At 39.5% G+C, this 461,373-nt stretch carries 460 protein-coding genes, 10 pseudogenes, 1 riboswitch and 1 other annotated feature (1 of these 472 only partly in view); of the genes and pseudogenes, 95 read left to right on the top strand and 375 right to left on the bottom strand.

What is annotated here, in order from left to right:
• The 5 genes from BW961_RS31860 to BW961_RS05115 form a co-directional block, all read right to left on the bottom strand.
• On the bottom strand, positions 1–29 hold the 5' end (the start) of the coding sequence (locus BW961_RS31860; protein WP_068581564.1) for a TIGR04104 family putative zinc finger protein. The gene continues 262 nt to the left of window position 1, outside the view; the window shows 29 of its 291 coding nt (coding positions 1–29); the start codon lies at positions 27–29; its stop codon lies beyond the left edge, outside the window.
• Positions 30–122: 93 nt separating this feature from the next.
• On the bottom strand, positions 123–665 hold the full coding sequence (locus BW961_RS05130) for a GNAT family N-acetyltransferase (protein WP_244555875.1): 543 nt from the start codon (positions 663–665) through the stop codon (positions 123–125).
• Positions 666–684: 19 nt separating this feature from the next.
• Positions 685–1,227 (bottom strand): GNAT family N-acetyltransferase, encoded by a 543-nt coding sequence (locus BW961_RS05125; RefSeq protein WP_068581561.1) that lies wholly within the window; start codon positions 1,225–1,227, stop codon positions 685–687.
• 193 nt (positions 1,228–1,420) lie between these two features.
• Positions 1,421–1,972 (bottom strand): GNAT family N-acetyltransferase, encoded by a 552-nt coding sequence (locus BW961_RS05120; protein ID WP_068581559.1) that lies wholly within the window; start codon positions 1,970–1,972, stop codon positions 1,421–1,423.
• A gap of 106 nt (positions 1,973–2,078) precedes the next feature.
• A complete protein-coding gene (locus tag BW961_RS05115; protein WP_068581555.1) occupies positions 2,079–2,663 on the bottom strand; it encodes a DUF4269 domain-containing protein in 585 nt (194 codons plus the stop codon).
• A 280-nt stretch (positions 2,664–2,943) separates the two neighbouring features.
• Here BW961_RS05115 and BW961_RS05110 point away from each other — a divergent pair, with 280 nt between their 5' ends.
• Both BW961_RS05110 and BW961_RS05105 read left to right on the top strand, forming a co-directional pair.
• Positions 2,944–3,768: a MerR family transcriptional regulator gene (locus BW961_RS05110; RefSeq protein WP_068581552.1), complete on the top strand. Its 825-nt coding sequence runs from the start codon at positions 2,944–2,946 to the stop codon at positions 3,766–3,768.
• Between the two features lie 133 nt (positions 3,769–3,901).
• Complete coding sequence (locus tag BW961_RS05105) at positions 3,902–4,867, top strand: serine hydrolase domain-containing protein (RefSeq protein WP_394327598.1); 966 nt, start codon at positions 3,902–3,904, stop codon at positions 4,865–4,867.
• A 134-nt stretch (positions 4,868–5,001) separates the two neighbouring features.
• On the opposite strand, the gene BW961_RS05100 is transcribed toward BW961_RS05105, so the two are convergent.
• Genes BW961_RS05100 through BW961_RS05090 form a run of 3 tightly spaced genes read right to left on the bottom strand, consistent with a single transcriptional unit; the run spans position 5,002 to position 6,660 of the window.
• Positions 5,002–5,529, bottom strand: a complete 528-nt coding sequence (locus BW961_RS05100) for a GrpB family protein (RefSeq protein ID WP_068581546.1) — start codon at positions 5,527–5,529, stop codon at positions 5,002–5,004.
• 50 nt (positions 5,530–5,579) lie between these two features.
• On the bottom strand, positions 5,580–6,062 hold the full coding sequence (locus tag BW961_RS05095; RefSeq protein ID WP_068581543.1) for a GNAT family N-acetyltransferase: 483 nt from the start codon (positions 6,060–6,062) through the stop codon (positions 5,580–5,582).
• A 13-nt stretch (positions 6,063–6,075) separates the two neighbouring features.
• Positions 6,076–6,660, bottom strand: a complete 585-nt coding sequence (locus tag BW961_RS05090) for a DJ-1/PfpI family protein (protein ID WP_068581944.1) — start codon at positions 6,658–6,660, stop codon at positions 6,076–6,078.
• Positions 6,661–6,720: 60 nt separating this feature from the next.
• Positions 6,721–6,799, bottom strand: a riboswitch (ZMP/ZTP riboswitch).
• Between the two features lie 165 nt (positions 6,800–6,964).
• Between BW961_RS05090 and BW961_RS05085 the strand changes: the two genes are divergently transcribed.
• Both BW961_RS05085 and BW961_RS05080 read left to right on the top strand, forming a co-directional pair.
• A complete protein-coding gene (locus BW961_RS05085) occupies positions 6,965–7,324 on the top strand; it encodes a BlaI/MecI/CopY family transcriptional regulator (protein WP_068581540.1) in 360 nt (119 codons plus the stop codon).
• On the top strand, positions 7,321–8,823 hold the full coding sequence (locus tag BW961_RS05080) for a M56 family metallopeptidase (RefSeq protein ID WP_068581538.1): 1,503 nt from the start codon (positions 7,321–7,323) through the stop codon (positions 8,821–8,823). The genes BW961_RS05085 and BW961_RS05080 overlap by 4 nt, the downstream gene beginning before the upstream one ends.
• Here BW961_RS05080 and BW961_RS05075 read toward each other — a convergent pair.
• The 16 genes from BW961_RS05075 to BW961_RS04990 form a co-directional block, all read right to left on the bottom strand.
• Positions 8,789–9,574, bottom strand: coding sequence for an SDR family oxidoreductase (locus tag BW961_RS05075; RefSeq protein WP_068581535.1), 786 nt, complete (start codon positions 9,572–9,574; stop codon positions 8,789–8,791). The genes BW961_RS05080 and BW961_RS05075 overlap by 35 nt on opposite strands.
• Positions 9,575–9,738: 164 nt before the next feature.
• The gene (locus tag BW961_RS05070) at positions 9,739–10,605 is read right to left on the bottom strand and encodes a CPBP family intramembrane glutamic endopeptidase (protein WP_068581532.1); all 867 of its coding nucleotides are present in this window, start codon (positions 10,603–10,605) and stop codon (positions 9,739–9,741) included.
• 31 nt (positions 10,606–10,636) lie between these two features.
• Complete coding sequence (locus BW961_RS05065; RefSeq protein ID WP_068581529.1) at positions 10,637–11,617, bottom strand: phosphotransferase enzyme family protein; 981 nt, start codon at positions 11,615–11,617, stop codon at positions 10,637–10,639.
• An 802-nt stretch (positions 11,618–12,419) separates the two neighbouring features.
• Complete coding sequence (locus BW961_RS05055) at positions 12,420–12,791, bottom strand: hypothetical protein (RefSeq protein ID WP_068581522.1); 372 nt, start codon at positions 12,789–12,791, stop codon at positions 12,420–12,422.
• 127 nt (positions 12,792–12,918) lie between these two features.
• On the bottom strand, positions 12,919–13,221 hold the full coding sequence (locus BW961_RS05050) for a DUF5316 family protein (RefSeq protein WP_068581519.1): 303 nt from the start codon (positions 13,219–13,221) through the stop codon (positions 12,919–12,921).
• 48 nt (positions 13,222–13,269) lie between these two features.
• Positions 13,270–13,917 carry a DinB family protein gene (locus BW961_RS05045; RefSeq protein ID WP_394327596.1) on the bottom strand — a complete coding sequence of 216 codons (648 nt, stop codon included), beginning with the start codon at positions 13,915–13,917 and terminating at the stop codon, positions 13,270–13,272.
• Between the two features lie 6 nt (positions 13,918–13,923).
• A complete protein-coding gene (locus BW961_RS05040) occupies positions 13,924–14,397 on the bottom strand; it encodes a GNAT family N-acetyltransferase (protein WP_068581516.1) in 474 nt (157 codons plus the stop codon).
• A gap of 421 nt (positions 14,398–14,818) precedes the next feature.
• Positions 14,819–16,378: a carboxylesterase/lipase family protein gene (locus BW961_RS05035; protein WP_068581514.1), complete on the bottom strand. Its 1,560-nt coding sequence runs from the start codon at positions 16,376–16,378 to the stop codon at positions 14,819–14,821.
• A 943-nt stretch (positions 16,379–17,321) separates the two neighbouring features.
• Complete coding sequence (locus BW961_RS05025; protein ID WP_244555874.1) at positions 17,322–17,678, bottom strand: GNAT family N-acetyltransferase; 357 nt, start codon at positions 17,676–17,678, stop codon at positions 17,322–17,324.
• A 372-nt stretch (positions 17,679–18,050) separates the two neighbouring features.
• Positions 18,051–19,115 carry a serine hydrolase domain-containing protein gene (locus tag BW961_RS05020; protein WP_068581509.1) on the bottom strand — a complete coding sequence of 355 codons (1,065 nt, stop codon included), beginning with the start codon at positions 19,113–19,115 and terminating at the stop codon, positions 18,051–18,053.
• Between the two features lie 45 nt (positions 19,116–19,160).
• Positions 19,161–19,763: an AAA family ATPase gene (locus tag BW961_RS05015; protein ID WP_068581505.1), complete on the bottom strand. Its 603-nt coding sequence runs from the start codon at positions 19,761–19,763 to the stop codon at positions 19,161–19,163.
• A 51-nt stretch (positions 19,764–19,814) separates the two neighbouring features.
• A complete protein-coding gene (locus BW961_RS05010) occupies positions 19,815–20,762 on the bottom strand; it encodes a GNAT family N-acetyltransferase (protein ID WP_068581503.1) in 948 nt (315 codons plus the stop codon).
• Positions 20,763–20,827: 65 nt separating this feature from the next.
• Positions 20,828–21,484, bottom strand: coding sequence for a P-loop NTPase family protein (locus tag BW961_RS05005; protein WP_068581501.1), 657 nt, complete (start codon positions 21,482–21,484; stop codon positions 20,828–20,830).
• A 486-nt stretch (positions 21,485–21,970) separates the two neighbouring features.
• Positions 21,971–22,465 (bottom strand): CHAP domain-containing protein, encoded by a 495-nt coding sequence (locus tag BW961_RS05000; RefSeq protein WP_068581498.1) that lies wholly within the window; start codon positions 22,463–22,465, stop codon positions 21,971–21,973.
• 298 nt (positions 22,466–22,763) lie between these two features.
• Positions 22,764–23,216 carry a GNAT family N-acetyltransferase gene (locus BW961_RS04995; protein ID WP_068581497.1) on the bottom strand — a complete coding sequence of 151 codons (453 nt, stop codon included), beginning with the start codon at positions 23,214–23,216 and terminating at the stop codon, positions 22,764–22,766.
• Positions 23,217–23,419: 203 nt separating this feature from the next.
• A complete protein-coding gene (locus BW961_RS04990; RefSeq protein WP_139331536.1) occupies positions 23,420–23,902 on the bottom strand; it encodes a hypothetical protein in 483 nt (160 codons plus the stop codon).
• A gap of 925 nt (positions 23,903–24,827) precedes the next feature.
• Here BW961_RS04990 and BW961_RS04980 point away from each other — a divergent pair.
• A complete protein-coding gene (locus BW961_RS04980) occupies positions 24,828–25,997 on the top strand; it encodes an FtsW/RodA/SpoVE family cell cycle protein (RefSeq protein WP_139331535.1) in 1,170 nt (389 codons plus the stop codon).
• On the opposite strand, the gene BW961_RS04975 is transcribed toward BW961_RS04980, so the two are convergent.
• The 3 genes from BW961_RS04975 to BW961_RS04965 all read right to left on the bottom strand — a co-directional run bounded on the left by BW961_RS04975 (position 25,973) and on the right by BW961_RS04965 (position 28,662).
• Entirely contained in the window at positions 25,973–26,713 is a 741-nt protein-coding gene (locus tag BW961_RS04975; protein WP_068581489.1) for a class I SAM-dependent methyltransferase, read from the bottom strand. The two genes, BW961_RS04980 and BW961_RS04975, sit on opposite strands and share 25 nt — an antisense overlap.
• A 215-nt stretch (positions 26,714–26,928) precedes the next feature.
• Positions 26,929–27,930: an alpha/beta hydrolase gene (locus BW961_RS04970; RefSeq protein ID WP_211269752.1), complete on the bottom strand. Its 1,002-nt coding sequence runs from the start codon at positions 27,928–27,930 to the stop codon at positions 26,929–26,931.
• 363 nt (positions 27,931–28,293) lie between these two features.
• Positions 28,294–28,662: a DUF4180 domain-containing protein gene (locus tag BW961_RS04965; protein ID WP_068581482.1), complete on the bottom strand. Its 369-nt coding sequence runs from the start codon at positions 28,660–28,662 to the stop codon at positions 28,294–28,296.
• Between the two features lie 309 nt (positions 28,663–28,971).
• Between BW961_RS04965 and BW961_RS04960 the strand changes: the two genes are divergently transcribed.
• Together BW961_RS04960 and BW961_RS04955 are read left to right on the top strand one after the other, a co-directional pair.
• The gene (locus BW961_RS04960; protein ID WP_139331534.1) at positions 28,972–29,400 is read left to right on the top strand and encodes a MarR family winged helix-turn-helix transcriptional regulator; all 429 of its coding nucleotides are present in this window, start codon (positions 28,972–28,974) and stop codon (positions 29,398–29,400) included.
• A 31-nt stretch (positions 29,401–29,431) separates the two neighbouring features.
• Positions 29,432–31,063 (top strand): DHA2 family efflux MFS transporter permease subunit, encoded by a 1,632-nt coding sequence (locus BW961_RS04955; RefSeq protein ID WP_068581477.1) that lies wholly within the window; start codon positions 29,432–29,434, stop codon positions 31,061–31,063.
• Positions 31,064–31,377: 314 nt separating this feature from the next.
• On the opposite strand, the gene BW961_RS04950 is transcribed toward BW961_RS04955, so the two are convergent.
• The 5 genes from BW961_RS04950 to BW961_RS04930 all read right to left on the bottom strand — a co-directional run bounded on the left by BW961_RS04950 (position 31,378) and on the right by BW961_RS04930 (position 38,059).
• Positions 31,378–33,090, bottom strand: a complete 1,713-nt coding sequence (locus BW961_RS04950) for an alpha-keto acid decarboxylase family protein (RefSeq protein ID WP_068581473.1) — start codon at positions 33,088–33,090, stop codon at positions 31,378–31,380.
• A gap of 166 nt (positions 33,091–33,256) precedes the next feature.
• Complete coding sequence (uvrA, locus tag BW961_RS04945) at positions 33,257–35,692, bottom strand: excinuclease ABC subunit UvrA (protein WP_068581471.1); 2,436 nt, start codon at positions 35,690–35,692, stop codon at positions 33,257–33,259.
• A 173-nt stretch (positions 35,693–35,865) separates the two neighbouring features.
• On the bottom strand, positions 35,866–36,375 hold the full coding sequence (locus BW961_RS04940) for a GNAT family N-acetyltransferase (protein WP_068581468.1): 510 nt from the start codon (positions 36,373–36,375) through the stop codon (positions 35,866–35,868).
• 37 nt (positions 36,376–36,412) lie between these two features.
• Positions 36,413–37,036 carry an HAD family hydrolase gene (locus BW961_RS04935; protein ID WP_068581935.1) on the bottom strand — a complete coding sequence of 208 codons (624 nt, stop codon included), beginning with the start codon at positions 37,034–37,036 and terminating at the stop codon, positions 36,413–36,415.
• A gap of 72 nt (positions 37,037–37,108) precedes the next feature.
• Positions 37,109–38,059, bottom strand: a complete 951-nt coding sequence (locus BW961_RS04930) for a LacI family DNA-binding transcriptional regulator (protein WP_068581465.1) — start codon at positions 38,057–38,059, stop codon at positions 37,109–37,111.
• A gap of 190 nt (positions 38,060–38,249) precedes the next feature.
• Here BW961_RS04930 and BW961_RS04925 point away from each other — a divergent pair, with 190 nt between their 5' ends.
• The 3 genes from BW961_RS04925 to BW961_RS04915 all read left to right on the top strand — a co-directional run bounded on the left by BW961_RS04925 (position 38,250) and on the right by BW961_RS04915 (position 47,435).
• On the top strand, positions 38,250–38,891 hold the full coding sequence (locus BW961_RS04925) for a class I SAM-dependent methyltransferase (RefSeq protein ID WP_068581462.1): 642 nt from the start codon (positions 38,250–38,252) through the stop codon (positions 38,889–38,891).
• A gap of 130 nt (positions 38,892–39,021) precedes the next feature.
• On the top strand, positions 39,022–45,753 hold the full coding sequence (locus tag BW961_RS04920; protein WP_139331543.1) for a DUF7507 domain-containing protein: 6,732 nt from the start codon (positions 39,022–39,024) through the stop codon (positions 45,751–45,753).
• Complete coding sequence (locus BW961_RS04915) at positions 45,750–47,435, top strand: CARDB domain-containing protein (RefSeq protein WP_068581456.1); 1,686 nt, start codon at positions 45,750–45,752, stop codon at positions 47,433–47,435. Before BW961_RS04920 ends, BW961_RS04915 begins: the two co-directional genes overlap by 4 nt.
• Positions 47,436–47,611: 176 nt before the next feature.
• Here BW961_RS04915 and BW961_RS04910 read toward each other — a convergent pair whose 3' ends face one another.
• The 5 genes from BW961_RS04910 to BW961_RS04890 form a co-directional block, all read right to left on the bottom strand.
• Positions 47,612–48,511 (bottom strand): hypothetical protein, encoded by a 900-nt coding sequence (locus BW961_RS04910; RefSeq protein ID WP_068581453.1) that lies wholly within the window; start codon positions 48,509–48,511, stop codon positions 47,612–47,614.
• Between the two features lie 175 nt (positions 48,512–48,686).
• The gene (locus tag BW961_RS04905) at positions 48,687–48,914 is read right to left on the bottom strand and encodes a DUF896 domain-containing protein (protein WP_170878527.1); all 228 of its coding nucleotides are present in this window, start codon (positions 48,912–48,914) and stop codon (positions 48,687–48,689) included.
• A gap of 44 nt (positions 48,915–48,958) precedes the next feature.
• Positions 48,959–49,951, bottom strand: a complete 993-nt coding sequence (locus BW961_RS04900; RefSeq protein ID WP_068581449.1) for an LLM class flavin-dependent oxidoreductase — start codon at positions 49,949–49,951, stop codon at positions 48,959–48,961.
• Positions 49,952–49,994: 43 nt separating this feature from the next.
• On the bottom strand, positions 49,995–50,477 hold the full coding sequence (locus BW961_RS04895; RefSeq protein ID WP_068581447.1) for an RrF2 family transcriptional regulator: 483 nt from the start codon (positions 50,475–50,477) through the stop codon (positions 49,995–49,997).
• Between the two features lie 245 nt (positions 50,478–50,722).
• Positions 50,723–51,070, bottom strand: coding sequence for a hypothetical protein (locus BW961_RS04890; RefSeq protein WP_068581445.1), 348 nt, complete (start codon positions 51,068–51,070; stop codon positions 50,723–50,725).
• 298 nt (positions 51,071–51,368) lie between these two features.
• Between BW961_RS04890 and BW961_RS04885 the strand changes: the two genes are divergently transcribed.
• A complete protein-coding gene (locus BW961_RS04885) occupies positions 51,369–52,898 on the top strand; it encodes an amidase (protein ID WP_068581442.1) in 1,530 nt (509 codons plus the stop codon).
• 108 nt (positions 52,899–53,006) lie between these two features.
• On the opposite strand, the gene BW961_RS04880 is transcribed toward BW961_RS04885, so the two are convergent.
• A complete protein-coding gene (locus tag BW961_RS04880; protein WP_068581437.1) occupies positions 53,007–53,825 on the bottom strand; it encodes an SDR family oxidoreductase in 819 nt (272 codons plus the stop codon).
• A gap of 225 nt (positions 53,826–54,050) precedes the next feature.
• A complete protein-coding gene (locus BW961_RS04875; protein WP_083714054.1) occupies positions 54,051–54,581 on the bottom strand; it encodes a PadR family transcriptional regulator in 531 nt (176 codons plus the stop codon).
• Positions 54,582–55,042: 461 nt separating this feature from the next.
• On the opposite strand from BW961_RS04875, the gene BW961_RS04865 reads away from it, so the two are divergent.
• A complete protein-coding gene (locus BW961_RS04865; protein ID WP_068581432.1) occupies positions 55,043–55,786 on the top strand; it encodes a YheC/YheD family protein in 744 nt (247 codons plus the stop codon).
• Between the two features lie 194 nt (positions 55,787–55,980).
• On the opposite strand, the gene BW961_RS04860 is transcribed toward BW961_RS04865, so the two are convergent.
• From BW961_RS04860 to gpmA, 3 genes are all read right to left on the bottom strand, one after another.
• Positions 55,981–57,006: an NADP-dependent oxidoreductase gene (locus BW961_RS04860; RefSeq protein ID WP_068581429.1), complete on the bottom strand. Its 1,026-nt coding sequence runs from the start codon at positions 57,004–57,006 to the stop codon at positions 55,981–55,983.
• 130 nt (positions 57,007–57,136) lie between these two features.
• The gene (locus tag BW961_RS04855; protein WP_068581426.1) at positions 57,137–57,433 is read right to left on the bottom strand and encodes an ArsR/SmtB family transcription factor; all 297 of its coding nucleotides are present in this window, start codon (positions 57,431–57,433) and stop codon (positions 57,137–57,139) included.
• Positions 57,434–57,519: 86 nt separating this feature from the next.
• Positions 57,520–58,209 carry a 2,3-diphosphoglycerate-dependent phosphoglycerate mutase gene (gene gpmA, locus BW961_RS04850; protein ID WP_068581423.1) on the bottom strand — a complete coding sequence of 230 codons (690 nt, stop codon included), beginning with the start codon at positions 58,207–58,209 and terminating at the stop codon, positions 57,520–57,522.
• Positions 58,210–58,407: 198 nt separating this feature from the next.
• Here gpmA and BW961_RS04845 point away from each other — a divergent pair, with 198 nt between their 5' ends.
• On the top strand, positions 58,408–58,971 hold the full coding sequence (locus tag BW961_RS04845; protein ID WP_068581421.1) for a GNAT family N-acetyltransferase: 564 nt from the start codon (positions 58,408–58,410) through the stop codon (positions 58,969–58,971).
• A 119-nt stretch (positions 58,972–59,090) separates the two neighbouring features.
• Here BW961_RS04845 and BW961_RS04840 read toward each other — a convergent pair whose 3' ends face one another.
• From BW961_RS04840 to BW961_RS04830, 3 genes are all read right to left on the bottom strand, one after another.
• On the bottom strand, positions 59,091–60,491 hold the full coding sequence (locus tag BW961_RS04840; RefSeq protein WP_068581929.1) for a protoporphyrinogen oxidase: 1,401 nt from the start codon (positions 60,489–60,491) through the stop codon (positions 59,091–59,093).
• A gap of 161 nt (positions 60,492–60,652) precedes the next feature.
• Entirely contained in the window at positions 60,653–61,021 is a 369-nt protein-coding gene (locus BW961_RS04835) for a potassium channel family protein (RefSeq protein WP_068581418.1), read from the bottom strand.
• Positions 61,022–61,120: 99 nt separating this feature from the next.
• Positions 61,121–62,263: a serine hydrolase domain-containing protein gene (locus BW961_RS04830; protein WP_082867364.1), complete on the bottom strand. Its 1,143-nt coding sequence runs from the start codon at positions 62,261–62,263 to the stop codon at positions 61,121–61,123.
• 223 nt (positions 62,264–62,486) lie between these two features.
• On the opposite strand from BW961_RS04830, the gene BW961_RS04825 reads away from it, so the two are divergent.
• Positions 62,487–63,221 (top strand): class I SAM-dependent methyltransferase, encoded by a 735-nt coding sequence (locus tag BW961_RS04825; protein WP_068581415.1) that lies wholly within the window; start codon positions 62,487–62,489, stop codon positions 63,219–63,221.
• A 191-nt stretch (positions 63,222–63,412) separates the two neighbouring features.
• On the opposite strand, the gene BW961_RS04820 is transcribed toward BW961_RS04825, so the two are convergent.
• The 14 genes from BW961_RS04820 to BW961_RS31700 form a co-directional block, all read right to left on the bottom strand.
• Positions 63,413–63,787, bottom strand: a complete 375-nt coding sequence (locus tag BW961_RS04820; RefSeq protein WP_068581412.1) for a DoxX family protein — start codon at positions 63,785–63,787, stop codon at positions 63,413–63,415.
• 158 nt (positions 63,788–63,945) lie between these two features.
• Positions 63,946–64,383: an RrF2 family transcriptional regulator gene (locus BW961_RS04815; protein ID WP_068581409.1), complete on the bottom strand. Its 438-nt coding sequence runs from the start codon at positions 64,381–64,383 to the stop codon at positions 63,946–63,948.
• A gap of 183 nt (positions 64,384–64,566) precedes the next feature.
• The gene (locus BW961_RS04810) at positions 64,567–67,176 is read right to left on the bottom strand and encodes an FtsX-like permease family protein (protein ID WP_068581405.1); all 2,610 of its coding nucleotides are present in this window, start codon (positions 67,174–67,176) and stop codon (positions 64,567–64,569) included.
• Positions 67,173–67,856 (bottom strand): ABC transporter ATP-binding protein, encoded by a 684-nt coding sequence (locus BW961_RS04805; protein ID WP_068581402.1) that lies wholly within the window; start codon positions 67,854–67,856, stop codon positions 67,173–67,175. The genes BW961_RS04810 and BW961_RS04805 overlap by 4 nt, the downstream gene beginning before the upstream one ends.
• 72 nt (positions 67,857–67,928) lie before the next feature.
• Positions 67,929–68,936 carry a sensor histidine kinase gene (locus tag BW961_RS04800; protein WP_068581399.1) on the bottom strand — a complete coding sequence of 336 codons (1,008 nt, stop codon included), beginning with the start codon at positions 68,934–68,936 and terminating at the stop codon, positions 67,929–67,931.
• A 1-nt stretch (position 68,937) separates the two neighbouring features.
• Entirely contained in the window at positions 68,938–69,621 is a 684-nt protein-coding gene (locus BW961_RS04795) for a response regulator transcription factor (protein WP_068581397.1), read from the bottom strand.
• Between the two features lie 191 nt (positions 69,622–69,812).
• Complete coding sequence (locus BW961_RS04790) at positions 69,813–70,898, bottom strand: efflux RND transporter periplasmic adaptor subunit (protein ID WP_068581394.1); 1,086 nt, start codon at positions 70,896–70,898, stop codon at positions 69,813–69,815.
• Positions 70,899–70,927: 29 nt separating this feature from the next.
• Complete coding sequence (locus BW961_RS04785) at positions 70,928–72,304, bottom strand: ABC transporter permease (RefSeq protein WP_068581391.1); 1,377 nt, start codon at positions 72,302–72,304, stop codon at positions 70,928–70,930.
• Complete coding sequence (locus BW961_RS04780; RefSeq protein WP_068581388.1) at positions 72,294–73,013, bottom strand: ABC transporter ATP-binding protein; 720 nt, start codon at positions 73,011–73,013, stop codon at positions 72,294–72,296. Before BW961_RS04780 ends, BW961_RS04785 begins: the two co-directional genes overlap by 11 nt.
• Positions 73,014–73,052: 39 nt before the next feature.
• The gene (locus BW961_RS04775) at positions 73,053–75,611 is read right to left on the bottom strand and encodes a hypothetical protein (RefSeq protein WP_068581385.1); all 2,559 of its coding nucleotides are present in this window, start codon (positions 75,609–75,611) and stop codon (positions 73,053–73,055) included.
• Positions 75,612–75,898: 287 nt separating this feature from the next.
• Positions 75,899–77,128 carry a CynX/NimT family MFS transporter gene (locus BW961_RS04770; protein ID WP_068581380.1) on the bottom strand — a complete coding sequence of 410 codons (1,230 nt, stop codon included), beginning with the start codon at positions 77,126–77,128 and terminating at the stop codon, positions 75,899–75,901.
• Positions 77,129–77,815, bottom strand: coding sequence for a FadR/GntR family transcriptional regulator (locus tag BW961_RS04765; protein WP_068581379.1), 687 nt, complete (start codon positions 77,813–77,815; stop codon positions 77,129–77,131).
• A 233-nt stretch (positions 77,816–78,048) separates the two neighbouring features.
• Positions 78,049–78,366: a LysR family transcriptional regulator substrate-binding protein gene (locus BW961_RS31705; protein ID WP_326111720.1), complete on the bottom strand. Its 318-nt coding sequence runs from the start codon at positions 78,364–78,366 to the stop codon at positions 78,049–78,051.
• Positions 78,367–78,456: 90 nt separating this feature from the next.
• Entirely contained in the window at positions 78,457–78,666 is a 210-nt protein-coding gene (locus BW961_RS31700) for a LysR family transcriptional regulator (protein WP_342190301.1), read from the bottom strand.
• A 63-nt stretch (positions 78,667–78,729) separates the two neighbouring features.
• On the opposite strand from BW961_RS31700, the pseudogene BW961_RS04755 reads away from it, so the two are divergent.
• Positions 78,730–79,359: pseudogene (locus tag BW961_RS04755) on the top strand (histidine phosphatase family protein).
• 60 nt (positions 79,360–79,419) lie between these two features.
• On the opposite strand, the gene BW961_RS04750 reads toward BW961_RS04755, so the two are convergent.
• The 7 genes from BW961_RS04750 to BW961_RS04720 all read right to left on the bottom strand — a co-directional run bounded on the left by BW961_RS04750 (position 79,420) and on the right by BW961_RS04720 (position 86,929).
• Positions 79,420–80,130 carry a transaldolase gene (locus tag BW961_RS04750; protein ID WP_170878526.1) on the bottom strand — a complete coding sequence of 237 codons (711 nt, stop codon included), beginning with the start codon at positions 80,128–80,130 and terminating at the stop codon, positions 79,420–79,422.
• Positions 80,131–80,142: 12 nt separating this feature from the next.
• Positions 80,143–81,504 (bottom strand): PTS ascorbate transporter subunit IIC, encoded by a 1,362-nt coding sequence (locus BW961_RS04745; protein WP_068581373.1) that lies wholly within the window; start codon positions 81,502–81,504, stop codon positions 80,143–80,145.
• A gap of 20 nt (positions 81,505–81,524) precedes the next feature.
• Positions 81,525–81,803: a PTS sugar transporter subunit IIB gene (locus tag BW961_RS04740; protein WP_068581370.1), complete on the bottom strand. Its 279-nt coding sequence runs from the start codon at positions 81,801–81,803 to the stop codon at positions 81,525–81,527.
• 28 nt (positions 81,804–81,831) lie between these two features.
• Positions 81,832–83,898, bottom strand: a complete 2,067-nt coding sequence (locus tag BW961_RS04735; RefSeq protein WP_068581368.1) for a BglG family transcription antiterminator — start codon at positions 83,896–83,898, stop codon at positions 81,832–81,834.
• Positions 83,899–84,612: 714 nt separating this feature from the next.
• A complete protein-coding gene (locus BW961_RS04730; protein ID WP_068581366.1) occupies positions 84,613–85,455 on the bottom strand; it encodes a hypothetical protein in 843 nt (280 codons plus the stop codon).
• A gap of 284 nt (positions 85,456–85,739) precedes the next feature.
• Entirely contained in the window at positions 85,740–86,108 is a 369-nt protein-coding gene (locus BW961_RS04725; protein WP_068581354.1) for a hypothetical protein, read from the bottom strand.
• Between the two features lie 14 nt (positions 86,109–86,122).
• A complete protein-coding gene (locus BW961_RS04720; protein WP_068581351.1) occupies positions 86,123–86,929 on the bottom strand; it encodes a nucleotidyltransferase domain-containing protein in 807 nt (268 codons plus the stop codon).
• Between the two features lie 712 nt (positions 86,930–87,641).
• Here BW961_RS04720 and BW961_RS04710 point away from each other — a divergent pair.
• The gene (locus BW961_RS04710; RefSeq protein ID WP_280175183.1) at positions 87,642–87,926 is read left to right on the top strand and encodes a DUF5693 family protein; all 285 of its coding nucleotides are present in this window, start codon (positions 87,642–87,644) and stop codon (positions 87,924–87,926) included.
• Positions 87,927–88,126: 200 nt separating this feature from the next.
• Here BW961_RS04710 and gnd read toward each other — a convergent pair whose 3' ends face one another.
• Together gnd and zwf are read right to left on the bottom strand one after the other, a co-directional pair.
• The gene (gene gnd / locus BW961_RS04705; RefSeq protein ID WP_068581345.1) at positions 88,127–89,020 is read right to left on the bottom strand and encodes a phosphogluconate dehydrogenase (NAD(+)-dependent, decarboxylating); all 894 of its coding nucleotides are present in this window, start codon (positions 89,018–89,020) and stop codon (positions 88,127–88,129) included.
• Between the two features lie 26 nt (positions 89,021–89,046).
• Entirely contained in the window at positions 89,047–90,567 is a 1,521-nt protein-coding gene (gene zwf / locus BW961_RS04700; RefSeq protein ID WP_068581337.1) for a glucose-6-phosphate dehydrogenase, read from the bottom strand.
• A gap of 174 nt (positions 90,568–90,741) precedes the next feature.
• Here zwf and BW961_RS04695 point away from each other — a divergent pair, with 174 nt between their 5' ends.
• Positions 90,742–90,942, top strand: a complete 201-nt coding sequence (locus BW961_RS04695) for a winged helix-turn-helix transcriptional regulator (protein WP_394327595.1) — start codon at positions 90,742–90,744, stop codon at positions 90,940–90,942.
• Between the two features lie 146 nt (positions 90,943–91,088).
• Here BW961_RS04695 and BW961_RS04690 read toward each other — a convergent pair whose 3' ends face one another.
• From BW961_RS04690 to BW961_RS04615, 18 genes and pseudogenes are all read right to left on the bottom strand, one after another.
• Positions 91,089–92,831 (bottom strand): glycoside hydrolase family 35 protein, encoded by a 1,743-nt coding sequence (locus BW961_RS04690; RefSeq protein ID WP_068581336.1) that lies wholly within the window; start codon positions 92,829–92,831, stop codon positions 91,089–91,091.
• Between the two features lie 33 nt (positions 92,832–92,864).
• The gene (locus BW961_RS04685; protein ID WP_326111727.1) at positions 92,865–94,532 is read right to left on the bottom strand and encodes a DUF4091 domain-containing protein; all 1,668 of its coding nucleotides are present in this window, start codon (positions 94,530–94,532) and stop codon (positions 92,865–92,867) included.
• Positions 94,533–95,816: a Gfo/Idh/MocA family protein gene (locus BW961_RS04680; RefSeq protein ID WP_068581334.1), complete on the bottom strand. Its 1,284-nt coding sequence runs from the start codon at positions 95,814–95,816 to the stop codon at positions 94,533–94,535.
• A gap of 29 nt (positions 95,817–95,845) precedes the next feature.
• Positions 95,846–96,736 (bottom strand): carbohydrate ABC transporter permease, encoded by an 891-nt coding sequence (locus tag BW961_RS04675; RefSeq protein WP_068581331.1) that lies wholly within the window; start codon positions 96,734–96,736, stop codon positions 95,846–95,848.
• Between the two features lie 17 nt (positions 96,737–96,753).
• On the bottom strand, positions 96,754–97,644 hold the full coding sequence (locus BW961_RS04670) for an ABC transporter permease (protein WP_068581328.1): 891 nt from the start codon (positions 97,642–97,644) through the stop codon (positions 96,754–96,756).
• Between the two features lie 85 nt (positions 97,645–97,729).
• A complete protein-coding gene (locus BW961_RS04665) occupies positions 97,730–99,454 on the bottom strand; it encodes an extracellular solute-binding protein (protein WP_068581324.1) in 1,725 nt (574 codons plus the stop codon).
• A gap of 121 nt (positions 99,455–99,575) precedes the next feature.
• Entirely contained in the window at positions 99,576–100,892 is a 1,317-nt protein-coding gene (locus BW961_RS04660; protein ID WP_068581321.1) for a response regulator transcription factor, read from the bottom strand.
• Between the two features lie 2 nt (positions 100,893–100,894).
• Positions 100,895–102,643 (bottom strand): sensor histidine kinase, encoded by a 1,749-nt coding sequence (locus BW961_RS04655; RefSeq protein ID WP_068581318.1) that lies wholly within the window; start codon positions 102,641–102,643, stop codon positions 100,895–100,897.
• 124 nt (positions 102,644–102,767) lie between these two features.
• Complete coding sequence (locus BW961_RS04650; RefSeq protein WP_068581315.1) at positions 102,768–104,711, bottom strand: right-handed parallel beta-helix repeat-containing protein; 1,944 nt, start codon at positions 104,709–104,711, stop codon at positions 102,768–102,770.
• Positions 104,662–104,859: a hypothetical protein gene (locus BW961_RS31080; RefSeq protein ID WP_244555871.1), complete on the bottom strand. Its 198-nt coding sequence runs from the start codon at positions 104,857–104,859 to the stop codon at positions 104,662–104,664. The genes BW961_RS04650 and BW961_RS31080 overlap by 50 nt, the downstream gene beginning before the upstream one ends.
• A 129-nt stretch (positions 104,860–104,988) precedes the next feature.
• Positions 104,989–106,080 (bottom strand): peptidylprolyl isomerase, encoded by a 1,092-nt coding sequence (locus BW961_RS04645; protein ID WP_068581312.1) that lies wholly within the window; start codon positions 106,078–106,080, stop codon positions 104,989–104,991.
• Between the two features lie 21 nt (positions 106,081–106,101).
• Positions 106,102–106,245, bottom strand: coding sequence for a hypothetical protein (locus BW961_RS30320; protein WP_156510100.1), 144 nt, complete (start codon positions 106,243–106,245; stop codon positions 106,102–106,104).
• A 45-nt stretch (positions 106,246–106,290) separates the two neighbouring features.
• Positions 106,291–106,647: pseudogene (locus BW961_RS31855) on the bottom strand (sigma factor); the annotation flags it as partial.
• A gap of 127 nt (positions 106,648–106,774) precedes the next feature.
• Positions 106,775–107,911 (bottom strand): hypothetical protein, encoded by a 1,137-nt coding sequence (locus BW961_RS04635; protein WP_068581309.1) that lies wholly within the window; start codon positions 107,909–107,911, stop codon positions 106,775–106,777.
• A 213-nt stretch (positions 107,912–108,124) separates the two neighbouring features.
• The gene (locus BW961_RS04630) at positions 108,125–109,603 is read right to left on the bottom strand and encodes a DHA2 family efflux MFS transporter permease subunit (protein ID WP_082867363.1); all 1,479 of its coding nucleotides are present in this window, start codon (positions 109,601–109,603) and stop codon (positions 108,125–108,127) included.
• A 75-nt stretch (positions 109,604–109,678) separates the two neighbouring features.
• On the bottom strand, positions 109,679–110,098 hold the full coding sequence (locus BW961_RS04625) for a MarR family winged helix-turn-helix transcriptional regulator (RefSeq protein ID WP_068581306.1): 420 nt from the start codon (positions 110,096–110,098) through the stop codon (positions 109,679–109,681).
• Positions 110,099–110,267: 169 nt separating this feature from the next.
• Positions 110,268–110,624 carry a DoxX family protein gene (locus BW961_RS04620; protein ID WP_068581303.1) on the bottom strand — a complete coding sequence of 119 codons (357 nt, stop codon included), beginning with the start codon at positions 110,622–110,624 and terminating at the stop codon, positions 110,268–110,270.
• 43 nt (positions 110,625–110,667) lie between these two features.
• Entirely contained in the window at positions 110,668–112,110 is a 1,443-nt protein-coding gene (locus BW961_RS04615) for a DHA2 family efflux MFS transporter permease subunit (RefSeq protein ID WP_068581300.1), read from the bottom strand.
• Between the two features lie 274 nt (positions 112,111–112,384).
• Here BW961_RS04615 and BW961_RS04610 point away from each other — a divergent pair, with 274 nt between their 5' ends.
• On the top strand, positions 112,385–112,831 hold the full coding sequence (locus BW961_RS04610) for a MarR family winged helix-turn-helix transcriptional regulator (protein ID WP_082867362.1): 447 nt from the start codon (positions 112,385–112,387) through the stop codon (positions 112,829–112,831).
• Positions 112,832–112,885: 54 nt separating this feature from the next.
• Here BW961_RS04610 and BW961_RS04605 read toward each other — a convergent pair whose 3' ends face one another.
• From BW961_RS04605 to BW961_RS04570, 8 genes are all read right to left on the bottom strand, one after another.
• Positions 112,886–113,569: a DNA alkylation repair protein gene (locus tag BW961_RS04605; protein WP_068581295.1), complete on the bottom strand. Its 684-nt coding sequence runs from the start codon at positions 113,567–113,569 to the stop codon at positions 112,886–112,888.
• An 87-nt stretch (positions 113,570–113,656) separates the two neighbouring features.
• Positions 113,657–114,274, bottom strand: coding sequence for a DNA-3-methyladenine glycosylase family protein (locus BW961_RS04600; RefSeq protein ID WP_068581292.1), 618 nt, complete (start codon positions 114,272–114,274; stop codon positions 113,657–113,659).
• A 26-nt stretch (positions 114,275–114,300) separates the two neighbouring features.
• Entirely contained in the window at positions 114,301–114,780 is a 480-nt protein-coding gene (gene ybaK, locus BW961_RS04595; RefSeq protein ID WP_068581289.1) for a Cys-tRNA(Pro) deacylase, read from the bottom strand.
• Positions 114,781–114,808: 28 nt separating this feature from the next.
• Positions 114,809–115,618, bottom strand: a complete 810-nt coding sequence (locus tag BW961_RS04590; protein WP_068581285.1) for an SPL family radical SAM protein — start codon at positions 115,616–115,618, stop codon at positions 114,809–114,811.
• On the bottom strand, positions 115,615–116,136 hold the full coding sequence (locus BW961_RS04585) for a methylated-DNA--[protein]-cysteine S-methyltransferase (RefSeq protein WP_244555870.1): 522 nt from the start codon (positions 116,134–116,136) through the stop codon (positions 115,615–115,617). Before BW961_RS04585 ends, BW961_RS04590 begins: the two co-directional genes overlap by 4 nt.
• A gap of 19 nt (positions 116,137–116,155) precedes the next feature.
• Positions 116,156–116,743 (bottom strand): bifunctional transcriptional activator/DNA repair enzyme AdaA, encoded by a 588-nt coding sequence (locus BW961_RS04580; protein WP_244555869.1) that lies wholly within the window; start codon positions 116,741–116,743, stop codon positions 116,156–116,158.
• Between the two features lie 203 nt (positions 116,744–116,946).
• Entirely contained in the window at positions 116,947–118,125 is a 1,179-nt protein-coding gene (locus BW961_RS04575) for a stalk domain-containing protein (RefSeq protein ID WP_068581279.1), read from the bottom strand.
• Positions 118,126–118,144: 19 nt separating this feature from the next.
• Positions 118,145–119,131: an alpha/beta fold hydrolase gene (locus tag BW961_RS04570; RefSeq protein ID WP_082867360.1), complete on the bottom strand. Its 987-nt coding sequence runs from the start codon at positions 119,129–119,131 to the stop codon at positions 118,145–118,147.
• Positions 119,132–119,317: 186 nt separating this feature from the next.
• On the opposite strand from BW961_RS04570, the gene BW961_RS04565 reads away from it, so the two are divergent.
• On the top strand, positions 119,318–120,061 hold the full coding sequence (locus tag BW961_RS04565; protein ID WP_068581276.1) for a spermidine synthase: 744 nt from the start codon (positions 119,318–119,320) through the stop codon (positions 120,059–120,061).
• Positions 120,062–120,330: 269 nt separating this feature from the next.
• On the opposite strand, the gene BW961_RS04560 is transcribed toward BW961_RS04565, so the two are convergent.
• From BW961_RS04560 to BW961_RS04535, 6 genes are all read right to left on the bottom strand, one after another.
• The gene (locus BW961_RS04560; protein WP_068581273.1) at positions 120,331–120,786 is read right to left on the bottom strand and encodes a Fur family transcriptional regulator; all 456 of its coding nucleotides are present in this window, start codon (positions 120,784–120,786) and stop codon (positions 120,331–120,333) included.
• A 35-nt stretch (positions 120,787–120,821) separates the two neighbouring features.
• Complete coding sequence (locus BW961_RS04555; RefSeq protein ID WP_068581271.1) at positions 120,822–121,730, bottom strand: TIGR03943 family putative permease subunit; 909 nt, start codon at positions 121,728–121,730, stop codon at positions 120,822–120,824.
• Positions 121,731–121,757: 27 nt separating this feature from the next.
• Entirely contained in the window at positions 121,758–122,783 is a 1,026-nt protein-coding gene (locus tag BW961_RS04550) for a permease (protein WP_068581268.1), read from the bottom strand.
• A gap of 307 nt (positions 122,784–123,090) precedes the next feature.
• Positions 123,091–124,089 carry a metal ABC transporter substrate-binding protein gene (locus BW961_RS04545; protein WP_068581265.1) on the bottom strand — a complete coding sequence of 333 codons (999 nt, stop codon included), beginning with the start codon at positions 124,087–124,089 and terminating at the stop codon, positions 123,091–123,093.
• 46 nt (positions 124,090–124,135) lie between these two features.
• The gene (locus tag BW961_RS04540) at positions 124,136–125,047 is read right to left on the bottom strand and encodes a metal ABC transporter permease (protein WP_068581261.1); all 912 of its coding nucleotides are present in this window, start codon (positions 125,045–125,047) and stop codon (positions 124,136–124,138) included.
• Positions 124,993–125,700: a metal ABC transporter ATP-binding protein gene (locus tag BW961_RS04535; RefSeq protein WP_068581259.1), complete on the bottom strand. Its 708-nt coding sequence runs from the start codon at positions 125,698–125,700 to the stop codon at positions 124,993–124,995. Before BW961_RS04535 ends, BW961_RS04540 begins: the two co-directional genes overlap by 55 nt.
• A 316-nt stretch (positions 125,701–126,016) precedes the next feature.
• Between BW961_RS04535 and BW961_RS04530 the strand changes: the two genes are divergently transcribed.
• A complete protein-coding gene (locus tag BW961_RS04530; protein WP_068581256.1) occupies positions 126,017–127,048 on the top strand; it encodes a CobW family GTP-binding protein in 1,032 nt (343 codons plus the stop codon).
• Positions 127,049–127,755: 707 nt separating this feature from the next.
• Here BW961_RS04530 and BW961_RS04525 read toward each other — a convergent pair.
• A complete protein-coding gene (locus tag BW961_RS04525; protein ID WP_068581253.1) occupies positions 127,756–128,304 on the bottom strand; it encodes a superoxide dismutase family protein in 549 nt (182 codons plus the stop codon).
• A gap of 234 nt (positions 128,305–128,538) precedes the next feature.
• On the opposite strand from BW961_RS04525, the gene BW961_RS04520 reads away from it, so the two are divergent.
• Positions 128,539–129,246, top strand: coding sequence for a DUF421 domain-containing protein (locus BW961_RS04520; protein WP_068581250.1), 708 nt, complete (start codon positions 128,539–128,541; stop codon positions 129,244–129,246).
• A gap of 9 nt (positions 129,247–129,255) precedes the next feature.
• On the opposite strand, the gene ytaF is transcribed toward BW961_RS04520, so the two are convergent.
• Positions 129,256–129,861 carry a sporulation membrane protein YtaF gene (gene ytaF / locus BW961_RS04515; protein ID WP_068581247.1) on the bottom strand — a complete coding sequence of 202 codons (606 nt, stop codon included), beginning with the start codon at positions 129,859–129,861 and terminating at the stop codon, positions 129,256–129,258.
• A 273-nt stretch (positions 129,862–130,134) separates the two neighbouring features.
• On the opposite strand from ytaF, the pseudogene BW961_RS04510 reads away from it, so the two are divergent.
• The 4 genes and pseudogenes from BW961_RS04510 to BW961_RS04500 all read left to right on the top strand — a co-directional run bounded on the left by BW961_RS04510 (position 130,135) and on the right by BW961_RS04500 (position 133,132).
• A pseudogene (locus BW961_RS04510) lies at positions 130,135–131,857 on the top strand (cellulase family glycosylhydrolase).
• 85 nt (positions 131,858–131,942) lie between these two features.
• The gene (locus tag BW961_RS30315) at positions 131,943–132,113 is read left to right on the top strand and encodes a hypothetical protein (RefSeq protein WP_169810260.1); all 171 of its coding nucleotides are present in this window, start codon (positions 131,943–131,945) and stop codon (positions 132,111–132,113) included.
• Between the two features lie 256 nt (positions 132,114–132,369).
• Positions 132,370–132,687 (top strand): hypothetical protein, encoded by a 318-nt coding sequence (locus BW961_RS04505; protein ID WP_068581244.1) that lies wholly within the window; start codon positions 132,370–132,372, stop codon positions 132,685–132,687.
• A 79-nt stretch (positions 132,688–132,766) separates the two neighbouring features.
• A complete protein-coding gene (locus BW961_RS04500; protein WP_068581238.1) occupies positions 132,767–133,132 on the top strand; it encodes a hypothetical protein in 366 nt (121 codons plus the stop codon).
• Positions 133,133–133,209: 77 nt separating this feature from the next.
• Here BW961_RS04500 and BW961_RS04495 read toward each other — a convergent pair whose 3' ends face one another.
• The 5 genes from BW961_RS04495 to BW961_RS04475 form a co-directional block, all read right to left on the bottom strand.
• Complete coding sequence (locus tag BW961_RS04495) at positions 133,210–134,289, bottom strand: aminoglycoside phosphotransferase family protein (protein ID WP_068581237.1); 1,080 nt, start codon at positions 134,287–134,289, stop codon at positions 133,210–133,212.
• Positions 134,290–134,675: 386 nt separating this feature from the next.
• On the bottom strand, positions 134,676–135,290 hold the full coding sequence (locus tag BW961_RS04490; protein ID WP_169810259.1) for a GNAT family N-acetyltransferase: 615 nt from the start codon (positions 135,288–135,290) through the stop codon (positions 134,676–134,678).
• A 154-nt stretch (positions 135,291–135,444) separates the two neighbouring features.
• A complete protein-coding gene (locus BW961_RS04485) occupies positions 135,445–136,740 on the bottom strand; it encodes an arsenic transporter (protein WP_068581234.1) in 1,296 nt (431 codons plus the stop codon).
• Between the two features lie 50 nt (positions 136,741–136,790).
• The gene (locus BW961_RS04480) at positions 136,791–137,117 is read right to left on the bottom strand and encodes an ArsR/SmtB family transcription factor (RefSeq protein ID WP_068581231.1); all 327 of its coding nucleotides are present in this window, start codon (positions 137,115–137,117) and stop codon (positions 136,791–136,793) included.
• Between the two features lie 257 nt (positions 137,118–137,374).
• A complete protein-coding gene (locus BW961_RS04475; RefSeq protein WP_068581228.1) occupies positions 137,375–138,520 on the bottom strand; it encodes a metallophosphoesterase in 1,146 nt (381 codons plus the stop codon).
• 182 nt (positions 138,521–138,702) lie between these two features.
• Here BW961_RS04475 and BW961_RS04470 point away from each other — a divergent pair, with 182 nt between their 5' ends.
• Positions 138,703–139,065, top strand: coding sequence for a DUF423 domain-containing protein (locus BW961_RS04470; RefSeq protein WP_068581226.1), 363 nt, complete (start codon positions 138,703–138,705; stop codon positions 139,063–139,065).
• A 109-nt stretch (positions 139,066–139,174) separates the two neighbouring features.
• On the opposite strand, the gene BW961_RS04465 is transcribed toward BW961_RS04470, so the two are convergent.
• A complete protein-coding gene (locus tag BW961_RS04465) occupies positions 139,175–139,549 on the bottom strand; it encodes a MerR family transcriptional regulator (RefSeq protein ID WP_068581223.1) in 375 nt (124 codons plus the stop codon).
• A 62-nt stretch (positions 139,550–139,611) separates the two neighbouring features.
• On the bottom strand, positions 139,612–140,592 hold the full coding sequence (locus BW961_RS04460) for an aldo/keto reductase (protein ID WP_068581220.1): 981 nt from the start codon (positions 140,590–140,592) through the stop codon (positions 139,612–139,614).
• Positions 140,593–140,902: 310 nt separating this feature from the next.
• Between BW961_RS04460 and BW961_RS04455 the strand changes: the two genes are divergently transcribed.
• Positions 140,903–141,619 carry an AraC family transcriptional regulator gene (locus tag BW961_RS04455; RefSeq protein WP_068581217.1) on the top strand — a complete coding sequence of 239 codons (717 nt, stop codon included), beginning with the start codon at positions 140,903–140,905 and terminating at the stop codon, positions 141,617–141,619.
• Between the two features lie 83 nt (positions 141,620–141,702).
• On the opposite strand, the gene BW961_RS04450 is transcribed toward BW961_RS04455, so the two are convergent.
• The 4 genes from BW961_RS04450 to BW961_RS04435 all read right to left on the bottom strand — a co-directional run bounded on the left by BW961_RS04450 (position 141,703) and on the right by BW961_RS04435 (position 147,870).
• Positions 141,703–142,581: an alpha/beta fold hydrolase gene (locus BW961_RS04450; RefSeq protein ID WP_170878522.1), complete on the bottom strand. Its 879-nt coding sequence runs from the start codon at positions 142,579–142,581 to the stop codon at positions 141,703–141,705.
• 473 nt (positions 142,582–143,054) lie between these two features.
• Positions 143,055–143,510: a hypothetical protein gene (locus tag BW961_RS04445; protein ID WP_394327594.1), complete on the bottom strand. Its 456-nt coding sequence runs from the start codon at positions 143,508–143,510 to the stop codon at positions 143,055–143,057.
• A gap of 224 nt (positions 143,511–143,734) precedes the next feature.
• Positions 143,735–146,932: a bifunctional cytochrome P450/NADPH--P450 reductase gene (locus tag BW961_RS04440; RefSeq protein ID WP_068581212.1), complete on the bottom strand. Its 3,198-nt coding sequence runs from the start codon at positions 146,930–146,932 to the stop codon at positions 143,735–143,737.
• 194 nt (positions 146,933–147,126) lie between these two features.
• A complete protein-coding gene (locus BW961_RS04435; protein WP_068581209.1) occupies positions 147,127–147,870 on the bottom strand; it encodes an SDR family NAD(P)-dependent oxidoreductase in 744 nt (247 codons plus the stop codon).
• Positions 147,871–148,041: 171 nt separating this feature from the next.
• Here BW961_RS04435 and BW961_RS04430 point away from each other — a divergent pair, with 171 nt between their 5' ends.
• Complete coding sequence (locus tag BW961_RS04430) at positions 148,042–148,950, top strand: LysR family transcriptional regulator (protein ID WP_068581206.1); 909 nt, start codon at positions 148,042–148,044, stop codon at positions 148,948–148,950.
• A gap of 67 nt (positions 148,951–149,017) precedes the next feature.
• On the opposite strand, the gene BW961_RS04425 is transcribed toward BW961_RS04430, so the two are convergent.
• Positions 149,018–149,230 (bottom strand): hypothetical protein, encoded by a 213-nt coding sequence (locus tag BW961_RS04425; RefSeq protein ID WP_068581204.1) that lies wholly within the window; start codon positions 149,228–149,230, stop codon positions 149,018–149,020.
• 31 nt (positions 149,231–149,261) lie between these two features.
• Positions 149,262–149,516: a hypothetical protein gene (locus BW961_RS04420; RefSeq protein ID WP_068581201.1), complete on the bottom strand. Its 255-nt coding sequence runs from the start codon at positions 149,514–149,516 to the stop codon at positions 149,262–149,264.
• A gap of 198 nt (positions 149,517–149,714) precedes the next feature.
• On the opposite strand from BW961_RS04420, the pseudogene BW961_RS04415 reads away from it, so the two are divergent.
• Positions 149,715–150,314, top strand: a pseudogene (locus BW961_RS04415) (transposase); the annotation flags it as partial.
• A gap of 340 nt (positions 150,315–150,654) precedes the next feature.
• Here BW961_RS04415 and BW961_RS04410 read toward each other — a convergent pair.
• The 10 genes from BW961_RS04410 to BW961_RS04370 all read right to left on the bottom strand — a co-directional run bounded on the left by BW961_RS04410 (position 150,655) and on the right by BW961_RS04370 (position 157,945).
• Positions 150,655–151,080 carry a MarR family winged helix-turn-helix transcriptional regulator gene (locus tag BW961_RS04410; protein ID WP_068581198.1) on the bottom strand — a complete coding sequence of 142 codons (426 nt, stop codon included), beginning with the start codon at positions 151,078–151,080 and terminating at the stop codon, positions 150,655–150,657.
• A complete protein-coding gene (locus tag BW961_RS04405; RefSeq protein ID WP_244555867.1) occupies positions 151,070–151,366 on the bottom strand; it encodes a transporter suffix domain-containing protein in 297 nt (98 codons plus the stop codon). Before BW961_RS04405 ends, BW961_RS04410 begins: the two co-directional genes overlap by 11 nt.
• Before the next feature lie 540 nt (positions 151,367–151,906).
• Positions 151,907–152,569, bottom strand: coding sequence for an amylopullulanase (locus BW961_RS04400; protein WP_068581195.1), 663 nt, complete (start codon positions 152,567–152,569; stop codon positions 151,907–151,909).
• Between the two features lie 165 nt (positions 152,570–152,734).
• Positions 152,735–153,715, bottom strand: coding sequence for a hypothetical protein (locus tag BW961_RS04395; protein WP_068581192.1), 981 nt, complete (start codon positions 153,713–153,715; stop codon positions 152,735–152,737).
• Entirely contained in the window at positions 153,705–154,229 is a 525-nt protein-coding gene (locus BW961_RS04390) for a sigma-70 family RNA polymerase sigma factor (protein WP_068581189.1), read from the bottom strand. Before BW961_RS04390 ends, BW961_RS04395 begins: the two co-directional genes overlap by 11 nt.
• 215 nt (positions 154,230–154,444) lie before the next feature.
• A complete protein-coding gene (locus tag BW961_RS04385; protein WP_068581186.1) occupies positions 154,445–154,864 on the bottom strand; it encodes a DUF6843 domain-containing protein in 420 nt (139 codons plus the stop codon).
• Between the two features lie 236 nt (positions 154,865–155,100).
• Positions 155,101–155,274 (bottom strand): hypothetical protein, encoded by a 174-nt coding sequence (locus BW961_RS30310; RefSeq protein WP_156510099.1) that lies wholly within the window; start codon positions 155,272–155,274, stop codon positions 155,101–155,103.
• 89 nt (positions 155,275–155,363) lie between these two features.
• Positions 155,364–155,867 (bottom strand): ferritin, encoded by a 504-nt coding sequence (locus BW961_RS04380; protein ID WP_068581183.1) that lies wholly within the window; start codon positions 155,865–155,867, stop codon positions 155,364–155,366.
• Between the two features lie 240 nt (positions 155,868–156,107).
• On the bottom strand, positions 156,108–157,052 hold the full coding sequence (locus tag BW961_RS04375; RefSeq protein WP_068581179.1) for a phosphotransferase enzyme family protein: 945 nt from the start codon (positions 157,050–157,052) through the stop codon (positions 156,108–156,110).
• Positions 157,053–157,069: 17 nt separating this feature from the next.
• Positions 157,070–157,945: a LysR substrate-binding domain-containing protein gene (locus BW961_RS04370; protein WP_068581175.1), complete on the bottom strand. Its 876-nt coding sequence runs from the start codon at positions 157,943–157,945 to the stop codon at positions 157,070–157,072.
• Between the two features lie 117 nt (positions 157,946–158,062).
• Here BW961_RS04370 and BW961_RS04365 point away from each other — a divergent pair, with 117 nt between their 5' ends.
• Complete coding sequence (locus BW961_RS04365) at positions 158,063–159,223, top strand: MFS transporter (RefSeq protein WP_068581173.1); 1,161 nt, start codon at positions 158,063–158,065, stop codon at positions 159,221–159,223.
• Between the two features lie 90 nt (positions 159,224–159,313).
• On the opposite strand, the gene BW961_RS04360 is transcribed toward BW961_RS04365, so the two are convergent.
• Positions 159,314–161,596, bottom strand: a complete 2,283-nt coding sequence (locus BW961_RS04360) for a glycoside hydrolase family 65 protein (RefSeq protein ID WP_068581170.1) — start codon at positions 161,594–161,596, stop codon at positions 159,314–159,316.
• A gap of 115 nt (positions 161,597–161,711) precedes the next feature.
• On the opposite strand from BW961_RS04360, the gene BW961_RS04355 reads away from it, so the two are divergent.
• From BW961_RS04355 to BW961_RS04330, 6 genes are all read left to right on the top strand, one after another.
• Positions 161,712–162,473, top strand: coding sequence for a helix-turn-helix domain-containing protein (locus tag BW961_RS04355; protein ID WP_068581167.1), 762 nt, complete (start codon positions 161,712–161,714; stop codon positions 162,471–162,473).
• A gap of 37 nt (positions 162,474–162,510) precedes the next feature.
• Positions 162,511–164,286, top strand: coding sequence for a sensor histidine kinase (locus BW961_RS04350; protein ID WP_068581164.1), 1,776 nt, complete (start codon positions 162,511–162,513; stop codon positions 164,284–164,286).
• Positions 164,283–165,809, top strand: coding sequence for a response regulator transcription factor (locus tag BW961_RS04345; protein ID WP_068581162.1), 1,527 nt, complete (start codon positions 164,283–164,285; stop codon positions 165,807–165,809). The genes BW961_RS04350 and BW961_RS04345 overlap by 4 nt, the downstream gene beginning before the upstream one ends.
• A 181-nt stretch (positions 165,810–165,990) precedes the next feature.
• Positions 165,991–167,223, top strand: a complete 1,233-nt coding sequence (locus BW961_RS04340) for an ABC transporter substrate-binding protein (protein WP_068581158.1) — start codon at positions 165,991–165,993, stop codon at positions 167,221–167,223.
• Positions 167,224–167,321: 98 nt separating this feature from the next.
• Positions 167,322–168,269: a carbohydrate ABC transporter permease gene (locus BW961_RS04335; RefSeq protein ID WP_068581155.1), complete on the top strand. Its 948-nt coding sequence runs from the start codon at positions 167,322–167,324 to the stop codon at positions 168,267–168,269.
• A gap of 6 nt (positions 168,270–168,275) precedes the next feature.
• Positions 168,276–169,100 (top strand): carbohydrate ABC transporter permease, encoded by an 825-nt coding sequence (locus tag BW961_RS04330; protein WP_068581152.1) that lies wholly within the window; start codon positions 168,276–168,278, stop codon positions 169,098–169,100.
• A gap of 94 nt (positions 169,101–169,194) precedes the next feature.
• On the opposite strand, the gene BW961_RS04325 is transcribed toward BW961_RS04330, so the two are convergent.
• From BW961_RS04325 to BW961_RS04220, 21 genes and pseudogenes are all read right to left on the bottom strand, one after another.
• The gene (locus BW961_RS04325) at positions 169,195–169,875 is read right to left on the bottom strand and encodes an ABC transporter ATP-binding protein (protein WP_068581149.1); all 681 of its coding nucleotides are present in this window, start codon (positions 169,873–169,875) and stop codon (positions 169,195–169,197) included.
• The gene (locus tag BW961_RS04320; protein WP_068581147.1) at positions 169,872–170,990 is read right to left on the bottom strand and encodes an ABC transporter permease; all 1,119 of its coding nucleotides are present in this window, start codon (positions 170,988–170,990) and stop codon (positions 169,872–169,874) included. The genes BW961_RS04325 and BW961_RS04320 overlap by 4 nt, the downstream gene beginning before the upstream one ends.
• An 84-nt stretch (positions 170,991–171,074) precedes the next feature.
• Entirely contained in the window at positions 171,075–172,571 is a 1,497-nt protein-coding gene (locus tag BW961_RS04315; protein ID WP_068581144.1) for an oligosaccharide flippase family protein, read from the bottom strand.
• A gap of 85 nt (positions 172,572–172,656) precedes the next feature.
• Positions 172,657–173,784 (bottom strand): amidase domain-containing protein, encoded by a 1,128-nt coding sequence (locus BW961_RS04310; RefSeq protein ID WP_068581141.1) that lies wholly within the window; start codon positions 173,782–173,784, stop codon positions 172,657–172,659.
• Positions 173,781–174,311, bottom strand: coding sequence for a class F sortase (locus tag BW961_RS04305; RefSeq protein ID WP_212568131.1), 531 nt, complete (start codon positions 174,309–174,311; stop codon positions 173,781–173,783). The genes BW961_RS04310 and BW961_RS04305 overlap by 4 nt, the downstream gene beginning before the upstream one ends.
• A 138-nt stretch (positions 174,312–174,449) precedes the next feature.
• Positions 174,450–174,722, bottom strand: a complete 273-nt coding sequence (locus tag BW961_RS04300; protein ID WP_068581135.1) for a hypothetical protein — start codon at positions 174,720–174,722, stop codon at positions 174,450–174,452.
• Between the two features lie 73 nt (positions 174,723–174,795).
• Positions 174,796–176,172 (bottom strand): sensor histidine kinase, encoded by a 1,377-nt coding sequence (locus BW961_RS04295; protein ID WP_068581132.1) that lies wholly within the window; start codon positions 176,170–176,172, stop codon positions 174,796–174,798.
• On the bottom strand, positions 176,169–176,846 hold the full coding sequence (locus BW961_RS04290; protein WP_068581128.1) for a response regulator transcription factor: 678 nt from the start codon (positions 176,844–176,846) through the stop codon (positions 176,169–176,171). The genes BW961_RS04295 and BW961_RS04290 overlap by 4 nt, the downstream gene beginning before the upstream one ends.
• A 15-nt stretch (positions 176,847–176,861) precedes the next feature.
• Positions 176,862–177,611, bottom strand: a complete 750-nt coding sequence (locus BW961_RS04285) for a M15 family metallopeptidase (RefSeq protein WP_211269751.1) — start codon at positions 177,609–177,611, stop codon at positions 176,862–176,864.
• Entirely contained in the window at positions 177,612–179,183 is a 1,572-nt protein-coding gene (locus BW961_RS04280) for an ABC-F family ATP-binding cassette domain-containing protein (RefSeq protein WP_068581127.1), read from the bottom strand.
• Positions 179,184–179,452: 269 nt separating this feature from the next.
• Positions 179,453–180,754, bottom strand: a complete 1,302-nt coding sequence (locus BW961_RS04275; protein WP_068581123.1) for a pyrimidine-nucleoside phosphorylase — start codon at positions 180,752–180,754, stop codon at positions 179,453–179,455.
• A gap of 50 nt (positions 180,755–180,804) precedes the next feature.
• Positions 180,805–181,986 carry a phosphopentomutase gene (deoB, locus tag BW961_RS04270; protein WP_068581120.1) on the bottom strand — a complete coding sequence of 394 codons (1,182 nt, stop codon included), beginning with the start codon at positions 181,984–181,986 and terminating at the stop codon, positions 180,805–180,807.
• Between the two features lie 38 nt (positions 181,987–182,024).
• Positions 182,025–183,206, bottom strand: coding sequence for a NupC/NupG family nucleoside CNT transporter (locus BW961_RS04265; RefSeq protein ID WP_068581117.1), 1,182 nt, complete (start codon positions 183,204–183,206; stop codon positions 182,025–182,027).
• A 97-nt stretch (positions 183,207–183,303) separates the two neighbouring features.
• Complete coding sequence (locus BW961_RS04260) at positions 183,304–183,696, bottom strand: cytidine deaminase (protein ID WP_068581114.1); 393 nt, start codon at positions 183,694–183,696, stop codon at positions 183,304–183,306.
• A gap of 63 nt (positions 183,697–183,759) precedes the next feature.
• Positions 183,760–184,428, bottom strand: coding sequence for a deoxyribose-phosphate aldolase (gene deoC, locus BW961_RS04255; protein WP_394327593.1), 669 nt, complete (start codon positions 184,426–184,428; stop codon positions 183,760–183,762).
• 241 nt (positions 184,429–184,669) lie between these two features.
• Entirely contained in the window at positions 184,670–185,605 is a 936-nt protein-coding gene (locus tag BW961_RS04250) for a DNA-binding transcriptional repressor DeoR (RefSeq protein WP_068581110.1), read from the bottom strand.
• A gap of 67 nt (positions 185,606–185,672) precedes the next feature.
• Positions 185,673–185,951 carry a hypothetical protein gene (locus BW961_RS04245; protein ID WP_068581904.1) on the bottom strand — a complete coding sequence of 93 codons (279 nt, stop codon included), beginning with the start codon at positions 185,949–185,951 and terminating at the stop codon, positions 185,673–185,675.
• Between the two features lie 213 nt (positions 185,952–186,164).
• Complete coding sequence (locus BW961_RS04240; protein WP_068581107.1) at positions 186,165–186,533, bottom strand: hypothetical protein; 369 nt, start codon at positions 186,531–186,533, stop codon at positions 186,165–186,167.
• Positions 186,534–186,675: 142 nt separating this feature from the next.
• Positions 186,676–189,966: an endonuclease gene (locus BW961_RS04235; RefSeq protein ID WP_394327597.1), complete on the bottom strand. Its 3,291-nt coding sequence runs from the start codon at positions 189,964–189,966 to the stop codon at positions 186,676–186,678.
• 490 nt (positions 189,967–190,456) lie between these two features.
• Positions 190,457–191,517, bottom strand: a pseudogene (locus BW961_RS04225) (LLM class flavin-dependent oxidoreductase).
• Positions 191,518–191,578: 61 nt separating this feature from the next.
• Positions 191,579–192,148 carry a GNAT family N-acetyltransferase gene (locus tag BW961_RS04220; RefSeq protein ID WP_068581095.1) on the bottom strand — a complete coding sequence of 190 codons (570 nt, stop codon included), beginning with the start codon at positions 192,146–192,148 and terminating at the stop codon, positions 191,579–191,581.
• Between the two features lie 272 nt (positions 192,149–192,420).
• On the opposite strand from BW961_RS04220, the gene BW961_RS04215 reads away from it, so the two are divergent.
• Entirely contained in the window at positions 192,421–192,876 is a 456-nt protein-coding gene (locus BW961_RS04215; RefSeq protein ID WP_068581092.1) for a hypothetical protein, read from the top strand.
• Between the two features lie 51 nt (positions 192,877–192,927).
• The gene (locus tag BW961_RS04210) at positions 192,928–193,143 is read left to right on the top strand and encodes a hypothetical protein (RefSeq protein WP_068581088.1); all 216 of its coding nucleotides are present in this window, start codon (positions 192,928–192,930) and stop codon (positions 193,141–193,143) included.
• A gap of 66 nt (positions 193,144–193,209) precedes the next feature.
• On the opposite strand, the gene BW961_RS04205 is transcribed toward BW961_RS04210, so the two are convergent.
• From BW961_RS04205 to BW961_RS04175, 7 genes are all read right to left on the bottom strand, one after another.
• Positions 193,210–194,367, bottom strand: coding sequence for a rhamnogalacturonan acetylesterase (locus BW961_RS04205; RefSeq protein ID WP_244555866.1), 1,158 nt, complete (start codon positions 194,365–194,367; stop codon positions 193,210–193,212).
• Between the two features lie 490 nt (positions 194,368–194,857).
• Positions 194,858–195,526, bottom strand: coding sequence for a fructose-6-phosphate aldolase (gene fsa / locus BW961_RS04200; RefSeq protein ID WP_068581086.1), 669 nt, complete (start codon positions 195,524–195,526; stop codon positions 194,858–194,860).
• Between the two features lie 140 nt (positions 195,527–195,666).
• Positions 195,667–197,109, bottom strand: a complete 1,443-nt coding sequence (locus BW961_RS04195; protein ID WP_068581900.1) for a DHA2 family efflux MFS transporter permease subunit — start codon at positions 197,107–197,109, stop codon at positions 195,667–195,669.
• Between the two features lie 45 nt (positions 197,110–197,154).
• Positions 197,155–197,724 (bottom strand): TetR/AcrR family transcriptional regulator, encoded by a 570-nt coding sequence (locus tag BW961_RS04190; protein ID WP_244555865.1) that lies wholly within the window; start codon positions 197,722–197,724, stop codon positions 197,155–197,157.
• A gap of 304 nt (positions 197,725–198,028) precedes the next feature.
• The gene (locus tag BW961_RS04185; protein ID WP_068581084.1) at positions 198,029–198,502 is read right to left on the bottom strand and encodes a DinB family protein; all 474 of its coding nucleotides are present in this window, start codon (positions 198,500–198,502) and stop codon (positions 198,029–198,031) included.
• A gap of 15 nt (positions 198,503–198,517) precedes the next feature.
• A complete protein-coding gene (locus tag BW961_RS04180; protein WP_068581081.1) occupies positions 198,518–199,354 on the bottom strand; it encodes a DUF2785 domain-containing protein in 837 nt (278 codons plus the stop codon).
• 180 nt (positions 199,355–199,534) lie between these two features.
• On the bottom strand, positions 199,535–200,377 hold the full coding sequence (locus BW961_RS04175) for an aldo/keto reductase (RefSeq protein WP_068581078.1): 843 nt from the start codon (positions 200,375–200,377) through the stop codon (positions 199,535–199,537).
• Positions 200,378–200,605: 228 nt separating this feature from the next.
• Between BW961_RS04175 and BW961_RS04170 the strand changes: the two genes are divergently transcribed.
• Positions 200,606–201,451 (top strand): sulfurtransferase, encoded by an 846-nt coding sequence (locus BW961_RS04170; protein ID WP_068581075.1) that lies wholly within the window; start codon positions 200,606–200,608, stop codon positions 201,449–201,451.
• Between the two features lie 532 nt (positions 201,452–201,983).
• Here BW961_RS04170 and BW961_RS31075 read toward each other — a convergent pair.
• Positions 201,984–202,238: a BlaI/MecI/CopY family transcriptional regulator gene (locus BW961_RS31075; RefSeq protein WP_280175182.1), complete on the bottom strand. Its 255-nt coding sequence runs from the start codon at positions 202,236–202,238 to the stop codon at positions 201,984–201,986.
• A gap of 354 nt (positions 202,239–202,592) precedes the next feature.
• Here BW961_RS31075 and BW961_RS04160 point away from each other — a divergent pair, with 354 nt between their 5' ends.
• Both BW961_RS04160 and BW961_RS04155 read left to right on the top strand, forming a co-directional pair.
• The gene (locus BW961_RS04160; RefSeq protein ID WP_068581071.1) at positions 202,593–202,799 is read left to right on the top strand and encodes a hypothetical protein; all 207 of its coding nucleotides are present in this window, start codon (positions 202,593–202,595) and stop codon (positions 202,797–202,799) included.
• A gap of 151 nt (positions 202,800–202,950) precedes the next feature.
• Positions 202,951–206,085 carry an S-layer homology domain-containing protein gene (locus tag BW961_RS04155; RefSeq protein ID WP_068581069.1) on the top strand — a complete coding sequence of 1,045 codons (3,135 nt, stop codon included), beginning with the start codon at positions 202,951–202,953 and terminating at the stop codon, positions 206,083–206,085.
• 1,302 nt (positions 206,086–207,387) lie between these two features.
• Here the strand turns inward: BW961_RS04155 and BW961_RS04150 are convergent.
• The 4 genes from BW961_RS04150 to BW961_RS04135 form a co-directional block, all read right to left on the bottom strand.
• Complete coding sequence (locus BW961_RS04150) at positions 207,388–207,573, bottom strand: hypothetical protein (RefSeq protein WP_068581066.1); 186 nt, start codon at positions 207,571–207,573, stop codon at positions 207,388–207,390.
• Positions 207,574–207,725: 152 nt separating this feature from the next.
• Positions 207,726–208,484, bottom strand: coding sequence for an Ig-like domain-containing protein (locus BW961_RS04145; protein WP_139331532.1), 759 nt, complete (start codon positions 208,482–208,484; stop codon positions 207,726–207,728).
• An 18-nt stretch (positions 208,485–208,502) separates the two neighbouring features.
• Positions 208,503–209,339 carry a tetratricopeptide repeat protein gene (locus BW961_RS04140; RefSeq protein ID WP_068581061.1) on the bottom strand — a complete coding sequence of 279 codons (837 nt, stop codon included), beginning with the start codon at positions 209,337–209,339 and terminating at the stop codon, positions 208,503–208,505.
• A gap of 295 nt (positions 209,340–209,634) precedes the next feature.
• Positions 209,635–210,549 (bottom strand): class I SAM-dependent methyltransferase, encoded by a 915-nt coding sequence (locus tag BW961_RS04135; protein ID WP_068581058.1) that lies wholly within the window; start codon positions 210,547–210,549, stop codon positions 209,635–209,637.
• A gap of 364 nt (positions 210,550–210,913) precedes the next feature.
• On the opposite strand from BW961_RS04135, the gene BW961_RS04130 reads away from it, so the two are divergent.
• The 3 genes from BW961_RS04130 to BW961_RS04120 all read left to right on the top strand — a co-directional run bounded on the left by BW961_RS04130 (position 210,914) and on the right by BW961_RS04120 (position 213,323).
• Positions 210,914–211,663: a (S)-benzoin forming benzil reductase gene (locus BW961_RS04130; protein WP_068581057.1), complete on the top strand. Its 750-nt coding sequence runs from the start codon at positions 210,914–210,916 to the stop codon at positions 211,661–211,663.
• Positions 211,664–211,900: 237 nt separating this feature from the next.
• Entirely contained in the window at positions 211,901–212,740 is an 840-nt protein-coding gene (locus BW961_RS04125) for an ROK family protein (RefSeq protein ID WP_068581054.1), read from the top strand.
• Positions 212,741–212,960: 220 nt separating this feature from the next.
• Positions 212,961–213,323, top strand: a complete 363-nt coding sequence (locus BW961_RS04120; RefSeq protein WP_068581050.1) for a hypothetical protein — start codon at positions 212,961–212,963, stop codon at positions 213,321–213,323.
• A gap of 128 nt (positions 213,324–213,451) precedes the next feature.
• Here the strand turns inward: BW961_RS04120 and BW961_RS04115 are convergent, their stop codons facing one another.
• Both BW961_RS04115 and BW961_RS04110 read right to left on the bottom strand, forming a co-directional pair.
• Positions 213,452–214,009, bottom strand: a complete 558-nt coding sequence (locus tag BW961_RS04115) for a hypothetical protein (RefSeq protein WP_068581047.1) — start codon at positions 214,007–214,009, stop codon at positions 213,452–213,454.
• Positions 214,010–214,172: 163 nt separating this feature from the next.
• Positions 214,173–214,511 carry a winged helix-turn-helix transcriptional regulator gene (locus BW961_RS04110; protein ID WP_068581882.1) on the bottom strand — a complete coding sequence of 113 codons (339 nt, stop codon included), beginning with the start codon at positions 214,509–214,511 and terminating at the stop codon, positions 214,173–214,175.
• Between the two features lie 207 nt (positions 214,512–214,718).
• Between BW961_RS04110 and BW961_RS04105 the strand changes: the two genes are divergently transcribed.
• A complete protein-coding gene (locus tag BW961_RS04105) occupies positions 214,719–215,447 on the top strand; it encodes an SDR family oxidoreductase (protein ID WP_068581044.1) in 729 nt (242 codons plus the stop codon).
• Between the two features lie 157 nt (positions 215,448–215,604).
• Positions 215,605–217,233 (top strand): glycoside hydrolase family 5 protein, encoded by a 1,629-nt coding sequence (locus BW961_RS04100; protein ID WP_068581042.1) that lies wholly within the window; start codon positions 215,605–215,607, stop codon positions 217,231–217,233.
• Positions 217,234–217,301: 68 nt separating this feature from the next.
• Here the strand turns inward: BW961_RS04100 and BW961_RS04095 are convergent, their stop codons facing one another.
• The 5 genes from BW961_RS04095 to BW961_RS04075 all read right to left on the bottom strand — a co-directional run bounded on the left by BW961_RS04095 (position 217,302) and on the right by BW961_RS04075 (position 220,501).
• The gene (locus tag BW961_RS04095; protein ID WP_068581039.1) at positions 217,302–217,496 is read right to left on the bottom strand and encodes a hypothetical protein; all 195 of its coding nucleotides are present in this window, start codon (positions 217,494–217,496) and stop codon (positions 217,302–217,304) included.
• A 123-nt stretch (positions 217,497–217,619) separates the two neighbouring features.
• On the bottom strand, positions 217,620–218,834 hold the full coding sequence (locus tag BW961_RS04090; RefSeq protein WP_068581035.1) for an ABC transporter permease: 1,215 nt from the start codon (positions 218,832–218,834) through the stop codon (positions 217,620–217,622).
• Complete coding sequence (locus BW961_RS04085) at positions 218,831–219,478, bottom strand: ABC transporter ATP-binding protein (RefSeq protein WP_170878531.1); 648 nt, start codon at positions 219,476–219,478, stop codon at positions 218,831–218,833. The genes BW961_RS04090 and BW961_RS04085 overlap by 4 nt, the downstream gene beginning before the upstream one ends.
• A gap of 31 nt (positions 219,479–219,509) precedes the next feature.
• Complete coding sequence (locus BW961_RS04080; RefSeq protein WP_068581029.1) at positions 219,510–219,791, bottom strand: permuted SH3 domain-containing protein; 282 nt, start codon at positions 219,789–219,791, stop codon at positions 219,510–219,512.
• The gene (locus BW961_RS04075) at positions 219,791–220,501 is read right to left on the bottom strand and encodes an HlyD family secretion protein (protein ID WP_068581026.1); all 711 of its coding nucleotides are present in this window, start codon (positions 220,499–220,501) and stop codon (positions 219,791–219,793) included. The genes BW961_RS04080 and BW961_RS04075 overlap by 1 nt, the downstream gene beginning before the upstream one ends.
• A 208-nt stretch (positions 220,502–220,709) precedes the next feature.
• Between BW961_RS04075 and BW961_RS04070 the strand changes: the two genes are divergently transcribed.
• On the top strand, positions 220,710–221,618 hold the full coding sequence (locus tag BW961_RS04070) for an alpha/beta hydrolase (RefSeq protein ID WP_082867356.1): 909 nt from the start codon (positions 220,710–220,712) through the stop codon (positions 221,616–221,618).
• A gap of 72 nt (positions 221,619–221,690) precedes the next feature.
• Here BW961_RS04070 and BW961_RS04065 read toward each other — a convergent pair whose 3' ends face one another.
• The 5 genes from BW961_RS04065 to BW961_RS04045 form a co-directional block, all read right to left on the bottom strand.
• The gene (locus BW961_RS04065; protein WP_068581021.1) at positions 221,691–222,308 is read right to left on the bottom strand and encodes a carbohydrate-binding family 9-like protein; all 618 of its coding nucleotides are present in this window, start codon (positions 222,306–222,308) and stop codon (positions 221,691–221,693) included.
• 119 nt (positions 222,309–222,427) lie between these two features.
• Positions 222,428–223,978 carry a class I adenylate-forming enzyme family protein gene (locus BW961_RS04060; RefSeq protein WP_068581019.1) on the bottom strand — a complete coding sequence of 517 codons (1,551 nt, stop codon included), beginning with the start codon at positions 223,976–223,978 and terminating at the stop codon, positions 222,428–222,430.
• A gap of 240 nt (positions 223,979–224,218) precedes the next feature.
• A complete protein-coding gene (locus BW961_RS04055; RefSeq protein WP_068581015.1) occupies positions 224,219–225,298 on the bottom strand; it encodes an AI-2E family transporter in 1,080 nt (359 codons plus the stop codon).
• A gap of 133 nt (positions 225,299–225,431) precedes the next feature.
• Positions 225,432–226,640, bottom strand: coding sequence for an MFS transporter (locus BW961_RS04050; protein WP_068581013.1), 1,209 nt, complete (start codon positions 226,638–226,640; stop codon positions 225,432–225,434).
• 116 nt (positions 226,641–226,756) lie between these two features.
• Positions 226,757–227,356: a TetR/AcrR family transcriptional regulator gene (locus BW961_RS04045; RefSeq protein WP_068581010.1), complete on the bottom strand. Its 600-nt coding sequence runs from the start codon at positions 227,354–227,356 to the stop codon at positions 226,757–226,759.
• Between the two features lie 584 nt (positions 227,357–227,940).
• On the opposite strand from BW961_RS04045, the gene BW961_RS04040 reads away from it, so the two are divergent.
• The 4 genes from BW961_RS04040 (at position 227,941) to BW961_RS04025 (ending at position 230,225) form a co-directional block, all read left to right on the top strand.
• On the top strand, positions 227,941–228,372 hold the full coding sequence (locus BW961_RS04040) for a MarR family winged helix-turn-helix transcriptional regulator (RefSeq protein ID WP_068581007.1): 432 nt from the start codon (positions 227,941–227,943) through the stop codon (positions 228,370–228,372).
• 15 nt (positions 228,373–228,387) lie between these two features.
• Positions 228,388–228,951: an NADPH-dependent FMN reductase gene (locus BW961_RS04035; RefSeq protein WP_068581004.1), complete on the top strand. Its 564-nt coding sequence runs from the start codon at positions 228,388–228,390 to the stop codon at positions 228,949–228,951.
• 212 nt (positions 228,952–229,163) lie between these two features.
• Positions 229,164–229,610, top strand: a complete 447-nt coding sequence (locus tag BW961_RS04030; RefSeq protein ID WP_068581001.1) for an OsmC family protein — start codon at positions 229,164–229,166, stop codon at positions 229,608–229,610.
• 249 nt (positions 229,611–229,859) lie between these two features.
• Positions 229,860–230,225, top strand: a complete 366-nt coding sequence (locus BW961_RS04025) for a heme-copper oxidase family protein (RefSeq protein WP_068580997.1) — start codon at positions 229,860–229,862, stop codon at positions 230,223–230,225.
• A gap of 118 nt (positions 230,226–230,343) precedes the next feature.
• Here BW961_RS04025 and BW961_RS04020 read toward each other — a convergent pair whose 3' ends face one another.
• The 4 genes from BW961_RS04020 to BW961_RS04005 all read right to left on the bottom strand — a co-directional run bounded on the left by BW961_RS04020 (position 230,344) and on the right by BW961_RS04005 (position 233,892).
• On the bottom strand, positions 230,344–231,096 hold the full coding sequence (locus BW961_RS04020; RefSeq protein ID WP_068580994.1) for an amino acid ABC transporter ATP-binding protein: 753 nt from the start codon (positions 231,094–231,096) through the stop codon (positions 230,344–230,346).
• A gap of 14 nt (positions 231,097–231,110) precedes the next feature.
• Positions 231,111–231,779 (bottom strand): amino acid ABC transporter permease, encoded by a 669-nt coding sequence (locus BW961_RS04015; protein ID WP_068580992.1) that lies wholly within the window; start codon positions 231,777–231,779, stop codon positions 231,111–231,113.
• 54 nt (positions 231,780–231,833) lie between these two features.
• Positions 231,834–232,652 carry an amino acid ABC transporter substrate-binding protein gene (locus tag BW961_RS04010; RefSeq protein WP_068580989.1) on the bottom strand — a complete coding sequence of 273 codons (819 nt, stop codon included), beginning with the start codon at positions 232,650–232,652 and terminating at the stop codon, positions 231,834–231,836.
• Positions 232,653–232,944: 292 nt separating this feature from the next.
• Positions 232,945–233,892 (bottom strand): helix-turn-helix transcriptional regulator, encoded by a 948-nt coding sequence (locus BW961_RS04005; RefSeq protein ID WP_068580986.1) that lies wholly within the window; start codon positions 233,890–233,892, stop codon positions 232,945–232,947.
• A 76-nt stretch (positions 233,893–233,968) separates the two neighbouring features.
• Between BW961_RS04005 and BW961_RS04000 the strand changes: the two genes are divergently transcribed.
• A complete protein-coding gene (locus BW961_RS04000) occupies positions 233,969–234,499 on the top strand; it encodes a dihydrofolate reductase family protein (RefSeq protein WP_082867353.1) in 531 nt (176 codons plus the stop codon).
• Between the two features lie 105 nt (positions 234,500–234,604).
• On the opposite strand, the gene BW961_RS03995 is transcribed toward BW961_RS04000, so the two are convergent.
• The 5 genes from BW961_RS03995 to BW961_RS03975 all read right to left on the bottom strand — a co-directional run bounded on the left by BW961_RS03995 (position 234,605) and on the right by BW961_RS03975 (position 239,317).
• Positions 234,605–235,141: a GNAT family N-acetyltransferase gene (locus BW961_RS03995; RefSeq protein ID WP_394327592.1), complete on the bottom strand. Its 537-nt coding sequence runs from the start codon at positions 235,139–235,141 to the stop codon at positions 234,605–234,607.
• Positions 235,116–235,652, bottom strand: a complete 537-nt coding sequence (locus BW961_RS03990; protein ID WP_076576675.1) for a GNAT family N-acetyltransferase — start codon at positions 235,650–235,652, stop codon at positions 235,116–235,118. The genes BW961_RS03995 and BW961_RS03990 overlap by 26 nt, the downstream gene beginning before the upstream one ends.
• Positions 235,653–235,732: 80 nt before the next feature.
• Complete coding sequence (locus BW961_RS03985) at positions 235,733–237,481, bottom strand: multicopper oxidase family protein (RefSeq protein ID WP_068580980.1); 1,749 nt, start codon at positions 237,479–237,481, stop codon at positions 235,733–235,735.
• 182 nt (positions 237,482–237,663) lie between these two features.
• On the bottom strand, positions 237,664–238,488 hold the full coding sequence (locus BW961_RS03980) for a Cof-type HAD-IIB family hydrolase (protein ID WP_068580977.1): 825 nt from the start codon (positions 238,486–238,488) through the stop codon (positions 237,664–237,666).
• Between the two features lie 148 nt (positions 238,489–238,636).
• Positions 238,637–239,317 carry a class I SAM-dependent methyltransferase gene (locus BW961_RS03975; protein ID WP_244555863.1) on the bottom strand — a complete coding sequence of 227 codons (681 nt, stop codon included), beginning with the start codon at positions 239,315–239,317 and terminating at the stop codon, positions 238,637–238,639.
• A gap of 216 nt (positions 239,318–239,533) precedes the next feature.
• Here BW961_RS03975 and BW961_RS03970 point away from each other — a divergent pair, with 216 nt between their 5' ends.
• Both BW961_RS03970 and BW961_RS03965 read left to right on the top strand, forming a co-directional pair.
• Positions 239,534–240,463: a LacI family DNA-binding transcriptional regulator gene (locus BW961_RS03970; protein ID WP_068580972.1), complete on the top strand. Its 930-nt coding sequence runs from the start codon at positions 239,534–239,536 to the stop codon at positions 240,461–240,463.
• Between the two features lie 65 nt (positions 240,464–240,528).
• Positions 240,529–241,803, top strand: coding sequence for an MFS transporter (locus BW961_RS03965; RefSeq protein WP_068580968.1), 1,275 nt, complete (start codon positions 240,529–240,531; stop codon positions 241,801–241,803).
• Here BW961_RS03965 and BW961_RS03960 read toward each other — a convergent pair.
• From BW961_RS03960 to BW961_RS03925, 8 genes and pseudogenes are all read right to left on the bottom strand, one after another.
• A complete protein-coding gene (locus tag BW961_RS03960) occupies positions 241,800–242,963 on the bottom strand; it encodes a cupin domain-containing protein (RefSeq protein ID WP_068580966.1) in 1,164 nt (387 codons plus the stop codon). The two genes, BW961_RS03965 and BW961_RS03960, sit on opposite strands and share 4 nt — an antisense overlap.
• A 114-nt stretch (positions 242,964–243,077) precedes the next feature.
• Complete coding sequence (locus BW961_RS03955; protein WP_068580962.1) at positions 243,078–243,734, bottom strand: HD domain-containing protein; 657 nt, start codon at positions 243,732–243,734, stop codon at positions 243,078–243,080.
• 66 nt (positions 243,735–243,800) lie between these two features.
• Positions 243,801–244,388: pseudogene (locus tag BW961_RS03950) on the bottom strand (ABC transporter permease); the annotation flags it as partial.
• A gap of 321 nt (positions 244,389–244,709) precedes the next feature.
• Positions 244,710–246,164 carry an alpha/beta hydrolase family protein gene (locus BW961_RS03945; RefSeq protein ID WP_068580960.1) on the bottom strand — a complete coding sequence of 485 codons (1,455 nt, stop codon included), beginning with the start codon at positions 246,162–246,164 and terminating at the stop codon, positions 244,710–244,712.
• Positions 246,165–246,292: 128 nt separating this feature from the next.
• A complete protein-coding gene (locus tag BW961_RS03940) occupies positions 246,293–247,273 on the bottom strand; it encodes an alpha/beta fold hydrolase (RefSeq protein ID WP_068580957.1) in 981 nt (326 codons plus the stop codon).
• Positions 247,274–247,476: 203 nt separating this feature from the next.
• Positions 247,477–248,457, bottom strand: coding sequence for an alpha/beta fold hydrolase (locus BW961_RS03935; RefSeq protein ID WP_082867351.1), 981 nt, complete (start codon positions 248,455–248,457; stop codon positions 247,477–247,479).
• 209 nt (positions 248,458–248,666) lie between these two features.
• Complete coding sequence (locus BW961_RS03930) at positions 248,667–250,034, bottom strand: sensor histidine kinase (protein WP_068580951.1); 1,368 nt, start codon at positions 250,032–250,034, stop codon at positions 248,667–248,669.
• Complete coding sequence (locus BW961_RS03925; protein ID WP_068580948.1) at positions 250,031–250,705, bottom strand: response regulator transcription factor; 675 nt, start codon at positions 250,703–250,705, stop codon at positions 250,031–250,033. The genes BW961_RS03930 and BW961_RS03925 overlap by 4 nt, the downstream gene beginning before the upstream one ends.
• Positions 250,706–250,881: 176 nt before the next feature.
• Here BW961_RS03925 and BW961_RS03920 point away from each other — a divergent pair, with 176 nt between their 5' ends.
• Both BW961_RS03920 and BW961_RS03915 read left to right on the top strand, forming a co-directional pair.
• Complete coding sequence (locus BW961_RS03920) at positions 250,882–251,736, top strand: YihY/virulence factor BrkB family protein (RefSeq protein ID WP_068580945.1); 855 nt, start codon at positions 250,882–250,884, stop codon at positions 251,734–251,736.
• 103 nt (positions 251,737–251,839) lie between these two features.
• Positions 251,840–252,304 carry a DUF2062 domain-containing protein gene (locus tag BW961_RS03915; RefSeq protein WP_068580942.1) on the top strand — a complete coding sequence of 155 codons (465 nt, stop codon included), beginning with the start codon at positions 251,840–251,842 and terminating at the stop codon, positions 252,302–252,304.
• Between the two features lie 94 nt (positions 252,305–252,398).
• Here the strand turns inward: BW961_RS03915 and BW961_RS03910 are convergent, their stop codons facing one another.
• Positions 252,399–252,731, bottom strand: a complete 333-nt coding sequence (locus BW961_RS03910; RefSeq protein ID WP_068580939.1) for an antibiotic biosynthesis monooxygenase — start codon at positions 252,729–252,731, stop codon at positions 252,399–252,401.
• A gap of 192 nt (positions 252,732–252,923) precedes the next feature.
• Between BW961_RS03910 and BW961_RS03905 the strand changes: the two genes are divergently transcribed.
• On the top strand, positions 252,924–253,607 hold the full coding sequence (locus tag BW961_RS03905; protein WP_068580936.1) for an S-layer homology domain-containing protein: 684 nt from the start codon (positions 252,924–252,926) through the stop codon (positions 253,605–253,607).
• Positions 253,608–253,693: 86 nt separating this feature from the next.
• On the opposite strand, the gene BW961_RS03900 is transcribed toward BW961_RS03905, so the two are convergent.
• Together BW961_RS03900 and BW961_RS03895 are read right to left on the bottom strand one after the other, a co-directional pair.
• Positions 253,694–254,932 carry an aminopeptidase gene (locus tag BW961_RS03900; protein WP_068580932.1) on the bottom strand — a complete coding sequence of 413 codons (1,239 nt, stop codon included), beginning with the start codon at positions 254,930–254,932 and terminating at the stop codon, positions 253,694–253,696.
• Between the two features lie 36 nt (positions 254,933–254,968).
• A complete protein-coding gene (locus tag BW961_RS03895; RefSeq protein WP_068580927.1) occupies positions 254,969–255,739 on the bottom strand; it encodes an exodeoxyribonuclease III in 771 nt (256 codons plus the stop codon).
• Between the two features lie 227 nt (positions 255,740–255,966).
• Between BW961_RS03895 and BW961_RS03890 the strand changes: the two genes are divergently transcribed.
• The 3 genes from BW961_RS03890 to BW961_RS03880 are packed head-to-tail and all read left to right on the top strand — an operon-like array spanning position 255,967 to position 259,690.
• The gene (locus tag BW961_RS03890) at positions 255,967–257,061 is read left to right on the top strand and encodes an endospore germination permease (RefSeq protein ID WP_068580923.1); all 1,095 of its coding nucleotides are present in this window, start codon (positions 255,967–255,969) and stop codon (positions 257,059–257,061) included.
• Positions 257,058–258,542: a spore germination protein gene (locus BW961_RS03885; protein WP_244555862.1), complete on the top strand. Its 1,485-nt coding sequence runs from the start codon at positions 257,058–257,060 to the stop codon at positions 258,540–258,542. The genes BW961_RS03890 and BW961_RS03885 overlap by 4 nt, the downstream gene beginning before the upstream one ends.
• A complete protein-coding gene (locus BW961_RS03880; RefSeq protein WP_068580919.1) occupies positions 258,539–259,690 on the top strand; it encodes a Ger(x)C family spore germination protein in 1,152 nt (383 codons plus the stop codon). Before BW961_RS03885 ends, BW961_RS03880 begins: the two co-directional genes overlap by 4 nt.
• Before the next feature lie 3 nt (positions 259,691–259,693).
• Here BW961_RS03880 and BW961_RS03875 read toward each other — a convergent pair whose 3' ends face one another.
• On the bottom strand, positions 259,694–261,031 hold the full coding sequence (locus BW961_RS03875; RefSeq protein WP_068580917.1) for a voltage-gated chloride channel family protein: 1,338 nt from the start codon (positions 261,029–261,031) through the stop codon (positions 259,694–259,696).
• Between the two features lie 157 nt (positions 261,032–261,188).
• On the opposite strand from BW961_RS03875, the gene BW961_RS03870 reads away from it, so the two are divergent.
• Positions 261,189–261,887 carry a DsbA family oxidoreductase gene (locus BW961_RS03870; RefSeq protein WP_082867349.1) on the top strand — a complete coding sequence of 233 codons (699 nt, stop codon included), beginning with the start codon at positions 261,189–261,191 and terminating at the stop codon, positions 261,885–261,887.
• A gap of 82 nt (positions 261,888–261,969) precedes the next feature.
• Here BW961_RS03870 and BW961_RS03865 read toward each other — a convergent pair whose 3' ends face one another.
• Complete coding sequence (locus BW961_RS03865) at positions 261,970–262,458, bottom strand: 8-oxo-dGTP diphosphatase (RefSeq protein ID WP_068580915.1); 489 nt, start codon at positions 262,456–262,458, stop codon at positions 261,970–261,972.
• 214 nt (positions 262,459–262,672) lie between these two features.
• On the opposite strand from BW961_RS03865, the gene ymzB reads away from it, so the two are divergent.
• Positions 262,673–263,011 carry a protein YmzB gene (gene ymzB / locus BW961_RS03855; protein WP_139331530.1) on the top strand — a complete coding sequence of 113 codons (339 nt, stop codon included), beginning with the start codon at positions 262,673–262,675 and terminating at the stop codon, positions 263,009–263,011.
• A 133-nt stretch (positions 263,012–263,144) separates the two neighbouring features.
• On the opposite strand, the gene murB is transcribed toward ymzB, so the two are convergent.
• The 15 genes and pseudogenes from murB to BW961_RS03775 all read right to left on the bottom strand — a co-directional run bounded on the left by murB (position 263,145) and on the right by BW961_RS03775 (position 281,515).
• The gene (gene murB, locus BW961_RS03850) at positions 263,145–264,056 is read right to left on the bottom strand and encodes a UDP-N-acetylmuramate dehydrogenase (protein ID WP_068580905.1); all 912 of its coding nucleotides are present in this window, start codon (positions 264,054–264,056) and stop codon (positions 263,145–263,147) included.
• Between the two features lie 282 nt (positions 264,057–264,338).
• Positions 264,339–266,063 (bottom strand): assimilatory sulfite reductase (NADPH) hemoprotein subunit, encoded by a 1,725-nt coding sequence (gene cysI / locus BW961_RS03845; protein ID WP_068580904.1) that lies wholly within the window; start codon positions 266,061–266,063, stop codon positions 264,339–264,341.
• 37 nt (positions 266,064–266,100) lie between these two features.
• Complete coding sequence (locus BW961_RS03840) at positions 266,101–267,933, bottom strand: assimilatory sulfite reductase (NADPH) flavoprotein subunit (protein ID WP_068580900.1); 1,833 nt, start codon at positions 267,931–267,933, stop codon at positions 266,101–266,103.
• A 270-nt stretch (positions 267,934–268,203) separates the two neighbouring features.
• Positions 268,204–270,015: a methyl-accepting chemotaxis protein gene (locus BW961_RS03835; protein WP_068580898.1), complete on the bottom strand. Its 1,812-nt coding sequence runs from the start codon at positions 270,013–270,015 to the stop codon at positions 268,204–268,206.
• Positions 270,016–270,180: 165 nt separating this feature from the next.
• The gene (locus BW961_RS03830) at positions 270,181–270,621 is read right to left on the bottom strand and encodes a hypothetical protein (protein WP_068580895.1); all 441 of its coding nucleotides are present in this window, start codon (positions 270,619–270,621) and stop codon (positions 270,181–270,183) included.
• A 1-nt stretch (position 270,622) separates the two neighbouring features.
• Positions 270,623–270,829, bottom strand: a complete 207-nt coding sequence (locus BW961_RS03825) for a helix-turn-helix transcriptional regulator (protein ID WP_068580892.1) — start codon at positions 270,827–270,829, stop codon at positions 270,623–270,625.
• 252 nt (positions 270,830–271,081) lie between these two features.
• Positions 271,082–271,459 carry a helix-turn-helix domain-containing protein gene (locus BW961_RS03820; protein ID WP_068580890.1) on the bottom strand — a complete coding sequence of 126 codons (378 nt, stop codon included), beginning with the start codon at positions 271,457–271,459 and terminating at the stop codon, positions 271,082–271,084.
• A gap of 816 nt (positions 271,460–272,275) precedes the next feature.
• Positions 272,276–273,544, bottom strand: coding sequence for a hypothetical protein (locus BW961_RS03810; protein WP_068581867.1), 1,269 nt, complete (start codon positions 273,542–273,544; stop codon positions 272,276–272,278).
• Positions 273,545–273,555: 11 nt separating this feature from the next.
• Positions 273,556–274,811 (bottom strand): annotated as a pseudogene (gene gndA, locus BW961_RS03805) (NADP-dependent phosphogluconate dehydrogenase).
• A gap of 303 nt (positions 274,812–275,114) precedes the next feature.
• Positions 275,115–276,455, bottom strand: a complete 1,341-nt coding sequence (gene larC, locus BW961_RS03800; RefSeq protein ID WP_068580884.1) for a nickel pincer cofactor biosynthesis protein LarC — start codon at positions 276,453–276,455, stop codon at positions 275,115–275,117.
• A 2-nt stretch (positions 276,456–276,457) separates the two neighbouring features.
• Entirely contained in the window at positions 276,458–277,132 is a 675-nt protein-coding gene (gene larB, locus BW961_RS03795; protein ID WP_068580882.1) for a nickel pincer cofactor biosynthesis protein LarB, read from the bottom strand.
• Positions 277,125–277,943, bottom strand: coding sequence for an ATP-dependent sacrificial sulfur transferase LarE (gene larE / locus BW961_RS03790; RefSeq protein WP_068580879.1), 819 nt, complete (start codon positions 277,941–277,943; stop codon positions 277,125–277,127). Before larE ends, larB begins: the two co-directional genes overlap by 8 nt.
• 19 nt (positions 277,944–277,962) lie before the next feature.
• Complete coding sequence (locus BW961_RS03785) at positions 277,963–279,483, bottom strand: gluconokinase (protein WP_068580875.1); 1,521 nt, start codon at positions 279,481–279,483, stop codon at positions 277,963–277,965.
• Positions 279,480–280,757, bottom strand: coding sequence for a nickel pincer cofactor-dependent isomerase, group 22 (locus BW961_RS03780; RefSeq protein WP_068580873.1), 1,278 nt, complete (start codon positions 280,755–280,757; stop codon positions 279,480–279,482). The genes BW961_RS03785 and BW961_RS03780 overlap by 4 nt, the downstream gene beginning before the upstream one ends.
• Positions 280,754–281,515, bottom strand: a complete 762-nt coding sequence (locus tag BW961_RS03775; RefSeq protein WP_068580869.1) for an SDR family oxidoreductase — start codon at positions 281,513–281,515, stop codon at positions 280,754–280,756. Before BW961_RS03775 ends, BW961_RS03780 begins: the two co-directional genes overlap by 4 nt.
• A 168-nt stretch (positions 281,516–281,683) precedes the next feature.
• On the opposite strand from BW961_RS03775, the gene BW961_RS03770 reads away from it, so the two are divergent.
• Positions 281,684–282,679, top strand: coding sequence for a LacI family DNA-binding transcriptional regulator (locus BW961_RS03770; protein ID WP_068580866.1), 996 nt, complete (start codon positions 281,684–281,686; stop codon positions 282,677–282,679).
• Between the two features lie 105 nt (positions 282,680–282,784).
• On the opposite strand, the gene BW961_RS03765 is transcribed toward BW961_RS03770, so the two are convergent.
• The 7 genes from BW961_RS03765 to uidA all read right to left on the bottom strand — a co-directional run bounded on the left by BW961_RS03765 (position 282,785) and on the right by uidA (position 290,712).
• The gene (locus BW961_RS03765) at positions 282,785–283,204 is read right to left on the bottom strand and encodes an HIT family protein (protein WP_211269750.1); all 420 of its coding nucleotides are present in this window, start codon (positions 283,202–283,204) and stop codon (positions 282,785–282,787) included.
• A gap of 30 nt (positions 283,205–283,234) precedes the next feature.
• Positions 283,235–284,095, bottom strand: coding sequence for a sugar phosphate isomerase/epimerase family protein (locus tag BW961_RS03760; protein WP_068580862.1), 861 nt, complete (start codon positions 284,093–284,095; stop codon positions 283,235–283,237).
• Positions 284,092–285,105: a Gfo/Idh/MocA family protein gene (locus tag BW961_RS03755; RefSeq protein ID WP_068580860.1), complete on the bottom strand. Its 1,014-nt coding sequence runs from the start codon at positions 285,103–285,105 to the stop codon at positions 284,092–284,094. The genes BW961_RS03760 and BW961_RS03755 overlap by 4 nt, the downstream gene beginning before the upstream one ends.
• A 42-nt stretch (positions 285,106–285,147) precedes the next feature.
• Entirely contained in the window at positions 285,148–286,305 is a 1,158-nt protein-coding gene (locus BW961_RS03750) for a Gfo/Idh/MocA family protein (RefSeq protein WP_170878530.1), read from the bottom strand.
• Positions 286,306–286,307: 2 nt separating this feature from the next.
• On the bottom strand, positions 286,308–287,195 hold the full coding sequence (locus BW961_RS03745) for a sugar phosphate isomerase/epimerase family protein (RefSeq protein ID WP_068580851.1): 888 nt from the start codon (positions 287,193–287,195) through the stop codon (positions 286,308–286,310).
• 76 nt (positions 287,196–287,271) lie between these two features.
• The gene (locus BW961_RS03740; RefSeq protein WP_082867347.1) at positions 287,272–288,684 is read right to left on the bottom strand and encodes an MFS transporter; all 1,413 of its coding nucleotides are present in this window, start codon (positions 288,682–288,684) and stop codon (positions 287,272–287,274) included.
• A gap of 228 nt (positions 288,685–288,912) precedes the next feature.
• Complete coding sequence (gene uidA, locus BW961_RS03735; protein WP_068580846.1) at positions 288,913–290,712, bottom strand: beta-glucuronidase; 1,800 nt, start codon at positions 290,710–290,712, stop codon at positions 288,913–288,915.
• A 110-nt stretch (positions 290,713–290,822) separates the two neighbouring features.
• Here uidA and BW961_RS03730 point away from each other — a divergent pair, with 110 nt between their 5' ends.
• A complete protein-coding gene (locus tag BW961_RS03730; RefSeq protein ID WP_082867346.1) occupies positions 290,823–292,058 on the top strand; it encodes an AraC family transcriptional regulator in 1,236 nt (411 codons plus the stop codon).
• A 170-nt stretch (positions 292,059–292,228) separates the two neighbouring features.
• Complete coding sequence (locus BW961_RS03725; RefSeq protein WP_068580840.1) at positions 292,229–292,807, top strand: LURP-one-related family protein; 579 nt, start codon at positions 292,229–292,231, stop codon at positions 292,805–292,807.
• A 63-nt stretch (positions 292,808–292,870) separates the two neighbouring features.
• Here the strand turns inward: BW961_RS03725 and BW961_RS03720 are convergent, their stop codons facing one another.
• The 4 genes from BW961_RS03720 to BW961_RS03705 all read right to left on the bottom strand — a co-directional run bounded on the left by BW961_RS03720 (position 292,871) and on the right by BW961_RS03705 (position 297,809).
• Complete coding sequence (locus BW961_RS03720) at positions 292,871–293,305, bottom strand: MarR family winged helix-turn-helix transcriptional regulator (RefSeq protein WP_068580837.1); 435 nt, start codon at positions 293,303–293,305, stop codon at positions 292,871–292,873.
• 146 nt (positions 293,306–293,451) lie between these two features.
• Positions 293,452–294,489: an NADH:flavin oxidoreductase/NADH oxidase gene (locus tag BW961_RS03715; protein WP_068580834.1), complete on the bottom strand. Its 1,038-nt coding sequence runs from the start codon at positions 294,487–294,489 to the stop codon at positions 293,452–293,454.
• Positions 294,490–294,934: 445 nt separating this feature from the next.
• The gene (locus tag BW961_RS03710; protein ID WP_068580832.1) at positions 294,935–296,044 is read right to left on the bottom strand and encodes a carboxypeptidase-like regulatory domain-containing protein; all 1,110 of its coding nucleotides are present in this window, start codon (positions 296,042–296,044) and stop codon (positions 294,935–294,937) included.
• 76 nt (positions 296,045–296,120) lie between these two features.
• Positions 296,121–297,809 (bottom strand): pyrroloquinoline quinone-dependent dehydrogenase, encoded by a 1,689-nt coding sequence (locus BW961_RS03705; protein ID WP_068580829.1) that lies wholly within the window; start codon positions 297,807–297,809, stop codon positions 296,121–296,123.
• A 247-nt stretch (positions 297,810–298,056) separates the two neighbouring features.
• On the opposite strand from BW961_RS03705, the gene BW961_RS03700 reads away from it, so the two are divergent.
• A complete protein-coding gene (locus tag BW961_RS03700; protein ID WP_068580826.1) occupies positions 298,057–298,467 on the top strand; it encodes a cupredoxin domain-containing protein in 411 nt (136 codons plus the stop codon).
• Between the two features lie 233 nt (positions 298,468–298,700).
• Here the strand turns inward: BW961_RS03700 and BW961_RS03695 are convergent, their stop codons facing one another.
• The 8 genes from BW961_RS03695 to BW961_RS31850 form a co-directional block, all read right to left on the bottom strand.
• Entirely contained in the window at positions 298,701–300,050 is a 1,350-nt protein-coding gene (locus tag BW961_RS03695) for an LLM class flavin-dependent oxidoreductase (RefSeq protein ID WP_068580824.1), read from the bottom strand.
• A gap of 26 nt (positions 300,051–300,076) precedes the next feature.
• Positions 300,077–300,886: an ABC transporter permease gene (locus BW961_RS03690; RefSeq protein WP_082867344.1), complete on the bottom strand. Its 810-nt coding sequence runs from the start codon at positions 300,884–300,886 to the stop codon at positions 300,077–300,079.
• Entirely contained in the window at positions 300,883–301,719 is an 837-nt protein-coding gene (locus BW961_RS03685) for an ABC transporter permease (protein WP_068580820.1), read from the bottom strand. Before BW961_RS03685 ends, BW961_RS03690 begins: the two co-directional genes overlap by 4 nt.
• Before the next feature lie 31 nt (positions 301,720–301,750).
• On the bottom strand, positions 301,751–302,761 hold the full coding sequence (locus BW961_RS03680; RefSeq protein ID WP_068580816.1) for an aliphatic sulfonate ABC transporter substrate-binding protein: 1,011 nt from the start codon (positions 302,759–302,761) through the stop codon (positions 301,751–301,753).
• A 35-nt stretch (positions 302,762–302,796) separates the two neighbouring features.
• Complete coding sequence (locus BW961_RS03675; RefSeq protein ID WP_068580814.1) at positions 302,797–303,570, bottom strand: ABC transporter ATP-binding protein; 774 nt, start codon at positions 303,568–303,570, stop codon at positions 302,797–302,799.
• A 277-nt stretch (positions 303,571–303,847) separates the two neighbouring features.
• On the bottom strand, positions 303,848–304,453 hold the full coding sequence (locus BW961_RS03670; RefSeq protein ID WP_068580810.1) for a TetR/AcrR family transcriptional regulator: 606 nt from the start codon (positions 304,451–304,453) through the stop codon (positions 303,848–303,850).
• Positions 304,454–304,725: 272 nt separating this feature from the next.
• Positions 304,726–305,625, bottom strand: a complete 900-nt coding sequence (locus BW961_RS03665; protein ID WP_068580807.1) for a stalk domain-containing protein — start codon at positions 305,623–305,625, stop codon at positions 304,726–304,728.
• A 532-nt stretch (positions 305,626–306,157) separates the two neighbouring features.
• Complete coding sequence (locus BW961_RS31850; protein WP_139331541.1) at positions 306,158–306,274, bottom strand: GLUG motif-containing protein; 117 nt, start codon at positions 306,272–306,274, stop codon at positions 306,158–306,160.
• Between the two features lie 42 nt (positions 306,275–306,316).
• Here BW961_RS31850 and BW961_RS03660 point away from each other — a divergent pair, with 42 nt between their 5' ends.
• Together BW961_RS03660 and BW961_RS03655 are read left to right on the top strand one after the other, a co-directional pair.
• On the top strand, positions 306,317–306,646 hold the full coding sequence (locus tag BW961_RS03660) for a hypothetical protein (protein ID WP_068580803.1): 330 nt from the start codon (positions 306,317–306,319) through the stop codon (positions 306,644–306,646).
• Positions 306,647–306,802: 156 nt separating this feature from the next.
• A complete protein-coding gene (locus BW961_RS03655; RefSeq protein ID WP_068580799.1) occupies positions 306,803–307,330 on the top strand; it encodes a hypothetical protein in 528 nt (175 codons plus the stop codon).
• A gap of 152 nt (positions 307,331–307,482) precedes the next feature.
• Here BW961_RS03655 and BW961_RS03650 read toward each other — a convergent pair whose 3' ends face one another.
• Positions 307,483–307,803, bottom strand: coding sequence for a hypothetical protein (locus BW961_RS03650; RefSeq protein ID WP_068580795.1), 321 nt, complete (start codon positions 307,801–307,803; stop codon positions 307,483–307,485).
• A gap of 131 nt (positions 307,804–307,934) precedes the next feature.
• On the bottom strand, positions 307,935–308,984 hold the full coding sequence (locus tag BW961_RS03645) for a YeiH family protein (RefSeq protein ID WP_068580792.1): 1,050 nt from the start codon (positions 308,982–308,984) through the stop codon (positions 307,935–307,937).
• A 240-nt stretch (positions 308,985–309,224) separates the two neighbouring features.
• Here BW961_RS03645 and BW961_RS03640 point away from each other — a divergent pair, with 240 nt between their 5' ends.
• A complete protein-coding gene (locus BW961_RS03640) occupies positions 309,225–310,112 on the top strand; it encodes a LysR family transcriptional regulator (RefSeq protein WP_068580790.1) in 888 nt (295 codons plus the stop codon).
• An 81-nt stretch (positions 310,113–310,193) separates the two neighbouring features.
• On the opposite strand, the gene BW961_RS03635 is transcribed toward BW961_RS03640, so the two are convergent.
• Together BW961_RS03635 and BW961_RS03630 are read right to left on the bottom strand one after the other, a co-directional pair.
• Positions 310,194–310,508, bottom strand: coding sequence for a UbiA prenyltransferase family protein (locus BW961_RS03635; RefSeq protein WP_068580787.1), 315 nt, complete (start codon positions 310,506–310,508; stop codon positions 310,194–310,196).
• Positions 310,505–310,861 (bottom strand): hypothetical protein, encoded by a 357-nt coding sequence (locus BW961_RS03630; protein ID WP_068580785.1) that lies wholly within the window; start codon positions 310,859–310,861, stop codon positions 310,505–310,507. Before BW961_RS03630 ends, BW961_RS03635 begins: the two co-directional genes overlap by 4 nt.
• A 497-nt stretch (positions 310,862–311,358) precedes the next feature.
• Here BW961_RS03630 and BW961_RS03625 point away from each other — a divergent pair, with 497 nt between their 5' ends.
• A complete protein-coding gene (locus BW961_RS03625) occupies positions 311,359–311,790 on the top strand; it encodes a flavodoxin domain-containing protein (protein WP_068580782.1) in 432 nt (143 codons plus the stop codon).
• A 66-nt stretch (positions 311,791–311,856) separates the two neighbouring features.
• On the opposite strand, the gene BW961_RS03620 is transcribed toward BW961_RS03625, so the two are convergent.
• Both BW961_RS03620 and BW961_RS03615 read right to left on the bottom strand, forming a co-directional pair.
• A complete protein-coding gene (locus BW961_RS03620) occupies positions 311,857–312,768 on the bottom strand; it encodes an aminoglycoside phosphotransferase family protein (RefSeq protein WP_068580779.1) in 912 nt (303 codons plus the stop codon).
• Between the two features lie 25 nt (positions 312,769–312,793).
• Complete coding sequence (locus BW961_RS03615) at positions 312,794–313,663, bottom strand: helix-turn-helix domain-containing protein (RefSeq protein WP_068580776.1); 870 nt, start codon at positions 313,661–313,663, stop codon at positions 312,794–312,796.
• 250 nt (positions 313,664–313,913) lie between these two features.
• Between BW961_RS03615 and BW961_RS03610 the strand changes: the two genes are divergently transcribed.
• A complete protein-coding gene (locus tag BW961_RS03610; RefSeq protein ID WP_170878520.1) occupies positions 313,914–314,798 on the top strand; it encodes a C45 family autoproteolytic acyltransferase/hydrolase in 885 nt (294 codons plus the stop codon).
• A gap of 241 nt (positions 314,799–315,039) precedes the next feature.
• Here the strand turns inward: BW961_RS03610 and BW961_RS03605 are convergent, their stop codons facing one another.
• The 6 genes from BW961_RS03605 to BW961_RS30305 all read right to left on the bottom strand — a co-directional run bounded on the left by BW961_RS03605 (position 315,040) and on the right by BW961_RS30305 (position 321,276).
• Positions 315,040–316,242 carry a macrolide family glycosyltransferase gene (locus BW961_RS03605; protein WP_068580773.1) on the bottom strand — a complete coding sequence of 401 codons (1,203 nt, stop codon included), beginning with the start codon at positions 316,240–316,242 and terminating at the stop codon, positions 315,040–315,042.
• Positions 316,243–316,778: 536 nt separating this feature from the next.
• Complete coding sequence (locus BW961_RS03595; RefSeq protein ID WP_139331527.1) at positions 316,779–317,354, bottom strand: hypothetical protein; 576 nt, start codon at positions 317,352–317,354, stop codon at positions 316,779–316,781.
• A 182-nt stretch (positions 317,355–317,536) separates the two neighbouring features.
• Positions 317,537–318,670 carry a 5-methyltetrahydropteroyltriglutamate--homocysteine S-methyltransferase gene (locus BW961_RS03590; RefSeq protein ID WP_068580764.1) on the bottom strand — a complete coding sequence of 378 codons (1,134 nt, stop codon included), beginning with the start codon at positions 318,668–318,670 and terminating at the stop codon, positions 317,537–317,539.
• Positions 318,671–318,786: 116 nt separating this feature from the next.
• Positions 318,787–319,692: a LysR family transcriptional regulator gene (locus tag BW961_RS03585; protein ID WP_068580761.1), complete on the bottom strand. Its 906-nt coding sequence runs from the start codon at positions 319,690–319,692 to the stop codon at positions 318,787–318,789.
• Positions 319,693–319,698: 6 nt separating this feature from the next.
• Complete coding sequence (locus tag BW961_RS03580; protein WP_068580760.1) at positions 319,699–320,721, bottom strand: LLM class flavin-dependent oxidoreductase; 1,023 nt, start codon at positions 320,719–320,721, stop codon at positions 319,699–319,701.
• 417 nt (positions 320,722–321,138) lie between these two features.
• Complete coding sequence (locus tag BW961_RS30305; protein WP_169810256.1) at positions 321,139–321,276, bottom strand: hypothetical protein; 138 nt, start codon at positions 321,274–321,276, stop codon at positions 321,139–321,141.
• A gap of 223 nt (positions 321,277–321,499) precedes the next feature.
• Between BW961_RS30305 and BW961_RS03575 the strand changes: the two genes are divergently transcribed.
• The 3 genes from BW961_RS03575 to BW961_RS03565 all read left to right on the top strand — a co-directional run bounded on the left by BW961_RS03575 (position 321,500) and on the right by BW961_RS03565 (position 324,627).
• Positions 321,500–322,663: an MFS transporter gene (locus BW961_RS03575; RefSeq protein WP_068580756.1), complete on the top strand. Its 1,164-nt coding sequence runs from the start codon at positions 321,500–321,502 to the stop codon at positions 322,661–322,663.
• A gap of 107 nt (positions 322,664–322,770) precedes the next feature.
• Positions 322,771–323,961, top strand: a complete 1,191-nt coding sequence (fabV, locus tag BW961_RS03570; protein WP_068580753.1) for an enoyl-ACP reductase FabV — start codon at positions 322,771–322,773, stop codon at positions 323,959–323,961.
• 45 nt (positions 323,962–324,006) lie between these two features.
• Complete coding sequence (locus tag BW961_RS03565; protein ID WP_068580752.1) at positions 324,007–324,627, top strand: TetR/AcrR family transcriptional regulator; 621 nt, start codon at positions 324,007–324,009, stop codon at positions 324,625–324,627.
• Between the two features lie 69 nt (positions 324,628–324,696).
• Here the strand turns inward: BW961_RS03565 and BW961_RS03560 are convergent, their stop codons facing one another.
• The gene (locus BW961_RS03560; protein ID WP_082867341.1) at positions 324,697–325,359 is read right to left on the bottom strand and encodes an SDR family NAD(P)-dependent oxidoreductase; all 663 of its coding nucleotides are present in this window, start codon (positions 325,357–325,359) and stop codon (positions 324,697–324,699) included.
• Between the two features lie 119 nt (positions 325,360–325,478).
• On the opposite strand from BW961_RS03560, the gene BW961_RS03555 reads away from it, so the two are divergent.
• Entirely contained in the window at positions 325,479–326,027 is a 549-nt protein-coding gene (locus tag BW961_RS03555; protein WP_068580750.1) for an NADPH-dependent FMN reductase, read from the top strand.
• Positions 326,028–326,143: 116 nt separating this feature from the next.
• The gene (gene aspA / locus BW961_RS03550; protein ID WP_068580748.1) at positions 326,144–327,553 is read left to right on the top strand and encodes an aspartate ammonia-lyase; all 1,410 of its coding nucleotides are present in this window, start codon (positions 326,144–326,146) and stop codon (positions 327,551–327,553) included.
• Between the two features lie 301 nt (positions 327,554–327,854).
• On the opposite strand, the gene BW961_RS03545 is transcribed toward aspA, so the two are convergent.
• The 38 genes from BW961_RS03545 to BW961_RS03370 form a co-directional block, all read right to left on the bottom strand.
• Positions 327,855–328,277 (bottom strand): VOC family protein, encoded by a 423-nt coding sequence (locus BW961_RS03545; protein WP_068580746.1) that lies wholly within the window; start codon positions 328,275–328,277, stop codon positions 327,855–327,857.
• A 20-nt stretch (positions 328,278–328,297) separates the two neighbouring features.
• Positions 328,298–329,503: an MDR family MFS transporter gene (locus BW961_RS03540; RefSeq protein WP_068580744.1), complete on the bottom strand. Its 1,206-nt coding sequence runs from the start codon at positions 329,501–329,503 to the stop codon at positions 328,298–328,300.
• Between the two features lie 179 nt (positions 329,504–329,682).
• The gene (locus BW961_RS03535) at positions 329,683–329,901 is read right to left on the bottom strand and encodes an MbtH family protein (RefSeq protein ID WP_068580742.1); all 219 of its coding nucleotides are present in this window, start codon (positions 329,899–329,901) and stop codon (positions 329,683–329,685) included.
• A gap of 16 nt (positions 329,902–329,917) precedes the next feature.
• Positions 329,918–337,099, bottom strand: coding sequence for an amino acid adenylation domain-containing protein (locus tag BW961_RS03530; protein WP_139331525.1), 7,182 nt, complete (start codon positions 337,097–337,099; stop codon positions 329,918–329,920).
• Positions 337,100–337,126: 27 nt separating this feature from the next.
• On the bottom strand, positions 337,127–338,074 hold the full coding sequence (locus BW961_RS03525; RefSeq protein WP_068580738.1) for an isochorismatase: 948 nt from the start codon (positions 338,072–338,074) through the stop codon (positions 337,127–337,129).
• Between the two features lie 43 nt (positions 338,075–338,117).
• Positions 338,118–339,740, bottom strand: coding sequence for a (2,3-dihydroxybenzoyl)adenylate synthase (locus BW961_RS03520; protein WP_068580736.1), 1,623 nt, complete (start codon positions 339,738–339,740; stop codon positions 338,118–338,120).
• A gap of 6 nt (positions 339,741–339,746) precedes the next feature.
• Positions 339,747–340,958 carry an isochorismate synthase DhbC gene (gene dhbC, locus BW961_RS03515; protein ID WP_068580734.1) on the bottom strand — a complete coding sequence of 404 codons (1,212 nt, stop codon included), beginning with the start codon at positions 340,956–340,958 and terminating at the stop codon, positions 339,747–339,749.
• Positions 340,959–340,989: 31 nt separating this feature from the next.
• Positions 340,990–341,775, bottom strand: a complete 786-nt coding sequence (locus tag BW961_RS03510; RefSeq protein WP_068580733.1) for a 2,3-dihydro-2,3-dihydroxybenzoate dehydrogenase — start codon at positions 341,773–341,775, stop codon at positions 340,990–340,992.
• A gap of 66 nt (positions 341,776–341,841) precedes the next feature.
• Positions 341,842–342,720, bottom strand: a complete 879-nt coding sequence (locus tag BW961_RS03505) for an alpha/beta hydrolase (RefSeq protein ID WP_068580731.1) — start codon at positions 342,718–342,720, stop codon at positions 341,842–341,844.
• 124 nt (positions 342,721–342,844) lie between these two features.
• Positions 342,845–343,870, bottom strand: coding sequence for an ABC transporter substrate-binding protein (locus BW961_RS03500; protein ID WP_068580729.1), 1,026 nt, complete (start codon positions 343,868–343,870; stop codon positions 342,845–342,847).
• A 48-nt stretch (positions 343,871–343,918) separates the two neighbouring features.
• Positions 343,919–345,139: a helix-turn-helix domain-containing protein gene (locus tag BW961_RS03495; protein ID WP_068580727.1), complete on the bottom strand. Its 1,221-nt coding sequence runs from the start codon at positions 345,137–345,139 to the stop codon at positions 343,919–343,921.
• A gap of 263 nt (positions 345,140–345,402) precedes the next feature.
• The gene (thrS, locus tag BW961_RS03490; protein ID WP_068580725.1) at positions 345,403–347,322 is read right to left on the bottom strand and encodes a threonine--tRNA ligase; all 1,920 of its coding nucleotides are present in this window, start codon (positions 347,320–347,322) and stop codon (positions 345,403–345,405) included.
• Positions 347,323–347,909: 587 nt separating this feature from the next.
• On the bottom strand, positions 347,910–348,050 hold the full coding sequence (locus tag BW961_RS30300; RefSeq protein WP_169810255.1) for a hypothetical protein: 141 nt from the start codon (positions 348,048–348,050) through the stop codon (positions 347,910–347,912).
• A 122-nt stretch (positions 348,051–348,172) separates the two neighbouring features.
• A complete protein-coding gene (locus BW961_RS03485; protein ID WP_068580723.1) occupies positions 348,173–348,907 on the bottom strand; it encodes a GNAT family N-acetyltransferase in 735 nt (244 codons plus the stop codon).
• A 130-nt stretch (positions 348,908–349,037) separates the two neighbouring features.
• Positions 349,038–349,733 (bottom strand): HAD family hydrolase, encoded by a 696-nt coding sequence (locus tag BW961_RS03480; RefSeq protein ID WP_068580721.1) that lies wholly within the window; start codon positions 349,731–349,733, stop codon positions 349,038–349,040.
• Positions 349,734–349,778: 45 nt separating this feature from the next.
• On the bottom strand, positions 349,779–349,961 hold the full coding sequence (locus BW961_RS03475; RefSeq protein WP_068580719.1) for a hypothetical protein: 183 nt from the start codon (positions 349,959–349,961) through the stop codon (positions 349,779–349,781).
• A gap of 41 nt (positions 349,962–350,002) precedes the next feature.
• The gene (locus tag BW961_RS03470) at positions 350,003–350,548 is read right to left on the bottom strand and encodes a GNAT family N-acetyltransferase (RefSeq protein WP_076576672.1); all 546 of its coding nucleotides are present in this window, start codon (positions 350,546–350,548) and stop codon (positions 350,003–350,005) included.
• 109 nt (positions 350,549–350,657) lie between these two features.
• A complete protein-coding gene (locus BW961_RS03465; RefSeq protein WP_068580717.1) occupies positions 350,658–351,689 on the bottom strand; it encodes a LacI family DNA-binding transcriptional regulator in 1,032 nt (343 codons plus the stop codon).
• Positions 351,690–351,878: 189 nt separating this feature from the next.
• On the bottom strand, positions 351,879–352,718 hold the full coding sequence (locus tag BW961_RS03460; RefSeq protein ID WP_068580715.1) for a carbohydrate ABC transporter permease: 840 nt from the start codon (positions 352,716–352,718) through the stop codon (positions 351,879–351,881).
• On the bottom strand, positions 352,718–353,560 hold the full coding sequence (locus BW961_RS03455) for a carbohydrate ABC transporter permease (protein ID WP_068580713.1): 843 nt from the start codon (positions 353,558–353,560) through the stop codon (positions 352,718–352,720). Before BW961_RS03455 ends, BW961_RS03460 begins: the two co-directional genes overlap by 1 nt.
• A 128-nt stretch (positions 353,561–353,688) precedes the next feature.
• A complete protein-coding gene (locus tag BW961_RS03450) occupies positions 353,689–355,056 on the bottom strand; it encodes an ABC transporter substrate-binding protein (RefSeq protein WP_068580711.1) in 1,368 nt (455 codons plus the stop codon).
• A gap of 252 nt (positions 355,057–355,308) precedes the next feature.
• The gene (locus tag BW961_RS03445) at positions 355,309–355,815 is read right to left on the bottom strand and encodes a hypothetical protein (RefSeq protein WP_068580709.1); all 507 of its coding nucleotides are present in this window, start codon (positions 355,813–355,815) and stop codon (positions 355,309–355,311) included.
• Positions 355,816–355,855: 40 nt separating this feature from the next.
• Positions 355,856–356,029: a hypothetical protein gene (locus tag BW961_RS31070; RefSeq protein WP_244555860.1), complete on the bottom strand. Its 174-nt coding sequence runs from the start codon at positions 356,027–356,029 to the stop codon at positions 355,856–355,858.
• Between the two features lie 395 nt (positions 356,030–356,424).
• Complete coding sequence (locus BW961_RS03435; protein ID WP_068580705.1) at positions 356,425–356,865, bottom strand: hypothetical protein; 441 nt, start codon at positions 356,863–356,865, stop codon at positions 356,425–356,427.
• 13 nt (positions 356,866–356,878) lie between these two features.
• Positions 356,879–357,592 (bottom strand): class I SAM-dependent methyltransferase, encoded by a 714-nt coding sequence (locus BW961_RS03430; RefSeq protein ID WP_068580704.1) that lies wholly within the window; start codon positions 357,590–357,592, stop codon positions 356,879–356,881.
• Positions 357,593–357,616: 24 nt separating this feature from the next.
• Complete coding sequence (locus BW961_RS03425) at positions 357,617–358,159, bottom strand: AAA family ATPase (protein WP_068580703.1); 543 nt, start codon at positions 358,157–358,159, stop codon at positions 357,617–357,619.
• Between the two features lie 150 nt (positions 358,160–358,309).
• Entirely contained in the window at positions 358,310–358,579 is a 270-nt protein-coding gene (locus BW961_RS03420) for a GH32 C-terminal domain-containing protein (RefSeq protein WP_156510098.1), read from the bottom strand.
• Between the two features lie 56 nt (positions 358,580–358,635).
• A complete protein-coding gene (locus BW961_RS03415) occupies positions 358,636–359,142 on the bottom strand; it encodes a GNAT family N-acetyltransferase (RefSeq protein ID WP_068580699.1) in 507 nt (168 codons plus the stop codon).
• A 4-nt stretch (positions 359,143–359,146) separates the two neighbouring features.
• The gene (locus tag BW961_RS03410) at positions 359,147–359,584 is read right to left on the bottom strand and encodes a GNAT family N-acetyltransferase (protein ID WP_068580696.1); all 438 of its coding nucleotides are present in this window, start codon (positions 359,582–359,584) and stop codon (positions 359,147–359,149) included.
• Positions 359,585–359,616: 32 nt separating this feature from the next.
• Complete coding sequence (locus BW961_RS03405) at positions 359,617–359,862, bottom strand: hypothetical protein (RefSeq protein WP_068580694.1); 246 nt, start codon at positions 359,860–359,862, stop codon at positions 359,617–359,619.
• Between the two features lie 92 nt (positions 359,863–359,954).
• A complete protein-coding gene (locus BW961_RS03400) occupies positions 359,955–360,497 on the bottom strand; it encodes a GNAT family N-acetyltransferase (RefSeq protein WP_068580692.1) in 543 nt (180 codons plus the stop codon).
• A 159-nt stretch (positions 360,498–360,656) separates the two neighbouring features.
• Entirely contained in the window at positions 360,657–361,433 is a 777-nt protein-coding gene (locus BW961_RS03395) for a Cof-type HAD-IIB family hydrolase (RefSeq protein WP_068580690.1), read from the bottom strand.
• Positions 361,434–361,506: 73 nt separating this feature from the next.
• Positions 361,507–361,995, bottom strand: coding sequence for an HIT family protein (locus BW961_RS03390; protein WP_068580688.1), 489 nt, complete (start codon positions 361,993–361,995; stop codon positions 361,507–361,509).
• 61 nt (positions 361,996–362,056) lie between these two features.
• Positions 362,057–362,617 carry an AAA family ATPase gene (locus BW961_RS03385; RefSeq protein WP_068580686.1) on the bottom strand — a complete coding sequence of 187 codons (561 nt, stop codon included), beginning with the start codon at positions 362,615–362,617 and terminating at the stop codon, positions 362,057–362,059.
• Between the two features lie 30 nt (positions 362,618–362,647).
• Positions 362,648–363,127, bottom strand: coding sequence for an alpha/beta fold hydrolase (locus BW961_RS31065; RefSeq protein WP_244555859.1), 480 nt, complete (start codon positions 363,125–363,127; stop codon positions 362,648–362,650).
• The gene (locus tag BW961_RS31060) at positions 363,115–363,564 is read right to left on the bottom strand and encodes an alpha/beta fold hydrolase (protein ID WP_244555858.1); all 450 of its coding nucleotides are present in this window, start codon (positions 363,562–363,564) and stop codon (positions 363,115–363,117) included. The genes BW961_RS31065 and BW961_RS31060 overlap by 13 nt, the downstream gene beginning before the upstream one ends.
• Before the next feature lie 32 nt (positions 363,565–363,596).
• Positions 363,597–364,460, bottom strand: coding sequence for a serine/threonine protein kinase (locus BW961_RS03375; RefSeq protein WP_068580684.1), 864 nt, complete (start codon positions 364,458–364,460; stop codon positions 363,597–363,599).
• A complete protein-coding gene (locus BW961_RS03370; protein ID WP_068580683.1) occupies positions 364,457–365,011 on the bottom strand; it encodes a GrpB family protein in 555 nt (184 codons plus the stop codon). Before BW961_RS03370 ends, BW961_RS03375 begins: the two co-directional genes overlap by 4 nt.
• A 225-nt stretch (positions 365,012–365,236) precedes the next feature.
• Between BW961_RS03370 and BW961_RS03365 the strand changes: the two genes are divergently transcribed.
• From BW961_RS03365 to BW961_RS03350, 4 genes are all read left to right on the top strand, one after another.
• On the top strand, positions 365,237–365,686 hold the full coding sequence (locus BW961_RS03365; RefSeq protein ID WP_068580681.1) for a hypothetical protein: 450 nt from the start codon (positions 365,237–365,239) through the stop codon (positions 365,684–365,686).
• A gap of 48 nt (positions 365,687–365,734) precedes the next feature.
• Complete coding sequence (locus BW961_RS03360) at positions 365,735–366,124, top strand: hypothetical protein (protein ID WP_068580679.1); 390 nt, start codon at positions 365,735–365,737, stop codon at positions 366,122–366,124.
• Between the two features lie 65 nt (positions 366,125–366,189).
• Positions 366,190–366,972: a sensor histidine kinase gene (locus BW961_RS03355; RefSeq protein ID WP_068580669.1), complete on the top strand. Its 783-nt coding sequence runs from the start codon at positions 366,190–366,192 to the stop codon at positions 366,970–366,972.
• Positions 366,969–367,637 (top strand): response regulator, encoded by a 669-nt coding sequence (locus BW961_RS03350; protein ID WP_068580667.1) that lies wholly within the window; start codon positions 366,969–366,971, stop codon positions 367,635–367,637. The genes BW961_RS03355 and BW961_RS03350 overlap by 4 nt, the downstream gene beginning before the upstream one ends.
• A gap of 18 nt (positions 367,638–367,655) precedes the next feature.
• Here the strand turns inward: BW961_RS03350 and BW961_RS03345 are convergent, their stop codons facing one another.
• From BW961_RS03345 to BW961_RS03315, 7 genes are all read right to left on the bottom strand, one after another.
• Complete coding sequence (locus tag BW961_RS03345; RefSeq protein WP_068580665.1) at positions 367,656–368,072, bottom strand: pentapeptide repeat-containing protein; 417 nt, start codon at positions 368,070–368,072, stop codon at positions 367,656–367,658.
• A 106-nt stretch (positions 368,073–368,178) separates the two neighbouring features.
• Positions 368,179–369,726, bottom strand: coding sequence for a tetratricopeptide repeat protein (locus BW961_RS03340; protein WP_068580663.1), 1,548 nt, complete (start codon positions 369,724–369,726; stop codon positions 368,179–368,181).
• A gap of 173 nt (positions 369,727–369,899) precedes the next feature.
• Positions 369,900–370,313, bottom strand: a complete 414-nt coding sequence (locus BW961_RS03335) for a hypothetical protein (protein ID WP_068580662.1) — start codon at positions 370,311–370,313, stop codon at positions 369,900–369,902.
• Between the two features lie 87 nt (positions 370,314–370,400).
• Entirely contained in the window at positions 370,401–371,057 is a 657-nt protein-coding gene (locus tag BW961_RS03330) for a cysteine hydrolase family protein (RefSeq protein ID WP_068580659.1), read from the bottom strand.
• 181 nt (positions 371,058–371,238) lie between these two features.
• A complete protein-coding gene (mtnN, locus tag BW961_RS03325) occupies positions 371,239–371,952 on the bottom strand; it encodes a 5'-methylthioadenosine/S-adenosylhomocysteine nucleosidase (RefSeq protein WP_068580657.1) in 714 nt (237 codons plus the stop codon).
• Positions 371,953–372,009: 57 nt separating this feature from the next.
• Complete coding sequence (locus BW961_RS03320) at positions 372,010–372,465, bottom strand: hypothetical protein (RefSeq protein ID WP_068580655.1); 456 nt, start codon at positions 372,463–372,465, stop codon at positions 372,010–372,012.
• Positions 372,466–372,506: 41 nt separating this feature from the next.
• On the bottom strand, positions 372,507–372,863 hold the full coding sequence (locus BW961_RS03315; protein ID WP_068580653.1) for a hypothetical protein: 357 nt from the start codon (positions 372,861–372,863) through the stop codon (positions 372,507–372,509).
• Between the two features lie 158 nt (positions 372,864–373,021).
• Between BW961_RS03315 and BW961_RS03310 the strand changes: the two genes are divergently transcribed.
• On the top strand, positions 373,022–373,573 hold the full coding sequence (locus BW961_RS03310) for a TlpA family protein disulfide reductase (RefSeq protein WP_139331522.1): 552 nt from the start codon (positions 373,022–373,024) through the stop codon (positions 373,571–373,573).
• Positions 373,574–373,680: 107 nt separating this feature from the next.
• Here BW961_RS03310 and BW961_RS03305 read toward each other — a convergent pair whose 3' ends face one another.
• From BW961_RS03305 to BW961_RS03280, 6 genes are all read right to left on the bottom strand, one after another.
• Complete coding sequence (locus BW961_RS03305; protein ID WP_068580649.1) at positions 373,681–373,974, bottom strand: hypothetical protein; 294 nt, start codon at positions 373,972–373,974, stop codon at positions 373,681–373,683.
• 56 nt (positions 373,975–374,030) lie between these two features.
• Positions 374,031–374,675 carry a hypothetical protein gene (locus BW961_RS03300; RefSeq protein ID WP_068580647.1) on the bottom strand — a complete coding sequence of 215 codons (645 nt, stop codon included), beginning with the start codon at positions 374,673–374,675 and terminating at the stop codon, positions 374,031–374,033.
• Positions 374,676–374,735: 60 nt separating this feature from the next.
• Positions 374,736–374,999 carry a GNAT family N-acetyltransferase gene (locus BW961_RS03295; protein WP_156510097.1) on the bottom strand — a complete coding sequence of 88 codons (264 nt, stop codon included), beginning with the start codon at positions 374,997–374,999 and terminating at the stop codon, positions 374,736–374,738.
• Positions 375,000–375,531: 532 nt separating this feature from the next.
• Positions 375,532–376,155, bottom strand: coding sequence for an HD domain-containing protein (locus BW961_RS03290; RefSeq protein WP_068581850.1), 624 nt, complete (start codon positions 376,153–376,155; stop codon positions 375,532–375,534).
• 94 nt (positions 376,156–376,249) lie between these two features.
• The gene (locus BW961_RS03285; protein ID WP_068580643.1) at positions 376,250–376,489 is read right to left on the bottom strand and encodes a DUF3977 family protein; all 240 of its coding nucleotides are present in this window, start codon (positions 376,487–376,489) and stop codon (positions 376,250–376,252) included.
• A 48-nt stretch (positions 376,490–376,537) separates the two neighbouring features.
• Complete coding sequence (locus tag BW961_RS03280; RefSeq protein WP_068580640.1) at positions 376,538–377,449, bottom strand: copper amine oxidase N-terminal domain-containing protein; 912 nt, start codon at positions 377,447–377,449, stop codon at positions 376,538–376,540.
• Positions 377,450–377,602: 153 nt separating this feature from the next.
• On the opposite strand from BW961_RS03280, the gene BW961_RS03275 reads away from it, so the two are divergent.
• Complete coding sequence (locus tag BW961_RS03275; protein WP_068580638.1) at positions 377,603–378,208, top strand: hypothetical protein; 606 nt, start codon at positions 377,603–377,605, stop codon at positions 378,206–378,208.
• Between the two features lie 242 nt (positions 378,209–378,450).
• Here BW961_RS03275 and BW961_RS03270 read toward each other — a convergent pair whose 3' ends face one another.
• From BW961_RS03270 to BW961_RS31695, 24 genes and pseudogenes are all read right to left on the bottom strand, one after another.
• Positions 378,451–378,855, bottom strand: a complete 405-nt coding sequence (locus BW961_RS03270; RefSeq protein ID WP_068580637.1) for a GNAT family N-acetyltransferase — start codon at positions 378,853–378,855, stop codon at positions 378,451–378,453.
• A gap of 602 nt (positions 378,856–379,457) precedes the next feature.
• On the bottom strand, positions 379,458–379,844 hold the full coding sequence (locus tag BW961_RS03265; protein ID WP_068580635.1) for an ASCH domain-containing protein: 387 nt from the start codon (positions 379,842–379,844) through the stop codon (positions 379,458–379,460).
• A gap of 343 nt (positions 379,845–380,187) precedes the next feature.
• Positions 380,188–380,655: a hypothetical protein gene (locus tag BW961_RS03260; protein WP_068580633.1), complete on the bottom strand. Its 468-nt coding sequence runs from the start codon at positions 380,653–380,655 to the stop codon at positions 380,188–380,190.
• A 48-nt stretch (positions 380,656–380,703) separates the two neighbouring features.
• On the bottom strand, positions 380,704–381,543 hold the full coding sequence (locus tag BW961_RS03255) for a phosphotransferase family protein (RefSeq protein WP_068580631.1): 840 nt from the start codon (positions 381,541–381,543) through the stop codon (positions 380,704–380,706).
• A gap of 106 nt (positions 381,544–381,649) precedes the next feature.
• Positions 381,650–382,078, bottom strand: coding sequence for a hypothetical protein (locus BW961_RS03250; RefSeq protein WP_139331521.1), 429 nt, complete (start codon positions 382,076–382,078; stop codon positions 381,650–381,652).
• A 55-nt stretch (positions 382,079–382,133) separates the two neighbouring features.
• Positions 382,134–382,625 (bottom strand): GNAT family N-acetyltransferase, encoded by a 492-nt coding sequence (locus BW961_RS03245; RefSeq protein ID WP_068580628.1) that lies wholly within the window; start codon positions 382,623–382,625, stop codon positions 382,134–382,136.
• 102 nt (positions 382,626–382,727) lie between these two features.
• Complete coding sequence (locus BW961_RS03240; protein ID WP_068580626.1) at positions 382,728–383,663, bottom strand: serine hydrolase domain-containing protein; 936 nt, start codon at positions 383,661–383,663, stop codon at positions 382,728–382,730.
• Positions 383,664–383,714: 51 nt separating this feature from the next.
• Complete coding sequence (locus BW961_RS03235; RefSeq protein WP_068580624.1) at positions 383,715–384,170, bottom strand: DUF4362 domain-containing protein; 456 nt, start codon at positions 384,168–384,170, stop codon at positions 383,715–383,717.
• Positions 384,171–384,384: 214 nt separating this feature from the next.
• Positions 384,385–384,894 (bottom strand): DinB family protein, encoded by a 510-nt coding sequence (locus BW961_RS03230; RefSeq protein WP_068580623.1) that lies wholly within the window; start codon positions 384,892–384,894, stop codon positions 384,385–384,387.
• A gap of 135 nt (positions 384,895–385,029) precedes the next feature.
• Positions 385,030–385,449, bottom strand: a complete 420-nt coding sequence (locus tag BW961_RS03225) for an NUDIX hydrolase (protein ID WP_068580621.1) — start codon at positions 385,447–385,449, stop codon at positions 385,030–385,032.
• 24 nt (positions 385,450–385,473) lie between these two features.
• Complete coding sequence (locus BW961_RS03220; protein ID WP_068580619.1) at positions 385,474–386,130, bottom strand: HAD family hydrolase; 657 nt, start codon at positions 386,128–386,130, stop codon at positions 385,474–385,476.
• Between the two features lie 112 nt (positions 386,131–386,242).
• The gene (locus BW961_RS03215; protein WP_326111882.1) at positions 386,243–386,746 is read right to left on the bottom strand and encodes a histidine phosphatase family protein; all 504 of its coding nucleotides are present in this window, start codon (positions 386,744–386,746) and stop codon (positions 386,243–386,245) included.
• Between the two features lie 40 nt (positions 386,747–386,786).
• Positions 386,787–387,329, bottom strand: a complete 543-nt coding sequence (locus BW961_RS03210) for a GNAT family N-acetyltransferase (RefSeq protein WP_068580617.1) — start codon at positions 387,327–387,329, stop codon at positions 386,787–386,789.
• An 82-nt stretch (positions 387,330–387,411) separates the two neighbouring features.
• A complete protein-coding gene (locus tag BW961_RS03205; protein ID WP_068580615.1) occupies positions 387,412–387,723 on the bottom strand; it encodes a hypothetical protein in 312 nt (103 codons plus the stop codon).
• Positions 387,724–387,910: 187 nt separating this feature from the next.
• Positions 387,911–388,378 (bottom strand): SgcJ/EcaC family oxidoreductase, encoded by a 468-nt coding sequence (locus BW961_RS03200; RefSeq protein ID WP_068580613.1) that lies wholly within the window; start codon positions 388,376–388,378, stop codon positions 387,911–387,913.
• Positions 388,379–388,641: 263 nt separating this feature from the next.
• Entirely contained in the window at positions 388,642–389,094 is a 453-nt protein-coding gene (locus tag BW961_RS03195) for a hypothetical protein (protein ID WP_068580612.1), read from the bottom strand.
• A gap of 294 nt (positions 389,095–389,388) precedes the next feature.
• A complete protein-coding gene (locus tag BW961_RS03190; RefSeq protein WP_244555883.1) occupies positions 389,389–389,868 on the bottom strand; it encodes a DinB family protein in 480 nt (159 codons plus the stop codon).
• 66 nt (positions 389,869–389,934) lie between these two features.
• Positions 389,935–390,066, bottom strand: a complete 132-nt coding sequence (locus BW961_RS31520) for a hypothetical protein (RefSeq protein ID WP_280175180.1) — start codon at positions 390,064–390,066, stop codon at positions 389,935–389,937.
• 21 nt (positions 390,067–390,087) lie between these two features.
• Positions 390,088–390,588: a GNAT family N-acetyltransferase gene (locus BW961_RS31055; protein WP_244555857.1), complete on the bottom strand. Its 501-nt coding sequence runs from the start codon at positions 390,586–390,588 to the stop codon at positions 390,088–390,090.
• A gap of 2 nt (positions 390,589–390,590) precedes the next feature.
• Entirely contained in the window at positions 390,591–390,881 is a 291-nt protein-coding gene (locus BW961_RS31050; RefSeq protein ID WP_244555856.1) for a hypothetical protein, read from the bottom strand.
• 228 nt (positions 390,882–391,109) lie between these two features.
• Positions 391,110–391,478, bottom strand: a complete 369-nt coding sequence (locus BW961_RS03180) for a hypothetical protein (protein ID WP_068592851.1) — start codon at positions 391,476–391,478, stop codon at positions 391,110–391,112.
• Between the two features lie 220 nt (positions 391,479–391,698).
• Complete coding sequence (locus BW961_RS03175; RefSeq protein ID WP_068592850.1) at positions 391,699–392,430, bottom strand: class I SAM-dependent methyltransferase; 732 nt, start codon at positions 392,428–392,430, stop codon at positions 391,699–391,701.
• Between the two features lie 281 nt (positions 392,431–392,711).
• Positions 392,712–392,930, bottom strand: a complete 219-nt coding sequence (locus BW961_RS29455; RefSeq protein WP_082867746.1) for a hypothetical protein — start codon at positions 392,928–392,930, stop codon at positions 392,712–392,714.
• Positions 392,931–393,366: 436 nt separating this feature from the next.
• Positions 393,367–393,498 (bottom strand): annotated as a pseudogene (locus BW961_RS31695) (DUF255 domain-containing protein); the annotation flags it as partial.
• A gap of 465 nt (positions 393,499–393,963) precedes the next feature.
• Between BW961_RS31695 and BW961_RS31040 the strand changes: the two are divergent.
• On the top strand, positions 393,964–394,281 hold the full coding sequence (locus tag BW961_RS31040) for a tyrosine-type recombinase/integrase (protein ID WP_082867745.1): 318 nt from the start codon (positions 393,964–393,966) through the stop codon (positions 394,279–394,281).
• Positions 394,282–394,518: 237 nt separating this feature from the next.
• Here BW961_RS31040 and BW961_RS03155 read toward each other — a convergent pair.
• The 7 genes and pseudogenes from BW961_RS03155 to BW961_RS03125 form a co-directional block, all read right to left on the bottom strand.
• A pseudogene (locus BW961_RS03155) lies at positions 394,519–394,662 on the bottom strand (IS3 family transposase); the annotation flags it as partial.
• Positions 394,663–394,744: 82 nt separating this feature from the next.
• The gene (locus tag BW961_RS03150) at positions 394,745–396,151 is read right to left on the bottom strand and encodes an ADP-ribosylglycohydrolase family protein (protein ID WP_068592848.1); all 1,407 of its coding nucleotides are present in this window, start codon (positions 396,149–396,151) and stop codon (positions 394,745–394,747) included.
• A gap of 220 nt (positions 396,152–396,371) precedes the next feature.
• Positions 396,372–397,256, bottom strand: coding sequence for a carbohydrate ABC transporter permease (locus BW961_RS03145; protein WP_068592845.1), 885 nt, complete (start codon positions 397,254–397,256; stop codon positions 396,372–396,374).
• Positions 397,257–397,463: 207 nt separating this feature from the next.
• Positions 397,464–398,354, bottom strand: coding sequence for an ABC transporter permease (locus BW961_RS03140; RefSeq protein WP_068592844.1), 891 nt, complete (start codon positions 398,352–398,354; stop codon positions 397,464–397,466).
• 75 nt (positions 398,355–398,429) lie between these two features.
• Positions 398,430–400,139, bottom strand: coding sequence for an extracellular solute-binding protein (locus BW961_RS03135; protein ID WP_068592874.1), 1,710 nt, complete (start codon positions 400,137–400,139; stop codon positions 398,430–398,432).
• 169 nt (positions 400,140–400,308) lie between these two features.
• Positions 400,309–401,721: a response regulator transcription factor gene (locus BW961_RS03130; RefSeq protein WP_068592842.1), complete on the bottom strand. Its 1,413-nt coding sequence runs from the start codon at positions 401,719–401,721 to the stop codon at positions 400,309–400,311.
• On the bottom strand, positions 401,714–403,426 hold the full coding sequence (locus BW961_RS03125; RefSeq protein ID WP_068592872.1) for a sensor histidine kinase: 1,713 nt from the start codon (positions 403,424–403,426) through the stop codon (positions 401,714–401,716). The genes BW961_RS03130 and BW961_RS03125 overlap by 8 nt, the downstream gene beginning before the upstream one ends.
• Positions 403,427–404,270: 844 nt before the next feature.
• Between BW961_RS03125 and BW961_RS03120 the strand changes: the two genes are divergently transcribed.
• Together BW961_RS03120 and BW961_RS03115 are read left to right on the top strand one after the other, a co-directional pair.
• Complete coding sequence (locus tag BW961_RS03120; RefSeq protein ID WP_068592840.1) at positions 404,271–405,203, top strand: alpha/beta hydrolase; 933 nt, start codon at positions 404,271–404,273, stop codon at positions 405,201–405,203.
• A 46-nt stretch (positions 405,204–405,249) separates the two neighbouring features.
• Positions 405,250–405,471, top strand: a complete 222-nt coding sequence (locus BW961_RS03115) for a hypothetical protein (protein ID WP_068592838.1) — start codon at positions 405,250–405,252, stop codon at positions 405,469–405,471.
• Between the two features lie 1,051 nt (positions 405,472–406,522).
• On the opposite strand, the gene BW961_RS03110 is transcribed toward BW961_RS03115, so the two are convergent.
• The 22 genes and pseudogenes from BW961_RS03110 to BW961_RS03005 all read right to left on the bottom strand — a co-directional run bounded on the left by BW961_RS03110 (position 406,523) and on the right by BW961_RS03005 (position 428,007).
• A complete protein-coding gene (locus tag BW961_RS03110) occupies positions 406,523–407,020 on the bottom strand; it encodes a secondary thiamine-phosphate synthase enzyme YjbQ (RefSeq protein ID WP_068592836.1) in 498 nt (165 codons plus the stop codon).
• A gap of 55 nt (positions 407,021–407,075) precedes the next feature.
• The gene (locus BW961_RS03105; RefSeq protein WP_068592834.1) at positions 407,076–407,777 is read right to left on the bottom strand and encodes a triose-phosphate isomerase; all 702 of its coding nucleotides are present in this window, start codon (positions 407,775–407,777) and stop codon (positions 407,076–407,078) included.
• Positions 407,778–407,852: 75 nt separating this feature from the next.
• Positions 407,853–409,250, bottom strand: a complete 1,398-nt coding sequence (locus BW961_RS03100; RefSeq protein WP_068592831.1) for an L-fucose/L-arabinose isomerase family protein — start codon at positions 409,248–409,250, stop codon at positions 407,853–407,855.
• A 3-nt stretch (positions 409,251–409,253) separates the two neighbouring features.
• Complete coding sequence (locus tag BW961_RS03095; RefSeq protein WP_068592829.1) at positions 409,254–410,732, bottom strand: xylulokinase; 1,479 nt, start codon at positions 410,730–410,732, stop codon at positions 409,254–409,256.
• Between the two features lie 50 nt (positions 410,733–410,782).
• On the bottom strand, positions 410,783–411,280 hold the full coding sequence (locus BW961_RS03090) for a secondary thiamine-phosphate synthase enzyme YjbQ (protein WP_068592827.1): 498 nt from the start codon (positions 411,278–411,280) through the stop codon (positions 410,783–410,785).
• A gap of 63 nt (positions 411,281–411,343) precedes the next feature.
• Positions 411,344–412,690, bottom strand: a complete 1,347-nt coding sequence (locus BW961_RS03085; RefSeq protein WP_082867742.1) for a family 4 glycosyl hydrolase — start codon at positions 412,688–412,690, stop codon at positions 411,344–411,346.
• An 82-nt stretch (positions 412,691–412,772) separates the two neighbouring features.
• Complete coding sequence (locus tag BW961_RS03080) at positions 412,773–413,678, bottom strand: carbohydrate ABC transporter permease (protein WP_068592824.1); 906 nt, start codon at positions 413,676–413,678, stop codon at positions 412,773–412,775.
• Positions 413,679–413,687: 9 nt separating this feature from the next.
• Entirely contained in the window at positions 413,688–414,641 is a 954-nt protein-coding gene (locus tag BW961_RS03075) for an ABC transporter permease (RefSeq protein WP_082867741.1), read from the bottom strand.
• Between the two features lie 102 nt (positions 414,642–414,743).
• Positions 414,744–416,387, bottom strand: a complete 1,644-nt coding sequence (locus BW961_RS03070) for a type 2 periplasmic-binding domain-containing protein (protein WP_068592822.1) — start codon at positions 416,385–416,387, stop codon at positions 414,744–414,746.
• Between the two features lie 337 nt (positions 416,388–416,724).
• A complete protein-coding gene (locus BW961_RS03065) occupies positions 416,725–418,014 on the bottom strand; it encodes a response regulator transcription factor (protein WP_068592819.1) in 1,290 nt (429 codons plus the stop codon).
• On the bottom strand, positions 418,002–419,672 hold the full coding sequence (locus BW961_RS03060) for a sensor histidine kinase (RefSeq protein ID WP_212568130.1): 1,671 nt from the start codon (positions 419,670–419,672) through the stop codon (positions 418,002–418,004). Before BW961_RS03060 ends, BW961_RS03065 begins: the two co-directional genes overlap by 13 nt.
• A 258-nt stretch (positions 419,673–419,930) precedes the next feature.
• Positions 419,931–420,377 (bottom strand): hypothetical protein, encoded by a 447-nt coding sequence (locus tag BW961_RS03055; protein WP_068592816.1) that lies wholly within the window; start codon positions 420,375–420,377, stop codon positions 419,931–419,933.
• A 237-nt stretch (positions 420,378–420,614) separates the two neighbouring features.
• A complete protein-coding gene (locus BW961_RS03050; RefSeq protein ID WP_068592813.1) occupies positions 420,615–421,154 on the bottom strand; it encodes a GNAT family N-acetyltransferase in 540 nt (179 codons plus the stop codon).
• Positions 421,155–421,497: 343 nt separating this feature from the next.
• On the bottom strand, positions 421,498–421,848 hold the full coding sequence (locus BW961_RS03045; protein ID WP_068592810.1) for a VOC family protein: 351 nt from the start codon (positions 421,846–421,848) through the stop codon (positions 421,498–421,500).
• A gap of 497 nt (positions 421,849–422,345) precedes the next feature.
• On the bottom strand, positions 422,346–422,630 hold the full coding sequence (locus BW961_RS03040) for a group-specific protein (protein WP_068592808.1): 285 nt from the start codon (positions 422,628–422,630) through the stop codon (positions 422,346–422,348).
• Positions 422,631–422,871: 241 nt separating this feature from the next.
• Positions 422,872–423,066 (bottom strand): hypothetical protein, encoded by a 195-nt coding sequence (locus BW961_RS03030; protein WP_068592806.1) that lies wholly within the window; start codon positions 423,064–423,066, stop codon positions 422,872–422,874.
• Positions 423,067–423,522: 456 nt separating this feature from the next.
• Positions 423,523–424,035: pseudogene (locus BW961_RS03025) on the bottom strand (GNAT family N-acetyltransferase).
• A gap of 919 nt (positions 424,036–424,954) precedes the next feature.
• On the bottom strand, positions 424,955–425,098 hold the full coding sequence (locus BW961_RS30290) for a hypothetical protein (protein WP_169810383.1): 144 nt from the start codon (positions 425,096–425,098) through the stop codon (positions 424,955–424,957).
• A gap of 316 nt (positions 425,099–425,414) precedes the next feature.
• Entirely contained in the window at positions 425,415–425,615 is a 201-nt protein-coding gene (locus BW961_RS31845) for a hypothetical protein (protein ID WP_076576663.1), read from the bottom strand.
• 448 nt (positions 425,616–426,063) lie between these two features.
• Positions 426,064–426,657 carry a M23 family metallopeptidase gene (locus BW961_RS03015; RefSeq protein ID WP_068592804.1) on the bottom strand — a complete coding sequence of 198 codons (594 nt, stop codon included), beginning with the start codon at positions 426,655–426,657 and terminating at the stop codon, positions 426,064–426,066.
• Complete coding sequence (locus BW961_RS31030) at positions 426,654–426,872, bottom strand: phage holin family protein (protein ID WP_068592802.1); 219 nt, start codon at positions 426,870–426,872, stop codon at positions 426,654–426,656. Before BW961_RS31030 ends, BW961_RS03015 begins: the two co-directional genes overlap by 4 nt.
• 337 nt (positions 426,873–427,209) lie before the next feature.
• Positions 427,210–428,007: a DNA cytosine methyltransferase gene (locus tag BW961_RS03005; protein WP_082867739.1), complete on the bottom strand. Its 798-nt coding sequence runs from the start codon at positions 428,005–428,007 to the stop codon at positions 427,210–427,212.
• A gap of 189 nt (positions 428,008–428,196) precedes the next feature.
• On the opposite strand from BW961_RS03005, the gene BW961_RS03000 reads away from it, so the two are divergent.
• Positions 428,197–428,412 carry a DUF6199 family natural product biosynthesis protein gene (locus BW961_RS03000; RefSeq protein ID WP_068592800.1) on the top strand — a complete coding sequence of 72 codons (216 nt, stop codon included), beginning with the start codon at positions 428,197–428,199 and terminating at the stop codon, positions 428,410–428,412.
• 242 nt (positions 428,413–428,654) lie between these two features.
• On the opposite strand, the gene BW961_RS31840 is transcribed toward BW961_RS03000, so the two are convergent.
• Entirely contained in the window at positions 428,655–428,810 is a 156-nt protein-coding gene (locus tag BW961_RS31840; protein WP_394327663.1) for a hypothetical protein, read from the bottom strand.
• A gap of 381 nt (positions 428,811–429,191) precedes the next feature.
• On the opposite strand from BW961_RS31840, the gene BW961_RS02990 reads away from it, so the two are divergent.
• Positions 429,192–429,536 carry a tyrosine-type recombinase/integrase gene (locus BW961_RS02990; RefSeq protein ID WP_244555880.1) on the top strand — a complete coding sequence of 115 codons (345 nt, stop codon included), beginning with the start codon at positions 429,192–429,194 and terminating at the stop codon, positions 429,534–429,536.
• Between the two features lie 198 nt (positions 429,537–429,734).
• On the opposite strand, the gene BW961_RS02985 is transcribed toward BW961_RS02990, so the two are convergent.
• The 18 genes from BW961_RS02985 to BW961_RS02900 form a co-directional block, all read right to left on the bottom strand.
• Complete coding sequence (locus BW961_RS02985; protein WP_068592795.1) at positions 429,735–430,241, bottom strand: GNAT family N-acetyltransferase; 507 nt, start codon at positions 430,239–430,241, stop codon at positions 429,735–429,737.
• Positions 430,242–430,538: 297 nt separating this feature from the next.
• Positions 430,539–430,847, bottom strand: coding sequence for a GNAT family N-acetyltransferase (locus BW961_RS02980; RefSeq protein ID WP_068592793.1), 309 nt, complete (start codon positions 430,845–430,847; stop codon positions 430,539–430,541).
• Positions 430,823–431,146, bottom strand: a complete 324-nt coding sequence (locus BW961_RS02975; protein WP_082867738.1) for a hypothetical protein — start codon at positions 431,144–431,146, stop codon at positions 430,823–430,825. The genes BW961_RS02980 and BW961_RS02975 overlap by 25 nt, the downstream gene beginning before the upstream one ends.
• A 446-nt stretch (positions 431,147–431,592) precedes the next feature.
• Positions 431,593–431,874, bottom strand: coding sequence for a hypothetical protein (locus BW961_RS02970; RefSeq protein WP_068592791.1), 282 nt, complete (start codon positions 431,872–431,874; stop codon positions 431,593–431,595).
• 579 nt (positions 431,875–432,453) lie between these two features.
• Positions 432,454–433,560, bottom strand: coding sequence for a DUF3626 domain-containing protein (locus BW961_RS02965; RefSeq protein WP_394327662.1), 1,107 nt, complete (start codon positions 433,558–433,560; stop codon positions 432,454–432,456).
• Positions 433,561–433,855: 295 nt separating this feature from the next.
• On the bottom strand, positions 433,856–434,185 hold the full coding sequence (locus BW961_RS02960; RefSeq protein WP_068592787.1) for a YobA family protein: 330 nt from the start codon (positions 434,183–434,185) through the stop codon (positions 433,856–433,858).
• Positions 434,186–434,474: 289 nt separating this feature from the next.
• A complete protein-coding gene (locus BW961_RS02955) occupies positions 434,475–435,116 on the bottom strand; it encodes a hypothetical protein (protein ID WP_068592785.1) in 642 nt (213 codons plus the stop codon).
• A 337-nt stretch (positions 435,117–435,453) separates the two neighbouring features.
• Positions 435,454–436,773: a TIR domain-containing protein gene (locus BW961_RS02950; protein ID WP_068592783.1), complete on the bottom strand. Its 1,320-nt coding sequence runs from the start codon at positions 436,771–436,773 to the stop codon at positions 435,454–435,456.
• A gap of 256 nt (positions 436,774–437,029) precedes the next feature.
• The gene (locus BW961_RS02945) at positions 437,030–437,491 is read right to left on the bottom strand and encodes a GNAT family N-acetyltransferase (protein ID WP_068592781.1); all 462 of its coding nucleotides are present in this window, start codon (positions 437,489–437,491) and stop codon (positions 437,030–437,032) included.
• A 239-nt stretch (positions 437,492–437,730) separates the two neighbouring features.
• A complete protein-coding gene (locus BW961_RS02940; protein WP_068592779.1) occupies positions 437,731–439,089 on the bottom strand; it encodes a hypothetical protein in 1,359 nt (452 codons plus the stop codon).
• A gap of 232 nt (positions 439,090–439,321) precedes the next feature.
• Positions 439,322–439,765, bottom strand: coding sequence for a hypothetical protein (locus BW961_RS02935; RefSeq protein ID WP_068592778.1), 444 nt, complete (start codon positions 439,763–439,765; stop codon positions 439,322–439,324).
• Positions 439,766–440,004: 239 nt separating this feature from the next.
• The gene (locus BW961_RS02930; protein ID WP_068592776.1) at positions 440,005–440,712 is read right to left on the bottom strand and encodes an SDR family NAD(P)-dependent oxidoreductase; all 708 of its coding nucleotides are present in this window, start codon (positions 440,710–440,712) and stop codon (positions 440,005–440,007) included.
• Between the two features lie 226 nt (positions 440,713–440,938).
• Complete coding sequence (locus BW961_RS02925) at positions 440,939–441,448, bottom strand: GNAT family N-acetyltransferase (RefSeq protein ID WP_082867747.1); 510 nt, start codon at positions 441,446–441,448, stop codon at positions 440,939–440,941.
• A gap of 89 nt (positions 441,449–441,537) precedes the next feature.
• A complete protein-coding gene (locus BW961_RS02920; protein WP_082867737.1) occupies positions 441,538–442,470 on the bottom strand; it encodes a tyrosine-type recombinase/integrase in 933 nt (310 codons plus the stop codon).
• A 218-nt stretch (positions 442,471–442,688) separates the two neighbouring features.
• On the bottom strand, positions 442,689–443,216 hold the full coding sequence (locus BW961_RS02915) for a GNAT family N-acetyltransferase (protein WP_068592774.1): 528 nt from the start codon (positions 443,214–443,216) through the stop codon (positions 442,689–442,691).
• A 16-nt stretch (positions 443,217–443,232) separates the two neighbouring features.
• On the bottom strand, positions 443,233–444,240 hold the full coding sequence (locus BW961_RS02910) for an HD domain-containing protein (RefSeq protein WP_068592771.1): 1,008 nt from the start codon (positions 444,238–444,240) through the stop codon (positions 443,233–443,235).
• A 19-nt stretch (positions 444,241–444,259) separates the two neighbouring features.
• Positions 444,260–444,754, bottom strand: a complete 495-nt coding sequence (locus BW961_RS02905) for a GNAT family N-acetyltransferase (protein ID WP_068592769.1) — start codon at positions 444,752–444,754, stop codon at positions 444,260–444,262.
• 173 nt (positions 444,755–444,927) lie between these two features.
• On the bottom strand, positions 444,928–445,755 hold the full coding sequence (locus BW961_RS02900; RefSeq protein WP_244555854.1) for a L,D-transpeptidase family protein: 828 nt from the start codon (positions 445,753–445,755) through the stop codon (positions 444,928–444,930).
• A 238-nt stretch (positions 445,756–445,993) separates the two neighbouring features.
• On the opposite strand from BW961_RS02900, the gene BW961_RS02895 reads away from it, so the two are divergent.
• From BW961_RS02895 to BW961_RS02885, 3 genes are all read left to right on the top strand, one after another.
• Positions 445,994–446,830 carry an alpha/beta hydrolase family protein gene (locus BW961_RS02895; protein WP_068592765.1) on the top strand — a complete coding sequence of 279 codons (837 nt, stop codon included), beginning with the start codon at positions 445,994–445,996 and terminating at the stop codon, positions 446,828–446,830.
• Between the two features lie 160 nt (positions 446,831–446,990).
• The gene (locus BW961_RS02890) at positions 446,991–447,569 is read left to right on the top strand and encodes an LOG family protein (protein WP_068592763.1); all 579 of its coding nucleotides are present in this window, start codon (positions 446,991–446,993) and stop codon (positions 447,567–447,569) included.
• A 403-nt stretch (positions 447,570–447,972) separates the two neighbouring features.
• Positions 447,973–448,209 (top strand) — a binding site (T-box leader).
• Positions 448,210–448,266: 57 nt separating this feature from the next.
• Positions 448,267–449,349: a bifunctional 3-deoxy-7-phosphoheptulonate synthase/chorismate mutase gene (locus BW961_RS02885; RefSeq protein ID WP_068592761.1), complete on the top strand. Its 1,083-nt coding sequence runs from the start codon at positions 448,267–448,269 to the stop codon at positions 449,347–449,349.
• A gap of 154 nt (positions 449,350–449,503) precedes the next feature.
• Here the strand turns inward: BW961_RS02885 and BW961_RS02880 are convergent, their stop codons facing one another.
• On the bottom strand, positions 449,504–450,370 hold the full coding sequence (locus BW961_RS02880; RefSeq protein ID WP_082867736.1) for a helix-turn-helix domain-containing protein: 867 nt from the start codon (positions 450,368–450,370) through the stop codon (positions 449,504–449,506).
• 156 nt (positions 450,371–450,526) lie between these two features.
• On the opposite strand from BW961_RS02880, the gene BW961_RS02875 reads away from it, so the two are divergent.
• Positions 450,527–451,258: a phytanoyl-CoA dioxygenase family protein gene (locus BW961_RS02875; RefSeq protein WP_068592759.1), complete on the top strand. Its 732-nt coding sequence runs from the start codon at positions 450,527–450,529 to the stop codon at positions 451,256–451,258.
• A gap of 217 nt (positions 451,259–451,475) precedes the next feature.
• Here the strand turns inward: BW961_RS02875 and BW961_RS02870 are convergent, their stop codons facing one another.
• Positions 451,476–451,949: a MarR family winged helix-turn-helix transcriptional regulator gene (locus BW961_RS02870; protein WP_068592757.1), complete on the bottom strand. Its 474-nt coding sequence runs from the start codon at positions 451,947–451,949 to the stop codon at positions 451,476–451,478.
• Between the two features lie 154 nt (positions 451,950–452,103).
• Here BW961_RS02870 and BW961_RS02865 point away from each other — a divergent pair, with 154 nt between their 5' ends.
• The 3 genes from BW961_RS02865 (at position 452,104) to BW961_RS02855 (ending at position 454,111) form a co-directional block, all read left to right on the top strand.
• Entirely contained in the window at positions 452,104–452,688 is a 585-nt protein-coding gene (locus BW961_RS02865; protein ID WP_068592755.1) for a DUF3238 domain-containing protein, read from the top strand.
• Between the two features lie 94 nt (positions 452,689–452,782).
• Entirely contained in the window at positions 452,783–453,367 is a 585-nt protein-coding gene (locus BW961_RS02860) for a DUF3238 domain-containing protein (protein WP_068592753.1), read from the top strand.
• 117 nt (positions 453,368–453,484) lie between these two features.
• Complete coding sequence (locus BW961_RS02855) at positions 453,485–454,111, top strand: FMN-dependent NADH-azoreductase (protein WP_068592751.1); 627 nt, start codon at positions 453,485–453,487, stop codon at positions 454,109–454,111.
• Between the two features lie 238 nt (positions 454,112–454,349).
• Here the strand turns inward: BW961_RS02855 and BW961_RS02850 are convergent, their stop codons facing one another.
• The 4 genes from BW961_RS02850 to BW961_RS02830 form a co-directional block, all read right to left on the bottom strand.
• A complete protein-coding gene (locus BW961_RS02850; RefSeq protein WP_068592749.1) occupies positions 454,350–454,700 on the bottom strand; it encodes a hypothetical protein in 351 nt (116 codons plus the stop codon).
• A 593-nt stretch (positions 454,701–455,293) separates the two neighbouring features.
• On the bottom strand, positions 455,294–455,479 hold the full coding sequence (locus BW961_RS02845) for a hypothetical protein (protein WP_068592747.1): 186 nt from the start codon (positions 455,477–455,479) through the stop codon (positions 455,294–455,296).
• 72 nt (positions 455,480–455,551) lie between these two features.
• Complete coding sequence (locus BW961_RS02840; protein ID WP_068592745.1) at positions 455,552–456,091, bottom strand: hypothetical protein; 540 nt, start codon at positions 456,089–456,091, stop codon at positions 455,552–455,554.
• A gap of 455 nt (positions 456,092–456,546) precedes the next feature.
• Complete coding sequence (locus BW961_RS02830; protein WP_068535315.1) at positions 456,547–456,918, bottom strand: MerR family transcriptional regulator; 372 nt, start codon at positions 456,916–456,918, stop codon at positions 456,547–456,549.
• 137 nt (positions 456,919–457,055) lie between these two features.
• Here BW961_RS02830 and BW961_RS02825 point away from each other — a divergent pair, with 137 nt between their 5' ends.
• On the top strand, positions 457,056–457,814 hold the full coding sequence (locus BW961_RS02825; RefSeq protein ID WP_068592743.1) for an SDR family NAD(P)-dependent oxidoreductase: 759 nt from the start codon (positions 457,056–457,058) through the stop codon (positions 457,812–457,814).
• Positions 457,815–457,829: 15 nt separating this feature from the next.
• Here BW961_RS02825 and BW961_RS30275 read toward each other — a convergent pair whose 3' ends face one another.
• From BW961_RS30275 to BW961_RS02805, 6 genes are all read right to left on the bottom strand, one after another.
• Positions 457,830–458,003: a hypothetical protein gene (locus BW961_RS30275; protein ID WP_212568129.1), complete on the bottom strand. Its 174-nt coding sequence runs from the start codon at positions 458,001–458,003 to the stop codon at positions 457,830–457,832.
• A gap of 1,153 nt (positions 458,004–459,156) precedes the next feature.
• Entirely contained in the window at positions 459,157–459,303 is a 147-nt protein-coding gene (locus tag BW961_RS30270; protein ID WP_156510185.1) for a hypothetical protein, read from the bottom strand.
• Between the two features lie 10 nt (positions 459,304–459,313).
• Positions 459,314–459,580 carry a hypothetical protein gene (locus BW961_RS02820; RefSeq protein ID WP_068592742.1) on the bottom strand — a complete coding sequence of 89 codons (267 nt, stop codon included), beginning with the start codon at positions 459,578–459,580 and terminating at the stop codon, positions 459,314–459,316.
• A gap of 22 nt (positions 459,581–459,602) precedes the next feature.
• Positions 459,603–459,785 carry a hypothetical protein gene (locus BW961_RS02815; RefSeq protein ID WP_068592739.1) on the bottom strand — a complete coding sequence of 61 codons (183 nt, stop codon included), beginning with the start codon at positions 459,783–459,785 and terminating at the stop codon, positions 459,603–459,605.
• Between the two features lie 180 nt (positions 459,786–459,965).
• Positions 459,966–460,217, bottom strand: coding sequence for a hypothetical protein (locus BW961_RS02810; RefSeq protein ID WP_068592737.1), 252 nt, complete (start codon positions 460,215–460,217; stop codon positions 459,966–459,968).
• A 100-nt stretch (positions 460,218–460,317) separates the two neighbouring features.
• On the bottom strand, positions 460,318–460,854 hold the full coding sequence (locus BW961_RS02805) for a hypothetical protein (protein WP_068592861.1): 537 nt from the start codon (positions 460,852–460,854) through the stop codon (positions 460,318–460,320).
• Between the last annotated feature and the right edge of the window lie 519 nt (positions 460,855–461,373).

The raw sequence follows: 461,373 nt of genomic DNA, 5'->3' as shown, positions 1-461,373 counted from the left end.
TCTTTCTTACAATTCAAACAACTTTGCATGTTTGTCTCCTTTGATCTTAGTAATGACTATTATTATGTGGAAGAACATATCCATATCGCGATTCCCAAAAAAACTCATGTTACAAAAATACTTTAATACAATTCTTTCACTAAATATATCAGCAGATTATCATCAACCATCACGGGTTGGCCTGGTTGTACTTGATTATTCATATATGTCATTCCTTTCCCGTCCATCACATACCCTCGCTTACCATACATTTGTTGTGCGTTACCATAATCTTGGTATAACCCAACACCCAAACCTATATATCTAGATTTATTTGAAGCAATTCGTTCTAATTCATCAAATATTCTACTAGCAATCTTCTTTCTTCTATACTCAGGGAATACATTCAAGTCATTAATTTCGGGTATATTATCATTACGGAAGTATGGGTATTGTGAATTGTAAAGAATATGACAGCATCCTGCTAACGAATCCTCGTAGAACGCCATTAATGTTATTCGTATCCCTTCATGATTCTCTTCTAAGCATTTATGAAAATAGTCACCTTGACTATACCATCTATAACGCTGTGAGAATTCATGATTTAATATATCAGCTTCAGCTATATTTGATAGTTGTTTTAATGTTATGCTGTCCTTCATTTTTACTCTTCCTCTCGATTGCATGGAGAATCCCCCCCCAGGATCACCTCCGAAATATCGGAAATTCTAATTGCATATCCCTCGGGTCACTGTCATATAATTGCTTATTTATTTCTACTGCCTCTTTACAGCCAATCGCATAATAAAAAGCAATGGTCTCCTCAGCAGAACCTGCACAAATATATATTTTATCCGCTTGCCAAGCTTGTGCTATTTCTACTATTTTCAAAAATAACGTTCTACCTATCCCTTTACTCCTATGTTCTAATGTGATAAATAACTGGTCTAATAAAACGTAATTATGCTTCTCACCAAAGAACTCTACATTTAACGTCGCAAAAGCTATTAACTTGTTATCGCTATCAAAAGCACCAATCGCATGGCCGCCACTTAATATTGTTTCTTTCAAATTATTGAAATGGTGCTCGTAACCATTAGCCCAATCGGAATCTAGATAATCAATTTTCACTAACTGACGCTTTCCGTTGACTTCTCTCCATGCATTTTTTATGTATTGTGATGGATTGATATCATTTATTCGTTCACAATCTTCTACTGCTAATTGCCTATATATCACATTTAACATTCATTTCCTCCGACTACTCATTGTATATAGAACTACATAAGTTTAACACCGTTGATAATTAATTATTAGGGAAAATATAACTTTAGTTAAACTATCCCTAATTGATAAAAAGTTCCCCTCCAGAAAAAGATATTAGATTTTGCAGGACTAGACCCAGCTAACTGTTCACGAATGAGGAACTTAATAATCCTGTTTACTCCGCCAATTTCTGTTCATACTCCTCTTTCAATATACTCATTTGAATGATATCCCAATACTTACCTTGTCTAAATAACTTCTTTCGTGATCTGCCCTCTTCTATGAACCCGCATTTTAAATAGCATTTATAAGCTCTTACATTATATTCATAGACATCCAGTTCCAATCGGTTGAGATTCAAAGTATTAAATACAAATTCCTTTAATAATTCAATTGCCTCTTTGCCATAACCCTTCCCTAAATAATCAGCCTTACCAATCACTATACCTAGACCCGCGGATCTATTCTTCCAATCTATTTTGTGTAAATCAATTTGTCCTATATATTCAAGTTCATCAGGAGTCGCGATAATAAAACCCTTAACACTTAATTCCCCTTCAATCATATCTTTTAAGAAAGATTCAGTATCATGTGTGGTTTGAGGATATATAAAAATATCATGTAGATTATTCGTTATTTCAAAGTTATTAACCCATTCACGCATGTGAGGTAAATCTTCCATTCGATATTCTCTCAGTACAATTCGATCCGATTTAAGATGTGGCATATTAATTCTCCTTTTAACTTTAATTATGAAATGCCTTGCCTCGCTTGTTATGGCAGTTTTTTTAAATATATTTAATAGTTAATTTCTTATACAAGATTGCACTGGTTTAATCTGACGTGTTTGATTCTTCCCACAAATCTCTTATTTCTTCATCTGTCCAATTGTAGATTTCCAATAGTCTTAAATAAGGATCACCTTCTAGCTTTAAGACCTTGGCGAATGCAGGTTCAGTCTTAAGTCCTTCTATTTTTAATTGTATTATTTGGTCGTTAAAATGCTTCCCGTATATCCTTAGCATTCGATCTTCTATTACCATATGTCTAAATCCATTTTGCTGACGCGTTGGTTGCTCTTGTCCAAAAATCTCAATTGGCCAACCTTCAATTACAAAGTTAACTTTTATTCTTTCCATATCATTTACTACTCTTCTTGTTATCGAGAAATCAAAATAGTCTTTAAATTGCTCTTCCATCTGTCTTTCAAAGTCATTGAAACCCTTCACTTCACAAATGATATCTAAGTCACTGCCCATAATGTTAACTCCTATAGGTACAGTACCTACCAATATGGGGTCATAGTCTCGAAGTATTTCAAATAATCTATATTTATTAAACAACTGATACACTTCAGCTTGTATTCGATTACCCGTTTTCAGATATTCTAAATTTAGCCAATGACTTTTGATGATCATTCCCCCTAGCTTCATATGTCGCGTAACGTTCGCGCATTCGACAAGTCCCGCCCTTAGATAGCTTTTATCTTAGGTCGGGTTCGTGTTTCATGTTGTCGGAGTTATCTTCTATGATTATACACCTAACAACCTAGGACCGAATGGGCTTTGCATAAATTTGTTGATGTAATTTTCTTTGCTATTGACTTTGCCCTTAGGGTAAGGTGGATAGTATAGATGAACATAGTTACGTTGTTTAAAGCATTTATTTTGTATATAAATATGAATGGAGGGTTACCCCTTGCTATCGATTGGAGAATTCTCAAAGATTTGCGAAGTATCTACAAAGACACTTCGATATTATGCTGAAATAGGATTAATAAATCCTGATGAGATTAATCCTGAGAACGGTTATAGGTATTATTCTATCGGCCAACTCAAAAAGATGCTCTTTATCAACCGTTTGAAGACTTATCATTTCTCTCTGGAAGAAATCAAAGCCATTCTAGCATTGGAAGAGGATCAATTAGAAGAGAAGCTTTGTTCTGTCCTTAATCGCAAGATAAGGGACATACAAGATAAGTTAGATGCTTTTGAATATACTCAACAACAAATGAGTAATGATATTTCGAATTTAGAGAAAGGAATACCCATCATGTCATACCTTGACCATATAGAAGTGCAGCTAGTTGAAACCCAGCCAATGAATATCCTTTACATTCGTCAGATGTTAAGTGGTGATGACTATGCTTTAGGTTATGGACAATATTTTAGCAGGTTATATGAAAAGATTGCTACTGAAAATCTCACCCTGCTTGGTACGCCAATGACTATTTATCACAGCCTTGAATACAATCCCACAGGCAATGATACAGAGTTTGCCCTCAATGTAGAGGAGATTGTAAAGGGAACAAGAGATTTGCCTGGAGGTCTATGTGCGAAGTCGGTTGTACAAGGTTCATATTCAGATTTGACATCAGTATATGCAAGACTGAGAGAATGGGTAGAACATGAAGGATATGCATTGGTGAAATCACCTTATGAAGTGTATCTAACCGACCCCAATCAAGCCCGTATTCCTGAGGATATTGTTACCGAGGTGTATTTTCCTGTAAAGAAAAAATAGTAGTAAGAGCTGACTGACATTTCCCTTAACAATCGCTAAACAAAACATAAAGATCTTTTAGGAGGTATTTATATTGTTGAAAAGAAACTGGCCAACGACAGAATGGCAAGCCTTAGACCCGGCAACCTTGGGAATGGACGCTGAAAATCTTTCAGAGCTTGATCCTGTAATAACATCCGAGTATAGCAATATAAACGGTATTGTTATTGCGAGAAATGGATATATTGCTTATGAAAAATATTATCACGGCTATAGTCAGAATGCTACGCACCATGTAACATCTGTAACGAAAAGCATCATATCTACTCTCATTGGTATTGCCATAGATGCAAAATATATAAAAAGCGTAGATCAGAAGGTACTAGATTTCTTCCCCGAATATGTTCACGATGCAGCTGATAGAAAGAAACAAGATATCACCATTCGCCACCTTCTCACAATGACGGCTCCCTATTCATTTGAGGACTGGCAAGAACCGCTGGACAAGATGTGTATGCAAGCTGACTGGATAAAGTATACGTTGGATATGTTAGGCCAAAAAGGAACTATCGGAACTTTTAAATATTCCACCGCAGGAGCGCACCTGCTATCGGCCATCATCACGCGTAGCACAGGAAAAAGTGCCCGTGAGTATGCGAACGATAACTTATTTAAACCTATTGGCATGAAAGAAATCCCGGATTATGAAATGACATCATTTGGGTTTGATGATCTATTCGGGAGCAATGTAAAAGGATGGGTTAACGATCCAAACAGAATCTCTACAGGAGGATGGGGACTAACGCTACGTCCACGTGATATGGCACGTTTTGGTTTGCTTTATCTGAATAGTGGCATTTGGGACAATAATCAGATTATTTCCAAGACATGGATTGACGAATCAACAGCGATGAACCCTAATAATTACGGTTATCTATGGTGGTTACGCGAAGAGGACGACGGGGTATTTGCATACTCAGCACTAGGCGATGGTGGTAATGTCATTTGTTGCATGCCAGAGTTAGACCTAGTCGTAGCCATTACATCAGAATTCAGCATGAATCCTAGTGATCGATGGACACTAATTAAAGAACATATTATTCCGGCTGTCATAGACTAAGCTTATTTCCAACAAGTAACCGTTACTCTTCGAGACTTACAGATAACTTTTGGTATCTAGGACCCTGCCTTAGATAATTCTTATCTTTGGTAGGGTCCTGCTGTCTGAGTCTACCTTCATAATCTTCCTGAGGCCTATTCATTCATGACTGTATTTACAAAATGAGTTTTCCCTTCAGTATATGCAATACGATTATCTTTAAATTTCTCCGCAAGTTCTCGCTTTAATACTGAGTAGCTAGTTACTAAATCAGGTCGTTTTCTTAAAATATTTCTAAATACGATGTGCTTCATTAATGCATCACTTTCTTTATTGCAGACATAAAGATGATGTTCCTGTTTGGGATTCATCTCGTTGTTATAAGGAACTTTATCATCCATTCTAGAAAAGGCTTCCCTGTTCTTAATCCCTAAATCACCTTCATGTAAGTAGCCTATTTCACTTAACTTCTCAATTACTTTCGGAAGTAACAGCATAGATTCAATTACGATATCAATATCTATAATCGGTTTAGCTGCTAATCCAGGTACAGATGTGCTTCCAATATGCTCTATGTTTGAAGCCAATTCTCCTAAATTGTATCTTAAAATATCCTGTAATTCATTAAACATGATAGGCCATTCCTCATTATAATTTTCAATAATCACTGGTCTAGAACCCATCCTGAACAACCCTCCGAAAATTTCTGATAATTATATGAAAATACAATAGCTTAATAAGCAATTGTTTTGGTAAATGTAACTCTATGGTATCCTTTCTGAAAGAAATCATTTTCATGATTAACCATGTCGAAGCCTATATTGCGATAAAAGTTCATAGTATCTTCATTACCGACATGACCTAATGTATATAGAATAACCATCTTCTCGTTAACCTTTTTTATTTCGTTACAAATCGTGTTGATTAAAACCTTACCAATACCTTGTCGCTGACAGTCGTTTTTCACAGCTACACCAACTATTTCATAAAGGTCTTCTTCGTCATTAAAGATATATCCAGCATGACCAACAATATGATCACTCTCGTTATACGCTACATAAAACTGACTTTTTATATTATCAATTGAAGAACTAAGAAAGCTACTCCAACGTATGGGATATTTATCTATAATGAAGTTTGGGAATTGAAGCGGATGTTCCTTCATTATATTTACTACTTCTTGTTGGTCATGGAGTGCAAATAATCGAATATTCATATTTTAATCCCCCCTATATTTTTATGTTTTTTCCTGTCTGATAGTAAGGGTAATCCATTTTGGTTTGGATTTTTTGTACGACTTCGACATTAGTTAAGTATTCAACTATAAATAGACCGAGATCAATAGAAGAAGAGACACCACCACCTGTAAATATAGTTCCATCCCTTACTATTCTAGTATTAACTACTTCCGAGCAGTAGGGTGCAAGTAGCTCATATGCAGATGGATTTGTGGTAGCTTTTTTACCACTTAAAAATCCAGATGCCCCTAAAAGTAGTGCTCCCGTGCATACAGAAACTTTATATTTTACGTCTTTAGCGGTCTGTAACCATAACAAAAACTCCTCATCATTTCGTAATTGTCTTGTCGTCATACCACCTGGGACAAATATCAGATCATATTGGGAAAGATCTACGCAAACATTTTTTGTTTTAATTATCATCCCACGATCATCGATAATTTCCTCTTGTATGCCACAAAAATCCCATGATACATTCTCTACAGCATTTAAGATTCCAAGCCAAGTTATAGCTTCAGTAAAACCAGTTAAATCAAGTGTTGTCATTCCATCAAATAAAATAAACGCCATCTTCATAACCCGAACACCTGCCTTTATGTATTTTATAAAACAAAAAAGCACTTGATCATAGATCAAATACTTTGCCCAGGCGTACGGCTTGTTATCTGTGTCTCCCTCATGGTTTTCCATGTTTACGCCAGTTACACACAGTATTACTTTAAATACAATCATACAAATAAATCCCAATATTTTCAATATATTTAAAATTAGTTGAATGTGTCACCTGATTCTGTATCCAACACTTGACACACAAGGTTTATTACAATAAACTCTTTTCCATAAGGTTTACTACGATAAACTCATCAAGGAGGAGATCAGAATAGAACCGTACAAATTGTTCGATGCTGAATACAAATTTGCATGCCTGATTTGGGATAATGAACCCATTAATTCTACAGATCTTGTGAAGCTAAGCCAGGCAAAGCTTGGCTGGAAGAAGTCCACGACCTATACCGTTCTAAGAAAGCTGTGTGAGAGGGGAATCCTTAGAAACGATGAGGCAACGGTCACTGCCATTGTAAAAAAAACAGATGCTCAGAAATACGAAAGTCAGACGGTTGTTGAAAAAGCCTTCAGTGGGTCTTTGCCGCAATTCTTAACTGCTTTTCTGGGTGGAAAGAAACTTTCTGAGGATGAAGCTGAAGAATTGAAGAGGATTATTGAGGAGGCGACCAGATGATGGACCTGTTTCTTATTATTCTTAATATGAGCATTACGGCAAGCTACGTCACACTTGCAGTTATCATGGCGAGGTTTCTTTTGAGGTGCGCTCCTAAAATATTCTCCTATATCCTATGGTCAGCCGTACTCATCAGACTGGTCATCCCTGTTAGTTTCACTACAAACTTCAGTCTATTACGATTTGTGCAGCCCCATGTCCAAGCGGGTACAGGTCTCATGGAGTTTGTGCCACGGGATATTGGGATGCTGAAATACCCTATTGTGGACGCTGGGGTTAGTAAAATAAGTCATTTGATAAATTCATCCCTTCCTGGTGCTACCACAATAGCAAGTGTGAACCCTATGCAGATCATCCTGTGGTTGGGAAGTATAATCTGGATAACCGGTGTAGCCATTCTTCTTCTTTACAGCATCATTTCGTACTTGAAAATACTGACTAAAGTCCGAACAGCAACCCTCGTCAAAGATCATGTTTATGAGACTGACCAGATTTCCACACCCTTTGTTTGCGGTTTTCTGAAACCGAAAATATATATCCCTACCGGTATAAGCGAGCATGAGCTGTCTTACATTTTACTACATGAGCAAACACATATCTTGAGACGAGATTACCTTATAAAACCTTTTGCATTTATGATAGTTATCCTCCATTGGTTTAATCCGATGATGTGGCTATCCTATTCGCTCATGAGTAAAGATATGGAAATGTCCTGCGATGAGCGTGTCGTTAACAAGATGGGCGACCAGATTAAAGGAAGCTACTCAACAACTTTACTTTCTCTTTCAGTAAGCAGAAGTGGGTTACGGTCGGGAAGTCCACTTGCCTTTGGAGAGAGTCATGTTAAGGAAAGAATTAAGAATATTCTCTCGTATCGTCAACCCTCTTCTTGGATGGTCGCAAGTTCTATGCTCGTTATAGCAGCATTGATTGTAGGATGTACATCCAATCCTACGCCGTTACAGCCATCATTGCAGCAGCCATCGCAGTCAACCTATTCCGGATATAATATAGATAAGCTTATGAAGAACAAAACACTATATGTGGGTAATCATGTCAAGGTAGGCGGTCTCTTTAGTGGAATGGCCATCCCGGTCGGTTTAGAGGCTAATGGGTTGGCACTTCAAACGAATGCTATACCATATGGAGCGACCATCAATTATATAATGACTGACTCTACTGATGTGTCAAAAGAGGGGGCAATAAGCGGCGAATCTTTTTATCGTAATTCCATTCTTCTCTTAAGCCTGATTGATAACGTCGATAGTATAACCTATTCAATTGCTGACAACACGGGTCAATATGACGGCGCAACGTATAGCTTTACGTTCACAAGAGAACAGGTCTACAAGCTACTTGGAGAGGATGTCCGGCATTATGCTACAGATGCAACAAGCCTGAGGAAACTGATCGATCGTTTAGACAGTCTAACGTTTAATGAAACAAGTAACACCACTTCATATACTAACCTCTCTGAAATCCACCCTCTGAATGGATGATCTGTCCAGTTACCCAATCAGATTCGTCACTTGCAAGAAAAGCAATTAATCTTGCTGCATCGTGTGGCATTCCAATTCTACCCGTTGGAGATTTAGTCAAAATATGATCCTTTACGTCGTCATCCATCCATCCCGTATCCGTTGGTCCCGGATTCACCGCATTGACCGTAATTCCTTTCCCGGCTAATTCAGCCGACAAGGTTAACGTGAAAGCATCAATAGCTCCTTTAGTAGTCGCATAGGCAATATTACCAGCCATCGGTCCTAGGGATTGACCAGAAGTTAAATTAATAATTCTCCCACCTCTTGCACTGTTAAACCTTCTAGCAAACTCTGCACTTAATAACATGGTTCCACGAATATTGACTTGGTAATGTCTATCAAGTACTTCAGCAGTTAATGTATCGTAGCCTACATCAATGGAATAGGTCGCATTGTTGATTAAGATCGATGGCTTCCCTAATTCTTTTTCCACTGAATCTAATAACTTAGCAGGTGCTAATGTTTCAGAAAGATCTAATTCCAGTCTCTCACACCGCACACCGTATTCTGTAATATTAGCTTGTAACACTTGAGGTTCATTGGGGCTGATTCCCCAAGACATTTCATTATCATAGGGAGTCCAATATGTAAAATATATATCCATCCCTTTACTCGCCAACGCTTTACATATTCCTGCCCCAATGCCGTTAAGACGAGACGCACCAGTTACTATGGCTATTCTTCTTTCTAAAGATATATCTTGCTCCATACGATTACTTCTCCTTTCTATGGTTCCGAGCCTATAATACGTATTTCTATCCTAAACCTGCATTAATAAGAGCTAACGTTCCCCATCCAACTACAAAACCACCGTCTTGGTTAAACATCACGTCACCTACTATTCGTTAATATTTTGATTTTGTCGTTAAACACTTAGCTAAGATTATACTTAATATCTTCTGTGATAGTTGTGTTGTTTGATTGTCTTCTTCTATAAGCTCTTATTCCAAGTCCAACAGCCAGATAAAAAATTGAAGTAATAATTCCGCTGATCGGTGAAATAAAAATTTCCTTACCTGATGCTATACTAATATAACCCGATAAAACTAAAGGATTGATCAGCGAATCCTCTACTGTATGTAATATCACACACGGCCAAATTGAGTTGGTTACCCTATAAAGCTCAATATACATAACAGACCAGCATGTCATGGTTAAAATAGCTACAATGATAAATATAGCTCGATTGACAGGTAAGACCGCTTGCAAATCTGCCTCTTGTAAAAAGACCAAGTAATATGGAATATGCCATATCCCCCAAACGAATCCTACGATGAGATAGATTTTCCAATCCTTTAGATTTAATCTAACGAGCTGTGAAGTAAGAAAACCTCGCCAAACAGCCTCTTCGAATATATTTTTAATAAAACCAATGAACAATGTACTGCTAAACGCCCAAATAAAAGATTTGAGATTTAATCCTGACAAGTCAATCCATTTCGTAGTAGATCCGATTATCAATACGATTCCTGTTACAACAGGATATATCAAGACAGAAGTTAAGTACCATTTTGTATTCCCTTTGAAATTCGGCTTGAGCCCAACATCTGTCCAACCAAACTTTGAAAATAATATTAATGTAATTGCAGTTAACATAGGCAATACCAGCCATATCCCCATACCGAGAGTATCACCCTTAGGTTGTTCTGGAAGTACTGAGTCCACAAGAACCCCTATCCACCCACTGAAACCAACAACCATAACGAATACTAGAATATTACGAATCATTTTATTATTCATAGAACCTCCCATTTTTCATGCTTGACTCCACTTAAAAAATCCGTTCCAAAAAAGGGATATCATTTATGATATTACACTCTAAATCCTTTAATACTTTTTGTTGTTTATAGGTTAATTGTTTTAAATTCCATCGAGTAGTGAAGAACAAGTACAATACGACCTCACGCATTTTTAGAAGGGATGGAATATGTTTTAGCGTATCTTCCGTTATTGAAATTTCCTTTGCATACCCGTTCAAAAAGTGATAGAGGAATTTCTTTGCAAATTCAGTTCTTTCGATGTTATTTGGCGTAGCTTCCCACACTGAATAGAATAAAGGAATCGCAATATCATTCCCAAACCAATTATAGGCACATTCATCACAATCAAATAATTGCAATTCCCCACCAAGCACATGAAAATTACCACAATGAATGTCATTATGTATAAGACCATATAAATCATGTTCTATTTTTTTATCAGGATTTAGCACTTCCGATAAATATATAAACTTTTGAAGTGCAAAAGTGTGAGTATCATCTAGCTTCTTAGATATCATATGTATGAACTCTTGATCTTTATCGTACTGATGTGGGCGTCGAGTATTAACTTGTTTTGATTTATATTTTTTTGTTAATGAATGAATCCGCCCCACCATACTTCCCCAATGTCTAAAGAACTCTTCATTCCATTCGCTTTCATTGTTAATATTAATCTTCTGACCTTTTGCCATTTCAAAAGCTACAACATAATATCGATCCTTATCAGTTTCAACCATTTCACAGTCAACCTGTCGTATGGATTGAATTGATTTACTAACGGATAATCCGTTGTCTGCTAGGTAATTTACCCAATCCAATTCTGCACGAATTAAAGTGTCTGAACGGTGAGAATCATGTGTGAAACGAAGAACGTAGTTTTTGTTATCTTTAGCGTAGGAGTAGACTGAATTTTGAAATCCACCAATGAAATTACAATCTTCTTTATTTATACCGTATAGTTTCGATGCTTTAATAACTAAATCCTCATCCATTATTTTCTCCTCTTCTCACAACAACGAAAATTATCTTGTCCCATAGTTTCTGGGTCAGGAACCAAACTCAGAGTAGTACTTATTAAACGAATAAAATTGACCATAAAAGGAGTTAACTGAACATAAGTGATTTTAATAATAATTCCCTGGCGTAACTTCCTGTATGAAACGAAAACATGTTGTTATATGAATTGTATTACCTCTTCGATTTTACTAATACATTATTTCTTCATCTTTCTTAACTCGAATTGCTAGTGTAATACTCCTTACCTTCTCTTCATTTTCCCCGAAATTACTATTGTCTTTTTCTAGAGTAAATAGTTCATTATCATTCCATAATCTAATAAATAAATTTTTTTTGTAATAATAATTATAGAAATGCTCATTTGCATTAGATTGTAATTTGTATCCATTATCTCCCATGATGATTCGAGCATCTCTTTAGCTACTTCCTATTTGAATGCCTAAAACTGAGAAATTCTCCTTAGCAGTAGTTAATTCTTTAACTTTTGGGCTTTTGTTCCACTCTATATCTCCGTTCTTTTCATTTCGATCTAACGCACTGGGTCCGGCAGGGTTGGTCCGCCTGACTCTGCTTCATCATATATCCTCTGGCATGCAGACCAAGGATACATGATGAAGCAGAATCGAGGTTCTCATATGGAATCTACTTCTGTTACTTACAAAAGTCTTGATAATTCAAGATTCGAAATCGTATTATCTTTGTGTTCTTTATCCCCGTAAATACCATTGATCTTATCAAAGCCTAAGTGAATCCAAAATTTCAATGCTGACCAGTTCTTCAAGGATACATAAATTGATTAATAATTTCTTGTCCATATCCTAAACTTTTATATAGATTCCCAATACACAAAAATGATATATAAGCTATTTTCTCTTTCGGATAACCGCAATAAATACTTATCAATCCAATCAAGTCGTTACTTTCGGTTTTTGATTTAATCGTTTGTATTTTATAGTTCTTTTTAATACCATTCGGGGGTAAATCACCTTCTGAAAAACAATACCGTATGTAATCTACTTCAGATTCTTCTCTACCCCAGAGACTAATATTGCTACTAGTTTTATATAATTCTTGTACTTCATCTACTTCTTGAGAATTTAAGTCTCCTATTAAAAGTCTTTCTGATTCCCACCTTGATTCTATAATCATAAATATATCCTACTTCCACTATTGCATGAATTATAATTCCTGAGCTACGAAGAGATACATTCAAAATTTCTTAATATCTTTAATGCATTGCCTTCTACTATCTTATTTTAATAATTAGTAGCTAACTTTATTGGGTGATCAAATTGATTAATATTGCAGTTATGATAAACGGTAGACCAAATAAAAATAGCACGGATGAATACTTGCTTCTAAGTTCCCTATCTGCGGTTGTTTCAAAACTATGATTTGCTGCTCTCGTTCTATCTCCAATCATAAAGAATCCTGAGAGTACCCCCGCTAGCAGCAACGAAATAACTCCGATGCCACCAGTTACTTTTATTGCCAATTCCCAATCGCTAACAAGGCCCAAAAATAAAGCAATAATAACACCAATAGTTGTTCCAATAATTAAATTTCTAATAGTAATCATTCCTTTTTTGTAATAAACACATTCCCTGTATAAATTTATTTGTAACTACTATGAATTACTATCATTAATACCTAATAAATATTTCTTGAATGCGTGTCTTCCTTCTTTACACCAGCAGCCCTTAATTAATCCATCTTTAATTTCATTAATTTGTTTAATATGTCTTTGTTCATGCAAGTACAGTGATTTAACCCATTCAATTAATAACATCTCTTTAAAGACTGGATGTATAAAATGTCTTCTACTCAACACTGTTGGGTCTTCTACTGTGTTTAACATTTCATATAACTTCTCTCTTGAATTGTTTAGTTGTTCAATGATTACTTGATATTCTATAATTTCATCAGTTGGTTTAGCTATGTCAGGAGCTACTAACTTTTTACTTCTATCAAGTAGAAATTCTAATGGCTTTTTCTCTATGAATGAATCATCTTTGCTCTTTAATCCTTTCTTAATTGCTACGGTATATAATTCTTCTGTCTTTATTAGGTGTTGACATACCTGACTAATACTCCAACTGTATAAGTCTTTTTGTTTGTTTAATTGATCTCTACTCAATCCATTAAGAATTCCAAGTAATTCTTCTCTTGTTTCTTTTAATTTTTGGTTGATTTCTAGAAGTTCCATGGAATACTCCCTTTCTTTAATTTTTTCTGGATACCTTCCAATATTTCTTCCATCACCACTACTATCCATTGGTATCTAGACTAAGTGTTTTTCATAAAATACTATTGTCATTTTATCGTTAATCACTTTTGCTTCTCCGGTTCTCTTATAACCTAACTTTTCATACAGATAACAATTACCCCGTTCTTGCATAATTGTGTCCAATCCCCAAATTCTTGCGTCATTATATATATCTTCAATCATTACAAATACTGTTTGAGCAATTCCTTTCCCTTGATATTCAGGTAATACAAATATAGGACTGACTCGATAAGTTTCATTCTCTTTCCTTACAATTCTAACTGCACCTAAAGAAATGTTTGAACTTTTTATGATGTAATAATCCGTAAATGATTGATTCATTCTACTTATTATTCTTTCGACAGACTCGTTGGCGGGGCTTGTTTCAAAGTCTTGATATTTATCAAACAAGGGCATAAATGCTTTCATCTGCATTTCATGAATGGTTGATGCTTCATTCAAACCTGATTTGACTAAAGAAATCTCCATCTAGTAATTCCCCCCCATTAATTTATTACGCTGGATGGATCAATTGTTGAAGACAAATTAATCAAGATACAGGAAATTATTTTTTATCCTTTTCTTCATTATTTTAACATATACTGGTTAAGATGTTTCCGGAAATAATCAGGAATTATATTGATTCTCGTTACCGATGCTTACGGCGATTTTACACTAACGATCAAAATACCGAACTGAACAACGAACAAATCTCAGCACTTAAAAAATCATCGAACTTATCTTATCTCACTTCTTTTTTTGGTATTATATTATTCATTTTCATGATTCTGAAACCGATTGTATTCTAAGAAAATTAAAATTAAAAAAGTCCAATAAACGTTATGTTTATTGGACTTTTTTCAATAGTTATTCAATCGAAACATAGATTGACTACCTAAAGATTCTGTGGCTAATGTTGAATATCCTGCTGAAATAGTGCAGCTAGACTAAATGGTGGTGCGATTTCTTCAAAAAGCTCCAACAATGCATCATCAAAATTGTGCCGTACTGAACTATGTTCCTCAAATACCATGGTTACGGCATCTCCCGGTTTACATGCCGGCCACTCAAGTTCTGGAGAAGACGGATTCCCGGTATAAGCAAAGTTCATAAAGGCATGGAACATCTCCTGTTCCAGTTTTTCTGACACATTCGCTATATTGGCAGAAGGAACTTTCTCTACGTTGTGGAAAATAAACGGAATATCCGAACAGTGCCATGCCGGCTTACCATTCTGATAAGAAAAGTCAGGTGCAAATGCATACATATAGGCAGGAGCCTTACCAAATGAAGTATGCTTCATAGCCAACTTGCAAGACGGTATACGGAATACACGATCCAGACAAAGTAGATCAAGCGGATGTTTGCCCGGGTAGCTCTGTAAAAATAGTTCCACGAGTTGTGGCGACTTTTCTCCAAAATGACGGTTAAGTATATCTTGTGTCTCTTGTTCCGTTATTTCCTTCTTATTGTAAGGAAGCGGGGCAAAAGCAAATTCACCGAATACAGTGCTCACCATCATAGGAATTTCTTTTGCATGTTCCGTATAACAAGTAAGCGGATCTCCCAGGAAGAATTCATTCACTAAAGGATAGCATCCAACATAACTGCCCTGCATCGCGATGGCCGGGCTGACTTTGCTATAGGCTCGTACTAGATCCTGATAGGGTATCGTTTCCAACTGTTCTGCCATGTCTAACGGAATATCAAGTTCCTTCATCATAGCAGTAACAACTGCCCGCCCGTCACCGCTCGGACGCGGCATGATCGGGGATTCATCATCCGCAACACCGCTCATCATAAGTACTTTATGAAATAGACCGTCAGCCGCTGGTGTCTGCAACAAAGCTCCGATTTTCATACCGCCGCCGGATTGTCCGAACAACGTAATATTTTCGGGGTCCCCTCCAAATTCGGAAATATTATCATGAATCCATTGCATTGCGGCAACCAAGTCCGCCTGACCAGCGTTTGCAGAATTTTTATATTTTTCTCCAAATGGAGATACATCCAGATATCCCAGAATATTCAGGCGGTGATTGACAGAAACCACTACTACATCGCCATTAGAGGCCATATTTTCGCCGTCATAAGCTTCCTGCTCAATAGAGGAACCAGCAAAGTAACCACCGCCGTGAATCCACACAACTACCGGTTTTTTGACATCTGAATCCAGTGTCCTAGTCCAGATATTCAGATTCTGGCAGTTTTCATCCTGAGGCCAATAACGGTGCGGCACCAGAAGTTCGCCGGTTGGGGTATCCTGCGTCATGAGCGGACACACAAACCCATAAGACGTGACATCTTTGATCCCTTCCCAGGGAGTAACCGGTTCCGGCTTCTGGAACCGTCTGGCCTGTGCGTATGGAACACCTTTGAAGATATACACATTATCAACAAAATATCCCTGAAGTAATCCGGCTGTAGTCTTAACCGGTGGGACGTCATCATAGCGGAAAATACGTTTCATAGAAATTACCTCCTGAAATTTAATTGAAATTTCTCATTCTTTAGGGTAAAGCAGAGTTCTTTCTTCATGGATGATACCGTGGAAATCAAGACCAAAACCGAAGTCATACGTGTTGCCCTCCGATTTTCTCCCATACGGCACCGCATTTCCAGAACATTGTCCAAATCATGTTTATTGGTTGCTATTGATGTTTATTATAATAACTGAGGTTTGTAAAATATTCCCTGAAAACCCCACCTACCAAGCTTGTATTGCAAGCGTCTACAAAGGTTTATGGACGGAATTACAGGTTGACCAGGAAATATCCAGTGCAGCTTCCGCGTTTCTCCGGAGTTTCCACCACAGTAATATAGAGTTGTTTAACACATCCCGGAAAACCGTATCGCCTCCTTGCAATAGTTATTTTGGGTTCTATTTCTCTGTACATAATTGAACGAGTATTTCTTGTTATTAATATATGATAGAGAGGGTTCTGTTTGCATTCCTTTTTCAGCTGCTTTTACAGTCATTTTTTATGTTTTTCTTTCTTAATATATCAACTACATAAAAAAAATATAAAAAAGACAGTAAAATTTGCCCTCTTTGAAAAATGAAGTTTGAAAGAATGGGGCGTTTCCGTGCCTTCATTTGAAAAATTTTAGATATAGGTTCTAACTTATTTTCATTACATCCAGTCAGCACAAGCAATATTAGAATAATAAATATCTTAAACTGCATTTTATCAATCCTTTTTTCATTAAAGCAGCGTTTCGGTTCTTTGGCATACGTTTGGCATTCCTGACATTCAAGCGGCTTAATAGACCCCTGGGAACGGGTCGTCAGACTTAGCCGGTTAGAAGTGTCGCCATTCACTTTTCTGATATCCCTTTTGGCGACCAAGGAGCGTCAGCACGAAGTAGAAATGCATTGCTATATGATTGGGGATGCCATCCTTGATCTACTATCAATAGTCATTATTCTTACTTGAGTAACTCATTACTAAAAAATCCATTTCTTGATCTTCAAATTCGCTTTTGAATGATTGCCCTATAATAAATCCAGCACGCTCATAGACCTTAATAGCTCGTTCATTATATCTAGCAACAACCAGTTGAATATCTGAGGATTTATATTGTTCTCCAATAAAATGAATACTGCTTGTTAAAAAATTCAATCCGATACCCTTACCAGTCAATTCTGGGGATAGCCCTAATCCCAAGTCTATGTATTTATCATTATTATATATGCCGATTCTATATCCTCCTGGAACACGAGCTGAGTTTCCAATACAAATAAATCCATATAAATCCATATAAATCATTGTCATCACTTAAGACATAATAGTAATCACCACTCATCAATTCTGAAATACTATCGATTCCATCCATACTATAAAGTGAATATGGCTCTTCATATGTCTACTTAACAATTAATGAAGCGTATTCTTCTTTCATTTGAAAATATCGGAATAATGACATTAAAAACATCTTCCTTTCACTTTAAAATTTATATTCTTGCATCCCTTTCATCTAGCGTTTGGCATTCCTGAGGTTCAAGCAGCTTAAGTGACCGAAGGAAACGATATATGGTTTACGCTGATTTCCTATAACGTTATTGTATTCACAAAACGCCCCAGCCTTAGATAGCACTTATCTTAGGATGGGGCGTTTGTCGACTAATATTGTTGGTTGTTTTAGCGAATATTCGAACCAAGTAATAGATCAAGTATTGGATAGGTTACGCTACCCAGCCCGACGTAGTCACAATTGGTCATCACAGAAATAGCGATTTTTTCATCGGGAAGTAGAATCAGATCACTTAGGAAACCGGTATCCCATCCGGAATGTGAGACGATCCGAAAACCCTTATATTCTCCCAAAAACCAACCCAGACCGATTTGCGCTTTTTCTTGTCCGTATCCAGTAGCCGCATGAGACTTCCACATTTCATCATAGCTGCCGGACTGCAAGGAATTATATCCATCCTTTGCAATTCCCTGATTAAGATGCATCAGCATATATTGGCACATATCTTCAACATTGGTATATAGAGTGGAACTGGGTGCATGCGCCCTGTTGTACGGAAAAACATCACTGATACAGCCGCCGTCCCCATTGGCCATGTGCACATGAGGTGTTGCAAGATATGCTTCGACCTCCTGTTTCAAAAAGGAACTGGACTGCATTCCTACCGCTTCAAGAATATGCTTTTTCATATACTGCTCGAAGCTCATTCCACTAACCTTTGCTATCAAGTCTCCCAAAATTTCGTAGCCTATATTACTATAAGAAAATTTAACACCAGGATCGCTCAGAAGCTTGTGACGACGGATACTTTTTACATATCTTTCAAGACTTTGCTCGTCGTATTCGGGCCGGTCCCATGCATAATCTTCTTCATCTGGCATGCCAGAAGTATGGTTCAAAAGCTGTCTTAGAGTAATATGTTGATACCGCTCGTCCTCCATCTTAAAGTAAGAAAGATATTTCGTGATCCGTGAATCTAGTTCTACTTTTCCACGTTCAACCAATTGCATAATCGCCGTAACAACGAATGTTTTTGAGACGGATGCTTGGTGAAACAAAGTGCTACGACCAACAGGATCACCAGTCGATAAATTGGCTGTTCCATATTCACCAGTAAAGAAAATTTGATTGTCCTTCACTATTCCGACGGCTAATGCAGGAAACTGTCCATTTTCAACAAAATCGGTTAACATTACGTGCATCGGACTCTCAGTTTTCTGATATTTGTACATTTTTTCCTCCCTAATATCCAGCATCAGTTTAATCCTAAAATGAATTTATTCTACATAGGTTTTATTTATTGCGCTGGTTTCGTATAACGTCTCTCGTATGCACGAACTGCTTCTTGAGTCAGCTACAACCAAGTACTTTAGATTATTCTTTATGTCTTCTACAATTTTATGTATTTCATCTTCTTTATAGTTTTGTGTCTCTAAAACATACCTTTCATCAGTAATTGATTCTTTAAATTCTCTAAGTAAAATTAAACTTCTTTCCCCCATTTGGTTTTCAATCGGTCTTAATTTATCTCGGTATATAATTGTTTCTTCATCAGCCATCAAAATTACAAATATAATTCTGACATTCAAATCTTTAATTCCTTCTAAAAACATCTCTACATCCTTGTTAAAAGTCACATAATCAATGACAACATTATAATTAACCCCAATCAAATTTCTTGATATATCTAAAATGTTCTTCCAAGTCAGATTTAATGTTTCTTCACATAACCATGGCCGCCCACGACCATTTACAGGAATATGACTAATATCATCTCCAGAAATATAAGCACTTCTCTCTATAGATTGAACAAGTCTAACTGCAGTTGTTGATTTCCCCACTCCAGCTGGCCCGGATACAAAATAAATGGTCTGTTTCATATTGTCACTTCAGTCCTTTCAATTGATGGTCTTTGAATATGCTCAAGAAATTTATGATTGTTTATGTGGTAGATAGAATTTTTGTATTTCCAATGGCCCTGGCATAAATCCAAGCTTATAATAAACTGATTCAGCTGTATTACCTTGTAAAACATATAATCTTAGCACAGGATAATGACCTTTTAATCTATTTAATGCTTTTTTCAACATCTTTGTCGCAATGCCTTTTCCATTAAATCCTGGCAAAACTGCAATATTAAATATTGCTGGGTAATTACCTTCAAGAGACACTAAGCAAGCACCAACTAGTTTCTTTGTTTGTTTATCGTAAACTAATGATGAAGCATCTATTAAAATATCATTGGTCTGATACGGGAAAGAACCTACCCAAGAAATATAAAAATCCAGTGATTCTTGCTTTCTCCTAACTGCACTAATCCCCCCAGCATAACTTTCATAGAAGAACTGCCCCAATTCATTGTTATTCTTTATTACTTTATCATTATTCTCTGCTTGAATTTGAGGTTCAATAACGATAAAACTATCATCCCATTCAAATGCAAATATTTCTGTAGGACGCTGCATCCAACGACATCTAAATTCATCTGGCCAAAATCCAGCTCTTGCAAACAAATCTACTTGATTTTGCAATATTTCATAAGCATTGATAGGCTTTGAAGGATCTGACCACTTAATTAAAGAACCTTTTAATAAATCCAATACTTGTCCCTCATCATTAAATGGTGGAATAAAGAATAGAAAATATAATATATTGGGAGCTATGACCACGCCACCGACCTTATTGTCTCCTTTACAGATCCAAAAGGGTTCTCTTTGCAGATGAAAGTCATAAACATCCTCTTTAAAAAAAGCATTATATTCCGAACTATAGTAAACAGAACAATAAATTCCCCACTCCAACTTATCTGCCTTCTGTAAGTAAATGTTATCGTTTAGATTGTAATTATCCTGTTCACATGACCATTCAATTAGTTCCATATGATTGGCTCCTTCTTTATATACCGTTTTCTATAATTCCCTCTAACGTTCGCGCTCCAAACGACTTAAGGCCGTGACATAAATGAGTTAACTTCCAAAAATTCTTTAGTTCTCTCATTGTACTGCTCCCATAAATAATCTTTGTTTTCAATAATTAATTTAGGGATCCGCCATTCTTCAATCAATGATTTAATAAATTCTTGATTCGGTTTCCAATCTCTCTCAGCTTCATCTAATCCTTCTTGAGTATGTAAAAAAGGTATCCACTCTACACCTCTTATCTTACCTATCATTTCCCAGTTCCTTCTAACATCAAATTGATAGATATAAATAAGTACAGGATTCAATCTATTTAATATATCTACTAAGTGGTTAAATAGTTCTTCTATCTTAGGCAGTTCCATTCCCATGTTATATGCAAAACTTAAAGTGTCTTGAAATACTATACTTTCGATAACAATAATTTCCGGTTCATTCTTATGTAATTCTACAAAGCTATCAAACAGTTCAATAACTCTATTAAAATAATATTCAGCCTCCCCTTGATCTTTAAAGCTTGTGAATTTACGATCATGTATGAATAGTGGGTGATCTTTAGTTAATTCATGATAAAAAATGTTCTTTATTTCTTGTTTACTCAACTCATTAGATATCATTTCAGAAAGTGTTGACTTACCAGAACCAGGCATACCATCTACTATGATAAGCTTGTGAGGACTCATATATTTCTCCTTTTTGTAAAACAATTTCATCTAAAGTTGCGCATTCCTGACGTCCAAACGGCTTAAGGACCGTAGGTCCTTGGTTTTCGGATAACGTTCTGGTATCATTTTCCCTTATCTTTATATTTTTCATCCTTTATTCCTACTCTTTCTATTGGTGCTCTTTCAGCCGAGGTTCACGAATTTTTCGCCCCGCGAACGTTATCGGAAATCGGAGCGGGTTCATAGAATTCTGCTGTCTTATCAGAGCTCGGAAAAATTTGAAGACAGTTAGTAACATCTAAATTTCACCCTTTTTTATATTATAATAAGCTATCCAAATCAAAGTCATCTAGAATAAAGAATAGCTTTATATCAGGTGGGCTTCTGTGTTGGTTACATTCTTCTATGTAATTTCATCTTCCAACCAAGAGCGAATGCCCACAGCAGTATGAATCTTGTGTAATGTGATGTTATCGCCTTCGATGAACATACTTTCAACACCTATTAGTACATCTCGTCGATTCTTATATATCCATTTATTTGGTCTTGAGTCCTTTCAAATATTCCTGATTTATTATAAAAATTCCCTTCTGCTGTTATTATCTTATTCTGTTCGGTTCTCAATACAACTCCGATATGATCATTCGGACCATTCCCCAAAATGTTATCAAATATAATAAGATCCCCTTGACCTGGGACAAACGACATATCACTTACAGGATGATAAAAGCCAAATAACTGTCCCCATTCTAACCAAGCTTCAACCCACGCAAAATTTCGTGAAACTGGTTCTGAATATCGGACAGGTAACTTCACGCCTGCCTCAATACAACAATGATATACAAATGCAGCACACCAATCGAAACCTATACTGGGGTTATCTCTTGGAAAATAACTAAGAATTGGTTCCAAATCCGGGCCACACTTATCTTTATTTCCTATCAACGGTCTTAAAGCTAATTCTTCAGCTATTTCAGCTAGATTGATTCTTCTGTTCATCGTTTATTTCTCCTTATTTTTTATCATTAGCGATGATTTCACATAACGTTGTCGTATTCACGACGCCCCACCACCCTAAAGGAGCAAAGCGACTGGCCACGATGCGGTTGGGTGGTGCGGGTGTGTCCGGCTGAATCAACTTCCCTGCTGCTGAAAATACTCCAGTCGAATCTGCTTCATACTTCTGCTGGACCGAGGGGCTCGTCCCCCGATGCGTGAATATTGTGTTATCTGATGGAATCGGCCTCTTTGAAATAGCTGGCTTATCTCTTTGTTCGATTAGTGAAGAACTTTAACTTTATATTTTATAGCTTAATATTGGGTCACCACAGTCCTCAAATTCCCCGGTTTCTTGAAAACCACAACTCTTATATATTGTGTTTGCTACAATATTATTTGGGACATGAGATACTCTAATTTCTTTGCAATCGTTTCTATTCTTAAGTTTAGCAATGACTTGCTGTATGGCTGATTTCCCATATCCTTTACCTTGAAATCTCTCATCAATCATAAACCTAAGTATCCAATAATAACCATCAGAATACGCTTCATTATCAAACAGGATAAAGCCTACCATTGAATCCTCCGCGTATATTCCATATGGTTTTGAAGTAATTTCATTAGTTGCATGTACAAGTGAGTCTGCATTCGACGCTACTAATTGTAATTGGTCTTCTCGCGGTCTTAGATCTATACACTCTAGTTCGTTATCATTGCTAATTGGTATAAATATTACATTGGGCTGAGACATGTGTTTCCTCCCTAAGGGTTATATTTTCTTTGATTTTCTTGATTCTTTCCGATAACGTTGCGCATTCCTGACGTTCAAGCGGCTTAAGTGACCATAGGGAACGGGTCGTCAGACTTAGCCGGTTGGATGTGTCGCCTGAGTCCACTTCTCAGAAAATCCTCTTGGCGACCGAGGAGCGTATGCGACGATATAGGAATGTATTGTTAGATGATGTTGCCAGGCTTCTCTGAAATAACCCACGGTATATTTCCTTGAAATTCGATCTGTAAATCTGGTTCAGGGAATCCTTCAGGCACTAAACTTGAACCATATGTAAAACCAAAACTAAATCCATTCAATTCATATAAATTGCTATCAAAATAAGAATGTGTACTTTCTTCATCATTCTTAACCCACACATCAGCTCCACTTATTAATCTACCAACTATATGAAAGAATCCACCATACAAATGAGTTCCATCTCCATTCTCACAATACTCTGATATCTCACCTTCTTTCTTAGGATCAATACCAAAGCTTGTAATGAATGATAAAACATCATTTGGTAAATAATTTATTGCTTGAACAAAGTTTTTACAATACAAACAATCACAACCATCAGTTATCAAGTAATAAGAATCATAGAAATCTTTTGTTTTATCGTAATCAAATTCTAAGCACCAATTATGTATTTTAATTTGTTTCATGGTTTCACACGTCCTTCTGGTAATTTCATCTAACGTTGCGCATTCCTGACGTCCGAACGGCTTAAGTGAACGAAGGGAACGGGTCGTCAGACTTAGCCGGTTGGATGTGTCGCCTGAATCCGCTTCTCCGATATTCCTCTTGGCGACCGAGGAGCGTAAGCGACGACGTAGAAATGTTTTGTTAGGTGAAGTCTTCGACTTCATTGAATTACCCTTTCAAAATCTCTCCATATTACTTTTTTAATCCTACCTTTTGTTATTATTTATTTCTTGATTTTATAGCCTTATAAATAATAGTGCCCAATAGCACTACACTGATTATTACACATGATAATTCAATATATTGGTTTTGATCATTCGTCAAAAGTAATATACTAGCAGTTACAATTAAGCCGATGTTTCCTTTAATATGCTTATTATCCTTAATAAAGACACGATAAAATATAATTGAATATATAAAAGCAGACCAAACAATCGGAAATATGGCAAGAAAAGTATCCATCATGTTCCTCCTTCGATTTTCATTTCCTCAGTTTTTTATTATGGTTTTCTAAGGTCTTCTGCAGTATTTCGAAGATTTCACCTAACGTAAAATCTGCGACACCTGTCGCAGATCCCTCATACGGGATCTATATTCACGACCAATTTTAGTCAATTCGTGAAATCTATCTACCTTCCATCTCTTATACACTAAATTGAGTTATTAGTTTCTTCTCCTACTCTTGGAATCCCCTTTTTCCTCTAAAGGTATAATGGGATATGAATGAGTTTACCACATAATTCCAAAATCAAGTCCTAATAAATAATGACAAACACCCTCATGAACGACAAATAGGCTTTCTTAGATAACAATAAAAAAAGTTAATATAGAACTTTTACCCTTCATTTAACGTTATACAGCTAATGTGATTTACCATTACAAGAAATGTTGGAGGAGATTTACATATTATATCGTTGGAGAAATATAGATTGGTTCATTGTCGGCATATTGTTGTTATTTATGGCAATTAGTATCACGCTCATTCATAGTGGCGTAGCTGCTTGGCCGGAGTTTATTGGGTATGATAAGCGCATGCTCTTTTATTATATTCTAGGTTTTATTTGTTTTTTTGGAGTATCCTTTTTCAATTATCGATTCATTATTAAATACCATTGGTGGTTGCTTGGTGGGGGGCTATTTCTTCTGTTCATTACCTCCTATATTGGAGTTGAAGTGAATGATTCGAAAGGTTGGATCCAGGTGCCCTTCGTTGGTCTTAATCTTCAGCCAGCGGAACTATTTAAGCTCGTTCTTATTATTTCCCTTTCAGCCATAGTCGCTCAGAATAACAAAGAAGAACTTTCCTTTTTAAAGAAAGCTCTACCTCTTTTCTTATTAACTTGCGTACCTTTTGTGATCGTTATCGGTCAGAATGATATGGGGAACGCGCTTTGTTATTTTGTCATATTACTAGGTATTCTATGGACAGGAAATCTAAAATACTCCCATACCATCATGATATTGCTTCTGATATCCGTATTTCTCTATATCGGAATCAAATCATATATTTCATTTCACGATCAGATTTCATCTTATCTGGTGAGTATTAATAAAGAGCACTATTTGAATCGATTAGATCCATGGCTTATACCTGATCAAGCTAGCAGAGATGCTTCTTACCATACTAAAAATGCGTTGACTGCCATTGGTTCAGGAGGATTGTTCGGTGAAGGATATATGCAGGGTTCTTCCGTTCAGTTTAACTTAGTTCCCTACACGTATTCAGATTCTATCATTGTTGTTGTCGCGGAGGAATTCGGTTTTGTCGGTGTAGCTGTGCTTCTTCTGCTCTACTTTTTCCTTATTTATCGATTGATTCTCATCGCATTAGGCTGCAAATTACGAGAGGGTTCCATCATTATCATTGGAATTATCTCTATGTTTCTATATCAGATTTTTGAAAATATCGGAATGTTTCTAGGTTTAATGCCTTTAACAGGAATTACGTTACCTTTTATTAGCTTCGGAGGAAGCTCTCTACTGATTAATATGGTTAGTCTAGGTTTGGTTATCAGCATTCAAATGGATCATTATGCAGAGCATTCAATGACATAACAAATGGTCCCTTTTCCATAACCGTCCCTCAACCTATGAATAACAATATGATGCAATCCGTTATATTTAAGCGTATTCTCAAATTCCTCAATATCGTATAGACGAATAGGCAAATCCATGATTTCTGTTTTTTCAATTTGCCCGTTTTTTACCGATTCATATTTTAACTGGGTAATAAGCATACTCTCTTCTTCGTTATAATGAACTTTTTTATACGAGACAATCCATTCATCCTTGAACTGTATTTGGTCCAATTCCATCCATTCAGGTATCTCTTCAATACCATCGTATTTCAACATTATTGTTAATAGTAATTTACCCTTACTTGTAAGGGCCGATTTCAAATTAGAGAGACTCTTATTAACCAAGGCGTCCGGCAATAATGAAAATGAGCCAAAAGGGATGATGATTAAGTCATATACTTTGTCTCCTTTAAATTCTTCTAATTTCTCATAATAAACGTTGGGTTTAAGATTCAGTCCCTTCCCCTTCTCTTTACATACATTAAGCATCTCTTCTGAGATATCAAACCCTTCAATATTAATTCCTTTCTGCATAAAAGGGATCAGCATTCTACCGTTTCCGCACATTGGTTCCAACACTCTCATATTCAGGTCTTGAACAAAAGATAAATAGAAATCAAGCTCTATGTCTCCAGCATAGGATTTATCGATTTCATATATTCTGGTGCAAAGTTCCCCATAGTAATCATTCATATCTACCCCTCCCATTCTCATTCGTTTATTTGTTAACTTATATTCTGTTAAGTATAGATTAATTTCTAATATTCGACTGATCCAAAATTGCTATGTTTCTTCTCTCCTCTAATTAAAAAAAGACAGCCGACCTATGAGGGTATCTGTCTAAAACTATAGGTATTCATTTGTCATGATACGTGGTTTCTTGAAATTGGAGTCTTTAGTTCAAACTTCTAAGAACGATCAGAATTATGTTTGTTATTAGTACACACCCATGCAGCGAAAGCATCGATGCCATCCATAACTGCTTCGTTACGTATAGAGTGAAACAGATCTAGATTATGCTCAGCACCCGGTAGCTCAGCGTACACAACTGGGCTTTGCGAGATGCTGCGGAGCTTTTGGGCGAAGTGATGCGCATCTTGGACAGGCAGCGATGTATCTCGGTCACCGTGTATTACGAAGAATGGTGGTGCATCCTTTCGGATTCGTGTTAGTGGTGATGCCTGTTCCCATGCTTCACGGTCCTCAGCCGGTGAACTTTTCATAATTGATGCCAGAAATCCGGTTCGGTCTCGCCCCGAGTCAGTCCAAGTACCATTGGTGTCGAGCCAGTCATAGTCACCGTACAGGTTGATGGCTGCGCTGACCGACGTATCTACATTTTCGAATCCGGGTTGTAGCTTAGGATCATTTGAAGTAAGGGCGGCCAATGCGGCCAACTGAGCTCCTGAGGAAGACCCAGCGACGAATATACTATCAGGATTAGCGCCGTATTGTTTGCCGTATTCTCGTATCCAAGCGATAACCTTCTTTGCATCGATAAGCTGGTCGGGAAATGTTGCGGCTGGGCTCAAGCGATAGTTGGCGCTGACACAGACCCACCCCTGGCTCGCGAGACGATATAGGAGCGGAAGAGCCTGACGGTTCTTACTGCCGCTGACCATAGCCCCGCCATGAAAATGTATGAGTACCGGTCGGTTGGTAGGTAACGATTTGTGACGATAGATATCCAGTAAATGATGCACGCCTGCGTCACCATACTGTATATTAGCTATCCGCTTAACATCGTGGCGTCGTACGAAGAATGGTCCAAGCAGGGCCGTGAACGTAAATCTATTATGTAACCGCCTGGCAATCTTCGCGTCAATAGAATCACGCCACCTCTGCCCAAGGTTATCATCCAGGCCGCGATTGACTACTGGGGCGGCCTGTAGCCCCCAATGGATTATCACTAAGAGTCCTGCCACCGCCAAAATTGTCAATCCAAAGGCCAACCAACCGACCAGAGAACTAACGTCCCCCTGACTAAATGCCAACCACGTCTCCCCAAAAAGCCAGAAGAGTGCAAGGAAAGGTAGCTCATTGATTACTCCGAAGTAAAATCCTAACGAATTAAACATTCTTGGCCAGTTTCGCGGTGCCACGACGTAGTACGTGCACCAAGCGAGGAGCAGCGAGGGAATGAGGTAACCAATGGGTACAGACGACATCGTCATCAGCTTCTTTCAATAATAGTATATAGCTAATTCTATGTCTTACTTGCGCTCTTCCATCCATCAATTTAATTGATTTAACTTTTCAATATGCCGAAGTGTTTAATCGATACTGTGCAGAGCATGAAGTGCGGCCTGTTTATCTTTTAGAAAGAACACTCGCTTACCTTTATTACATTCATAAATAAAATCCTTCAGACTCTTGCTGTCATACCCCTCAAAATCTCCAACAATTGCGATTGTAACATTATAGTTCATATATTTTTGCAGAATCTCACCGGCAAGTTTGGTTCTTAAATCGAAGAATTCCTCTGTTATGTTCGATTTATTAATCATTATTTTATCGCATCCATCGGTGTACTTAATAGAAGCCATCAAATCTAGTGCCCCTTGAACATCACTTATTTCGATCTCTGAGCTTTCTACTATGGCAACCTTGGATTTATCCTTTTGGTCAATGTATATTTGCATTTCCACTGCACCTTTCACGATTAGTATGATTTAATTTCATATTTTAACATAGACAATTCAGGTCTTCTAGATCAACGTTGCCTTGTAAGATTGGACGTCCTTATCATGTTTCGCTTCCTTATTAGAAGATGAACGTCTATGGAGGATAAATCTATATGTAATCTTATGCATACGGTCTCGTGTAAATTGATTGTTGACGGGTTTGAAAATAAATGATATATTACCTCAAGCTAATTAGTTTAGTGCTTAATCATTTAGTATTTAACTAAATTTTAAAGTATTATACTGATTTATTAAGGAGGTACCATTTTGTCTAATAATGAAGGGTTTTATGAAATCTCCTCCATGTTCAAAACTTTTTTAAAAGGAATCACCCAAGACTGGAACAAACAAGGACACGAATTAAGTATGACGCAGTGCAAGACGCTGTATTCGTTATCTAAAAAAGGTCCGCAAAAGGTATCACAACTAGCTAGTTCTCTACACTTTACTGCAGCAGCAATCACAGGCATAACAGATCATTTATTCGCTGAAGGTTACGTGAATAAGGAGCGTGCAGAATCTGACAGGAGAGTTGTAAATATTACAATAACGAAGAAAGGAGAAGACATGATCAAGGGTCTGATGGAAAATCAACGAGAACTTATGGGGAATTACTTTAAAGTATTGCCCGATGAGGATATCGTTCATTTGAGAAGGATCTTTGCTACTTTAATTTCAAAAATAGATAATAGCTAAAAATTATAAAGAAGTGGTGAGAAAACAACATATGGAACATTTATCAAGTAAACGAAAACTCAGTATTATGATTGCTATTATGGCCGCGATGTTGTTCGCAGCGATTAATCAGACAATTACAAGCACAGCAATGCCACGTATCATCGCCATTCTGGATGGTATGGACTTATATACTTGGACAATCAATATTTACTTATTGACATCAACAATTGCAACGGTTCTTGTCGGCAAACTATCTGATATGTTCGGCCGTAAACCCTTTCTATTAGCAGGGATACTGCTATTTATGGTTGGGGCCTTCCTTACGGGTACGTCGACAGACGTTTATCAATTTATTATTTATCGCGGTATTCAAGGGATTGGCGCTGGTATTATCCAATCTACTGCATTTACAGCTGTAGGGGACTTATTCCCTCCACGTGAACGCGGTAAATGGATGGGTCTCATGATGGCCGTATTCGGTTTTTCCAGTGTACTCGGTCCCACACTTGGTGGATATTTGATTGACCATCTAGATTGGCACTGGTTGTTCTGGATCTTCCTACCGCTAGGTATCGTAGCATTCGTAATGATTCTTGCCTTGTTCCCTAAAGTTGAACGTGGGACAGCAACAAGTATTGACTTTTTAGGTTCGTTATTTCTAACTACGACTATTGTTCCATTGCTTCTTGCTTTCACATGGGCTGGTACGCAATATGCATGGGGATCTCCACAAATCCTTAGTCTTTTGGGAGGAACTGTCGTTTCGGCTCTTATCTTCATATTCATAGAGTCCCAAGTAAAGAACCCAATATTGCCACTTCATCTGTTTAAGAACAACGTCGTTACCATTTCCAATATTATTGGATTTATCATGAATTTCGGTATGATGGGTGCGATGATCTATCTATCCTTCTTCGTACAAGGTGTACTCGGTATCTCCGCAACATATGCTGGATATGTAACGATGCCTATGTCCATCGTTATGGTTGTTGCTAGTGCCGTTACAGGTCAAAGAATGGCCAAAAAAGGAAAATACAAACGTTATGCCTTAATTGGAATACCAATTATGATAGCTGGTATGGCGATTATGGTATTTATGAATAATGTACCAATGGCAATTCTCAGTATGGGGGTATTTGGTCTAGGACTGGGATTAGGGATGCCTGTATTCTCATTGGCTACACAAAATGCCGTTACTCACAAAGAATTGGGTGTAGCAACAGCCTCTTCTCAATTATTCCGTAATTTGGGCGGTACGATCGGAATTGCAGTTATGGGTACGGTTATGGCAAATCATCTAACTAAGAACTTGAAAGATGCTTTGCAATCATCATCTGCACCTGATTTCAGTAAGATGGATCCGAAATTAGCTGAGCAAATGCTTGCTTTCGCGAATCCACAAGCACTGATGAATAAGCCTTTACTCGAAAAAACACAAGCTAGTCTTCCCGCTGATGCTCAGGTTGTATTCGCACAAATGATTGACAGTATCCGTGATGCTTTGGGTCAATCATTATCATCCGTGTTCTTGACAGGAATGATCGTGCTATGTGTTGCCTTTGTGCTAGTCTTCTTCCTGAAGGAGCTTCCACTTAGAACATCGAACGAAGTTCCATCTCCGGATAAAGCACCACTAGATAATAAAGCTAACGCTAAAGAACTAGCTATGGAGAATGCTTAACCTTAAAGTGATGTTGCCATACCTGTTATGTCATGGGTATCTACTAAACATTAAACAACATAAAAACTGCAACTTAGCCAATGAAGATTGGTTACGTTGCAGTTTTTTTATAGCGTCGATTCCGCTTGGCTTACCAGATACGACAGTTGAGAAGTATGGACTGATTAGACTTGTCGCAGCTTACTTTCGGGAAGCCCCTCAGACAAGTTTCTCACCTAGGCCGAAAATCACCAGAAAATCGATGATCGACCACATCAAATAAGACATCGTCACCCGAACAATAGGGTGAATAGCTGTACTTTAACTTTACCATTTTAGCTACGTTCCTTCTCTTGCTGCTCCATATGCTTGCGCATTTCATGCATATATTCCGGTGCATCCATGAGGTCGGTGACAATCATTTCGATGATACATAGCCTGTTATTACATTCCGTTTCTGCGCGTGATATGGCATGATCAAGGTCTTTATTACTTCGAACGATCACTGTAAAAGCCTCTCCTCCGAAAGCCTCTGCTAACTTCGTGTAAGACCAACTTGGAACTTTATTGTAAATCTGCCCTTCGGTCTTAACATTTAAATACTTCTCGACTGTATACCCATAGTTGTTTAATACAAAAATGATCGGTTTACAGCCGTAATACAGCATCGAACTAATCTCCTGAGCGGTAAGCTGTAAAGCGCCATCACCCGTAAAGAGTAATACCCGACGCTTTGGAGCCGCTATACAGGCGCCATAAGCCGATGGGGTTGCATAACCAATGGATTGCCATCCACCTTGTGCGATAAAAGTTACATCCCGTGGCAGACCAACTTGGGTCATGCCGTAATATAATGTGCCCGTTTCTGCAATCACGATATCGCGTTCTTTAAACATGTGCTGGAAGCGAGGATAATAAGACGCCGCTGCGAGTAAATCTTCAGGCTTGTCCGTCATGGTATCATAAGGAAACGTTCCTTTCATGACCTGACTTTGCTGCTTGTAGCCTATGCTCTGCAAACCAAGGAGCATATCTTCCGCTAGCACATTGGGATACTCCGCTCCTCCGACCTTCACCATATCCGGTTGGATCTCCACCATCTGAAGTGGATTCAGCTTAGCCGTGAAATTTCCTGTATTCGCATCCGCCCACACCAATCCCACCGCAATGACACATTCTGCGTTCTCAACTGTACTGCTTACTACTGGACTACCAAACGCACCTCCATACATTCCTATGAATAAAGGATGACTTTCGTCGAAAGACCCTTTTCCAAAAAGCGTGGATGCGACTGGAACATTCAAAGACTCGGCCAGTTTACGTACATATTCTTGCAGACCAAAGCGCGTCGTTATGACATCTACCAGTAGAACCGTGTTCTGAGATTTACTCAGCAGCTGCTTAGCATGGTCCAATGCTGCCTGCAACGTTGTCTGATTCGATTGAGCCTGAGCTGGAACAACTTCTTGGTGGACTATGATTGGCTTCATAACCAGATCATTGGCGACTACTAAATAGACGGGTTTCTTTTTCTGCTTCGCAATACGAATGGCATTCGGAATCTCGATCGCTGCATTTTCAAGTGTAAGAACTGCGGTGTAAGCTGTGATGTGCTCATATACTTGGCGAAATACATCATAATTCCCATCCAATAAGGTATGATGCATTAGCTTGTGTTTCTTCTGATCCATATCAGGGGGCGCTCCGACGATATGAATAATGGGTACATTCTCGCTGTAGGCCCCAGCAATTGCATTACATGCACTCATTTCCCCTACACCAAACGTCGTAATGAGCGCGGAAATCCCCTTAATTCTAGCATAGGCATCAGCTGCATATCCTGAATTCAGTTCATTTCTTCCATTGATGAATTGAATACCTGGGTATCTCTCAAGACTATCAAGTAACGTGAAATTATAATCACCAGGCACACCCAAAATTTCAGTAATTCCCTCTCGCTTTAGGCAATCGTACAGATACACGCCTAATGACTTTTGTATCATCGTTCCGTTCTGGGCAGGTTTATTCATATCAATGTTATTTCCCATTGCTACAATGCACTCCTTATCCGATTCCTTCATTAATGTTCTGTATACCTTTTCCCTTTCTTGGAAAGCTTATTCGGTTGGCATGTAGATACAGCAAAAAGAGTGTGAGTTCATACTCACACTCTTTAACGATTGAACTAAAGCGCCATCTAAGTGATTTACGCCATTACACCATATAAGGAACTAAAAACGCACCTGTACACGATTCTTTAACCGCAGCTACTTCGCGTGGCGTTCCACTTGCAACCAACTTCCCACCTGCCGTTCCGCCTCCAGGTCCCATGTCGATTACCCAATCCGCTGCTGCTATTAAATCTGTATTGTGTTCAACCATAATCACTGAATTCCCAGCTTCAACTAGCTTGCTCAACAACACATAGAGATTGTGTACATCAAGTGGATGTAATCCAGTAGAAGGTTCATCTAGTAGGTACAAGGTGTGACCCGCCGCTGACTTACTTAACTCTCTAGCAAGCTTTAAGCGCTGCCCTTCTCCACCGGAAAGTGTAGGTAACGCCTGACCCCATTGTAAGTATCCTAGCCCAACCTCACATAAAAGTTCTAGTAGCTTCAACATTTTCTTTTGCTTCATAAATAAATGTTGGCTCTCTTCAATACTTAGCTCTAGGAAATCTGAAATGGTATAGCCTTCATACGTAACAGCTAGAACTTCTTCCTTGAACCGCTTACCATGGCATTCAGGACATTCGACTTGCAAATGAGATAAGAAGTGCATATCCACGGATACTTGTCCCAACCCTTCACATCGATCACATCTCCCACCTGCTGTATTAAAGGAGAAGTGCTTATCCTTCAAACCTCTCTCCTTCGCTTCTGGTAAAGCTGCAAAAATCTTACGCAAGTACGTGAATAAATCGATATAGGTGGATACGTTGGATCGTTGCATTCTTGAAAGTGGCGATTGATCGACTGTGATCATATTATTGATCGCATCTAGTCCAATGATCGAACGACATCCCGGAATGTGTACCTTGCCATGTTCCGCAGTAGCTAACAAATCAAAGACGAGTGATGATTTACCTGATCCAGATACCCCGGATACAGCAATCAAGGAGCCTAGTGGAAAAGAAACCGTCACGTTCTGTAAATTATGAAGTGTAGCTTCATGAATCGTAATCAAATCTCCGTTGCCCTTACGTTCCTTCGATACGAGCTTGTCATTAGCTTTAAGATAACGTCCTGTGACAGAATCCGGCTGATCCATTAGTTCTGCAAGGGTACCTTGACCCACAATTTCTCCGCCAAAACGTCCCGCTCCGGGACCCACATCAATGACATGATCCGCCTCTTGGATGACACGTTCATCATGCTCAATGACTAGAACTGTATTACCAAGGTCACGTAACTGTTTCATAATGTGAACAAGTCCATCCGTGTCCTTCGGATGTAATCCTGAAGTAGGTTCATCTAACAAATATAAGACACCGGTCAGACCTGAACCAAGAATAGAAGCAAGTCTTAATCGCTGAGCTTCCCCCCCAGACAACGTTATAGTGTTTCGATCAAGGGATATATAACCTAAACCAACATGTATGATTCGTTTAATCTTGATAAGCAAGTCATGCAGTACTGTCTCTAGTAAGGAGTCTCCCTCCTGATGATACTTCGATTGAACACGTTCAATCCAGATACTGAACTCATCTAACGACAAGATAGATAATCCTGGCAATGTTTGATCTTCAACGGTCACACGACGACTTTCTTCCTTTAATCGTTCCCCTCCGCAATCGTGACATGTCTGAGTGAGGAATAGAGTAGTATCATTCGATTGTCCATCCTTTTCTTTGTAGCGCCGCCACATCGCGGTTACCACACCTTCAAATTTCCCTTTCGTTACCGTCTTGGGTGGCGTGATGTCTGGGATATGACGAGTGAACTCTTCCGCTTCCACACCATATAGCAGCATGTCCCACTGTACTTCACTATAGGTATTCAGAGGCTGATCTCCACTCATTGGAATCCCGTAATGTTTACCTGCTGCCTCAAGGATAGCGATCTGATAATCAATAAACATACCATTCCAGAAGGTTACAGAACCTTCTCTGATACTTTTCTCTTTATCAAACACAGCTTCTAGATTAACCTCAACGACATTTCCTAGACCACTACACGTCGGGCATGCACCGTCAGGTGTGTTAAAGGAAAAGTCCGACTTGGTCAATGGGGCATGGGAATGGTTACATACTGGGCAAGTAATAGGTTCTGCATTATCTGCAACTGGAGGTGGGATCAAGGCTTCGCAGTGATTACAGCGTCTTACCCCTTTCTTCTGATACACAAGTCGCAAATACGTATACATATCGGTTACTGTTCCAACCGTTGAACGAGGATTACGATTCGTCACATGTTGACCTACGGAGATCGATGGCGAAAGACCAATGATCGAATCTACCTTAGGTTTCTGAATCGACTCTGCAGACAATCCACTAGACTCCATATATTGACGCTGACATTCCCGTTGAAGTATATCCATCGCAAGTGTCGATTTCCCTGATCCTGACGGTCCAGTAACTACGACTAGTTTGTGTTTGGGAATATCCAGTGTGATATTTTTTAAGTTATTTTCTCTTGCACCTTGAATCCGATCATCCTAACTATTAATAAACGTAATCGTCAGCAGTTATATGGTGTTCATCAATTGGTCGAACGTTTTACATTCTACATTTTCTCAAACATACCAGATACCAGATAACAAATAAACAATCGAACATCTTTCACCGTTCGATTGCTTATCTTTTTATAGCCTAATCAGACTCATCTTTGGATCTTATAATATATAAATGTTGCATGTAATACTCTATCGATAGACATCGTATAGTTTGGAATGCGTCCCACCTGAATGTAACCGAGTGAAGTATACAGGTGATTTGTTGGCTCTCCTGCTCGTGTATTCAGAAATAATAAAGACCTATCTACTTGCTTGGCTCTTATTCCTGCCTTGTTCATAAGCATACGACCGAACCCTTGTCGTCGATCATTAGGATGAATCATTAATTTAGCGATTTCAACGCTATGATCACCGTTCTCTTGATTACATAAATGTAACTGAACACTTCCGACGATTGATTCATTTATGGTGGCAACCAATAGAATCACTTCAGGCCCAAGTATATTCAGCCAATATTGTCGAGCATCCGATAGACTTAGTGAAGGTAAGAACCCCATCGCAGACCCAACTTCTTCTACTTCTAATAGAAGGGCTGCAAGCTCATCAACATATTCTGCGACGGATGTGATTTCCTTAACGGTTACATCTTCGACCATGCCATTCCCTCCCTATTTATTTGATGAAAAGGATGGGTTAGTTCGAGAGTAACGTAATCACGTCAATAGGTTGTTCAAGCTTATATTTAGCGGGTATACTCTCATGATTTTTACAGCCCCAGAGCGCTAATCCAAAATCTACTCCAGCATCTCTTGCACATTCATAATCATAAATGGTATCTCCAATATATATAGATGATTTAGGATCAGCACCAGAGATCTCCAAATACTTCAACAGCGGATCCGGATTAGGCTTGTGCTTCAACGTATCATCTGCACAGACTACATGTGTTAAATTGTCCATCAGACCAAATGGCACGAAATCATCTTGTAATTCCTGCGATGTCTTCGAAGTAACTATACCTTGGTTGATATTCCTTTGTTTCAAAGTAACTAACAACTCAGTAATCCCACCGAATACCTCAATCGTATGATAGAAGTCCTTCATAAAGTGCTCCCAACGCGCATGAGCCTTAGCAATATCACGAACCCCTAACTCTTTTAACGAGTACACACCTGGAATTCCTAGTACAAAATATAATTCATGTGATTCATAATGAAAATCATAGTCTATCTTTAGCATCTTTTGAAGTGAACCCAAAACTGCTCTTTCTGTATCAATGAGTGTGCCATCTACATCAAAAATAATCGTATTATACATTTCCATTCATCCTCCCAAAGTATCTATCTCTTGAGACCATGGTAAAGTATGAAATGGATTTCATGTCAACACTTAAATTGACGATCGATGGATTATTCGATATGGAATCTCAATTTTATGTTGCGATTTATGAATGATAAGTTCAAATGCTTGTTCCCCAACTTTAATTAATTGATGATCAACAGAGGTAAGTCCTAATCCCACACCAATCGGTTGATTTTCTTGTCCCATAATCGCTAGATCCTGTGGGACTTTTAAATTCATCGATTGTGCATACAGATAAATACCACCCGCAACCTCATCCCCATTGGCATAGATTGCTGTTGGTCTCGTATCTAGGTTCAGTAATTGACTTCCAGCCTGAATCCCATCTTCAACACTATAACAATCAGATATGTGAAGTTCTGCAGGAAGTTCCCCAAATGTATTATTGTAGGCATCGAGCGTCTGTCGGGTGCTAATGCTCTCCAGACCTCTTCCTCTTGTTATAGCTACTCTTGTATGTCCTTTATCTTTGAGATACTGAAAGGCTTCAAGATAAGACGCATATCTGTCAATATAGGAACAGCCGATCTCGGGATGATCCGTATATTCACAGCAAACGACAGGCCCATAATGGGTATAGGGTATGATCGTCTCCCAATCATTTGAACGCGAAGTAATGATGATACCGTCTAGTACTTTGTTTTTGAGCATAGACAGATAGGCTAATTCTCTATCTTTATTATATTTAGTCGGAAGTACTGTTACGGAATAATCCTTTTCTATTGATGCATTAAGCACGCCATGTAACATTTGATCAAATGCTTGATTGTTGTTATATGGGATGATGACACCTATCATTCTTGTTTCCCTGCGTATTAAATCAACTGCGCTTTTGTTAGGGGTATAATCCATTTCGTCGATCACTTTCTGTACGGCAGATCGTTTGTCTTCAGAGACATATTTATGGTTGTTTAATACCCTTGATACAGTCGTTACTGACACACCGGCCAATTTAGCTATCTCATTAATATTAGCCATACCCCAACCTCCATTTTCGCTATCATATCACTATTTTCATATGTATCTCCATGAATATCGGTATTCCTTCTTCAATAATATCATGCTTCTCTACAACTTCCGATTCTATTAGGCATCAGTCGGATGCACGACACGCAGGTATTAATACAATAAAGATGAACCTATTTACCTCACAAAGGGAGTGGTCATCTTGAGAATAGATATAGGGTGCGGTTCCAACAAAGAAAAAGGATATCTAGGAATTGATCTTGTTGAGGGCCCCGAAGTAGATATTGTCTGTGACATCAATCAAGGAATCCCGCTATCAGACAATTCTGTTGAGTTTGTGATGGCTAGTCGAGTACTCCCTTATGTCAGTGATTTGTTTGCGGTCATGTCAGAGATTCAAAGAATATGTGTTCATAAGGCTGTTGTCTGCATTCTTGCTCCTTATACTCACAGCTTTTATCATATGTCTAATCCCACTTTCAAACAAAAGTTTGACGAATACACACCTCGTTATTTCACAGGACAATTTTTCCAACCCACACAAAGTCCGATTTCACCGGAGATTCCGGATTACCCTGCTCCTATACCACCATTCGATTACCGACTGCTACGGATGGAATTATTCTACCAAATCCCTTACCAACAATCACTTTACGAGATTGAAGAACTTGAAATGCTGAAGACGTTACAAGCGAATGTTGTTCATGAAATAATGTACCATTTCACTGTATCCAAGAAGGAAATCACGATCCAAGAACTCGAGTTCATGAGCCGAATGCGTTACCCTGAGCCTCGGGCTGTGATAGAACGCAGACTGAGATCATCCCAACAAGACTTTTTTTGAGTTGAAGTATTAGGACATACAAATATGCCTCCTCCACTTCATAGACTAATTTATGACAGTAAGATCGTGCACTGTCCTTTATAGAGAGGGCTTACGATCTATGTGTAGTTCACAGTAGTCAATGAAGGAGGTGAGAAAGATTCCACTAGTCGTTCGGACTACGGTTAATGCAACAGGAGCTATCACGTTTACTGGAAACACACTCGGTCTAAGTCGTTCCGATACGGTAGGTGTTCCCGGTACACAGGACAGTATTGGTGGCTTTACGACAGTGAATACAGCATCTGTATATCTCTCATATCCAAGCGGAACCACAAGTCTGTATCAGAGTAACAGCTCAGCAGCTATCCTAGTACTACCGTCTGGAAGCACGGTCATGTATGCAGAACTCATCTGGGGCGGTACTTACATTAACGGTACCATAAATCTTACCACTTCTATTAACAACCCTGTTTCTTTTATAAATCCTGCAGGAAGCACGTTTAGCATTACGCCAGATGCTGCGACTGCAAACGTGGTCGATTTGGGTAATGGCGCTTCCGCATATGTTCGTTCAGCCAACGTCACGACCATCGTTCAACAGGGCGGAGCGGGAAGCTATACCACAGGCGGCGTTGTCGGCACAATTATTATCCCCGGCGATTCTACAGCGAATCATGCCGGCTGGACGTTAGGTGTTATTTATCAGAATCCTGCACTTCCCTTCCGAAATATGTCACTTCGTGCAGGAGCTGTGCTTGTACAAGCAACCTCCGCTCCGGTCACTACCACGATAACCGGTTTTGCTACACCCATTACAGGTGCACTCGGTGGCAGAACGCTTTTCAGTGCACAAGAAGGTGATGCGAATCGTTCAGGTGATCAAGCGCTGTTTGGTCCCACTTCTGCTACCCAAGTTGCATTGTCAGGGCCCAATAACTTTGCCAACAACTTTTTTGCTTCGCAGATTAATAATGACGCAGGTCAACTGAATACTACAGGTACGTTCGGCACGCGTAATCAAACGAATGGAAATCCGGGCACGAATATTATCGGTGGCAGGCAAGGTTGGGATATCACCAATGTCGATGTCTCGGCAAGACTCATTAACAATCAATCCTCAGCTATACTTACGTTGACTACCTCAGGGGATGCATATGTTGTCAACGGGAACGCAATTCAAGTAGATATTAATGCCCCCAAAATCAATCTTACTAAAAGTGCCAATGTCTCGGGACCGATCGTTGGTGATACGGTAACTTACACCGTGACCATCAGCAATACTGGTACAGCTGGAGCTGCTAGCGTTGTATTGTCTGATATTCTACCTACAGGATCTACCTTCGTAAGCGGAAGCGTTGTGGTGGCCGGCGTCTCGAAGCCTTCATTTGATATTACTGCCGGTATTCCATTAGGATCGTTCGCTTTGAATACAACTGTGATTGTTACATATCAAGCTAAAATAACCTCATTGCCCAGTCCGCAAACAGTAGCTAATATGGCTAACGCAGCTTTTACATTTCAAAGTGTTGCCGGGGGAGATTTCATTTCCGGCGTTATCCCTTCCAATACAGTCACACTCCCGGTATATTCGCCTGTTATGAAAATTGTTAAAAGCGCAAGTACAACGAATGCTTCCGTTGGTAACCAGATCACGTATACACTTCAAATTTCAAATGCTGGAAACATTGGTGCAACTACAACGATAACTGATAACATTTCTACTGGGAGCACCTACGTAGCAGGCAGCTTCACTGTTAATGGGACAGCTGTAGCTGGTAATCCTGCCACAGGAATAGCTATTGGTACAATCGCCTCCGGTGGAAGTTCGACTGTTCAGTTTCGCGTATTGGTAAACAGTCTACCCTCACCTCCACAATTAGTCGATCAAGCGTCCGCTGCTTACACTTTCCTTGTACCCGATGGGAGGACCGTATCAGGGTCTGCCACTTCTAATACGCTTTCTATTCCAGTTACTTTACCCAATGTTACAGTCGTCAAAAGCGCAAGTTTCACAGATGTAGCCGTCGGTGATACGTTACTTTACACATCAGTTATTAGTAACAACGGTATTGAGTTGGTAACTGGTGTTACCCTCTCCGACACCATACCTGCCGGAAGCACGTTTGTACCGGGCAGTGTGATTGTGGCCAGTACTTCACGCCCCACAGCTGATCCTGGAACAGGAATCTCTGTTGGAACGATCGCTAAAGCTACTAGTGTAACCGTCACTTTTCAAGTTAACATCACTTCTCTTCCTAGCCCCGCCCAACTGTTAAACCAGTCACAAGCATCCTATAGTTCGGGCGCATTTTCAGCAATCTCACTTTCTAACACCACCACTACCCCTGTGTATCAACCTGTTATTGGTATTGTAAAGAGTGCACGCACGCCCAGTGCAACTGTGGGTGGAAACGTTCAATATACGCTCAATGTACAAAATTCCGGGAATATTGCTGCGACTGTTGTTCTCACAGACAATATCCCTACGGGATCTACCTTTGTTCCAGGCAGTGTAACTGTCAATGGTGTTGTACGTCCTACAGACTCTCCAACAGTAGGGATTGGCCTTGGATCATTGGCTCCTGGAGCCACAGTATCCGTTATATTTTCAACGACAGTACAGACGTTGCCATCACCACCCGTTCTCATTAATCAAGGCAGCAGCAGTTATACGTATCAGTTACCGAGTGGGAGATCACTAGCCGGAACTAGTCTCTCTAATACGATCAGTATTCCGGTCACCGCCCCAAACATCTCTGTTAGTAAAACCGCAAGTGTAACGACAGCCGCTGTAGGTGAGAATCTGATCTACACGGTTTCCATAACAAATACTAGTGGTGTTAGCGTCAATAATGTGGTTGTATCCGATCCCATCCCATCGGGAGGAACATTTATTACTGGGAGTGTCATTGTAAACGGTACGTCTGTTCCTGCAGCCAATCCTGGAGCGGGAATTTCCTTAGCCAGCATTGCACCGGGTGCTTTGGTTAAGGTGACTTTTGGAGTGAATGTTACCTCACTACCCAATCCGGCTGAATTCGATAATCGTGCAAGTGTATCTTTTACATCAGGCGCCTTTAGCGGAACTTCTTTGTCGAGTCTGGTAGTAACACCTATCTATCAACCCATCATCCAAATCGTGAAAAGCGCCAATACAGCACTTGCGTCCGAAGGTAGTTCTATGTCCTACTCCATTTCAGTCCGCAACACCGGAAATATTGCTGCCAGCTTGATATTGACAGATATTCTACCACCGCAAGCCGTTTTCAACACCAACAGTGTTATTATCGGCAGTACCCCTGTACCAGGGATCAGTCCGGCAACAGGTATTCCTGTTGGGCCTCTTTCCCCTGGTGACAGTGTCGTCGTTAGCTTTCTTGTTACCGTTGTTGGACTGCCTCCTTCACAGCAGTTGCTTAACTCTGCAACTGCAACATACAGCTTCACCCTTCCTGATGGACGTCAGCTAGGCGGGAATGCTACTTCAAATACGCTCTCTGTCCCTGTCTCTGCTCCCAATATCAATGTCGTAAAAAGCGTGTCCGCGACGTCTGTCGTAACTGGTGACACTATAACGTTCACCTCGGTACTGACGAATAATAGCGTAGCGGGTGTAAGCAATATCATTTTCGGGGATTCGTTGCCCGAGAATGTATCCTTCATTCCCGGAACCGTGATTGTGAGCGGCGTCACTCAGCCGCTAGCAGTACCGTCTGCCGGTATTCCAATCGGTAACTTGGCCCCAGCGGCCTCTGCTACCGTAACATTTGAGGTGAAGATAACCATGCCGATTCCTTCACAGATTAACAATCAGTCAACAGTCAGCTTTACATCCGGTGTATTCTCAGGTTCTTCGTCCTCCAACGTGACTACTACGCCAGTCACGCAACCGCAGATTTCATTAGTGAAAAGCGCACAAGATCCCGACGGTGATAGTAGCCCTGTTGTTGGTGAGTCTATCATTTATACAGTTGTTATCAGCAATGCTGGAAATCTTACTGCTAATGTAACTCTGTTCGATACTATCCCTGCCAGTACAACCTTTAGTCCCAACAGCGTTATTGTTGGTGGCATGCCTCAACCTGGTTCAGCACCAGATACTGGCATTAATGTTGGTGTTGTTGCACCAGGAACGAGTGTGACCATAAGTTTTGCAGTTAATATCACGTCGTTGCCATCACCTCAGTTGATCAGCAACCAAGCGTCTTCGACGTTCACGTATACCACACCTGACGGAAGAACTCTTAGTGGAACAGCTCTATCAAACACCGTCACAATGTCAGTCTCGGCTCCGAATGTTAAAGTTATAAAGAGCACACCTTCAACAGCTGTTGCTATCGGTGATACCGTTACCTATTCCATAAATATAACGAACGCAGGAGTAGACTCTGTAGATAATGTACAGTTGAACGATCCTACTCCTGAAGGAGCAGTATTTGTAACAGGTAGCGTATTCTGGAATGGGGTTTCTCTTCCAACCGCGAATCCTGCTTCGGGCATAACGATTGGTACCTTGATCGCAGGTGCTAGCGGAATGCTTACTTACAAAATATTAATTACATCTGTTCCCGTCAGTGCTTCCATTGTCAACCAGGCTACGGTCACTTATAATTCAGGTGTGTTCTCCAGTTCCACTTTTTCCAATACCGTCGTTGTGCCTGTATACCAACCTAATATTTCTGTTGCCAAGAGTGCAAGTACATCCAATGCAACCGTTGGCGATACGGTAACTTATTCGCTATTAGTCAATAATACGGGCAACTATCCAGCCAATTTAACCATAACGGACATCATTCCTTCAGGCACCACTTTTCTACCTAACAGTGTATTGGTAAATGGCTTGCCGCTACCTCAGGCGGATCCGGCTACAGGTATTGCTGCTGGAACCATTAATGCAAATGGTACAACTACGGTATTGTTCTCGGTTGAAATCACAACGTTACCTAATCCGCAGCTACTTGTTAATCAGGCTACCGCAGCCTATAGTTTCACATTACCCGATGGACGTACACTAAGTGGGTCTTCCCTTTCGAATTCTGTCACCATTCCGGTCTCATCTCCGAATGTTGCTGTCGTTAAATCAACCTCTACAACAGCAACTACAATAGGAGATACCATTGTGTATTCTGTAAGTATTACAAATAACGGAATAGCCAATGTTAATAATGTCATCTTCACGGATGCACTCCCTGCAGGTACGAACTTTATAGCAGGCAGTGTAACCGTAGATGGCGTTGCGCGTCCAGCAGTTTCGCCATCTACGGGAGTAACCATCAGTAACTTATCTCCGGGAGGATCGACTACAATTACCTTTAGCGTTACGGTAACTTCACTCACACCTTCAGGGGTGCTTAATAATCAATCATCCGTTGTGTATACGTCTGGCGCTTTATCAAATGTCGCATTCTCTAATATTGTCTCAACACCTGAATATCAACCTATTCTGGGCGCAGTAAAAAGCTCAAGCACCGTCAACGCCACCGTTGGAGATACGATTACTTACACAGTTCTCGTCAGTAATACTGGTAACTTTGGAGCAACAGCAACACTAAGTGATAGTATCCCAGCAGGGACAACTTTTGTACCTAACAGTGTCATTGTGCAAGGTTCGCTTGTTCCAGGAGCTGATCCAGCCTCAGGAATTCCACTTGGAGCGATAGCTGCTGGGTCAAGTCTATCTGTCATGTTCTCAGTTATTATAAGCACGCTGCCCGCAAGCCAACAGTTGAAGAACCAGTCCTCCATATCGTTTTCTTATACTTTACCTGATGGCCGAACGTTTAACGGAACAATAATCTCCAACACCAATCTAATTTCAGTATCGTCTCCAAATGTAACAGTTACCAAGGTTTCAACCGCTACTGACGCTGTAGTTGGAGATACCATACCTTATCAATTGACGATCACAAACAATGGCATCGAGAATATTAGCAATGTTGTACTTAGTGATCCTATACCTGCGGGCTCAACCTTTGTTTCCGGTAGTGTCATCGTTGATGGCACTACGCGTCCGACAGCTAATCCTGCTTCAGGAATCTCTCTTGGCACTCTCGCCCCAGGCGCCTCTTTCCTTGTCTCCTTCAATATAATTGTGAATGTACTGCCTAATCCGGCTAGCCTTAGCAATCAGGCTTCCGCAACCTTTACGTCTGGTGTATTCTTTGGCTCGTCCTTTTCGAATACACTGGTTATTCCGGTGTATCAACCTATCCTTGTTATTCTGAAAAGCGCAAATACGACCAACGCAACCGTTGGGGATACCATTACTTATTCTTTGAATGTCTCGAACACGGGTAACCTGCCTGCGAACGTCACTATTGCGGATACAGTACCTGCTGGTGCCATATTCGTTCCAAACAGTGTTCTTGTTAATGGCGTACCTCAACCAGGAGCTGATCCTGCCGGTGGACTAAATATTGGTACGATTGCTCCAGGAGCTACAGTTACAGTAACGCTCACATTCCAAGTTACCGTAGCGACATTGCCTAATCCGCAGCAGCTCGTAAATCAAGCAACCGGAACGTTTACGTTCACTCCACCAGACGGACGTCTCCTCTCTGGCACATCACTTTCTAATGTGCTTATCATCCCAGTATCTTCACCTAACGTTACCGTAGTTAAAAGCACACCGGCTACGGACGCAATTGTGGGAGATATCATCACTTACACGATTGTTGCTACGAATAACGGCATAGAGTCTGTAAATAACGTTATTCTTATTGACCCTATTCCAGCAGGCAGTCAGTTTGTTGTCGGCAGTGTAATCGTAGATGGAATAGCCCGTCCTACTGGAAATCCAGCATCTGGTATCAGCATCGGTATCATTGCAGCCGGAGCTTCGACAACTGTGGTATTCCAGGTTCAGGTAATCGCTATATGACCAGTGGCTCACGTCCTTATCCTGTCGTATCTAATCAGTCAATGGTGCACTTCAGTTCGGCAGCGGGTGTTGACAGTATTGCGTATTCGAATATCGTCGATACCCCGGTCGTGGGCCCAGTCCTTTCATTGATCAAAAGCGCGGACAAAGTCCGCGCTTCCTTGGGTGAGACGATTGTTTATACAATCATTGCCGACAATACCGGTAATACGGCTGCTGAGTTAACTGTTTACGATACACTACCCGAAGGGGTATCCTTTATTCTTAACAGTGTTTTAAGAAACGGCATTTTATTGCCGGGAGTGAATCCAGTATCAGGCATTCCCGCGGGGACACTAACACCGGAGAGTCAGGTCATCATATCTTTTCAAGTTATCGTTGTATCCTTACCCCCAGACCTGACCTTACTCAATAAGGCACTTTGTAAATTCACCTTCGTAACCCCCGAAGGCCGTGTAATAACAGACGAACTATATTCTAATACGGTAACCATCTCTTTAATTGCATTTCAGATCTGCACTTCATTAGCTGCGAATACATCGACAACTTTTGTCGGGGATGTTGTAACCTATACGTTACAGATAATAAACGAGGGAATTCAATCTTTGCAGGATGTCATAGCGGTAATTCCGGTTCCTGAAGGAGCTGTCTTCATAACCGGAAGCGTCATCGTATCAGGCATATATTATCCTGAATCTGACCCAAATATTGGGATTAACCTCGGCACCTTAAGTGCAGGCACAAACATTGAGATATCTTTTCGTGTCAGTATTGTGGAGGTTCCTCCAACTTCAACGTTGATTAACACCGCTACGGTCTCTTATGTAGTTGATGGAAATGAGTACAACACGGAGAGCAACACAGTTGTGGTGGTTGTCGTCTCTCCTGATGTTACGATTAGTAAAATAGTTGATCTTTCCATCGCTGCTCCTGGAGACTCATTAAGTTACGAACTTACAGTAAGGAATAATGGTAATATCGCGGTGGATGCGATATTAATCGATGTCATTCCATCAGGTACTCTATTCGTATGGGATAGCGTGCTAGTAAATGGAGTCGTTATGAAAGGTGTTCTACCTGATTCAGGAATTACATTATCCACATTAAGCCCGGGAACCGTAACCGTAGTGCAATTCAAAGTAACGATAGCTATGGCCATTAACATTTATGAAATATCAGAAATCCAGAATCAAGGCTCGTTACAATATACTTTTCTTTTGCCTGACGGTCGAACTGTAAGACAATTATCCCGTTCTAACGTAGTCACTACGTATATATTCACACCGCTCATTTCTCTAGAAATTTGTGTCGATCCTACCTGCATAGAACTAGGTGGACGTGTGAAGTTCAAGTTATTACTTAGTAATACAGGTAATTGGCCTGCAGAAGTGTCACTCATCCAACTCTATCCTGAGGGAACCACGCTGGATTCGAATACAATCACGATCGATGGCATTTCTTCTCCCCAGAATCCATTTAATGGGACGATCCCATTGAATACAGTGAATGCTGGCATTACAGTACGCATCACCTACATTATTACCGTTAACGAGTATCTACTAAGCCACTTTCTCAAAGGGTTTTCTTCAGCAATTTACCAGTTCATTCTAGATGAACGTACGTATGTAGGCAAAGTCCAATCCAATAGTTATACGATCACTGTGGAAGAGTTCAGTGAATAAAGAAGATAAACCTATTTATCACAATAAAATGCTCCGTGCTTAAGGAGCATCTTAAGACAGTCCGAACCTACCGTAGCAACAAAAAATAGAGGGGTTATTTCCCTCTATTTTTTGTTGCTACGATGATTATATTTCCCACTGCATTTCCCACTTAAATGAACATCGTTCATTTAGAGCTATTCCATGTTGGATAACAACTTACAGATTCCCACCTCTGCCTCGGATCGCTCACTCGAATCTAACCGATTCAGTAGGTTAAGGGCAGCGTAGGGTACTTTGATTGCATGCGGATCGTTAAAGGTTTTCCCCCAATATTCCGGTGCAACAATTGAAGTGTACAGTGGTTCCTTTATTTCATCTACAATAAAATCAGGTCCCTGTCTGTTTAAATACATCTGAACCCTATGATTTCTCATTCCTGACTCTACGATCTCCTGAAATCCGAATTTCTCAAGTTCTAACAAAGCATGGGCGTGTGTGATCCCATGTTCTTTTTCTCCGCTGAAGAAATATCTTTGACCATCGATAGCTTGATTGGGAATCACCGTGTTAAGCTCCACAAGTGCCTGCTTCACCATCTGATCGCTATCCTTGTAAGATGGGATGTCACACGCATCATCAGTAGAAACGTCAAAGTAATTATCAATGCCCCAATAACGATTCGGGCGATCTTCTGTGGTGCTTTCCAACATCTTTACTAACCCATCCACAATACTGGGAGCAATCAGCTTTGGACAATCCCTCAATGCTTTGAGTCCCAAAATTCCCAGTGCAAAACCATGGCCAGACGAACGAAGGGTCTCTCCATTCTTTTTCAATGCATGAATCACGTGATCCAGTAAAGATGGATCGGCTTCTTCTGGTTCCATTGGGGCAAACCACTCTACATGCTTCGTGCGATACATTTCACATGTTCTAACAAGTCCATTCAGAACATGTTCAGGTAGCTCATTTTCATGTGCCATATAATATCCAGCCAAAAGTGCAGCACCGTAATGACCATCAAACCAATCCAACTGACCACCACGTGCCATTCCCACTAAACCTAATTCTAAATATGATTTCAATCGCTCCATTGCAAACTCTCCTCATGACTATTTGTTATTATTAGCCACTATATATTATACATATATGTATGTAAAGTATATTTAATGTGAATTCGTGTTAATTACACTAAATACGAAGAGACAGCCAAGAACATGATAATCATGTTCTTGACTGTCTCGGTTAAAGCGTTATTTAAATTGAGACTTATTTATCGGACAACTTTTCTTTCACTTCACGTACTTTATCTGGTGTAACATCATTTCCAAGTGGATCAACTACTGTTAATCCTGTAATCGTGTTGAGAACTTGACCTCGAATTTCACGTAAGTAGTCTTCACGTAATGCTTGTTGCTCAACCTTTTCTGCATTGGTTAGGCCTTCTCCACGTTGTTTTCTTGCTAATTCATTAATACGATCTATACTGTTTATCATCTGTATTCCCCATCCTTTAATCTATTATGATTCTTTATTTTATTCTAAAATAGCTCCCGTGCCAATAAGCGATATACTTCCAACCGTTTCTCTTGTGAATGTGGAATGCTGCAAATCATTGCTTCATCGAAGCCATATTTCGCTTGTTCTTCTTGTAACAACGTTGCTATGTCTTTAGCCGCTCCCACGAGATGTAGTTTTCGACTTTCTTTCAGTTGCATGCGATCGATTTCGGTCAATGGATAATTCTGAGCTTCTTCTGGTGTTAGCAATTGTGTAATCTTGCCCTTCATCATACTTAAACGAAAGATATCTTGAGGCAGCGCTTCGAACTCTGCCTCTTCTTTCGTCTCCGCCGTTGTCACCATGTACGTCACGTTAATATCAGGTTTATCCATAAATGCGGAAGGTTTAAAGTTATTCTTATAGGTATCTAAAATCTCTTTGGACATTGCACCATTGAAGAATTGAGCGAACGAATACCCAACACCCATCTCAGCTGCTTTCAATGCACTGCTACCGCTCGAACCTAACAGCCAAGCTTCAGGTAATACGATTTGAGTCGGTGTCGCAAGTGTTTTATCGTATAAAGGATCTTGTGGCACGATATCATTGATCAACTGTAATGCTGTATCAAACTTCGTATACATGTTGTTCAACATGAGTTGACGACCTTCAGATAATGCATACATACCGTTGGTATCTCCTCCAGGAGCTCGACCAACCCCGAAATCAATTCGTCCAGGAGAGAAAGCACTAAGTGTTTTAAACACTTCTGCAAGTTTCAGTGGGGAATAATGCATCATCATAACGCCACCCGTACCGATACGAATGTTGTTGGTTTTGGCTGCCAAGTGAGCTGCGGTCACTTCAGGAGCCGAACTTGCGAACGTGTTAGATCCATGATGCTCTGCCATCCACATTCTAACGTAACCTAATTCATCTGCCAATATAGCGAGTTCTTCTGCCTTTTTCAAGGCATCCTGTGCCGTGTTCCCCTTCGTAACAGGTGCTTGATCCAATACGCTTAATCTCATGTGTTTAACATCCCTTCTCTGTCGAATCTAATCCCTATACTTGTTACAAGACCATTTTCTCGTTAACCCAAGTTTGTAAACATTCTACTTTTGTTTTAAAACGATCTTTATGAATGTCATCGAACATCGATGCAACGGTTTCTCTTTTCAATACCGATTTCCAAGAAGATTCCGCTTCTTTCATTAACTCCGTTAACAAACAACATTGATCTTCAGCTTGTAACTCAAGCATATCGTTAAATATCCCACTAGAAGAATAAAGCGTCTGTTGTCCCTCAATCGCAATATATATATCGTATATCCGAATCTCTTCAGGTTTCTTCTTTAATTTGAACCCACCTTTTACACCTGGAACAGAAGTAATCAAATCTGCACTGACTAACTTTCTTAACAGTTTCTGAAAATAGGTTGCTGAAGCACCTAATTGTTGACTGATCGCTTCACCAGGTAATACCGCTTTGTCTGGCAACATATTTAGTAGCAAAATGGCATATGCGGATTGTTCGACACCGGTTTTCATATGCATTAGAAATCACCTCGATTAACTTTTACTAACACGGATAATCATTGTCTACGTTATATTATACTATATCATTTCTTTATGAAAGTAAACACGAAGAACCCTCGAAGTCGCGCTTCAAGGGTTCTTGGCCTCAGCAATGTTGCCAGAGGTTGTTTATATGTATGCATCAAATTTTACTTATCATAGTCCCCGAGATCTAAACCACGTAAGGATGTAGTCAGGGGGCAATATGCCCCCCTCCTGCTGTATCATCTAAAATACAAATTCTGAATTCTAAATGATGCTAAGCTTTGCGTAGTTTCAATTGTGTATGCCCCACTAGGTAAGTTAGGTACAACAAACGAATCGGTGCCCGAATCACCTGTTCCAATTCCACCAAACGTGTAATGAGAATTCTGATATACGACTGTTCCACTTTCATTATATACAATAACGCCGTAAGGATAATGACCAGAAGGTCCACCGTATTGACCAATAATAACGAGTTCTCCTTGGCCTTGAATTTGTTGACTCGTTGTACTCGCAAAAGCTGACAGAGGAAGCATCGTAAACACTAGGACAAATAGCATAATAATAGATAGTGTTTTTCTTTTCATAATCATCAATCCTCTCAGTATATTTAATGGGGGAAGGAGTAAAGTCAGAGAAGATCGATAGCTGGCCAGCGTTTCTATTAAATATTCAAATCCCCATCCATAAATTACCATATTATAGTATATTTTGTAAACATTTATTTACATATATAATAAATAATGTTTTTTTATTTTCTTCTATCAACAGATTGTATGATTAGAAGAAGCTTGTTTTTCAACAACAAAACAATATAATATTTTAATGTAGAATAAATTGGAATTAAATAGTTCTTTATGTAAATTCAAACCTGGAGGGGCAATCATGGAATTATACCGTCTGTCAGCCAATGATCTCGCAAAAGGAATACGAAATAAAGAATTTACTTCAGTCCAAGTTGTCCAATCGTTTATTGAAAGAATTCAAAGAGTCAATAAAGATATCAACGCTATTGCCATTATGATGTTCGAGAATGCAATTTCAGAAGCTATCACGTGTGATCAAATGCTTGCTAATGGGGAACTTAGAGGACCACTTCACGGTGTCCCTGTAACCATCAAAGAAAGCATCCATTTGGTAGGAACTCCTTCCACGTGGGGAATAGAGGGGAAAGATGAATTAATAGCGGAAGATGATCCCTCTGTGGCAAGACTTAAGAAAGCAGGCGCTATCATTCTCGCTAAGACTAACGCCATGCAACTATTAATGGGGTGCGAAACGTTCAATCCGATCTATGGCAGAACAAATAATCCTTGGAATCTCGAGAGAACTTCTGGAGGTAGTTCAGGTGGAGAAGGTGCCGCTATAGCGTACCTGTGTTCATCACTTGGGTTAGGTACAGATATTGGGGGGAGCATCCGAACGCCTGCCCATTTTTGTGGAATTCATGGATTAAAACCTACGCCAGGAATCATTCCACAGCACCCACCACAAGGGATATCTCATATTCAAAGGGAAGCCAGTTCAATGTCTTCTATTGGACCTTTGGCAAGAACTGTTGGCGATTTAACACTCGCATTTGAGATTTTATCTGAACAAACAATGAACATCCAAAGGATTAAGGGTCTGAAGATTGGCGTGTGGACGAATGATCATATTCTCCCTCCCTCCCCTTCTATAACAAGAATTATAAAAGAAGCTGGGCATGTATTAGAAGAAGCAGGTGCAGAAGTAGTCCCGTATGAACTGCCTCAGATTAAAGAAAACATGCAGTATTTCTTTGGCATGATGTGCGGTGATGGGGGCAAAGGTATCGATCAGACGATGGGACTCTCTAAACAAGAATATCCAATCCAAAAAATACGTAACGTTCAGAAAATGGGGAATATCAAAAGGAAATTAGCTGTATCGGCACTTAAATTATTGAAACAAGAAATCGTCAGTTCAGTTATCCTCCCTTTTACAGGTGCTAAAACAAAAGAAGAATATCAAGAACTTGTATCCCGCCGAGAGGAATATCAAGCACTCATTCTAAATGATCTACGCGACAACAATATAGATGCCCTTATCTGCCCTATCTTCCCTACGCCAGCTCTATATCACAATGGATCTAAGAATCTTTCATATGAGGGTGCCTATAACTCTCTTATTAATTTCTTAGGTTTTCCAGCAGGAGCATTTGCGTATAGTTTCGTCAGAGACGGTGAAGAAATGATTGAACGCGATCCAACAGATAAGGTACTCCATGCAGCCATGGAAGCAGAAAAAAACTCCGTAGGACTTCCCGTTGGTTTGCAAGTCGTCTCCATACCGCATCATGAAAATATCGTGTTATCCATCATGGATCATCTAGAACAATCCTCTCAACTAAGAAGTGATTACCCTCCCAAAGAAAGCATTGTCGTATTCAAATAAATTGAAATAGGGTGAAAAATAGAACCAACCCTGAGGGCTGATTCTATTTTTTTGTGTTCAAACTTATACAATGATGACTTATGTAATAATGACTTCAAATTTCCTTGCTTAAGCAAAATGCTGATATATGTTACTTAAATACTCTTCCTCATCCGTATTTTCCTTCATGTTAATAAGCATTTTGGCATCTTCTCCAACAACATATCGGAATTGGCTTGTGCCGTCTGTGGCGGCTTGATATATTGTTTCCGCAACAAGTTCAGGTGGAGAAGCGTATGCTGGATCTTTTTCCATTTCTCCCAATTTACCCAGAAATGCTGTTGTAAACGGCTTATAGTCCGTTAATTCATCATTAAAAAAGAACTCCATTGATCTTCCGCCAAAATCCGTGTTAATCGCACCTGGTTCAATCAACTTTACTTTGATGTTTTGTGAAGATAGTTCATATAATACGGATTCAGAAAAACCTTCTACTGCGAATTTAGTTGAATGATATAGAGACATCGTAGGAAAGGTGACTTTGCCTCCCATAGAAGAAATATTGATTAGCATGCCTTCATGATTGGATCTGAAATGTGGCAACATGGCCTTCGTCATGTTGATCAACCCAAACACATTCACTTCAAATTGTCTTCTAATCTGCTCATCCGTTGCTACTTCAATGAGGCCCATCGTTCCATATCCGGCATTATTGAGAAGAACGTCAATTGTTCCACATCGTTGTATCGCTTCCTCTAATGCAGTTTGAATCGTATCATTGTTCTCAACATCTAGTCTTAATACTAGAACATTGCTTAGCGTATTGAGTTCAGTTTCTTGTTCAGGTGTACGCATCGTGGCTACTACGTTCCATCCTCTTTCAGCAAAGTGTTTAACTGTAGCTCTTCCAATACCTGATGACGCACCCGTGATAAATATTGTTTTCATAATAATTCCTCCTAAAAGTTTTATGAGCGTTACTCCTTGATTATGGTTCGAATAAAACTTACTTCGTAAGCATTCGCTAAAAGTTTTGTTTGTGTTACTTCAGTGATTAATCTTCATACAAAACTTACTTCGTAAGCATGTATTTTAAGTTTTATGAGCGCTACTCCTTGATTATGGTTCGAATAAAACTTACTTCGTAAGCATGTGCTTTTAGTTTAATGAGCGCTACTCTTGAGCTAACTGCTCCATACTTACTAATCCCACGGCAATGGTCTCAAGTTTTGCTTTATATTCTTCAATCCCAATCTGGATGCAGATGATCTGTGCTGGATGCATTTCATCTTTATGAAGCGAATACTGCTCACACAATTGATTTAACTTCTGCTGTGAATCCTCCTGTACTTGCTTCAACCAGATAATTATCTTGTCATAGCCAACGAATTCTCCAAAGTAAAGTCGCATCATAAAATCCGATTTTTTTATACTGTCTCCCTTTAGTGGTCCTTGTAAATACGCATTAAAACATGCTCGTCCTTTATCTGTTATGTTTAAAATATTCTTGTTAGGCTTCCCGTCCTGTAGCACAATTTCCTTAGTTATCAATTCCTCTTTCTCCATTCGGGTAAGCGTGGGATAAATCGTTCCATAACTAGAACTGAAGAAATTTGAGAATACATTCTCCAATAACTGTTTTATTTCGTATCCAGTTAACGATTCTTTCATAAGCATGCCTAATATTACATCCTGACTGTTCACACTAAGACCTCCTTGTCATTTAGATATATTTGTAAATCATTTCGATATTAATATATCAGTCCGATATATATCTTGTCAACATATAATCAGAGGTCGAAAATTACTTTGTTACTCATTTTATTAACAAAAAAATAGATAGATCCATCAGAATATATTTGATTCTCTACCCATTTTTCTTACTTTATTTACAATTTCACAACGCCATTTGTATTAACAATGGTTAATGTGAACCTATCAGGTTTAATCGGAAATTTCACACGAATAACTCCACAGGAGCAAGCATTGTTTCTTCCTCATTCACCCAACCTTCTCTATTACCTAGGATTAAGTTTTTAATTTTGACAGCTGTTGGACTAGTACGTTTTGAAAATGGTAGTACGCGAAGCAATATTTCATAAGAATGGATATTAGCCCTCATCCAGATAAGTGATCCCGAATATTCTAGGGATGGAGGTGGGTGAATGAAACATAAATTCATCAGAAGCAAAATGAAAAAAGGCAAGCCCCTGCTAAATGATCGCATCCTTTCCCGTCACGTTCCTGTAACCCATTGGTATCATGATTCCACGCTAACCAGAATGCTCAGGACATACCCTGTATTATATATTAAGCCCGATAACGGTTCCGCCGGAACTGGGATCATCCGGGTCAAGAGGCTTAATCGTTCAAAATGCTTGATTTCATATAAAACCATGTCAAAAGTCTGCTCCAACAGAAACACCGTATTCGAAGTAGTAAAGAGAATGCGTCGTGGTAAAAAATATATTATTCAGCAAGGGATCTCTCTGGCAACCTATCGAAATAGACCCTTTGATCTGTGGATTGTTCTCCAGAAGCCCTCCAAGCGCTGGTTACTTACATGGATGAGCGCCAAGGTCGCACCAAGGTCCAATTCCATCGTCACAAATGTAGCCAAAGGAGCTCGGGATGCAAGAATCAAGGAAATCCTTCGAGGGGCTGACCAACCGCTGAACGTACCGCGGGTTCTGGGGAAGTTAAGTGACGTCTCCTACCAAATCGCACGTAAGTTAGGCTCTCGCTTCTCATTTCGAATCCTCGGATTAGATATGGGTATCGATAAGAAAGGTAAAGTGTGGTTTATCGAGGCTAACACCAAACCTAACTTTCACGGATTGAAGAAGCTTGATCCCATCCAATTCCGAAGATATCTTCGTGCAAAAAAGCGAATAAAAGCAAGTCGATGAAGATGAACAATTACTAGGTATTAGTTCTACCCCGTATAGATAGGACGGTCTCAATTTCCATAAGTTTCACCAAGTTAAACAAATAAAAAGAATGAGCAACACGAAGTGTGGTTAGCACTTTACGCTGCTCATTCTATAAATTAAATGAATAACATTGTATTCATTTTTCATATTTAATAGCCATTATTATGAAATTATTCTTTCGAATCGCTTACCTTAACGAGCATTTTGCCTAGATTAGTTCCTTGGAACAATTGAAGAAATGCGTCAATCGCGTTGTCGAAACCTTCCACAATCGTCTCTTCATACTTTAGTTTACCTTGTGACAGCCATTGTCCAAGCTCCTGAAGTCCTTCCGGATGTCTAGCTGTAAAGTCGCTAAGCACGAATCCTTTAATAAGGGAGCGAGTCTTGATCAATTTAGTTAAAATACGTGGGCCTATGTCACCATCCGTACTGTTGTAAGAAGAGATGGCTCCGCATAATGGAATCCGCGCATAATCATTTAGTACATTCATCACAGCATCCGAGATGGTTCCACCTACATTGTCAAAATACACATCGACTCCGTTTGGACATGCTTCTTTCAGCGCCTGATCGAGGTTTGTAGTTGTTTTATAGTTAATAACTTCATCAAACCCAAGTTCATTCTTCAAATAGGTACATTTCTCATCAGATCCTGCGATTCCTACGACACGTGTTCCTTTGATTTTGGCAATCTGTCCAACAAGCATACCCACAGCACCCGCAGCGCCAGACACCACAACCGTCTCACCTGCTTTCGGCTGACCAATATCTAGTAAACCGAAATAAGCAGTGAGACCCGTCAAACCTAGAACACTTAAGTATGCTGACACTGGAGCTAAAGACTCATCAATTTTGCGAATCGTATTAGCATTCACTGTGTTGTACAATTGCCATCCCAACATGCCAATAATTTTGTCTCCTGCTTTGAACAGATCAGACTTGGATTCCACAATTTCTCCTACAATTCCGCCAGTAATGACTTCATTAAGGTTATAAGCTGGGATATATGATTTAGCATCGTTCATTCTTCCACGCATATAGGGATCCACGGACAAGTACATCGTACGAACGACAACCTGACCCTCTTGTGCTTCGCTAACTGGAATCTCTTTGAATTCGAAGTTTTGCTCGGTTGGCATGCCTACAGGACGTGTTGCCAAGAGGATTTGTTTGTTAGTATATTGTTGGTTCATATGATCACTACTCCATTTATGTTTATTTTTTCTGAAAATTAATTAACTGCTCATGACTATCGAATTCCTATAATATGATAGTTTTAAAACTTTCAAATTATAACACAAAAATTACGGGTCTCCAGACATATTATAAACTGTCCAAGAAACCCGGTAAAAATTCAGTGAACGTATCTTCTCTTAACTGGCCCTTCTTATTCTGTCCATTTCGAATGACGGATACAAGATCAGCTTCATATAAAATCTTGAGATGGTAAGACACATTCGATTTATCCATTCCCATCGATTCACCGATGGATCCACATGTGTTGTTCTCCCCATGGAGGTGAAGATATCGAACCATTTCAATTCGCTTCACTTCTGCTAATGCTTTGAAAATCTTTGCCTTCTTCTCATCATCTTTTAAAGAATATTGTTCGATAGTCATACAACTATTGTATTCTTCTAGTAATCTTAAGTCAACTTATCTAAGAAATACACTATTCTAATATCCAATCAGTTCGTCTAACTCAGTTACATTCCCAAATAGTAATGTCTTATTGGTTTGCATTCGTCATCCAATTCATACACTAGTGGTATGCCCGTTGGAATGTTCAAATCTGCTATCCCGTCTGAAGGAATGTTGTCCAGATATTGAACAAGTCCTCTAATGGTATTGCCATGAGCCGATATGATGATTTGTTGATTAGAGAGTATCGATGATTTAATGACTTCTTGCCAGTATTGTAGAACTCTTCGCTCTGTATCTTCCAAGTTTTCTGTTAAAGGAACCTGCTCGACTATGTCTTTGTACCTTGGATCAAGTCCATCATATCTCGTATCACTTCGTTCAAGCGCAGGTGGCCTTACGTCGACAGATCTTCTCCAGAGACGGACTTGTTCTTCGCCATATTTAGTAGCTGTCTCCGCTTTATTCAACCCTTGAAGGGCGCCATAATGCCTTTCATTCAACATCCATGATTTATGTACAGGGATCCACATCAAATTCATCTCATCTAATATGATCCATAACGTTCTTATCGCTCGTTTGAGTACTGAAGTGTATGCGACATCGAACGTATAGCCATTATCTCTCAAGATTTCTCCCGCTTTTCTTGCTTCAATTAGACCATTTGATGATAGATCAACATCCGTCCATCCCGTAAATCTATTTTCCAAATTCCACTCACTTTGACCATGACGAACAAGAACGATTTTTCGCATCATAACACTCCTTTTTTGGTTGTTTAATGAATCTAATTTCACTTATTCCCTGATCCACACCCTATTATATCGTAGTGTAAGATAAAATCCGATTAATATGCTCGATGGACAGAATATCTTATTACGATAAGTGGATAGTTATGTATCTCAGCCCATAAAGCGTATAATAAAATACATCCTAGCGAAAAGAGGCACAACATGATTCGGCCAGCACACATCAGAGACATGAACGAAATTTGCGAATTAATTTTTTTCATTATGCAGGACAAGCAGTCCTATTTCACCGAGAATTTCCCTAAAGATACAGTCATGTCATTCATTAAACATTTGTATGTTCAGGATATGAGTTATTTCAGTTATAAATTTATTATTGTTCAAGACATAGGCGCTAGGATTGCTGGTATTGCCTTAGGTTATGATGGGATACTGAACACAGAATTCCAGAAACAATGGGAACCTTCTGTTGAGGATTACTTTGGAAAAGATGAGGATGAATTTGAGAGCAGCGAAGCACAACATGACGAATTCCATCTCGATACGTTGGCTGTGGTCGAAACCTTCCGTGGACAAGGCATCGGGTCGAGTTTGTTGACTGCAGTTGAGCAAATTGCACGTCTTCAAGGGCATCGTAAGTTCTCGCTCAATGTATCCCAAGATAATCCAAGTGCCCAGAAATTATATGAGAAACATGGTTTCGTCATGGATTCTTCTTTCCATATCTCAGAACACTTATATTTCCACATGATTAAGCCAATTATGTAAGAATCTGAAAGCTGCATTGTGGGCATGATATATCTTACAGTACTCCTCCCAGTACATGACAAGAGCCGGCGTATGCCGGCTCTTGTCATGTACCCTATCTATATTCCCACGAATACATTCTATATCGAATTCGAGATCATTTGCTCCATAATAATCCCGGCAGTTTTCTCGCCATTTGCGATACAATCCGGAATACCCACACCATAATAAGAACATCCGGCTAGGATGACATTTGGATAGTGACTCGCCATTTTTTGCTCAAGAGATTCTACGATTTGATGATGTCGAATATGGTAATTCGGCATTGTATTATGCCACTTGGTCACATCGTAAGTTATCGGATTAGCGGTAATACCAAGACTAATCTGTATATCTTGTAGCGCTACCTGCTGAAGTTCCTCTTCAGAGAGCTTAATTAGCGTATCATAATGAGGTCCTGAACTTTTATAAAAGAGTCTAACGAGTAATCGTTGATGTTCAGACGTATGTCCCCATTTACGGCTTGTCCACGTACAAGCATGACACTTCACATCATCACTATTAGCTGTGATGAATCCTGTTCCATCCGCAGGCAGTTGACTGTCTGGGATATCGAAACCTAGGTAAACACTGATTAGTGAACTATTCACTAACTGATTGAAATCCTCATTCAAGCTCTCATCTTGAAGTAATGCCTGTGCTGTATTATGCATTGTACTTAGTACAACCGTGTCTGCTTCAAGAGTACGGCCGTTCACGAGTGTTACTTGGTATTGATCTCCTTGTTTTTCAATCCGTTCTGCATAAATCCCTTTGATAATCTCGGCATCAGACAAATGCTCTTCCATCGCGTCAATCAGAGCCGATACCCCACCCTTGAAAGACATGAACTTCTTATCACCATTCCCTTGGAACTTGAGCTTATTAGCAGATAAACCTTGAATAATACTGCCATATTCATTCTTGTAATCGATTAAATAAGGAAGCGTTGAAGCAATCGTAAGATCATCTAGATTTCCTGAATAAACACCGGAGAGAACTGGTGAAATTTGTTTTTCTACAAGTTCTTTTCCAAAGAATGCTTCTAAGAAATCACCTACAGAATCATCCTTCGTGAACTTATCATTTGGGGTGTAGAAATCTTTCAGTGCTTCAACTTTGCCTTCGGCAGAGATCAGTTCCGAATTGGCAAGTGACTCAATAGTTAATGGAATTCCAAATACAGAATCCTTCGGGATTTGCTTAAGTTTACCTTCCGTATAAATAAAAGATGTCCCCGTTGCGTTATATACAACCTCATCTTGAAGACCCAACTCTTCAATAAGGGGAGCGACATTGGTCTTACGCGTTACAATAGAATCCGCACCAGACTCCATCGTGAATTCTCCCTCATGAAGCGTTCGAACCTTTCCACCTAATCTATTATTAGCTTCAACGAGTACAATGTTAACGTCCAAGTTGTTTCTTAGTATATGTTTCTGTAAATAGTACGCGGTGGACAATCCAGTTATTCCCCCACCAATTACGACGACTGTTCTCAAATTCAAGACACCTACTTCCTTCATTAATAGCTGTTTCAATACAATTGAGTACATTATAACATAGGGAATTAATTGAAAATGTATACAGAGCGTGACGTTAATCTAACATTAAAAAAACCGCGAAATTCGCGGTCGTCCGAGTCCTTGGAATATGACCCTGATTATTTATATTTCTTCTGAAGAAGAACTTGTTCTTGCTCTTCTTCCTTCTGACTACTCTTAATGATAGCGTAAGCGATATGTCCCATCATTCCTAAGAACAAACCTGTTCCAACGATTATATAAATCATAGTAAACACTTTGCCAAGAGATGTCTGGGGTTCAAAGCTCGGATGCCCAACGGTACTTAGCGTAACTACGCAGAAGTACAACGCGTCCATGATGGAGAGCCCTTCCTCTTTACTGTAGAAGAGTGTTCCCGAGATAAGCATAAGGACAATCAAAAAGAATAACACTTGGAAATTTTTAAGCTTAAATGCATGAAATATGCCGCTCAAAAGACGTTTCGCTGTAAGTAAAAAAGAAATCATAGATGTACACCTCTCTCAAACGAGTCAAACATACACATAGTATGAAATTGCAATAAATTCACGCTTTCTCATAAACTCAATGGTTCATATTATAACATCTTACACCAAGCTCGACCAGATGATCTGCTTCGTACCTAGAACTGACTCAGGCACCCAAGAATAAATCGATGGTACGAAGAAAACGACAACCAATTTCTCAACTGGATCAACGAAGAATCCTGATCTACCCGCTCCTTCCAGTTGGAAGGTCCCCTCTGACTCATAGACAAGATGATTAATTGCAAGGTCAAATCCTAAAGCGTGACCTTTATCCTTGATTTGACCACCCCAATGATAAGCTGGAACGTTGAACAGATGACGTCGGGTCATTAGATCCACAGATTTCCTTCCCAGAATACGCTCCCCTTCAAGTGTCCCTCCATTCAGTAGCATTTGCCCGAACCGCCACAGATCATAAAGGGTAGAATACAGGCCACCGTCGGAACGTGGAGGATTAATTGTATTATCGTCTCGCACTCTCAATCTCTCGATATCCGATGCTTCTACCGAACACACCTCCGAATGTAAATGATCAGGCACGTCAAAGAATGTTCGTGTCATCCCTAATGGGTGAATAATGTTCTGTAACACATAGTCTTCATATTTCATACCTGACACGCGAGAGACAATCTCTCCGAGTAATGCGAAGCCCACTGATGAGTAATTATAAGCATCCTCAGGTTGGCAAATTAGTGGCCCCTGCAAGACTTTTCGGATCCAATTCTCCATCCCGTTAGCTCCCCACCAGTCTCGCGGATAGGGTTCATTATAATAACCTGTCACTGGCAGAATACCGGAAGTATGCGTCAATAAGTGAAACAGGGTAATATCTTTATGTACAGGCGTATTGAACTCTTCCAATATAGTAGATACGGGTTGATCAATGTAGAGTTGACCATCCTCAATCAATTTCACGATACATACACTTGTGAACGCTTTCGTGATTGAAGAAATCTTTCGTATCGAGTCGGGTTGCAAGTCCCCCTTGTCTATCGTTCCATGAAGTCTGCCCATCGATTTCCATGCTGCGATCTTCCCATGTCGTGCAATAAGATAACTCGCTGCTTGAATTTTGTCTAGCTTAATTAGATAGTGAAAGTGACTATCCAGTTTATTCAATTGTCGGGCGTCCATTTCTACTGTCTCGGGTGCTACATCCAATTCTCCTTCAGTTGTTCTCAGGTTGATCATCAAGTTACTCATTGGCTATACTCACTCCCTTGAAATTCTAACAATGGGTATATTCTACATTAGTCATTCTTCTTACGTCCATATAGGTCTTATCAATTCGTTTCTTAGTATAAGATTTCATTGATTTGTATCATAACTCACACACTATATTAAATGGATTCACACCCTTACAATGAGTATAATGACATAAGAAATATATAGAATTCGAATTACGAATGTAGGAGATGTATACCAGATGAAACAAAACAAATATGATGATTCAAATTTCTTTTCCGATTATAAGCAAATGGCTCGTTCAATCAAAGGCCTTGAAGGTGCAGGCGAATGGCATGTATTAAAAGCATTAATACCAGAATTGCAGGATAAAAGTGTGCTAGATCTTGGGTGTGGTTTCGGGTGGCATTGTCTATACGCTCGGGAACAACAGGCAAGTTCAGTTATAGGTGTAGATATTTCTGAAAACATGCTTCAAAAGGCTCGTGAACAAACGAATGATCCTGCCATTTCTTATGTGCAATTGCCGATTGAAGACATCGAATTCTCAAATTCACAATTTGATGTGGTGATTAGTTCGTTGGCTTTCCACTATATCGAATCATTCGCAGATATTAGCAAAAAAGTGTATGCATATCTGAAACCAGGCGGTACTTTCTTATTTTCCGTCGAACATCCTATTTTCACTTCTCGTGATGAACAAGATTGGCACTATGATGGTCAAGGAAATCCTCAACATTGGCCAGTAGATCAATATCAATCAGAAGGTGTACGCACAACATCATTCTTAGCACCCGATGTTATTAAATATCATCGCACAATCTCTACCTATATGAATGACATCATTGAGGCTGGATTTGTAATAAAAGCAGTTAAAGAACCTATGCCATCCGATGAAATGTTGAAGAGTGATCCACTGATGCAACATGAGAATCGTAGACCTATGTTCTTGATTATTTCTGCAGTAAAAGCGTGAGCTTCGAACGAGTAGGATCACAATTAATCTTTCATATGATCATTTCTAGCAGTTATTACTAAATTAACTAACTATTGAATATAACGATGAAAAAACCAAGCGCTATGATGCTTGGTTTTTTCATCATTCATTAACATTTTTTCACACTAATTTACCAAATGGTTCACATTTTTTATTTAATACATTGTCAGTTAATTAAATCCAGGGAAATCAGAAAGATCGGATAAGCAGTTCAAGAATACAGCAATAGATAATATGACTAGAAATATGATGGGAAACGTTTGTTTCAACGAATCCTTAACACGAAGGTGAGTCAATATCCCTCCAATAGAGGTAATACCAAGCACCAATGCCCCTGCAGCTGTCCAGCTTGGATCCCAGTAACCAACAATTAGTGCAGCAGCACCGACGAGTTCAATGAATCCCGTTATAACGCGAAACCATTGCGGTAACCGCCAATGTTTAAAATTTTCAACATGCATCTTTAACCCTGTTATCTTTCCGAATCCAGCCATCAAGAACATAAGTCCAAGTATTCCTTGCAGTATGAATGTTACAATATCCAATTTGATCTCCCCCTTTTTTAATGCAACCTGTACAGGCACATTAAATATTAAAATATAATTGCAGTCGTAACTGCAACTCATTCAAGCACATTATAATCAGTTTCTAGTCGTTTGACTAGTACTTAAATAGTATGAATTAATTACGAACATACATAAACTTAAATCGTGAAAAATTCAACTTGGTTCATAACATCCGCAATGGTATATTTCCCTAAATACTCAATGGTCTGCTTTTCAGCTTCATAGAGAATTCGCTCTAATTCCACGTCTAGTTGTTCCGCAGCTGCGCCACAGCCTACATCAACCTCTGGTTCTACTGGCCCTGTACTTACTGCTGAGTAAATGTCGCCTAACGTAATCTGATCTGCTCGCTTTCGTAAGGTATAACCACCCTCACGTCCTCCCTTGGATTCCACGATATCTGCTATCGCTAATGCTTGCATCACTCTACGCATAAAAGTTGCATGCGAATCCACTTGGTCTGCGATCATGGCGCTCGATAGTATACTGCCGCTTTTAGCTAACCAGACAATCGAATGAACGGCTATTTTAAAACGAGGAGGTCCAATGTTTACTCCGCGATTTGCTGTACTCATGAATATCACTCCTATAGGGTTCCTTGTAATCATTCTAGCTTAACAAGTCTTAATTATTTATTGCAATTTCAATAAGCACATTATAGGACATTATCTATTCGTGTTCAAGGAAGCATAATAAAGAACCTGGCAGAATTCGACTACCAGGTTTTCCATATTAACTACTACCTACTAAATAAAGGCTTAAATATTCTCTTGTTTTAACGCATCGATAATGTTTTCCTTCTTCACTTTGGAGCTTGCGTATAACATGGCTGAAATAACGATGATAAATACGGCAACGATGGCATATCCAATACTTATCCAAGGCATGGAGAATTCATAGGTAAAACTGTTCCCCAATCCTTTGTGGATCAGATACATGATGATAACGCTGATTGGAAGCCCGTAGAGTAATGACTTCATGCCATAAAATATACTTTCATAATTAATCATTTTATTAAAGCCTTTTGGTGTCATACCCACAGATTTCAACATCGCAAACTCTCGTTTTCGAAGTGAAATACTCGTCGATATGGTATTGAAAATATTGGCAATTGAGATTAACGTAATTAATGCGATGAACCCATACGTAAATACCGACATTAACATGATCATCTGTTCTTCCTTTTGTCTCTGTTGATACATATTACCAACATATATATTATTCTCTTTCATCTCTTCAATTTCTTGTTGTGTGGCCATAGGATCGGAACTATTTAAATAAAGATACGTCATTATATCATTAATCTTATGATCCCTTGTTAATTGATCCATGACTTGTTCAGAAACAATGATATTTAATTGACCTAAACCTATCGTACGAATTCCCATAGGGTATTGATCAGTAAATGCTGCGATTTCTATTTTTCCCAAATTGGTCTCTATTTCTGTTTCCCAATCCTTATTAATTAGATCAATGCTTTGACCAATGTTCATATGAATGGCCTTCGTTTCAACATACTTCTTCTCTAATTCCAATTTATAACTAATCGTATCAATCACAATCGCAGATACACGGTTCGGGTCCGTTAGTTGTTCATAATCTGCACCAATCGCTTGTGCATAGGTCTTTAGGCTTTGTTCATTTAATGAATTCACCCTAATAGAATAGGGATATTTTCCATTCTTAAGAATACTGTTATCATTCTTCAAGTCCTCTAGCAGTTCATCAGCAATGGTTGCTTTATCAAGCCATGTGTTAACACTTAGTTCCTTTACCCGGGTATACTCCGTTACATCCGGCAGAGTTAATATCGTTTGTATTAATAGATCATTCTTTTCAACTTTATTATTACCCATATAGACTTGAATATCGTAATTCACACCAGCCTGTGAGAGTTCAAGCGACTTCTTCATATTGGAGGTGTAAGAAGATACTGCTAGAAACAGCACTATACTAATCGTTAGGGAAAATACCGTTGCTTGATATCTTCGTTTATTCCTCTTTAAGTTCTTCAACCCTATTTCAGCTTCTATTCCAAATAACTTACGAACGAACTTAGACGTTTGCACTGTTTTACCTGTCAGCTTAACATCTGTTGTTTGTCGAATTGCATCAATAGCAGAGATCTTAGATGCTCTTATAGCTGGTATATAAGTTGAAATAAAAATCGTTAGGATCGAAATAGCACATGCAACTAATATGGACAATGGGGTAACGATTACGGTTAATGTTCCTGTTAGTCCTAAAGCACCTTGGATCATCGAGTTAATGAACCAGAAAGTAATTCCTATACCCGCAAGACCGCAAATGATCCCAATGGGGATACTGATTAAACCGATAATTGCTCCCTCGAAATACACTGAATTTTTCTTCTGTCTATTCGTCGCTCCAACACTTGATAACATACCTAAGTGACGATAACGTTCTGAGACGGAAATCGCGAACGCATTATATATTAATGATACTGAACCCACAATAATGACTCCCATAATAATCACGGACATCGAGAGAATGGTACTACGTAAGCTATCGTTATTCGTCACACCGTAAAACCGCAATAATTCATTATTAAATTCAATGGATTTAGAGTCTATGTTATTTGTCTTTGCTAAATCCTTTGCATGCGTAAACAGAGAGCTCTTCACCTTGTCTAATAGAACCGTAGCATTTACGATATCATCCGCGCCCAATATACTTTCGTTTACATAACTGAGGATCGTATACCCAGGTGCCCATGTTGGTTCCCATGTTGGACGTTTTATGAAGCCCACAATCGTGTAGCTTTCCTTTGTTGTATCAATTAATTTTTCGACAATTGCATCTTGCTGTATTTGTAATGAATCTATCTGTGATAGTGTTCGAACATTACCTTCTTCATCCTCAAATAATCGTGTTCCAACATCTAGGTTCAATGTATCCCCCAGTTTGTAAGATACTTTAGCCTTCGCAGCAATTTCCTCCGAGATCACAACTTCATTATCTGCTTGTGGAAGTCGTCCTGAACTTAACTCAATCGGGAATTTTTTGAAACCTTGATCATTATACGCCTTGATATATAAATAGGGTTTATTCGCATTCTCCGTTCCTGCTAAAAGGGCGTACCCACGATCTTTCGAAACAACTAGTGTCTTTGTTTCTTCATCCGCATCAATCGCTTTAAGTTGAGACTTGTTCACATCCTTGTAAAGGACATGCCATTCTCCAGTACTTGCAATTGTTTCTTTTTGCATTAAAGCCATAAAAGATACACCCAGGGTTGATACAGCCGTCACCATCGCTACGGATATAATGACTCCAATGATGGTCACAAGCGTACGTCTTTTATTCTGCTTCAAATGTCTTATGGTTAATTTATTGACAATATTCACGGACGAATCACCTCGTCCTTAGCAATCCTTCCATCTTCAATGGTGATGATTCGGTCCGCTTGTAGCGCAATCCGTTCATCATGTGTAATGACAATAAGCGTCTGCTTATAGGTTTTATTGAACATTTTTAATAATTCAATGATTTCATTTCCGTTCTTGCTATCTAAATTACCGGTTGGCTCGTCTGCTAACATGATTGCTGGATTACTGATAAGTGCTCTACCTATAGAGACCCGTTGTTGTTGTCCACCCGAAAGTTGATTCGGTAGATGGTTTAAGCGATTGTCTAGATTTAAAGTCTTCACGATCTCAGCGAACTGCTTCTTATCCACCTCATGTCCATCGAGCAACAAGGGTAGCGTAATATTCTCTTCCACCGTTAGGACCGGTATTAGATTATAAAATTGATAAATTAAGCCGATCTGTCTACGTCTGAAGATTGCCAACTCGGTTTCATTAAGGTTATAAATGTCTGTATTATCTACGAATACCTTTCCACTAGTCGGTGTATCTACACCACCAAGCATGTGCAGAATGGTTGATTTCCCCGAACCTGATGGACCGATAATCGCGACAAATTCCCCTTTTTTAATCGAAAAAGAAACATCATCAAGTGCCTTGACCGCTGTCTCCCCTTTTCCGTACGTTTTAGATAGATGTTCAATTGTTAATATATCCATTGTAAGACCTCCATATATGCTTATGAGATCATTATATCTGCCTAAAATGACTATCAAGTGACTGTAATATGACTATATAGTCACTTGTTTGTAGAACTTAATATGAAACTGAGTACCTTTTCCTACCTCACTCGATACATGGATATCGCCATTTTGACTTGTAATAATGCTGTGAGCCAGGGCAAGCCCAATTCCAATACTATCTTCACTTGCATTCTTCCCTTTATAAAATCGTTTGAAAACATAAGGTAGCTCATCCTTAGGTATTCCTTTACCGTTATCAGCAATGATGATCTCCGTAAACAAGGTGTTTTCTGTAAAAGAAATAGAGATTTCGCCGCCGTCATGCGTGTGCTCCACACCATTTTTCAGAATATTGATGATGGCTTCGGTTGTCCAATTAAGGTCGCCAATAAATGTGACGGTATCTTCGCCCTTTATCGAGAGTGTTTGTTCCTTTATATCCATAGGAATCAGTACCGGCTCTAATGATTTGCGAAGAAGCTTGTCCACCGATATGTGATCTTGTTTAAATTGTGCCGTTCCTGCATCAAATTTTGAGAACTTTAATAACGAAGAAACTAGCCACCCGATCCGCTCGAGTTGAATTCGAATATTACGAGTGAATTCCGTTCTTTTCGATGAAGGTAGTTCGGGTTCGCTTAACAGATCAGCCATTACCGTCATGGAGGTAAGTGGGGTTTTGAGTTGATGGGATATATCGGAAATAGCATTAGTAAGTTGGACTTTCTCATGTTGCAAAAGTGAACGCTGTTCGGATAACATTAGCGTTACTTTATAAATATCACTCTTCAGGATACTAAGCTCACCTTCTTGATTATCACGAACATCAAGAGCATAATCGCCAGCACTAATTCGACGCAAACCACCCGATAACTTCTCAATCTCGTTGTATCTCCATCTCGTAAACATGATGCAACATCCAATGAGTAAAGATGTAGTGATAGCAATGAGTAATGCAGCATTAAATGAAATCATTATGTACCCTGCAACGACTCCCACTAGACTGATCAAGCACATGGTTAGAAGGAACAATCGAATCTCTCTATTACGTAACAACCTAATCACCTACCTTATAACCTAAACCACGGACTGTTTTGATAATCGTCGGATCTTGAGGGTTATCTTCTAACTTTTCCCGCAACCGCTTGATGTACACAGTTAATGTATTATCATTCACGAAGTCGCCTGCCACATCCCAGATTCTCTCCAATAGCTGATTCCTTGAGAGGACTTGTCCTATATGGTTAGCAAAGATAAGTAATAACCTGTACTCTAAAGCAGTAAGTGAAATCTCATCACCATTCTTATAAACTTTGCCTTCAAGCGTGTTAATCCGGATATGTTCTATTTCAACAATTGATTTGGTCTGCGTCTGTTTATGATATCGCCGCAAGACAGACTTGATACGAGAGAGAAGTTCTCGAATACGAAAGGGTTTAGTGATATAATCATCCGCTCCCATATCTAACCCCATCACGACATTCACCTCATCATCAATCGCTGTTAAAAAGATGACAGGAATATCACTCCGTTCTTTCACAATCTTGCACAATTCATAACCAGTACCGTCAGGCAAGGATATATCAAATATACATAATGTGAATTGATCTAATTGTTCAGCTAATACTTTAGTAGCGGATGCAACATCATAACAAAGAACCGTCGTGAATTGATCTTGTTGCAGCGAATATTCAAGCCCTGATGCAATCGTTCTATCGTCTTCCACCAATAAAATTTTCATAGTAAGATCATCCTAACTTATTTGTACTTTGAGAATACTAACGATGAAAGTTATTGTATCACAATTAATAATGATACCTATATTTAGCTCCTGATGGATTACTTAATTTATCTTACATATCTAGAAAATAGACGTTCAACCAAGGTTGAACGCCACAAATACGACCATAAAGTTATCATGAAACGCTTATCTTATTGGAGAACAACAGTGTCTCCAACATTAAGTCCTGTGAGCACCTCAGTTTTGTCAGCTGTTTCTAATCCGGTTTCAATATCTCTTCGTTCGTATTGCCCGGCGCCCTTGTCCAACATCACGTAGGACACGTCCCCCTCATGAATAACAGCAATGCTAGAAATAACCGTGGTATTCTCTTTACGTACGGTTTCAATCTCTCCACTCATACTTAGTCCGCCAATAAGGTGCTCATTTGGTTGAAGTGAGATGACTACTTCAAATTGAGGTACCTGATTTGTGCTAGTCTTATCGGCAGCGGTAACGGCAAATTTAGACACCTTAGTCACCTCTCCAGAGAGCTTCAATTCTTTTAAAGCAGTGATTTTCACCTGAACCTTCATCCCTTGTTTTATGCGGAATATGTCCTGTTCTCCAACAAGTGCAATGAACTCTAGCTTATTAAGATCTACGATTTTACCGATGTATTGGTTGTCCGTCACAGATTGTGGTCGTTCACCCGTGCTGTCATACAGGAAGATACCGGTTGCTGGGGCGTGGTAGACCGCTGTTTTTAGCTTAGCCTTCTTATCTGCAAGCTCCCTCCGCTGAATATCTGCGTTCACCTTGTTAAGCTCATCATTTAATCGACCTGACTCCTGTGTCGCAAGCGCTTTTAAGCGTTCTGCCTCAGTCGCTCCAAGTGCAGTCGTCTCATCTTCCTGTTGGCTTACGAATTCATTTAATTCCGCTTCTAATTGCGTCTTGCGGATCATAGCATCTTGCGTTGCGATTTCGTTTTTCAAGGTTGATTGATCTAGTGTATACAATACATCCCCCTTTTTTACTTGCCCTCCATTTTCGACGTTCCATTCTGTTACCTTGGAAGCGAAAGGAGCATATACAAGGGTTTCTTGCTCATAGTTTGATTTCCCTTTAACTTGAACAGAATTGGAGATGGTCTCTTTGGTTGCCTCAAAGGTTATTGCCGGTTGGGTGTCAATGGGTTCCATCACCTCATTGGTCTTGAATAAATTAATATATAATAAGTACCCCACAACAAGAATGATCACTGCTAATATAACCCACTTTATACTCTTCTTCATCAATTCAGATTCCTTTCCACTTGATATCTCTAATCTCGCTTAATTGCCGTCAGTGCATTTGTTCTGGAAGCACTTATCGCTGGATAAATCCCTGAGAACACACCTGTCATTACAGCAAATGCAATTCCAATAGGGATCGTCATTATCGGAATGTTAATAATAATACCATTACCCGGTACCGGACCTGCAGCTGTGCCTATAAGCTTATTAATTCCAAACACAATGAGGTAAGAAATCAATACACCCAACATCCCGCCCATCATTCCGAGCAAAGCAGCTTCAGTAATGAACATATTACGAATTTGCCCCATGTTAGCTCCTAACACCTTCATGATCCCAATCTGACGGCGACGTTGATGTGTCGACATGGTCATCGCAACGATGATAGATATAGAAGCAATGATTAGAATAAATACCCCTACCCCTAGCGCTACCTTTTTAAACATATTGAATTCGTCCGCTAGCTGCTCTAGTTGATATAAATTCGTACTCGTCGTTAACGTTAACTTCTGAATAAGTTTCTCCACCTGCACTATGTTGTCTGTGCTGTCCACCTTTACAATAGCCGAGTTATAGACACCCTCTTGCCCGACTGTTCCATTGGTCATATTCAGTTCTTCGACCAATTGCTGTGCCGTTTCAAGCGACACATAGATGATCTTGTTATACGATTCCATCAGATCATCTGCACCTGAAGCCTTGTTAAGAATACCAAAGACTCGGAGTGGCGCGCTTTGTTGAATCTTACTCGCTGGGTTAGAATAATCCTTGAATTGTAGTTGAAATTGCTGTTGATACATCTGCGAAGGCAGGACGCTTAAGCTGTCAAATTGTTCTCTTAATTGGACATTATATGGATCATTCCCAAATCCCTCTAAAATTTTCCGCTTTGTCTCATCGTCGATCAACCCAAGTGTAGCTCCATAATTGAGAACTGCCATCCTGGGTAAATCAGATGCCCCACCTTGTAGAAAGGTCTTATCATATTTCGTTAACAGATGGAGATCCGTGCCAATAACCTGTACATCGCCTACACGATTATCCATTGTGAGCATCTGGCTATACCCTAGTTCTTGAAAAGGCGCAGCAGCGTTGACATGTTTCAATTTCTGTATAATCTCTAGCTTCTGCCGAGTTAACTTTCCAGGATCCAACTTATCGCTGACCTCAGGTGTACCCCCTCCACCTTGTGAAGGGATTCCTCCATTAGCCGTAACTGTAATCTCATCCATCTTAAAGCTCTGATTCAATTGTTTCTCTGAATAACTCTTTGCGGACTCCCCAATGCTTAAAGCAACAATGATTGCAGCACATCCGATAGAAATGCCAGCCATACAAAGACCCGTAACAACCTTTCGCCGCGTTACCTGATCCCAAGCCAGACGAGAGATATCACTAATTCTCAATGCTTATCCCCCCTTTGGGTTCCATTCCTACCAAAGAGCCTTTTTCAGATACTAAATAACCGTCCCGAAGCGCAAAAATACGTTGCATTTGCTCTGCCACATCCGTCTCATGTGTCACAATAATAAATGTCGTGTTCATTGTCTTATTCAATTGAAGCAATATTCCGATGATCTCTTCTTCTGTCTTCGAATCCAGATTACCCGTTGGCTCATCGGCGAAGATGACAGAAGGCTCTGTTATAAGAGATCGCGCAATACTGACACGCTGCTGCTGACCGCCAGACAGCTGTGATGGGAATAAGTCGGCTTTGTCCAGAATACCGACCTTATCCAGTAATGATAGGGATTTCTGCTTACGTATGGACGGAGACACGGATTGAAACACCAGCGGAAGTTCTACATTTTCTCGAACAGTCAGACTCGTGATCAGCTCATAGGCTTGAAAGATGAAGCCAATGTGCTTTCTACGGAATTCGGAGAGCTTATTCTCACTCATCTTCACGATATTATGATCTGCAATGTAAATATCACCTTCCATCGGTTTCATCAAACCAGCCATCAGATTCAGTAGCGTTGACTTACCAGAGCCTGAGCTTCCGAGAAGAGCAACCATTTCCCCCGGTTTGACCGTAAAGTTGATATCATGAAGCACTGGCGTCGATTCACTACCATTCTTGAAAAAATGTGTTACATTCTCAACTCGCAACATAAGAGCTGCTCCTTCTTATACAATGATATTTATAAAGTCCTATTTCTCTATTTCCAGGAGCCTATCATACGTTAACGGATACTCCTGGCTTGCCAATTCTATGCGTTCACCTTGGATTTCGTCATATAACGTTAATCTATAGTAGCCTCCATGCAAGTTCTTAAATTGATCACTACTAAAGGACATCGTAATCCTATTTTGATTTCCTTCTGTCAGATCTGTGCCAAGGATAAGAGACTTTTCCTGTGACTGCCCGTAATAATCTGTCATTTTAAGAATAAGCTTGTGGTTAAAGACACCTGTGTCGTAGCTGCTATCCTTAAAGAGGTTATATTTCATAATAATACTTATACTGTCGCTGCCTTCCTTAATCCTACCATCAACGCCTTGGATGGATAATGTATATGGGCTGAGCGTAACCTCCGACATATTCGCATAGGACGATTGCGGACTAATCCGTAGCGATCCAATATTGATCACACCTGTGCTTTCTTGACCTGGTTCACTTAACTTATTTCCTGTTATCCCCGGTCCCATATAGAACTTCATATTTGAAGTGCTTACGGATTTGGGTATCTTCGACCAAAAGGCAATTAATTGTTTACCTCCAGGCGCGGCAGCAATATCCGATTGATTAGATATTGCTTCGTAAAACTGGCCATCTGCTGTTTGGTAATAGGCTTGAAGACGTGCCATCTTACTCTGTCTTTTCTCCTCATTACTCATAAGCAACTCTGTATACACGATATTTGAGCTCGAACCAGCATATACAATTGTCTTTTTCTCCTGTACTTTTGCGTTCTTGCCTTTTCCTACAATCATAAAACTACCACCGCGCTCAATAGAATCTACATCGTTCACCGTATTATTCGAACTGAGTGAAAGAAAAGAGACATTCTCTTCGTTTACGATGGAATATAGATTAATTTGCATCTTATCGATATTCGATGCGTAAGGGATTTTAGTGAGTACATACATGTCGATGGTCTTCCCAGGTGCCAGTACTGCTACCTGTTTGTCCATAAATAGATCCGTTGAAGACGTCAAATCGTCTTCATCTATCGTCAATGATCCCTTTAAGTTTGGCAGTGTTAGAGTCGTCGACTGTGTGTTTGTGATACTTAACTTAGCAACAATGATATCGTCATCTTTCCAAGGAAAGCGTTGTAATGTATTAAGTTTATAAGAGAAGGTGCCATATGAATTTGTAGTCGTGTAATCTGATCCTTGTTGTGTGTCGGGACGAAGAGTGTATGGGATCGTGAAATATGCAATGGGTAACGTTAGCTTAGAACTCTTGACTGCTGATTCAGTTGAGGGATCTATGGCTACCACATCTGCCTTAACTTCCTCAATCAATTCCAGTAGCACGGGTTTCTGATCAACATCAAGCGGCAGTTCTGCATTGAACTGAAGGACCTTCTCTTCAAGTGGATTTAAGGTTATTCCGTTTAAAGATTTAGCCTTGATCGGAAATGCCTTCCCTTCTGACGACTTTACGGAAAGTGCATAAGAGGGCATGGTTACTGCCTTGTTACCTGAGTTTTTCAAGTGTAGTTGAAATGACCATATCCCCTTATTATTGTCAGTATACACTGTTGCATTGCTCAGCTTTGTTTCGATCGTATTGTTGTTAATTAAGATCTTTTTGATGATGTCTTTGCCCACAGTTAAATTGGGAGTCGTTGCCTTCGGAAGACTAAATGAAGCCTTTGGAAGTTCTACATTTAAGGTCTTATCCGTTTGGATGTATTGCAACTTCATGTTGGTGGTATCCAGATAGGGGGGAATCTCGGTCAGATAGTAGATTACCTTTTTCTCCCCAGGCTGAATCTTGTAGGTTGCTTGAGAGCTATCAAGCACCATTTCAAACGAAGTACCTCCTGCAGATAACAGATATACTTTATACCCTGGGTCTCCAAAAACCTTACTTCCTCTGTTGGTTAAGCTTATACCAGCTTTCGCATACGTTTTTCCGTTATATTGATAGAGTTTCAATGACTCGGTAGAGGCTGTAACGGGAACGTCATTCATCGTGGTATATACACTCTTCCCGCTTGCAACAGTCGGAGTATAATTGGTCGGCATGTTAAAAGTACCCACTTGTTTCAAATACCCCTTTGTTTTAGCGTCCCACACGTACATTGGAATCTTCAACCCTATTAATGAATTCGTTGTGCCAACGTTGACATAATACGTCACACGCGTATTCCCTTTAGGAAGCACCTTTTTTTTGAGTGCATCTCCGGTAACAGGGTTACCTGGAATGACCGTCCCTGAGGTAGTCATAACTCTTGAGAAATAATGGATCAAATTCAGATTGCGATTACTTCCATTAGAATAGTTCACCGTATATGTTAGAACGTTGCCCCCGTCCTGTGGCCAGATACTTACCTCCTCTAATGTAGCCTTAATATTAGTAGCGAGCTTAATAGAGTCCAAGTTGCTAGTTCGATTGGCCGTTGGAGAAGCTAGATTTGAAGTCGTAGTATTGGTAACTCCGGTTGAATTTGCGGCATTAACTTTGTGACCAGTCAACTGGGAAATGACAAGTGTACTTAATAGCAAGGCATGATATGTATTCCTAAGCTTCTTCATTAATTTACCTCCAATATATTTCACAATATAGATTGAACAATTAAATTGGTTATACTCCCCCCTTTGCCTTTAATGCTAATAAGATCAGTATAACTGCTAGAAGGAATATTCTAATGACAAATTAGTCACTTAATGTTTCTATCTTTCGAATCCTTTAGTATATTAATGTATCCTTACATTAATATGCAAAAGCAGCAAATCCAAATTTGGAATCTGCTGCTTTTCAACTAACCCTATATAATTGCCTATTTCCCCAACCTCAATAATGAATTCTTATATATAAATCATTAGGTATCCTTAACGCTTGATTGACCGATTAATCGATCCCGTCCAGAAGCTACACCAAATGTCAACAGTAACACTGCCATCACGAACATAACAATCAGTGGAATCTTCCACCCGTTCGTTGCGTCATGCAGAAATCCAAATAACGTTGGTCCTATGGCTGCCAGTAGATACCCCATCGATTGTGCCATACCGGAAAGTTCAGCCGCGTCATGAGCATTTGAAGTACGAAGTCCGAATAACATCATCGCTAGACTGAATGCACAGCCTGATCCAATGCCTATTAATATTGCCCACAATAGAGTAAGTGTATCATTACCTGAGAGAAGCCCCCCAATGCCAATGAAGTAGAACACCGCTGCTAGGATTACAAGGATATTCTGATTCTTCATTCGTCCTGCCAAAATAGGTACGATAAAGGTTACTGGAAGTAACGCCATTTGCATGATGGACACTGTCCAGCCAGCTGTATCTGAACTCACCCCCTGACTTTTCAGAATATCTGGAAGCCAGGAAATGACCACATAAAAGAGCATCGATTGCAGTCCCATAAAGATTGAAATATACCATGCGATAGGTGATTTCCATAAATTCGTGCGATTCTGATTGGTTGCTGAAGTGCTTGCTTGTTCTTGCTGCTTCTGTCTTATTTGTGGAATCCACACGATAAGAGCCACCAATGCTAATACCATCCATATTCCCAATGCGCCTCTCCAGCCCAAACCAACTTGGTTTGCCATCGGCTCACTGATTCCAGACGCAATTGCACCACTGAAATTCATTGAAACCGAATAAACACCAATCATAATACCGATTTTTAAAGGATACTTATCTTTGATAAGGCTCGGCATGAGTACATTACACATTGCTATCCCTAAGCCTAGAATGATCGTTCCGATTAGCAATGAAATAATACCTTGAGAAGAACGTACTGCCATTCCTAAGATAAGAAGGAACAACGAACCGAAGAGAACCATTGGCGTACCATACCGACGAGCCAATTTCGGTACTAGAGGTGAAAGAAGTGCAAAAGCTAATAACGGTAGTGTCGTAATCAAACCGGCTATCGTATTCGATATCCCTAAGTCATCCCGAATGGTTCCAATGAGCGGTCCTACTGAAGTTAAAGGCGCACGCATATTGGTTGCTATCAAAATAATACCTAAGACAAGTAGCCATCCTTTGGATGGGATATTCGATTGTGTGTCAGATCTAAGTTGTGATGATTTCACTTACATTTCCTCCATCTTTATAACTTTTTTTAATTCATCAAAGAACTGTTGTACGTTTGCAGTAGCTTCTTTGGCATCTTGCGCCGCAATAGCCTCCACAAGTTGATGATGCTCGTCATGTGGAAGTTCTTCAGTAAATCTTTTTCTTAAGAAAATGGTGATGGATTCCTGGATGGATTCCGTAATATGAGCATACAGGTCGATGAGCATTTGATTGCCGGTCGATTCCACAATCGTCTGATGTAATTTCAGATCTGCGGCCACATAGCCTTCCATATCACGACTTTTAGTATACGAACTACATTCTCCCTGATAAAATCGAATCTTCTCCAAGTCCTGTTCGGTTCGTCTTTCAGCAGATAACCTTGCTGCTTCCTGCTCAAGTGCATTCCTAACCTCCAACGTATCAAGCAAGCTCGAATGTTGAATACGCCGTTGAATAGCTACGCCAAGTGTACTACCAGAGGAAACATATGTACCGTCCCCTTGCTTCGTTGTTAATACACCTGCATGACAAAGAGCCCTTATCCCTTCGCGTAAAGTATTCCGGCTAACATTAAGTTCAACAACTAGGATCGGTTCAGCGGGTATCTTCTTGCCTATTTCCCATTCACCTGATTCAATTAATGATTCTATCTGTAAAATGACTTGGTCGACTAGATTAATACGCGTAGTCTTCGTTAACATGTATCAAACCTCCAAACATAGGATGATTGGTTCTATCTTATTAAAATACCATAGAATCATACTTGTGTACATACGATTCAATCTACGATGGTTATTCGCTGACAATTGGAAGACTCAGATATTGTCATGGAAATGAGAAATAACCCTTGAGGGACAAGGGTTACTAGAGATTCGGATACATTAGAATGCTTTAATAATCATTGAGGAACTTTGAATTTAGACCATCCAAATTTTCATGCACAATGGATAAAACGTTTTGATACATGGATCATATTTTTCTTTTTGCGTGTACACAACGAAATCGTATTCATAGCAAACAACTTATCCACATGCACCCTTGCCAGCTCTCCCCGCCGGATATACTCGTTGGCGGCTAGAGAAGATATAAAGCTTGCTCCGTAACCAGAGGCTACGGCATGAATCGTCTCGTTCAGTCCGCTGAATTGAAGTGCTACTCTTGGTGGCTGAACCTTGTTATTCCTGCATAAGGTGAACAACCTCTCCCGAGTATCACTTCCTTCCTCTCTCATGATAAAAGGCTCCGCAACCATCTGACTAAACGTAATGTGCTGATTGGCAAACTTGTGGTCAGATATGTTCCCGCAACATGCAATTTGCCACTTCCGTGAATTCGATAATCTTCAATCATCGACTCGATTCTCCAAGGTGAACAACCTAGCCACAGGCTCTATCAGTTTTTGTCCAATCGAAGTAAGGGCTACTCCCCTACCTTTAGGCTCGAACAAGACTACATTCAATTCCTTCTCAAATTTCTTGATCTGAGCCGTAATTGCAGGTTGGCTTATATTAAGCCTTGCTGCCGCCTGGGTAACACTTCCCGTTAACGCTATCGTATAAAATATATTCAGAGCATGTAAGTTCTTAAAATCCCTTCCTTAGAGACTACTTTATATTTGACAAGACATGGACAAACCGAGTGGAATTTACAAAAGAAAATGCAAGGGCATCAGGATTCACCTCTTACAGAATTGGGGGTTCTTCAAGCGAAATGGTTACATAAGAGATTAGAATCTGTACCATTCGATGCGGTTTATTCAAGTTCCAGTCCTCGAGCACTCCGAACAGCCCAAATAGTGGCGGGGAACAATAGGGGAGGTATTACGTAAATGGACGAGTTAAAGGAAATCAATATGGGACTGTGGGAAGGACAGCAAATTGATCTTATACAGGAACGTTATGCGAAAGAATATTTCGAGTTTTTCAACAGTCCCCATTTGTACCAGCCAACAGGTTCTGGAGAAACATATCAGGAGCTGCTAGACAGAAGCAACGTTGCTATAGACCAAATTCTGTCCTTATACCAGGGAGGAAATGTACTCATCGTTACACACCGAATAACCTTAAAAACGATTTTAGGCTACTACGGTAATAAAACGCTAGAACAGCTTGCAAACCTGTCAGATATTGAGTCAACCAGTCTTTCCAAAATTTTAATAAAAGACGACATCCATTCTATTGAGATGTATGGAGATATATCCCATCACAGGCAGGGGGAAGCAACACAAGAAAAACCCGAGGTTTAACCTCGGGTTGATGATAATGAGCAGAAAAGATAAGTCATTTGGTAATCAAGGCGGGTTGATTTATACAATGGAATAGCCGAGCATTTGAATATCTTTGGAGAACATCTGTACTGTCTCTAGTGAGATTTGCTCCAATCTCTTGCCAACATTGGGCAGCTTACCCAAGATGGCAGGCGTGCAGGTAATAATATCACATCCGCATTGGTCCGCCTGAAAGATGTTAAGCAATTCTCTCGGACTTGCCCATAGTAACTCGGTTCCCACTTTGGCATGACAGATGGCGGCAGCCTCTTTCATGACCGGTACAGGGTCTACTCCAGAATCCGCCATTCTTCCGGCAAATACGGAAACCACATTAGTTGTTCCTTGCGTAAAGGCATTCACCGTCTCCCGGACCTGGGTAAGCGTTAAAATTGCCGTGATATTCAGTGAATATCCTAGTCCCGATAACTTGCGGATTAAAGGAATAGAGGTTTCTCCTACGGAGTTGGTAATGGGGATTTTGATATACACATTCGTTCCCCAACTAGCGATTTTTTTCGCTTCTTCCTCCATAACAGCGAAATCATCCGAGAAGACTTCAAATGAAATCGGTCTATCCGGTATATTCTGCAGCACTTCCTTAGCAAACTGTTCATAGTCCCGGATTCCGGCCTGCTTCATCAAAGTAGGATTTGTCGTGAACCCCTTTATGTTGCCGGTTCGGTAAGCCTCCAGCATATCCTCTACAACTGCACCATCCGCATATATTTTAATTTTTAATTTTTCCATAATCAGGCTCCTTTAGTCTTCATAATTGTTTAACGCAACCGATTTGGTCTTGATAAAATTAGGGATTAATAGAACAAGTACCAATATAGCTACAATAACGTATATTCCCATTGGACCCGCTTTGCCAAGAAGAATACCAAGTATTGCAAAATCAGCATCTCCGAAGGTCGTGTTAGCAAAGCCTAAATTACCTAGCACCGGAAGTAGGAGAGCGGGAAGGAAGGACAGCGCCAAACCATTAACAAAGGAACCGATTATTGCTCCTTTGCGCCCCCCTGTCGCATTCCCATATATCCCTGCTGTTGCTCCGCAGAAAAAGTGGGCAACGAGACCGGGGATGATAAGCACTCCTCCCCCTACTCCTAGAATTAGCATCCCGATTACGCCGCCAATGAAGCTACAGACGAAACCGATAATGACAGCAGTTTGCGCATAAGTAAAGAATACCGCGCAGTCGACCGCAGGGATGGCATTGGGAATGATTTTGGTTGCAATGCCTTGGAAAGCTGGAATTAAATCCGCCAGAATCATCCGTACACCTGAGTAGACAATTGTTACGCCGATAGCAAACTTCAACCCCGTCATAACAGCGAACAAATATGGCGACATACCATCAGATAAAGTTGATGTGAATTCTGGTCCGGCCGCGAATGCAGCGATTATATAAAACACTATCATGGTTAAAGCCGTTGAAATCGTCGTATTGCGAAGAAAATTCCATTTTTCCGGGATATTTATCTTTTCCGTGCTGTCTTCGGGTTTACCAACTCTTTTACCAACCCAAGCCGCCAAATAATAACCCAAGCTTCCGAAATGGCCCATGGCCACTTCATCTCCGTCAGTAACCTTCAGGGTGTATTTTTGACCAATCGCTGGTGAGATTGCACTCCACGCGCCCAGAAGAAAACCTCCTACAACAATCAAGAGAGTACCAGACATGCCAGAAGTGCTCAGAACCGCTGATAAAAGGCAAGCCATAAAGAAGCTGTGATGTCCCGTTAGAAATATATATTTATATTTGGTGAAACGGGCGATCACCAGATTGAGCACCAGTCCGAGCAACAGAATGGACATGGTTTCTACTCCGAGTATCTTTTGCGCTGAGGCTACAATAGCCTCATTATTAGGAACGACACCCTGGATATGAAACCCCTTCTCTATCAATGCTCCCAGCGGATTCAAATTGGCAACGATAAAATCTGCTCCCGCACTGAGCATAATATAACCAAGAATGGGTCCCAAGGTCCCAGTTAATACCTTGTGCCCTGGACTTTTTAAGGCAATCAACCCAATAAAAGACATAATCCCGATCAAAAGGGCCGGCTGGGATAAAACATCCTTTATAAATTCCAACAACCCAGATAAAAAGCTCATCGTTGCTCCCCCTTCGTCTTTTAATTACTCAGCTCTTGCAAAGTTTCCAATATATCTTCCTGGATCTTTTTCTTATTGATATAACTACGAGTAACAGCCACTCTTTGGCTTTTGTCAAATTGGGACGCCAGTTCACTCACTGTAACGATCAGATCACAATTCCGACCTTTAGCTGCATTGAGATCCGAGGATTCAACTGAAGCCTTGATACCATTCTCAGCGCATATTTCCTCGATCTTCAATTTCAGCATCAGACTGCTACCAATTCCGTTGCCGCATACGGTCACAATATTCAACATGCCCATTCCTCCTCATATGTTTTGATATCTAACTGTACTGTTCAATTAAAGCAATGATAGGGTCTAATTTATCGGCCTGAATCAGTTTCTCAATATTTCCTTCTTCCTCGAGAAGCTCCATCAATTGTGTTAATGCTTTAAGATGTGATTCATTGTCGATAGCGGCCAAGACGATTACAATGTTCACGTCCTTCTCGGGATCATTGTCTGCGAATGAAACACTTCGCTCTAGCTTCAGTAGGCTCATTCCCAACTTTGCGACACCTTCCCTTGGCCGCGCATGGGGTACCGCTACCTTCGGGGCCAACACAATATACGCTCCCAGCGTGTTCACATTATGAATCATGGCATCAACATATCCTAGTCCTATCGCATTTGTATTTAATAAGGGTTGTGCCGCAATTCGAATTGCCTGCTCCCAATTGTCCACACCTTCTTCAAACTGTATCATGTCTCTAGTAAGCAATTCCTTTAACACTGGCTTATACCTCCCTATATTATCTAGTGTATTCCCATTAAGAATGTCATTAATTGCGTTATGCAGCCTCTCCTCATCATGAACCTCAGCAAAAGATTTGATAACCTGCATCAAACGGTTCACCTTCGGTTTCAAGGACTTGGTTCCGTGTAAAATGAAATCAACCTCCTGAATGATCTTAGCTTTATCCATCGATGTCAGAATAGGCTGAACGATGATTAATGGCTTTTGTGTACGGAGAAGAACGGTTGAAAAAATAATGTCTACTTCCTCGTGAGAATCATCATATTCCCGGATGGAGCTGACCTTCACAATCTCCAGTTCGGGAACGACCCTCTCAATTTGCCGCTTCAGCATATTGGATGTAGCTAGTCCGTTCGGACATACGATGATGCCCTTTTTCCGAGTTAAGACGATCGCTTGGTCATTCAGAAATGAACCAAAATGCAGGGTAATGTAACCGATCTCATCATCGGAAAGTGAAGAACCCACGAATTTTTCAAATTTCCTAAGTGCTTTTCTAACAAGGAGAAAGAGGTCAAAGTGCTCATCCTTGATCGTTTCCAAGTAAGGATTGGTCAGGGGAATATGAAAGATATGACGATAATAAGCCGGCTTCAAATGCATCAGTAACGATTTGACGGCCTGCTCGCGATTCTTGAATTCCACATATGCCAGCATCTCAAATTCAGATAAAATTTCGCTGGTAATCTTATTGAACTCTTTGCTGTTTTGTTTTTGATAAATCTGATTGTCATGTCTGAGGCTTAACCCCAACATAAGAATCGTGATATACGTCTTTTCTTTCCCGGACAACTTTTCATTTAGATCATCCAGCATACTTTCCACAGCCTGATAATCCTTTGTTTCCTGAATGGTTTTCATAACACCGTTAGTCACAGAGACGGCGTGATCTCCTTCCAGTCTTGCAAGCAGAAGGGTCATAAATGAGGCGAATTCCTTCATGCGCTCCTCAACAAAGGTAATGTCCAAGCTATCTTCAATTCGGTTCAGAGAAGCCATAATAGCATCATATTTTTGATCAAAGGCTCCGTCTTCTTTTTGCTCATCATAAACGGTTTTAAGAACATAAAGTCCTCTTGGCTGTTGAACCACGCGAGCTAGACTGCTTAAGATCAACGCCCGGATATCCATTTCATCCCCATCCAACCAGTACCCGTCCTGGCGACTATAATTCAGCGAGATTCCGATTTGTTCCACCTCTGACCGGACCTTATGGATATAAGTCAACATGGTATTTCTACTGACCTTGAACGATGAGATAAAATGGTTGACAGACAAATAATCGTTCTTCATAAAAATCTTTACGAGCATCATATCGTTTCTTAACATGGGAGACGGAATAAATTCCTTCAATTTGACTTTGGATAGTGTGCCTGAGATTTTCTCCTTCGTCTTTTCATCAACGGTGAAGCCGTGCGCGCGCTTATTTTGGATGAGCGGCAGATTTTGTTCTAACAGCCAATCGTTGATTTTTTGAACATCATAATTTATCTTACGCCTTGAACTATCCAGCTGAAGTTCCAGCTGTCTGAGAGTTATAACCCGATTAGACAATATGAGATGCAATACTTTGGCAGCTCGTTCGTCTAGCATCTCATCCCTCCTCCCCTCTCGTTTCCCATTATAGTATAGATCTCATAATGAATGCGCTTTCATTTAACCCTATTTTCGTCCATTGCTTTGTACAATATTGGGTCGATGCCTCCGCCGGAGAGGGTATGCTCTATATACTTATGCATATTGGTAAATGCATTTAGATATAGAATTTGATCGTATACAAAAAAATCTACGGCTTCTATACTTGCTTGTTTGCGCGCCTCTTCAGCTGTAAATTCTCTCGCTACGCCATCCATCCAAGCAGGTTGATGGTAATCAGATGAAGCTTGCGAAACGTACTGCTAATCCAATTTTCCATAACTCCTATGCTTAAGATACCACCGTATCTAGATTTTTTATCTAGTTTCATAAATACATAAGTTGAACTAAAAATAATGATTTGCAGGAAATACCCAAACCCCATATCGGACAAGTGAGTAACTTTATTATTTTAAGATGAGTCCATGATTCGAGATTACGAAGTTTTACAGCACACTTGGTTTGAAAAGAGTAAGCAACGGGTCAAATCGTCTGGCAAGAAGACGAAAGCTGTTCAAGGATTTGTGAGAATTGGAATGAAGGATTCAATCTATTCTATCATGTCTGTTTGCTGACAATCGGAAGACTAAAGATATTGTCATGGGAATGAGAAATAACCCTTGAGGAACAAGGGTTATTGGCGATCCGAATAAATTTAGAATGCTTTAATCATTAAGAAACTTTTACAACGAAAGGTACTGTAATTACTTTACCATTCTGCTGAAATTGTCCCCAAATCTTATATACGCCACTTTGAGGGAATGTTGTCATGAACTCTGCGTCTGGCCCTGATGCCTTTTCATCTGTCGGATGAACATGTAGATATTTATCCGCATCTTTCGTTAAGATCACGACATGTCCAACTGCTCCAAGAAAAGGTTGTAGGTCTGTAACGGGCCCATTCGTCTGAGCATCTTTAATATTAAAGTTTAACTTCAGTTCCATGTTCGGCATCAAGTCGTCAATCGAAAGCGTGATAGATTTTCCGTCCACTACTTTCGTTAATGTAGCGTCTGGTACAATCGGTTGTTGAGCAACCGCTTCCCCTTCTACACTAATCCACTGACTCTTATTCATGGCGCTCATACCTGTAGGTGTGATATCCGCATACATCTTGTACTCACCGCTTGTTGGAAATTGGGTGGTAACCTCGAATACACCGTTTCCTTTATAATCAGGGTGAATGTGGCTAAAGTAAGATAAATCCTTACTTACAATGATAAAATGCATCTTTTTCTCATGAACGGTGTCAAATTCATTAATCGCCTTACCATCTTTGTCCTGAATTGTAGTCGTAATCGTCGTATCTTGTTTCGGAAGTGTCTTATCCTTTGAAAGCTTAAACTGTGCTTTAACATTCTCTGCTTCCGATGAACCTGCTTCTTGTGCCATGCCACTATGGTCCATTCCTGCCATATCCTCGTGTGTAGCAGCATCCTTGTTAATTGATCCTGGTCTTTCACAGGCTGTTAACAGTGTAGCTGTAAGTAAGATTGAAAGTGCGATTTTTTTCATGATGTCCTCCTGTTTGCTATTTACACATTAGTATAGAAGGTAAATGTGTAGATTCTATGTAGTTTAATACTAAATTTAGCTTCGCCGTTTAAATTTGTTTTATACAATAATAGTGAGATGTAAGCAGTATGGCTCAACCAGAAGGATAAAGCCCTTTTTTGACCTTCTCTTTCAAATGCTTCATTAGCATCTTATTACAATATGCAAGTTCATTAATCACAATTGATTTTCAGATTACGTTGGTTTTTTTGCTAAATAAAAAGACCTCTAATGAAACAGAGGTCTTAATGAGTAGAACTATTAAAGGCGTCACCAAGCTCCTTTTCATCTATATTTTGAGGTTTATCATGACTCGTTGATATTCCATAACCTTCATTCTTACTAGGATCTGTCTGAGTTGCCAACGTGCCAACTTTTTCTGTACTCTCGCTAATAAATATTTTATTATCTTCGAATGTATGTTTACCCGTGTTTACTATTTCTGCTGTAACATGCATTGAACCATCTGTTGTTTTCTCAAAGCTTAATACGTTCACACGAAGGGGTTCATTAAAATTGTCCTTATTTCCCGAATTTCCTATAAACACAATTGAGAGTATAACGATGAGTATACTAACAATTCCAAATCCTATCCAAGTGGTTTTGTTATTCAATTATGAATCTCCCTCTAAGTATTAGCTTTTAGGTGAATATAACGAAGCAATGACACGAGGTCAGTCAATCGCTGTTCATTTGAATAATAATAACGATCAGGAAGAAGCCGCTTTATACTTATTGCTTCGTAGATTAACCCATGCCACTGTTGCGGAATAGTTGTAATTCCATAATATCCAGCCTCAACTTTACTCTTTATATTATGCTCTTTTATTGTGTATAGTTGCCGTAACATGCCCAGTGTACACCATTCAACCGCTTGATCAAGTTGCTTAACTATACTCTCTTGGTCTTCTAAGTTGATTGAAGTCAATTGCTTCTCTAATCGATCTATCATGCTAACCCAGTAGGTATTTAAGTTCTCAATGACATATCCGACCAAAGGCTTAATTTCTACTTCATAATTTAAGGATTGTTCCGTTCCATATACCTTAATTCCATGATTTTTTAAAATCCACCACGTAATTGGGTTAATATCAGCACCATATCCATTGGTATGCACTTGTTTATTGTAGTAGGTTACTAAAGAACTAATTTCACTTTCTGGTTTCCCCAAATCATTAACGAATAAGTAAGCTCCCATAATATCAGCCTGTGGAAACTCATTCTCAACCTCATTGTGAGCTTTGGAGATTGTTTGGATATCGGACTTATTAGGTGGATCTCGAAGAATTGCAATAAAATCGATATCGCTAGAACCTTCAATATAGTCTCCTAATGCAACCGAACCATATATGTATACTGATACAATATTCGAATTGTTCACACCTAAAGAATGACATAACTTATTCATAATTCGTTCAACTACTTGAGGTAACATAACTAGCTCCTTTCAGATTCCAATTCTGCTCTCATGTAAATTCCAATCATTATCCAAATGATTTGGAATTTATCAGACCCTACAAAAACATTATGTACTCTAAGTCAGGTTAACTGAAAATCTGATTGCTCAAATGGTGTTCCATATGTTCAAGATATTCTTGAATAAGCCACTCAAGAGTCTTAAATTGATTATTTATTCAATGGATATCTCTTGATAATCTTGTATATCCACCCACTGAACTTGATCATATTGGGGTTAGGATAAATGGTTGGGGTTCATATTGAATTTTGATAAATCTTTCAAGATTATTAATAGCGGAGTCACATAAATGGCCTAACATCTCTTTCTTTGACCATTTATGAGGAAGAGGGCGTTCTGACACCTCTAATTCAGACATTCGACTGAACTCTTCTGGGACCTTAATTAACCAATTATTTAAGTTATCGATTACAATCTGCATTTTGTTTTTGTTTCACTCTCTTTTTCGCTGAAAAAATCATCATTATCGCTAAGTAGCAGTCATCGTTTTATATCACATAATTCGTAATTATGCTATACTCTTTGCACTTAAGTGAGATTTAAGTTTCATAGCGTTAACTTCGTGTGTAATTCTGATAACAATGTTAAATCGAGCTTAAATTCATTTGCCTTGCACCTCAATATAATCAATTGGAGATGAATGAAATGCTTAATGGATATCGCCAAATAAATCGAAAGATGTTGCGATGGAGGTGCTTATCTTGCGTTGAGACGTAGACCAGGTGCTTTATATATATTGGCACTAGGGATTATCGGTCAAACTTCTCTCGTAGATACCTTTGCACATCTGCATACACCGTTTCATATTTCATTGATTCGCGCGACATACGGAGTGATATTTGGAGCAATCTTTAGTCTGCTGTATTTAGGGACGTGGAATGTGCTCGAATATCTGTGGAATAGATTATCCCCCTCATCTGAGCGTAAGGTGTCCAGTAAAGAGGCAATGCAATAATTTACCCTTGTAAAATTAATTCACGATAACAGGACGATATCCATGGGGATTACTTATCTTTTTGTACACCCTATCTCGATGAGAATTTGAATCTCGTCAGTAAATACAGCAAAGAACCGATAATCTAGGTGATTACCGGTTCTTTTGTTTGCCTATTATTCTATTTTAAAAATGCAACAGGTGCATTCATTATGTTGAGGTTACTTCTTCTCCACAGCATGTCCACCGAATTCATTACGAAGCGCTGCAACGACTTTACCGGTAAATGTATCGTTTTCTTGCGAACGGTAGCGCATTAACAGTGACATAGCGATGACAGGAGTAGCGGTCTGCAGATCAAAAGCTTCTTCAACTGTCCATCTTCCTTCACCAGAAGAATTCATGACGCCTTTAATATCTTCCAACTTCGAATCTTTCGAGAAGGCATGCTCCATCAACTCGATTAACCAAGAACGAATGACCGAACCGTTATTCCATACACGTGCCACTTTTTCATAGTCAAACTCAAAATCACTTTTCTCTAAAACCTCGAATCCCTCTCCGATGGAAGCCATCATACCGTATTCGATACCGTTGTGAACCATTTTCAAATAGTGTCCACTACCCGCTTTTCCAGCATACAGATAACCGTTCTCTACCGAGGTATCCTGAAATATAGGTTCGACAATGGTCCAAGCTTCTGGATCCCCACCAATCATATAACAAGCGCCGTTACGCGCTCCTTCCATACCACCTGATGTACCTACATCCATGAAGCTTATACCAATTTCTTTGAGTTCGTCATGACGACGGATCGATTCTTTATAATGAGAATTTCCAGCCTCAATAATAATATCTCCTTTAGACATTATAGGTGAGATCTCGCTGATTACTGAATCAACAACATGGTGGGGAACCATAATCCATACGATTCTTGGTGTTTCCATCGATTGAACTAGCTCTTGCATGGTCGTAGTGCTTTGAGCACCATATGTTTTCATTTCTTCTACAGCTTGAGCATTTAAGTCAAAAGCGACAACGTCATGTCCATGATCAATAAGATTCTGTCCCAAGTTCATTCCCATTTTACCTAAACCAATTAATCCGACTTTCATGTTAGTTTCCTCCAAATTGTTGTAATTTATTTGCGGCTAGTTGGATAAGCATATTCTTCTTCTTTTATTGTACTGGCACTATTCCAAGTTGTTGAGTCCAGCAACCATTTAAATCCTTCAAAGGCTAATAATTCATCGGAACCTGTTGGTCCATAGGATCCTGCCTCGTACATTTGTAGAGGAATTAGATTATCATTGAATGCATTAAGTATCGGTTGAACCCACTTCCATGACATTTCAACTTCATCCCAATGGGCAAAAAATGTTGAATCCCCATTCATCGCATCGTGAATCAATTTTTCGTAAGCTTCAGGCGCATCTTTTTCATTCGAATAACAATCGATTCTTACTGGTTCTAACTCGCCTTTATTGTTTTTCTTATTAAGTTGAATAAACATTCCTTCTTTAGGACCTATCTCAATGACCAGTAGGTTAGCCATCTTTCCATCTTCTTCTATGGATTGTTTTGTTAACGGCTCTTTGAATTCAATAACAATTCGTGTTGATTTTTCCTTCATTCTTTTTCCTGTTCGTATATAGAAAGGAACTTCATTCCAGAATAAGTCATCGATCCACAGACGGGCTGCAACAAAAGTCTCAGTATGGGTATGAACAGCAACTCCAGGTTCATCGGTATATGCAACAACAGAATCCCCTTTGGATTTCCCTGCTACATATTGTCCACGAACAACATTATGAATTACATCCTCTTGTTGTAAAGGTCGAAGTGACTCCATAATCGCTTTCTTTTTTAAGTTGTCCGTACTAGCATCTCCACGTTTGGGAAGTTGAGTAGCAATCATCATTAATAATTGGAGCATATGGTTCTGAAACATATCTCGTAACGCTCCAGCATGATCGTAGTAACCCGCTCTCTCTTCTACGCCAACCGTTTCATTGGCAGTAATCTGAACGTTAGCAATATAATGGTTCGACCATAAATCTTGAAGATATGGGTTCGATGATTCGAGAACTTCAAGGTTCTGTACCATTGCCTTACCGAGGAAGTGGTCTATTCTAAATATCTCTTCTTCATGAAATGCTTTACTGAGATTCTCATTTAGCTCTTGAGCTGATTTTAGATCACGGCCAAATGGTTTCTCGATAATCAGGCGTTTCCATCCTTCTGTAGTACCCAAGCCACTTTCATTGATATTTAAAGCAATAACATCAAAGAATTCTGGTGAGACCGACAGATAGAACATTCTATTTTCCGAAAGCTTTAATTCTTTCTCACGTTGAACGACAAGTTGAAGCAACTTTTGGTAATCTTCTTTACGATTAACATCTAGTTGGCTATAACGGAACGCACTAAGGAAAGCTTTCATCGTATCCGCATTGTCCGGTGAATTTCTGGAAAATGTATTTAAAGATTTCTCTACAAGTCCTTGAAATATGTCATTAGATATTTCTTTTCTTCCTAGACCAATAACAGAGAATGACTCAGGCATCTTCATTTCAATAAATAAATTGTATAATGCAGGGTATATTTTTCTTGTTGCTAAATCTCCCGTTGCTCCAAACAGGACAAATGACATGGTGTCCATATATACTCCTCCTCATTCTTCATTTAATTTGAACAATAAACATATTATATTTAGTTACTTTTAGTTAGTTGTCCAATTAACATTCCCAATAATAGACCTGTAATTTGATTTAGTCAATATAAAATGTCGAATATGTGAACACACAACAAATCCCCATATATAACAGCGCTTTCTTTGTTATGGGGCACCCTAATTGTTCACACGTTAATGGAAGAACCCAAGCGATTTAGTCAAATTCACAAATTTATTCCAGATTTGAGTATACGTATGCTTAACGAACGTATTAAGAAACTTGAAGAGTTAGGAATTATCAATCGAAATGTCATCATAGAATACCCCTATTCGAATCGAGTATTCTTTGAGAAAAGGAACTGAATTAGGAAAACTCTCAACGCTGTAGAAAATTGGGCTATGAAGTGGCTATAATATTCGTCCAGATGTACTCTGCTACGCTTGAGTTGTCCAAACAACAAAAAGGCCAACTACTTAAAAGTAGTTGGCCCGTCTTCCTAAACTGTAATTTATATGTGATCGAAGAAGGACACAGCAATATCCGTAGTTCCATGCAATTCAAATACCACAATCTCATTCTCACCTTGATTCAATAATGGACCTGGCACATACAACGTCTTCTGAGGTCCAACATTCCAGTAACGTCCTAGATTAAATCCGTTAATGAATACAACACCTTTGGTCCAACCTTCCAGACTAAGGAACGTGTCTCCAATTTCTTCAACCATCCAGTTCCCACGGAAAAAGCTAGGTTGCGTTTGCTGAGATAACGATTCAAAGGCAAGACCAGATAAATCGGTTAATGGAAGTGTATATGTCGTCCAATTAGACAAGAACTGTCGTCCATAACGTACACCTTCGGTAATCCCTTTGTTGTCTTTTAGATAGGGACCATAATTGACACGACCTAAATTCTCCACCAATATGCTAACCTGCACCCCATCCTCTGGGACATCGAACGCTAACTGTGCAGCACTTGAATCGCTACGATCCAGAACCCCAGCCAGTTGTCCATCAAGATACACAAGTGCGCGATCATGCAAGTCCTGAATGTAGAACTCTTCTTTCGGGCGAGGACCAGAAATGAATGTACTATAGTGGATGAACCCGTAATCCTGCCCCAATTTCTCCATTGTTTCTGGGTATGCTGAATGTATTGGTGTTGAAATACGATCCAGATTTGCAATTAATGGCGCCTGCTCGGTCATAACGACTCGTCCATAAGCTTTCTTCGGAATAGGTGCTGGTAGTTCACAAGCTTCGAGTTCTACATATTTCGAGATCACTTCACGTACGGCATAATATTTCTCCGTTGGATCACCGGATTCATTCAAGAGTGCATCATAATCATAACTTGTGACCGTAGGTTCATAACTATCCTCTGTATGACCGTTCGCCCCATTGTAAAAGCCAAAATTCGTTCCGCCATGGAACATATAGAAATTAACGGATGCATTCAGACGAAGCATCTCATCTAGTACAGTGACGACAGTTTTAGTAGGTTGTGTATGATGTTCCTCACGCCAATGGTCAAACCAACCGTTCCAGAATTCCATACACATGATAGGTGCATCTGGTTGATATTCTCTTAGCTTATCGAATGCTTCTTTTGCCCCGGAACCGAAGTTAACGGTCGCCAGAACGCCATCGATCATGCCACCTTGCAGCATAGAATCTTCAGCACCATCAGAAGTGAACAAGAGCACATCCATCCCACGGCTGATCATGGCCTCTTTCAAATAATTCAAGTACTCTTTATCGTTTCCATAGCTACCATACTCATTCTCAATCTGTAGTCCAATAATCGGCCCACCATTCGTGCATAACAATGGCTTTAATAGAGGTAGCAACTTATCATAATAATCATCAACGTGATCCAAAAACGGCTTATGGTAGCACCTTAGTCGCATATCTGAGTCAGCCAGTAGCCAAGAAGGTAATCCGCCGAATTCCCATTCCGCACAAATATAAGGGGAAGGCCGAACCATGACTTTCAATTCAAGTTCTCCGGCTAACTCAATGAACCGAACAAGATTCGCCATGCCTTCAAAATTAAATTCCCCTTTCTTCGGCTCGTGAAGATTCCAAGGAACATAAGTTTCAATCGTATTTAATCCACAAGCCTTTAATTTCAACAGTCTATCTTGCCAATACTCCGGCACAATTCGAAAATAATGGATCGCTCCTGAAAGAATCTGAATAGGCTGATCATTGTCATAAAAAGATGATCCTGAATAATGAAATGTAGACATGCTTCCCCTCCATACCATCAATGATTTACATGTTTAAGTATAGTTACGGATTATTGCTTGATTGATCCGATCTCTTGTCGCTAACAACCAATCCCCGCCGCCCCGCGGATATTCCGTGAACGTTAATGGTTCTGCTAGACCCTCTTCCAAGATCGCTAGTGTCTGCTCTTTACCAATTTTCTGTTCAAGTAGCTGCAATGCACGCATGTCTTGCAACCCTTCAAATAACACTTCCAGTCGGATCGACTCAATCGGACCATCCTTGCCTGGATAGACCAAGTAAGCATCCCCTGAAGGAAATGCATGCATCGCATCCGTCGTCCGATATGGATCTAACTGCTGATGAATAGAATTTTGTGAATACCAGAAGTTATAGCCCCAATGCAGAAATCCTTGTAACCCGAACTTATACAGTTGAAATCCAATAACCCGGTTTCTGGCTGAAGGCATATTAAAGAAGCGGTTCGATACTTGCTCACCTTGAGCGCAGCAATAGTACGTCCATAGATCTGGTACTTGATGCTCGAGGAACGGTTCAATATGGTTATTCCCTGGAATCGGCCTCTTTACTAGACCTTCCTTATACAAGTCCAGATCCGACAAAGCATCCATTATCGGATAATTGGATAAATGTTTATGAATCATATTACTCGCAGCACGGTATGATTCCATATGCTCACGACCCGGCTCGTCCGAAATATGGAACCAACTTTGCTGATCTATTCCTTGATCCTTCAAATATTGATTAAGTTGTGGCAGGAATTGATCCAAGAAACTTATATAGACCTCAGAGGACGCGTCAGTCTCCCATCCGAACAGTTGCTGCTCCTTACCTTCTTTGAATCCCATGATCTTCGGAGCATGCCTCGCTCCCCATTGCGTAAATAAGTGAGAGAACTCAAAGTATTTAAAGCCAAGCTTCCTCCCCATTTCCACCCAGCGTGTAAGTCGATTAAATCCAAAAGTATACGTACCATCGTCCTCCACTGCCACATCAACGAGTTGAACCGTTGGCCGTTCTCCTCCAATGGCTGTATCAAGCGGTGGTGTGAACAACGGCGTCAGTATCATGTTCATGCCATGCTTAACCATGGAATCCGCATACCGTTCCAGAAGTCCCCAGTGAGCTTCACTAAAGATTTCGACGCCATACTGCGTCGCAATACAATCCACATGGAACCATTCCGTATGAATGAGCTGTTGAGCTGGTAGTGTGACCGGAATGACGTTAAGTTCGAACGTATCCGTTAATGCTAATACAATCTCTTCATCAGATCTAAATGCGATTTGAATCGGATGAGCTCCTGCAGGAACCGACGAATCCAATTCAATGCTCAGCCAGATCGAACGCCATTGGTCGGGGATTGAAGAAATGGCTTGTTGATCAAGGTTGTATAATGGATCTGGATATAGTCCCGGTGCGGTACGTAATACATCATCGTCATGGTTCTGGAAACAAGGCATTTCTGACGGAACCAGTCCGACAGATCTTATAAGTACCTTATCAGCAAGAGAAGACTTAACATCGATGCTCATATTTTTCAATAGTGTATCGGATGTGTAAGCAACCTGAAATGAATAGGTTTCTCCCCACAGAGCACATGCACTACTAAAGGACGTTTCTATCGGTCTCTCATCTGCAAATACCTTGGTTAGCGAGCTTAGTAACATCGTTTGCAACTGTGCTTGATTATTCATCATTTAGAACATCTCCTCAATAGCGCTAGCGCTAACATCTTGCGCAAATTCTTTCAGTCGAACACTGTTTCCATCTATTCTTGACTGCTCGGCGGCAAACGCCATGAGGTGACTTTGAATCGATTGCTCCGCGGAAGTAAGCCCCTGACTCTTACCATCCTCTCGAACAAGCCTTAGGAAATCCTTAATTAACCCCATATCACCACCGCCATGTCCGACATGGCCTCCCTTATCCTCAAAGGATATTCGCTCGACCTTACCGCTCCCGAAATGAAGAATCTCAATTTCATTCTTCTCCATTGCGCCACGAATTTCACCTTTTGTTCCCATAAGTTTCATCGTCCGGCTAACATCTCTAGTAAATGCACTCATCGTAAACGCTGCAGTGACGGAATTTGCAAATTCCAAATTCACAACTTGATGATCCACAACATCGTTATCACAATGGTAGACACATCTACCGTAAGGGCCTTCCTGCAATGCCTGATAACGGGCACTATAACTCATATCATCACTAATAGCCGACGTAGGCCAATTCGTATCTTCGGTTAGATATAGATTAGGCGCATAATAGAGACAATCATCAGCGACAGGGCAGCCATCTAGACAGCGTAAAGGTGCTCCTTCAGGTGCTTGATCGGCAGTGAAATGAGAGAGAGATCCAAAGGAAGATACTTGAACGCATTCAGAATCTGCCAACCACAGGAGAATATCGAGATCATGACCTGACTTCGCCAAAATCATCGGGCTAGAATCTTCTTTTCTACTCCAATTACCTCTAACGAAACTATGTGCTTGATGCCAGTAGCCCACATTCTCATTGTGCTGGATGGACATCAATTGACCAATGGCACCCTGCTTAAGAAGTTCTTTTATAGTAGAAAAGAATTGGGTGTAACGTAACACATGACAAATGGAGAATACGCGATTGACCTGGGAAGCCATTTCGCCCATCAAGATACATTCCTTGGGATCAGGGGACATTGGCTTTTCAAGCAGTACATGATAACCTGCCTGAAGCGCTTTCATCGTTGGTTCGAAATGCTGTTTATCTTGAGTACATATTAGCACAGCGTCGGCGAGTTTCGGAAGCATGAAGAAATCATCCCAGCTCTCAAAACACATGTCCTCTGCAATGTCATGCCTTGCTTTGAAATTCTCTCTTCGTTCCTTTATCGGTTCAGCAACAGCTATGACCTCAAGTTCATGAGGATGCTGAAGAGCATATTCTAAATAATTGATTCCTCGTAGCCCCGCACCGATTAACGCCACTGTAATTTTCTTCATAAGTCCTCATTCGCTCCTCTGCTTAGCATCTATTCTTTAACACTTCCGACTATGATTCCTTTAACAAAATACTTCTGTAAGAATGGATAGACGATCATAATGGGCAAAGCGCCCATGAAAATTTGAGCTGTCTTGAGTGTCTTCTCGCTCAGGTTCTCCATCGCTTTAATCTGCTCAATCGAAATAGATGACATCTGAGCATTCATAGACATTATTAATGTTGATAGATACGTCTGCAGTGGGTACTTATCCGGTGAATTCAAGTAAAGAATACCGTCAAACCAAGCGTTCCAATGCCCCACAATCGTGAATAATCCAATGGTAGCAATCGACGGTAGCGATACCGGCAAGTAAATTTTCCAAAGTATTATCCAATGGCCAGCTCCGTCAATCGTAGCTGCCTCATCTAATTCTTTGGGAATGGATCTGAAGAAATTCAGCATCAGGACCATATTCCATACATTTAAAGCGCCGGGTAAGATCAGGGCCCAAATGGAGTCAATTAAACCCGTATTTTTCACTAAGATATAGGTAGGAATTAATCCACCTCCGAAAAACATAGTGATTGCAAAGAACCATACATAAGGAGTTCTAAATTTAAACCGATCATTCGATTTGGATAAAGGGTACGCTGTAATGAAAACAAGGAACAAATTCACTATTGTACCCAGGACTACTCGCTTTACCGAAACCCATAAGGATCGAAAGAACTCTACCTTCTCTCCTAAGTACACATAAGAATCGAAGGAAAAACCAACGGGCCAGAGTCTTACTTCCCCAGCACTCGCTGCTGTATTCGAGCTAAGTGAGATGGAGAGTAAATGAATGAACGGGATCACACTAAGTACTGTGATAAGAGCTAATAGCAATGTATTGAACACGATAAATAACTTTCTGCTGATTGATTGTTTATGTCTCATAGTCCTACCTCCAGCCCCTAGAATATTCGATATCCATTGTATTTGTACGCAGCATAGTAGGTCGACGATACCAAGATTAAAGAGATCACAGATTTAAAGAGACCGACAGCTGCAGCAGGTCCAAACTGTTGGCTAAACATACCCAATCGATAGACGAACGTATCAATAACATCTGCCCCTTCATACACCGTTGGGTTATACATGATCAAGATTTGCTCGAAGCCGGCATTGAGAATACTCCCTAAACTTAATACAGCGAGCAAGATAAGAATCGGGGCCATACTTGGAAGCGTAATGTGAATCATTTGCTTCCATCTTCCAGCTCCGTCTATCTCTGCCGCCTCATAGAGCGTGGAATTAATGCCAATGATGACGGCAAGCATGACGATCATATTGTAGCCCATCCCTTTCCAAACGTCTGATCCAATAATAATTCCTCTGAACCATTGATTATCCAGCATGAACATAATGGGTTTAAAACCAATCGAGGATATCAAGCCATTAACAGCACCATTCAGAGAGAACAACTCAATAATGATGCCTCCAAGCACAGTCCATGACAGAAAGAACGGTAGGAAAATAGCTGATTGAACTATGCGTGAGAACCATTGCTTTGTAACCTCATTTAGCAATAAAGCCAAAATAAGGGGAACAACCAGGAATAACACCATTTTGAAAATCGAGATGATAACTGTATTCCAGAGGACTTGACCGAAATCCGGTAATTGAAATACATAACGGAAGTTGTCAAAGCCCACAAATTTCGATTTAAAAAAACCAGACAACGGCTCAAATTGTTGAAAAGCCATCACAAGACCAGCCATTGGACCGTATGCATAAATCAATGTAACGATAACCCCAGGTATTAACATCAGATGCAGCAGATACTCTTTTTTCAGCGTTCTCATAGAGACCCACCCTTCCTACATATTTTAAAACGGGAGCTGATACCGATTTCTCGACTCATCTCTCCCGCTTTATGATCCTATTGATTTATTTCGTAGCTTGCTTGGTATACCATTCATTTACCTCTTGCGTGATTTGATCTCCGCCAAGTGACTTCCAACTTGCAACGAACTTATCGAATTCATCTAGAGGCGCACCCATGATTATTTTCGTGAAGGACTCTTGCATCAATTTATCTAGCTGAGTACCCTTCTCTACCTGTGATGCCACTGGTATTCCGTAGAATTCATTGTTCACATATGCTTTACTTTCTTTAAGCTGGCGTGTCATACCCCAGCCGCCATCTTTGGCTGCACGGCTAAAGTACTGACCCCAGTTCACGCCTCTGGATGCAGTTGACGTATCTCCTGAGAGGAAATCCTTCGTTGCTTTGAATACATCGGCTACGTTCTTGTAATTCTCATCATCTAGTGTAATTTCAGTCTGATTCGCATCGAGCGCTTTGTTCACTTCTGTATAAATCGTATCGATCTGAGCAGGATTGTAGATCCGCGGATTAAACCAGTTATATACATATCCTTTTTCAGCTTTATTCTGGTCCATATATTTCTTATTGCCCATTTCAATATAGAAGTTGATCATCTTAATGGCTGCTTCTGGATTTTTCATTTTTTTGTTCACAGCGAAAAGTTTACTACTGCGGATTTTCGGAACAAGTGTGTTTCCTGGGCCTTCCAACCCTGGAATCTGAACCGCGATCCAATTGGCTTTCGGATCTTTATCCATATTTAAGTTAAGCGGCCAGTTCGGATACCACCATTCTCCGTAAGATATACCCACTTTACCTGCCGTGATATCTTCTACTGACTTATTCTCATCCTTGAGAGCGAACTCTTTATCAAGGATTCCATTCTGATACCAAGATTGCAGCTTACCAAGAGCAGCCTTCACTTCTGGTTGAATAAGACCCGGAATTAATTTACCTTCACTGTCTTTAATCCAAGCAGATTGATTATCACCAATGGAAGGATAGGCTCCAAATCCATTAAAGAATCCTCTGAGATCAAATCCCCAGAAAAATAAATTCTTTTGCGCGGCGATACCGTACGTATCATTCTTACCATTTTTGTCTGGGTCATTTTTAACAAACGCTTCTGCAACTTTCTCTAGTTCATCAATGGTTTTCGGAGCTTGTAAATTCAGATTATCAAGCCAATCTTTCCGAATCCATAGCTGCTGCGAGGACAGGAAAGGATCCTCAAAAGCAGGAATAGCTAGTTGCTTGCCGTCAGATTCAAAGGTCTTCATAGCGAATCCTCCATCAGACTCCATATATTTCTTGAGAGCCGGAGATGCGTATTGTTTATAAGCATCCGTTAAATCAGCAAGCATGTCTTGGTTTTTAAGTTTCTCAAAATTCTTCGGATCAAGTTCTAGAATATCCGGCAGATCTGCCGACGCCATAGCAAGTGAGAATTTCTGTTCAAACTGGCTAGACGGAACCGTCCATTTATATTTCACTTCGATGTTCAACATTTCTTTTAAGTCTTTGAAGTAGGCATTCTCTTCTGGTTTAATTCCTTGCGGAGTTCTTGGATCTTCTGGCGGGTTATACCCGAGTACTTCCGTTACAGTGACAAGATCAGCATATTTACCAAGCGGATCTGGTGGCGTATTGGTCTTTGTTTCCTCTTTAGTCGTGACTGGTTCACTAGTTGTAGTAGCTGTCTTGTCTTGACTTGAACACGCTGTGAATAACGAAACTGCCATCGTTGCAAGTAACATCATTTTCCATGGTTTGATTTTTTTCATATTGAACGCTTTCCCCCTTTATATTCTGCGAATGTTTAAACAACCTGTGCTGATATATTTCATTCTAACCAGAAAAGAAAGCGCTATCAATTTTGAGTTTTTTACATTGCTTGTAATTTATTTACTTATTCCGATATTCCTGCGGGGACAAGCCCATCTTTTTTTTGAAGAAAGTCGTAAAATAAGAATGCGAATCAAATCCAACTCGAATAGCGATTTCATTCAATCTAAGCGTCGTATTCTCCATCAGGTGTATTGCACCATCCAGCTTCTTCGTTTGAATATATTCTAATAAATTGTGACCTGTCATCTGTTTATAATAGCGAGACAAGTAAGAGGGATTGAAATGCACCTCCTCCGCAATTGCAGTAAGGGAAACATCGCCTGATAAATTCTTATCTACGTACCTTTGAATTTTTTCAATGACTAATGTATTCCCATCATCCTGCTGTATCCGGCCGCCTTCATAGAGGGATTCTTCATGCGCACTTGTCTTTTCAATATCTACGATAACCATATTCTGACCTAAAGAAGCCATGTTTTGGATCATGGAATGTAGTGATTTGTACTGGAGTCGGATCGTATCCCAATTGTTCATCAAATTTCTTGACATCCCAAAGGAAACAGAAACCCTCAGTAGCTCTTCACATTCATTCTGAACAAGCTCCAAGATCCCCCTCATATAGACCACTATGCCACGCCCTTCTTGAAATCGACTCATCAATTCTTCACCGGGTTGAAGTAGCCACACAAGTACATCATCAGGATAGATTACTTTTTCACATACGATAGATGGAGGTAAATAATTGTCAAATATCCGTTGAACGGTCTGAAGGTTAATCTTAGATTTATGTCCCTCTAGCCTGTCCACTTGTCCAATAAGAAAGAATGCAGGTTGATCGATGGATATCCTAATATCCACTTCCTCATAACGGGGTTCACACCGTAAGAAGATCAGAGATACCCCGTTAAACACTCTTTCCAACAGCTCATTTTTGAGGAAGGGTTCAGCAATCTGGAATTGCATTTGTACCCTTTCCTGTTGTCTTCTAAGGTTATTCTCCTCTTCTAGCTTACTAATCGCTACTTTTACCGCTTGAAAAATAGGTTCTATACCTTCGGTCTTGAGGATGTAATTATCCACTTTTTTACGTAACGCTTCATACACGTATTCAAATTCACTATAGCCTGTTAGAAATATAATTCGGCATAAAGGCCAATAGTAGGCAATTTCATCTACAAGTTGAAGACCATTCTTCTGCGGCATGCGAATATCACAGACTAAGATGTCCAGCTTTGTTGTCATGGCTATATTAAGCGCTTCTTTCGATGAATAAGCTTTGCATATATCAAGTTCAAATTCTGTATTTTCCTGAAAAAGCTGAACTAAGCCGTTTACAATGGTAGGTTCGTCGTCTACAATCAACAATCGGTACATGGTTATGCCTCCTCATTCTCATTTTTATTCATAATCACAAGCTCAACCTTTAAGCCGCCATATTGGCTACGGGAGACGAATAAGCCGCTTTCCGCTCCATACTTCAATTGTAATCTATTATTAACGTTTATTAAGCCCGTCTTCTCCATTTGTTTAGAATCCATTGCAAGTTTTTCTCGTAAAACTTCTATGTCCTTAGTTGTTAAGAGATTTCCATTATCCTCCACAATGATCCGCACTACCCCATTGTGACAGTTAGCTCTGATATAGACCACTCCCTCCACGGTACCATCTTCAAAGGCATGCTCAAACACATTTTCGACGATCGGTTGGATCATAAGGCGGGGCACGGAGATGGTATTCGATTCATCCGGAATTTCATCGTATTCATAACGAATGCGATTCGAGAAGCGGATACACTGAATCTCGCAATAATCCAGAGCATGTCGATACTCTTTATACAGAGGCACTTCATCCGATCCACTCCTCGTTATGTACTGGTAGTAACTCCCGAGCTTCTGTGAAAGCTCAGCAGCATTCTCTGAATCCCCAACTTTACACATCATATAAATATTAAAGAAACTATTATAGAGGAAATGGGGGTTGATTTGCGACTGTAATTGCTTCAATTGGGAGTGCTGCAGAGCGATTTTTTGTTCGTAATTCTCCTCAATTGAGCGTTTCAGGTTGAATGCCATCCGGTTAAAACTATGAAATAAATAGTGAAACTCATCCTTGGTCTTGGATTCAATCACGATATTGAGATTATCGGTTTCTATCATATGAAATGCTTTCACTAACTTGGATAGCGGTCTGTGAATCAATAGACTGAGCGAAAACGAATAGAGAACCATGATCACGATGGCTATGCCAAACAAAGTGTAGAACCAAGTAATGAACTGACTTAATGTGCGTGTGATTTCACGCTGATTCACATACATGATGAGCGATAAATCCATGGAGCCGACATCATTCTGTATGATGAAATAACTTGTTCCGTGTAATTGTTTTATGACTGGATTGATCGAATTACGAACACTCTGATCGTCAATTAGGTCGGAAATAGCTTCAGATTCTTGATTATCCATTGCTGTAGACATTATAGAACCCAAATTGCTATTTCCAAGTAACACTTCCGATTCCTTATATAACGTAGCGATTTGGTTTAATGCCTCTAATAACTTGGGTTTAGAAATTTCTATATATGAGATTGTTCCACCGTTATTCTCAGTCTCTATGAAGAAAATTCGATCCCCATCCCTGTAGAATGAAGGTTTCGGCGTAGTGCTCATCATAGAAGAAATAAGCCTAAATTCCTCATTGGGCGTATTAGTGACTCCCTTCATACTAGAGATCGTTTTCCCTAAAGCGCTTACATATACTCCTGCATTGATTACATAATCGCTAGAGATCAGAAGCGTAGTCAATCGGTCTCTGACCTGATCAATTAATGCCACCCGTTCATAATTTTCTAACATGCTACCTCTAAAGCTAAGTTTCTGTAAATCCTTATCACTTAGAAATTGCAATTGCAGATTACGGATGAAATACATTTCTTTATCTAGCTGCTTGGAATAAAAGGATGCTCCTGCAAGAGATGAATCCAAAATCGCATTTTTAGTTAATGACATACCCTTGTAATTCACCCAAATGTTCATCGAAATGAGAGGAATAAGAAATGCTATAAATACGATCACTATTTTTTTGTACACGAACCCTTTGGACATTTTTCTCGCAGTTAATAGTTTCATGCTTCACCTCCATGTTGATTTCAAGGTTCCTATTCATCTAGTATAGTGATATACAAAAAAAGAATCATCCTTTTGGGAGATTCCTTTTTTGCTCCTCATCTAATTCCCCTGATCTCAGATCAGATTAGCGATTATTGTACAACTCCACTTCATTTATTGCAAAATTACCCCACTTCAGGTTGGCTCCTTTTATTTTAAGGCGGAACTGTGTTGCCGTTGTTGAGTTAAATTGAATGCTTTGCGATTCATCGGTGCCGTCACTGGATTTCCACATCCATTGCACACCCGTCTTAAGAGGGCTCCAAGCCGTACCGTTATAGTATTCGAGATCCAACTTCGTTACGCCTTGTCCGGTTCCAAACCTTGTAACGATCTTCAGATTATTCGCTGTAACAGGTTTCGCACCAAAATCAAGGGTAATATAGTTCGGGAAGCTAACCCCCTTATCTATACTTGACCATGCGTTATCATAAGAGCTGTCATGAAGACCCTTAGTAGAACCGCCCGACAAAGTACCGATTGTTGCATTTATTGTCGCTAATGGAGCCAAGTTGCCCACCGAAGGCCCTGGAGGTTTCGGTAACGCAGTAACGGGTGCTGGAGTGAACACGATAGGTGTCTTATTTGTGGTAGGAGGCACTGCACCTTGATACTCATAAGCACCTATATCTGGGTCTCCGTTGTACAACGTGTTGCCGAAATAGTCACGACCGCCATTGTCAGCAATAGGAACTCCTGCACCGATAAGAGGGGAATCCTGCTGCAATTGGTAACCATCTACTGTATTCATCCCAACCCCGCCGCTGCCCGGGCTCATCAACTTCGGATTCGTGGTTATCTTATGGGCATCTGAACTGACCAATGTTTTCCCGCCAAAATAAGCGTTATTATCAAAAGTTTGCCCCGTTAAGTTCCAACCTCGATCCCCTGTACTGTAATAAACATTATTGTAGTTCATGATATTCTTCGGTTTGCCAGAGGACTTGGTGAAATAGTCACTCATGACTGGATTACCGGATGCTGCCCCTACATAAATCGTATTATTGTAGTTAAGTACCGTATCAATGGAACCGCTGTACCTGAAAATGCGACCTTTGTCATTTTGGCTGATGTTATATCTCACAATGGTATTGGTTGTGTAATAGGTATCATTTACAAAGAGCATAAATCCGCCTGCGTTATCATGACTGTAATTATATTGAACTAAAGATCCTATATTTCCAGCATCCACATCAAATCCTGAACCATCTTCTGATCCGTTACGACTGGCAAAAGATTCATTAAATTGAACAACGTTATTGTCTGCATAGGCCCACCAGATGGATGCATTCGTTGCGAGATAAGTAGACTCTTGAACAGTGTTATGTTCAACAATAGCACCGTCCGTTACATTCCAGGCGATACCGCCTGTTGCTGCTCTTACGATGGTATTATTGGAAATCTTCACGTGAGTAGAAGGTGTCCATGGACCGTAAGGCTTGGGAACCCACTCCCACAGATCTCCCATGCCATAACGAACAATACAATTGGAACCTATATAAATACCATAAGCATCTACATCGGTTAATGTGTTGCCATCGATAAGAACATCATTAAACGCACTCGGAACTGATGATCCAACAGAGTCGAATATGATGCCTCCGGATCGCGTCGTATACACGCCATCAACATCATGAATGTTTAAATTCTTGATATAAATATGGTTTAAAATTCCACCCTCTTCATTCAAGATATAGACACCGCGCCGTTCACCCCGTGCTCCCTTCCAGTCTCTCGTAAAAGGCTCTGAAGAGGGATTCGTTATTTCCAAATTATTGATTTCCCAATATTCTTGATTCTTCAAAAACACGGTTTGAAGTTCTGACTTAATACCCATTATCAACGGCTTGCTCCCTGTACCATACATATCAATGACGATTGGGCTGCCGCTTACACCTGAGCCTTTGGGCCAGAGCTGACCCTGCCACGATCCGCCTGATTTGAACAGAATTTGGTCTCCAGAAGCAAATGTCGTTGCATTAACTTTGGCTAATGTCTTCCATGCACCCCCCTGAATCCGTACCGACATTACTGTCATTCCCGCTTACGTTATCCACGTAGTACGTCTTCCCTGCTGCAGCCATGACTCTTGTAGAAGAAGTGGTAACCGTGATACTTGATAGCATAACAATAGTAATCAACATGCTAAATACTTTCCGTACTCTCCCTTTCAACATAAGCCTTCTTCCTCCCTTTTTTCATTCATGACGGATTGTCAAATACCACGCACTTAGCCTGACAATCGGTCTTATGTAAATACTCATCGGATGACCGATGAAGCGCTTACAAAAAAGTAAAAAAAATATTTATTCAGTAATCTTCCAGGATTGATAGCTGCTTTCATTCAATACAATCTGAGCTTCTGATAGCTTCTGACGGATCCGTTCCTCATATTTGTTATCTATATAATCATTAAGTACTTGTTCCTTCGTTTCCTCATATGCCGTATAACCCGAACCAGGCTCTATTTTTTCAATACACTTCACAATGTTAAAACTTCCATTTTCTTCAATAATGCTGCTTTTTTCTTGTACAGTAAGCTTTAATGAAGCTTGAGCCAGAGGACTTCTGGAATTCTGCCTATCATTCCCCAGATTAAATATCAGTTCGTTCTCAATGTCTTTATCCTTAAAGGCTTCAGCAAGATCCATAAAGGAAGCTCCAGATGCAAGCTCAGCGTTCACCATCTCCATTTCCTTCTTCGCCTGTTCTTTCTTGATCACATCCACATGATCATTGGAATCAAGAAAGGAAATAGATATTCTCTGTACCTTTACCAGACCTGGTGTACTGTATAATTCGTCCTTATGTGTATTGTAAAATCCTTTCAACATTTGTTCATCCTGTTTATTACTGTTCATCTGCATGCTTTGTTTTACAGAAATCATTGAATTGGTCAGTACATATTCAAAATAAGCTTCTTCATCATATTGGGCAGGCCCATATACAACCTGATGATTCTCGATGGCTTTCGCCCTTCTTGCATTTTCCTGATCTAATTGATGCACAAATCCCTGAAAGCTTATGTCCTGTAAAACGCCGAGTTCCTTGGCTATCATTTGTCTGACTTTAATTTTCACACTCTCGTCCAGTGCTTTTTTCTTCAATACCTCCGCAGGTACTTCTCCGTCAAAAGAAGTACTCCAAAATTGCGTCGTCAGTTCTGCGTTGTACTTATCTCGGAAATAATTCATGATATTAGGCTTGTTCATTCGAATCGCTCTGTTATACTCGGCCACACTGATAGGTATCCCATTAATCTTTACGATATAATCATCTTCATCGACTTTCATTCGAATCTTTTCTTTCGAAAATGCTGCTGATGTCACAATGGTAAGTAATAAGAATCCCGCAATAATCCACTTATACTTTAGGATTGAAATTTGTAACTGTCCCATGGACGTACATCACCTCCTAATTTAGTTCATATTATAAACTTCGCTTGTTACCGAAACAATTTCAAACATTTTACTTTCACTTGTAATATCTTTACCTTTTGAGTATCCGAAGAAAAGCAGAAGCAGCACTAGAACGAAGAAGGTAAACAGCAATATGTGGGGCATTGGCTCTCCTCCTGGATTAACTAACGCGTGATGGACACTCCTATCTTAAAGCCGCCATTTTACACCACTATGACAAAATAAAAAGACAACGCAAGAAACAAACCAACTACTTGAATCGTAGTTGGCTTGTCTTAGACTTTTATTGCAATTGAATCTGTTGCCCCTTAATTGAAACGAAATCCACATTTTCGATTTGTATAACCTCTGGATAGAGTAATTTAACCCTTTCACTACTTCACGATTTACAACTCCGCTTAGAATATCCGCAGATTTGAGGTTCATATTGTCTTCAAATGGTACTATGTATGTTTTTTGAAGCTTGCGGAATCTATCAATGGCTTTGTTCTTCGCGATAATCGCTAGATAAGTCTTTAAACTCCCTCGTTCTGCATCAAATGCTAGAGGGTTTTGCCAAAATTAATCACTTGAATCCTCTCCCACACAAAAAAAGAGACACCCCATAATAAAATGTCTCTTAATATTCATATTAAAATCTTACCTAATACTAGCATGAGGTTTTCGTCTGGCATTAGACTTTAAGCTTCTTTAACAATCCTCCAGCACGTAATATCTCCAATTTTTCTTCAGGAACACTTTTAGCAAGCCCACCCTTTTTCACATCAAAACTTTCCCAATCCACAAAGAATATAAAGTCATAGGTCACGGATAAATTTTCTGAATGATCTTGCTGATTCACTGTATATGCAACTTCTTGCCACAGTTTTTTCCCTTGAATCCACCAGCTACCTCTCATTGCCCAATACATCGTTAGTTTCTGAAGCTTTTCAAGTAATTCCTTATTGCTGAGCCCTACCTGGTAGTTTACCGGATGCTCGCCAGAAGCCCATATCGTATATATATCCTTTTCCTGCTCAATTTGTTCAAGTCGAACTTGTTCAAGACCGGGATGAAATACTGGATCATAGATACCATCAATCTCATCATGTAAATAAATCGCAATAAAACACACATTTTTCCCCTGTACTTTGTTTCTTGTATCTCTCACGATGATTTCCATTTCAGCACTCAGTTCTAACTTAACTTCAGCACGTAATGCATCTGCTTCTTTTTTTGAAATATTAATATAAAGAATACTTTGATTTCCATCTAGGACTTTGTAAAGATCACCATTATCATTGTACTCCAAATATGTATAAAGTCTGCTTGAACTCAAGGAAAGAGATGGCTCACTGTATTTTGGACAAATCACTTTAACTAAACGTTCTTGCTCATAAATATATTCTTCGTCTGTAAGCCAAGCATCATTTATATCTAGGTTGTGACGCGTAACGAACTCGACACTTCGTATGGGGCGACCATCCTCAAATGTTATTTCTTTGATTGAATCAATCCTGCCATCGCGATATAGTCGTGTCAAAATTTGATTATCTGAATACGTTGTGTAGCCAATTCCATTGTTGAGTTCATCGCAGTAAGTAACACGTAATTTTCCATCTTTATCAAATCCATAAAATGTATCAGTTTCCTTTTTTAATATTCGTCCTATTTTTTCATGGTTTCGTTCGAACCAATAAGGAGTCAAATCATAACGTTTATCCGAAACATACTCCGTTCTCACAACGAGTGCCTCTGCCTCCATTTTATATTGTTCATAATTGTTCTTAGCATCTAAACAAATCTCCATATAGTGTTCTTTATTAACCAATCTGTCTCTACCTCCTAAGGTATTAAAAAAACAAAATATGACATAATATCTTAATTATTATTACCTATTAAATGAAATTAGACAATGTGCTTCTTACATTTTCAAACAAATAAAAATAGAGGCCAACTACTAAATGTAGTTGACCTCTATATACTCGGTTCCCATCTAACTAACTCATGTTCAGAAGTTGTTGTTGTGTACCCTGAATTAGTGTTACATAGCTTCGGCTGTTTTCACCTTTTTCTTTCTCTTATCAAGTGCAACTGCCAATACGATCATACTGATAAGCCCAATAACTGCGAATATAGTAGCCGTTACGAATGACATATTAATACCATGCACCAATCCGTTCCCGGAAATCTCTTTGAATTGTTGGGATGCTGGATCTACTTGACCGGCTTTCGCCACTTCTGTTGATATGAACAGCTTTGTTTGTGTTGCCATGATCGTTGTCATAACAGCTGTTCCTATCGCACCGGAAATGGATTGAAGTGTGTTCTGCATAGCTGTACCATGACCTTGCAATGTAGGGCGTAAAGAATTTAATCCCGAAGTCATGAGTGGCATCGTTAAGAACGTTACACCAAATGAACGTACCATATAAATAACGATCATCAATACAACTCCAGTGGTGTAGGAAAGATTCGTGTACAATGCGGTCGTGATAACGAGAATAGTCACACCGGTAATCCCAATCCATTTCATACCGTGCTTATCAAAAAGTCTACCCGCAATCGGTGACATGATGGCCATGACAATACTACCCGGTAAGAGGAATAGCCCCGATTCTAGCGCAGTCATCCCCCGACTACTTTGTAAATAAGTAGGTAGCAGAATCATGGCTGAGTAAATGACACCATTCACGAAGAAACTTATAACTATCGATAATGTGTATTCTAATGATTTAAATATCCTTAGATCAATCAACGGTTCTTCTATCTTAAGTTGGCGTATAACGAATAGTGCAAGTGAGATCAACCCGACCACAATAGCGCTCAATACTGGAAGGCTTCCCCAACCTAGTTTGCCAGCTACGCCAAACCCATATAAAATTCCACCAAATCCAAATGTGGATGTAATGACACTTAGAACATCAAGCTTCGCTTGTTTCGGTTCAGATACATTTTTCAGTATAAAGAAAGAAACGAATAGTGCGACAAGTGAAAATGGTAATACGGCAAAAAATACATATCGCCACGACAATTGTGTGATCAATAGTCCTGATAATGTGGGACCTACTGCTGGTGCAAACATAATAGCTACACCGACAATCCCCATCGCAGCCCCGCGCTTTTCTATTGGAAAGAGCCGAAACACGACGTTAATTAATAAAGGCATAACAATACCTGCTCCTATGGCTTGCACAACTCGACCTAATAATAGCATCGTAAAGTTCGGTGCAGCTCCGCAAATAATTGTACCGATTGAGAACGTAATCATGGATGTAAAGAATAGCTGACGTGTCGTAAATCGTGCCATTAGAAATGCTGTAACTGGGATGAACACACCGCTTACGAGCATATATAATGTTATTAACCATTGTGATGTTGATGTTTCTACACCGAACTCCTTCGATAATGTAGGTAATGCAACATTAAGTACCGTTTGATTTAGAATTGCGGCAATCGCACCAATTAACAGAACGGTTAATATAGGCCCTGTTCTAGGCGTGCCAGCTTTTTGGATCGACATATTTCTATCCTCATCTCTCTTTTGTTAGGTATTGTAAATTTAATCATTAGCATACTAACTATTATATTAAAAAAATCAAACGTTCAAATTATCGATCATTTGATTTAGAAGTCGTCTTAGTAAGAGCAGTTCCTCTGGGTATATACCATGGAGTAGCTTTTCTTGATGTTTATGCCAGATCTCCTGTAAAGGTTGTTCAAGTGCCCGACCTTCTTCCGTTAGATAGACCCGACTGATACGAGCATCATTAACATCCTGCATTCGAGTAACTAGACCATATTCTACTAATTTCTTTAACATATTACTTAATGTTGGTGGTTCACAACCCATTCTCTCACTTAATTGTGATTGAGCAAGCCCATCTTCCATCCATAAATGATAAAGTGCATGTTCTTGTCCAACATGGATATGAAGATCCAAGAGTGCATCTGAATAATTTTTTCTCGACTTCGCGCTTAATTTACCTAATAACATGCGAATATCCTCTTCGATCATCTTCCGTACTCCTCCCATAAACACTTAGTGTGCTAATGATATCTCAAATTTTAAGTATATGTCAACTTTTTCACAAAGTGTTCATCAAGAAAGCGTATTAAAAAACCCACTAATTTCTCTACGTGTAGTAGACGAAATAGTGAGTTTAGTTGGGTCAGTTCAATCCATTTTATAATACTTGTAGAATCCATTCTAATGATAATGATAGCGCCAGTAAGGCAAAAATGAATGGAGGTAACACTTTTTTGAATGCATCCTTAATGATCATGTGAATCCCAGTAGCCCCAAGCATGGTCGATCCTATAATCAGCCCTCCTATCGCCACAAACTTCTCATCAAAGAATCCGATGACCAAAGCAATAGCCCCAAGTACCTCAACCAATCCCGTCACAATCCGAAGCCATTGAGGTAAATTAATCTCTTTAAAAATCTCTACTTGCTGTTTGCTACCTAGCAACTTCGATGTACCTGCTACAAGAAACATAAATATAAAAAAACACTGTATGACGATCATTACGATATTCAATTCAAATTACCCCTTTTGATGTCTAATAAATTAACATGTACTCTTACTTCTTTTTAAGAAAAAACGTTATTATGAATACGACAACAGCCAGTATAGAAGTCACTAGAAACGCATCTTGCATTCCCATAATACTTGCTAATTTCAAACCTTCTGATTCGGATAATGTGCTTGATAATTCAGGTATATAGTTCTTGGTTTGTGTTGACATAATGGTAGTTAATAATGCTGTACCTATAGAACCTGAAACCATACGTGCGGTATTGGCCGCCGCTACACCATGTCTGCTTAGTGTTCGAGGTAGTTGATTGAGTCCATGTGTCATGACTGTCATCATGATAAATGAGATACCCAGCATAAAAGACGAATACAAAACGGATATATGCAATAGACTAGAGTCTAAACTTAATGAAGTATATAACCAAGATGCTACAACAAGGATAGACATTCCAGTGAACGCTAATGGGCGAATACCGTAACGATCTAGAATGATGCCAGTAATAGGTGACATGATTCCCATCAAAATTGCACCAGGTAATAACATTAAGCCTGTTTGAAATGTAGACTGACCCAAGATGTTCTGAATATAGACAGGCGTTAAGAGTTCCACACTATACATAGCAAGTGCGACAAAAGCACCAATGGCAATCGTGATGGAGAACTGCTTATTCTTAAAGACAGATAAGTTAAGCATCGGTTGTTCAGCAACTAACTCTCGCCATATAAATAAGCTTATAAACACTATTCCTATAATGATCGTTATGATGACTTGTGTAGCACCCCAACCTAAACTTCCAGCTGTCGAGAATCCATATAATAATGATCCTAATCCGATTGTCGATGTAATCACACCTAACGTGTCAAATTTCGGATTGCTTCTCTCCGTCACATTTCGTAAGAAGAAGTAAGCTAAAATGATGTTTGAAACCCCTATTGGAATGACAATGTAAAATAACACTCTCCAAGAGTAGTTCTGTAAGACCCATCCGGATAAGGTGGGACCAATGGCTGGAGCGCATGTCATGGCAATACCAACCATACCCATAGCTTTCCCTCTCTTCTCAGGTGGAAACAAACTAAAAATGACGGTTTGTACAAGTGGCATCATTACACCCGCAGCAGCGGCTTGAAGTAATCGCCCTATTAACAGAAAGGAAAAACTTGGTGCAGACGCACATACAATCGTACCGATTGTAAATAGTCCAATCGCACTTATAAATAATTGTCTTGTAGAGAATTTCCCTATGAGATAAGCCGTAATCGGAATGACTATACCATTTACCATGATAAATCCAGTACTTAACCACTGAATGGTACTCACTTCTAAATCAAAGACCTTACTCAACTCAGGAATAGCGACATTTAAAAGGGTCTGATTTAACAGAGCTGAAAATGAGCCAAGAATTAGTATGGCTAACATTAAAAATCTCGCTTTACTACTCATATTAAGTGGGTTAGCTTTATTAATATCAGTTTCTATGATCATCATCTCGCTGTCCTTTAAATTGTGAATGAATGTAATTAGTCATGTTAGAGAATGTGTCCGGACATCTCGTATTAACTATATAATTGCATACACAACTAATATATAACCTATTAATAAAGAAATTAATAACATTTAATTATTGTTAGTTGTGTACGCAACTAATAATACATGATGATTCTTTATGAATCAAGTCATTAATTCATTTGTTTATCTGTGGAAAGATAGATTACAATAGGATAATAAGAATTAGGAATGAACCTCTGAAAGGGGAATGTACATGAACATAACTAAAACAGAATCCATTGGTCGTTGGATTTCATTACTACATAGATACGGAAATGTTTATATGAATGAACAATTGAAAGATTACAATCTAGGTGCAGGTCAATATCAATTCCTCGCTGTGTTATATGACAATGAAGGATTATCTCAAGATGAATTAGCTCATATATTAAAAATGGACAAGGGTACCGCTGCTAGAGCGATTGCAAAATTAGAGAAAGAAGGATATGTCGAGAGGAAAACCTTTAGTGTAGATAAACGAATAAAGAAATTATATCTGACGGATAAAGCACACGCCTTCAAATCAACACTAACATCAATTCTGTCCGGATGGTCCAATATTACAACGAAAGATTTATCTGCAGATGAACAAGCATTTGCCATGAAATTGCTTAATAAAATGTCCTTAAATGCTGAAGGTTATTTAAATGAAATGAAATAGAATTTGTGAAAACAAAAAGAAAAACCGATTTCTACTTAATGTAGAAGATCGGTTTTATTTTCGTTTCATACTACGCATGATCTGTTTAGCATCCTGATCCACTCGGAATGACTCTGTAATCTTTTGTAGAGCTTTATTGTATGTGAAATCGTCTAGTGAATTACTTGCTAAGTAGATTATCGTGGATTCGGGTAGCTTTATATAACAAATGGATATTGCCCATGCGACAGCCATTTTTACATAATACCCCTCGTGTTCGATGTTATCTAATCGTAGTAAAACCTGTTCTATGTATTCTTCTTCGATATAGAAATTTAGCAACATCACGACACCAAATCTTATTTCATATTCTTTATCAGAGGATAAATAAGGCTGTAAAAACTCCCATACTTGCTTCATGTTCGATTTAGTGAATTTCAACCCTATACAGAAGCTATCGCATACCGACCAATTGTCAATCCTTGGGACAAAAGCAGCGACATATGGCAGTATTTCTTCAATATCTGCCTTTGCATAACCAATGACCATACCTTGCAACATGATTTCCTCAAAGTACTCACATTCAGTATGTTCCAGATAGGAACGCCAATCGCCTTTAGCGATATTTTTGGCCAACTTCCGAAGCTCCGGAAGACGTATACCTATGATATTATTGATATTTGGAATAAGAGCAGAACTGAATTTCTGATATTCCTTATCTACTAGCTTTACTAATTGTTCCCTGATTGTCGTCTCCACTTGAAGCACTCCTTATCGCTGCTAAATTTCACAACCATCTATTGCTGCATCCTTAGATTCAATTCTATAGTGTATGCCTCATGGATGCTATTCAAACGAAATGGTCCAAAGATATATGGACGCAATCGAACCTAGTGGTGAATATTTGAGACGGTATTGGTCGAACTGTGTTTTTGTAATTTCACTTAAACCATACAATTTCATCATGCCACGCCGAATAGCAATATCTCCCCAACTCACGACATCACGTCGTTCCATCGAGTTAATAAGAAGCATTTCAGCCGTCCATTTGCCTACGCCATTTAGCGCAATTAATCTCCGAATAACTTCGGTATCTGTGAGACTATGCAGTTCATCTAGATCAAAGGCACCTTGTTCAATCGTATGAGCAATGTGTTGAATGCACACAGCCTTTTTCATAGTCATGCCACATGCCTGAATATCATCGGGGGATTGCATCGCTATATTATGCGAAGTTATCTCTCCCAATTGATCCTGCATTCTTGTCCAAATCGTATGAACTGCCTTCACGGAAATAAGTTGCCCTACAATGGCATATAAGAGCGCAGTGAACAAATCAGGTATGATGACACGCTCGACCTTGCCTAACCTTATCATCGCTGCTCCTAAGGTAGGGTCAACACTTTTCAAATATGCAATTTCTTCAATGCCATATTCAAAATACTTTGTTGGGATGTTTTGCAATAACCTCTCCTCCAGTTTCCGTCCAACTATGCGTGGTCATCGATTGTCAGATCAATAAATGCTGCAGATACGATGTACTTCATATGCTGAGGGGTCAATTCCATTTGTAATCCTACTTTACCGGCACTCACCAACATTTTCTCTAGATGTGCTGCACTCTGATCAATAAAAGTTGGAAATAACTTCTTCATACCTACAGGAGAACACCCACCGCGGATATATCCTGTCCACTTTTGCAATTCTTTCATGGGTAACATTTCAATTTTTTTCTCCCCAGCTGCTTTAGCCGCCTTCTTCAAATCCAATTCTTCAGCTACCGGTATAACAAATACAAACACATTCTGCTTACTATGTGTTACTAATGTTTTGAATACAGTTTCTGCTGGTTTATTGATTTTGTCTGCCACTGCCGTACCATGAATTTGTCCATCTTCGTTGTCATACTCGTGGATTTCGTACGTTATTCTATTCTTATCAAGCATTCTCATTGCATTTGTCTTACTCATATATACATACCTTCATTTCTATTAGAGATTAAGGTTCAAACCCTAGTTGACTAATAAATATCTGTTCTTCAGGGAAAACCTCTATAAATCGATTATATAACATCTTATATGCCGATGGATGGTACCATTCTTCCAAACCTAGTGCCTTATACATCGCATCTATTTTTAAATTACGAGTCCGCTTGCCCCCGCTACCGTCTCCCATAAAATAATCATCGATGCAAATACGATCGACAAGTGGTCTTAGCAAATCCGCAAACCCTTCGCTACTCGGTAACATAGGAGCTATCGTTGCTTGTGTTGGGACACCTGCCACTTTCAACAATCGAAGTGTCTCTAACCTAGCTTGAATCGGTGGGGCATTGGGTGAGAAATATTTACGTATATCCTCACGGTCTGTTTCAATGGTCATACTTACTCGAACTCGATCTTGAAGAAGTAATAACAAATCTATGTCTCTTCTTACAAGAGGACTCCGTGTCTGAACAAATAGAAATGCTGGTGGGTCTTCTACCATGACCTCTAACAGTGAACGAGTCACCATTTCGGTATGTTCAATAGGCTGATAAGGATCTGTACTCGATGACATGAAGATTGATACGTCACCTTTTATTTTAGCTCGTTTGAGCTCTTTACGAAATATATCAGCTGCACCTTGCTTGATATCTACCCATTTCCCCCATTCCCCTTCACGAAACGTGGATACTGGCATTTGACGCACATAGCAATATGAGCAACCAAAAGTACAGCCTGTATAAGGATTCAAGGAATGACTGTACCCTGAAAGAAAGCCGGTGCCTTTATTAAGAAGGGTCTTGGGGAGATACTCTGTTGTCATAACTGACTCCGTTCTAGTTGCAAAAGCCTAGTCTTCATATCTAACCCACCCCGATAGCCTGTGAGTGATCCATTCTTTCCAATGACTCGATGACACGGTACCGTAACTAAGACGGGATTGGCTCCAATAGCAGTACCGACCGCACGTACGGCAGCTGGCTTTAGGATCACATTTGCGATATCTGAATAAGACTTCGTCTGTCCATAGGGTATTTCACAGAGTGCATTCCACACGGCTAGTTGAAACGGCGTACCCTGGAAATCAAATGACACGGTAAAACTTTGACGATTACCTTCGAAGTATTCGATGAGTTCTGTCGCATAGGCTTGCAGCTTCTCATCATCTTGAATCAATTCACTTGCTGGGAACTTTCGTCTCACCCAATCTTCCAATTCTTCAAAAGGTTTATCTTGCGAACCCACATAACAAAGACCTGATGCTGTTGATGCAATATAAATACGCCAGTCTTCATGAGACAATAACGTCCAATAGATCGTTTCACTAGATTTCTTTTTCACTGTATTGCACCTCCACATGCTACTGTTTAGTATTCGATTGACGATAAGTTAATGGCGTGAAGCCAGTCATTTTTTTAAAAAGAGTTATGAAATACGGTATATTTCGTATACCAATTTGTTGTCCAATGTCCGAAATCGATTTGTCTGTTTCAATTAAATATTCCTTAGCCTTATTCATTCTAATGATCTGAATATATTCAACAGGTGTCATTTCTTTAATCCGTTTGAACGTGCGATGTAAATGATAAGGACTCCCATGACAGATCTCCGCGAGGTTCTCTAGCGTTAATGCTTCCATGTAATTTCGATCTATATAATCAGTTACGGTAGATACCCATTCGTGATCGGGCAAGCGTTGACCCGTAGGTTTACATCGTTTACACGGAAGGAAGTTTTCAGTTAACGCGTGGGTTACGGTCTGAAATGTTCGGACATTCTCTATTCTAGGAGGTCTTGATTTACAGGACGGTCTGCAAAAGATACCTGTCGTCTTCACAGCGTAAAAAAACTGACCATCGTAGGATGAATTATTCGTGATAATGGCTTGCCATTGTTCCTCGGAAATCGATTCGCAATGCGTATTGCGCCCGTTCTTTTGTATCATCATTGTTCCCACCTCCACTGTCAACATTATAACCACATTCATGATCGTATGTACGGATTTGAGAATATAAGAGCAAGATAACGAAATTGATTCGAGCTTCTATTTTACCTAATCCAAACAAAAAGAATACCCCACCATCCAATTAAGGTTAGCGGGGAATTCTACCGATGCGTTCATATGAGTTCACGATGTAAAATGTAAAATCATTATTTCTTTGTATCCTTGCTGTTAGACAGTAATTCAAGCTTAATTTTATCCGTCACTTGCTTATCTTGCTTATCTTGCTTATCTTGCTTATCTTGCTTATCTTGCTTATTCTGAGAATCTAATACGATTGTATCCGCAATAATAATTAATCCCTGATTATAATAAACGTTCTTTTTGAATACTTCCATAATAACTCTGAGTGGCACAAAAGTGCGGTCATTTTTCTGCTCGATCGTTGTATTCATTAATTCTTTCATTCCATTGATTGAAATCGTAGATTTATTTACATTAAATACAATCTTTTGATCACGATATTGAATAGTAACTTTATCTTGATCATAGTTAACTTGGGCACCAAACGTACTTGATATGAAACGTAATGGAACCATCGTTGTACCTCCCTTGACATACGGGGTGATCTTAGCGTCAGCATAATCTATCGTTGTTTTTGTTCCTTTGACAAGCACTTCGGGGTGTCCAACCGAAAGCACGACAGCACTCCGAGTGACATCATTCACTATAGAATCACTCAATATTGACTCCTGACCTTTGTTTTGACATGGGCTACCCTTGTACAGCTCCATGTACTTAACGATAATGTCGAGTGCGTCTTGCCTAATGTCCATATGCAAATTTTTATCAGAGAGAATTTGTTTTGTATAATTCCAACTGCACATCATATCTTGTTGAGAAAGGGCGAGCGTATAAAGAAGTGCAACTGTCATACTATCGGGCAGATCTTTCCTAGCTTGAGATAACCAATTTAAATCAGGGGTCATATAGTGATCCAAGACCGTCATATATCCAAGAACAAATACCTCATCTGCCCTAAGTGATCCTATATCTAACGATTCGAAAGTCATTCCATATACTTGATTCGCATACGTGTCTGTATAGTTTCTTTCCGACCAGCTTTGATCCGAATATAATGCATTAATAACTGCTGCTCTCTCATCTAATGGTGAATCTTTCGATGATAAGAAATTTGCAACTTTCTCAGTTAATCCGTTGTTCTTGGACTCTGTGACCATCTTTACGTCAGAGTATGCTTGATAAATAGCAGTAGAGGTGATAGGTGAGTCAGCATAGACGATGCTTTGTTGTGATACAAAGACGATACATAAAAGGAGTAATAGTGTAGATTGAATCAATTTACGAATTTTCACAGCGTTGTTCATTAACATTTCCTCCTTCTGCTTAATAGGATTGCCACTCACTAACTGTGTTCCGGATAGATTGCACAAATAGGTCTTGTTCTTCGATTATTGGTGAATGTGCCGAATTCTCGAACCATACCCAACGCTTATCGGGTGCTTGTATCGCCTTGTATAGCCCTTCTGCCAGTTCGCTTGGTGCTGTATAATCATATCTTCCACAACAGAATGCGATAGGTACCTTAATCTCTTCAACTTCATTGAGCAAATCTAGTTCTAGCAATTCTTTCTGTAATGCGTTCATAGAGAACAATTGTCCTCGCGTCCATTTAATAATATCAAAGAAACGATATTCGCTACCTCTCATAAGGGGCTTGATCAGGAGATTCATCACGTTGCCATCATGAAAAATCCCCCCTCCAAATTTCTGCAACCATTTATTATGTACATGATCATGACTAAGCTTGTTCCATGGTGGAGGGCCGAGCTCCGAAAGTTGAGAGAAAGCTTTGGTGTTACTCGTATCCTTGGCACTACGTAAGGCAAATTCATAAGATATTCGTTCGTTCTCCCGCATATTCACAACTTGGGATATAGCAAAGTAACCATGAAAGAGTTCAGGATGGCGCTTAACGGCAAAGAGTGCGAGGATTGTCCCCCAAGAATGGCCAAGCAGATATATCTTTTGTTGATGGAATCGACGACATAGGCCTTGAACGATTTCGATTAAATCATCTACCATCCGATCAATCGTCATCGAATTTTTCGAAATGGTCTTAGCATAGGATAAACCAGCTCCACGTTGGTCCCAGTTCACTACAACGAAGTCCTTTTCTAAGTCTGAACTATATTGACGACCAAAGCCGATCTGTGCGCCCCCTGGCCCACCATGTATCCAAAGAAGTATCGGATTATTACGATCATGTCCCCTTATAAGTAGCCATTGTTCTACGCCGCCTATGAGTTGTTTCTCAAGTGATGCGATTTGATTGGGTGCATTCTCGATGATAGGGGTTCTACGAGTAAACACGCATAACACCTCCTTTTTATGGAATTTAATCAATCATATAACAGAACATCCCACTATCACCACCCATAATATGAATTCATTAACATCTGATCACTTGCATGAAATCCTTTGTTGATTTATCGTTGACTCAACCAAATCTATTCTCGAGAATCATCACCACACTTATTCTTAAAGGAGATCGACGACTTGCAGTTACTATTTAAAGAATTAAGCGATAATCATGAAATTACTGTCTATGATACTAACGAGTTGTATGGTGAGAAAGGGAATTTTCGAGTGCTTCAATTCTTAAACGAGGCCATACAAGGTGCGATGGATTTAGATCATCCTGAGCGTGTCTTGTTTGAATATCCGAGAGCTATCATCCATCTTATGGACTTTAATGATCCATCATTCAAAGACGTATTTCTCATCGGTCACGGAATTGGTACCATTGCGAGCTATTACTCAGATAAACGATTTACGGTAGCTGAGCTTGATAAGAAGGTTGTAGAGCTTAGTAAGCAATACTTTGGATACAGTAAGGAGGATGTACTGATTGGGGATGGACGCGCTATCTTGGAGAGTGAAGCACCAGATACCTATGATTATATTATTTTAGATGCCTTCACCGAAAAGGGAACGCCATCGCAGTTAATATCTAAAGAGTTCTTCCAAATAACCACAGACAAACTTCATCCCCATGGTTCTATCATTATGAATGTCTTCGGAAGGTCGGACAATGACAAGCTCATTAATGCTATCCACACAACGCTACAAGAAAGCTACAACTATACAAAGTCCTTTCGTCTGCCCGCAGAAGGTGTCACTGATACCCAAAATGTTATTATCATGGGTAGTCACAAGCCTATAGGTTATCAAGCACGTAATATGGCAGGTTTCAATGAGATCAACCTCGATGAGGGACATATCATCTGGGATAAAGTATGAAAGAAGACCATATTCAGCTGTAGTACAAGCGATTGCTGAATTATCAGCCTACGGATAGAAGTGATTTATGACACGCCTCACGCCTCAAGCATGCTTTTCTGGATACTACAGCGCTCTTAAGGATCATTTTGGAAATATTAGAGTTCCGCACTAAAAAAAAACCTGATCAACAGTGTTAAGCCCATAATATCATGAACTCTTTTTTCACTGTCTACCTTCAGGGGATATTACCATGATTATGATGACTCTACCTATTTTTTACTATGAATTCATTGTGTGATCGATTCTGCTTGGCATTCTTCGCATAGACCATACACTTCAAATCGATGATTAACAACCTTAAATGAACCTGGTAAATTTAACGATTGCTGCATTGGGCAATAATCGAACGTAAGTGTTTTCTCACAATTCAGACATATTAAATGATGGTGATGATGCGTTGAACAGCTTGATTTAAATTTCAACCCGCCATCCATAGAATAATATTGTTCTAAAGCACCCATTTCACTCAACAAACGTAAATTCCGATACACCGTATCGAAGCTAACACTCGGATAAGGGATCGTCATCTGATCATATACCTCTTTTGGAGATAAATAGCCATTCGCATCTGTAAATATTTCCGCAAGTTTTCTTCGTTGTTCTGTAATACGCCAGCCACTTGTAGTCATGATATGGATCATTTGCTGAACTCTCGACGACTTACTTTCCTCATGTACTGTCATGCACATCGTTCCTTTCCGACCTGTACGGTTATGAGTTAATTACCCAAATTCACGAAATCCTCAAAGTAAGGGTAGATATACGGGTTATCTGATGCTGTTGTTGTCACGATGGTATCCGCATCAATCTTCATTATAGTATTGTTATTATACAATGTTTTTCCAATGACTCCCGTAACTTCAACCCAAGTGTCCTCTGCGAAGTTGTTAGCGATGTCCGACTCCACCATTATACCATATGGAGCCGTATCTGCTGAACAGCACTGCATCGCAAGTCTGGATATAACGAATTGATTCGGCAACATATCATCTTCATGATATACAAATCCCTTCAATGTTATCTTCTTCCCTATAAAGTTGTCTATGTAGATATCAATGCTAGTCAACAACTCCATAAACCCTTCTTCTTCGATCCTAATCATCTCTTTTATATACAATTTCATAGCTAAAAGTGCATAATCCTCTGTATATGGATCCGCAGGAAACTTTTCCTTAAGAGCATCATCATCTTCATTTACAACGCTCGTAGTGTTGGTTGTTACTTTAACTAAATTCTGTGAGATGGAAGCATCGGCTCCTAGATTCATTCCTTTCATCGATGCTACACTGCTTCCCATGACCGTATCAGGCATTAGGAATCCCATTAGTAAGGGAACTGTAAATAAAGAATAGATTCCTATATTAATTATTAACGATCGTTCAGGTATAGGCTCGCAATCACAAATTTCATCATTATCTTCTCTGTTAGACTGTAGCGCTAAGAACACTTGAACCATAGCCATACCAAATAATAGAATTGAGGCGTATTTCACATAGGGTGTCATCCTTGGAGCTATGTAATATATTATATTTCCTGAACTAACTAATTGAGTAATATACAATGTATAACCAAGCAGAATGATTGCACGTATCCAATAATGAGGCGTATTTGAGCGTTCTTGTTCCATATAGGTTTGTCCCTCCTATTTCTATTATTAATTTCCTAAATACAATCGTTCCACTATCATTGACCCGATCAATACGACAGATATCACTAGACCACTTAATAAAAGTACGAATCTTGTTTTGAATACAGACAGGAGCATAAGTGTACTTTTAAAATCAAGCATTGCTCCAAAGACCAGAAAGGTTAATAATGATCCCATAGAGAAACTATTAACGAATGAGGCAGCAACAAACGCATCAGATGTGGAACAAATGGAGAGAACATACGCAAATCCCATCATAAAGAAGTGCGATATAACCGGTCCTTGCCCTATATCAACTAGATCAGCTCTTGGCACAAACGTCTGAATGGCCGCCGTGATCACAGAACCCAACATCAGATACTTACCCATTTCAAAAAATTCACTTCCCGAATGTTCAAAAACAGCAAGTATTTTATTACCCCTACGATGTTGTTCTTCGTGTTCCGTCATTTCACGATCTGACCCATTATATAATGTTACTTTACTATGACGTAATTGATTCTTATGTACAAAGAAATACACAATCAATCCAATAACAGTCCCTACAGCAATAGCTAGTCCCATTCGAGCATATAGCATTTCGGGTCTAGATCTAAAAGCTGTGTAAGTTGCTACGTATACGACAGGATTGACAATAGGCCCTACAAGAATGGATACAACAGCAACATATAATGGCATTCCCTTGGATATCAATCGTCTCATTATAGGTATCAGCCCACACTCACATACTGGAAATATGACACCTAGTATACAAGCAAACAGAATCCCTAGTAATGGATTTCGGGGAACGAACTTCTGAATCCACTTCTCTGAGACGAATATTTGCATGATTGAAGATACAATTACACCAATCAGAATAAATGGAACAGCCTCCAACACGATACTTATAAACATTGTTTTAAAAGACTGTATTGCAACACTTTCAGGTAGTCTTATTAGGGAGAACCCCCCCATGCTCCAAGCCATCACGATAAAACCTAAAATAAATAACAAGGTCATGTGTAATAACCCAAGTGATTTCACAGAACGCATATTTTCTCCTCCTAAATCAGAATGTTTTTTATATTAACAGTAATAATTACAATTATAAATCTATAAATCTCTCTACTTTTACTTATGTATAGTATCTATTCATCGTATTTATTACAGTTTTTGGCGCCATCCTGTGATATCTCATATCGTGGTTATACTTTTAGTTCTTATAAGCAGAAATTAAAAATACACCCCTAGATTTACATCGGATTTACCAAGGGCTTTCCAATGTCAATACTATGAGGTGCACTTCAACTATCCCTTGACTTCTATTTTAAATAATTTAATCTTTAATAGATCCCAGCAACTACTCGCTCAATGCCTTAATCAAACCTTCAAGATTCTTTTTCATTACCGAAATATAATCCATATGATTATTGCTCTCTTCTTCGGTTAATCCTTCGATTGGGTTGAGGACGTCTGTTTTAGCGCCAATCTCTTTTGCGACTGTTTCCGCTACTTTATGATCTACTAATGTTTCAAAAAATATAGTAGTTACATAATGTTCTTTAGCAAATTTCACGATATCTACCATTTTATCAGGAGCTGGTTCTTGATCAGGGGAAAGACCCGCGATCGCTACTTGAGTTATACCATACTCTTTAGCTAGGTATCCAAATGCTGCATGTTGCGTAACGAACTCTTTTTTCTTAACATCTTTTAATCCCGATTTATAAGCCTTATCCAATTCTTGAAGTTTCGTTATATAAGTATCCGCATTTTTCTTGTAATCCGCTTCATGCTCAGGATCTGCCTTCACATAAGCTTCAAGTATAGAGGTTACTTCCTTCTGAGCAAGAACAGGGCTTAACCATACATGCGGATCTAAACTATGTTCTTCATCTGTATGGACCTCTTCACTTTGAACTTCATCTTCATCGTGTTCATGAGCTTCTCCTTCCATCAGATCAATTCCATGACTTGCCTCAACAACAACACGTTTTTCATTCGATGCGCTTGCTATAGCCTTTTCTGCCCACTCCTCAACAATTCCGTTATATACGAATATATCTGCATCCGATATTAACGCCATATCTTTCGCACTTGGCTCCCAATCATGAGGTTCCGTCCCTACCGGAACTAGAGCCACTACATCAGCATGCTCACCACCTACCTGCTTACTGAATTCATACATCGGATAGAATGAAGTTACAACTTTTAATTTTTGCTCCGTTTGAATAGCTGACTCTGGTGTTGTAGCATTCTTCACTTCATTATTTGTTGCTGCATTATTTTTTCCACAACCTGTTATAAGCAATGCTGATGCTGCCATAAATACGAAAGATTTCTTAAACCATGAATTCATCGTTTATTATCCCCTTTATAATGCGTTTTTTGTGTTGATCTAGCAATTATCCAGCACTGTCGGACTTCGTTGACAATCCATCTTTTGAGAATCGCGGCATTGGACTATCTCTTAACTCCTTTAATTCGTTCCCTTTCCTAAAACGCTTTGTGCCATACTTCAACACGACCTTCTTTACACTGATTCCTGTCACTAAAATAAACAAAAGTACAAGTGCAATCGTACCTCCTGGTGGAGTACTCAATTCATAAGACGCGCTAAGCCCTGAAAATACCCCAGCTAATCCAATGCCCATCGATATAACAATTGCAGCATTAAAACTTGGTGCAATACGGATGGCTAACGCTGCAGGAAGAACAATTAATGAAGACACTAAGAGTACTCCGACAATGGGCATAGCTGCTGCAACAATCATGCCTGTGAGTACACTGAATGCTAATGAAATCCAGTTCACAGCTAAACCTCCTGTCTTAGCTGTGTCTTCATCAAAGGTAATCTGATATAAAGGACGACGAAAGAGGAACAAGAACGCTCCACCGATAACGGACACGAAGATCATTAACCATAGTTCTGTCTTATTCACAGCAACTACAGAACCGAATAAATAGGAAGTAAAGCTCTTACTAACACCTTGATTAAGACTCATAAGTACAACAGCAGTTGATAAGCCACCAATCATAATAATAGCAATAGAAATTTCACTATAAGTTCTATACGATTTTCTGACATATTCCACAGCCACCGCACCGACAACCGCTACCACAAAACCGGTTAACGTAGGATTGATGCTCAGATAAGCACCTGCTGCAACGCCTGCTAATGATACATGTGATAGCATATCCGCCATTAAGGCTTGGCGTCTAAGCATGAGATATACGCCAAGTGCAGACGCGATCAATGCAATTAACCCACCGGCACAAAATGCCCGCTGCATGAAGTCATAGTGCAACATTTCCATCCGCCATCATCCTTCCGCTCAAGCTCAATGATCCGGTCCAAATGATCTTTCACTTCCGAGAGTCCATGGGTTACCATGACGACTGTTTTTCCACGTTCCTTAACTTGATGCTGCATTAATTCATAAAATCCAAATCGGCTCTCTTGATCCATTCCTGTGGTGGGTTCATCGAGAATGAGCACATCCGACTCTTGAGCTAACGCTCTAGCGATGCAGATGCGTTGTTTTTGTCCTCCTGATAACTCCCCGATCTTACGATGTCTTAATTCCCACATACCCACTTGTCGAAGTGCCTTCTCTGTCCAATCATGATCTATCTTACTCATCCTACGTAACCAAGATCCTCTGACATATCTTCCAGAGCGAACGAACTCCAAGATCGTGCTAGGGAATCCTACGTTGAAAGCGGCAATGTGCTGTGGGACATAACCAACTACAAGTTTATTTCCATCAGCATTGTGTGGGGCAAGATGAACATTCCCTTCCCACGGTTGAAGTAAACCAAGCGCTAACTTAAGTAATGTTGTTTTGGCAGCACCATTTGGACCTGTGACTGCAACAAACTCTCCAGAGTAAATATGAATATTCACATCTTCCAGACAGGGAACATCACTATACCCAAATACAACTTGTTCTAAAGATGCTAGCAACATGAAATAACTTTCCTTTCTAACCGCTTGCCGAATTCTATAATAATTAAGAACTAATGATAGAATTCAGTTACAGCATTTCATTTTATATGTAATAATTACGATAAAGAAACAAATAAAAAAGTCCCTTTCCTATTTTATTAGTAATCATTACGTTTAACGTATCTTATCAGTTAACTTTTTTGATGTCAACCATATTTCACTAACAAAATAATGTCCAATCATACTCTTATTTCGTAAAAATTACTTATAAAGGGTATTTATTTATACCGAGTGAATATGTATTAGATAAATCATAAACGTTTGGAGGGTATACCATTTGAGAAGAATTCCCGTTATTATCATCAGTGGTTTTCTAGGTAGTGGCAAAACAACTTTACTTCTTCGGTTACTTCAAGAAATCCAATCACGTCAGTTACAACCTGGTATCTTGATGAATGAATTAGGAAAAAAAGACGTTGATGGCTTCATCGTGGACGAGCTTGGTGGTGCTTCTCTTGAGAAACTATTAGATGGATGTGTTTGTTGTAGTAAGAAAAGCGAACTCATCCTCAGTCTGAAATTGCTATTAGATCGCAAACCTGATGTGATTCTTATTGAATTAACAGGCGTAGCCAACCCTGAAGAGATTGCCGACGCCATAACCGAACCAGGACTCATCAGGCAGGTAGCTCTGAAACAGATCGTCACGGTATTGGATGCTGAGAATGCGCTAGATTATAACAGTATTTTTTCGTCTGACAAACAACTTGTTCAGACTCTAAGACGGCAGTTAGAAGTGGCCGATCATATTATTGTCAATAAAACGGATCTTGTACAAGCACCCCATCTTCAGAAAATTCAGAAGGTGATCCTTAAGCAAAATGAACGTGCCTTGATTACTTTTGCTTCACATAGCCTTATGGACCTCACCCCTATACTATTAGGAATCACGAGGAACTCGGATATAACACCCATTGCTATTCAACGATTTCGCAGCTTTAAGACTGAACCCTTAAATCAAGTTCAATCCACCCCGAAACTCAAGGAAAATCAAGATCATAAAGAATATCGTTCCTTCACTAGAGTTCAGACACTCACACTTACGATCCAATCCCCCACTTCCGTCACACAGGAAGATGTCGAACACTTTCTGCAACGTTGGAAGAAACAATTGTTGCGAGCCAAGGGATATCTACATTTATCTAACTCAAATAAAACATTCTTAATGCAGCATGCAGGTAAACGAACCTATTGGGAAACTTCTACTTATTCAGGTGCTGCCTACTTCGTGATTATTGGAATCGAATTAGATATCGATCGTGTATTAACGGAGTGGAGTGCTTTACAGAAAGAGAAGACTACTGCGTAGTACTAACGGATCTACTTCGACCCAAATGTAAATAATGGATATAGCAGCCAACTGATGCTATATCCATTTTTTCTTGTTTTACAATTGTATATTATTTTTCGAATACACGTTTTAAGGTAGAACCTGTAGAGCTAAAAAAAGGCGATCCCTGGCCATTAGTACGATAACATTTAGATGTATGATTCTTTGATGACATTCTAATATTGTCTCCAATATACCGTGGTAAGCCCAACGGTTATTCTCCTAAAGTTGCTTCTTCAGCTACATAGGTAGTATGGGGCTGTCGTAGGGCTCTTTTAACCCCTTGGTACAAGAATTCATTTGCCTGTAGAAATCTTCTGAATGGTCTGATTCCAGTTCCTTATCCAATCATAATCACAGAATTACAGGTATCTTCGGGTTTTCATTAACTTAATAGCAGGTTAATAACTGATGGATTTTTTCGAGATATGTAGAACGTGAGAATTTGGGATTTGAAGTATTGCAGGAGTACGAACATGAAGGGGTTCCAGTTATTCTGTGACAGGTTGAGCTATTAGCTCAACCAAAGCCCAAGTAGTTCTAGGCCTACAGACAGATAATCTGCTAAAGTCCATTACTGAAATGATAGCCAAAGGAAACGAAAGATAATACGTAGATTTTCATTGCACAAAAATAGACTAAGAACCCACATCGGGACCTTAGTCTTTTTCCAAATCATACATTCATTATTCTTTGATGACACCACAGGCTATGCGATCCCCAGAATTACCTGATGGATCCGTTACATAATCGTCTGCTTTCTCATGGATCACAATGGCGGATCCGCCCGATTTCAATAAGGAGTTCGCTTCACCTTTTTTAAGGGTAACTGTTTTACTCTCCAAATCAGCGGATACTGTCCCATCAGCTTTGACTTCAATATTCAGAAGATCTCCTGCATGGAACCCTTTGGGATTATTAAATCCATGTTGCTTGAGATTAGGGTTCAAATGCGCACCAGCCGTTTTAAAATCAGGTGGCTCACATTTCCCCATTTCGTGAAAGTGGATACCATGTGTCCCTGGTGTGAGACCTTTAGCTTCGATATGTAGCTGAACACGATCAGCTTTTTGAGTTATTTCAGCAGTCCCTATCTCTGACCCTTTGGTGTCAATGATTGAGGTCTTCACCTGTATCTCTTTCGAATTAGCGAATGCTTCTGGGATCACGAAAGCAACCACTAATAATAAAATACTAAGCAATCCTAGACTAACAAACACAACATTTTTCTTCATTACGTTATTTGTCCTCCTTCATCTGGTTGGGGTTTCCACTATTATGGTTACCTTATTCCAGCAAAAGAAAACGTGTATCACACATAATTATTAAAGTTGGATGTTCGCTAGAAAAAATACAGAACTCATTAGCTAACAATTAAGTATGTGACTAATCATTTAAGGAAATGAATGAATAGGTTGATAGCAAATAATTTAACAAAAAATCTCTTCCTATGGAGGTAACAATATAGCATGCAAGTATATTTTGAGTTGCTTGGAAGAACGTTCATGGCCTTTATAGCATTATTATTAGTTTCAAGAATTTTGGGGAAACAAACCATATCAAATATGACTTTTCATGATTTTGCCACAGGAATTATGATGGGAGCCATTGCAGCGAATTTGGCTTTCAATAGACAATTTCCTGCTGTATATTTTCTCATATGTTTAGTCCTGTTAACGCTCATTTCCTATACTTCATCTGGCATTTCTCTCAAATTCCCTAAAACAAGACATTGGCTTTCGGGTGCACCTACAGTCGTTATTGATAAAGGAAATATACTTGAGGCTAACATGCGAAAGATCCATTACACGTTGGATTCGCTTAACCAATCACTAAGAGAAAAGGATGTATTTGATCTTAATGAGGTAGACTATGCGATTCTGGAGACCAACGGACAGCTATCGGTCAAGAAAAAGGAGCAATTTCGCAGCGCGACCAAACAAGATGTGCATATCAAACCAAGTCATTCAATACTTCCGATTGAATTAGTTATGGATGGGCAAATATTACATAGAAATCTAGATCAAAATCATATTTCTGAAGAATGGCTGATGCAACAAATCAACAATAAAGGCAAAGAAGCTCATGATATTTTCTATGCGGTGAAATCGACGAATGGAAATCTTATATTTGATTATTACCAAGATGAATTGAGTAACCCCATAGATAAAGAATAGAAAAGTGATTCACACTAGGATTTCATACAATCCAATACAGACAAGCAGAATGCCACCCAGACGATTTGACCATTTGCCAATCCATGTTTTGGCGATCTGCTCCCCCACTCTTACGCCAAGATCAATGGAAATGAGTGAACACACACCAATAGATACCGTAGTCGCTAATGGAGACAAACCCGTCACTCCTGCCCCAAATCCACCCGCAAGACAATTCAGTGCAAGGGCAATACCGAGCGTGATAGATTCCTTCCTTGAAAGAATATTATTTCCATCCCTATCAGCTTTATCTGGATGTTGAAGTAAGTCAGTGATTTCGTTGGAACTAGTATTATTATGTCGTTCTGAACGATTCTTTAGATCAGATATAATGCTCCATAACCCAATCATTATAATCATGATACCGCCGCCCCAGTTCGCTAAATCACTTGGAATGTATTGAGCAATAATACTTCCCAATGTAATGGAAATATACGCTGCAATCATCGAGATAACAGCAATTATTAGATTCGAGCTAAAGGGTATTTTTTTAGAGCGAGCACCAAATGAAACACCGATCCCTAGATTATCCAAGTTCGCAGCTAAACCAATTCCTAATATAGAAAGCCAATGCATATCAGAACCTCCTCACGGTAGTCAGTTGATATGATATGTGCATATAGCCCAAATGTTTCATATCCATGTGAACATAGTTAAGCGTTCTTCCAGTTCCCAGCATTTGATTAAACCTAATTCCAAATGTAGACAATCACTAATTCACATATGATATCCTTACCAATTAGCATGGTATTTGCGAAAAATATTCTATGTTAACCTCATAAAGACAGCGCTTACATATCGCGTATTTAATTATTAACAATTTATCTATCAAAGGAGAATTCACTGACTATGAACATGCGTAAATCATTCCTTTCATTCACGATCGTCACTACCCTTCTACTCTCGTTGTTCTCATCGTTAACTACTGCTGCACCTAGTAATGAGGAACAACAAGTTAGGGTAACACCCAAGAGTGAGATTCAATCCTACGTAGACAACATGCAGCCTGGATGGAACCTCGGCAATACACTTGATGCAACAAGTGATGATGAAACATCTTGGGGGAATCCACGTGTAACCAAAGCATTGATTAACAAAATCTCAGAACAAGGCTACAAAAGCATTCGCATTCCCATCACATGGGATAAACACATTGGTGCGACACCGAATTATACGATCGACAAAGCTTACCTCGATCGTGTCGAAGAAGTCGTTGGTTGGGCGCTGGATGCAAAACTTTATGTGATGATCAACATCCATCATGACTCTTGGTTATGGGTAAGTAACATGGAAAAGCAGCAAGATGATGTATTGAAACGTTATAAATGCAGTCTGGACCCAAATTGCTGATCGCTTCAAGGATAAATCAGATAAGTTGATGTTCGAGAGTATTAATGAACCTCGTTTCACTGATGGAGGAAGTACAGATGAGACAAAGATGGAAGAAATGCTGCTAGAACTTAATACATCCTTCCATTCCATTGTCCGTAAATCTGGCGGGAATAATGCAGTTCGACCACTGGTCCTACCTTCATTAGAAACAACACCATCTGAACCTAGAATGAATGCACTATACCAGACCATTACACAACTACAAGATCCCAATTTAATCGCAACCGTCCATTACTATGGATTCTTGCCATTTAGCGTGAACATTGCGGGTTACACCACGTTTGAAAAAGATACGAAGAACGATATTACGCAAACTTTTGATAACATATACAATACATTTGTTGCTAAGGGTATTCCTGTCATCATTGGTGAGTTCGGTCTACTCGGCTTCGATAAAGATACAGGCGTTATTGAGCAAGGTGAGAAGCTGAAGTTCTTCGAGTACCTAACCTATTATGCAAAAGAGAAAAAGTTAAATACCATGCTGTGGGATAACGGCCAGCATATAAATCGTACAACTCTTAAGTGGTCCGATTCCGAGCTGTATAACATCTTGATGTCAGGCTTAAAAGAACGTTCTTCTACGCTTGAAAGAGATCTAATCTTTCTTAACAAAGGTTCTATAATCAAAGATACGAAAGTAAATCTTAATTTAAATGGTAATAAACTAACTGATATTAGTGCAAATGGAAAGTCTTTGATCAAAGGCACAGACTACACCCTAGTGGGCGAAGAGTTAACCCTTAAAGCCAACACAATCACCATGCTCACAGCTTCAAAAAAATTAGGCGAAGAAGTCGTATTAACTGTCAAATTCAACAAAGGCGTTTCGTGGAAGCTCAAGATCATCATGTCTAACACAGTTAAATTTACCAATGCACAAGGTACAACCGAGTCCTTTGCCATTCCAACAACTTTTAACGGCAATCAGCTTGCCACCATGGAGGCCGTATATCCGGATGGTGGCAATGCGGGTCCGCAAGACTGGACTTCATTCAAAGAATTCGGTTACACGTTCATACCTTCTTATATCACTAAAGAAATCAAGCTACTTCCGAACTTCTTTAAGGATGTAAAAGACAGCAAAGTAACGTTGAAGTTTCATTTCTGGAATGGAGATGTGATTTCGTATCAGATCACGAAGAATGGTACGAGTATTGTCGGTGAAGCTATTCAATAGTTTCTTCAACAACTGTGCTCTTGTATAATTCCTTCACCTATTTGGAAAACTACACCTTGTTGTCCACATTAAAGGAGGTGTCTATATGAGCAACTCTAGAAATAATAATCAACCTTCCAAAGCAGAAGTACAAACAACGAAATTGAACAAATTACCTCTTCCAGGTGAATTCGACACGGAATTCTCTGCAGAAGAAGCAGCTGAGGTGTTTGAAGAACATCCAAACGCTGCGAACAGATCACAGAATCAAGAATAACGGATGATCAATCTCGAATGTAGCATGTGAAACCATTTTTTCTTCTTTCAAGTAAGTTGAACAATAATAGACCTTCTGGCTTATCAGAAGGTCTATTATTTATTTTTTCATTCAATACGCTACTCATATCTTCTAATAATAGTTAATATACCTCAGTACTATTGTCCAAGATATTCTCACATTTATCCATAGAATAAGATTGAGTTAATTAACTTACGTTTACTTACAATCTATTTATACAGGGAGGCTCATCAATATGTATTTAATTACACCGATGACTGAAGAAGGCATACGACCTCATGTGGGTAAGAGAGTCTGTGCTATGTTATGTGATGGATCTTATTATCATGGAACAATCACAGATATTAGAGATGGTCATTTAATCTTAAATGGTCAATCTAATCCAGAAGCAGCCATATGTAGTAGCAAAAAAATGAAAGCCAACCTCAAAAAAGCAGCACGATCTGCATCTATTTCCGCATACTATCCTGGTTACGGGTATGGTTATGGTTATGGCGCTGGTGCAGGGATAGCTCTATCATTAGGCCTACTTGCACTACTATTCTTAATCTAGTCTTACAGAACAATCATACGCACTTGCACCCTCCTATCTATCATCATGTATGTTCTAGCTTAAAGAGGTGATCACTATTATGCATAGTCCAAAATTTACTGAGGGTGATATACGAAAGTGGATCGGCTACCCCGTTTGTGCAGTATTGAAAGATGGAAGTTATATTGTTGGTAAAGTCATTGACGTCAAAGATAATCAGTTGGTTATTGCAGGTCTTGAAGGAGAAGGGAAACTTTCGAGTCACCCTAATCAAAGAGAAAAGGCAAAAGTGTCTGGCATGCTAGACATGTTGTTCGGTGGTAAAGCTCAAATTCCCCTGCCGGCAGGTGCTATTGATACGCCAAGTCCAACAAGTAACGGTATTGGTAAAATCATGCCTGGCATACGTGTAGGAATTGGCGTTCTACAGTATGTCTGGCCATTAATGGGCAAATTTTTTGTATGACTTATGATCATTAAAAAGAAGAAGCCTAAAAATGGGATAGAGAATCAGATATTCTCTGATGACTCTATCCCTCTTTCCTATTTATTTACCTTTACATTATCTATCGGTATTTTCACATCGAACTGTACATCAATTTCTGACAACCAATCTGAACATAGAGGAATAAAGTCAGCATAGTCATTCAATGCTCGAATTGTTCTAATTACTTCACTTGTTCCAAGTTCTTGTTCCGCATCATCCGTACATTCTAGTCTAAGAGAGCGTCTAATATTATATGCTAGCCATTCTAATTTCCCTTGAAAACCATAGTTTAGTACATCATGCCAGTTATCATAAATTTCTCCACAATAATTCCGATAAGTATTAATTATCGTACAGAAAGCCTCTTTGCTTAAATTACCCGATTCAAAGCCTGACCAATTCAATGCCACATCAATCAGTTCTTGTGTTGGATTGGTAGTTCCTACAGCTTCCCAGTCAATAATGATTGGAACATGATTTTCGTCCCATAACACATTCTTTTGGTCTAAATCCCTATGACTGATAACACTATTGTTCAGCACTGATTCCGCAGACGAATTAACTAGGTTCTCCCAATGATACAATTTATTCAAGTTATCTAATAACAAAGATGACCATTCTAAGCTATTGTTTTTTCCTTTGAGAGCATAATCATTCCAATCAACTACGGCTACATTTGATACAATATCGTTTTCATTTTGATTATCAACAATAAGTTGATAAAAATCGGTTTTATGTATCTTTGCAAGTGTTTCCCCTATCATTTTACAACACTCAATATCAATGATCCCTGGGGCTAATGTCTTCCCTTGAATCCATGGAAACAGCAAATAATATTGACCATCAACTTCATGCATACAGCTACCATTTGATATAATTGCAGGAAGTGCTTTAATACCATTTTGGTACGCCATATTTGCAACTTTTTCAGAAAAAATATAGTTGTACATGGCTGTTTTACGTTGCATAATTTGTGGGTTTAAGGCTTTCACTGCATATTGATCTTTGTCTGTTCTCAATTGATACATTCTATGAAGGAAACCGCCAAATACTTGTTCTGGTTCATCTGTTAATTTTCCTAGATTGAATTTTTCACATAGCTTTTCGAAATTTATATAATAATTCAAGTTTTCCATAGTTAAATTCCTTTCGGTACAGAAAAGTTGATTTAGCTCTTATCCCCTATCAAAATTCGTAGGAGAAGTCATGGTAGTTTGATAAAAATAACACTAAGCATGTGCTAACAAAGGTACACAGAATTTTAAGTTTTTTTCCAAGACAAAGTTAGACTTAATAAAGAGCAGATCATCATTATTGTCCATCGGCTCATGTTGTGCTTGCTCAGTGAATTGATCTGGTGTGAAATGATAGTGAACACTCTCTGTTTGCTCAGTGGCAATACGATTAAGTAAACGATTTATATTATAACATCACCTTGACTAACTACATCATACAGATGGAGGGTATGACCTTCTTGTTGATAGACGATAATAGCCTCTTCTTCTTGCGCGTAATATATTGATTAGGGAAATACTTTGATTGCGTAAAACATAAAGATTCCTAGGTTATTGCTAACACCAAATTGTTCTGAAATAGGTCTGCGGGACGCAACTATTCGTTTGATACATTCCAAGTCTTCTTCATTGGAACAATTCAGCTTGCGTAAGGTGGAATCCTCTCTTAGAGTGGGATTAAATTTAAGTATGAATTGCGATTCACCAAAGGATTCAAAACCAAATTTCGGATAAAAATCAAGCGCAGTACTATTAGCGAATAAGAAAAAGATATCACAATCTTGCTCGTAAATATCAAGAACATGATTCATCAATGTTCTTGAAAGCCCATTCCCCCTGAAATCAGGGTGAGTGATAACTGTTCCGATTTGAATCGCCTTCTTGTTCAACCCATTAATCACCACGTCCATTTTACTGACTGAAACATTAGCAATAACTTCATGATCTCTAATAAATGAATAGCAGATATAACGATCATCCCAGAAACCTTTCTGGTACCAATCTTCAAAATTAACATCAAAAGCTAAAGTCGTTAGTTGATTGAAACTATCTCTGTAAACTTTATTATCTTTATAATCGTAAATTAGGTCTATACCAGCCTCTATATTTTCATTAGAATACACAACTAATCCCCCTACAGTCTTAATGACATACAAATCCTAGTTTACCATTAGAAGTTGTCATACTTAAGGTAAATAACAGTTAAAACTAAACTATCGCTTTTCAACTATGTCTTCCCTCATGGATTTCAATGTTTATGCTAATAATCATTACGAATTAAATAATAATCAACCATAAATATAGACCCAATAATGTGATAAATAACGTTGGAATCGTCAAAATAATTCCTGTCTTAAAGTAAACTCCCCATGGGATTTTTATCCCTTTGGTTGATAGGACATGCAGCCATAACAGAGTAGCTAGCGAACCGATCGGAGTAATCTTCGGTCCTAGATCAGATCCAATGACATTGGCATAAATCAAAGCTTCCTTGATAACACCTGTCGTATTCGTAGCATCTATTGCCAGAGCATCAATCAATACCGTAGGTAAATTGTTCATGATCGATGAAATGATTGCAGCGATAAAGCCCATCGACATCGTAGCTATGAATAGCCCTTGATCGGCTGCTAGCTGTATCACTTTAGCTAACAAATCGGTCAGTCCAGCATTTCTTAGCCCATATACCACGACATACATTCCGATGGAGAAGAACACAATCGCCCATGGAGCCCCTTTAATCACCTCATTCGTAGGTACGAATGGACTTCTACTTGCCATCAGCATGAATAGGATCGCAATTACTCCAACAACAACGGATACAGGAATATGCAATAAACCGCTTGCGAAATATCCAACAAATAGTAATCCCAGAACGACCCATGATAACTTGAACATTTTCTTATCTTTGATAGCATCAGCCGGATTTCTCAGCTGCGTAGCATCGAACTTTCTCGGGATGCTTTTTCGGAAGAAGAAGCAAAGCACCAAGATGCTAGCTACCAATGAGAAGAGTGTCGGTACAATCATACGACCAGCGTATTCCATAAAAGTAATGCCAAAGAAATCTGCGGATACAATATTAACTAAATTACTGACAACGAGTGGTAATGAGGTAGTATCTGCGATAAATCCACTTGCAATGATGAACGGGAATACTTTTTTCTCATCAAAATTCAATGCTCTAACCATCGCGAGTACAATCGGAGTTAATATTAATGCCGCTCCATCATTTGCGAAGAATGCCGCTACGATTGCTCCAAGAATGGTGACATATATAAACATCCGAATCCCATTACCCCGAGCAGCTCGTGCCATATGTAATGCAGCCCATTCGAACAATCCTATTTTGTCCAAAATCAAAGAAATCAGAATGATCGCTACAAAAGCTAACGTAGCATTCCATACGATTAAGGTTACATCTAGAACATCACTGAAACTTACTACACCTGCCAGTAATGCCAATATAGCTCCGCCACATGCGGACCATCCAATCGATAAATTTCTTGGCTGCCAGATGACAAATACTAAAGTTATTACAAATATTATGATTGCTAATATAACTGAACCCACTATCTAAACCTCCATTATTGTGTGAATCACGTAAGATTACTTTCAACATTTCATTCACATACGATGTTAATCTGTGATTTGTTCAATTGAGATAATATTGTCTTTGAATCAGGCATCTGATCAAGAACAGCTTGGATGTATGGCTTGTCTTCAATATGAAGTGAATAATACACCCATTGTCCTCGTTTATCCTCCTTCACTATGCCTTGTGCTTTCAATTTCCTTAGATGCTGGCTAATCGCTGGTTGTGACATATCAAAGATTTCAACGAACTCACAAACACACCATTCACGTTCTTTCAGAAGTGTTAGGATAGCCAGACGGGTTTTATCACCTAGAAGCTTTAAGTTGTCAGCAATATTAGATAGCTCCTTCATACCCATTCCTCCTTTCAACACAAATATAAGTATATGCTTATATACTATCTCCACGACTCCAATTACACAAGTACAAGTACATATAAAGTACATTAAATTACCATAAGCATACTCATGATGTTGGTATAAATCGGAGATTAATGAATGTTGATTCAAACATTTTAAACAATCTCCTCATTCTTTTTACACAAAAAAAGGAGTGCCCTTAGCCATTTCAATAATGACATTCGGGACACTCTTTTTTTTTCAAAAATATACTATCCTTCTAGTTCCACATCCAACCTGATGATTTCAGATCGACTAGCAAGCCGAATTGGCGGTCCCCAAGTTCCGAATCCTGAAGAGACAACGACATGCATACTTTGTTTACGCATATAACCCCAGTCTAATTCGAATAACCGACGCGTAATCCAATGATTAGGTGCAAATTGCCCGCGATGTGTATGTCCACACAATAGAATATCCGCTCCCGCTTCAGCTGCTTGTTGAAAACCATAAGGCTGATGGTCCATCACAATGATTGGCTTCGAATGATCCAAATGCTCAAGAAGCATATCAATGCTTATACGTCCTTCCGGATCCATACTTTCTGCCGATTTGTCTTTGCGACCTGCTACAATGATATCCGCATTCTCTATAGTAACTGTTTCATCGCGTAGTACCTGAATACCAATTAGACTCATCTCTTTGATGTATTGTTCGATGTTTCCACCATAATACTCATGATTACCCAATACAGCATATACGCCGTATTTTGCATGTAGCTGTTTCAAGCTATTCGCCATCTTATTCCTCATAAACGGCTCAATAGAGTCATCAATAATATCCCCTGGTAAAAGAATAAGGTCAGGTTTCATTTGATTAATCCCTTTGATAAGACGTTTCAGATGGCGATTTCCTACAATATTACCTAAGTGGATATCTGATGCTACCGCGATGGTTAGCTTCTTGTTAACACCAGCTTGTTTAGAAATATGTACAGGATAAGTCCGAAGGATAGGGCTCCAAGCATTATACGAACCCCAGATAAAGAGAACAACTAACAGTATTATCGTCGTCCAACCGACAACGGGAATATAAAAGTCTGCTGTGTACCCTACTCTATGTAATACCCATGCAAAAATATCTGCGAACGGCAATACGATAATCATAAATTCCATAAGGGCTAAATAATATGAACCTATTACTTTGAGTAGGCGTCCTACAGGGTTATGTTTACCCCATCGACCTATCAAATAAGAAAATACTAGAATGGTGAAAACGATAGAGAACCATACCGGTGATATTGATGTAGTATAATGTGCCTTGAACACGTAGATATTCCAGCCAATATAAGTATTTAACCCTAGAAAGATGATTACCATCATTACTACACTTAGAATCATTCGTATTACTCGTTTCATATCTCTTTACAGTCTCCTTTTTAAGATAATATTAAGTATTATCTCCCAAGGTAAATAATATAGATTAAAGCTAGTCTATTCAACTCTATACAAGATACATTCAATCGATAGGTAAATTGCCAGGCATTACATGGCGTGATATGCTAGCACTTACATAATAAATTGTAATAGGAGGTATATCATTGAATACATTATTACTACTCGGAAGTATATTGATGTTTCTTGCTGTGGCACTAGGAGCTTTTGGAGCACATGCATTAAAGAAGAAAATATCCCCCGATATGATGAAGGTTTATGAAACGGGTATACAATACCACATCGCTCACGCCCTTGGACTATTAATACTTGGTCTAGTTGCTGAGAGTTCATCCAATGCATCCCTTATCGTGATGGCAGGATGGTTCCTGTTCGCTGGTATTATCTTATTCTCAGGTAGCTTGTATGCTTTAAGTCTAAGTGGAATCCGTAAACTAGGTGCTATTACGCCACTTGGTGGCGTAGCATTCTTAATTGGCTGGGTCATGGTCATCATAAGTTTAATCTAACAATAAGAAAACCGCATCCGAAGATTTATGGAACGCCATAAGAAGTACTTAAAAGGGATAGGGTCATCAGATGTATTCTGGTGACCCTATCCCTTAATGGAATATGAAATCAATTTAGAGTATGTTCTACTCTACGTATCGACTGATCATATGTTGCAATTTTATCATTCAAACGTTCTAACACTGTCTTCATCTCGTCCATTCTTGTTACAAGTTGCTTGCGCTGCTCAATTAGGAGTTCTTTTCTAGGACCAACGGTTTCATCACCCTGTTGAAATAGGCCAACATACTCAATTAACATCTCAATTGGAAGACCTACGCCTCGCATACATTTTATAAATTCAACCCACCTACAGTCTTCTTCCGTATAATCCCTGATTCCGCTTTTATTGCGGTTCACACGTGGAATAAGTCCAATGCGTTCATAATAGCGGAGTGTATCCTGTGACAAATCATATTTTTCACTTACTTTTGAAATCAACATGTAGATTTCACCTCCTAACTTCAGATCAAGAACGCCCATATAAATGGTGATGGCGTTCTATATCAAACTGCACCAACTACCGAATGGGGAACATACGGCTCTTCCAGCGACGCAATTTCATAAGGTGTTAACGTAATCGAGAGCGCAGCTACCGCATCATCGAGATGAGACATTTTTGTAGCACCAATTATGGGAGCTGTTACTGGCTCTTTCTGCAACAACCAAGCAAGTGCGATTTGACTGCGGGGAACACCACGTTTGTCAGCGATTGCTGCAACCTGATCTACAATTAACCGATCAGTATTTACAGTCGCATCGTATTTAGATTTCTGAACTTGATCGGTCTCGGAACGATGTGTTGTTTCCGACCAATCCCGCGTCAACCTTCCTGATGCGAGAGGGCTATATGGAATCACACCGATTTTTTCTTGTCTGCAAAGAGGCAACATCTCCCTCTCTTCCTCACGGTATATAAGATTTAAATGATTCTGCATTGACACAAACTTAGTCCACCCATTGTTCTCCGCAACATGTAATGCCTTTAGAAACTGCCATGCGTACATAGCAGAAGCACCAATATATCTTGCCTTCCCAGCCTTCACAACATCATGCAATGCTTCCATCGTTTCTTCAATAGGCGTATTGGGGTCCCAGCGATGGATTTGATAAAGGTCTACGTAATCTGTTCCCAATCTCTTAAGACTCTTATCAATTTCACTCATAATTGCTTTTCGGGAAAGACCCGCTCCATTTGGACCTTGATGCATACGGAAATGAACCTTAGTCGCAAGAACGATTTCATCACGATTGGCATAATCCCTTAGGGCTCGCCCAACAATCTCCTCGCTTGTTCCGTCTGAATACACATTTGCCGTATCGAAAAAATTGATCCCATGATCTAAAGCTTTTTTTATGATAGGACGACTGCGCTCTTCATCGAGTACCCAAGGATGAATCCACCGATCTGCTACACCAAAACTCATACAACCCAGACAAAGTCGAGATACATCCAAACCTGTATTTCCAAGTTTCACATATTCCATTGGGTACGCCTCACTTTCAAATAGGTATTGTGTCCTTCATATGTAGTTTACTACTTGGAGTTAACTCCAAGTCAAGCGATTGTGCCGCAATGATCCGTTAATATGATCGTTTACTATTTTATAAAGTGTATAGAACTTATAACCGATCACTTCCAGATCAATCAATGAGTAGCACTATTCGTCTCAAGAGGCATTTTCCAGAGCTTTCAAAGAAATACTCGGTGTTAGCCCCAAGGCCTTTCGTACATGCCCTGAACCATTGCAATCTTATGTAAAACTCATTATAAATGAAACGGGGGATTTATATTTTATGGATATTTCACAAAAATTAAGAATTGAAGTTTTACAAAGTCGGTTGGATGAGCATTTTGATCATGAGGTATTGAACATTTTAAATGGACAACATATGTATGAAGAGTTCCGTTCTCAACAATTAATGGGGAAAAGCGATTATGCTCCTTTTAATGAAGCGATGTGTGTACATGACACTACTACAATAATTTTTAGCGACACATTCAAAGAGGTTCGAGCGAAGGGGCATCAAGTCTCATTAGCAGATTATGAATCTATTACGGCTGCACCACTCAAAAACTTGCTTTCAAAAAAGTATCAATGTATCGTTCTCTGGTTCGGTGAAGATATGTTCTGTCAGATGAATTTATTAACCAGTTTAGCTTATTTAGAGCAAATAGCATTTGAAGGAACGATCTACTATCATGCAGTAAGAGAACAAACATATGATGTGAAAGAAACTGAAATCAAATTAGGTGGATACCATGACTTATATGAGGCCGCATTATGTGATCACCGAATGCCAGATGTAGAAATAATGCCTGTTATGTACCAAGGGATCAAATTGTATTTAGAATTCTTACAAAAGGATAACGAAATTACAAGATATATTCAGACACATCACAATCTTCCTGACCATGAAATCGTACGAAACTTACTGCATCTCTTCCCTCATTTCGGTTTGGGGGACACGCAATATTTAGAGTTGATTAAAGCACACAAAAATAAAGAGTAACTTGCTCCTATTCTGACGAGTCAAAAAAAGAACACCATTCGTAACAACGATTGGTGTTCTTTCAAACACAGATGTGTAATATATCATCTATCATTATGTTTACTTATAAATCTCTTTGCTACTTCGCCCACTGTAATTGGTAGTTGCATCCAGACATAAGCATGGATAGCGTTCTCAACACGTTCAATTTCATATACATCTAATAGACTAGTGAACGCATCTAGACTACTTCTAATTTTCTCATTCGCCCACTCTTCTTCGCTAGGAAGAAATAAAATAGGACATTGCAACATCTTGTAGTATTGCTCAAACTTCACATCCCAATATTTTTGAATATATTCTGTTCTAACACGGTTTAAATAGCAATATGTAAATTCACCATTTGTCATCTGTTGTACATTGTTTTCAAAGAAGGCTAAGAAACATTCATTCCATAATCCTTGTTGTAATTTGGCTCGTTCTTCCTCAACATACTCTTCTTTTGTTATAAATACACATTCCTTTCTCTCAGCTAATTGAACCTTTAGGACTTCTTTTCTATGTATAATCTCTTCCTCTGTACCATTAAATAACCCATGTTCTCCAAACTCATTATATAAAGCACCTTCACATACAAGGGATCGAACAAGCTCTGGATGTGAAGCAGCTATACTAAGACCAACCTCAGCCCCCATTGAACTACCTACGATATGACAATGTTCTACGCTTAAGTGCTGCAACAGTAAATAAATATCATTAGCCATATCATCAATATGATATCCTGTTTGGGGCTTGTCTGATTTGCCATGTCCTCGAAAATCAGGGGCAATGATACTGTATTCCTTTTCAAACTGCGATATGATTCCTTCCCACATATTCAAATTGCCTCCACTAAAGTGAAGAAATAGAACAACTGGCTTATCCTCTAATGAATATCTTACATTAATCTCTATATGATCTAGCTTAATCATTTCTTCTACCATTGTTCCTCCCATACTATTGGGAAAATTCCCAATCATTATTATTTTCCTGATATATAGTACGTAACTGCGTGCTTTCTTACACTCTACAACTCTAATTATCGAGCGTACCTACCCGTTAGTTGAGAAAAGGTTGTCATGCAGCACCCATAATGAATTTATGCTCTCGTGTCCCCTTAGCTTAACAATCTAGCAATGTTATTGGAAGCCTTATGTCTCTTCACTATCGTATTCCGATAGCACAACAAGAAGAAACTCCCTCAATGAACTTGGTGGTAGCTCCTATCACCGTAAAACCTGATGTATAGCAAATATCAGGTTTTACAGTAAAATTCTGATTGAAATCATTTCTCATTATTCTGCCCGTTTGTTTATCTACGTTACACTGCCCATTAACTGAAGAAGGACTGCCGATGATGGCAGCCTGTTTGTCATTGCGTTATAGTGTCCCAAGCCGATGTCTTTAGATATGTTCATTATAATCCAATAAACATATTTCTGCTGAACGGCCCCCAGTTTGCCCCTGTAAAACCTGATGTACCTTCTAAATTAACATAACACGGGAGTACGATATAAAGAACACCCATAGTAGCATTAGTCTTAAAGGTCATAATAAATCTCATTTTTGAATTGTCGAGTGGAACTATCATTCCCCTATCAGCACGAATCGTATTTTCTTTGGTAATAGCCTCACCCATTCCAACACTGGCAATGTCAGATGGAGTAGACATATTACTTCTTATCCAATAATTAGAGATGTTTGTTGCTGATACTAAATCCGTAGGCTTGTCGTACGTTACTAAAATTTGATTTGAAGCGATTTGCCTTGCCTCCACAACAACTGGATGAGGCATCACTGTTTCTCTTTCATCAATACCCGTGCTCCCCATCCAATAAGGATAAGTTGTATTAGCATTATTATACAGAGACATTAGTTTCCCTCCATGATAATTACAATAGTCATTTGTCTTGAGTCAATGTATGTCAGGCAATAACTATTGGTGTTACTTGGAGGGATAAAAGAAATGTTCATCAGTATATTCCATTACATATTAAAATGGGTAACACAAAGGGAAAATTAACACGCTGCGTTACCCATATTTTCATCAAATTGTTTCCAATATATAATTATTCTTCAGATTGGACTTCTATCTTGTTACACACGCGACCACACATCTTTGCCATATCGTCCCTCTTTTTGAAGTTGATTCAACCACTCTTTGGCGTCTTCTTCACTTGTTCCTTGATCTTGTTGATACGCTTCTACTAATGTTTGCTCTACATCCGGCGCCATTTTACTACCATCCCCACATACGTACAACATACCTCCACCTTTCAAAATTTCGATCATTTCAGTTGAATCCTGATTCAGTAAATGTTGTACATAAGTCTTGGATGTTCCTTCCTTGCGTGAAAAGGCAGTATGAAGTGTGACCACACCTTCTTTTTCGAATTCCTCAAGTTCTTCGCGGTAAATGAAGTCGGTATCGTTCCTACAGCCGAAATAAAGATGAGCTTTGCCTAATGTTTGTCCTTTTTCCTTCAAAGACTTACGAGTCTGAAGGAACCCACGGAAAGGTGCTACGCCCGTACCAGGACCCACCATTATGATCGGTGTTTGCGGATCTTCAGGAAGTCCAAAGCCAGAATCAGGTGTACGTACGAACATAATGATGTCTTCGCCAGGCGCACGTGCAGCCAAGTAATTAGATGCAACTCCACGGTATTCACCGAGACCACTCCAAGCCGGCCCCTGTACAACACCTGCGGTAACAGAAGCAAGTTCAGGGTTAACCACTGGAGAGCTAGATATCGAATAGTATCTAGGTTTAAGTGGTGGCAATAGTTCTAAAAATCGCTCAAATGGCATCTCGCATGCTACATATTTCTCAAGAAGATCAATCATTGTGATACGTTTCAGTAATATCTCTTCCTTATATGTGCCTTCTTCTAACAAAGCTTCTAATTCACGTTTATGTGGTGGACAACTGGTGTAAGAAGCAAGTTCTCGCAATTGCGCTCTTGAAGCAGGTTCCTGCACTTCAACACTATGACTCAGTAGCTCATACAGACTAACCGGACGATCCAGCGGAAGATGTGCCGCACTACGTCCGCTTGCTGACAAGATCACTTGATCACTCCGACTCAATCCGAATCTTTGCAGGATTCGATTGACATTCACAGTTCCATTACTCGGTAACACGCCAAGATGATCGCCTTCTTGATACGTAACCCCTTCTGGCAATGTTATCTCGATATGTCGTGTATGTCGGTCGCTGTCTGATGATTGAAGCTCACGATTCTCTATTACAGTTGCGTGAACAGCGTCATAGGTTTGGGCTAGCGGAGCACCTGCTATTCCACTTACGAACTGAACATCAAGCGAATTACGTTCCGTATCAACTTTGTGGTCGAATTTCAGATCAAAGGCTTTCATCAGATCAGACCACATGCGTCCTCGCCATTCTTCTATGTTCAACTCGAAGTCACCACTAGCATCACCTTCTCCCCGTTGAGAGAACCTTGTGGCTCCTTTGAGAGAAAGTTGTTCATCAATATATCTTGGCACATCCTGATACGTACTAGCCCAAGTGCGATCTCCACACCCAAATACGGCATAATTCACACCGTTAAATGTACCGTCTTCTACCTCCTCCAGCCATTGTACGAATTCTCGCGCATTGCTTGCAGGTTTACCATTATAAGAAGCGGCGATGATCAATACCGCACCTTCCGTGGGTAATTTACCTATTCGAGAGTTAAGGGAAGCAACCTCACATCTTACACCGTATAATCGTACGATATCCGCTATTTCTCGTGCGATACTCTCTGCTGTACCTAGATTTGATCCATACAGCACTAAAAACGGTTGATCATTAACGCCTATAATTGACGCAGTTTGTCCATGATCTTTTTTCACATCAGCTGTAGAGACATCTGTCTTGGATGTATTGTTTATAGTAGTCTCAACCTTAACCTGCTCCCGCGGGCGAACCTGAATTTCAAAATCATCAGGTTTCAGCGTCAGTGTTTCCTTTACTTTGAGTGTATAGTTCGAGTAATCTATGAATTCAAAATGCTTCAGTAGCATGCCTAGCACTAATATGGCTTCATGTAACGCAAACTGTTGGCCAATACATGCCCGTTGACCGTTACCGAACGGTTTATAAGCATTGATCGGAACCTTACTTTGATCCTCAAATCGCTCTGGACGGAACTCATCCACATCTTCCCCCCAAGCATTTGTATCCCGATGGAGTTTGGGGATCAGTACGTTGACACTATCCCCTTTCTTCAAAGGATATTTACCTCCAAGCAGTGTATCCTCCTTCGCATAGAGAGAGAAAGCTGGAGCCGTTGGCCATAGGCGTAATGATTCACTCAGAATCATTCGTATGTATTTCAGATCAAGAACCTGTTTATACGTAGGCGTAGAATCTGTGAGAATGCTGTCTACCTCTGCATATGCTTTTTGTAACTTATCTGGATTCTTCAATAGATAGTAAATCGCAAAAGAAAGCAAACCACTCGTCGTCTCATGACCAGCAATCAAGAACGTAATCATCTGATAACGAATATTCTCGTCATCTAATCCTTCACCTGTCTCAGGATCTTTACTCGTTAACATCCGTGATAGAAGATCTTCAGTTTCTTCCTCACCACTGGATTTACGTTCAGCAATAATTTTATCTACTAAGGAGAACAACGTATCTTTATCCTTTTTGAACTGGCGTTTTGTCATGATCTTCAGTTTATCCTGTATCTCGAATCGTGTAAGTTGAGCCATCGCTTCATCCAGTGCTCGGACCATACTCACAATAAATGGATGAGGTTCATCCCGGTAGAAGCTATTAAATCGATAATTGAATCCGCATAAACCGATGGTATCTAGCGTAAGACGTGTCATATCTTCAGGGACATTGACATGCTCATCAGGATTTAGGCGCATCCACTTCTGAACAAGTTGTACGGCTATATCCACCATCATACCGTGGTAACCTTGCATAGCTCTCTGGCTGAAGCTCGGAATCAGAATGTTATGCGCCTTTTGCCAATTGGATTCATCCGTTTCACTTGTGAACAACCCGTCTCCCGTGAAAGCTTGGACTTTCTGCAAAGGAGCCCATACACGTTTATCAAACCGTGATTCATCACACACCTCAGCCACTAGTTCCTCGCTTGAGATGTAAACGTTGCTCTTTCCACCAGGTAACACGTTTCTAAATATAGGACCGAACTCATATGAAAGCTTCGTTAGAGATTGAATTGGCTCATCTATGTTTAGCAGCGGTAGATTTCCCAGCGGACCGTATGTTTTGGGTTGGGGTATTTCTGATTCCTTGTTTTTCTCCATATCGTTGTCCTCCCATTCCTTATATAGTCGATAGCATAGGATTTACCTATGAGAATAAGACTATGCATACTTGCTAACTTATACAGAGTTCAAGCATGGATCTCAGCACTACAAAAAAATGCAACAATAGTATAGAGCTATCGTTGCACTTATAAGTGACTGATCAATTGTATTCAAATTGTATTAGCTTGTACTTAGACTGCAGTATAACCACCATCTACGAGCAATGTAGTACCCGTAATGAAGGATGCATCATCACTGGCAAGGAACAGCACTGCTTTTGCAACCTCTTCTGGTTGACCTAGGCGACCCATTGGATGGAGTCCAACAAGATGCTGTGTAACGGCCTCGGTTCTACCTTTAATCAGTGGAGTATCAATGTATCCAGGACATACTGCATTAATACGAATTCCTTTAGAAGCATAATCGGAACTCAGAGACTGAGTCAATAACTTAACGCCACCTTTAGCAGACGCATAGGCTGTGACACCAGCTTTTCCCACATGGCTGTGAATAGAACCACAGTTCACAATAGCTCCTCCGGTACCTTGGGCAATCATTTGCTTAATGGCATATTTACAGCTTAGGAACACGCCGGTCAAGTTAATATCAATCGTTCGCTTCCAATCCTCAAATAGCAACTGATCTGCAGGTCCATCATGGGCTATACCCGCATTTGCATATAAAACATCCAATTTTCCATACTTCTGTACAGTCTGATCAACCATATGGATGATCTCTTGCTCATTCGTTACATCTGTCTTAATAAACAGCGTGTCAAACCCTTGACTGTTAAGCTCATCCGACACCGTTTGTCCGCGATCTGAGAAGTCGGCTATTACAACTTTAGCCCCTTCTGCTGCAAATAAACGTACCGTAGCTTCACCAATACCACTCGCTCCACCTGTTACAATGGCTACTTTGGATTCGAATTTCATCATATAACGCTCCTTTGGTATATATTATTATCTTCTATAACGCAACCTCTATATACATAACTATTACTTTATCGTTCCTTAAATCTATGATATCATCGTGCTTAATTAATAAAAATTTAAACATTCTTAACTTTACTTAAGAAAAATTAAAACAAAGGATTGAATTTGTTTATGCATATCGAAAAGCTTGAGTATTTGGTGGAAGTCGCTAAGACAGGTTCTATTACGCAAGCCGCACACAATTTAAATGTGACCATATCAGCGCTTAGCCAATCCATTACTAGTCTAGAAAAGGAATGGGGCGTAAGTATACTTAAACGTTCCAGAAGTGGAGCAATCCCAACTGCTGAGGGTAAAGTGATTATTAAGAAGGCATACGAATTGCTAGACAAGTACGAGGAATTGAAAGAAGTTGCGATGGGTTACTCGAATACGATTAAAGGTCAACTACGATTAGCTACGATCCCCGGTCCCATGTTTTTGTTAGAACAAGCCGTCATGGATTTCAAGCACAAATATCCGCAGGTAAAATTGGAGATTGTGGAACAAGGATCTCAGGATATTATTGACGATATACTGAATGACAAGAGTGACCTAGGGTTTATCATTTTATTTAAGGATCGCCTTATAGAACATACGGGACTTACCTTCGAACGACTACTCAAGGTGAAGATGGTTGCAGCAACCAGTATGAATTCACCATTAGCATTTAACAAATTCATTACGCCAGAAGAGTTAAGACAACAAACCGTAGTCTTATACAATGACGATTACGTTAAATGGTTCATGGATGATTTTCAAAAGAAACATGGTTCAGTCGATGTGATATATACAACAAATAACCGCGAGTTGATTACTAGAGCATGTCTCCATTATTCTGCTGTGACGGTTGGACTAAATTACTCATTTATTAAAGAGCCATTGTTCAGTCCCCATGATTCGGTTATTCTAGATTTCGATATGCCCGAACCAAGTCCTGTATATCTAGGCATCATCCAGAGAAAAGATGCACACCCTAATAACATCTCAAAGCATTTTCTTGAACGATTAAAGCATGATATTTCAGAATTGGATAAATAAAAAAATGGAGCGAATACGTTACATACCACGTATCACTCCATTTTTTCCATCCTTACATAAGCTATTGTTACTTGTTAGCATCTTTTTGAACTACTCGTGCCGGTCTAACGACCGCATTATCGCGTTTCATCGGTTTTACACTATTGATCGGATTAGTGAAGTCTATTTTTTCTGGTGTAACATCTTCTACAGATTTCTGATTCTTATCAGTAGCATTTCTTTTAACACGATCAGCTCCACCATTATGTTTCCCTTTGTTCCATACCGTTCCTTTACTCATCTTAACACTCCATTTCTATACCTCTAATTAATTATACTAGTTCATTCCACCAAGGAATCATTTCATACACAGATAACCCATCGTACTCTCCAACCATCTTCATATCTTTCGTTTCTTCTGCCGTATAGCTGTTCACCTTTTGCGTTAATTCAACGTGGTACGTTTTCTTTGATAAGTTCGATACAACTACAAAACAGTCTTCGTAGCTCTGAGCATCCACCAAGAGTAAGTTGGCTGGGATCCCAGTGAGTATAACAACTGCATGTAGGGCCAGTTCTTCTGTCAAGATGATATTCCCCTTTTATGCCTATTTATATTTAACTACCTAAATTAATATCTACAGACGCACTATCAGAATTCTATACGAATATTGCATTTCAAACAAGGTTTTTATCATGTTCTTCACAATTTCATTTATTTAAGCATTATTTTGGTATCATGGAAGTGTCGAATCAACCATGCAAACAAGAAAGGTGCGTAACTCCTGTTACAACAACATTCCATGTCTGAACAGTCTCGTTTTTCCAATCTTTTTGCAACCCTCCAAGTGGGGAAATCCTTACGAAATGCGAGGATTTCTAAGTCCTTTGGACTTTCCAGTTTCGCGATTTTTCAACTAATCTTCTCTCTGGTTTTTGAGGGAAAGAACTGGTTCCAGTTGCTCGGAAGCCAGCGTGGCACGGGTATCCCCGAAAAAGATGTCGTCTATCGCTTTTTAAATCACACCTCCTTGCTTGGCGAAGATTTTGCATACTTTAGTCTTAGAATTGTGTTGCATTTCGAGTCGCTTATTTCACCAACTCGTGTGCGAGTGTTCATCATCGACGATTCCGTGATGAGCAGAAATCGGAGTAAAAAAGCGGAATTACTGGCACGGGTATTTGACCATTCAATGGGTAAATTCACGAAAGGTTACACCATGCTGACGCTCGGTTGGTCGGATGGTTTCAGCTTCGCTCCGCTTAATTTTGTTATGCTTTCTTCGGCCAAGCTGACCAATCAAATTTGTGAAATGATCTCAAAGATCTCGAAACGTAGCGTCGGGTACAAACGTCGGATGGAGACTTTCTCTCGGAAGCCTGATATCTCGTATGTACTGAAGATTTGGAGTAAAGTTTGATTAAAAATACCTCGCAAACCAGCATTTTACGATAAAAAAAAGAATCCATTTGAAAAAATTGATCAAAATGGATTCTTTTTCAGCAGATTTAAGTTTCGGTTTTATAAAAAAGTTTGATCATTTCGTAATTGTGTTGCTCCACAATCGCACCCGTTTGTTTAAATATATAACTTTACAATTTCTGTATTATTGGCTGCTACTGCGATTTCAGGTGTTAATTCTCTATTTATTGAGATAACCTTTTAAAAATATTTGACGAAAGGTGAGGGTTGAACGATAGTTGAACCTTCATAATCAATCACACTTACTCAAGTAATTCCGGTAGCTTTTGAAGTGCTGATAACATATTTGTCAATTCTACAAGTGATAAATTCGCATGATATCTTTCAGAAACTTGTTGATTAAATGCTTCCATTTCTTTTTTATAAAGCATCCCTTTTTCGCCTAATTCAATTAAAAATGCACGCTTATCTTCTACATCTTGCTTTCTAATAATATAGCCATCCTTTTCAAGTTTGGCTAATTGTTGACTGACAGCACTTTTTGTGATATCCATTTTTTCAGCTAACTCTGAAGGAGAAGAGAACGGATGCCGAATAGCTAATGTTAATAAAACAATTTGCTGATTATTTAATTTGAAATTCGTATAGGCTCTTTCTTTTTTTTCAAGTATCATCCATATATCTTTAATTGTTTGATTAATTTGCTCAGCTATATTTTTATTCTCCATGCTTTTGTCCCTTAACTTTTCTCCGCCAATTTTTGGGATTTAAATAGCTTTTAAATTTTGAAGCCACTTCTTTCCCAACAAGTAAAGCACCTATCCAAAACATGATTTCCGCTATTATTATACTTCCTGTAATGATACCTGCCTTTATCTGAGTTGGAAGTGGGGTAAATGGTGTGATAACTGGAATCAGCCACAGCGAAAGAGAGGTAATTAAAAGCCCTGTTCCAAGTTTATAAAATAATGACTTTTTTTGCTTCTTTTCGATTGAAACCATCTCTTTTTCCAATTCTAAGCCCCCGCATTCAATATAGTTTAGTTAACTAAACTAAACTATATACCAATGGTGGTTTTATTACAAGAGTTCTAAAAGTGCATCTTCTAACATTTATTAGAACCTTTGGCCCTTTAATTGAACAATACAGCTTGAGTATAAGGGTCAAAAGAAAAACCCTATTAATACAGGTTTTTTTATATTGTTTCTCTGTTTGAAAAATCACTGAATTGAAAACATTAGGATCATTTAGCGAAAGTACCCCACAATGTAGGTGACTTTATGTCTAAATTCCATAATGTAGGTAGATTAGTGCATTTTAGCGTGACATCAATTTGCCTACATAAAAATAAAAAAAGCCTGATTTGTTAGGCTTTACAGATACTGCTTATGTAGGCACTTTTATATCATTGGACATCCTTCCACCAGTAGAGCTTGCAAGTACGAAGATTATGCACGGTTGATATGATATTCAATTTCTGAGTAAACAAAGAGACATCGGAATGCAATCCGATGCCTCTTTAGATATCAATCACTGTTATAGAGTAGAAAACCCTACTGTTGTGCTTGGCGTTCATTCAGAAATTCAATAGCGTTATATAACATAACTACTGCTTCTGCACGAGAAATTTCACTAGTGGGATTAAATTTATCTTCACTATTAAGGGTATTAATCTTCCAAGTGAGTGAGCGTTGAATAGCTCCTTGATATGAAGAAGTAATATCTGTCTCATCAGCTATGTTTGCAGGTACAATATTAATCATTGGTAAATTCCCCGCTTTCTCTACACCTTGCATTAAGAAAAAGGTGAACTGCTCCTTAGTCATAGGTTTGGAAGGGTTGATGTCTTTGGGAAGGTCAATGTCATTATAAAAGGCATTGAGAAACGCCTTAGCGAACCAAGCATTATCATTAATATTAGAAAACAGATCACTAGCTAGAGGGATTTTGACGAAATCAATAGCTTCTAGGTTAAGCTTTAGAGCTTTAGTGATAAGCTGGACACCTTGTGCATTGCTAAGCTTAAGTTCAGGTCTGAATTCGGTAGCGGTTACGCCTTCTATGATGCCTTTATCATGTAATGAGACAATCTTTTCTTTACCAACCGTCTTATCTATATCTGCAAAATCTTTCGCTGCCGCAAATAGCGGACCTCCGAGTGAGAAGGAGAGAATGGAAGCTACAGTCATGGTTGTTACTATCGTTTTGATTTTCATATTATTACACCCCTATTAATAAATTTATTTGTTTGTTCTTATCCCTGTAGACGAACTTAATTGAGTAATTGTTACAGCATGATACCAAACAAGAAGGGCAAGTTTATTGGATTTATTCTTACTGGATCTAGGCATTAGATTGATTTTCTAGGTGCGAAAGTTGAGTTAATTAGAAATGTTATGTGTATTTAACGCATCCCATATTTCCTTAAAAATCCCACTATCTATTGTAAAATACACATCTGCATTCCCATAACGAATGTACCCATCTTTCAGAATAACCATACTTACCTTAGAACCATCATTCAATTGCATAATCATTTGTCTGTAATTCTCATCATTTCTGAAATCACCAAGCTTCTCTTCAACACTTTCACGTGAATACGGGATGGCATGATTCAGTGCTTCAACAAAGTTCTTTAACAAATCCATATCTTCGATAGGGAAAAATCGTTCAACACTATATTCCCAATCACTATGAATCCTGTATTTAACATTGTGAATATTTCCATTTATATTTAATTTACCAAACACATCTTCACCAGAAGCAATCGTTATTCCATTGAGGCATTCATAGTATTCTGAATATACTTCTCCACCAATTTCCGTATACGACATGATTCGAAAATCCTTATCGTAACCTTTCACAGCATACACATCAGTTTCTCCAATATTTGAAGCGAACTCCGTAGCATATTTATCTTGCTTGCTCCACTCGTCAATCCCACCTTTTGTTATCCCGAGTTTCACACCCAACATATTTTTAGCCATTGTAGGATCCATTTCTGTAGCTGTTTGAGTGTAAATTTTACCGTTGTATACAATGAGACCAACCATATCGACTTGTGTATTCCCAGAAACTTCAGGTAGTACTAATGCCGGTATGGTGATTCCTTCATCTTTAACTACTATGGAAGGATGACCATTTGGAGAAGTTAGAAGCTGATCATTTTGAATGTAATCCTTATACACACCATAGCCACCAAATACTATAATTATGCTCGCTACAAGCGTGAGGGCTTTTGACCAATAACGATTCGTTTTGGGCATTTCTAATTTGGCTTTATGTACCCCCATCTTACTTCTTTCATGAAGTTCATTTGGAATTTCGATCTTATCCATTTCCTGCTTTATATTATTGCTCATAAAAGGTATCTCCTTTCCATTCTTTTCGGAGTTTTTTTAAAGCTCGATATAATACGGTTTTTGCAGTACCCAATGGAATATCTAGTGTCTCTGCAACTTCTTTAATAGTAACGTCATGATAAAATCTTAAGATTACAACACTTTTTTCATCCTCATCTAACAAATCAATCAGCTCTTGAACCGTCACTTCCAAATCAATGTCTTCATTAGTATCTTCCGAAATAAGTTCCATCAAAACGGGTTTCATTTGAACAACATTCTTTCGTTTTCGGAGCAAATCGATAGAGCAGCTTATCGCAATTCTCAGTAACCATGTTTTAAAGTACTTTATCTCTTTTAAATTTTTGACTGATTTGAATGACCGATAAGCTGTTTCTTGGACCACGTCGAGCGCATCATTTTGATTTTTGACATACATAAATGCCGTTCTATAAATATCACTTTCATATTCCTGAAATAGTGCTAAGAATGCTTTATCATCGCCTTTTCTAGCCTTCTCAATTAATCGTTTGATGTTACCCGCCTCCTTTAGTTGATCACTGTATATCCATTAGACGTTCAAGATTATGTATTTGGCTTTACTTATTACAATATAGGCTTATATTAAATCTTAATGTTGATTGTAGATGGAAAGAAAACCGTCTTCTTGAAAAGGCGGTTCATGGTTAAATGCAATATTCTAGCTGTAAATGCCTAAGCCATAATCGAATATCATAGATCGTTGAATAATCATCTTCTCGACCCATTGCTCCTAAAGTTCTCACCACATACCGAACGTGTAACTTCTATTTTCGTGTAGTGTGTCTCTTCTCCTTGTCCACTCTGAGATCCGCCCGTTCCCATAACGTTTACACACAATGGATCAATCTTCGTTCGATCGCCTTTGTCGTTCATATAATAATATTGGTCTATAACCGTGCCATAGTCATACATGGGAGTAGATGTGCGATACAAACCACTCTTGTCCACGGGAATCACGTCATATTTCCCTTCTCTTTGAAGCTGTGGAGAATCCTTTAAGTTGTAAATGACCTGGATTACTCCCTCATAATCTTCAGGTATCAAATAGAGATCATATGTGCCTCTATTGTATTTTGATGAACAGCCAACGACGACGATCATCATGATCAGCAGAAGCATTTGTTTCATCGATGATCACTTCTTTCTTAATTTGGTTGTAACAAACGAGAAGTTCCGATGCTTTATTATCATTTTTCATACTTTTATATAACGGAATAAGGCCAATGAATGTTGCAAATACCTACGCCACTTAGCTTCGCATCCCCGTTTATGGTTTTGGCATTTCAACATTTCCAAAACACAAAAAATAAGCAAGAAAAAGGTCGTAACCCTTTATCTTACTCATCCTTTTACTAGTCCTAGATTTAATAAGGGTTCATGAACTGAACGACTACACCTACCACCAAAAAAACTACAAAAGCAATAATAAAGCTTACTACAAACCTTGAAACACTAGAGGACTTCGATTTTTGTTGGAGCTGATCCTCAACTTTTGCCAAGCGCTCTTTAAGTTCTTGTAATTCTTTTTCGTTATCCATTGAATTACCTCCAGAATATTAAAAAAAGATGAGAACAACAAAGAGCTAGTAGCCTTTTGTCATTCTCATCCTCGTACTCATCTGATGTATTATTCTGCTGGCGGTGTGAATGAACGAGCTGCGAATTCTGCATCTAACATATAGAATGCGTTGCTGTCTTTTTCAATACGTTTCAGCTTCTGAATAATGTTATCGAATAGGGATTCTTCTTCAACCTGCTCATCAATGAACCATTTCAAGAAGTAAATCGTTGCATGTTCGCGTTCGTCCGTAGCTAAGTCAGCGAGCGCATAGAATTTCTTAGTGTTCTGCTGCTCATGTGCATATCCGTGTTCGAATACATCCAACATAGAAGCATACTCGTTCTTAGGTTCGGGTAAAGCTTCTAGCGTCGCACGTTGTCGACGGTCGTTAAGGAACTTGTATATTTTCATTGCATGAAACCGTTCTTCCTCAGCTTGTACCGTGAAGAAATTCGCAAATCCATCAAGACTTTCACCCGAGCAATATGCAGCCATAGCTAAGTAGACATGAGCAGAATAAAATTCAAAATTCATCTGTGTATTTAGAGCTTTCGCTAATCCATCATTCATTGAACAAGTCACCTCAGCTTCTTTTAATTTGTGATCATGGGAAAAAGTAATATCATCATGCCTCTGCATCAGTACAATATCTACTGAAGGAAAAGATCGCCATGTCTTATCCATCGTAACATGGTATCTATTTCATCGGCAAGTATTCATTCAGAGCCAAGCTGAGTCCTTTTATTATGAACAGCTCATTATAAATAAATTCAAATGATTCACCACTTCAGCTGATGTCTCAGACCATTCTTACACCAACGCAATCCCTAAATAAGAATCTTGATCAATAATTGATCTCCTCATATTATCTAAGTACTGTAGTTGTTGTTCATTTATTTTGCTTATTTCTAAAAACTGACTGTGATAAACATAAGAATATAAATGCCTATAATTAATAAAAAAATCTATGTCATTTACTATTTCCTTAATATCCGAATTCTCAACTAAATATCCTTCCATAAATGACTTGAAGAACTTATAAGCAAACTTTCTTCTCTTGTCCAAGTCTTTAACCGTTTGAGAAGCGTGATAAATAGCGATTGCTATATCATATGCGTACCAATGGTATTCACTATCTCCAAAGTCAATCACTGTAAGGTTACCTGATTCATATAAAAAGTTATGATGATGTAGATCCCCGTGTATTATTCCATATGTATCCTTAGATTGCAGCATCGAGTGGAGTTCATGAAGGTAATTCTTCCACTTAGATTTAATGAATGGATCAAATTGATCCATATTCATATGAATAATCTTGTGTTCATGCCACACTGGTCGCTTGCATTCACCTTTGTACTGTTTGGATAAGGAATGCATAGCACCCATCGCTCTACCCCATTGATTGAATAATGGTTCTTTCCAGACTTCACTATGAATATCAACATGATTGCCTTTCAATTTCTTGTATGCTACGAAGAATAGTGTGTCCGTCAAATGTTGAATATAGGATGTTTCCTTTATTACAATAGGTATCGCTACATCTACCCCGTGTTCATGAAGATAAATAGTCCACGCTAGTTCAGATATAATCTGTTCTTCAAGATCAACTTCACGATTGAAGATCTTAACTACAATTGGGTGTTCCGAAGGGATTTCGTATACGTTATCGAAATATCCGCCGAGCAAATGTATATCTTTTGATGAATTGCCTACTAAATCAAGGATTTGATTTAATATAGATCTTTCAACCATCATTGATCTACCTCCATCATTTACTTGCTAAAAAAGAGTTCCATCCTTTGTAAAAATGCTTTGGCAGCTTGACTTAAATATTTATCATTACGATAAAACATTTCTAACTTTCTGGTTGGCGAATGACGGATAGGGATTGTACGAATACCGAGCGACTGGAAACTTTCAATCAATTGGCTGGGCTGAATTGTAGCTCCAATGCCTTCTTTTACAAGTTGAAATAGAGAAGCAACGGAACCTGTCTCCATTCGTGTATCGATAGAAATGCCTTGATTATTACACCATATATCAATCAAATCACGTCCATAGAAACCCTTAGGATACATCACTAATGGCAGATGAACCAAATCCTCCGCTACAACAATATCTTTACCTGGCAAATCATGTTCTTCATTAACATAAAGACTATACGACTCTGTATAAAAAGGTATTCGAACTAAGCGGTGATCTGGCTGAATCTCTAACCCGACACCAATATCAACCTCATTATCTAGCACCATATTTACAATATCCATGGATGGTATCACTTGAACTTTCGTATGTGGAAACGCCTTGTGGAAGTCTATAAGTAATGAGGTTAATCGATAATCAAGGTCGGATGGTAGCACCGCTACACGTAAATGACCCGTATTTAGATTTGTAAGATCAGCGATAGCATTCTTTGCATTGTCTAGTTGTTGAATAACTTGTATAGCGTGATGCTCAAGAAGCTTACCCGCTTCAGTCTGAAACGTCTTTTTACCAATCCGATCAAACAGAGGTACGCCTAACTCATCTTCTAATACGCGTATTTGTTGACTTAGGGTCGGCTGAGAAATACCAAGTTTGACCGCTGCTTCCGAAAAATGCAGTTCACTACATAATACAAGAAAATATTGCAATTGCTTGATTTCCATACGACATCCACCTTTAACTATAGTCACACACTATCGTTTATATAGAAATAGTAGTATTGATCTATCATAAATGTAAGTCTACAATGAATTCTATGATAAAGAAAGAAGGTGCTTCATATGCGATTTGTTTACCTCATTATGATTATATGTTTAGTGTCATTGAATTTAAGGCCATCCATTACTTCTGTGGGTCCCTTGCTCGATATCATCCAGACCAGTTTAGGAATGAGTGGATTGACAGCTAGCTTAATAACGACCCTACCTGTGTTATGTATGGGCCTATTCGCCATCGCATCCATTACATTAAACAACCGTTTAGGAATCGAGAAATCTTTACTTCTAGCCATGTCACTCATATTTATGGCCACCTTACTTCGTATGTTTGTCCATGATAGTACGGTTCTGCTTATTACAGCTTTGATATCAGGAACAGGTATAGGAATAGCCGGACCCTTAATTTCAGGATTTATTAAAAAACACTTTCCTGATAGACCTGGTTTAACAGGCATTTATTCCGTATCCATGGTCATTGGTGCGGCGATAGCATCTAGCTTTTCAATTCCCTTATTCCATATGATGAATGATTCTTGGCAACGATCACTCAGTTTCTGGAGCATATTAGCGATCCCAGCTGCATTGCTCCTACTCCCACTTCTTAAAAAAAGCGTACCCAATCCAAATCCCATAGCCATTTCAACTTTATTTATTAAAAATAAACGTGTGAATCTTTTCATGATATTCTTCGCATGTATGGCTGCTATCTTCTATTCTATAACAGCTTGGTTGGCTCCCATTGTACAATCAACCGGCCTGAGTCATGCTCAATCCGGCAATATTCTCACCTTATTTACAGTGATTCAAATTCCTATAAGTTTATCTATTCCTATGATAGTAGGTAGAACAGGGAATCGAAAACTATGGTTAATCCTATGTAGTCTATCTGAAATCATAGGCATTCTATTGTTATTGCTTCACTTCTCCCCATGGCTAGCTACAATATTCCTAGGTATTGGGGCTGGAGGACTTTTCCCATTAGCCATACTCATGCCTATCCAAGAAGCTAGAAGTACAACCGAAGCCATATCTTGGTCTGCTATGGTGCAATTCGGAGGGTATCTGCTTGCATCCCTTGGCCCTGCATTCATTGGGCTAACAGTAGATCTATTTGATAATTTCGTCCCCGCATTGATCGTACTCGTGATTATTATATGTATTATGACTTTTACAATCTTAAAGATAGGAAATACAACAGAACATATTGAGAAGAACAATGCCTGATCGGTAATATCAAATTGTGAGATTATATAAATGCCCTATTATATAACCCCTGTTCCCTATGATTTAATCGTAGGGAACAGGGGTTTATACTTATTTTAGCGATTTATTGATAGTATCATTCAACTTTAGAATCACGTGTTCTTCATATAATTGTACCGTGAGTTCTTTTCCTTCAAGGAGACCCAATTGTATCCTCTCATTATTGATTTGGACCTGAATTAGACGTCCTCTATAGCGAATCCGAAACGCATAACGTTCCCAACTTGTTGGGATAGACGGGGCTAATGACAACCCTGATTCTTTAAGTCTCAGACCAGCAAACCCATACACAATAGCCATCCATGTTCCACCCATATTCGCAAGATGTAGTCCATCCTTGGTATTTCCATGGGTATTATCTAAGTCAAGACGCGCCGTTTCGGTGAAATACTCATATGCTTTATCCATGTAACCTACTTTGGAAGCCATGATGCTGAATATACAAGTTGAAAGAGACGAATCATGTGTAGTGATCCCTTCGTAATAATCATAAGAGTGTTGAATCGTCTCCATATCCTGTGCATCTTCAATTAAAAAGTGAGCCAATACGGTATCCGCTTGCTTACAGACCTGATATCGATAAATAGTTAACGGATGATAGTTCAGTAACAACGGATATTTATCCTTAGGCGTATTCTCGAAATCCCATACCTTTTTCCGCAAGAACGTATCGTCTTGTGGATTAACACCTAGCTCTTCATCAAAAGGGAGATACATCGTAATGGATGCCTGATTCCAGCTTTCCACTTCATCCGGACTAACCTCCAGACGATTACAGAGTTCAGCCCAGCTTGACTGATCATACGCTTTCAGGATTTCATAACTTTTCACTGCCCATTTCAGGTTGTTTTGAGCCATTACATTCGTATAGTAATTGTTATTTACACAACAGGTGTACTCATCGGGGCCAGTTACTTCATCAATATGAAATCCACCTTTATAATCATGCCCGATCTCAATCCATAACCGAGCTGTTTCGAACAATACCTCCGCACCGTATTGCAACAAGAAGTTACGATCATCTTCAGCCAAATAATACTGAATATAGCTGTAGGCAATATCCGCACTAATGTGATATTGAGCGGTACCGGACGGGAAGAAGGAGGAACACTCGGTGCCGGAAATCGTACGCCAAGGAAATAATGCCCCCTTCGCATGTCCCATTTCTCTCGCACGATCTTTGGCTTGTTCCAGCGTGGAATAACGATATAATAGCAATTGCTTTGCCATATCAGGATGTGTCATTAGGAAGACAGGAAACAAATATATCTCTGTATCCCAGAAGTAATGTCCCTCGTATCCTTCTCCAGATAACCCCTTAGCAGATATATTGCTGAATGAGTCTCTCCCCGCGGATTGTAGAAGTTGATACACATTGAAACGTATTCCTTCTTGTATGGAAGTGTCATTCTCGATGATAATATCGGATGATTTCCAGAATTGATCCATGTAATCCTTTTGCAGGATAAGCAGATCTTCAAATTTCTTACCTTTAAGCCGTTCTTGCAGCTCAATCCCTTGATCAATTGGATGTTCCCCATGTCGCAAAGTATCGGTATATATGTTCCATTTCGTAAGATGCATCGGTTCTTCAAGCGAGAATATATACGTGTGTTCAACCTTAGTTGCGTTACAATCCACTTGAACTTGCGGACTACCACTATATTCATGCCGGGTAACACAGGCCATTTGCAGAGACGATTCCGTCGTTTCACTCATGACATATCCATACTCTTCTCTCGTGCCACATTCCTTTACAGATAACAGCTGAGCATGACCGGACGCTACGCGAGGATCGTTAACAGCTGTATAGTTACGTACGTTTCCGTTTACAGTAGACACGATCTTTACGGGTCCTGTGAAATTGATACCCTCAATGAAAATATCGATCGCAAACAATTCCCTATACTCGAAAGAAATCAATCTACGGAAGGAAATCTTAATCTCATGTCCCGACGGTGATTGCCAATGTATCTCCCTCTCAGCGTATCCTTTATCCAAATGAAGATGACGTTCATAGGAGAGAACCTTTCCGTCAAAAAGACTAAAGGGCTCTTCTTCCTCCCCGATAAATAACCGAATGCTCTGCGAATCAATCCCATTTACAAGCTTCTGCTGTGTACTAGGAAATGCAAATAATTTCTCTCCATAAGGTATATTAATGACATCGTGAAAAGCATTCAAATACGTACCCCGGATACTGTCCATTCCTTCCGCGTAGCCCTCTTCAAAATTACCTCTAACGCCTAAGTAACCGTTACCAAGAGCAAAGATACTTTCCAAATTTAATAGTGTCTCTACAGATATTGCGTGATTCGAAATACGCCAAGTCATATTTCATTCTCCCTTCATGCCACCATATATGAATTGTATTTTAGACGGAGAACACCTAAACTTATATTAATTAATCTAGATTTTTATCAAAATTTTTAGGTGTAGGTGATTCCATATGAATAGGATCTTCCCTTCGAGTTCACAACAGTATTTGGTATCTTCTCGATTACAGTCTCTTGAACAAAGTTTTGTACACCCAAAATTGGATTACGAAATAGAGCTACTTGAAGCTGTTCGATTCGGAAATGATGCGAAGGCACTAGCCGTATTGTACAAAATTAACGAAATGGAAGGAGCGACACTCGCAGCGCATCCGGTACGTTCCAAGAAGAACGCTCTAATTGCTTCCTGCACGTTGTTCACCAGAGCCATCATCAAAGGAAACGTTGATCCTGAGACTGCCTTTCAATTAAGCGATGCATTCATTCTAGAAATCGAAAAGAATACTGAACTCAAACAGTTAATATCTTTTGAGTACGAGATGCTCCTGCATTTCATCGATATGATCAAGAAGACAACACAAACCTTAGATTATAGTCATATTGTGATTTCAGCCATTGGCTATATTAATGAGCATATTTCCCAAGACCTAACATTGAAGCAGATTGCCCAGCATATTCGAGTACATCCAAGTTACATTTCTGATCGTTTCAAGAAAGAAACAGGAATTGCTATAACGACCTTCATCAATCAGAGAAGAATCGAAGAATCTAAACATTTCCTTATCCATACCCATATCCCTATTTCGGAAATTACGTTATTATATAAATTTTGCAACCAAAGCTACTATTCCCTTCTATTCAAACAATTTACCGGACAAACGCCTAAACAATTCCGCAAAAACGGCTTAAGAGTATCTGTTACCGATCCAGAATAGGCAACTGGTCATCACAATAAAGAATGGAATGATTCCAATGACAAGATTCAAGCAATCTTTATTGAATTTGAGCCTGAAGAACAAACTGATTATTGCCTTTTCCTGCTTTATTATCACTTCTTTCTTTATTATTGGTGGCACATTATCGTGGTTATATTTCAAATCCAACAAAGAAATGATTCTAGATGCAACCGAGAAGAATAATAAGCAGATTATTAATAACATTGATAATTCGTTAAATCCCTTACTAAGATTGTCCATGTATCCTTTACAAGATAAAGAACTTCTTCAAATACTGAGAAAGGATTATTCCACTGTACCTTATCCCAAACTCGAAGTTAGTCAAGACTTTGATAACGTCAATCAGATTATTAAAAATAGTATGCTCTTAAATACTGACTTAATAGAATCGATTGTCATTTATCAAGACCATAACCGCTTGATCATTGGCAGAAGCAATACAGATCTTATCAACAATACATATTTTGAAAATGAATTCATGAAGGAACCCTACATTCAAGAAATTTTACAAAAAAAAGGGCTTGCCGTCTCTATTGGTGTACATCCAGACAAGCTAATGACGTCGAATAACCGAATGGTTATCTCGATCGGACGTTCGATCATTGATCCAAATACATATGATAACCTCGGACTTATTCTTATTAACATTGATATAGATAAACTCAAATCCGTATGGAGCAATACAAACTTCACTGAGAATACTAAGTTTTATTTAATAGATGAAAGTGAACATGTGATTTACAGCCCGAACAGTTCACAAATTGGGCAAGCCTCTTCCATTATAGGAGAAGAAACGAAACACTCTACTAACTACATCATCACTTCTTCTTCCAAGGTCACGAATTGGAAAGCGGTTACAATCATTCCTAAAAACGAGTTATTTCACGTACTTGATTTCATGTTTAAGACGATTATCATTTCGTTACTGGTGTTACTCGTATTAGCCATCTTTACATCAATACGTATTGCCACGAGTGTCACAAAGCCGTTAGCCATATTACAACGTAAAATGAAACGCGTATCGCAAGGCGATATGAATGTAGTCATTGATATTCAGCATGGAGAAGTTGGGAAAATAAGCATTACCATTGACCATATGCTAGAAGATATTCGTGGATTGATTCAAAGAATCTATGAGGAGGAAACGGAAAAACGGAGATTAGAATCTCTCGCATTGCAGTCACAAATCAAACCTCATTTCATATATAATACGATCAATGTTATTAAATGGATGGCAAGAATCCAAGGATCCACAGGTATTGAAGAAGCATTAACCGATTTTTCTTCTATCATTAAATTTACGACCAAAACAGAAAGTGAATACACAACTTTTCAGGAAGAAGTAGACTTTATCACGAGTTATACCCGTATTTTAGATTTTCGCTATCTGAATAAGTTCGAAGTATCCTATGACATCGAACCTAACATACTCCAATATAAAACGTTGAAATTTCTTATACAGCCCATAGTGGAGAATGCAGTCTTCCACGGGTTTGATGGCGTTGATTACAAAGGAAAGCTGTTGATCCATATTTATAATCAGGGAGATAACGTCGTTGTGGTGGTGTCGGATAATGGTAGAGGGATGTCGATGTTAGAGCAAGATACGCTGGATTCCAAAGAAACGGTAGATCAATTCAATTCGATTGGCATTAAAAACGTTCGAAAACGTGTTGAGCTCTATTTTGGAGAAGGATATGGATTATGGATTGATAGTAAAGAAAACGAGGGAACGAAAGTTACAATCATCGTTCCTATCCTAAAGAATGAATACTCAGGTGATAAAGAATGAGAATACTAATTGTCGATGATGAGCCTCTAGTTCGAATTGGAATTAAATCTGCGATCCCTTGGGAAACACACGGAATGGAAATCGTAGGAGAAGCAGCCGACGGTGAAGAAGCCATTCGACTCATGATCCAGCACAAGCCAGATGTTATTCTGCTCGACATTAAAATGCCAAAAAAAGACGGTATTGAAGTGCTACAAGATATGAAACGAATAGGAATTGAAGCTAAAAGCATCATTCTCAGCAGCTTTGATGACTTCGTGTTTGTGAAAAGAGCCATGCAATTAGGTGCTGTAGACTATTTTCATAAACCCAGCATGAATGTAAACGACATTGTGGACGTATTAAAAAAAATGCAGAGTCAACTTGAACCTCATCAGGAGAAGCAAATCGAAAGAGGTTTCGGAAAAGGCGACGCTCTGCGAAATATGCTCCATGGGAAAACGGAGGATGCTCATCAGACCAAACTGAATGAAGGCAATTTACATGTTATTGTATTCTCCATCAAAAACTACGCTCAAGTATCAAGCAGATATACCAATGACAATATTACTTTACTTCCAAATACGATAATTAATATTTTATCGGAGCTTCTTGCCAAAGAAAAGGAAGCTGAATTCACAAAAATCGACGGAAACTTGTTCGCGCTCGCCATAAGTAACATCCGTTCCAAGAGTGAACAGGCCACTCTTACTTATGTAAATGATCTCATCCAGCTCATCCACTCTTCTTTAAAGCGTTTTGTGAATATCGATACCGTCTTTGGGACTAGTGATTCATTTAATACTTTTGTTGAATTAAAAGAAGCTTTCAAACAAGCTAAACAATCGCTATCTCAGAAGTTTTATCGTCCTGATCTCTCTATTTTTCATTATCATCACAACAGTTATGCAGATGAAGAAATGCTGGAACAGGCGATGATATATATCAGAACGATGAAGACTGGACTACGTGAGAATAATCCTGAGCAATTCATAACCAATCTAATGGCATGGGAGCAATTTCTACAAGAGAAGGAATGTATGACTGAGCAAGACGTCCGCAAGATCTATGATTTCATCTTATTTATGACGGAGCACGAGGAAAAATATACGGAGTATAGAAACAAAGCAGAAGAAATCGAAGATTTCAAAGCATTAATAGTCTTCTACCGCCCTATTTTTGATAAACAATTGAACAAGGACATTATCGCAAATCGCAATAAGTACAGCCCGATCGTCCGAAATATTCTGTTATATGTTGAACAAAATTATAATCAAGACATTTCACTAAAGATATTAAGCCAGCAATTCAATGTCAGTTCTAATTATATTAGCAGGCTATTTAGTCAAGAATTCGGAAGAGGTCTATTCGATTATATGAACGAAGTAAGGGTTGAGAAAGCCAAAGATTTGTTGAAGGATTATCGATATAAAATTTATGAAATTGCAGAAATGGTGGGCTTTAATAGTCACGTTCATTTTGCCATTGTTTTCAATAAGTATGTCGGGATATCTCCAAAAGAGTACCGTAAAGAAAAAGGCTAAATGGATTAACAAATATCAATATTCATATATAACTACACAAAATACGCCTGCAGGATACGATGAAAAGGCTGTGAAAGGTAAATATTAATAAACAAATCATCATTCTGTTTATTCCTCTCTTGTATTGTAACCGCTATCATTAGTCTTATAAACCATTTCGTCAATAGGGGGAACTAACAAGATGAAGAAAAAAATGTCTGTGTTACTGATTACAATGCTTACCATTACAACTATATTAGCCGGATGCGGCAATAAGGAAAAGACCACCAGTGCCACTGATCCAGCGGTTAAGTCAACTACGCCAGTTACCGTTTCTTTGGGCTTCTGGGGAACTGCTCAAGATTTGGGCATTTACCAACAAGCAGTGAAAGACATCTCAGCTGTACACCCAAACATTAAGCTTGAAATCAAGCAATATCCAAGCAGTGAGCAATTCTGGAATACGCTTCCAGGAGAAATCGCAGCTGGTGTAGCTCCCGATCTAATCAAACTTACCAACGAAGGCGCATTTGAATACATTCACAAAGGTCTATTCGAACCTTTAGATGAATTGATTAAACCCGCTGGCGTTGACCTATCGCTTTATAATGGTGTAGATATTTGGAAGGTAGACGGCAAACAATACGCACTACCGATCAGTACGATGCCAGCAATGTTCCTAATTAATGATGATATGTGGAAAAAGGCTGGTCTTGGTGCATATCCAAAAACATGGGATGAAGTTCAAGCCGCAGCTAAAAAACTAACAACAAAAGACGTACATGGCATTGTCATCAACATCGATGCCTTCCATATTACCAACTATGTAAAAAGCTATGGCGGTGATTGGGGCTATGGTAAAACGATCAACTCCCCAGAAAACGTAAAAGCTGTACAGAAGATTCTAGACATGTATAAAGATGGATCTGCTGTCACTCCGAAATCGATTGGTTATGGATGGGATGGCGAAGTGTTTGCAAATAACAAAGCCGTCATGACTACAGGTGGTTATTGGTATAAAGGCTATTTGAAGGAAGCCAATCCGGATTTGCACTATGTTGCTCTCCCTGTTCCTGAAGGGACAGTTCATAACAGCACCATGCACTCAGACGGATATGTAGTCCTCAAAGATGGTAAGAACAAAGTTGAAGCACTTCAAACTGCCTCTTTCTTAACAAGTGAAAAAGTACTAACCGAATTTGTGAAAGTAGGTAATAACCCATCTCTTAAATCTTTATCATCCAAATTTTTCGAAGTGAACCCTGAATTCGATGCGGTTAAACCAGCTATTGAATACAGTACAGATTTTCAGTACCCGATCGAAACTAAGAAATTCATCGATGAATTGATTAAACAACTAGAGGGTACGATTCTTGGTGGAAGCAACAAGACAGCTCAGGAAATTCTCGACAAGGTGCAAGAACAATTCAAATAATGTCTTAATATTAGCTATTTCCGTCTCGTAACGAGATGGAAATAGCTTTTAACAGCCCAAAACCGACATATGGGCAATCAATCTAGGAGGGATATTTTATGTCTGTTTCCCGAAATAACAGCAAGTCAATACAACCCTATCCGTACAAAAAACAATCTTGGTTTAGCTCTTTTGCTGACTCGGACAATAAAGTTGGTTGGCTATTCATCCTCCCTTTTTTAATTTTGTGGGCATGGTGGTTTTTTTATCCTTTTGTTCAATCCTTCATCAGAAGCTTTCAAGATATGAATTTCGCAGCTATGGATGAGGCCAAATTCATTGGACTCAATAACTTTATACAGATCTTACAGGATCCTGAATTCTTCCAAGCAGTCCTTCATTCGTTACAAATTGTCCTCATTGCTGTACCGACCCAGACGATCCTTGGTCTCTTAATGGCTTTACTTGTCAATCAAAAGATAAAAGGAAAAGGTATATTTAGAACCATTTTCTTCATCCCTTATATCACTTCGCAAATTGCAGTGACGACCGTGTTTATGATGCTCTTTAAACAAGGGACATTCTTAACTAATTTCTTTGGTATCTTTGGCTTTGGCGATGTCACTTGGTTCGCTGACACAAGCTATGCTCTTATCTTTGTAGCGATCCTGTTTATATTCCAACAAGCAGGCTTTAGTATGATCGTATACTTGGCCGCACTTCAAGAAGTTCCAAAAGATTTATACGAAGCCGCAGGTATTGATGGTGCTTCGAAATGGGATAAATTCCGTTACATTACGGTTCCATTTGTAAAACCTATTTCGTTCTTCGTTATTTCCGTTTCAACGATTCTTGGCTTTCAAATCTATGACCAAATTGCCGCAATCTCTCGATATGGTGCACTTGGTTCACCTGCAGGAGCAACCAGTACCGTGGTCACCTATTTCTACCAGCACGGCATCCGTTATATGAACATTGGTTACGGAAGCGCTGCTGTCCTTCTATTTTTCTTCATTATCTTGATCATTACATTCTTGCAAAAAAAATTGTTGGACGATAAGGAGTGACTTTACGTGAAAGCAAGAAAACACTTAGCTCTGTTTGCAAATTACGCAATCATCATCGTGCTAGGATTGCTGTTCATCCTTCCTTTTATATATACGATATATACTTCATTAGTGTCCACCCGAGACGTCAACAAACTTGTTAGTATTACAAATTGGACATTTGATAATTACATTATGTATTTTACAAACGACGCTTATAACGTACCTAGATGGTTCCTAAATACAACCATCATGACAGGTGCTGTTATTGTCGGTAATTTAATTGTTAACCCCCTAGCAGCCTTTGCGCTCGCTAAATTGAATTTCAAAGGTAAAAAAATAATTTACTGGATCGTGCTTGCAACGATGATGGTCCCTTATCATATGATATTGATTCCCGTCTATGTAAACATGGCCAATCTTGGTTGGTTAAACACGTTTCTGGCATTAGTTATCCCTTTTCTTTATCAAAGCTTATATATTTTCATGCTTAGACAATTTTTCGTTACGGTACCCAATGAATTTATGGAAGCAGCCCGTATTGACGGCATGTCAAAAATAGGACTGTTCTGGAAAATTGTATACCCTTTAGCTCGTTCGCCACTGATTACCATGTCCATATTGGCATTTGCAGGCACCTGGAACAGTTACCTTATTCCGAGTACATTAACTAATACGCCCAAAATGTATGTTCTTGTGGTTGGTCTAAACAGTGTGAAGGACGCTGTATTTGAGAACACAGCTCTGATTATGGCAGGGGTTGTATTAACCACATTACCTATCCTTATCTTCTTCTTCTTATTCCAGAAGCAATATATAGAAGGCATCTCCAGTTCAGGTATTAAAGGATAATCATTGCAATAGATAAAGTACGAGCGCTGACCTAATAACCGGTCAGCGCTCATTTTATAATGAAGATTTTCTTGTCGTCAATTCATACAATACTTTATCTCTCTACAAGAATACCATCCTGTAAATAAAGAATGCGATCACACCATTCCAACATGCGTTCATCATGGGTAACCATAACAGCCGCTTTCCCTTCACTTTTCACTTCATCAGCTAACATTTGCACAACTTCCTTGCCACGTTTGAAATCAAGACTAGCTGTTGGTTCATCTGCGAATAGAATAGCAGGATTGTTCATCCATGCTCTCGCAATGGCAACACGTTGCTTCTCTCCACCTGATAACTTCTCTGGGTAATGATTACGACGTTCCCATATGCCTAGTCGTTTCAGTAGATATGCTGCTCGTTTCTTGGCTTCGCTTGGACTCAGTTTTGCAATTCTAGCCACAAGTAGTAGCTGTTCTTCTACCTTCAAATAAGGAAGTAACTGCGCATTCTGAAACATAAAACCTATCTTGTGCAAGCGAAATTCTGTAAGTTCTGCCTTATTCTTATCCGCAATCGATTCTCCATCGATAAGTATTTCACCACTAGTTGGACTCAGAAGCGCGCCAGCCGTTGATAGAAACGTACTTTTTCCCGAACCCGATGGTCCTAGAACAGCAACGAATTCTCCTTCATTAACTTTGAAATCTAATTTATTTAATACAGACAGTGTTGAATCACCGTCGCCGTAGGTTTTCGTCACTTGTTTCATTACTAATTTTGCTGTTGTCATGCTCCAACCCTCCCAATCGCTTCTAACGCATCAACTTTGGCTACTTTCAATACTGAAATAAGGGAACCAATCAAAGACATACCGACAAATAAAGAACTAGTTAGTATTAGCGTAGGGGTATTCAATTGGAAAGGCATAGATTCTGGAAGGATCATCGTCATTCCGCCTATCATCAATAGACTTACAACTAGACTTGAGACGGATAATAATAATACCTGTCCAAGAACACTCCACGCTAAGTAAGAAGTCTTCGTGCCCATTGCTTTTAAGATACCGAACTGACTTGTCTTCTGAATCGTAATAACGTAGAAGAAGACAGCTAGAACAACCGCAGAGATAACAAATAAGAAGGCAATCATCATCAATAGCGAACCCTGTTCTTCGGAGTATCCAGGGATACTCGAAATAGCTTCTTTTTGTGTAATCACATCCACGCCTTTTAGTCCTGTCTGTAAACTTGTCGCTTGGTCGGAAGTTGCATGAACGGCAATCAGATTAAACGATGCAGGATGTACAGTAGTGCCCTTTTGGCTCACGCCTTGCGTCAATTCCTGCCAGTCTTGGGCATTTATATACACGACTGGCGTGTGACTATAGGAGTTGTCTTCCACAAAGCCAGCAACTTTCAAATTCAATCCTGTCTGCTGATCGCTAATAACACTTCCAATCTTGATGCCCGACTCTTCCAGCTTACGATCGACAATGACACTGCCTTTCGTATCATTCGTAATCGCTTCTCCCTCTACAACCTTAGGTGCTATTGGACCTGTCATATCGACTGCAAAGAAAGTCACATCAGCCTTCACATCAAGGTCCGTCGCCGTAATTGTACTCATTTGCATACTCAGTGGAGTAGCATTTTCTTTACCAACAATGGATTGAACATCTTTCAAATTCGATTCATTCAACTGGGAACGTCTGAATTTATGTTCAGCATCTCCCTGAACAACGTAGTAATTCGTCGGCATATTTTCAATCGCCGATACGTTGGCATAAGCTAATCCCTTAGCTAAACCCGTTACGAACAAGACGAGAAAAGATACCAACAACATAATGACCATAATAAGTGCGTATCTAGCTTTCGAATGGCGTAGCTCTCTTAGTGCTAAAAACATGTTATCACTCCTTCTAAACTCTATAGGTTCAGTTTAGTCGGCGAAAATGAACGGAGTATGAATAACAAATTACAAATAAGGCGACTAGTTTTTATGCATTTTAGGAAACGCTACGCAACGAAGATACATATATAGCCCTGACATTAGACCGAATAAACATCCACTCATTAGAAATCTCGTTATATCTAGCAGGGTGTCTTGAAATGAATTGACAAATAAGTATATCAACGACATGGTGCCACATATAGCCACAGTATCTAGAAGAATGGAAGGGAGCATTCTGATGAATTCACCCTTTCCGATGTTTAATGCTCTACCGTTCCAAGCAGAGGCTATGATCTCCATTGAAAGAATTCCTATTGCTGCGCCAATATAACCTAATCCATGAATCCCTATGAGGAAGTATTGGACAATTATAGAACTACAAATCCCAACGCACAGACCCCAAAAAGGTATCTTTTTAACATCCTGTGACCATAATATGCTGGTCGACATTTCGCGAAATCCGACGATCAGAGGAATCAAGGACATATATTTTATCGATAGATATGCATCTTCGATGTTGAATATAAATAATGAAAGTTCTTTTGCATAAACAAACATAAATGTTCCAGAGGTTAATCCCCATAACCATCCTATTTTAAAAGATAGTCGTGAAAGATGATGGAATTCATTATGATTCCCTTTCTGCCAGTGAGCTGCGAGTCGTATGGTTGTAGTATGGCTCAGAGCCCCAGTCACAAGAGTAGGCGTATATGCAATAACAGCTGCCATACCGCTAATAATACCGAACATGGATATAGCTTCCGAAGAAGAATAACCAGCCGAAATTAATCTACTAGGGATGAGTATAGAGTCAATGAATTCAGATACGGGTATAAGTAATCGGGTGAAAGAAATCATAACGGATATCCTTAAAAACCAGACAAACGGTAATTTAGACGATTCATACGGAGAGTGAACTAGCTTTTTCTTGTCTAAAGATATGAACAAGGCTAACATAGCAAAGGAGATAAAAGCTCCTATAAAAGTTGCATACATCCCTCCGCCTACTGCCCGGTCGATTCCCATTGGCATTAAATGATATACCAATAACAACATACAAAAAATCCTACATCCTTGTTCAAATACCTCCGAAGCCGCAATAATACTGAATTTCTCCAGACCTTGTAAATAACCTCTTAATAATCCTAATAATGGGGCTGCCAAAATAGCTGGAGCAAGGCTGCGAAGACCATACTCCAATTGGGAATTCCCTAGAAACTCGGCTATTTGAGTAGAATTCCAAAAAACTGCCAGGCTAATAATACTGCCTGACAGAACAATGTAAAGGGATGAAATTTTGAGGAAGTGTCTACCGAGTATCGATTTTTTAGCCGTTATAATGGCCAATGCCGTGGGCAATCCTCCCGAAAGCATAACTAAAAATCCATAAAAAGAGTAGGCCATTTGATATAATCCGATGCCTTCGGCACCCACAAGTCTTGTTAAGATTACACGACCGATCAGACCAAACAGTTTGACAATAATCATCGCACCGACCCTGATGGTAGATTGCTTCAATAAGTGGGACTGTCTCATAATTCCTCCCAGCATAACCATCCATATCATTTATCTCTATTTTATGATATTGAACAACCATTATGCTGACAAGCCCACAATTTATTTAATCTTTGATGTGGATCAGTATATATTTCGTATTCTGATCCCAACCTAAATCGAATGGGACGCGATAACGATCTGCCGTGTGTGAATTTACAATGGGGTATCCGTATGCATCATAACCAACAACAATTGAAAAATGATCGACATCGTTTCCTTCTATTATATATCCAATAAGGTCACCCGCTTGGATTTGTGATAGAGCTCCATCAGAATACTTTGGGGTTGGAGAAATAATATGCTCAAAATCTCCTAAAGAAACAGATTCTCCGTAACCACTACGTAGGATGAAATTACTAAAGGAGTCTGTTCTAACCCATCTCTCCGAGCCTCCAGACCTTTTATCGTATCGCCAAATATTAGTCAAAGGTAATCCGCCAGCTTCCTTATCTCCCATAACTTGAGAAGCGAAATTCGTACAATCTCCACCTTGGCTAGTGTAATCCCTATATTTATTATTGTAATGATGATTGTTGCCAGCTCCCCAAGCAACCCCTGCATATTTATTAGCATAACTAATGGCACGAGAACGGTTATATATATTACTTTTGGAAACTTCTCGCGTAGATTTAATGGATGGAGCCATGCCATCGTGAGTCTTTGCAATTTTATTAGGATTCTCATCGAGAGGATCCAAGTACCATTCTTTGTATATCATCCATTTCCCATTGACTTTATGAAGTGTAATGAAGTGCCTAGTTCCCACTCCAAAGGATTGCGTTGGAACAATCTTATTGGGGTAAGCATAACTAATTTGAAGTGATTGAACTAGCGAGATGATAGCTTTGTCTGCCTTTTTTGTAACACGTACCACACGAATGTCACTTTTGGCATCAACCAGTGTTATCGATCGTTTTTCAGCCCATTTATTGAGATAGTCTACCCTGTTCTTCTCATGTTGATAGGCATAACTACTTACTTGTTGCTTTGTTAAGTAATGTGCGTCTAACGCATGTATATTCAGATTAATCATTACTTCGGCTCTAAGCTGAAAGATATGATTTAGTACCGCTTCAATTTCCAGTTCTTCCCTTGGATTTTGATCATTAGCATTCACATTTTCCATTGGATTGAAGAATAAAGTTGTATAGATCAAAATCAAGACTAATATAGCTTTTCTAAAAATGCTCATCTATCACCATCCAGCTTCGCAAAAACAATAAGTCTTTTTTGATGTTCTTTTTTCTTTCTGCTGTATGCTCCAGTACAAGTAATAACGTTCAGTCTCGTTTCATCTGTTTCCCCAAAGATCCGTTCTATCGGAGCTTCTGAGGTAATAAATGATTCAACGGATTCAACCCTATAAGTTAACTGATGGTCCATGTTATCTCGAACAATAATAATATCTCTGGGTTTCAACTTTTTTAACTCGAACAAAACTGCAGGACCCGTATAACTGTCAACATGCCCGTCCATCACCAAGTTTCCTTTTGCACCCGCCAGAACACCTGGATATAAAATACCTACGAGATCCGTGGATTGTGGAACGTCCATTTGGCCGTCAGCAAGAACACCCACCGGCTTTATCTTGGTGGAGACATGGATGGCTGGAATAATAAGGTGCGTTGGCATAAAAGGTTTTGACGGTGAAGCATGTGATTTATGTGGTTTTATTTTTTCAGGGGCTTCTGATAATATTTGGCTGTGACTTTGTTTCATTTGATCTGTCTGCAACTGAATACGATTAGATTCACAAATTAATGTGAAAATTGCGAATAATAGAAGAACGCATAACCATCGCCATATTTTCATTTTTAAGAAAAGAAGGAGGGCGGGAATTGCCCTCCTTCATCCTCCTTATTCTGTTTGCTCGCTTGCGCCGCCAAACCCTGACTTCGGCATTTTTGTAGCTTTGGTTTTAATATTTTTTGTTTTAAGACTCTTCATGTGAAGTGCTTTTTCATGCATTTTCTCTTTCGATTTTTCTTTATGAATCATTTTGGAATGGATTTTTTCCTCATGCATCTTCTTCTCGTGCATTTTTTTCTCATTCACCGGAGCTGCACTTACGGCAGATACAGTGGAAAGTAACAAACAGGCAGATAAAATAGCAACTGAGATCTTTTTCATGGATTAGCCTCCCTAATATTTTCTTTCCCATAAGGTATGATCTCCAATTTAGAAAACGCTATGCTGGGAAAAATCACAAATAAGGAAGAATGACTGTAAACGTCGTACCTTCGCCTATTGTACTTGAGACTGCAATGCTACCTTTATGGGAATGAATAATCTTCTGCGCAATCGCAAGTCCCAGACCCGTACTATGCGTTTCTTTTGTCCGCGCTCGATCTACTTTATAGAATCGATCAAATATCATAGGGAGTTCTTCCATATGGATCCCTTCACCCGTATCGGATACTGTGATTACACACTGCTCCAATTCAATATTCGCAGAAATGGCAATAGTGCCACCTTCAGGCGTATATTTGATCGCATTGGATATCAGATTCATCCACACCTGATATAACATATTGGCATCACCTTGAATGCTAATATCCGGCAAGCTTAAGCGGAGTGCCAATTGTTTCTCTGTCAGTCTCCACTCCATAATTTGAACCACTTGTCGTATTTGAGCACGTAAATCGAACGATTTCACTTGTAATACATTCTCGTCATAATCTAGAGAAGACAAGGTGAGTAATTGTTTACTAAGTAATGATAGTCGACGACACTCTTCTTCAATAATAGATAAGTAATGATTCTGCTGATCAACAGGCAACGATGTGTCTTTCAACGTATTAGCAAATCCCTGTATAGAGGTAAGAGGAGATTCGATTTCATGAGATACGTTAGCGACAAATTCCTGCCTTGCTCGATTCGTCCGTTCAAGTTCCTGACTCATCGTCATGAAATGGGAAGCCAATTGCCCAATTTCATCCCGCCTTGATGTATTCAACTCAATATCATATCTTCCCTTAACAATCCTCTTCGTAGCCGTTGTTAGTCGGGAAATGGGTCTCACAATATGGAGAGCTGAGATCACAACGAAACCTAGACAGAACAATAACGTAAATCCTATCAGCATGCCAATGAAAATACGAAGCTCGCCAAATTGTACTTCTACATCAGGACGCATGAACAAGGCATACCTCTCCCCATTCACTTCAAGGGGCACTCCTATGCTATTTCGTAACTGATTGTCAAAGAAGCCTGTAATAAATGCCTCGTTCGGAAAATCACCAACACCATGGTATATCTGTCCATCTATTACTTTTTGAAATACGCCCTCTTTTAAATTCAATTTACTAAAAGGCCTACCATAAAAACGTTCATCACCATAATCATTACTTAAGTATATTTTGTATCCCACGACAGCTATGCTTTGTAAATAGTCATCAATTGACTCAGGATGTGATTCGCTAAATTGCTTCAGTTGAAGAGCCATTTGTGTTAATTTCGCATCATTTAAAGGCTTGAGCTTTGTATGATAATGCACATTTGCCACTAGAAATCCTAGCACACTACTAACAAGTATCACTGAACAAAAGATGAGGCACATTCTTACATACAATGACTTCATGAGGTGATGACCTCCACCTTATACCCAATTCCTCTAACCGTTCGGATGATAAAGTCATCCTGGTAATCTAGAAATCGTTCACGTAGTCGCTTAATATGAACATCTACCGTTCTTTCGTCTCCTTCATAGTCCGTTCCCCATACAAGTTCAATCAATTCACTACGAGAGAATAGTCGGCCCGGATATTGCGCTAACTGTGACAATAACTCAAATTCCTTAACCGGCAACAATAACATTTGTTGACCATCCGTTATCTCGTAATTCTTGCGATCGATCATAAGACGATTCAAGCGAATCTTATCATCTGATGCTACGGAATAACGACGAAATAACGCTGTAATACGGAACAATAATTCCTCAGGCTCGAATGGCTTCGTGACATAATCATCCGTACCTCTTAAATAACCCTGTTCCTTGTCACTTAACTGCTGACGTGCCGTCAGTAGTATAATTGGAATGTCATAAGTCTCACGAATATATTGGCACAGTTCCAGACCATCCATATGTGGCATCATCACATCCACAATAGCCAAATCGACCGTTGTTCCCTTTAACTTATGGATGGCATCTTCTCCGTCCGTTGCTTCAATTACGCCATACCCTTGCCTTGTCAGAACATGCTTCAATAACGTACGAATATTCGGGTCATCGTCTGCTACTAATAGCTTTCTCATGCTTCACTCTCCTAGTCACTCCACATCAAAATTGAAATACTGCTTCGGAAAAGGCTCATTTATTAACGTATAATGCCACCATTCCTTGCTATATGGTTTGAATCCATACTTCACCATAGCATTCTTCAGTACATTTCGGTTACCGGTCTGTTGTTTGGTAATAAGCTTCGTGCCGTGATTCGAAATATCTCCAAAGAAATCAAAAGGACCTCCCATATCGACGACTTTACCCGTTGATTTGTGCACAAGAGATAGGTCAATCGTGCTGCCTCTTGTATGTCCTGATTTACTAGAAATGAACCCAAGTTTGAATAAGTTACGTTTATCCAGTAAAGGATAGAATTCGTTCTTCATCTTGGTATCCTTACCATCCTTTGACCATCTAACGAAATCATTGACTCCTTTTTGCGGACGGTAAGCATCGTATATGAGTAAGAGATACCCTTTCTTCTCCAACTCATCACTAACCTTCTTCAAAGCAGTAACCCCTTTGAGCGACATAATCGCTAGAGGTGCCTTATAACCATCAATGCGTTTTCCGACAAAATTATATTCACTGTAATACCTTATATCAAAGTGTGCCAAAGGAATCATGTCAACTATATAGACGAATCCCTTCGGTAAGTTATTTTTCTTCACAACCATGTCCTTTGCTCCATTCAATGACTCCGCAATCACGGGTTGTCCAAATATGGATGATGTTATGAACATACTCAATAACAAGGCACTTAACGTGATTACCATTCCCCTACTAAAGGGTTTCATCTATACATTCTCCTCACTAATTCCTAAGATAGGATCGAAGGTGAGCATCTTGGTTGCTATTTTATCAATAAAGAATCGATCATGGCTAACAGTAATTACAGCACCAGGGAAATGAATAAGCGCCTGCTCCATAACCTGTATGCTTGTTAGATCAAGGTGATTGGTAGGTTCATCCAATATGATAACGGTAGCGCCTGAGAGTAGACATTTGGCTAGTGCTACTCGGGCTTGTTGCCCACCGGATAGCGAACCAATCACTTTACTCAGATCATTTTCCGAGAATTGGAGCATCGATAGGAATTTGTTCACTTTTTTTCGAGTAGCATTTAAACCAAGTCCAGAAATATTTACAGCATGGCTAACGGTATCCTTCCGATCAAGCTCGTCCCACATGCGGTTGAAATAAGCGTAACTAACACCCTTCTCCCAAATCACTTCACCAGAATCAGGCTGTTCTTGTCCCGTAAGCACCTTAATCAAGGTGGATTTCCCACTTCCATTAGGCCCCACGATAGCCAATCGATCTTCCTTCTGAATGTCAAAGCTGATGTTCTGGAATATCGTGCGACCGTCATACGTCTGGCCGATTCCTTTCACTCCGCATAACTTGTCAGGGAATCGTAAATTCTCATAAATATCAGTGATAAGAACATTCACAGGATGAGGATCAACCCGCTTCTTCATATCAGCCAGCTTACGTGAGAGTCGGTCCTTAGAGGTTTTTTTCTGTGAACGGCTATCAATGGTTTCAGACTCCATGATGAGAAGTTCTTCCTCCCATTCGAACTGACGATCCAACACTTTCTTACGCATCTTCTTCTTCCGTATGTAATCCGTATAATTACCTTCGTATTCTTGAAAATGATAATTCTCGATTTCAATCGTCCGCGTAACTACACGATCAATAAATTGCCGATCATGCGACACTAAGATCATCGCGCCATTGAATCGGTGTAACCACTGCTCAAGCCATACGATACCTTCGATATCCAAAAAGTTAGTGGGTTCATCGAGTAATACGACATCTGGCATCTCAATGAGCATTTTAGCTAATGCAGCGCGGTTTCTCCACCCACCAGATAACTCATCAACGGGTTGATGACGCGATCTATCGTTGAACCCTAATTTCGTTAGCACGGTGTCGATCTCAACAGATACATTCCAACCATCTAAATGCTCCATTTGTTCAAAAAGCTCTGCTTGACGTTCTAATAGTTGATCCATCTGAACATCATCTGTCACAATCCCTAGGTTTTCTCCTATTTCTGAAAGTTCTCTCTCAATTAGAGCCACCTGTTCGAAGCATAATTCTAACTCTTGCTGAACGGACAATCCTCCACTCAATTCAGAGAATTGGGAGAAATAACTGATCTTCACTTGGGGGTCGACTTCCACTTTGCCCGCAGTAGGCTCCTCTTTACCCATAATCAATTTAAATACCGTTGATTTACCTGCACCATTTCGTCCGATAAGACCGATACGTTCCCCTTTGCTTACTCGAAAATAGATATCTCTAAAAATCAACGTATCTTCATATTTCTTCGTTACATTCTCTAAACGAATAACACTCATGTCTAATTACCTCTCTAGTCTCTATATATTAAGAATAATGTTGTTTGATGTCTGTGTGAACACTTCATCCACTCAAGCGTGATTATAACACTATATGCCTTACCATACATACTCCATTAATATAAGACAGACTGTTCATTGGCTTGATCAATGATCTAACGCCTCGCTCATACTCGCTACGCGTTCGTAAATATGAATACGACCAAGTGAAATTGATCCACTTGGCCGTAGGAGTTTTACTTATATATAGTTTAGGCTACGTTACTTTATTATTCCGTTACGATATCGTAGATAAGTACAAGCGGCTCCGCATGTTCACCAATGCGAATATTCTCATAAATTTTCTCTATCACATCGTTCACATTTTCACGGTTTGAATGTATGGTTAGAAGTGATTCTCCCGCTTTTACAGGATCACCAACTTTTTTGTTCAACATAATACCTACGGCTAGATCGATTTCAGATTCTTTTGTCGCTCTGCCAGCACCTAACAACATCGCAGCGATACCAATCTCATCAGCTACAATTTCGGCTACTACGCCGTCTACTTTTGCAGGAACATCAATTAGATACTTCGCTTGTGGTAATTTCTCCGGATGGTCTACTACGGACGCATCTCCACCTTGGTTGGCTATAAATTCTTTGAATTTATCTAACGCTTTACCATTTCTCATAACTTCTTTCAACATTTCTTCAGCTTCTTCAAGTGAGCTTGCTTTATTCGCTAGAAATACCATTTGACGGCCTAAAGCAAGGCACAGTTCTTCCAAGTCTTTAGGACCTTTCCCTTGCAAAGTATCTATCGCTTCTTTCACTTCAAGCGCGTTACCAATGGCTAAACCAAGGGGCTGACTCATATCTGAGATAACGGCCATCGTCTTACGACCTACGTTATTACCTATACTCACCATCGCATGAGCGAGTTCTTTAGCATCATCTACAGTCTTCATAAATGCACCTGCTCCTGTTTTCACATCCAGAACAATGGCATCCGCTCCAGCAGCTATTTTTTTGCTCATAATGGAGCTAGCAATAAGTGCAATAGAATCGACCGTCGCGGTTACGTCACGTAGTGCATACAATTTCTTATCCGCAGGTGTAAGATTGCCAGACTGACCGATGACAGCGATCTTATCTTTATTCACCAAGTTTATGAATTCCTCTTTAGTAATCTCGACATGGAACCCTTCAATAGCTTCTAATTTATCGATCGTACCACCTGTATGTCCCAATCCACGTCCTGACATCTTCGCAACCGGTATATCCAATGCAGCAACCAGAGGAGCAAGAACCAAAGTGGTTGTATCGCCTACCCCGCCTGTAGAGTGCTTATCGACCTTCACGCCTTCAATGGCAGACAAGTCTATCGTATCTCCAGAGTTCACGATTGCCATCGTCAAATCAGCACGTTCACGCTCCGTCATATCCTGGAAGAAGATAGCCATAGCCAAGGCGCTAACTTGATAATCAGGAATTTCATCATTCGTATAGCCTTCAATAATGAAATTAATTTCCTCTGTCGTTAATTCTTTACCGTCACGTTTTTTCGCAATAAGATCAACCATTCTCATCATATATTCTCCTCGTTATTCGTTATTTAATGTAGGATCTAAGGAATAACTTATATTAAATTCGATAAAAAGCTGGTACCGTGCTGTGGCATCGTAACTTCAAAGTTCTCCGCAATGGTCGCACCAATATCCGCAAATGTTTTCCGGATAGGCAGTGCCTGACCCCCTTGTTTAAATCGTGGAGAATACATCAAGAGCGGTACATATTCACGTGTATGATCCGTTCCACGATAAGTCGGATCATTCCCATGATCCGCGGTAATGATCAGAAGGTCATCTTCTTTCATTTTGGCGAATACTTCTGGTAAGCGGGTATCATAGTCCTCTAAAGCTTGACCATACCCTTTTGGATCACGACGATGTCCATATAATGCATCAAAATCAACTAGATTTAAGAAGCTGAACCCATGAAATGTTTCATCGAATGTCGAAATGAATTTATCCATACCGTCTGAATTAGAAACCGTACGAATGACCTGGGTCACCCCTTCACCGTCAAAGATATCTGAAATTTTCCCTAGGGCAATGACGTCATGACCTGCATCTTTTAATGCATTCATGACTGTGGGGCTAAATGGTTTCAACGCATAGTCATGACGGTTGGAAGTTCGTTTGAACTCGCCTATTTCACCAATAAAGGGTCTCGCGATAATTCTGCCTAACATATAGGGATCATCTAATGTGATTTTTCTGCAAAATTCACAAATCTCATATAATTCCTTTAGTGGCACGATATCTTCATGTGCTGCGATTTGCAGCACTGAATCTGCAGAAGTATAGACAATTAAAGCACCTGTCTTGACATGCTCTTCCCCAAGTTCTTCAATAATCTCTGTTCCGCTCGCAGGTTTGTTTCCAATAACTTTGCGGCCTGTTTTCTCTTCAATGCGGGAGATAAGCTCATCAGGGAAGCCATTCTCAAAGACACGAAATGGCGTATCAATTCGCAAACCCATCATTTCCCAGTGTCCAGTCATGGTATCTTTACCACTAGAAACTTCTTGCATCTTTGTGTAATAAGCGAGTGGTTGCTCGGAAACAGGAATTCCCTTGATTTCTTTAATATTAGATAATCCAAGTTTAGCCATATTGGGCATGTCCAGCCCTCCGCATTCACGGGCAATATGTCCTAAAGTATCAACATCAAAGTCATCAAATTGAGCTGCATCAGGTGCCTCCCCAATTCCTACCGAGTCCATTACAATTAAGTGAATCCGTTTAAATGCTGTCATTATTGTTTCCTGCCTTTCGCAAGTGAGTCTTTTTCATTCTAATTAATAAATATTCCAGCCACTATGGCAGAAAGAATACTTACTAATGTGGCACCATAAAGTAATTTCAGACCAAAACGTGCTACAACATTCCCTTGCTTCTCATGCAGACCTTTTACTGCACCAGCAATAATACCGATGGACGAGAAATTCGCAAACGAGACAAGGAACACAGAGATAATACCAACTGTACGTGAGGATAGATCGGTGTATTTACCAAGTTCAAGCATGGCAACAAATTCATTAGAGACCATTTTCGTAGCCATAATACTACCTGCATCCACTGCTTCTTTCCATGGAACACCCATAATAAAAGCAAGTGGTGCAAAAACGTAACCCAGTAGTTGTTGAAATGATACTCCAAATATACCACTAAAGAGTCCATTAATCATTGCGATGATTGCTACGAACCCAATCAACATCGCTGCTACGACAATGGCAACTTTGAAGCCATCCATAATATATTCCCCAAGCATCTCGAAAAAGGATTGTTTCTCTTCTTCCTGTACCTCTAGAATATCCTCCTCTTTATCGACGATATAAGGGTTTAGAATTGATGTAATGATAAACCCACCAAACAAATTAAGAACAAGGGCAGTTACAACATACCTAGGTTCTAGAACTTGCATATATGAACCAACAATAGACATGGATACAGTCGACATAGCCGATGCACATAATGTATAGAGCCGATGTTTCGGTAATAAATTAATTTGCTTTTTAACAGATATAAATACTTCAGATTGTCCTAGAACAGCAGATGCAACCGCATTGTACGATTCCAATTTACCCATACCATTCACCTTGCTCAGAACAAGACCAATGTATCTAATAACGAATGGCAATACTTTGATGTACTGCAAGATACCAATGAGCGCTGAGATAAATACAATCGGTAATAATACCGATAAAAAGAATGTGAATTGTCCTTCGTTAAGTATGCCACCGAATACAAAATTAACACCTTCTGCGGCGAATTCCATTAACTTTTCAAATACGCTTGAGATTGCTTTAATAACGACATTTCCAACAACTGTATTTAATAGTACAGCGGCTAAAATAATCTGCAAGATAACCATGACGATCAACGGTCGATAGCGGATCTTCCTTTTATCATTGCTGGCGAGGTAAGTGAGCCCAAAAACAATTAGTATACCCAGTATTATAATTAAATATCTCATAGTTGTTCTCCTAATAGTCAATTGGATTCCGAAATCAAGCAGCTAGTATGAAACGCTTACATCTTATTCGAAAATTTCTTTACACATCATTTTATTGTTATTTCATATCAGCAGATCGAAAGGCTCCAGGCAATAGCTGTGCCATAGTCCATTCTTCTGTGTTTCCATGAAGATTGGTTAAATAGATCTTAGTATTCTCATCGCAAAATTCAGCTAATACTTGACGACAGGCACCACATGGAGAAACAGGACCCTTTGTGTCCGCTACCACCGCAATGGCTTCAATAATATGTTCCCCTTCTGATACCGCTTTAAAAATGGCCGTACGTTCTGCACAATTTGTAAGTCCAAAAGAAGCATTCTCAATATTACAACCTGAGTAAATTCGCTTGTTACTTGTTAGTAATGCAGCACCAACCGCAAAGTTTGAATAAGGAATATGAGCATGTTTACGTGCAGCCATAGCCTCTTGTATTAACTGTTCCTTCATTATTATTCCTCCTTGAGTGCGTGCTGCCCTTTGATGGAGCAGCACGGATTCTTCATAAAATAATTAGTAAGACGAGGTTGATTGCTCGCCTTCCATTATTTTCACACCTGAACTAGCACCGATTCTAGATGCACCTGCCGCAATCATTTTTTCCATATCTTCCAGACTACGAATGGCTCCGGAAGCTTTAACTCCGATATTTTCACCAACGGTTTGACGCATTAGGGCTACATCTTCAGCAACTGCTCCTCCTGTTGAGAACCCTGTCGATGTTTTAACAAAGTCGGTTCCAGCTTTGACCGCTAATTGACAAGCAACTTTCTTTTCTTCATCTGTTAAGATACAAGTTTCAATAATTACTTTTACAAGTGCTTTCCCAGCTGCTACATCAACAACGGCTTTAATATCTTGTTCAACATAATCATGATCTCCATCTTTCAATGCACCTATGTTAATGACCATATCAACCTCTGTCGCACCATTTTCAATGGCATTAGCTGCTTCAAAAGCTTTCGTTGCGGTTGTACTAGCCCCAAGAGGAAATCCAATTACCGTACATACTTTCACGTTCGTATTCGCCAACTTTTCAGCCGCATAAGCTACCCATGTTGGATTTACACAAACGGATGCAAATTCATATTTTTTTGCTTCATCAGTTAATTTTGTAATCTCATTTTTAGTTGCGTCTGGACGTAAAAGCGTATGATCGATCATGCTTGATAAGTTAATCATTTCGTCATCACCCTTCTCATATATGAATCCTCTTAATTACATGTTTACAATACCACCTGTTTGAACAATTGTAAACACCAACTAGAAATTATGTTCAATATTTATTTTTTTCTTTAACCCTGAGAAATTGATTCATCTATATATAACTTACCCAAAGTATATAAAAAGCCTTCAAAACCAATTTGAATTGGCATTAAAGGCTCATTTTCATTCTAAACTAAAATCTGATCATTGCTCTGATTTATCTTAACAAAGCTTGTGCAGTAAACTGATCCGTAATTAATATATTCGCATACTTACCTGCGAGCGCAGCTTGAATGGCTTCAATTTTACGCTGTCCTCCCGCAATAAGAATAGACTTTTCTTTTTTTCTAAGTTCAGAAAGATCAATTCCTACCGTACGATTATTGATAGCTTCACTACATATTTTTCCTTCTGTATCGAAAAAACGAGAACAAATATCCCCTGCCCCATTATGTCCGAGCAATTCCTTCTCTTCTTCATTAAAATATCCTAGACGAAAAAGAAGCGCATCTTCTTTTACAGTCCCCACGGTAAAAGCTGCAATATTCGCCTGTTTACCTAATTCAATGATCCGCCCAATATGTCGGTCTTCCTCTACCATTTTCTTCACTTCAATACTATCGAAAATAACAGGTAACGGTAAATAGCGAGCAATGGTCTGGAATGCCTCTGCGAATAAATTCACGATTTCAGCCGCGTATGTATTCACTTGAGAATGGCTTACGCCTCCCTTTAATTGGACCACTTCTACGCCTTTTAATGGTTTCGATTGTAAATGCAGAGCTACCGCATGCATAGTTGTTCCCCATGTTACACCGATAATATCTCCATCTTGTACGGTCTCATGAATAAATTCAGCCGCTTTTTTACTGATATGTTTTTTGATTTCTTCATAATCATTGAGTGGTGAATAACATAACTGAACCGTATCTAATTGGTATTGCTTCTTCAGTTCACCTGCTAATATATCCAAATCTTCTCTAGGGTCAATAATATCAATTCTAACATATCCTTTATCTTTCGCATGCTGTAGTAATCTAGAAACCGTCGGTCGGGATAAACCCAATACGGTTGCAATCTGTTGCTGACTGTAATCAGATTGATAATAAAGCCTTGCCGCTTCTATACTCATACGCTGTTTCTCATTGTCCATTGTTATCCAACTCACTTATTTTATTTGTCCCTCTATGTATCGGAAGATCCGAATTGTATCACACAGCTTACTTCAGCACTTTAAACGTATCGATAAATCTACTCGGGTCTTCTCTAACCGTGTAAGGAAATACACCTTGCTTCGTGTGTAAATATAGAAATCCACCTTCGTCTCCCATTTGTCGATAAGACATATCCAATACATCCTCTATGGCAAACTCTCGATATTTAGTCCGTACTTTATGTTCATATAAATACATGCTACGAAGCTGCACTACCGTTGTTTGTTCTGTGCTGGAGACATGTCTATGAATTTTGTAATATGATTGTGTCGCGATCCAATTCATAATGACTCCCTTCATGATGTCCTTAATTAATTCTGTCTCTATTATACCTAGAAAAGGTTGTAAAGTTAAATCATCCAAAGACTGGATGATGATTTCTTCTCATAAGAGAACCTCGTAATCAACTGCCACTTACCAAAAATGAGAGTCCATTTGGACTCTCATTACGTTATTATCAGGATATGAGCAAGAATGAATACTGCCTTGCTTATACAATCAGTTATTGTAGATCTTCTTTACTTGGTTGGAGGATACTCCACCCTTATACGCTTGAAAGATATACCAGTATTCCTTATTAGAACTCATAGCAGAATGATCTGCAAAGACAGTGGATCCTTTAGTCAATGTTTTTTTGTAGACTTCTTTTAAATCAGTTCTGTTTAATTTAATAACCTGAATGTAATCATAATCAGTTGTGGGATTTGTCCACTCCAAAGTCACAGGGTAAGTACTCGTTATTTGAAGGTTGGTGATTGGATCCGGCGCAGCCGCCGAGGCGATCGGAATAATCGAAAACATTAAAAGGAAGCATACAACCAGGATACGGAAAACCGAATGTTTCGACCTATTTTTCACTAACAACATCTTCATTCCTCCTTGGATGGTTAACACTATAATTAACGGTTAACGAGTGCTCCTCCTTTCATGATGTTGTCAGTATAAATTTGTATATCTATTACTATATTAACATATTTTTCTAATATAATATCCATATATTCTTTATTACTTATTTCACAACATTTACGGTAATGGTGTCACTTGAAGTGACTCCCGCAGCGTTAATTAGCTCGCTACGATATTCATATTTACCTGGTGCTCTGCCTGACAATTCTGTCACAGCATTCTGAGCACTTGATGTATTCTCCACGAGATTCTTCGAATCTACTAATACACCATTCTCATATAATCGATATTCCGAACCATTCGTCCCCCACCACATGTTCATTGTTACTTTATAATTCCCGTCCCCATCCCAATTATCGTGAGACAATACAGACTTAGCTGGTGTAGCTGCGGATATCGTTACAATCAGTTCATTACTCGTAGTCGTTCCGAAAGCATTCGTTAACTCAGCAGTATACTTATAAGTGCCATTCGCTCTCCCTTTTATTTCCGTCTTTACGCTCTGGGCTGCGGGAGAAGCATCAGTTAGATTCTGCGTGTTAATAAGAACTCCATTCTCGTATAGCTTGAACTCACTGCCGTTATTTCCCCACCATAGATTCATCGTTACCGTGTAACTACCATCCTTAAATCCATTGATATTCCCACTTGTATCCGATAGTACTGGCTTACCTGGAATACTCGTAGCTAGTGGATTGCTAACTTTAAAAGATATACTTTTCTCAGATGAGTTACCTGCTAGGTCAAGTACATGATATTGAATGGTATGAACACCTACACCTAGGTCAGCAGCTTTCACTACATCTCCACTATTGATTTCCTTACCATCTAACAATAATTTTTGTGTTGATACACCAGATAACGAATCTGTCGTCGAAAGCTCATATTTCAGAATATCCTCAAGTTTTACATCCGTTACCTCTTTAACATTTTGAGTCAACACGACTGTTGGTGGCGTTTTATCCAATTTCACTTGGAGAGATTGTTCGGCTTCAACTTGCCCCGTAACTGTAGAGGAATAATACTTGATCGTATATTCTCCATCGGTTTGAATGGATACTGGTCCTGTATAAAGAACTTCTGAGCCACCATTCAAGGCATATTTCGTCGAGATGATATCCGTCGGACTCCCCGTTGCTACCAATGTAAGTGATACATCGTTGTTGTACCAACCATTCACATTAGGTAATGCCGATAATGAAGCCGTTGTAACGGGAACGATCGGTACAGCTTTACTTATGAAATCATTGACCCCTCTTGGTTTCAACTGCACTACACTCTTGAAGATCGCAGAGACGCCTGTCACATCAATAACCTGTCCTTCTTTATATGCAAAATCTGTTAAGGTCAAGCCAGTCCGTACATCTACTCTTATATGCGTACTTACTAATCCATTCATCGCATCGAATTCAAAAGAACCCGTAGGTGTAGCACTGATGATATTGCTAATCGTAACATCACGAAGTTGCACAAGTTGTCCTTGGTTCGATAAATTCGCATTTGTTTCCAGTGGAATTGGAAGTGGCGACGTTCCTGTCTTTACAATCGCAATCGGATCAGTTAGTTCAAGTTCTGTGTTATATAGCGCAAGTGGCGCTGTTATCTTTACAATATCTCCTTGATGGAATCCACTTAACGTTTGAAACACATAGATACCGGCTGTTTCATCCTGAAGATAAAATGTCTGACCACCAAAGATTCCTGGCTCCGTAGTCACAACACCTTCTATCGTAACCGTTGTTCCCTGTGCTTTATTACGTGCTTCCACTATCGTAATTTTATTAGGAATCGGGTTGCCCTCAGCAGGTAGATCTTCTGCGGGTACGTTCGCTAACTGAACCACGGTTGTGAGGAGATTGTTACCATTTTGTCTCAATCTGAGATTCGCCGCACCCAATGTGCCTGGCTTAACTCTGACCGTTAGGTCTTTATAAGCTCGTCCATTACCATTTGCGGTTAAGCTATACGTCGAACTATAAGCAAATGCAGATGGCCATGTACCGTCTTCATTTTGAACCTTAGCAATTTGTGTCCCACCACTTGTTAGATAAATACCGGTACTGAATCCAGATACAGTTGTATTGGCAGGTAAGTTATCTACAACTACGCGGATTTTGAAATCTTGTGCATTAGGTAGTTGAGCTTGATGAACAAAACTATAAGTCACAGCAGCATTAGCTGTTGAACTTCCATATGATCCAGGTTTAAACGTTGAACTATCCCACCATTTGTATCCGGCTGCAGGAGCGGACCAAGGTTCCGCTTGAGGTTCTATTGAAGTCTCTGGAGTTTCAATAGGTAGCAACGCCGTCGTCTGATCCAATTGTAAGTTACTCACCTGATTCAGGTTGGTATAACTCTCTTTCTTGGATAACCAGTTAACCATATTAACCAATAAGACGCCGTCATTTTGCTCTTTAAATCCATCATAGGTCGTTTTCTTCGTGCCCATTTCTTCACGTAGGTATTTAGGGGTTGCATCCTCAACTGCGGATGAATCACCAATGAATGCAGCTTTTCCAGCACCTACTTTGGACACAGCTACATACGGACCTTCAGCAATTCCGCCACCGTTATATACCCCTTGATCGACAGCATTGGGCCAAGCCTCATTCGTATTTGGGAGATATACAATCCCCTTGGCTTTGGTAGGGTCCATAATCGCAAGTGTTGAACCAGCGTGCATGGCAACTGTTGATACACCTGCTGTAATGCCAAAGGCTTGGCTAGGTGTAACGATATTATTCGCTGTAATATCACCTAATGCATTATAGCGAAACCGAACTCCGAACTTCGATCCTAACCAATCTGAACTTACAACATCTTGCATGGCAGCGGAATTCCGCTCTTCCACACTCATTCCTTTGGCTGGATCTACCCATGCACCACGACGATAGCCATTCATAGACTCCGACCCGTCCCAACGATTCTTATTACGATCTGCGTTGTAGTGATCCCCTATGAAGAAAATACTGTTACCGCCTTGCACATATTGCTCCATTGCTAGTTGTTCACTTTGTTTAAAAGGAATATTAGCTTCTGCAATGACGAATACATCATAGTCTTTCAAATCGTTATAGGTAATTGGTGTTGATTTACGCAGTTCTTTCACATCATATCCATCATTTGCTAATGCATTTCCGAAATCTGAAAAAGCACCGTCAATGACCCAGTCAGCAGCCCCAGCTGTCTGCCCATGGGTGTTGTCAAAGAGCACCTTTTTACCTGCATTTCCATTGACGACCTTCGCTTGAATGTAAGGAGCAACATCTGTAGGGCCCTCTGCGAACACAGCTGAAAGACCACTATTTAATCCCACTTGAAACGATAACGCCAACGACACAGCAATTGCTGACTTCAATAATCCAGCTTGGAATCTAGTAAACTTTCTCATCATATTCCTCCTATGAATAAAGACTAGTAATTCAACTTAAGTCTATCATGTAATTATTTACAAAAGTTAATTTATTTGTAAAATATATGGAGATAATTCAGAATCAATGAACAAATAAATTTATATGATTTTAATGAAATCATCATATTGTATTAACAAAATTAATATATTCTATTAATACCATATCCAAATTGAATCGTTAGGGGAGGAATAAATCATGATTAATGATAACAGCAGGTGTTTGTGGATGACCTTATTTCTATGTAGCCCTGATCAAGATAAACAAAAAAGTATTGCTGACGTTATAGAATGTAATGACATCAAAATAATGGATAGCATTCGCTTTCACCTAGGCATGAGGAATCAACTCCATTTACTTAGGAGTGGAACCAACTGAATACTATCCGGACTAATCTATATACCCATACCAAATAGACACATACCAGAAGATCTGGTATGTGTCTATTTGTGTGTATCCATTATGTTAGACTTACCTGATTAATAAATCATCATGATGGATCTTCGGCTTGCTTTCCCAAATTGAACTTGGAATTTCACGGCGCAACACAGGTATAACATCATTGACGAATCGATGTAATTGTTCATATTGCTCAGCTTCTGTTAATCCATCTACACTAATACAGAGTACTTGATTACCATAAGCTTTGTGGTAATTAAGAATTTTCTCAATAACTTGTTCCGCATTACCAACTAATATAGGCCCATTCTCAATATTGTCCTCTAGATCTTTAAAGGGAGATTGATTATGCTGTGCAGCGTCAGTTGCATGAAACGCATTATAATACGGTCTGAACCGATGGATCGCTTCTTCAGGTGTATTCGCAAGATATAGACTACTTGCTCCTGAGCCGACAATGGCATTCTTGGGATCGTGACCGTAATAAGACAAACGATCACGATAATGATCAATCAATGCTTTATATTTCGCTTGGGGATGAAAGGAATTAGAAGAAAATATCGGCTCGCCATATTTCGCAGCTAATTCCGTTGAAAGCGTACTTGATGCGCTACCATGCCAAATTGCAACGGTCTTGGTTGTGTCGTAACATCGTCAAGTTGTGTACGATATTTTCCCTTCCAAGTCACATTCTCCTCATTCCACAAACGTTTGAGTAATGCATATCGCTCAGCTAGAGAATCCCATTGTTCTTCCTCTGTAATACCGAATAGAGGATAGTGCCGTGGATCATTTCCTTTGCCAATGATCATCTCTAGACGTCCTCCGCTAAGATGATCCAGTGTAGCATAATCTTCAGCTACGCGTACTGGATCAAGAACGCTAAGTACTGTGACCGTTGTTAACAATCGAATTCGTGAGGTTCGAGCAGCAATCGCACTTAAGATAACCGGCGGAGAAGATGAGAGAAATGGCGTTCCATGTTGCTCACCTACACCATAAGCTTCAAATCCAAGCTCTTCAGCGAGAATAGCTTGTGCGATGATATTCTGGAATTTCTGTTGAGTCGTTAATGTCTCCCCAGTAATGGCATTGGGAACATTCATCAATAGGCTGAACAACACGAATTTCATCTAATACAACCCCTTTTCTCTAATACGCGAAAAGCACAAGGTTACGCTATGAATGCCTGGTTCATTGACTTACGGTATGGTTATCTTTTTCTTCATTCTCTATTTGTTGTTCTTGCTCTTGAAGATAAATTTCGAAAGCTTCAGGATTCACTACTTTTCTTAGAAGATGCATAACTCCATCCCCTTTTCCCGAATCGAAAGCTTTAATACGTGCATAGCCTTTTCGTTCATACATAGGAAGAAGCCACGGATGTTTCTCAGCAGTTGCAAGCGTTACCGCAGGTGCTCCTAACTTATCTCTGATAATAGTCTCCTCAACCCATGTAAGTAGTTTTCCTCCAATACCTGTAGCTTGGCATGCCGGGTCTACCGCAAACCACATTACGAATGGTAAATCCGTGATGAACTTAATCTCATTGCCCTTGTTAAGAGTGACTGTAGCTTTAATTTCTCCGTCCACTTCAAGGACATAACACTCATTCTTAAGGATATTGTCTTCGATCAAAGCATAGTCGGCATGTGCAGCTGGCCATTTGAGATCTAATTCACGAATGGTAACGTAAGCCTCATAAGTAACATAAACAAGTCTTTCAACATCCTCAACCGTCGCCAGTCTATATACTTCACTCATATATTTCAACTCATTTCATTAAGATATGTTAATAATATACAATTCGCATTGAATTAATGTGAATTGAACTGTATTTACTTTAACATCTTCTGTTATAACATGCTAATTGATTATATCTATCCTTCTATACATATATCAAATACGAATTGATGTCCTACTACACAATTAGTGGAAGTAATTCCTTTATTATAGTAGATAATCAACACCATTTCAGGTTATGATTATGCTTAAGATGATGAACTAACACTAACATGACTAAAAAGGTGATCCTAATGTTGAATCAACTCCCCCCACCATTATTCGAATTCTTTAATGGGAAGAATGTGTCTGACAAACAGCATGAAGCAATACTCCTCTTATCGATAGACGAAGAGCAATGGCCCCATGTTGCTATGATCAGTGTCGGTGAAATTGTAGCGATCAATGAATCCGAACTCAGACTCAGCTTATGGCGAAATACCGTAACCTCAACGAATCTCAATCGGACAGGTCAAGCCACTATCGTTGTATTTCTAGAAGGCGTAGCTTATTACGTCAAGCTATCCGTTCAAGAACAATCTATCTCAGATGCAAGACATGAAAGACAAGGATTTGTCGCCACAGTAGCTTCTATCCGCGCAGATGTGGCAAAGTATGCTGATATTATATCTGGCGTACGTATACAACTCAAAGAACCTGAACCCGTAATACAGCGCTGGACAGAAACAATAGAAGATATGCTCAAATAAGTATGATAAAGACAATCGCCGAAGGGTAGATTAAATCGAGGTGGTGATGAAATGCCTTATTCATTTCTATACATAATTATTATCTGTATTGCACTAGTTGGTGGGGTTGGTACGTTTATGGTCGGATATTCAAAAGAAAACAGAAAGAAAAATCCTGAATACGATCGAAGAGTAAAACGTAATCTGGGTAAACTCTCATTATTTTATATTGTCGCGCTAATGGTTGGTGTTGGAGGTTTAGCGATATATCTTTCTGTTAGAATATAGCTCACATTATACAAAGGGAGTGTCCCAACGACCATTTAACGAAATGGCTAGGGACACTCCTTTTAATTAGAGACCATCTAATCCTTGATTTCTTAAATCCTCAACCAGTATTCTAGCTAGTTCCTTTGCACCTTCACGTGTAGGATGTAATCCATCAGCTAGAAAAAGAGCACTTGTTGCTTGCGGTCCTATGGATGTGTAATAAGCAGAACTTAGAACATTCAAGTCAACGAGACGCGTATCTTCCTCTTGTGCCAAGTCTAAGATCGTTCCTCGATAAAACTTACTTTCAGACGAATGAATTTCATATTCATTAAAATCTGTCGCTAGCCCTTGCGGAGTGACTAGAATAACCGTTGCCCCTGTCGCCTTCACTTGTTGAATCATATCACGCATATTGAACTTGAATTCTTCTTCAGTAATCGTACTCTTCGGGTGGGTATCATTAATACCTAGTTGTAAAATGAAGTAATCCCCCGGTTTAATATATTTAGCGATAGCTTCTATCTGTCCATCATTGCGGAACCCTCTTGAGGCTTGACCACCTGTCGCCATGTTTCTAATCTGAAATGTATCCTTTTTAATATATCGGAACAACATTTGTCCCCATCCACCACGTGCACTTGTCATTAATGGGTAGTAGTTACAGACGGTTGAATCTCCGCCTATATAGATTGTTCTATTCGTAACTGGATCGTCTGACAATTGTTTAATCTCTAAAGAGCTTAAAGTGAAGGCGCTTCCTACTTCGCCAGCAGTGACCAGCATATTTAATTGACCATCTGTAATTGGGATTTGAAATTTATCTGTTGGGTTATTCCCCGTCATCGTCATGATTTGATAAACCTCTTCCGCAACGACGCTTGCTTTAACGGTATCTCCTAAAGTAACAGTAACCTCATAAAGACCATTTGGAAGATCCATGTTAAAGGTATTCGTACTCTTCGTTCCTGAAGTAAGAAATTGAACCGCATCACTGTTGACACCTTTACCTGACGATTTCACATTCTTTATCTTACTTGGTGTATTAAATCCATAACCTCTACTCTTCGTGTACCCTTCTGCTGCGCTAACTCCAATGTACCCTGGAGCCACAGTTCCGTTCCCGAAATCGAACTTATATGTACTTGCTGTTGCATCTACTTGCCCATTTGTTACAGATCCGAATAATGACGTTGTTAATACAATCACACTCATAAGTGTAATTAATTTCCCCTTTTTCACTAATAGTCCCCCTTTTGAATGACGACTTTTGTCGTATATACCTTGGTTGATGTCGTGATATAGTAAATATTTCATATGGCTTAAAGATATCACACTATAACATAATTTAAAAATATAAATGACATAAGTAGGAAATCGCGCTGACTTCACCCAAATTAATATTGCCTATTCTTTCAGATTGCTTTAGGATTTATCCTTTTTCAAAATAGGTACATGAAGAAGATTGCATTAAGAAATGTGACTAGAATCCATTTTTTATTTTTACTGTTGTGAATTTTTCATATGATGAAATTTTATTCAGTTTGCCTAGATTAGCCTCAGTAGTCGAACATTGGATCTCTTCATAAATGACACAATAACTTGACTTTAGGCGTGTGTATATGGGTATAATTCCGAAAAAAATATATCGAGTTATTCACTTGTAACCCAAGAAAGAACCTGACGAATCATTTCTCGTCAGGTTCTTTCTTGGGTTTAGCTCTGACTAATCTTAGTTCTTAGGTGCTTTTACCCAGTCAGCAGCAAACTTCTCCATGCCTTGATCTGTTAATGGATGTTTCGTAAGTTGCTCGATGACGCTATAAGGAACGGTTGCAATATGTGCACCGGCCATCGCTACACGAGTTACGTGATCCGGATGACGAACAGATGCGGCAATGATTTGAGCATCTAAGTTGTGTATGCGGAACAATTCTGCAATTTTGGATACCAACAATACGCCATCTTCTGAAATATCATCCAACCGACCTAAGAAAGGCGATACATAGGTAGCACCCGCACGAGCAGCAAGAAGTGCTTGGTTCACAGTAAACACCAGAGTAACATTGATTTTAACACCTTTTTTATTTAAGTAACGACAAGTTTCCAGTCCTGCAATGTTCATAGGAACTTTGATTGTAATATTCTTGTCTCCACCGTTGATCTTAATGAGTTCATTTGCTTCAGCAATCATCTCTTCAGCCGTAATAGCATCCGGTGTGACTTCAGCAGATACAGATTCAACCTCAGGAACTAATTTCAGTATTTCTTCAATACGATCTTCAAATTTCACGCCTTCTTTGGCTACTAAAGACGGATTCGTTGTAACGCCGGAAAGAACTCCGATTTTGTATGCTTTTTTGATATCTTCTACATTGGCCGTATCGATAAAGAATTTCATGAACAATTACCTCCTGTCTTCATTCCACTATATAGGATTCACTATCTAATTTGAATTTATGCTTCTTATGCTCAATCACTTGTGGAACAATCAAAAAGACCCGCGTAAGTTACACGCGAGTCCTCTGAATTATCAAATTCTTATTTCTGGTGTTGAACAATAACACGTTTGATAAAGAATGCGATAATAAGACCAACAATACCAATCGTCATTGCGAAGAGGAATGCCCCTTGTACACCTTGTGTAAATGCTGGGAGCATATGAGATGGATCCTTAGGATTCGTGACACCACTTAGATAACTCTTCTGACCTGCAGCCATAATACTAACCGCAAGTGCTGTACCGATAGCACCCGCTACCTGTTGCAATGTATTCATGATCGCCGTACCATCAGGGTAGAGTTCACGAGGAAGTTGGTTAATCCCGTTCGTCTGAGCTGGCATGAATACCATAGATACACCGATCATTAATGTACTGTGTAATACGATAATGAATGCGATGGTAGATGTTGCTGAAATGCTTGAGAAGAACCATAATGTTACACTAATAATGGCAAGACCCGGAATCACAAGCCACTTCGGACCATATTTATCGAATAAACGGCCCATAATAGGTGACATAATACCATTGATAATACCACCAGGAAGAAGAATTAGACCGGCTTTGAATGCAGTATAACCTTGACCTTGTATCAAGTACATTGGAAGGATCAACATGGAAGATAAGATGACCATCATACATAGGAATACCATAAGAACGCCCATAGAGAACATTGGGAATCTAAATGCACGTAGGTTAATCATCGGTTGCTTCATATACATTTGACGAATTCCAAATAGCGCAAGCGACACTGCCCCAATAACGATGGAAATAATAACCTTAGAGCTACTCCATCCTTCAGCTTCACCCGCACTACTAAAACCAAATACAATTCCGCCAAACCCCGCTGATGACAGAAGAATCGATAATGCATCAATTTTGGGCTTCGTAATCTTCGTAACGTTCTGCATAAATAAAATTCCAACCACCAAAGAGATAATAAGGAATGGCAACGCCAACCAGAATATCCAATGCCAACTTAAATTCTCAATCAGAAGTCCTGCGATCGTTGGTCCAATGGCTGGTGCAACCATAATAACTAGACCAATCATCCCCATTGCAGCGCCACGTTTCTCTGCAGGGAAAATAATCAATATTGTATTAAACATAAGTGGAAGTAATAATCCAGTACCTACCGCTTGAACAACTCTAGCCGTAAGTAACATCTCAAAAGATGGAGCTAATGCTGCTATGATTGTACCCAAGATGGAAAAAGCAAGTGATGCGACGAACAGCTGTCTTGTTGTAAACCACTGTAGTAGCATTCCAGAGACTGGAACTAGCATTCCTAGTGTTAATAGATACCCTGTCGTTAACCATTGTGCCGTTGCTGGTGTAATACTGAGAATTTGCATTAAGTCACTAAGCGCTACATTTAATGCTGTTTCACTGAACATCCCGATAAAACCACTTAACAATAATGCAATAAGTATTGGTAGTGCCTTAATTTTCTTTGTGTCTATTTGTGTTGTTTCCTGTTGCATGGTTGCTTCCAAACAGTCCATCCTCCTAATAATCTCTATCTCTATTTAATTTATTAAATATGCTACATACTTCGATGCGCTCATGAGCGGTTGCTCATTTCGATTGGTGAGGGTAAGTATAAGTGCACCTTCAAGAAGGGATAATACCATAGAAGCCACCTCGACGGATTTCACTTCTAACATTCCCTCCTTCTGAAGATTTAAGGCTATAAGATCTTGCCAATCTTTAAATACAGCTTGCGAGTCTGTTCTCAGTTTCATGCTTATACATGATGTTTCTACAGCTGCCCAAAAGCTAAACGGCATAAATCCTTCGAACTGGGACTCAACAGCCTCTTCACCCACACTCTGAATGAATGCTTGTATCGCTTCGACTGCATTACTAGCATCTGCAAAGCAGTGATCTAACTTCTCTAAGACCACGACTCGCGTATGTTCAATACATTCCGAAGCAAGCTCCTCTTTCCCTTCAGGGAAATAATAATAAAGTGATCCTTTGGGACAATCGCTTTCCTTGATAATCTGATTCAATCCCGTAGCGTGATAACCCTGTGTGAAAAAAAGCCTTGAAGCGGCATCCACAATCATCTCGCGTGAATTTGACTTCTTGGTCACGGTTCTTCTCCTCTCTTTATAACGATTGGTCTATATAATATAATCATAGATAGTTTACTAGAGTCAATCCTTTTTTGTTTAAAATTCAAGATATGAATGATGTAATAATTACCTATCGTATTGTCATTACATAAGAAACAAGAATCCTAGATAATGAAAATGACTCGTAAGAAGATCACTTTTTCCAAAGTGTCCGTCTTACGAGTCACGTATCACAGTACGACCAAGTTCTATTTCGCACGGCTAAGTAAATTCAGAATGGGTTGATTGATACTTTCTCTACCTATAATCTTTATTCAGAACACTATTCGAATAACGGTACCTTAGGATCTCTTACATTATGTGTTAACATGCTATGTAATTGACCTCGATGATGAAACACATGTGCTACAATCTCCAATAACCATTCATATCTACTATAAGATACTCCCCAATAGGATGTCTTGATCTCAAATAATTCTTTGTGTGTATATTCAGCATACACCTCATATAAATACTGAAAATTCTCTCCTAGGTGTCTGCGGATGTCTGACAATGTGATAGGTTCATTATGTTTATAAAATTCACTCATCTCATCCATTGTAGCTTCACAAGATATCAAATGATCTGCTCTACATATGACTGCAATATGACTAAACACATCTAACACAGATCTCTTATTCATAATCGGGGTTATCGATAATTCTTCCTCCGTAAATTGTTCACTCATGTGAATGAGAGACTGAATTGCAATGTTAAGTTGATTAAATATAGGCGTTAAAATCATCTCTTCATTCATGGTTTGTATTCCCCTTTATTTCTTATCTATCTTCTGAAGTGCCTCCACAATGGTACCCATGAACCTAGCTAATTGAGGTTGATCTAATATACGAAAATACAAACTTCGTAACAAACACTTCATATTCATATACTGAATATCATCTTCCGGATGATCTCCGACCTTCTTCTTTTCACCCAAGCTTTGAATCCAACTATGAATTTCATGATCGATAAGTAGCTCTCGGTTAAACACACTTATGATCGCACTCACGTTTCGTTCATCTTCTTTATTAATATATACATAGTTATTCACAAGAAACTTCGGTTGAATGGCATTTAATATATCAACCAAGTCTTCTCTTTCTAGAAAAGGAGATCGCGCAATGGCATCCAATCCATCGGATACGTGAGCTATGGCATGTGCCCAACCCTTTTCTTTCACATATCCTCTGAAGTCTTGCTCAAGATCAATATATTGTATTAGTTTGCTCTTAATCAACATCACATCATCTTTGGATAAAAAGGGTTGATCTCTGTCTTTCCCCATAACCAATGGAACGATAAGTACGGAGAACGTACGGGTGAAGACAGAATCAGTTTCTTTCTCCCCTATCCCATAGAATAAATGTTGATCATCTAAGCAAATATGTAACAGTTCTCTTACTTGTTCGTCCGTAAATTCTCCACGATCGATCCACTCTGCAAACGTTGAATAGATAAGATTATCTCGTAATTCAGAATCAATGTCACCGATATACTTCATCATTTCTAAGCCAATCTCGTATGCATTCATGGTCGCTGGTACTTTATATTCATCATTCTCGATTTGAATCAATTTTTCTTTTAATTGTTGTGTGTTGCTACTAGTCATCGTAATCCTCCTGTAAATCATGTTATAGGTTGCTATATACCATATTCCAATCATTTGTAGCCACTACAAGAATACAATATATAGGATTATATTTACAGTTAAAATATGAAAATAATAGAAAAAGACCGCCCTCATTAGAGGACGATCCACTTTATCTTTTAATAAGATCATACAATACATTTAGAAATTGAAATTATCAGGATCTGGTCCATTACGCAAATTCTCATTCAAGCCATTGATCTGCTCCATATCCTCTGCCGACAATTCAAAGTTAAATACATCTGCATTCTCTATGATACGGTGTTCCGTAGTAGATTTAGGTATCGTAACAACACCATTCTGTAGATCCCAACGCAAGATAACTTGAGCTATCGATTTACCATGTTTGCTAGCAATCTCTTGTAATGTCGCGTTATCCAATAGTTTACCTTGCATAAGTGGCGCCCAAGCTTCTAATTGAATGTCCTGTTCCTTACAGAACGTACTTAATTCAAGCTGAGCTAGACGAGGATGATACTCCACTTGGTTAACCATCGGCTTGATCTCCGCATCTTTCATAAGATCCTGTAGGTGATGTACATGGAAGTTACTTACACCAATGGCGTGAACACGTCCATCTTTATATAGTTGCTCTAGTGCTCTCCAAGTGTCTTTGTATTTCCCATTCACTGGCCAATGCACAAGATATAGATCTAATTTCTCTAATCCTAATTTCGTCATCGTAAGCTCAAATGCAGCCAATGTAGATTCATATCCTTGATCTGCATTCCATACTTTTGAGGTAATAAATAGATCTTCGCGTGATAGTCCTGTTTCTTCCATAGCTTCACTTACCGCTTGACCTACGCCTTCTTCATTGTTGTATAAAGCGGCTGTATCAATACTACGATAACCATTCTTAATTGCTATCTTCACAGCTTGAATCACTTCATCGCCGTCTTGTGCTTTGTATACTCCTAATCCGAACCATGGCATCTTCACTCCGTTGTGAAGTGTCGTTGTAGCTTGTAAGTTATTTAACATATGAGTGAACCTCCTAAAAGTTTTGTAGCGATACTCCCAGTATTACTTCGTCAAAACTACTTCGGAAGCGTTACTAAGTTTTGTAGCGTTACTACAGTTAATGCTTCAGCAAAACTTCGAGAGCGCTAACTAGTATTTGTAGTCCTCTTTGTATTACACTTAATACATTAATTAGACCCAATGTTTACTAGTATTAATCATAATAACGTTAAAAGGCGGTGTCAAATCATGACCTCTATTATTTCCAAACAGTGGTTACTTGCTAGGATGTATGAAACAGATCTCGTCATTGTCGATTGCCGATTTATCATGGGACAACCCGAAGCTGGACGTATTGCATATGAGGAAGAGCATATTCCTGGCGCAGTATATTTCGATCTTGAGAAGGATCTTTCAAGTAGAGCATCTGAGCATGGGGGTAGACATCCCCTTCCTGATATGGAGAACTTCAGAAGAACGCTTGAACGCGTTGGGATTAACAATGACACAAGGGTTATCGCCTACGATGATCAAGGTGGTGCTATGGCATCTCGTCTCTGGTGGCTTCTTCAATATATAGGTCATTCCTCTACATATATCATGAATGAAGGATTCTCGAATTGGAAACAATCAGGTTATCCTCTGACAGATAAACAACCGATTCGAATACCTCAGTCCTTCACGCCACACATTCAACATGACATGGTTGTAACGATGGAAGATGTAAGAAAGTCTAGTAACGACCGTTCCTCTCTCATTATCGATTCCAGAGAACCCAACAGATATTTAGGTCTTGAAGAACCTATTGATGCTTTTGCAGGTCACATACCCGGAGCTATCAATAAATTCTGGAAAGAACTTAAGACAGATAACGGGGCTTGGAAGTCAACAGAAGAAATTCAAGAAAATTTCAATGATATCCCGAAAGATCAAGATATCATCGTCTACTGTGGCTCAGGCGTTACTGCCTGCCCCAACATCCTCGGACTCGTCGATTCTGGTTATACCCAGGTGAAGTTGTATGCAGGAAGTTGGAGTGACTGGATTTCTGACGTTTCTAATTCCGTTGTGACTAGTGACGAAGAGAAGGAGTAATTGACATGTAGTATGTGACTCGAAGTACATCGCTTATAAAGCGATGTACTCTTTGCGCTATATTCTAAACCGAATGAGGTCAACAAGAAGTCAACAATCGTATGCTGTAAGGGCTCTAAGAAAATGACGAGACTAGCGCATGCTCGTAAACTCGTAATTGACACTATGTGTCTGACCCTTCCTAATCTAAGGACTCTGGTCCTTACGACCATTCAGCCCTTTTACATCGAAGCCAACACTCTAAGTGTGTGAATGAAATCAACATGGAGTCAACAAGTCATGTAGCTACGGGACCAGTATATCGGCTCAATTCTAATAGAGCACTCCGAATGAAGAGTAACGGCAATAGGATTACAGATAATGCTAGGGAAGCGGTCAATATTAGGAAAAAAACACTTCTATTAGTTTCATACACTAGGGTCGTCTTTCTTCATTATTGTTCAATGTTCAATAGCTGTTGAAGCTGAGTAATATCTGATTCAGTAAGCTTCTCCGCTTCGAGAAATTTCGCGCATAACATTCCGACGACTCCTTAATAGAATCGATCCAGGAAGCATCTGTTCCCCGTCTTAAGATATTCATCATGAGTAACTAGTGGATAATAGAGGTAGTTTCTGCCGGGCTTCTCGAAACGAATTGCCTCTTTCTTATGCAACCGATTAAGGAACATTCTGATTGTCTGATCGAACCAATGCATCTGATGAGTTAACTTCATAATGATCTCGTCAGCTGACAAAGGCTCTTTCCGCCAGAGTAGCTTCATGACTTCGCTTTTGGCTTCTGTAATGAGGGGATTAGATCCTATTTCGTGTCTCCACCACCCATTCTAAGAGAATTAAATTATTTTTCAATTTATTTATTTAAACTTCCCTTCCTCCAAAAGAGTCTATTTTGTAATGCCATACTGGTAGCAATATTCCTTAGGTTTTCGACTATACAGTAGTATAAGTGTGAAATCGGGAGAATACTGTCGGAGTAAAGGTCCCAAGCGGCGTTCAAGAGTCTTCCAAATAGTTAGGAAAAAGGAGAGCCCTTCACATGGAGGCTCTCCTTTTTGTATAAGTTTGTCATTCTGCCGTCATTGGGGTTCTATATACTATCTTTTAATAGAATATAAACAGTATTCCAAGGAGGATATAGTATGCGTATCAGATTTCAAAAAGGGATTTCCATTACCTTATTACGACAGCGAGAGCAAAAATTAAGGGGGCAGCACGGAACAACTGCGCAGAATTTCACTAGCTCGGTTATAGCGGAAGACTCCACCACGGAGAACTACATCGTAACGGTAACGGTAACGATAGCACCAGCACCCCCAACTGGCGACGGCGATAGCGGACTGTATTAATGAAAGTATTGCGCAACAGAATAGCTAGTTCATTACGCAGTCATTCACCCTAACTATCCCCCATTCTGGGGATATTAATTTTATTGGAAATACTATACAGTTAAGTGAAGTGTCTAAAAGAAGAAAATAATGAGACAGAGGAGAAATAATAATGCGAAAATCAGGAAGAAAAGTGTCGATTGTACTGTTGGCGATTATGATGTTGGTTAGTACTACGCAGCAATTTAGTATATTGGGAGAGAATAAAGCATCGGCAGCATCGGCAGCATCGGCAGCATCGGCAGACTTTGCTCAGGGCGAGGGAACTCTAGATGAGCCCTATAAAATATCAAACGCCGTTGAATTAAATGCTGTTCGTAATCATTTAGGTGCTGGTATCTACTTCGAATTGACTGAAGATATTGACTTAAACGACTTAAGTAGCAATACAAGTGAGGAAAGTTGGACTCCGATCGGAAGCTCGGATGTTAACAGCTTTAAGGGAACCTTTAATGGGAATGGAAAGACAATTAGTAACTTGTATATTAATAGACCTACTGTAGATCTTCAGGCATTATTTGGATATACAGCGAGCGCAGCATCGATAAGTGACGTAAATCTTATTGTTGAAGAGGTTACAGGAAAGGATTATTCAGCTAGTCTAGTCGGTCAGAATAATGGTACTGTGAACGAAGTTTCCGTTTCTGGTGTAGTTTATGGTAATTCAAGTACCGGAGGATTGGTTGGTATAAACTATGGAAAGATTACAAATAGTAACGCTAATGTCAGAGTAAGCGGCACTGGAAATGCTATAGGCGGTCTGATTGGGAATACTTCTAATGGAACAGTTGATAATAACTACGCTGTCGGTATTGTAACTGGGAAATTGTATGTAGGTGGTCTGATCGGAGCAGGTACTGCTAATACTTCAATAAATAATAACTACGCTATCGGCGATGTGTTCGGGGAAACCTATATAGGAGGTCTAATCGGTAACTCTGTGAATAATTTTTCATTAGATAAAAACTATGCTACAGGCAATGTGACTGGGAGTGAAGTTCAGGTAGGCGGATTAATTGGTTATAGTGATAGTGGAGTTGTTTCAAACAGTTTCGCACTAGGAAATGTTACTGGTGCCAACATAATAGGTGGTTTGATCGGATACAATCTAAACACAACGTTTAATAATAATTATGCAACAGGCAAAGTAACTGGTAGCCCTCATACAGGTGGGTTGATTGGTTATAGTTCTAATGTAAGCAGTGGTTTCTACAATAAAGAGACAACAGGTAAATCTGATACTGGTAAAGGCACTCCAGTATCGACAGCAGACATGCGACTAGAAGCAACTTACACAAACTGGACCTTCGATGCTAGTACTTGGACGATAAATTCAGCACATAATAATGGCTTTCCTTACTTGAGCAAATTGCCTAGTCCTGAGTATGTCGTCTATTCAGCAAATGGAGATACGGGCGGTGCAGTTCCAATATCTAAACTTCTTAGGAAAGGTCAAGGAATAAGTGTAGACGGAAATAGTGGAAACTTAACTAAATCAGGCTACACTTTCGTTGGCTGGAATACAGCAGCAGACGGTAATGGAGATGATTATCTACCAGGAGAATTGTATAATATCAATATTGGAACTGACATAACCCTCTATGCAGTGTGGTTACAGTTACTGAGCCCGCCAGTCCTATCAGCTGATACAACTGATAACGATATTATAAGTAATATAGAAATTACATTCGATGATGATTCAACATGGAGAGATGAGATTACAGCAATTGTTGCTAATGGGGCCCCATTGAGTGAAGAGAATTACTCGATAGAAGCAGGTAAGATTACACTATTTGCGAACAATTTATCTGCTGCTACCTATACGATCTCAGTAGTTGCTGACGGATATTCAGATGCAACGGTGCAACAGATCGTTCATCCCAATCTTAATCTAAGTAACTTAGCATTAAGTAGTGGTGCAATGAATGAGACGTTTACTAGTGCAAAGACGAGTTATACGCAAAATGTAGTGTATGAAATATCTAGTTTAACGGTGACTCCAACTGTAGTAGAACCAACAGCAATAGTGAAAGTAGCTGTGAATGACGAAGCTAGTAAGATCGTTACTAGTGGTGCTGCAAGTGCCACTCTTCCACTTAAAGTGGGAGCAAATACGATTACAGTAACCGTAACGGCTGGGAATGGGCCAGCTAAGGTGTATACGGTTGTCGTGACGCGTAAGGCAGCGTCTACGAACAGTGGTGGTTCAACACCGATCATTGATACTAATGTAACATCATCCAATGGTTCAACACCGATCATTGGTACGAATGTAACATCATCCAATGGTAAGATAACGATTCCAAAAGGTAGTACAGGAAAGGTTATGCTAAACAACGAAGTAACGGTTGAAATTCCAGTGAATGCTACGAACAAAGATATAACAATTAGTATAGAAAAATTGCTTAAAATAAACAACCTTCTAGCAAATGGTGAAATACTAGCTAATGATGTATTCGAGATACTGAAAAACTTCCCGGGTAATTTCAGTAAACCAGTCACACTGACATTCGTGTTTGATCCTACTAAAGTGGGTAGTGACCAAAGACCAGCCGTATTCTATTATGATGAAGTGAAGAAGGTATGGGTGGGAGTCACGGGTGATAAGATCAATGGAAATCGGATTAAAGTAGAGGTCGATCACTTCACGAAGTATGCGGTATTCGTAGTAGATTCAGCCACGAGCAACCCCGGAACCGATACAGAAGTTAAATTTAGCGATATCGATGGACATTGGTCGCAGGCAAATATTGAGCAAGCAGTAAACAGCGGCATCGTCAATGGTTATGCCAATGGTACATTTAAGCCGAACAATACGGTGACTCGCGCAGAATTCGCAGTTATGCTGATGAATGCGTTGAAGCCGCAAGGTAATGGCGCGGAGCTGACTTTCACAGATGCCGCAGAGATTGGAACATGGGCGAAGAAAGCGACCGCTCTGGCGGTACAATCTGGTATTATTAAGGGCTATGGGGACGGGACTTTCCATCCAGGGGACGGGATTACACGTTCGGAGATGGCAATGATGATCGCGAACGCTCTGGGTCAGCCTTTCGATGAGGTTACCGTAACGGACTTCGTGGACGATAAGGTCATTCCGAAGTGGGCGAAAAGCGCAGTGGCAGCAATGAAGAAGCTTGGCATTATTACGGGTAAAGGCATGAATAAATATGCTCCTGATGATCATGCAACAAGAGCAGAGGCTGTAACCGTTTTGCTGAAAATGATGGAACAGAAAAACAAGTAAATTAACCTCTTATCCCCCAAATGGGGGATTTTTTATTTTTTGCATTCGCAAGGATCATATCTTTCCTTTGTTGGAAGAGGGTTGCCACTCCCGGCGTGATATTCTCCCTGAGACTCCTTGAATAACAGGAAAGCACAGTAGACACTTGATAAGTTCCAAACATTTACATATATTAGAATAAAAACCCATTTAACCCAATTTAACGATATTAAACCGCCTTGTTGGCAAGCACTTGGACAGGCTCTTGGCTTGAACCCTCTGGCGGTGGGCGGTTAAAGTGGCGTGGGCTGTACCCCCATGCATTAGGTCGAGCTGCAGAAGTGACAATAGATGTAACCCCCAAGAACAGGGAACTAAAAAGAGAAAGAAACCTTAGAGAAATGCAGTCCCAAATAGAGGTTACAGGTTGGCTTATACAGTTTAGCAAGCCAGTTAGGCATTAAATTAAGTTCCTAGGCAGATATGCCCAAGTTACATTCAAATGGGGTCGGCTTCTCGCTCCAGACATGTCCGTAAGGTTTGGGGCGGATTTGGGCAGTTAGGGCGATTCTGTTGGATACATGCCCCTGTAGGCGTACTTGTGATCGAGGTACTGTATATTCTGATGTTTATATGAGGTTTACGTTGGGGATTTTTTGTCTGCTCTGCCTCTGTCCGATTGCGGCTCCTGCATGCTGCCTTCGGCTGTATATCCCCTATTCGCTCTCCGAACCAATGGCCCTGACGTGTGGAAGAACCGAACCTTATTGATAGCGACCTCAAACAACTCCCATGAACGCTATGGGAAACGACACAATGAAGCCTAGCCATACCTTGGTTTTGTACACACCAAAGTTCACGAGTTGAAACCATTTTCATAGTGTATCCGACAGCTGGAGTGACTGGATCTCCTTTCCGAACAATCCTATCGCCACTTCGAAAGAGTAGTGTGAGAGGATGGGGGGGCTATCCCCCCCCATCCTCTCACACTACCGTACATCTGTGTCAGCATACTGCGATTCCATAAAGTTAATAAAGTTCCAGATAACGAGAGAGTAAACTTTTCAGCCCTTTCGCTTCCAAGTAGGAAGGGCATTATTCGTATTCTGGAACATTTTCCACGAGCCTCGCTGCGAGTTGGCCATGATAATGCAAGCCCACTCAGGAACGCCCAAACGACTTTAGTTCACGGTTTCGTGTGGACTCGTTTCCAATGTATTCATCAGGCACATTCGGAGTCTTCTCCGTATCCATTGGTCTAATGTTTGGAGTTGCGTCTTTGCCGGCTAGACAGAAATAACCGACACAACCTGGTTGATATCCCTAATCCTCAAGCTCATCCAGTTTCGCTTCCAGTTCAGCAAGCTTGCGATTCGCTTGATTCAATATCTCTTGAAGCTCTGCGGATTCCGCTCGTTTAATTTCTTTTTTGACGGCCTGAATTTGCTGTTCCAGATAGAGAATATCGGCGTCATTTCCTGAGTTGTTCCAGATCTGTGAATAAGTCATAACCAGCCTCCTTTCTAATTAAGAAAAGCCTTCCACAAAGTTCAATCGAACTTCAGGAGAGCTTCCTTTTTTCTATACATAATGGGTTTCAAGTCCACGATTCATGCAAAATCCGGTATCCACTATTGTAAAAATATATCCATGCTTTCTGATCATTTCCCCGTTTTAATTACGAAAGTTTTAGATATGGCAACTCTATTTTTAGAATCGTAGACAACCGCTTTAAGCTGATGTGAACCTGTTGTTAACTTACTCGTATTTAATGAAACCTCAAATGGATACTGTTTTAAATCAGGTATTTGTTTACCATCTAAAGAAACAACTACTTTTTGAATTTTGGGATCATAAGTTTTTGCCCAGAACGTAGCTGTCACGTTATCACGTATCACTTGATTCTTATATTCATAAATTCGGTATGCTAATTTAGAATTGGTATTATCTGTTTGAACAGAGGATAAGAAATAAGGATCGCTAACCATCTTCCGATAAGCTTCACGTATCTTCATATTTTCAGTTAAGCTAAAATTGTTTAATTTACGCGCTTCACTATGAGAATCCTCCAACGTATTCAGACTAAACCAATGAACCGCCTTTACACGTGGATATTTAAGCTTAATCCCGTTATAAAGCATATTCATTTTTGTTATCGCGAATTGAGTAGTATCTTCATTACCTGCTTTGCTAAAATGTGTCGCAGCATACTCACTAATCATAATTGGCTTTCGATCAGCATATTGTTCGTAAACATAATCTAGCAAATCGAGAGGGTTTACGTAATCAGCAGGCTGTTTCTTATCCCCGTTAAAAAATTTCACACTATACATACTTAAACCAACCCAATCGACATAATTATCGCCTGGATAATAGTCGTCGATTGTTTGCTTAGGGCTAGCCGATGGTGACCATACCATGGCTACATTCGGTGCATATTAGTCCATCACATCATGGACTAATATAAATTTCTTAATATATAAGGATGGATTACCATACCAAGCTACCCAAGAACCATTCATTTCTGAAGCATAACGTAAAAAAATGGGTACGCCTGCTTCACCAGCACCCCTAGCAAATTGAATCAAATATTCATCTTCTTTTACAGAGTTGAGTCCTGCGGAAGGTTCTAATGCAATCTGCAATGCTCCGCCAGCTTTTTTTACATTATCAGCAATAGTTTTAGGAAATGGATTACCATATTTATGATAAGTAAAAAAGGTAGCGTGTTGCTTGTCCATCATTTTATTAAAGCTTGAGTAACGTTCACTTTTTAGTGGCTCAAGATTGCTATCATGTTCAATATAAGCACCAATATAAGTACCGATAGCAGGTTCAAATTTTTGTAACTTCACATTTGAAATTGTTGGATATGTATCTTCAATATACAGCTCAAGCTCAGAATTCAGTTTTTCCGCTAAGGCTAAGACGGCGTAATACGTATTAAAGTCACCGTTTTTTAACGCTAATTGATATTGAATTTTTGCTTCTGCATAATAGGTTTCTGCAGCCAACTGATTTTGCCCTGTTTGTTCGTAACACTCAGCTAACAATCGATAATAGCCTGTTACATTTTTCTGTTGTTTAAGAGCTGACTTAATTAATGGTATAGCCTTTGCATAATTCCCTTGATTATATAGCGCTTTTGCATCTACATATAACTTCCAATGATTAACTTGTGCCGCTGCTTCAACCTTCACTGTTGTAGTCACACTTGCTGGGATTAATAACAAAATAGCAACCATAAGAAGCATCATCTTTTTTGAAAATTTCATTTCATTCCTCCTTATAAGTGTTTAAATATAGCATGAATTCAATTACTCTACTAGTAAATTCATGGATAATTGTCGACTACGCTTAGCCCGTGGACAAGGAAAAGAGACGAATATTGGAAACCGTGCTCCATACGGATCAAGGCTTCCAATATTCGTCTCAAGCTTACAACACACGACTAGAAACCTTCCGCGTCAAATGCAGCCACTCTCACAAAGTAACCTGCCTAGATCACGCCTCCACAGTAATAGTTAACTGCGGAGGCGTGGGCATGGCCAGGATTAATTTGTAGTGAACCTAACGCTTTACCGCTAAGCAATAGTTCACATTATCAAATGCTGTCATTTGGTGTTCAGGCTGGCTTTCATTGTATTCTTTATACAGCTGTCCTGTAATTTTTGAAGGAGTTAAATGCTGATAGATAAATAAGTTAACACCTTCCAACATCTCCTCTAGCTCAGAGTAAGAATAACTTGCCTGCATAGGCTCTCCCGCTCTTGCAGCCATCATCACCTGCTTCTGCGCCCTTTCACCTGCCTGCGAGGTGAAGGTCTTCTCATCGGGATAATCAAAGACTATGCTGCTGCCGCTCGGTAGCATTGAAGCAATGTCTGACAAGACCTGCTTAAACACTTCCTTAGGCAAATAATAGCTGATACCCAACAAGCTACTAAAACTGATTAGGCTCAGATCAAAAGCGGGGCAACCGATCACACCACTCTGCCAATCACGATCGAGAAAATCAGCTGAAATGCAGTGCAGATTTGACGGCACATCCAAATGAAGGTCAGATATACGTCTGTGTTTGTCAGTTGCGGTAGCGGGATGATCAATTTCAAATATTTGTAGCTTCGTTGCCCACTTCGGTTGGCGGTAAGCGAAGGTGTCGTAACCTGCGGCAAAAATGAGATATTGACTGGTACCGAGCGAGGCTGCAACTGCGAGTGCCTGTTCTGCAAATGTTGCCCTGCCTAGTGGTGATGGAGACAATTGATGGTCAACGACTTTTCGTAGTGCTTGCTCTTGTGAACCAACAAATTCTGGTTGGAAGAAAGCAATCGCTTGTGACATATTACTGGAAATATTCTCGTATTCCTCATCGCTTAATAATTGTCGAGCAAGTTGATCATCAAAAATTTTGATCTGATTATGCTCAGCATGATACGCTCTTGAGAACGCACTGACGAGCGCGGTTAAACTTTTATTTCCCATTGTCCATCACCTCATATCAGTTGTAACATTAAGACAGTAATTGAAACAATACTTGATTTTATTGTAAATTTATGGTATAATAATGGCTCTGAATTCATAAAGTTCACAATTCAGACACCTTCACAGACTTTTTTGTGCCTACCGAGAAAGAGTAACCGCTGAAAAAAACACATGTAATTGTAGAACTAATTAATGCATATGCGTATCGCTCGCTTTAACCTGAATTAATCATAACAGGCTAGCCCTCTTATAAGGTGCTAGCCTGTTATGATTCTGCTTAATAAATTGGAATGTCGATGTGAACAAAGAGTATTTTTCAGTAGAGCAGAAATTCATAAATGATATATTAGGAGGAAACCATCCAATGAAATATTTCATAATTACGGGTACTTCCAGAGGTATTGGAGAAGCGTTGGCCAATCAATTACTAGCTGAGAATCATCATATATTGTGCATATCAAGAGCAGTCAATGAGCTTCTGATTGAACGCGCTAGTGAAAAGAATGTCAGATTGAGTTATTGTCCATTCGATCTTAATCGTGTTGATGAAATTGATAGGCTATTCGATGAGATATTCGATGAGATCAAACGTGACTCAGATATTACATCCATCTACTTAATAAACAATGCAGGAATGTTAACTCCCGTCGCGCCAATTGAACAATGTTCATCTGCAAGTATTGCTGAACATATAAATGTGAATTTAATTGCTCCGATGATGATAACCTCGAAATTCATCAAGCATTCGCAGGAATTAAACATAGATAAACGGATTATGAATATATCCTCAGCTTCTGCCCGTTATCTTCTGCCGTCGCAAAGTTGTTACAGCACCTCGAAAGCCGGTTTGGATTCGTTCTCGAAGAGTGTGAGCTTAGAGCAGGCGAATCAGCTGTATCCTGCGAAGGTGGTTTCTGTATATCCGGGAATGATAGACACACAATTGCAAGCAGAGATTCGTTCGACAAACAAAGAGCTATTCCCTTACGTAGATCAATTTATACAGGTAGCTCAAGAAGGAAAATTACAAACACCCGAATACACGGCAGAAAAATTAATTGGCATCCTTTTTGGTGAAGATTTTGGCAACACGGTTGTTGTGGAGAATTTATGATGCATCCTTAAAAACTACATACTATTTTCCGGAAACATTAATAGAATCACAACGAATGGTTAGCTTATTGAAAGAGGGATCTATTTATTCCGTAGGACGTTCCTATATATATTATCGTTGTAGTTTTTTACATAATATATATAATATGGGTATGTGACTGGATTAGCAGAATTGTAACTCTATCATTTGCAGTTATGCGGCTGATCACAATGATGAATAATAGGAGAGATAAACAATATGAATTCATTTGTCGGCATTGAAATTGATGGCGAGAAGATGTATATGATGGCTGAAACATTAGACGGCTATCAGGAACATACGGTATCTACTGGGCCAGATTGTACAGCGGTTCAACTCCAACAGGATATCGAGGACTTTGTTGCCAAGTTACCTTATAGGCCCAGCGGCATCGGCATGGGTATGCCAGGGCTAGTCGTCGGTAACGATAAAGTTGAGCTCAGCCATGTCATTCCTGCGTTGACAGGCGTTACAGCAGATATGTTCGCAACAAAAGCACACATTCCCGTGGCATTTATCAATGATGTGAAGGCTGCGACAATGGCCGAAGCTGCTCATTTCACAGACAATGAAACGGGTATTGTCATTATGTCTGACGCCTTTATCGCGGCAGGTGTTGTCGTATCCGGTGAATTACAGCTAGGCGCGAAGGGCTGGAACGGTGAGTTAGGCTATATGATCCTTGTTGTCGATGGAGAACCGGTAATGCTCGACAATCTTTCAAGCGGTTACGTGATTATGAAACAGACAGACATGGATGATGCTACGCTTCGCGAGCGTCTCGAAGCAGGTGATGAGCATGTTAAGGATCTTGTACGCCAAGCAGGTCTGTACTTCGGATACGCACTAACAAATTTGATACACCTCTATAACCCAGATACAATCGTCGTTGGCGGTAGCACTCCGACTTATAAGGGTTATATGGAAGCTGCTCAAGCTGCCCTAGAAGAGTATGCGTTGCCTGAGTTGCTCAAGTGCTGCACGATAACGACCCCAAAGATTCATAACCAGGTGATCGCTTTCGGTGCTCGGGAGTGGATTCGTAAGGTTATCGGATAGGATTCCAATACACATTAATCAAATGACTTATTATTAATATTCACAAACCTAACATTACAATCAACCGCCACATGCTGGCGGTTGTTTTAATATATATTACTCTCTTTAATCTAGATTATATTTCCATTATTTACTTTTATATCAATTTTAACTATAATCTATTATACAAAGACTTCCTGACACAAGTTCCTAATCTTCTTGTAAGAAAGGAGGTGTAAGGATGAAAAAGACCGTATCTTTCCTTTGTATTATGCTTGCTATTGTTTTAAGTTTTACAACAACAGCCTTTGCTGCGTTTAACTATTCTAGCCCGAGTTATACGATCTCAAGCGGCACAATTAAGTTTGGTAATGGCGTTATTGTTAACACGGGTAAGTATCGCGATGATTTAACAATTAGACTTTATCAAGGAACTAAACTTGTCAGCACCAAGACAATAACACTTAATCCTCAAGAATCGATCTACCCAGGGGCAGTATCAACACCTTTGATAACACTAGCAACGAACCAACCAGCTGGTGATTACAGCTACACATTATCAAGTTCAGGAAGTTGGCATGTTATGGCAAGTTTAGCTATATAAATCTATTAATGACATACATCCTCTGATCAAATAAATCAGCCCCTGCAATTGCATGGGGCTGATTTATATTTATAAAATTCTATTCCTTCATAAAAAAGACCTGCGACTCTATCACTTACCAATCAATCTTACAATAGAGCCTCTGGTAGCTCACACTCGTAGTTCTTATACACAATATACCTTTGTAATCCTCTACTACTTTGCAAGGCTTGCCTTGCTAGTTGAATCGCTTCCTGACGGTTCCCGGATCGCAATTCAATCTCAGATAACACGCTGTTCTTCATCCAAGGCTTTGACACTGTAGCAGCTGTTGCTCGCGCAAGTTCCATGTTACCTTCCTCAATATGTACATATGTTTCATAATAACAGCGGAATTGTTTGGATTGAATATGTATAAGTTCATTTTTCATTGTGCTCACACTTTTTCGATATGCACCATAAATAGCCTTGTACAATGCTTGTCTCTGCGGATGCTTATACTTGAGAAGTAAACCATCGATGAGCGTGCCGACTTCTTCATCTTGTTTATTCGCAATGGCATAATATAGGTACAGAGCCGGATTCTTTCGCTGTCCACTTAAAAACTTCTCTAGTCGTACTATATTAGTCTCTTGAAATAACATAAACAAATACGGAAGCATCATACATACAATTGCAATGAGGACAGCGATAATAACAATGTACACTGTAGCTACTTCAAGTACTGCTAAAATCGTACTGACGATAACTATGAATAGGTAGACAATGACATTACGGACAAACGTATTAATAATGATTCACTCCTACGAGGGCGCTACTACGTGACCCCTAATTGAATATATTCTCTTAACCTTCAAGCTTAGCAACTATTTAACTTTCCTTCGTTTTTATATAATCCAGATGGTATCTGCCCCAACCACACATGCTGTCCAACACAGAAGTTAGTGTTCTTCCATGCTCTGAAATACTGTATTCCACCCTAAGAGGTAGCTCTTGAAAGACTACGCGTTCAATAAGTTCATCCATCTCAAGTTCGCGCAATTGCTTAGTCAGTGTACCTTGTGAGACTTCTGGGATCAGACGTCGTAGTTCTCCGAACCGCTGTGTCCCATTTATTAATAAAATAAACAAAATAAGTGGCTTCCACTTCCCCCCAATCATTTGAAGCGAGGTAAGAACACCTTTCAATCTAGGCTCCTTCAAATCCATATTCATCATATCACCCTCTCATACCTATCATACCTATCACTCTTTCCTTTTGCACGTTAGTTCAATAATACCTAATTCTAGTATATTAGTACGAAAATTCGTACCTAGTACGAATATAGTGCGTACTTTGCAGAAAGGATTTCTTGCCTAATACTATAGATAGAAATATCAATTTCACTACATTCTATATAAAGGAGCATATTCAAATTGTCTACTATTTCATTAAAGAATCAAAGAATCGTAATTATTGGCGGAAGTTCTGGAATAGGTTTGGCTACTGCTAAACAGGCTATTGAACAAGGAGCACAAGTTATTCTAGCAGGTCGCTCCCAAGATAAATTGGATACAGCCCGTCTTTCTCTTAGATCAGACTCTGTAGAAACGTATCCATTGGATAATCAGAACGAAGATCAATTAAAGTCCTTTTTCGAAGACATCGGTAAATTCGACCATTTATTTACGCCAGGCGCTTCTTATGTCAGAGGTCCAATTACGTCAAGTTCAGAGATTGCTCATAGCTGCTTTGATGCTAAATTCTGGCCACAATACAACGCTGTAAAGTACGCAGCCCCTTTCATTAACCCTAACGGTTCCATTGTTCTAATGTCCGGTGCCTTTAGTCAACGACCACTTGCAGATGGCGCATCCTATGCTGCATGCAACGGTGCAATCGAAAGCCTAGGCAAAGCCTTAGCCGTAGAACTAGCACCCATTCGAGTAAATGTCATTTCGCCAGGCACCATACATACCTCATTTAATTGGGAAGGTGCAGATCAGGAGACTAGAGATAAAGCTTATGAAGGATATACCAAGTTAAATATACTTGGCCGAGTGGGTCATTCAGACGAAGCCGCACATACAACGATTTATTTGATGACCAATGGCTATACCACCGGAAGTACGCTCTACCCGGATGGCGGCTATATCTTGCGTTGATATTTAAGTAAGGCTTCAATGAACTCATATACCCTCCATATTTCGGATACGTACTCTGAATTTCGGGTTGTCCACCTCAATCTTTAGTCTTGTGCTATATTGTGTGAGCATGATAGCACAAGTAGCCAACACAAACTGATTAGGAGGCAATCCGATTATGAACGTACATATCGACTACCATGATGTAAGCGGATTCATTAGAGCTGATGGGAAAAAGGTCATCAATGGTAATGGCAAAGAAATTATCCTTAGAGGTGTAGGCTTCGGAAGTTGGTTGCTACCCGAAGGATATATGTGGAAATTGCCTGAAGGCGGAGATCGCCCTCGAAAGATCGAGGCGATGGTAAAGGAATTAATTGGGGAAGAGAAAGCATCCCTATTCTGGGATACGTATGTAGAACGTTATGTTGATGAGATCGATGTTCGTGAAGTTGCCCTACAAGGATATAATTCAGTCCGGCTTCCTATCAATGCTCGTGACATCCTCATCGCAGGAGACCAAGTGACCTTTAATGAGAAACGTCTCGCGCGTATTCACCAAGTCATCGAATGGTGCAGACAATATAAAGTATATGTCATATTGGATCTGCATGGCGCACCCGGTGGGCAGACTGGGGCTAACATTGATGATTCCGAGAATGACTTACCGGAGTTATTTACGGACCGCAAGAATCAAGAATTGACGATCGCAATCTGGCGAATGTTTGCTGAACGTTATAAGGACGATTGGATCATCGCAGGCTACGATCTTTTGAATGAGCCACTTCCAGATTGGTTTAACAAGTACAATGATCAGGTACTTCCGCTGTACAAAGAAATTACGGCAGCTATTCGTGAAATAGATAAGAAGCATATGATTATCCTTGAAGGGGTACACTGGTCAACAGATTGGTCTATATTCACAGATCAATTCGATGATAATCTGATGCTGCAATTCCATAAATATTGGAACAATCCTGATACTGAGAGCATTCAGAAGTATATAGATAAGCGCGATGAATGGAATGTGCCTATCTTCATGGGTGAAGGTGGAGAAAATAACGCACAGTGGTATAGTGGTGCATTCCAAATGTTCGAAGACCACCAGATTTCCTGGAATTTATGGACATTGAAGAAGATAAATACGTCGAACTCCTCTTACTCTATTCGTATGCCAGGAGGCTGGAATCTACTGACTGACTATTTGGAAGGGGGTACGAAGCCGGATGCGGCAACATCGGAAGCCATATTTAATCAATATCTCGATAATATTAGACTAGAGCAGTGTGACGCGTACCCTGGAATATCTCGTTCTCTATTGCGCCACCTCCCTATCCAGATTCCTGCTGAATTTTACAGACAAGGGGATGGTGTAGGTTTCGGTATTGTGCATAAGAAAGAGAACCCAGTAGGGTTACGAGTGAGTGACTATGTTCCTATGAGAATGATAGCAAGTGAGAATGATAAGCCAAGCTATAACTCAGAAGGCGGCAAGCTGTGTGATGCGAATAATACCGTTTGTGTAGAACTACATCCAGGTGATTGGCTTGCTTACGATGCATTGTGCGTTGAGACCAATCCATTCGATCTATGTGCTCGATTAAATATGGCTACTGGACAAGATGCAACCCTTTCCATCGAATGGAAAGGACAACAACCCGTAACTTGTGAAGTAAGAGATGAGGGATGGCATGAGACCTTGCTAATGGGAAACATCACCGTAGTAAGTGGACCTGTTCAAGTGATCGTCCGTGTCCTTCAGGGTCAAGTTGATTTGGATTGGATTGAGTTCTCTGTTGTGAAATAACATGAAACAAGGGTGCCGTTGTTCCATAATGCTTATGCATTAGGACAACTGGCACCCTTAAATACGATTCACTTCACTAATATCGATGCATCCACTTTTTCTTGTGACACCTTGTCGCAGCGCTTACATACCTTAATATTCGTACCATCCGTTGCTCTTCTTGGATAGAGCAGCTTAATTCGCGTGCTCTCGCAGATTGGACAGGTGCCACGACCACGTGAAGGTAAGCTCCAGAGTGCATGTCCTCGTTTAGATTTTGCCATGATTAAGTTCCTCATTTCAGCTATTTTGAATATCACTTCAAAGTTATGATATGCTCCGTTTTTCCAGGAAATGCATAAAGTTGTTCATTTCTATCAAATATATTAATAGGGTAACGCATTCTATTATTCGTAACGAAGGGCTTCTATGGGATCTAATCTAGCAGCTTTGCGAGCAGGAAATACACCGAATACGATACCAATGCAACCGGAGAATCCAACTGCCAGAAGAACGGAATTCATAGACACCGCTGTTTGGATAGTCATCAAATGACCGACAAACTTGGAACCTCCAAATCCTAGTAGAACACCAATGACCCCACCAAGAATAGCTAACGTGACGGATTCCATAAGAAACTGAGACATGATCGTCCCTTCTGGTGCCCCTATTGCCTTGCGGATACCGATCTCACGTGTACGTTCCGTAACGGAGACAAGCATAATATTCATGATGCCAATTCCACCTACTAGAAGGGAAATAGCTGCGATTCCTCCCAGAAAAAGTGTTAGTGTATTCGTAACGCTCTCCGCAGAAGAGAGCACATCTTCCTGACTCCGAACCTTGAAATCATCTTCACCTTGACCCAACTTATGGCTCTGGCGCATGGTGTATTCAATCAAGGCAATGGTACTTTTGATAGAATCAGGTGATTTCGATTCGACTAAAATTTGTCGCACAGCATTTTTCGAGTTACCCACTTGAAACCGGGATTGTACCGTTGTAATCGGCGCTATAATCGTATCGTCCATATCCATAGATCCGGAAGACCCTTTAGATTGTAATATGCCGATGACACGAAAAGGAATGTTATTGATATTGATCAAGCTGCCTATCGCGTCAAACCCAGCTTTTCCGAACAAATTCTCCGCAGTCGTTGAACCAAGCACAACCACCTTCGCTTTATCTGTCACTTCATCCTCAGTAAAGAAACGTCCAATATCTGTTTCCCATGATTTAATATCCGCATAACTTGGGTTCGTTCCAATTATACTTGTCGAGGTGATATTGGCTCCATTCTTCACCTGTGTATTCGCCTGCATCACTGGTGCTACATATTTAACCGTATTTATCTGTGTAAGGGGCTCCGAATCAGAGATTTGCAGAGTTCCTCCACCCGAACCTCCTGTTGAGGCTGAACTTGTTCCAGCGGTAATTGTAATCAGATTTAATCCAAGACTTTGAATCTGACTTGTCACCTGATTACTTGTACCCTCTCCGATCGATATCATAGCTATGACCGTTGCTACACCAATAATAATCCCTAACATCGTGAGAAAAGAACGCATCAAATTGACTGTTAGACTCCTTAGTGAGATCTTCAGCAATTCTACAACATTCATATGACGCCACGCTCCATATTAAAGCGATCGGTTTCAATCCTTCCATCGCGGAAGCAAATGATTCTTTGTGTGTATGCCGCAATATCTGTTTCATGAGTAACTACAACGATTGTATTCCCGTTATCATTAAGCGTTCTAAAAATATTCATTATCTCTTCAGAGGATGCGCTATCCAAATTTCCAGTAGGCTCATCCGCAAGAATAATAGCTGGATCATTGGACAATGCTCGTGCAATTGCGACACGCTGTTGCTGTCCACCTGACAACTCATTTGGTTTATGATACATTCGATCTTTAAGACCTACGCGCTCAAGACAGTATTGGGCCTTTTCAAGTCGTTCCTTTTTGGCTCTTCCACCGTAAAGCATCGGAAGTTCTACATTTTCGATCGCTGAGGTTCGTTTGAGAAGATTGAAGTTTTGAAATACAAAGCCAATTTTCTGATTTCTTACCTGGGATAATTGCTTCGATGATGCAGTACCAACATTGATGCCATCCAATGTATAAATGCCGGAACTTGGTTTATCCAGACATCCGATCACATTCATCAAGGTTGATTTACCCGATCCCGAGGGGCCCATGATTGATACAAATTCTCGTTCATGAATATGAAGTGACACCCCTTTCAGTGCATGTACCTTCATCTCACCTGACGCGTATACCTTATCCACATCCTCAAAAGTGATCACTATTTACCACCTCCAGTGGTACCCTGACGTGAATTTCCAGTACTACCCGTTCTATTGTACTGTCTGCCCTGCATTGTTGGATCACCCCCGAAACCGCCAAACCCTCCCATACCACTTGCATATTGGTTGTGGTCGTCTTATTCGTGGTGGTCATTGATATAGTCACCTTGTCTCCTTCAGAAAGTCCCGAAAGTACTTCTGTTCTAGCACCATCATCAAGGCCTGTAGTAATCTCTTTCTGCTCTTCCGTTCCATTGTTGTCTAACATTACGATTTTTTTCCCGCCAATTTATTTTGTAAGGAAGATAGCGAAGTTTGTAATGAATCCTTATTGCTTTGCTGTGTAGCTGCCTGTTTATATGCGTTTTGCGCATTCTCAAGCGCCACTTGGGCAAACAACGTTTTAGATTGATCTGTGCCTTCTTTTTCCTGATCTAGTATTGTCTGAGCACTGATGACTGCTGCTTTAGCAAGATCCACCTGTTGCTGTAAATAGAAAGCAGAGGAAATTTTTTTCACGTTTGACAGTTCAGTCTGTGCAGAAGTGACATCTAATTTGGCTTTTGAAACCTGATATTTCTGATCACTAATGGTGCTTGTATCCGTCCCCGCTTCTATACTTTTCAGCTTAGCAACGGCACTATCATAATTAGCTTGTGCCAATAGTAACGCATTATTAACTGAAGTAGCGTCCATCTCAGCAAGAACTTGCCCTTTGGTAACACTATCTCCAGCATTCACATGAATTTGGGTCACTTTAGATTTCCCACTAAAAGAAAGATCTACAGATTCGGATGCCTCGATATTCCCGGAGGATGAAACTGTCTTGGATAAGTCCCCTTTTTTGACTGAATATGTAATGATCGCTATTTCCATCTTGGGGCTGGCAGTCGTTTTCTGGACAAAATACGTCCCTCCAGCGCCAACTACAACAACACAAGCACAGATAACTATCAAATTCTTATAACCTTTTTTCATTCATTTTCGTTCTCCTTTCGATTGGAATGAGGTCATCATATCATCGTTATTTTAAGATTAGCTGAATACCAAATTAAGGATGAACGAATTGTTTATTAAAAATGAATTAAATTTAATTTCAATGTTTCTCCTGAGATATTAAACACACAAATTATGGTAAAATATCATTGAATTCATATCCATGCGAAATGAACAAGGGGGCATACTTATGAGGTTTGGTACTATGATCATTACTTGCATACTATTATTAAGTACATTGATGATTCCCGGTTGTGCCAATGATAACCAACCCGAGACAAGCATCAAAGTGACTGCAAGTAAGCCTGTGGAACCCATGCCCATACGTACTGTGGTCATCTCCTCATCTCCAAACGTTCAAAAAGTTACTTTTCACAGCGAATCACTCGACAAAGATATGAAATTTAATATTTACTTGCCAAAAGGTTATGACATAACCAAGAAATACCCGGTCCTTTACATGCTTCATGGATATAGCGGGACTGAAGACTCTTGGTTACCGGAGTTAGGATTGGATGTAACCGCAGATGCAATGATAAGTGCAAATAAGATTAATCCTCTAATTATCATTTCCCCGCAAATCAACAACAGCTACGGGTTCAATTCTATCTCGGAAGGAGATTATAGTGACTATATTGTCAATGATCTAATCCAATACGTAGATGGACATTTCAATACCAATGCCAGTAGAGTAGGTCGATATATCGGTGGATTATCTATGGGTGGATGGGCTGCACTATTTAACGCATTTCAACATCCAGCGTTATACAGTAAAGTCGGCGGGCACAGCCCAGCTTTATTCATGGACTACTGGGGGGATGCAGAGGGATTGCGCAATTGGCTATACCCTTCTGAACAGCTTCAAGATCAAAGAGATCCTTTGCGCCTTGTAGAGACCCAGAATCTGAAAGGATTATCGATTTATCTCGATTCTGGAGATGAGGATGGTTTTAGATTTTATGAAGGTGCAGAGGCGCTCTATCAACAATTGCAGAGCAAGAACGTGAATTCGGAATATCATCATGGGCCTGGTGGACATGACGGGGATTACTGGCGCAAACACACGAGTGATTACCTATTGTTTTACTCCGGTAAATAAGCGCACACCAATTTTTCAGCAAAAAAAAGACGCCGTCATACCCACATAGGGCTTGGATGGCGTCTCTTCCGTTCATATAAATACCATGGTTCCGAATCTAGAAGGGATATGAAAATTGATTTTCTCTGTAGGTCGCCACGCTTGAAATTCTCGATTTCCATCCAAGTCCTCATCAATCCGATAGAAGTTAACCTTCCATCGTAATCCTTGATGAAGTGGATGAATGAAATTGGATGAAGGAATCGTAATGAAGGTGGTTAAATATCCTTGCTTTTTGGATTCCACAGATGTTTGAAGATCCTTAAAACACCAAGTTTGGTCTATCGAAACAACGGTGTCTATACCATCATTCTCAATGACAGCATCAAACACTATATTTCTTGGACTAACTTCCAACTCTAAGTAACCGGTACCCTTGTCTTCTTCATCGATAAAGAATTCAACGACATCCTGTTCATACAGCGGATCATCTCTGTGTTCGAAATCGGATACGATGTTCGACTCCTTACACAAGAATCGTAAATACAAATACTCTGTGCTCCAACAAGCTCTTACCTCGGTTGCTTCTTTTGGCGGAAGACCTGTTACCGTATCACTTAATTCGAGCACGTCACAACTATTCCAATCTATTGTTGATTGCACTTGTTTACATTGATACACGTAATCTCCATCGACGATCTTAGATTGCACCTTTTCACCCCAAATCTATATAATTCTTACCTATATTTCATTCCCACAACAAGGAACTCTACTATTGATTATACCTCAGATTTCCTTATATTCATTGATTTTATCACAAATGATGTCCATCAGGAGTTATACTTCTTCCTAATAACTGCCTTATTTACCTTTCCAACAGAAGTTCTAGGTATGGCGTTAACGACTTCCAAACGAGTAGGAATTTTATATAATGCTATTTGATTGAGACAGAATTGCTTCAGTTCTTCTAACGTAAGGTCTGTGTCTGGTTGAAGGGTTACAACAGCGGTTACTTCTTCGCCATCATTAGATAATCGTGTTCCTATTACGGCAATCTCAAGGATTGCAGGATGCTTACTTAATACTTCCTCTACTTCTATGCAATACACATTTGAACCATCGACAATAATCATATCTTTCTTTCTATCTACAAGGTACAAATAGCCATCTTGATCAAATCTGCCTAAATCACCCGTATGCAGCCAGCCATTTCGTAGGGCTTTGTTTGTCTCTTCGACGTTATTCCAGTAGCCAAGCATCATCTGAGCGCCTTGACATATAACTTCTCCTATTTCTCCTACCTCAACATCCGTACATGTGTGATCGATGATCCGCACAAGGAATGGCTGCTGTCCCCATAATGCCAAGTTATCCTGATTCCCTACGGATCTCAGACGATGTAAAGTCCCTTCATTGAAACATTGATTTATGGATACAAAACTAATGAATTGTCCACTTTCTGTTTGGGAATATACTTCGGTGATTTGTGCTTTCGGAAAAAGATCGCGTGCTTTATGTAATGTATTCTCGCTGATGGGAGCGCCGCCGCATGAAATTCCTTCTATCGATATTAAATCTCTCGATTTAATATTGTCCATATTGACGATATCCCTGAGTAATAGACCCACTGTACCTAGATATTTAATTTGTTCACGTTCAATAATGTCAACAACCTCATCTGCTTGCAGTGGATAGCTATCCGGATAGATGAGACAACCTCCTTCATTTATTGAGGCCCAGAGGATGTATTGACCCGTCAAATGAGCTTGATTAAAGACAAGTGATTTTTTAGTAGGATTATGTCCTACGCCCATTTGTGGATTCATGAAAGCCCAACTTCGGATACTACGATGCGAATGCATCACACCCTTGGAGCGACCAGTCGTACCCCCTGTATAAATAAGGAGTGCAATATCTTCGGGATCTGCTTCGTACCATTCTGTCATCGAGGGGTAATTAGTAATGAAATCCTCAATTGAATGAGGGAGGTTACGATCTGACTTACATGAAATAAGATATTTTATGCTTAGTGACGAGATGATCTCGTATAAATACAATTGATCAAGGTCATAGACTACACCAACTGGTGACGAATCTTGTAGTATTTGTTTAATTTCTATAGGTGCTAAACCAGGAAATATCGTAACGGGAATTGCTCCCATAGCAACCGCAGCGTACTCCGCAATAGCAAGATTAGGTGAAGGATTACCCAACAATGCAATTCGTTCACCTGGTTTGATACAAAGATCATGGAATCCACGCGCGACACAACTTACTCGATGTAATAGTTGATCATATGTTAGACTCTCATTCTTGTACTTCATCGCGTTATTGGTTGGATACATACGAGCAATATCCGGTAGTATCTTTGAAAGTAGCATACCGTTTCCACCTCCATAAGAAAGAATTTCATACATTTCATTTACTATGAATTTACTGTGTATTGAAAACGTACCATGAGAAATATGCAGTAGCAAATAACTATTTCTTATAAATAAGTTTTAAAATTATGCGTTTTCATCCCTAGGTTCTCCTTTTATCTAAATTTCCACTCAATAAAATACAGCAAAAAAGAGGCCGCGTCTAACGCGACCTCTCCTTCAACCTTACCTCTGCCTTTATTAAGCATCTTCCCATTTCTGTTTAAAGAAAAGTTGATACATCTTTACAACTACAATTTTAACAATCATATATACAGGAATAATGACGATTACTCCGATAATTCCGAACACGTCACTACCAACTAAGACCAAGATAATCGTCGTAAGTGGGTGTATATCTAGCTGTTTGCCGAAAATATATGGTGAAATAATATTATCTTGAACTTGTTGTGCAACTAGAATCACAACTAACGACCAGATGGCGACGGAAGGTGATTCAATCAATCCGATAATTACAATCGGAATAGCCGATAGAATAGCACCAATGAATGGGATGAAATTCATAATAACGGCTACCGCAGTCAGCAATAGTGCATAAGGCAGACCTATAACTAGGAATCCGATGTACATCAGCACACCAAGTGCAAGGTTCACAACAACTCTACCCACGATGAATCCACTTATTGCATGATCAATATCATGTACAACCTCTTTGCCTTCTTCACGGAAACGCATAGGCATGAAGCTAACAATTTTCTGTCCGAATTTATCTCCCTCTTTCAACATATAGAAAAGTAAGATAGGGAAGGTCAACAGAATAACCGCAAAATTCGAGAAGAATGAAAACATACCCGCCAAGTAATTGGTCAATAATGAGAATCCCTTATTCAGATATTCGTTCAATTGCGTTAGAGGGCTCACATCATCTGGAAGGATTTTCGATAGGAATCCTGTCTGTTCTAAGTCTTGTAGCTGTTTACTCAATGCATTCAACAGATTTGGTCCATTATCAACTAAGTTGAAAAATTGAGTCCTTAGGGATGGGAATACGCCAATGATAAATACACCCAAAAGAATAGCGAATATTAAATAAATAATTAAAATAACCATGGTCCTGTTTAATTTCGGACGTACCATCTTGTTCACAAGCGGCCGCAAAAGGTAATAGAAAAAAGTAGCTAGCATTAATGGCACCATAATGATACTGAATAATGAAAGGAAAGGCTTAAATACAAAATCAACAAGCGAGCCTAAATAAATAATAATAAATACTAAAATAATTGCGATACAAATTTTGATAAATCGGTTCAATGAGGTCAATATTATTCCTCCAAATTCTGTAAATTATTATTCTAATAAAAGGTAACCAAGGTCCTTCTTCACCTTAAAGATTGTAACCAGAAAGACGCTCGTCCAAACAAAGACCGAGCGTCTTTTCAAATAAGTCATCATACTATCTACGTGAAATTCGACATTTGGTTTCAGAAATCTGATTACTTTTTGCTTTCATGGATAATACGAAACATAGCATTAGAACGATAGCAGCTGACAGATAAGGATAATTAATATCTAGATCGAATAAAAATCCTGCTACGATAGGCCCAATGATGTTCCCAAGACTTGTGTAGGCAGAATTCAAGCCTGCTACAAATCCTTGCTGTTCTGGTGCCACCTTTGACATCTGAGTACTAATTGCCGGACGTAATACGTCCATAGCTAAGAACACAATAAATGTAACCACAACAATCAACCAATATTTGTGTACAAAAAGAGTTAAAAATACGAAAACACTTGATATAACCAAACTATAAGAAATGACCTTTTTGTCTCCAAATTTATTCAGTATCCATCCGAATGCCGTAGCTTGCACAACAGCACCAGCTATGGACCCAAACGTAATAATATAGGCAATATCTTTCGCTGTGAAGCCAAATTTATGATCTACGAATAGTCCAAATACAGTCTCGTAGTTTGCCAATCCGAAAGAAGCAACAAACACGATGATCAGACTTAAAAAGTAAGGTTCGCGATATGAACGCATTAACTGTGCAGGTAAGCTCTGTTTGACAACATCCTTAGAGGCTCTACGTCTCTCAGCTGTTAATGATTCGGGCAGAATCAATGCAGTAATAATAGCTGCTAACCCACCGGCTATTGCCGCAGCGTAAAATGGTACGCGAATTCCGTACTCTGCTAGGATGCCTCCGATCCCTGGACCGATGATGAATCCTGTTGTGATCGCTGCAGTAATGAACCCCATACCTTTAGCACGCTCTTCATCCGAGGTAACATCTGCTGCATAAGCCATAACTGCTGGGAAAATGAATGCTGCTCCAACTCCTCCAAGGAATCTAGCTGCAAACAACAGATAAGTCGAACTTGCTGAACCAAATAGCCACTCTGAAAGTGCAAAAACAATCATACCTACAACAATAATCTTTTTGCGTCCCAATGAATCAGACAACCTACCAGCTACAGGTGAAAATATAAGTTGTGTTAATGAAAATGCCGCTACTAGCATACCAACCGTACTTCCACTAATATGAAGTTCTCTCATGTAAGTAGGCATGATAGGTACTACGAGACCGATACCTGTAAAGACCAAAAAAATGTTAAACATCAGGAGTAATAGTGCGCCCCTATTTCTTAATAATAATGTCATTGAAATAATCCCCCGAATTTTGCAATCTCCGTGCTGTAACTTTGTGTAACAAAAATATACTGAACGTTCATTTTGTAATATGACATGTGTTGTCTACAATCTTCATTCTATTAGAATCAGTTGGGCTCTTTGGCGATCCCATGCAGGAACACTGAAATGGCTAAATGATATAATGCGAGTGCATCCTTCTGATTTAATTTTCGAGACATCTGACTGAGCCCCATCGTTAAGCTTTCAAACACTACGGATAGACCCTCCACATTGTTTGGCTTGAATTCTCCGTTATCAATACCTTGTTGTATCAACTTCTGATAGAAATCAAGGTGTCCCTTCACCATCTCGGTTATTCGTTCTTCAACATCATTAGCTTTCTCCTCGTTATTGAAAAACTCATCTGCCGCCATCGTTAGTGGATGATTTAAATCTTCGAGAACCATTTGCTCTGCAACCCCGTACAACTTCTCTGTCGTTGTTGTGTAAAGTGACTCTTTTTCTTGCCATTGTTGCTCCCATTCCTGATCCCACTCATCAATCAAATAGAGAAACAATCCTTCCTTACTTTTAAAATGGTAATAGATATTTCCCTTACTGCTCCCCGTAATCCCCACAATGTCTTCAATGGAAGTTGCTTTGTACCCCTTTTGAGCAAATAGACCTCTTGCAGCGTCCGCAACTCTTTTTTTGGTATCTTCACTTTGCAACTGCTTCTTATTCACATACTTCCACTCCGATTCATCTATGAACTTTACTACATTGATTCACTATTAATACTGAACGTTCATTCAGTATATTAACACGAGTCACATCATCATTCAATAGTTCACCTCAAAATAATTCAAAAAAAAGAAAACCGGAATCCCCTGTTGATTATGAGGACATTCCGGCAGAAAGCTTTCTATGTTATTTAATATTTCATTTAGTTAGTTCCAACAACTCTTTAACACTGTATGAAAAAAAACGAAATTCACCCTTTATTGAGGAATGTTCAATGCTGCTTTCAATTGAGGACATTCAAAAAAAGACCCACAGCCATATGGCTATGGATTCACCGATTTATCGGTGTTAACACCAAGTAATGAGTACGAAATAAACTGGGAAAAGAATAGTAATTGCGAATACGGTACAGATTATGTTAATGACAAAGATGGGACTATTTCAAGGAGTGAAATCTCGATCTGCTAAACCAATTTATCACTTTCTCTATTAATCCTATTCGGTCTCTCTCACTAAATATTAAATGTTCCATTTTTTTCTAAATTAATGTAATATAGTTGATATGTCAACCAATAAGGCGGATCTAATGGAACCAAAAATTTTTGATCATGTTGGCGTCATGATTCATTTAGTAGATCTTGAAATAACAAATGTTCTAAAAAACTGGTTAGTCCCTCTGCAGTTAGCTCCCGAACAATATCTTGTGATTGCCCTTCTTTTGAAAAAGGAAGGCATCTCTCAAAATGATATTGCGAATACGTTGAAGAAAGATAAGTCTAGTATTACACGGATGCTTGCTAGTCTTGAGCAGAAAGGATTTATCAAAAGAACTGGAAGTGCAATCGATCGCCGTGCCGTTCAAGTATATCTGACCGACGAAGGGCGCGCGCTTAGTGATGAAGTTGATCGAATCAGTAGCAGAACAAAAGAGCTGTTGAACAGCGGCTTTACTGATGAAGAATTGACGGAGTTAAAGAGACTACTCATGAAAGTCAGTGGGAATGTTAATCCATTATAATTGGAGGAATGATGAATGAAAATTGTAGCGATTGTAGGAAGTAACCGGAAGAATTCATTTAACATGAAACTTGCACAGTATATGCAGAGAACATATGAAGGAAAGCTTGATATTGAAATTTTACCGATAACAGATCTTCCCTTTTATAATCAAGAAATTGAACTGATGCCCTCTGAAACCGTTCAAAAATTCATCGGAAAAGTTGCTCAAGCTGACGCGGTTCTTTGGGTTACCCCGGAATATAATTATTCAATTCCCGGCATATTGAAGAACGCTATTGACTGGCTGTCACGTGTCGATAAAGTCATGGTAGGCAAACCTTCATTTATCATGGGCGCCTCTATGGGGGCATTAGGAACTGTCCGAGCACAAGAACATTTACGTGGGATTCTGTTTTCCCCAGGTATCTCCTCCCCACTACTTCCTCGTAATGAAGTCTACATCGGTGCGGTCCATGAGAAATTTGATGACGCGGGTCAATTGGTCCATGAACCAACGGTTGCATTCCTTAATATCATCGTTACAAATTTTATAAGTTGGTATGATCAACATACAGGCGCCTTTGTCGCTAAATCATAAAATAATAAAAGATACTCACCACAAAATCATATGCTAAAAGACCGCCTCGAAAGCGGTTTTTTTGTTGTTTTCTTTACATGTCCCTCTCTTTCCTACATCGAAATGAATTGACAGTCATTCATTTCCATTGATATAATACAAATAATTCCTAGTAGTTTAATGTGAATTATGATTTTCAATTATTTTATATCTTTATTGAGGGAGAGTGTACTATGGCTGCTATTCAAACTTTCAAAGCTACTGCGCATTTACAAGACGGTGTTAAAGTGAAAACTACTGCCAGAAATTTCGAGCTGATTATAGATGAGCCGGAGAGTTTGGGTGGAACGGATACAGGAATGAATCCAGTCGAAGCTCTACTAGCCTCTCTGGGTGCATGCCAGTCGATCGTGGCAAGAGTCTATGCGCCTAAATTCGGAGTAAAACTTGATGATTTCCGTGTAGATGTTGAAGGAGAACTTGATCTCGATGGATTCTTTAACAAATCCGATGTTCGTCCAGGTTACTCCGATATCCGTTATACTTTCACTATCAAAACAGATTCTCCCAAGGAGAAAGTTGAGGAATTCGTACAATTCTTAGAGAGTAAATGTCCGGTTGGAGATACCATAGCGCATCCGGTTAATGTCAAGTTAGAACGTATCGTAATAGAAAATTAAAACCTGACTAGATTCAACACACAATAGCAAGCTAATATCGGTAACCATCCGATGTTAGCTTATTTTAGTTCTCAAAGATCTAATAGCAATTGAAACTTACAATCGAATTGTGAATTCCGGCAAGGACGAAAGAGAAATTACGATGACATAATATTGTGTCAAATTAATTAAACTTAGGGATAAAATCATACTTGAACGAATACATATATGCCGTATTCCCTATGTATTTCATTCCTAAGGAGGAAACAAATGAGCGCACGATTTATTAAAGCGTCAGTGATTTACTTTTTGATTGGAACCATCTTCGGTTTAGTCATGGGTATCAGCGAAGAGTTCCAGTACACCTCTGTTCATGCCCACATCAATTTGTTAGGTTGGGTCTCCTTGGCTATTATTGGGCTAATCTATAAGGCATACCCCGAGGCTGCGCAAACTAAACTTGCAAATTCCCAATATTGGTTACACATGTTCGGCTTACCTCTACTTGTAATCAGCATGGTATTGTTTGCAACAGATCATAAAACAGTCGGTATCCCTATCGCCTCATTAGGAGGATTAATGATCATTGTGTCGGTACTCTTGGGGACAATCAACGTATTTAAACGGATAAAATAGACCTCTTAAAATAGAAAAGCACCTATTGTCTATAAGTGATTATCAAAACTCACTTGTTCACAATAGGTGCTTATTTTCACCAAATAAGGAGCGTAATCATAATGAAAGTTAAATGTTGTTAGTCAGCTTCACCGCTCAATCGGTTAAGAAATTGTCGCGCACGTGTACTTTTTGGATGTTCAAGTACTTCCACTGGCGTTCCTTCTTCTAGAATATGACCATCTTCCATTAAGATAATTTTATCCGCCACATCAGCCGCAAACTTCATTTCATGAGTGACTATAACCATAGTCATCCCTTCAGCAGCCAACTGTTTCATGACCTTTAATACTTCCCCTACTAATTCGGGATCAAGTGCCGACGTTGGCTCATCGAATAGAAGCACCTCAGGCTCAACAGCCATCGCCCTAGCAATCGCGACTCGTTGCTGCTGTCCCCCGGATAATTGATGTGGATAAGAGTCCGACTTATCAGCGAGTCCGACCTTCTCTAGTAAGACCATAGCACGTTTGCGTGCCTCCACTTTCGAACGCTTCTGTACCGTGATCTGACCTTCCATCACATTACCTAGCACCGTCATATGTGGAAATAAATTGTATGACTGAAAGACCATGCCTGTTTTTTGGCGTAACGTAACTACGTTATTTTGTGAAATTTTCTTTGAATCTGTAAAGTTTAACTTCATTCCACCCAGCTCGATGCTCCCCTGATCAGGGACTTCAAGCAGATTGAAGCAACGTAACAATGTGGTTTTACCAGAACCTGATGGTCCAATAATAACAAGCACTTTGCCATGTTCTAGCTTCACATTAATCCCCTTTAATACCTTTAGTGCACCAAAAGACTTATGTAAATCAAGGATCTCAATCACTCATATCTCCTCCTTTAACTCGCAGAGTATCTAGCAAGCCTTCTCTCTAGGTAGTTTTGCAAAGTAGATAGAATCGAGCAGAACAGTAGATAGATGACACCAACTTCGCAGTATAACAGAAGTGGTTCGTACGTGGTAGCTACAATCTGTTGTGAGGTTCGAAACATCTCCATATACGTGATACTTGCAGCAAGCGACGTATCCTTAACCAAACCAATGAATGAATTTGCTAGCGGCGGAACTGACACTCGAGTCGCTTGCGGTAAAATAATTCGACGAAGCGCCTGACTCCGTGTCATACCAATCGAAGATGCAGCTTCCCATTGTCCTTTAGGTATAGATACAATTGCTGCACGCACGATTTCTGAGGAGTAGGCCCCGACGCTAAGAGAGAAGCCAATAATGGCCGCTGTTAATGGCTCCAGTGTAATTCCGATGGCAGGCAATCCATAAAAAATGATAAATAACTGCACTAGCAGAGGAGTCCCTCGAATGACCCATACATAGAACCGGAAGATCAACTTTGGGATCCTCCACGAGGAAATACGGACAATGGCGGTCAACACAGCCAGAAAAAGTCCTATGGCAAATGAAATCAAAGTTAAGGGGATAGTAAAAGCCACCCCAGCTTTAAGTAGGGGTAGCAATGAATCCAGTACTATTTGTATTTTACGCTCATCCATTAATCAGACATCCTTCTTAGATTTTTTGGCAATGGGTCAGCCTTCGTCCATCTATTATTTGGAAACGTCAACTCCGAAGTACTTCTCCGAAATTTGAAGATACGTTCCATCTTTCTTCATTTCAGCCAGCGCTTCATTGACCGCTTTGACCAGTTCATCATTTCCTTTCAGGAATAACGCAGCACTGTGAGATCCGTCGGCTATTTCATCCACCTGTTTGATCTTCACATCCGGTTTCTTTTTCTTCAAGTCTAGAAGAGACAAGCTGTCATTTATAGTTGCATCAATACGTCCAGAACTCAAAAGGTCAATAGCCTGATTAAATCCATCCACAGCTACGATTTCAGCACCATTCTCACGGGCAATTGCGGCGAGGTTACTCGTCAAGGATTGCCCCGACTTTTTCCCCTTCAAATCAGCAAAGGTCTTAATTTCATTGTTGTCTGAGCTTACAACCAGTGCAGCCCTTGAGACAATATAAGGATCGGAGAAGTCATATTTAGCTTTACGATCATCCCTAATGGATACCTCATTAAAAATAACATCAAATCGTTTGGCATCCATACCAGCAACGAGCCCATCCCATTGTGTCTCTGTAAATTCAGGTTTGACGCCTAGACGCTTTGTGATTTCTTCTGCGATTTCAACATCGAAACCCGTTAGCTTCCCATTCGCATCATGATATGTGAAAGGTGCATAAGTCCCTTCAGTACCGATACGAAGCTTGCCAGTTGATTTAACGATATCTAAGCTGCTTTGGGTAACAGATTCTTGTGACCCTGCTGTACCTTTATTGTTATTGGCATTGTTTCCGCAAGCTACTACAAGCACCGCAGTCAAAGCCACCAGTATCATTATGCTTAACTTTTTCATATCTATTTCGCCCTCTCCTTTCTCCTCCTAAAAACTCAAGCTTAAAGCTAGCAAATTGAATAGTACACCCTAATATCATTACTGGTCAATAAATTAATCCGATAATATCTATCTGAATTAAATTAATTGCAAATAATAACCTTAAGTTCTGATTTATCTGCATTATGATAATAATTTATGTTCTATGATATATCCGCTATATAAGGCTAATTTCTTCATTTTAACTTAGTTTACAATGTTGCAGTTCCACCTAAAATAACAGCAAAATAATACCAGGTGTTTAATTTCACATTTATCCAATGTATTTATCCATAATCCCTATTGCCATATCACAAATTCTGTTAATCGCTTCCTGAGGTCTAATTATTGTTGCATCCTGATGGAGCGTGAAGAAATATTCTGTCATATGATTTAACTCCGACTCTGGAACATCTATTTCTACGTATCCGGTTCCATCATCACTCTGACAAATATGTTTGTCTAAGAATTCATTATCCCGGCATTTCATTACCCCTTGTGAAGTCAATTCAACATGAAACTGGATCGTCGATCCGAACGATTCATTACGATTGCTTAACCAATCCTGTAATGTCGGCAGATATAACTTGTCCGAGTTCGAATGATGAAATTCCAAGTCTTTGATTCGATCTACACGTAAAGTAACGACCTTATCTTTAGATACATCAGATGCTACGACATACCATAAACCTTTAGATGTATACAAACCAATGGGAATGATCTTTTTCACTGAATGTTGATTTGTCGATTGATAACCTATGATTATAGTGTCCTTATTTCGTGAATGTATAAATATTTCTTTCAAAAAAGGATTGTCGTAATCTCTGTTAGGTGACAGAAATACGATGTATTCTTTCAGATCATTGATTTCGCTTCTGAACTTTGCTTCTGTCTGATTCAGCAATTTGTTCAAGACAGCTTTGTAATCAGCATGGAAAGGTAAGCTTTTAATATTCTCAATGGATTGATATGCAAAAAAGATACTAAAGACTTCATCATGCGTAAATGATATGGGTGGCAATAATTTATTAGGCATAACTCTGTAGCCACCGCCTCTACCTGATTCGGAATTAATGGGCAGCCCCAGTTCAGACAACTCCGCAATATATCGTTGTACAGTTCTTTCCGAAATGTTAAATTGCATAGCAATATCCTTTGCATTAAATACTTTTGCTTGATTGATATATAGCCATACCGCATTTAATTGCTGAAATTTATTCATAGTCCCTCCGTTTAGACGTCAAATTTTGTCGTGATTATATATTAGTATGAACTTAATACAATAACAAGGAGTGGTTATGATGGTTCAAGGACAACATCTGAGTGTTTATCTCGCGGTGAGCTTAGATGGCTTTATTGCAACACAAGAGGGAAATGTTGATTGGTTACATCACATACAAGGGGATGGAGATAACGGTTATGAACAGTATTATTCTGGAGTCGATGCGATGATCATGGGTAGGAACACTTATGAGACAATTATAGGTTTTGATGTTCCGTTTCCCTATAGTGGAAAGGACTGTTATGTATATACTAATACACGTTATGGAGCAGATGAGAATGTAGCCTTCATTAATGGTACGATCGAAGATTTGATATCTTCTCTTTCAACTCGATCTTATACGAAATGTTGGATTGCGGGAGGAGGTCTACTGATATCTGAGCTCATCAATAACAAATACATTAAGGAGCTTATCGTAACTATTGCACCCGTTATATTAGGAAGTGGTATCCCATTATTGACTGGAATTAAGGATTTCCAATCATTGAATCTAGTCAAGACAACCCGATACGGACAATTCGTGGAACTACATTATGATTTTAAATAAAGATGAAACATTATGAACCATTTAAAAAGAACCCGCCAAAACACGGAAATCACGTGTTAGACGGGTTCACTTTTTGAAGCTATCATGTTGTTGCCTTAATAGGGCTTAGCCACTAGAATATATTAAATGCGTTTTATTAAAAATAAACACTTCACTTTCTTTCGTAAAACCTATCTTTTCTGCAACACGAATTGATGCTAAATTATCAGGATCAATAATACTAACCATCTTCTTTAATCCTATCTGATGGAACCCATACGTCTTACAAGCATTAGCTGCTTCAGAGGCAAACCCTTTACCCCATAATCTTTTGAGAATATGATATCCAATTTCAACCTCAACACAATTGTCTATGATTTGCTTAACTAGTCCACAATCCCCAATTACTTCATTCGTTCCCTTCAAACAAATTGCCCATAGCCCAAATCCATCGGTTACGTATCTTTCTTGATTTCGTTTAATCCAATCTCGTGTTTTTTGGATACTGAAGGGAGCAGGATAATATGACATCGTTTCTGGATCAGAAAAAATAGCATAAAGAGAAGTGAAATCGTCATCTTCGTACTGTCTCAAATATAATCTCTCAGTTTCAATAATCTGAATGATCTTCACCGCCTTACCTGTTATCAGCCGTAATCGCAAATATGATATGGTCTTCCCACACACCATTAATTTTCAAATAAGTTGTAGCTAGACCCTCTTGTCTAAAGCCAACCTTGTCTAATACGCGGATGGATGGAATGTTGCGTGGCATAACCCCAGCTTCAACACGATGTAAGCCAATCTCATCAAAAGCTTTACTCACACATAATGATACTCCCGCTGTTGCATAACCTTTACCATTATGTTGTTGATCGATGTAATAACCCATATATGCATTCTGAAAAGGACCCCGAGCAATACCCGTCAATGCTATTCTTCCAATAATCTCATCCGACTCTTTAAGAAAAATTCCAAAGATGTACGATTGGTCATTCAGCACCCCTTGCAACCCATTCGCAATCTCTTGTTCCTGTCCTTCGAGCGTAAAGTGCGATTCATCCCTGATCGGTTCAAAAGGTTGATAAAACTCACGGTTTCTAAGTTTCAAGGCATGAAGATCGCCTGCATCCTTCATCTCAAGAAGTCTTAAATATATGTCATTGCTACCCAAATGATATCAGCCCCTTCTACAATAATAGAAAGAAAATATTAACAGCAAAATGACTAACAGTCAATATGTTTAGGCTGCCATTAAGGTACTACCTTAAACGGTCTAATCATCTCATTACTTGCATGTTCAAGCATATGGCAATGCCACACATAGCCAGGACCCCGGCTTGGATTAAATGGATATGGATTACCGTTCTGGGATGCGAACCGAATTCTTATAATTGTTACTTCGCCAGGATTCATTCGTACGGTATCCTTCCATCCTTGTTCATTAGGAGGAGGCTCCATTGGAGGTCCTACGAAATATGGTTCAAATGGCAAGACCTTGGGTTTAACAAAATAAGGCGGAGTCCCAGGAGCTGTCGTTAGGTTTAGCTTCTTCCAGTCTCTTAAGTAATCATCAGATCGAAATTTCTGGCGGCTAACGAGCAGGTACTGTACAAGATGAAGATGTATAGGATGGGTATCATTTGTAAGATTAGCGACTCGCCAATCTTCTGTCGTTCCTGCTCGTGGTAGCTCGGTGATGGGGCTTCGCAACAATTGGCCATTCAGTGTTACTCTTAAAGGACCATTAGGACCTTCTAGCTCAAATAAAGTAAATGTTCTCGTTCTTGTTGGAATCAGTCGTGGAATATTGTTTAGTACGGGTGGCAACTTCTTTGGACGTTGGACTGCTTCATTTATAACTGTAAATTGCATAATTTGACCGACTGTATGTGGGTCCGCCGGGGTTCCACCAGGGATGTTCTTTAATATAACCGTCGTCCCAGGCATTAGAATAGAGAAATCAATAAGAATATCTGCTCTTTCCGCTGGTGCAAGCATGAGTGAACTAAGTTCTACAGGGTGAGGTAAATAACCTCCATCGCTACCAATCTGAATAAATGTCTGTTCATTTGAAAGTTGGAAATGATAACTTCGTGAGTTAGATGCATTTAATAGACGAAAACGGTATTGTTGAGGTTTGACATTAAGATTCGGCCACACCTTTCCATTTACCGTTATTGTGTTCCCAAAAAACGTGGGTACCCAGTAAGGATGAATACTTGGGTTATCCCCCACTTGTTCATAGTAAAGAGAACCATCCGTATGAAAAGACCTATCCTGAATGATCAGTGGAATTTCATTCTCACAACTTGGGAGAAACGGTGCGATGGGGTCATTCAATTCACGGAGTAAATAGAACCCTGCAAGACCTGCATATACGGTCAAACGATTTAATCCAATGGTATGGTCATGATACCAGAGGGTTGTCGGTTCTTGTAAGTTGAGGTAGGTATAGTTATTCGTTGAGAATGCTGGGCCAGTCCTTCGATCTGCAGTAAACCAAGCATCAGGATGACCGTCGAAATAAGATGGGGTCTCCCCGCCGTGTAAGTGAGTGACCATGGGTGCAGTTTTTTGTGCCAGAGGGAATCCAGGTGGAAATGATGGAAATGGCGGACCCGGAATAGTCATTGAATTGGGATTGGCCCAAACGAGAGTTGGATCAACCGGTAGAAAAAGAGGCTTATTGAGGTTGTTTATCCATTGAACATGGATAGGAATTCCCCGAATGCCTTCAAACGTAGGCCCTGGTGCACTTCTAAAGTAATTCGCTCTTCCTTGAGTCGGATTCCGTATCATACCACCATAACCTATAACCTTTGTTGGACCGAATCCAGGTGGTAATATTTGTTGTTGGAATTCACTCACATTTATTTTATATGCATGCCCAATCACTTGCCCCGTCTCAGGCTGCTGTATACAAGTTGGCATAAATACGGGTGGGGTTTCGAGTTGATTTATGTATTTAGGAATACCATTTGGATCTAAAGGTTGTACCATGTCCATCCTCTCCTTTCCATTCTACTAAGGTATATGAAGAAAAGGAGTGATACTTGCCCCTATTACCAATTCATTACAAAACTTTTATAACATAATAATTCATTCGAATAAACAAAAGAGGAGCTGCCCTTAAGCAATCTCCTCCAATACACAACCAATATAACGTTTATCTACATCTTATTTTATTTCGTGTGCAACATTTTGTTTAGAATAAACGTTTCAACAACCTTCGCCACGCCATCTTCCATATTCGTATCGGTTACATAGTTAGCGATTTCTTTAATATCATCCGGCGCATTCCCCATAGCAACACCGAGTCCAGCAAATTTAATCATCGCAAGGTCATTGTAACTATCACCAATAGCAATAACCTCTGCTTGCTGAATGTTTAATTTCTGAATCAGATGATGTAAACTTGTCCCTTTGTCTACTCCCGCTTCTGTGAATTCTAAGAAAAATGGCTTAGAACGTACGACATTTAACTTACCCTCAAGTTGTTGTTGCATTTTCTTTTCTAGGATGACTAATCTTTCTGGTGAATCTACCATTAATACCTTAACAACGGGTTCTTGAATCGCTTTTATGAAATCTACTTCTTCTACAATTGGCATTCCTGTAATTTGAGCTTCGATATCAGTATATTCGTTATTCGCAGGGGTTACGATATCATCCCCAATATAGGTGTGGATCCCTACTTCTTCTTTTTTACTAATATGATATAGCTCATGTGCAATTTCAGGTGTCAAAGTACTACTAAATATGAGCTCGTTGGTTGTACAGTTTCTGATTTGGGCACCGTTAAAAGATAGAATAAAACTTCCGTATTTCTCAAGCTCTAATTCCTTAGCAATATGCGTCATAGCAAATGTCGGACGACCTGAAGCGAGAACTACTTTAACTCCTGCCTCTTGTGCATCCATCAATGCTTTCTTTGTGCGTGGTGATATTGTATGATCATCGCAAAGTAGCGTATCATCTAAATCAAGTACGATCATTTTATAGTCCATTATTCTTCCGTCCCTTTCTAAACCTCTAGTATAAGTGCGAATAGCTAAATATAAAGACACCCTATTCGGATGTCTCTTCATATCAATCTTATTTACTTCATGATATCATGAATGGGCTTCGAAAGTCTCATTCAAGTTGCGTCTTACATTATTTCTGTGCAAAAAACACAGCGAATTCATTGTATTTATAAATACAATCTGCTTCAGCAAATCCAGCTTCGTATAGCCAATTGAGCTGATCCTCAATGGTAGCGTTACGATCTAGCTTTCTTCGTTCGATTGCGGAAACGATAACTTCATTTGAAAGTTCACTCTGACTAATCGTATGCTCCCATTGCTCTTTATAACGTTTATCGAAATAATCCGATGTGCCCGCAACCTGATCCGCATTAACGAAGATACCACCATCGGTTAAGAGTGTGTGTATCGTGTGAAATAGTCTGCTTTTATCTTCATGAGTTAAATGATGTATCGCTAAGGATGAAATAACAGCGTCATACGGCTGTCCATCAAAGCAATACGTCGCGAAATCTCCTGAAATATACTGAACGTTAGGATCTTCACCGAACCTCGTGCGTGCCCCCTTTAACATCTCTTCACTTATATCAATTAAAGTCAATTGTGCTTCTGGATACTTCTGCTGAACATAAGCAGAGAACAGTCCTGTTCCGGCACCTATATCCAATATACGTGGCGAATTCTTATCTACATTAACCCAAGCCGTAGCAGTGCTATAGAAATCATCAAAACATGGAATTAATGGACGACGTTGAAGGTCATAGCTCTGTGCGACAGCATCAAATTGTTTTTTTAATAAATCGCTCATCATACATACCACCTTTCTATCTATTTTCGAAGTAGATCCACCTCGTATTATCATTTTATTTTACAGTTGAAATTGATGAATTGGAAATATATAGATACTATCTTCTTAATAGGATACACCTATAATAATTCTATGAATAATATATCTTCTTTCTATTGACTCTCACTCTAACGAAATGCTAACTTGAAGATATTAAACATGACAAGGGTGATCCTTATATTGAAAAAGACTACGATGAAAGATATTGCTACTAAAGCCAACGTTTCTGTTGCGACTGTTAGTTATGTTCTGAACAACGTTGATAATCAGACAATTCCTGAAACAACACGTTCACACATTTTACGCTTAGCAGAAGAGCTTCATTACATACCCAATCTGACAGCTCGCTCACTCGTTAGAAAGAAAACTGGACTGATTGGGATTCTTATAAATAAGTCTCCTAATATACCATATTGGAAACGTCACAATTATTCCTCTTTTATTGGGAATTTGGAACAGTTATTGACTTCAGCAGGGTATCACACGCTTCTATTTACTTTGGATGCAGCCAATCCTTCACTTGATATCATTGTAGAAAGAAAACTAGAGGCCGTATTTCTAGTGGATGTTCGAGACGATGTTTTCTACTCCATTTCTTCTCACTTTGTTGAAGGTATTCCATTAATTTTGATTGATAGCATCATAGAAGATAAATTATTTAAACAAATCATCTTTGATTATCATGCCGCTTTACAATTGGCTTCACCCTATGATCCGTCTCAAGTCTGCTTAATCATGGAGAAATATAATAATGCTTCATTGGTCAGATACATACTTGATGCAGTCAACTTATCAGAGGATGCCATTTACATTGTTAATGATATTTCAGAACTGGAAGCGATATCAACAAACACCCGCTTTACTGAAGCGATCGTTATTAATGAATTCATTGGAAATTATTTTGAGAAACTGAATATATTTAACAGTATTACGGTTATCTGCACATGTCATTGTCCAGAAATATTAACAAGAGCAAACACGCGAACCATCACCTTTCAAGAAGATAAATCTGCTACTGCTTTGCGAGTAATGGAACAATTATTGCAAAAAGCTGACTATTCTACACAGAATCTTAATAGACATTATATAAAAGTGAACTCAGAAAATTAATTTTTTTTGAAAATAACTTAAACGTTTAAGCTGTAATATGAAGAAATATATGAGGAGGATCATTTATGCACAATCCACAAATTTCAACTTCAACAGATCACAGTCAAGCCGCAATACAAACATTTCCTACCGTATGGAGAAACAAGCAATTTCTTATGTTACTTATGTCTTATTCAATTTCTTTGTTTGGTAATACGTTTCATAGCATAGCGTTAAATTTGTGGGTCCTCATGATGACAGGTAGTGCTAAAATGATGGCCGTAATTGTAGTAACCAATCTCGTACTCAGTTCATTATTAGGATCTATAGCAGGTACTTATGCTGACAGAATGAATCGCAGGACAATCATGCTCATTACCGACATCATTAGTTTTGGACTCGTAATTACCATTGCATTCTTCATTTCCGTACCCAACACACCTTTTTTCTTAATTGTGATTTTAACTGGACTTGTAACTGCTTCGGCATTATTTCAATCTCCTGCATATCAAGCCTCACTTGTTAATGTAGTTGGCAAAGAACACATTCAGAAAGCTGTTGGTATAATTACGTTCTCAGAAAATGTCTGTAGAACAGTGGGTTTTTCAGTCGGGGGAATTTTCGTGGCAGCCTTTGGCGTATCACAAGCCATTATCTTTGACGGAATAACTTTTCTAGTGTCATTTATTCTAGTTCTATTAGCGGGTTCTTTTCTCTCTCCTTCTAGAGCCAACACGTTAAAAAAAGTGAAAAGTAAATTTATCGATGATTTAATCACGGGTCTTCGTTACCTTTGGATAGATCCTTTTGCTAAAGCTGTCATTATTATGTCACCCACGCTTACTCTTTTCTTTATGCCCTCTTTAATGTTGACTCAAGTCATGGCCGTTACCGTATGGAGATCCACGCCTTTTCAGTTCGGACTCATGGAAGCCTGTATTCCACTTGGTTATATGATAGGTTCTGGATTAATTTTGTTATTAGGTAGCAGAATTAAACAACGAGGTAAACTCATCATGATCAATTTACTTTTGATTGGACCTATGTATATCCTTTTATCATTCACTACAACTGCGACTGCAGCAATCCCCATCATCCTCATCATTGGTTTCATGTTCTCATTTTGTACCTTGTTAATTAACATCATTCTTCGGCTTGAAGTCTCAGAAGAACTCCAAGGACGGGTATTTGGGGTATTAGGTTCAATTATGAGTGTAGCTCCCTCCGTTGGTCTAGGTATAGCATCCTATTATGCTGATATATTTAGTTCAAATGCTGTCATGTTCACCATTGGAGGTTTGCTTTTAACATTCGGAATATGTGCAATAGGCAAACTATCAGTAATAAGGAATTATCATTAGAATCGAACAACTGGCCATTTCGTTTTCCGTAAAGAATCCATAACCTCAGAACCTACGTTCAGATTATCACGCACGAGCTGATCAGGTACTAAGGACATCCATTGGGTTAAGGATATGTCTGCATAATGACTACTCTTGAATACTTCTAGATACCATAGTGTTTCCTTACCCGTGTTCTGGATATAATGTCCGTAACAAAACGGCATATACCCGACGTCCCCTGCTCTGATATCCGTCGTACGTGCGACACCATCAGCGGCAAAAGCTGTCATTCGTCCAGTCCCAGACAATACATATTGCCATTCATCATTGTTAGGGTGCCAATGTAATTCTCTCATGCCACCTGGTACAATCTCCACTAATGCGGCGGCGATTTTTTCTGAAACTGGAAAGTTGCTAGAATCCACAATTCTAACCGAGCCACCAGGAGATATAATCGGTTGTTGGCCGAGTAGGTTATGCGTAAAATTTCTTGTACCGAATGGATCGGGGATAGCTACACTTTCAAGGGGACCCGGTACTTCAGCTTGAAATATATACTTTTGCACCTTAGGTATATCTTCAAATGCACGCTCAGGCACGCCAAAATTAGCGGAGAGTACTTCTTTGGGAGTATGTGCAAAAAAATCTGAGATCGAAAATGTATCTAAATCCGAGAAGTCACCCTCATCAAATACAAGAATGAACTCACATCCCTCTTCTAAACCTTGAATAGAATGCGGCAGCCCTGGTGGGAAATACCATATATCACCTACACCAACATCTGCGATGAAATTTCGACCATTCTGATCAACGACCGTAATTCTTGCTTTTCCTACCGTCACGAAGGACCATTCTACTTGCTTATGCCAGTGTAGTTCCCGAACGCCTCCTGGCGTCAAACTCATATTCACCCCAGCAATAGTGGTGGCGATCGGAAGGTCTCTTGAAGTAATCTGTCTCGACCAACCCCCTTCTTTCAGAACCATGTTCGTATCCGAAAAGGAGAATCGTAAGTTGGGAACCGTTCCAGCATCCGTTATTGGAGGTACTAACATATTGGGGTTCTCCAAGTCCCTAATGATATCCCGTGGCCCTAGATCCGTCGCACCTGCCCCATCGGGTCTTATAGGCTCTGGTACTTCATCATACATAACCTTGAAATTTATAGGCTTACTCATACACCGCACACTCCTCATACACCAATTGGAAATCAAAAACATACCAACTGGAATATATGAGGACGTTCATAGGGTTATGTCATTTGTAGTTTGTACACCATTATTTAAAGCTACTTATTTCGTCCCATCCCATTCCGCATAGAAACGATCTAAATAATCCAGCATGAATTGATGACGGTCCAAAGCAAGCGTTCTGCCATAGTTCGTATTCATCAAATCTTTGAGCTTCAGCAGTTTCTCGTAGAAATGATTAATAGCGGTATCATCACCATTGCGATATTCTTCTTCAGACATGCCATTACGTGGTTGTTGCGAAGGGTCATGGAACTTCCGTCCCTTTGCACCTGAGAATGCAAAGACTCTCGCAATCCCCATCGCCCCAATCGCATCCAGACGATCGGCGTCTTGAACAACCATCCCTTCAAGTGTGGCCATTGGAGGTTTGCCACCACCCTTATAAGACATCGTGGAAATAATCTGCATAACATGATGGGAAGCCTTCGTAGGAACTTCGTGTTGTTCCAACCAAGCATTCACTCTCGCTAAACCCACTTCCTCGCTAATATTTAACTTAGCATCAGCAATATCATGGAGTAGCGCAGCAAGTTCACACACAAATAAATCTGCTCCCTCTTCTATTGCAATCGTCTTGGCCGATTGCGTAACACGATAAATATGATACCAGTCATGTCCACTGCTCTCGTTCTCTAATTCACTTCGTACAAATTCCGTTGCCTGTTGTATAATCCTTGCTTGAGATATCTCATTCATATCAATCACGCTCCCTTAATGTAGACAAATAACCGGCAACCTGCTTACGAGGATTACCGGCTTTAACTATTTTGTATTCTTCGGATCGAGTGCATCACGTAGGGCATCACCCACAAAGTTAATGGACAATACGCTCAGTATAATCATAACACCTGGTGGAATCCACAGCCATGGTTGTGATGTAAGTACAGTTAGCGATTGAGCACTAGCAAGCATGTTCCCCCAGCTTGGCGTGGGCGGTTGAACACCAAGGCCTAGAAAACTCAACGCTGCTTCATCGAGAATAGCTCCTGCAATTCCTGAGGTAGCATAGATCAATATAGGAGCCACGGTATTAGGAAGAATATGAAGAAATAATATCCTTGGCGTTGAATAACCCAGTACAACACTTGCCTTAACATACTCAGCCTCTTTGAGGGTTAGCACATTCCCTCGTACAAGACGTGCGACACCTGGCCAACCCAGAACCCCCAGAATAATAATCATATTCATAAGTCCTGGTCCTACAATGCTTGCAACAACAAGAATAAGCATGATATAGGGAAATGCCATGAACATATCCGTAATTCTCATAATAAGGCTATCAATCCATCCCCCGAAATAACCGGAAATAAGCCCAAGAATTGTCCCAATAGCTACTGCTATGAGGATAGAACCATCATACGTAAGATTACTGCTGTTCATGGCAGCCGGTGCGGCCATTGCAGACATAGGAGCTAACATTGTTTACACCAGGGTTACAGCGGCGATTGAAGTTCGTTTTTTGGCTATCCTCTTGGGCGCTCTCATTTTCATTTTTTCTTGTTGTACCATTTGCATCCTCTCCTGTCCTTACATGTTTTTTGGGCTATCTTAACTTTGGTGCTGAAGTAAGCTTAGCCAATCAAGATGTACTACTCGTGACGTCTATATGAACCGAATATGAACAGATAAAATAATATTACAGCGTCACTCTACTCAGTCGGACATTATCGGTTAGAGTTCTTCCGGCTCTATAAATTTCACCTCTGGATACATGTCGTTCGGCCCCTGAATCAGATTTCCACCCGTTCCTTTCAGTTGCTTATTAAAGAAATCGAGTACATATTGATTTACGATGCTTGATCCTTTTTTACCATTTATATCTCCTGTTATCCCAGTCAGTTTAATCAACTCAGAATAGAATTGAAGGTCCGTGAAATTGAAGTGTTGGGTTCCTTCTATATAAATCACATTTCCCCCCTGATTGATAACATTTTTCATAATGTGCAGCTCATCTGAAAGTTGTTTAGTTATTTCGTCATCCGAATTTTTATCCTTTTTAAAATCTACTAACCATTCTTTAAAACTTCCCGATCTTATGAACATAAACGGCTTGTTTATATCATCTCTATTTTTCACTTTATATAGTGACCCGTCCATATTGACCCCAGCCTTGATTCTAGGATCTAAATAAGTTGTATTAAACGCTGTTGCTCCCCCAAAAGAATGCCCCATCACGCCCATGTTATTTAAATCGATCTTCCCTTTAAATTGACTTTCAATTACACCTGAATTTAGATTTTCGATTTGATTGATAACAAACTCAACGTCTTTTGTCCATATATCCCCAACTTTACTACGGTCATCTATTTTTGTCATTTTTGTTATATAGTCTGTTACACGGCCGTCCGGAAAAATGGTAGCAAAGGTGCTATACGTATGATCGATTGTGACCACGATAAACCCATGACTGGCCAGATTCTCTGCCTGTGATGCATGTAGAACTCTACTGGTTCCCATACCATGAGATAGCAGTACCACAGGATAAGGACTTGTAGAAGGTAATATTTCTACATTTTCATAAGAGTTGGTTTTACTATACTTCCAGTAATTGAACACAAAATCGGGAAGATTTAAAGAACTAGAGTATGTCTGGATATACTTTTTGAACATTTCTTTATCTTTTGGAAAAAGAGGTTCTCTTTTGTTGTTATTGCTGTTTTCAGTAGGGTACCAAACTTGAACCATTAGTTCCCTCTTATCGCTTTGATCTTCAGTTAATACTTCATCTCTGTTCTGATCTGTAAAATGAAATGTTTGAGTACCTACTTTCTCTGGACCATCAAGCTTCGGCAAATTAAAGACAGGTAAGTATACAGACAAGCCGGTAGATACAACAAGTAAAATGACGATCAAGGAAGATAAACTATATTTCAAGAACTTCCCTATTTTTAGATTCACCATCTTTTCGGAATGTCTGAATAAAACGATGAGTATGAATAGAGCCGTCATAATATATACCAAAAGCAACTGCCATCTGTATCCCTCAACAAACAATTGAACTAATAGTATAACGCTACTTCCTATACCCAAACCCAAGCCTATTTTCTTTGCACTTCTTTTAATAAACAATAGATCTACGAGTAAAGCGAAACAGGATAAAACTAAAAGCATTTCAAATAATCTCATTTGAATTCCTCTCTTTCATCACGGACATCGGCCGAATTGGACTTACTATGGAAAAACCGTCCCACAGGACGGATTTTCATATTCATTAATACACACTGTGAAATCACGAGTAGACTTTTACAGGATATTTACTTCGCTTCGTTCATGAATGCTCTGAAGTCTTCAGCTATTTCTTTAGATAACGTATGGTGTAAATAATGTTCGCCATCCATTGTTATTACTTTTCCATGTACCGAATCTTTGATCTGCCCTTCATGCAAAGGTATCCACCCTTTTACACCTTCATTATTCGCTTGAATAAAGAGAAGAAGTGGAAGATCTTTAGGGAAGGTTAAACCTTGAGCCTCTTTAAAATTGGAAGAAATATGGTCCATCTCATTTAACATCGTGGAACTATTCGAGTTTTTATTCGACAGCATTTTCATCTGCTCTACAGTGTGCTCATCAAATGGGAGTCCAGCATAAGGATCACCACCAAATTTGACCACTAATCTTTGGAGACCTGATTTTTTAAGGAATCCGAACATTTTTGTAGGCAATTTGGCATCCATACCCGGTTGTGTTGAAACACTGCTATCGATTCCGACAAATGCAGTTACCTCATCCGGATATTTGTTCACATAATCAATGCCGTAAATGCCTGCAATGGAGTGGCCCATGAGCATGTATTGGTTAATGTTAAGCTGCTGTAGAGCTTCATGAACTTCACTTACGATATTTTCTGCCGTTCTTTCTTTTTCAGTTCCATCACTTAATCCATAACCGAATGGCTCAACCGCCACAACCTTGTAATATGGAGATAGTTCATCGATGAGCAGCTTAAAATCAAGCGCTGGTGCAGCCGTTCCATAGCCTGGCAGAAGCACGATCGTTTCCTTGCCTTCGCCTTGAATTAACACATTCATATTTTTCCCGTCTACAGATACGTGCTGACCGTAAGGCTCTATCTTTTTCGCCTCTGAATTGCTACTGATCACATTCGTGATATAAACAATACCTAGAAACAGAACAATGGCGATTACGATTGCTCCTATTATTTTAAGTATAATGTTTCGCACTTTCTTGGCCCTCGATCCATTCTTCGTTTTCTTTTCCTCTGGTTGTTTCACTCTCATCTTCTCCTGTCTTCGTCTGTTTATTGGGCTACTTTAAACTAGCCGTTAAACATAGCTTATACGACGAAGATGTACTCCCCGTGACGTCAATATGAACTGAATATGAACAAAAAAAATGCTACTGCGTCACATGCAAGGAAGCTTGCACATGACACAGTAGCATGGAGAATGCGGGAACAGCGTTGAGATAATGCGAATTATTTTATTTCATTCATAAATCCTCTTAAGTTTTTTACAATTTCTTTTGCTTTGGTACGATATAAATAATGTCCATCTTCCAATAGCATCACTTTTCCATATACAGAATCTTTTATTTGTTCTTTATGCCCTGGTATCCATCGATCAGTTGCTGGGTGATTCGCTTGTATAAAGAAAATAACGGGAATATTTTTCGGGAATGTTACATTTTCAGATGCTTTAAAATTAGAATACATATTTTCAATTTCATTTAATTGGCTGGGATTATACATGTTTTTGTGCAAAAGCATTCTCATTTGTTCTTTCGTTTTATCATCATATGGCAGTGCAGCCAATGGATCAGTACCTAGTTTCATGACCAATCTAGAGAAACCTGATTTTTTCAGTAGTTTAACAGTTTCTAATTCTGAAGATTCAATCTTCCTCTCGCTTATCGTTGGAACACTGCTATCGAGCCCAACAAATGCACTCACTTCGTTTTCATATTTATTCACATAATCTAGTCCGTAAATGCCTGAAATGGAGTGGCCCATTAGAATATATCGGTCAATATGAAGACTCTGCAGCGCTTCATGAATTTCACTTACAATATTCTCTGTGCTTCGTTCCTTTTCGGTTTGATCACTTAATCCATAACCAAAAGGCTCAATCACGACGACTTTGTAAAATGGTGATAGCTCTTCTACTAACGGCTTAAAATCTAGTGCTGGTGCTGCTGTTCCAAACCCAGGTAGGATCACGACGGTTTCTTCGCCTTTTCCTTGAATCAACACATTCATATTTTTTCCATCGACGGTAACAGACTGACCATAGGATTCTATTTTACCTTGCTCAGATTTGTTGCAAATCACATTCACGATAAAAACAATAGCTAGAAAAAGTACTATGGCTATCGCTATAGCTCCTAAGGATTTAAGTATAATGGCAAGCGGTTTACCCATCCTCTTTTTTATTACCTCTTCTTTTGGTTTCACTCTCATCTTCTCCTGTCCTCGTCTGTTTATTGGTCTACTTTAAACTAGCTATTAAACATACCTTATACAACGAAGATGTACTCCATATGACGACAATATGAACTGAGTATGAATAAGCAAAAAAATGCTACGCGTCACATGCAAGAAAGCTTGCACATGATGCCATAGCATGGAGAATGTGGTTAGTCAATCCGATTGATCCCACATGGAAATGACTAATCTGTTGGTGTAGTGATCGGCAAGTTGACAATGAAGGTCGTTCCTTGGCCAGGTTCACTTTCCACTTGGATGTCGCCTTGATGAAGCAATACGATCTGTTTAACGATGGCGAGTCCCATACCGCTACCGCCATACTTACGACTGTGGGAACGATCAGCCTTAAAAAACCGCTCAAATATACGCTTCTGGTCCTCTAAGGAAATACCAATGCCAGTGTCGGATATTCGGACTATCACGTTGTTGATATCTTGTTTGATGCTGACGTTAATAACGCCGCCTTCTTTGGAAAATTTGATGCTATTACCGAGTATATTGGTCCACACCTGATTGAGCTGGTCAGGATCAGCGCTCAGGATAATAGCCTTCAAATTGAGCTCGAAACGGATGTTGCGAGCTGACCATTGCGGCTGGATTGCGACGATAACTCGTCTGATCTGTTCATCAAGGCTGAACGTGACTAACCGCAGTTGCTGTGACTGCGATTCAAGCAAACTCAGCTTTAGCAGGTTATCGCTCATCTTAGACATCCGATTGGCTTCAGCGATGATAATATCGAGATAGCGGCTTCGGTCGTTTTCTGCGATGTCTACTTTCTTGAGCGCTATTGCATAACCGGATATTGAGGTGAGCGGAGACTGAACCTCGTGGGACACGTTCGTTACGAATTCCCTTCGCATCTGCTCAAGTTGCTGCAGGTCGTGCATCATTTCCTCGAAGCTGCGAGCCAAAGTACCCAGCTCACTCGTTTGCTTAATATTCAGCTTGACATTGAAATCTCCAGATGCTATACGCTTGGTCGCATTTGTTAGTTTTTTGATCGGTCTTACCAGAAATACGGAGGCGACTAGAATAAATAAGCTTCCTGCAATCAACGAACAGGTTGCAAAGATCAATGCCCACTTGGTTACAAAAGAGGCAGAAGGGGGGGCGAGCATTTCCAAAAATATCGCTTTCGTTCCCATTTCCGTTTTGAGCGGCAACCCTAAGAGGACCGTAACAATACCCTTCGGAGTGTCTTGAACAACTCCTCCATCTAATACTTTCTTTATTTGTTCCATTGTCACAGTAGCAGGCTTGTGTCCGTTAAGCGCTCCGTAAGACTGGAACTGACCTGTTGCTTCGTAAATCCGAATATAATAGGAATCGAGCTGCTTCATTTCACTTACGAACGAGTCCGCTTCATCTAACGGAAGGATTTTGTAAATCCGGACGATGTCTTGTCCAAAGTTACGTAAGTTGATTTGCGCGTTGTCGTTCAATTTTTCTTCGAATATCCAAGTTGACACAAAAAAAGAAATGATCGTGCCCCCAATGACGGAGAGTAGAAATGTCAGGACAACACGTATATATAAGGATCTGATCATTCGTAAACCTCAAGCCGGTACCCAAGCCCACGCACCGTTTCAATACGAAAATCGGATGTGGTCACGAATCGTTCGCGCAAGCGTTTAATATGTACGTCTATCGTTCGATCATCTCCAGCGTAATCGATCCCCCAAATTTGATCGATCAATTGCTCACGCGTATAGATTTGTCCAGGTGTTCCAGCGAGCTTATACAGTAATTCGAATTCCTTGAGTGGCAAAGTAAACGACACCGTCCCTCTCATCACCTTATATGTCTGCCTATCAAGAATGACGTTGCCGAGCCGAATCGACTGCGTGGAGCCAATCCGGAAACGTTTCAGTAGTGCCCCCACACGAGCCGTCAACTCCAATGGATCGAATGGTTTCGTCAAATAATCATCAGCCCCAAGTTGGAACCCTTTCACTTTCTCCCATGTTTCACCTCTCGCTGTCAACATGAGTAAGGGAAGATCAGGATTGCTTTTACGGAGCTCCTTACATAATGTCCACCCATCCATCACTGGCATCATAATATCAAGTATGACCAAATCGACAGGCGTCGAAGCATACACGCTCAGTGCTTCCTTGCCGTCCGCAGCCTCGAAAGTTGTAAATCCGTCGTTGCGTAGAAACAAACAGACGAGTTCGCGAATGTTCGCATCGTCGTCAGCAACCAGTATAGTAGGCATCCGTTCCCTCTTTCCTTGTTTTCAATCACATATAATAGTAACCATTGTACTATAAATACAAAGTAGATAGAAAGAATTGAAGAAGACGCATGATTAAATTTACGGCTTCAGTGTAGAATGATATTATATAGAAGTTGTACAATTAAAATAAGATATATTTCCAAGTGAGGGGTACAATGGAGAAGTCACGCGTGGCTTGGTTAATTGATTTCTTTAAACAACTATTCAAAAAAATAAGAACTGACGATATTCAAGCCACTAGTGCGCAGTTAACCTATTATCTGCTTCTATCCTTTTTCCCTTTTCTAATTTTCATTATGACGCTGGTGGGTTATGCCAACATTTCCATGATAGATAAGGTCGATGACTTAAGAGAAATTATCCCTGTACAAGCTGTAGCCATTATTGAAGAAATAATAAAAGAAGTATCCGAAGGAAGAAGTCAGGCGTTACTTTCTTTCGGAATGTTAGCAACATTATGGGCAACATCTAGATGTATCAATGCGATTATCAAAGGTCTGAATAAGGCATATGATATTGAAGATAACAGAAGGTTATGGAAAGTGAGAGTCTTTTCTATTCTAGGAACTTTTTTCATTGGTATTGTCGTTCTACTAAGCATCTTGATGATCGTATTCGGTAATTGGGTTGGGAATCAACTATCCTTGTTGTTTCATTTCTCTGATTCTATCCATCGATTGTGGAATTTCCTTCAATATATGATTCCTTTACTCGTCATGACTGTTGTCTTTACGCTTCTTTATCTGATTGGTCCGAATCAGAAAATCACATTTAAAGAAGCACTACCTGGAGCGGCATTTACAACCTTAGGCTGGATTATAACATCCATCACATTCTCTATTTATGTTAATCAATTTGGAAATTTCACCAAAACCTATGGTAGTCTAGGTGGTGTCATGATCTTGCTAATCTGGTTATATATCAGTTCTAACATTATTCTGATTGGTGGAGAAATCAATGCCACCCTCTCTCATAGAAATAGAAAACCATCACTCAAGTTCAAGAAATAGACAATAATTAGTAATCGTTTACGGAAGACTTGAACTCGCAGCCATATAATATGCTACTATGATATGTATGACTGTAGACTTCACAAGTAAAGGAAGTATTAACATGAAAATAAGAATCTTCAGGAAATTTAAATATGATAGTTTGCGATTATTGCGCATCAAGAAGTCAGATCACTTAATTTCCATGGGTTTTATTGCCGGATTTTTTCATTGTTGGTTCCCTACTTTTGGAATCGGACTACTACTTTCCATAGGACTTGCTCGTTTATTGCGTGGAAACGTCGTTGCTGCTGTTATTTCAGGATCACTAGGAACAGTGATGTGGCCGGGTCTGTTTTTTCTGAATTATAAAATAGGTTTCGCATTACTTAGCTTGTTTTACTTCTCTACGATTCAAGGGACTCATGAGGGCGTGATGCACCATCATCGCTTTGGTCACATGGGTATGAACTTCTTAGTGGGTTCCATTGTAAATAGTATCGTATTCTCCATCATGGGGTATTTCCTGCTTCGTTTTGTCTTAATGAAATATCGCCTTCCTTTACTTAAATTGCTCCGTCGGTCCTGATACGATTAATAAGAATAGTGTATAAAGAGAACCCTTTCACTAGCAAGATTGCTAATGAAAGGGTTCTCCTTTGTAATATGAATAATCATCACTTCTATTGATTACTAAATGCTTTGCCTTTTTTGATGGTTTGGGTCAGATACATATTAACCGTAGTACTAATGACATACTCGGGTGGAGTCTGCCCTTTCTTCGAACGATGCCCCTGAATATGAACATCGCTCTTCTCCCAGTCCTTCCAGGCCTCTTCTGATTCCCAGCGAATGATGACAACAACTTCTTCATTCTCTTTACTTTTTTTATTCAATAGTACACTGATATCTATGAGTCCTTCCATGCCTTCTACTGGACTTTCCTGACTGAACCGTTCAATAACCTTTTCTGCGTTACCTTTTTCTACGACTATTGTTCTTGTTTGAATAAGCACGAGTAAACCTCCTAAAGTACATAGTTTCTATACCTTTGTTTAGTAAGTGAAAATACGATACCCTTATTGTAATTGATAATGATTATCATAGTCAATTATTAAATGAACAGATGACAAGTTGCAACATTCTTAACAGCATCCTCGTCAAAGGAGGTAATAAATGCCACAACAATCACTTAGGGGGTACACACTATGAAGATACAGAAGACATTGGCAACACTCACAGTCGCTTCTATCCTTTCTCTTTCACTTGGAGGTTTGATATATGCAGCTGACAACACATTCACTGATATAGAATCCATTCCTGGAAAAGACAAAATCATCGCCCTTCATGAGCAAGGGTTCATTAATGGAGTTACTGCAACTGAATTTCGTCCAGACGCAATCGTAACAAATGCGGAGGCGATACAGTTCATCACGAAAGGACTTCAACTCAATCTCAGAACGATGAAATTCATCAAAGCACCGCAAGCAAGCGACAATTTCACACATGTGAAGAATGATGCATGGTTCGCTGAAGCATTCATTAATGCCTTCTATAACAACATTGATCTTCCCAAAGATATCGAACCATCCAAATCGATAACAAAAGAACAGTTTACGTATTATCTTCTTAAAGGTGTTGAGAAAGTTGGTAATCTACCTATGATTAATCTTGTCCAAGTAGCCATTACGGATGAGGATGAGATTACAGCTATGTATCAAGGTGCTATCCAGCGCTCTCTTAAATGGAATATCAATACACTTACAAGTGGTGCGAAATTCAATCCTAAAAGTGAGATTACTAGATCTGAAGCAGCTGTTATGATATTTAATGTATTACAATATTTGAAAACTAACAGTATAGATTCAATAAATCCTCTTAATAACAAATAACACGCCATGTCACAGCTTTCTTGAAACAAAGAAACCACCGTCTCTCTGCTCCATACAGAGATCGGTGGTTATTTGTATTGTTGAAATTAAGCCCAATTTCCGTTACGGAATACCGCTTCGATCGTTCCATCCGCAAGTTCACCGTCAATCTCAAGCTTATCAGAGCCTATCATGAAATCGACATGCGTTAAGCTCACATTGCCACCTTTGGACAGCAATTCTTCTTTACTAAGTTTAGTTCCGCCCTCTATATTCACCGGATATGCACTTCCCAGTGCAAAGTGGCATGATGCATTCTCATCAATACCTGTATTATAAAAAATCCGGTTCAAGCGTGAAATGGGAGAATCATGCGGTACTAGAGCCATTTCCCCAAGATATGATGCCCCTTCATCGGTATCTAATAATGAAGTTAAATGTTCGCGCCCTATTTCAGCATCATACTCGACGACTTTACCTTCTTTGAAAGTCAAAGTCATTCCTTCAACCAACCGCCCGTTTAAATTCAACGGAAGTGTACTGGTTACCTTCCCATTCACTCCTGTGCGTAGCGGCATCGTATATATTTCCTCAGTTGGCATATTCGCTACAAAATACACGCCGTCTTGATTCTCGTCTCCTCCGCCAAGCCATAAATGACCTTCAGGCATTTCAACATGTAGATCAGTGCCAAGAGCACGGTAATGCAAGCTCTTATACCGCTTGGCATTCATGCGCTCTTGGGTAACCTTAAGTTGTTTAATATGTTCACGCCATGCTTCTACCGAGTCTTGTGTGCCACCCGCTTCAACACGATTCATCAAGAATACCGCATCCCACATCGCCTGTACTCGTTCCTCTTCGGGAAGGTCAGCAAAGACTTTATTTGCCCAAGCGCGAGTTGGTGCCTTGATTAGCGACCAGCTGAATTTATTGGTACGTACATAAGTGGAGTATTTCTCACGTGCTACAGCAGCGGCTTTGACAGCTCTCGATACCTTCGAGGAATCAATCCCATTGAATAGTTCCGGATTAGGAACCTTAATATGTAGAATGGCTCCACCGCCTTCAGCTAGTTGCTCCCCCATATCGGCCTGCCACTTAGGATAATAGTCGAAAGATTCATCATTAGCCTTCTCATAGCGAATACGAGTAATCCCCTCATCTTCCCATTCTACCTGTACATATTTAGCACCAGCCTCATACGCCTTAGACACAATTAGACGTGTCAGATCAACAGTTTCGAGTGGCGATTGAACGACTAGAACTTGTCCGGGTTGGACATTCACCCCAACCTTCACGACCAATTCAGCATATTTATCCAACATGATATCGAACTCTTTCATAACCTTTTTCCCCCATATCTTTATAGTGACTTACCATCATATTCCGTTGTTTATGTCCTCTAGTGTCAGCGTAATCGGGCAGTGATCGCTTCCGATTACTTCGTGATCAATTCCTGCATCAACCAGTACCGTATTTAATCTGGATGAGACTAGGAAATAATCAATTCTCCATCCGATATTCCGCTCTCTTACCTTGGCCATATAAGACCACCAACTATACGCATCTTCACGATCAGGATAGAAATGTCTGAACGTATCGATGAACCCAGCATCCAACAGTGTCGTCATTTTCCCTCGTTCTTCAGGTGTGAACCCCGAGTTGTTACGGTTAGATTTCGGATTCTTCAGATCAATCTCTTGATGAGCAACATTTAAATCTCCACAAATGATGACAGGCTTATGCACATCCAGTTGTTGAAGATAGTTACGGAAGCGATCTTCCCATTCCAATCTATAATCTAACCGCGCTAAATCGCGCTTTGCATTAGGTGTATATACATTCACAAGGTAGAACGTATCGAATTCCAATGTGATGATGCGACCTTCAGCTTCTTCGTCCTCTTCCATCCCATATCGTACAGAAAGTGGCTTTATTCTAGTGAAAATAGCAGTGCCCGAATATCCCTTTTTTATGGCATAATTCCAATACTGCGTAAACTCTTCACCCAGATCAAGCATAATTTGTCCTGCCTGCAATTTCGTCTCCTGAACACACACGATATCTGCTCCAGATGCTTCGAAGTAATTACTAAACCCTTTCGTTACACATGCTCTTAACCCATTTACATTCCATGATACCAACTTCATTGTCATCTAATCTCCTTGCCGTTTACATTCACTGCTATTCCCAGTGTATCACAAATCCATTCATTCAGAGGAGAACGATCCCACTCTACACCATAGTATCGAACCAGGAATAACACCCCCTGTATATAGCTATCCTTCGTCTTTGATTACATAGAAATTGGCTTTCGAGGGAATCCTAGTGGTATAGGAAGATTACACGATAAGAAGAATGAGGTGATCCGCCGCAGATGAGCACTTCAATAGGGAAAATCAGTATTTTACAGGTCATTATGATTCTGATGTTAAGTAACGGACTAATGACACACGTCATCATCAACCCGATGCTTCTAGACGCTTCTGGTAGAGATTCGTGGATATCAGTGATATTATCCTTTGTTGTTTTCATTCCTTGGTTTGTCTTAATCGCCGTCTTTATGAGGAAGTCAGGGCAACAGAAACTGCTCCCTTGGCTTATTTCCCGAACCAATCCAATCATTGCTTGGATCCTCATTATTCCAATTTGTATACAATTATATTTAATTGGGGGAACGACAGTATTTCATACAGCAACATGGACTTTCACCAACTATCTACCATCTACGCCAAAGTTAGTCTTAGTAATAGTCCTTGTTCTTGTATGCTTTTACTGTGCCAAAGTTGGTATTTCAGCCATTGCGATAGGTTCTGGGATACTGCTTCCTTTCGTTGTTTTGCTTGGTATTTTTGTGAGTGTCACAAATATGCCAGAAAAAGATTATGCTCGTCTAACGCCTTTGTTAGAACATGGATGGGGACCTGTATTTAATGGTCTAGTCTATGTTGGGGGTGGCGTTACTGAATTGCTTATTATCGTAGTTCTGCAACACCATTTACAATCCAAAATCCGTACATGGCAACTCCTTTTATTAGGAGCTATCTTAATATTTATTACATTAGGACCGATTATTGGAGCCATTACTGAATTCGGACCCATGGAAGCATCCAAACAGTACCAATCTCCCTATGAACAATGGCGACTACTGAAGTTAGGCCAATATATTGAGCATGTCGATTTTCTATCTGTGTTTCAATGGTTAGCCGGAGCAACGATACGAATTAGTCTTGTTCAATTTCTTCTAGCAGAATTGCTACCCTTTAAGAATCAGATCATGAGAACGAGATTTCTTCTCCTCAATGCGACAAGCTACATTTTGTTGTCTTTGTTACCCATTAGTCAAAATGAGTTCTATATATGGGCCTACAGACTATATGTCCCTGCGACATTATGTATAAGCTTGTTACTCTCACTATTCTTTTTGTACATATCGATCTTCACTAAACCGACAAAGGAGGGTTCCACTTGAACGATCACTCAATCGAAGAAACAGAAGTGAAATGGACTCCTCAAACACTGACTGACATATTCAAGAAATCGAGTGATATCCAAGTCTTTAATCACCAGTTCGATGAATCGATACAATCAACGGTCGTTCTCATTTATGGCGAAGGTACGATAGATTCGAGTCTAATAAGCAGAATTGTCCTGCCTGAGCTCCATTCGTTGTATCGTGAGAAAGAAAAGTTTGTTGTTCATAAAGGGATGATGTTTGGTTCATTACAACTTGATCCACTTCAAGACAAGGCTACAGAGGAGACGCTCTATCAGGTCATATTTGAAGGTTCTCTCGTTATTTTTTTCCCTCAACTTAATACATTCTTCACCCTAAACATTAGTCAAATTCCAGGGAGAACGCCCGAAGAATCAAGCACCGAAATTTCTATTAAAGGTCCGAAGGATGGTTTTGTAGAGAGTATTGTTGTTAATGTCGCGCTCATTCGCAAACGAATTCGCAGCAAATCCCTTTGTTATGAGAAATATATTATGGGCACAAGAACCAAAACTAAAGTAGGTCTACTCTATTTCCAAGACATTATCTCACCTAAAATTCTGACCGAAATTAAGCGGAGATTAGATAATATCGATGTAGATGGTATCTCTGGCGTCGGTCATCTTGAAGAGCTCCTATCCGATTCGAAATACTCTTTATTTCCATTACTTGATTCTACTGGCCGTCCCGACTTCGTGGTGAATTGCTTATTGAATGGAAGATTCGTCATTATTATTGATGGGAATCCATTGGTTCTCGTTGGCCCAGGAACATTCACTTTACTCTTAAAATCTCCTGAGGATCTCCACTTTAATTTTTATTACGTCTCATTTGTTCGACTCATTCGTGCGTTAAGTTTCTTATTATCTATCATCCTACCAGGCCTTTGGGTAGCATTAACTGCATTTCACCCTGACCAAATCCCCTTTTATTTGATGGCGACGGTCTCTGTTGCACGGATAGGTCTTCCATTCACATCTCCAGTAGAGATGTTCTTACTCATTATTCTACTTGAGATCTTTCGTGAAGCTGGAGTTAGATTGCCCAATTCGATTGGACAGACCTTAACTGTCATAGGTGGGTTAATTATAGGCGATGCATCCATTCGTGCAGGTCTTGTATCCCCTTCTGTCGTCGTAGTTGGAGCTGTGACTGCAGTATGTGGTGTGACATTAGTAAATCAGACCCTAAGTTCCGTTGTTAGTCTTGTTAGACTAGGATTGTTTGTAATGTCTTCTGTATTGGGAATGTATGGTCTTATCTTGGGTGTGATACTGCTCGTTATCTACATGTCTAGGTTACAAACATTTGGAATCCCATATCTTTCCCCCCTCTCACCTCCAATTGTGAAAGATATAGCGAAGACTGTATTACGTTTTCCTTGGATTCGAACAACCCGCAAACCACAGGATTTAAACACGATAGACTCTGATCATCAAGGGGAAGATCCAACATGAAGTTGTGGAAAAGATTAACAGGTATTGTTGTATCACTAGCGTTATTATCCGGTTGCTGGGATTCGAAAGAAATTGAGAATATGGCATATGTCACCGCTTTGGGTTTTGATTATGTAGATGGAAAGTATAAAGCTTATGCACAAATCCTCAATTTTTCCAATATTGCAAAGAACGAAGGAGCAGAGATAGGGAAAGTTGTTCCTGCGTGGATTGGTCAAGGGGAAGGAACGACAGTGTCCGACGCTGTGAATTCGCTTTATGCCACATCGCAAAACAGGATATTCTGGGGCCACGTTAGAACCATTGTTTGTAGTGAAAACTTACTTAAACAAGGTACCAAAATCCAAGATGTCTACAGTGCAGTCAATCGTTATCGAGAAATTAGGTATAACATTCTTATATATGGTACGAAAGAACCTATCGCTAAAATTTTCGCACTGAAATCCATCCTTAACTTCTCCCCCATCGAGTCGATTTTAAGCACTCCAGACCAAGTATACAAACAATTTTCTATTATTAAACCCATCTTTAGCTATAAAGCAATTGCAGATTCTAGCGAAGGCACAGGGTCTTGTATACTTCCGTCCCTGTCAATTGATACGGGTACATGGTTAGAAGATGAGAAGGAGAAGTCATTACTCAAAATGAACGGGGCCTATTTGTTAAAGTATCGTAAATATCTCGGATGGCTAACGGATGAAGATCTGAAGGGTGCACGCTGGCTACAAAAAGGAATAGATCGAGTACCAATAAATGTACCCACTGACGAACCGAAGGCAAATATGGTAATACTCAACCCACGTAATGATGTTAGTCCAATCATTGTGAACGGAAAAGTACAATATAACATTAAAGTTAGCGTTGAAGCTTTTTTGAATGAATTGCTCGAACCTTTATCTGACCACAATTTAAAAAAGGAAACATCTGAGGCCATCGTCGCAGAAATCCAACATACATTTGAAAAAGGCCTGCGTATAAAAAGTGACGTGTTGAATTTAGAGGACTCCCTATTCCGATCCAATCCTAGAAAATGGAACGAAATCCATCAAGGTAAGGAAGATATATTCGTCTTAACAAAAGATTCACTGCATAAAATCGAAGTTTATGTCCATATCATCCACGGCGGTAAATATAAAGCGAAAGTATAACATTCACTCGCCATCGGATGAATCAGGTTTTGATTTAGGTTTTATTTTAACAGAGGATAGATTTGTACCCTGAGGAATATCCAACAATGGGCTCTTTGACACACCGATCAGTTGAGACGTATAGATGCCTGTGTGACCAGAGAACAAATAACTTACCAAACATGCGATTAACATATATATAGCACCTTCTGATCCAAATAACTCGATTCCCATCAGAAAGCAAGCTAGAGGCGTGTTGGTTGCACCGCAAAAAACAGCAATGAAACCTAACGCAGCCAGAAAAGGTGCATACAGCTGAAGGACTCCTGCTAGTGAATTCCCTAATGTGGCACCTATCGCAAATAAGGGTGTCACTTCCCCACCTTGGAATCCTGCGCCTAACGTGACTGATGTGAAGAGAAGCTTACCAAGGAAAGCAAATGGTTGAACGTTATCCTCGAATGACTGCGATATAAGGGGTATACCTAACCCTAAGTAATCGTGTGATCCAATCAGATATACCATGAGGATAATGATGCCGCCCCCAATAGCACTTTTTAACATAGGATTAGGCATGATGGAAGCGAAGCTCTTTTTGAGAAAATGGGTTAACTCACTGAAGATCATGCTTACTAACCCAAAACACACAGCAGCAACCATTACTTTTAATACTACCATTAGCGTTAATGCTGGAATTTCACCCATATCATAATGAATGTGAGTAACTCCCCATACATCCATCGCCACGATATTTCCTACGAAACTCGCGACAAAACAAGGAATTAACGCATGAGATCGTATCATTCCTAAAGCGATCACTTCAATGGCGAAGACAGCTCCTGCGATAGGCGTTCCGAATATAGAACCAAATCCACCACTAATGCCGCACATCAATAGGATTTGCCGATCTATTGGTCCTACCTTTATCCATTTACCAAAGCTTTCTGCTAGGCCCCCACCCATCTGAACCGCTGTTCCTTCCCGCCCTGCTGATCCACCAAGTAAATGTGTTACTAATGTTCCAATTAGGACAAGCGGTGCCATACGTAAAGGGACTGATTCATATTCCCGCTCTTGGATTTGCTCAATAATCAGATTGTTGCCTTTGGTACTATTCATGCCATATTTATAATATAGGTAACTTACGAAGGCGCCTCCTAAAGGTAATAAGAACAACACCCACGGGTTTGCTAATCGAATATCGGTAACATATTCAAGACTTTCCAGAAATAAAGCCGATGCTGTACCTGATAATAACCCAACAACGCTTCCGTAGAAAATCCATTTGAGAAAAGAACGCATCAGCAACATATGAATAAATTGACCTGAGCCGTTTTGAACTATCTTCCGTATCCTATTCATTCTCGTAAGACCTACCCTCTCACGCCCATTAAGCTGTATTCCCGAAATTTTAGTTCATATAGAAAGGCTTGTCAATGAAATATGCCAGATAGATAAGTTGATTTTTCTATCTGTAATCATTATGATGATAGATAGGAACAAATAAGGGGGAATTGTCATGACAATGAAAGTAGAATTCTGGTCTGATATTGTATGTCCGTGGTGTTATATAGGAAAAAGAAGATTTGAGAAAGCATTATCTCAATTCGAACATGGTACAGAAGTTGAGGTGATCTGGCGTAGTTTCGAACTTGATCCTTCATCACCACGTCAAGGTGGCGATCTTGTTGCCGCTCTTTCTAAGAAGATGGGTAGATCGACTGATGAAGTGAAACAGATGATGGCACAAATCACTAATTTAGCAGCACAAGACGGACTTGAGTATCGATTCGATCTCGCGAAACCCGGAAATACACTTGATGCTCATCGACTCATTCATTTTGCTTCCGATCAGGGGCTTGTGGAGGAACTTAACGAATATCTATACCGTGCGTATTTTACAGAAGGCGTGCCTGTTAGTGACATCGAAGCGCTCATTCAAGTTGCTGTAAAGGCTGGCCTTGACGAGAATGCAACTCGCGAAATGTTAGCAAGTGACAAATATACTGACGATGTCCGATCAGATGAAGGTCGTGCGCATTCTTTGAATGTAAGCGGAGTTCCTTTTGTACTTGTAAATGACAAATATGCGATCTCTGGTGCACAATCAACTGAAGTGTTCCTTGATGCACTTCGTCAAGCATGGAATGAAGCACACCCGATTACCGTTATAGGTGGTACAGGAAATAGTTGCGATGATGGCAATTGCCTAATTTAACGAAAAACTGATTAGATCAATTCAGAAATGAGTGTCCCATAAATAACCTGATAATGGTTAGGGACGCTCGTTTTTTTTTCAATTATAAGCGTTCTCTATAATGCATAAGAGTCTCACCTAGTGTCGTGTCACTCTTCTTATTCCATATTACACTTCGCTCGAATGTTCCTTGTTGAAAAAAGTATGGGAACCGTATCTTAAACCAATCTTGCATAGGGAGATTCAATGCCTTCGACTTCTCAACCCACAACAATTCACCCTCCGGTGGAAATTCAAGTAATTCCCCTTCAAAGGATGTAACGAGATAGTTAAACACCATGTATCTTAACCCTGTTTCCGGATCACAGAACTCATCTAACCCTTTAAATATAATATCCTTCACGATCAGACCTGTCTCTTCTCTAACCTCTCGAATGGCTCCGTCCACAATACTCTCAGGGAAGTCTACCTTTCCTCCTGGAGCAATATACCCGGGAAATCCCATCCTATCGGGTCTATTCATGAGTAATACCTTATCTCCTTGCTCGATCATACACATCGTAAATAACTTATGATTGACTTCCGATGACATGTGCTCAACTCCAATATTTTTATAAATATCATAATAAACTTCTGAAATTCTTCTCATTTAAATACAAAGACAGTTTCATTGTATCATTCATAAATCCCTTTGAGGATACACCTACAAATAAATGTCATGATGAACACTCTATTATAAAAAGAGGAATTACAGGCGAATTTATGGAGATACTGAGCAAATACAATAAACTTACAAAGGGAATGAAATGATGGAACAAGAGATTACGCAAGTTACCCAATGGTTGAACACACACCTAGACCAACCCATCATCGTTAAAAAGGAAGAAGATGATGACATCGATCAAATTCACATCCAACTGTCTCAATTCGAATTTCGACAGACCGGAGAAGGTAGTGATCCTTACTTGGATAGTTCCATAATATTACAAGGAAAGGGAAGTACATTGAACAGTAATGGTGAACTAGTCTCACTACCGCAAGACACGTATGATATTACTACAACTGATTTGAAGATAATCAACTTGGTCAGCGAAGAAATAGAATTACATTCCGCAAGAGCTAAGTACACTATTTCTTCTGAATAGATTAATCCCAGTATCGTAAGGAAGCACGTCACTCATTGATCGACAAATAAGCTATCGAAGTTACGATAGCTTATTTGTACGTATAATGTACCAACTGAATGAATTCGGATTAAATATCCATGACATTTCTTTGTTATTCTTCACCGATAAATTTAACTTCTGTTTCCAAATCGACCCCAAATTTCTCTCTAACTGTCTCTTTAACATGAGCAACTAAAGCAATATAGTCACTTGCAGTAGCGTGATCTACATTTACGATAAACCCCGCATGTTTCGTGGATACTTCTGCGCCGCCGATGCGTACACCTTGTAAGCCACTCTCTTGAATCAATTGACCCGCAAACCGATTTGGTGGACGCTTAAAGACACTTCCACATGATGGATACTCTAATGGTTGTTTCGACTCACGTAAATGTGTTAGCTCATCCATCTTCTCTTTTATAGACGAATGATCACCAGGCTCGAGTGTGAATCTTGCTTGAAGTATCGTATATTCTCCACCAGCAAATACACTATGTCTATAACCCCACTTCATATCCTCTTTATGTAAGGTCAACAGTTGTCCAGTGGAATCCACGACAAGAGCATCTTGTAACACATCTGCAACTTCACCACCATATGCCCCAGCATTCATATACAGTGCTCCACCCACCGTACCTGGTATACCACATGCGAATTCCAGTCCAGTCAACTTATGCTGCAACGCAACTTGTGACACATGTATAATAGATGCCCCACTTTGGGCAGTCAACGTATGTTCAGAAAGTGTGATGTCCTGAAGACTGGTCATTTGAAGTACGATCCCTCGGATACCACCATCTCGAATAACTACATTTGATCCATTCCCAAGTGTTGTAATCCTTACATTATGATCGACTGCATATTTGATTATACTTTGAACTTCATCATAGGTAGAGGGTACAACACGAATATCCGCGTTACCTCCCATTTGAGTATATACGTAGCCTTTTAAAGTTTCATGACACTGAATGATCGCATTCGGTACAAGCTTCTGCAAATTATTAAAAACCTGACTGATGTCCATTTCTGCACTCCTCTTCCACGTTAATCAATTCATTTATCTGTGGTATATCTTATATTAACATAACATGAGAAATGACGTTTAACTGTATAAGCTATCATAGAAATGTGACAGTTATGCAGAACATGAACCAATTCTTACAATCCCTCAACTAAAGTGTATGTCAAAGTTGTGATCTCATATACGTTCGGTTTAATTATTAATCCTTATTATGGTAAACAAAAGAGGCTGTACTAGAAGGGTCTACTAATCCGACCTTCTAGTACAGCCTTACTTGATTTAATACTAGTTATGGAAATCTAGTCCGGATTGAACGGCTTTGACATACCCAGCTCGGATGACGAAATCACCGAAATGCTCGCCTACTTCACGTTCTTGTGCAAATTGATGGAGCATCGGTTCTAATATATTCAGAATTTCTTCTTCTCCGATATTCTCACGATAAATCTTGTTCAAGCGCTCACCTGCAAATCCAGCACCCAGGTACATATTATACTTACCTGGAGCCTTGCCCATGAATGCAATTTCTCCAAGTGCTGGACGAGCGCATCCGTTAGGACATCCCGTCATTCGAATGTTGATCGCCTCTTCGCTTAATCCAACTTTGCTTAAGATTAACTCGATCTTGTCTAATAGGGTTGGAAGATAACGCTCCGCTTCAGCCATAGCCATGCCACAAGTTGGGAAGGCTACACAAGAGAGGGCATTTCTGCGTAATGCGGAATGATGTTTACCATCTGTAAGACCATACTCCTTGATTAACTCTTCAATCTTACGTTTCTTCGCAGTCGTCACGTTCCCAATTACAAGGTTCTGATTCGGGCTAAGACGGAAATCGCCGGTATTAATCTTGGCTATTTCACGTAATCCTGTCATCAATGGATATCCTTCTTGATCTTCGATCCGACCACTTGGGATATAAAGCGTAAGATGCCATTTCCCGTTACTTCCTTTGATCCATCCATAACGATCCCCATTATGACTGAACTCATAAGGACGAGCTTCTTCGAGATTCCAACCTAGTCTAGTGTGTAGTTCATTAATGAACCATTCCATTCCATATCTGTCGATCGTGTATTTAAATCGTGCATATTTACGAACAGAACGATTCCCGTAATCCCGTTGGATCATAACTGTCTTCTCCGCAACATCGATGACCTGTTCAGGTGTACAGAACCCAATCACCCTTGCCAATTGTGGGTACGTTTGAGTATCACCATAGGTCATCCCCATACCTCCACCGACAGCAACGTTAAATCCCTTGAGTTTTCCTTCTTCATAAATAGCAATTAGGCCAAGATCTTGGGAAAATACATCCACATCGTTGGTAGGAGGAACAGTCACACCGATTTTGAACTTACGCGGTAAATAGACCTTACCGTAAATTGGCTCTTGCTCTGCTTCATCAGCATTACTATCCACGATCTTCTCACCATCAAGCCAGATCTCATGATAGGCATTAGTCTTCGGAGACAAGTGATCACTAATTCTTGTCGACCATTCAAATACTTCTGCATGAACCTCCGATTGATATGGATTCGGATTACACATAATGTTACGATTCACGTCACCACAAGCCGCTAGTGTCGTCAAGAGTGCATCGTTAATCGTGCGAATACTTTTCTTCAAGTTCCACTTCAGAATCCCGTGGAACTGAATCGCTTGGCGCGTGGTGATGCGTATAGATCCTGTAGTATACTCCCGAGCAAGTCGATCCATCGCCAACCATTGTTCAGATGTAAGGACACCTCCAGGTGCACGTATCCGGACCATGAATTGATACGCCGGCTCCAGCTTCTGACGATGGCGCTCATTACGCAAATCCCGATCATCTTGCATATAGCTGCCGTGAAATTTCATCAACCGATTCTCATCTTCAGACATCGACCCTGTGATCCCGTCTTTAAGTGCTTCTTCAAGTTCCCCACGTAGGTAACGGCTCCGTGTCTTAATGTCCTCTACGTCACTCGGCGGACCATCTTGCACCACTACTGATTTGTTGTGAGTCATTGTTGGTTAGCTCCTTTCACTTTCGTTCTCAAAGATCTTAATATACGTCACGTTGGTAGCGCTTCTGTTGTTGCATGTCATTCAGATAAGCTACGGCTTCTTCCGTGCTCTTGCCACCCTCTTGTTCAAGGATCGTGATCAAGGTGTTATGAACATCATGGGCCATGTGTTTCTCATCTCCACAAATATATACCGATGCCCCATCTTCCAACCATTGATAGAGTTCACGACTCTTTTCAAGCATACGATGCTGAACATATACTTTCTTATCCGTATCTCGTGAGAACGCAACATCCATGCGAGTTAGTACGCCATCTTTAACCCATCGTTGGAAATCAAGTTGATAAAGGAAATCTGTAAGTAAATGCTGATCTCCATAGAATAACCATGCTTTCCCTTCAGCACTTGACTCCTCTCTTTCCTCGAGAAAAGCCCGGAATGGCGCAACGCCAGTACCTGGTCCAATCATGATAATAGGTGTAACCGAATTCGTAGGTAATTTGAAATTAGGATTATGATGTATATACATCGATAATTGCTCACCCGGTTCTAATCGCTCCGCGCACTGTGTAGAGCAGACACCGTAACGTTCCCGTCCATGTGATTCATATTGAACCGTCCGAATTGTGAGATGCACTTCATCTGGTCTAGCTTTGGAACTACTAGCGATAGAATAAAGACGAGGAGGCATCTTCCGAAGGATCGATACGAACTCCTGAACAGTTCCCTTCCATGGAGAGAAATCCTGCACTAAATCTAACAAATCGCGTCCGTCTAGGTAATTCCGCAGTTCTACTTCATTTCCTGGTGCTACAAGCTCTTCCAATGCCTTGTTCGATGATAACTTCGCTGTCTGTTCTAGTAGCGGCTTGGTCAACACCGTGATTTCAAAGTTATTTAAAAGCGCATCGCGCAAACTCCGTGCTTCACCCTTTTTATTGACGGATACGAGTTCTTCAGAATTCCAGCCCATTTTCTCAATAAGTGACTCCACTAAAGCAAGGGAATTCTCTGGGTAGATCCCCACGCAATCGCCCGGTTCATACTGGAAGTTGGACCCTTCAAGAGATAGTTCTAGATGACGAGTCTCCCGATCAGATCCACGGCCATTAAGATTTAGATTCTCAAGTACTTCTGCTTTAAAAGGTACGGTTCTCGAATATGCTGATTGTTCTGCAACTATCTCAGTTCCATTCAGGGTAGTTCCTTGAACTACACCCGTGGATTCTAACGTCTTATTGAGGTTAGCTAATACATTTTCAATCCACTCCGCTGCCGAGTCATCATAATCTAAATCACAATCAACGCGTGGACTAAGGCGCTTACCACCTAGTTCCTCTAGACGCTTGTCGAAATCCTTACCTGTCTGACAATAGAACTCATAGGAACTATCTCCTAACGCCAAGACGGAGAACTGCAAGTCTTCTAATTGAGGTGCGCGTTTACTATGAAGGAATTCATAGAAAGGTATCGCGTTATCTGGTGGTGTTCCTTCCCCATGCGTACTTGCAACAATAAGTAGGTTTTGAACTTTCTTCAACGTATTGGATTTGAAATCACTCATTGAAGAAAGTGTAACTTGAAATCCTAGTTGTTCTAATTTGATAGACAGAGCCTTAGCTAAACCTTGGCTGTTTCCCGTCTGAGAACCGAATAACACTGTCACTTCCCGAGAAATCGCAACTGGACTATCGGTAGATATTACTGTAGTTACTTCTGTAGTCGTATGTAACGTAGTATTCGAATTTTGTGTAGCTGTAAAATATCCGCTTAGCCAAATCTGCTGAGTCTGTGTTAGTGTTGGCACAAGGCGATTAAGAAGTTCTACTTGCTCCTGACTAAATGGGCTATTCATGACCTGAAATTGCAACGTTATCCACCTCACTTAGGAATATAATCAATTATAAATCAGAGTATACACATAGTATTAATATATCACTTTAACCTACCATAATGTGATAACACGGTCAATGAAAAGACATATATCGCTAACACATTGAACGTATAATGACAAAAAAATAAATGCCATTATATGATAATAATAGCATTTAATATTTATTGTACTAACTTATATTTCATTATAGTTACAGGTCAATCATGAAGTCCAATAATAGTATTGCAATGAAATCATAAGTTTTCCTTATATAATGACGGGAATTTGTGTTAATATGCGAGAACTTTCATCTTCAGATAAGATGACAGGGTTATTTTCGCTACCATCACCCTTATCTCCCTTAACATTAATCTTAAATACATTGATTTCACGGAACAGTTTTTGCGAAATTTCATTAATTTGAATCGCTTGCTCAGCAATATTACTAATCGCACTATCCTGCTGAATACTCGAAGCGTTCACTTCCTGAACACCTGCTGCAGTCTCTTCAGCAATAGAAGCTACACAGTGAACAGATTCAGACAGTCTGGCATTGTTAGTCCGAGTCAAATCCACCTTATCGTGTATCTGCCCTATCTGCCGACTGATTTCTTCAATTGTATGATCAATGGCTTTAAAAGATGAAAGAGTCTGCGCTACTTGATGATCCTGTTGCTCTAGGCTCCCTTTCGTTTCAAGCATCGATTTCTGGAAGTCTACCATTCCAGCTTGCAAATCATTTACTATTTTCCCGATATGAACGGATGACTCTTTGGTTTGCACCGACAATTTCCTCACTTCATCGGCAATAACGGCAAATCCTTTACCATAAGCTCCGGCCTGTGCTGCCTCAATCGCCGCATTCAACGAAAGTAAATTGGTCTGGGTCGAAATCTCCGAAATCGTATGCGTAATTCTCGATATTTGCTTCGATTGCTCCATAAGCTCGATTAGAGAATCATACACCTTAACGATTGAATCACGGGAATGCTCAGATACTTTCTGTAGGTCTGTGACAGCTGCAAACCCTTTGCGAGTATTGTGATTAGCTGTTTCACTTGTTACTACCATGACATCGGTATATTCCGAAATTTCATTTACTCCACGTTCCAACTCCTGAATCAAGCTCGCACTATGCTCTGATTGCTCCGCTTGTTGCCCAGCCCCTACCGAAATTTCCTGAATGGTCTGCACAATATCTTGATTCGTATGTGCTGTAATAGCTGAAGATTGTTGGAAGGAATGTGAATAAGTTGCCAGTGAGGATGCTACGGACTGTGTTTGTTGCAGCATATCCCTAACTCTCATGACCATATGATCGAAATGATGACTCAGACGACCTAACTCATCGTTATATGGAGAATTGATTTGATATCGCAAATCTCCTTCTGAAATCTTGAGTAAAGCGGATTGCAGCCTATTTACGGGTACTAAGAAGGAACGAATAAGCACAACCGCTATAGCGCTCGTCAACAGAAATACGAACACCGCTGCATACGCAGCAATGGAAGAAGTATCATTTAATAAATTAAAGGAACGCTCTTCCGCCTTGATGGCATTCTCCGCTGCTGCCGCATACAATTTCCCATTCGTCTTAAGCATAGCATTATTAATAACAAGTGCGTCTGTATGTAGGCTGTCGATTTTCTCAAGGACCGTCAAAGGATCCATTTCTTCATTTTCTAACGTAGTGGTTAAATCAGCAACGTTTTCCTTATATTTATCAGCTTGAATTTTCAAGCGTTGTAAATCATTGAACGCTTCTGAATCCATGTTAAAACTCACTTTATTGATTTCCGTATAAAGCTGCTTTTGTGTTTCTATGAACGACTTAACATATTCAAGGTCACTAGATTGAGAGAGTGATGTTTCCACGCCATTTAATTCTTGAAGTAGCTGCGTGATCTCAGCAACAGTAATCCTTTTTTCCATCTCTTTTTTTTGCGTTTCCATTGAAATCTCAACCTGATTAATTTTAATATTTTGGTAAAATGCCACTCCCAGAAAAATAAGAGCAACCGCAGAGAAGCTAAGAATCAACTTCCATTTCATCGACAGGTGTAAGTTGCTTCCCTTCAAAAGTATCATCCTCCAATTGTCCTATTGATTTACACTAGGACTTTTATACTAGCATCTTGATTGTAGGAGATATGTATTAAAGGGAATGCAGAATTGTGTAAACGCAGTGTAAATCGTGTTAAGCGAACACTTAGCGTTTGAACGATAGAATTATACTAATCATTTTCAAAGGACTCTTCTGTAATACGTTAGCGTAGTCAGCATCACAATTAACAGCAGTGCCACAACACTTAATAATGTAATAAAGACAATGATATTAAAAAATCCTGCTATGACTGTAGAAAGTGTCAGTATTATAAGCATGACGACCATAGTAAATACAGAGGTTTTATATCCGATTAGCTGCTCCCGCTCATCATGTTCTTTAATGTATAACTTTTTCAGTGCATCAGCATTTTTTAAACACGATGCATATTTCGAAATAATATACAATAAAAACACCAACATACCTATAAAAACGCCCGTTTGAAATCCGAAAATAAAATCGGGAATGACAGGTAATCGATGTCTCATTATTTGTAATATCCCATTACTTAGCACCGTTATTCCCATTACAATGGCTAATAATTTAATTCTTAATTGTATTGTTGCTTTGAACTTCTCCATTTCACATCTCCTCCAATTGGCTGAAATCAAATACTTCCTCAATACTGAGCTGAAAATATTGTGCAATCTTATAGGCGAGGACTAACGATGCTGTGTACTTCTCACCTTCCAAGGAAGTAATGGTTTGCCGGGTCACCCCTACGGCTAATCCAAGCTCCTCCTGTGAAATCCGATGTAGCTTACGAAGTTCTTGAATTCTGGTTTTCACAAGATACCCTCCGATTTGCATAGTTTACTTTGCAAATTCAGTATAGCTTGCTTTGCAATTATTGTAAAGCCTACTTTGCATTTATATTATCATTTAATTTTATTTCGAATTCTTCAATATACACAACAATCAATAAACTTTAAATCATATTTAAAAGGCCGTTTTAAGGCGTTATCCTTGGATAACCTTCTTAAAAACGGCCTGAGACTCAATGTTCAGCCTGCTTTGCCCAATGACTATGATTTCCTTTAATTAAGAATTTACAGCCATCGGGTCCTTTATTGTATCTTTACTTATCGAATTCATCTGATCAAGATGAGCAAACATCACCTCGAGCATATTCAGTGCCATTTGTTGCTCATCTATCGGACGCTCTTGAACCAAATGTATGATCTTATGTATGAAGTGGCCTTCATTCATTTTAAGAGATTCGTGAAGTAATTCGTCTGCGGTTACCTCTAATTGATTAGCTAATTTGATCAGAGTTTCGAGCGTAAGGCTTCGCTCTCCTCGTTCAATCTGCCCTATATATGCATGAGATACATCGATCTTCTCTGCTAATCTTTCTTGAGTGAAATTATGTTTTAGTCGTTCTTTGCGTAATCGCGATCCTAATTGAATATAATCCATCTTGGTATCACCCTCCACCCTAAACAGTAGTGAAAGATTAATGTAAAATTAATATACTGTTAGTTCCATTTTGTTTACTGATAGTTTCATATGGTATATAATTACTTTATTGGATCAATATTTATTGTTTTGACACATCATCATGGAGTCTATTGGTTCAACCATGAAAGGAGAAAGAACAATGATCTGTCTTAAATGTAACTTTGATAACAACGATAGAGCCCAATTCTGTGATCGTTGCGGAATTCTATTATATGAATCTTTCAAAGCCCATCTTCGAAAGAATGCAGCAAGAACGGAAGACATCATACCTTCTATTCCAACTCAGAAGAACGATAGCAAATCAATGATTCTACTTATTTCATTATCGTGTATAGGGTTGATCTTATTTATTACTATCTTGTACGCACATTAAACCTAAGAGATTGAATTCTCAGCTATACCTTCCCAACACCACTGGTTTTCTCCATCCTCTTCTTTTATTGATCTCTCGGTGTTCCTCATTTCCCTATGCTTCCAATTGTACAAAGACATCACTACATTTATTATAACCCCCTCCGTCATCGTGTGATCTTCTAGATACTTCATTTATATTAATACCGCTGTAAAAGGAATCCAATTCATAACTATGGAATAAAGTGTGAGGTCGATCCGTATCTCCCTGCGGATCAACCTCACTATTTCCTGACTATTCGCTTCTTTTATGAATGCAGAGATTGTAATGATTACTAAGACGTTTCCACATATTTAGAATATGTAACAGGCCGTTCATAAGAATGGTCTCAGTACTGTATCAAATTCGCATCTTATCTGTTGTTATTGCCCTTTGCCCAGAAAATGCCAGAAGTTCTGATTCAACAGATCATCCAAATCTCTTTTTATTTCTTCTTCTGTAACATTCCATCCACTATAATGAAGCTTCTCGTATTTGTCTGCCAGCACCTTAGCGATAATTTTCCTCGAATGCTCCCATTTATAGATCAGTTGTTCAAAGACACGACAGTCAGAATGCTGCGGAATCATTGAAGTACCTAGAAGCTCTACCCGGAATCGTGTCATCTCCTCGACAATAGACTCGATGTGCAGAAACCACCAACATCCGAAAATCATCAAATTACGGAACTTACGTGCAAGCACTGTCAATTCATGCTGATTCTCTCTCGCCAGCATAGTGATTAGGAATTTCTGCTCTGGATAACGGCGACATAACGCTTCAACTGCCGATACATCAGATCTCATACTCATATCGCCTGCCAATCCGAGCAATGGGTTCACTTTTCTCCGAACGCCAATCATAAGTGCAAATGGGATGTTTTGCCCCTGACATACTGGAATCATAACCTCGTCAATCATTTTACTTCTGTGGTCTTCCGCTGGATATTCAAAATCACCCGGCATTGACACAGCAAGATAGAGGGCATCCATGCGAATGATCCATTCCGTCAGAAATCTACGCGTTTCCTCTATTGTCTGTTTAGACCACTCCATTTGAACATCATAACCAAGGTTTTGAAGCTCTTTCACAGCAACTGGCCAATCGTTTAACAGTGTATCCACACGAAGAGCCGCATAAAACCGAGGATCCTTTTTCCCGTTTCCTGACAACCATACTGAACGCTCGATGGAATCGAACGGGTCATTTGTCATGACGATTTTATCAATCCCCGCGATTTGCATCACGATATCTACTTGTTCATTAACCGAACGTTTCGCGAGTACTTGACGGTAGTCATCTAGGTTACGTGAACTTACGTCAAACCCAAGACGTGTGAGGATCGTAATGAACCCACTGGTCGCCTCACTTACCGGAGAATGGTCAAGGAAGAGGGTTTGCCATATCCAGTCCGCTTGCTCACGTTTGGTCATAGACCAGAAATGACTGTATTCTTCTTCAGACCACCTGATCGACTCTGAAATCAAATAATGATAAGTCAACAGTTCATCAATGCCCCACAAAAGCAATTCCCCAAATTCGGGCGCATATAAATGCGTATGCATATCGGTGACGGGCATGCTCATTGCCAAACGTTCCACAGTTTGTCGTAGATTAACCTTATTTACCTCTGTTTGAGTATTCACGTTCATTTCCCCTTCCTTTAATAGTTCCATTGATAGTGAAAGCTCCCTTCTTTATCAACACGCTCAAAAGTATGGGCCCCGAAATAATCGCGCTGAGCCTGAAGAAGATTCGCTGGGAGATGCTCTGTACGGTACGCATCAAAATAAGATAGAGCCGAAGCGAATGCTGGTGCAGAAATTCCATTTAGTGCTGCAACTGCAACGACTTCACGCCACGCTTGCTGATATTCATTCACAATATTTTTGAAATAATCATCTAAGAGAAGATTAGATAGGCTCGCATCGGAATCGAACGCATTTTTTATATTTTGAAGAAATTGAGCACGGATAATGCAACCTCCTCGGAATATCATCGAGATGTTGCCGTAATTTAACCCCCATCCGTAAGTGTCGGAAGCCATCTTCATTTGAGCAAATCCTTGGGCGTAGGAGCAGATTTTACTTGCATACAGCGCCTTACGAATTAACTCAATGAAATCCTTACGATTTCCGCTGATTTGTTTAATAGGCGGCTTATCAAACAACGTGGAAGCAAGCTTACGTTCTTCCCCCAGAGATGATAAATAACGCATGAAGACAGACTCCGTAATGACAGGCAACGGAACACTCAGATCCAGTGCATTTTGTGAGGCCCATTTGCCGGTACCTTTCTGTCCTGCAGAATCCTTGATGATATCAACCACTCTTTTTCCAGTGTCTCGATCGATCTTGGTAAATATGTCTTGCGTAATCTCAATCAAGTAGCTGTTAAGTTCACCCTCGTTCCATTCCTTGAAAATCTGATGAAGCTCCTCAGGCTCTGCCCCTATTACTTCTTTTAGCAAGTGGTATGCCTCGCAAATCAGCTGCATGTCTCCATATTCGATACCGTTGTGTATCATTTTGACATAATGCCCCGCGCCATCAGGACCGATATATGTGCAGCAAGGATCTCCCTCAACTTTGGCAGAAATAGCGGTTAAAAAAGGTTCAATAAATGCATATGTTTCTCGGGTTCCATCAGGCATGATAGCGGGTCCTTCCAATGCCCCCTGCTCACCTCCTGAGACACCTGCACCTACAAACTGAATGCCGTGTATCTCCAACTCACTTGCCCTCCGCTGTGTATCTATAAAGTATGAATTACCACCATCAATCAAAACATCTCCTTTTTCAAGTAGGGGTATAAGTTGTGCGATGGTATCATCAGTAGGCGTTCCAGCCTCTCCAAATTCAATGCAAGATTCTTCCCCATGACTGCAAGACCAATAACACCAATCTGTTGTTTATTCATTTAGCATCTCTCCTTATATGATAATAAAAGAAATTAATAACAACGTTGTTAAAAAACCTCAAATAATTCAATCAGCTAACTTACACCGATACCCAATAAATATGTAACCGCATACAGTACGATTCGTAGCAACCTCAAATATTCATAATTAACCACTATTATCTTTTCTTCTCCCAAGCAGTATCAGGATCGACATGAAAATCAAGGGTAAGTCCTACCGCTTTACTCATCAGGTTGTCGACCCTTATCCACACGGTCCAAGTAAATAAGAGAATGCTACAAGAAAGTATACAATGATAGCTATTAACTTAAGTGTTTATATACTTCACGATATACGGACTCAAGAGGAACCCCAAATGAACGTGCAGCTTGAGCCGCATCTTCAAATTCTGGCGATTGGCGAATGATCCTATCTCCTTCAATAGCCTGTTTCACTCGTATTGAACCGTAAGCAGTTTCTACCTGAATCCATTGACGTTCAAGCACCCTGCGCTTCCAATCGCTTCGTCTTACGCCGAAGGTCGATGTTTCCGCAAGAAGTGTCTCCTCACAACGATCGCTATTATCCGGGTGGCATAACACGCTAACGAGGATTCCAGGACGATTCTTTTTCATATAAACAGGGGTATGATACACGTCTAGAGCTCCAGCTTCGAACAGCTTTTCCATGGCATAACCGAGTATCTCTCCCGTTGAATCATCCACCTGAGCCTCTAATACAACAATGGTCTCTTCAAATTTCTTCGTGTGCTCTTGCTCAAAAAGAATTGCTCTTAACACGTTGGGATGGTCGAAATTTTTGGTACCTGCGCCATATCCGATCCTATCCATTGTCCCCGCAGGCAATGTACCAAACTCAGATGCCAACGCCTTTACAATCCCCGCACCTGTTGGTGTGGTCAGCTCCCCTTGGGCAGTAAATGAAGACAACGGTACTCCTCGAAGTAACTCCGCCGTAGCAGGAGCAGGTATCGGATATAACCCATGAGCCATACGAAGCCTCCCTGTTCCTGTTGGTACTGGCGAAACGATTATCTTGGAAACATCGAGACTCTCAAGTGCTAAGCAAACCCCAATGACGTCTAAAATAGAATCCATTGCTCCCACTTCGTGAAAATGAACCTCTGCTGGATCCATCCCATGAATCTTTCCTTCTGCTTCAGCAATCAAATGAAAAATCGACAAACTTCTCTCTTTGACACGTCCTGGTAGATTTGAACAATCTATCATCCGTATAATATCGGAAGCTTTCCTATGCTCATGTGAGTGCCCACTAGCCTCTTCGTGCGTATGTGATTCATGACCATGGTCATGATCGTGATGATGCTCATGGTGATGGCTATGAACATGAGCGTGGTCGTGATCGTGGCTATGATCATGGTCGTGATGGTGGTCATGGTGATGGTCATCGTGATGGCTATGATCATGGTCATGGCCGTGATGATGCTCATCAAAGCTCAGTTTCAACCATTTCGCCGTAATACCTCTCCGATCAACCTCTATAAATTCCATCGTGAATGGATCAATCGGCAGTTCAGTTAAATGGCTCACAATATATTCTTGATCAGCACCCAAGTCCACTAATGCTGAAAGAGCCATATCACCTGCAATGCCTGAAATACAATCCAAATAGATCGTTCTCATTATTAAATGCCCTCCGATACCAATTGTAATATCATCGCTGCTTGAAATCCTGCCCCGAAGCCATTATCAATGTTGACTACCGTAACACCGGCTGCGCAAGAAGTCATCATGGCAAGAAGTGTTGTAATTCCCTGTAAATTAGCTCCGTATCCCACTGAGGTAGGTACAGCGATAACTGGTCTACGCACGAGCCCTCCAACCACGCTGACTAAGGCGCCTTCCATGCCTGCGACAGCAATCACAACAGATGCTTCCCTGATGCGGTCCTTTTGGCTAAGTAACCGCTCGATTCCAGCTACCCCGACATCATAGATTCGATCAACCTCGCAACCCATCCATTCAGCTGTCCTTGCTGCTTCCTCTGCCACTGGGATATCCGAAGTCCCTGCGGTTAGGACAGCCACCTTCCCTAGAAGATTCCGTGTTGGTTTACCCAAAGAAATGAGACGAGAAACTTCATCATACTCCGCCTCCGGGTATGTTGCATTCACTCGCTTTGCCATTTCGGGCGTAGCGCGTGTTACCAGGGCTCTCCCATGAACTTCCACAAGCCGAGAGAAGATCGTGTCCACTTGGTCCACTGTCTTCCCCATACCGAACACAACCTCTGGATGTCCTGTCCGCTCATTTCTACCCACATCTAGTTTGCAGAAGCCAAGATCCTCGAACTCATTCATTGGTCATCCCTCCACGCACAAGCAATTTATTCATACTGCCACTACGATAACCAGTAAGATCCATTGCCACATAGATGAAACCAAACTCTTTCAGTTTGTCTGAAATGAGCGATGCCTGACCAATCAGTTGCTCCATTGCTTCTGATTCAACTTCGATTCGGGCGATATCACCATGACTTCGTACCCTCACTTGGCCGAATCCAAGTGAGCGGATATAGCGTTCGGATTCTCCGACACGTCCAAGCTTCTCGATAGTAATGGTCTCGCCATATGCGATTCGGGAGGAAAGACAAGCAAATGAGGGTTTATCCCAAGTTGCGAGTCCGTGTTCACGGGATAAATCACGTATTTCTCCTTTATATAGATCCGCTTCCTGTAGCGGCCCCCGCACACCTCGTTCCTTGGCTGCTTGAACTCCTGGTCTATGCTCATTCATGTCATCAGCAATGAGTCCATATACGATATGCCGATAATGCCCTTCCTTAATGAACGGCTCCAAATGTTCGAACAGGCTTTTTTTGCAGAAATAGCAGCGATTTGCTGTATTTTCTTTATAACCTGGAATATTTAGTTCGGATGTCTCTATTACCTTATGATCAGCCCCGAGATGTTTCGCTAGCTTAATCGCTTCCTCCAACTCTTCCGTAGGATATGTTTCTGAGTCAGCAGTGACAGCCAACACATTCTCACTTCCGAGTGTCTTTAATGCGACATCAAGAAGAAAAGTACTGTCTACGCCCCCTGAGAACGCCACGACTACAGATTCCATTTCTAATAGAATCGCTTGCAACTTACTATATTTATCATGCATGATATTAGCCCTCCATCAGTTAAAGTAATTCATCAGTTGTATGCTGGAGCATCGTAATTTCCCTCATTGGCTCTTTCAATCGATCATATAAGTTTAAATAGAATGGAAGTAACTTTTGGTAAATCTTATGGTTTGTTGCATTAGGTTCGTAAATACTGCCATTCAATTTCTTCCACCTGAGTAGCGGTCCTTCGCAACCTTCCATGGCATATAGTCCAAGCTGAGCAGCTCCAAGTCCTGAACTTTCTACTGATTCAGGTACGCGAACAGGCACGCCTAACATATCAGCCAGCATCTGGCACCAAATGGTAGAACGAGCAAAACCTCCGGATGCTCTAACTTCCCTAGGCTTTCCGCCTGCATGTTTCATTAAAGAAACAATAGCCGTAATTTGAAATAGGACACCTTCCATTGCTGCGCGAAGCATATCCGACTCCGTATGTGCAAGTGTCAGTCCGAACATGACTCCCTTCGCATGCGTGTCCCAGAAAGGAGCTCTCTCTCCTGATAAGAGCGGTAGAAAGAGAATACCGTTCGCTCCTGGGGGTACAGCTGCAGCTAAAGGAAGTACCTCTTCTATCGTTCTTCCAGCGTAGAAGCGGTCTGAAATCCAACTAGCAACGATAGCTCCGTTGTTGGTAGCTCCACCTACAACCCACTGATCTTTCGTCAATGCGTAGCAGAACAACTTCCCTTCTGGATCGAAGGTTGGTTGATTAACCGTCGTCCGTACAGCACCACTCGTTCCAATCGTTACCGCAAACACATCTTCCTCGACCGCTCCAATACCGAGATTGGCCAGTACCCCATCTTGCGCCCCGATAATAAATGGCGTGTGCATTCCAAGACCCATATGCTCAGCAGCTACCTTGTTCAACCCTTCGATGCGTTCCGTGGTCGGAACTAATCGAGGTAACTGATCTTCACGGATACCTGCCAGTAGCAAAGCTTCAGCGTCCCATGATAACGTTCTCAAATTGAATAGTCCGGTAGCGCTCGCCATAGAATGATCCAAAATCAAAATCCCGAATAACTTATTCAAAATATATTCTTTTATCCCGACGAAATGTTGTGCAGCGTAGAATAACTCTGGACGTTCTTCCCTCATCCAAATCAACTTAACAAGTGGTGACATCGGGTGAATCGGTGTTCCCGTTCGTAAATATACAGACAATCCAGTATCATCTTTCAATAATTGCTCCGCCTGCGCCGCACTGCGCTGATCTGCCCAAGTGATGCTTGGGGTAAGCGGCTGCCCGCTCCCGTCAAGTAGAATTAAGCTATGATTAGCTGAACTGAAGGAAACACACAATATGTCTTCAGCCAGGAAGTCGCCCTTCTTTATGACATTGGCCACGCAATTTAATACGGCCTCATATATGACATCAGGATCTTGTTCAGCATAGCCAGGAAACGGTGTATGCAATGGATATTCAATCGAATGGCTACCAAGGATATTCCCGGACTGATTCACTGCGAGCGTCTTCGCGCTCGTCGTTCCGATATCAATCGCTATTACTATTTTTACATTCTCACTCATTTAGGTAAGTATCCTTCCTCGTCAAATTCCCACTCATAAGGTCCTTCCAAAATTTCAATGCGTGGATTTCTTCTAGCTTCCTCAAGGAGCGCTTCGGAAATTTCAATGGTACCAAGATGAAGCGTGTCACGAATGCGAATCAGTTTGCACTGTGTATAATCTAAAATGTTACAGGTTTTGATCGCAGCTTTGATAGCATCACGATCATCCGCAAGCGTTGTTGCCTGTTTCGTAGGTGCACACACCGTTGATGTTAGCCCATTGGCATAAGTGCTAGGCCAATCCGTCTTACTAACTAAGCGACTCGTTGTGAAATCGGCTGTGCCAACACCATTGGCATTACCCTCAGATTCTGGTGTCAGATCGAGGACAACCATCTTATTTACCTCAGGTCCCCCATGTGCATACGGTGTCGGATATCTACCCGTGATATTCGGATCGGCTCCATCTCCACTTATGTTCTTACCGATGTAATCAATAACAAGTACATCAAGCTCAGAGAATAGAATTTGTGGCAACCGACTCTTTGCCTCAACAAGTAGTTCCTTCTCTCTTGCCTCCATAATATCTGTTCCGAGAACCTCTATGCGACAGATTTGGTCGTACGCATTCTCCACGATCGCCACTCCATATACAATCGGAAGCTTGGCGATCATCACTCGAGCCATAGCGGGTACGTTCTCAGCCATATATTTAAATCCGAGCTGATGACAAGCCTCAGCACCCTTCTGCTTACCTAGTCCGATAGAGATCATCTTAAACATTCCGCTTTCAATCTCACCTCGAAAAGCAGTATGCGGCTTGATTCGGTTAATGACGATAATGGCGTCAGCCTCCGTAGCTGCGATTTTGTCGCAATAAACTGGCAACCCATTCGGTAGACGATCCAGCTCAACAACCTCCATCGATGATCGAACCGGACAGTTCATCCGTTTCTCGTCGATGCCAAGAAGGGCAAGCACCTCCGTCTGCCCTTCTGCCGTCGCTCCCCCATGACTTCCCATGCAAGGTACAATGAAGGGCTCCGCACCAATCCTCTTTAGTTCGTCGATAACGGTCTTGGTCAGCTCATCAATTCTAGAAATCCCACGGCTTCCGACAGCTACTGCAACCTTCTGTCCAGCAACAATCCCCGACTTTGATTCTGCAGACCGCAATCTCTTAATCAATTCTCCAATCGGATCTTCTAGTATCGTGTCGTCAAACGACTGTCGAATCTTTACTAACTTCGGAATTGGGATGTTCTCGACTAGCTTTCTGAGTATGTCGCTCATATTGTCATCGCTCCAAATCCACCATCTACCCTGAGTAAAGTACCGGTTACAAATGAAGAAGCTTTTGATGAAGCCAAGTAGACTACCGCTCCCTTAAGCTCTTCTGGATCACCGAAACGATTCATTGGGGTATGTTGCATGATTGATTCTATTCTGTCAGGTGATAGGATTTTTTTGTTTTGTTCAGCAGGGAAAAATCCTGGAATGATTGCGTTAACCCTTACTCTGTCTGGTGCAAATTCACGAGCTAGAAACTGAGTAACACTATTGACTCCTGATTTCGATGCTGAGTAAGTAAACACTCGAGACAACGGTGGTGCAGAAGATACAGAGGATATATTAATAATTGAACCACCATTACACTGCTCAATCATCTTTTTACCAAACACTTGACATGCAAGTACTACGCTCTTAAGGTTAACATCCATGATTCGGTCCCATTCATCCATTTCCAAATCGAAAAACGGTGTTGGACTGTTCGTACCCGAGGCATTAACAAGGGTGTCTACTCGACCTCCCCATAACAACACATGGTTCAATACGGACTCTAGCTCGTCTTTCTTTGTCGCATCAGCCTCAAAAATAGCCGCTTCGCCGCCGTTTCTTTCAATTTTCTCACGTACTAATCTGGCTTTCTCCATGTCTCGACCAATGATGGCTACCTTTGATCCTGCTTCGGCAAGCGCAGCTGCCATGGCACTGCCCAGAACACCATTACCTCCGATAACAACTGATACGGTATCTTGTAGATTAAACATTAGAAAACCACCTCTGCTCCAAATTAACAACGTTGTTATTTTTATAATATCCCAATATACTTATATTGTCTACTCGAAATTAAGGCGCTTTCATTTAAGAAATAAATATACTATGATAGATGAATCATTTATGAAACTACTCGCAAATATTTCTCACGGAGGCCCACTATGGTAACGATCAAAGATATCGCAGAGCGAGCAGGTGTTAGCTTCTCCACTGTCTCTAAGGCACTCAGAGATAGCCCGCTCGTACAACACAAAACAAAACAACATATCCTTTCAATTGCTAAAGATATGGATTACCAACCCAACATCGCAGCTCGAAATCTCGTCTCTAAGAAAAGCGGAGCTATTGGCATCGTATGGCCATCCATCGAACGTGTTGCTCTTTCTTCCCTTATAACAAAGCTTAGCGAGGAACTTGAGAAACAAGGATATATCACGATATTATTGATTAACAATATAGAATCCTCGATTGAAACCTTACGTCGCTACCAAGTGGACGCCATTCTTATCTTTGGAGACAGGGATAGTAATGCGAGCTATAACAACTTAAATCAGATGAAAATACCCATTCTAACCTATGGTGCTGCAGGCTATACACCATACTCCACAGTTGACGTTAATCGAGGCCAAGCCATTCGTCTAGCTGTTCGTCATCTGGTGGGATTGGGTCATAGAGATATTGCATATATAGGCAAACCTCAGTCGCATGATCCTTTACAAACCGTTAAAATAGAAGCATTTCGGGACGAGACCATACGTCAAGGCCTGCACATGCAGGACGACCCCATTATTCAAATGAAAGGATTAGAATTCCACGACGGATACATAGCCGGACGCACGATACTGGAACGATCAACACGTCCGACTGCAGTCATCAGCGGCGGTATAGATTTGACTCGAGGAATCCTTCGAGCCGTAAGTGAACATGGTCTTACCATACCCCATGATATGTCTGTCGTCAGCTACGACAATCTCCCCCAAATGGAAGACCTAGAAATACCGATGACGATGGTTGGTGTTGCCATATCCACAATGACAACTGCCATTGTCGAAACCATTCTTGAACTTATTAAAGATCCAAATTCGATTAGAACCGTCCACTTAGAACCAGAACTGGTTGTACGTGCCTCCACCACATACGAAAACTCTCTTTCCTAATATAAATATGAAAAGGTAATTCTCCGCATTACACGATAAGAATTACCTTTTCATATATTAATTGATTACTATGTTCACTGTCCGCCAACACTAACGATAACTATCCTACAAATGACTTTTTATTTGATCAATAATATCTTGATATTCTTCCTTAGTGAGCTGCTTATTTGCAGAAGGATTCATCTCAAACATAGTTCCCCACTCAGGTCCATTTTTTTGTTTAGGTACAATATGAAAATGAACATGAGGCATGTTATCTCCAAACGCACCATAATTTATCTTGTCCGCTGAGAAGGCTTGCTCTACTGCACGTGCCACTTGTGCAACATCTCTCATGTAGTCATCTTGTACTTCTTGAGATAGATGGAATAATTCCTTCTGATGTTCATTCAGCGCTACAACACATCTTCCTTTATACGTCTGTTCTCTAAATAACAACACCCTCGAAACCCGAAGCTTATCTATTTCTATCATGAGATTCTCTAACCTACCATCATCAGCACAGTAAATACAATCCTGAACCACTCCCTCACACTCCCTATTTATATATACAACTTAAAACCAATCAGCATAACCCATTTCTCTCAAGTTGTTACGAGACGTCTCCAAGCAATCAAATGGATCTCGACCGTACAGATCGTCTTGCTCAACAAAGAAATACTGTGCACCATGCTCAAGACCGGCATCAATAATAGCTGGCATATCAAGGTTACCCTCACCAACTTCTGCAAATTCAATTGTATTCGTGAAGATATGCATGAATTTAGCAATATCTTTGAAATCTACTTTACTTAAATCCATCTGTCCAATTCGATAATCCTTCAAATGTAATAGAGAAATACGACCACCATATTTCTTAACAACCTCGACTGGATTTTCGCCAGCTCTTTGAATCCAGTGAACATCTAATTCAAATCCAAGTTTAGATGTATTATTTTTTATCATGTCCAATAGATATTCACCATCATATTTCTGGAATTCAAGATGATGGGTATGATAGTACAATTCAATGCCATGTTCAGCTAATTTAATTGCCATCATTTCAACTTTTCCAATGAACTCCATGATTTTATCTTTATGACCCATGACGTTTAATGGCAACATGCCGATTCGCAAGAAATGACAATCTAACGTTTTGCAATCGTTAACAATTTTATCGAAATCATGTGTCAGCGTCTCGCCCGGTGCACCAGGTAGCATTGGCTCTAAAGCCGCGGAAAGAGCCGCAATTTCAATATCGAAATCTATACTAGCTCTCTTCATCTCAGCTACATTTTCTGTTGTCATTGGTATTTGTGATACCTCTACACAGTGGTACCCAAGCTCATTTAATGTCCTCATCGTCTCATATACGCCGATCTCTTCGACTTTGCCTCTGAGCATCATCATTTGCACACCGATTTTACCTTTTTTCATTGTATTAAACCCTCCATATTCATTGTTCTTTTTACTTCAGAAGATTTACGAATGGTATCTATCATTTTCATTGCAATAAGTGCGTCCTTCACATGAACATAATCCTGAACGTTATTTGCTATACAGGAATAGAATTGATTAATCAAACTCACATGGCTTGCCCCGTAATAGGATTTAGTACCAAGTAGCTTTGTATCTTCAATCAAATCTTCCTTTTCACCCTGTGCATTAAGCCTAGTTAGTACGCTATCTTTGATGGTTAGTTCGCCATTCTCAAAGAGCACCTGAAGCTCAACGCTGGAATTACCTGTGTTAGCGATCGTTGCATAATATAATCCCCTTGCGCCGTTTACGAACTGAATATGAGCTGTAGCTGTATCTTCAACTTCAATGTCATAGTCCAATAAGTTATCAATAGAGCCTCTAATGGACTCTATTTCACCGCCTAACAACTGCATTAAGTCCAAAGTGTGGATAGATTGGTTAATCATGACTCCACCGCCTGCATACTTCATACTTCCGCGCCACGGCTTAACATCATAATAAGACTGCGGTCTAGACCAGGTAACCAATCCCTTGATACCCACAACATTTCCATATTGTTTACTCTGGACAATCTCTTGAATCTTTACGAAAGTCTCATTAAATCGATTTTGTAGACACACGCAAATTTTAACATCCTTATAGTCTTCCTCTAGCTTTACTAAGGTTAGCCCCTCATCAGCGTTTAATGCCAAAGGCTTTTCAAGAAATACATGAACACCTTTTTCCACACAGGCTTTCGTCGCAGGTAGGTGAAGATAATGTGGTAAACAAATATGAACGCAATCCAGTGTTTCTTGTTCTAACATATCATGAAGATCTGTATAAAAACTCACGCCTGGCAGGGTATCCCTTAATGTTTCATCCCGATCGCAGACTGCTACAAGCTCAATATTTGGGTTGGCTTGAATAGCCGGGATGTGAATGTTAGATATATCCCCAAGTCCAATAACAGCAGCTTTTATCAAAATTCCATCCTCCTTGGAAACCTATCACTTAAACTATTTAAACTAAATACTATGAATTACTTTTTCATCTTCAATTTTTTTGTTTAATTCAGCTAAATATAGATCTTCATCAAATGGAATCTCTACTTGTTTACCTAAAAAGCTAGAAAGATGGATGGCATTTGCTAATCTAACACCATGTATACCATCGCTACCAGGCGCGATTAATGGTGTCCCGTCTACAATATTTGCTGCAAAGTTTTCTAATACGGCTATATGCTGGGCACCCCATACACTTTCAAATTCGAGAACTTCCTCACTATATATTTCAGATGCACCTTGGCCCATGAAAATTTTCATAACATCCTGCATGCTCATGCTAGAACTCATTTCAGCCTCAGGTTTAATGAGTCGTTTTATCGTAATCTTCTTGCTGTCATCAACTACGATTTTACCTTTATCGCCTAAAATTTCGAACCTATCCGTACCCAGAATGTCATGTGTACAGGTAATAAATACACCCGTCGCCCCATTCTCGTAGTCAAACATAGCAGTTACTTCATCCTCAACCGCAATCTTTCTTTGGTAACCATATTTCACATTGGAATATACCTTATTCGGCATACCGCAAATCCACTGAAGCAAATCTAATTGATGTGGTGCTTGGTTAACAAGTACACCGCCGCCTTCGCCGCCCCAAGTTGCTCTCCACTCACTTTGATCATAGTAACCTTGCGGTCTCCACCATGTTGTAATCAACCAGTTCGTCCGGCGGATCTCACCAATTTCACCACTATCAATCAAATCTTTAAGTTTTTGATAGAGTGGATTAGTTCTCTGATTGAAGAAAATAGCAAAGGTCAGCTCAGGTTTTGTAGCTGCATATTCATTTAATTCTTGAACCTGTTTCGTATACACACCCGCAGGTTTTTCTACCAACGCGTGGATGTTTCTCTTTAATGCATTAATGCCCATCTCGGGGTGCAAATAGTGAGGAACACAAGTTACGATAGCATCAACATCATTGCTATCAAGCATGTCGATGTAGTTGTCATAGAAAGGAATGTCCGGATACTTCTCTGCACACATTGCCTTTTTATCTGGGTCGATATCACAAATAGCCCCAATTACCATGTTGTTAACTTTGCCTTCCGCTAAAAATCCAGCGTATAACCCACCTTCAGCACCAATACCGATAATTCCTAATTTTACGTTGTTCATCATTATTTCCCCCTACCCTCTATACGTTCAAGGATTTGTAGTAGTGACTCATATTGAATCCGATAACCGTCCGCGCCATCTAGTCCATTGTTGTCCTTTATTACTTCAGAAGCGTCCTCAAGCTCTAAATCTTTTAATGAATCGAATAAAACTAAGTGTGGTTCTAATGTTAGAAATCCCTTGTATCCGCTTTCAATTGCTTGCGCTAAGATCTCTGGTATTTTCCCTTCGCCTGTGCCACACACAACATTTTGGCTGGTTGTTGAAACAGCATCTTTTATGTGAATATAAACAATTTCCTCTTTAAGCAGCTCGTAGCACTCTTGTGTATCCTCATCGCACTGTACAAAGTTAGCAAAATCAAAAATGGCCTTAAAATGTGCTGCATCAACCCCTTTAATAATTTCGTAACAGCGTCTTGCAATGTCGCCAAAGATATCCTTTTCATTCTCATGTAATAAGATAACATCGTATTGTCTCGCGATAGCGGCATATTCCTTTAACTTATTTATGACTTCATCTCGATATTGATCTGCATTCTCTCCTTCTGGAATATAGAAGCTGAATATTCGGATATATTTACAATTTAATAAATTGCTAATCTGACACAGCCTATCTAACATAACCTTTTGGTTGGCAAATCCCGCTTCATCGTTGATGAACACTTTGCCAATGGGAGATCCAATGGAGGAAATACCCACACGCCATTTGTGAAGCCGAGGTAGTACAAGCTCCTTAATCTCATCTACAGTAAAATCTCCGATGTTTCTTCCATCGATACCTCGTAAAGAAATATATTGCATTCCTAGTGTTGTTACTACCTCAAGCTGAGTATTGAAATCAGACGAGATTTCATCTGAAAACCCCGAAATCATTAAATTATTATTCATTTGTAACTACTCCTTTTTTTTCATCCGTCATATGGGGCACTCCTCATAAAGTAGGCCCATATGACGGGAATTCAACCTACTCTTTGTTTCCTCTTTTGCTAGCTAAATCCATCGTAAGTTGGGTTGTACGTTTCTTAGATAATGGGTATAGGAAGGCTATTATGATGAAAACCACTAGGAATACAATTCCTGGTACTAAAGTAGCTATCATATGAATTCCATTTAATGCGTCTTGTGTTTGTACCTTGAGCGTTGCATCATATCCCACGGACGTCAACGCAAAACCGCCGAGACCACCTGCAATCGCTTGACCCACTTTACGAGCAAATGAATATACAGAATACACGGTTCCGTCTTCTCGTAAACCAGTTAAATATTCATGATAATCGATCACGTCTGTTACGAACGCCCAAACCACTACACTAAAGAATGCATATCCAAACCCACCCACAGCTGCAATCGCCATAAATTGGATTGCAGTTAAGTTGGGTAAGCAATATAAAAGAAGATATACAATGGCTGAAAGTAACATACCCACTGCTGCTATTTCCTTTTTACCAAATCTAGCTACCAAAGGTTTGGCTAACGGAAAGACAATGAACATCGCAGCCATTTGAACAAGTCCTACGATACTTAATAACGCTGCGTTCCCAAAATAATCTTTATACAAATACACGCTTACTGCACCCATAAGCATGCTACCCATCAAGAAAATGAGTGATGCTGATAGAATAGTAAGGAGTGGTTTGTTTTTCACAATACCTTTTAAAGTTACACTTAAATTAGTTTTTTGAACGGTAGTTTCAGAACTAACAACACGTTCAGTAGATAATTTATAACACCCCATATAACAAGCAATAGATAGAATTCCGAAGATAATGGCTCCTAAAGTAAATCGGCTTGCATCTGCCTTATTGTCTACAAACAATATCATTGGTCCACCTACACTAACGATTAAACCCGCCAAGGCCCCCCCCATCGATCTAAAGGTGGATAAACTTGTACGTTCAACAGGATCGCTCGTTATGACAGAGGCCATGGAGCCGTAAGGAATATTTACTGTACTGTATAAAGTTCCCCATAAAATGTATGTGACAAAAGCATAAGTTAGATAGAACCCATCTGACATTCCTGGAATATGTATGAACATGATTACCCCAGAAATGACAAGTGGAAATGACATTCTGAAAATCCAAGGTTTGAACTTACCATGTTTACCAGGTTTTCTCGAATCAATGAAACGACCCCATGTTACGTCCGCAACCGCATCCCACAATCTTGCAATTAAAAAGAGTATCCCTACACTAGCTGCACTGATACCAAAAATATCTGTGTAATAAACCATCAAGAAAGAACTTACTAGAATAAAGAAGAAATCATTACCGAAATCACCTAACAAATAACCCAGTTTATCCTTCAGACCAAATTTTCCTGCTTCCACATTAGTAGTTACTATTTTTGTTGTTTCCAGACCTGGAATTGGACTCATTCTAAACCCTCCATTATATTAATCGAATTCTAGCAAAGCTTTCTCTAAAAAGGTCCTAATTATTGTCCCAATCCAGCTATAATCTAAGAAGCTACAGTAATGTGAAAGCGCTTACCAAACAGTTGTTATAGATATTTCTGCACCTTTCATTCACTGGAATCTACGTAAATGTCAGTATGCAGAAATCGGCGTCCGGTCTACTATGCAAAGTTAAACGCTAAATTGTAGCTATTTCTTATATCCAAAATCCGGAATGTCCATCCATCTCTTTCGTAACTCATGCGCCGCATACTTCGGTTTTCTGTCGCGTGTAAAAATCCCCTTCTTATTTCCTTGCACACGTAGAATTCCTTGACTCGTACTAAAGTCAGCAAAATTCCATACTTGTTCACCGATGAAGTGTTCAAACTCATCAAAAACTTCATGATTTGCTCGTAAATACTCGACTTGATACTCTTCTGTAAACATGACTGGGTCAATATCATGTAGTCCAGCAACCGTATCTGCCCCATACTCGGTCATCATAATCGGTTTACCTGGGCAGCGTTTGTACCAACCGTTAAATTCATTACGTAGACTCACCTTAGCCATTTCCATATCTCCACCAAAGGCGTACCATCCATAATAGCGATTTAAGGCAAGTACATCGATCAGATCAGCGATCTTATCCGTAACAGGCGTTGACATCATATGAGTAACGATCGTTACCGGTCTCTTTTGCGGATCATATTCCTTGGTTAGTTCCACAAGTGGTTTGAAATATTCGTAAGCTCCTTCTTCTTCGGAAGCAGGTTCGTTAGCAATGGACCACATGACCACACAAGCATGATTTTTGTCTCGATCAATCAGTTCTCGAATGATCTCCTGATGATGTTCACCAGTCGCTAGCTCTTTCCACGTATCTCTCCTACTTCCGCCACCCATCAAAGTAGCTCCGAAGTTCAAGTGTAAGCCCACAGCAGGCGTCTCATCAATCACGACAAGACCTTCTTTATCAGCCAATCTCATTAATTCTTCCGAATATGGATAATGTGCCGTCCGGAATGAATTGGCGCCAATCCACTTCATCAATCGGAAATCAGTTACATTAACCGCTTCGTTAAATCCTCTTCCATTAATATGGGAATCTTCGTGTTTACCGAAACCTTTGAAATAGAAAGGCTTGTTATTGATGAGAAACTGTCCGTTCTTCACTTCAACCGTCCTAACACCGAAAGGTTGCTCATACACATCAATGACTTCATCATCCTTCGATAATGTTGCCTGAAGACTGTACAGATACGCATTCATCGGCTCCCATAATTTCACTTCACTAATATTAATGCTGCCTTTATGGCCGCTCAGTTCTCCAACAATAGTTCCTTCTTCATCAAGAATACGAACATTTACCTGCGCATCGCCTACAACGTTTAGTTCATATTGAACGATGCCACTGGCTTCTTGTATTGCCGTAACGATAGTCACATCTTTAACATAAGTCTGAGGAGTCGTATATATTTTCACAGGTCTATGTATACCCGCATAATTGAAAAAATCGAAATTCGGCGTATTTCGGATGATTTTTCCAAGACCAGGTACTTCTTTCTCACTATAAGCCCCAATAGGTAATGTGGTTTCATCCACAATATTATTTACTGCAACTGTCACACGATTCTTCCCTGTTTGTAAGAAAGAATTGATTTCTGCTTCGAATGGCGTAAATCCGCCTTTATGTTCAACAACAAGCTGACCATTCACATACACCTTTGCTGTATGCGTAGCTGAACCAAATCGTAACACGATCCGCTCTGACAACATTATTTTTGGAATAACAAACTCTCTTTCATACCATACAAAGCCTACATGATTACGAACATCAGATGTAATTCCCACATCATTATAAGATGCAGGCACTGCCATATTTATAGTATCTGTAAGCTTTGCTTCGTACCACTTCTCATTAAGCCCCTCACCTTTATCCAGTTTGAAATTCCAAATTCCATTTAAATCAATAATGCCACGAGAATCCGTTAAAATTGGATACAACAATTGAGGCCACTCCTTTTCAAATTCAATATTGTAAGTGCTTACAAAATGAGTATAATCATATTTAGCGGATCCAAGAAGGATTTAAATTGCTATTTCAGGACTAAATTAACATGAAGAGAGTTGGTTATGTAATGGTCGATCATCTTCAAATGACATCTGCGAGCATCAGTATTTTTCATTTAATCAATACCAATACATTCATCTTAACTAAAGATGGTTCTGTACATTTGGCACATGAAAGCGATCAATTACCCGATTTCTTACATGGAATTCAACAAAGAGATTTCATCTTCCTCAGCGGACAAACAGTTCACAATAAGCAATGCTGTATGTACACGAACGAACTGGGTCTTACTTATTTATCATGCATCGTTGAGTTCGAAGGGGAAGAAGCAAATATTTGGGTTGTTGGGCCTATTCTAATGCAAATCCCAGATGCACATAGAATTGATGCTATCTTCCATGCGGAAACATACAAGCGAGATGTTATGCTAGATTTTGTTGGGAGTTTAAAAATGTTCAGTATCACCAGAATTCAAAGTCTTGTCAACGTCCTTAACAATGCTAGTTCCATTCGTCAGATTCCCTATCGCACTTTGAATTCACAGTACATAGAGTCAGATCCATACGGTACGAACTATATGCAGCATGTTTTACGGCAACCGGATGAAAAGGATACTAAAGTTATTGAAATAAGATACGAACTTGAGAAAGAAATCATGAATGCGGTCGAAAACGGGGATAGATTAAAAATGAAGGAGATCATGTCGAAATCGAATAATTTGTTTGATTTCTCTGAACGTCTTCCGAATCAGCCTGTTCGAGCAATGAAAAATATGTTAATCGTTTTTAATACAGCGTTACGCATAGCTGCGGAGAAAGGAAAGGTTCATCCTTTTTTTCTGCATCACATCTCAGAAAAATTCGCCAAACAAATCGAACGTTCTGATAGTATTAATTCCCTTAGCATATTATTTGAAGTTATGCCAATAGAGTATTGCGATTTAGTCAAGGATCGCGCCATTTCCGGATATTCTCCCATCGTGCAGCAAGCCGCGCAGCACATCAAGGTTAATTTCAGTAAACCTTTGAACCTGAAGCAGTTAGCACAGGACTGTCTTGTGCATCCTACGCATTTGTCGAGACAATTCAAAAAAGAAACGGATATGACACTGACTGATTTCCAGAATAGGATGCGAATTGACGAAGCTAAGCTTCTCTTGAAAGATAGCACTTCGATCGATCGGATTGCCGGCTATGTTGGTTTTGATGATGCCGGATACTTCACACGTATATTTCAAAAGCTAGAAGGGATGACACCCTCCAAGTATAGAAAAATAACTTGATTCGAATGTTAAGATGATTTAAGCGTCTTATGATTCTTCGGGATTCCTCTATGCGCTTTGGCTCACTCGCTTCTCATTGTCTTCTACATCCTACTCTTTTCTATGAACACCCCTTTTTTATGAAAATATGAGATAATAGACACAATCTGATTCCAAAGGAGAATGTCTTTATGAAAGAACGTTTTAATCATTCCAATTATTTGGTTCGCAAGCAATTCTTCAGAATTTTTGGAGAAGCATTTCATATCTATGACCCTCAAGATGGACTCGTCTTCTATGTTAAGCAAAAGGCTTTTAAGCTGAAAGAAGATATTCGGGTATATAGTTCTGAGGATATGATGGAAGAAGTGCTCGTCATAAAAGCACGATCACGGATTGATTTCTCCGCTACATACGATGTCTTTGACCCTATTTACAACGAAACAATCGGTAGCTTTAGAAGAAAGGGTATGAAGTCTATTCTGAAGGATGAATGGGTCATTCTCGACAATCAAGAACGCGAAGTCGGACTTATTACAGAAGATAGTATGTTACTAGCTCTACTCCGTAGATTTCTATCCAATCTCATACCGCAGACGTATGTTGGAACAATCGGGCAACACGAGGTGTTAACTTTCAAACAAAGATTCAATCCTTTTGTCCAAAAGATAGAACTAGATTTCTCTATGGATAGAAACCAAATGCTCGATCGTAGACTCGGGATTGCCGCTAGCGTCTTACTTAGTGCAATCGAAGGTAGACAAGACTAAATAATAAACAACGCCCAGATATAATTCTATATCTGGGCGTTCATGTAATCATAATATAAATCCTTATTGTTGTTTTAATTGGAGCATTTGTTGTAGCAACTGTTCTATATCCGTCTCAGGTAATGCCTCTGATAAAATTTCATTAACAGTTACTTTTGCTACGTTGAGCTTATCTTGCCCTATTTGTGTTAAAGAGGTATAGATACTTCTTCTATCATCATCGCACGCATGTCTCTTTAAAGCCCCACATCCCTTTGCTTCAAAACGGCTAACCAGTCTAGATACGGCACTCTGACTCAAACCCACCATGGACTCCAATTGTTGTAACTTCAGCTTCATCTCTGGCGCCTCATACAAGAATAACAGCAAATAAAATTCTTTCAAAGATAACTGGTGCTTCTCTTGCAAGTTCGCTTCCAATGTATTGGCTACGTTCATTTGGATATGTGTTAACGCTAACCAGTTGTTTATAAGTTCATTGTTAAGGACATTCTTCATCTCATAATTCCTTTCTCAGACATCAAGCGATTGAATTCTCTGATCATATTATACCATCACAATCGCGTTCTTGTATAAAGAAAGAGACACGCTTAGGCTTACATAGCGAGTCTCCCCATCAATAATCAAGTTATTCAATTATGTCTTTATCTTGTGGTTCTAGGAAATCCAAATTCATACTGCTTCGGAATATCTATCCCTTTTTGAAGTTGAACCGCAGCCTCTAGCGTCCAATACGGATTTCTCAACATTCCCCGTCCAATTGCGACAAGGTCAGCATCCTCATTACCTATAACGGCATTGGCAAGAACAGGTTCATCCAATCTCCCCACCGCAATCACCGGAACATTCAGACTCTGCTTTATTTCTCTAGCCAATGAGATCTGATAGGCTGCATGTGTTCCCGGTTTACCCGCAGCTGCAATTGCTCCTTCACCACCTGCACTTACATGGAACATATCTACTCCTGCTTCTTTATATGCCTTACTGAATTCCAGGCTTTCGTCAATTCCATATCCACCATCTACATATTCCTTAGCAGAAATTCGCATGATCAACGGCATGCCTATCGGCATTTCACTTTTTGCTGCACGAATAACTTCCGTTGCGAATCGGTTTAAATCTTGTCCGTATTCATCCGTTCTATGGTTAGTTAGAGGAGATTGGAACTGATGAATGAGATAACCGTGCGCACCATGAAGTTCTATAACATCAAATCCAGCTTGCACAGCCCTGTTTACACCATTGCGGTATTTCTCGACCATATCTTGTACTTCTTCAGTTGTTAGTTCTCTTGGAGTTGTAGAATCTGAGTCAAAAGGAATTGCCGATGGCGCTACAGGAACTACCGCATCTTCAGCCTTACGTCCAGCATGAGCAATTTGAATCCCTACTTTTGCACCATACGAATGGCATGCATCAACAATTCTAGCTAAAGCGGGAATTTGTTCATCTGACCAAATACCGAGATCAAAATCGGTAATTCTGCCATCAGGATCAACATCAGTCATTTCAATAATAATTAACCCCGCTCCACCGATAGCGCGACTCACATAATGCATATAATGCCAATCCGTAGCGATCCCATCTTTATTGGTTACTGAATATTGACACATCGGAGGCATCACCACACGGTTTTTTAGGTTTAAATCCATTAATTCATAAGGGCTAAATAAGTCCTTCATCTATATCTCTCCTCTTTGTAACATTATTTAATTTCATTATGCTCATGTACATTCATATTTAAGTAAGATACTCATGAACACAAATAATTAAGCAAACATTTTAAATGCATGCTCATGCATATAATATATCGAATATCGTAGCATCTGTCAAATGAATAAGAAACTTTACTTTAATAGAATATTGGTAACTACTATGTAAAAAGATTGAATTCGATAAATTAAAGACGACAATAGTCGGAGGTGCCTGATGCGATTTCATCATTGCCTTTTCCTTAGTTGTCTTGACCGACATGCTGAGGATTATCAAACTTATAATGCGCAATTAATATATTAACTAATCAATCAATATATTAATTAATCATAATTATTAAAATATCAATTTAGTTTTAAACTCAAATAGCGTACACCGACTGAGTATCGGCACACGCTGTTGAGTTCTATCCGTCTAATTGGTTTTCAATTCACTATTAATGTTACGAGGAGCACCCTGTTTAATTTCTATAAAAGAGGAAGGTAAAGAATCACCCGACTGGAATTTTTCTTTCGCAATGAACGTACTCATATTCGTTTCGAAGAACGTCGGGTTCTTTTCCCATACATCTGTCAGTACGGTAATGCTGAAATTGCCCTCTGAATCCGGTATGGTTATCGTATAATCCACATTTTCCGCAACATCAAGACCAACCAACAGACCAAGATATAAAGCACCATCAGCCGTATGGCTCACAAGTGTTGGAGGTTTGTCATCAATTACTGTGCCCTCACGGGGTAAGGTAATTTCAACGTTCAAACTGGTATCTTCGGGGAAATGAAATACTTTGTTCGTAGGAAGCGTGTACTTTATGGATTGATAATCAACAGTTAAGTTCGTGTCCTCATCTTCTTCTGGCAAGTAGTACATACTATAATATCCATTCCCGTCAGTAGGGGAGGATTTAGCAAATCCTTCGCCGGTATCACGATCAATCCACACGATCGCCCCTTGAACTGGATTCCCGATCGAATCTTTAACCAGTCCAGAAATTTTGAATTTATCTTCTTGAAAGAAAGCGACAGAGGCTGTTTGGTCAGCAATTAGCTTTCCCTTTACTTCTGTCTGATTGGGATCTTGAGTAGAGACTGTGGTGGAGGTAATTTCGATTGGATAATAAACACTTAATGATAACGGATCAATCTTATCTATGTCAGATTGATCCTTAGAAATCGGTTTATCCTCTATTGATGCATCTTTCAGCGATACCACATACACATTTGTCTCTCCTAGCAGGCTCTGGTCCAGAAGAATCTGGAAGGATCCATCATCACTGGTCTCAATGTTCCGTTTGTTATTCCCAACCTGTAAGACTGCATTGGCGACTGGCTTATCGCCTTTCATGAATCTGCCACCAATACTGGATCTATGGGAACCGTCCACCTTCCATTGCTTCAATGAAAATGCTGTTTGGTCCATTTTTAATTGAAACTCCTGACTTTCTGTATCCGATTTAGAATCGGTGCACCCGACAAAAGTAACTATCAAAAGGATTGAGAAAAGAGCCTTGCTAAATACTTTCATAAATGTAATTCCTCCTAATATCGCACGAGAAGCGGATTCCTAGGAACCCGCTCTTTTGTGATTTCAATTCATTTAATTATTTTGCTTCATGTACACTGCCATTGTCAGCGTCTCCCGCGCTGCCTTGCGTCTTATCTCCACCGATTGCGAAAACGTGAATCTTCGGTTTCGTTCCTCCAGAAGTGAAGGTCAAATACTGTTTGCCATCTGCTATGAAGAATGCCGGAGCCGCTTGGATATTATCACCGGCTGATTGGAATGTCCAGAGAACCTTCCCTGACTTGATATCCATCGCATTGATCTTACCATCCAGTTCGCCGTAGAAGGCCAATCCAGTGTCCGTACTGGTCAGACCACCTCGCATCATATCTTTTGTTTTATTCTGATACACTTGTTTACCTGTATTTACATCAATTGCTGTGACTGTACCGTAAGGGATGATATCAGCCGGTGTCTCACCCAAAGCTGTACCGAAAGCCCATGCTCCGTTAAATCCTTTTTCGAAGTCTTCGTTTTCCGCGCTCTTCATGATTGACGGGTATTCGATACCTGGGATCAGTACATAATTGGTAGCTGGATCGTATGTTTCTGGAGCATAATTCTCTCCACCGAGAACACCCGGATAGACGAGTACGCCTTCAGGAGTCGGTTCTGGATGGTCAATCTTTGCGAACGGAATGCCGTCCCAGACCACGTCACCAGTTGCAGCGTCCCAAGCCCACCATTGACCGGACTTACCACCTTCAACAACAACCTTCTGTGCTTTTCCGTTAACAGTAGCATTAAGGATCATCGGAGAAGCTGCTGCGTCATAGTCCCACAAGTCATGACTAATTTCTTGCGCCGACCAGATCAATTTCCCTGTCGCACTATCAACGGCTACTACTGAATCTGTATAAGGATTTGCCCCAGGACGATCTTTACCGTAGAAGTCAGGAGCCGGATTACCTACTGCGAAATACATGATGTCTGTATCTTCGTCAATGGCTACCGGATTCCATACGGCGCCGCCACCATGGAATTTACTGTTAGCGAGCCAATCTTGACCTTTCGGCGGAACAGTCCAGAACGGAGCATCCCATGCCGGCGTTAGATCACTTGCTTTGTAAGCGGATACAAAACCACGAACGCCATTGTCGCCTCCGCTGCTTCCGATATAAAGATTACCTTTATAATATATGGGCACAGTTGTTTCGTAATACCCATTTTCAACTGTCACTCCTTCAATGCTATCCGCAATTTTGACCGAATTCACCATTTCGCCAGTCTTCTGATCCAATGCAACGATCTGATTATCAATTGTTAGCATAAATACTTTACCTTCACCGACGGAGACACCCCGGTTAGCGACGATTCCAGCTTTATCGAAGTCTTTAGCCATATCGGCCCCTGGTTTGAAATGCCAGATCTGCTTGCCTGTTGCTCCCTCAAAAGCAAAAACTTGGTTACCACTAGTCGTGATGTAGATAACGCCATCAACGACAACCGGATACGATTGGTTACCATTTTTAACGTCTTTATCCAATGTTTTAAGATCTACTGTCCAGACAACACCAACTTCGTTAATATTCTCTGCGGTAATTCCCTTAAAAGGAACGTGTCGCGTGTTAGATAAATCAAATCCATAAGTCGGGAAATTTTCAAACTGTACCGTTGCCGACGGATCAGATTCTGCAGCATTCGAATTATTGTTGTCTGATGTACACGCAGTCAGTGCAATAAGCGTTGCCATAATTGCACCGGTTAAAGCCATTTTTTTAATCAATGTGCATTCCTCCTAGCTTTGTTTTCTTCTAGCCACATCTTCAATCAGAAATACCTAATTCGGGAATCATGATGAATCTGAACTACTAAGTAGTGAACGAACATCGAGTTTATTCATTACTAATCAATTCAGCACTAATAAGATATAATAATTGTTACATATTATTCCTATTTTTAAAAACCGTGAATAGAATGTTATTAATGTTTATGTATGTTTACAAGTTCATATTTCGAGGAGGAACATTAACATGAAAAAACGATTCAGCAAATCCACTCTATTCCTTGCACTAGTCGCTATAGTGGCAGTTCTAGCATTGAGCGCATGTGGTAGCAACAATACTGCTTCCAACACTTCCAAGGCACCTGTTTCTGAAGGCAAACCTGCAGCGAGCGGAGAAACGAAGAAAATTACCATTACTGCTTCAAATTTTGAATTTGATACTAAAGAGATCAAGGCCAAAGTCGGAGATACAATCATTTTAACTTTAAAGAACGATAATGGAACTCACGGTCTAGCAATTGATGACCTGAACGTGAATATCAAGAACGGCGAATCAGCAACGATCGTATTGGATAAAGCAGGTACTTACGATTACAACTGCTCAGTTATGTGTGGTACTGGACATGACGCTATGTCTGGACAACTGATCGTGGAATAATCTTCAGAGTTTTCTTGGCTGGACATAAAATCGAGTAGAAGTTGGTGGCTAGTCTCAATCGATTGGAATGCAGGACAAGTTGGATTTGATAATGGCGGATACTTCACGCCCTGCCGCTTGTATTTAGCCTCACTACTATAACCAGCTGCATCCATTCTCTACTTCCTCATATATCAAAAACCTCCAACTCAGTGTATCCACCATGAGTTGAAGGTTTATTAATTCTCACTATATTATTGTAATATCTCTGCTTCTTGCTGCTGAAAATGACCGACATTCGGACGCTCAAGCCCAAGGTGATCACGAAGTGTATTGCCCGTATATTCCGTACGGAACAGTCCACGCTGTTGCAAAATTGGAATCACATGATCTACGAACTCATTTAAATCCCCCGGTAGAACTGGTGGCATAATATTGAATCCATCGCAGCCATATTGCTCGAACCATAATTGCATCAGATCAGCCAATTGCTCATAGGTACCGACGAACTGCAAATGCCCGCGAGCTCCAAGAAGACGGCGACCAAGTTCAAGTATGGACAATTTATCCTTGCGAGCCATATCCATAATCAACTGCACACGGCTCTTCATGCCATTCGATGCATCGACCGGATTTGGGATCTCTGGGAGCTGACCTTCAACAGGGTAACCGGATAGGTCAAAGCTCAGCATACCCGACAACATCATTACAGCTGAAGCTGGTGGAATCAGTTCTTGTAGTTCCTTGTACTTCTGTTGTGCTTCTTCTTCGGACGCTCCGATTATTGGAGATAATCCTGGCATAATTTTCAAGCTACCACGTTCACGGCTGTATTTAGCGAGCTTCGAATTAATGCTTTCATAGAATGATTTAGCCGCTTCTAGTGATTGCTGCGCAGTGAAGATGACTTCACCGAAGCCAGCAGCGAAATCCTGCCCTGGAGCAGAGGAACCGGCTTGAATAAGTACCGGATAACCTTGAGGAGGACGTGGTACGTTAAGCGTCCCTTTTGTCGAATACCAATTCCCTTTGTATTCAATCTCTTTCACCTTGGTTCCGTCAGCAAATTTCCCCGCTTCACGATTAACGATAAGTGAATCATCTTCCCAGCTGTCCCATAGACGTGTGGCTACTTCGACGAACTCCCTAGCCATTTCATATCGAAGACCATGTTCTGGATGTTCAGGTTTCCCGTAATTGTATGCTTCGAGATCCAATTGCGAAGTAACAATATTCCACCCTACTCTACCATTACTGATATGATCGAGTGTTGCGAATTTACGTGCTACATTATATGGCTCGTTATATGTTGTCGATACCGTTGCCGTTAATCCTAGCTTATCAGTCACTGTAGACAGTGCTGACAACAACGTCAACGGTTCCAACATGCCTGAAGCAGCGTCTTCTACACCACGAACGTACAGCAAATCTGCTAGAAACATCATATCGAATTTACCACGTTCCGCTGTCTGTGCCAGTTCTTTGTAGAATTTAAAATCAAACAATCGTTCCGCACCCGATTCCGGTTGACGCCAGCCATAATGATGATGACCTGTATAATAAATAAATGCACCTAAGTGAAGTTGACCAACTCTTGTTCCCATGATGAACCCTACCTTTCATTTTTCAATTATCCTTTGTACGTATCTCGCCAATGAAGCCATTTCTTCTCAAGCAATCGAATGCCTGAATCAGAGAACTTGCCTACCACAGCAAATATGATAATGCCAACAAATACGACATCCGTCTGAGAATAGGCTCTTGCGTCCTGAATCATATATCCTACGCCTGCACTCGCACCCATCATTTCCGCGACGACTAACACCAACCATGAGATACCAAGTGACAATCGCACACCAAGTAGAATATTCGGAAGTGCTGCAGGAATAATCATCTTACAAAGCAGTTGCCATCTCGTATATTGAAAAATGCGTGATACCTCAAAGAGCTTCAAATCCACACTTCGAATACCAAGGAATGTATTTAGGTACACGGGGAAAAATGCCCCCAGCGCGATCATTAGCACCTTTGAAAACTCACCAATGCCGAACCATAAAATAAACAATGGTATAAGTGATAATAGGGGTATCGTGCGAATCAATTGTAGGGATGGATCAAGCGTACGTTCCGCTAATTTGCCGAGTCCTGTTGATAGACCAATGAGTAGACCAGCAATGGATCCTAACAGAAATCCTTGAGCAGCACGGTAAACGCTAATTCCAATGTGCTCGAATAACTCTCCACTCATCGTCAATCGTACGAATTGTGCTATAACACTGATTGGAGAAGGAAGCATCGTAGCGGAAATGTTCCCTACATCCGATGCTAATTCCCAAATGACAACGATGATTAGAGGGAGAATCCAACCATGTAATGGCTTAGGAATTCGGTTTAACCAATTGTCACGCTCATGCTTCTTGACCAATATCTGCTCTCTCATGACGATCCCTCCCCCTTATAACTATCCTGCCATCGCAACATCCTTCTCTCAATCAGCTTCACAAGCGAATCCGATAATTTACCAACGATGGCAAATACGATAATTCCGACGAACACCACTGAGGTCAGCGAGAAGGACCGTGCATCATTAATCAGAAATCCAATACCTGTACTAGATCCCATCATTTCCGCCACCACAAGCCCAAGCCACGCTACACTAATAGATAGCCGAATCCCTAGAAAAATATTTGGTAATGAAGCGGGTACAATGAGCTTCGTGATCATCTGCCAATGACTGAACTGTAGAACCCGCCCAACATCAAACAACTTACCATCGACGGAACGAATACCTAGAAATGTATTCACGTACAGTGGAAAAAAACATCCCTTGGCAATCAGCAGTATTTTCGAAGCTTCACCAAATCCGAACCACAGGATGAACAACGGAGCGATTGCCAAATGCGGCAATGTACGAAGCATCTGTAAAGATGGATCTAGCAATCTCTCCGTCTTGTAGGAGAACCCAACCCAAATGCCTGCGGCCAGTCCGAGACCTCCTCCTAACAAGAAACCGAGTAGCGCCCGCCACGTGGAAACACCTAGATGCATCGCTAGTTCACCAGACGCCGTCAAGCTAACGAACTCTCGTATGATTGTGCTAGGCCTCGGCAACAGAATCGGATTCAGCTTGCCTAGCGCCCCCGCCACCTCCCAAATAATCAGGAGAATACTTAACAGCGCATTAGATACCTGGATTGAAAGGCCGCGGTTTTTCACCCTACTTTTCTTCTTAATTAACGGAGTGACAACCGACTTCTCTATGCCCACCTGCATAATAACGCCTCATTTCATCTAATCTTCCTACCTATTTCAACGGTTCCTTGTCTGCTGCTTCGATGTACTGATTATCAATAATTGTGGAGACATCGATTTGTTTACGGATATTCTTACTTTCAAATTGAAAATCAGCTGTCTTCTGAAGTTCCTTAACAATTTCATCACTAACTGGACTGTTTATCCCTTTGGAACGAGTCAATGTTCCTTTTATCACGTCTACAGGAACACTGCGTTCTTTGGCATAACGTTCAAGGGCTACATCAAGATTCGCCTGTTCCCATGCAAGAGACTTATTCAATACTTTCAAATAGAGCGTTACAAGCTCCGGATATTTATTAGCGAATTCTTCACGTACAATATAAAAAGAAGGGGATAATATACCACTCTTCTCGCCATCAGTCAGAACCTTACCTTTACCTGTCAACGTATTAATCGTAATGTAAGGGTCCCATGTTGCCCATGCGTCAACGCCACCTGATTCGAATGCGGGTTGTGCCTCATCCGTCTGAAGTTGAATGATCTCTAAATCTGTATCCTTAAGCCCTGCTTCATCCAAGCTTCTGTACAAGAAGTTGTATGCATTACTTCCCTTAGCAACCGCAACTTTCTTCCCCTTCAGGTCAGCAAGCGATTGAATCGTACTGTTCGTCGGTACAATAATAGCAACATTGTTCTTACCATCAATGGCTTGAGAAATAACTTTAATTGGTATCCCAGCTGCTTGTGCCGCAATGACTGGCATATTCCCTAACCCTGCGAAATCGAGCTTATTGGAAGCCATTGCTTCCGTCATAGGAGGACCACTTAGGAATTCAGCCCACTCGACTTTCACACCCAACTTCTCGAACTCCGTCTCATACCATTTCTCTTCACGCGCTTTACCGAACAATCCACCGCTACCCTGCACACCGAGCTTAACGGTTAGACCCTCATATTTGTTCTTCCCATCTTTGCCTTCAGACTTCTCCGAGTTCGCGCACGCTGTAGTAAATACGGATAATAATAGCAACACAATCAATAAGGTACTGTAACGTTTCATGGTTTAACTCTCCTTTATAATTGAAAGATATTTGTCTATATACCTGCTCCAACATCAATCGTCGGCTCTTCTACCTTCTCAAATTCGCTTAGTACTTTGTGACGCAACTCTTGGAACGAACTACTCGACCTTTTCCTTGGAAAAGGAAGATCGATGGGCTGAACACTTCGGATATGTCCAGGGCGTGGATTCATAATAATCACTCGTTGACCAAGAAACACCGCTTCGTCTAAGTCATGTGTAACGAACAACATTGTCGTCCGATTCGTCTGCCAAATATCGAGCAAGACTTCTTGTAGATGGGCTCGTGTAAATGCATCCAACGCACCAAACGGTTCATCCAACAGCAGCACATCTGGATTTCGGAGTAATGCTCTTGCAATGGCTACACGTTGCGCCATACCACCCGACAATTCCCGAGGATACGATTTCTCAAATCCGGTTAGACGAACGAGTTCGATAAGCTCGGTAACTCTAGTGCGAATTATTGGATCCTTTAGCGATAGATTAGCAGCGATATTCTTCTCAACCGTAAGCCATGGAAACAATCGAGGTTCTTGAAAAATAAATCCTTTTTCAATACTCGGTCCATCTACAGGTTTACCATTCAACACGACCGCTCCGGTATAATCCGTATCTAGACCAGCAACAATCTTTAGCAAAGTGCTCTTGCCACACCCGCTGGGGCCTATAATCGTAATGAATTCGCCTTTCTTTACCTGCAATTGGATATTATCTAATGCGATAACGTCACCTGTAGGTGCTGCGAATGTTTTATTCAACTTGTCGATCTTGAGCATCTCCGTCATCCTAGAAATCCCCTTCCCAGTAATTACATTATACTTACCTACTTACTTGGTTTTAATATTAAAAAAAAGGTGCTTCTCAGTTTTGATTATTCGTAATGTATCTCCAGCTATCTGGTCGATGCGACACCTTGATGTCCAACTATCTTCACAAACTGAATGAGGATTCGGTTTGTTGTGGCTTATTTTAACAATAATATTTGTCACATGTCAAACTATTTTTTTATAAAAAAAGCCCTTCCACTACTCCGATGAAGACTAGTAGGAGCGGCTCCTTGATTTAGTGCTCGGATGTCGACAAAAACAGCCTAATAATATTCTCAGGTTCAATCCGGATTGGTATTTCATAACCCGGTGCCATCTGAAGTGTTAGACCTTGAATTAAGCTTACGAAATAAAGAGCCAACTGCATCGTGTTACCATCGATAATAACGTTAGCGGTCTGTCCTTGTTGCATAATCTCCGCTATTGGCTTCAGGTTCTCCGTAAACCTACGCGTGGCCGCTTCTCTGATCTCTGGGTTGACCGTTTCATTCGTCCTAATGCTTTCCAACATGATCGTAAACGCCCAGTTAATCGAAGTATTAAGCCAAATTGTGCATATCTCGGTCAACTTGTCGCGAGGATCTATGTCCAACATAGAATACGATGTAATCATCTTTCCATATTCGATCTGTCCTCTGCTCAGAACCTCACCTAATATTTCATCCTTCGAATTGAAATAGTTATACACATTTCCGATGCTAAGCTGAGCTTCTCTAGCGATATCCTTGATACTTACTGAGTCTATTCCTCGCTTGGCCATCGCCTGAAGCGCAGCATCTAATATATGATCCTTCCGTATTTCACGCATTTGCTGATCTCTCTCTATGTTTCTTGGTGACACAATATATTCCCCCCCTTGCTTAACCTAACAATAGGCAATACTAATCATAATCCAAAGATTGTTAAAGAGATACCTAGCCAATCCAATATTTGATACAATAAACCGAAATTATTCTTACTCCTTCTCATACTTCGAACTGGTCTGGGACTGCCCATCGTTCTACACTCTTCCTATGTGCTTTAGCACTTCTATTTATAAAAAAACAACGGACGATATCATCTGCTAGATTTCAGCAGTAGATTCTTCCGTTGATAATAAATTTCTGGATATTTCTAATAAACAAGTAATTGTGACATATAATATTTATTTGTTTCTTTGTTTAACATATAAGAAAAATACACCCCAAAAGTTCCCTTATATCCGTTTCCTTTAGCATTGATAAGGTACTTAAGTGTTTTTGAATACGTAGAATCATCATTATTCGGATTAACTTCAAAAGATTTGGCTTTTGCTTCTTTAATTCCCGATACCACAAGTGCATCAATTACATCGGATTCATTCAATGCCCTAAAGCTCTTGATTTGGCTATCCAACGATTTCGCACTCGCTTCATATGAATCTGTCCCATACTGATTCTTTTGTGTGTTATCTTTCATCCACGATTTGAGTTTAGTCGTATCGCCTGATTTCAAAGCCTCTAAGTACAGGGTTAAGGCATGTGATGCCGCACCTTTATTGTCATTATACATCGTACTAACATTGGTCGAGGAAGAATATCCCGGAACTGTATTGATATCACTCTTACTAGTATATGTAGAGGCATTTTCAGAATTGCTATTTTCTTTTTCTGGCTTACTAGTAGATGTAGAAGCATTTTCAGAATTGCTATTATCTTTGTCTGGGATACCCTTTGAACCCGACAAGTCAGATTCGCCTGAACTTACTTCCACAGTTTGGGTGGAATTGTTCCACTTAACTGTTCCTCCCATACCTTCTGCAAGACCTTTGGCACTTACATAACTATGTCCATCATATACAATTGTATACATAGGTCCTTCAGGACTTGATTCATCAATGGCGATTCCATTAACCTTTACTTTCACGTTAGAATTCTGATATGCCGTTATCTTTTTCAAAGAAGGACCTGCGAGAACCCCCGCACTAAACACTGTTAACAACAATAATAAAGCAGTTACAATAATTCCTGACTTCTTAACAGATAAACTTTTCAATTCAATACCCCTTTTCATTAGTTTGTTGTCCAATTTATGATAGGTAGATGAATGTCTCTCTAGATGCATATTCCATCATATTTATTAACTATATGATTATATCATAATAGGGTATATTTACCTACACTAGTATTATGTACTCATTGAACAAACTGATATAGTGATAGGATTTACCTATTGAATGCATAATTTGAGACGCTGAGATTTAGATACACCAATCAGTAACCAATGCAGTTATCAATAGAAGCACTACCCACAATAACAAGACCATTCATGACGTGAATGCAAATGATACTGGATTAATAATTCCGAAAAAATTATAAGAAGGCCATGATGAATTAAAATTTGGCATGTACATGCCAGATCCCCAAAAACTAGAATTACATACATTGGTATAATGTATTTGGAGGAATTTCATGATACATCCAAGTAAAAATCCATCCAAATTCCTAAAATATACCCATAAAAAAAGCACACTATAAAAATACGGTAGATACTGTTTTATCACTACCTACCGTCAAATAATTACTTTTTAAAGCATAAACACGATTTTTACACTACCAGAGGCATAGCTGTTGTTGATTGTGCCACTTCCTTGGTTATTCCCTACCAATCCGCCTCCACCAAAACCTTTGTTAGGGTAATGTATCTAGCTATTCTGGGTTTAATACGAATCCTAGGAAAATTTCGTTTGATTTCTTCATTAAATCTCGTGCAAAAACATTTATCTCACGAACATAGAAAATTAGATAAAGCTCTTTTTTATCGACGTTTCTTAAATGATAACATGCTGAATGAATTGATTTCTTTAGGTGAAAGTATTGAACAAGTTAGTGCTATTGACACACTTGGGGATATTCCATTAGTCATTATTACAAGTAGACAGAATGCACAAAATATAAAAAATTGGCAAGCAGGGCACATTTCATTACTTGAACTTTCAACAAATAAAACGCATATTATTGCCGAAGGAATTGGTCATTCAGTCCATTTGGAACAATCAGAGACGCTCATTAGATAAATAAACAAAATACTAGATTCACTCTCTAAGTAAATCCTCTTCTCGTATATGACTCTTTCCTTTATCTACAATATCTTAGGTTAATATATCATTATGTTCGTGTTGTATTATTCCATAATTACCCTTATGATCAATGGTAGAGAGGGGTACGAAGACATGAGGAAAATAATTACACTGATACTACTGTTCGTAGTATTACTACCATCACAAGTGTTAGCTGCTACTTCAACGTCTACCGTTGACAAGTTGTATTTCGAATCGTATAAGGATCAGGTTAAAGAGGTAAAAGATGCACAGAAGAAATTGAATGATATCTATTGTACGAATGTAAAGGCGCTAACCGAGAAAGCGAAGGCTTCAACAACAAGATATAACAACGCAGTGAAGAGCAAAGCCACTAAAGATGTATTGGCTAAAGTAAAAGCTGAAAGAGATCTTGATAAAAAGACACTTAGTTCTGCCAAGGCTAAATGCTCTGCCACGGTTAAGGCACTCAAGAAAAAAAGTGATACAGCTCTAAAAGAGATTGCCTCATATAAAGCAAAAGTAGTCACAACTATAAAAAATCACTTAGACGGTAAAGACAAGCTTACAGAAGATAACTTCACTGAGTCTGTGTATAAAAGTCTGTCCGAGATAGAAAGTAAATTCGATGCGATTCTAGACTCCTTAAGTGCAGATTAAGGACCTATTTTCCAAGCAATATTGATTAGATTTCGTATTTATTGCCCTCAGCGTAGTAATGAGGGCTTTTCTCGCATTAAAAAAACCCAAGCAGATATATCCACTTGAGTTTTTGGCAACCCTATGTAAAACATCATTTCACTTACGACTATTTAAAAGAAAAAGAGTTGAAGAACACCAAACACAACCGAAATGGCTACCAATACCTTTGCTATAGATGCCTTCTTCATCCACATCATAACAATTCCTATGACAGAGACAATACCAAAGGCCCCTGCAAAGATGCGCGAAACGACGTAGTTGCTCGGAAGAGCCGTAACACTTATATAGCCGATAAGCACACCCAATAAGGCGGTAACTACGAATAACACATTGTTGGTTTTTGGTTCTTTTACTGTAAACAGTAACGCAATGCTGATTACGCTGACAACCGCTATAATAATAAATAAAATCGATAAATATCCAAGTGCCATAAAATTAACCTCCTTCATTGATGTGGGCTGTTTCTTCATATCGTTTATTACTAGTTATATTTCATTAGACTGTTTTACTTACCCACATTATAACTTGTTTAACCAATTATCTATCAAAGTATTCATAAATATCATACATTAAGACCAAACAAATGAACCAACATAAATCCTAGACAAGAGAGTATAACCGATCCGATAAGTCCCGCAGCGAATGGTCTCATCCCCAGTCGTTTAAAGGCCACCAAATCTACATTCAATCCAAGACCAGCCATCGCCATAGCAATCAATAAATATGCGATTGTTACAATACCATTGGCGATAGACACAGGAACCAACCCTAGCGAATTAACTCCACTAATAAGTAGAAAACCAAGAATAAACCAAGGGATAGGGATGGATTTCCACGAAAATTTGTTATGACCACCCTGCTCTTTCCGCTCCAACCTGTTGTTCCAAATGCCAATTAGTATAGCAATCGGAACTAACATTGCAACCCGTGTTAATTTGACAATCACCGCGATATCCACTGCTTCATTTCCTCCAGAAGCTGCAGCCGCTATTGTATGTGCAATCTCATGCAAGGTTGCTCCTGAGAATATGCCATAGCCAAATGGCGTTAAGCCTAAAAATGGATATATAAAAGTATATAGCAACGCGAATATCGTTCCTAATATGGCCACTATCGCAGCTCCTATCGCTGTCTCGTCATCATTCGCCTTGATCTGTGGAGCAATCGCAACAACCGCAGCTGCACCACAGATTGCTGTTCCGCATGCTGTCAGAATACTCAATCGCTTCTCTACTTTAAATAACCTTGCCATGCCGTACACGACGATAAGTGTACACGTAATTACGATTACTGCGATGAGAAATACCTTTATACCTGCTTGAAATATATCAATAAGATTAAGCCTCATACCCAAAAGAATAATGCCGAGCCGCAACAATTTTTTACTAGAAAAGTTGATCCCTGCATTGATCGTATCCGGCACGCCTATCAGTGCTCGCCAAGTAATCCCTATCAAGATGGCGATCACTAGTTGTCCCATGATAGTGAGGAATGGGAAGCCCGCTAATCCTTTAGCAACAATAGCAATGATCAATGTTAATCCAATGCCAAGCGCAAAACCAATATGTTGTTTGTTCCTCTTCTGTATGGAGAATGTTTCTGATTGGTCCATGGTTGTACTCACTCCTTGTTATATCTCTAGTTGAGAAAATGTGTTACTTTCTATGTCTCAACTATAAGATGTGCAAACGTGGAAGAGAAATACCAAAATGCTATCTGTATCATTAGGAAAACTTATGCTTCTTTTGTCAAGGTAAAATGGTTTGTTCACTAAGAATGAAAAAGATAGGATACAATGAGGTTAAGATATCTAGCGACGATTGTAATCAATGAATAACGGAGGAAATGATAGATGATTGTAGATACATTGAAGGTATTTGTTACCGTGGCAGAACAGAGGAATTTCTCTCGGGCAGCAGAAATCCTTAATCTTTCTCAACCAGGCGTAAGTCAGCATATACGCAACTTGGAGAATGAATTCGGAGTTCAACTCATGCATCGATCTTCTAAGCAGGTAAAGATGACAGATGCCGGGCAAATCTTGTACAAGCAAGCCAAACAAATGTTGTCCCATTATGAAGTGGCGAAGGAGGAAATACATCTTCTACGAAATGAAGTAACCGGATCTTTAAAAATAGGTGCTAGCTTTACGATTGGTGAGTATATTCTACCTCGTCTTCTCGCACAATTTGTCAATCAATACCCACAAGTCGATATTCAGGTAACGATAGCCAATACAGAAGAAATCGCACAAGCCGTTCATTCCAAAGAACTCGATGTTGGCTTGGTCGAGGGTCATGTTGAGTATTCGGAGATTCTTGTCCATCCTCCTTTTATGGAAGATGAAATGTTGTTGGTCTCTTCCACAGATCACCCTCTGTATTCACCAAGAACCATTGAATCACAGAAACTGCAAGATCAAGTCTGGATATTTAGGGAGAGCGGCTCTGGCACTAGAGCGTACAGTGATCAATTTATTCAAGATACTAAGCTTCGTGTCACACGATCTTTCGTGTTTAACAGCAGTCAAGGGGTCAAGGAAGCTGTCATCGTTGGACTAGGCATAGCCATGTTATCTCGTTGGGTCATACATAAGGAGTTGGAATCAGGGGAATTACATCACATTCAAGTCCAAGGAGAACGATTCACACGCGATTTTCACATTCTGCAAGAACCGAAGTCCTTGGATACGATGGCTGTGAAGATGTTTATACAGAAAATACGGGAACTAGAGTCTTAACTGACCATCGTATTCGAAAAAAATGCCAGAGTCTTTGATATATCAAGGACTCTGGCATTATCTATATGATCTGAACCTAAATTACTTCTTAAAAGCTAATCTAAAGTCATTCATAACTTTTCTATGACGTTCAATGTAGTTCCATACCCAGAAAACAAGTATTAAGGAAGCCACTAAATATAGAATGGGATGCACAAGCGTAAGACTATTTAACAGAAAAGCAAACACGAGATATATTCCTATTAACACAGCACTCGTTGAAAGGATTATCCCGAAGAAACCCATGTCCGCCCTGGAGACTAGACCAAGCTGAATCATCCTTGAACCACCGGTAAATGGACGAATACCCGATTTGTTCTCATTATCACGTTCGGCGTCCTTCCAATCATTGATCATATTCGTCCTGCTTGAATCATGATCGCTCCGAACAACGTGAGTAGGAAGGTAAGCATATTGAACTGATCACTCTGGGACAAGGCAAGTGCTCCACCCAATAGAATCGGCACTAACGCCGCTGTGAGCGACAACGGACGAACCGCTTCTTTCCATGCCCGCGCCTTCGCTTTAACGTCATCCCACACATTTACATTCTCACGATTGTGTTCGAATTCGAACACCGTTGGTGGTTCCCCTTGAAGAATTTCCGGCACATACCGATACTTAACAGTGAACGGATTAACGCGTATAAATTCTAATCGATCAAGTGCACCGATACTATGAAATTGACCAACGATGGGAGAACGATTCACAAGTAGATCAATCGCTTTTTGACGATCTTTCTCATCTTTCAGTACCTCTGCTCTTCGGATCTCCCTTTGTACTTGTTAAGTAGAAATTGAATTCTTAATCTACTGCAAAGTGCATCATTCTTTGTCGTGGCAACCCCATATTAGAAGTTCCCACTGCTGCGACCTCAGCTCATTCTAGATACTCAAATACCTCTTGTTTGCTGCGCTGTGCCATAACATTACCCTCCGTACTTTATCTATTATGATTATATAACGCACATAAATGAACCCATACCTAATTCTATTAATTCATATGCGTATTTTTTTCATGTTTATCTATACTACTATAAAAGATCTCTCAGATATAGAGAATTGCAAATTATGAATGATTTCGATAAAATGAATTCATTGATATCTCGACAAATAAGTATCTTCGTCAACAACTATCTAGATATTCAAGATATTTTCAATTAGGTTTCTGTTTTAACTATAATTTTAGCTGAAAAGGATGAGAACCAATGGCAATACTCGTGTTATACGCTACTAAGTCAGGAGCATCAGAGCAATGTGCACACCTATTATCTCAAGAGCTTTCTCATTGTACCATCTGTAACATTGATTTAGAGAAACCAAATATTGCTGAATTTGACAGTATTATTCTAGGTGCTGGCGTCAGAGACGGGAAAATATATAAAGCCATTCGTGACTTTATCAAAAAAAACAAAGATGCGTTACTACATAAGAACATGGGTTACTTTATTTGTAACGAAAAACCAAAGAAAACCGAAGAAATCATAGCGGACAATATTCCTGAAGATCTACAAAAAGCAGCGATCTGTATTGAATCATTTGGCGGCTATAAGGCATATGCTGCACCCAAGGAAGGTTCTGATCAGTTAAAAGGAATTTTTGTAGATAGAATAAAAACCTTTTCTGAAAAGTTTAAATAAGTATTGAAGAAAATAATGCAAAAAGCTGAACTATTGTCGCCGTTAGTTCAGCTTTTTTTCAAATGCTTATTGTTCATTCGCCACATACCAGCTTGGAAAGTAAGTCTGAAAACCATCGTACCAATCCAACACTTCTCCGGCTCGTTCAAGCATAACATCGACTTGATCTTGTCCAAATGGAATCGCCCAGTGAATGGATGAAAGTTGGTTGCTTGCAATATATAAGGCCATTAATCTGAAAAATGAATCAGGTACATCGTTATTGAAATATCCATTAATGCGACCCGATGCGAATAATCCACTTAGGCTTGCATCCCAAGTAATACGATTGAATTCCTCCCAGGGATCACCATAACTAAGCCTGTTGAAATCAATAATCCCCAGTTCATTATCCTTAGACACAATCATATTCCCCACGTGATAATCACCATGTTGAATAGACTGCGAACGGTTGTCTAATAGATATCGATTGCTTTCAACATAGTTGATGATAGTCTCTGCACCCTTTAAATGAATACCGCATGCTTTATAGTTCGCTATATATTTGTTGATTTTGAGATTATAGGTTTCTGCCCATGGTATTGGACTGTTCTCCGCTGGAATCTTATGCATTTCCCTTAAAATCTCTCCTGCTTGTACACCAAGTCGGTATTGATCTTCCTTACATAGTGTCGGGATAACCTGATTAGCATCCTCTCCTGCAGCCCATGTGTATAAGGAATATACAGACTGACCATTATCACAAATCCCACAATCCATTGGCCGAGACATTAAACAATCGATGTGAGCGAACTTTCCTACCGATTCAAATTCCCACTTCTTATATTCATATAGAGATATGTCTGCGATCCTAAGCAACAGTTCTCTCCCGTCTAGCGTCTTTATGTAGTACTTCTTATCTTTTGACCAACCTTTATGAACGGCTTCTATTGAGTTCCATGTACTGGAATTTGGGATATCCTTAAAAGCTTTGTTCATAATGCCGCACCTCCGTGAATTAGAATTATTCTCCATTCATGACCAAATCATTTACCGGTATAAAAATACGAATAAGCGAGTCACGTCCAGATGCTGTTGAGAATGATTCGTCATAATACTCAAAATCATACGATTCAACCAAGCGATATGGGTTCTGAGAAAACCATGTGCCATAGATATATTGGTACGTAAGCGGTAAGCGATCTGCATTACCCTTATGATCAAAAACTACATATTTAGACGGGGGTATGACACATACCTCTTCATCCTCTTCTTCGTCAAACCCATCTATTGTTGTTGCTGCCAAATATGAATAATTCAATTCCAGCTCATCAATCTCCGAATATTGAATCAGTCCATACTTCGCAACCTTGCTCTCATCGTGCCCACTAAGTTTCAGAAGCAGCTTCCTCCATGCTTGATGAATATCCTTCGTCTGCACACTCTCTGCTTTATATCCTCTTAGGTTCAATTCACCCAGATTCACTACCTCAATGGATCCAATCACATCATCGTTAATATGAGATAGGTAATCAAGTTCAAGCCTATTTTTCAGCAAATGATTAGGAAATTTACCTCCACTTTTAAAAGCATAAGGAGACATACCGAATCTGTTCTTAAAAGCCCTCGAAAAGGTTTCGTGCGATTCAAATCCATATGCATAGGCTATTTCAACAACTTTAGACTGTTCTTCCCATAACTGCATCGCCGCTTCGGTCAGCTTTCTACTCAATATATACTGTCCAAGTGTTTGTCTCGACGCATGATGAAACAATCGTTGGAAATGGAATTTGGAATAACCAACTTTAGCAGCAACATCATCAATGGTCAATTTCCTCTGTATATGATCTTCAATATATATAACTGCTTCCCTTACACGATATAAATAGTCCACTTTTTCTCGCTCCATCCGCTGATTGTAGCATTTTTCATCAAGAAAATAATCCTCTGTTCCATTACGTTAAGGTAAAGCAATATTCATTATTAATTTTAAAGGACGTGATTAGGCAATGTATCATCCAAGACTACAAGGTACTCATTATGAAATGGGATTAAAGTACGGATCACTCTTATATCGTAATGGTATCCGATTTGACAACATCATTCAATTATCGGAAGAACAGTAGGCTTTTGGGCTTCAATCGTTGTCTCTCTATCACCTGCATTATCCGGAAATTGTGGATGAAATACGAGGAATGTCTGACGGGCTTCAGTATCCATTCGAACCATTTTCCTGTTTTCTGTTGAATATGGGTGTATTCGGTGAAGATTATGGATGTACCTGCATTTGTTTTAAGGATGGTACCGATACAATATTCGCTAGAAACCACGATATGTTCTCAAGGTTCAAAAAAGTGACTGAAAGCTGCCTCGTACGTCCAACTACGGGGTATACATTTGTAGGTCAAGGCGATGCGTCAGTCGGTAAAGAAGATGGGGTTAACGAGCACGGACTTGCTGTAGGCATGACTTTTGTAGCCGCTAATCACACCCAACCAGGATTCAACTTCTTATTCATCGTCCGTTACTTGCTGGAAAAAAGTACAACTGTGCAGGAAGCGATCACTCTTTTGCATACCTTACCCATCTGTACTTCGCAAAACATAATTTTAGCTGACCAGCATGGAGATATGGCTGTCGTTGAATGCTGCTCAGAAGCAATAGTCGTAAGAAGACCTAGGGGAGAGGAACAATTTCTAGTCGCAACGAACCACTTCATTGAACCAACAATGCTCAATTTTGACGGAAAACCAGAACAGAACTGGTATTTATCTGAGACGCGTTATCACACAGCACAGCAAGCTTTAATGATGACCCAGAATTCCGCCGATTCAATACTATTCGCCCAACAGATTTTATCAGGAAAGCTTGGATTTGTTTGTCAATATAAGAAGGATCTGAATTTTGATAGCTTATGGTCTTTTATTGTACGTCTGAACGACTTAACCATTGTAAGATCGGAAGGCAATCCCAGTACAACAAAATACGCCGAAGACACACGTCTGACATGGGCAATCAGGAAAAAGTAACGTATATGCGACTATAAAAAGGTTATCCCTACAACAGCCTATTAGACTGTCTTCAGAATAACCTTATGATTGCTTTATTTACTCACTTGCACCAACATTTTCAACAGTAGAGTTACTGCCTCTGCTCTTGTCGTTGTAGCATTCGGTTCAAATCTGTTATTACCTTCGCGTCAAGCTGGATGATTTAAATTAAATAACAATCTATTCGTGCATGCCGAACAAATGAAAGACCTCAGTCCTATTATTTAGTCATGCCCAGACTTCGTTTATACATGAAGATCTCCTCGACGGCTTGATGATACCCACCTGCAGCTCGGAACGAATCGCCAATTTCAATGCTTAACTTTCGAATTGACGCATCCTTTAGTACGCTTTCCGCTGCCTCTCTAAGATCTTGTGCGGTTAAGCCTTCTTGATTGAGGTGGATACCTGCACCCATTTCAGCAACACGTCGCGCCACAGCAGGTTGATCGGCGCTTTGAGGAAGTACAATCAGCGGCACACCATAATATAGACCTTCACCTGTACTGTTCATACCCCCATGTGTGATAAACAATTTGGAGTGTTGCAATACTTCGATTTGCGCTACGTAGTTGCGAACGATAAAATTCGTTGGAATATCTCCCAATTCTGCAATCTCGATTTGTCTACCGACTGATAGAATCACGGTGTACCTCGTTTCTGAGAAGGCGGCAAAACAGAGCTTATAAAAATCCATTGCTTGATTGAAAACAGTGCCGAGTGATATGTATATCACGCGATCGGAGTCCAGATGAGAGAAATCAAATTGATCATATGAGCACGGCACGAAAGACGGTCCAACAAACTTAAACGTTTCGTCGAAGCTTTCTCCATCGGGCTGGAAGCATTTCGATGTGTAGACGATAGTCAATGGCGCGGGATTGCAAAATACCTCGTAGGCAGAGCTAACTTGCACATTGTATTTCGCATGTATGTTATCGACTAGCTGTTGAAACTCCTGTTGTTCGCGTTCATTCACATCTGCTGGCAAATGACGCGAGAGGCGGTCTTGCAGACTATCAAAGCTGTTTTCTTGAATTGCAAAACTCGTGCATGAGTTGATTGCAGGCAGGTCGAGTATTTGTGCAAGCAATCGCCCACATCCGAACATCGAGTCGTGAATTATGTAATCAAATTGTTCTCCTTTTATTTGTTCCAAAACACTGGGAATGATGATATCGGCAGTGCGTAATAGTCCACCCACTCGAGCCCAAGGATTTCTTCCTCCGGCAAGGAACGCCTCTAAAAATTTGCCGTCATTGAACGTAATCACCTCTGCACCCGTTGGCTCGATGCGATCACGAAATTGTTCGGCTATAACGTAAACTACCTCTTCTCCACGGCGGATAAGTTCTTGAACCACACCGAGGGTTGGATTGATATGTCCTTCGGAACCTCCGTTGATAAACAAAACGCGAGCCATATTCATCACCTTATCTCTCTATGATATATATCCAACTATCGGCATTTTGTAGTTTGAACATTAGTCACTAATAATCCGAAATGAAAAGATACTTTGAAAGATATGAAGAAGTATACTCCCTAGAATTCCATCGAATTAACCCACCTATACCTATTTCATTTCTCCAACAGATCTACTACATCCCTCAAAAAAGGAACCCTAACCTTTTGGCCAGAGTTCCTCTTTTTCGATCTATTAGACTATTTTCTTCCAAGCTTTCGGTTCTATATGCTTTTTCTTCTGAAAAATCTTTTTCAAAAAACGTTCTTCCTTCTTCTCCTCAAGGATCCTTTTGACTCCCCGGATAAGAAGTACTGATCTCATCTCATTCTCATGACTCATTTTTTGAAATCCTTTAAAATACCCATTATCCATGTCTGATCATCTCCGTAGGTATATTATACTATTTCATGAAGAATAGAGTCAATTTTTGTCGATTAACTACCTTGTTATTTCCCACAATACAGGTATTTCGAACTGACATTTAATTCAAGTAGTTAATCCTCTAATTCCACACTTTGAATTTTCCCTTCGGTATCTACATCCCATTCGATTTCAACACCTTTGACGAGTCCCAGGTTCTCATCATCTTCAATGACGATTTCATTTGGAATAGTTAAAGTCTGTTTCCCCCCATGTTCCACTTGAACATCAACCTTCTTGCCATTCACCGATAGGATAACTCCCTCGTATTCGATATGTTTCATGACGACCCCACCGTTGGGATCAGTAATTGTAATTCGCTTACCCCCATCTGAAAGTAATTCTACTTTCTTACGATAGTTATTCTTCACTTCCACATCTTTGATTACTTTCTTAATTGTTACACCAGATGGAATCCCCTCTGTATCTGATACCGTTGATCCTGACGGTGGATTCGGCTGTTTCGTTGTGTTGTTGGTATTCGATTCCTTATTCGTTCCCGTTGGTGATGTGGATTCTACCGAAGGCGTTGTCCCTTGTGGTTCAGGTTGTGGCTTAGAACATCCGCTTAACACCGTACTCATACAAATCAAGAGAAGAAGTGATACTTGACCACGTCTGTGAATGTTACCTTTTTTAAAAATCATCATATACCTCCTTGGTTCACTAATAATCAATAGTTTTTGCTATCTATTTTGCTACTATGCACAGCTCATCCATGTTTCTCCAATGGTTATATATAAGACACTTAGCAACATACAATAGACCCGATATGAAGAGGAATCCTCTTCATATCGGGTCTATTGTGTTTAAGTCGAATCCAATTCTATAATTATTTCCAAATTTCGTCGGCAATCTCCTTGATGAACGCAAGCTTCTTCCACTGCTCTTCTTCCGTAATGATATTCCCCTCTTCCGTGGAGGCGAATCCACATTGCGGGCTGAGGCAGATGTGGTTGATATCTACATATTGAGCCGCTTCCTTGATTCTATCGATGATATCCTGCTTCTCCTCAAGTGCACCTATTTTGGAGGATACAAGACCCAATACAACTTGCTGATCTTTCAATGATTTCAACGGTGTGAAATCACCTGCGCGTTCAGTATCAAATTCTAGATAATAACCATCAATATTATCGATACCGAACAACTCGTCTGCAATTGGTTCATATCCGCCTGAAGATGCCCAATTGGAATGATAATTCCCACGGCATACATGCTTGGTAATAACCAAATCAGAAGGTAAATCAGCAATCGCTTGTTGATTAACTAATGCAAACAGCTTAGCCTGACCCGAAATATCAATACCCTCTTGTTGTCTTGCTTCCCAATAGTTCTTATCACAGAGCATCCCCCACGTGCAATCATCCAATTGCACGCTACGACAACCAGCATCATATAGGGCACGAATAGCAGTGTTGTAGGCACTTGCAATATCCGTCACCAACTCATCGATACTACTGTAGTTAGCATCGGTACTCACTTTGTTCTCTGCACGTAGAAGTTCCGCAAGGAACTGTGCAGGAGCAGGAATGGTCTGACGTGCTACAACGTTATCACCCGTAACTTGTTTCAAGAATTCAAAGTGAGCTACAAATGGATGATTCGAACTACTAATTTTACCGGTTAAACGAGCTGTTTCCGCTCTTGTCTCTATCCCTTGGAACAGGTAACCGTGTTCAACGATAGCCTTTTCCACACCATCTAGTCCCCACATGAAATCAAGATGCCACCAAGAACGTCTGAATTCACCATCCGTCACTGCTTTTAAGCCAACTAATTTCTGCTTCTCAACCAACTTAATGATTTCTTCATCCTCAATCTTCTTCAGCTCGTCTGCAGAAATCTCATCGTTCTGAAATTTGCTTCTAGCGTCTTTAAGTACTTGCGGACGTAGGAAGCTACCTACTGTATCATATCTGAAAGGGGTGACTCCACGCTTTGCTGCGTTCTCAATTGTACTCATTTGGGTAATCTCCTTTAGTGTATGTAATGAATCGCTAAATAAAAGATACCACGGTTGTTCAGTTATACTGTAACTCCAATAAACTATTGCTAGTTATAGCTAAAAGCTATATCACACTAAGATTCGACAATTGCTCGATGAAGTTCCTCAATATAGGCTGATGCGAGCTTGGTGAGCGCAACATTTTTATGAGATATCCACCCAACGTTGATCATTTCATCACAATCCAAAGGAATAGGAATGATCTCATTACCATTCAGATCGGCACTTAGAACTCCAGTAGAGATCGTATATCCATTTAATCCTATCAACAAATTGAAGAGTGTTGCGCGATCATTTACACGAATGCTTTTTGGATGTGACAAGGTACTAAGGATCTCCTCTGCAAAATGAAAGGAATTGTACTCCCCTTGCTCAAAGGATAGATACGGATAATGCTGTAGTTGATCAATCGTTACCATTGACTCTTTAGCTAGTGGATTCTTATTACTAATAAAAATATGAGGTTTTGCCGTAAATAAGCTGTTAAATTGTAGGTTCGCATCTTTAAGAAGTCTACTGATAACCTTCGTATTAAATTCATTAAGATATAGTATCCCGATCTCACTTCGTAAGCTCTTTACATCCTGAATGATTTCATGAGTCTTCGTCTCGCGTAGTGCCAATTCATACTCATCTTGACCATATTCACGAACCAAATTCACAAATGCATTCACTGCAAACGCATAGTGTTGAGTAGATACAGAGAAATTCTGCGGAGAAGGTAATGCATCCAGATAACGCGCTTCCAGTAGCTCCGCCTGTTCAACAACCTGACGTGCATAACCTAGAAACTCTACCCCCTCCTTAGACAGAGATATCCCTTTATTTGTTCGCTCAAAAATAGTTATTTTAATTTCTTCTTCCAGATCCTTGATCGCATTCGAAAGACTCGGCTGGGATATAAATAACCGCTTGGCAGCTAAGTTCATCGAACCGCGACTCGCAACCTCAATCACATATTTCAATTGTTGTAGAGTCAATGAATTCTAGTCCTCTCTATTCACATTCATTCCAAATGCTTCTGCAATCAGCTTATAGGAGTGGATTCTGGCTTTCTCATCATGAATTGGAATATTGAGGAGAATCTCCCCAACATGGTAATCCTTACTCATTTGTAGTAACTGTTCCTTCACCTGAGCTGGCGTACCAATAACCCGACGCTGACGAATTTGCTTAATATGTTGCAGATCCATGTCCGTGTATGGATAATGAACTGCTGTGTTCACTGAAGGTAGGAATGGGATTTCAAGACCTGTTCTAATTCCGAGGAATAGCAAATCACTGCTCTTGGCTAATAGGTTTGCCTCTTCTTCCGTATCCGCGCAAATCACAAGTGTTGCAATCATCGAACGTGGTTGTTCCTCTAATACATGGTTTGGCTCGAAATTCTCGTTATAATGTTGCGTTGCCATTTCTCCTCCAGGTGTGCCGAAGAACTCAGCGAACGCATAGGAAGTACCTAGTGTCGCAGCAATTTTTGCACTCTCAGAACTAGAACCTAGTAACCAAATTTCAGGTGCAGTTGAAATAGCTGGAGCCGCCATCAACTTCTCGAACGGATGCCCCGCTGGGATTGAATCATGTAAATACCCGATAATATCAAGCACCTGCTGAGGATACTTATTCACGTCAACGTATTTGTCTTGTTGGAGGGCTCTCGTAGCGAGAGGCATACCCCCTGGTGCTCGGCCTAGACCTAGGTCGATGCGCCCCGGATGAAGAGCCTCAAGCAATCGGAAATTCTCAGCGACTTTATACGCGCTGTAGTGCGGAAGCATAATGCCTCCTGAACCGACACGAATTCTACTGGTAGCTGCTGCCAAGTGTGCTACCAACACTTCTGGACTAGAGAAAGCAAGCGCGCGCATCGCATGATGTTCAGATACCCAATAACGAGTGTATCCTAGATCTTCTGTTGCTTTTGCAAGCCGAGTCGATCGTTGAAGTCCCTCCGTTGCAGTCTGTCCTTCATTAACATAGACCTGATCTAGCACGCCTAATTTAATCATATGTGATCACTTCTCCTCTCTATAGATGTACGTCTTAAAATTATTATAATAAAAAGCCCTTCATCTAAAGGGCTTTACGTTATGAATACTATGCCATTGCATATTCAAAATAATAGCCAAATCCATTTTACAAATGCATTGTTCCTAAAGTATATCATCTTCATCTGGCGTAAGCCAACGGATGAGTCATAGGACTTCACCATCGTTGACAGCGTTCCACAAATACAAGATCATTGTTCCATTCAATCAAATCTCGCCTATGCGAAACACAGCAAGATCACTGCGTGTAGCTTCATGAACTCCTTTTTCTACCTAACATTATGTTCATGATGCTATCACAACAAAAAAGAGGGATTCCCCCTCTTTTCTATTCATCCACTACCACATTAAAGGTGTATCATCTGTTAATATCATATCCTACTCTTTTGAATCGTCTTGTAGCATCTCTTTACGTCGGTCATTCTTCTTTTGTTGAAATTGTTGCGCTTGTTGACTCGTCACAGGGTTAGTCTCTAAATCTTTTACCGTATTGATTAGATTCTTATCTGGGCTCATTTGTCATTCCTCCTTGGCTACTGTAACTTAGGTTCAGTATAGTATTGTTGCAGTTATGTGTTCGGACTATTCACGCGAAGAATAAACGGATTCATCATTACACAAATTTTAATTACTTCCTCTTGATCTAAGCACTCTACCTTACCGAGAATCGCCCATTATGGTACAATAGGAAGGCTGCAATGAGTCCAACAATACAATAACGTGAGGAATATGACATTTCATGAAACAATCAACACCATTACGAGCCTTTAATTTCTTGTATTTTGCCTTGCTAGCTATGTTTGTCTCTTTTCTTCCTGTCTATTTTGATTCACAGGGGTTAAGCCCATCACAGATTGGGTTCATTATTGGTACTGGTGGGATAATAACAATCATTGCTCAACCTTTATGGGGGATGATTAGTGACCGGACAAAGACAATTCGAAAAGTATTAATGCTACTGATTGTTTGCGCTTCGATCACCGGATATCTCTTGTACAATACGGCTAGTTATACCATGCTTATTGTATTTGCAATGTTGACTTATTTCTTCCTCATGCCTATTGACCCTTTGACGGAAAGTATGAATTTTCGAATAGCTGAATCCGCTGGTATTAACTACGGATCCATTCGTACGTTCGGGGCATTGGGCTATGCGGTTATGGCGTTATTGACTGGTTACTTAATGACCCACTATGGCTCTCACAGCTTAGCATTAGTATTTGCTGGTATTGGACTTTTAAGCTTTATCATTATTCTTCCTATACCCGATGCACCAGCAGCCACTAAACCGGTAACGTTGAAGAGTCTCAAAAATTTCTTGAGTGGAAAAGAAACACTTCTGTTCTTATTGCTAGTCTTCATCTGTTCCATTCCAGCGCGGATAAACGACACGTTTCTAGGTGTATATATCCTTGAACTCGGAGGTAATCCAGCATTGGTAGGGCAAGCTTGGTTTCTAGCAGCAGGCAGTGAAATTGTCGTATTTGCTTTAAGCTTCTGGTGGCTACGTAAAGGTAAGGAACTTATCCTCATTACAATCGCCGGTGCCTTTTATTTCATACGCTTCTTCATTTCTGCATGGATAACTGATCCACATTGGCTAGCCTATTTGCAAGTCCTCCAACTGCTTACATTCCCGATATTTTATACTGCAGCTATTCAATACCTATATCGGATCGTGCCTGTTGAATGGCGTGCAACCGGTCAGACTGTACTGGCTCTGCTATTTTTTGGAGTGTCTGGCATCTTCGCTTCCTATGTTGGGGGCGCTATGTATGAATTCTTCGGAGCTAAGACACTGTTCCTATCTATCTCAGTAATTTCTTTTGTTGGTGTGATATTCGGTCTAGTCCTACATCGCACTTATGGAAGTAGTCAACGGAATACCGAAACGGTCGACTAAAGGTATCATCAGTCAATAATGAATCCCCGTTCACACAAAGCTACTTGGGGCGATTACATAAGTAAACTATTAATCAGGTTCTGTTAAAGAGAGGAATTAATACACAAATGATTATTAAACCGAGAACACGTGGATTTATTTGTACGACATCCCATCCAGTGGGTTGTGCTAGTCAGGTACAGCAACAAATAGAATATGTACAAGCGAATCCAGCAATTAAGGGTCCCCGCAATGTATTAGTCATCGGAGCTTCTACTGGCTATGGACTGGCATCTCGAATTGTTGCTGCGTTTGGAGCACAAGCAAACACAGTTGGTGTTTACCGCCCAAGTGGTGGAAGTGAGAAACGTACCGCTTCAGCTGGGTGGTACAATTCTGCAGCGTTTGAGAAAGCAGCAGAAGCTGCTGGTCTCAAATCATACAGTGTCACAGGTGACGCTTTCTCTTCCGAGACAAAGGACAAGACGATCGAACTTATTCGCACTGAACTGGGCCAAGTGGATCTAGTCATCTATAGCGTAGCTTCCCCGCGCAGAGTTGACCCACAGACGGGGGAAATGGTCAATTCCGTACTTAAACCTATTGGGAAGTCTTTTACGAACCAAACCGTCAATTTCCATACGGGCGAAGTGAGTCAAGTTACAATTGAAGAGGCAACCGAACAAGAAGTACATGATACGGTCACAGTGATGGGTGGCGATGATTGGCAGCTATGGATCGATGGACTTCGTCAAGCTGGCGTACTAGCTGATAACGCAACCACTATCGCATACTCGTACATCGGATCAGAAATCACGCAAGCTATTTATAGAGATGGCTCCATTGGTCAAGCCAAGGATCACCTTGAGGCAACGGCCCTACAAATGAATGACCAACTCGCAATAGGCGGGGGGCGTGCTTATGTATGTGTAAGTAAGGCACTTGTGACGCAATCTAGTTCCGCTATTCCAGTTGTACCGTTATATGTTTCTGCCTTATATAAAGTTATGAAGGAAAAAGGACTTCACGAAGGCTGTATTGAGCAAACGTATCGATTGTTTAATGAACGTCTGTACACGGATAATGGTACACCTGTAGATGAAAAAGGCCGCATTCGCATCGATGATTGGGAATTACGCGAAGATGTACAAGCTGAAGTCACACAGATTTGGAATCAGATCACGACCGAAAATATTTATGAACTTACGGATCTTAAGGGATACACCCGCGAATTCTTCCAACTGTTTGGATTTGAATCCGAAGGTGTCGATTATGATGCTGATATTAACCCTGATGTTCAGGTCCCTAACTCCCAATAATCAATACGCAATCGTGCAAGACTCGTCATTGGAGGACGATAATATATGGCATTTCAGCCTAAAAAAATAGACCCGAGGGTCGTTCGCACGCAGCGTCTGCTTCGTAAAGCGATGTTTGAATTACTAGAAACACGCGAATTCGAACAAATTACCGTGCAGGATATCGCTGACCTTGCTACCATTAAACGTGCTACCTTTTATCTCCATTTCAATGATAAACAGGATTTGGTTCAGCAATGCATCACTGAGCTGCTTCAAGAACTTCGGGAGTCGATGGAATATTCCACCGAAGAGCCTGAACAGTTTAATTTCACCAGCGGTGAGGCACATCCCAGTTTCATACGGCTCTTCCACCATGTTGGTGAACATTACGGACAGTATCAGGCATTGTTGGTGAAGAATCGGATTCCTGCCTTTTCCTCTGGACTGATGGATCTCATCCATGAATTTGTGTCCCAAGGGATTAACCACATTGAACCGAATGACAATAACCTTACTGCACATCGTGATGTGATTATTAAATATGTGGAGTCAGCCTTTCTTGAGGTGATCATCTGGTGGATAGAGAACCAAATGCCTTACCCAGAGAAAGATATGGCCTCACAATTGATGAATCTCTCCATTAAAGGTCCATATATTATACAACCCGGACATAAAGTCCAATAGAAATAATCTGCTTATGATGTACAAAGAGCGCTCCCGTGAATACGAGGGCGCTCTTTTCATGTCTACAATTTACAAAGCAGTCCAGCCACCATCAATAACCAGTTCCGATCCAGTCATATACCGGGACTCATCAGAAGCTAGATATAATACGCCATAAGCGATATCTTCAGGTTTGCCGAAATAAGGTAATTGTGTGAATGTCTTATAAAATGGCGTAGCGGATTCAAAGGTTGGCGCCGTCATTGGTGTTTCAATAATACCCGGATGAACTGAATTTACGCGAATTTGCGATTTAGCGAATTCAACCGCAGCAGCTTTAGAGATCGCCCGAAGTGCACCTTTGGCAGCTGTGTATGCGCTCGAACCATCCATACCTACAATACCCCCGATAGAAGAAATATTGATAACTGAACCTGCCCCTACCTTTTGCATTTCAGGGATAACGTATTTCATACCCAACATACAACCATTCAAGTTGATATCCATCACTTTATTCCAATGATCCATCTCCAAGTTAGCAATGGTCATAGTTGAAGAAATACCGGCATTATTAACTAGAATATCTATTTTCCCGTATTGTTTAAGTGTCTCTTCGATGACTCTCTTCCAATCGTCCTCAGAAGCAACATTATGTTGAAGAGCAATCGCTTCTCCACCACTACTTTTAATTTCGTTTGCAAGAGAAGTATACACCTTGTTGTCCAATTTGTGAAGTAATATACAGTGTGTCATTTAAATTTGTGATTACTTAACACTCATATTCCGCCAACTGCTCTTATTGAACTCCATTAACAACGTGTTACAATAGATTCTGGCGCGACAATCACAACAGAAATGAGTTGAATCGGTAAATGGTCAAGAACACTAAAATATTAGCAATTTCAGGAAGTATTCGTCAGAAATCTTCCAATACCGCACTAATGAACGCTATTATTGCATTATCTTCAGAACCAATGACTTTCACTACATATCGAGGTTTGGGAAACCTTCCACATTTCAACCCTGACATCGATATCGACGAAGGACCCGCTACTGTCCAAGAACTGAGATCACTGCTTAAGGAAGCCGATGGAGTGCTTATATGTACGCCTGAATATGGAAATGGTGTGCCTGGCGTATTGAAGAATGCCTTAGATTGGATCGTATCCTCAGGGGAGTTTGTCAATAAACCTACTGCTGTAATCAGTGCCTCTCCATCACCTATGGGCGGTGATAAGGCACATGCCTCTCTTTTACTTACTCTTCAAATGATTAATGCTGAAATTGTAGATGGAGGAACGATGATCATCCCACACATCACTTTGAAGCTTAATCAAGATGGGGTTATCACAGATTCCGAAACAAAAAAGGAGTTTTTAACCGTGCTTCGAGGGCTTGAGCAAGCTTGTTCCGTCAGATAAGAAAATTACAATTGATAACCTGACATGAAACGACTATAATGAGACCGAGTCTGGTAAATAAAGTGCTTACACCAGGATTATATTACTATCTTTTCACACTCGGAGGAATTCATATTATGAGATTGGAAAAAGACTTTCTTGGTACTAAAGATGTTCCGTCACACGCTTATTACGGTATTCAAACCATAAGAGCATCAGAGAATTTCCCTATTACTGGGCAACGCATTCATCCCGAATTAATTCGTGCCATGGCTATGGTCAAAAAAGGTGCAGCTATGGCAAATATGGAGATTAGACGACTACTCACATCTAAGGGTGATGCCATCGTTCAAGCCGCTGATGAAATTATTGGTGGTCAATGGTTCGATCAATTTATTGTCGATCCCATTCAAGGCGGTGCAGGTACATCCATTAATATGAATACCAACGAAGTCATTGCTAATCGTGCCCTTGAAATCATAGGCAAGGAAAAAGGAAGTTACGCGGACATTAGTCCGAATAATCATGTCAACATGGCCCAGTCCACGAATGACTCCTTCCCCACTGCAGTCCATTTAGCGGTACTGACGATGATTGAGAAGCTACTTCTGACCATGAAAGACTTACATAAAGCGTTCAGTGATAAAGCTATGGAGTTCGACGGTGTTATCAAAATGGGGCGAACCCATTTACAGGATGCCGTGCCTATCCGTCTCGGTCAAGAGTTCCAAGCTTACGCTCGTGTGCTTGAAAGAGATATAAAGCGACTTACTTCCACTAAAACCAACCTACTCGATATTAATATGGGTGCGACTGCGGTCGGTACGGGGCTTAATGCAGATGTAACTTATATTAAGCGTGTAGCAGAAATACTTGCAGAACTAAGTGGCTTTCCTTTAGAACCTGCAGAGCATCTGGTAGATGCAACGCAAAACACGGATGCTTATACAGAAGTCTCAGCAGCACTGAAAATCTGTATGATGAATATGTCGAAAGTCGCTAATGACCTTCGTCTCATGGCATCGGGTCCAAGAGCCGGATTGGGAGAAATCACGCTCCCATCCCGTCAACCAGGATCATCCATCATGCCAGGTAAAGTAAACCCTGTGATGTGTGAAGTCATCACTCAGATTGCATTCCAAGTCATCGGTAATGACCATACCATTTGCCTTGCATCAGAAGCAGGTCAATTGGAATTGAACGTTATGGAACCGGTATTGGTATACAACTTACTTCAGTCTTTAGAAATTATGAATCAGGGGTTCCGCGTCTTTAGAGAACATTGTATTGAGGGTATTCAAGCCAATGTAGATCATTGTCGTGAATATGTGGAGAACAGCGTAGGTATTATTACGGCGCTTAACCCGCACTTAGGTTATGAAGTCGTATCCCGAATTGCTCAGGAAGCTATTAATACAGGTAAATCGGTACGTAGTCTATGTCTCCTCTACAATGTGTTGACCGAAGAGGAACTGAACATCATACTTGATCCGTATCAAATGACGAACCCTGGTATCGCAGGTGCAGAATTACTTCATAAGGAGTAAGATAGCTTCTCTTGTAGTGAAGGTCGACATCATCAGTAACTTATTTTATTGAAAATACATGATTTGCAATCATAAGAGGGTTAGAACCAGACATGCTGGTCCTAACCCTCTTATGATTGTTTCTTTGATTTAAATGCGTTTAGATTCGAACCTTTGTTCAAATATAGGTACATGAACATGATGCGCTTATATCATGTGACTAGATTCGTTTTTCTCATTGTTATGAATTTTTCATATGCTGTAATATTATAATAATAATGGCGTGAATTCAGGTCTTTATCTATTCGATATGTGAGATTATTCAGATGTGATTGAAAACTGATGCATTTGAAGATTCATTCATAGGAGCAACTAATTCAACCTTTATTTTATCCGGGTCTTCGAAATATACCGCATATGTATCTTGCCATCCAGCTCGTAGTTTTTTGTCCAAATACAGTATTTTTACGGCTCTCTTATTTAGTTCTATCATGATCTCATTGACTTGTTCCTTAGAATTTGTATGGAAAGCCAGATGATTAAGACCTACGCGACGTCGATGGTACGGGATACCCATATACTTTCTTTTTGCTTGTACAAATACAATATAAGTATTATCGTATTTGTAACTCACACCTTGTTCCCATTGCTGATATTTTACATAGCCTAATTTGATAAGAAACCAACCCCAGAAATCCTTTGTTACACTTAAGTTTGAAACGTTCAATTCAACATGGTGTAACATTTAGTAGTCTCTCCGTTCTATTATTGTCTTTTCATAATCCTATTAGCAGAGAGTAAGAACGGTATTCCAAAGGCTGATGTCACAGCAATGATCGTGAATATAATAACGGATGAATCTACGCCTAATGCATCCAAGAGAAATCCTCCTAGCAACGGTGCCATCACATTCCCCAAATTATTGAATCCGATCATTCCAAAATATGTCCCACGCAGTTCTGGTGTGGCGATGCGGTCGATAAGCACATCCGTCATCGTAAACATCAATACCTCACCTATCGTGAATAACACGACACCAACCATTAATCCAATGAGAGATTGAAAGATTCCAAATAATAGTAGACTGATAGATACGAATGCACTTCCTAGTATAAGCGGAATAACTGGTGGTAACTTACTCGCGTATTTAACTACAGGGAACTGGCATGCCAGCACCACGATCGCATTGAGTGATAACATATAGCTAAACCACTTCGCTCCATCTTCAATTGTTGGGCTCATCTCCATATATTGTGCTAAAGTAGAACTGAAATGTCCGTAACCAAGTACACAAAATATCATTCCGATCAGCACACACATAAATATGCGGTCCCCACTAATAGCACGGAGCGCACCCATGAGTGTAACCCGTTCACTACTGCTACTAGTAGCAGTACCCAGTTCAGGGTATCTAATAAATTGAATAATCAACGTCACGCCATAGAATAAGTACACGATCCCCGCAATAACAAAAGACCAGCTGGACCCTGATGCTCCCATTTGCAAGCCCAATATAGGTCCAAATACAACACCCAAGTTAATTGCGGCATACCGTAAGTTAAATACAAGTAACTTGCTTTCCTGAGGTGTAATATCTGCAAGCAAGGCGCGAGATGTTGGCTCAAACATCGCACGACATAGGCCATTAAGTGCATTCACGACAAAAAAGATCCAGATTTCGTCTGCAACGGCAAACCCTATAAAGACTAGAGCCCAGCCGAATACCGAGATCAACAGCACCTTTTTCCGACCTATAATATCAGATATGTATCCTCCGTAGAAACTAGCAAACACACCAATTAACGAGCTTACAGCAACAACGATTCCAGTCTGTGACGCAGATGCACCCATTGTTTTAATCAAATAAATAGATAAAAAAGGGATACTCATGGACGTGGCCATTCGACCAAAAATCGACCCCAGAATAATCGTCCATGATAAGGGATGAATGTTCTTTAATTGTGATTTCATATCATGTCGCTTTCTCCAACTCTAAGTTGTAATTTATTTTCACTGCTTATGTATCCGAACTAATTTTATTATTCTAACACAGAACGTATATTTGCTAAACTGCATGATAGATATTATATGAAATAAGAAATAGCCGGATTGCCTTCGCAGCCGACTATTTCTTATTTGAATCTTCTCCGTTATAAGTTCATAGAATTGACTATCGGTTGCAGACTTCTCGGCCTCATATCCGTCCATTGCGTGTTAATAAACGCCAGACATACCTCACGTGACTGATGTTCTACAACAACAATCCATCCTTCGGGCACTGTGATGTAACTAGGCCAGAGAGAATACTGCTTCTCGTCATTCATCAGAACTAGATAGGTCACATCTTCACGGTCAAATGGATTTGTCATTATATATTACCTCCTATTAAAGTCTAACTTCAGATCGAATACTAGATGTAAGTTTTAGTGATATAATCTTCCCAATCTCAGTAAGTGGTCCAGGTTGACATAGATCTTTATGTCGACAAGCGATATCATGTCTTTCAATCTTTCCTTCAATAAAGGGCTCCCACATTTCCGGCTCTATAGGATCGAACCAATCCGGTATAATCGTCGAATGGAAGAATAGAAGATCTCCCTTAAATCGTTTGGGAACAAATTCACCTAGTATTCGCACAGAGTTCTCATAGGTTTCTTTAAGATTCATAATAATAGCTTCATCAAGGCTAGCTAAAGCACTACCGTCACTACGAAGAATTTCGATAGCCCTTGCTATATCGAGCGGCCCATCACCAATCGTGTCCGGATCGTATCCACCTAAAGCCAATAGTGCGACCAATGCTTCTTCTTCGTCTGGTTCTCCTCGTATTGGCAAGTAATGGCTTGGGAAAGCATCCAACATAGCTAGGAAAGATACCTCTTCCCCTTCTGCTTGCAGTTGCACAGCCATCGCTTGGGCTACATTACCTCCTAAAGACCACCCCAGCAACTGATACGGTCCTTTTGGTTGTATCGATCGGATATGTTCTATATAATCGATTGTCATCTCCTCAAGTGTCCTCGGAAATGCCTCAGACTGTGCAATCCCACGTGCCTGCAACCCATAGATTGGATGATCCATACTGAGATGCTTCATCAATCCTGCATAACACCAACTAAGCCCTCCCGCAGGATGAATACAGAATAACGGGATCTGATCTCCATGTGTTCTAAGCGGAAGCAATACCTGAAGTGCACTACTATGCCCTTCTTCCATATCGAGCTTCTCAGCAAGTGTTGCCACAGTAGGTGCTTCAAATAGGATACCGATACCTGGATCTCGACCCAACGCCTCACGAATACGACTCATGAGACGTACTGCTAATAATGAATGACCTCCTAACTCGAAGAATCCATCATCAATGCCTACTCGCTTCAGTCCAAGAACCTCAGCAAATAATTCGCATAGCACTTCCTCCTGTGGTGTTCTAGGTCCACGTCCATCAAGAACTATGGAGAAGTCTGGGGCTGGTAAAGCTTTTCGATCTAACTTACCGTTCGGAGTAAGTGGCAAAACATCCATACTTATGATTGCAGATGGGACCATGTAATCAGGAAGGATAGCTCCAACATATCTGCGTAGCTCAACCGCATCCGTTGCAGTCCCTAGAGCTGGGACAACATATGCTACAAGACGTTTGTCTCCAGGCTGATCCTCACGAACCACTACCCCTACTTGTTCTATTTCGGGATGCCTACCAAGGACGGCCTCAATCTCTCCTGGCTCAATACGGAACCCTCGAATCTTCACTTGTTGGTCCGCACGTCCCAGATAATCAAGCGTGCCATCACTTAACCGTTTAGCAAGATCTCCGGTACGATACATTCTTGTTCCTGGAAGACCATATGGATCAGCTACAAATCGCTCGGCGGTAAGTCCCGGTCTCTGCCAGTACCCTCTCGCTAATCCTTGCCCAGCAACATACATTTCTCCTGTAACTCCTGTCGGAACAGGCTGTAATGCATCATCCAATACATACACTCGGAGATCTGGAATCGATTGACCGATGAGGCTACTCCCTCGATGTAGAGCACTATCTACGTTCAACTCCATGTAACTGACATGTACCGTTGTCTCGGTAATGCCATACATGTTGATCAGTCTCGGAGCGTCGTCACTATGGCGGTCATACCAATCATCCAATCGACCGAGCTCTAACGCCTCACCACCGAAGATAACATATCGTAATGAGAGTTCCTGTCCCAAGGTAGGATTCTCTCGATCTGCTTGCATCAGTTGATAAAAGGCAGATGGCGTCTGATTCAGGACCGTCACTTTCTCCTGTGTAAGAAGCTCTAGGAAATCTCCCGGTGATCTACTTATCGTATGAGGAACAATAACAAGTCGTCCACCATGTAAGAGAGGTCCCCATAACTCCCACACGGAGAAGTCGAAAGCATAGGAATGGAATAACGTCCACACATCCTCAGAACCAAAATCAAACCATGGCATAGTAGACTCAAAAAGTCGGACTACATTGTGATGAGGAATGACGACTCCCTTTGGTTTCCCTGTTGATCCTGAAGTATAAATCATATATGCCGGACTAAGTGGAGATAACCCTCCTCTTCGGTTAGCGCCGCTTGGATTGATAGAAGCGTATTGTCGTAGTCGTTCCACAGTTGCCGTATCATCCAGTACAATAATCGGAAGACCACCGACAATAGATGTTCTAGAATCAACTTCAACATTTGTAATCATCATAACCGGCGCTGCATCCTCAAGCATATATGTGAGTCTGTCACTCGGATAGTCTGGGTCTAAAGGCAAATAGGCGGCTCCTGCTTTCAAAACAGCTAGAATTCCAATGACCATATCCAATGACCTAGGTAACGCTAAGGCCACCATCTGTTCAGGCGCAACTCCCTCTTCAATAAGCAGGTACGCAAGCTGGTTCGCACGAATGTTCAACTCTTCGTAGCTAAGAGTTATACCATCAAAGACGAGAGCTACAGCCTCTCCATTCTTAGCACTTTGTGCCTCGAATAGCTCTGGCAGACTGACTTGTGGTGACTGTACTGAATCTGCGCTCATTTCCATCATTATACTTTGACGCTCTGCGGACGATAGAATATCAAATTGCCCGATGGCCTTATTCGGTTCATCCACCACAGCTTTCAACAACTGTAAGAATCGAGTAGCCATGACTTCTACCGTACTGCGTTCGAACAAATCTGTGCTGAATTCCAGTAACCCTTCCAGTCCATCAGGTGTGCCATCCGATTTACGACGTTCATTACACTCCAGCGTAAGATCGAACTTGGCCGTACCCACAGCTTCAATCTGAAGTCTACTTGCCACACCGGGGAAATCTAACATTGCATCTGATGTATTCTGTAACACTAACATGATTTGAAACAGTGGATGTCTGGATCTCGATCTCACAGGATTAAGCACTTCAACCAAACGCTCGAAAGGCAACTCTTGATGTTCATACGCAGCGAGATTCACATCACGAACTCTCGTAAGTAGTTCTCGGAAGCTAGGATCGCCAGATGTATCTGTACGTAAGACTAAGGTATTAATAAACAATCCAACTAGCCCATTTACTGCATCGTCACTCCGTCCTGCAATTGGACAGCCTATGGGAATATCGTTACCTGCACCAAGTCGCGTGAGAAGAGCAGCAAGTGCGGACTGTAACACCATGAACACGCTTGATCTGCTGTCACGGGCAATTTCTAATAGTTGAACGTGCAGCTGCGGACTAATCTGAAATGGAACTACTCCTCCTTGATAACTTGCGGCTGAAGGCCTTGGGTAATCCGTTGGTAACTCTAATTGATCTGGTAGATGTTCAAGGTTCTTCGTCCAGAACTCAAGTTGTGTGGCAATAAGACTATCCGAATCATGTTCATTTCCCAAAAGAGTATCTTGCCAAATCGCATAGTCTGCATATTGTACGGGCATCCGTGACCAGGCGGGAGCTTCACCAACACATCGTGCAACGTATGCATCGGAAAGATCTCGTGATAATGGAATCAATGACCAACCGTCACCCGCAATATGATGCAAGAGAAGTAATAACACATAATCATCCGGACCAAGTATAAACAATTGCGCACGGATCGATGGCTCTGATGACAACTCGAAGCTATAGCGAATGGCCTCCGTAAGCGTCTCATCAAACGAAACTTCACTTGTTTCTGTCCGAATTAACACAGGTCGTGCTTCCTCGATATTCAGAATCCGTTGACTCGGCGAACCCCCTGAATCAGGGAACACGGTTCTAAGCGTCTCATGTCGACTTACCACATCAACAAGAGCCTCTTCCAATGCCTCAAGGTTTAATGCTCCTGATAACCGAACAACGAGTGGAATATTATAAGTTGGGCTTGCACCTTCCATTCGGTATAGGAACCAGAGACGACGTTGCGCAAAAGAAAGCGGAACAATCTTTGGACGTATAACCGGACTTATGGCCGGTCTCGCTATTTGACCCTGATCTAATAATTTAGCAATTCCCGCAACTGTTGGGGTTTCAAAAAGACTTCCCATCCCTAATTCAACACCGAATGTATCGCGGATACGCACCATTACCCTACCTGCAAGCAAGGAATGCCCGCCTAGATGGAAGAAGTCATCATCTATCCCTACATGAGCACGGCCAAGGATCTCTGCAAACACATCACATAATATTTCTTCCTGTGGTGTTCGTGGACCGACGCCTATACTCGACGTAAGATATTCTGGCGTTGGCAAAGCCTTTTGATCAATCTTCTTGTTCGGTGTTAAAGGCATTTCTGATAATTCAACAAATACGGATGGGATCATATAATCAGGCAATTCATTGGCGACATAACACCGAAGTTCAGATGCGTCCACACTAGCAGGAGAATCTAATACAATGTAAGCAATTAACCGTTTATCCCCAGGCACATCTTCCCTAGCAACAACCGTGACTTGCTCAACGGATGGATGTCGTGAAAGTAATGCCATAATTTCTCCAAGTTCAATCCGGTATCCTCGAATCTTAATTTGGTGATCCATTCTTCCCAAGTAATCGATAGAACCATCCGTAAGATGTCTCACAAGGTCACCTGTACGATACATGCGCGTACCGGCAGGGCCGATTGGATCAGCAACGAAACGCTCCGCTGTTAGTCCGGGTCTACATAAATAGCCTCGAGCCAAGCCCGCACCAGCGATATACAATTCACCTACTGTCCCTGGAGGTACGGGCTGAAGCGATTCATCAAGCACATATACTTGCGTATTCCATACTGGCCCACCGATAGAGGGCTTAAGTGTAAGCTCACTTCCAAGAAGCGCTGCCGTAGAATAAATGGTCGTTTCTGTTGGTCCATATTGATTATTAATCTGACAACCAAGCTCTTGCAGTGCAACTTTAAGTCCGATCGGAAATGCCTCTCCACCTGTAATAATTCGGAGCCCATCGAATCTATCCGGTTTGCTTGTAACAAAGGCCTGCCATAATGTAGGGGTTGCCTGCATTATGGTTATGCCATGCTCTCTGATCCGCCTACCCAATGAGACAGGATCCATGATCATTTCTTTTGTAGCAATATCCATACTCGCGCCTGTGGCCAAAGGAAGGTACACTTCAAGCACAGATATGTCGAACGCGATCGTGGTAACGGATAACAATCGATCCTCTTCACTTAACTGGAACCGATCTTGCATCGCAATGAGTAGATTAGTCAGACTACCAAAAGTCACCATAACTCCTTTTGGCTTGCCGGTTGAGCCTGAAGTATAGATGATATATGCGGGGTTAAGAGGTGATACATCATTTATGCGATCAGCATCGATAGGATTATGGTCAGCATACTGCTTGAGTATATTTCTGGTAATTGGATCATCTATGAAGAGCTTAGGTACTATATACAGATCTGATAGATTGGTTCTAACCTGAGTATCTGTAATGACATACATTGGCCTAGCATCATCCAGCATATAAACAATTCGATCGGTTGGATAATCTGGATCTATTGGAAGATATGCCGCTCCCGCCTTATGTACAGCTAAGATAGCGACTACCATATCTATCGAACGTGACAGCACGAGTGCAACAATGCCTTCTGGTCTAACCCCTTGTGCAATCATGAGATGTGCGAGACGGTTCGCTCGTCTATTCAACTCCGCATAGCTTAAAGATTCCTCTTTAAGGAATAAGGCGATAGCATTCGGTGTTTCTACCACTCGTTCCTCAAATAAGATGTACGGAAATGTTTCTGGCACATGATGCGTGGTTTCATTCCACTTCGTCAACACTTGTTGGCGTTCCTCAATGAGAAGGTAATCGATTCGCGAGATCGGTTGGTCGATTTCAGCTACTGAAAGCTTATCTAAGAGATTTAGAAAACGTCGATGATGTGCCTCCAACTCAGCTGAGCTGTATACTGATGGATTACCATCAAAGTCGATTCGCAAGCCACTTCCATCAGATCTGTTGTATATATTGATTAATAAATCGTCTACAGGACCTGCTGAAATATTCCTTGTTGTCCCTCGATACCCATCAAAACTCAGATCATAGTCAAAAGGCATGACATTAATGACAGGTCCAAACAATCTTCGTTGATCTCCAAGCAATTTAAGGTCACGACGTAGATCTTGTTGTCTGTAACCTTGGTGTTGCTTAATTTCACGAATCTCCTGTGTAATTTGTTGTAGAAGTTCATTTAGATTCATATCCGCTCGTACGTCCAAACGAAGGGGTAACAAATTCATGACCATACCTGGAATTCGAAGTGATGCGGATCCCAACCGACACATCATAGGTAGACCGAGAATAATTTCGTTTGCTCCCGTTAACCGATGCGTATAAATGGCTGTAGCTGCAATCACCACCTCAGGCCAACTTGAGCCTGCCTGACTTGCTACGATTTGCAAACCATTCATTCCCAGAGGAGTTAGCTCCGCAGACTGTCGAATAAAGCTTCTCGCAGATCTCGACGCCTTGTTAGCAAGGCTTACCACCTCAGGTTCGTCAGCAAAGCGTGATGTCCAGAATTGACGATCCAATTCGATTTGATCTGATACAAGATACTCCGAATCTTCATCCAGAATGGATTGTAATGACCCGAAATGTCCTTTTTCAAATAAACGGTTCTGTCCTAAAGCAGTATAGATGTTAGCTACTCTTCCTGCTATTAATGAGAACCCAAAGCCATCAATGACAATATGATGAATTCGTTGATACCAATAATACCGATCAGGTGCTAGTCTAAACAAAGCTTCCGTAAACAAAGGTCCACATTTCAGATCAATCGGCTTGCTCATATTCTCATTCATCCATGCCACTGCTATTTCGTGCGGATTCTTCTCCCCACTAACGTCTATAACGTTTAAATGCCAATCGAAAGTTGGATCTATTGTCTGCCATGGCCCATCTTGATCCTCACCGAATCGAAGATGTAACGTCTGTGACTCCTTCACAACTTGCCTCAACGCAAGCTCGAACCTTTCAGGTTCTACTCGACCATGTATTTCAATCCATTCGCCAGTGTTAAAGATCGGATTATCCGGGTCAAGTTGCTGTGCGAACCATATACCAGACTGTGCTCCGGTCAAATTTAATCGAGTACATCCACCTTCAGACATGATCATAACCTCCTTTCATCCCCTCCTTCATACATTGAAATAATCGACATTTGGCAAATGGCTGTCCTCGTCTGAAGACATCAACGCCCACCAATCGGCTATCGTCGGCCGCTCAGCCAACTCTACGAAAGTAATCTCAATCCCTCTACTGCGCCACCCTTCAACTAGACTCATGATTCTAATTGAATCCAACCCCCATACGTTGATCAGATCATCATGTATTCCAATATGTTTGGGTTGCTCTTTAATGATCCAAGCTATCTCTTCACGTAATGACTCCTGTGTGATCGGTGCTTGTATTTCGGTGTCAGCTGAACTCAGGTCCCTTGCCACCTGCTTCCGATTTAGATCTTCAATCAGTTGTTGCGTCGTTATAGTAACTGCACATCGCTCGGATGCATAAGTTATTGCCATTCTGTGTTTCTCCAAAGAGAAATCTGCTACTGCATCTGCGATAAAGAAAGGTTGAATATCCTGCATGAATGCTTCACAGGAAGTTAAAAGACAGCCGATGTGGGCATAGATCCCACACACGATCAATTGATCTCGACCTTGCTGATTCATCAACTTCAGCAGGTCCGTCTTCTGAAATGCACTATATCTCCACTTCGTCAGAACAATATCCTCTTCGCCTGGCGAAAGTTCCTGTACGATTTGCTTCTGAGCTGGGCCACCATTAATACCAGACCCCCAGAAATCCTGCAGCAATCCACGTTGTTCAGGTGTCTGTCCTCCAGGTTGTGCCGAATAGATTACAGGTATTCCAAGTTCAGAAGTATACATCCGGAGTTGTTGGATGTTCGCAATAAGCTCTACAACTGGCGATTCCTGAACATCGAACGCATCCAGGAAATATTGTTGCATGTCATGAATAAGTAACACTGCTCGCTTAGGATCGATAGTCCAACTTACTTTATTTGTTGGTAGATCAGATTGTACAGGCATTGGATAGGGCGATATATTTGGAATAGCCATGTTAACTCCTCATTTCAATATTAATATAGTCACTTCATTATCATTAGGAATTCGAAAGGGAGCTTAGCTTCTGGATAATGATTTCACGAAGCGTCTTCTTACTCACTTTGCCAACTTTTGTCTTGGGGAATGTATCAATGAACTCAACTCGATCTGGTATCTTGTAAGATGCTAATCCTCGTTCTCTCAGGAAGACTTTAACCTCCGCGAATGTGAGAGATGAGTCATGTGGAATAATGAATGCACACGTACGTTCACCAAGAAATTCGTCAGGCATCGCGACCACTGCCACGTCGTGAACACCAGGGTGTGCTAAGATATGATTCTCTAATTCTTCAGCCGCTACCTTATCTCCACCTCGATTGATCTGGTCTTTGTCACGACCTTCTACGACTAGGTAGCCACTTGAGTTCAGACTTGCAAGGTCTCCCGTACGGTAAAATCCATCTGTTGTGAACGACTTAGCGTTATGTTCCTCCGCCTTATAATAGCCTCGTATCGTATAGGGTCCACGTGTCAGAAGATGGCCAACGATCCCTAACTCTACGTCATTATCCTCATCATCTACGATCCGTATCTCATCATAAGGTGACATCGGTCCTCCCTGTGTATTCACAATGATGTCTTCTGGATCATCAAGCCGAGTATAATTAACAAGTCCTTCAGCCATTCCAAATACCTGTTGAAGCGTGCATCCGAGCGTTGATCTCACACGCCTTGCTACCTCTGCACTGAGCTTCGCACCACCAACCTGCAATACTTGAAGAGAAGTTAGATTAGGACATCTTGATCCTGCTGCATCAAGCCAAATCAGGGCAACAGGTGGTACGACAGCCGTAATTGTTACCTGTTCTTTGGATATCAGTGGAAATACTTCATCCGGACTTGCACCACGAGCAAGAACAACGCGACCACCGGCATACAACGTCCCAAGAACACCAGGTGAACTTAGCGGATAATTGTGTGCAATAGGAAGTACCGCAAGATAAACCGTATTCTCATCCAAAAGGCATATCTCGGCACTCATCCGTAAACTGTATATATAATCATCATGTGTTCGAGGAATTAATTTCGGTAATCCTGTAGTCCCACCTGACAACTGTAGAAATGCTATATCGCTTGGACTTGGCTCTCGCAATTGACTTACTGGTTCTGTATACATATCGCTGAGTGAGATAAATGGGCCTGGTTTTCCTACCACAATGACATGTTGCAAGGTCGGAACATTGGCTTTCACTTGTAAGGCAAGTTCCCGATAATCGAATCCCGAATCCACATCAGCAATAATATAAGCAACCGCCTCTGAAAACTCGGATATATAGGTAATCTCTGACTTTCGATGTAAGGGTAAGGCGAACACGGGCAGTGCTCCTAAGCGAAACAAGGCGAAACAGACTTCAAGAAATTCTGGGAGGTTAGGGAGCTGTACGATGACTCGATCTTGTGCCTGAATTCCTAAGTCGTACAATCCTTGTACCAATCGATCTACTCTTGCATCTAACTCTGCATAGCTTATTCGACGTTCACCACTGACAATTGCAATCTCTTCTCCGTATGTGGTTGCGCGTTGACGTAATAGTTCGCCAAACGTTTCTCCTAACCAGCACCCATCATTCTGATACTGCTCTGCAAACGCCATAGGCCATGTGGGGCATCCTGATAACATGAATGATCACTCCCCCATCTCATCTACTTGTTGCTTCAACCCCATGGCGACAAATAACGTCTGGAATTTCGCTGAAGTCTCCGCAAGCTCAGCCTCTCCAGTCGATCCGCCCACAATTCCCGCTCCTGCGAACAGACGAAGCGAACGACCTGTAACTTCAGCACAGCGAATGGTAACCGCCCATTCACCATCCCCATTGGAATCACACCAACCTACCATTCCAGTGAAGAAACCTCGTTCAAATGTCTCAATTTCCTTAATGACTTCTCTTGCTAGATCCGTGGGTGTTCCGCAGACAGCAGGAGTAGGATGTAACGCCACTGCTAGCTCTAGAACCGAAGTCCGAATATCATCAAGCTCGCCAACAATTTCCGTCGATAAATGCCACATCGTATTGGTCTGAACAAGTGAGGGTTCATCGGGAACGACTAATGTCTTGCAATAAGGATGGAGTGCTGCTGCCACAGCAGCTACGACCACAGCATGCTCATGTCTATCCTTGGATGAAGCAAGTAATGCAACTGCCCGTCGTTCATCTTCAATTGAATCTTCACTTCGAGCAGCAGATCCTGCCAATGGGTTAGCTATGATCTGGATACCTGCCTTCTTCACCAACAATTCCGGGCTTGCACCAACCAACGTATGAGGTTCCTCATTCAACAGACTTATCCCAAAGGTATAGCCATGTGTATTGTTCTGAGCCAAATTCCGAAGTAATCCATGTGTATCCACTACCGTCGGCAACGTAATATGAATAGATCTGGATAGAACTACTTTCTGAACATCCCCTTGTGCAAGACGCAATAATACTTGATTTACGCCTTTGGCAAATTCAGCTGCTTCAGGAACCTCTTGAACCTCATAGTCAGTAATAAGTGATTTATTCACCTTTATCTCCGAATTGTGAAGTAAAGGACCTGCCCATTCCGCACTCATAGGCACAATAAGTTCGCTTGGTTTCGTATAATCAAATGGGATTGCACCTACAACAACCGAGATATCATGACCAGATTTCTTCGTGTGAGCAAGGAGTTCTGCAATACGCTCTGGCAAGTTCTCGAAGTTATTCGATTCACCATGCTCATTCGATAATAATCTAGCATGTACACCTCTTGCTAATAGCGTTCGCTCTGGTGAAGACCAAAAAAACGAAGAACCTTCTCGGTAATCTTCAAGAAGTTGTGTTGCTACTGCTGGAGCAACTTCATTTTTCAACATGGTTATCTCTCTCCTTTCAATTGGTCATTGGTCAACTTCCTAATGTGGCGCCGCCGTCAATACATAAATCTTGCATCGTAATATGCCTTGCCTGATCGGAAAGCAAGTAGAGCACTGCATCAGCAATATCCGAGGACATTGCTAATCTACCAAGTGGGATTCCCACCCGATGCGACTCGATATTACCTGCGATGACGCCTTGAGCTTCGTCATCACTGTTCCATAACGCTCGCTGCATCGCTGTATCTGTGGAACCTGGAGAAACAACATTACACCGAATATGGTTATGGGACTGCTCCAGCCCTAAGCACTTGGTGAACATCGTTGCTGCAGCCTTCGATGCGGCATAGGCTGACATATGCATTCGTGGTACCCGTGTTGCATTAGAACCTACTGTCACGATAGAGCCCGTCTGACGTAGAGCCATTCGCTTTACAACCGAGCGAGAGACATAAAAGACACCATTCGTGTTCACATTGAACGTTTCCACCCAATCTTCATCACTTAGTGATTCAATGGGATCTACTCTAAGAATGCCTGCCACGTTAACAAGAATTTCTATAGGGCCCAACTCGCGTTCGATTCGCTCCACAATGCTCTCGACAGCTGAGCTGTCACCTACGTTTACTGGATACTCCTTAGCCTGATGATCATGATTACTCAAATCTGCTACCAGTCCTTTAAGTCCTTCTACATTCAGATCTACTGCTGCAACAATAGCTCCCAACTCAGCTAATGCTCGAGCTACAGCTTCGCCAATTCCCTGTGCAGCACCAGTCACAAGAGCTACTTTACCTTTGATTCCCGTGAATCCCACTCCATCCTTCCCCTCCCTTTCTTTGCAGACCTGTATTGCCCTGTAATCTTCCCCTCATCTTCACGATCATCTATTTATCGTAGATTTCTCAGGTTTAAGCACACGACGTAAAGTTCTACTTATCAATACCGGTAATACGGATACATGACCTTCATCCTCGAACTCTTTAAATGTCAGCTTTAAACCACGATCTGAGAGCATAGAGAGACGTTCAGATAGTTCTTTCGCATGATACAGATTACGAGAGACGTGACTCTTCTCCAATTCTCCCATCCCAATCAGTACCTCAACGTTGACCACTTCCTGTTCTAAGCGCCCCACAAACTTCTGCTCTTCTTCAAAGAAGGCTTCTCTATTCCAATGAATAGATGGGCTACCGGCAATATAGTGCTGAAAGGCAGTAGGCTTAGTAAACAGTGCATATAATGTGAAAAGACCTCCAAGAGAATGACCAAATATCGTTTGTCTATTCCTGTCGATATTGAATTCATGTTCGATCTGTGGTTTCAGTTCTTCTTCTATAAAAGATAAGAACGCATGCGCTCCACCTTGTTCGGGTAAAGGAGTTCCGTCAGAATTATGCTGATATTCGAACGATGGAACTGGCGTGTAATCATAATATCGATCTGGAGCAAATGGTCGATTCGTCTGATACCCGATGCCTACAATGATTGCGGGTATTATCCCCGTCTTATCCGGTCGGTGACACTGCATTCTTAACGCCTCTACCATCGTTGTGAAAACTGAATTACCATCTAGCATATAAATGACTGGATAGCCAGAAGGTGGGGCTGCTTCGTAAGGTATTGCCACCATAATTTTATATTTACGATTTCCCACACGTGATTGCATAAACCATTGTTCGGTACGTGGGATTTCAATCCTACTTCGTGAGAAGTCTTGTATCGTCGTAATTCCATCTTGTCTATTTAAATGAATACTCATAATGACCCAACACCACCCGTTTTTTTGTGCAAAAAATCTCCCCTAAAGGCTACATGATAACGTCATCTTTCAATGTCATTTCACCTGTATACCTTTAAGGGAGAGGATAAGAAATAATTTGCAATTATTTAGTCAGTATCTTGACCGTATCATCAATAATTTTCTCATAAGCGATCAGACCACTTCCAAGCCAATACTCATCGTTCACCTCATACACATGTCCTTGCTTCACGGCAGGGATGCTCTTCCAAATAGCGCTATCCGTCATTTCCTTCAACCGCGCAGTACCTTGATCATATGCATTAATCACAAATATGTAGTCAGCATCAATTTGAGGGAGTACTTCCATCGATACATCTAGACTATTCTCATTTTCCGTCAACTTGGTCATCCCAATGCCTAGTTGTTGGTTCAAGACATATCCACACAAATATTTTCCACCCATCAAACTAACGCCTCTAGGTGCAAAGCGGATAATAGCCACCTTTTTGCCTCCAGCTGATGCAGCTATCTTTTCTTTCGCTTCATTAACTTTCTGGTCATATGCCTTCAATACTGAATCAGCTTCTGTAGATTTTCCGAGTAATTCCCCGAGCGTACCCAGTGTCTTATCCATATCTCCAGCAGCATTATTAAACACATACGTCGGTGCGATCTTAGCATATTTCTCGTACATGCCATCTTTTGCATAACTAGCTGTGTGTAGAATAATTAGATCAGGATTGTATGACATTAGCACCTCTGGCGATGGTAGCCCACCTGAGAAATCTAGCTTCGGAACATCTTTTAATTCCTCTTTCAAATACTCATGTCCCATCTTACCGTTTGACCATTGAACTACCGGTTTGACACCTAACTTAAGTAGAGAATCCTCGAGATAAGGAGCAAATACCCTCTGCGTTGTTGCTGGAATCTTCACCTCGTTACCAAGATCGTCCTTTAAAATACGTTCTGCAGCCGGTTCTACTGTTTTCTCCTCGTCCACAGGTACTGCCGTAGTTGTTGCTGCCACAGTTGTTTTCTGTGCTGTCGTGTCCACACTATTATTAGATCCACAGGCAGCAAGTAAGCTTCCTGTAAGTGCTAAGCACAGCCATACGGAAGCCCTCTTTCTCATAACCTTGTTAAGTCTGGTGTTGATGTGAAACATAATTCATTTCCTCCTATGATAATGATTATCACTGAGAATTATTATATGTCATATCCTATCGAATTCACCATGGACATAATCCTGAAATGAATTTGGACATTTTCCTGTAAATAGGAGTAAAGCTTCATCTAACATTCGAATGATCGCAACAGCTGAATATTCAAACCATGGATCAGATAGAATGTAATATACATGCCTGTTTCTTACTGCTGTCAATTGAATCCATTCTATTGAATGTTGCAGAGCTAACCAATATGTACGTGATGAAGCCTCAGGGCACACGACCAGCAGAATACGCTCTGGATTGAGCACTGCTAATTCCTCAATCGTTACAACTATGTTAGATGAAACCTCTAACCGATTAAGTATTTCGAGATTCAGATCTTGATATAACACATCCTCTAAGCCTCGATTCCAATACATATAGATGTTGGGTCCATAGATTCGCAACACTATAGTTCTGTCACTTCCTAACACTTGGCCGATGTGATCTTTAGCTGCCAGAACTTTATGATCATACTGCTCGATCCATAACTTGGCACTATCCTCCCTATCCAGAAATTGCGCAATCATCCTCAGTTGATCTCTCCATCCAACATGCTTTGTCGGGACAAAAAAGGATGGAGCAATCGCCATTAATTGATCTCTATCCTCGGGACAGAACTGATCTGTACCTATAATTACATCAGGTCGGTCTTGGGCTAACTTCCTCAAATTAGCTTCGAATTTCTTAGTAATATAAGGGTCACTAAGATCTAAGTGTGACTTAATCTTCGTACTATAAGCGTTATAGTAATAATCCGTCCATTTCGGATCCAAAGGTGCTGACATAGGTACAATATTCAGGGCAATCAATTGTCCTGTAACGGATGAGGAACATGTAGCAATGCGTTGCCTCTTATGCTTGTTATAATCCGATGGGGGCACACCCACCTCTTTCTTAAATATACGACTGAAATAAAACTCATCACTATATCCTACCTTTAAGGCGATATCTCTCAATAGCTCATCGGATTCTGTCAGATATCGCTTGGCATGATTAATTCGGATGTATGTCAAATAATTCATAGCGCTCATCCCAAATGTTCTTTTAAAAAGATCACCAAAATACTTTGGGCTAATATCCGCCATTTCTGCTAATTGTCTTATAGAAAGTGGTTCATTATAGCACTGGTTCATGTATTCTCTGATCTCAATCAGACTCTTCTTGGGATTCTGCTCCGTCGTATGTAAGCTATTGTCTGTCAGCAGTTCTTTGTCTGGAAGCATAAAGACCCTCCTTTAGATTTGTGAGTTCAGTTCATTTAAGTATTAGATAAGGAATTCTTATCGAAAATGATAATCATTATCACACTTTAAAATAGCATATCGTCTTTCCATCAGTCAATCAAATATTGGAAATACCGAATTCAATACATAATAAAAACCCGCAGAAGATTTGCTTAGGTATCAAGCAAAAACCTTCTACGGGTTCTTCATTGCAGTTATTAATATTATTTACAGCTACCCTTATCTGAGTTCATCCTACATCTTTAATACATTTGAGTATGGACTTCCTCTTTCACCATCTCAATCAATTCTCTCACACGCCTAATGCCTAGATCGCCTTCACCGCGCTTACGTACTGACACGCTATCTGAATTCCTCTCATTCTCTCCAATAATAAGCATATATGGTGATTTCTCTAGCTGTGCCTCACGGATTTTATAACCAAGTTTCTCATTGCGCACATCAATCTCTACTCGTATTCCAGCCTGTTCTAACGATTTCTTCACCTGAAAGGCAACATCATTATAGTTCTCGGACACGGACAAAATCTTGGCTTGTACCGGTGCGAGCCATATTGGAAATGCTCCACTATAGTGTTCTGTTAGAATGCCTAGGAATCTATCTATAGAACCAAATATAGCTCGATGGATAACAACAGGTCTATGCTTCTGATTGTATTCTCCCACGTATGTCAGATCGAATTTCTCTGGCATCTGGAAGTCCAATTGAACCGTGCCACATTGCCAATTTCGTTTGAGTGCATCTTGAATGTGAAAGTCTATTTTAGGTCCGTAGAATGCACCATCACCTTCATTCACACGATATTGAATGCCACGCTGATCAAGCACATTTGCCAAAGATTGTTCAGCAATATCCCACAGTTCATCCGATCCCATATAATCTTCTGGGCGAGTGGATAGCTCAATCTTATATTCGAATCCAAAGACCTTATAGATATGATCAATCAATGCAATAGCTCGACTAATCTCTTCTTCAATCTGATCCGGACGAGCAAATATGTGGGCATCATCTTGGCAAAATGTACGAACTCGCATCATCCCATTCAGTGCACCCGAATATTCGTGGCGGTGAACTTGACCAAATTCAGATAAGCGGATAGGTAGATCTCGATAGGAGTGTAGACTATTTTTAAAAATAAGCATATGCCCCGGACAATTCATTGGTTTGAGTGCAAAGGTTGTTTCGTCCACATTCGTAAAATACATATTCTCACGGTAATGCTCGTAGTGTCCGGATTGCTCCCATAGCCGATTGTTCATCATCAGCGGTGTAAATACCTCTTCATAGCCCCATTGTCTTTGTAACTCACGAGAGTATTGTTCAAGTGTGTTTCGAATCGCCATGCCCTTAGGTAGATAGAAAGGCATTCCAGGAGACTCTTCTGAGAACATGAACAATTCGAGTTCCTTACCCAGCTTACGATGATCACGTTTCTTCGCTTCCTCCAACAGGTACAGATGTTCCTCGAGATCTGCCTTTTTCGGAAAAGAAGTGCCATAGATACGCTGAAGCATTTTATTATCCGAGTTCCCGCGCCAGTATGCCCCCGCTACACTTAATAACTTAAACACTTTAATTCGTCCAGTAGATGGCAAGTGCGGTCCCCGGCATAAATCTACAAACTCCCCTTGCTCATAAATCGAAATGACTGCGTCCTCCGGCAAGTTGGCAATGAGTTCTAGCTTTAACGGCTCTTCCAATTGCACGAACATTCGGTTGGCTTCCTCTCGACTCACCTCTCGACGCAAGATAGGCAGATTCTCTTGAATGACTTTGCTCATCTCTGTCTCAATCGCAGCTAGATCATCGACAGATAAAGGTGTCTCTATATCGATATCATAATAAAATCCATCTTCGATAACAGGTCCAATTCCTAACTTCACATCTTTCGAAGGGTACAAACGTTTAATCGCTTGTGCCATGACATGTGCAGTAGTATGTCTATATATATTTAATCCTTCTGGGCTATCAAGTGTTATCAACTCGACGAGGCAATCATGCTCAATCGAGTGATTGAGATCAACGAATGTGCTGTTCGTTGTTCCAGCCACCGCATTCTTCTTCAAACCTGTACTGATTGATTCTGCTACTTCTAATATCGTGGTTCCTTGCGGATACCTCCTAACTGTTCCATCTTGCAGCTTTACGTTAATCTCATTCATCTTGATTAGCCTCCATTTCACATAAATTATTGTATTATTTATTGAACGCAAAAAAGACGCATCACATCCCACCAAGGGACGAGTGCATCTAAGCTCGTGGTTCCACCCTAATTCAACCTGTCACATACACACCCTGAGGTTATTCACCCTAACGTGTTTGTTATAAACAAGGTCCTTCATTATCATTAGTATCCTATAACGTAGATAAGACGGTGATATGTACAACCGTAGATTAACGGGTTCAACACCACAGCTACAAAGGGGTAATCTCACAACCGGTACAGTAGAAGCTTGCAGCAATCACTTCTATCTCTGGGCAGTCCGGAAAAGGAAATCATGTCTTTGATCAGAGCTAACTTATGTTCGATTGGTGGTAATTCCCAACCGATAATGTGTTCATTATAAACCCACTTGTTTAAAAAATGCAACCCGGAGCATTCTCATAATTACGATTTTAGCATCCTACGTTGTATCAAAAGACCACTAGGGCATAAGCCAGAGTGGTCCTGTGACATGGCATAATGGTTCTAAGGAAATATACACAAAGCCCCAGCCAAAATGAGTTATTTTAGAAAATAAATTTTAAATTATATACAGAATGCTTTGGTGATGATAACAAGCAAAATGAACAATACTAAAATTGCTCCTACACCTGCACCGCCAAACCCACAACTTCCAAATCCTCCTACACCGCCAACGCCACCATATCCTCCAATAACATCGCTCATCGTATTTCCCTCCTTTTCAATTGGGTACATCATACAATATGTGCAACCATGATCCGGAGAGTGGGTTAAATGGCAAGGAATTTGGGAATTTGGGAATTTGAATTATCAAACATTCACACCCTTCACTTATGACGATACCAGTAAGTATATTGCTCTTCATAGTTAAGCTTTTTATAACATTGAATGGCGGCAGTGTTATTCTTCACCACTAGCAGATAACTTTTTGTTGCTCCAATTGACTTGGCCCAATGTAAAATATGGAGTATTAATTGTTCGCCGTACCCTTTATTTCTATAGTGTCTATCCGTGACAATATCGTATAATCCTACATGATCTCCTTCAACGACACCAAGCCCACATGCTACTGGAACTGCATTAACATACACAATACAATACCCTTGTCTTAACTTAGATCCCGTTAACAACTTCCGAGTGACTGACTTCATTCGATCTGAGAGACCATTCATTTCACTCATGGTGTCGAGCCACTTATCGTTCAAGCATTCGCTGATCTCCATTTCTGTTATAGAGGGGACTTTGATATCCGTTAAGCTGTCTAATGTCTGTACACTTGAAAGGTCTAGTACACCATATCCCCGACACTCCAATACTTGATCTAATGACTCTGGTACAAAGGGAGTTATTTTAAAAATAATATCTTGACCTGCACGTGAATATATCTGTTCACAGTTCATGATTTTCCTATCCAGATTATCGTCAATTCCATGATATATCGCATTGATAGAATTCGATCTTTTCGTATATCCATCCGCGAAGCGCAATAGCCAGCCGTCTTGAATAAGTGTCTGTAATGCTGGCCAAGCGTTTAATGAATATTCTTCAATTTTTTTACTCATTTAAGCATCGCCCCCTTGTTATTTATGAATAAACATACAATATTATTAATATAAATACAATATTAGAATAAATAAAAACAGGTCCCAACAAGGAACCTGCTTACAAGAAAGAAATGCTTTTCTCAAGATATTATAATCCTACAACTTGGATAAGATCCATAAGATTAGAAATGTTATATTTCGGCTTAATACCCTCAGGTAACATCATGTTGTGACGGTTATAATAACAAAAATCGATGCCTGAATTCAGAGCACCTTGATAGTCATCTTGTAGTGAATCTCCCACAAAGAGAACCTCATTGTTATTCAGTCTGAAGTCATTTAAGGCACAATCGAAAATTTCCTTATGAGGTTTTCTAACACCTACTTCATCAGATATGACTAAGCTCGTGAATACATGATCGATGTTCCCCGCTCTGAGCCGTTTTCTTTGCGCTTCACTTAAGCCATTTGAAATGATTCCTAGCGGATACTTATCCTTAAGTATGGACAATATTTGTTCTGCTCCATCTTCGAAGTAACATGTATTGCAGAAATAGTTCCAATACGTATCTGATAGTTTGTTATGTAGTGACTCATCAAGTTTGAGCGAGTCTCTAAATGAACACCTCAGTACATCCTTCATCGTTGTTATTGCCCCACCATTAACATAATCCATCCAATAACGAAAATTATACCCCGAGAAATCTTTCCAAAATACATCCCATGCCATGACATCGTCAATAAAAAGCTGATGGTCATTACATGTTCTTTTCATAGAATCAACTTCAGATAAACTGTAGTTCAATAGGGTATTATCCAAATCAAATATAATGGCCTTATACATCCTTGTTCACCTACTTTCCTTCGTTCACTTGACGTCCACTATTAATCACTTTTTCTTAAAATGATTAATCGTGTTTGCAACACCAGTTATAGCAAATAACAATCCCACGAATCCAAATCCATATGTTATTTTCCAGTTACTATGATCTGAGATTACCACGGTAACAATAAACGCAATCGCTGCTAAGTAATTTAAGATAGCAATCGTTAAATAATTAATTCCCTTCAACGCTTTTCACCTCTTCATTATTAATATGAACCTCTAACAATCTATTGATTCACTTCGTATTCCATCAGCCAACAATCTCTTAATTCGCCTTCATGCCATTCATGTTGTACAAGGAGCTTCTTCTTGGTAAATCCATTCTTTTCATATACTCTCAGAGCTCTTGTATTCCATGTTTGAGGATCCATTACGATTTTCTTCGCAACTTTATTGGTTATAAGGTAGCTAAGCATGTCTTTAATGACGCGTGAACCGATTCCTTGATTCCAGAATTCAACTTCTCCTATGAATTGGTCCATTCCATATATTTTACCATCAAATTCCTCATACCCATAGATTTCTTTCTCTTCTTCATCAATAAGGTAGAACTGAATATAACCTATCTCTTTCCCCTTATATTTAATGATACACGAAGTGATACCTTCTCTATTCTCGTAAAAATGCTTGTTAATTAAGGCCATATCATGTGGATGATCACGACCTTCATAATATTCCAACACCATAGGGTCTGACAGCCATTTGAGCAACAGGGTAGCATCTTCAGGTCTGAGTTGTCTTATACTTATCTCATTCTCTTCCAATATGATCACGCTAGGTAGCCTCCTGATTACATTTCAATCTATTATATCAAGTAGTCGAATTGACGGGAACACACAAAAAACATCAAGCGTGTTCACACTTAATGTTCAATCGTATTACTTATAGTAAAGACCTGGTAGATTCTCTAACCATTAATTCTGCCGGAAATGTTTTATGTGCATGTGTTATTTTCTTATTGATCAGATCAAACAGAATTTTGATGGTCTCTTGTGCAATTTCTCCCACAGGTTGTTTCATCGTGGTAATTGAAGGATTATAATAAAATGATATATCTAGTCCATCAAAACCAGCAACTGAATAATCTTCTGGTACTCTTTTTCCAGCTTCAAGCAAGGCTTTACACGCACCAATAGCTAGACTATCCGAAATAGCATATAAGGCTGTGAACTCTTCCTTTGACGCTAACAATTCTTTGGTAACGACATAACCATTTTCCATCGTATAACTCTCAATATCTTCTTTCATATGCCATACTAAATCTGCATTATAGTCCACACCATGATCTGCTAAAGCCTTTTTATATCCTTCAAATCTTAATTTCCCGATACTTACATCTTCCAGATTTGCAGTTATTGTAGCAATCTTTGTATGTCCCAGACTACATAAATAATCTACTAATTTATAGCTTTCTTTAAAGTCGTCCACGGATACAGAAGAGTAATCATTAGGCTCAACATCTTCTGCCATTCCAATCGTACTAAGCACAAAGGGTACCGTCAATTGTGTTAGCTTTTCTTTCGAATGAGAGAAATACCCTCCTAGAAACACAATTCCTTTTAAACGCTTTTCTTTCTCAAGTTCTATCGCAACATCAATTTCATCTTGGTTCTCATCTACGCGCTGCAGAAAGAAAGAATACTTTTTCCGTTTGATCTCTTCTTCAAATACCTTGATCATAGTATTGAAAAAAGGATTGGTTATCCCTTTGATCAATACAGCGATTGTTTTTGAAGCAGCACGCTTCAAATTTCTTGCGCTGTTGTTTGGTATATAATGATTTTCTTTAATAACCTTCATAATCATCATCTTTGTCTCTTCATTTATATCAGGATGGTTATTTATCGCTCTTGATACCGTCGTTACGCCAACTCCGCACATTTTGGCAATGTCAATAATTGTGATTCTTTCCATATCAAGTTCTTCCCTTACACCGTAGTTTCACCCATAAAATCTAGGTTCTTATCATCATACTATACTAGCATTTGGTTTGGTTTATTGTATATACATGCACATGTATACAAAACAAGAGTAGATTGTTCTCGGGGTGTCAAAGTCACCATGAAAGCAACGCTACTCTTTGAAAAGATTTGTTAGTTCGAATTACCCCTTAACAGCTCCTGCAACAACACCCTCAATAATATACTTTTGACATGACAAGTAGAATATGACGATTGGCACGATAGCTAATACTAACATCGCCATCATGGCTCCCATATCTATGGACCCATATCCACCCTTCAGATACTGGATTGCAATAGGAATGGTTTTGAACTCGGTACCGATGATTAAATCAGGTAATAAGTAATCATTCCATACCCACATGACATTAAGAATAGCTACTGTGATAGCAGTTGGTTTGAGGATCGGTAATACGATGGAAAAGAACGCTTGAACTGGGTTACACCCGTCCATCATAACCGCCTCTTCGATCTCAATAGGTATGGATTTGACAAATCCACTAAACAGGAAGACTGATAAACCAGATCCAAATCCTAGGTAAATAAATATCAGCCCAATTGGATTATCAAGATGGATGATGTTAGCGACCTTAGACATGGTGAACATCACCATTTGGAAAGGTACGATCATTGAGAAGACAAACACATAATATAACATATTCGTAAACTTAGTCTTTACTCGTGTAATATACCATGCTGTCATAGAAGTAAATAAGACAATAACAGCAACAGAAAATACCGTAATAAACAATGACATTCCAAATGCACTCATGAAATCAGTCTTCGCAATACCACCTATATAATTCTCTAAGCCACTAAACGTAGTGCTGTTAGGGAATAAGAATGGCGTGTCACTAATGTAAAACTTTCCTTTGAAAGAGTTCATCAGAACGATGAAAATAGGTCCTAGAAAAGCAATAGATAATAAGATTAACACGATGTAACTAATGCTATCTTTAATTCTCGATGATTTCGTTTCCATTAATTCTCAATCTCCTTTCTTCTAGTAATAACAAGTTGAACTAATGCGATCAATGCGACTAGAACAAAGAATACGACTGCCTTGGCCTGACCTACACCTTCCCAACCCGTTTTACTATAAAAGGAGTTGTAAATATCTAGTGCTAACATGGTTGTCTGCTTAGATGGTGCACCCGCTGTTAACGCTAAGTTTTGGTCAAAAAGTTTGAATGAGTTAGACAATGTAAGGAATAAACATATTGTAATTGCCGGCATCACTAATGGGATGGTCACGTTGCGCAATATTTGAAAACGAGGAGCTCCATCAATTTTAGCTGCCTCAATGATGTCCTTAGGAATATTCTGTATCCCAGCAATATAAACAATCATCATGTAACCAATGAGTTGCCAATTCATAAGTATAATTAATCCCCAGAAGCCGTACTTAGCATCAAACGTCAACGTGACGTCGAAGTAATACAAAATACCATTAAGAATCAGTTGCCATATATATCCTAATACAATACCACCAATTAAGTTAGGCATAAAAAATATCGTTCTAAATATGTTAGTACCTTTCTTTCCTCGGGTTAACATTGTTGCAAGTAGGAAAGCAAATACATTTATTGTAATGACGGATAGCACAGTGAACTTAACGGTGAACCACAGTGCATTGATAAACTCTTGGTTAGAAAATGCTTTGATATAGTTACTAAGGCCTACCCATTTCGCATCGGTAACGGTCGTAAACTCTGTGAAAGACAACACAATCCCTAGAATAAATGGTATTAAAAATGCTACTGAAAAAGCCAGTAAAGTTGGTAATGCAAATAGTGCAAAATACTTTTTAATCGATTTTTCCATTATTGTATTCTCCTAACTGAGTATTAAAACGATAACTCAGACAAATTTAACACTCAACGATGATATTATGCCACTGCGTACCATATTGGTATGCAATGGCATAAATATTATTCAAAAGTACTTACATCTTATTTTGTTTTTTCAGACTTCCAAGTATCTTTAACGATCGTTGAGACTTCTTCCCAAGTCTTTTTACCTTGAGCATATTCTAACAATGCATCACCGAAGTAATTCTTGAATTCTTCACTTGGGAAAGCTGCAAAGGTCCACGGTATGGACTGAATGTCCTTCTTCTCCATCCAAGCTAATACTTCTTTAGCTAGTGGATCAGCTGGTTTTTCGTTCTCTTTAAATGTATTGAAAGGAGAGATGAATCCTAGATCATTCGTTACATAACTCTTACCTTTTTCACTGGAGAATAACCATTCCAAGAAAGCTATTGATGCCTTTTGCTTCTCGTCAGATACCTTACTGTTGATTGCAAAGTAATTCTCTGTTCCGATAGCTAAACCTTGTTTCTCTTCACCCTTTATACCTGTGTAGATAGGCATAAACTTAATGTCTTCAGCTTTTACTACGTTTCCAGCAACATCATTAATTTGTCCCCAACCCCAGTTACCATTCTGAACCATTGCTGTTTGACCAAGTGCGAATTCAGCCATGGAATCGGTTACTGTTTTACTACCCAAAAGTGCACCCTTTGTAGCAGAATTATTGAGATACAAATCAAAGATATTTTTGAAATTATCTCCGTATTTGAAGGAAATTTCTTTAGAATCCAAACCTGCTAATAGCGTGTTATCAAATTTCGTATTATCTTTAAATTCATAGTACAAAGGAATGTTTGCTAAGTGTGTTTGCCATCTCCATTGCTCACCAGCAGCTAATGAAGTGGAAGAGAATACACCTTTAATCGCTAATTGGTCTTTCTTAGCCGTCATATCTTCAACGACTGCTTTTAGCGTAGCGAAATTGTTGATTTCTGCAGTTGAAGAAATAGTAACTGCTTTGTCTGCCAAAGCGAAATATTTCTTCATAATTGCTTCGTTGTAAATGATACCGTATCCTTCTACGACATAAGGAATACCATAGACGCCTTCACCACTTGTTACAGCTAAACTTTTATCTGTTAAATAGCTATACAATTTAGTGTCTTTCAAGTCTGCAGCATAATTCTTCCAAGATTCATATCCTACAGGACCATTCATTTGGAAAATGGTAGGTGCGTCAGATTTAGCAATTTCTGATTTCAATTTTGTTTCATAAGTACCTGCAGCAGCAGTTACAACTTTAACTTTAACGCCTGTTTCTGCTTCATATTCTTTAGCAATTTTTTCATATGTCTCTGCAATTTCAGGTTTAAAGTTCAAGAAATAAATTTCTCCACCTTTACCTGATGCTGTGTTTTCTGATTTGTTGCCACATGCAGTTACTAAGCCAATAACCATTGTAGCTACTAATACGAGCCCTAACATTTTCTTGAACTTATTATTCATTTGTTTCCCCTTCTTTTCTTTAAATTTGTTTCCATATTGAAAACGCTCTCTATTCTTAGAATAAAAAATGATAACGCTTCCTCAATTGTGTTGGTAGCGTTATCGGTAACGTTTCCAATCCCATGCGCTTATAATAGCATAACGTTCTATAAAATCGCAATAGTGTTTTTTATTTGTATTTCTTATTCAGTAGTGTATACAATTAAGTGCTTTTTTACTCTATTTAATGATTATTCTAAGTTATGTTATCATTCATTCAAATTCAATAAATTCTTCTGTATGATTACGAATATATGCATTCATATGCTTAATGGTATTGGGCACCAGTGTGTTATATCTAATATAAAGTTTGTTAATTGATGCAAATAGTTCTTTATCCTTCTCTATATCAGAAGGTGATGCTTGAGACCAGGTTCCATCCGGTTTTTTGTGCTTTTTTTCAATCAGAGTCTCTAATTCTTCATAAATGTTTAATATTGCTTCATCTTTGAAGCAACTCATTCCTTTCTTCAATCCAATCCATGATTTAACTTCACTCATGAAATAAAATGCAAACCAATAAAATTCAAAGATCGACTTCGTATGATTATGATAGGAATAGAACATATACAGTCCTCTTTGACCATTATTTAATTGATGATGATATACATCAGCTTTAATTTCCATACTCTTTCCTTGAATTGTGAGTATCGTTGGCATAATACAAATCCATGCGAGATTATCGTACTTTAATTCTTCCTTCTTCAATTTCGTCAGCATAACATGCCCCTTTCTCGACTAATACGTCATAATATTGTTATTAAATTTCCTGTTCCTGCCCAGAAAAGACATCCAGTAATTCGGTCCCTTTTTGTTCTTGAATGATCTTTATTATCTCATTAATATTCTTTACAATATAACGCTTATTGTGATATAAATCCGTTTGTGTTATTAGTTCATCGAGTCGATATCCGTGATTCCATTTAACCATCATCTTAATTAAATTTCTCATAGATTGCTTATAATTCCATGGTTCAATTCCTGTTCGAGATTTTATAAATCTTTTAAAGATTCTATAATCGCGAATATACACATTTGGATTAAGAATAACTATATAATCGGATTGGCTAAAACTTTCAACCGTCCAATCGTTAGACTGGACCCCCTCCATAATCCAACATTTTGTATTAATGATCTCCATAAATGTATTATTGCGTATATCGACCGGATATTTAAGATTCCCAGCACTTCTATCCCAAATGATATTATCAATTTCGTAATAAGGTATATCATATCGCTTCGAAAGTTCTCTTGATAAGGTTGATTTACCACTACCACATGACCCAATAATCCTGATCTTAATAATAGGTCAACTCCTTTAACCCGTATCTAATGCCGTTCACTTATTAGCCAATCTTTGGCCATTTCCAAATCTGAATAATATTTAAAAGTCATATTGAGATCCGCTTCTGAGGTTGACAAACATCTCTTGATACTCTCTTTACCCTTACTTGTAACACCCACAATAGCTAACTTATTTACGTATTTCCTTGAACGAATAAGACTATCTATCATCACAATTGCAATGTCATTACTTACTTCTGTACCATCTAAATGGTATAGAACACGATATGATCTATTATGTTGACTAATGAGTCTCTCATTATCTAATATCTGTTTTCTGATTAATTCAGAGTTATCATTAAGATTATCTAACCACGATATCCAAATTTGTCCACCTTGATGAGAAAGTAAGCATGATTTCTTCACATCCGAGGAACTTCTTTTTTCCTGTCTAAACAGCCTTTCAACCCACGTCCAGAGCTTCACCTTAATTCCTCCCTTATGATTCACAAATTCTTCTTGCCTCGAAGGTTATACAATCGGCACTTAGATTTACAGGTATACTATTTCGATCTATTTCAAATATCAAAGGTTTAACTATTCTAATCATAATTTCCCATCCCTCATATTGCTGATCTAATATTGCTAACAACCGATCCGTAGATAAATTCACTTCAAACATCGGATCTAATGCTAGATTCGAATCTATGACTACTTCTCTTACATTAGTGTTAATAATAATGCAGTTAATTCCATTGAGTCTGGTCCCTAAAGTCATTTCATGAAGCTTTCTCGTTAATGCTTCCTCGGAACTGACATGTTCTAATGCCGATACCGCTATGATGGCGTCATACTCAGCTTCTTTGATATCAAAAGATTCTATATCAGATAGAATCGTCTCTATACACTGTTGAACACCATATTCCTTACTATAGTTATTCAACTTTTCTATAGCTGATTCTAATAAGTCAACGCAAATAATTCTACCATTTCTATTCTTGAATGCTTCCGCCATGGGGATGCTATTCCTACCTATTCCACAACCCAGATCAAGCACTTTAAGATCTCGTCTATCATTGAAATGTTCCAGGAGGTCCATTACCGTCTTCACTGGTTTGTGTAACCAAGATCCAGGTTCAAATAATGTATAGTGTTCAAAACAATGATCATGATATTTCTTTTCTTCTGTTCGAATATGCGCTACTCTATCCATTCTTTCACCTCATGCTTTTCGGATTCATGGTTTGTGTGAATTTAAATAATCAATTACCATTCCAACTCTTTCTTTGACCGAATTATCCCCTTCAATTCTCAAGATCGGACAAGACAGCCCTGACATCCAATGCTCATGTAAGACTCTACTCCTAACTTCCATGCCTGCTGTATCATAAAGTAATGCCCAATCTAAAAAAGTCTGTGATTGTTCATATTTACGCCCGCCAGGCAACACTTCATCTCCATATCGAAGAAACTCTCTTGCCTTCAATCTATTTACTCTAATATCTTGGGGGACATATAGATAAATAACGACATCAAAAAAAGACTTTAATTCGTCACCCCAACCACATACCGCTCCTGATAGAATCCATTGATTCTTATATGAAAGATCTTCCTTTAAAAGTTCTACTCTTTCTCGTGCTTCTCTCATTTTGTCAAACTTCTCTATCCAAAAATAATCATCGCCATCAAAAAGTGTATGAGGAAGTACTTCAGACAATTCCCGACCTAATGTCGTTGCTCCTGAACCAGAAGCACCAAATATATGTATTCGATTGATCATACTAACCTCCGTTGTTAGATGATAATTAAAGTGTAATATCAAGGTTAACAGCTTCTTATGCTCGTTACACAAAATAATCTACCCTAATCATAAAAAAACATCAAGCGACCTACACCTGATGTTATCAAAGTTCCATTATGCCCTTAATTATTATACACTATTTACCGGCTTACCTGACTTAGAGCAATCCAATGTTAACTTCTGATTGGCAATGTTGTAACGAATAACCGTTTCTTGCTCACCGACCCCACGGATCTTAAGACCTACCGCTTCTGCATTCGTATCTTCAATATTAAAGACCACTTTCACTTCAAGGAGCTGCTCCGTTACATCCACAAAGTGACTGCCATTAACCTTCTGGTCTTTACACACGAGATGTTTTGCTTCACAAAGCAATTTCAATTCTTCAACGGGGTTCATAAGCACTTTACGATCTTCGCTTAAGGTCAACACGCGAGGTAAAGTGAGCGCTTCTGTTAGCTCACACTGTTATTAAAGAGTAATCCTGTGCCATCCCATTCTTGCGTCTTAACATCACTGGCTATGTATTTACCGCTAGTATATTCTTCAATAACATTCAACCAGAATGACTTAGAAATAATGTTGTTTTCATGTTGAAGAACTTCCCATTCACCTTGGAATTGATCGAAAATCATTTTAATAGCTATTTTCCCTATTCCTTTTCTTCGATACTTACGCATAACAAAGAATTCAGAGATCGATTTAGCGTTCTTGTCCTTGGCCAAGTAACAATAACTATTAACTAATATAAAACCGGCAAACTTACCCTCAACTTTAATGAAAAATGGATGCCTAGTATCGTCTGTCCAGTAGTGGTCAAAGTAAGTATAACCATACAATCCATATTCGTTCACATCTTCATGATTGAATTCACTGAAATCATATTCATACAACTCTACCAACTGTCTTAATATCGATTTTTGATCTTCTGATACTCTAATAACCTCTACGGTTTCCTTCATACACTCACCTGTTCTCCCGATGTTTAATAATACCCTGTGGAGGTCTACTCATAAATCGTTCTGAATTTTTTTGGAATCCAAACTGTTCATACAATCCATGAGCATCTAATGTTCCTAATACGCCTGTCATCCATTCGTACTCTTCAGAAGTAGTAATCAATTCGACTAATCTCTTCCCAATACCCTGTCCTTGATATTCTTGCAATACAAACACATCACACAGATAGAACATGGTCGCTCCATCCGTGATGATTCTTGCAAAACCAATTTGGTTGTTATTATGATAAACACCATAACAATGTGAAGATTCGATAGATTGCAATATTCGTTCAGGCGGTCTTCGGTTAGCCCAATAGCTCTGAGCTAAGTACTCTAGTACGAATTGCCTGTTAATTCTGATTTTATCGTCTGAAATGAAGTAGTCTTTGTATAATACTTCCACGAGAATGACCCCCACATTGTATTTCGTAAAGATTAAATAATTTTAGTATTAATTATAAAGTTTCTTACTTTCATCCATTTTCCTGAAACAAATTCATCAATCGTTCCTGTTTTGGGTCTAACACAAAATCGGTGTTGTGTCCCTCTATCAAACCCAACAGCTTCATAAATTAAACTCTCACCTATTTGTTCCTTAAAATACACCTGCTTTAATCCCAATCTGTTCACCATTTCAATCTTGACAGTTTCAATATACTTACGTGAATAAACCTTAGACATATGCGTTCCTCCTAGTAGTTGTAGTCAAATTATAGAGTTAATACATTAGAAGTCAAGGAAAGACTTTAAATCAGGTGTTGATTTATACTTTTTCATAAATTCCCTCTCCCATTATAATATTCATCTTCTAGTATTGAGAATAAATAAGAATCATGAAATTTCCCTTTGTGCCACATATGTCCTCGTAGATGGCCTTCTTGTTTCATTCCGATTCTCTTCAAGACACTCGCTGATGGTATATTTCCAGGACGGCATGTCGCATAAATTCTATGTACATTGAAGGTTTCAAAACCAAGCATTAACATGGCTTTTGCTGCTTCTGTAGCATAACCATTCCCCCAAAAATCAGGGTTAAAACAGTACCCTAATTCAGCATTATGTTCATTAATATGAATTCCACATCCACCCATTAATTCATTCGTCTTTTTCAAAATGACTCCAAATTCAAAATCAGTTCGGTCGATCACCTGTTGTTTTGCGATTTCTTCTTTAATATATGTTTTTGTCTCATCTTCACTATTCGGTCCCCAAATCGTATGTTCAGTTACTTCATGGTTCGATGCATACTTATGTACACCTATCCAGTCTTCCATTTGAAAATCACGAATGATTAATCTTTCCGTTTCTACTTGCATATCTTATCCCTCCCGTTTTAGTGTCGGAATTTATTCACTTCCTTTAATCCGTCTCGCGGTTAACCTCTATGTTGACCAATGAAGGGAAGTATTTAAGCATATCAAACATCGTATCCCCAAATATTGAATATCCCATAAATACTCTCCCCATCCTTTATATCAAATGACAGAAAAATATTGTAACGCGTGGGAGATCCCATCTTCGCTTGCCTTTTTGGTAATAAAGTCTGCTTTATCTTGTAGCTCTTGCTCAGCGTTGCCCATAGCAATTCCCAATCCTACATACTCTAACATGTCGATATCGTTACCGCCGTCACCGAAAGCGATGGCTTCTGATCTACAAATGTTGTAATAGTCTAAAACTTGAATAATTGCAGATGATTTGGAAGCTTCCGTGTCTTCATAAACGTTCATCACATAGTTGTGCCAACGCTTGAATTTAAGCTTTGGAAATTGATCTACGAATTTCTGTGCTTCAACCTCATCAGCATACAAACACATACCGTATATTTCTTCTGACAATGAACCTATTCTTTCTGGATAATCGGTAAGGGTCAAGGTTTCTTTTAATGCGCTCATAATCCGCTGATTTTCGGAGCCCTTACCGTTCATAGCGTACTTCTCGGTGAAATATGACAGTGCGTGATCATTTAATTCGGCGAAATCTGAGACCATACGAACCGTTTCCGTTCTCAGAACGGATTTATAAATCGTTGTATCATTACATTTTACAAGTGCGCCGTTTGCACAAATAATAGTATCAATGCCCATCTTCTTGAACTCTTCGCACAAATTGTAGGGCCTTCCTGTCGCAACTACCACTTTGATTCCTCGATCAATCAGTCTTTCAATTGCTTCTATCGTGCTTTGTGGCATCCTTCTATCTATTTCACTTAATAAAGTTCCGTCTGCATCAAAAAATACAATCTTGTACATCTCTAGTGAACAGCCACCTTTGCAATTCGTTTATATTCCCCCTGTTAGATGAGGTCCAGATTAAACTGATAGCTTAACTTCGAAGTCCATCTCTTAAAATTGTTATACCTTCTAATACAGATTCCATATTCTCTTCGTTATTCATATGATTTCTGGCGTGTAATAATACGGGCCTTAGTGATTCAACTGAATTACCAAATTCCTTCATCCATTCATATCTAGGAACCATCCATAGATGAAAGTGATGTGTTGTATCTTCATTATAGAAATAATAAACGTGATCAATCCCGAGGAGATTTCTTTGTTCATGTCTGATTTTATGTATTAATGAGATATATTCCATTTGTTCTTCGACGCTCAATTCATCCATACCGTAAAAATGTCTTTTGGATGCCACAATAACCAATCCTCTTATGGGGTATGCCACATCTTGATGAACATGGAAGTGATCTGACTCGTAAATGACTCCTCCTGTTGGCGTAATCAATCCACTCGTCAACGCACAACTCAGGCATTCTACTTCAACTGTTCTTCCGTCAGCCAATGTTATGTGCTTTGTCATAGTTCACCTCAGTTCGTATTTTCATCAAAGTATTCCTATTATTGTTTCATCTCGACAGTAGCTATAATAGAAACTTTTCCTTAATGATCATTGCAACTACTTCCGGAGTCACTCCTGAATTATTGATTCTAATATAGTTATTCTTACTAATCTCTCCATCATTTGAATTTAACCTGTGGTTCTCCATTGTGCTTATTAAATCATGTTCAGACCACTCAATATTCCTTTTTGTAGGTTTATGCATTAATCTGTGGGGGCTCTTGTTACGATCTATCCTTTCTTCTACATCTGCTTCAAGCTCAACAAAGTAAACAACCCCACCTTTTGATTCAAACAAATCACTAATTTTATTGATATAATCCCAATCCTCTTCCATATCAAATGCCCACACATAAGTAAAAATCAATCCGTATAGATCACTCCGGGATACTTCCTCAAATATTTCTTGTCGAAATAAATGAACTAGTCTTTTGCCTTCTTTAGTCCCATAGCTGAAAAAAGGAGAAACCAAATCAATCGTCATATGATTATGGAAGAGTTTCAATTCCGTTATTTTTTCCAACTCTTGTCCAACTGTCATTTTACCAACGGCCTGTGGTCCGAATATTATAATTAGTTTCATAAATCCTCCTTGTTGAATCTTGGGTTTAGGTTAGATGAGGGTTCTTCCCTTCCCTGTCCACCCAACGATTTGATAGTTAACATCAAGGAACTTTTTAATATCGTTATTGATATCCTTCAATAATTCTTGAGATGGGAAATGACCCATTTCATAGGTAATTGTTGTTACTAAGTTCGGTATGATTGTATCTGCAACCCGCATCACATTTACAGCTGGGAAGAAAATATCCTTTTTACTTACCAAAAGCATTGTTGGAGAGGAATAATTCACAAGCTCTATCTTTTCGGTTAATTTAGGCATATCTTGTTCTAATTTAACATGTGTTAAAATTTCTCCAATAATGCTTTCATCTATCGATTTCATGCTTTTATACGACATCACATCTGCAATCTTATGCAATTGCACTTGTGATGAACTCATTTTAAACAGTAACATCGGGATCAATATTTTATGTATCATTGACACCTTTGAGCCTAACTGCAATCCAGAAGGTGCCACTAAAACAGCCATGCAATTTTCTCTGGCATAAAAGTTGCCAATCTCAGGATGATACCCCCGCCATAAGATGGGCCAATAAAAGCACTTTTCTCAACTTCAAAATGTTCCATTATATCAGAAATCCATAAAGCAAAACTTTCATCTTTGGCAGATATTCTTGTTTCTGCACTGAAACCAGGATGCCCGATTGTATCTGGTGCATAAATCCGATACTCTCCAAACAAGGTAGAGAACCAGGATAGCGTCATCGGATTGATACAATTGCCTCCCTGAAGAATAAATAGTGGTTTTCCATCAACAGGTCCTGTCACTAAAGTATGTGTATTACCAAAGCGGGTGTTGACGTATACTCTTTGAAAATCAACATCGAACATTCTTAAGTATGATTCATAATAATTATGTATCTTTCTCTTACCTTCTTCACTTTTATAAATGGTATGTTCACTCATATAAACACCTCAAATCAATTTAGTCTCTGCACTCAAGTTCGGGCATACTTCCAAGCTGCATAAAATTCAGATACCGATGTAAATCTATGGTTTCTGTTAGGATCTATAGCTTTTACTGCTATATTATACAATGCAATGCCCGCTTCCCATTTCGTGAAAGATCTATCCAGTTCTCCACCAATCAGAGCAAAAGCTACAGCCCCCATATTGAAGACATTCGTTGTATGATCAATGACTGCACCATATTCAAACTCTTCTGGAGACATGAACCGTGAAGATCCCCAGTGTCTTCCCATATTATTAGTAAATGGTCTATTTTGATATAAATCAATATCACATATCTTCGTCATATCAGAATCAAAATCATACAATATACTTCCGTCATAAAAATCAACTGCAACATAACCCATCTTCTCTACATTTACATGAAACGAAAAAATACGATCTAATGATGATAATCGAACGTCAATGGGCAGTTGTCGATATCTATAAAACGGAGAATTGGGATTGTCATACTTAGCAGGTGGAGGAAATGACCAATGTGGATGTAGGCATTCACCTTCGACCCATTCGAAAATAGCAGCATAACCTTCTTGTGCCTCAAAATGATCAACTAACGTAATCAGATGTTCATGCTTTAAATCTTCATAAATTGGCATAGCTCGCTTCAGATTCTCAATAGCATCTTGAGGATCCCCATGATATTCAAGCGTTTGAGCACCTGCATATTTAACAAATCTCTTAATTCCGTGCTTAATAATACCGAATGATATATTTCCTGAGTCTTGTTGGTCAAAGACTGTAAACACGGTCCCCAATTCTTCTAGCCAATCAAATCGATGTTCTTGTTGTAATTGAAAAGATATATTGTCTAATTCAATCGTTACTGGACTCATTCCACACCTCCCTGTTGAGATTTCTGACTATCCACATGCTCTTTGTCCATCTTTGCCATTTCAATAACCATTCCTATGAAATCTGACTTACCTTCGGTATAGGCTACCCGATCATGCTTATGTTGTTGTTCAAGTTTCTTCTTAAGAAGGTAGTACTCCTCCATCATGCTTGAATCATTTTTCAAATAGTCTCTAAATAAAATATTATTTATCCAATTTTCACTCTCATATTCGTAAATGTGAAGGTGATGAGTTCCAGCTCTCCATTCTCCTCTGCGAAAAAATCTACGTTCTGGAAAATTTGGTTTGAATACATACTCGTATCCAATTCCCTTTAGACCCGTGATATACACTTCGGAAACCTGTTGTAAATCTGAAACCCCCACCATCATATCGATTATTGGTTTCGATCCTAATTTAGGAATAGATGTACTTCCGATATGTTCGATTCTTAATAAAACATCACTTAACACATGACTAATTTTTACTTTCTCTTGCTCATATTCTTCAATCCATTCTGGATCGTATTCTGAAACCACGACAATCTCCAAGTCAATCCCTCCAAGTTCTCTAATATGTAAGAACATGTGCAGTCTAATTTAATTCCATAATTATACACTCGGGAAACGTGAGGCGAAAGCCCGATCCTTCTAGATTCATGATCCTCCACCTAGATGTTGACTCTCGCAAGTCATATTTCAACCTTTAGGTGGACTCTCCTTGAACGAATTCTTTATATACTTTAGTCAATAAGAAGCGAAGAGGGGTAATTAAAAATGATAAACTATTTAATGATTATGATCATTTCTGTATTCATGTTGGCTCGTGAAAGAGTGATTCGTCCCAAGACAATGTGGATTACACCGGCACTATTAGTATTTGCAATCGGCATGGGCATCGCAAGCACATTTACAGTGACAATACTAAATATTACAATATTACTGATCTGTACTATTGCTGGCTTTATCCTTGGCATATGGAGAGGAAAGATTGAACAGGTGCGCATTCATCCTACTCATGGCAAGGTTACATCAAAGACACCTTTATTCGGAATCATCCTATTTCTAGTTCTTATTCTGCTTCGTGCTGTAATTGGTCATTGGGGAGAAACCCACAATCTGGTATCATTGGGTAATGACATGTTAATGATTCCTCTCGTTAGTGTCTGCTTACGTCGCTACTATGTTTATTTGAAATTCAAACAATTTAGGGTAGCGAGCCTATAAGCTCTAAATATAATATAGTACCTATTTCTTAGGTGGGAAGTGTGAAATGTGAAATCAGAACATTGGCTATTTAAATTTCAACAAACGATCCGAAAGCAAACATGGATCATTGTAATCAGCTTGATTCTGTTCTATATCTTTGTGAAAACCATTCCTACACATACACCACTACATCTCATAATGTGGGTCATCCTTTTAGTAGGTTACCAATCTCTATTGTGGGTACCTAGACACTTGTGGACGGATTCTGGACGTGTTGTAACCATTGTAGTCATTTGGAGTGTGACGGTATTATCATGGATTGTACTTGATATGCGTTCAACAGCAGTAGCTATGACGTATTCTCTTGTCGGTCTAATAGCGTTTAAGCTCCCACGGTTAGCTTCTATTATTGTTGTATCGTTTGTGATTCTCTCGCATGTGGTGATTGAATCGTAGCCCAACAAAATTCATTAGATTCACTACTTCTTGTTGTTGGTAATTTAGTTGGGATTTACCTTGTTATGTGGGGATATCGGTTCAAGAGTGAAGCCAATCAACTCAGTAAGATACATTATCAAGAGTTAAGTCTCGTTCATTCACAATTAGAAGAAGCACATGCACAACTTCAACAAACCCATAATAAACTCGAGGAAGCTACTGTTGATTCCTTGCGGTACGCTGTCTTAGAGGAACGAACCCGAATTTCAAGGGATATTCACGACAGTATTGGACATGGTCTTACATCGGTGATTGTTCAGCTTCAAGCGCTACCTTATGTCATTAAGGCAAATTCTGCAGAAGCCGATGCCACCGTTAACAACGTTCTAGAGATTGCACGGCAATGTCTCAAAGAAGTTAGAACCGTGGTACATGAAATGGCCATTGATGATGCAGATTTAGGAATCGTAACTCTGAAAAGTTTAGTGAAACAAGTACAAGCTCAAAGCGGTCTTCAAATTTCACTGACAACTTCTCATTCCCTATCTCGTTGGAAGTATGATATTTCTGAAACACTTTATCGCATTCTTCAAGAGGCACTAACGAACGTTATTCGCCATGCAGAAGCCTCCCAAGTTGATATTTCTCTTCAAGAGACGAAAGACACTATATCCATGATCATTCAGGATAATGGATATCTCACTGCAGCGAATTCGATTATTCAGGGTTTTGGGATGGCAGGAATGAAGGCACGTTGTGACAGGATTCATGGTTCCTTTATTGTAGAATCGTCAATTCCTCAGGGTATGAAAATTACAGTTACATTACCGTTAAACAATACATCTTTGGAGGATGGAACGACATGACAGATAATCATATTCGAGTAGCACTAGTCGATGATCAGCAGTTAATCCGACACGGATTCAGCTACATTATTAAAGCTCAGGATGACATGACTTTAGTTGGAGAAGCAAGTAATGGACTTGAAGCGATCAAGATGGCAAATGATACCCTTCCCCATGTTATTTTAATGGATGTCCAAATGCCTGAATGTAGTGGTATTGAAGCGACTCGTGAAATCTTAGCCGTCCATCCCGATATAAAGATAGTCATTCTGACTACCTTTGATACGGAGGAATATGTATATGATGGAATCCGATCAGGTGCCGTTGGCTATCTTCTCAAGGACGCTAGACCCGATGAACTTCTAGATGCAGTACGAGCAGCTTACAGAGGGGAAACCATTTATCGGACAGCTATAGCTGCAAAGGCAATCGCTAAGTCTTTTCAGTCGAATACTAAGGTTAGTCAAGAAATAACTGGCGTTCAATTGTTAGAGCCTTTTACTGAACGAGAATTAGATGTTCTTCAACAAATGGCATATGGCATGCGTAACGAACAGATTGCTGGCAAACTACATATTAGTGAAAGTACCGTAAAGACCCACGTTCATCGTATTTTGCACAAATTGAGTGTTGAAGATCGCACCCAAGCGGTTGTCTATGCGATTAGAAACGAAGTTGTTCAGTAATTGAGGTTAATCTATTTCTTAGTTCGACCCGAGGGAGTCATCATATAATTTCAACAGATCTACAACTAATATGCCGTTTATTCTCATTCCATCCAACTTACAATCATTAATATCGATGCCACTAAGATTGCAATCTAGTATTTGACTGTTCTCCAAATTACAATTCTCAAATCGTAAAGGTCTCTGTTTAACCGTCGGATCATACATTGGATGTCCTTCAGGCGGCATACCAATACTATGTATATAGGCCCCTCCGAGTTGTGCTCCATCTATTTCTATATCACTTAGGTTAGCATCCTTAATCTTGGTTCCAGCTAATGAAACATCCTCTAAATTCATATGTTCTAAACAAGCACATTCAAATCTTGAACCCTCAAGATTTGAATTTTTCACTTCCAATTGCCGTTTCTCATTAATAATCTCCAACCGTTCCATAATAATCGCCTCCAATAATTGTGATACCTTGTTATATCATACAACACGACCCAACCTTAGATTCTCTTTAGTTGGGTCGTGTTGTATGTTCTGATTCTTTGTTCCCTTACTCAAAACATTTCAATAGCTCCAAAGCCTCTTCATGCTCAGGCTCGAGAACCAACGCTTCTCGTGTGTATTCAAGTGCTTCCTCTTCCATCCCAAGCTCATAACAGCAGATAGCCAAGCAGTAAAGGACAGTCGGCACAGGCTCGTCTTCATCTGCTTGTACGGATGTTTCTAGAAATAACTTCGCATCTTCATACATGTCCATCTCGAACAGTAATAGACCAGCATCCAGTGCTAAATCATAGCGCTGCTCCATCACATAGTACGATGACCACATGATGTGTATGCCTCTTTGAATATCCAGCATTTCTTCATCACTAGCCTCAGGGAGAAGACTTGAGATTTGTTTCGCACTATGAATGAAGAACTCCGCATCATAACCTCCCAGACGCCAAAAGGCCAAGATTTGATGTAGTCCCATCGTCTCGAATTGCAGGTCTACCCATTCCTTCATACTGAAGAAATCATCTGGTCCAAACCGTTCGATAAACCGCCGATAGGCTAGTCGCGTGTTACCGTAACGCAGTGGCGATTCCAGCATGAATATACAGCCAATATTTATATTTTTATAATGATGCTCGGTGAAAAGTGTCTGTGCACCTCTTTGCTCAAAAACATGTTGGATGGCATGATAATTCGCTGTTAACGAAAAACTACCGTGAAGAATTAACTGAGGTGGTTCTGCAAACTTCCAATTATCTATTCTGTGGTCACCTTTATCCGCTGTGATTAGTAAGAAACCTGCCTGTGACAGCTGATTCAGCCGCTCTAAGCATGTCAATCCGACTTCAGGAAACAAGATATGCGAATCCTCAAGCTCCTGCTGATACAGCGCGATTAGATCCCGATACGGGTATGTCTCTTCTTCATATCTAGTCGCCCGGCGATGTTCATAATTTAGTGTCATTTGTTCCAGAACCTCTGATGGTTCAAGCAGATTGGAATTCTCCGGAGATTCGATTACAACATCGCATTCATAAATCTTACCATCACCCACATAAATCAGCTCTTGCGGAATACTATCAAAGAAATAATTAGCGACAATCAGCAGTGGCTGCAATAGATCACCCGGACGGATTGTTGTATCTGATACAACCAAGTTCAACTCCGTATCATGCACTGCATCGAACCGTGCGAAATCTAGCATTCCCTGCTCAATGTAAGATTGAAGAGCGGGATGACTTCGCCACCCATCAACATTTTTCAACGCCAAATCGGTCATAACATATCGGAAAGGAGGCAACGCAATGCCCGCATAATCTCTCATCTCGCACAGCTTGTGCAATATATGAAATGCGAGACGGCCTGCACCCGCTCCTAGCTCCAGAATTGTAACGGGTTCAAAGTGATCATCTCCCGCTCGATCTTGAAGAAATCCAAAAATCATTTCCGCGTAAGCTGTAGCAATCATCGGGTTACTCGTTATATATTGCGGAACCTGATCATTATTCCACGCATTCAATCCTTCTTCTTCATAATAAGTCCGCTGCAAATCCCAGATAGGTGCTTCGCTGAATCGGAAGCGTTGTTCTTTATTTTCTGCCATTCACTATAAACCTGCTCTCTGTGCGTCATATGGGACAATCTGTTAACATGCCAAGCATGTGTGCTTCAAACGTCAATTGAATCGTACCATATAAGTTGCACGTTCCCAAACCTAAGGTTCTAAATTCTTGTTTCTCGACCAATTAAATAACCCTTATCTCAAATGAGTTCCTGTTATTCTATGTGTTGTATCACACATGGTATATTTCCTAAGCTAGTGCTTGATATCTCAACCCGTTGATCAGCTGAAAGTAACTCTAATACTTCTGGGACAACGATCTTATATTTCTTTACTTTATTGTCATCCCTCAATACATTAATCATTTTACCTTCTTTGTTTATGATCCTTCCACGAACGATTCTTCTTTTCTTTGAGAACAAGTCTATTGTAAGAACAATGAACAGAACCCCAAAAGCAAAAGTAATCAAAAAGGAAAGGAAATCTAAAGGAAGATAACTTGTAATCAAACTAATTATTGAAATTATGAATTGCAAAAAGCATATCACGAGTAGTAGCAGAATGGATTTTCTAGGTTTTAGATTTATTGTAAATCCCTCCCATGATTCTGTTATGTTTCTCTTACGCATATTCCTTACTTCCACTTTTCATTATCTATAATCATTTCAATCCCATTCCAATAATCACCGTTTAATGATTGGTGAACATTTACTGTATCATTCGTCTTTCGATATGTTCTCTAATTCCTCTAATAACCGATTGGTGGTATACACCTTTACTCCAATATTCGTTATTTCATCAATTCCTTTACTGTAGACGCCAGAAATTGCATCTTCAACCATGACAACTTTGAAATCTCGCTCGCTTGCTTGATAAATACTTGTTCTAGGACAATTCGGGAAATTGCATCCTATGAAAATTAGAGTATCTATTTCTTTCTCTCTTAAAAAGTCTTCTAGGTGAGTTTGGTAAAATGCCCCCCATCTAGGTTTATACATAGCCCATTCCAAATCTCCAATACATTGAATCTTTCCGTTCAATAGGTCTTGAGAGTTCAACTCTTCAGCATGTAATGGCTTAATTGAACTTACAAGATCTGCCCCAGTTGATCCGGGTCTGACGATATCAGCACCGGACTCTATCATTTCCTTACGACATATGTCTACATTCGATCCATCTTCTTTGTACAAACGGATAACATGTATAATTGGAATTTGATTTCTTCTACAGGTCTCTAAAATACTCTCCATCTGAAGTAGTACTTCATGGGTTCCTTTTATTTCGGCGATAGCACCTGGCAAGCTAAAGTCATTTTGAGTATCAATTGTTACGACCGCGCAATGATTAAAGTTCGGCTCTATATAATTGCCCATTACTGATCCTCCTTAATAGAATAGTATGTACTGATGATTCGGCTTTCGAAATTTTGCATCCAATATTTCTAATAGGTCATTATAATCTTTTATTGTTTTTTCCATCTTCGATAACCTCCAAGTTATTAGTTAATGACTCTACATATTTACGTTAAAAATTATCTTCTTTAAAATACCCTTGTTATACGAAGAGTCCTTTTCTCTGTCTATACTCCAGAAATTCTATTAATAATCGACATGAATTGCTACATGCTATTTTCTTATATTCAATCTGATCATTCACTGTATTATTATTGGCCTTGTCAGATACAGATTTCAGCCTTAAGAACTCGACGTTATTCAAATAACTTACATGAGCAAATGCTGCAATCTCTTGATCAACCGCTATTGCATTGAAATCTTCCCGCAATTTATTTCTCATATAATCATCTCGAATACGTTGATCCCCAGAGACAAATTTACCGAAATGGACTTTAGGATATTCATCACCAAGATATATTTCGAACATTTGAACAAGCCTTTCAGATGAATTTACCACACCACTTCTTCCAAGGTAATGATCTCTAGGATCAATTGTAGTATTAGCATCCGTTACATCGTGCTGAAGACTTTGCTCCGCCACTATGATGTCACCTCCACTAACTTCTTCTGATAAACCACCACATATGCCAGTCATATAAATCTCACTGGGTTTAAACTCTGATATTAATAATTGAACACAACATGCAGCCTTTACCTTACCAACTCCTGAGACTACTGAAATGATATAAATATCAGAGTTTTGATATTGATAAAATGTCCAGACGCCTATTTGTTTGTGAGATATCGGAGGGTACTGCTCTAATAAAAATTGTAACTCCGGCTCCCAAGCAGCAACTATAGCAATAATTTTCATGGAATCCTCCCTAAAAAGATATTTTCTTTGATTTCAATAAGATTCGTAATTTCCGCCTCATATTGCGTAATTCCACTTGTCCAACCAACTAATTTCTTTAATATATTTATAGTTTTTTGGTACTTTCGAAACTGTATAAACTTTCTTATTCATGATTAAATTCCCTTGATTTAATTGAATGACGTACCTTTGAAGCTCTTGATCTGTAGTCTTTAAATCCATTAATTGATTAGGTATTTCGATCTCAATTTCCTGATTACTCTTTATTTTAACTTCAGATTTATAATGACCCATGACAGGTACACCACTTCCATAGAGCATGAATAGACAATACTTTTTATTGTTTTCCTCAAAAAAATACATACCTGTACCTGCAAAACTCTCAAAATTTTCCCATTCATGTTTATCAATAGACAACCATATTTCAGATTCAGAATTAATCAGTCTATTTATTCCGATCAGCATCAAAATAGCTAACATTAATGTTAATGTAACTATCCATCGTTTTTTCATACTTCACCCCAACTCATAATTTAGAAGTCACGGTCACAATTTCATTCATTATTTGTGTCATTTCCATGGCTCGTATTGTTAACTTCATTTTTGAGTTCTTTGTCTAGTAATCTTTTACGTAAATCATCTGATAATATAGGCTCAACTATTTTAACAATGATTGATTTCTTGGTTTTATTCCAAATATTAAAGTTATACGATACAAGGGTTTTATCTAAATCTCCACCTAAACTATACGAAATGGAGTCAATAACCAATCCGTCATCACTCGTATCCGAAGGCAATGAATTCTTACTACATCCCACAATAAGCATTGAAAATAGTATAGATGCAACCAAAATATGCTTGAAACTCCTCATTGTACGCCATACCTGAAGCACATATTGCGTTGCTTTCATATTAAACACTACCTTTTCAAATCAATTATTCTGTATGCTTTCCATAGGATTTTTTTGTATGGATATTTCATTTACCGTTGTTATATGATGAGGATGGGTTATTCGAGTATACTTATACAGTATCATTAAAGTAATTATTTTGAATTCGAGGTGTGTAATTGAAAAAACTTCAACTAATAAGCACTCTTATGGTTTTACTTATTTCAATTGTAACAATCATTTATGTATTGCAAGATAATATGTCGAATCAAATCGTCAAAGATCAAGTAAGTACAGTTACAAATGAGATAGTTCAAAGTGTGGAACCTATTGTCTTGCAAGATCTCGCAAACTCAAATAATATTTCAATTAATTTCGCTGATAAACCAACAGTAATTTTATTTTTCACTTCATGGTGTCCTTACTGTAATAACGATGCTCCTAAAATCGTCCAGTTAAATAATAAATACAAGAACGATTTGAACTTATACGGAATAAATCTAATAAGTCGTGATGACATTCAAGACGTAAGAGATTTCACAGAAAAATATTATATCGAATATCCTATCCTTTTAGATGAATCAGGAAGTATTTATCAGAAATATGGTGGTTCCGGTTTCCCCTCTTTATATTTCTTTAATTCCAAGGGAGAAGTAATCGATCAAATCATTGGATCTACTGACATTGCTACCATTGAAAGTTCATTTTTACACCTAATAGATAATTTTTGATACCAATACATTGCATCTGAATCATTAATCCGTATTCTTTCTTGTCATATTATTTATTAACAGATATATCATTTTCATTTAAATCACACTGGCAGATATAATAAGTTTCATTGTTGGCCTCTCCGATTCTTTCGTATGTTGTTCATGTAATGTAATCCAAAGATAACGACATAAATAATTGCAACGTTAACCAAATAATTGAATAATTCAATCCTTGCACCTTGAAGGAACCACCAATTCCCTACCTCATAATGATTCTGTTGATACTGAATAAAAAATCTTAAGGGAAACCCATATTCTATTCTATCTGCACCTTCCGTAGGAACACTTCCTGGAATAAATAATATGGCAAGGATAGCAAGCCAGAGCGAAATATTCAAAATGATTTTGTTTACTTTCATTTGAATCCCTCCTCTACTTGGTACAACAGCAGACTATTAAATAATAAATATGTTTGTTAGCTGAAGTTGCTGGCTTCTTCGAGTTTATTAAATACATCCCATTCCATAAAAAGTCTTCTTAACCCCAATGTAGTGGTCTCAATAAATGCTTCTAACTTGTTCATTGATAAGATACTTGGGTCAATTAAAGATTCATTTTCAAGATTTTTTATGAATTCAATCTTCTCTTTTCTGTAATCGTAAACCTCTTGTTCTAATAAACCGCACAACTCAAACGCCTTACCGGCTTCGAGCTTACTAAGTAAATCTCTAATCTCTGGCTTATTACGTAATATCAAATATTCAAATTTGGTTACATCATGGGTATAAATACTCTTTCCATTTGGATGTAATTCATATTCTGGATAAATATCAAAAGTCCACACTCTATCCGTATAAATATGGGCGATATAGCCAAACAGATATTGCATAAATCTCGAATTGCTAAATGCCAAATGCTTGTTGTATTCAAAGAAAACCTTAAGATCTTCGTCAGTTGCGAACTTGCCTTCCTCATGCATTAAATGTGTTTTCGCCTTTTCTATTCTTTCATTAGTCCTTACATGAATTGAATCGGGAGCAAGACTCCCCAGTAAAAACTCTGATGTAGGATTAGATAACAATTCGCTGGCAACTGAAAAATGAACCATTGGCCAAGGCATCAATAACACTCCCAACCTAGTGCAATCTCATTAAATTTGTCATTTCCTATCATTATTTCTTTAGCTTTTATGATCTGTCCGCCATCGACACGGTCCTCCATTAGCAAATCCAACGATACTGCCATCCTTCTCCTCAGCTACAAACAAGCATTTATCAGTATTAAGAGATTCAAATATTCTAACCCATTGGCTTCTTCTTCCTTCTGCGGTAATCTTATTGAGATACTCATCCGCTAATAATCCCCTGTATGTAGTCTTCCAACTCTCCGCATGGACATAGGATATGGCATTAATATCAGCTAATTTTGCTTCTCTTATTTTCATAATTACACCTGTCCCTTCGAGTAATGTATGCCGCACAATAACTCATTTCCATGTTTCATATTCTTCATCGAACGCCATGCACCATTTTGAATTCCAATCACATTTGATTAGGTATGTCACCTGATTCGCTTCTCCTGTTCTAAAGATGGCGTTCTCAGGATACTTCTCATTTTTAATTCTTATAATATTAAACGATTGTAATAGCTTATAGTTACATTAAACTCACTCATTTTCTTCTCGACGGCTTGTAGTCGCTGGCTCATCCCCTGTAGCACTTGATTGAATTTCATTCGCCACTTCATCATATATATAAAAAGCTTGAGCAGAAGAAAATTATGACCCAACCTATTTAAGTTCATCAGTCATGCGATGACATGAATCTTCGTAAGTAATCTGACTTCGCAGATCGTTAAAACACGGCTGATATAACCCAGCAGTTAAACGCAAGAATCAGTAATCCTAAATAACCATTGGTTGTTAATTAATATATTTCGCAGGGGTGCTGCAGGGATACGCCCGAGTGCCATGGGACCTACACTTTATGCACTTTCTCCTTTAGCTCTTCATAGGCTTCTTTCAACCAAGGATGAACAACTTTCAAGGTTTCTTTCCGTTCCCATAAATAATTGATATAAGCAAATGCTCCATGGGCTAATGATTTCTTTAAATCTCTATTCAATTCTTCAATATACGGAGGCTCGCCTGACTGATCCCAAGCAATCTTATCAGCGACAAATAATACTTGATCAAGCAATGTTGAATTTGCCCGTAATGTCGTATGGCAACCAACAGCGTCTAATATTTCTGGATCTGTTATTCTAAAAATATCTCTAGCCATCACCTTTGATATCTTCTGGTGAATGATCATTGGAAATAGTTCCTCTTCTGGTAAAATATCGATATCTAATTGCCTTGAGACATCTAAACGATCAATACTAGGAATAACAGCACTGATATCATGCAACCAGCCTGCAATTTCGGCTGCTTCGTGATTGGCTTCAAACATTATTGCAATTCTCCGTGCCTCCGTACCAACATCGATACAATGATTCGCTGTTTCGGGATATTTATTAGTTGTTAAAAACAAATAAATATTTTTCTTCAAATCACTTGAGAACTCCATTTGTTGTGTCAGATTCTTCAATATAGTATGCATCGTAAATTCACCCTTACTTATATTATGTTGCATTAACTTCCGCCAAAGTTAGAATCGTTAATATGTTGTTAGGAGATGTTGTTGCCCCTCTGAACTACAATCCTAACAATCCTATTAATATCTTTAATTTCTTTCTATCTTTTGTTGTGATTTTCAGTCCTTCTTTTGAATCGATTATTATCACTTTTCTTCCCAGCCATATTCTTAAATATATCGATTGTAATACAAATGGTTTTGTGAACCCCTTGATTTCTCTTTCTAATCCTGTGTCATCTTCAAATTCAGTTCTAATAAACCACGTATTACCAATACCAATTTCCGTATATTTCTTCAATGTTTACACCCCTCCGAAATTCCACTCATACTTTTGCTGAATGATTTTTTAAGACTCATTTGGAATTTCGAATATAATGCTTTCCGATCTGTTATTAATCGATTTAGAATCTTCAAAAATAGATTTTCCACTTTCATCAAAAGTGCCGTATTTCACTTGATCTAACATCCATAGGTCCATAAAGTAGTTAATCTTACCAGTGAAAAGAGGCCGTGTTCCCCATTCTCCCTTTATAGATGAAATAACATTAGGAATTACATCTTTATTATTGTTATCTTGTGATCCAACTTGAGCTTCCCATGTTTGCCATGCCGCACCATTCTTCAACTCATAGTATTGGGCTAAGCCTCTATATATGTAAATGAACGCATTTTTCTGTCCGAATTCGAAGTAATACGTCCCTCCAGCTCCTCCATCTTCAAGTGGAAGTAATCCATCATGGAGAAGGATACGAGGTAACTTTATTAGTCCATTTCTAGCATCAGTAATATCACTGCCAGTAACTAGCTGGGATAATTCCTCATCTGGTTTATAAATAATTAGAGTATTCGTATTTGAATCCCATTCTACATGTGCTTTCAAACCTTCACCAATAAACCGAAATGGAACATATGTTAAACCCTCTTTGACAATCGCAGGGGTTGCAAGTGTCACCTGCTTATCCCCAATATAAGCCGTCTTACTTCCAACTTTTAATTTAACGACATCCTTAGTCATAGAATCTATTACGGTGACTGTTTTAGTTGTATTATCCCAATCCACCTTAAGACTTGGAATTAGTGAAACCGTTCGGATCGGAACCAAGGTATTATTGTTGATGATAATAGGACCTTGACCTGCAACTTTTTGTCCATTTACATTTAAATTAAGTTCCTTATTAGTAGATGCCGACGCAACATTATATGTAGATAATCCAACAACAACTAACAAAACACTTAACAAACCAATAGATTTTTTCACAAATATTACCTCCAGATTTTATTTTTCAAAAGTTAGAATCAAAGATCTTTCTTCCTTTAAATTGGTAGAAGTATATAAATATAAATCCCAATTTAAGTAACTATCACACCATTCTTCCGTCTAAGTATTATATGCGATATAGGAGGGTGAATAATGAAACATTGGTTTGTTGGTATTGTGTGCATAGTGGCTATCATCTCTGGGTGTGTTAAGGATACAGGTGGAAAAAGCAAAATTGCTGTGGTCGATTCGACTCCTAAAGTGCAATCCATTGTTCCAAATGTAGATGAAACCAAAGATGAAGTGTTAATTACTTCATTAGAGAAAGAATCTGCAGAGTTACAAATATTTAGAAATTCATTGAATGGTCAAATACAAAACAAAGTTAAATTACGATTTAACAATAACATTTCATGGATCACATCAGATTTACCAATCCCAGATTCTTTGGGATCGGCTATTCCAAAAGAGAATATATTTATTTCTCTGGTACCAAGTGAGTTAAAAGCCTGGATATTATTAACCTCTGATCCCGGAGCGGGTCTGATGAATAAAATCTATTATTCATCCAATGATGCAGGTACTTCATGGAGTAAAGTAAATGAAATCAATCAGGAAGTGGATGGATACGTTACGGGTGTTTCATTCAGGGATGGGAAAGTGGGTTGGGTAACAGCTACTCAGCATGGAGCAAATTTCTACCTTTCTATCGCACACAGGATGGAGGAAAGACATGGGAACCCCAAAAGATTGAAATAATAAAGGGTTATAAATATGGAAACACCTATCCACCTGTTTTTGATTCAGTAAATAAAAATAATGGAACTATAGAAGTCGAATTTGTATCGGAAACCGATACAAAAAAAATTAAGTATATGACTAATGATGGCGGGAACACATGGTCTAATTAAAAGATGGACTAAACATAAAATAAATCAAAAATCCGCCTAGTTATTAGGATAGAGCGTATTTCTGATTTTTCCTTCAGTTGATAAATATTCTTATATTTGTTTACTCAAAATAACTTCAAGAGGCTCATTCTCTTGTAACAAACATCCAACATCACGATAGCCAAGCTTCCTGTAAAAGTGCTGTGCTCCTTCGTTAGATTGAGTGGACGTCATTACGGTTTTGAATCCTCTCTCACTCATTAATTTTTCCCAATAAGTAACAACTTCTTCACCCATGCCTTGTCCTCTATATTCTTCATCAATCCATATCATATTCATAAAAGGAGTGTTATCCCAAAAATATCCATACCTCATCCATCCGATTTCTTGTCCCTCATCCCTAAGTATAAGTATCTCCTTTTCGTTAATTTTCGATCTGATCAGTGTTTCGACGATGTGCTTATCTCTATCTAAAATGTACAAATAATCTGTATCTGTTGCAAAATCAATCTTCATAGCTAATCCTCCAATTTTTCTGCTTTCTTACTTCTTGATACTATTCTGTACGATTTCTGCTAATATTCAGGTATTCACGACGTCAATTCCCCTTAGGATAGCCCTATAACCCGTTTAATCTCGCTATTCCTCAACCTCAATTGCAGCAGCATAACTTCCGTGATCGTCATCTGCCTATTTACCCCCAACTGACAGTACATACAAGCCAGGTTTTGACGGAAGATAGACTTTATTCTCTTCCTTAGGTAAAGGTGATATGTTCTGATTTCCCCAAAGCCCTGCCCATATTTCTTTGAGCTTATTACCTTCGAAAATCCAAAGTCAGCTCAGCGTTAGGTGGTTCCGTAGAATTAGGAATTGTCTTTGTACAACCCATTACAGTCATTACAACTAGAAGCAGATAGGTTACTATTATTCTTTTGTCCATCATTTCACCTCACTACTATTGAAGCCCATATCGAATCACGATCATCTTAATCTTTCAAATATTTTTATAAAGTAATCTTAATGTTTTATTTTCATTAAAATCTTTATTTAAATAAAATGGATACGCTTCTGAATACGTGCTAACTAGTAAGGAAATAATTCCATACTCCAAGGGTTTATATTACTTCAATTAATTTAAAATGCTCTACCACAATTACAGTATCCTCTGTTAATGCTATTCCCGCATCTAAAAAATCATATTCCCAACATTTATTATGATCATCAATGAATTCTTCAAGTGAGGTATAATTCTCTCCCTTAGCAACCCTAATATCGATCATTCCATAAGGGATCTCATAGTTTTCAGTTATCTGTATCGTACATCTATGAATTCCATGATTATTAAATACAGCTATATAGTCACCAACTTCAGTCGGCTCTTCCTCTGGATTGTTATAGTACCATATCATTGGAGTGCAAGTAGCTGTTTTCAAACCTGCCATAACCTCATTTAGTAGAGTTTCATCATCAATATGACTACTCCAAAATGTTAAACTTTTCATGGTTAATCCCCTTTTAGTATATTTTGCTCCAAGCCATATTAATGTGGATATCGAACTACTCACAATTTTTTTTGGACCGTTCTTTCATATAACGTTGCGCATGCCTGACATACAAACGGCTTATGGACCGTAGGAAACGGATCGCCAAACTTAGCTGTGTGGATGTGTCACCTGATTGCACTTCTCAGAAAATTCCTCTAGGAGACCAAGGATCGTCAGCGACGATGCTAAAAATCATTGTTATACGATGTTCGTCATTCCTCGCCTGCTGCATAACTCCACAACAATCTAATCTGGGTTCGCCCCCTTACTGCCTTGCGTTACACTCATCCATTAAATGTTTCTATTTTAGTTGTTTTGGTTTCTTTATGGCTACTAAAAAGTGAAATACAACCAATCTATAACTTTTTTTGTAATCAAAGTTACTGGAAAGCACTGATTTCATAACAACATCGAAAGTTAATGTGTTGTCATTAGTTAATATAACAACTCCACTATCTTTTGATGGATTTCCAAACTGTCCTTCTAATGTCAATAGAAACAAAAACGGTTGCTTTTCTTGTTTGTCAGAACTGCTATCAAATAGATAGTAATAACCATCATTGAAAAATAAATCACTGAAATAAGGACTATTGGTATCTTCAGTAGAGAAACTAACCATACGAATACCTGTATTGTTGCCTTTTGTTGCGGTTTCAACAAAGTTAATCCACTCTTCATTATTTGCAATCACTTCTGAATCTTGCTTAACACAATATCCGTCTTTTGTAGCATCTTCAACGATAAATCCTCCTAAAATCAAAAACTTCATGTACTTCCCTAATTCTGTTTACCCATGGTCTACATGTCGTATCTCGAATTATCCTAGAAAGTTCGTATTCATTGTCCATTGTAATCTCCTAATCCATTCCTGTTGAACATCAATACTTGCATTTCTTATTCGATCCATTATATTAATGATTCGAGAAACCGAAAAAGCCTTAATTAGTTCCTCATTAATTTGAATTTTTGAATATGAACAATAAGTCGTTAAAAATGTCCCTGATAGTTCCTTCGCAATTTGAGGGTAATGTAAATGTACGAACCACAAAATCCATGAAATATCCTGCAATGGATGGCCCCAGCCCGCCCATTCCCAATCAATAATATACAAGGATTCATTCAGGATAAGCGCATTGTGTGGACCGTAATCGCCGTGTATCAGCACTTGTTCTTCTTCAATATTTATATTTAGAATTGTTCTTACTTCATTCATGAGAACGAGCGGAATGAAATCAAGTGAATCTAGCTCAATATTCACCAACTTTATTGTTGGCAAGCTTCTGGTGGAGTTTCTAGACTTTATTGAATGAATATCTCTGGCTAAAATCTGTCCTAACTGCTTATATATTTCATGGGCTTTGTCACTATCAAAATTATCTAAATAATTTTGACAATTAACACCAGGTATGTAATCCATAATGGTATATAAATATCCGTTATTCTCAAAATAATCATGTAGCTTTGGTGTGATGTTAGTATAATTCAAAAGCTTTAAACTATTAATTTCAATGAGCTTATCGATATCTCCGTTCTTCGAAATCTTTGCAATAACTGGTGGAGATGTACCTTCTAGTAACAAAGTATAGTTAGTGTACCCGCCATTAAGTTCAGTCAATTTAATATTTTTATATTTTTGCAGTAAGATATCTGTAATCATCGAGTTATTCTCCTTTTTTTGCACATAGAGTCTTTCACATAAAGGGCGGATTCCCATAAAATAAATGTGTCGTTATCCGATGCGCATCAACTCAACGACACAACTTTCATTGTTCATTATCTTTTGTTGTTTCTGTATTTTTAAAACTGTCTATTAAAAAAATCCATACAAACAACAAATGACTTCCTAAGAAAGTCACAATATATTCAGGCTTAATAAACAGTACTATAGGTAAAAATAATAAAAAAAGTAATATTAATATAACTATAAATGAAATAAAATTCCCAGTTTTTTTATTAAAATAATTCATCATAAATTTACGATAATATTCAAAAAAGTTTAATCTCGATACTATCTCAAGTATAAAAAGAGCTGAAAAAAAGTTGACCACGATATCTAAAAATAAAGAGCCATAGTAGTTATTAACCTCTAATTTTTGATAAAGTTTTTTTGATTCATCGTAACTATATAACAAAGAAAATATAAGGCTCAAAATCAATAGAAACGAATACTTTTTCAATTTCTCTTTCATCATGTATCCCCATTTCTAATTTTTTAGGCGATGCCACTTTGAAATACTCTCACATTCTTTATAGATCTGCGATCATTGTTATCGATGTACCTTCCATTCCAACTTCTTCAAACCCAACACGTTGATATAATTTCACAGCTGCTAAATTACGAGGATCTACGCTTAATGATATTCTTTTAATCCCTAGCTCTGTCATCTCTTCAAATAGCTTTCTTAAAAGTGCAGTTCCAATTCCTTGTCCTCTATATTCTTTTATTAATGACATTCCTAGTTCTGGTGTATCGTTACTTATATACCCATATCCTTTATTATCTTCATTGAAATATCGCATGGTTATTGATCCTATAGAGTAGCCCTCGTTATTTACTGCAATGTAACCCATATCTCCTTCTCTTCCCCAGTTATCTAAATACTTAGCAATAAGAGGTTCTTTGATCACCTCTCTGCTAAAAGCTTTTTGACCTTCTGGGACATATAAGGATTCATACAGCATATCCCATAAAAAAGGCATATCTTGTTCTACTATCGGTCTAATTGTATAAAGATTCATTGAAATCTCCTTTGTATTTTATATTATCTTCTAGCGGACCGAAGACAGTGGTCCAAAGCCTGATAATGATGTTAGCAGATGTACTGTGCTGATTTCTTCGAATTATTGCAACAATATTGTAATAGCTTTTAATGGTTTTAAAGTATCATTGTATGTATTGCTTGTTAATGCGATTACTATATTTCGGGAAGGATCTACACAGATATACTGCCCTTCCAAACCCATAGCAAAATAAAAAGATCGATCTAATGATTCATCGGACACCCACCAATGACGACCGTAATATCCTATATCTTCATATGCTAAATACTTAGGTTTTGTTGAATTGGATATCCATTCCTCACTAAGTAATTGTCGTTTCCCCCAACGCCCCTTGTTTAAATAGAAGTAACCGAATTTTTGCATATCATCTATAGACATGTGTAGCCCGAAACCGCCAATATTAACTCCTTGAGGGTCTACATGCCAAATGAAATCTTTAATATTTAAAATAGAGAAGAGATACTTTATCGCGAAATCTTTTGCACTCATTCCTGATACCTTTTGAAGTATTGATAATAACAGATGGCTGCAGCCAGAATTATAGTTCATTCGTTCACCGGGTTCGACGTTTAATGGGCGCTCTAATATATAATTAACCCAGTTGGGACTATGTATCATATGTGGCCAGCCATCCCATTCCCCTAACTCCGGCCAATCAAAACCTGCACTCATACTCAATAAGTGATCAATTGTAATGCGTTGTTTCCGAATGTCTTTATCATTTTGAAGTGACGGAAAGTAATTAACAATCGGCGTATTAAGATCTGAGATCAATCCCTGTTCGATAGCAATTCCAATTAAGCATGAAGTAATGCTCTTTGTGCATGAGTTAACTTTGTGGAGCTTATCTTTAGATTTATTGTTTCTATAATATTGAAGCACAATATCTGGACCAAGACTCATCAAACAACTTTCAATTTTTTCTTTTCTTAAAAAACTAACAAATGATTTTATTTTCTCATCATTTATTTCGCTCTGATATGGAAATTCAATCATAAATGGGTTGCTCCTCTTAGTTACTCTCAGCATATCTGCTAACGTGCAAAATCACTTAAATATGTTCATTTCCCTTGAGAATTGCAAATATCCCTTTATATCATCTTTCTCAAATCCTTTACAATTAGAGACTGTAAAAATATTATTATGGATCCCCTCTTCTTTGTTCATTTCCTTACAGAAATATGTATTCTTCTCTTTCTCACCACTATAGGCATCTCTGGTAGCATCAATTGTGAATCGTATTTCTGAGCCATTAGAGTTCACTTCATAAATGATTGGTCCACTATCAGTAGTTCGTGATATTAGCATTAAATTATCGCCTTTATGATCTTGGAATCTTTCATAAAATATATTCATTCTTTCGTAATCCAACTTATTGAAATTAGTTAAGACACCTCTTTGTATATACTTCTTATCATATTCTGAATTCAATCGCATGAAATAAAAGAGACAAATACAAAGGACAACAATAATAATCGAGAGTAACCAAATCGTTTTTTTCATTGGATCTCCTTGTAATTACGATAATTGTGTATACCGTTCAGAGGTTCACGACGGAAACCCACCTACTATTTGCTCTCGCTTTCATAAGGTGGGTTTCCGTGTTGGACTCTATATAATCTATGTAATTTACTCCTCCCAACCAAGGGCGTGTCCGCAGCATGAAACTTTTGTTTTATAGGATGTCAGTCTTACTGGATTAATCAGTACGTTGATCTTAATCGTATTGCCATACAAGCTGCCCCTTCCTAATTTTTGCTACATATATTATTTGCCCTGTGTGATAATGAATCTCTCTAACCATCGCTATCATTAGGTTAAGAGCTGTTGTCTCATTATTTACTTGGCTATATGTAAGCGGTGGAAGATTGAGAAAAGGTTGAGATAACAATAATTTTGGGTTTGTGTTGAGATGTTCAAGATATTGAATAATTATATCGAATGCTTCCTTTGTCTTGTTATAAGCCTGCTCTTTAGTCATTATAAGCCCATGTTCAAATTCCTTTTCCCTGTCCCTTATATCAGGAATGTTAAAAAGAATTGTTTCGATTCGTGAGTGAGCGCAACCCCTAATATGAGCAACTAGATTCGCAATACTATTACTTTCCGAGTTCGGAGACCAAGTTATATCTTCTTCTGACAATTGTTCAATGACTTGAAGAGTCCATTTCCTTTCAGACTTAAATTTAACCAACATACTTTCAATCACTTCAGATGCTATATCCATAGGAACACCTCCTCTTTATAATATTTTATACATGATTATGAGTATATCCCTTACAATTAGCGCTCATCATCTGTATTCTTAATTTGCCGGTTGAATGTGTCCGGTGAGTTCTATTAAATACAACCATGTCTTTACTTAATTTATCAATTCTATCGTTTCTAATACGTTATGTTTATTCAGATCATTGATAATGGTTTGAGGTAAGTAGTTATATAATTCAGATCTTGTCACCCACAAATAATCGCTATGTTCATCTGAAAGTATTATTTGATCATCAGTAGTTCTGCACAAGTATGTCATCAAGACAACCTTTCTGTTCGGATTAGTAAAAAAAGTAGTAGCATATAGTAATTTCTCGATATTCACTACGATTCCAGTTTCTTCTTTTACTTCTCTAGTTAACGCATCTTCTAACTCTTCTCCAAAGTCTATCTTTCCTCCAACTGTTTCCCAGACCCCTGCGTCAATTTCATCTATGTCTGACCGCTTCAATATTAATATCTTACCTTTATTTTCTATTACTCCCTTAACTACAACAACTATTTTATTGTCCATATAGCCCCCAAGTAACTTTCTTCTCTATGTAATATCATTCAACATCTCTTTGACATCTATTTCTTTAATCCATTTAATAATATAATCTGCTTTAGATAGATCCTGATTTCCAGAGTTTTGATTTATAAACCCTATACATTTCATTCCCGCTGCTTTAGCTGCCGCGACTCCATTCTTGGAATCCTCAAGTACATAACAATACTTAGGGTCTACTCCTAATATATTAGCTGCTTCAAGATATACATCTGGTGCTGGCTTCCCCTTATTTACTTCCTCACCACTTACGATACAATCGAAATATTCAGTTATATTGAACTTTGATAGGACTTCCTCAATAAACTTCCTTGGAGAGGATGAAGCAAGACCAATGGGAATATTATGTTGCTTTAGTTCAAATAGAATTTCTCTAATACCTGCAATTGGCTCTAAATCTATTGATTTTATAATATTGATTTTAGTAGTTAATTGATAATCTATGATTTCTGAGACCGACTGTACTACGCTATATTCATGTATAATTAAATTCCACATCTCAGGATTTGTCATTCCAACATATTTCTCTAGCTCTTCCTTATATATATTTGTTCCTAAGTAGTTCATCGTTTGAATATCCACATCAAAATGAATAGGCTCACTATCAATTATTACCCCATCCATGTCAAAAATAAATGCCTTTATCATATTCTGAATCTCCTCGTTAACGAATTTACTACTCGTTATCTTCAGCTTTTAAAATGATTAATACAGTTATAACGTTCACAATCCCATCTAGTTTGATTGTTATTAATAATAGTTATAGATGTATTATGGAGGTGTTCTCCTGTATCGAATGTGGAATAAGTTTCTTTAAGGTCAGCCCAATTAGTGCTCCATGACTTACTATTAATACTTTTTTGTCCGAATGTCGCTCAGAAATTTCCATGATGCATTTCATTCCTCTTGAGATTATCTCATCATTTGGTTCTATCCCAAGATCTAGTTTGGACCATCCGTCTCCCCACTTGCTAACTCTATCTTTTTCAGTTGTTCCCTCAATAAGTCCGCAGTTCATTTCTCTTAAACCTTGATCAATTTTCACCTCGATATTCTTGATCCTTCCTATCATTTCAGCTGTTTCCAGTGCTCTTGATAAGTCACTTGAATAAATATAATCCCAATCCTCGTTATTCATTCTCTTAGATAGTAATTCAGCTTGTCTTCGTCCCTCATCATTTAACGGGATATCAGCTTGTCCCTGTGCTCTGTATTCATGATTCCAATCTGTTACCCCATGTCTTATAAGTCCTATCAATGCCATAGCTCTCCCTCTTTCATTTCCAATCTAACAGACTCTCTGACTATGCCTGCTCATATTCACTTCTTAGAATACTCATACATATACTATCCCGGTATTTACCTTTAGTATAAATCTTATTTCTATATCTACCTTCTTCTTTAAAGCCACATTTTAGATAGCATTTATAGGCTCTTTCGTTATATTCGTATACTTCAAGCTCTATTCTATTCAAATTTAGCTCCTCGAAAGTAAACTTCTGTAGTAATCGAATGGCTTCACTGCCATAGCCTTTGCCTAAATATTCTTTTCTACCTATAACAACAGCCAAATGAGCAAAGCGATTCTTCCAGTCAATTTTATATAAATCGATTTGACCAATGTATTCTAGAGAGTCTTTGACTGCTATAATAAAACTTTTGTTACTAGACTTACCTTCAACCATCATTCTAAAGAAGGATTCCGTCTCATATTTGGAGTGTGGGTATAAGAAATTATCAGATAACGTGTTGGTTATTTCCGGATCATTAACCCATTGTCTAATATGATCTAAATCTGAATCTCGGTATTCTCTAAGTACAATTCTATCTCCAAATATTTGTGGCATGAGTATTCATCCTTTCGTGGTTCTACGTGTTTTCATCAGTTTCATATAACGTTTCCGCATTCACGACGAGTTAACAATTGCCTTACAAAGGTTTTTTACCACATGCAATAATAAAGTTCATCATCGCATACGCTTCAGACGAATTATTGAATGCAACAGAAGCTTGTTTCATTTGTTCAAATTCATCTGAAGTTATCACACCATTTTTATAAAACGGCACAAAACGATTAATATCAAATTGTCGTTTAAAGCCATCAATCCCATGCACATCGCTATGTTGAATTATTGAATCAATATCTATATCTATATATCCACTCTTTAAAAAGAGGCGCGGTAAACTTCTACCTATTAAACGATTTCCACCTTGTTGTGCAACATAATCCGAGATTTTCATTAATATGTTATGTAGTAATGGAATTTCTGGGTTTATCGTACCAAAAACCCCATCATCCGCGATGCGGTAAGTCGGTACGGATGTGTCCCGGCAATCACTTCTCAGACTTATCTTCTGGGTCCGAGGCGGCTTGTACGCCGATGCGTGAACACATAGTTATCGGATGCCATGCCCTCTTGAGACTCAATCAAAAAGGTTTTTTAGGATCTTTCATTAATTCTTCTCTTAATTCGTTTGTCATCTTCTCAATTAATTCTGGTCTTCCATGGAACTGAGCAGGGGTATTCTGAAATAATTGGATCCTCCATGAATCATTCATTCTTACTGCAATGATTGTATGATGAGTGTTTACTTTTGAATTTATTTCTGTCTTCCCTGGAGGCACCATACCTGCAATAGACCTTAAAATGGCTACATTTGAGTCAAGCAAATGAACACTTTTGACTTTAATAACGAATTTTGAAGTTGGGTGATTATCAAAGATAGGTTTCAAATGCATCACAATCTCTTCCGGACCGATCGATTGACTTCCATCGAAGCCGATACTTTCTCCACCTTCACAAAAAAGCTCAGCCATTGCATTAGCATTACGATCATTCCAAGCACCTATTAGTTTTTGATATAAAGTTCTTATGGCTTCTGAATTTGCTAACACGGGATGTCCTCCTCGAACGAATAAATTTTAGTGATGGTTTCCGATAAAGTTGCGTATTTCTGACGTCCGAACGACTTAAGGACCGAAGGTCTGGGTGGCTGTGGCCCCTTAGTCGGTTGGATGTGTCGCCTGACTCTGCATCCTTAAAATCCATCTTGGCAACTTAGAAGCGCTAGCGACGATATAGAAATGCATTATTATGTGCTGTTCCTGCCTAATTCGACTTAACTCACAATTAATATTGTAGTTAAAGAATGAATACTTCACTCATCTGGAAGTTGTAAGTCTAATTTTTCGATTGTTTTTAAATAATTATTGTCACTAACTACCTTGTATTTAGTGTGGCCTGATTTCTTAAATAAGACAATGTAATTCTTATCTTTCGTAACTTCAAATCCAAGGTTACTACTACCATTCTTGTCATTTTTGAGATAAATTCTTATAGCATATTCACTAACAGAAGAAACGTCGTTCACCTCCTTTTTTAATTCAGTACCTGATACATCAGCTAAAATTTTTTCTATCATTTCCTTATCTGTTGTGGATATTCTTGCATTGTCTGAATATCTCTTAATAGAAATTTCCACTGTATCATCTTCACTTATTTCATCTAAAATCTCTTTTTGAAGTGAAGTGAATTTCGTCTTATCTAGTAAATATAAAATTCCAATAATCACTATTACTGAAGCAAGAATAAAAATTATTATTCTTTTCAAAATTCCCACCACATCTCTTCTAAGTTTCTTCTTATACAACTTATGTATATGCTACTTCAGATAGATTCAAGCAGGAATTGCACATAACGTTTGGATATTCACGACGTCCGTCCCCCTTAGATTGCTCTTATCTTAGGGGGACGGATGTGTCTGGTTGAATCTGCTTCCTTTCTACTGAAAATACTCCAATCGAATCCACTTCTTCTGCTTCGCCAGACCAAGGGTGGATGCCCGCAGTGTGAAAACATTGTTATATGATGGATCAGCCATCTCTGAGTTACAAAAAATTATTATTTAATTTCTTTCCAATAACTTCTTCCCTATAAAACTCGTTGAAATGACTGGAATCCCAATTTTCTTAGACCATATCGAAAGTTGTCCTATATGATGGATTTCATGCACAATAATATGTCTTAGTATCTCACCTTTAAAATAGATCTCATCATCCCATTCGGGAGTTACCCTTTCATATTCCATATCCATTGACCAATTAGTCAATAATTCTTTATTTTCTATTCTAAGTTTGTCTGATAATGTTCTCATTGATTTTATGTCTTTATATTCCTCACAATCAAAAGTAACATCAGGTTCATTCTTAATAGCTCTAATCCAGCTATATTCAACATCTATAATATGAAATAACGTCTTCATGATTGATCCAATTCCTGCATTCCGTTCCCTTAATAATTCAATTTCAGCAATTGGTTCAAGAATTTCGAACCATTCGTCTCTAATCTGCCAATTATATTTAAATAAAGACTCTATTGAAAACACCCCCAAACCGTTAATTTGCCCATCTTTCGTATACCGTTACTGCTGCATTCCTGACGTTCAATCGGATTAAGATTTGTAGTACCGGGTCGTCAGATTTTGCCCGTTGAAAGTGTCGCCTGTATTCACTTCTCTGAAAATCCCCTTGGCGAATAAGGAGCGAACGCGATGATGTAGGAATGCATTGTTAGGCGATGCCACCCTGAATTCCCCCTCAAATACCTAAGCCCTTATCCATGTTGATCTAGTGTAACCAATCTTCATACCAACTCGTTCCATATTTCGATGACTTGACGAACAATATGAAGTCTGACTCACAACTAATTTACATGCATTCTTATAAGCATCATTTATGCGCCTCTGAAGTAAATATGTTTGAAAACCCTTATTTCTATAATCTGGTAGAGTCGTTGCAAATGTAAGAGAAGCAACATTATCCTCCATATACATCACTGCAACAGCCGCAGGAATATCGTTGTAAAATCCTATATAATACTTCCAACCTCTTCGAGCATATAACACTTCATTATTCGCAGCTACATAGGATTTCCCTTCCAACGAGAGTCCGGTACCCAAACAATGGATTTCGGCATATATATCAAACTCATCTTCTTGTAATTCCCGAATATGTATTTCTTCTTTTTGTGTACTGTTTATTGCCAAAGAATCACAATATAGTGTTGTGTGAAATCCTGATTGATAAAATCCTCTTTGGGATAACAATTTTAAAACATCTTGATTAACCTTACTGGGAATGATCTGTATCTCAAATTTTCTTTCCCGTTCCTCAAAAACCTAAGTACATCTTCTAGCACCTCTTCCTCAATTAATCCCTTCACATTATTGAACAATCCCCATGGCATTCTTCTACTATAGAAAGCAGTACATAGTCCAAATTCATTTATTACAATACCTTCTGGATTACCTTCTCGTTCTTGTATCGCAGTCATTCGATCTATCATATAATTGATTTCAGATCTTTCTAAAATTCCAGCTAAATCATGATTCATTATCATCTTCTTCTCTTATTCTCCTTTCCTTGACTTGCTTCTGGTCGTTTTGCCTGACGCTTCCTCACTCCTGACGTTCAAACAGCTTAAGTGACCAAAGGGAACGGGTCGTCAGACTTAGCTGGTGGAATGTATCGCCTGATTCGACTTCTCCGATATCCCTCTTGGTGATCAAGGGCTAATACCCGCAGTAGGAATGTGCTGTTATGCGAAGTACTAGCCATCATAGATCTACTAGAGATTTAGTTCTCTTAAAGTTCCCCATTTTGCTTTAATAATTGGTTTAGTCTGTACTATTAACGGTTGTACAAAGTTGTCTTGATCAAAATTCATTTCGATTACTTCAGTTTGATTGTCTCTTTTGATTGTAATTTCAATGATATTTTCTAAATCAATATCTATTATGGTGTCTCTATTGATACTAATTCTTATAGATCCACTTCTAATTGCGGGGATAAGGTAAAACTCAATTCCCATTAAATCTCTCTCCAAAACAAAGGAAACTCCTGAGTAATACCAACCAACTTCTTCATCAGTTACTTGAGCATTACACTCAAATAAATATTCAAGTTCATAAAGATCTGGAATGTTTATTGATTTCATTTGACTTCACCAACCTTGCTAGTATTTCGCATAACATTTCAGTGTTCACGACGTCCATTCCCCTTAGATAGCTCTTAACTTAGGGGAATGGATGTGTCCGACTGATTATCTTCTATGAAACTGAGTTACTTCTAACGAATTCACTCCATAAACTTTGGTCGGACCAAGGGCTTCACCCCGCAGCGAAAAAACTTTGTTAGATGATGTTACATTGATTTACCTACATAATTCTTTTTGCCTTAATTAATATAAAAGATGGTCTCTTTCTTTCATTTTTTAATTTGGGCATCTTCTCAAGACCCTCTGGAATTGATTCAGGTTCAACAATTTCTTGAACAGCTAGCCCATTTTGTATCAATACATTAAGTAAAGTTGAGAGTTTTCTGTGGTATTTTATTACTCCATCGATTCCCCAAAACTGTGTTCTGAGTCCTTCTTCTCCATAATTATCAATAGGCCAATGAAGTATATTGTTATTGGAATCTTTAATCCATCCTTCTTTACTCTTATTTGACAATACAATAGGATGCTCTGTAGAAAACACCAAGTAACCATTTGGTTTAATCCATTTTGCAATCCTACTAATTAATAAATTATAATCCTCAATATAATGAAAGGCTAATGAACTGACTACCAAATCAAATTCATTATTATTGAAATCAATTTCTTCCATGGAACTATGCAGATAATGAATTCGAGAACGTTTTCTTGCCATATCTAACATCTTCTCTGAAATATCTACACCTATAACATGAGTTGCTCCGTTATCGATAATGTAATTTGCCTGTTCACCAAAGCCGCATCCCAAATCTAATACTTGTAGATCCTTAAGAACTGGAAATAATTTTCTTATTGCAGGTTGTTCAATAAAGTCATTGTATGTGATTCTCGTTTCTCTTAAGTTCTTATACATCATAAAGAACTCTGGGTTGTCATAAAGATTCTGCTTCATGTTATACCTCCATAAATATCTTCGTAATTTCAGCTAACGTTGTTGTATTCCTGACGTTCAAGCAGCTTAAGTGAGCGAAGAGAACGTGTCGTCAGACTTAGCTGGTTTAATGTATCGCTTGAATTAACTTTTCTGATATCCCTCATGGCGAACAAGGGAGAATACCCGCAGTAGGAATGCATTGTTAGCCGATGTTCACGACCTCTTCGAACTTCCTACGCTTTCCATTAATCTCCTTAGTTGTGTATGTAATTAGTTCTAGTTATTTAGTGATAAGTCATTCAAACTTCTTGATTATATTCTTTTAAATCCCTAGCATCTGTAAAACAGTTTTTAAATCTATTTCCCATTTCTTTATCTTTACTCAAACATAAAGTTGAGGTACTATCCCAGCAAACAATTTCTATCTCAGATAGTGGATGCTGTATTTGAGGTTCAGGAATCCAAAAATTTGGGTTCCCATTTGCAAATGGTTCAATACTCAGATTATTAACATCCATCTCTATTTCCTTCTTTATTCCAGAAAAAACTGCCCATATAAATTGAATGCTATTTCCATAAATAATCTTATTAAGTTCTTCCCCTTCAATGAATACAATTGGATTATCTAAAGAATCTGTTGGATATGTTGAAGCGTTACTGTTCTAATATTCTTATTTATCATTTATATTCAATCATTCTTAGTAGAATTTCGTCTAATGTAATATTCACGAAGTTCGTGAAATTACAGAATACAAATGAATATGCGAACAAGCCTTCATTGGAAATAGTCTATATGAACTATAATCTAATTTTACTATAAAATAGAAACAATATGATGCACAATAATTCTATTCTTTAAGCAAAAAGCTCCCGCTACTAATAGCAGAAGCTTCAATAAAATAAAGATTGACGCGAACATCCCTTCAATGACAGGTACGTGTGAATCAATAACTAGCTATACCCAATAGATAAGAAAACAGGTTTATTCTCCTGCTTAGATTTGTCAAAAGCTTCTTCCGACCAATGGAACCAGTCCACCGGATTATGAGCGTGGTGTAACAAAGATGGTGATTTTCCTTGGCTAATCTATCGGGTAATTTTTGAGTTGTCATGGGGCATCACCTCTTTTCGGTTGGATTTGGGTACTAGGATTAGTTTAACCATCTGGCAATGAACACTAAGATTCTGATCATACAAATGCTTTGAATATTGTTAAGATATAGAAAAAGGCAACCCTATAGAGATCAGCCTGTCTTAAAGAAATACATTCTAATTTAGAATATTCGATACCTAATTCTCCGCATATAAGGCATTGTCAGGTCCTTGTCATGTTCAAACGAGTATCACTGGTACAGGACCTGAAGCCCCTGAATTTTCAAACAGCCTGTATGTCTCTTTTTCAAATATGGGGGTCTCACTGGGAACAGCCTTCGGAGGCTGGATTTTAGCTGGTCTTGGAATATACAATATCATTTGGGGTGGCATCCTTTTTGCTCTTCTGGCGTTTTTATGCATCTTCGTCCGAATAAAATGGTTAAAGACTGTTACTAAATAAACGGACATTTAATCTGTTATGAATCTTACTTACGGGTTTTTCTACACGATAACAGTGACAAGGTAGGACAACGTATAAAACCAGGCTATATAACAGAAAACTTTACAAGAACGTTAAAAATACACGGACTGCATCGAATCAGTTATCATAATCTTCGTCATAGCTGTGCCAACCTTTTGCTTGTAAACGGAATTAGCATGAAAGAAATTCAAGAATGGTTAGGACATAGCAATTATTCCACGACATCTAACACTTATTCTCATTTGGAATACAGCTCCAAAGTTTCTTCAGCATTAGCAATGGCGATGCACTAAAATTTTTAAAAAAAGATCACAAAGCCCTCATTAACTCATGAGAACCATGTGATCTTCCTCATACTCTCCTTTGGAAAAAGGAGACTGTTCCGAAACGGAACGGAACGTTTTCATACCATAGAGTTACGCACCTTTCTTTGTTTGCATGGTTGATCGATACTTCCATGATACCAAACAAGTTTGTCGGGTCTCTCGTGGACTACTGTAATCGTTCAGATAGATTTCATTGTACTTTCAACTACGCCATAAGCTTTCAATAACGATGTTGTCCTTTGCACGCCCTTTGCCATCCATGCTAATTCGCACCTCATGTTTCTTCAGCAGATCAATAAACTGTGGGCTCGTAAAATGACTACCTTGATCACTGATAAGAATCATAGGTTTGCGTTGTGCTAGAGACCTCTTCATGGTTTCTAGCACAACGCAAACCTATTCCGAGACTTTAAACATTTTTTTGATGAAATCAAATTTTAAAGCCGAAATCCGTGTTCTCGCTCACATAGAGTTCGCTGGGTTGAATCCGATGTTGGCCTGTGTGCAGCAGCTCTGGCAAACGCCCCATTCGTTTAGCCAAACGGGAAAGTTTCTGCTCATGAAAATTAGATAGCCCCGTATGAATCCGGTCCTGGAAAGGCTTAAGCCATCTTGTTTCCAAGCCATCAGAACCGAAATAAACTCCGAGCAGAGAGCCAACTGTTGCCCCAAAGCTGTCCGTATCGTTGCCTTGCATCACCTGCTTGCATATCCCATCGCCAACATTGTCTGCAAAGCGAAATGTATTAATTAAGGTACCTACTTCCTGATAAACCTGACAGTGGAAATAATTCGCATACTTATTGTTAATGCTCTGATAGGCTTCCAGCCAGTTATCTGCATTCGCGACCAACTGCAGACAATCCTGAGTAATCTCATAGAATCGGCTCCTTCTAGGTACGAATTGCAGTGCAGTACTAATTATTTCAATCGGATCGCGCAGCACCTGCGCGACAGCAATCGCAGCGGCAGTGAACATCGTGGCGTAGATACCGGTCCGGCGATGTGTAAAACTTGCATCCCGCCATGCTAATTCAGCGGCAAGAGCTGGTTGACCGGGGCAGGCATAGCCGTAAGCATCTGCGCGAATCGCTGCCCCGCATAGTTCCGTATCCTGTACCATGAAGTCGGGCCAAGCCTCTATTTCAGAATGATTGAATATGTCCCTATCATGCTCCAAATAGCTAATCCCAGATCGAAGCAAGATGGCCCTCTCTGGACCCCAAGTTGTACTTATCGGAAGATGATTTATCCATAAATCTCTTAAATTTCTTTTCGTAAAACCTTCGCCAAATTGCTCTAGCACAATCATTCCCATTAATGTGTAATTGATATCGTCGTCGGGTGCTGCATAACGGATTCGCCCCCGAGTCGTCTCAAACCAAGACCAATGACGCCGATCCAACGCATGGAGCATTTCATCAGAAATGTAATCGTTCAGTGGCCATTCCCCTACGGAAGTTAGCGCTTGACGCAATTCCGACAAGCTGGGGTTTACCTCGATCGGTTTGCCCAGCATTGAACCGCAGACTGAAGCGAGGAATGCTGCCTCTACCCGCTTGGAACTGTCCTTCAGATTTAGGATTCCGACCTGGCCGAGAGGTCGAGCTGGATCACATTCCCGCCATATCTCCTCTAAATCATTCGGCTCATAGTAAGACCAATTGTCCCTCATTGGAATAGCAGCCAAACTATGAGCGAATTCCAGATAGGCATCATAGCTTGCGGGTAGCTGTTCCAGCTTGGCTAAATAACCCGAGGTTTGATGCCCCTGCTCGAATTTATTACGCAGAATTCCCTCTAATTGACGTTTAAGAAATGTGAGTGATGGTAGCATACTGTATCTCCTTTGTCCGATTATTAATCTACATTAAATGTATCCTCAAACTTCTGCATGTGAATGAAAACGATGACAGATGAAAAAGTAGCCTTAACCATCGCTTTCATTGTGTATTGTCAATCCGTTGTATATTGACTAACGCAGATATAAGCCAATGTTAACGTTTGTGTTGAAGACGAGCCATCAACCATAATCAGAGGACTTAGAAGAATACTGATTATTCCTTTACAGATCCTAACGTAATCCCATTGATAAAGAATCTTTGCAAAAATGGATAAATAACTAAAATGGGAATCATCGCAATAAAGATTTTGGCTGCGTTCAATGTCTGATTAGAAAGCTCACTCATCTTTTGGATTTGTTCTGCAGTCATGGTTTGCGCATCAATGATGACGACCAATTGCTGAATGTAGGTTTGCAGCGGATAATGATCGGCATTGGACATCAGCACAAGACCGTTAAAAAACTCGTTCCAATGATAGACTATACTAAATAAAGTAACCGTAGCAAGCACCGGAACAGCCAGAGGAATAAAAATTTTAACAAGCATATACCATGGGCCCGCTCCATCCACTAACGCCGCCTCTTCTATCTCCTTAGGTAGATTGCGAAAATAGTTAATGACGAGAATAACACTAAAAACTGGAACGCTTTGCCCTAGCACAAGTGCCCAAATATTATTGATCAATCCGAGTGATTTAACAGTTTGATACCAAGGGATCAAACCGCCGTTAAACAGCATAGTAAAAACCAAAATCCACATGAATACATTTCGAAAGGGCAAATCTTTGGCATTTTTGGATAATGGATAGCCTAAGAGAATGATGATTACAAAATTAAGACTGGATCCTAATACGACGCGCTGTATTGAAATCCAAAACGAATTAAAAAATTTGCTGTCCCCCATAATTTCTTGATACGAACTGAAATTAAACCCCACCGGCCATAATCCAACCTGACCTGAGGAAGCCGCCGCATTCTCACTTAACGAGATTACAAGCGTGTACCATAAGGGAAGTACACACAAAAGTGCAGTGCCACCCAGAAGCACGATAAGGAAAACATCAAATGCTTTGGAGCCAAATGTTTTTTCTATAACCATAGTAATGCTCCTTTGTATTGACGTGGATTCGGAAAGTAACTGCCACAAAAGTTGAAAAAACACACTAAATCAAGGTTCACAAAAAAATGCTAATTTTTGCACAATAAAAAGCAGGACACCGCTTTCCTCTTATCAAATGGTTAAATCATCACACAATAACCCGAGGGGGAGTGTCCTTAGCATCATAGTGGCACAAACGTCGAACTATTAAAAAATACGATAATTTGCAAACTTAGCAGCCAAGAAATAGGAAATTGTGATTAAAGTAAAACTGATAACAGATTTTAATAGTCCCATTGCCGTTGCTAATCCATACTGTAAATTCAATAAACCGGTTCGATATACCCAGGTGTCAATAATATCTCCGCTTGAATAAACAAGAGGATTATAAAGGTTAAATATTTGGTCGAATCCAGCATTTAAGACATTGCCAAGACTGAGCACAGAGAGCAAAATAACCGTTGTAATAATTCCAGGTAGTGTGATATTTAGCAAACGCTGCAAGCGCGATGCACCGTCAATCGCAGCCGCTTCATATAAAGAGGGATTGATTCCCGTCAAAGCCGCCAAAAAAATAATCGTGTTAAATCCAAACTCCTTCCAGACATCGCTTCCAACAATAATGAAGGGAAACAAATCTGCTCTGGCAAAAAATAAAGTAGGACTAATACCGAACATAGACAAGATCCCGTTAATCGGTCCTGTATAAGAAAAGATATCCAAAAGAATACCTGAAAGAATAACCCAAGATAAAAAATGGGGCAAATAAACAATCGTCTGAATCCATCTTTTGAAAACTATCACGCGTAATTCATTCAACAACAGGGCAAAGGTAAGCGGTACGATCATATTCGCGATAATTTTCATTACAGCAATAAAAATTGTGTTAAAAAATATCGTTTTACTATCATTAAGCGTAAACATATACTTGAAATTTTCCAAACCAATCCACTCGGAATGAAACATGCCTAATCCAGGATTAAAGTCCTGAAAAGCGATAACGATCCCGAACATAGGAACGATACTGAAAAGAGTCAACCAAATAAATCCAGGTAGGAGCATGAGATAGTAATGCTTGGCATAACCCTTGGTTTTCATTTTGCAAATCACTTCCATTCTCACTTGTTTAGAGAAAGGCGACAGATTTCACTGACGCCTCTAGGGATCTGTACTTTACTGTTTTGCAACTTCGTCTACTTCTGCAATAATTTGATCTCCGCCTTGCTTCTTCCAATCTAGTACAAACTGATCAAAGGAATCTATAGGTTCAGCACCCATAATAATTTTGAGGAATGTTTCCTTTTCCAATTTATCTAATGCAGCCCATCTTCTTTCCATGGTTTTGGTCTGCGAATAGGTGACGCTGTATGTTTTCTTATAAGGCTGTTGCAATGGTGATATGCCGACTAGTGTAGAATACATTCGTTTCCATACGCCTATATCCGCATTCGGGTTCCAATATTGGATATCATAATTGTCGTAAGGCTCCAGTTTAACTTTTTTTATGTTTTCAGCGTCAGTTTTTAATAGGTTATATCCGGGGAGATTTAAGTCTTCCGGCTTTTTGGTGCCTGCTAAAACCTCTTTCATCATTTTATAGGTAACATCCATTACATCCATCGAGGCAAAGACCAAACGTAATGGATAATTACTAATCGCAACATTCACATCGAATTTCGATTCATCTCGAAACAAGAGATTTTGCATTTGAATCGCCGCTTCAGGATGCTCGTATCCCTTCCGAACAACAAGATATTGGTTCGATGGGTTACCCATATGTGGAGTGAATTCGCCATTTATATCAAGAGGTACAGCATAAGCCTGCCAGTTTGCTTTCGGGTTGTTCTGGATCGCATCCCCTAACGGGCCATACCCGCCTGACCACCATACACCAAAATAAATGCCCGAGGTTCCATTCTTGATCAATTCCTGTGCATCCTTGCGAATGCTCATTTCCCTGTCGATTAAACCTTTGGTATAAAAATCACGCAGCGTGGAAAGCGCTTGTTTCGTTTCAGGCTGAATGGAACCGTAAGTTGTTTTACCATTAGAGTCCTTCAGCCAATATCCCGGATAGGAATGGAATGAAGCAAAAATGGGGTCAAACCCATAGTTGTTGCTATTCGGATTAATGAAGTCCGCATTGATATTACCGCCCAATTGCGGACCCGTGATGCCGACCGTATCTGCCTTCCCGTTACCGTCGGGATCCTGTTCGACGAAAGCCTTAGCTACCTTTTCCAGCTCATCTATCGTTTTTGGCGTCTGTAGGCCCAGCTTATCTAACCAATCCTTGCGAATCCACATGTAATGTACCATATCTGATTCCGGTGTTACATTTGGTAGCGCATACATTTTCTCATCAATTGTGACTGATTTGAGTGCAAGCCCTTTCGTTGTTTCAATGATGCCTTTAATGGTTGGTGAAGCATATTCATTATAAACATCAGTTAAATCCTCAAGCTGACCGCTTTTTACCATTTGTCTAAACTGCGTCTCATTCACAACTAACGCATCAGGCAAGTCGTCACTGGCAATGGATAAATTTATCTTCTGTTCGTAATCTTTTCCTGCTGCGGCCTGCCATATAATCTTCGTATCAATATTCAATTTGTCTTTAATATAACGGGTATACTGGTTACTCTCGGGAGAATCCCCGGCTGGTAAGCTTTTATCCGACGCATCAATTTCTTTTCCAATTTTAATCGTGATTGGTTCTTCAGATTTTCCAAATGGATCCGCTTCTTTTTGAACGGCTGGAGTTTCTGCTTCTTTCGTTGAAGAATTCGGTGATTCTTTGGAGGAGCTTGAATTACTACATGCGGTTAATACAATTAACATTCCTGCAAGTAAAATCTGAATGCATTTTTTAGACTTGCTCATGTGTGCCCCTTCTTTCACTTTTAATTTTTTCCACATTTAAAAGGTAACACACAAAAGCCTCTTGTTTGGATAGACAATGGTTACACGATTAGAGAGGCAAATGACCGAAGACTAGCAAGGATTCACGATTTTTTCGCAGTTATCCAGCAGTTATCCAGCATTTGTCCCCCTATTTATCGGACATATCTCTACCTGTATCATGCGTCTGACGATATTTACTCGGAAGCATGTCAGTTTGCTCTCGAAAGGTGCGGCTAAAATACTTTTCATCCATATAACCAACGTGTTCTGCAATCCAAAGGATTGTTTTGTTGGTATAAAGCAGAAGCTCCTTTGCTTTTTCGATGCGAACCTGACGTAAATAGTCGCTAAAACTCATACCAACAATTTCTTTAAAGCATTGGCTAAAGTAGCTCCGACTCATATTGACCCTTTTAGAAATATTAGCCGCAGTAATCTGTTGATTCATCTCCTCATGAGCGATATACGCAGCTTTAATAATACATTCCATAACCTCTTGCGAAAATGTAGGTTTATCAATAGCGTTACGGATCATATTACGTGTGGCTTTACACCATGCATCAACCTGATACCAGGAATCAAACGAATCCGGCAGTTGAATTTTCACTAAGCTCATAGGATAAAATAAAAGATTCCATTTATCGATTAACGAATACAGCAACCCCAACAGCTTCGCCTGTGGTAACCGCATCAACTTCAAAGCATGGATATGATTATTTAATAAGCTGTCTTGATAAATCCATTCGTGAGACGACCATTGCTCCTTCATAAGATTTATGCTTTCTTCAGATCGTACTTGCTTGTGATCGTCCCAACCTTGCAGCAAAATAGACCCTATGCTAGAATGCGGATCATAATCATAAAAGAAATCCTTCTCTCTATATTCTCTTAACCGACGATGTACATCTTTATGATATCTGCCGTAGAGGCCCTTCAGATTTATCAGGGCCCACCCCGATTTAGTACTGATTACCTGTGAAATCCGTTCTAACCATAATTCGTTTGGCTGCTCCAACGGTTGCGTCCAGAGCCAAAGGTTAATATCCACTTCAATCATGGATTGATCTGCGTTTTCGCTCCACTCTTTTACCCAATAATCTCCAACAGCATTATTTATTGAGATCAATGCATAGCCTCGATCAATTGCAAAAATCTCATTTGGATTTGGATCTCGTTTTTGTTCTTGCGCAATCCGGTTGTAGATTCTTTCAAGCACTTCCTCAAAGCGCTCTTTTTCAAGCTGAACTTTAGCAATGTAATCAATCGCGCCTAATCTAAGCGCCTCTTGGATGTATTCAAAATCCTGATGGAGCGTCAATACTACAATATAGATATGAGTGAACTCTTTACGGACCCTTTTTATTAATTCAAGGCCCGACATAACAGGCATAGCAAGGTCAGTAAGCAGTAAATCAACAGCATTAGATTCTAAAAATTCCAATGCTTTTTGGCCATTACTTGCTTCACCGACAACCTCCATATCAAAATCCTTCCAAGGCATTGCCGAAATAAGGCCTTTTCGGACTAATTTATCATCATCAACAATCATCACTTTAATCATGATTTGGTTCATCCTCCAAGAGGGGCAAGCTTAAAAAAATGCTCGTCCCTTTCCCTATCACACTATTAATTTTCAACTCGGCCCGCTCACCATATTGGGATTCAATCATACGCTTCACATAGTTCATCCCTATGCCCATACCAACCTTCCTATTTTCAACTTCTGGGTTATTCAATAAATTTTTTATGGTTTCTTCTGACATCCCAGACCCGTTGTCATGAATCGAAATATTGATCGTTTGTGTTAATTTTACATCAACTCGGATGAAACCATCATCGCTTAAACCATGATACAGGGAGTTTTCCACGAGTGGTTGAAGGATGAACCGCGGAATCGGCATTTTCAATGCCTCTTCATCCATATGAATCTGCACATCAAATTGAAAATCATAACGAATCTGCTGCAAAATAAGGTATTGCTTCAACGCCTCGATTTCCTCTTGAATCGTTGAAGCTTGTCCTAGCTTGCCTAAATTATAATGCAGCAGTTTATTTAATGACGATACAAGACGATCGATTTCGTTCTGCCCATTCATGACAGCCAGCCAATGCACCGTATCCAACGTATTCATCAGAAAATGAGGATTGATTTGATAAAGTAATTTCTCTACTTCAAGATCAACTCTGCGCCTTTCCTTCTGCTCAACTTCCGCAAACAAATCCCAAATTTGTTCTTTCATTTGCCGAAATTGATCCAAGAGGAAATCAAACTCTGGTATTCTTGTTCTTGCTACGCCAGACTGGATTCGGTTTTGTGCCATCAGCTTAATTTCTTTATTGAAGCCGGTCAATGGTCGATACACCATTTTCCATAATAGCCAGGCCAAGAATAGACTCATTCCCAAGAAAAATATCGAAAATAGTAGGATTTGAACGAACCATCGATTCATCTCTTTGTTATAATCTGCTTTAGGGATCACGGAGACAATGCTCCAACCTTGACTACTTACTTTCCTAAACCAGTAAAACCCATTTTGTGTACCGAAAGATTTTCCTTTTTCAATGCCAGGGAACGTTGTATCTATTGCAAATGTATTCGGTAATTCGCTATAGGCAATTCTACCATTATTGTCAAGGAATATATGGGAGTTCTTCCCCCCGGTTTGATCATTTTTGAGGATGCTTTGTGTCAAATGTAACCCTGTTTCAATGTAAACATAAACATCATCTCGATTAGGCAGTTCGACTTTTCTTAAAGCAGACAACACATATTGATGATCAAAACGGTTGTTGCTTACATGTGGACCATAATAGGAAATTCCAGAGTATTGGGCAAGCAATGGCAATTTTTCCGGAGAAAAATTATCCTTGACTCCCGAATTTTCAAGATCATAGGAATGATCATCTTGGAAATAATACAGGGTTAATCCGATACTAGGATTCGTAAAAGTGATTAGGCTTAATTCTTCCTTCAGGTTGCTTTTCATTTTGACTCGTTCGAATGGCTTACTATCTGTACTTGATAACAATTGATCTAATTTCTTGCCTACACTGCCTTCAAATGCAAGCTGTTGGGATACATGGTTCAAATTACTGAGGGTGTTCTCTAACGAAAGCTCAACTTGATTTAAATTACTTTGAATACCGCTTTGAATTTTATTTGTAAGAATCGAGTAGATCGTAAAGTAAGAAATCAGTCCTATGCTAATAAACGGAATCAACGAGCTGAATAAGAAGATAATAATAATCCTCTTTTTCAAGGTCAGGTAATCATAAAGAAATGATTTTAAATTTCTCCTCATGTTGAAAAACATATAACCACACGCTCCCAAAAATAATAAATTCTTAATCTGGATAAGTTGGAACATCCACGTCCAAGCCGGAACCACGTTCTCACATGGGAATCTGGAAGCCATTTCCTCATCGATATTAATGCCCAGGCCTGGTTTCTCATTCGGGTACACATATCCGTCTCTGGATTTCAGGTATATCTGGGAGCAATCTATTCGACTTTGGTTGGTTCCTTGATAAACGATATGATCGTAGAAGAGTATATCATGGTGGGGCGTATCGTGGTTTCCGACGAACCACCTACAATATGAACGGTGGTTTTATACTTTTTGCAAAACTGTGTTTATAGTTGTTGACACCAATGACAGGTACGTGTGGGTCAATAACTAGCTATACCAATCGCAACATTTTTTGTTTTTCAATCCACTCCTACAAGAACAGAGATCGTTTCTCTATCAATTTTAACTTTACCCTTATTGCCAAGATACTCAACAAAATTATAAAGCATTTTTGTGTTCTCAAACACAATTACGAATAAAAGGTTATTATAGTATTCTAAACCATCATCACCATGAAAGTACCCGCACGTAAATTATGATAAATATCATTCCTTAATTTATTTAACAACTTATAATTTTTATCATCTGTAATCTGTTTACTTGGTCATGGGTTGAGCGATAAAGGTACAGAAAAATTATCTTGGAGATTGCTTTATGAAGATACGCTTTTCATATTAAAAAGCTTAAAAATCTCCACTTTCTATGTTGCAGGTCAAGGAGCTGGGAGCCTTTGTGCAGTTCTATTGGGTGTATATCATCAATGGTACTAGGCTGTAGTCTGCACTCTGTACCTTTATTTTTCCCGAAAAGTACTGCCAATAAATTCATAGATCATCGTAAATCATTAGTTCAAAACAGTTCTATTAACCATCTAGCCGACCATCTCATCCCAAACATTACGCTATATCCTGTGGGTAGTCCTGAGATGAAAAAGTTATATCAAGGGTTTCATCAGGTTACTCCGGAAACCTATTTCGAGATTTGGGAAGCATTTGTAGCTATTCATGATGATATTTTTGAAGAGCTTAAACAAAATACTCGCCCAGTAGTCATTATTTCAGGTGATCTTGACCCTATTTATCCGACCTATTTATCAGGCTTACAGACCGCTTATATTCCGAATTCGCAATGCATGACCATTCTGAATTCATCTAACATGACGTTTTACGACCAGCTTGAAGAAACCTATAAGCAAATCCATCATTTTTTTCAAAATGGTAATACTTCGCCAAAAAGCGGAGATTCGTTCCTTCAAGTGCTGCATAGTGAATTATTTGAAAGACTGGATGAACAAAACCAAACTTCATCAATAAATACCTTAAGAGTCAATTTAATAAATCAGTTTCAGGTTTTTGTTAATGGAAAGCAAATTGTTGAAGGCTGGAATCAGCGCTACGCCAAGCAAATTCTCATCTATTTGGTCATGAACCAGTCTATAACAAGGGAACAATTGTGTGATGATTTATGGGGTGAGGTTGCAGTAGGGAAAGCACGGCATAATTTGCGGATGTACTTAACGCATTTGCGAAAGCTCATTAAGGATATGAATTACGGATTTCTCACGCTGGATAAGGAACATATCTTTCTAAGCAGAACAATTAAATGTGACTTAACGGCATTCATAGAGCAGCTTGACGAAGCGTGGGCTGAGCAAGATTTCATACATAAACAAACTTTGTTCACGTTTGTTTGAGAAACTTCATACCCACTCGTTCAGCACTTTAACCGATGATTGGATATTGAGCCTGCGTACCAAGCTGGAAGAAAAGCTGTTCATTCTAAGCCAGTTCATGTCTGAATATTGCATAGAGGCGGGAGAACTGCCGGAAGCAATTAAATATATGGAATGGGCTGTTCACTTCCAACCGGATAACGAAGAAATGCTGAAACGCATTGGAGATTTATATTTGAAGTATAGTCGCTTGGAAGAGTCGCATGAGGTAGGAAAACAGAGCAGTTAAAAGGAAGCATACGCTTTCTTAAGGAGCAGTAGATTCAGAGCTATGTAAGAAGCATCGGTGTATTTACCATTTCTTTCGAAGCACATAATTTCCAGGACCGCATAAGATATCCGTAGTAACGAGCGCATCGAACTCATCTTGTGAGAGTTGCGGAATAAGTTCATACTGAACACAGATTTCAAATATCCTCTTGACTTCTTTATATGAAATATCTTGAAGAAGTTGATGATATTTGTACCATTGGGCTACTCATGAGAAACTTACAGAATCTTCAAACCAAGGATTGCCACGATCACAATTAAGATCGCGAAAGAACAAATTGCCTTCAACATAGGAAAGTACATCTTGAAAGTCTTTTCTATACTCAATTGCAAGTAAGAGACCATAAATCAAACTTTTTCCGATCAGCTTGTCATTCATACTCGCTTCCATAACCTGTCTTAGATAAGGAAAATCGTTAATCTTTGCAGGATCCCCAAAAACAACCTATTATGCAACGATTAATTAAAAAAATCTAGTAGAGTCTCGCAGAATTGATCCAGTTTCATTAAATCATCTATTAATAAAGATATATTCATTCTGTTCCAGAATGTCTCTCATGGCATGAGAGACATTCGAGACTTTTTTTAGATGAACCTTAATATGTATATTTCTCTATTGAATATTTTGAATTCAATAATTGATTGACGCGAACATCCTATCAATGACAGGTGGAATAACCGGTACTTAAGAATATAGGCTGTTGGCCCCCATTTATGTAACCTCATCATGCGGAATGTCTCGTTGTTAGTATTACCCGCTAGGAAGAGAAAAGACACCAACGGGGGTTAGTGTCCTCTAAAGAGTAGTTATTATTCTTTTAATAAAGCAGGGCTAAGAATACTGTTTTGGCAACCTGCTTAATTGGGGTAAATCATCTTTAGTTTCCCGCTATCGTGATGATCACCACTTTTACTTGTGATACGGATCACCGCGCTGTATGTAACAGCAAGATTGTATTTAATTTTAGGTTAGCCTTTTACCTTTTAGCATGATGCGCTCCCAAGCGAACTCATTCCCCCATTATTTGCACTTGTACTTGTCTTGTACGTGCACAGGTCTGGTCAAAATCGATGAAATAAATATGACCAAACTTGCCAAGATCAAGCTCACCGTCGGCAATCACTATAGTTTCGCTGCGGCCTAGAAATACTGACCGTAGATGTGCATCGGTGTTTAACGTCTGGGGTTTGTCTTCACCGTGCTTTGCTGAGAACTCCGTAAGCACAGGCCCAGGATGCATATATTGCCCCTCTTTACGGCAAGTTGGTATAATGGATTCAAAAATATCCAGTAGATCCTGTTGTAGATACTCAAGGCCGGTATAGGTCTCATCAAAAGAACATTCCTGTGTCATCACTGAGCATGTGGTGTGGTGGGAATACACCACGCAAATACCGTTTTGAACTCCTGAGCGCGCGACAATATCTCTGACTTCACTAGTAATCATATGGAAGGAAGGGCGAACACCAGTGGAACTAAGGTCAATAGATTCTCTAATTGTTTTCATATAGATACCTCCTGACATTGATATTAAGATAGAACCACTTAATTCTAAGCTCTACTTATTGTACTATCTGCAAGTCGTTATACGCTCTTCTCACACTGGAAACCATTTCCCTCATCATTGTGATGGGATCCTCTGCCAGAAAAATGCCCGAAGCTGCGCCTACCCCTTCCGCTCCTGCGTAAATTAGGTTGTATACCTGGCTGCCTGTTGTAATTCCTGCGGCTTGCTCTACTAGAATATCGGGATAAATAGTTTTAACCGCATGAATAGACTGCTGTACATAGTCTATTTCGCTAGTACTGCCCGTACCAATTAGGTCCGATGGTTCGGGATTGATGATGTCAGGATGCAGTTGGGCAATTGCTCTTGCCTCAGCAATGGTATCAGCGCAGGCGAAGCTCAACAGGTCCAGTTCGTTGGCTCTTTCAATGGTTTGGCGGATAGCAGGCAGAGACATAGGACGTTCACAGTGATTGATAACAACACCCCTTGCACCAGCATCTTGTATCGCTTCTGGCAAAACGTCTGCCATGCCGCGCCCGGGACGCAGAATATCCATGTAAGGAGCCAAGATAACTAGCCGTGTGGTATTTTTCGCCACACGGCGAATTTCCGTATATGGTGCAATGAACAGCACATCAATATCATAGCGGTAGGCAGCCTCATCTGCTGCCATGGCCATTTCAAGCACCGCATCTCCATACACAAAGTTCTTCACACCAATTTCAAAAAAAGGTGGCTTGATTATTTGCTTCACATGGCACCTCCCATTTGCAAAACACAGGACTTACAGGCCTACATAATAAAACTTAAACCACCGTTGCCAACAGGTTCATACTTCCACAAATTCAATGTCCAACATGTCTGCTAGCATTTTCCAGCGACGGGAGACATCCCCGATGTTAATCACCTCATGATGAGTGCCAGCATTGCGTAGCCAGCCCTCGACACAGTTCTGAATACCCGTTTCTGGTACCCAGAAGAAATAGGGCATCTCACAACGCTTCAAATCTGATTTTGGCAGTATCTCACCTTTGGCCAACACCAAACGGAAGCGATTACCCTCCACCGCAACAAGCGAGGTAAGAGTTGCTGGACCGTATTGCGGAGTGAAAATAGGTGTGGGAGGATTCTCGAGTCCGCCCTCGCCAAGGTAACGATCTATCAACCGTGGACGCATATCACTGCGGCAGGTTGCCCAGTTCCCCTCGCCAGCATGGCAGAAAATGATAGCCTGTTTGACAAAGTCCATGGAATACATCTCAGTAAAGTTAGCGTCGTTATTACCTAGTGCATGGGCAGCCGATACCATACTGGCGCACATTACATCTCCCTCGGCGGCATATCCGTAGCCCTCTGCCATCAGATTAGAGGCAGCGTACAGTGGTAGTTGGCGCCAGCGCCCGTCGTCGGCAAACTGGTCAAAGTGGGCAGTGAAGGCGTCGTATCGCTTTTCCTCCAGATAGCGCTTAAAGCCAAAGTACTCTCTAACCGCAATCGCATGCGATTCGTAACTCAGCTTGGGATCCACATCAAACCGTTCGTGGTCCAGCTTAATTTGGGCGTTAATTTCCTCCTTGCTCACCTGATCCATCCGAGTTACGACGCTACCAATGGTATCGTGGCAGCTTTCCGGTCCGATTTTGCGAAGCAGTGCTAAATCATCAGAGAGAATGTCCCCCATCCCACACATACGGGAAAAAACAGCCGTCCGCATGTTTTTGAGCCGGCTACGTGCATAGCACGCCTTCCCAAAATCTTCTACAAAACGCACGAATCCTTCTTCATGTCGGTTTCCGGCAAAGAACTGGCATTTAAAACCACCCCGTACAATCACATTGGCGTTGTCCTGGGCACCGTGGATACCTTGATTGACAGTGAGATCGAGCTCCTCCCAATCGTCTAGTACTTCCTGGTCAGGTTGCACCACCGCCATCGCAATAGGTAGACGATTGTTTTCCAGCGCTCGAGTGAGATAAGCCCCCTGCGAATAGGCCAACAAAACGATCAACACGCCATCAAGCTTCTCGGCGTTGTACTGTGCCATGATCTCTTCAATACGTACTCGATTTAGCCCCGGCCCTGCAAATTGTATGTCTGCCACAGGCGAAAGTGTGTCCGCAATTTCTTGTGCGTAACGTGTTTGCCTCTCGATGATTCCGGGAAACACATCTTCATAGCCCTCTGTCATCAACCCCAGTAGGCCAATTTTTGGTTTGCGTAACTCCATTTGCTATCCCTCCACAAACAATGGCTTAAAGTACTCGTACATGGCGTTAAATCTCACGTACCCTTCCTTGTATCTAGCAACAAGCTCCAACTGCGGACTAAATACATCCCCCTCATGTAGCTTAAGGCAAGCATCATCTAAATCACTGAAGATGCCGCATGCAACACCACCTAGCATGGCAGCTCCCAAACTGGCGGACTCACTGGTTTCCGACACACGAATCTCTGTATTACAGATATTAGCTTTTATTTGGTTCCATACTGTGCTTCTGGCACCGCCGCCCAAAGAATAAAGACACTCCGGTGCAAGTCCCATCTGTGCAAGGTTTTGCTTTAGTGTATAACCGACACTCTCCATCACTGCCCGAATAAAGCAGCCCCGAGAGGTATCCAGACCAAAGCCAAAAAACACACCTCGTGCTGCTGGGTCACTTTCCATTCCTGTCAGGTAGGGGAACAGCATCAGATTTCGGCTGCCCGCAGGTTCCACCTTTGCCAACTCATCCATGCGGGCAAAATCTCCTGTACCCAAGAGGTCGACACAGAATTCATCCCGGAACCATTTGAGAATCATTCCGGCTGTCTGCGTTACTACTACTTTCAAATACCGTCCTGGCAGAGCATGGCTATATACTGCCACGCTGCTCCAACTATAGAGATGAGGATCTTGAACAGTGGCAGCCACACACAGGCAGGTGCCGGTGCTCTCATTCACGGTACCTGGATTGATGTTTCCGATACCTACAGCCGCCGCCACCTGATCCATGGCGCCGGTGGTCACAAAGGTACTCGTGTCAAGACCTAGTTCCAGTGCCGCAGCCTGGCACAAAGGCGCAACGACGCTGCCGCAGGGAAGAACTCCGGGGATTTTATCAGCATCGAGACCATTTCTCTCTAATATTTCGTGCCAGAGATCGTTTTGGAGAACATCAAAGTAACCTGAGGAGCAGAGTACTGCCGGGTTTGTCACGAACCTGCCGCTCAAACGATAGACCAGATAATCCTCCACCAGTAAAAATTTATGCGTGTGTAAATACACGTCTGGCAGGTTGTTTTTCAGCCATATCAGTTTACATAATGGGGTATAGGGACTAGCCTCTGGCACACCGGTTTTATGGTAAAATCTCTCCTTTGTGTACTGCCCGCCTACAGTCAGTGCTTCTACTTTGGCGCGTGCATCCATCCATACGATAGCGTTGTGCAACACCTGACCGTCTTGTGTGATGGGTATTAGTGTCTCACCCTGAGTGGTGCAAGTGATGGCGGCTATTTCATCACGCGGTACACCAGACTCTGCCATAACCTGCTGTATACACAGCACGACAGTGTCCCAATAAATCTCCGAAGGAAGTTCTACCCAGTCTGTCTGAGGTGTCAACAGGGTGTATTCCTGAATGACAAGGGCACACGGTTTCAAATGCTCATCAAACAATGCCGCTTTCACAGCCGTTGTGCCCACATCTAGTGTCAATAAATACTTCACAGGCCTCTTCTCCAGTCCACATTTCTATAGAACATTCACTGCAGATTTGTTTAGTCACCCATCACTGTTACTCGTACTGTGCGCTGCCGGGCACGCACTTGGTCAAAGTCGGCGAAATATATCCGTCCAAACTCCCCCAGTTGAGGCACACCATCGATCACAGGTACCATCACCGAACGCCCCAGCATCACCGAGCGCAAATGAGCATCCGTGTTCAGGCTCCAGCTAGCAAGCTCGTTCCGCTCTTTCTGCGCTATCTCAATGTGCAGGGGTCCGGGGTGGAGATATTGCCCCTCCGTGACACAGGTGGGAAACAGCTTAGACAGCCCATTTACCATGTCTTGCAATATAAACTGGGTACCGTAATAGTTCACATCGTCGCTCTGCTCCTGAATAAGCACCGAACAGGTGGTATGCTGAGAGTAAACATTCAACAAACCGTTCTGAATTCCAGAATTCTTCATCGTTTCGAGGGTACGCTCCGTCACATCGTCAAAGGTAGGACGTGTACAGGATTGGATGATGAAGCTCTCATGATAAGTGGCCAATATTTGTTCGCCTCCTTAGAAAGGGTGACTGTAAAGAATTCATCGTCATCATCACTTTTACACTTACTTAAAATAAGCTTTCATCTCAGTATGATAAGGCAGGTTCAGTATCTCCTCTAAAAATCCTTCCGCTTGCTCCCGAGTACGATTGAAGGGGTCCATCATAATCAAGTCCACCATAAGGTTTTTATCATGACTCTCGTAAGCAGCAAGCTCCATTTCAACAGGTGCTATTCTGTCCCGTAACATGCGCGACAAAATCTGCTTGGGAAGTGGCAATGTCTTAATGCCCTGTATGCCTCGTTTGGAAACAAGCGCAGGTATTTCAACTTCAAAGTCACGAGGCACACCCGCCACATATTCGTTGTCGTTCAAGATGTTAACAATAACCACACGCTCCACATCGCATGAAAGTGCCTCGATGAGTGGGATCATAGGTTCGTTCGAGTGTCCTCCATCTATAAGATCACTTACCTTGTCATCTCCATAAGCGGCTTTTTTGATAAACTCAACCTGACCGGTACTATACTCAAAATATCCCTTGAACCAGGCATCCGGATCTTCATTCCACACCTTTTCCACTTCAGGGCTGGTGTGATACCAACTTCCCCATGCCCCGCCCCCTGGGTTTGCCGTGTCGCCAATAGGAAATAGACCATATCGTTTATATAAATCGACTGCCTTAGGGCCAATGCCACAGCTGGTCCCACATTCTTTGCCAAACTCCACTGCTGCTCCATTGACCCATTCATCCAAGAGCGGTTTTGCATCCTCACCTTTATGGTAAAAGCTGTTCAACCACACAAAATGATTGACTCCGGGGATCTGGAAGGTAATGTCCTCACGATTCATACCCAGTTCTTCTGCCAGTTCATAAATCCCTGAGTAGCCATGACACAACCCTACTGATTTAACCTCTGGATATTTGCGCTGCAAGTAGGTAATTCCCGCCATCACAGGATTGGCAATCATGATATACCATGCATCCGGGCACACCCGTTTGATATCCTGAAGAATATCCTCCATCATACGAAGCTGGTAGAAATTGATCCAGAAGGCCTCGTCATGCATAATGTGCATGCTGCCACCAAAGCGGTATCCCCATTTTTTGCCGATTTCCCAGCCCTCTTTCCAACCCTTATAGCCACCTATCAGTACGGTATTAATGACATAATCCGCACCTTGAAGACATTCAATACGATCGGTTGTTTTGGAGATATTCAGCTTAACGCCGGTTTCTTCCGAGAATCGCTTACACAACGTGTAAGACGCGTCCAGCCGATCCTCATCAATATCCATAAAACAAATTTCACTGTTTATCAAATTGGGAGTCAAGCAAAGATCCTTGATCATATTTAACGAAAAGATTCCGCTTCCAGCACCAATTACACTAATTTTTCTACTCATCATTCATCCTCCTAATTTAATTGCTTAGTGTCGTACGTATTCGCAAGAATCAATAATCAATGAATTTCATCTAAATAATAACTTTTTACCCCTTAACACTTCCCATGACCAATCCTTTGGTAAAATGCTTTTGCAAAAAAGGATAAACCATCAACACGGGTAAGGTTGCAACAAAAATCTGGGCGGCGCGGGTGGTCTGGTCCGAAATAAGCCGCATTAACGTCATATCCTTAGCGGTAAGCGTTTTGGTATCGTACGTAGTAATGGCTTTTTGTAAGAAGCTTTGCATAGGATAGTTCTTAGGATGGTTCATGTACAATATACCGTCGAACCACGAGTTCCAATGTCCCACAATACAAAACAGCGCGATGGTTGCAACAGCGGGTGTTGCTAACGGCAAGACGACTCTGAACAAGCTTGTAAGTGGTCCTGCGCCGTCGATGCTTGCTGCCTCTTCCATCTCTACAGGTAAATCTCGAAAAAAGTTCATCAACAAAATGACGGAGAAGATGGGTACCAAACCGGGCAACACCAAAACCCATATATTGTTGATTAGACCATATTTCATAAACGTCATATACTCGGGTACAAGCCCGCCTCCAAAAAGCATCGGGATGAGCAGGAAGTAAGTGTAAAACTGCCTCCCCTTAAACTTTTGGCTGCTTTTCGCCATCGGATACGCCGTGATAAACACAATGAACAGCGTGAGTGGCACAGCGAGAGCCAGGCGTTTGAGTGTAACAACAAATGCGTGCCAGAACGCTGTGTTTTGTAACACATATTTATAGGACTCCAGTGTCGCATCAACCGGCCAGATACCAACTTTCCCACTGGACGCGGCAAAAGAGGAGCTAAATGAGAGGGCGAGTACATGTACTAGAGGAAGTATGCATATTAGCGAAATCAAGCTGAGAAAGAACAGGTTGCAAATCATGAACACTTTTCTCTTCCAACTGGTTTTTATTGCGTTCTTCGCCTTTGTTGTTCTCATAACAGCCTCCTAAAAAATCTTATATTCTGTTAAGCGATATGCCAGCCTATAGGATATAACGATCAACACAAAGGAGATGATCGACTTGATAAGGCTCACGGCAGTCGATAGCGAAAACAGCATATCCTTGATACCCAATCGGTAGACAAACGTGTCCAGTATATCTCCCGTTTCATATACGATTGGATTGTACAGGTTATAGATTTGATCAAATCCGGCATCAAGGATGCCACCGATGGAGAGCACCGTCATGAGTACCACAATACTGGAGATACCTGGAAGCGTTATGTGAAACATCTGCTGGAAATAGCTTGCTCCATCCACTTCGGCCGCCTCGTACAAGGAAGGGTCTATACTAGTAAGTGCTGCCAAATACACGATGGTGCCGAACCCGAAACTCTTCCAGGTATCGGTGATGATGATCACATTGGGGAACCATTCTTTATCCCCCAAGAAGAAAACCGGGTCGATACCAAATATTCCTAAAATATTATTTACCATCCCGTTGGAAGGAGACAGTATCTCGATAAAGACACCCGCCAATATGACCCAGCTAAGAAAATAAGGGAGATATACGATGGTCTGTACCGAACGAACAAAAAATCTGTTACGCACCTCGTTTAGCAGTAGTGCAAAAAAGATCGGCACCACAAGACCGAGAATAATCTTGAGGATAGAAATATATAGTGTGTTGAACATGACCTGCTGGATGTTATCCAGCGTGAACAGACGTACAAAATTGTCAAATCCCACGAATCTCGAGCCGAAAATGCCGGCAGTAGGGGTAAAGTCTTGAAATGCCATGATGATGCCGAACATAGGCACATAAGAAAAAAGTATGAGAATAACACAAGCCGGCAGCATAAGGCCATGATAGGTAAGCTGCGTTTTCAACACATACCGGTTTAACCTTTTGTGTGAGATATGCGCTTGTCTCTGCTTCACTGGTACACCTCTTTTCAAATATCTGGATTATCTTTACGTGAAGTGATGATATTTTGTACATATCCGGAAGAATAGTCCCTTCCAGATATGCAAGTAAATTACGATGATAAACCAGAGACACTACTTATTCTGCTGTACCGATTCTCGCACTTCTTTTATAACCTGCTGGCCACCGCTGGACTCCCAGTCTTTGACAAAATCGTCAAACGCATCGATAGATACTTCGCCCATAATAATCTTTACATAGGCTTCGAGCTTCTTCGTTTCAAGCACGCCCCATTTCTTTTTCATCGTCTCTGTACCGGTGCTATAGTATTCTTCCTGCAGTACCAGATCATTTTTCATATAATAGTTCAGAATACCGGAAGCACTATCAGGTCCATACATTTTGTAGGTAATATAGTCGTCCTCGGTGGGATTTTTCATGTAACGCATCACACCCTCATAATACATCTCGTTGGAGGGGAACATCTCACCCACATCCTTGCCCGCCAGTTTGTCTTGAATTTTAAGGTAGTACCCGATGTCCTCATGGGCAAGCCACGGGTTGACCCGACTAAACTTGGCAGGCATTTCACCTTTTTCATTCTTGTGATATTTGAGGATATCTTCCTTGCTACCATATGCTTTTTCAAACCAGAGATTGAACATTTTAACAAGTGCTTCAGGATGTTCATAGCCTTTGCGAACTACATAGTAAGTGTCTGGACCTGCAACACCCATTACCTTAGCGTCACCTCCATCAGCACCAAATATCTTGACAGGTACCCATTCGGCACCCATCTCGCGGTGAGAAGCCCCTAGCGGCCAATCGACTGCATACCAAGGCAACCATGCAACGCCTACTTTGCTGCTGTCAATGGCTTTGATAAACTGATTCCAGTCATTGGCGCCAAACTCGCGGTTGATCATGCCTTCATTGAATGCTTTATTCATAAATGCAAGCGCAGCCTTAGTTTCTGGCTGTGTGCCGCCATACACAATTTCCCCGTTAGCATTTTTCACCCAAGATTTAGGATGTGACCCAAAGCTGTCAAACAAGCCAATCAGCTCATCCAACGTGTTACTTGTAGTAAAGGCATAAGTGTCATTCAAACCGTTACCATCAGGGTCATCTTTTGTAAAGGCTTTCATTATCTTGTTTAAATCGTCGAATGTTTTGGGAACTTCCAACTTTAAATTATCCAACCAATCTTTGCGCAGCCAGGTGACGACCCCGGCACTTTCAAGGTACCCCTGAGTAGCAGGCAGCGCATACAGACTTCCATTTATTTTAGACATATCCATACAAATGCCGCTGTCTGCGACAAGATACTCTTTGGTTTTTTCACTGGCATACTTTTCGTACACCTCGGTCAAATCTGCAGCCAAACCCGAATTAACCAGCATTTCAAACTGCTTGCGGTTTACAGACATCAGGTCAGGGATTTGGCCTGAAGCGATTTGCAGATTCAGCTTTTCTTCCAGTTGCGAGCTGCTTACTACAAACATATCTTCAAATTTTATTCCTAGCTCATCCCGGTATGCATCGATCCAAACATTGTCTTCTTGCGTCTGGCCGGCGATTTTCTCGCTAGCAGGGTCGGGCTCTGCGGTTCCCACCGTTAGGGTGATATTGGGCTCATATTTGCCTGCCGTCTCATTCCAATTTGATAAATCCTTACTCTGGATGTTGTCCCCTCCAGATTCTGCAGGAGAGCCTGCGCAAGCCGTTAAAGAGAAAAGAAATACTGATATGATCGCGCTTACAAACAGACGTTTCATAAATATCCTCCTTGTATAATCGTACTTGTAATGCAGTCCGAATGGTCTAGGAACAGCTCATGATTCCTTATCAAGCGCTTTGTAATACCTTAATGGTAATGCGTTTTTCACTTGAAAAATAGTTACTTTTTCTTTGTATTTATGTACTTTTCGTTGGAAGTTACAGCGAAGTGATATTATTTGTGCACCCTATTTGGGGTCTTCACAGATACACCAAAAAGCAGGGGATTCTCGGGTTTGTGAAGATCACCAAGAAGGGAGCCTACTCATGGTAAATATACATAAACATACAATTTAAGATCCACTTTGAAATTTTAACTGACTCTACCACAGATTCTTACTCAATTGAAAGGTGTTTTCGGTATTCTTGAGGCGTAATTCCAGTCATTTTCTTGAAAAAACGACTGAAATACGAGGCATTGTCATAGCCAACATTACGCGCAATCTCGTGTATCTTATGTTTGGGGTCTGCCAGCATTTCTTTGCAGATCCGGATACGTTCGACCTTTACATAATCAGATATATTCATTCCAACCTGCTGTTTGAATAAATGTGACAGGTAAGAGGAATTTAAGTACACGACATCTGCAAGCATGATGAGTGATAAATCTTTGTCCGTGTTTTGGTTTATATATTTAAGTACTATTCCAATTTCTCGGCTGATGCCGTTGGTCGCATTAGAAGAGCTGGATGCTTCATACTTGGTAGTTTCGGGTAAAATGATAGAGCAATCAAAATTACAGCACTTTTGCATTGTTTCTTTGAACTGAATATACTTTTTGTGTAAACTCGCCACGCTCACGGCCTGTGTGGAATAGATGATGTTGATGTACTGCCCTGCCAAATGATAAAAACTTTCCTGCGTGTTTTCGTACATAACAAAGAGAGATTTCAAGAATTTGGCGGCTTCCCCATAGACTCCACCAAGAATCTTGAACTGTACCAGCAATGTAACCTCTGACACACCTGTCTCCACCAGTTCATAAGAGAAATGAGGTTTCAGGAATTCCGCCAGTGAAGCCTCGAGTGCCATCATCACAAAGGCTCGCTGTGAGACATCCCGCACTTCAATTGCCAGCAACGCCATTTCCATCGGACGCGAAAAATCCAATGTGCTGCCTACTCTTACATCGAGCTCATCCAAACCGATTTCACCAAACAACAGGCACTGTAGATGGCTGTTTTTTATAGCACCATCCCACTTTTGGGATTGCAGTTTTAGTTTATCTGTCAGGCTAAACAGCTCCTGGTCACTTTCCACCTCTGCAATAGCTTTTTCCACAGCATCAAATAAAACCTCGTCACCCTCGCTTTTTAGCACATACGCTGTCACCTCAAAGTCGATAGCTTTTTTAGCATACTCAAAATTGTCATGAGCAGATAACACTAGTTTTTTCGTTTTAGGATAATATACTGAAACCGCTTTCAACAAATCGAGACCGGATACAAAGGGCATACTGATGTCTGTCATCAAAATATGAAAGCTTCCCATTGCCATCAAGTCAAGGCATTCATCCCCAGAATAAGCTTTGTATACCTCAACCATCCCGCCAAAATGCTCAGATATGGCTTGTTCAAGCCATTCGGTTATTGCCGCTTCATCATCAACCACAATCATTCGATACATGCTTCTACACCTCTCGTTTCAGTGTCCTGTGAGCTATAGGGTATCTTAATCTCTACCTGGCATCCTCCACTGGCGGCATTGGTTACAGACACACCATAATCGGTTCCAAATTTGATTTTTAACCGCTTGTTGATGTTAAATATGGCGGAGTCGGATGGTGCATCCGGCAGCAAAAGTTCTTTCTTGAATTTTTCTAAAATGTCATCCTCTATCCCTTTGCCATTATCAGAAATGCGGATGATAAGTTCTTGGTCTACCTGCCTAATTGATAACACAACCTGCAGAATTTCGCGTTTGTACCCAATGCCGTACTTAAAGATGTTTTCTACAAAGGGCTGCAGAATAAGCCGTGGTACCTCTACCTGCAAAATGGCTGGATCTTCATAATGCACATCAATGGATACCCTGGACCCATAACGTTTTTTCATGATGTTCATATACACTTCCGTGTGAAGCAGTTCTTCTTGCAACAGCACATCACTGCGTGAATTTTTGGTCAGGAATTTATAGTACTGACTCAAACTAATCGAGAATTCCTCTGCGTTCTCGTTGTCGCCTTCTTTTATCATGTGATGCAAAACATAAAAGCTATTGTATAAAAAGTGTGGGTTAATTTGCGATTGCAATTGCTGGTAAATTGCACGCTGTGCATAGATCTCTTTGATATAGTTTTCCGTAATTAAGTCACTTAGCTTCACGGACATGGTGTTGAAGTTCTGATAGAGATAGGAGATTTCATCGTTACCCTTGCGTTCAAGCCGAGTAGAAAAGTCCCCTTTCTCTACTTGTTTAAATCCATCTATCAAGATCCGAATCGGTCTTTTAATAAGCCGTCCTACCACAAGAAAGTAAGCGACAATCGCCGCCACAGTACAAAAAAGCACAAAAAACATACTGACATAAAAACTTTCTAAAAATGAATACACACTATCTGTAGGCACAAGGCTGTAAGTGGTGAAATCACCCAATGAGGAGGAGGTTTGAATCAATAAGTTATGGGGAAGATCCTTATTCTTAATAGCAAAGTTGGATTGCACCAAATTCCGTGCAAGCTCGCTCGCTGTATTATACAGGTATGTTTCTTCGTTTCCATGAAAAACAAAAATAATTTCCTCATTCGCAAAACTCTTCCTAGTTTCCACAAGCTGCCATAATTTTTTCATATCAATTTCTGCTGCTATATTCACTCCTACATCTTCTAAATATCCACTTTTTGACGCTATAAACAATCTCCCCTCCCACTCTACGACACGCTTATAATCGTGATAGAAGGACCTGATCTTGTTATCTTCTTCCGCATTGAAATCTTCCAATCCATTTTTCGCTGAGAAACGCCTGTTCGCGGAAGGTATATTTGCCCAAACATCTGAAAAAATCCGGCTGGTATCCATTGTATTCTGGAATCTTTCTCGAAAACGATTGATTGCGGAGATTCCATTATAGTGGATACCACCGGGGCTGCTAGTGTTAAGCTCATTCCAATCGCTCATATTGGATATCTTGAACAATTGTTGCTTTACATAATCGATATCACTCTCCACCGTTTTCATCAGTTCACTCTGATTTTGCTGGATTGATTCAATGGCATTGACTTTTAATGATGACATACTTTGAAAGAAGAAGATGAGCATCCCGATGACTACTGGTATATTTACCAACAGCAGAATCACGATTAATTTAGAAAAAAAGGAATTCCGGAGCTTACTCATTCGTTCTCATCTCCCAAGATTACTTTTAAATTCCATAATTAAGATATGTAAGTAAACTACACCATGGTGGTACCAAACAATGTGGGGATATTTGTATCGCCTGATTAACCTCCTTGAAAATCCTTCTAAGCGATCAAGGGCGAATTCCCGCAGTAGGAATGCGGTGTTATCTGATGCCAGTGACACCCTGAGCTACTTTCATGATATCTATATCCATCTATATATTTTCCCACTAGTTACTTTTATCCTGTTAATACTTGCCCACTGTTTTAATTCTTCTATGTTAACATCTTCATTATTGTTGAATCTAAAATGTAAATCCATTGAAATAAATTTTCTTCCATATAGCTTGATACCGATACTCTGTACAAAATAGCCTTGTATTATAATCTTCTCAATTTTTTCTATTGGTACTTCAATATGATTTATCTTAATTGTATTTTCTGTGATTTCTAACTCATTACTTTTTCTTAAGATCTTCTTTAATAGCATTACTACTTGTAATAGGATACATAAAAATAAGATAATCGCAAAAAAAACAGATAAAAAATCATCTTTTCGAAGTACTAATAATAGTAAAAAAGTAATTAAAATAGTACTGATCACTTGGATATACCCTGATTTAGGTAATTTAATTTCATATTTCTTGTTCATGTTCTGGTTTAATCCCTTTCTACTTTCTGGTTTCAGATAACGTTTCCGCATTCCTGAGTTTCAAGCGGCTTAAGGCACGTAGTGCAGGGTCATCAGACTTAACCGATTGAATGTGTTGCCTGAATCTACTTCTCGGATATCCCTCTTTGCAACCAAGGAGCGTCAGCGACGATGTAGGAATGTAATGTTATAGGATGTCAGTGCCTTCTTTGAGTATCTCACAAACTCATGTATCCTTTATTTTATTTGTACCCATTCCCGTTCAAGCACTGAGTAGATTGATTCATTACACCATTTATTATTGCAATATCTAACTTCTCTGAGTATACCGTCCTTTATCATTCCAGCTCTTATCATTAATTTTTCCGATAAAACATTTTCAGTATTTGCGTATGCAACAACCCTATGTGCATTGAGTTCGCTGAATGCATATCCTATCATAAGTTTAGTAGCTTCGGTTCCATATCCTTTTCCCCAAAAATTAGGATGTAATGCCCAACCGATTTCCCATTCTCTAATTTCAGACCAATTCAACTTGATACTTAATCTACCAATTGGTTTCCTATCCTGCTTCAAGCAAATTGCGAGTTGGTACTTTTCACGTGGATTATTCTTTGAATCTGAAAGCACTGTTTGAAAATCATTTTGTATTTCAATAGTATCTGGTGCACTACTTTCAAACTTGTGTGTTATTGGATTTTCTTCCAATTCATTATAAAAAGAGAAATCACCTTCTATAAAATTTCTCAATATAATTCGTTCCCCTATGATATTCATTCCTTATCTCCTCACTTATAATTTGGTCTGAGTACTTCTATCTTTTGACCTTTTGTATTTTGTGCTGATTTCCTATAACGTTGTCGTATTCACGAACCCTCACCGTCTTAAGGCCATAGGCCGGGCGCGATGCGCTTAGTCGGTGCAGGGTTGTCGCCTGAGTCCGCATCATCGAAATGGGTCTCGGCGACCAAGGGCCGTAAGGCCCGCGGCGTGAATGCAATGTTAACTGAGGTTCATACCTACGAAGCATAACTCAAATTAAATTTCGTTTATTTCATTCAGTATTTCATATATTGATACTCCTACTTTAAATTAAATCCATATCCTATAGTCAGATAAATTATGTATGGGCGAGAATGTTTATAAGCTTACCAAATGGGTCGCGGACAAAAAAACGCCGAACCCCCCAAGGCTCATCTACAGGACCATATTCTATTGGAAATCCGGCACTCTTCATACGTTCAATACAAATATCAACATTGTCAACTTCAATAGATAGATCAGGGGTAGGTTTCTGTGAGCCCCCCTGTGAGGCGAAACTAATTTGGACACTCATTTCATCACTTGATCCATAAGTTACTATCCAGCCATGGTCCATCAATATATCGAGTCCGAGTACATCCTGATAGAACGTTTTAGCCGCGCTTATATTCCTTACATTTATATTCGGGACAATTCGTTTGACTTTCATTTGCTACCTCCACAATTTTCGAAATGTTGTAATTATAGATTTGCAGGAATTTCAGTTAACGTTGCCGTATTCACGACGTTCATTACCCTTAGATAGCTCTTAAGGTAATACGTATATTTAATTCGTCTTGAAAACGCGAAATCCTTTAGCTATGCGGTTTTTTCGTTTTCAGTAGAGTTATGAAGTGTTCTCGTGTGGTTGTGTTTTGTGGGCAAGTTGTGGGCATTCACTTATTAAATAAGGAGAGAAACGAATACAAATAAATACCCTACCGACCAATTAAGGTTAGCGGGGTATTTATTGATGTTTTTAGAAATGTATTAATTGTATTTACAATCACCGTGACTCTTTATCAGCTAAGTTCTTGTTCACTCTCTCTTCGATTATTATCATCATCCTTTTAGCCATAAGTTTTAAGAATTCCCTCTCGTATGGTTCACGCTTTATCACTTTGCCAGCATCTCTATATTTCGCACATATTCCTCAACTACATTGATTCAGTACTTTCCAACTGATTGTTCTCGTAACCATTGTGCTAGAAATTCCCGTGTCTCTTGAACCGGGAAATACCACTTACTTCCTACTTTATGTTTAACGAACCTAGGATCAAAAAAGAAAGTGTTTTGAATTGTATTCCAACTCATGCACGTCCGTTTCTTCAATTCTTTAGCATCCCAAAATATATATTCTGCTTCTACTTCTTTAATTAAGGTATTAATTCTCTCTCGGCATATCTTTAATACTTCCTCTTGATCAATTGTGACCGTTATTAATTCCCCCAAGATTCTCCCCCTCTATCGTTCCCACGCGTCCAAAATGATTATATTATCCACTCTTCTTTTATCTTCCCAGCTTATATACCTCTCCTTCTCCAACTCTAAAAGAGCATAATTAATACGCCCTTCTGTCTTACCAGTCTTTATTTCTAATTCCCTTATTGTAGGTATCATATGATGAATGGTAGAGAAGTTACAAAGTATCCTTAAAACTTCTCGTTCCAGTTCCTCAAGTATTATTTCACCTCTAAGCTGTTTTTATAATGGGATGCCATGCTAGTACATTGTCAACGAGAAATGTTCTGGGCGATCCGCTCTTAAGATCGTTTGCTCTAATCAGACCATTACGAATTGCATTAATTTCGATACGGCGCTGTGTGATCTTTCCTGACTGGTCCATATAGATGATCACTACGATTTTTCCGATGTATTTATCTGGCATGACTTTCACTCCTTTTAAGAACGTTTGTTTGTATTATATGCGAACATGTGTTCTTTATTCAAGGAAATTGTTTTTCCAATTAAGAAGGACTCTCACACGCTTTAATAGAATATTGAATGTATGAACGGAGGGGTTTTATGAACGTAAGGGAAGAATTACATAAAGCTGTAGCAAGTAATCAGAAAGTCGCTGTAAGGCTTAATAATGGAGAGATTATTAACAGGAGTGGCAGAAGCATTCACAGCCTCTAATCGTGCCAAGATCAGGACGGAAGAAGGACCTACATGGATACCTTTTGCAGATGTCGAGCATGTTTCGAGGGTTATAAATATGTTTCGTTAAAATAAAAATAAAGACCACCTTAGCGTTATGCGTCTGTGGTCATTGTTTTGCACTATCGTGTTCCGTTAGTACAATTATCTAGGAATTTATCTTCATCTAAAAACACCTTATAGCTCATTTCCACTCTTCTTCCAAAATAGCGTAATAGTATTCATCCCACCATTCAACACCATCTGGTATACATTTTTTAAAATAGCCTTCTCTCCTCATTCCAATTTTCTCCATTACTCGATATGATGAAATATTCTGAGGCTGACATGTAGCTATAATCCTATGTAATTTCATTTTCTCAAAACCGTATTTCAATATAGCTTTCGCTGCTTCAGAAGCATACCCTTTTTTGTGATATTTAGGATTAAACACCCAACCGATCTCATAAGTATGATCACCAAAATACTTATAAAAAACAATGTGACCAATGGGAAGATTTTCTTCCATTAATACAACAGGAAAATTTTAGGCGTTATCACCCGTGTTTTTATTTATAAACTCCTTAGCATCTTCTTCAGAAAAAATCCCAGCAGGTAAATATTTCATAACATTAATGTCTGATGTATACTCATGTACAGCCTTCCAATTTATAACTTCAAATTTGCGTATCAATAATCTATCTGTTTTTATATACATTCTTCACTCTTCCCCCATCAAAATTATTAATCCATTTAAATTTGTTTCGTTAATAGATGTTAAATACCTTCTAAAATAAACAGTCGTTCTTCAGCTATCCTGTCTAATGGTTCATTCTTATAACGTAAAATACCCTGCCAGCACTCTCGCTCAGCAAGGTATCATATGTATTAAAAGGGGTTATCTATATATTAGAGGATGAAACCTTAAGGGAGATTATGCTGAGGTTAGAAGTAGATAAATGCTCCTCTGGCATATATTATTATGCTGTTTGCCTTTATTTAGATTCTTATATAAATCAAATAAGACCACTTTGGCGTTATGCCTTTGTGGTATTTTAGTTGTCTTCTGCCTATAGATTCTAATAATAAAAACCAGAAAACGACTCTTTCCCCTATATACATTTTGCATGATAATAAATGATGAGCAGTCTAATGGCACGTAAGACACCCTGCCATAACCGCATCAAAATACCCGTCAGTCTAATAGACTGACGGGTATAACCAAAGGAGACATGAGTGGAGTATACCCAGATAGGCTAGAGTTAGTTACCAATAGGACGAACATAACCAAGGTTACTGTAACCTCAGCAGTCTCTCCCGTAGTAATTTCTCCAATTTCAATGGAGTACACCTTACTATATGTGGAAATATAAAATGAAGATTGGGTTTACTGATAAAGAAGATTCAATCCTTCATGGCTAAGTGGTTTTTTTTGCTCAGGAAAATTTTCCTTACCTAAACAAAAAAATACCCCGCCGACCAATTAAGGTTGACGGGGTATTTTACCGATGTTTTCGGACTGCACGCTCGGTGCTTCCGATCCGTGTAAAATCACATTATCATATTTGGGAAAATCTGTAAATTAAGACTATTAGCTTCTACGTGCTGCATGGTCTACATTATGAATAAGTATTAACTTAGATACAGAACGTTTTAGTGATAATAACCAGCAATATGAACAATACTAATATCCCTGCTGCACCCATACCACCAATTCCGCATACTCCACCAACTCCACCAACTCCACCAACTCCACCAACTCCACCAACTCCACAACCCATAGTAATTCCTCCTTTCAATTAGAATACACCTTACTATATGGATAAATATTAAATGGAGATTGGGTTTAATGGTAAGAAAAACATAGCCTTGTATCATGCCCTGTGGTGATTTTGTTGCTAAGGAAAATTTTCCTTACCCAGATAAAAATACCCCCACCGACCAATTAAGGTTAGCGGGCGGGGGGGGGGTACCGATGTTTTCGGATTGCATAACAATGCTTCCGTATATGTTAAAGCTAATATAATATATATGGGACAATCTGTAAATAGGTACTATCTGTTGCTAAGGAAAAGTTTCCTTACCAATAAAAAGGGCCTACCAACAGAACGCTTTAGTGATTATAACAAGCAAAATGAACAATACTAAAATTGCTCCCATACTGCCAACTCCACCAACACCGCAACATCCGCCAACTCCACCAATTCCGCCAATTCCGCCAATTCCGCCAATTCCACCAACTCCACCAATTCCACCAACTCCACCAATTCCACCAACTCCACCAACTCCATAAGCCATAGTAATTCCTCCTTTCAATTAGAATACACCTTACTATATGGATAAATATTAAATGGAGATTGGGTTTAATGGTAAGAAAAACATAGCCTTGTATCATGCCCTGTGGTGATTTTGTTGCTAAGGAAAATTTTCCTTACCCAGAAAAAAATACCCCACAGACCAATTAAGGTTAGTGGGGTATTTTACCGATGTTTTCGGATTGCATAACGATGCTTCCGTATATGTTGATGCTAATATAATCTATTTGGGACAAGTTGTAAATAATTAAATAATCCTTGCAAGAGAAAGACTCCGTTAACGCACTAAGGCCCCGCAAGGTAATCGCTAGCGGGGCCTTACCATATTCATCATGAAAATAAGAGGTACCTTAATATTAGGGGGTGAACCTTAAAGGGAGATTATATTGTAGTTAGAACTAAATAAAAAAAGCCCTACGAAACGAAGACTGCTATCCGTTTTGCTTTACTTGTCCAGAAGCTATTCTCAATTCATCTGCCAATCTACCAATCTCCTGTTTATCTGCGCTTGTCTTAGCAGCCCCCCATGCAGGCTTAAGATACTTATCAATGATTGCATTTGCGTCTTTAGGGTCCACTTTTGAGGTCTCCTCTTTGGAATAATAGTCTTGCAGATATTTTGTAGGCTCTACTACACCGCTCTCAGTTTGCGTGTAACCAAATGAAGGCGAACATGCCTTACGGAGATGCGCCCCTGTACTCTTACCTGTGTTACCTTGATTGCCTATAACCTGACCCTTGACCACTTGCTGTCCTACTTTAACTACTATTGCAGATAAATGTGCATACACATGCAAATAGCCTTTATCATCTTTAATAGCTACCACATTGCCCATATTACCGAATCCTGAGCCTGTAACCCCCATCTTAGCGTGTAACACTTCGCCGGTTACAAATGCCTTGAGCGCACCATTGGTTGGTGAAATCACAAGGTCTACACCTCTATGGAATCTCTTAACATGATCTACTGGATGCATGCGCATTCCGAATGGACTTGTTAGTCTATAAATTTCAAATGGATTCATGATTGATCGCCGCCCTTCTGTTTTAAAACTGCTATAATCTCTTTTATCTTATTTGGCAATGGCAGCCCAAGCCGCCCGTAATTCTCAGTAACTGATATAAGTTCATTCGTTAAATAAAAATAAATTGAGCCAACCATAATGACATCCGTCGCGAATAGTACATCTAAACGGTGTGCCAATATCACAACAAGGATCATGAGCCCTTTTTTAGCCAATCCCCAAAACCCAACATTGCTGCTAAGGCCCTTACCTTCTTTTTAATGAAGCAAAAATTCCGGTCACATAATCGATTACAATGGCAAGTAGAATCCTAAAGAGGTGACTGCTTTGAAACGATATGCAAGGTGGGAAAAGGTTGTTATCTTTTCTCTTCTAGGATTAGCCACTCTTTTTGTAATGGGTTTCTTTGTAATTAGATATATTTTCTTGAATGTTTCATTTGCTCCATAAGTGGGACTTTTTTTTATTGGAGTGCTTATATATTCAATACAGGGTGTAACCTATCGTTTATTTCTTTAATAGATAAAAAAATCGGGTATATTTGTTGAAGAACTACAGCGTTTCCGAGTGATTTAAGTCGGTCCATCCTGTTGGAAACCCCATGAGCCACTCGACCCACGTTGGGTTCAATTGCCCAGGTTGTTCTGCTCGTATCGCATCCGGTAAACTGTTTGATCTGTTTCTTCCCTTCGCAGCCAAGGTCTCTGGTTTCCTCGCTCCTTGTAGTCCCTTGCTGTAGGAGTCGGCCAATACCCTAACTCTTTCCACAGCGCCGCCGTAGCTAACGCATTTCCTTGCTGTATCCCTCTTGGATTGTTGAAGTCCATCCCAGGGCCATTGTTCGTTGCTGTCGGTGTGGGCCACAACAAAAGTTCTGTATCGTTGATGTTTCGCATCGACACCACAAGCCGGAATAATAAACGTTTGTGTTTCGTATCCTTCACTTTCCAAGTCAATAAGCGTTCGCTCGAGTTCCATATTGACGAAGTTAGCAACATTTTCACCAACTACCCAAGTTGGCCTGATTTCTTGTATGATTCTAAACATTTCTGGCCAGAGGTCTCGGTCGTCATCTCTCCCTTTTTTTTGACCCGCGATGCTGAATGGCTGACAAGGAAATCCTCCTGAAAGAATGTCAATTGTTCTACCTGGACCAATGATTCCATCCTCCTTTAATCGATCTGCTGATAATGTGCATACATCGTCATATATTGGTACATCAGGCCAGTGCTTCCGCAGTACCTTCTGAGGAAATGGTTCACGTTCACAAAAGGCTACTGTTTTCATTCCGGCCCACTCAGCAGCTAAACTATCACCGCCAATTCCGCTAAATAGGCTTAAGTGGTTCATATGTGTGTCTGTCTCCCTTCCTCTGGAACTTCTTTGTAATTTTTGCGTCTTATCTACAAAGGAGTTGATTTTTATGCTTAATGCTATCTGGCCAATTATTGTAGTTCCCACATTAATAGCTTTAAGGATATTCTTTATTCAGCGCCGCAAAAAATAGTGATACGTTTTATCTACAAAGGAGTTGATCTAATGTTCATGTTCATCTTTTTACTGTTGTTTGGTAGTGCAGTAATTGCTTTTGGTATTTATGCTATTAAAAATCCCTATTCATGGTGGTTCAGGAACCTGTTTGACGACCGTGAACCTAGCGATTTGTGGGTATGGTATTTAAAATTGGTTGGCACAATAACTATAGGAATGGGTGCAATGATTATCCTGTTCGGCACTCAGCATCTCTTTATTTAATTAATTAATAGTTTCTAGGAGGCACCTCGTTGACAAACATACTAACCAAGCTATATTCCGAGTATTTTCTTATCCCACGAGTATTACGCCAATTAATTATGTTGGGATGGATAATTTTATTTTTTTACTCAGGTTATAAATTCCGATGGTTTTATTGGAATTAAATAGATTTGATCTTCTTTCATTGCATTAATGGGTACACCAGTTCTATTTTTGGGCATACAGATCCCGAAAGTAACAACCTATTCCAGAGGAAGATAATCTATATCGATAAGTGCCTCTCCGGTAATAGATAGTCCTTCATTGCTTGCTTCTAGTAATATTTCTGAAAAGATCGGAATTGTACTTTTAGAAGGAACAAATTTCTCTGCTTGTTCTAGGGGGTATCTCTTTGAGATTAAAAGGCAACGTCTTTCTAACGCAGCTATAGAAGAGCCAAGCGAAGATTATACGCTATAATAGATGAAGTTCCTACACGACTCTGGTTAACATTGAATGATATAAGCTTATTAGCAGCCCGCTAAGGAAATGAAAGTTATAAGCCATAATTAATAATACGCGGGTAAACTGTCTCCAGGCAAAAGATTCCCTAGGAAAAACGGCTTGTTCTGCTCTTTGCTTAGCCGCAGCTAAGTGCTACTTTGTATGACAAAGACGGACTACGAAACTATCAAATTGGTCCTCCAAAAAACAAAGGATCCCGACGGGCAATAGACATTAGCGCCAGAGGCGCAGCGGTTATCGACGCACAAATAAAAGATCTAAAAAGCTTCCGTTTAATGATTGGACCAAAATACCACAAAAATAAAGACGGCAGGGATTTTATATTTGTAATGCATACTGATCAGTTACCTGGCTATCCGTTAAGGCCTTCAACAGTAAATGAGATGTTAGTAAAAGTTTTAGAAGATGTAGGGTTACCAAGTAAATATATAACCGCGCATGGTTTGCGCCATACCTATACGAGCTTGTCTGCTGAGGCAAATGTGACACTGGATGACATAAGCAAGCAGTTGGGGCATACAACAGATAAAATGACTAAGCGCGTCTACCTACACGTAACAGAGGCAAGACGTAGAGCAAACGTAGACAAGTTGGATGCTTTAATTGGAGATTTATATTGAGTATGTGGGCAAGTTGTGGGCAACGCCCCTTGTAAACCCTGTAGCATCAAGAGATTCACCTTAGATAGCTCTTATCTTAGGGGAATGGATGTGTCCGGCTGAATTCACCCACGTCTCTTCTACCTCAGGCCGGACCGAGGGCGCATGCCCGAAGCGTGAATATGGTGTTAGGCGATGCCGCGTTGAACTGCTTACACTCTATTCATTTGTAATTTCCAATTCATATTTAATTTGAGTTTTACTCTGCCCTTCTATTGCTTCGATCATTTCTTCTACTTCTTTAAATCCACTCTTCTCATAAAACACTCTTCCTTTGTGATTCTCTTTCGCTACCCAAGCAAACAGTTTCTTTATTGGCTTTAAAACTTGAATATATTCCTGAATGAAGCTTTTTCCTATTCCCATTTTATGATATTCAGGTCGTACATAGATTCTTAGTAATTCATATTCTTCTGCATTCACTTGACTTGTTTGAGCATATCCAACGACTTCGTTATTAAATTCAGCAATCAAAAATTTCCGTCTGAGACTTTGAAGCTCTCTCTCTACAGATCGTCCTAAATTCTCATTAGAATAAGCCCTACTTAGAAAATTATGAATGAAATCTTTTGAGTAAATGCCTTCATAAGTATAAATCCATGTTTCATGAGCTATTGATTGAACATGCGGAATATCCTCTCTTGAAACAAATCTAATTGTGATCATGTTGTTGTTATCCTTCTTTCGTTATATGGTATTTGCTCTTCAGCGGTTTCGCCTAACGTTCTTGTATCTACGAACCCGAGAGGCTTAAAGGAGCTTTAGCGACTAGGTGGCTTCGCAAGGTTATTCGCTGATTCAACTCCTCTGTTTACCACTTCATGCGAACCAAGGGCAAAGCCCGCAGCATAGATACGCTGTTACGCGGAGTTACCGTCTTCTTGAATTACTCACAAACTGTTTTTTTATCCCCCAATGTAAAATACACTAAGTTGTCCTTTAATTCACTCTCTTGATTAAATCCTATCTCTTCTTTAAAAGCCTCTGCGACTGGAGATTTCCGACATCCGTTGTCGATTCAATATAATCTAGCTTCATAAAGTCAAATCCGATTCGTGTTATCTTCATCAAAACTTCCTGCATCAGTCCTCTTCCCCAGTAATTCGGGGACAAATCAAAACCTATTTCAGCTTTTGTTTCTTGATTCTCTGTTGACCAGCATTGAAAACCGCATGTCCCGATAAGTTCATTATTCTCTTTATTAAATAATCCGTATATACTCACATTCTCTTGTGATTTATATACTTCTAATGATCTATTTTGTCTATCCATTCTCTCTTATTATGCTTGATAATTTTTATGAATTCAGTCTTTGATATCCCTTCAAGTGAATCATGTATCTCTGTACTAAATGTATTAGTGTCAATTAATATTATTGCTAGTGATTCTCCACAGCTTGCTCTAGTCATATCATCAACCTTATCGTCTCTTGCCATTTCGAGTAATGATGAAATCACCTCATCATTAGAGTAATTACTTAAGTCCATAGCGGCGTCATCTCTCTCTGCATCCGAAGCAGTAAAGTCTAAAAGTATATCTATTAACTTCTTCCACTTTTCTATAGTATTCACCCACTTTGTTAATACTTCTCGGTTTTAAAATGCACTGGTTTGCTGTCTTTACATTATCATTTCGTATCTTTCAGGTAACGTTGCGTATTTGTGACGTCCAAACAGCTTAAGGACCGCAGGTCCGGGTGCCTTCGCCACTTAGCTGGTTGGATGTGTCGCCTGATTCCACTTCCCCGAAATTCCTCTTGGCGACCAAGGAGCGTCAGCGACGATGCTGAAAAACATTGTTATACGCTGCCCCTTCTTCTTCGATAACACTCACATAGCTGTCTTGTTTGTTTATGTACTGGCTAGGTTAAATTTTAATGTTGATTTAGTCGGAAAATAAAAATTGAGTTGGCTCTACTAAGCTGTAGGATCGACTCTATTTCGTTTATTTTGGAGAGTAAATCTTTAAAGAACCCCCCTTATGTTAAATAAGACTAATTTACTCAAGCTAATTAAATCTACACTTGTATTTCTCCTATTACAAACCCTATACATATAAATACCAAAATAAAGGAAATTAAAGAAAGAGAAAATCTCTGCATGAATTGAATAGGAAGTAAGTTAGCTCTGAGCTTACTTGTAAATGTATCTAGAATAACAACGATTGCAACAAATAATACTCCCGTTAGTACGTCAACATAAGTAAATGGCTTACCAATATATTTACTAAGAAAAACAAATAAACTGATGATTACACTGTATTGTCCAAATTGAAAAAGAAAATATTTAAAATGATTCATAAATACACCATCCTCCCTGAAACTTCCTCTAAAGATTTCTGTGATATTTCTATACGTTTTATAAACTTCGAACAAGCATTCTTAACACTATTATAGAACGAATGTCCATCAACAATGAGTATTAACATAGCCAATGTATTTAATATGTATTTAATATGTCTTTATATGTTTGTGTCTCTCGGATCTATCAATCCGTTTCCGGGAAAGTTACCTCATCTACTATCCATTTGTCCTACGATTTCAACTTCTTCTTCGTAAATGCAACCATATCCTTTAAATTGATTTATGTCTTATATGTCTACCCATCAGTAATAATTTATATAATTAATCGTTTCACCGTTATTGAAGGTTTATTGGTCTTATCAGTTTAACAATTCTCAAAGGGGTTACGTATAACGTTGTTGCATTCACGACGCGACCCGGCCTTAGATAGCTCCTATCTTAGGCCGGGTCGTGTGTTGTCTGAACTACTTCTATGATTATACATCTGACAACCAAGGGGCGGAAGCCACGCAGCGTGCATGCTGTGTTATCTGAAGTCAATGCGTTCACAGAGTCAACCAGTATTTCCGGTTAAAATCAGTTGCTCCGATCATCAATCGAAATACCATATCGAACGAGTACATGCCACATATATTTTAATTCCTGAAGCACTTCTTCATAGTTACCCCTGTCAAACCAGAGATCAGGATTGCGTTTCAAATCGTTGACAGCATTCCCGATCACACTTGCGTCGATGTTACCATTCCTTGCAATTCGCTTGGCTAATGAGGGCATGGTTGGACCCCTAAAATCAGATGGCACTTCCTCTGAACGCATTGCAAACCCCATATGCCAAAATAGTTCAATAGAATATTTGATGCTGATTTGCTCTAAGTAATTCCCTATATCTGTTCGTTTGAACGATGGATCAGCAACTAAAATTTCCACATCATCTTTAAGAAATATATCTCCATGAACTTGAGTTTCGATAAAATGGTTAAGATTCCGATGGGGGGGCAGTTTTGACGGATCCTTTAACGGACGTTCAAGATTATACAATAGCTGCTCTATCAATTTTCTAGTTGTAAGATCTTTTTCTCCAATAGCATAATCCCGAAAGAAAGCATCCGTAAAAAGCGCAGATAAAATATCGTCTAATTCCTCATATGTACCCTTTTCCTTAGGATTATCTTGAGAGCCACCGTAAGTGAACGTACAGCGATGTGAAACATTCGGTCTTAAAAGAAAATAACAAGATCCGAATCGTGGAGACGGCCCATCCGGATGCAACAACAAATCAAGAGCCCCGTACTTTGGCCGTTCACAGTTGGTTACACCCTCCAACTGATAAGCTCCGCCAAATAGTTTTTTCTCCCAAAGATCCCGTGCACCACCTAGGTAAGCCGATACGCTGCCATTGGATATGAGAGTCTCGAACTGACTTTTATAGATCCCTTGCTCAAATAATGATTGAGCCACACTTTTCATATCTACAACCGGACGATCAGGATGAAAATGTAAAGCCACCCTTGCATTTGATCGAAGCTTATGAACTGCTTCTTCAAAGGTATTCCAAGGAATATTTGATAACTGAAAAATTTCTTTGAGTGATGCTTGAGCTCCTTTTTTTTGGGATCTTGCGCAATTACGTATGTACTCAATTGCTGCGTTCTGAGATCTTGTAATTTGTCTGTAGTTCGACACAAGCAACACCAACCTTTTCTAAAATTAAGATTTCAATCTACCTTATAATAGTATTGTTTTAATATAGTTTTTGAATAGATTTTGAATTGCATTGATTTCCGATAACGTTGCGTATTTCAGACGTCCAAACGGCTTAAGGACCGTAGGTCCGGGTGGCTTCGCCACTTAGCCAGTTGGATGTGTCGCCTGAATCCACTTCTCCAAAAACTCCTCTTGGCGACCAAGGAGCGGTAGCGACGATGCTGAAAAACGTTGTTATGTGATTCCTATGCCCTCGTTGAAACACCTCCAAATATTATTCCTTTACTATCTTTATTTCTTTGGCATCCGCTTGTGAGGGGTATGCTTCGTCGATTCCACCCTTAATTTTGTAATGTATTTTTTGACCAGGTTTTAAATTTCTTGTATTGGTTCTTAACCATATTGCTTCTCCGACATACTCACCCATAATATCCTTCCAAGTCTTGTTCATATATTTCTTGTCAACCACTAAAATACGATTTTCTGTTACTTCTATAATAAATCCTCCACCTTCATTTGGAGACCGGCTTATTGTAGACCCTTCCTTGGAACTGCAACCAGCAAGTAACATCACCATCATAGCCAATACCTTAATTATCTTCATTGCGTCACTCCCTTGAGAATTTACATAGCATAGGTTTCACATAACGTTCCCGCATTCCTGACGTTCGAGCGGCTTAAGGTGCGTAGCACCGGGTCGTCAGACTTAGCCGATTGAATGTGTCGCCTGAATTAACTTCTCTGAAATCTCCCTTGGCGATCAAGGGCGTATGCCCGCAGTAGGAATGCTTTGTTAGGTGATGTTACCGCCTTCTTCGAATTGCTTCCAATGCAATGTTTAATATCATTAATACTGGTAATTTCATTTAACGTTTTCTATTCATATTTTATGACTACTTTGATTTTGCTTTTGAAATTATTAATTTATAGTAATGTGCCACTTCATATAAACAATTTATAGTCTCTAAGAAATAGGCATACGCCGTTCTAAGTCTTCCATCCACGTTTTCATTATCAGGGAGTATTTCACTAATTATTTCTTTTTCTTTACTCTTGTGAAATTTATGCACCACATCATTTCTAGATTCTCTGATATAGCTATCAATAAAATCAAATAATAAGTAATCATTTTGATCAAATTTATAAATATTTCCATCGATGAAGTTAATCATACAAGAAAATTCCGACTTGTTATTACGATTATTTTTTTTGTATTTCTTGTAAATTCTAGTCATCTGTAGTTCATCAATAGTAAAATTCGTACTAGATTCAATAAATGTGTATATATGAGTATACTCTTCAGATAAAGTTTTATTTAGTAACTCTATAAATGAGATAATATATCCTTCAATTTCCTTATACTCTTCTTCAGATTCAGGTATGAAATATGTATTTCTTACTGTACTTTTTCCCCAATCTATTTCAACTTCAACTGGAATAACATCTGTAATCGAATCCAGTTCGGAATCTAGATGTTCAATTTTATATTTCACATTTTTTAATAATAGATTGTAGTTGTTTTCAATTGTTTGCATTTTATCTCCTCCAAAAATATAAATAACGTCTATCACAGTTATGTTCCTGCGCCCTTGAGCGTAATAACTGTGTGAACTGTCCATTTAAGTCGAGTTGCTTTCAAAATAATGTTTATTGCTGTATTCGTTAATATGCGCGTTAATTTCACCTAACTTTGCGTATTTCTGACGTTCAAGCGGCTTATGGACCAGTAGGTCCGGGTGGCATCGCCACTTAGCCGGTTGGATGTGTGGCCTGATTCTACTTCTCAGATAATTCCTCTTGGCGACCAAGGAGCGGTAGCGACGATGCAGAAATATATTGTTATATGCAGTAAGTGCCTACTCCGTGATACCCTCAATAGATATTGTTAATTTTATTCAAAAAAGTTGAGATTTCCTCAAAAGACCTTATCCAAATAACGTTAAGTCCAAGCTCGTTTGCATCCTGTTCTTCCAATAAGTAGGCCAGCTTATCTATTGATTCTCTACCATTTTCAATGGTTATTGGTATTTTTTTAATTATATAATGATTTAAATTTTTGTCAGGATTTTTTCTAATAGAGACATCTAAAAGACGGCGTAAATTGGGATCTGTCAAACTCAATCCTATGAATAAGCAGGTATTTTGACTGAGTTTATTTAGTTGTATTAAATTCGACCAACTGAATGGTTCGATAAATTGGCTGTGGTATGAATCTTCACTGAATACTATATTAGATTCAATTGGAATGTCACCTAATCTTGGTAAAAATCCATGAACATGATATATTGGAATCTCATCCGATTTATGTTTAATACCTTCGCAATAGATAGATCTATTTTTAACTGAATTACTACTTAAGTACTCTTCAATGAGCGAATCAAAATTAAAAGTAATAATAGAATCAAGTGGTTTTCTATCTCTTTGAGGCCGTGATATATTGGTTATTGACTCAATAATTCTATTAGAACCTAAACTTCCTGAATAAAGTGCGTTTCTAACTTCATTTTGAAATTCTTTACCTAAGTTGTTTTTTAAATATTTTCCTATTATTAAGTTTGAGTACCTACTATTAAAATCACTAGTATTTTCAAAATTTATAGTAATGTTATGATTATTTGAAATTCTTTTCATCATAGTTTCTAATAGTTTGTTTAATAGTTCATTCCAAGTAGGTATGCCAGCACTTATTGAAACACCCGCGCCACATACTAATGTAAGTCGTCCTTCAGATAATGCCTTTTCTAATGAAATTAAGTCTTTATCATATGATAATTCATTGAGAAATTCCTCGTGTTGATGTACAACGTTCCCAGATAATGCATTTATTAAATTGTTTATATTATCTTCAAAATTACTAGATAAATCGAGATATTGATAATTAGAGAGATAGCTTGGCACACTAACTTTATCTATGAGTATCGGGATAACTTTCCTGCTTTCTCTAGATATATCACCAAGAACCATAGCAGAGAACTCTCTTAACACCCATTTTGAATTAAGAGAGTTCTTGCTAAAAATAATAATTATTGCATCCGCATTATTAATCCCTTCATTAATTTTATTAATAATGTTATCTCCGACTTCAATTTTCCATTTGTCAATCCAAATATCATGACCAGCCTGTTTTAAATGATTTACTATTTTTTCAGCTATGCCTATATCTTCATGACTATAGCTAATAAAAATCTTCATCTTTGCACCTTCTCTTCTTTTATTTGTTTATGTATTGCACTTATTGTATATAACGTTCGCGCATTACCGACGTCCAAACAGCTTAAGGACCATAGGTCCGGGTGGCTTCGCCACTTAGCCGGTTGGATGTGTCGCCTGATTTACTTCTCCGAAAATCCTCCCGGTGACCGAGGAAGCGTTAGCGACGATGCAGGAATGTAATGTTAGATGATGTCTACGACCTCTTCGAGTAACCTAGCACAAGTTTCTGTATAATTTATTTAAACTTTAGCTTATAAATAATCTCACCATATTGATTCTCGTTATCTTGATTAACAAATCCGAAGTTCTCGTATAGCTTTCTAGCATGATTATTACTTTTTTCGATTGTTAGAGATATTACTTCGCATTGTCTGTGCGTTTCTTGAATGAATTCTACTATTCTTTTAAGAGATTGTGTTCCGAGTCCCATTCCTTGATATTCCTTGTCAATTTGAAAACCACCGATCCAGTAATTATTCGTACTATTAGGTGTATAGGAAAGAAAAAAATGTCCGAATGTTTTATCATCCTTGCACAAAATATATGGATCAAATGCCTCATCCCATGGTTTTATATAGGCCCATGCTAATGATTCGATAATAGGAGACACAAACTTTTCTTGTGATTTATGTAAAGATATTGAGAGAGCTTCTTCCCAATTATGTTTATCAATTGATTCTATGCGGATTAGATTCATTTTTTATATTCCTTTCGATTTTCCATCACAATTTTTTCGTTGATTTCAGCTAACGTTGCGCATTCCTGACGTTCAAGCAGCTTAAGTGACCGCAGGGAACGGGTCGTCAGACTTCGCTGGTTGAATGTATCGCCTGATTAATCTCCCTGAAGCGATCAAGGGCGAATGCCCGCAGTAGGAATGCGGTGTTATATGCTGTAGCTGCCATCTTCGAATTAACTTCCATTATCTTTGATTTTTCAGAAGTAGACAGGTTCAGAACCCCAACCTAAATATGCCCCAAGCCCATTTTCATAATCTTTATTTGATTGTTCAAGTGACAGTATACTAGCTTCATCTAATAAAGCTAATATCCTCTCCAGATCAATTAGGGACAGATTGGTATTAACGATATCTGCAACTACTTGAATTGCTTTATAGGAAAATAAATGTGCATCTAAGTAATAACTATCTCCAATATTCTCAACTATTCCAAAGTCATCAATTGTTACTGAACTATTTTTTATCAACTCAACTGTTTTTTGAGGAACAGCAAAAAGGTTCTTATCAATATTTTTACTATTATTTTTCACTCTTACACCACTAAGGAAACTTCGATGTTGCAATGTATCTCTTAAAGGATAAAATAGTTGAATCAAGTTCCTTGTATCCACATCCGTGAGATAGTCATATATTGGCATGTTGACTAACTTCAGATTATTTAAAAATTTTGTTGATTCTTTGTTTTCAGGTATTTTTATTCCTATTTCCATTTTCGAAAGATTTAATTCGTAAAGATGTTTTATTATCCAGGCAAGGTCATCAAATATACCAGTAACCAGCATTATGAAATAAGCAAAATGATATAACGTATTTTTCTGAGTATCATTATTTGCTTTTTTTAGATCATGAAATGATAGATTATCATAAGTTCTACATAGGAATTCAAGCCTTTGTGAAAGACTACTGAATTGTTCAAAGAAGTCATCACTTATTACAGAATTTGCAGAAACAACAACACTCCAGGCATATTGATATTTCTTAAAAAGAGTTTTAAACCGGTAGAGATAATAATACCCCTCATTTACAGTGAAATTTTTGCCTACGAAGAATAATTTATTATTTACTAGTAACAACCTGATTAATTCCATTCCATATTTGGGACTAACTAAATTTTTCTGACTTTTAATATCATCATTCAAAATCGGATTTTCATCATTGATAACAAAATAATCGAACTCTTCTGCGGCAAATATATCTAATAAACTTATATCACTGTTTTTATATTTAATATTTTTCTTGTCTTCTTCACCAAACAAGACAATCTTTTCAAAATTTTCTGACTTTAATGTAAAGAAATTCTTTTTTTCGTTATCGCAGTAACTATACTCAGTTAATTTCACACCCTGATACTCCTGTAACTTTTCAACCAAAATAGTATCTTCTGTAGGAGAACATACAACATTAATGAATGGAAAAATACCTAGTTTGAGTATTTTCGAAACATTGCTCTCCTCTACGAGAATATCAGCTTTTAACTTGTTAGAATGAATAAATATTGAAATAACTGGCTTAATAATATCTGACATATCCCTATCAAAAGGATTTTCATTATACATACAATCTCTCCAACTTAATGTAAATTTATTTTTTTGTCTTTACAGCTATTGCATATAACGTTGCGCATTTCTGACGTTCGAACGGATTAAGGACCTTAGGTCCGGGTGGCTCTGCCACTTAGCCGGTTGGATGTGTCGCCTGAGTCTACTCCTTGAAACTCCTCAAGCGACTGAGAAGCGTTAGCGACGATACAGAAATGCATTGTTATAGGATGCTCCTGACTTCTTGAATTCACATTAACAATATCTCTTTATTAGATTTTTCTTTTCCTTTTAATCTTTCATATCTTTTAGCTCCCTCATACATCTCTGAATAAAAAAACATCATTATCATAATTTCTTCTTTATTATCCTTAGTTGTTATTCTTTTGTTAATTTGATCTATATAGTCCTTGAAAAAGCTAATATCAATGTTTCCTCTGTAATTATCGACTATTCTCGTTAGTTCAGTTAATTGGTTTCTTAATTCCAAAAATAAGCCTAAAAGATATTTTTCTTCTAGCCCATCAGTTCCATCATGTTCTTTTGTGATACTTTGTAGGTAATTCCAATTATCTATAAACCAATTATCATCTTGAGTGATTGATTGATAGAATGGCTCGTAGAAAACTAGTTCTTCCTGTATTAATTTTATTTGTTTTTGTGCTTTTTTTCTCTGAAAGTATTTTAATCTCACCAAGATTACTCCCTCTCAAAGGTTTATTCTGATTTACAGGAGTTTCCTATAACGTTACTGTATTCACGACGTCCCACCGACTTAAGGCTCCGCCAGGAGCCGGCTGCGCTTGCGCAGTTAGTCGGTGCGGATGTGTCCGCTGAACCCTCTTCCCTGCCGATCGCTTCTCGCGGACCGAGGGCCGTCAGGACCGAAGCGTGAATATGATGTTATATGAAGGAGTTGCCATCATTGAATTACTACCAAGACATATTCTGAACTAACGGCTGTACAAAAACTCCTGAACTATTAATGTCAATTTCTCTTATCCATTTATAAATATTCTCTGCAGCACTGGCCGGATCGGTATTTGCGTCAGTTGATCGACCTCTAGTTAATAACTGTCCTGGATGAATAGCACATACAGTTATGTTATCTTTCTTCAATTCTTGACCTAGACATATCGTAAACATATTCTGGGCTGCCTTAGCCATCCTATATGAATATGAAAATCCTCGATCTTTAAATTCTCCGGTTGCCATACGAGTTAATGAACCTAATCTTGATGAGACATTAATTATCCTTGGATTATTTGATTTTCTCAAATGTGGAATACTTGCTTGAACTGTTCTGATTGCTCCTAAACAATGAATATTAAATAGATTGTTTACCTCTTCTGTTCTTACAGTTTCTATTAAGTATTCAGTTCCCGATATGCCTGCATTATTAATCACAATATCAAGAGAATGAGCGGTATTGTCTAAAATCATCCTTATTCTTTCAATTGAATCATCACTAGTTAAATCTGCTACTATTGGATAGCACCTTAAAGGAAATTGAACTCTTAATTGTTCTGCTGCTGCTTCGGTTCTAACTACCGGAAAAGTGTTAAATGAACTTGAATAAAATACTTTTTGCAATTCGAGGCCTAATCCTCGATTGGCACCAGTTATTAATACATTCTCCATCGAATTCCCTCCCGAAAAGTTTAGCAACTCTTTCATATAACGTTTGGCATTCCTGACGTTCAAGCAGCTTAAGTGACCGAAGGGAACGGGTCGTCAGACTTAGCTGGTTGAATGTATCGCCTGCTTTTACTTCTCGGATATCCCTCTTGGCGATCAAGGGTGAATGCCCGCAGTAGGAATGTGATGTTATGAGATGTCACCGCCTTCAGCGAATCACTTTCAAGTTCTAATTCTGTAATTTCTTTGTTAAGTAGAGAACAATATCATGATCTATTACAACAGTTTCCCCATATTCAACATAATGCTGTCCATTATGTATCCCTTTACCATCTGGGACATAACCACGCTTTACATATAGCACTTGAGCATTACCATAATCAGAAAACACTCCTACTCCGATTCCAGCAACTGATGATCTTTCGCTTATTATTTCTTCGGCGCGATCCATCAATTTAGAGCCAATACCTAATCTTCTATACTTTAATAAAACGTTAAAGTCATTAACTTCTGGTATATTTTTCTCCCTAAATGCAGGATAATACGATTTCCAAATTACATTTACATACCCAACAAATTGTCCATTTACTTCGGCAATCAATGTCACTCTTTCCCCGTTGTTCTGTTCAATAATATATCTCTCATAAAGAGAAATAGGTTTGTCCCAACATTGTTCTTTAAAAGCATCCGAAATAATTCTCGGATCATTTTCAGTTACTTGTCGAATTGATATGTTCATATTTGATCTCACTTTCTTTATCATGATTTTCTTGTTTAGCGGGGATTTCTCATAACGTAAAATCTGCGACACATGTCGTTTAACCCTCTCTATTCTGAGGGATCTCTGTTAAACGTATCGTTGCCTCGGCTCAGAACAATTTGATCTAAAGGACTGATGACCTTTCTTGCATCCTTGATGCTGACATGGGTATAGATTTGTGTGGTTTTGATGCTTTCGTGCCCGAGAAGTTCTTGGATGTATCGTAGATCCGTACCACCTTCAAGTAAATGTGTAGCGAAAGAATGGCGTAACGTATGAACAGTTGCTGGTTTGCGAATACCTGCTGCATCACGTGCAGATTCAAACACGCGTTGAATCGTTCTTTCTGTAATATGTCGATCACGATCCGCACCAGGAAATAACCAATCCAATGGAGTTTCTCTTTTCACATAAATGCACACCATCTCATAAGCAGATCTCGACAATACCGTGACCCGATCCTTCATCCCTTTTCCTTGCCGGACATGGACTAAGAATCGTTCATAATCTAAATCATGCAATTTAAGACGCACCACTTCCCCAATTCGAAGACCAGAAGAATAGGTTAACATCACAATTGTCTTATGCTTAATGTTATGTAATTCTGCGAAAATACGTAGCACCTCATTCACCGATAAAACAGCTGGAAGCTTTTTTTCTTTCTTAGGTCTAGGAAGCTGTCGCACCAATTCTGGACGATTACAGACCTTCCCAAGAAAAAATTTCAAAGCACTCAAAGCTTGATTGATATACGAATATGAGCATTTCTGATCGAACAAACCTAATACATACGAGTGCACATGGCTTTCATTTAATTCCAGAATAACTTCAGAATGACTTTGACAGAAACGTCGGATATGTCCTTCATAAGCCTTTTTCGTCTTTGGACTGAATCCTTTAAGAGTCATCAGATTCGTTGTTCGTACATTGGCTTGGTAGCCCTTTGTTGTAATGCTAAGTAACAAATCCTGACTTTGAGTAACAAAGATCACTTCATTCATACTCCTAGTATTAATTCAATATTCAACCTATAATCCCTGCCCTCCCAGACCTCTATCCGATCTGCACATGAAAGTGTCACGCGAACATCTTCGTCGACTGGAGACTCAAGTTTCTATTTAACAACAAAAAAGACAGCACCCAAATTGGCGTGACTGTCCCGATACTTTCAGGTATTATTTCATAACAACGCGATACCACTTCTTGAATAACTCCCACATTACAACTCATTAATCATATGAATATCTAATGGTTCTTTATTAAATAGTTCTATATCTGTATCTTCTGTAATCTGACTTCCATGACTCTTATAAAATGATACCGCCGACCTTGTCTCCGTCGAAGAAATATACAGATACTTAGCTCCCCTGTTTCTTGCTCCTTCTTTTAACTCATTTAATATCTGGGTTCCAATCCCTTGTCTTCTATAGTTGTTAGAGACATACATTAAATCGATCTGCAATTGATCTTGATTAGGCCCTCTGAATTGGTGAGCAAGAACTCCGAATCCAGCTAATGTGTCCCCGTCAAATGCTCCGATGGACAATCCTCCGTTACGTAATTCACACAAATATCGTTCTTGTATTTCCTCGATCAACTCTTCATCCCAATTGGGGCATTCATGGTTCTTGATAATTTCAACGATTTGGCCATTCTGTAGTTCATATATGAGATCAATGTGTTCGGATCGGTCGATCTCCCTAAGTTTATTTACTTGCTCTTGAGTCATTATTTGATATGTAATCATAATTAACCTCCACTATTCATTCATCCCAATATACAAAATACGTCCCCAATACTGAACTTAATTCTTCTAGTATCGAATACGAAGGTAGGGCATTTACTGGCACTCTTTCATTCGTGATCAATGGCTCTGAGAGATACAGTTTATTAAGAGCTACTACGTGTGGATTTGAAGAAACCTTGGGTTGTGTACGCGTAACTATTATTTCATGTGGACTGTAAAACAAACGCCTAGCTTCCTCTTGTGTCAATTCACAACGTAGTAATAAAGATTCAAGACTAGCATCCGTCATTTCACTAATAGACTCAACTGACACCATATTTTCTTTAATCAGTTGAGTAACTAAATACTTCAGAATGGCACTTGGACCCATGTTCTCTCCGGAACAATGAAATTTGGCTTCTGAAATAATAAATTGCAATAATGTTTCAGCAGTTTCCGCATCCGTTGAGATATAATTCCCGTCTAGTTCAAGTCTGGCTAATAACTCGGTTGACGACTTAAGGAGCCCTGTTATTTGCGCACTCCTAACCCATGAATCAAGATGATCCAAGTGGATTTTATTATCCTTATTCCGTAAGGGGCTCGTTATATTTCCCTCTATTAAATCTAGGATTACACGAGGGTCAAAGCCATATTTAATAAGAATTCCGCTTATCTCTGAAGAGTATAATAACTCATAAGTTCGTTTATGATGGTCACAACCTTCAATCTGCTCAAGAACATGGCTGAACGGACAATGCCCAATGTCATGTAATAGCGCCGCAACCCTTAGTTCATACCAATCAGGACAATAATAAGCAACTAATGAGAATACCCCTATCGTATGTTGAAGTCGAGTTGCCACATGGTGTGTGTTAATGTAGCTAGAACCACTATGATGAATAAATTGTAGCCTCCGGACAGGTGAAGATTTAAGCAAGCAAGATTCTATTTTTGTTAAGCTTGTAGTAAGTCCCCATAATGGCTCCCATAATTCATGACCACCCATTAATTGTGCAATATATCTAGTATTTAATTCACTCAACCTTTTCCCCTCCGATACCCTAACTGTATGTATTCCTGTTCTCTGTTTTCATTTGTATAGTGATTACTTTTCTTCCTTCTAGCATCTTTATCTTCATATCGAAGGGTTTGAACCCATTCTTATAATAAAATGCCAATCCTCTTGAGTTAGTGTTGTGACATGATAACTGTATGGTATGGATACCGAATTTATTTTCAGCTTCTTGTATCATCATTTGGACTAAAAATTCAGCTGCTCCTTTGCCCCTATATTCCGGGGATACGATGACATTACCTAACCAACACGAACAATCACTAGGATCATGTCCATACAAATTGGCATAAGCTACTACTTTATTCACCACAGCATCTATGACAGCGATTGGTTCAAATCTATCCTTCAATAATTCTAAGATTTGTTCAGATGTTAAAGGGTACTTAAATCTTGGGCTGACAAAATACAATTCTTCTTCCGTTTGAGGAAACTCACAAATGGTATCCAAATCGTCATGACTAAGTCTTCTATGTGTGTACACCTTAGTTCTGCTCCTTTCTTTAATTAAAGGTTTCACAAAAACTTTTTTCAAATCATCCTAATATATCTACATTCGTGAAAATTGACGTATTCCCCTTCTAACTCAATCATTTCATTAACGAATAAGAAACTTAACACAAATAAAAAAGCCACTTTCGTGGCCTCATTTCACATTTAATTCGTTATAATAATGGCATTATTCTTGCTATCCCATGTCACTTGAATGCCAGACAGATCTAGTATATTCCGTAGTGGCAGCATGACTGTTGATCCTTGATATCGTGAAGGTGTAATGGTGATTTCTTTGCCGTTAACTGTTGCTTTGTCTGTGAGTGGCTTATGGATGATCGTTCGATCACCAATGATGATGGTTGTTGTCTGAGTCTGATTATTCCAATCCACTTTAGCCCCCAACAACTCTAAACATTCTCTCATAGGAATGAAGATGCGGGAATCTTCAATCGCAAATGGACTATTTAATTTCCGTTCCTCACCGTTAATAACGACTTTCCCCTCAAACACTTTGAGTCCCAATGGATAACCATTGTTCTCAGCAATCTGTTCAAATGATAACTTAGATGAAGTTATGACGGCGTAAGAATTCACTTGCACTTGTGTAAATAGTTCGTGAATCTCATCATTGTGCATCCGGATGCATCCAGCACTGACGTACTTACCAATAGAGTTCTCATTGCTATTTCCGTGAATAGCATACGTTGTTCCCTGCGTACCATTCACTTCGAGCCCGATCCAGCGATCCCCCAACGGATTACGAGGATCCCCTCCAGGGATTTTATCTTTGTAGTACGGTCTATTTTTGATTTTGTTCGCAATCCTGAATTTCCCTTCTGGCGTTAATTCGGGATTCTTCCCTGTTGCAACAGCAAATTGTCTTTCCAGTTTCCCATCTCTAAAGAAAGCCAATGTATTGGTTTTCTTATTCACCACAATTAAATCAGAATTGATTGAGCTGGCATTCGCTTTTTCTGCAAATGGCGTCACCCACAGCAAAAGAATTGCAATTGTAAACGCAGCGATGCGTTTAATATAATGAGACAGTGCGCAAAACCTCCTTTTTACTACTATATTATTGTAATGTCCGTCCTACGACAGAAATCACAATCAAAATATAAGTATTTGACTGAAGTTGAACCGATTAGGGTATACGAATAGGATGTGCGACAATGAGTTAATATGAAAGACACACATAATCCAAATGATCTAGGAGTAGTTGATAACTATGATTTCACACATCACATACCTATCCGATGGGTTGAAGGTAAAAGGATACCTTAGCTTGCCGCATGGTTATGACCTACCTACAGCGGAATTAGCGTCTTTAATTGGTCAATCGTATAACTCCACAGAACTTCCAGTAACGAAATTGGCCAGCTCTGTACCTCCAACACAACAGGATCTTCGATCAGAACAATGGCCTGTATTGATTTATTGTCGTGGCGGCATTGGTAAAGTCGGACGAGTCAAGACGGACTGGCTAGAGCAATTTTCAAATTACGGACATATTATCTTTGCTCCTACCTATCGAGGTAATGAGGGTGGCGAAGGTCGTGATGAATTCGGTGGGAGCGATCAAGAAGATGTTCTATCTGCCTATCGTCTTATGGAGGGTCTTCCTTTTGTAGATAAGAATCGAATTTCTATCATGGGATTCTCACGTGGGTCCATCAATGCAACACATACGGCAGCAAACATATCGAACGTGCACAAATTAATCTGTTGGGGTGGTGTATCTGATCTCGCACAAACCTATGAAGAACGTGTTGATTTACGTAAAATGTTAAAGCGCGTCATTGGCGGCACACCTACCAAAGTACCTGAGTCCTATGAGATACGCTCACCTCTAGGTATGGTAGAACAACTACATTGCCCTGTACTTATTATGCATGGCACAAAAGATACTCAAGTCGATTTCAGTCACGGGTTACATATGTATAACAGACTTATCGATGTTGGCGTACCTGCTGAATTTCATAAATATGAAGACGGCGACCATCACCTCCCACTCGACACCCATCTACTCGCTATTGATCGAATGTTCCAGTGGATTAATGCCTAGGGTTACATCCCTTTTACAATGTATATGACCTATTCGTCACATCTCGTTGAATATCCTCTTGCTTAAGAAGCAATCTAAATAAATTAACAAATAAAGAGATCTTCTTCTGTATACTATAATAAGAGCTAATATCACCTACATATAGATTGGAGTGAATAGGATGAAAGCAATATGTGTATTTGCAGGTTCCAATCTTGGGAACCATCCGGATTACCAGTTGAAGGCTGCTGAACTTGGGTTGTATATGGCGCAAGAGAAATATCGCTTAATCTATGGTGGGTCCAATATGGGGCTGATGGGTGTAATCGCGAATACGGTTATAGCACATGGTGGTGAAGTGACTGGCATCATGCCAAAGGGATTATTCAAAGGCGAAATCGTGCATCAAGAATTAACTGAATTCATTGAAGTTGAAGGCATGCACGAACGCAAAGCCACCATGGGTAAATTAGCAGATGGATTTATAGCTTTGCCTGGTGGATTCGGAACATATGAAGAATTATTCGAGGTTCTGTGCTGGTCACAGATTGGAATTCACAACAAACCGATCGGTATTTTAAATGTGTGCGGTTATTTTGATCCACTATTAAATATGATTAATTACAGTGTAGAAGAAGGTTTCTCTAAGCCTTCAAATCTGAGTTTGATTAACGTGTCGAGCGATCCTATAGAACTTATCCAACGTATGGAGAATTATGTTCCACAGGAAAGTGAGAACAAATGGAAGCAGGTCAATTAACAACCATGCTTTAAATGTATATCATATCTCAAGTATCCCCTCCATCATGTTGGTGGCTGGGATGCTTTTTTTTTCGTCAAAAATCCCTACAACAATAAGAAGTATAAACCCTGAAATGATGAGTACCGTTCCACTAAATATAGCTCCAACACCCCAGGAATACATGTAAAATAACTAGTATTATAGAGGTCCAAACTCAGTCATTCCAAATAGTAGACCCTACTATGTTAATTATATTTCTTCATATAGCAGCCTGAATATAACAATTATTACACTGAAGAATGCATCTTCGATCATACGTCACCTTGTGAGAACGTCATGTCAGTCAAACACGTCACCGCGTCACATTAAGCACTTGCATTCCTTTTCTTACCACGCATATAATGAGACAAATTCATCTTATTTACAGACCATGATGGAGACAAGTAGTCCACTGCACCCTAACAGGGACGGTACGCCACAGATTGAGAGCGGACCGACAGGAGTTGCACGGATGAAATTCACTCCAGAGTCGACTTCCTGAACGCACCCGGGTTGCAGTAAGGAAGTCCGGCACACGCCGTTATCGTGTTAAGTGAGAAACCAAAACATTTTGGCTGTCTAACGAGGGTGGTACCGCGGATATATTTCCGTCCCTTGCGAGACAGCCTTTTTATTTTATTAATTAATGATTATACAAAACGGAGGTTATGGAGAAATGAATACACATTTAGATCAATTAAGAAATGAACTACAAGAGGTTAATCATCAACTGTTAACGTTATTGAATGATCGCGCTCGCATTAGCCACGAGATTGGCCTAATCAAAGAAAAACAAGGTGTACCTAAATTTGATCCCATTCGTGAAAAAGAAATGTTGGAGCATCTTGTTGCCAACAATCAGGGTCCCTTCGACAATAGTACGGTTAAACATTTGTTCAAAGAGATTTTCAAGGCTTCGCTCGGTGTTCAAGAGAAAGAACATAAACGTACGTTACTAGTCAGCCGTAAACAACACGAATCCAATACGGTTATCCCTTTGAAAGGAAATACGATTGTCGGTAACGGTTCCCCTATTATGGTGGCTGGCCCCTGCTCCGTTGAATCGATGGAACAATTACGTACTGTCGCAGCGGCTCTTAAAGCGGCAGGTGTTACGGTCATGCGTGGAGGGGCCTTCAAACCCCGCACATCTCCGTATGATTTCCAAGGACTTGGAATTGATGGATTAAGAATGTTGAAGGAAGTTGGGGATGAATTCGGGCTTTCGATTATCAGCGAAATTGTCCACCCTGCACATATGGAGATCGCAGCTGAGACCATTGATGTCATCCAGATTGGTGCGCGTAACATGCAGAATTTCGAACTGTTAAAAGCCGCTGGAGAAGCCAGAATTCCCGTTCTACTCAAACGTGGACTCGCCGCAACCCTTGATGAATTCATTCATGCCGCAGAATATATTCTTTACCACGGCAACTCCCAAGTGATGCTGATCGAACGAGGCATTCGCACCTATGAGACAGCGACACGCAACACCTTAGATATTTCGGCCGTACCTTTGTTGAAACAGGAGACTCATTTACCTGTCTTAGTAGATGTAACACACTCTACCGGGCGTAAGGATATTTTCCTACCGTGTGCCAAAGCTGCACTTGCTGCAGGAGCCGATGGCATCATGGTCGAAGTTCATCCTGATCCACAAACGGCCCTATCTGACGCCAATCAGCAGCTCGACATTCCACAATTCAACGACTTCTGGAGTGGGCTTCTGGAATCTGGTTTGTTCCATCGTTCGAAATAACTCAGAGAATATTGTTCATGGCGACAAAGAGACAATCTAATATAGCCAATAAACAATTCATATGTTAATGACGCAGTAAAAATGGATAGAGTTCTCAGAATACATCTGAATCTCTATCCATTGTTTTGTTCATTTACAATATCATGTTGTTTTGTTATTGACTATATTGCCAGATATCTTTTCGATATGCACTTGGTGTACAACCGTATCGTTGCTTGAACGCCCGTTCAAAGTGAGGCACTGTGTTAAAGCCCGATGCATGGCATACCTCGGTTACCGTTAGGTGGGTAGAACGAAGAAGTGAGCTGGTGAATTGGAGTCTAAGCTTCTGTAGATAAATCTGGTATGATATGCCAGTTTGTTGATGAAAACATTCACTAAAATAATTGACGGAAAGAACTGCATGAGCCGCTACTTCATGCAAAGTTAGCTGTTCCCTGAAGTGATGGTGCATATAAACAAGCGCCTTTCGAATAGAAGGGTTCACTTGCATGGAATCGTGGCGTAATACGTCGCCTGCACTTGAGCGTTTGCTGCACACTCGGATAAGGTCAATGATCATTCTCTCTAATGTACCTTGAATGACTATTTCTGCTCCGAAGTCCGTCTGAACTGATTCCTCCCAAATTCTATTGCACTCTCTATCGATTTGGCTTGAAATCTCATCAGGGAAAATATGCATATACTGCGTTTCTCCGCGAAAGATCATTTCATGCACTTCGTACCTAATAAATCGCTCTTCAAAAATAAGATCATATAAACAGATCGTTTCACCGGGATCCGGGATAATTTTGTGAAAATCAGCAGGTGTAAGCAGAAACATCATGCCTCGCTGTAAAGACATCTTCTCGCCATTTAACCAATGCATGCCTGTACCGGAAACGACGAACGCAATTTCGAAAAATTCATGCCAATGTGTATCAATATCTCGAGTAATCGTATGCTGAAATATTCGAAACGGGGATGAGACCGTCAAATAATTCTCATTCATCAATCGTTCCGGAGTTAAATTCGTATTCAAGATGATTGCTCCTTTCCTGTTTAATTGATACTTTAACTTAACATCCGAAAATATGCATACTTTTGCCGATACTAAGCGTAGTCCTGATGAGTGTTGAATGGTTATGATAGACCAATGATAAACATCACTGACAATGTCAGAAGGGATATGGTATCAATGGCACACATTATACAAGAAGAAGTAAAACATTACGAGGAAAATGGTTATCTGCTGTACAAGAATCAATTATTTAATCCTGAAGAAATGCAGGAATTATCGAACATTTTCGAAGAACAATGGGTAGCGGTAGGCAAGAAACTGAACAGTGAGCTCGATACGCCGCATTTTCGCGACGAGAGGCTTCTGAAGTTTCTGCTTAGCGATAAAGTTCTTGACTTAGTAGAGCCGTTAATCGGTCCGAATATTGGTTTGTGGTCAAGCCACTTCATTGCTAAGGAACCTTATGTAGGCAAGCAAACCCCTTGGCATGAAGATTCAGCTTATTGGAAAGGCAGATTGGATAGATTCGATAAAATCGTTACGGTTTGGCTTGCGATTGACGGAAGCAATAAAGAAAACGGATGTATGCGAGTCATCCCGGGGACCCACAAAGACGGTTTTTCGGAATACGAAAAGGTGAGCGAGGACAGCAATATTTTTAGTACCCAGATTAAAAATATCGACGATTCCAAATCAGTGTACTTCGATCTTGAACCAGGCGAATGTTCGCTACACGACTCACGTATTATACACGGCGCCGCAGCAAATACAAGTCCGTATCGTCGGTGCGGTTATACAATGAGATATTTTTCTACAGAAGCGAAAGTTATTCCCGACAAAAATCCAAACTTCAAGATCTGGCTTGCACGCGGTAAAAACATTGCTGGCAGCTCGTTTGTAAACGAATAAAACGTAGGCAAAGCGTAGGATGGAATTAAAGCTGTTTGAAGCTTTACGGGGTATGGACGGAAGTCATGAGTTTTTGATTCATTAATGTAAAAAGCCATGTAAGTGTTTACCCCGTTTAGTTAGTTTACTTAAACATTAAGGCCCAGGTAAAGACCTGGGCCTTAATGTTTAAGTTATAAATAGGTACTTTAGTTGATTACGTTCATAGACTATATATTTACCAAACAGGTCTTGACCTGGATGATAATTTTCCTTCATTTGCTTTATACACTAATTTTGTTAAATCTTCTTTGAGCATTTGCATTCGTTCGATACCTATGTCTTCAATCCAGCGTCCCTCAATCTCAGTTAGTATCTTCTCTTTGGCTTTCACTACCAACCAACCTCGTTCGGTCAAAATAATAATTTTTCCCCTCTTATCAGTGGGATGATTCTGACGTATTACATAACCACTTTTCTCAAGATAATCCACCATTTTACTTACAGCCTGCTTTGTAATGCCTAAATACTCTGCTAGTTCTATACCTGTTGCTCCACTAGTAGCCAAATATTTAAACATAAAGCCATGTGCAGGTCTAATATCTCCAAACCCTAATTCGCTCAATCTGCCATGTAGTTCATCAATCAATGCATTATAGGAAAATGACAAAAGTGATGTGAAATCCAATTCATTAAATATTTGATGATTCATACATATAACCTCCTTAGATAAAGTCAATTAAGTTGACTTTATTCAAGTCCCCATTGTACTATGTTGAGTATAGTCAATCAAATTGACTATACTCAACATAGTACAAGAAATAGGATTCACTGAAATAAAAATCAATAAATTATGGAGGTTATTCATGGCTAATATCGTTAAAATTAGAGGAAGTGTATTTGCACCATATGCTTGGTTGGAACCTATTAAAGATCCTACAACAGGAAAGATCTTCGAATATACGGGTGATGCACGCGAATTTACACCACACGCTGTAAACACAATGAGGTCAAGATTAGAGCAAGAAGTGATTATTGATTTTTATAAAAGAGAAATTTTCACATACGCTAACGCTTGTATGGTAACTGTTAAAATCACAAATTTAGACGGTGTAATTGATTTTAAAGAGGGAAAAACAAGTACAGAAAATATTGTATGTGAAAATGTTGTGTGGGGAGCTGATGACGTTTCTTTTGAAATGAGGGCAAGTGCTAGCAATCCTTTAAATACAGCAGCACCTGCAGCTGATTATTTATTAACGATACGTGTTAATAAAAGTGGTGTTGCGTATATTGAAGGCTCTCATGATGGGTTCCCTTGCTATGAATTTTATAAGCAAACAGATTTTGGTCCATTTGAATTAATATATACACATGATTTCAGAAAAACTGATGACACCCCTGCAGCACTAGCTGGAGAAATGGAATACAGTTTTAAAGCGAAGATTTAGATATAAATATTAATGAAAGAAATTGCAACCTATTTTGCTCTATGAGTCGATATTATTACCCAAAATAAATTTAAGAACAATAGAGGTGTGTCTCATGACTAATATCGTTAAAGTTAGAGCAAGTGTATTTATTCCAATGTCTTGGACAGAGGCTAAGAAGGATGTGCAAACAGGAAACGTAATCCAATTTGAAGGTGACTCACGTGAGTTTACACCATATGCTGTCAACGCTATGCGCTCCAGATTTGAACAAGAAGTAGTTGTAGATTTTTACAAAAAGGAAATTTTCACATATGCAAATACTGGCATAACAACAGAAAGAGTCACAACTCCAGATGGTTCTGTTAATCAGAAAACAGGAAAAGCTAGTACAGAAGGTATTTTGTGTACTGATATTGTATGGGGTTCTGATGACGTCAAGTTTCAAATGAATGCAAGTGCTAGCAATCCATTAAATGTATATGCACCTCCTGTTGACTACCTATTAATAGTACATGTCCAAAAAAATGGTATTGTTGATATTCAAGGTACACATGATGGATTCCCTTGTTTTGAATTTTATAAGCAAGTAAACTTTGGGCCGTTTGAACAAATTTATACACATGATTTCAGAGAAACTGGTGATACTCCTGAAGCTATGGCTGGAGAAATGGAATATCGTTTTAAAAAAATATTGTAAAATCAATGTGTCGACATAATGTCATCAAAAAAAGAAATATGAGTATGTAATTGCCTATGGTTCGTGTATGAATCAAGACAATTTTGCAGAATATATGACTACATGGGGGAACAGAAAATGACAACAGTTTTATTTGTAAAAGCCAACAATCGTCCAGCCGAACAATCGGTTAGCGTGAAATTATATGAAACTTTTTTAGCGAGCTATAAAGAATCACATCCAAATGATACAGTGCTAGAGCTGGATTTATACAATGAGGAATTGCCATACGTAGGAGTAGATATGATTAATGGTACATTTAAGTCTAGTAGAGGATTTGAATTAACAGCAGAAGAAGCAAAAGCAGTAGCTGTTGCTGATAAATATTTAGATCCATTCCTTGCAGCTGATAAAGTTGTATTTGGTTTCCCTTTATGGAATTTAACAATCCCAGCTGTACTACACACATATATTGATTACTTAAACCGCGCGGGCAAAACATTTAAATATACGCCAGAAGGTCCAGTAGGTCTTATTGGAAATAAAAAAATATTATTATTAAACGCAAGTGGCGGTGTATATTCTGAAGGACCAAAAGCTGAAGTAGAAATGGCTGTTAAATATGTAGCAAGTATGATGAACTTCTTCGGTGTAAAAGATATGGAGACAGTTGTGATTGAAGGACACAACCAATTCCCTGATAAGGCAGAAGAGATTATTGCCGCAGGGCTTGAAAAGGCTGTTAAAGTAGCAAGTACGTTCTAATTCACTTATATCTACTACCCCAATAAGGTGTAAAATAGATCCTTCGGCTTAAAAATCATCCAAATCTGTTTAGTAAAATAAGCGCTTTATTTTAACCTTAAAACTGTATTTACTTTCCTCTTAGACATCTGTATAAAAACCATTATTTTGTGAAGATGGAAGAAGGAGCTGCCGCGGCAGCTCCTTCTTTGTTTGTATAGAGTCCTTCATTAAGCTAACGTTACCCGTTAGCTTAATCTCACCGTCTAACTGCTTTAAGATATGTATCCTCAGTTTTTACTGCAATAGCCTCTTTCACGTCGTAATCTTTGATTTTATAAAGTTCAGTGCCGATCTGATATGCGTTTGAGAAAGCGTCTACAACATAGTGCTCGCCACTTTTATTTGAGTAAGACTTTACTTCTCCAACTTTTTGTTCAATGCCTTGGTCATCGACTTTTTCATCAGTTACCCAGTAATTTAATCCCTGAAAAATTATAATCTTCAATAATTGACTATCTGATGCTTCTGGTTTTTTAATATCAGTACATGATGATAATATGCCAATGGACAGGACAAATAATAAAAATATAATGAGTCTTTTCTTCAAGAAGATTATGCACCCCGTTCTTTTGGATTCAGTATTATCAGACGAATCCTAATTGCATTATGTTGCCGTAACCTGCCCGTTAGCCATGCATGCAGCGCAAGCGCCGCACCACAGATTATGGAAGTAAATGCATTCTTCATGCAAGCGCAATGAAGGCTGCCGTTTCTACTTGTCCGCAGCCTGTGCGTTGTTACTGAACTATTCTATTGAAACTCGTTAGTCACAATAATAAAATTGGTTGCCTTACGGAGCTGAATTGCTGATAACCGTCAGAAAACCATTCTTTGTTGCGGTAGCAATGAACTGATACAAAAAATTCCGATCTGAGGATCCCTGTTCCTTAAGCGTCAACACTCTGACGAGCGAAACTTGATATCGGGGCAAAGCCATGCAGCAATAGCAATAGCATGTGGAAGACAGCATCTCGTCAATGACCATCAGGATTTTCCCCTACTAGCACTTGAGCTCCGCGATCCCACGTAGCCTGGTCGCTTCGCCATCCATTGAGAAGACGACGCCCTTGAGGGCATAAAAAAATACATCCCCAAGGTTTACCACTACATAGCGATGTATTCTTCCATTAATCACTACTATTACGCTCCCCCTTCTCCTCTTCCCCCACCGCAACTAACCGGCTGGCAAGCGTCTTTCAAGAGATCAATTTCCTCCTTTTCCCGCAGGTCGTTTGTTCGAATTTGTTCAGAGGCCTTCGCATAGTTTTCCCATACAAGGAGGCTGTCCGCTTCTTCCCAAAACGTTAAATATTCGTTTTCAACCATATGGTATAGGCGGCTCCCCGCCGATAACGAATAGCCCCCTTGGACCGTCCAAAAGGGCTATTCCTCTTGCGGTTACGGCGATTCGTCTTTCGCGGCCGCTGCTCCGGATGGCGTCATCAAGCCTTGAACGGCGCCGAAAAATGGGCGGATAGACTTGATCATGCCGTGCCCCATCTTAAAGACCGGGACAAACCGTTGGATCATGCCGAACAGCCGTATGCCGCCGCCCAACGCGCCGCCAAGCCCTCCGATGCCGCCTGATCCCCCGAACAACGAGCCTATCATCGGTAGAAAGGCCGATACCTGGGCATCTGGCTTACGGGAGCGGGAACGGACCGAAGACTTGTGCGATCGAGAACGGACGGATGGCTTGCGCGAGCCACTTCGACGGCTGCCCGAGGCATGGGAGCCGGCCCTGTCCTGCATAGGCCGCCGGGAGCCTGGCTTCCCGGATGAGGAGCTCGGCTGAGCTCCGGCGCTGGCCAGCGTCAAGACGCTGCTGTTGACATCGGTAATGTAGCCGATGTAGGTCTTTCCGCTGTGCAGAGTAATGCATACCGGTCGACCCTGCAGCTGCTTGGCCCGTGCGAACACCTCTTTGGATTGTGCCATGGAAGTTCACCTCGTCTCACTGGTTATAGTTCATTGTACGCCAGGGGCGGGCTGCCTGCTTGTGCGAATGCAGGATGGGCATAAGTCCTCTTTGCTGCACCAACGCCGATTCTCGGGGCCCTGTGCGTAAAAGATCTCCCCGAAGAAAGGTCTAATTTCCGCCTAAAAGTTTATTTTTGAGCATCAAGAATAAACATCGATGCATCTTGTCCCATGAATATTTCTGTATCCTATTTTAGTCATAATGTCGGTTAGCTTTACTTGATTAAATCCGTTATGAACGATATCTGAAACTACTTTATCATTTTCATTAAAATCTACGATTAGTAGATGTCCACCTGCATTTAGAACATCAAGTAATCTTGATAAAACTAATTCAACATCCGTTCCTCACCGGTGTTCTGCATCACATCGAATGCATCAAGATTACTTGGATCACTTTTTGTGTCGTCTGCTTAGCGAACGCCTGTCTCTTTAGTAATGGAGTTTTTGTAGGCTGCAATTTTGTCTTTCAGCACCTTCTCTGTGGCTGTTAAGTTTCTGATTTGACTCTGAACAGAGTTTCTATGATCTTCGAGAAGGTTCAAGCGGGCTTGGGTCGTATGCTCTCCTTCTAAATATAAATGTGCATATTCTCTGATTTGTGAGATCGGCATTTGGGTTTGTTTCAACCTCATCACAAATCGCAGCCAGGCAAGATTTGAGTCATCATATACTCTTTCTCCACTCGGATTACGTATCGGAGCAATGATCCCTTCCTTTTCATAATATCTCAGTGTATGTGCGGTTATCCCCAATAATTTGGCTATATCGCTGATAGTATACATACAAGCCCCCGAATCTATGTTAATTTTAAGAGTCCCCCTAATTATAAAAAACATTTGACTTAGAGTAAACTCTAAGCTGTATGATTAAATCGTTGTTGGTTCACCATACATTCTTGTAGAAAACGGGAGGAAGTCACATGAAATATACTGTAGTTACAGGAGCCAGTTCAGGTATAGGTTATGAATCTGCTCTAGCTTTTGCAGCTCGCGGCAAAAACTTAATTGTTGTAGCCCGCAGAAAGGAACAGCTGGAGGAATTAAAGTCTGAAATCACTCGTATCTACCCTGATGTAGATGTCGTCATTCGAGCGACTGACTTATCCGTTTCCGAGAATGCTTATAAGCTGTATGAAGGTCTACAAGGGTTCCAAATCGAAACTTGGATCAACAATGCGGGATTTGGCAATTTTGCTTCAGTGGCCCAGCAAGATTTAGATAAAATATCTGCAATGCTGCATCTGAACATTGAATCGTTGACGATACTTTCCTCTCTCTTCGTTCGTGACTACTCCAATGTTGAAGGAACACAATTAATCAACGTTTCATCCGGTGGCGGCTATACGATTGTAGGAAATGCCATAACGTACTGCGCAACTAAGTTCTATGTGAGTGCCTTCACTGAAGGACTCTCTCATGAGTTGAACAGTCAAGGTGCACTTATGCAGGCTAAAGTGTTAGCACCTGCCGCAACAGAAACAGAATTCGCGAAGCATTCTTTCGATGTCACCGAATTCGAATATCACGGGACTGTGCCGAAGTTCCATACCGCGAAGGAGATGGCTGGATTCATGCTTGAACTGTATGACAACAATCGCGTTGTGGGGATTGTTAATGCTTTGACGTACGAGTTCGAGTTGAGAGATACAATTTATAATTATGTTGCGAGCACGCGATAGGCTCATCTCGTAATGTCAAGTTATGAAACATGGCCATCCTTCAACGGATGGCCATGCATAGACAATGATATGGTCTGTAGGGCGTTCACCAACCAATCTGATCATGCTTAACAAGATCAAGTCACCGAATCTCCCCCTATTTTCCTGACATATCGTAATCAGTTGCGGCATTTTTTTCATCAAGTCCATTCACCTCTTCCTCTGGATACCGCTCAGCGATTTTTTAGTTAGGTTGGTGAATGACTTCTGTCTATGTATTCCCACCAGGTAAAATCAATGCTTCGGAGCTATCATTCAATGTTGCACACAAATTTGATATCGGGCAGTATTTTCAACTTCTAAAGTTATTATAATTGACTTCGAGAAATCTCGAAGCCCGGGCATTCTATTGTACATTAGCCTTGAGAATCGCCAAATTCCCTATTTTTTAATTAACAAAGTTATCACGAAGAAATATGACTTTCTCACAGAAAAGAAGACAAGCTCTCTCCCTCAGAGAAAACCTGTCTGATTATAATCATATATTATGTTTTTCAAGTAACTGTTAACCAGTTACTTTAGATTCCTGACATTCAACTTCCGAAATACCGCTGTCAAATACTTCTTTACCGTTACTTCTGTGGTATACAAGTCCGCCGCAGATTCCCTTCTACTTTCGATAGATACGGACACCAGATCTTAGGGACAGCCCCATCTTTTATAAAAATTTCACTCTATTTATGATAGGGTTCACCTCGATTGATCTTAAACATTCCTGCCCGTTAGCTTAATCACAAACATAAAATACCCCGCCGACCAATTAAGGTTTGCGGGGTATTTGGACGATGCTTTCGGATTAAAAAAAATCCTACAGCTTTGAAGCTAAAATATCCTGAGAAGGCTTTTCAAACAGATGAAGAATAAGATATCTAATACACATGCGGAGGGATTAGATGAATCTGAAGGGTGAATTGCGTTTAGCTGTAGCAAGTAATCAGAAAGTCGCTGTAAGCTCCATAATGGAGAAATAATAACCGGAGTGGCAGAAGCATTCACAGCCTCTAGCGGTGCCAAGATCAGAACGAAAGAAGGTCCTACGTGGGTGCCTTTTGCAGAGGTCGAACATGTTTCGAGGGTTATAAATATTATTCGTTAACACACTAAGGCCCCGCCAGGGATTATCCTGCGGGGCCTTACCATATTCATCATGAAAATAAGAGGTAAATTTATAATAAGTGATTAACCTTAAGAGGAGATTATAATGAGGTTAGCACTAAATAAAAAAAAGCCCTACGAACCGAAGTTGGTAGGGCATAAATAGTGTTAGTAACCAAATTACTAAAAACCTGTGATGTTGCAACCACTATCCGTTTTGCGCTTGTCCTGAAGCTACACGCAGTGTATCAGCCAATCGCCCAATCTCAGCTTCAAAATCGTAATCTAGGCTACTTTGGCCGTTGTATGTGGGTTCTCCATAGTTACGAAGCACTTCTTTTCGGCTTGTTGGCATCCCAAGCACTTTATTGATTGGTTTGCACTACAGGAGAAGGATCAACAAGAATCGCTGCTACGATATCTTCGCGATAGTATACGTATACTGCTACGTATGTGTCCATGACAACCATAGAATAGGAACGATGTCCATCAGCCTTACCGTTCGTTGCTTCTACTGTTTCACGACGCATCCCCAGTGAAATTGGCATATCTTCTTCGTTACTAATTCCAATGATCTCTTCCACAGTAAAGGTTGGTTTGGTCGGATCAAGCTTCGTATATCGGTCTTCCATGGCTTGAGTAAAAGCTGCCTGTTCAACAGATCTGCTTTTGATTACCTGACGTGCTGATGCCAAATCTTAACGTATAGACGTCCGTACTACCCTTCACTTCTTGAATAGCCGTACCATAAATCTGTTTGAGTTTTCCGTTCGTGAGTTGAAACATATAATTATAAGTGTGCTCTTTCACTTCGGAAGGTTGGCCGAGCTTCGCCAAGACTTTCTTCCAAGGGGTTCCAAACTTAAATTGGCCATTTATTAATGATTCGTAACCCGTAGTATAATATGGAGGCTACTTTTTCGTTGAGATAGCCGACAAATAACGTGGAAGTGCTGCTGTAGCTATAGCCCTTGAAACTGGAGCTTTCAATTTCCATGGGCTTACCCAGAAGTTGGTCTACTGTTGTTTGGTCATTCCTGGTCGAATAGCTATCGGCTTTTTTTGCTTTAGGACCTGAATAGTTAAGTAAGGATGCTGAATGATGCTTCCGTTGACCACATTTGCGCTTGATGCAGCTGCGTTCACGTTAAGTGAATCAGAAACTGTAACCGTCCATAAGATCACGATCAAGATCATGATTGAAACAAGGTGCGTAACCCACCGACCACCATGCATCGTCTTTCTTTCTACCTTTGTGTTAATCTCCATTACCTTGTTCCCCTTCTATTACATTTCTGAAATTTGCTATATCCTCTCCAACTATTCAAGACAGCCATCGAACTATCTTGCCCGTTAGTTGAACAATTAACTAAGTATTTCTCCATTTCCTTAAGGGCTTATCGTCCCAAATTTGTACTTCTATATATCGTTCCGGCCCCTTAATGCCATCAGAGTTCCATTCTTGTGGTAATCCATATTCCTTTATAACTTCATATATTTCATTCAAAGTATAGACTTGGTTACGATATGGCTTTTCATCCTGATATCGCATAGTAGGAAATAAGTCACCATAAGTAAAACTTAAGGTATGCGTTTCGAATTCATTAATTGGAATTTCAATTTCTCTACCTATTGGATACCAATCCAAAAGCCAAGGGCATTTCCCAAAAGTCATGTAATGCGGAAGCCTTCGAATAGGTTTACCACCTTTCGAAATAAATAAATTTCTTGCCTTTAATTCGAGACCACGTCGAATTTGAAGATACTCTAAAGAACGTTTACTTGCAAATCCCTTATTTTTAAACCGAATATCGCTGAGGACTTGTTCTGCCTCATGGATTTCAAGATCAGATAAATTAACAAATGGACCTGTTGATTCATCAAAATAATGATAAAGTAATTCCATCACCATACATCCCACCAATTCATGGATAAACTGCTAAATAAAATAATATCACCTGCGATTGTTTTATTAAACAAATCTGCCTGTTAGCATAACAAAGAAAGGGAGTAGCTGCCACTACAAGCTACTCCTTATTTGTTCAACTAACGTGTCCCGTTAGCTTAACAACCTATCAACAATAAATGCTTACATTGGAGAGAAAATTCAAGAAGCTGTCCCAATTAAGAAAATGATAATCGCCGCTACTAAATATATCAAAAAGACTATCAAATTGCTTTTGGCTCTTGTTTCAAACGTTCTTATTAATGAGAATAAGGATATTAAAAGAAAGAAAACAACAAAATTAATCTCAAAATCACCTTTAAATGAAAAATATAGATAGAAAATAACAAACAGTGCTGTGATGATTTCCAAAGTCAGAAAGATAAGATTACGTTTTTTAGCTGGTTTAATTATTATTGAAATTCCCTCCATTTCATCATTGCTATATTACCATAAATTGAATCATTTGTTATTTTAACC

Origin of the sequence: Paenibacillus macquariensis (assembly GCF_900156375.1) — a bacterium.
GTDB lineage: Bacteria > Bacillota > Bacilli > Paenibacillales > Paenibacillaceae > Paenibacillus_AQ > Paenibacillus_AQ macquariensis.
The sequence above is the reverse complement of the archived record's forward strand: the minus strand, read 5'-3'. Positions and strand labels throughout refer to the sequence as shown.

Bases quoted from the DNA above. Each gene is read 5' to 3' on its own strand.
- BW961_RS05130 (WP_244555875.1), bottom strand. From the start codon at position 665: ATGCAATCGAGAGGAAGAGTAAAAATGAAGGACAGCATAACATTAAAA.
- BW961_RS05125 (WP_068581561.1), bottom strand. From the start codon at position 1,227: ATGTTAAATGTGATATATAGGCAATTAGCAGTAGAAGATTGTGAACGA.
- BW961_RS05120 (WP_068581559.1), bottom strand. From the start codon at position 1,972: ATGCCACATCTTAAATCGGATCGAATTGTACTGAGAGAATATCGAATG.
- BW961_RS05115 (WP_068581555.1), bottom strand. From the start codon at position 2,663: ATGATCATCAAAAGTCATTGGCTAAATTTAGAATATCTGAAAACGGGT.
- BW961_RS05105 (WP_394327598.1), top strand. From the start codon at position 3,902: ATGGACGCTGAAAATCTTTCAGAGCTTGATCCTGTAATAACATCCGAG.
- BW961_RS05100 (WP_068581546.1), bottom strand. From the start codon at position 5,529: ATGGGTTCTAGACCAGTGATTATTGAAAATTATAATGAGGAATGGCCT.
- BW961_RS05095 (WP_068581543.1), bottom strand. From the start codon at position 6,062: ATGAATATTCGATTATTTGCACTCCATGACCAACAAGAAGTAGTAAAT.
- BW961_RS05090 (WP_068581944.1), bottom strand. From the start codon at position 6,660: ATGAAGATGGCGTTTATTTTATTTGATGGAATGACAACACTTGATTTA.
- BW961_RS05080 (WP_068581538.1), top strand. From the start codon at position 7,321: ATGATGGACCTGTTTCTTATTATTCTTAATATGAGCATTACGGCAAGC.
- BW961_RS05075 (WP_068581535.1), bottom strand. From the start codon at position 9,574: ATGGAGCAAGATATATCTTTAGAAAGAAGAATAGCCATAGTAACTGGT.
- BW961_RS05070 (WP_068581532.1), bottom strand. From the start codon at position 10,605: ATGAATAATAAAATGATTCGTAATATTCTAGTATTCGTTATGGTTGTT.
- BW961_RS05065 (WP_068581529.1), bottom strand. From the start codon at position 11,617: ATGGATGAGGATTTAGTTATTAAAGCATCGAAACTATACGGTATAAAT.
- BW961_RS05055 (WP_068581522.1), bottom strand. From the start codon at position 12,791: ATGATTATAGAATCAAGGTGGGAATCAGAAAGACTTTTAATAGGAGAC.
- BW961_RS05050 (WP_068581519.1), bottom strand. From the start codon at position 13,221: ATGATTACTATTAGAAATTTAATTATTGGAACAACTATTGGTGTTATT.
- BW961_RS05045 (WP_394327596.1), bottom strand. From the start codon at position 13,917: ATGGATAGTAGTGGTGATGGAAGAAATATTGGAAGGTATCCAGAAAAA.
- BW961_RS05040 (WP_068581516.1), bottom strand. From the start codon at position 14,397: ATGGAGATTTCTTTAGTCAAATCAGGTTTGAATGAAGCATCAACCATT.
- BW961_RS05035 (WP_068581514.1), bottom strand. From the start codon at position 16,378: ATGAAACGTATTTTCCGCTATGATGACGTCCCACCGGTTAAGACTACA.
- BW961_RS05025 (WP_244555874.1), bottom strand. From the start codon at position 17,678: ATGATTTATATGGATTTATATGGATTTATTTGTATTGGAAACTCAGCT.
- BW961_RS05020 (WP_068581509.1), bottom strand. From the start codon at position 19,115: ATGTACAAATATCAGAAAACTGAGAGTCCGATGCACGTAATGTTAACC.
- BW961_RS05015 (WP_068581505.1), bottom strand. From the start codon at position 19,763: ATGAAACAGACCATTTATTTTGTATCCGGGCCAGCTGGAGTGGGGAAA.
- BW961_RS05010 (WP_068581503.1), bottom strand. From the start codon at position 20,762: ATGGAACTAATTGAATGGTCATGTGAACAGGATAATTACAATCTAAAC.
- BW961_RS05005 (WP_068581501.1), bottom strand. From the start codon at position 21,484: ATGAGTCCTCACAAGCTTATCATAGTAGATGGTATGCCTGGTTCTGGT.
- BW961_RS05000 (WP_068581498.1), bottom strand. From the start codon at position 22,465: ATGAACAGAAGAATCAATCTAGCTGAAATAGCTGAAGAATTAGCTTTA.
- BW961_RS04995 (WP_068581497.1), bottom strand. From the start codon at position 23,216: ATGTCTCAGCCCAATGTAATATTTATACCAATTAGCAATGATAACGAA.
- BW961_RS04990 (WP_139331536.1), bottom strand. From the start codon at position 23,902: ATGAAACAAATTAAAATACATAATTGGTGCTTAGAATTTGATTACGAT.
- BW961_RS04980 (WP_139331535.1), top strand. From the start codon at position 24,828: ATGTTGGAGGAGATTTACATATTATATCGTTGGAGAAATATAGATTGG.
- BW961_RS04975 (WP_068581489.1), bottom strand. From the start codon at position 26,713: ATGAATGATTACTATGGGGAACTTTGCACCAGAATATATGAAATCGAT.
- BW961_RS04965 (WP_068581482.1), bottom strand. From the start codon at position 28,662: ATGCAAATATACATTGACCAAAAGGATAAATCCAAGGTTGCCATAGTA.
- BW961_RS04955 (WP_068581477.1), top strand. From the start codon at position 29,432: ATGGAACATTTATCAAGTAAACGAAAACTCAGTATTATGATTGCTATT.
- BW961_RS04950 (WP_068581473.1), bottom strand. From the start codon at position 33,090: ATGGGAAATAACATTGATATGAATAAACCTGCCCAGAACGGAACGATG.
- BW961_RS04940 (WP_068581468.1), bottom strand. From the start codon at position 36,375: ATGGTCGAAGATGTAACCGTTAAGGAAATCACATCCGTCGCAGAATAT.
- BW961_RS04935 (WP_068581935.1), bottom strand. From the start codon at position 37,036: ATGTATAATACGATTATTTTTGATGTAGATGGCACACTCATTGATACA.
- BW961_RS04930 (WP_068581465.1), bottom strand. From the start codon at position 38,059: ATGGCTAATATTAATGAGATAGCTAAATTGGCCGGTGTGTCAGTAACG.
- BW961_RS04915 (WP_068581456.1), top strand. From the start codon at position 45,750: ATGACCAGTGGCTCACGTCCTTATCCTGTCGTATCTAATCAGTCAATG.
- BW961_RS04910 (WP_068581453.1), bottom strand. From the start codon at position 48,511: ATGGAGCGATTGAAATCATATTTAGAATTAGGTTTAGTGGGAATGGCA.
- BW961_RS04905 (WP_170878527.1), bottom strand. From the start codon at position 48,914: ATGATAAACAGTATAGATCGTATTAATGAATTAGCAAGAAAACAACGT.
- BW961_RS04900 (WP_068581449.1), bottom strand. From the start codon at position 49,951: ATGAGATTAAGCGTATTGGATCAAGCACCTGTTACGAAGGGGAACACG.
- BW961_RS04895 (WP_068581447.1), bottom strand. From the start codon at position 50,477: ATGCATATGAAAACCGGTGTCGAACAATCCGCATATGCCATTTTGCTA.
- BW961_RS04890 (WP_068581445.1), bottom strand. From the start codon at position 51,070: ATGAAAAGAAAAACACTATCTATTATTATGCTATTTGTCCTAGTGTTT.
- BW961_RS04885 (WP_068581442.1), top strand. From the start codon at position 51,369: ATGGAATTATACCGTCTGTCAGCCAATGATCTCGCAAAAGGAATACGA.
- BW961_RS04880 (WP_068581437.1), bottom strand. From the start codon at position 53,825: ATGAAAACAATATTTATCACGGGTGCGTCATCAGGTATTGGAAGAGCT.
- BW961_RS04865 (WP_068581432.1), top strand. From the start codon at position 55,043: ATGAAACATAAATTCATCAGAAGCAAAATGAAAAAAGGCAAGCCCCTG.
- BW961_RS04860 (WP_068581429.1), bottom strand. From the start codon at position 57,006: ATGAACCAACAATATACTAACAAACAAATCCTCTTGGCAACACGTCCT.
- BW961_RS04855 (WP_068581426.1), bottom strand. From the start codon at position 57,433: ATGACTATCGAACAATATTCTTTAAAAGATGATGAGAAGAAGGCAAAG.
- gpmA (WP_068581423.1), bottom strand. From the start codon at position 58,209: ATGCGAAAAATCGTTCTTGTTCGTCATGGTCAAAGTGAGTGGAATTTG.
- BW961_RS04845 (WP_068581421.1), top strand. From the start codon at position 58,408: ATGATTCGGCCAGCACACATCAGAGACATGAACGAAATTTGCGAATTA.
- BW961_RS04835 (WP_068581418.1), bottom strand. From the start codon at position 61,021: ATGATTTCTTTTTTACTTACAGCGAAACGTCTTTTGAGCGGCATATTT.
- BW961_RS04830 (WP_082867364.1), bottom strand. From the start codon at position 62,263: ATGAGTAACTTGATGATCAACCTGAGAACAACTGAAGGAGAATTGGAT.
- BW961_RS04825 (WP_068581415.1), top strand. From the start codon at position 62,487: ATGAAACAAAACAAATATGATGATTCAAATTTCTTTTCCGATTATAAG.
- BW961_RS04815 (WP_068581409.1), bottom strand. From the start codon at position 64,383: ATGAGTACAGCAAATCGCGGAGTAAACATTGGACCTCCTCGTTTTAAA.
- BW961_RS04805 (WP_068581402.1), bottom strand. From the start codon at position 67,856: ATGGATATATTAACAATTGAACATCTATCTAAAACGTACGGAAAAGGG.
- BW961_RS04795 (WP_068581397.1), bottom strand. From the start codon at position 69,621: ATGAAAATTTTATTGGTGGAAGACGATAGAACGATTGCATCAGGGCTT.
- BW961_RS04790 (WP_068581394.1), bottom strand. From the start codon at position 70,898: ATGAAGAAGAGTATAAAGTGGGTTATATTAGCAGTGATCATTCTTGTT.
- BW961_RS04780 (WP_068581388.1), bottom strand. From the start codon at position 73,013: ATGTTGCGAGTTGAGAATGTAACACATTTTTTCAAGAATGGTAGTGAA.
- BW961_RS04775 (WP_068581385.1), bottom strand. From the start codon at position 75,611: ATGAAGAAGCTTAGGAATACATATCATGCCTTGCTATTAAGTACACTT.
- BW961_RS04765 (WP_068581379.1), bottom strand. From the start codon at position 77,815: ATGTTAACGAAGACTACGCGTATTAATCTAGTCGACCAAGTCATTTTA.
- BW961_RS31705 (WP_326111720.1), bottom strand. From the start codon at position 78,366: ATGGTTGCGGAGCCTTTTATCATGAGAGAGGAAGGAAGTGATACTCGG.
- BW961_RS04750 (WP_170878526.1), bottom strand. From the start codon at position 80,130: ATGGAAAAATTAAAAATTAAAATATATGCGGATGGTGCAGTTGTAGAG.
- BW961_RS04745 (WP_068581373.1), bottom strand. From the start codon at position 81,504: ATGAGCTTTTTATCTGGGTTGTTGGAATTTATAAAGGATGTTTTATCC.
- BW961_RS04740 (WP_068581370.1), bottom strand. From the start codon at position 81,803: ATGTTGAATATTGTGACCGTATGCGGCAACGGAATTGGTAGCAGTCTG.
- BW961_RS04735 (WP_068581368.1), bottom strand. From the start codon at position 83,898: ATGCTAGACGAACGAGCTGCCAAAGTATTGCATCTCATATTGTCTAAT.
- BW961_RS04730 (WP_068581366.1), bottom strand. From the start codon at position 85,455: ATGAAAAAAATCGCACTTTCAATCTTACTTACAGCTACACTGTTAACA.
- BW961_RS04720 (WP_068581351.1), bottom strand. From the start codon at position 86,929: ATGTTACCTCAAGTAGTTGAACGAATTATGAATAAGTTATGTCATTCT.
- gnd (WP_068581345.1), bottom strand. From the start codon at position 89,020: ATGAAAGTCGGATTAATTGGTTTAGGTAAAATGGGAATGAACTTGGGA.
- zwf (WP_068581337.1), bottom strand. From the start codon at position 90,567: ATGGACACCATGTCATTTGTCCTGTTTGGAGCAACGGGAGATTTAGCA.
- BW961_RS04690 (WP_068581336.1), bottom strand. From the start codon at position 92,831: ATGTCTACATTTCATTATTCAGGATCATCTTTTTATGACAATGATCAG.
- BW961_RS04685 (WP_326111727.1), bottom strand. From the start codon at position 94,532: ATGATGAATAATCAAGCACAGTTGCAAACGATGTTACTAAGCTCGCTA.
- BW961_RS04680 (WP_068581334.1), bottom strand. From the start codon at position 95,816: ATGAAGAAAATTACAGTGGCGTTAATCGGTGCGGGGCTACGAGGAATC.
- BW961_RS04675 (WP_068581331.1), bottom strand. From the start codon at position 96,736: ATGAGACATAAACAATCAATCAGCAGAAAGTTATTTATCGTGTTCAAT.
- BW961_RS04670 (WP_068581328.1), bottom strand. From the start codon at position 97,644: ATGAGAACGCTGAAAAAAGAGTATCTGCTGCATCTGATGTTAATACCT.
- BW961_RS04665 (WP_068581324.1), bottom strand. From the start codon at position 99,454: ATGAAAAAAATCAAACCATGGAAAATGATGTTACTTGCAACGATGGCA.
- BW961_RS04660 (WP_068581321.1), bottom strand. From the start codon at position 100,892: ATGTACCGATTGTTGATTGTAGACGACGAACCTACCATTGTAAACGGC.
- BW961_RS04655 (WP_068581318.1), bottom strand. From the start codon at position 102,643: ATGAAACTATTAACTGCGAGAAAAATGTCCAAAGGGTTCGTGTACAAA.
- BW961_RS04650 (WP_068581315.1), bottom strand. From the start codon at position 104,711: ATGTCGGTACGGATTCAGGGGGGTGCATGGAAGACATTAGCCAAAGTT.
- BW961_RS31080 (WP_244555871.1), bottom strand. From the start codon at position 104,859: ATGTTGAAAGGGAGAGTACGGAAAGTATTTAGCATGTTGATTACTATT.
- BW961_RS04645 (WP_068581312.1), bottom strand. From the start codon at position 106,080: ATGGGACAGTTACAAATTTCAATCCTAAAGTATAAGTGGATTATTGCG.
- BW961_RS30320 (WP_156510100.1), bottom strand. From the start codon at position 106,245: ATGCCCCACATATTGCTGTTTACCTTCTTCGTTCTAGTGCTGCTTCTG.
- BW961_RS04630 (WP_082867363.1), bottom strand. From the start codon at position 109,603: ATGTCGATCCAAAAAGCTGGCACGCCTAGAACAGGGCCTATATTAACC.
- BW961_RS04625 (WP_068581306.1), bottom strand. From the start codon at position 110,098: ATGATCGAAGAGGATATTCGCATGTTATTAGGTAAATTAAGCGCGAAG.
- BW961_RS04615 (WP_068581300.1), bottom strand. From the start codon at position 112,110: ATGATGATCATAGAAACTGATATTAATAAAGCTAACCCACTTAATATG.
- BW961_RS04610 (WP_082867362.1), top strand. From the start codon at position 112,385: ATGAACATAACTAAAACAGAATCCATTGGTCGTTGGATTTCATTACTA.
- ybaK (WP_068581289.1), bottom strand. From the start codon at position 114,780: ATGAGTAAGACAAATGCAATGAGAATGCTTGATAAGAATAGAATAACG.
- BW961_RS04590 (WP_068581285.1), bottom strand. From the start codon at position 115,618: ATGACAACAGAGTATCTCCCCAAGACCCTTCTTAATAAAGGCACCGGC.
- BW961_RS04580 (WP_244555869.1), bottom strand. From the start codon at position 116,743: ATGATGATACAAAAGAACGGGCGCAATACGCATTGCGAATCGATTTCC.
- BW961_RS04575 (WP_068581279.1), bottom strand. From the start codon at position 118,125: ATGAACAACGCTGTGAAAATTCGTAAATTGATTCAATCTACACTATTA.
- BW961_RS04560 (WP_068581273.1), bottom strand. From the start codon at position 120,786: ATGACAGTACATGAGGAAAGTAAGTCGTCGAGAGTTCAGCAAATGATC.
- BW961_RS04555 (WP_068581271.1), bottom strand. From the start codon at position 121,730: ATGGAACAAGAACGCTCAAATACGCCTCATTATTGGATACGTGCAATC.
- BW961_RS04550 (WP_068581268.1), bottom strand. From the start codon at position 122,783: ATGCGTTCTGTGAAATCACTTGGGTTATTACACATGACCTTGTTATTT.
- BW961_RS04545 (WP_068581265.1), bottom strand. From the start codon at position 124,089: ATGAATTCATGGTTTAAGAAATCTTTCGTATTTATGGCAGCATCAGCA.
- BW961_RS04540 (WP_068581261.1), bottom strand. From the start codon at position 125,047: ATGGAAATGTTGCACTATGACTTCATGCAGCGGGCATTTTGTGCCGGT.
- BW961_RS04535 (WP_068581259.1), bottom strand. From the start codon at position 125,700: ATGTTGCTAGCATCTTTAGAACAAGTTGTATTTGGGTATAGTGATGTT.
- BW961_RS04525 (WP_068581253.1), bottom strand. From the start codon at position 128,304: ATGAAGAAAAATGTTGTGTTTGTTAGTCTAGGATTGCTTAGTATTTTA.
- BW961_RS04520 (WP_068581250.1), top strand. From the start codon at position 128,539: ATGCAAGTATATTTTGAGTTGCTTGGAAGAACGTTCATGGCCTTTATA.
- ytaF (WP_068581247.1), bottom strand. From the start codon at position 129,861: ATGCATTGGCTTTCTATATTAGGAATTGGTTTAGCTGCGAACTTGGAT.
- BW961_RS30315 (WP_169810260.1), top strand. From the start codon at position 131,943: ATGAGCAACTCTAGAAATAATAATCAACCTTCCAAAGCAGAAGTACAA.
- BW961_RS04505 (WP_068581244.1), top strand. From the start codon at position 132,370: ATGTATTTAATTACACCGATGACTGAAGAAGGCATACGACCTCATGTG.
- BW961_RS04500 (WP_068581238.1), top strand. From the start codon at position 132,767: ATGCATAGTCCAAAATTTACTGAGGGTGATATACGAAAGTGGATCGGC.
- BW961_RS04495 (WP_068581237.1), bottom strand. From the start codon at position 134,289: ATGGAAAACTTGAATTATTATATAAATTTCGAAAAGCTATGTGAAAAA.
- BW961_RS04480 (WP_068581231.1), bottom strand. From the start codon at position 137,117: ATGAAGGAGCTATCTAATATTGCTGACAACTTAAAGCTTCTAGGTGAT.
- BW961_RS04475 (WP_068581228.1), bottom strand. From the start codon at position 138,520: ATGAAACGAGTAATACGAATGATTCTAAGTGTAGTAATGATGGTAATC.
- BW961_RS04465 (WP_068581223.1), bottom strand. From the start codon at position 139,549: ATGTTGATTTCAAAAGTAAGTGAAAAATATGATTTGTCACAGGATACA.
- BW961_RS04460 (WP_068581220.1), bottom strand. From the start codon at position 140,592: ATGGAATATGTGAAACTTGGAAATACAGGTTTGGATGTATCTCGACTT.
- BW961_RS04455 (WP_068581217.1), top strand. From the start codon at position 140,903: ATGGATATTTCACAAAAATTAAGAATTGAAGTTTTACAAAGTCGGTTG.
- BW961_RS04450 (WP_170878522.1), bottom strand. From the start codon at position 142,581: ATGGTAGAAGAAATGATTAAGCTAGATCATATAGAGATTAATGTAAGA.
- BW961_RS04445 (WP_394327594.1), bottom strand. From the start codon at position 143,510: ATGTCTCTGTATAATAATGCTAATACAACTTATCCTTATTGGATGGGG.
- BW961_RS04440 (WP_068581212.1), bottom strand. From the start codon at position 146,932: ATGGAGAAAAACAAGGAATCAGAAATACCCCAACCCAAAACATACGGT.
- BW961_RS04435 (WP_068581209.1), bottom strand. From the start codon at position 147,870: ATGAAATTCGAATCCAAAGTAGCCATTGTAACAGGTGGAGCGAGTGGT.
- BW961_RS04430 (WP_068581206.1), top strand. From the start codon at position 148,042: ATGCATATCGAAAAGCTTGAGTATTTGGTGGAAGTCGCTAAGACAGGT.
- BW961_RS04425 (WP_068581204.1), bottom strand. From the start codon at position 149,230: ATGAGTAAAGGAACGGTATGGAACAAAGGGAAACATAATGGTGGAGCT.
- BW961_RS04410 (WP_068581198.1), bottom strand. From the start codon at position 151,080: ATGGAGAATAAAAATATAGCTGAGCAAATTAATCAAACAATTAAAGAT.
- BW961_RS04400 (WP_068581195.1), bottom strand. From the start codon at position 152,569: ATGAAAATCAAAACGATAGTAACAACCATGACTGTAGCTTCCATTCTC.
- BW961_RS04395 (WP_068581192.1), bottom strand. From the start codon at position 153,715: ATGAGCAATAATATAAAGCAGGAAATGGATAAGATCGAAATTCCAAAT.
- BW961_RS04385 (WP_068581186.1), bottom strand. From the start codon at position 154,864: ATGAAACAAATGCTTCTGCTGATCATGATGATCGTCGTCGTTGGCTGT.
- BW961_RS30310 (WP_156510099.1), bottom strand. From the start codon at position 155,274: ATGGATAACGAAAAAGAATTACAAGAACTTAAAGAGCGCTTGGCAAAA.
- BW961_RS04380 (WP_068581183.1), bottom strand. From the start codon at position 155,867: ATGAATGATGGATTAGCGAAAGCTCTAAATACACAGATGAATTTTGAA.
- BW961_RS04375 (WP_068581179.1), bottom strand. From the start codon at position 157,052: ATGATGGTTGAAAGATCTATATTAAATCAAATCCTTGATTTAGTAGGC.
- BW961_RS04370 (WP_068581175.1), bottom strand. From the start codon at position 157,945: ATGGAAATCAAGCAATTGCAATATTTTCTTGTATTATGTAGTGAACTG.
- BW961_RS04365 (WP_068581173.1), top strand. From the start codon at position 158,063: ATGCGATTTGTTTACCTCATTATGATTATATGTTTAGTGTCATTGAAT.
- BW961_RS04360 (WP_068581170.1), bottom strand. From the start codon at position 161,596: ATGACTTGGCGTATTTCGAATCACGCAATATCTGTAGAGACACTATTA.
- BW961_RS04355 (WP_068581167.1), top strand. From the start codon at position 161,712: ATGAATAGGATCTTCCCTTCGAGTTCACAACAGTATTTGGTATCTTCT.
- BW961_RS04350 (WP_068581164.1), top strand. From the start codon at position 162,511: ATGACAAGATTCAAGCAATCTTTATTGAATTTGAGCCTGAAGAACAAA.
- BW961_RS04345 (WP_068581162.1), top strand. From the start codon at position 164,283: ATGAGAATACTAATTGTCGATGATGAGCCTCTAGTTCGAATTGGAATT.
- BW961_RS04340 (WP_068581158.1), top strand. From the start codon at position 165,991: ATGAAGAAAAAAATGTCTGTGTTACTGATTACAATGCTTACCATTACA.
- BW961_RS04335 (WP_068581155.1), top strand. From the start codon at position 167,322: ATGTCTGTTTCCCGAAATAACAGCAAGTCAATACAACCCTATCCGTAC.
- BW961_RS04325 (WP_068581149.1), bottom strand. From the start codon at position 169,875: ATGACAACAGCAAAATTAGTAATGAAACAAGTGACGAAAACCTACGGC.
- BW961_RS04320 (WP_068581147.1), bottom strand. From the start codon at position 170,990: ATGTTTTTAGCACTAAGAGAGCTACGCCATTCGAAAGCTAGATACGCA.
- BW961_RS04315 (WP_068581144.1), bottom strand. From the start codon at position 172,571: ATGAGACAGTCCCACTTATTGAAGCAATCTACCATCAGGGTCGGTGCG.
- BW961_RS04310 (WP_068581141.1), bottom strand. From the start codon at position 173,784: ATGAGCATTTTTAGAAAAGCTATATTAGTCTTGATTTTGATCTATACA.
- BW961_RS04305 (WP_212568131.1), bottom strand. From the start codon at position 174,311: ATGAAACAAAGTCACAGCCAAATATTATCAGAAGCCCCTGAAAAAATA.
- BW961_RS04300 (WP_068581135.1), bottom strand. From the start codon at position 174,722: ATGAAAAAGATCTCAGTTGCTATTTTATCTGCCTGTTTGTTACTTTCC.
- BW961_RS04295 (WP_068581132.1), bottom strand. From the start codon at position 176,172: ATGAAGTCATTGTATGTAAGAATGTGCCTCATCTTTTGTTCAGTGATA.
- BW961_RS04290 (WP_068581128.1), bottom strand. From the start codon at position 176,846: ATGAGAAAGCTATTAGTAGCAGACGATGACCCGAATATTCGTACGTTA.
- BW961_RS04285 (WP_211269751.1), bottom strand. From the start codon at position 177,611: ATGAAACCCTTTAGTAGGGGAATGGTAATCACGTTAAGTGCCTTGTTA.
- BW961_RS04280 (WP_068581127.1), bottom strand. From the start codon at position 179,183: ATGAGTGTTATTCGTTTAGAGAATGTAACGAAGAAATATGAAGATACG.
- BW961_RS04275 (WP_068581123.1), bottom strand. From the start codon at position 180,754: ATGAGAATGGTTGATCTTATTGCGAAAAAACGTGACGGTAAAGAATTA.
- deoB (WP_068581120.1), bottom strand. From the start codon at position 181,986: ATGACAGCATTTAAACGGATTCACTTAATTGTAATGGACTCGGTAGGA.
- BW961_RS04265 (WP_068581117.1), bottom strand. From the start codon at position 183,206: ATGAGATATTTAATTATAATACTGGGTATACTAATTGTTTTTGGGCTC.
- BW961_RS04260 (WP_068581114.1), bottom strand. From the start codon at position 183,696: ATGAAGGAACAGTTAATACAAGAGGCTATGGCTGCACGTAAACATGCT.
- deoC (WP_394327593.1), bottom strand. From the start codon at position 184,428: ATGATTAACTTATCAAGCATGATCGATCATACGCTTTTACGTCCAGAC.
- BW961_RS04250 (WP_068581110.1), bottom strand. From the start codon at position 185,605: ATGGACAATGAGAAACAGCGTATGAGTATAGAAGCGGCAAGGCTTTAT.
- BW961_RS04245 (WP_068581904.1), bottom strand. From the start codon at position 185,951: ATGAATTGGATCGCGACACAATCATATTACAAAATTCATAGACATGTC.
- BW961_RS04240 (WP_068581107.1), bottom strand. From the start codon at position 186,533: ATGTTGTTAGTGAAAAATAGGTCGAAACATTCGGTTTTCCGTATCCTG.
- BW961_RS04235 (WP_394327597.1), bottom strand. From the start codon at position 189,966: ATGAGAAAGTTTACTAGATTCCAAGCTGGATTATTGAAGTCAGCAATT.
- BW961_RS04220 (WP_068581095.1), bottom strand. From the start codon at position 192,148: ATGAGTGAAGTATATAGACTGGCGACGGTTGAGGATGTTGAAAGACTT.
- BW961_RS04215 (WP_068581092.1), top strand. From the start codon at position 192,421: ATGTTGAATCAACTCCCCCCACCATTATTCGAATTCTTTAATGGGAAG.
- BW961_RS04210 (WP_068581088.1), top strand. From the start codon at position 192,928: ATGCCTTATTCATTTCTATACATAATTATTATCTGTATTGCACTAGTT.
- fsa (WP_068581086.1), bottom strand. From the start codon at position 195,526: ATGAAATTCTTTATCGATACGGCCAATGTAGAAGATATCAAAAAAGCA.
- BW961_RS04195 (WP_068581900.1), bottom strand. From the start codon at position 197,109: ATGCAACAGGAAACAACACAAATAGACACAAAGAAAATTAAGGCACTA.
- BW961_RS04185 (WP_068581084.1), bottom strand. From the start codon at position 198,502: ATGAATGAAGAGATGATTTTAACGCCTATATTTAATCAACTTAACATT.
- BW961_RS04180 (WP_068581081.1), bottom strand. From the start codon at position 199,354: ATGACTAGTAGCAACACACAACAATTAAAAGAAAAATTGATTCAAATC.
- BW961_RS04175 (WP_068581078.1), bottom strand. From the start codon at position 200,377: ATGTTAAATAACTTACAAGCTACAACGACACTTCACAACGGAGTGAAG.
- BW961_RS04170 (WP_068581075.1), top strand. From the start codon at position 200,606: ATGACCTCTATTATTTCCAAACAGTGGTTACTTGCTAGGATGTATGAA.
- BW961_RS04160 (WP_068581071.1), top strand. From the start codon at position 202,593: ATGCGTATCAGATTTCAAAAAGGGATTTCCATTACCTTATTACGACAG.
- BW961_RS04155 (WP_068581069.1), top strand. From the start codon at position 202,951: ATGCGAAAATCAGGAAGAAAAGTGTCGATTGTACTGTTGGCGATTATG.
- BW961_RS04150 (WP_068581066.1), bottom strand. From the start codon at position 207,573: ATGACTTATTCACAGATCTGGAACAACTCAGGAAATGACGCCGATATT.
- BW961_RS04145 (WP_139331532.1), bottom strand. From the start codon at position 208,484: ATGGTATGGTCACCATCGGCTAGCCCTAAGCAAACAATCGACGACTAT.
- BW961_RS04140 (WP_068581061.1), bottom strand. From the start codon at position 209,339: ATGAAATTTTCAAAAAAGATGATGCTTCTTATGGTTGCTATTTTGTTA.
- BW961_RS04135 (WP_068581058.1), bottom strand. From the start codon at position 210,549: ATGGGAAATAAAAGTTTAACCGCGCTCGTCAGTGCGTTCTCAAGAGCG.
- BW961_RS04130 (WP_068581057.1), top strand. From the start codon at position 210,914: ATGAAATATTTCATAATTACGGGTACTTCCAGAGGTATTGGAGAAGCG.
- BW961_RS04125 (WP_068581054.1), top strand. From the start codon at position 211,901: ATGAATTCATTTGTCGGCATTGAAATTGATGGCGAGAAGATGTATATG.
- BW961_RS04120 (WP_068581050.1), top strand. From the start codon at position 212,961: ATGAAAAAGACCGTATCTTTCCTTTGTATTATGCTTGCTATTGTTTTA.
- BW961_RS04110 (WP_068581882.1), bottom strand. From the start codon at position 214,511: ATGGATTTGAAGGAGCCTAGATTGAAAGGTGTTCTTACCTCGCTTCAA.
- BW961_RS04100 (WP_068581042.1), top strand. From the start codon at position 215,605: ATGAACGTACATATCGACTACCATGATGTAAGCGGATTCATTAGAGCT.
- BW961_RS04095 (WP_068581039.1), bottom strand. From the start codon at position 217,496: ATGGCAAAATCTAAACGAGGACATGCACTCTGGAGCTTACCTTCACGT.
- BW961_RS04090 (WP_068581035.1), bottom strand. From the start codon at position 218,834: ATGAATGTTGTAGAATTGCTGAAGATCTCACTAAGGAGTCTAACAGTC.
- BW961_RS04085 (WP_170878531.1), bottom strand. From the start codon at position 219,478: ATGAAGGTACATGCACTGAAAGGGGTGTCACTTCATATTCATGAACGA.
- BW961_RS04080 (WP_068581029.1), bottom strand. From the start codon at position 219,791: ATGTTAGACAACAATGGAACGGAAGAGCAGAAAGAGATTACTACAGGC.
- BW961_RS04075 (WP_068581026.1), bottom strand. From the start codon at position 220,501: ATGAAAAAAGGTTATAAGAATTTGATAGTTATCTGTGCTTGTGTTGTT.
- BW961_RS04070 (WP_082867356.1), top strand. From the start codon at position 220,710: ATGAGGTTTGGTACTATGATCATTACTTGCATACTATTATTAAGTACA.
- BW961_RS04060 (WP_068581019.1), bottom strand. From the start codon at position 223,978: ATGCTACTTTCAAAGATACTACCGGATATTGCTCGTATGTATCCAACC.
- BW961_RS04050 (WP_068581013.1), bottom strand. From the start codon at position 226,640: ATGACATTATTATTAAGAAATAGGGGCGCACTATTACTCCTGATGTTT.
- BW961_RS04040 (WP_068581007.1), top strand. From the start codon at position 227,941: ATGGAACCAAAAATTTTTGATCATGTTGGCGTCATGATTCATTTAGTA.
- BW961_RS04035 (WP_068581004.1), top strand. From the start codon at position 228,388: ATGAAAATTGTAGCGATTGTAGGAAGTAACCGGAAGAATTCATTTAAC.
- BW961_RS04030 (WP_068581001.1), top strand. From the start codon at position 229,164: ATGGCTGCTATTCAAACTTTCAAAGCTACTGCGCATTTACAAGACGGT.
- BW961_RS04025 (WP_068580997.1), top strand. From the start codon at position 229,860: ATGAGCGCACGATTTATTAAAGCGTCAGTGATTTACTTTTTGATTGGA.
- BW961_RS04015 (WP_068580992.1), bottom strand. From the start codon at position 231,779: ATGGATGAGCGTAAAATACAAATAGTACTGGATTCATTGCTACCCCTA.
- BW961_RS04010 (WP_068580989.1), bottom strand. From the start codon at position 232,652: ATGAAAAAGTTAAGCATAATGATACTGGTGGCTTTGACTGCGGTGCTT.
- BW961_RS04005 (WP_068580986.1), bottom strand. From the start codon at position 233,892: ATGAATAAATTTCAGCAATTAAATGCGGTATGGCTATATATCAATCAA.
- BW961_RS04000 (WP_082867353.1), top strand. From the start codon at position 233,969: ATGATGGTTCAAGGACAACATCTGAGTGTTTATCTCGCGGTGAGCTTA.
- BW961_RS03985 (WP_068580980.1), bottom strand. From the start codon at position 237,481: ATGGTACAACCTTTAGATCCAAATGGTATTCCTAAATACATAAATCAA.
- BW961_RS03980 (WP_068580977.1), bottom strand. From the start codon at position 238,488: ATGGACTATAAAATGATCGTACTTGATTTAGATGATACGCTACTTTGC.
- BW961_RS03975 (WP_244555863.1), bottom strand. From the start codon at position 239,317: ATGATGAGCGATTTATTAAAAAAACAATTTGATGCTGTCGCACAGAGC.
- BW961_RS03965 (WP_068580968.1), top strand. From the start codon at position 240,529: ATGCACAATCCACAAATTTCAACTTCAACAGATCACAGTCAAGCCGCA.
- BW961_RS03960 (WP_068580966.1), bottom strand. From the start codon at position 242,963: ATGAGTAAGCCTATAAATTTCAAGGTTATGTATGATGAAGTACCAGAG.
- BW961_RS03955 (WP_068580962.1), bottom strand. From the start codon at position 243,734: ATGAATGAGATATCTCAAGCAAGGATTATACAACAGGCAACGGAATTT.
- BW961_RS03945 (WP_068580960.1), bottom strand. From the start codon at position 246,164: ATGAGATTATTTGAAATGCTTTTAGTTTTATCCTGTTTCGCTTTACTC.
- BW961_RS03935 (WP_082867351.1), bottom strand. From the start codon at position 248,457: ATGAGAGTGAAACCAAAAGAAGAGGTAATAAAAAAGAGGATGGGTAAA.
- BW961_RS03930 (WP_068580951.1), bottom strand. From the start codon at position 250,034: ATGATCAGATCCTTATATATACGTGTTGTCCTGACATTTCTACTCTCC.
- BW961_RS03925 (WP_068580948.1), bottom strand. From the start codon at position 250,705: ATGCCTACTATACTGGTTGCTGACGACGATGCGAACATTCGCGAACTC.
- BW961_RS03920 (WP_068580945.1), top strand. From the start codon at position 250,882: ATGGAGAAGTCACGCGTGGCTTGGTTAATTGATTTCTTTAAACAACTA.
- BW961_RS03915 (WP_068580942.1), top strand. From the start codon at position 251,840: ATGAAAATAAGAATCTTCAGGAAATTTAAATATGATAGTTTGCGATTA.
- BW961_RS03905 (WP_068580936.1), top strand. From the start codon at position 252,924: ATGAAGATACAGAAGACATTGGCAACACTCACAGTCGCTTCTATCCTT.
- BW961_RS03900 (WP_068580932.1), bottom strand. From the start codon at position 254,932: ATGAAAGAGTTCGATATCATGTTGGATAAATATGCTGAATTGGTCGTG.
- BW961_RS03895 (WP_068580927.1), bottom strand. From the start codon at position 255,739: ATGAAGTTGGTATCATGGAATGTAAATGGGTTAAGAGCATGTGTAACG.
- BW961_RS03890 (WP_068580923.1), top strand. From the start codon at position 255,967: ATGAGCACTTCAATAGGGAAAATCAGTATTTTACAGGTCATTATGATT.
- BW961_RS03880 (WP_068580919.1), top strand. From the start codon at position 258,539: ATGAAGTTGTGGAAAAGATTAACAGGTATTGTTGTATCACTAGCGTTA.
- BW961_RS03875 (WP_068580917.1), bottom strand. From the start codon at position 261,031: ATGAATAGGATACGGAAGATAGTTCAAAACGGCTCAGGTCAATTTATT.
- BW961_RS03870 (WP_082867349.1), top strand. From the start codon at position 261,189: ATGACAATGAAAGTAGAATTCTGGTCTGATATTGTATGTCCGTGGTGT.
- BW961_RS03865 (WP_068580915.1), bottom strand. From the start codon at position 262,458: ATGTCATCGGAAGTCAATCATAAGTTATTTACGATGTGTATGATCGAG.
- ymzB (WP_139331530.1), top strand. From the start codon at position 262,673: ATGATGGAACAAGAGATTACGCAAGTTACCCAATGGTTGAACACACAC.
- murB (WP_068580905.1), bottom strand. From the start codon at position 264,056: ATGGACATCAGTCAGGTTTTTAATAATTTGCAGAAGCTTGTACCGAAT.
- cysI (WP_068580904.1), bottom strand. From the start codon at position 266,063: ATGACTCACAACAAATCAGTAGTGGTGCAAGATGGTCCGCCGAGTGAC.
- BW961_RS03830 (WP_068580895.1), bottom strand. From the start codon at position 270,621: ATGGAGAAGTTCAAAGCAACAATACAATTAAGAATTAAATTATTAGCC.
- BW961_RS03820 (WP_068580890.1), bottom strand. From the start codon at position 271,459: ATGGATTATATTCAATTAGGATCGCGATTACGCAAAGAACGACTAAAA.
- BW961_RS03810 (WP_068581867.1), bottom strand. From the start codon at position 273,544: ATGAACGTGAATACTCAAACAGAGGTAAATAAGGTTAATCTACGACAA.
- larC (WP_068580884.1), bottom strand. From the start codon at position 276,455: ATGAGAACGATCTATTTGGATTGTATTTCAGGCATTGCAGGTGATATG.
- larB (WP_068580882.1), bottom strand. From the start codon at position 277,132: ATGAATGAGTTCGAGGATCTTGGCTTCTGCAAACTAGATGTGGGTAGA.
- larE (WP_068580879.1), bottom strand. From the start codon at position 277,943: ATGCATGATAAATATAGTAAGTTGCAAGCGATTCTATTAGAAATGGAA.
- BW961_RS03785 (WP_068580875.1), bottom strand. From the start codon at position 279,483: ATGAGTGAGAATGTAAAAATAGTAATAGCGATTGATATCGGAACGACG.
- BW961_RS03780 (WP_068580873.1), bottom strand. From the start codon at position 280,757: ATGAGCGACATACTCAGAAAGCTAGTCGAGAACATCCCAATTCCGAAG.
- BW961_RS03775 (WP_068580869.1), bottom strand. From the start codon at position 281,515: ATGTTTAATCTACAAGATACCGTATCAGTTGTTATCGGAGGTAATGGT.
- BW961_RS03770 (WP_068580866.1), top strand. From the start codon at position 281,684: ATGGTAACGATCAAAGATATCGCAGAGCGAGCAGGTGTTAGCTTCTCC.
- BW961_RS03760 (WP_068580862.1), bottom strand. From the start codon at position 284,095: ATGAAAAAAGGTAAAATCGGTGTGCAAATGATGATGCTCAGAGGCAAA.
- BW961_RS03750 (WP_170878530.1), bottom strand. From the start codon at position 286,305: ATGAACAACGTAAAATTAGGAATTATCGGTATTGGTGCTGAAGGTGGG.
- BW961_RS03745 (WP_068580851.1), bottom strand. From the start codon at position 287,195: ATGAATAATAATTTAATGATTTCGGGGTTTTCAGATGAAATCTCGTCT.
- BW961_RS03740 (WP_082867347.1), bottom strand. From the start codon at position 288,684: ATGAGTCCAATTCCAGGTCTGGAAACAACAAAAATAGTAACTACTAAT.
- BW961_RS03730 (WP_082867346.1), top strand. From the start codon at position 290,823: ATGAAGAGAGTTGGTTATGTAATGGTCGATCATCTTCAAATGACATCT.
- BW961_RS03725 (WP_068580840.1), top strand. From the start codon at position 292,229: ATGAAAGAACGTTTTAATCATTCCAATTATTTGGTTCGCAAGCAATTC.
- BW961_RS03720 (WP_068580837.1), bottom strand. From the start codon at position 293,305: ATGAAGAATGTCCTTAACAATGAACTTATAAACAACTGGTTAGCGTTA.
- BW961_RS03715 (WP_068580834.1), bottom strand. From the start codon at position 294,489: ATGAAGGACTTATTTAGCCCTTATGAATTAATGGATTTAAACCTAAAA.
- BW961_RS03710 (WP_068580832.1), bottom strand. From the start codon at position 296,044: ATGAAAGTATTTAGCAAGGCTCTTTTCTCAATCCTTTTGATAGTTACT.
- BW961_RS03700 (WP_068580826.1), top strand. From the start codon at position 298,057: ATGAAAAAACGATTCAGCAAATCCACTCTATTCCTTGCACTAGTCGCT.
- BW961_RS03695 (WP_068580824.1), bottom strand. From the start codon at position 300,050: ATGGGAACAAGAGTTGGTCAACTTCACTTAGGTGCATTTATTTATTAT.
- BW961_RS03690 (WP_082867344.1), bottom strand. From the start codon at position 300,886: ATGAGAGAGCAGATATTGGTCAAGAAGCATGAGCGTGACAATTGGTTA.
- BW961_RS03685 (WP_068580820.1), bottom strand. From the start codon at position 301,719: ATGCAGGTGGGCATAGAGAAGTCGGTTGTCACTCCGTTAATTAAGAAG.
- BW961_RS03680 (WP_068580816.1), bottom strand. From the start codon at position 302,761: ATGAAACGTTACAGTACCTTATTGATTGTGTTGCTATTATTATCCGTA.
- BW961_RS03675 (WP_068580814.1), bottom strand. From the start codon at position 303,570: ATGACGGAGATGCTCAAGATCGACAAGTTGAATAAAACATTCGCAGCA.
- BW961_RS03655 (WP_068580799.1), top strand. From the start codon at position 306,803: ATGAGGAAAATAATTACACTGATACTACTGTTCGTAGTATTACTACCA.
- BW961_RS03650 (WP_068580795.1), bottom strand. From the start codon at position 307,803: ATGGCACTTGGATATTTATCGATTTTATTTATTATTATAGCGGTTGTC.
- BW961_RS03645 (WP_068580792.1), bottom strand. From the start codon at position 308,984: ATGGACCAATCAGAAACATTCTCCATACAGAAGAGGAACAAACAACAT.
- BW961_RS03640 (WP_068580790.1), top strand. From the start codon at position 309,225: ATGATTGTAGATACATTGAAGGTATTTGTTACCGTGGCAGAACAGAGG.
- BW961_RS03635 (WP_068580787.1), bottom strand. From the start codon at position 310,508: ATGATCAATGATTGGAAGGACGCCGAACGTGATAATGAGAACAAATCG.
- BW961_RS03625 (WP_068580782.1), top strand. From the start codon at position 311,359: ATGGCAATACTCGTGTTATACGCTACTAAGTCAGGAGCATCAGAGCAA.
- BW961_RS03620 (WP_068580779.1), bottom strand. From the start codon at position 312,768: ATGAACAAAGCTTTTAAGGATATCCCAAATTCCAGTACATGGAACTCA.
- BW961_RS03605 (WP_068580773.1), bottom strand. From the start codon at position 316,242: ATGGCTCGCGTTTTGTTTATCAACGGAGGTTCCGAAGGACATATCAAT.
- BW961_RS03595 (WP_139331527.1), bottom strand. From the start codon at position 317,354: ATGATGATTTTTAAAAAAGGTAACATTCACAGACGTGGTCAAGTATCA.
- BW961_RS03590 (WP_068580764.1), bottom strand. From the start codon at position 318,670: ATGAGTACAATTGAGAACGCAGCAAAGCGTGGAGTCACCCCTTTCAGA.
- BW961_RS03580 (WP_068580760.1), bottom strand. From the start codon at position 320,721: ATGATTAAATTAGGCGTGCTAGATCAGGTCTATGTTAATGAAGGACAG.
- BW961_RS30305 (WP_169810256.1), bottom strand. From the start codon at position 321,276: ATGAGCCCAGATAAGAATCTAATCAATACGGTAAAAGATTTAGAGACT.
- BW961_RS03575 (WP_068580756.1), top strand. From the start codon at position 321,500: ATGAAACAATCAACACCATTACGAGCCTTTAATTTCTTGTATTTTGCC.
- fabV (WP_068580753.1), top strand. From the start codon at position 322,771: ATGATTATTAAACCGAGAACACGTGGATTTATTTGTACGACATCCCAT.
- BW961_RS03565 (WP_068580752.1), top strand. From the start codon at position 324,007: ATGGCATTTCAGCCTAAAAAAATAGACCCGAGGGTCGTTCGCACGCAG.
- BW961_RS03560 (WP_082867341.1), bottom strand. From the start codon at position 325,359: ATGACACACTGTATATTACTTCACAAATTGGACAACAAGGTGTATACT.
- BW961_RS03555 (WP_068580750.1), top strand. From the start codon at position 325,479: ATGGTCAAGAACACTAAAATATTAGCAATTTCAGGAAGTATTCGTCAG.
- aspA (WP_068580748.1), top strand. From the start codon at position 326,144: ATGAGATTGGAAAAAGACTTTCTTGGTACTAAAGATGTTCCGTCACAC.
- BW961_RS03545 (WP_068580746.1), bottom strand. From the start codon at position 328,277: ATGTTACACCATGTTGAATTGAACGTTTCAAACTTAAGTGTAACAAAG.
- BW961_RS03540 (WP_068580744.1), bottom strand. From the start codon at position 329,503: ATGAAATCACAATTAAAGAACATTCATCCCTTATCATGGACGATTATT.
- BW961_RS03535 (WP_068580742.1), bottom strand. From the start codon at position 329,901: ATGACAAATCCATTTGACCGTGAAGATGTGACCTATCTAGTTCTGATG.
- BW961_RS03530 (WP_139331525.1), bottom strand. From the start codon at position 337,099: ATGTCTGAAGGTGGATGTACTCGATTAAATTTGACCGGAGCACAGTCT.
- BW961_RS03525 (WP_068580738.1), bottom strand. From the start codon at position 338,074: ATGGCTATTCCAAATATATCGCCCTATCCAATGCCTGTACAATCTGAT.
- BW961_RS03520 (WP_068580736.1), bottom strand. From the start codon at position 339,740: ATGTTATCAGGATGCCCCACATGGCCTATGGCGTTTGCAGAGCAGTAT.
- dhbC (WP_068580734.1), bottom strand. From the start codon at position 340,958: ATGTTGAAAAATGAAGTTGCTCCAGCAGTAGCAACACAACTTCTTGAA.
- BW961_RS03505 (WP_068580731.1), bottom strand. From the start codon at position 342,720: ATGAGTATTCATTTAAATAGACAAGATGGAATTACGACGATACAAGAC.
- BW961_RS03500 (WP_068580729.1), bottom strand. From the start codon at position 343,870: ATGTTTCACATCAACACCAGACTTAACAAGGTTATGAGAAAGAGGGCT.
- BW961_RS03495 (WP_068580727.1), bottom strand. From the start codon at position 345,139: ATGCTTCCAGACAAAGAACTGCTGACAGACAATAGCTTACATACGACG.
- thrS (WP_068580725.1), bottom strand. From the start codon at position 347,322: ATGAATGAGATTAACGTAAAGCTGCAAGATGGAACAGTTAGGAGGTAT.
- BW961_RS30300 (WP_169810255.1), bottom strand. From the start codon at position 348,050: ATGAGCGATGTTATTGGAGGATATGGTGGCGTTGGCGGTGTAGGAGGA.
- BW961_RS03485 (WP_068580723.1), bottom strand. From the start codon at position 348,907: ATGAGTAAAAAAATTGAAGAATATTCATTAAACGCTTGGCCAGCATTA.
- BW961_RS03480 (WP_068580721.1), bottom strand. From the start codon at position 349,733: ATGTATAAGGCCATTATATTTGATTTGGATAATACCCTATTGAACTAC.
- BW961_RS03465 (WP_068580717.1), bottom strand. From the start codon at position 351,689: ATGGAAAGAATCACAATTATTGACATTGCCAAAATGTGCGGAGTTGGC.
- BW961_RS03460 (WP_068580715.1), bottom strand. From the start codon at position 352,718: ATGGAAACGAAATCATCGAGAATTAAAGATAGCATTAGTTACATCGTG.
- BW961_RS03455 (WP_068580713.1), bottom strand. From the start codon at position 353,560: ATGGAAAAATCGATTAAAAAGTATTTTGCACTATTTGCATTACCAACT.
- BW961_RS03450 (WP_068580711.1), bottom strand. From the start codon at position 355,056: ATGAATAATAAGTTCAAGAAAATGTTAGGGCTCGTATTAGTAGCTACA.
- BW961_RS03445 (WP_068580709.1), bottom strand. From the start codon at position 355,815: ATGCTGACGAAATTGAAGAAGGAAGAATTAAAGTACGATAATCTCGCA.
- BW961_RS31070 (WP_244555860.1), bottom strand. From the start codon at position 356,029: ATGATGGTTAAATGGAATCACGGATATCGACTCGATGAACTAATAACA.
- BW961_RS03430 (WP_068580704.1), bottom strand. From the start codon at position 357,592: ATGGATAGAGTAGCGCATATTCGAACAGAAGAAAAGAAATATCATGAT.
- BW961_RS03425 (WP_068580703.1), bottom strand. From the start codon at position 358,159: ATGATCAATCGAATACATATATTTGGTGCTTCTGGTTCAGGAGCAACG.
- BW961_RS03420 (WP_156510098.1), bottom strand. From the start codon at position 358,579: ATGAACCCCGTTGAAGAATTGAAATTGCTTTGTGAAGCAAAACATCTC.
- BW961_RS03415 (WP_068580699.1), bottom strand. From the start codon at position 359,142: ATGAAGGAAACCGTAGAGGTTATTAGAGTATCAGAAGATCAAAAATCG.
- BW961_RS03405 (WP_068580694.1), bottom strand. From the start codon at position 359,862: ATGTCTAAGGTTTATTCACGTAAGTATATTGAAACTGTCAAGATTGAA.
- BW961_RS03400 (WP_068580692.1), bottom strand. From the start codon at position 360,497: ATGCAAGTAGAAACGGAAAGATTAATCATTCGTGATTTTCAAATGGAA.
- BW961_RS03395 (WP_068580690.1), bottom strand. From the start codon at position 361,433: ATGTACAAGATTGTATTTTTTGATGCAGACGGAACTTTATTAAGTGAA.
- BW961_RS03390 (WP_068580688.1), bottom strand. From the start codon at position 361,995: ATGACAAAGCACATAACATTGGCTGACGGAAGAACAGTTGAAGTAGAA.
- BW961_RS03385 (WP_068580686.1), bottom strand. From the start codon at position 362,617: ATGAAACTAATTATAATATTCGGACCACAGGCCGTTGGTAAAATGACA.
- BW961_RS31065 (WP_244555859.1), bottom strand. From the start codon at position 363,127: ATGGCTGTTTTAGTGGCACCTTCTGGATTGCAGTTAGGCTCAAAGGTG.
- BW961_RS31060 (WP_244555858.1), bottom strand. From the start codon at position 363,564: ATGAGTGAACATACCATTTATAAAAGTGAAGAAGGTAAGAGAAAGATA.
- BW961_RS03375 (WP_068580684.1), bottom strand. From the start codon at position 364,460: ATGAGTCCAGTAACGATTGAATTAGACAATATATCTTTTCAATTACAA.
- BW961_RS03365 (WP_068580681.1), top strand. From the start codon at position 365,237: ATGATAAACTATTTAATGATTATGATCATTTCTGTATTCATGTTGGCT.
- BW961_RS03355 (WP_068580669.1), top strand. From the start codon at position 366,190: ATGTGGGGATATCGGTTCAAGAGTGAAGCCAATCAACTCAGTAAGATA.
- BW961_RS03350 (WP_068580667.1), top strand. From the start codon at position 366,969: ATGACAGATAATCATATTCGAGTAGCACTAGTCGATGATCAGCAGTTA.
- BW961_RS03345 (WP_068580665.1), bottom strand. From the start codon at position 368,072: ATGGAACGGTTGGAGATTATTAATGAGAAACGGCAATTGGAAGTGAAA.
- BW961_RS03340 (WP_068580663.1), bottom strand. From the start codon at position 369,726: ATGGCAGAAAATAAAGAACAACGCTTCCGATTCAGCGAAGCACCTATC.
- BW961_RS03335 (WP_068580662.1), bottom strand. From the start codon at position 370,313: ATGCGTAAGAGAAACATAACAGAATCATGGGAGGGATTTACAATAAAT.
- BW961_RS03330 (WP_068580659.1), bottom strand. From the start codon at position 371,057: ATGGGCAATTATATAGAGCCGAACTTTAATCATTGCGCGGTCGTAACA.
- mtnN (WP_068580657.1), bottom strand. From the start codon at position 371,952: ATGAAAATTATTGCTATAGTTGCTGCTTGGGAGCCGGAGTTACAATTT.
- BW961_RS03320 (WP_068580655.1), bottom strand. From the start codon at position 372,465: ATGAAAAAACGATGGATAGTTACATTAACATTAATGTTAGCTATTTTG.
- BW961_RS03315 (WP_068580653.1), bottom strand. From the start codon at position 372,863: ATGAAAGCAACGCAATATGTGCTTCAGGTATGGCGTACAATGAGGAGT.
- BW961_RS03305 (WP_068580649.1), bottom strand. From the start codon at position 373,974: ATGAAAGTAAACAAAATCATTTTGAATATTTCGCTCTGGCTTGCTATC.
- BW961_RS03300 (WP_068580647.1), bottom strand. From the start codon at position 374,675: ATGCCTTGGCCAATGGTTCATTTTTCAGTTGCCAGCGAATTGTTATCT.
- BW961_RS03295 (WP_156510097.1), bottom strand. From the start codon at position 374,999: ATGAAAATAAGAGAAGCAAAATTAGCTGATATTAATGCCATATCCTAT.
- BW961_RS03290 (WP_068581850.1), bottom strand. From the start codon at position 376,155: ATGCATACTATATTGAAGAATCTGACACAACAAATGGAGTTCTCAAGT.
- BW961_RS03275 (WP_068580638.1), top strand. From the start codon at position 377,603: ATGAAACATTGGTTTGTTGGTATTGTGTGCATAGTGGCTATCATCTCT.
- BW961_RS03270 (WP_068580637.1), bottom strand. From the start codon at position 378,855: ATGAAGATTGATTTTGCAACAGATACAGATTATTTGTACATTTTAGAT.
- BW961_RS03265 (WP_068580635.1), bottom strand. From the start codon at position 379,844: ATGAAAAGTTTAACATTTTGGAGTAGTCATATTGATGATGAAACTCTA.
- BW961_RS03260 (WP_068580633.1), bottom strand. From the start codon at position 380,655: ATGAAGTTTTTGATTTTAGGAGGATTTATCGTTGAAGATGCTACAAAA.
- BW961_RS03255 (WP_068580631.1), bottom strand. From the start codon at position 381,543: ATGATTACAGATATCTTACTGCAAAAATATAAAAATATTAAATTGACT.
- BW961_RS03250 (WP_139331521.1), bottom strand. From the start codon at position 382,078: ATGATGAAAGAGAAATTGAAAAAGTATTCGTTTCTATTGATTTTGAGC.
- BW961_RS03245 (WP_068580628.1), bottom strand. From the start codon at position 382,625: ATGAATCTTTATACAATTAGACCGATAGTAGAACAAGATATGCCTTTT.
- BW961_RS03240 (WP_068580626.1), bottom strand. From the start codon at position 383,663: ATGATTGAATTTCCATATCAGAGCGAAATAAATGATGAGAAAATAAAA.
- BW961_RS03235 (WP_068580624.1), bottom strand. From the start codon at position 384,170: ATGAAAAAAACGATTTGGTTACTCTCGATTATTATTGTTGTCCTTTGT.
- BW961_RS03230 (WP_068580623.1), bottom strand. From the start codon at position 384,894: ATGGATATAGCATCTGAAGTGATTGAAAGTATGTTGGTTAAATTTAAG.
- BW961_RS03225 (WP_068580621.1), bottom strand. From the start codon at position 385,449: ATGGACAATAAAATAGTTGTTGTAGTTAAGGGAGTAATAGAAAATAAA.
- BW961_RS03220 (WP_068580619.1), bottom strand. From the start codon at position 386,130: ATGATAAAGGCATTTATTTTTGACATGGATGGGGTAATAATTGATAGT.
- BW961_RS03215 (WP_326111882.1), bottom strand. From the start codon at position 386,746: ATGGCATTGATAGGACTTATAAGACATGGGGTAACAGATTGGAATCAT.
- BW961_RS03210 (WP_068580617.1), bottom strand. From the start codon at position 387,329: ATGCCACAAATATTTGGAGATAGAATTGTACTTAGAGAATACCGAGAT.
- BW961_RS03205 (WP_068580615.1), bottom strand. From the start codon at position 387,723: ATGAAAATCTCGGATTATGTTGCACAACAAGGTGGAAATCGTTTAATA.
- BW961_RS31050 (WP_244555856.1), bottom strand. From the start codon at position 390,881: ATGATAATGAATCATGATTTAGCTGGAATTTTAGAAAGATCTGAAATC.
- BW961_RS03180 (WP_068592851.1), bottom strand. From the start codon at position 391,478: ATGAAATCAATAAACATTCCAGATCTTTATGAACTTGAATATTTATTT.
- BW961_RS03175 (WP_068592850.1), bottom strand. From the start codon at position 392,430: ATGAAGCAGAATCTTTATGACAACCCAGAGTTCTTTATGATGTATAAG.
- BW961_RS29455 (WP_082867746.1), bottom strand. From the start codon at position 392,930: ATGGATGTTAATAATCTGAGTATTGAACCATTTGCAAATGGGAACCCA.
- BW961_RS03150 (WP_068592848.1), bottom strand. From the start codon at position 396,151: ATGCTACCATCACTCACATTTCTTAAACGTCAATTAGAGGGAATTCTG.
- BW961_RS03145 (WP_068592845.1), bottom strand. From the start codon at position 397,256: ATGGTTATAGAAAAAACATTTGGCTCCAAAGCATTTGATGTTTTCCTT.
- BW961_RS03140 (WP_068592844.1), bottom strand. From the start codon at position 398,354: ATGAAAACCAAGGGTTATGCCAAGCATTACTATCTCATGCTCCTACCT.
- BW961_RS03135 (WP_068592874.1), bottom strand. From the start codon at position 400,139: ATGAGCAAGTCTAAAAAATGCATTCAGATTTTACTTGCAGGAATGTTA.
- BW961_RS03130 (WP_068592842.1), bottom strand. From the start codon at position 401,721: ATGATTAAAGTGATGATTGTTGATGATGATAAATTAGTCCGAAAAGGC.
- BW961_RS03120 (WP_068592840.1), top strand. From the start codon at position 404,271: ATGGTACTAGGCTGTAGTCTGCACTCTGTACCTTTATTTTTCCCGAAA.
- BW961_RS03110 (WP_068592836.1), bottom strand. From the start codon at position 407,020: ATGAAAACAATTAGAGAATCTATTGACCTTAGTTCCACTGGTGTTCGC.
- BW961_RS03100 (WP_068592831.1), bottom strand. From the start codon at position 409,250: ATGGAGTTACGCAAACCAAAAATTGGCCTACTGGGGTTGATGACAGAG.
- BW961_RS03085 (WP_082867742.1), bottom strand. From the start codon at position 412,690: ATGATGAGTAGAAAAATTAGTGTAATTGGTGCTGGAAGCGGAATCTTT.
- BW961_RS03080 (WP_068592824.1), bottom strand. From the start codon at position 413,678: ATGAGAACAACAAAGGCGAAGAACGCAATAAAAACCAGTTGGAAGAGA.
- BW961_RS03070 (WP_068592822.1), bottom strand. From the start codon at position 416,387: ATGAAACGTCTGTTTGTAAGCGCGATCATATCAGTATTTCTTTTCTCT.
- BW961_RS03065 (WP_068592819.1), bottom strand. From the start codon at position 418,014: ATGTATCGAATGATTGTGGTTGATGATGAAGCGGCAATAACCGAATGG.
- BW961_RS03055 (WP_068592816.1), bottom strand. From the start codon at position 420,377: ATGAACAAGAAATATGAAATTAAATTACCTAAATCAGGGTATATCCAA.
- BW961_RS03050 (WP_068592813.1), bottom strand. From the start codon at position 421,154: ATGAATATCATAGGGGAACGAATTATATTGAGAAATTTTATAGAAGGT.
- BW961_RS03045 (WP_068592810.1), bottom strand. From the start codon at position 421,848: ATGAAAGTCAAACGAATTGTCCCGAATATAAATGTAAGGAATATAAGC.
- BW961_RS03030 (WP_068592806.1), bottom strand. From the start codon at position 423,066: ATGCCAGATAAATACATCGGAAAAATCGTAGTGATCATCTATATGGAC.
- BW961_RS30290 (WP_169810383.1), bottom strand. From the start codon at position 425,098: ATGGGTTGTGGAGTTGGTGGAGTTGGTGGAGTTGGTGGAGTTGGTGGA.
- BW961_RS31845 (WP_076576663.1), bottom strand. From the start codon at position 425,615: ATGGCTTATGGAGTTGGTGGAGTTGGTGGAATTGGTGGAGTTGGTGGA.
- BW961_RS03015 (WP_068592804.1), bottom strand. From the start codon at position 426,657: ATGAATCCATTTGAAATTTATAGACTAACAAGTCCATTCGGAATGCGC.
- BW961_RS03005 (WP_082867739.1), bottom strand. From the start codon at position 428,007: ATGAACCACTTAAGCCTATTTAGCGGAATTGGCGGTGATAGTTTAGCT.
- BW961_RS03000 (WP_068592800.1), top strand. From the start codon at position 428,197: ATGTTCATGTTCATCTTTTTACTGTTGTTTGGTAGTGCAGTAATTGCT.
- BW961_RS02990 (WP_244555880.1), top strand. From the start codon at position 429,192: ATGATTGGACCAAAATACCACAAAAATAAAGACGGCAGGGATTTTATA.
- BW961_RS02985 (WP_068592795.1), bottom strand. From the start codon at position 430,241: ATGATCACAATTAGATTTGTTTCAAGAGAGGATATTCCGCATGTTCAA.
- BW961_RS02980 (WP_068592793.1), bottom strand. From the start codon at position 430,847: ATGGATAGACAAAATAGATCATTAGAAGTATATAAATCACAAGAGAAT.
- BW961_RS02970 (WP_068592791.1), bottom strand. From the start codon at position 431,874: ATGAATCATTTTAAATATTTTCTTTTTCAATTTGGACAATACAGTGTA.
- BW961_RS02960 (WP_068592787.1), bottom strand. From the start codon at position 434,185: ATGAAGATAATTAAGGTATTGGCTATGATGGTGATGTTACTTGCTGGT.
- BW961_RS02955 (WP_068592785.1), bottom strand. From the start codon at position 435,116: ATGCAAACAATTGAAAACAACTACAATCTATTATTAAAAAATGTGAAA.
- BW961_RS02950 (WP_068592783.1), bottom strand. From the start codon at position 436,773: ATGAAGATTTTTATTAGCTATAGTCATGAAGATATAGGCATAGCTGAA.
- BW961_RS02945 (WP_068592781.1), bottom strand. From the start codon at position 437,491: ATGAATCTAATCCGCATAGAATCAATTGATAAACATAATTGGGAAGAA.
- BW961_RS02940 (WP_068592779.1), bottom strand. From the start codon at position 439,089: ATGTATAATGAAAATCCTTTTGATAGGGATATGTCAGATATTATTAAG.
- BW961_RS02930 (WP_068592776.1), bottom strand. From the start codon at position 440,712: ATGGAGAATGTATTAATAACTGGTGCCAATCGAGGATTAGGCCTCGAA.
- BW961_RS02925 (WP_082867747.1), bottom strand. From the start codon at position 441,448: ATGAACATATCAATTCGACAAGTAACTGAAAATGATCCGAGAATTATT.
- BW961_RS02920 (WP_082867737.1), bottom strand. From the start codon at position 442,470: ATGAATGAAGTGATCTTTGTTACTCAAAGTCAGGATTTGTTACTTAGC.
- BW961_RS02915 (WP_068592774.1), bottom strand. From the start codon at position 443,216: ATGATTACATATCAAATAATGACTCAAGAGCAAGTAAATAAACTTAGG.
- BW961_RS02895 (WP_068592765.1), top strand. From the start codon at position 445,994: ATGATTTCACACATCACATACCTATCCGATGGGTTGAAGGTAAAAGGA.
- BW961_RS02890 (WP_068592763.1), top strand. From the start codon at position 446,991: ATGAAAGCAATATGTGTATTTGCAGGTTCCAATCTTGGGAACCATCCG.
- BW961_RS02885 (WP_068592761.1), top strand. From the start codon at position 448,267: ATGAATACACATTTAGATCAATTAAGAAATGAACTACAAGAGGTTAAT.
- BW961_RS02875 (WP_068592759.1), top strand. From the start codon at position 450,527: ATGGCACACATTATACAAGAAGAAGTAAAACATTACGAGGAAAATGGT.
- BW961_RS02870 (WP_068592757.1), bottom strand. From the start codon at position 451,949: ATGAATCATCAAATATTTAATGAATTGGATTTCACATCACTTTTGTCA.
- BW961_RS02865 (WP_068592755.1), top strand. From the start codon at position 452,104: ATGGCTAATATCGTTAAAATTAGAGGAAGTGTATTTGCACCATATGCT.
- BW961_RS02860 (WP_068592753.1), top strand. From the start codon at position 452,783: ATGACTAATATCGTTAAAGTTAGAGCAAGTGTATTTATTCCAATGTCT.
- BW961_RS02855 (WP_068592751.1), top strand. From the start codon at position 453,485: ATGACAACAGTTTTATTTGTAAAAGCCAACAATCGTCCAGCCGAACAA.
- BW961_RS02845 (WP_068592747.1), bottom strand. From the start codon at position 455,479: ATGGTTGAAAACGAATATTTAACGTTTTGGGAAGAAGCGGACAGCCTC.
- BW961_RS02840 (WP_068592745.1), bottom strand. From the start codon at position 456,091: ATGGCACAATCCAAAGAGGTGTTCGCACGGGCCAAGCAGCTGCAGGGT.
- BW961_RS02830 (WP_068535315.1), bottom strand. From the start codon at position 456,918: ATGTATACTATCAGCGATATAGCCAAATTATTGGGGATAACCGCACAT.
- BW961_RS02825 (WP_068592743.1), top strand. From the start codon at position 457,056: ATGAAATATACTGTAGTTACAGGAGCCAGTTCAGGTATAGGTTATGAA.
- BW961_RS30275 (WP_212568129.1), bottom strand. From the start codon at position 458,003: ATGGACTTGATGAAAAAAATGCCGCAACTGATTACGATATGTCAGGAA.
- BW961_RS30270 (WP_156510185.1), bottom strand. From the start codon at position 459,303: ATGCCAACAAGCCGAAAAGAAGTGCTTCGTAACTATGGAGAACCCACA.
- BW961_RS02820 (WP_068592742.1), bottom strand. From the start codon at position 459,580: ATGGAAGACCGATATACGAAGCTTGATCCGACCAAACCAACCTTTACT.
- BW961_RS02810 (WP_068592737.1), bottom strand. From the start codon at position 460,217: ATGGAGATTAACACAAAGGTAGAAAGAAAGACGATGCATGGTGGTCGG.
- BW961_RS02805 (WP_068592861.1), bottom strand. From the start codon at position 460,854: ATGGAATTACTTTATCATTATTTTGATGAATCAACAGGTCCATTTGTT.